The 453,759-nt window shown below is 62.4% G+C and carries 410 protein-coding genes and 3 riboswitches (2 of these 413 cut by a window edge); of the genes, 220 read left to right on the top strand and 190 right to left on the bottom strand.

All coding sequences use genetic code 11. From position 1 onward, the window contains the following. The 3 genes from AB8A50_RS13340 to hutX form a co-directional block, all read left to right on the top strand. Positions 1-1,819, top strand: the 3' portion of a protein-coding gene (locus AB8A50_RS13340; protein ID WP_439077943.1) for a TonB-dependent hemoglobin/transferrin/lactoferrin family receptor. 563 nt of this gene lie to the left of the window's left edge; only the last 1,819 of its 2,382 coding nucleotides appear in the window; the start codon falls outside the window, past its left edge; the stop codon is at positions 1,817-1,819. 98 nt (positions 1,820-1,917) lie between these two features. Then, positions 1,918-2,256 (top strand): antibiotic biosynthesis monooxygenase family protein, encoded by a 339-nt coding sequence (locus tag AB8A50_RS13335; RefSeq protein ID WP_068735293.1) that lies wholly within the window; start codon positions 1,918-1,920, stop codon positions 2,254-2,256. A 47-nt stretch (positions 2,257-2,303) separates the two neighbouring features. Continuing rightward, positions 2,304-2,810 carry a heme utilization cystosolic carrier protein HutX gene (gene hutX, locus AB8A50_RS13330; RefSeq protein WP_439077942.1) on the top strand — a complete coding sequence of 169 codons (507 nt, stop codon included), beginning with the start codon at positions 2,304-2,306 and terminating at the stop codon, positions 2,808-2,810. Between the two features lie 5 nt (positions 2,811-2,815). Here hutX and AB8A50_RS13325 read toward each other — a convergent pair whose 3' ends face one another. Continuing rightward, complete coding sequence (locus tag AB8A50_RS13325) at positions 2,816-3,721, bottom strand: LysR family transcriptional regulator (RefSeq protein ID WP_439077941.1); 906 nt, start codon at positions 3,719-3,721, stop codon at positions 2,816-2,818. 158 nt (positions 3,722-3,879) lie between these two features. On the opposite strand from AB8A50_RS13325, the gene AB8A50_RS13320 reads away from it, so the two are divergent. From AB8A50_RS13320 to cnbZ, 6 genes are read left to right on the top strand one after another with little or no spacing between them, the layout of a single operon-like run. After that, the gene (locus AB8A50_RS13320; protein ID WP_439077940.1) at positions 3,880-5,097 is read left to right on the top strand and encodes an amino acid ABC transporter substrate-binding protein; all 1,218 of its coding nucleotides are present in this window, start codon (positions 3,880-3,882) and stop codon (positions 5,095-5,097) included. Positions 5,098-5,125: 28 nt separating this feature from the next. Next, positions 5,126-5,992 (top strand): branched-chain amino acid ABC transporter permease, encoded by an 867-nt coding sequence (locus AB8A50_RS13315; RefSeq protein WP_439077939.1) that lies wholly within the window; start codon positions 5,126-5,128, stop codon positions 5,990-5,992. Beyond that, entirely contained in the window at positions 5,989-6,939 is a 951-nt protein-coding gene (locus AB8A50_RS13310) for a branched-chain amino acid ABC transporter permease (protein ID WP_439077938.1), read from the top strand. The genes AB8A50_RS13315 and AB8A50_RS13310 overlap by 4 nt, the downstream gene beginning before the upstream one ends. Then, positions 6,932-7,693 (top strand): ABC transporter ATP-binding protein, encoded by a 762-nt coding sequence (locus AB8A50_RS13305; RefSeq protein ID WP_175368381.1) that lies wholly within the window; start codon positions 6,932-6,934, stop codon positions 7,691-7,693. The genes AB8A50_RS13310 and AB8A50_RS13305 overlap by 8 nt, the downstream gene beginning before the upstream one ends. A 7-nt stretch (positions 7,694-7,700) precedes the next feature. Further along, positions 7,701-8,417, top strand: coding sequence for an ABC transporter ATP-binding protein (locus AB8A50_RS13300; protein ID WP_439079976.1), 717 nt, complete (start codon positions 7,701-7,703; stop codon positions 8,415-8,417). Between the two features lie 27 nt (positions 8,418-8,444). Beyond that, entirely contained in the window at positions 8,445-9,200 is a 756-nt protein-coding gene (gene cnbZ / locus AB8A50_RS13295) for a 2-amino-5-chloromuconate deaminase CnbZ (protein WP_439077937.1), read from the top strand. 5 nt (positions 9,201-9,205) lie between these two features. On the opposite strand, the gene AB8A50_RS13290 is transcribed toward cnbZ, so the two are convergent. The 6 genes from AB8A50_RS13290 to AB8A50_RS13265 all read right to left on the bottom strand — a co-directional run bounded on the left by AB8A50_RS13290 (position 9,206) and on the right by AB8A50_RS13265 (position 18,413). Beyond that, positions 9,206-11,419, bottom strand: a complete 2,214-nt coding sequence (locus tag AB8A50_RS13290; protein ID WP_439077936.1) for an SLC26A/SulP transporter family protein — start codon at positions 11,417-11,419, stop codon at positions 9,206-9,208. A gap of 130 nt (positions 11,420-11,549) precedes the next feature. Further along, positions 11,550-12,971 (bottom strand): glycogen synthase GlgA, encoded by a 1,422-nt coding sequence (gene glgA / locus AB8A50_RS13285; RefSeq protein WP_089265318.1) that lies wholly within the window; start codon positions 12,969-12,971, stop codon positions 11,550-11,552. Positions 12,972-13,169: 198 nt separating this feature from the next. Continuing rightward, complete coding sequence (locus tag AB8A50_RS13280; protein WP_439077935.1) at positions 13,170-14,561, bottom strand: MFS transporter; 1,392 nt, start codon at positions 14,559-14,561, stop codon at positions 13,170-13,172. A gap of 183 nt (positions 14,562-14,744) precedes the next feature. Beyond that, the gene (locus AB8A50_RS13275) at positions 14,745-16,151 is read right to left on the bottom strand and encodes an MATE family efflux transporter (protein WP_231079783.1); all 1,407 of its coding nucleotides are present in this window, start codon (positions 16,149-16,151) and stop codon (positions 14,745-14,747) included. After that, a complete protein-coding gene (locus tag AB8A50_RS13270) occupies positions 16,148-16,651 on the bottom strand; it encodes a helix-turn-helix transcriptional regulator (RefSeq protein WP_175368385.1) in 504 nt (167 codons plus the stop codon). Before AB8A50_RS13270 ends, AB8A50_RS13275 begins: the two co-directional genes overlap by 4 nt. Positions 16,652-16,850: 199 nt before the next feature. Continuing rightward, a complete protein-coding gene (locus AB8A50_RS13265; protein WP_439077934.1) occupies positions 16,851-18,413 on the bottom strand; it encodes an AMP-binding protein in 1,563 nt (520 codons plus the stop codon). 188 nt (positions 18,414-18,601) lie between these two features. Here AB8A50_RS13265 and AB8A50_RS13260 point away from each other — a divergent pair, with 188 nt between their 5' ends. From AB8A50_RS13260 to AB8A50_RS13250, 3 genes are read left to right on the top strand one after another with little or no spacing between them, the layout of a single operon-like run. After that, positions 18,602-19,210 (top strand): LemA family protein, encoded by a 609-nt coding sequence (locus tag AB8A50_RS13260; RefSeq protein WP_089265314.1) that lies wholly within the window; start codon positions 18,602-18,604, stop codon positions 19,208-19,210. Positions 19,211-19,234: 24 nt separating this feature from the next. After that, on the top strand, positions 19,235-20,116 hold the full coding sequence (locus AB8A50_RS13255) for a TPM domain-containing protein (RefSeq protein ID WP_184519029.1): 882 nt from the start codon (positions 19,235-19,237) through the stop codon (positions 20,114-20,116). Beyond that, a complete protein-coding gene (locus tag AB8A50_RS13250) occupies positions 20,116-20,613 on the top strand; it encodes a TPM domain-containing protein (RefSeq protein ID WP_439077933.1) in 498 nt (165 codons plus the stop codon). Before AB8A50_RS13255 ends, AB8A50_RS13250 begins: the two co-directional genes overlap by 1 nt. 3 nt (positions 20,614-20,616) lie before the next feature. Here the strand turns inward: AB8A50_RS13250 and AB8A50_RS13245 are convergent, their stop codons facing one another. After that, positions 20,617-21,228 (bottom strand): glutathione S-transferase family protein, encoded by a 612-nt coding sequence (locus AB8A50_RS13245; protein ID WP_439077932.1) that lies wholly within the window; start codon positions 21,226-21,228, stop codon positions 20,617-20,619. A 173-nt stretch (positions 21,229-21,401) separates the two neighbouring features. Here AB8A50_RS13245 and AB8A50_RS13240 point away from each other — a divergent pair, with 173 nt between their 5' ends. The 3 genes from AB8A50_RS13240 to AB8A50_RS13230 all read left to right on the top strand — a co-directional run bounded on the left by AB8A50_RS13240 (position 21,402) and on the right by AB8A50_RS13230 (position 24,138). After that, entirely contained in the window at positions 21,402-22,364 is a 963-nt protein-coding gene (locus AB8A50_RS13240; protein WP_439077931.1) for a hypothetical protein, read from the top strand. A gap of 94 nt (positions 22,365-22,458) precedes the next feature. Beyond that, complete coding sequence (locus AB8A50_RS13235) at positions 22,459-23,967, top strand: hypothetical protein (protein WP_439077930.1); 1,509 nt, start codon at positions 22,459-22,461, stop codon at positions 23,965-23,967. Between the two features lie 12 nt (positions 23,968-23,979). Then, positions 23,980-24,138, top strand: a complete 159-nt coding sequence (locus tag AB8A50_RS13230; protein WP_176454609.1) for a hypothetical protein — start codon at positions 23,980-23,982, stop codon at positions 24,136-24,138. Positions 24,139-24,323: 185 nt separating this feature from the next. Here the strand turns inward: AB8A50_RS13230 and AB8A50_RS13225 are convergent, their stop codons facing one another. The 3 genes from AB8A50_RS13225 to putA form a co-directional block, all read right to left on the bottom strand. Next, positions 24,324-24,890 carry a fasciclin domain-containing protein gene (locus AB8A50_RS13225; RefSeq protein WP_175368393.1) on the bottom strand — a complete coding sequence of 189 codons (567 nt, stop codon included), beginning with the start codon at positions 24,888-24,890 and terminating at the stop codon, positions 24,324-24,326. A gap of 218 nt (positions 24,891-25,108) precedes the next feature. Continuing rightward, entirely contained in the window at positions 25,109-26,314 is a 1,206-nt protein-coding gene (locus tag AB8A50_RS13220) for a CaiB/BaiF CoA transferase family protein (RefSeq protein ID WP_439077929.1), read from the bottom strand. Positions 26,315-26,592: 278 nt separating this feature from the next. After that, positions 26,593-29,595 carry a bifunctional proline dehydrogenase/L-glutamate gamma-semialdehyde dehydrogenase PutA gene (gene putA, locus AB8A50_RS13215; RefSeq protein WP_439077928.1) on the bottom strand — a complete coding sequence of 1,001 codons (3,003 nt, stop codon included), beginning with the start codon at positions 29,593-29,595 and terminating at the stop codon, positions 26,593-26,595. A gap of 112 nt (positions 29,596-29,707) precedes the next feature. Here putA and AB8A50_RS13210 point away from each other — a divergent pair, with 112 nt between their 5' ends. Both AB8A50_RS13210 and AB8A50_RS13205 read left to right on the top strand, forming a co-directional pair. Then, complete coding sequence (locus AB8A50_RS13210) at positions 29,708-30,172, top strand: Lrp/AsnC ligand binding domain-containing protein (protein WP_068734214.1); 465 nt, start codon at positions 29,708-29,710, stop codon at positions 30,170-30,172. A gap of 140 nt (positions 30,173-30,312) precedes the next feature. Then, on the top strand, positions 30,313-30,921 hold the full coding sequence (locus AB8A50_RS13205) for a hypothetical protein (protein WP_439064563.1): 609 nt from the start codon (positions 30,313-30,315) through the stop codon (positions 30,919-30,921). Between the two features lie 281 nt (positions 30,922-31,202). On the opposite strand, the gene AB8A50_RS13200 is transcribed toward AB8A50_RS13205, so the two are convergent. The 3 genes from AB8A50_RS13200 to AB8A50_RS13190 form a co-directional block, all read right to left on the bottom strand. Further along, complete coding sequence (locus tag AB8A50_RS13200; protein ID WP_068734210.1) at positions 31,203-31,403, bottom strand: cold-shock protein; 201 nt, start codon at positions 31,401-31,403, stop codon at positions 31,203-31,205. 322 nt (positions 31,404-31,725) lie between these two features. Beyond that, the gene (locus AB8A50_RS13195) at positions 31,726-31,971 is read right to left on the bottom strand and encodes a hypothetical protein (RefSeq protein ID WP_089265306.1); all 246 of its coding nucleotides are present in this window, start codon (positions 31,969-31,971) and stop codon (positions 31,726-31,728) included. Positions 31,972-32,137: 166 nt separating this feature from the next. Continuing rightward, positions 32,138-33,898, bottom strand: a complete 1,761-nt coding sequence (locus tag AB8A50_RS13190; RefSeq protein WP_439077927.1) for an adenylate/guanylate cyclase domain-containing protein — start codon at positions 33,896-33,898, stop codon at positions 32,138-32,140. A gap of 119 nt (positions 33,899-34,017) precedes the next feature. Between AB8A50_RS13190 and AB8A50_RS13185 the strand changes: the two genes are divergently transcribed. Continuing rightward, positions 34,018-35,616, top strand: a complete 1,599-nt coding sequence (locus AB8A50_RS13185) for a glycosyltransferase family 39 protein (RefSeq protein ID WP_439077926.1) — start codon at positions 34,018-34,020, stop codon at positions 35,614-35,616. Here the strand turns inward: AB8A50_RS13185 and AB8A50_RS13180 are convergent. After that, complete coding sequence (locus tag AB8A50_RS13180) at positions 35,598-36,341, bottom strand: ArsR/SmtB family transcription factor (protein ID WP_439077925.1); 744 nt, start codon at positions 36,339-36,341, stop codon at positions 35,598-35,600. The two genes, AB8A50_RS13185 and AB8A50_RS13180, sit on opposite strands and share 19 nt — an antisense overlap. Positions 36,342-36,488: 147 nt before the next feature. On the opposite strand from AB8A50_RS13180, the gene AB8A50_RS13175 reads away from it, so the two are divergent. Next, positions 36,489-36,881 carry a RidA family protein gene (locus tag AB8A50_RS13175; RefSeq protein ID WP_439077924.1) on the top strand — a complete coding sequence of 131 codons (393 nt, stop codon included), beginning with the start codon at positions 36,489-36,491 and terminating at the stop codon, positions 36,879-36,881. 12 nt (positions 36,882-36,893) lie between these two features. On the opposite strand, the gene AB8A50_RS13170 is transcribed toward AB8A50_RS13175, so the two are convergent. Together AB8A50_RS13170 and AB8A50_RS13165 are read right to left on the bottom strand one after the other, a co-directional pair. After that, on the bottom strand, positions 36,894-37,928 hold the full coding sequence (locus AB8A50_RS13170) for a YcjF family protein (RefSeq protein ID WP_093756717.1): 1,035 nt from the start codon (positions 37,926-37,928) through the stop codon (positions 36,894-36,896). Further along, positions 37,925-39,388 (bottom strand): YcjX family protein, encoded by a 1,464-nt coding sequence (locus AB8A50_RS13165; protein WP_439077923.1) that lies wholly within the window; start codon positions 39,386-39,388, stop codon positions 37,925-37,927. Before AB8A50_RS13165 ends, AB8A50_RS13170 begins: the two co-directional genes overlap by 4 nt. 224 nt (positions 39,389-39,612) lie before the next feature. On the opposite strand from AB8A50_RS13165, the gene trhA reads away from it, so the two are divergent. Together trhA and AB8A50_RS13155 are read left to right on the top strand one after the other, a co-directional pair. Then, positions 39,613-40,311 (top strand): PAQR family membrane homeostasis protein TrhA, encoded by a 699-nt coding sequence (trhA, locus tag AB8A50_RS13160; protein ID WP_089265299.1) that lies wholly within the window; start codon positions 39,613-39,615, stop codon positions 40,309-40,311. A 46-nt stretch (positions 40,312-40,357) separates the two neighbouring features. Further along, a complete protein-coding gene (locus tag AB8A50_RS13155) occupies positions 40,358-41,155 on the top strand; it encodes an SDR family oxidoreductase (RefSeq protein WP_439077922.1) in 798 nt (265 codons plus the stop codon). Positions 41,156-41,408: 253 nt separating this feature from the next. Here AB8A50_RS13155 and AB8A50_RS13150 read toward each other — a convergent pair whose 3' ends face one another. The 7 genes from AB8A50_RS13150 to AB8A50_RS13120 all read right to left on the bottom strand — a co-directional run bounded on the left by AB8A50_RS13150 (position 41,409) and on the right by AB8A50_RS13120 (position 51,491). After that, positions 41,409-43,751 (bottom strand): molybdopterin guanine dinucleotide-containing S/N-oxide reductase, encoded by a 2,343-nt coding sequence (locus AB8A50_RS13150; RefSeq protein WP_439077921.1) that lies wholly within the window; start codon positions 43,749-43,751, stop codon positions 41,409-41,411. Between the two features lie 29 nt (positions 43,752-43,780). After that, positions 43,781-45,409: a benzoylformate decarboxylase gene (gene mdlC, locus AB8A50_RS13145; RefSeq protein WP_439077920.1), complete on the bottom strand. Its 1,629-nt coding sequence runs from the start codon at positions 45,407-45,409 to the stop codon at positions 43,781-43,783. A gap of 341 nt (positions 45,410-45,750) precedes the next feature. Next, complete coding sequence (locus AB8A50_RS13140) at positions 45,751-46,602, bottom strand: FAS1-like dehydratase domain-containing protein (protein ID WP_439077919.1); 852 nt, start codon at positions 46,600-46,602, stop codon at positions 45,751-45,753. 25 nt (positions 46,603-46,627) lie between these two features. Continuing rightward, positions 46,628-47,722: a CaiB/BaiF CoA transferase family protein gene (locus tag AB8A50_RS13135; RefSeq protein WP_439077918.1), complete on the bottom strand. Its 1,095-nt coding sequence runs from the start codon at positions 47,720-47,722 to the stop codon at positions 46,628-46,630. Between the two features lie 9 nt (positions 47,723-47,731). Then, positions 47,732-48,907 carry an acyl-CoA dehydrogenase family protein gene (locus AB8A50_RS13130; protein ID WP_089265293.1) on the bottom strand — a complete coding sequence of 392 codons (1,176 nt, stop codon included), beginning with the start codon at positions 48,905-48,907 and terminating at the stop codon, positions 47,732-47,734. Positions 48,908-48,974: 67 nt separating this feature from the next. Further along, a complete protein-coding gene (locus AB8A50_RS13125) occupies positions 48,975-50,246 on the bottom strand; it encodes a cytochrome P450 (protein WP_439077917.1) in 1,272 nt (423 codons plus the stop codon). Between the two features lie 48 nt (positions 50,247-50,294). Next, entirely contained in the window at positions 50,295-51,491 is a 1,197-nt protein-coding gene (locus AB8A50_RS13120; protein ID WP_439079975.1) for a cytochrome P450, read from the bottom strand. A gap of 260 nt (positions 51,492-51,751) precedes the next feature. Between AB8A50_RS13120 and AB8A50_RS13115 the strand changes: the two genes are divergently transcribed. After that, positions 51,752-52,924 (top strand): isovaleryl-CoA dehydrogenase, encoded by a 1,173-nt coding sequence (locus AB8A50_RS13115; protein WP_089265707.1) that lies wholly within the window; start codon positions 51,752-51,754, stop codon positions 52,922-52,924. An 866-nt stretch (positions 52,925-53,790) separates the two neighbouring features. On the opposite strand, the gene AB8A50_RS13110 is transcribed toward AB8A50_RS13115, so the two are convergent. After that, complete coding sequence (locus AB8A50_RS13110; RefSeq protein WP_439077916.1) at positions 53,791-54,573, bottom strand: SDR family oxidoreductase; 783 nt, start codon at positions 54,571-54,573, stop codon at positions 53,791-53,793. Between the two features lie 64 nt (positions 54,574-54,637). On the opposite strand from AB8A50_RS13110, the gene AB8A50_RS13105 reads away from it, so the two are divergent. Beyond that, positions 54,638-55,918: a Zn-dependent hydrolase gene (locus tag AB8A50_RS13105; RefSeq protein WP_439077915.1), complete on the top strand. Its 1,281-nt coding sequence runs from the start codon at positions 54,638-54,640 to the stop codon at positions 55,916-55,918. Here AB8A50_RS13105 and AB8A50_RS13100 read toward each other — a convergent pair. Continuing rightward, positions 55,915-57,903 (bottom strand): putative bifunctional diguanylate cyclase/phosphodiesterase, encoded by a 1,989-nt coding sequence (locus tag AB8A50_RS13100; protein ID WP_439077914.1) that lies wholly within the window; start codon positions 57,901-57,903, stop codon positions 55,915-55,917. The two genes, AB8A50_RS13105 and AB8A50_RS13100, sit on opposite strands and share 4 nt — an antisense overlap. Positions 57,904-58,174: 271 nt before the next feature. On the opposite strand from AB8A50_RS13100, the gene AB8A50_RS13095 reads away from it, so the two are divergent. Then, positions 58,175-58,687 (top strand): tyrosine phosphatase family protein, encoded by a 513-nt coding sequence (locus AB8A50_RS13095; RefSeq protein ID WP_439077913.1) that lies wholly within the window; start codon positions 58,175-58,177, stop codon positions 58,685-58,687. Here AB8A50_RS13095 and cobS read toward each other — a convergent pair. Together cobS and cobT are read right to left on the bottom strand one after the other, a co-directional pair. Beyond that, entirely contained in the window at positions 58,680-59,444 is a 765-nt protein-coding gene (cobS, locus tag AB8A50_RS13090) for an adenosylcobinamide-GDP ribazoletransferase (RefSeq protein ID WP_439077912.1), read from the bottom strand. The genes AB8A50_RS13095 and cobS overlap by 8 nt on opposite strands. Next, positions 59,445-60,500 (bottom strand): nicotinate-nucleotide--dimethylbenzimidazole phosphoribosyltransferase, encoded by a 1,056-nt coding sequence (gene cobT, locus AB8A50_RS13085; protein ID WP_439077911.1) that lies wholly within the window; start codon positions 60,498-60,500, stop codon positions 59,445-59,447. Between the two features lie 99 nt (positions 60,501-60,599). After that, positions 60,600-60,790, top strand: a riboswitch (cobalamin riboswitch). 109 nt (positions 60,791-60,899) lie between these two features. Here cobT and AB8A50_RS13080 point away from each other — a divergent pair. The 6 genes from AB8A50_RS13080 to AB8A50_RS13055 are packed head-to-tail and all read left to right on the top strand — an operon-like array spanning position 60,900 to position 68,738. Further along, positions 60,900-61,349 carry a DUF1636 family protein gene (locus AB8A50_RS13080; RefSeq protein ID WP_089265284.1) on the top strand — a complete coding sequence of 150 codons (450 nt, stop codon included), beginning with the start codon at positions 60,900-60,902 and terminating at the stop codon, positions 61,347-61,349. Further along, positions 61,346-61,876, top strand: coding sequence for a bifunctional adenosylcobinamide kinase/adenosylcobinamide-phosphate guanylyltransferase (gene cobU, locus AB8A50_RS13075; protein ID WP_439077910.1), 531 nt, complete (start codon positions 61,346-61,348; stop codon positions 61,874-61,876). Before AB8A50_RS13080 ends, cobU begins: the two co-directional genes overlap by 4 nt. Continuing rightward, entirely contained in the window at positions 61,877-62,890 is a 1,014-nt protein-coding gene (gene cobW, locus AB8A50_RS13070; RefSeq protein WP_439077909.1) for a cobalamin biosynthesis protein CobW, read from the top strand. Between the two features lie 15 nt (positions 62,891-62,905). Then, positions 62,906-66,628, top strand: coding sequence for a cobaltochelatase subunit CobN (cobN, locus tag AB8A50_RS13065; protein WP_439077908.1), 3,723 nt, complete (start codon positions 62,906-62,908; stop codon positions 66,626-66,628). Continuing rightward, positions 66,625-67,251, top strand: coding sequence for a cob(I)yrinic acid a,c-diamide adenosyltransferase (cobO, locus tag AB8A50_RS13060; protein ID WP_068734347.1), 627 nt, complete (start codon positions 66,625-66,627; stop codon positions 67,249-67,251). Before cobN ends, cobO begins: the two co-directional genes overlap by 4 nt. Further along, positions 67,251-68,738 (top strand): cobyric acid synthase, encoded by a 1,488-nt coding sequence (locus AB8A50_RS13055; protein ID WP_439077907.1) that lies wholly within the window; start codon positions 67,251-67,253, stop codon positions 68,736-68,738. Before cobO ends, AB8A50_RS13055 begins: the two co-directional genes overlap by 1 nt. On the opposite strand, the gene cbiB is transcribed toward AB8A50_RS13055, so the two are convergent. Then, positions 68,711-69,679, bottom strand: a complete 969-nt coding sequence (cbiB, locus tag AB8A50_RS13050; protein WP_439077906.1) for an adenosylcobinamide-phosphate synthase CbiB — start codon at positions 69,677-69,679, stop codon at positions 68,711-68,713. The genes AB8A50_RS13055 and cbiB overlap by 28 nt on opposite strands. Then, positions 69,679-70,482 (bottom strand): ABC transporter substrate-binding protein, encoded by an 804-nt coding sequence (locus AB8A50_RS13045; protein ID WP_439077905.1) that lies wholly within the window; start codon positions 70,480-70,482, stop codon positions 69,679-69,681. Before AB8A50_RS13045 ends, cbiB begins: the two co-directional genes overlap by 1 nt. 69 nt (positions 70,483-70,551) lie before the next feature. Here AB8A50_RS13045 and cobD point away from each other — a divergent pair, with 69 nt between their 5' ends. Further along, complete coding sequence (gene cobD / locus AB8A50_RS13040; RefSeq protein ID WP_439077904.1) at positions 70,552-71,538, top strand: threonine-phosphate decarboxylase CobD; 987 nt, start codon at positions 70,552-70,554, stop codon at positions 71,536-71,538. Between the two features lie 12 nt (positions 71,539-71,550). Here cobD and AB8A50_RS13035 read toward each other — a convergent pair whose 3' ends face one another. The 5 genes from AB8A50_RS13035 to AB8A50_RS13015 form a co-directional block, all read right to left on the bottom strand. After that, a complete protein-coding gene (locus AB8A50_RS13035) occupies positions 71,551-72,333 on the bottom strand; it encodes an ABC transporter ATP-binding protein (protein WP_439077903.1) in 783 nt (260 codons plus the stop codon). Further along, positions 72,330-73,355: a FecCD family ABC transporter permease gene (locus tag AB8A50_RS13030; protein ID WP_439077902.1), complete on the bottom strand. Its 1,026-nt coding sequence runs from the start codon at positions 73,353-73,355 to the stop codon at positions 72,330-72,332. The genes AB8A50_RS13035 and AB8A50_RS13030 overlap by 4 nt, the downstream gene beginning before the upstream one ends. After that, on the bottom strand, positions 73,349-75,304 hold the full coding sequence (locus tag AB8A50_RS13025) for a TonB-dependent receptor plug domain-containing protein (RefSeq protein ID WP_439077901.1): 1,956 nt from the start codon (positions 75,302-75,304) through the stop codon (positions 73,349-73,351). The genes AB8A50_RS13030 and AB8A50_RS13025 overlap by 7 nt, the downstream gene beginning before the upstream one ends. Before the next feature lie 32 nt (positions 75,305-75,336). Continuing rightward, a riboswitch (cobalamin riboswitch) is annotated at positions 75,337-75,540 on the bottom strand. A gap of 48 nt (positions 75,541-75,588) precedes the next feature. Further along, entirely contained in the window at positions 75,589-76,377 is a 789-nt protein-coding gene (locus tag AB8A50_RS13020; RefSeq protein ID WP_439077900.1) for an alpha/beta fold hydrolase, read from the bottom strand. Positions 76,378-76,380: 3 nt separating this feature from the next. Beyond that, a complete protein-coding gene (locus tag AB8A50_RS13015; protein ID WP_439077899.1) occupies positions 76,381-77,676 on the bottom strand; it encodes an O-acetylhomoserine aminocarboxypropyltransferase in 1,296 nt (431 codons plus the stop codon). A gap of 137 nt (positions 77,677-77,813) precedes the next feature. Between AB8A50_RS13015 and AB8A50_RS13010 the strand changes: the two genes are divergently transcribed. The 6 genes from AB8A50_RS13010 to AB8A50_RS12985 all read left to right on the top strand — a co-directional run bounded on the left by AB8A50_RS13010 (position 77,814) and on the right by AB8A50_RS12985 (position 82,594). After that, positions 77,814-78,056: a hypothetical protein gene (locus tag AB8A50_RS13010; protein ID WP_068734329.1), complete on the top strand. Its 243-nt coding sequence runs from the start codon at positions 77,814-77,816 to the stop codon at positions 78,054-78,056. Positions 78,057-78,191: 135 nt separating this feature from the next. Next, a complete protein-coding gene (locus AB8A50_RS13005; protein WP_439077898.1) occupies positions 78,192-78,446 on the top strand; it encodes a hypothetical protein in 255 nt (84 codons plus the stop codon). Between the two features lie 928 nt (positions 78,447-79,374). Further along, positions 79,375-79,788 carry a DUF3830 family protein gene (locus AB8A50_RS13000; RefSeq protein ID WP_068735441.1) on the top strand — a complete coding sequence of 138 codons (414 nt, stop codon included), beginning with the start codon at positions 79,375-79,377 and terminating at the stop codon, positions 79,786-79,788. After that, positions 79,788-80,723, top strand: a complete 936-nt coding sequence (puuE, locus tag AB8A50_RS12995) for an allantoinase PuuE (RefSeq protein ID WP_439077897.1) — start codon at positions 79,788-79,790, stop codon at positions 80,721-80,723. The genes AB8A50_RS13000 and puuE overlap by 1 nt, the downstream gene beginning before the upstream one ends. Before the next feature lie 24 nt (positions 80,724-80,747). Beyond that, positions 80,748-81,635 carry a 2-oxo-4-hydroxy-4-carboxy-5-ureidoimidazoline decarboxylase gene (gene uraD, locus AB8A50_RS12990; protein WP_439077896.1) on the top strand — a complete coding sequence of 296 codons (888 nt, stop codon included), beginning with the start codon at positions 80,748-80,750 and terminating at the stop codon, positions 81,633-81,635. A gap of 185 nt (positions 81,636-81,820) precedes the next feature. Beyond that, a complete protein-coding gene (locus AB8A50_RS12985) occupies positions 81,821-82,594 on the top strand; it encodes a substrate-binding domain-containing protein (RefSeq protein WP_439077895.1) in 774 nt (257 codons plus the stop codon). Between the two features lie 179 nt (positions 82,595-82,773). On the opposite strand, the gene AB8A50_RS12980 is transcribed toward AB8A50_RS12985, so the two are convergent. Continuing rightward, complete coding sequence (locus tag AB8A50_RS12980; RefSeq protein ID WP_439077894.1) at positions 82,774-84,168, bottom strand: nucleobase:cation symporter-2 family protein; 1,395 nt, start codon at positions 84,166-84,168, stop codon at positions 82,774-82,776. A gap of 202 nt (positions 84,169-84,370) precedes the next feature. Between AB8A50_RS12980 and pucL the strand changes: the two genes are divergently transcribed. Further along, on the top strand, positions 84,371-85,210 hold the full coding sequence (pucL, locus tag AB8A50_RS12975) for a factor-independent urate hydroxylase (RefSeq protein WP_439077893.1): 840 nt from the start codon (positions 84,371-84,373) through the stop codon (positions 85,208-85,210). A 267-nt stretch (positions 85,211-85,477) separates the two neighbouring features. Here the strand turns inward: pucL and AB8A50_RS12970 are convergent, their stop codons facing one another. Both AB8A50_RS12970 and AB8A50_RS12965 read right to left on the bottom strand, forming a co-directional pair. Continuing rightward, complete coding sequence (locus tag AB8A50_RS12970) at positions 85,478-88,084, bottom strand: molybdopterin-dependent oxidoreductase (RefSeq protein ID WP_439077892.1); 2,607 nt, start codon at positions 88,082-88,084, stop codon at positions 85,478-85,480. Continuing rightward, entirely contained in the window at positions 88,081-88,902 is an 822-nt protein-coding gene (locus AB8A50_RS12965; RefSeq protein ID WP_439077891.1) for an FAD binding domain-containing protein, read from the bottom strand. The genes AB8A50_RS12970 and AB8A50_RS12965 overlap by 4 nt, the downstream gene beginning before the upstream one ends. A 157-nt stretch (positions 88,903-89,059) precedes the next feature. Between AB8A50_RS12965 and AB8A50_RS12960 the strand changes: the two genes are divergently transcribed. After that, positions 89,060-90,409: an 8-oxoguanine deaminase gene (locus AB8A50_RS12960; protein ID WP_439077890.1), complete on the top strand. Its 1,350-nt coding sequence runs from the start codon at positions 89,060-89,062 to the stop codon at positions 90,407-90,409. Positions 90,410-90,598: 189 nt separating this feature from the next. Here the strand turns inward: AB8A50_RS12960 and AB8A50_RS12955 are convergent, their stop codons facing one another. The 4 genes from AB8A50_RS12955 to AB8A50_RS12940 are packed head-to-tail and all read right to left on the bottom strand — an operon-like array spanning position 90,599 to position 95,266. Beyond that, positions 90,599-91,678: a BMP family ABC transporter substrate-binding protein gene (locus AB8A50_RS12955; protein ID WP_120291483.1), complete on the bottom strand. Its 1,080-nt coding sequence runs from the start codon at positions 91,676-91,678 to the stop codon at positions 90,599-90,601. Between the two features lie 40 nt (positions 91,679-91,718). Beyond that, on the bottom strand, positions 91,719-92,636 hold the full coding sequence (locus AB8A50_RS12950) for an ABC transporter permease (RefSeq protein WP_439077889.1): 918 nt from the start codon (positions 92,634-92,636) through the stop codon (positions 91,719-91,721). Then, positions 92,623-93,714 (bottom strand): ABC transporter permease, encoded by a 1,092-nt coding sequence (locus AB8A50_RS12945; RefSeq protein ID WP_439077888.1) that lies wholly within the window; start codon positions 93,712-93,714, stop codon positions 92,623-92,625. The genes AB8A50_RS12950 and AB8A50_RS12945 overlap by 14 nt, the downstream gene beginning before the upstream one ends. After that, positions 93,698-95,266: an ABC transporter ATP-binding protein gene (locus AB8A50_RS12940; RefSeq protein WP_231079830.1), complete on the bottom strand. Its 1,569-nt coding sequence runs from the start codon at positions 95,264-95,266 to the stop codon at positions 93,698-93,700. Before AB8A50_RS12940 ends, AB8A50_RS12945 begins: the two co-directional genes overlap by 17 nt. Before the next feature lie 593 nt (positions 95,267-95,859). On the opposite strand from AB8A50_RS12940, the gene AB8A50_RS12935 reads away from it, so the two are divergent. Beyond that, positions 95,860-96,906 (top strand): hypothetical protein, encoded by a 1,047-nt coding sequence (locus AB8A50_RS12935; RefSeq protein WP_439077887.1) that lies wholly within the window; start codon positions 95,860-95,862, stop codon positions 96,904-96,906. Positions 96,907-97,014: 108 nt separating this feature from the next. Here the strand turns inward: AB8A50_RS12935 and AB8A50_RS12930 are convergent, their stop codons facing one another. Then, entirely contained in the window at positions 97,015-97,512 is a 498-nt protein-coding gene (locus AB8A50_RS12930) for a nucleoside deaminase (protein ID WP_439077886.1), read from the bottom strand. 153 nt (positions 97,513-97,665) lie between these two features. On the opposite strand from AB8A50_RS12930, the gene AB8A50_RS12925 reads away from it, so the two are divergent. The 4 genes from AB8A50_RS12925 to AB8A50_RS12910 all read left to right on the top strand — a co-directional run bounded on the left by AB8A50_RS12925 (position 97,666) and on the right by AB8A50_RS12910 (position 103,478). Beyond that, positions 97,666-98,925, top strand: coding sequence for an allantoate amidohydrolase (locus AB8A50_RS12925; RefSeq protein WP_439077885.1), 1,260 nt, complete (start codon positions 97,666-97,668; stop codon positions 98,923-98,925). Between the two features lie 4 nt (positions 98,926-98,929). Further along, a complete protein-coding gene (locus tag AB8A50_RS12920) occupies positions 98,930-99,805 on the top strand; it encodes a dihydrodipicolinate synthase family protein (protein ID WP_439077884.1) in 876 nt (291 codons plus the stop codon). A 153-nt stretch (positions 99,806-99,958) separates the two neighbouring features. Beyond that, the gene (locus AB8A50_RS12915; RefSeq protein ID WP_439077883.1) at positions 99,959-102,286 is read left to right on the top strand and encodes a xanthine dehydrogenase family protein molybdopterin-binding subunit; all 2,328 of its coding nucleotides are present in this window, start codon (positions 99,959-99,961) and stop codon (positions 102,284-102,286) included. A 124-nt stretch (positions 102,287-102,410) separates the two neighbouring features. After that, entirely contained in the window at positions 102,411-103,478 is a 1,068-nt protein-coding gene (locus AB8A50_RS12910; RefSeq protein ID WP_093756673.1) for an alcohol dehydrogenase, read from the top strand. A gap of 67 nt (positions 103,479-103,545) precedes the next feature. Here AB8A50_RS12910 and AB8A50_RS12905 read toward each other — a convergent pair whose 3' ends face one another. The 3 genes from AB8A50_RS12905 to AB8A50_RS12895 all read right to left on the bottom strand — a co-directional run bounded on the left by AB8A50_RS12905 (position 103,546) and on the right by AB8A50_RS12895 (position 107,281). Next, a complete protein-coding gene (locus AB8A50_RS12905) occupies positions 103,546-104,868 on the bottom strand; it encodes a dicarboxylate/amino acid:cation symporter (RefSeq protein ID WP_439077882.1) in 1,323 nt (440 codons plus the stop codon). A gap of 164 nt (positions 104,869-105,032) precedes the next feature. After that, on the bottom strand, positions 105,033-105,404 hold the full coding sequence (locus AB8A50_RS12900) for a helix-turn-helix domain-containing protein (protein ID WP_089265251.1): 372 nt from the start codon (positions 105,402-105,404) through the stop codon (positions 105,033-105,035). Positions 105,405-106,024: 620 nt separating this feature from the next. Beyond that, complete coding sequence (locus tag AB8A50_RS12895; protein WP_439077881.1) at positions 106,025-107,281, bottom strand: serine hydrolase domain-containing protein; 1,257 nt, start codon at positions 107,279-107,281, stop codon at positions 106,025-106,027. 152 nt (positions 107,282-107,433) lie between these two features. Between AB8A50_RS12895 and AB8A50_RS12890 the strand changes: the two genes are divergently transcribed. Further along, a complete protein-coding gene (locus tag AB8A50_RS12890) occupies positions 107,434-108,345 on the top strand; it encodes an intradiol ring-cleavage dioxygenase (RefSeq protein WP_439077880.1) in 912 nt (303 codons plus the stop codon). A 28-nt stretch (positions 108,346-108,373) separates the two neighbouring features. Here AB8A50_RS12890 and AB8A50_RS12885 read toward each other — a convergent pair whose 3' ends face one another. Further along, on the bottom strand, positions 108,374-108,889 hold the full coding sequence (locus tag AB8A50_RS12885; RefSeq protein ID WP_439077879.1) for a hypothetical protein: 516 nt from the start codon (positions 108,887-108,889) through the stop codon (positions 108,374-108,376). A 417-nt stretch (positions 108,890-109,306) separates the two neighbouring features. Here AB8A50_RS12885 and AB8A50_RS12880 point away from each other — a divergent pair, with 417 nt between their 5' ends. The 7 genes from AB8A50_RS12880 (at position 109,307) to AB8A50_RS12850 (ending at position 117,336) form a co-directional block, all read left to right on the top strand. Continuing rightward, positions 109,307-110,623 carry a CmpA/NrtA family ABC transporter substrate-binding protein gene (locus AB8A50_RS12880; RefSeq protein WP_089265247.1) on the top strand — a complete coding sequence of 439 codons (1,317 nt, stop codon included), beginning with the start codon at positions 109,307-109,309 and terminating at the stop codon, positions 110,621-110,623. Between the two features lie 51 nt (positions 110,624-110,674). Then, a complete protein-coding gene (ntrB, locus tag AB8A50_RS12875; RefSeq protein ID WP_439077878.1) occupies positions 110,675-111,568 on the top strand; it encodes a nitrate ABC transporter permease in 894 nt (297 codons plus the stop codon). Positions 111,569-111,595: 27 nt separating this feature from the next. Further along, the gene (locus AB8A50_RS12870; protein ID WP_439077877.1) at positions 111,596-112,390 is read left to right on the top strand and encodes an ABC transporter ATP-binding protein; all 795 of its coding nucleotides are present in this window, start codon (positions 111,596-111,598) and stop codon (positions 112,388-112,390) included. 74 nt (positions 112,391-112,464) lie between these two features. Further along, positions 112,465-112,890, top strand: a complete 426-nt coding sequence (locus AB8A50_RS12865) for a globin family protein (RefSeq protein ID WP_093756667.1) — start codon at positions 112,465-112,467, stop codon at positions 112,888-112,890. An 85-nt stretch (positions 112,891-112,975) separates the two neighbouring features. Beyond that, positions 112,976-113,401 carry a globin family protein gene (locus AB8A50_RS12860; protein ID WP_170849549.1) on the top strand — a complete coding sequence of 142 codons (426 nt, stop codon included), beginning with the start codon at positions 112,976-112,978 and terminating at the stop codon, positions 113,399-113,401. A 9-nt stretch (positions 113,402-113,410) separates the two neighbouring features. Next, a complete protein-coding gene (locus AB8A50_RS12855; protein ID WP_092146294.1) occupies positions 113,411-114,628 on the top strand; it encodes an NAD(P)/FAD-dependent oxidoreductase in 1,218 nt (405 codons plus the stop codon). Then, positions 114,628-117,336 (top strand): molybdopterin-dependent oxidoreductase, encoded by a 2,709-nt coding sequence (locus tag AB8A50_RS12850; RefSeq protein WP_439077876.1) that lies wholly within the window; start codon positions 114,628-114,630, stop codon positions 117,334-117,336. Before AB8A50_RS12855 ends, AB8A50_RS12850 begins: the two co-directional genes overlap by 1 nt. Before the next feature lie 122 nt (positions 117,337-117,458). Here the strand turns inward: AB8A50_RS12850 and AB8A50_RS12845 are convergent, their stop codons facing one another. The 5 genes from AB8A50_RS12845 to AB8A50_RS12825 all read right to left on the bottom strand — a co-directional run bounded on the left by AB8A50_RS12845 (position 117,459) and on the right by AB8A50_RS12825 (position 121,365). Further along, positions 117,459-118,271: a carbohydrate ABC transporter permease gene (locus AB8A50_RS12845; protein WP_172980293.1), complete on the bottom strand. Its 813-nt coding sequence runs from the start codon at positions 118,269-118,271 to the stop codon at positions 117,459-117,461. Positions 118,272-118,273: 2 nt separating this feature from the next. After that, positions 118,274-119,233, bottom strand: coding sequence for a carbohydrate ABC transporter permease (locus tag AB8A50_RS12840; RefSeq protein ID WP_439077875.1), 960 nt, complete (start codon positions 119,231-119,233; stop codon positions 118,274-118,276). After that, a complete protein-coding gene (locus tag AB8A50_RS12835; RefSeq protein WP_093756665.1) occupies positions 119,230-120,552 on the bottom strand; it encodes an ABC transporter substrate-binding protein in 1,323 nt (440 codons plus the stop codon). The genes AB8A50_RS12840 and AB8A50_RS12835 overlap by 4 nt, the downstream gene beginning before the upstream one ends. A gap of 238 nt (positions 120,553-120,790) precedes the next feature. After that, on the bottom strand, positions 120,791-121,216 hold the full coding sequence (locus AB8A50_RS12830) for a helix-turn-helix domain-containing protein (RefSeq protein WP_439077874.1): 426 nt from the start codon (positions 121,214-121,216) through the stop codon (positions 120,791-120,793). Beyond that, the gene (locus tag AB8A50_RS12825) at positions 121,204-121,365 is read right to left on the bottom strand and encodes a type II toxin-antitoxin system HigB family toxin (protein WP_439079974.1); all 162 of its coding nucleotides are present in this window, start codon (positions 121,363-121,365) and stop codon (positions 121,204-121,206) included. Before AB8A50_RS12825 ends, AB8A50_RS12830 begins: the two co-directional genes overlap by 13 nt. Between AB8A50_RS12825 and AB8A50_RS12820 the strand changes: the two genes are divergently transcribed. Then, positions 121,343-121,510 (top strand): hypothetical protein, encoded by a 168-nt coding sequence (locus tag AB8A50_RS12820; RefSeq protein WP_439080063.1) that lies wholly within the window; start codon positions 121,343-121,345, stop codon positions 121,508-121,510. The genes AB8A50_RS12825 and AB8A50_RS12820 overlap by 23 nt on opposite strands. 30 nt (positions 121,511-121,540) lie before the next feature. On the opposite strand, the gene AB8A50_RS12815 is transcribed toward AB8A50_RS12820, so the two are convergent. The 4 genes from AB8A50_RS12815 to AB8A50_RS12800 are packed head-to-tail and all read right to left on the bottom strand — an operon-like array spanning position 121,541 to position 126,060. Beyond that, positions 121,541-122,326, bottom strand: coding sequence for an IclR family transcriptional regulator (locus tag AB8A50_RS12815; protein ID WP_439077873.1), 786 nt, complete (start codon positions 122,324-122,326; stop codon positions 121,541-121,543). A 27-nt stretch (positions 122,327-122,353) separates the two neighbouring features. Beyond that, the gene (locus AB8A50_RS12810; protein ID WP_439077872.1) at positions 122,354-123,121 is read right to left on the bottom strand and encodes an SDR family NAD(P)-dependent oxidoreductase; all 768 of its coding nucleotides are present in this window, start codon (positions 123,119-123,121) and stop codon (positions 122,354-122,356) included. Next, complete coding sequence (locus tag AB8A50_RS12805) at positions 123,121-124,848, bottom strand: FAD-dependent oxidoreductase (protein WP_439077871.1); 1,728 nt, start codon at positions 124,846-124,848, stop codon at positions 123,121-123,123. Before AB8A50_RS12805 ends, AB8A50_RS12810 begins: the two co-directional genes overlap by 1 nt. 6 nt (positions 124,849-124,854) lie before the next feature. Next, positions 124,855-126,060: an ABC transporter substrate-binding protein gene (locus tag AB8A50_RS12800; protein ID WP_439077870.1), complete on the bottom strand. Its 1,206-nt coding sequence runs from the start codon at positions 126,058-126,060 to the stop codon at positions 124,855-124,857. On the opposite strand from AB8A50_RS12800, the gene AB8A50_RS12795 reads away from it, so the two are divergent. After that, on the top strand, positions 126,054-126,221 hold the full coding sequence (locus AB8A50_RS12795) for a hypothetical protein (protein ID WP_439077869.1): 168 nt from the start codon (positions 126,054-126,056) through the stop codon (positions 126,219-126,221). The genes AB8A50_RS12800 and AB8A50_RS12795 overlap by 7 nt on opposite strands. A gap of 35 nt (positions 126,222-126,256) precedes the next feature. Here the strand turns inward: AB8A50_RS12795 and AB8A50_RS12790 are convergent, their stop codons facing one another. Further along, a complete protein-coding gene (locus tag AB8A50_RS12790) occupies positions 126,257-127,180 on the bottom strand; it encodes a response regulator (RefSeq protein ID WP_089265236.1) in 924 nt (307 codons plus the stop codon). Then, positions 127,170-130,544 carry a hybrid sensor histidine kinase/response regulator gene (locus AB8A50_RS12785; protein ID WP_439077868.1) on the bottom strand — a complete coding sequence of 1,125 codons (3,375 nt, stop codon included), beginning with the start codon at positions 130,542-130,544 and terminating at the stop codon, positions 127,170-127,172. The genes AB8A50_RS12790 and AB8A50_RS12785 overlap by 11 nt, the downstream gene beginning before the upstream one ends. A gap of 161 nt (positions 130,545-130,705) precedes the next feature. Here AB8A50_RS12785 and urtA point away from each other — a divergent pair, with 161 nt between their 5' ends. The 10 genes from urtA to AB8A50_RS12735 all read left to right on the top strand — a co-directional run bounded on the left by urtA (position 130,706) and on the right by AB8A50_RS12735 (position 142,183). After that, positions 130,706-131,965 (top strand): urea ABC transporter substrate-binding protein, encoded by a 1,260-nt coding sequence (gene urtA / locus AB8A50_RS12780; RefSeq protein WP_439077867.1) that lies wholly within the window; start codon positions 130,706-130,708, stop codon positions 131,963-131,965. Between the two features lie 133 nt (positions 131,966-132,098). Continuing rightward, complete coding sequence (urtB, locus tag AB8A50_RS12775; protein WP_089265233.1) at positions 132,099-133,025, top strand: urea ABC transporter permease subunit UrtB; 927 nt, start codon at positions 132,099-132,101, stop codon at positions 133,023-133,025. Between the two features lie 34 nt (positions 133,026-133,059). Further along, positions 133,060-134,205 (top strand): urea ABC transporter permease subunit UrtC, encoded by a 1,146-nt coding sequence (gene urtC, locus AB8A50_RS12770; protein ID WP_439077866.1) that lies wholly within the window; start codon positions 133,060-133,062, stop codon positions 134,203-134,205. A 9-nt stretch (positions 134,206-134,214) separates the two neighbouring features. Continuing rightward, complete coding sequence (gene urtD, locus AB8A50_RS12765) at positions 134,215-134,970, top strand: urea ABC transporter ATP-binding protein UrtD (RefSeq protein WP_068735525.1); 756 nt, start codon at positions 134,215-134,217, stop codon at positions 134,968-134,970. Between the two features lie 10 nt (positions 134,971-134,980). Continuing rightward, complete coding sequence (urtE, locus tag AB8A50_RS12760; RefSeq protein ID WP_068735526.1) at positions 134,981-135,670, top strand: urea ABC transporter ATP-binding subunit UrtE; 690 nt, start codon at positions 134,981-134,983, stop codon at positions 135,668-135,670. 49 nt (positions 135,671-135,719) lie between these two features. Next, the gene (gene fmdA / locus AB8A50_RS12755; protein ID WP_093756657.1) at positions 135,720-136,949 is read left to right on the top strand and encodes a formamidase; all 1,230 of its coding nucleotides are present in this window, start codon (positions 135,720-135,722) and stop codon (positions 136,947-136,949) included. 177 nt (positions 136,950-137,126) lie between these two features. After that, entirely contained in the window at positions 137,127-137,468 is a 342-nt protein-coding gene (locus tag AB8A50_RS12750) for an FmdB family zinc ribbon protein (protein WP_068735531.1), read from the top strand. A gap of 68 nt (positions 137,469-137,536) precedes the next feature. Beyond that, positions 137,537-138,376 (top strand): aldo/keto reductase, encoded by an 840-nt coding sequence (locus tag AB8A50_RS12745; protein WP_439077865.1) that lies wholly within the window; start codon positions 137,537-137,539, stop codon positions 138,374-138,376. 187 nt (positions 138,377-138,563) lie between these two features. Further along, the gene (locus AB8A50_RS12740; RefSeq protein ID WP_439077864.1) at positions 138,564-139,517 is read left to right on the top strand and encodes a DMT family transporter; all 954 of its coding nucleotides are present in this window, start codon (positions 138,564-138,566) and stop codon (positions 139,515-139,517) included. A 248-nt stretch (positions 139,518-139,765) separates the two neighbouring features. After that, positions 139,766-142,183 carry a bifunctional diguanylate cyclase/phosphodiesterase gene (locus tag AB8A50_RS12735; RefSeq protein ID WP_439077863.1) on the top strand — a complete coding sequence of 806 codons (2,418 nt, stop codon included), beginning with the start codon at positions 139,766-139,768 and terminating at the stop codon, positions 142,181-142,183. Between the two features lie 10 nt (positions 142,184-142,193). On the opposite strand, the gene AB8A50_RS12730 is transcribed toward AB8A50_RS12735, so the two are convergent. Next, positions 142,194-142,655, bottom strand: a complete 462-nt coding sequence (locus AB8A50_RS12730) for an Lrp/AsnC family transcriptional regulator (protein WP_439077862.1) — start codon at positions 142,653-142,655, stop codon at positions 142,194-142,196. A 151-nt stretch (positions 142,656-142,806) separates the two neighbouring features. Here AB8A50_RS12730 and AB8A50_RS12725 point away from each other — a divergent pair, with 151 nt between their 5' ends. Beyond that, complete coding sequence (locus tag AB8A50_RS12725; protein WP_439077861.1) at positions 142,807-145,191, top strand: transketolase; 2,385 nt, start codon at positions 142,807-142,809, stop codon at positions 145,189-145,191. Between the two features lie 238 nt (positions 145,192-145,429). Here AB8A50_RS12725 and AB8A50_RS12720 read toward each other — a convergent pair whose 3' ends face one another. Beyond that, positions 145,430-145,666: an Lrp/AsnC ligand binding domain-containing protein gene (locus tag AB8A50_RS12720; protein WP_068735543.1), complete on the bottom strand. Its 237-nt coding sequence runs from the start codon at positions 145,664-145,666 to the stop codon at positions 145,430-145,432. 153 nt (positions 145,667-145,819) lie between these two features. On the opposite strand from AB8A50_RS12720, the gene thiD reads away from it, so the two are divergent. Next, entirely contained in the window at positions 145,820-146,620 is an 801-nt protein-coding gene (gene thiD, locus AB8A50_RS12715) for a bifunctional hydroxymethylpyrimidine kinase/phosphomethylpyrimidine kinase (RefSeq protein WP_439077860.1), read from the top strand. Between the two features lie 113 nt (positions 146,621-146,733). Here thiD and AB8A50_RS12710 read toward each other — a convergent pair whose 3' ends face one another. The 4 genes from AB8A50_RS12710 to AB8A50_RS12695 form a co-directional block, all read right to left on the bottom strand. Further along, complete coding sequence (locus tag AB8A50_RS12710) at positions 146,734-147,153, bottom strand: DUF6647 family protein (RefSeq protein WP_439077859.1); 420 nt, start codon at positions 147,151-147,153, stop codon at positions 146,734-146,736. Between the two features lie 67 nt (positions 147,154-147,220). Next, a complete protein-coding gene (locus AB8A50_RS12705; RefSeq protein WP_170849546.1) occupies positions 147,221-147,373 on the bottom strand; it encodes a hypothetical protein in 153 nt (50 codons plus the stop codon). A 57-nt stretch (positions 147,374-147,430) separates the two neighbouring features. Further along, a complete protein-coding gene (locus AB8A50_RS12700; RefSeq protein WP_439077858.1) occupies positions 147,431-147,790 on the bottom strand; it encodes a hypothetical protein in 360 nt (119 codons plus the stop codon). Positions 147,791-148,198: 408 nt separating this feature from the next. Further along, positions 148,199-148,390, bottom strand: a complete 192-nt coding sequence (locus AB8A50_RS12695; protein WP_120291429.1) for a hypothetical protein — start codon at positions 148,388-148,390, stop codon at positions 148,199-148,201. A gap of 192 nt (positions 148,391-148,582) precedes the next feature. Between AB8A50_RS12695 and AB8A50_RS12690 the strand changes: the two genes are divergently transcribed. After that, the gene (locus AB8A50_RS12690) at positions 148,583-150,526 is read left to right on the top strand and encodes a BTAD domain-containing putative transcriptional regulator (protein WP_439077857.1); all 1,944 of its coding nucleotides are present in this window, start codon (positions 148,583-148,585) and stop codon (positions 150,524-150,526) included. 3 nt (positions 150,527-150,529) lie between these two features. Here AB8A50_RS12690 and AB8A50_RS12685 read toward each other — a convergent pair whose 3' ends face one another. After that, the gene (locus AB8A50_RS12685; RefSeq protein ID WP_439077856.1) at positions 150,530-150,997 is read right to left on the bottom strand and encodes an MAPEG family protein; all 468 of its coding nucleotides are present in this window, start codon (positions 150,995-150,997) and stop codon (positions 150,530-150,532) included. Positions 150,998-151,230: 233 nt separating this feature from the next. Beyond that, entirely contained in the window at positions 151,231-151,455 is a 225-nt protein-coding gene (locus tag AB8A50_RS12680; protein WP_141137110.1) for a DUF1127 domain-containing protein, read from the bottom strand. Positions 151,456-151,843: 388 nt separating this feature from the next. Here AB8A50_RS12680 and AB8A50_RS12675 point away from each other — a divergent pair, with 388 nt between their 5' ends. The 4 genes from AB8A50_RS12675 to AB8A50_RS12660 are packed head-to-tail and all read left to right on the top strand — an operon-like array spanning position 151,844 to position 155,461. Beyond that, positions 151,844-152,503, top strand: coding sequence for a class I SAM-dependent methyltransferase (locus AB8A50_RS12675; RefSeq protein ID WP_439077855.1), 660 nt, complete (start codon positions 151,844-151,846; stop codon positions 152,501-152,503). Positions 152,504-152,559: 56 nt separating this feature from the next. Beyond that, positions 152,560-153,357, top strand: a complete 798-nt coding sequence (locus tag AB8A50_RS12670; RefSeq protein WP_374725715.1) for a UDP-2,3-diacylglucosamine diphosphatase — start codon at positions 152,560-152,562, stop codon at positions 153,355-153,357. Positions 153,358-153,371: 14 nt separating this feature from the next. Then, the gene (locus tag AB8A50_RS12665) at positions 153,372-154,421 is read left to right on the top strand and encodes a glycosyltransferase family 4 protein (protein ID WP_439077854.1); all 1,050 of its coding nucleotides are present in this window, start codon (positions 153,372-153,374) and stop codon (positions 154,419-154,421) included. A gap of 53 nt (positions 154,422-154,474) precedes the next feature. Beyond that, on the top strand, positions 154,475-155,461 hold the full coding sequence (locus AB8A50_RS12660) for a threonine ammonia-lyase (protein WP_439077853.1): 987 nt from the start codon (positions 154,475-154,477) through the stop codon (positions 155,459-155,461). A gap of 10 nt (positions 155,462-155,471) precedes the next feature. Here AB8A50_RS12660 and AB8A50_RS12655 read toward each other — a convergent pair whose 3' ends face one another. After that, the gene (locus AB8A50_RS12655) at positions 155,472-156,650 is read right to left on the bottom strand and encodes a hypothetical protein (RefSeq protein WP_439077852.1); all 1,179 of its coding nucleotides are present in this window, start codon (positions 156,648-156,650) and stop codon (positions 155,472-155,474) included. A gap of 76 nt (positions 156,651-156,726) precedes the next feature. Here AB8A50_RS12655 and AB8A50_RS12650 point away from each other — a divergent pair, with 76 nt between their 5' ends. Next, on the top strand, positions 156,727-157,944 hold the full coding sequence (locus tag AB8A50_RS12650; RefSeq protein WP_439077851.1) for an MFS transporter: 1,218 nt from the start codon (positions 156,727-156,729) through the stop codon (positions 157,942-157,944). On the opposite strand, the gene dgcA is transcribed toward AB8A50_RS12650, so the two are convergent. After that, positions 157,914-158,885 (bottom strand): N-acetyl-D-Glu racemase DgcA, encoded by a 972-nt coding sequence (gene dgcA, locus AB8A50_RS12645; RefSeq protein ID WP_439079973.1) that lies wholly within the window; start codon positions 158,883-158,885, stop codon positions 157,914-157,916. The genes AB8A50_RS12650 and dgcA overlap by 31 nt on opposite strands. Positions 158,886-159,138: 253 nt before the next feature. Between dgcA and AB8A50_RS12640 the strand changes: the two genes are divergently transcribed. From AB8A50_RS12640 to AB8A50_RS12620, 5 genes are read left to right on the top strand one after another with little or no spacing between them, the layout of a single operon-like run. Then, complete coding sequence (locus tag AB8A50_RS12640) at positions 159,139-160,269, top strand: ABC transporter permease (protein ID WP_089265213.1); 1,131 nt, start codon at positions 159,139-159,141, stop codon at positions 160,267-160,269. Between the two features lie 5 nt (positions 160,270-160,274). Beyond that, the gene (locus AB8A50_RS12635; RefSeq protein ID WP_089265212.1) at positions 160,275-161,087 is read left to right on the top strand and encodes an ABC transporter ATP-binding protein; all 813 of its coding nucleotides are present in this window, start codon (positions 160,275-160,277) and stop codon (positions 161,085-161,087) included. Positions 161,088-161,106: 19 nt separating this feature from the next. Continuing rightward, positions 161,107-162,036: an MlaD family protein gene (locus AB8A50_RS12630; protein ID WP_120291412.1), complete on the top strand. Its 930-nt coding sequence runs from the start codon at positions 161,107-161,109 to the stop codon at positions 162,034-162,036. A 31-nt stretch (positions 162,037-162,067) separates the two neighbouring features. Next, positions 162,068-162,943, top strand: coding sequence for an aldose 1-epimerase family protein (locus AB8A50_RS12625; RefSeq protein ID WP_439077850.1), 876 nt, complete (start codon positions 162,068-162,070; stop codon positions 162,941-162,943). Between the two features lie 53 nt (positions 162,944-162,996). After that, a complete protein-coding gene (locus tag AB8A50_RS12620) occupies positions 162,997-163,401 on the top strand; it encodes a GFA family protein (RefSeq protein ID WP_439077849.1) in 405 nt (134 codons plus the stop codon). A 108-nt stretch (positions 163,402-163,509) separates the two neighbouring features. Here AB8A50_RS12620 and AB8A50_RS12615 read toward each other — a convergent pair whose 3' ends face one another. Next, positions 163,510-168,924 carry a hypothetical protein gene (locus tag AB8A50_RS12615; RefSeq protein ID WP_439077848.1) on the bottom strand — a complete coding sequence of 1,805 codons (5,415 nt, stop codon included), beginning with the start codon at positions 168,922-168,924 and terminating at the stop codon, positions 163,510-163,512. A gap of 424 nt (positions 168,925-169,348) precedes the next feature. Here AB8A50_RS12615 and AB8A50_RS12610 point away from each other — a divergent pair, with 424 nt between their 5' ends. Beyond that, positions 169,349-169,696 (top strand): Hpt domain-containing protein, encoded by a 348-nt coding sequence (locus AB8A50_RS12610; protein WP_439077847.1) that lies wholly within the window; start codon positions 169,349-169,351, stop codon positions 169,694-169,696. Between the two features lie 167 nt (positions 169,697-169,863). Beyond that, the gene (locus tag AB8A50_RS12605) at positions 169,864-170,184 is read left to right on the top strand and encodes a 2Fe-2S iron-sulfur cluster-binding protein (protein ID WP_089265206.1); all 321 of its coding nucleotides are present in this window, start codon (positions 169,864-169,866) and stop codon (positions 170,182-170,184) included. 40 nt (positions 170,185-170,224) lie between these two features. Here the strand turns inward: AB8A50_RS12605 and AB8A50_RS12600 are convergent, their stop codons facing one another. Further along, positions 170,225-170,677, bottom strand: coding sequence for an acyl-CoA thioesterase (locus AB8A50_RS12600; RefSeq protein ID WP_439077846.1), 453 nt, complete (start codon positions 170,675-170,677; stop codon positions 170,225-170,227). A gap of 200 nt (positions 170,678-170,877) precedes the next feature. Between AB8A50_RS12600 and AB8A50_RS12595 the strand changes: the two genes are divergently transcribed. The 3 genes from AB8A50_RS12595 (at position 170,878) to AB8A50_RS12585 (ending at position 173,637) form a co-directional block, all read left to right on the top strand. Next, complete coding sequence (locus AB8A50_RS12595) at positions 170,878-171,906, top strand: NAD(P)/FAD-dependent oxidoreductase (RefSeq protein ID WP_089265205.1); 1,029 nt, start codon at positions 170,878-170,880, stop codon at positions 171,904-171,906. 264 nt (positions 171,907-172,170) lie between these two features. Further along, positions 172,171-172,806 carry a DUF2147 domain-containing protein gene (locus tag AB8A50_RS12590; protein ID WP_439077845.1) on the top strand — a complete coding sequence of 212 codons (636 nt, stop codon included), beginning with the start codon at positions 172,171-172,173 and terminating at the stop codon, positions 172,804-172,806. A 261-nt stretch (positions 172,807-173,067) separates the two neighbouring features. After that, entirely contained in the window at positions 173,068-173,637 is a 570-nt protein-coding gene (locus tag AB8A50_RS12585; RefSeq protein ID WP_439077844.1) for a DUF4865 family protein, read from the top strand. On the opposite strand, the gene AB8A50_RS12580 is transcribed toward AB8A50_RS12585, so the two are convergent. Beyond that, positions 173,634-174,491 carry a LysR family transcriptional regulator gene (locus tag AB8A50_RS12580; protein WP_439077843.1) on the bottom strand — a complete coding sequence of 286 codons (858 nt, stop codon included), beginning with the start codon at positions 174,489-174,491 and terminating at the stop codon, positions 173,634-173,636. The two genes, AB8A50_RS12585 and AB8A50_RS12580, sit on opposite strands and share 4 nt — an antisense overlap. A gap of 158 nt (positions 174,492-174,649) precedes the next feature. On the opposite strand from AB8A50_RS12580, the gene AB8A50_RS12575 reads away from it, so the two are divergent. Further along, positions 174,650-176,194 carry an MFS transporter gene (locus AB8A50_RS12575; RefSeq protein ID WP_439079972.1) on the top strand — a complete coding sequence of 515 codons (1,545 nt, stop codon included), beginning with the start codon at positions 174,650-174,652 and terminating at the stop codon, positions 176,192-176,194. 53 nt (positions 176,195-176,247) lie between these two features. Here the strand turns inward: AB8A50_RS12575 and AB8A50_RS12570 are convergent, their stop codons facing one another. Continuing rightward, positions 176,248-178,206: a hypothetical protein gene (locus AB8A50_RS12570; RefSeq protein ID WP_439077842.1), complete on the bottom strand. Its 1,959-nt coding sequence runs from the start codon at positions 178,204-178,206 to the stop codon at positions 176,248-176,250. An 80-nt stretch (positions 178,207-178,286) separates the two neighbouring features. Then, positions 178,287-179,363, bottom strand: a complete 1,077-nt coding sequence (locus AB8A50_RS12565; protein ID WP_439077841.1) for a lysylphosphatidylglycerol synthase transmembrane domain-containing protein — start codon at positions 179,361-179,363, stop codon at positions 178,287-178,289. A gap of 402 nt (positions 179,364-179,765) precedes the next feature. Here AB8A50_RS12565 and AB8A50_RS12560 point away from each other — a divergent pair, with 402 nt between their 5' ends. Then, complete coding sequence (locus AB8A50_RS12560) at positions 179,766-180,272, top strand: YciE/YciF ferroxidase family protein (protein ID WP_068735594.1); 507 nt, start codon at positions 179,766-179,768, stop codon at positions 180,270-180,272. A 73-nt stretch (positions 180,273-180,345) separates the two neighbouring features. On the opposite strand, the gene AB8A50_RS12555 is transcribed toward AB8A50_RS12560, so the two are convergent. Then, positions 180,346-180,780, bottom strand: a complete 435-nt coding sequence (locus tag AB8A50_RS12555; protein WP_089265199.1) for a hypothetical protein — start codon at positions 180,778-180,780, stop codon at positions 180,346-180,348. Between the two features lie 70 nt (positions 180,781-180,850). Here AB8A50_RS12555 and AB8A50_RS12550 point away from each other — a divergent pair, with 70 nt between their 5' ends. Continuing rightward, complete coding sequence (locus AB8A50_RS12550) at positions 180,851-181,465, top strand: hypothetical protein (RefSeq protein ID WP_439077840.1); 615 nt, start codon at positions 180,851-180,853, stop codon at positions 181,463-181,465. Here AB8A50_RS12550 and AB8A50_RS12545 read toward each other — a convergent pair whose 3' ends face one another. Both AB8A50_RS12545 and AB8A50_RS12540 read right to left on the bottom strand, forming a co-directional pair. Then, positions 181,466-181,891: a universal stress protein gene (locus tag AB8A50_RS12545; RefSeq protein ID WP_093757305.1), complete on the bottom strand. Its 426-nt coding sequence runs from the start codon at positions 181,889-181,891 to the stop codon at positions 181,466-181,468. A gap of 58 nt (positions 181,892-181,949) precedes the next feature. After that, a complete protein-coding gene (locus tag AB8A50_RS12540) occupies positions 181,950-182,486 on the bottom strand; it encodes a SixA phosphatase family protein (protein WP_439077839.1) in 537 nt (178 codons plus the stop codon). Between the two features lie 135 nt (positions 182,487-182,621). Here AB8A50_RS12540 and AB8A50_RS12535 point away from each other — a divergent pair, with 135 nt between their 5' ends. From AB8A50_RS12535 to AB8A50_RS12490, 10 genes are all read left to right on the top strand, one after another. Further along, on the top strand, positions 182,622-183,995 hold the full coding sequence (locus AB8A50_RS12535; protein ID WP_439077838.1) for an NAD(P)/FAD-dependent oxidoreductase: 1,374 nt from the start codon (positions 182,622-182,624) through the stop codon (positions 183,993-183,995). A 129-nt stretch (positions 183,996-184,124) separates the two neighbouring features. Further along, positions 184,125-184,631, top strand: coding sequence for a peptide-methionine (R)-S-oxide reductase MsrB (gene msrB, locus AB8A50_RS12530; RefSeq protein WP_439077837.1), 507 nt, complete (start codon positions 184,125-184,127; stop codon positions 184,629-184,631). Positions 184,632-184,848: 217 nt separating this feature from the next. Further along, on the top strand, positions 184,849-186,705 hold the full coding sequence (locus AB8A50_RS12525) for a flagellar hook-basal body complex protein (protein ID WP_120291384.1): 1,857 nt from the start codon (positions 184,849-184,851) through the stop codon (positions 186,703-186,705). Positions 186,706-186,763: 58 nt separating this feature from the next. Then, positions 186,764-188,665 (top strand): flagellar hook-associated protein FlgK, encoded by a 1,902-nt coding sequence (flgK, locus tag AB8A50_RS12520; protein WP_439077836.1) that lies wholly within the window; start codon positions 186,764-186,766, stop codon positions 188,663-188,665. A gap of 7 nt (positions 188,666-188,672) precedes the next feature. Then, complete coding sequence (locus AB8A50_RS12515; protein ID WP_439077835.1) at positions 188,673-190,295, top strand: flagellar biosynthesis protein FlgL; 1,623 nt, start codon at positions 188,673-188,675, stop codon at positions 190,293-190,295. Positions 190,296-190,577: 282 nt separating this feature from the next. Further along, on the top strand, positions 190,578-192,815 hold the full coding sequence (locus AB8A50_RS12510) for a DUF1522 domain-containing protein (protein WP_439077834.1): 2,238 nt from the start codon (positions 190,578-190,580) through the stop codon (positions 192,813-192,815). Between the two features lie 382 nt (positions 192,816-193,197). Further along, positions 193,198-195,480: a DUF1522 domain-containing protein gene (locus AB8A50_RS12505; protein WP_231079898.1), complete on the top strand. Its 2,283-nt coding sequence runs from the start codon at positions 193,198-193,200 to the stop codon at positions 195,478-195,480. A 257-nt stretch (positions 195,481-195,737) separates the two neighbouring features. Then, the gene (flbT, locus tag AB8A50_RS12500; RefSeq protein WP_089265190.1) at positions 195,738-196,115 is read left to right on the top strand and encodes a flagellar biosynthesis repressor FlbT; all 378 of its coding nucleotides are present in this window, start codon (positions 195,738-195,740) and stop codon (positions 196,113-196,115) included. A gap of 3 nt (positions 196,116-196,118) precedes the next feature. Further along, complete coding sequence (gene flaF / locus AB8A50_RS12495; protein ID WP_439077833.1) at positions 196,119-196,484, top strand: flagellar biosynthesis regulator FlaF; 366 nt, start codon at positions 196,119-196,121, stop codon at positions 196,482-196,484. A 95-nt stretch (positions 196,485-196,579) separates the two neighbouring features. Beyond that, a complete protein-coding gene (locus tag AB8A50_RS12490; RefSeq protein WP_089265188.1) occupies positions 196,580-196,939 on the top strand; it encodes a hypothetical protein in 360 nt (119 codons plus the stop codon). A gap of 9 nt (positions 196,940-196,948) precedes the next feature. Here the strand turns inward: AB8A50_RS12490 and AB8A50_RS12485 are convergent, their stop codons facing one another. The 4 genes from AB8A50_RS12485 to AB8A50_RS12470 all read right to left on the bottom strand — a co-directional run bounded on the left by AB8A50_RS12485 (position 196,949) and on the right by AB8A50_RS12470 (position 199,483). Beyond that, a complete protein-coding gene (locus AB8A50_RS12485; RefSeq protein ID WP_439077832.1) occupies positions 196,949-197,335 on the bottom strand; it encodes a hypothetical protein in 387 nt (128 codons plus the stop codon). A gap of 164 nt (positions 197,336-197,499) precedes the next feature. Then, positions 197,500-197,994, bottom strand: coding sequence for a hypothetical protein (locus AB8A50_RS12480; RefSeq protein ID WP_439077831.1), 495 nt, complete (start codon positions 197,992-197,994; stop codon positions 197,500-197,502). A gap of 17 nt (positions 197,995-198,011) precedes the next feature. Beyond that, positions 198,012-198,359: a flagellar assembly peptidoglycan hydrolase FlgJ gene (gene flgJ / locus AB8A50_RS12475; RefSeq protein ID WP_089265185.1), complete on the bottom strand. Its 348-nt coding sequence runs from the start codon at positions 198,357-198,359 to the stop codon at positions 198,012-198,014. Continuing rightward, a complete protein-coding gene (locus AB8A50_RS12470; RefSeq protein WP_089265184.1) occupies positions 198,359-199,483 on the bottom strand; it encodes a flagellar basal body P-ring protein FlgI in 1,125 nt (374 codons plus the stop codon). Before AB8A50_RS12470 ends, flgJ begins: the two co-directional genes overlap by 1 nt. A 326-nt stretch (positions 199,484-199,809) precedes the next feature. Between AB8A50_RS12470 and AB8A50_RS12465 the strand changes: the two genes are divergently transcribed. From AB8A50_RS12465 to AB8A50_RS12450, 4 genes are all read left to right on the top strand, one after another. Then, positions 199,810-200,220, top strand: a complete 411-nt coding sequence (locus tag AB8A50_RS12465) for a flagellar assembly protein FliX (protein WP_089265694.1) — start codon at positions 199,810-199,812, stop codon at positions 200,218-200,220. A 248-nt stretch (positions 200,221-200,468) separates the two neighbouring features. Further along, positions 200,469-200,879 carry an RNA polymerase-binding protein DksA gene (gene dksA, locus AB8A50_RS12460; protein ID WP_068735634.1) on the top strand — a complete coding sequence of 137 codons (411 nt, stop codon included), beginning with the start codon at positions 200,469-200,471 and terminating at the stop codon, positions 200,877-200,879. Between the two features lie 202 nt (positions 200,880-201,081). Then, positions 201,082-201,345: a hypothetical protein gene (locus AB8A50_RS12455; RefSeq protein ID WP_120291376.1), complete on the top strand. Its 264-nt coding sequence runs from the start codon at positions 201,082-201,084 to the stop codon at positions 201,343-201,345. 139 nt (positions 201,346-201,484) lie between these two features. Next, positions 201,485-202,273: a 2-keto-4-pentenoate hydratase gene (locus AB8A50_RS12450; RefSeq protein ID WP_439077830.1), complete on the top strand. Its 789-nt coding sequence runs from the start codon at positions 201,485-201,487 to the stop codon at positions 202,271-202,273. Between the two features lie 127 nt (positions 202,274-202,400). Here the strand turns inward: AB8A50_RS12450 and flgH are convergent, their stop codons facing one another. Genes flgH through flgF form a run of 4 tightly spaced genes read right to left on the bottom strand, consistent with a single transcriptional unit; the run spans position 202,401 to position 205,884 of the window. Continuing rightward, the gene (gene flgH, locus AB8A50_RS12445; RefSeq protein ID WP_120291875.1) at positions 202,401-203,153 is read right to left on the bottom strand and encodes a flagellar basal body L-ring protein FlgH; all 753 of its coding nucleotides are present in this window, start codon (positions 203,151-203,153) and stop codon (positions 202,401-202,403) included. Positions 203,154-203,158: 5 nt separating this feature from the next. Next, a complete protein-coding gene (flgA, locus tag AB8A50_RS12440; protein ID WP_120291372.1) occupies positions 203,159-204,313 on the bottom strand; it encodes a flagellar basal body P-ring formation chaperone FlgA in 1,155 nt (384 codons plus the stop codon). Positions 204,314-204,318: 5 nt separating this feature from the next. After that, positions 204,319-205,107: a flagellar basal-body rod protein FlgG gene (gene flgG, locus AB8A50_RS12435; RefSeq protein ID WP_089265180.1), complete on the bottom strand. Its 789-nt coding sequence runs from the start codon at positions 205,105-205,107 to the stop codon at positions 204,319-204,321. Between the two features lie 12 nt (positions 205,108-205,119). Further along, a complete protein-coding gene (gene flgF, locus AB8A50_RS12430; RefSeq protein WP_089265179.1) occupies positions 205,120-205,884 on the bottom strand; it encodes a flagellar basal-body rod protein FlgF in 765 nt (254 codons plus the stop codon). Between the two features lie 363 nt (positions 205,885-206,247). Between flgF and fliL the strand changes: the two genes are divergently transcribed. The 5 genes from fliL to AB8A50_RS12405 all read left to right on the top strand — a co-directional run bounded on the left by fliL (position 206,248) and on the right by AB8A50_RS12405 (position 212,937). Further along, on the top strand, positions 206,248-206,739 hold the full coding sequence (gene fliL / locus AB8A50_RS12425) for a flagellar basal body-associated protein FliL (RefSeq protein ID WP_120291370.1): 492 nt from the start codon (positions 206,248-206,250) through the stop codon (positions 206,737-206,739). An 18-nt stretch (positions 206,740-206,757) separates the two neighbouring features. Then, the gene (gene fliM, locus AB8A50_RS12420; RefSeq protein WP_410001823.1) at positions 206,758-207,957 is read left to right on the top strand and encodes a flagellar motor switch protein FliM; all 1,200 of its coding nucleotides are present in this window, start codon (positions 206,758-206,760) and stop codon (positions 207,955-207,957) included. Then, complete coding sequence (locus AB8A50_RS12415; protein WP_089265176.1) at positions 207,954-208,391, top strand: DUF6468 domain-containing protein; 438 nt, start codon at positions 207,954-207,956, stop codon at positions 208,389-208,391. The genes fliM and AB8A50_RS12415 overlap by 4 nt, the downstream gene beginning before the upstream one ends. Continuing rightward, positions 208,388-209,158, top strand: coding sequence for a MotE family protein (locus AB8A50_RS12410; protein ID WP_089265175.1), 771 nt, complete (start codon positions 208,388-208,390; stop codon positions 209,156-209,158). Before AB8A50_RS12415 ends, AB8A50_RS12410 begins: the two co-directional genes overlap by 4 nt. Positions 209,159-209,256: 98 nt before the next feature. Next, the gene (locus AB8A50_RS12405; protein ID WP_439077829.1) at positions 209,257-212,937 is read left to right on the top strand and encodes a tetratricopeptide repeat protein; all 3,681 of its coding nucleotides are present in this window, start codon (positions 209,257-209,259) and stop codon (positions 212,935-212,937) included. 12 nt (positions 212,938-212,949) lie between these two features. On the opposite strand, the gene fliP is transcribed toward AB8A50_RS12405, so the two are convergent. Beyond that, a complete protein-coding gene (fliP, locus tag AB8A50_RS12400; RefSeq protein ID WP_092146430.1) occupies positions 212,950-213,702 on the bottom strand; it encodes a flagellar type III secretion system pore protein FliP in 753 nt (250 codons plus the stop codon). Continuing rightward, positions 213,699-214,775: a flagellar biosynthetic protein FliO gene (locus tag AB8A50_RS12395; protein ID WP_439077828.1), complete on the bottom strand. Its 1,077-nt coding sequence runs from the start codon at positions 214,773-214,775 to the stop codon at positions 213,699-213,701. Before AB8A50_RS12395 ends, fliP begins: the two co-directional genes overlap by 4 nt. A gap of 375 nt (positions 214,776-215,150) precedes the next feature. On the opposite strand from AB8A50_RS12395, the gene flgB reads away from it, so the two are divergent. The 10 genes from flgB to AB8A50_RS12345 all read left to right on the top strand — a co-directional run bounded on the left by flgB (position 215,151) and on the right by AB8A50_RS12345 (position 224,294). Next, entirely contained in the window at positions 215,151-215,564 is a 414-nt protein-coding gene (flgB, locus tag AB8A50_RS12390) for a flagellar basal body rod protein FlgB (RefSeq protein ID WP_093756616.1), read from the top strand. A 27-nt stretch (positions 215,565-215,591) separates the two neighbouring features. After that, the gene (gene flgC / locus AB8A50_RS12385) at positions 215,592-216,017 is read left to right on the top strand and encodes a flagellar basal body rod protein FlgC (protein WP_089265171.1); all 426 of its coding nucleotides are present in this window, start codon (positions 215,592-215,594) and stop codon (positions 216,015-216,017) included. A 16-nt stretch (positions 216,018-216,033) separates the two neighbouring features. Beyond that, a complete protein-coding gene (gene fliE, locus AB8A50_RS12380; protein WP_068735666.1) occupies positions 216,034-216,360 on the top strand; it encodes a flagellar hook-basal body complex protein FliE in 327 nt (108 codons plus the stop codon). Positions 216,361-216,402: 42 nt separating this feature from the next. Then, positions 216,403-216,666, top strand: coding sequence for a flagellar biosynthesis protein FliQ (gene fliQ, locus AB8A50_RS12375; protein ID WP_068735669.1), 264 nt, complete (start codon positions 216,403-216,405; stop codon positions 216,664-216,666). A gap of 13 nt (positions 216,667-216,679) precedes the next feature. Continuing rightward, complete coding sequence (gene fliR / locus AB8A50_RS12370; RefSeq protein WP_068735671.1) at positions 216,680-217,450, top strand: flagellar biosynthetic protein FliR; 771 nt, start codon at positions 216,680-216,682, stop codon at positions 217,448-217,450. A gap of 10 nt (positions 217,451-217,460) precedes the next feature. After that, complete coding sequence (gene flhB, locus AB8A50_RS12365) at positions 217,461-218,534, top strand: flagellar biosynthesis protein FlhB (protein ID WP_093756615.1); 1,074 nt, start codon at positions 217,461-217,463, stop codon at positions 218,532-218,534. A 160-nt stretch (positions 218,535-218,694) separates the two neighbouring features. After that, positions 218,695-221,268 carry a cell cycle histidine kinase CckA gene (gene cckA, locus AB8A50_RS12360; protein ID WP_093756614.1) on the top strand — a complete coding sequence of 858 codons (2,574 nt, stop codon included), beginning with the start codon at positions 218,695-218,697 and terminating at the stop codon, positions 221,266-221,268. A 215-nt stretch (positions 221,269-221,483) separates the two neighbouring features. Further along, positions 221,484-222,524, top strand: a complete 1,041-nt coding sequence (locus tag AB8A50_RS12355) for a Tim44 domain-containing protein (RefSeq protein WP_439079971.1) — start codon at positions 221,484-221,486, stop codon at positions 222,522-222,524. Positions 222,525-222,735: 211 nt separating this feature from the next. Then, positions 222,736-223,404, top strand: a complete 669-nt coding sequence (locus AB8A50_RS12350) for a lectin (RefSeq protein ID WP_439079970.1) — start codon at positions 222,736-222,738, stop codon at positions 223,402-223,404. 182 nt (positions 223,405-223,586) lie between these two features. Beyond that, positions 223,587-224,294 (top strand): glutathione S-transferase, encoded by a 708-nt coding sequence (locus tag AB8A50_RS12345; protein WP_439077827.1) that lies wholly within the window; start codon positions 223,587-223,589, stop codon positions 224,292-224,294. A 24-nt stretch (positions 224,295-224,318) separates the two neighbouring features. Here the strand turns inward: AB8A50_RS12345 and AB8A50_RS12340 are convergent, their stop codons facing one another. The 3 genes from AB8A50_RS12340 to AB8A50_RS12330 all read right to left on the bottom strand — a co-directional run bounded on the left by AB8A50_RS12340 (position 224,319) and on the right by AB8A50_RS12330 (position 225,898). After that, the gene (locus AB8A50_RS12340; protein WP_439077826.1) at positions 224,319-224,993 is read right to left on the bottom strand and encodes a methyltransferase family protein; all 675 of its coding nucleotides are present in this window, start codon (positions 224,991-224,993) and stop codon (positions 224,319-224,321) included. Positions 224,994-225,097: 104 nt separating this feature from the next. After that, positions 225,098-225,268, bottom strand: coding sequence for a hypothetical protein (locus AB8A50_RS12335; RefSeq protein WP_170849544.1), 171 nt, complete (start codon positions 225,266-225,268; stop codon positions 225,098-225,100). Positions 225,269-225,424: 156 nt separating this feature from the next. Further along, the gene (locus tag AB8A50_RS12330; RefSeq protein WP_092146449.1) at positions 225,425-225,898 is read right to left on the bottom strand and encodes a hypothetical protein; all 474 of its coding nucleotides are present in this window, start codon (positions 225,896-225,898) and stop codon (positions 225,425-225,427) included. A 200-nt stretch (positions 225,899-226,098) separates the two neighbouring features. Between AB8A50_RS12330 and AB8A50_RS12325 the strand changes: the two genes are divergently transcribed. Then, positions 226,099-227,751 (top strand): fumarate hydratase, encoded by a 1,653-nt coding sequence (locus AB8A50_RS12325; protein WP_439059325.1) that lies wholly within the window; start codon positions 226,099-226,101, stop codon positions 227,749-227,751. Positions 227,752-227,766: 15 nt separating this feature from the next. Next, positions 227,767-228,441, top strand: a complete 675-nt coding sequence (locus AB8A50_RS12320) for a DUF429 domain-containing protein (protein ID WP_439077825.1) — start codon at positions 227,767-227,769, stop codon at positions 228,439-228,441. A gap of 1 nt (position 228,442) precedes the next feature. Here the strand turns inward: AB8A50_RS12320 and AB8A50_RS12315 are convergent, their stop codons facing one another. Beyond that, positions 228,443-229,417, bottom strand: coding sequence for an SH3 domain-containing protein (locus AB8A50_RS12315; RefSeq protein WP_439077824.1), 975 nt, complete (start codon positions 229,415-229,417; stop codon positions 228,443-228,445). Positions 229,418-229,817: 400 nt separating this feature from the next. On the opposite strand from AB8A50_RS12315, the gene AB8A50_RS12310 reads away from it, so the two are divergent. Then, positions 229,818-230,519 carry an Ig-like domain-containing protein gene (locus tag AB8A50_RS12310; protein WP_439066814.1) on the top strand — a complete coding sequence of 234 codons (702 nt, stop codon included), beginning with the start codon at positions 229,818-229,820 and terminating at the stop codon, positions 230,517-230,519. On the opposite strand, the gene AB8A50_RS12305 is transcribed toward AB8A50_RS12310, so the two are convergent. The 4 genes from AB8A50_RS12305 to AB8A50_RS12290 form a co-directional block, all read right to left on the bottom strand. Next, positions 230,516-231,088, bottom strand: coding sequence for an inner membrane-spanning protein YciB (locus AB8A50_RS12305; RefSeq protein ID WP_439077823.1), 573 nt, complete (start codon positions 231,086-231,088; stop codon positions 230,516-230,518). The genes AB8A50_RS12310 and AB8A50_RS12305 overlap by 4 nt on opposite strands. A gap of 56 nt (positions 231,089-231,144) precedes the next feature. Next, complete coding sequence (locus AB8A50_RS12300) at positions 231,145-231,720, bottom strand: hypothetical protein (protein WP_320444994.1); 576 nt, start codon at positions 231,718-231,720, stop codon at positions 231,145-231,147. Positions 231,721-231,811: 91 nt separating this feature from the next. Continuing rightward, complete coding sequence (locus AB8A50_RS12295; RefSeq protein WP_439077822.1) at positions 231,812-232,135, bottom strand: hypothetical protein; 324 nt, start codon at positions 232,133-232,135, stop codon at positions 231,812-231,814. Positions 232,136-232,364: 229 nt separating this feature from the next. Further along, positions 232,365-233,768 (bottom strand): carotenoid oxygenase family protein, encoded by a 1,404-nt coding sequence (locus AB8A50_RS12290; RefSeq protein ID WP_439077821.1) that lies wholly within the window; start codon positions 233,766-233,768, stop codon positions 232,365-232,367. A gap of 103 nt (positions 233,769-233,871) precedes the next feature. Between AB8A50_RS12290 and AB8A50_RS12285 the strand changes: the two genes are divergently transcribed. Next, positions 233,872-234,612 carry a TetR/AcrR family transcriptional regulator gene (locus AB8A50_RS12285; protein WP_439077820.1) on the top strand — a complete coding sequence of 247 codons (741 nt, stop codon included), beginning with the start codon at positions 233,872-233,874 and terminating at the stop codon, positions 234,610-234,612. 51 nt (positions 234,613-234,663) lie between these two features. On the opposite strand, the gene AB8A50_RS12280 is transcribed toward AB8A50_RS12285, so the two are convergent. From AB8A50_RS12280 to AB8A50_RS12270, 3 genes are all read right to left on the bottom strand, one after another. Continuing rightward, positions 234,664-235,245: an amino acid synthesis family protein gene (locus AB8A50_RS12280; RefSeq protein ID WP_439077819.1), complete on the bottom strand. Its 582-nt coding sequence runs from the start codon at positions 235,243-235,245 to the stop codon at positions 234,664-234,666. 50 nt (positions 235,246-235,295) lie between these two features. Continuing rightward, positions 235,296-236,156, bottom strand: a complete 861-nt coding sequence (locus tag AB8A50_RS12275) for a fumarylacetoacetate hydrolase family protein (protein ID WP_439077818.1) — start codon at positions 236,154-236,156, stop codon at positions 235,296-235,298. A gap of 161 nt (positions 236,157-236,317) precedes the next feature. Further along, positions 236,318-237,166, bottom strand: a complete 849-nt coding sequence (locus AB8A50_RS12270) for a GntR family transcriptional regulator (protein WP_439077817.1) — start codon at positions 237,164-237,166, stop codon at positions 236,318-236,320. Between AB8A50_RS12270 and AB8A50_RS12265 the strand changes: the two genes are divergently transcribed. The 3 genes from AB8A50_RS12265 (at position 237,146) to AB8A50_RS12255 (ending at position 240,165) form a co-directional block, all read left to right on the top strand. Then, the gene (locus AB8A50_RS12265; RefSeq protein ID WP_439077816.1) at positions 237,146-238,138 is read left to right on the top strand and encodes a zinc-dependent alcohol dehydrogenase family protein; all 993 of its coding nucleotides are present in this window, start codon (positions 237,146-237,148) and stop codon (positions 238,136-238,138) included. The two genes, AB8A50_RS12270 and AB8A50_RS12265, sit on opposite strands and share 21 nt — an antisense overlap. Positions 238,139-238,178: 40 nt before the next feature. Beyond that, the gene (locus AB8A50_RS12260; protein WP_439077815.1) at positions 238,179-239,078 is read left to right on the top strand and encodes a VOC family protein; all 900 of its coding nucleotides are present in this window, start codon (positions 238,179-238,181) and stop codon (positions 239,076-239,078) included. A 136-nt stretch (positions 239,079-239,214) separates the two neighbouring features. Further along, positions 239,215-240,165, top strand: coding sequence for a tripartite tricarboxylate transporter substrate binding protein (locus AB8A50_RS12255; protein ID WP_439077814.1), 951 nt, complete (start codon positions 239,215-239,217; stop codon positions 240,163-240,165). Between the two features lie 19 nt (positions 240,166-240,184). On the opposite strand, the gene AB8A50_RS12250 is transcribed toward AB8A50_RS12255, so the two are convergent. Continuing rightward, positions 240,185-240,820, bottom strand: coding sequence for a hypothetical protein (locus tag AB8A50_RS12250; protein ID WP_439077813.1), 636 nt, complete (start codon positions 240,818-240,820; stop codon positions 240,185-240,187). Between the two features lie 148 nt (positions 240,821-240,968). Between AB8A50_RS12250 and AB8A50_RS12245 the strand changes: the two genes are divergently transcribed. After that, entirely contained in the window at positions 240,969-241,667 is a 699-nt protein-coding gene (locus AB8A50_RS12245; protein WP_439077812.1) for an SET domain-containing protein, read from the top strand. Here the strand turns inward: AB8A50_RS12245 and AB8A50_RS12240 are convergent. Then, the gene (locus AB8A50_RS12240; RefSeq protein ID WP_439064466.1) at positions 241,664-242,062 is read right to left on the bottom strand and encodes a hypothetical protein; all 399 of its coding nucleotides are present in this window, start codon (positions 242,060-242,062) and stop codon (positions 241,664-241,666) included. The genes AB8A50_RS12245 and AB8A50_RS12240 overlap by 4 nt on opposite strands. Before the next feature lie 116 nt (positions 242,063-242,178). Here AB8A50_RS12240 and AB8A50_RS12235 point away from each other — a divergent pair, with 116 nt between their 5' ends. Together AB8A50_RS12235 and AB8A50_RS12230 are read left to right on the top strand one after the other, a co-directional pair. Further along, positions 242,179-242,997, top strand: a complete 819-nt coding sequence (locus tag AB8A50_RS12235) for a helix-turn-helix domain-containing protein (protein WP_320444987.1) — start codon at positions 242,179-242,181, stop codon at positions 242,995-242,997. A 63-nt stretch (positions 242,998-243,060) separates the two neighbouring features. Further along, positions 243,061-243,726: a DsbA family oxidoreductase gene (locus AB8A50_RS12230; protein WP_093756596.1), complete on the top strand. Its 666-nt coding sequence runs from the start codon at positions 243,061-243,063 to the stop codon at positions 243,724-243,726. 10 nt (positions 243,727-243,736) lie between these two features. On the opposite strand, the gene AB8A50_RS12225 is transcribed toward AB8A50_RS12230, so the two are convergent. Further along, positions 243,737-244,681 (bottom strand): JmjC domain-containing protein, encoded by a 945-nt coding sequence (locus AB8A50_RS12225; RefSeq protein WP_439077811.1) that lies wholly within the window; start codon positions 244,679-244,681, stop codon positions 243,737-243,739. Between the two features lie 18 nt (positions 244,682-244,699). Beyond that, positions 244,700-245,911: a GNAT family N-acetyltransferase gene (locus AB8A50_RS12220; RefSeq protein WP_439079969.1), complete on the bottom strand. Its 1,212-nt coding sequence runs from the start codon at positions 245,909-245,911 to the stop codon at positions 244,700-244,702. Between the two features lie 314 nt (positions 245,912-246,225). Here AB8A50_RS12220 and AB8A50_RS12215 point away from each other — a divergent pair, with 314 nt between their 5' ends. Both AB8A50_RS12215 and AB8A50_RS12210 read left to right on the top strand, forming a co-directional pair. Then, a complete protein-coding gene (locus AB8A50_RS12215) occupies positions 246,226-246,462 on the top strand; it encodes a hypothetical protein (protein ID WP_320447847.1) in 237 nt (78 codons plus the stop codon). Between the two features lie 173 nt (positions 246,463-246,635). After that, positions 246,636-248,036, top strand: coding sequence for a caspase family protein (locus AB8A50_RS12210; protein WP_439077810.1), 1,401 nt, complete (start codon positions 246,636-246,638; stop codon positions 248,034-248,036). Positions 248,037-248,043: 7 nt separating this feature from the next. On the opposite strand, the gene AB8A50_RS12205 is transcribed toward AB8A50_RS12210, so the two are convergent. After that, complete coding sequence (locus AB8A50_RS12205) at positions 248,044-248,283, bottom strand: PilZ domain-containing protein (RefSeq protein WP_175366534.1); 240 nt, start codon at positions 248,281-248,283, stop codon at positions 248,044-248,046. 226 nt (positions 248,284-248,509) lie between these two features. On the opposite strand from AB8A50_RS12205, the gene AB8A50_RS12200 reads away from it, so the two are divergent. Beyond that, complete coding sequence (locus AB8A50_RS12200) at positions 248,510-248,803, top strand: HdeA/HdeB family chaperone (RefSeq protein WP_420878655.1); 294 nt, start codon at positions 248,510-248,512, stop codon at positions 248,801-248,803. 145 nt (positions 248,804-248,948) lie between these two features. Beyond that, on the top strand, positions 248,949-249,230 hold the full coding sequence (locus tag AB8A50_RS12195; RefSeq protein ID WP_120291323.1) for a hypothetical protein: 282 nt from the start codon (positions 248,949-248,951) through the stop codon (positions 249,228-249,230). An 89-nt stretch (positions 249,231-249,319) separates the two neighbouring features. On the opposite strand, the gene AB8A50_RS12190 is transcribed toward AB8A50_RS12195, so the two are convergent. Beyond that, positions 249,320-249,529, bottom strand: a complete 210-nt coding sequence (locus AB8A50_RS12190; RefSeq protein ID WP_089265143.1) for a DUF6894 family protein — start codon at positions 249,527-249,529, stop codon at positions 249,320-249,322. 326 nt (positions 249,530-249,855) lie between these two features. On the opposite strand from AB8A50_RS12190, the gene AB8A50_RS12185 reads away from it, so the two are divergent. Both AB8A50_RS12185 and AB8A50_RS12180 read left to right on the top strand, forming a co-directional pair. Further along, entirely contained in the window at positions 249,856-250,134 is a 279-nt protein-coding gene (locus tag AB8A50_RS12185) for a hypothetical protein (protein WP_439077809.1), read from the top strand. A gap of 103 nt (positions 250,135-250,237) precedes the next feature. Next, positions 250,238-250,675 (top strand): acyl-CoA thioesterase, encoded by a 438-nt coding sequence (locus tag AB8A50_RS12180; RefSeq protein WP_309948116.1) that lies wholly within the window; start codon positions 250,238-250,240, stop codon positions 250,673-250,675. Between the two features lie 40 nt (positions 250,676-250,715). Here AB8A50_RS12180 and AB8A50_RS12175 read toward each other — a convergent pair whose 3' ends face one another. The 3 genes from AB8A50_RS12175 to AB8A50_RS12165 form a co-directional block, all read right to left on the bottom strand. Next, positions 250,716-250,943: a hypothetical protein gene (locus AB8A50_RS12175; protein ID WP_068735728.1), complete on the bottom strand. Its 228-nt coding sequence runs from the start codon at positions 250,941-250,943 to the stop codon at positions 250,716-250,718. 163 nt (positions 250,944-251,106) lie between these two features. Beyond that, a complete protein-coding gene (locus AB8A50_RS12170) occupies positions 251,107-251,406 on the bottom strand; it encodes a hypothetical protein (RefSeq protein WP_439077808.1) in 300 nt (99 codons plus the stop codon). A gap of 74 nt (positions 251,407-251,480) precedes the next feature. Next, complete coding sequence (locus AB8A50_RS12165) at positions 251,481-251,894, bottom strand: hypothetical protein (RefSeq protein ID WP_439077807.1); 414 nt, start codon at positions 251,892-251,894, stop codon at positions 251,481-251,483. 506 nt (positions 251,895-252,400) lie between these two features. Between AB8A50_RS12165 and AB8A50_RS12160 the strand changes: the two genes are divergently transcribed. After that, positions 252,401-252,622, top strand: a complete 222-nt coding sequence (locus AB8A50_RS12160) for an Imm27 family immunity protein (protein ID WP_439077806.1) — start codon at positions 252,401-252,403, stop codon at positions 252,620-252,622. Positions 252,623-253,055: 433 nt separating this feature from the next. Beyond that, complete coding sequence (gene recA, locus AB8A50_RS12155) at positions 253,056-254,159, top strand: recombinase RecA (protein WP_089265133.1); 1,104 nt, start codon at positions 253,056-253,058, stop codon at positions 254,157-254,159. A 182-nt stretch (positions 254,160-254,341) separates the two neighbouring features. On the opposite strand, the gene AB8A50_RS12150 is transcribed toward recA, so the two are convergent. The 5 genes from AB8A50_RS12150 to AB8A50_RS12130 form a co-directional block, all read right to left on the bottom strand. After that, complete coding sequence (locus AB8A50_RS12150) at positions 254,342-255,355, bottom strand: ABC transporter ATP-binding protein (protein WP_439077805.1); 1,014 nt, start codon at positions 255,353-255,355, stop codon at positions 254,342-254,344. Continuing rightward, positions 255,352-256,341 (bottom strand): ABC transporter ATP-binding protein, encoded by a 990-nt coding sequence (locus tag AB8A50_RS12145; protein WP_439077804.1) that lies wholly within the window; start codon positions 256,339-256,341, stop codon positions 255,352-255,354. Before AB8A50_RS12145 ends, AB8A50_RS12150 begins: the two co-directional genes overlap by 4 nt. A gap of 25 nt (positions 256,342-256,366) precedes the next feature. Next, a complete protein-coding gene (locus AB8A50_RS12140; protein WP_439077803.1) occupies positions 256,367-257,305 on the bottom strand; it encodes an ABC transporter permease in 939 nt (312 codons plus the stop codon). A 237-nt stretch (positions 257,306-257,542) separates the two neighbouring features. Then, complete coding sequence (locus AB8A50_RS12135) at positions 257,543-258,523, bottom strand: ABC transporter permease (RefSeq protein WP_149531197.1); 981 nt, start codon at positions 258,521-258,523, stop codon at positions 257,543-257,545. A 181-nt stretch (positions 258,524-258,704) separates the two neighbouring features. Then, positions 258,705-260,312: an ABC transporter substrate-binding protein gene (locus AB8A50_RS12130; RefSeq protein WP_175366523.1), complete on the bottom strand. Its 1,608-nt coding sequence runs from the start codon at positions 260,310-260,312 to the stop codon at positions 258,705-258,707. A 253-nt stretch (positions 260,313-260,565) separates the two neighbouring features. Here AB8A50_RS12130 and AB8A50_RS12125 point away from each other — a divergent pair, with 253 nt between their 5' ends. Both AB8A50_RS12125 and AB8A50_RS12120 read left to right on the top strand, forming a co-directional pair. Beyond that, positions 260,566-261,819 (top strand): NAD(P)/FAD-dependent oxidoreductase, encoded by a 1,254-nt coding sequence (locus AB8A50_RS12125; protein ID WP_439077802.1) that lies wholly within the window; start codon positions 260,566-260,568, stop codon positions 261,817-261,819. Positions 261,820-261,935: 116 nt separating this feature from the next. Continuing rightward, positions 261,936-262,190 carry a DUF6489 family protein gene (locus AB8A50_RS12120; protein ID WP_089265127.1) on the top strand — a complete coding sequence of 85 codons (255 nt, stop codon included), beginning with the start codon at positions 261,936-261,938 and terminating at the stop codon, positions 262,188-262,190. A gap of 9 nt (positions 262,191-262,199) precedes the next feature. Here AB8A50_RS12120 and AB8A50_RS12115 read toward each other — a convergent pair whose 3' ends face one another. From AB8A50_RS12115 to AB8A50_RS12100, 4 genes are all read right to left on the bottom strand, one after another. Then, a complete protein-coding gene (locus AB8A50_RS12115) occupies positions 262,200-263,177 on the bottom strand; it encodes an alpha/beta hydrolase (RefSeq protein WP_439077801.1) in 978 nt (325 codons plus the stop codon). A gap of 166 nt (positions 263,178-263,343) precedes the next feature. Then, complete coding sequence (locus AB8A50_RS12110; protein ID WP_439077800.1) at positions 263,344-266,574, bottom strand: bifunctional cytochrome P450/NADPH--P450 reductase; 3,231 nt, start codon at positions 266,572-266,574, stop codon at positions 263,344-263,346. A gap of 109 nt (positions 266,575-266,683) precedes the next feature. Further along, the gene (locus tag AB8A50_RS12105; RefSeq protein WP_439077799.1) at positions 266,684-267,679 is read right to left on the bottom strand and encodes an alpha/beta fold hydrolase; all 996 of its coding nucleotides are present in this window, start codon (positions 267,677-267,679) and stop codon (positions 266,684-266,686) included. Positions 267,680-267,688: 9 nt separating this feature from the next. Next, positions 267,689-269,230 (bottom strand): WS/DGAT/MGAT family O-acyltransferase, encoded by a 1,542-nt coding sequence (locus AB8A50_RS12100; RefSeq protein ID WP_439077798.1) that lies wholly within the window; start codon positions 269,228-269,230, stop codon positions 267,689-267,691. Positions 269,231-269,721: 491 nt separating this feature from the next. Between AB8A50_RS12100 and AB8A50_RS12095 the strand changes: the two genes are divergently transcribed. After that, a complete protein-coding gene (locus AB8A50_RS12095) occupies positions 269,722-270,210 on the top strand; it encodes a phasin family protein (RefSeq protein WP_244527903.1) in 489 nt (162 codons plus the stop codon). Positions 270,211-270,314: 104 nt separating this feature from the next. Here AB8A50_RS12095 and AB8A50_RS12090 read toward each other — a convergent pair whose 3' ends face one another. The 4 genes from AB8A50_RS12090 to AB8A50_RS12075 all read right to left on the bottom strand — a co-directional run bounded on the left by AB8A50_RS12090 (position 270,315) and on the right by AB8A50_RS12075 (position 275,004). Next, positions 270,315-270,707, bottom strand: coding sequence for a DUF4399 domain-containing protein (locus tag AB8A50_RS12090; RefSeq protein ID WP_439079968.1), 393 nt, complete (start codon positions 270,705-270,707; stop codon positions 270,315-270,317). Between the two features lie 60 nt (positions 270,708-270,767). Next, the gene (locus AB8A50_RS12085) at positions 270,768-272,300 is read right to left on the bottom strand and encodes an SUMF1/EgtB/PvdO family nonheme iron enzyme (protein WP_439077797.1); all 1,533 of its coding nucleotides are present in this window, start codon (positions 272,298-272,300) and stop codon (positions 270,768-270,770) included. A 212-nt stretch (positions 272,301-272,512) separates the two neighbouring features. Then, positions 272,513-274,090: a fatty acid--CoA ligase gene (locus tag AB8A50_RS12080; protein ID WP_439077796.1), complete on the bottom strand. Its 1,578-nt coding sequence runs from the start codon at positions 274,088-274,090 to the stop codon at positions 272,513-272,515. Between the two features lie 110 nt (positions 274,091-274,200). Further along, positions 274,201-275,004: an AraC family transcriptional regulator gene (locus AB8A50_RS12075; protein ID WP_089265119.1), complete on the bottom strand. Its 804-nt coding sequence runs from the start codon at positions 275,002-275,004 to the stop codon at positions 274,201-274,203. Between the two features lie 129 nt (positions 275,005-275,133). On the opposite strand from AB8A50_RS12075, the gene AB8A50_RS12070 reads away from it, so the two are divergent. Then, complete coding sequence (locus tag AB8A50_RS12070) at positions 275,134-275,538, top strand: hypothetical protein (protein WP_089265118.1); 405 nt, start codon at positions 275,134-275,136, stop codon at positions 275,536-275,538. Positions 275,539-275,604: 66 nt separating this feature from the next. On the opposite strand, the gene AB8A50_RS12065 is transcribed toward AB8A50_RS12070, so the two are convergent. Next, on the bottom strand, positions 275,605-276,477 hold the full coding sequence (locus AB8A50_RS12065; protein ID WP_439077795.1) for an SDR family oxidoreductase: 873 nt from the start codon (positions 276,475-276,477) through the stop codon (positions 275,605-275,607). 112 nt (positions 276,478-276,589) lie between these two features. Between AB8A50_RS12065 and AB8A50_RS12060 the strand changes: the two genes are divergently transcribed. The 6 genes from AB8A50_RS12060 to ppc all read left to right on the top strand — a co-directional run bounded on the left by AB8A50_RS12060 (position 276,590) and on the right by ppc (position 284,823). After that, complete coding sequence (locus AB8A50_RS12060) at positions 276,590-277,399, top strand: crotonase/enoyl-CoA hydratase family protein (RefSeq protein ID WP_439077794.1); 810 nt, start codon at positions 276,590-276,592, stop codon at positions 277,397-277,399. 177 nt (positions 277,400-277,576) lie between these two features. Next, positions 277,577-279,121, top strand: a complete 1,545-nt coding sequence (locus tag AB8A50_RS12055) for an acyl-CoA synthetase (protein WP_439077793.1) — start codon at positions 277,577-277,579, stop codon at positions 279,119-279,121. A 10-nt stretch (positions 279,122-279,131) separates the two neighbouring features. Then, positions 279,132-279,938 (top strand): transporter substrate-binding domain-containing protein, encoded by an 807-nt coding sequence (locus AB8A50_RS12050; protein WP_439077792.1) that lies wholly within the window; start codon positions 279,132-279,134, stop codon positions 279,936-279,938. A gap of 60 nt (positions 279,939-279,998) precedes the next feature. Continuing rightward, positions 279,999-280,973 carry a tripartite tricarboxylate transporter substrate binding protein gene (locus AB8A50_RS12045; protein ID WP_439077791.1) on the top strand — a complete coding sequence of 325 codons (975 nt, stop codon included), beginning with the start codon at positions 279,999-280,001 and terminating at the stop codon, positions 280,971-280,973. Positions 280,974-280,978: 5 nt separating this feature from the next. Then, positions 280,979-281,902 carry a DUF1932 domain-containing protein gene (locus AB8A50_RS12040; RefSeq protein ID WP_439077790.1) on the top strand — a complete coding sequence of 308 codons (924 nt, stop codon included), beginning with the start codon at positions 280,979-280,981 and terminating at the stop codon, positions 281,900-281,902. Between the two features lie 143 nt (positions 281,903-282,045). Beyond that, on the top strand, positions 282,046-284,823 hold the full coding sequence (ppc, locus tag AB8A50_RS12035; protein WP_420882356.1) for a phosphoenolpyruvate carboxylase: 2,778 nt from the start codon (positions 282,046-282,048) through the stop codon (positions 284,821-284,823). A gap of 154 nt (positions 284,824-284,977) precedes the next feature. Here the strand turns inward: ppc and AB8A50_RS12030 are convergent, their stop codons facing one another. After that, positions 284,978-286,003, bottom strand: a complete 1,026-nt coding sequence (locus AB8A50_RS12030) for an SMP-30/gluconolactonase/LRE family protein (RefSeq protein ID WP_439077789.1) — start codon at positions 286,001-286,003, stop codon at positions 284,978-284,980. Positions 286,004-286,402: 399 nt separating this feature from the next. Here AB8A50_RS12030 and AB8A50_RS12025 point away from each other — a divergent pair, with 399 nt between their 5' ends. Then, positions 286,403-287,635 (top strand): tetratricopeptide repeat protein, encoded by a 1,233-nt coding sequence (locus AB8A50_RS12025; RefSeq protein WP_439077788.1) that lies wholly within the window; start codon positions 286,403-286,405, stop codon positions 287,633-287,635. A gap of 60 nt (positions 287,636-287,695) precedes the next feature. On the opposite strand, the gene AB8A50_RS12020 is transcribed toward AB8A50_RS12025, so the two are convergent. From AB8A50_RS12020 to AB8A50_RS12005, 4 genes are all read right to left on the bottom strand, one after another. Then, complete coding sequence (locus AB8A50_RS12020) at positions 287,696-288,997, bottom strand: MFS transporter (protein WP_439064440.1); 1,302 nt, start codon at positions 288,995-288,997, stop codon at positions 287,696-287,698. Positions 288,998-289,232: 235 nt separating this feature from the next. Next, a complete protein-coding gene (locus AB8A50_RS12015; protein ID WP_089265108.1) occupies positions 289,233-290,156 on the bottom strand; it encodes an SDR family NAD(P)-dependent oxidoreductase in 924 nt (307 codons plus the stop codon). Positions 290,157-290,377: 221 nt separating this feature from the next. After that, on the bottom strand, positions 290,378-291,517 hold the full coding sequence (locus AB8A50_RS12010) for a thiolase C-terminal domain-containing protein (protein WP_439077787.1): 1,140 nt from the start codon (positions 291,515-291,517) through the stop codon (positions 290,378-290,380). 4 nt (positions 291,518-291,521) lie between these two features. Continuing rightward, positions 291,522-291,935: a Zn-ribbon domain-containing OB-fold protein gene (locus tag AB8A50_RS12005; RefSeq protein WP_439077786.1), complete on the bottom strand. Its 414-nt coding sequence runs from the start codon at positions 291,933-291,935 to the stop codon at positions 291,522-291,524. 250 nt (positions 291,936-292,185) lie between these two features. On the opposite strand from AB8A50_RS12005, the gene AB8A50_RS12000 reads away from it, so the two are divergent. The 7 genes from AB8A50_RS12000 (at position 292,186) to AB8A50_RS11970 (ending at position 299,029) form a co-directional block, all read left to right on the top strand. Further along, on the top strand, positions 292,186-292,518 hold the full coding sequence (locus AB8A50_RS12000; protein ID WP_092146549.1) for an AtuA-related protein: 333 nt from the start codon (positions 292,186-292,188) through the stop codon (positions 292,516-292,518). Between the two features lie 40 nt (positions 292,519-292,558). Continuing rightward, on the top strand, positions 292,559-293,923 hold the full coding sequence (locus AB8A50_RS11995; RefSeq protein WP_439077785.1) for an amidase: 1,365 nt from the start codon (positions 292,559-292,561) through the stop codon (positions 293,921-293,923). A gap of 24 nt (positions 293,924-293,947) precedes the next feature. Then, positions 293,948-294,637 (top strand): DUF2848 domain-containing protein, encoded by a 690-nt coding sequence (locus AB8A50_RS11990; protein ID WP_115029810.1) that lies wholly within the window; start codon positions 293,948-293,950, stop codon positions 294,635-294,637. Positions 294,638-294,956: 319 nt separating this feature from the next. Continuing rightward, positions 294,957-295,703: a 2OG-Fe(II) oxygenase gene (locus AB8A50_RS11985; RefSeq protein WP_439077784.1), complete on the top strand. Its 747-nt coding sequence runs from the start codon at positions 294,957-294,959 to the stop codon at positions 295,701-295,703. A gap of 21 nt (positions 295,704-295,724) precedes the next feature. Next, positions 295,725-296,375 (top strand): DNA oxidative demethylase AlkB, encoded by a 651-nt coding sequence (gene alkB, locus AB8A50_RS11980; protein ID WP_439077783.1) that lies wholly within the window; start codon positions 295,725-295,727, stop codon positions 296,373-296,375. An 81-nt stretch (positions 296,376-296,456) separates the two neighbouring features. After that, a complete protein-coding gene (locus tag AB8A50_RS11975) occupies positions 296,457-297,701 on the top strand; it encodes an MFS transporter (RefSeq protein ID WP_439077782.1) in 1,245 nt (414 codons plus the stop codon). 110 nt (positions 297,702-297,811) lie between these two features. Then, on the top strand, positions 297,812-299,029 hold the full coding sequence (locus AB8A50_RS11970) for an ABC transporter substrate-binding protein (RefSeq protein WP_439077781.1): 1,218 nt from the start codon (positions 297,812-297,814) through the stop codon (positions 299,027-299,029). Positions 299,030-299,281: 252 nt separating this feature from the next. Here the strand turns inward: AB8A50_RS11970 and AB8A50_RS11965 are convergent, their stop codons facing one another. The 6 genes from AB8A50_RS11965 to hpaH all read right to left on the bottom strand — a co-directional run bounded on the left by AB8A50_RS11965 (position 299,282) and on the right by hpaH (position 305,736). Then, positions 299,282-300,910 (bottom strand): thiamine pyrophosphate-dependent enzyme, encoded by a 1,629-nt coding sequence (locus AB8A50_RS11965; protein WP_439077780.1) that lies wholly within the window; start codon positions 300,908-300,910, stop codon positions 299,282-299,284. A gap of 15 nt (positions 300,911-300,925) precedes the next feature. Beyond that, positions 300,926-301,795, bottom strand: coding sequence for a fumarylacetoacetate hydrolase family protein (locus AB8A50_RS11960; protein ID WP_439077779.1), 870 nt, complete (start codon positions 301,793-301,795; stop codon positions 300,926-300,928). A 28-nt stretch (positions 301,796-301,823) separates the two neighbouring features. Next, complete coding sequence (gene hpaD / locus AB8A50_RS11955; RefSeq protein WP_439077778.1) at positions 301,824-302,807, bottom strand: 3,4-dihydroxyphenylacetate 2,3-dioxygenase; 984 nt, start codon at positions 302,805-302,807, stop codon at positions 301,824-301,826. A gap of 173 nt (positions 302,808-302,980) precedes the next feature. After that, positions 302,981-304,522 carry a 5-carboxymethyl-2-hydroxymuconate semialdehyde dehydrogenase gene (gene hpaE, locus AB8A50_RS11950; RefSeq protein WP_439077777.1) on the bottom strand — a complete coding sequence of 514 codons (1,542 nt, stop codon included), beginning with the start codon at positions 304,520-304,522 and terminating at the stop codon, positions 302,981-302,983. Then, positions 304,515-304,913 (bottom strand): 5-carboxymethyl-2-hydroxymuconate Delta-isomerase, encoded by a 399-nt coding sequence (locus tag AB8A50_RS11945; protein ID WP_089265095.1) that lies wholly within the window; start codon positions 304,911-304,913, stop codon positions 304,515-304,517. The genes hpaE and AB8A50_RS11945 overlap by 8 nt, the downstream gene beginning before the upstream one ends. Positions 304,914-304,929: 16 nt before the next feature. Next, positions 304,930-305,736: a 2-oxo-hept-4-ene-1,7-dioate hydratase gene (hpaH, locus tag AB8A50_RS11940; protein ID WP_439077776.1), complete on the bottom strand. Its 807-nt coding sequence runs from the start codon at positions 305,734-305,736 to the stop codon at positions 304,930-304,932. A gap of 137 nt (positions 305,737-305,873) precedes the next feature. Between hpaH and hpaR the strand changes: the two genes are divergently transcribed. The 7 genes from hpaR to AB8A50_RS11905 all read left to right on the top strand — a co-directional run bounded on the left by hpaR (position 305,874) and on the right by AB8A50_RS11905 (position 313,320). Continuing rightward, entirely contained in the window at positions 305,874-306,395 is a 522-nt protein-coding gene (hpaR, locus tag AB8A50_RS11935) for a homoprotocatechuate degradation operon regulator HpaR (RefSeq protein ID WP_439077775.1), read from the top strand. Between the two features lie 159 nt (positions 306,396-306,554). Further along, positions 306,555-307,703, top strand: coding sequence for an ABC transporter substrate-binding protein (locus AB8A50_RS11930; RefSeq protein ID WP_089265093.1), 1,149 nt, complete (start codon positions 306,555-306,557; stop codon positions 307,701-307,703). Between the two features lie 245 nt (positions 307,704-307,948). Further along, the gene (locus tag AB8A50_RS11925; protein WP_439077774.1) at positions 307,949-308,824 is read left to right on the top strand and encodes a branched-chain amino acid ABC transporter permease; all 876 of its coding nucleotides are present in this window, start codon (positions 307,949-307,951) and stop codon (positions 308,822-308,824) included. Further along, a complete protein-coding gene (locus AB8A50_RS11920) occupies positions 308,821-310,599 on the top strand; it encodes a branched-chain amino acid ABC transporter ATP-binding protein/permease (RefSeq protein WP_439077773.1) in 1,779 nt (592 codons plus the stop codon). The genes AB8A50_RS11925 and AB8A50_RS11920 overlap by 4 nt, the downstream gene beginning before the upstream one ends. Beyond that, entirely contained in the window at positions 310,599-311,342 is a 744-nt protein-coding gene (locus tag AB8A50_RS11915; protein WP_068735820.1) for an ABC transporter ATP-binding protein, read from the top strand. Before AB8A50_RS11920 ends, AB8A50_RS11915 begins: the two co-directional genes overlap by 1 nt. 51 nt (positions 311,343-311,393) lie before the next feature. Next, complete coding sequence (locus AB8A50_RS11910) at positions 311,394-312,479, top strand: malate/lactate/ureidoglycolate dehydrogenase (protein WP_439077772.1); 1,086 nt, start codon at positions 311,394-311,396, stop codon at positions 312,477-312,479. A gap of 64 nt (positions 312,480-312,543) precedes the next feature. Further along, on the top strand, positions 312,544-313,320 hold the full coding sequence (locus tag AB8A50_RS11905; RefSeq protein WP_068735824.1) for an HpcH/HpaI aldolase family protein: 777 nt from the start codon (positions 312,544-312,546) through the stop codon (positions 313,318-313,320). Positions 313,321-313,479: 159 nt separating this feature from the next. Here the strand turns inward: AB8A50_RS11905 and AB8A50_RS11900 are convergent, their stop codons facing one another. The 4 genes from AB8A50_RS11900 to AB8A50_RS11885 are packed head-to-tail and all read right to left on the bottom strand — an operon-like array spanning position 313,480 to position 316,622. Next, positions 313,480-314,073 (bottom strand): MarR family winged helix-turn-helix transcriptional regulator, encoded by a 594-nt coding sequence (locus tag AB8A50_RS11900; RefSeq protein WP_439077771.1) that lies wholly within the window; start codon positions 314,071-314,073, stop codon positions 313,480-313,482. A gap of 4 nt (positions 314,074-314,077) precedes the next feature. Further along, positions 314,078-314,830 carry an ABC transporter permease gene (locus tag AB8A50_RS11895; RefSeq protein ID WP_439077770.1) on the bottom strand — a complete coding sequence of 251 codons (753 nt, stop codon included), beginning with the start codon at positions 314,828-314,830 and terminating at the stop codon, positions 314,078-314,080. 2 nt (positions 314,831-314,832) lie between these two features. Further along, positions 314,833-315,654, bottom strand: a complete 822-nt coding sequence (locus AB8A50_RS11890) for an ABC transporter ATP-binding protein (protein ID WP_439077769.1) — start codon at positions 315,652-315,654, stop codon at positions 314,833-314,835. After that, the gene (locus AB8A50_RS11885; RefSeq protein ID WP_439077768.1) at positions 315,654-316,622 is read right to left on the bottom strand and encodes an ABC transporter substrate-binding protein; all 969 of its coding nucleotides are present in this window, start codon (positions 316,620-316,622) and stop codon (positions 315,654-315,656) included. Before AB8A50_RS11885 ends, AB8A50_RS11890 begins: the two co-directional genes overlap by 1 nt. Before the next feature lie 101 nt (positions 316,623-316,723). Here AB8A50_RS11885 and AB8A50_RS11880 point away from each other — a divergent pair, with 101 nt between their 5' ends. From AB8A50_RS11880 to AB8A50_RS11820, 13 genes are all read left to right on the top strand, one after another. Then, positions 316,724-316,972 (top strand): hypothetical protein, encoded by a 249-nt coding sequence (locus AB8A50_RS11880; protein ID WP_439077767.1) that lies wholly within the window; start codon positions 316,724-316,726, stop codon positions 316,970-316,972. Beyond that, positions 316,921-318,081, top strand: coding sequence for an FAD-dependent oxidoreductase (locus AB8A50_RS11875; RefSeq protein ID WP_439077766.1), 1,161 nt, complete (start codon positions 316,921-316,923; stop codon positions 318,079-318,081). Before AB8A50_RS11880 ends, AB8A50_RS11875 begins: the two co-directional genes overlap by 52 nt. Further along, complete coding sequence (locus AB8A50_RS11870) at positions 318,060-319,010, top strand: polysaccharide deacetylase family protein (RefSeq protein WP_439077765.1); 951 nt, start codon at positions 318,060-318,062, stop codon at positions 319,008-319,010. Before AB8A50_RS11875 ends, AB8A50_RS11870 begins: the two co-directional genes overlap by 22 nt. 174 nt (positions 319,011-319,184) lie before the next feature. Next, positions 319,185-320,183, top strand: coding sequence for a Bug family tripartite tricarboxylate transporter substrate binding protein (locus AB8A50_RS11865; protein ID WP_439077764.1), 999 nt, complete (start codon positions 319,185-319,187; stop codon positions 320,181-320,183). A gap of 883 nt (positions 320,184-321,066) precedes the next feature. Further along, complete coding sequence (locus tag AB8A50_RS11860; RefSeq protein WP_439077763.1) at positions 321,067-322,590, top strand: UxaA family hydrolase; 1,524 nt, start codon at positions 321,067-321,069, stop codon at positions 322,588-322,590. A gap of 234 nt (positions 322,591-322,824) precedes the next feature. Next, positions 322,825-326,112 carry a DUF2126 domain-containing protein gene (locus tag AB8A50_RS11855; protein ID WP_439077762.1) on the top strand — a complete coding sequence of 1,096 codons (3,288 nt, stop codon included), beginning with the start codon at positions 322,825-322,827 and terminating at the stop codon, positions 326,110-326,112. A gap of 31 nt (positions 326,113-326,143) precedes the next feature. Next, the gene (locus AB8A50_RS11850; protein ID WP_120292877.1) at positions 326,144-328,651 is read left to right on the top strand and encodes a circularly permuted type 2 ATP-grasp protein; all 2,508 of its coding nucleotides are present in this window, start codon (positions 326,144-326,146) and stop codon (positions 328,649-328,651) included. After that, complete coding sequence (locus AB8A50_RS11845; protein ID WP_120292875.1) at positions 328,648-329,526, top strand: transglutaminase family protein; 879 nt, start codon at positions 328,648-328,650, stop codon at positions 329,524-329,526. The genes AB8A50_RS11850 and AB8A50_RS11845 overlap by 4 nt, the downstream gene beginning before the upstream one ends. Beyond that, positions 329,523-330,722 (top strand): NAD(P)/FAD-dependent oxidoreductase, encoded by a 1,200-nt coding sequence (locus tag AB8A50_RS11840; RefSeq protein WP_439077761.1) that lies wholly within the window; start codon positions 329,523-329,525, stop codon positions 330,720-330,722. The genes AB8A50_RS11845 and AB8A50_RS11840 overlap by 4 nt, the downstream gene beginning before the upstream one ends. 32 nt (positions 330,723-330,754) lie before the next feature. Next, positions 330,755-332,137 carry an ethanolamine ammonia-lyase subunit EutB gene (locus tag AB8A50_RS11835; RefSeq protein WP_439077760.1) on the top strand — a complete coding sequence of 461 codons (1,383 nt, stop codon included), beginning with the start codon at positions 330,755-330,757 and terminating at the stop codon, positions 332,135-332,137. 225 nt (positions 332,138-332,362) lie between these two features. Then, entirely contained in the window at positions 332,363-333,946 is a 1,584-nt protein-coding gene (locus AB8A50_RS11830) for a B12-binding domain-containing radical SAM protein (protein WP_089265078.1), read from the top strand. A gap of 16 nt (positions 333,947-333,962) precedes the next feature. After that, complete coding sequence (gene eutC, locus AB8A50_RS11825; RefSeq protein ID WP_439077759.1) at positions 333,963-334,748, top strand: ethanolamine ammonia-lyase subunit EutC; 786 nt, start codon at positions 333,963-333,965, stop codon at positions 334,746-334,748. Between the two features lie 247 nt (positions 334,749-334,995). Continuing rightward, entirely contained in the window at positions 334,996-337,335 is a 2,340-nt protein-coding gene (locus tag AB8A50_RS11820; RefSeq protein ID WP_244628587.1) for an efflux RND transporter permease subunit, read from the top strand. A gap of 23 nt (positions 337,336-337,358) precedes the next feature. Here AB8A50_RS11820 and AB8A50_RS11815 read toward each other — a convergent pair whose 3' ends face one another. Beyond that, positions 337,359-338,258, bottom strand: coding sequence for a LysR family transcriptional regulator (locus AB8A50_RS11815; protein WP_439077758.1), 900 nt, complete (start codon positions 338,256-338,258; stop codon positions 337,359-337,361). Between the two features lie 139 nt (positions 338,259-338,397). On the opposite strand from AB8A50_RS11815, the gene AB8A50_RS11810 reads away from it, so the two are divergent. From AB8A50_RS11810 to AB8A50_RS11795, 4 genes are read left to right on the top strand one after another with little or no spacing between them, the layout of a single operon-like run. Beyond that, on the top strand, positions 338,398-339,378 hold the full coding sequence (locus AB8A50_RS11810; RefSeq protein WP_439072398.1) for an ABC transporter substrate-binding protein: 981 nt from the start codon (positions 338,398-338,400) through the stop codon (positions 339,376-339,378). After that, a complete protein-coding gene (locus AB8A50_RS11805) occupies positions 339,375-340,142 on the top strand; it encodes an ABC transporter ATP-binding protein (protein ID WP_439077757.1) in 768 nt (255 codons plus the stop codon). Before AB8A50_RS11810 ends, AB8A50_RS11805 begins: the two co-directional genes overlap by 4 nt. Next, a complete protein-coding gene (locus AB8A50_RS11800; protein ID WP_093757285.1) occupies positions 340,132-340,923 on the top strand; it encodes an ABC transporter permease in 792 nt (263 codons plus the stop codon). Before AB8A50_RS11805 ends, AB8A50_RS11800 begins: the two co-directional genes overlap by 11 nt. A gap of 10 nt (positions 340,924-340,933) precedes the next feature. Beyond that, the gene (locus tag AB8A50_RS11795) at positions 340,934-342,442 is read left to right on the top strand and encodes an amidohydrolase family protein (protein WP_439077756.1); all 1,509 of its coding nucleotides are present in this window, start codon (positions 340,934-340,936) and stop codon (positions 342,440-342,442) included. A 51-nt stretch (positions 342,443-342,493) separates the two neighbouring features. Here the strand turns inward: AB8A50_RS11795 and AB8A50_RS11790 are convergent, their stop codons facing one another. Further along, positions 342,494-342,994: a hypothetical protein gene (locus AB8A50_RS11790; protein ID WP_068735853.1), complete on the bottom strand. Its 501-nt coding sequence runs from the start codon at positions 342,992-342,994 to the stop codon at positions 342,494-342,496. Between the two features lie 439 nt (positions 342,995-343,433). Here AB8A50_RS11790 and AB8A50_RS11785 point away from each other — a divergent pair, with 439 nt between their 5' ends. From AB8A50_RS11785 to AB8A50_RS11760, 6 genes are all read left to right on the top strand, one after another. Continuing rightward, a complete protein-coding gene (locus AB8A50_RS11785) occupies positions 343,434-343,676 on the top strand; it encodes a cysteine rich repeat-containing protein (RefSeq protein ID WP_068735855.1) in 243 nt (80 codons plus the stop codon). A 231-nt stretch (positions 343,677-343,907) separates the two neighbouring features. After that, positions 343,908-344,789: a squalene synthase HpnC gene (gene hpnC / locus AB8A50_RS11780; RefSeq protein ID WP_439077755.1), complete on the top strand. Its 882-nt coding sequence runs from the start codon at positions 343,908-343,910 to the stop codon at positions 344,787-344,789. Beyond that, entirely contained in the window at positions 344,786-345,640 is an 855-nt protein-coding gene (gene hpnD / locus AB8A50_RS11775) for a presqualene diphosphate synthase HpnD (protein ID WP_439066587.1), read from the top strand. The genes hpnC and hpnD overlap by 4 nt, the downstream gene beginning before the upstream one ends. After that, the gene (gene hpnE / locus AB8A50_RS11770; RefSeq protein ID WP_439077754.1) at positions 345,640-346,890 is read left to right on the top strand and encodes a hydroxysqualene dehydroxylase HpnE; all 1,251 of its coding nucleotides are present in this window, start codon (positions 345,640-345,642) and stop codon (positions 346,888-346,890) included. The genes hpnD and hpnE overlap by 1 nt, the downstream gene beginning before the upstream one ends. Positions 346,891-346,932: 42 nt before the next feature. After that, the gene (gene shc, locus AB8A50_RS11765; RefSeq protein WP_439077753.1) at positions 346,933-348,906 is read left to right on the top strand and encodes a squalene--hopene cyclase; all 1,974 of its coding nucleotides are present in this window, start codon (positions 346,933-346,935) and stop codon (positions 348,904-348,906) included. After that, entirely contained in the window at positions 348,903-349,637 is a 735-nt protein-coding gene (locus AB8A50_RS11760; RefSeq protein ID WP_120292863.1) for a phosphorylase, read from the top strand. The genes shc and AB8A50_RS11760 overlap by 4 nt, the downstream gene beginning before the upstream one ends. A 104-nt stretch (positions 349,638-349,741) precedes the next feature. On the opposite strand, the gene hpnH is transcribed toward AB8A50_RS11760, so the two are convergent. Further along, complete coding sequence (gene hpnH / locus AB8A50_RS11755; protein WP_439077752.1) at positions 349,742-350,911, bottom strand: adenosyl-hopene transferase HpnH; 1,170 nt, start codon at positions 350,909-350,911, stop codon at positions 349,742-349,744. A 42-nt stretch (positions 350,912-350,953) separates the two neighbouring features. After that, positions 350,954-351,907: a 4-hydroxy-3-methylbut-2-enyl diphosphate reductase gene (ispH, locus tag AB8A50_RS11750; protein ID WP_439077751.1), complete on the bottom strand. Its 954-nt coding sequence runs from the start codon at positions 351,905-351,907 to the stop codon at positions 350,954-350,956. 384 nt (positions 351,908-352,291) lie between these two features. Between ispH and AB8A50_RS11745 the strand changes: the two genes are divergently transcribed. Further along, positions 352,292-354,880, top strand: a complete 2,589-nt coding sequence (locus AB8A50_RS11745) for an MMPL family transporter (protein WP_439077750.1) — start codon at positions 352,292-352,294, stop codon at positions 354,878-354,880. Here the strand turns inward: AB8A50_RS11745 and AB8A50_RS11740 are convergent. Next, on the bottom strand, positions 354,870-355,577 hold the full coding sequence (locus AB8A50_RS11740; RefSeq protein ID WP_439077749.1) for a DUF2147 domain-containing protein: 708 nt from the start codon (positions 355,575-355,577) through the stop codon (positions 354,870-354,872). The genes AB8A50_RS11745 and AB8A50_RS11740 overlap by 11 nt on opposite strands. A 99-nt stretch (positions 355,578-355,676) precedes the next feature. Here AB8A50_RS11740 and hpnO point away from each other — a divergent pair, with 99 nt between their 5' ends. Beyond that, a complete protein-coding gene (gene hpnO, locus AB8A50_RS11735; protein WP_439064412.1) occupies positions 355,677-357,068 on the top strand; it encodes an aminobacteriohopanetriol synthase HpnO in 1,392 nt (463 codons plus the stop codon). 3 nt (positions 357,069-357,071) lie between these two features. Here the strand turns inward: hpnO and AB8A50_RS11730 are convergent, their stop codons facing one another. The 5 genes from AB8A50_RS11730 to AB8A50_RS11710 form a co-directional block, all read right to left on the bottom strand. Next, on the bottom strand, positions 357,072-357,824 hold the full coding sequence (locus AB8A50_RS11730) for an anti-sigma factor family protein (protein ID WP_439077748.1): 753 nt from the start codon (positions 357,822-357,824) through the stop codon (positions 357,072-357,074). Then, positions 357,821-358,384 (bottom strand): sigma-70 family RNA polymerase sigma factor, encoded by a 564-nt coding sequence (locus tag AB8A50_RS11725; protein ID WP_439077747.1) that lies wholly within the window; start codon positions 358,382-358,384, stop codon positions 357,821-357,823. The genes AB8A50_RS11730 and AB8A50_RS11725 overlap by 4 nt, the downstream gene beginning before the upstream one ends. Positions 358,385-358,463: 79 nt before the next feature. Then, positions 358,464-358,793 carry a cupredoxin domain-containing protein gene (locus tag AB8A50_RS11720; protein WP_089265065.1) on the bottom strand — a complete coding sequence of 110 codons (330 nt, stop codon included), beginning with the start codon at positions 358,791-358,793 and terminating at the stop codon, positions 358,464-358,466. Positions 358,794-358,805: 12 nt separating this feature from the next. Continuing rightward, on the bottom strand, positions 358,806-359,756 hold the full coding sequence (locus AB8A50_RS11715) for a metallophosphoesterase family protein (RefSeq protein ID WP_439077746.1): 951 nt from the start codon (positions 359,754-359,756) through the stop codon (positions 358,806-358,808). A gap of 76 nt (positions 359,757-359,832) precedes the next feature. Next, the gene (locus tag AB8A50_RS11710; RefSeq protein ID WP_439077745.1) at positions 359,833-361,452 is read right to left on the bottom strand and encodes a GMC family oxidoreductase; all 1,620 of its coding nucleotides are present in this window, start codon (positions 361,450-361,452) and stop codon (positions 359,833-359,835) included. Between the two features lie 165 nt (positions 361,453-361,617). Here AB8A50_RS11710 and AB8A50_RS11705 point away from each other — a divergent pair, with 165 nt between their 5' ends. Together AB8A50_RS11705 and AB8A50_RS11700 are read left to right on the top strand one after the other, a co-directional pair. Further along, positions 361,618-362,790 (top strand): M20 aminoacylase family protein, encoded by a 1,173-nt coding sequence (locus tag AB8A50_RS11705; RefSeq protein WP_093756520.1) that lies wholly within the window; start codon positions 361,618-361,620, stop codon positions 362,788-362,790. Positions 362,791-362,903: 113 nt separating this feature from the next. Continuing rightward, positions 362,904-363,401, top strand: coding sequence for a YciE/YciF ferroxidase family protein (locus AB8A50_RS11700; RefSeq protein WP_068735876.1), 498 nt, complete (start codon positions 362,904-362,906; stop codon positions 363,399-363,401). A gap of 200 nt (positions 363,402-363,601) precedes the next feature. Here the strand turns inward: AB8A50_RS11700 and gcvP are convergent, their stop codons facing one another. From gcvP to gcvT, 3 genes are all read right to left on the bottom strand, one after another. Next, complete coding sequence (gene gcvP, locus AB8A50_RS11695; RefSeq protein WP_439077744.1) at positions 363,602-366,466, bottom strand: aminomethyl-transferring glycine dehydrogenase; 2,865 nt, start codon at positions 366,464-366,466, stop codon at positions 363,602-363,604. Between the two features lie 61 nt (positions 366,467-366,527). After that, positions 366,528-366,893, bottom strand: a complete 366-nt coding sequence (gene gcvH, locus AB8A50_RS11690) for a glycine cleavage system protein GcvH (protein WP_089265060.1) — start codon at positions 366,891-366,893, stop codon at positions 366,528-366,530. Positions 366,894-366,904: 11 nt separating this feature from the next. After that, positions 366,905-368,068 carry a glycine cleavage system aminomethyltransferase GcvT gene (gene gcvT, locus AB8A50_RS11685; RefSeq protein WP_439077743.1) on the bottom strand — a complete coding sequence of 388 codons (1,164 nt, stop codon included), beginning with the start codon at positions 368,066-368,068 and terminating at the stop codon, positions 366,905-366,907. 140 nt (positions 368,069-368,208) lie between these two features. Then, a riboswitch (glycine riboswitch) is annotated at positions 368,209-368,303 on the bottom strand. 272 nt (positions 368,304-368,575) lie between these two features. Between gcvT and alaS the strand changes: the two genes are divergently transcribed. Together alaS and ybaL are read left to right on the top strand one after the other, a co-directional pair. Then, on the top strand, positions 368,576-371,257 hold the full coding sequence (alaS, locus tag AB8A50_RS11680) for an alanine--tRNA ligase (RefSeq protein ID WP_439077742.1): 2,682 nt from the start codon (positions 368,576-368,578) through the stop codon (positions 371,255-371,257). A gap of 258 nt (positions 371,258-371,515) precedes the next feature. Beyond that, positions 371,516-373,207 carry a YbaL family putative K(+) efflux transporter gene (ybaL, locus tag AB8A50_RS11675; RefSeq protein WP_439077741.1) on the top strand — a complete coding sequence of 564 codons (1,692 nt, stop codon included), beginning with the start codon at positions 371,516-371,518 and terminating at the stop codon, positions 373,205-373,207. 22 nt (positions 373,208-373,229) lie between these two features. Here ybaL and AB8A50_RS11670 read toward each other — a convergent pair whose 3' ends face one another. The 5 genes from AB8A50_RS11670 to AB8A50_RS11650 all read right to left on the bottom strand — a co-directional run bounded on the left by AB8A50_RS11670 (position 373,230) and on the right by AB8A50_RS11650 (position 379,961). After that, entirely contained in the window at positions 373,230-373,934 is a 705-nt protein-coding gene (locus AB8A50_RS11670) for an SDR family oxidoreductase (protein WP_439077740.1), read from the bottom strand. Between the two features lie 140 nt (positions 373,935-374,074). Continuing rightward, a complete protein-coding gene (locus AB8A50_RS11665; protein WP_439077739.1) occupies positions 374,075-374,602 on the bottom strand; it encodes a DUF3455 domain-containing protein in 528 nt (175 codons plus the stop codon). Between the two features lie 62 nt (positions 374,603-374,664). Beyond that, positions 374,665-376,731 carry a prolyl oligopeptidase family serine peptidase gene (locus tag AB8A50_RS11660; protein WP_439077738.1) on the bottom strand — a complete coding sequence of 689 codons (2,067 nt, stop codon included), beginning with the start codon at positions 376,729-376,731 and terminating at the stop codon, positions 374,665-374,667. Between the two features lie 94 nt (positions 376,732-376,825). Then, positions 376,826-378,040, bottom strand: a complete 1,215-nt coding sequence (locus tag AB8A50_RS11655; RefSeq protein WP_093756512.1) for an NADP-dependent isocitrate dehydrogenase — start codon at positions 378,038-378,040, stop codon at positions 376,826-376,828. A 196-nt stretch (positions 378,041-378,236) separates the two neighbouring features. Then, a complete protein-coding gene (locus AB8A50_RS11650) occupies positions 378,237-379,961 on the bottom strand; it encodes a carbamoyltransferase C-terminal domain-containing protein (RefSeq protein WP_439077737.1) in 1,725 nt (574 codons plus the stop codon). A 312-nt stretch (positions 379,962-380,273) separates the two neighbouring features. Here AB8A50_RS11650 and AB8A50_RS11645 point away from each other — a divergent pair, with 312 nt between their 5' ends. Continuing rightward, positions 380,274-381,494 carry a TrmJ/YjtD family RNA methyltransferase gene (locus AB8A50_RS11645; RefSeq protein WP_439079967.1) on the top strand — a complete coding sequence of 407 codons (1,221 nt, stop codon included), beginning with the start codon at positions 380,274-380,276 and terminating at the stop codon, positions 381,492-381,494. A gap of 202 nt (positions 381,495-381,696) precedes the next feature. Next, positions 381,697-382,515, top strand: a complete 819-nt coding sequence (locus AB8A50_RS11640; RefSeq protein ID WP_439077736.1) for an isocitrate lyase/PEP mutase family protein — start codon at positions 381,697-381,699, stop codon at positions 382,513-382,515. Positions 382,516-382,725: 210 nt separating this feature from the next. Here the strand turns inward: AB8A50_RS11640 and AB8A50_RS11635 are convergent, their stop codons facing one another. Then, complete coding sequence (locus AB8A50_RS11635; RefSeq protein WP_439077735.1) at positions 382,726-383,016, bottom strand: hypothetical protein; 291 nt, start codon at positions 383,014-383,016, stop codon at positions 382,726-382,728. Positions 383,017-383,453: 437 nt separating this feature from the next. Further along, positions 383,454-385,358: a sigma 54-interacting transcriptional regulator gene (locus AB8A50_RS11630; protein ID WP_439077734.1), complete on the bottom strand. Its 1,905-nt coding sequence runs from the start codon at positions 385,356-385,358 to the stop codon at positions 383,454-383,456. A 166-nt stretch (positions 385,359-385,524) separates the two neighbouring features. On the opposite strand from AB8A50_RS11630, the gene AB8A50_RS11625 reads away from it, so the two are divergent. The 6 genes from AB8A50_RS11625 (at position 385,525) to AB8A50_RS11600 (ending at position 391,110) form a co-directional block, all read left to right on the top strand. Beyond that, positions 385,525-386,910 carry a CmpA/NrtA family ABC transporter substrate-binding protein gene (locus tag AB8A50_RS11625; protein ID WP_093756501.1) on the top strand — a complete coding sequence of 462 codons (1,386 nt, stop codon included), beginning with the start codon at positions 385,525-385,527 and terminating at the stop codon, positions 386,908-386,910. 205 nt (positions 386,911-387,115) lie between these two features. After that, entirely contained in the window at positions 387,116-387,955 is an 840-nt protein-coding gene (gene ntrB / locus AB8A50_RS11620) for a nitrate ABC transporter permease (RefSeq protein ID WP_439077733.1), read from the top strand. 5 nt (positions 387,956-387,960) lie between these two features. Continuing rightward, positions 387,961-388,863 (top strand): ABC transporter ATP-binding protein, encoded by a 903-nt coding sequence (locus AB8A50_RS11615; RefSeq protein ID WP_439077732.1) that lies wholly within the window; start codon positions 387,961-387,963, stop codon positions 388,861-388,863. Positions 388,864-388,902: 39 nt separating this feature from the next. Then, the gene (gene cynS, locus AB8A50_RS11610) at positions 388,903-389,391 is read left to right on the top strand and encodes a cyanase (RefSeq protein ID WP_092146678.1); all 489 of its coding nucleotides are present in this window, start codon (positions 388,903-388,905) and stop codon (positions 389,389-389,391) included. A gap of 441 nt (positions 389,392-389,832) precedes the next feature. Further along, complete coding sequence (locus tag AB8A50_RS11605) at positions 389,833-390,126, top strand: hypothetical protein (protein ID WP_439077731.1); 294 nt, start codon at positions 389,833-389,835, stop codon at positions 390,124-390,126. Positions 390,127-390,231: 105 nt separating this feature from the next. Continuing rightward, the gene (locus AB8A50_RS11600) at positions 390,232-391,110 is read left to right on the top strand and encodes an effector binding domain-containing protein (RefSeq protein WP_439077730.1); all 879 of its coding nucleotides are present in this window, start codon (positions 390,232-390,234) and stop codon (positions 391,108-391,110) included. A gap of 171 nt (positions 391,111-391,281) precedes the next feature. Here the strand turns inward: AB8A50_RS11600 and AB8A50_RS11595 are convergent, their stop codons facing one another. Next, positions 391,282-392,046 carry a hypothetical protein gene (locus AB8A50_RS11595; protein ID WP_439077729.1) on the bottom strand — a complete coding sequence of 255 codons (765 nt, stop codon included), beginning with the start codon at positions 392,044-392,046 and terminating at the stop codon, positions 391,282-391,284. Between the two features lie 120 nt (positions 392,047-392,166). On the opposite strand from AB8A50_RS11595, the gene AB8A50_RS11590 reads away from it, so the two are divergent. Then, positions 392,167-393,231, top strand: coding sequence for an alpha/beta fold hydrolase (locus AB8A50_RS11590; RefSeq protein ID WP_439077728.1), 1,065 nt, complete (start codon positions 392,167-392,169; stop codon positions 393,229-393,231). A 33-nt stretch (positions 393,232-393,264) separates the two neighbouring features. On the opposite strand, the gene AB8A50_RS11585 is transcribed toward AB8A50_RS11590, so the two are convergent. Continuing rightward, positions 393,265-395,289 (bottom strand): phospholipase D-like domain-containing protein, encoded by a 2,025-nt coding sequence (locus AB8A50_RS11585; RefSeq protein WP_439077727.1) that lies wholly within the window; start codon positions 395,287-395,289, stop codon positions 393,265-393,267. A 273-nt stretch (positions 395,290-395,562) separates the two neighbouring features. On the opposite strand from AB8A50_RS11585, the gene AB8A50_RS11580 reads away from it, so the two are divergent. Next, positions 395,563-396,585: an LLM class flavin-dependent oxidoreductase gene (locus tag AB8A50_RS11580; RefSeq protein WP_439077726.1), complete on the top strand. Its 1,023-nt coding sequence runs from the start codon at positions 395,563-395,565 to the stop codon at positions 396,583-396,585. Positions 396,586-396,778: 193 nt separating this feature from the next. Here the strand turns inward: AB8A50_RS11580 and AB8A50_RS11575 are convergent, their stop codons facing one another. The 3 genes from AB8A50_RS11575 to AB8A50_RS11565 form a co-directional block, all read right to left on the bottom strand. Further along, a complete protein-coding gene (locus AB8A50_RS11575; RefSeq protein ID WP_439077725.1) occupies positions 396,779-397,804 on the bottom strand; it encodes an extracellular solute-binding protein in 1,026 nt (341 codons plus the stop codon). A gap of 2 nt (positions 397,805-397,806) precedes the next feature. Next, a complete protein-coding gene (locus AB8A50_RS11570) occupies positions 397,807-400,020 on the bottom strand; it encodes a TonB-dependent siderophore receptor (protein ID WP_439079966.1) in 2,214 nt (737 codons plus the stop codon). Positions 400,021-400,524: 504 nt separating this feature from the next. Next, a complete protein-coding gene (locus tag AB8A50_RS11565) occupies positions 400,525-400,848 on the bottom strand; it encodes a DUF1476 domain-containing protein (protein ID WP_439077724.1) in 324 nt (107 codons plus the stop codon). A gap of 347 nt (positions 400,849-401,195) precedes the next feature. On the opposite strand from AB8A50_RS11565, the gene purC reads away from it, so the two are divergent. The 8 genes from purC to AB8A50_RS11525 all read left to right on the top strand — a co-directional run bounded on the left by purC (position 401,196) and on the right by AB8A50_RS11525 (position 410,686). Next, positions 401,196-401,963, top strand: a complete 768-nt coding sequence (gene purC, locus AB8A50_RS11560; protein WP_170849540.1) for a phosphoribosylaminoimidazolesuccinocarboxamide synthase — start codon at positions 401,196-401,198, stop codon at positions 401,961-401,963. 9 nt (positions 401,964-401,972) lie between these two features. Then, positions 401,973-402,212: a phosphoribosylformylglycinamidine synthase subunit PurS gene (purS, locus tag AB8A50_RS11555; RefSeq protein WP_089265033.1), complete on the top strand. Its 240-nt coding sequence runs from the start codon at positions 401,973-401,975 to the stop codon at positions 402,210-402,212. 14 nt (positions 402,213-402,226) lie between these two features. Then, the gene (purQ, locus tag AB8A50_RS11550; RefSeq protein WP_439077723.1) at positions 402,227-402,928 is read left to right on the top strand and encodes a phosphoribosylformylglycinamidine synthase subunit PurQ; all 702 of its coding nucleotides are present in this window, start codon (positions 402,227-402,229) and stop codon (positions 402,926-402,928) included. Positions 402,929-402,936: 8 nt separating this feature from the next. Beyond that, complete coding sequence (locus tag AB8A50_RS11545; RefSeq protein WP_439079965.1) at positions 402,937-403,896, top strand: tripartite tricarboxylate transporter substrate-binding protein; 960 nt, start codon at positions 402,937-402,939, stop codon at positions 403,894-403,896. A gap of 347 nt (positions 403,897-404,243) precedes the next feature. Continuing rightward, a complete protein-coding gene (locus AB8A50_RS11540; protein ID WP_439079964.1) occupies positions 404,244-405,263 on the top strand; it encodes a patatin-like phospholipase family protein in 1,020 nt (339 codons plus the stop codon). Positions 405,264-405,267: 4 nt separating this feature from the next. Next, positions 405,268-406,722 carry a GntP family permease gene (locus tag AB8A50_RS11535; protein WP_439077722.1) on the top strand — a complete coding sequence of 485 codons (1,455 nt, stop codon included), beginning with the start codon at positions 405,268-405,270 and terminating at the stop codon, positions 406,720-406,722. Between the two features lie 224 nt (positions 406,723-406,946). Beyond that, positions 406,947-408,491, top strand: coding sequence for a L,D-transpeptidase (locus tag AB8A50_RS11530; protein WP_439077721.1), 1,545 nt, complete (start codon positions 406,947-406,949; stop codon positions 408,489-408,491). Between the two features lie 266 nt (positions 408,492-408,757). Continuing rightward, positions 408,758-410,686: a DUF1217 domain-containing protein gene (locus AB8A50_RS11525; RefSeq protein WP_439077720.1), complete on the top strand. Its 1,929-nt coding sequence runs from the start codon at positions 408,758-408,760 to the stop codon at positions 410,684-410,686. Positions 410,687-410,762: 76 nt separating this feature from the next. Here AB8A50_RS11525 and AB8A50_RS11520 read toward each other — a convergent pair whose 3' ends face one another. Then, positions 410,763-411,659 carry a LysR substrate-binding domain-containing protein gene (locus AB8A50_RS11520; RefSeq protein ID WP_439077719.1) on the bottom strand — a complete coding sequence of 299 codons (897 nt, stop codon included), beginning with the start codon at positions 411,657-411,659 and terminating at the stop codon, positions 410,763-410,765. A gap of 145 nt (positions 411,660-411,804) precedes the next feature. On the opposite strand from AB8A50_RS11520, the gene AB8A50_RS11515 reads away from it, so the two are divergent. From AB8A50_RS11515 to catC, 4 genes are all read left to right on the top strand, one after another. Continuing rightward, positions 411,805-412,803, top strand: a complete 999-nt coding sequence (locus AB8A50_RS11515; protein ID WP_439077718.1) for a Bug family tripartite tricarboxylate transporter substrate binding protein — start codon at positions 411,805-411,807, stop codon at positions 412,801-412,803. Positions 412,804-412,894: 91 nt separating this feature from the next. Next, the gene (locus AB8A50_RS11510; protein ID WP_439077717.1) at positions 412,895-414,100 is read left to right on the top strand and encodes an ABC transporter substrate-binding protein; all 1,206 of its coding nucleotides are present in this window, start codon (positions 412,895-412,897) and stop codon (positions 414,098-414,100) included. Between the two features lie 91 nt (positions 414,101-414,191). After that, on the top strand, positions 414,192-415,367 hold the full coding sequence (locus AB8A50_RS11505) for a muconate/chloromuconate family cycloisomerase (RefSeq protein ID WP_439077716.1): 1,176 nt from the start codon (positions 414,192-414,194) through the stop codon (positions 415,365-415,367). A gap of 3 nt (positions 415,368-415,370) precedes the next feature. Continuing rightward, positions 415,371-415,661, top strand: a complete 291-nt coding sequence (gene catC / locus AB8A50_RS11500; protein WP_439077715.1) for a muconolactone Delta-isomerase — start codon at positions 415,371-415,373, stop codon at positions 415,659-415,661. Positions 415,662-415,704: 43 nt separating this feature from the next. Here catC and AB8A50_RS11495 read toward each other — a convergent pair whose 3' ends face one another. From AB8A50_RS11495 to AB8A50_RS11480, 4 genes are all read right to left on the bottom strand, one after another. Next, positions 415,705-416,901 (bottom strand): serine hydrolase domain-containing protein, encoded by a 1,197-nt coding sequence (locus tag AB8A50_RS11495; RefSeq protein WP_439077714.1) that lies wholly within the window; start codon positions 416,899-416,901, stop codon positions 415,705-415,707. Then, on the bottom strand, positions 416,898-417,806 hold the full coding sequence (locus tag AB8A50_RS11490) for a PhzF family phenazine biosynthesis protein (RefSeq protein WP_439077713.1): 909 nt from the start codon (positions 417,804-417,806) through the stop codon (positions 416,898-416,900). The genes AB8A50_RS11495 and AB8A50_RS11490 overlap by 4 nt, the downstream gene beginning before the upstream one ends. Positions 417,807-417,920: 114 nt before the next feature. Next, positions 417,921-418,796: a helix-turn-helix domain-containing protein gene (locus AB8A50_RS11485; protein ID WP_439077712.1), complete on the bottom strand. Its 876-nt coding sequence runs from the start codon at positions 418,794-418,796 to the stop codon at positions 417,921-417,923. Positions 418,797-418,863: 67 nt separating this feature from the next. Next, positions 418,864-419,343: a PaaI family thioesterase gene (locus AB8A50_RS11480; RefSeq protein ID WP_371419948.1), complete on the bottom strand. Its 480-nt coding sequence runs from the start codon at positions 419,341-419,343 to the stop codon at positions 418,864-418,866. Between the two features lie 222 nt (positions 419,344-419,565). On the opposite strand from AB8A50_RS11480, the gene purL reads away from it, so the two are divergent. Then, positions 419,566-421,773 carry a phosphoribosylformylglycinamidine synthase subunit PurL gene (purL, locus tag AB8A50_RS11475; protein WP_309948790.1) on the top strand — a complete coding sequence of 736 codons (2,208 nt, stop codon included), beginning with the start codon at positions 419,566-419,568 and terminating at the stop codon, positions 421,771-421,773. 172 nt (positions 421,774-421,945) lie between these two features. Here the strand turns inward: purL and AB8A50_RS11470 are convergent, their stop codons facing one another. From AB8A50_RS11470 to AB8A50_RS11460, 3 genes are all read right to left on the bottom strand, one after another. Then, the gene (locus AB8A50_RS11470) at positions 421,946-422,905 is read right to left on the bottom strand and encodes a 2-hydroxyacid dehydrogenase (RefSeq protein ID WP_439077711.1); all 960 of its coding nucleotides are present in this window, start codon (positions 422,903-422,905) and stop codon (positions 421,946-421,948) included. Between the two features lie 58 nt (positions 422,906-422,963). Continuing rightward, positions 422,964-424,136 (bottom strand): acyltransferase family protein, encoded by a 1,173-nt coding sequence (locus AB8A50_RS11465; RefSeq protein ID WP_439077710.1) that lies wholly within the window; start codon positions 424,134-424,136, stop codon positions 422,964-422,966. A gap of 109 nt (positions 424,137-424,245) precedes the next feature. Continuing rightward, positions 424,246-424,608, bottom strand: a complete 363-nt coding sequence (locus tag AB8A50_RS11460; RefSeq protein WP_089265668.1) for a DUF427 domain-containing protein — start codon at positions 424,606-424,608, stop codon at positions 424,246-424,248. 181 nt (positions 424,609-424,789) lie between these two features. Here AB8A50_RS11460 and AB8A50_RS11455 point away from each other — a divergent pair, with 181 nt between their 5' ends. The 3 genes from AB8A50_RS11455 (at position 424,790) to AB8A50_RS11445 (ending at position 425,442) form a co-directional block, all read left to right on the top strand. Further along, positions 424,790-425,026, top strand: a complete 237-nt coding sequence (locus tag AB8A50_RS11455; protein ID WP_068735968.1) for a BolA family protein — start codon at positions 424,790-424,792, stop codon at positions 425,024-425,026. Positions 425,027-425,090: 64 nt separating this feature from the next. Continuing rightward, on the top strand, positions 425,091-425,306 hold the full coding sequence (locus AB8A50_RS11450; protein ID WP_439077709.1) for a DUF559 domain-containing protein: 216 nt from the start codon (positions 425,091-425,093) through the stop codon (positions 425,304-425,306). After that, positions 425,233-425,442, top strand: a complete 210-nt coding sequence (locus AB8A50_RS11445) for a DUF559 domain-containing protein (protein ID WP_439079963.1) — start codon at positions 425,233-425,235, stop codon at positions 425,440-425,442. The genes AB8A50_RS11450 and AB8A50_RS11445 overlap by 74 nt, the downstream gene beginning before the upstream one ends. A 113-nt stretch (positions 425,443-425,555) precedes the next feature. Here AB8A50_RS11445 and egtD read toward each other — a convergent pair whose 3' ends face one another. Next, positions 425,556-426,521: an L-histidine N(alpha)-methyltransferase gene (gene egtD, locus AB8A50_RS11440; protein ID WP_089265017.1), complete on the bottom strand. Its 966-nt coding sequence runs from the start codon at positions 426,519-426,521 to the stop codon at positions 425,556-425,558. Between the two features lie 43 nt (positions 426,522-426,564). Next, the gene (gene egtB, locus AB8A50_RS11435; protein ID WP_439077708.1) at positions 426,565-427,821 is read right to left on the bottom strand and encodes an ergothioneine biosynthesis protein EgtB; all 1,257 of its coding nucleotides are present in this window, start codon (positions 427,819-427,821) and stop codon (positions 426,565-426,567) included. A 326-nt stretch (positions 427,822-428,147) separates the two neighbouring features. Between egtB and grxD the strand changes: the two genes are divergently transcribed. Genes grxD through AB8A50_RS11415 form a run of 4 tightly spaced genes read left to right on the top strand, consistent with a single transcriptional unit; the run spans position 428,148 to position 431,631 of the window. Then, on the top strand, positions 428,148-428,483 hold the full coding sequence (gene grxD / locus AB8A50_RS11430) for a Grx4 family monothiol glutaredoxin (RefSeq protein ID WP_068736311.1): 336 nt from the start codon (positions 428,148-428,150) through the stop codon (positions 428,481-428,483). Further along, a complete protein-coding gene (locus AB8A50_RS11425) occupies positions 428,483-429,025 on the top strand; it encodes an O-acetyl-ADP-ribose deacetylase (protein WP_439079962.1) in 543 nt (180 codons plus the stop codon). Before grxD ends, AB8A50_RS11425 begins: the two co-directional genes overlap by 1 nt. 46 nt (positions 429,026-429,071) lie before the next feature. Further along, entirely contained in the window at positions 429,072-430,370 is a 1,299-nt protein-coding gene (locus tag AB8A50_RS11420; protein ID WP_439077707.1) for a serine hydrolase domain-containing protein, read from the top strand. Continuing rightward, positions 430,351-431,631, top strand: a complete 1,281-nt coding sequence (locus AB8A50_RS11415) for a serine hydrolase domain-containing protein (protein ID WP_439077706.1) — start codon at positions 430,351-430,353, stop codon at positions 431,629-431,631. Before AB8A50_RS11420 ends, AB8A50_RS11415 begins: the two co-directional genes overlap by 20 nt. Positions 431,632-431,788: 157 nt before the next feature. On the opposite strand, the gene AB8A50_RS11410 is transcribed toward AB8A50_RS11415, so the two are convergent. The 10 genes from AB8A50_RS11410 to rpe all read right to left on the bottom strand — a co-directional run bounded on the left by AB8A50_RS11410 (position 431,789) and on the right by rpe (position 441,225). After that, a complete protein-coding gene (locus tag AB8A50_RS11410; RefSeq protein ID WP_439077705.1) occupies positions 431,789-432,856 on the bottom strand; it encodes a threonine aldolase family protein in 1,068 nt (355 codons plus the stop codon). Positions 432,857-433,103: 247 nt separating this feature from the next. Further along, on the bottom strand, positions 433,104-433,721 hold the full coding sequence (rpsD, locus tag AB8A50_RS11405; protein WP_089265666.1) for a 30S ribosomal protein S4: 618 nt from the start codon (positions 433,719-433,721) through the stop codon (positions 433,104-433,106). Between the two features lie 284 nt (positions 433,722-434,005). After that, positions 434,006-434,776, bottom strand: a complete 771-nt coding sequence (locus AB8A50_RS11400) for an HpcH/HpaI aldolase family protein (RefSeq protein ID WP_439079961.1) — start codon at positions 434,774-434,776, stop codon at positions 434,006-434,008. A gap of 17 nt (positions 434,777-434,793) precedes the next feature. After that, positions 434,794-435,201, bottom strand: a complete 408-nt coding sequence (locus AB8A50_RS11395) for a cupin domain-containing protein (RefSeq protein ID WP_439077704.1) — start codon at positions 435,199-435,201, stop codon at positions 434,794-434,796. A gap of 82 nt (positions 435,202-435,283) precedes the next feature. Next, positions 435,284-436,075, bottom strand: a complete 792-nt coding sequence (gene murI, locus AB8A50_RS11390) for a glutamate racemase (RefSeq protein ID WP_439064367.1) — start codon at positions 436,073-436,075, stop codon at positions 435,284-435,286. Between the two features lie 309 nt (positions 436,076-436,384). Continuing rightward, complete coding sequence (locus AB8A50_RS11385) at positions 436,385-436,939, bottom strand: MOSC domain-containing protein (RefSeq protein ID WP_439077703.1); 555 nt, start codon at positions 436,937-436,939, stop codon at positions 436,385-436,387. A gap of 82 nt (positions 436,940-437,021) precedes the next feature. Next, on the bottom strand, positions 437,022-438,332 hold the full coding sequence (gene purB, locus AB8A50_RS11380; RefSeq protein ID WP_120292744.1) for an adenylosuccinate lyase: 1,311 nt from the start codon (positions 438,330-438,332) through the stop codon (positions 437,022-437,024). Between the two features lie 99 nt (positions 438,333-438,431). Further along, on the bottom strand, positions 438,432-439,091 hold the full coding sequence (locus AB8A50_RS11375) for a hypothetical protein (protein ID WP_439077702.1): 660 nt from the start codon (positions 439,089-439,091) through the stop codon (positions 438,432-438,434). 99 nt (positions 439,092-439,190) lie between these two features. After that, positions 439,191-439,982, bottom strand: a complete 792-nt coding sequence (locus AB8A50_RS11370) for a DUF2259 domain-containing protein (protein WP_439077701.1) — start codon at positions 439,980-439,982, stop codon at positions 439,191-439,193. 541 nt (positions 439,983-440,523) lie between these two features. After that, a complete protein-coding gene (gene rpe, locus AB8A50_RS11365) occupies positions 440,524-441,225 on the bottom strand; it encodes a ribulose-phosphate 3-epimerase (RefSeq protein WP_439077700.1) in 702 nt (233 codons plus the stop codon). A gap of 279 nt (positions 441,226-441,504) precedes the next feature. On the opposite strand from rpe, the gene AB8A50_RS11360 reads away from it, so the two are divergent. Then, on the top strand, positions 441,505-442,254 hold the full coding sequence (locus tag AB8A50_RS11360) for an EF-hand domain-containing protein (protein ID WP_439077699.1): 750 nt from the start codon (positions 441,505-441,507) through the stop codon (positions 442,252-442,254). Here AB8A50_RS11360 and AB8A50_RS11355 read toward each other — a convergent pair. Together AB8A50_RS11355 and AB8A50_RS11350 are read right to left on the bottom strand one after the other, a co-directional pair. Continuing rightward, positions 442,219-442,470: a KTSC domain-containing protein gene (locus tag AB8A50_RS11355; protein ID WP_231080059.1), complete on the bottom strand. Its 252-nt coding sequence runs from the start codon at positions 442,468-442,470 to the stop codon at positions 442,219-442,221. The genes AB8A50_RS11360 and AB8A50_RS11355 overlap by 36 nt on opposite strands. A 66-nt stretch (positions 442,471-442,536) precedes the next feature. Beyond that, positions 442,537-443,529, bottom strand: a complete 993-nt coding sequence (locus tag AB8A50_RS11350) for a P1 family peptidase (protein WP_439077698.1) — start codon at positions 443,527-443,529, stop codon at positions 442,537-442,539. A gap of 137 nt (positions 443,530-443,666) precedes the next feature. Here AB8A50_RS11350 and AB8A50_RS11345 point away from each other — a divergent pair, with 137 nt between their 5' ends. Together AB8A50_RS11345 and AB8A50_RS11340 are read left to right on the top strand one after the other, a co-directional pair. Continuing rightward, entirely contained in the window at positions 443,667-444,401 is a 735-nt protein-coding gene (locus AB8A50_RS11345; RefSeq protein ID WP_439077697.1) for a cytochrome c biogenesis CcdA family protein, read from the top strand. 395 nt (positions 444,402-444,796) lie between these two features. Beyond that, positions 444,797-445,462 (top strand): outer membrane protein, encoded by a 666-nt coding sequence (locus AB8A50_RS11340; RefSeq protein ID WP_439077696.1) that lies wholly within the window; start codon positions 444,797-444,799, stop codon positions 445,460-445,462. A gap of 204 nt (positions 445,463-445,666) precedes the next feature. Here the strand turns inward: AB8A50_RS11340 and AB8A50_RS11335 are convergent, their stop codons facing one another. Together AB8A50_RS11335 and AB8A50_RS11330 are read right to left on the bottom strand one after the other, a co-directional pair. Then, positions 445,667-446,329, bottom strand: coding sequence for a DUF3313 domain-containing protein (locus AB8A50_RS11335; protein WP_439077695.1), 663 nt, complete (start codon positions 446,327-446,329; stop codon positions 445,667-445,669). Between the two features lie 84 nt (positions 446,330-446,413). Further along, positions 446,414-446,992 carry a DUF2147 domain-containing protein gene (locus AB8A50_RS11330; RefSeq protein WP_439077694.1) on the bottom strand — a complete coding sequence of 193 codons (579 nt, stop codon included), beginning with the start codon at positions 446,990-446,992 and terminating at the stop codon, positions 446,414-446,416. 221 nt (positions 446,993-447,213) lie between these two features. Here AB8A50_RS11330 and AB8A50_RS11325 point away from each other — a divergent pair, with 221 nt between their 5' ends. Next, positions 447,214-447,888 (top strand): TetR/AcrR family transcriptional regulator, encoded by a 675-nt coding sequence (locus AB8A50_RS11325; RefSeq protein WP_439077693.1) that lies wholly within the window; start codon positions 447,214-447,216, stop codon positions 447,886-447,888. Positions 447,889-448,042: 154 nt separating this feature from the next. Here AB8A50_RS11325 and AB8A50_RS11320 read toward each other — a convergent pair whose 3' ends face one another. The 6 genes from AB8A50_RS11320 to AB8A50_RS11295 all read right to left on the bottom strand — a co-directional run. Beyond that, on the bottom strand, positions 448,043-449,158 hold the full coding sequence (locus AB8A50_RS11320; RefSeq protein WP_093756457.1) for a branched-chain amino acid ABC transporter substrate-binding protein: 1,116 nt from the start codon (positions 449,156-449,158) through the stop codon (positions 448,043-448,045). A gap of 211 nt (positions 449,159-449,369) precedes the next feature. Beyond that, a complete protein-coding gene (locus AB8A50_RS11315; RefSeq protein ID WP_439077692.1) occupies positions 449,370-450,479 on the bottom strand; it encodes a branched-chain amino acid ABC transporter substrate-binding protein in 1,110 nt (369 codons plus the stop codon). Positions 450,480-450,626: 147 nt separating this feature from the next. Further along, positions 450,627-451,349, bottom strand: a complete 723-nt coding sequence (locus tag AB8A50_RS11310) for an ABC transporter ATP-binding protein (RefSeq protein ID WP_439079960.1) — start codon at positions 451,347-451,349, stop codon at positions 450,627-450,629. 11 nt (positions 451,350-451,360) lie between these two features. After that, positions 451,361-452,191 carry an ABC transporter ATP-binding protein gene (locus AB8A50_RS11305; protein ID WP_439077691.1) on the bottom strand — a complete coding sequence of 277 codons (831 nt, stop codon included), beginning with the start codon at positions 452,189-452,191 and terminating at the stop codon, positions 451,361-451,363. After that, positions 452,188-453,510, bottom strand: coding sequence for a high-affinity branched-chain amino acid ABC transporter permease LivM (livM, locus tag AB8A50_RS11300; RefSeq protein ID WP_439072326.1), 1,323 nt, complete (start codon positions 453,508-453,510; stop codon positions 452,188-452,190). Before livM ends, AB8A50_RS11305 begins: the two co-directional genes overlap by 4 nt. Positions 453,511-453,520: 10 nt before the next feature. Further along, positions 453,521-453,759, bottom strand: the 3' end of a protein-coding gene (locus tag AB8A50_RS11295) for an ABC transporter permease subunit (protein WP_089264995.1). The gene runs 679 nt beyond the window's last position; only the last 239 of its 918 coding nucleotides appear in the window; the start codon falls outside the window, past its right edge — the gene reads right to left on this strand; the stop codon is at positions 453,521-453,523.

Below are 453,759 nucleotides of genomic sequence, written 5' to 3'. Positions count from 1 at the left end.
CAATATTTACGGCTCTGGTGCCATCGGCGGTGTCGCCTCGTTCCGTACCAAGGATATCAATGACGTCCTGCGACCCGGCGAGCGCTGGGGCGTGGATATGAGCGGCTCCTACGGCTCCAACAACAATCGCGGTCTCGGCTCCGTGTTCGGCGGCGTGCGTGTCGATCCGACGGTCGATGTATTCGGCGGTGCGGTCTATCGCACCCAGGGTAACTACAAGGATGGCGCCGGTACCGAGATCGGCAATACAGGCAACGACATCGCTGCGGGCCTGATGAAAGTTACGGTTCGCCCGGCCGACGGCCATGAGGTGAAGTTCGGCGGCCTGTTCCAGGACTACAGCTACACGATTGGTCAGTTGAATCGTGGTCCAACTACAACGCCGGCCTTGATCGCTCTGAATCAGGGCTCGTCCGTCTACGCCTCCAATGCAAAGAACTATACCGGTACGGTGACGTGGAAATACGCGCGTCCGGAGGACATGCTGTTCGATTTCAATGTCTCGCTTTACGGCAATCGCGTCGACAACGACCAGACCAAGACCTACCACTATTCGACGGCCGGCACCGCGCTCTGCGGTGCTGGTAGTGCCGGTAACAACATTTCTGGTTGCGTTGGCGATCAGCGCGGCTACTTGCTGGATACGTTCGGCGTCGACGTCAACAACACGTCTCGCTTCAATATCGGTGAGTGGCGCAATGCTGTGACCTATGGCTTCGACGTCTTCAACGACAAGGTGAAAACATTCGACTCGCGCGGAAACTCCAACATCACCACGCCGAGCGGCGAGCGCACAGTCTCCGGCGGCTTCGTCCAGCTAAAGACCAACTATTCGAGTTGGCTCGAAGTCATAGGCGCGCTGCGTTATGACCACTATGAGCTCAATTCAAGCGGGACAGCCGTGGGTGTTAACAATGTTTCATCCAGCGGTGACCGCCTGTCGCCCAAGATCACACTCGGCGTGACGCCGGTAGCGGGCTTTACGCCCTATGTGAGCTATGCGGAGGGTTATCGTGCACCATCCATTAGTGAAACGCTCATTGCAGGTGGCCACGCTTCCGGCGGCGGACCGACTTTCGTCACCTGTGCTGATGGTACCGCTGGCCTGTTCTGCTTCTTGCCGAACCCGAATCTCCGGGCAGAAGTCGGCAAGAACAAGGAAGTCGGCATCAATCTGAAATACAACGACGTCTTTACGTCTGGCGACAGCTTCCGCGCCAAGTTTAACTTCTTCCGCAACGACGTTGATGACTACATCGACCTCGTCGCCTCTACGCCAGTTCTCGTCAACTATGTATTCATGGGGCGTCCTGGCACCATCCTCAACAGCAACTTCTATCAGTACCAAAACATTGCCAATGCGAAGATCGAAGGCTTCGAGGCCGAGACGGCCTATGACGCGGGCCTTTGGTTCCTGGGCGTCGGCGCGACGGTTCAAAGCGGCAAGAACACCCAGACCAATGTTGGTCTGGCGACAATCCAGCCGCGCAAGGTCACGACCACCGGTGGCGTCCGCCTGCTCGATCGCAAGCTGACAATCTCGGCTCAGTGGGCTTCGGTCGCGGCCAATACCGACCTTCCGGCCGGATACGTGCCATCGACCTCCTACGATCTCGTCAATCTCTACGTCGCCTATCAACCGACGCAGGACATCACCTTGAATTTCGGGGTCGACAATATCCTGAACCAGTATTACCGCCCCTATGCTATTCCCGGGTCGACCAGCGATGGCACAACGCAGAACGACGCGTTGTGGACCGCCCCTGGTCCGGGCATCGTTTACAAGGGTGGCATCAAGGTGCATTTCGGCGGCGCATAATCGCCATCTGCATCCACCAGCCTCCAAGGAATCGCGCTCATGTCCGGGCGCGATTTCGGTTATGATAGGTTCTCGACGTCACGAAAGGAAAGACATCCATGTTCATCGCCATGAACCGCTTTCAGGTCAAAACCGGATCCGAAGCCGCTTTCGAAAACATCTGGGCGACCCGCGAATCCTATCTCTCGGAATTGCCGGGCTTCATCGAGTTCAGCCTGCTGAAGGGGCCGGTGGCCGAGGATCACACGCTGTATTCGTCGCATACGGTCTGGGCCAGCAAGGCGGACTTCGAGGGCTGGACCAAGTCCGAGCAGTTCCGCAAGGCGCATGCCCGCGCGGACAACAAGTCGGAAGGCGCCAGCCTCTATCTCGGTCACCCCAAGTTCGAGGGTTTCGAGGTGATCCAGTCCGAGCGCCGTAAGAGCGCTGCGGCCTGATCGCAGGCACTGCGTCTCACACCAATGATCGATCACGGAGCCATCTCATGCTGAACACGGATCTCGCCGCGCTGAAGACCTATATGGCGGAGAATCCCGGTGCCGTGATCGAGACCGTTGCGCGCGAGCGCAACATCACGCCGCGTGCGGTGCTTGAAGCGCTGCCTTCGGAAATGGTGACCATCGGCGGGGGCGCTGATGCGTTCGTCACCGCGATGACGGATATCGCCGAATGGGGCGAGGTGACGCTGATCGTGCATACCGAGGACGGCATCTTCGAAACGACCGCACCGCTGTCGCCGGGCGCCATCGGCCACGGCTACTACAATCTGACGCAGCCCAAGGGCCTGCATGGCCATCTGCGTCATGAGCGCTGCGGCGGCGTGGCTTTCGTCGAGCGGCCCTTCATGGGCAAGTCGTCGGCTTTCGTCGCATTCCTCAATGTCGATGGCGGCGTGATGTTCAAGGTCTTCGTGGGCCGCGACGAGACCCGAGCGCTGAAGCAGGATCAGCTTGAGCGTTTCCGCGCGCTGGCTGGAAAGCTCGCTGCTTAAAGCGTCTACCCTTCTTCACTGTCCTTCATCTGCGCCACCAGCATCTCGGCGACCAGTCGCGTTGATGGCGATGCCATGCGCGCGGCCGACTGCACCAGCGTCACCTGTGTTGACTCAAGCCTGCGGTCGCGCGGCGGGATCGCGACAAGTGTGCCGGCATTGATCGCCGCCGTCGCCGAGACCATCGGCAGGAACGTCGCAAGGTCGGTGCGGGCAGCCACGGTCTGGGTGAAGGCCAGCGAGTTGGTCTCGCTGCACATTTCCAGCCGCACATTGGCCTGTGCGCAGGACTTGTCGAGTTCCTGACGAATGCCGAACGATGGATCCGGAAGGATCACGCGCAACCCTGCGAGATCCTTCATCGCGTATGAGTTTTGGCCGGCGAGCGGATGCGTGGGCGCGACGATCAGGCAGACCGGTTGTCGCATGCGTCCGAGTTCGATCAGATCGCGGCGCGGCGCACGACCGAAGATCAGACCGAGATCGACCTCGTTCTGGCTGACCATCTCGACTACATCGCGAGCGCCCACGGCGGTGACAGATAGCGCGATCCCCGGATATTGCTGCGACAGGTCGACGAAGGAGTTGGGCAGGAAGCTCGACAGCATGCCTTCGACGGTGGCGATCTTCACCTGGCCGCGGCGCAGCGATGCGAATTCCTCGACCTGGCTGCGCAGTCCGTCGAGCTGGCTGCGGTTCTCGACTGCATAGCGATAGAGCACGTGGCCGGCATCGGTCAGGTTCATGCCGCGCGCGCCGCGCTCGAACAGTTTGACCGCAAGCTCCTCCTCCAGCCCCTGCACCTGCCGGCTGATGGCGGAGGGGGCGATGCGGAGCGCTGCGGCGGCCTGTTTGATCGATCCGGACTCGGTAACCACGCGAAAATAGCGAATGGCGGTGGATTCGATCATCGTCAGTCCCTCGCGGCTGGCTGCCCAGCGCGATGGCAGGACCTGACTAGCGTTCTGATTTTCAGACCTCTCACATCGAAATTCAATGCTTTTATTCGAAATCTAAATTTGACAGAGTTTTGATCAGGTCACGGTCCCGTCATCGATGGAGAATTTGGATGTTTCATCCCCGGCTTGCTGTCTCGGCTTTTTCCGCATCCCTCCTGCTGGCTGCGGCCGGTTTGGGAGCGACCTCCTCGGCGGCTTCGGCGCAGGATGTCATCCGCTTCGGCGCGCCGCTGCCGATCACCGGGCCGCTGGCGCCGGAAGCTGTGAAGCAACAGCAGGGCTACGACCTCTGGGCCGAGCAGGCCAACAAGGCCGGCGGCATCGACGTCGGCGGCAAGAAGTACAAGGTCGAGATCGTCTATTCGGACTATCAGTCGAACACGCCGCGCTCGGTGCAGACCACCGAACAGATGATCACCCAGGACAAGGTGAACTTCATGTTCGGCCCGTTTGGCTCGGGCGCCGCCAAGGCCGCCAGCACGATCGCCGAGAAATACAAGGTGCCGATGCTGGCCGCGACGGCGTCGTCATCCCAGGTCTATGACCAGAACTACAAGTATCTGTTCGGTACCTTTACGCCGAACGACACGCTGACCACGCCGCTGACGCAGCTCATCAAGGCCAAGGCTGCCGACGTCAAGAAGGTCGCCATTCTGGCGCGTAACGATCTGTTTCCGCTGGCCATCGCACAGGAAATGGAAAAGTCCGCCAAGGCCAACGGTCTCGAAGTCGTCTATTTCGAGAAATACGCCATCAACACGCTCGACCACTCGGCAACCCTGTCGCAGATCAAGTCGCTGAATCCGCAATGGGTGTTCGTCACCGGCTACACCAACGATCTGCTGCTGATCCGCAAGCAAATGGTCGATCAGCAGATGAAGGCCAATGTCGTGACCATGATCGCCGGTCCGGCCTATCAGGAATTCATCGAATCCGCCGGGGCGAGCGCCGAGAACATCTCCAGCGCCTCGTGGTGGCATCCGGCCGAACAGTACAACGGCAAGGACATTTTCGGCACCACGGCCAACTTCGTGAAGCTGTTCAAGGACAAGTACAAGCTTGAGCCCGACTACGCTCACGCGTCGGCTGCCGTCTGTGGCGCACTGTTCCAGATGGCCATCGAAAAGGCCGGTTCGCTCGATCGCGACAAGGTGCGTGACGAACTCGCCAAGATGGACGTCGTGACCTTCTGGGGGCCGGTGAAGTTCGGCGCCAACGGCCAGATCAACTCGCTCGAACCTCCGGTCTTCCAGATCCAGGCCGGCAAGCCGGTGGTGCTGTTCCCCGACGCCATCAAGCAGGGCGACTTCAAGCTCGGCGTGAACTGAGCACGGCTGGGATCGGCGGGGGATCGATATGCTGGCCATCCAGGTCCTGATCAATGCACTCGTGCTTGGGTGTCTCTATGCCTGTATCGCGATCGGTTTCTCGCTGGTCTGGGGCGTGCTCAACGTCATCAACCTGATCCACGGCTCGTTCATCGTGCTTGGCGCCTATCTGGCCTGGGGCGCGTATAATTCGCTCGGGCTGTCGCCGTGGTATGCGCTGCTGATCGCCGCGCCGGCCTTCTTCGTGTTCGGCTATCTGTTGCAACGGCTGCTGCTCAACCGCGTCATCACCGCGCCGGTGCTGGTGACGCTGACGCTGACCTTCGGGCTCGATCTGATCCTGAACAATGCGATGATCTATTACTTCAAGGCCGACTACCGGAAGCTGACCCTCAATCCGCCCACGGGATCGATCTCGATCTTCGACGTCGTCGTCCCTGTCGATCGCCTGATCGCGACCGGCTCGGCGCTGGCGCTGACCTTTCTGCTCTATCTGCTGCTGCGTCGCTCGAAAGTCGGCCGCGCCATTGTCGCCGTCCGGCTCGACCGCGATGCCGCCGTACTGATGGGCGTCGACGTCAAATCGATCTACGCCATCGCTTTCGGTCTCGGCGCTGCGCTCGCCGGATGCGCCGGCGTGCTGATGGCGCTGATCTTCCCGATCTCACCGCTGACCTCATCGGCCTATCTGGGCAAGGCCTTCGTGGTCTGCGTGCTCGGCGGACTCGGCAGCGTGTCCGGCGCATTGGCGGGCGGCATCTTGCTGGCTTTGGTCGAAGGCGTGGGCTCGGTCTATCTCGGCCCGGCCCATGCGGTGACGCTGTCCTTCGTCCTGCTCATCATCTTCCTTGTGGTCAGGCCGCAGGGCTTGCTCGGCCGAAAGGGTTTTGAATGACCCGGACCAATATCGCGCTTCTCGTCCTCATTGGCTGCGTGGCGGCACTGCCCCTGTTTGGCGATGCCTATGCGCTACGTCTCGGCACCATGGCCTGCATGTATGCGATCTTCGCGTTGTCATGGAACATCGTCGGCGGCTTCGCCGGTTACCCGTCTTTTGCGACGGCCGCCTTCTTCGGGCTCGGCGCCTACACGACCGGCATTCTCATGAATAAGGGCGTGCCGCTGCCCCTGTCGCTGCTGGGGTCGCTGGTATTGTGCCTGTTGCTTGCTGCGGCTCTCGGTGCGGTGCTGCTGCGCCTCCGCGGCCATTACTTCGCCATCGCCAGCCTGTCGCTGGTCGAAGTGTTCCGCGAACTCGTCAACAACGCCACCGACCTCACCGGCGGCGGCATGGGCCTGAACATTCCGCTGGTCTCCGGGTCGAGCGTGCTGTCCGACGCGACGTTCTTCTTTTACGCCATGTGGGGACTGCTGCTGATCACCGCGCTCGTCGTCATCGCAGTCTCGATGTCGAAGCTCGGCTTCGGTCTCAACTGCATCCGGCAGAACGAGACGGCCTCGAACATGGTCGGTCTCAATTCCACGCTCTACAAGGCCGTGGCTTTCGGCCTGTCCGCCTGTTTCGTCGGTGCCGCCGGCGGGCTCTATGCGGCCTGGGTGCATTACATCGATCCGTCCGACGTGTTCGACATCTTGTATTCGGTGAAGCCGATCGTGATGGCGCTGATGGGCGGGCTCGGCTCGCCGCTCGGCGTGGTCTGCGGCGCCTTCGTCTATCTCGGCCTCGAGGAAGTGGTCTGGCGCAATTACATCCAGATCCATTCGGGCGTGCTGGGCGTGCTCATCATCCTGCTGCTGCTGTTCCTGCCGCATGGGTTGGTCTCGCTGCATGCCGGCAAGATCTGGCGCGGGCTCAGCGGACGAAAGGCAAAGCATGTCTGAGATCCGTCAAGAAATCCTGCATCTCAGCAGCGTCTCGCGAAACTTCAGCGGGCTGAAGGCGCTGAGCGATGTCTCGCTGTCCGTTAACAAGGGCGAGGTGGTTGGCCTGATCGGCCCGAATGGCGCCGGCAAGACCACGCTGGTCAACACCATCTGCGGTGTCACGCCGGCGAGTTCCGGCGTGGTCACCTTCGATGGCCGTGACATCACGCGGATCAAGACCTATCAATCGGCGCGGCTCGGCCTGTCGCGCACCTTCCAGATCGTGCAGCCCTTTGCGGAATTTTCGGCGCTCGACAATGTCGCTGCGGCCGCGTTGTTCTCGCAACCGGGCGAGAGCCTGAAGTCGGCGCGCGAGGCCGCTCGCGCGCATCTCGCATTCGTTGGCCTCGACGCGCAGGCCGACCAGTCCGCAGCAACGTTGACACTGGCGATGCGCAAGCGGCTGGAGCTAGCCAAGGCGCTGGCGATGAAGCCGAAGCTGCTGTTCCTCGACGAGGTCAATGCCGGCCTCAACAGCGCCGAGGTCGAACGCGCCACCAAGCTGATCCATCAGCTCGCCGCCGACGGCATCACCATCGTGATGATCGAACATCTGATGAAGGTCGTGCTCAATGTCTGCACCCGCATCGCGGTGCTGCATAACGGACGGCTGATTGCCGACGGCGCGCCGCGCGACATCATCAAGGATCCCGCCGTCGTCGATGCCTATCTGGGCCAGCAATATGCACAACGGAACGCCGCCCGTGGCTGATCATTCGATGCTCGAACTCAATCAGGTCTGCGCCGGTTACGGTGAAATCCAGGTGCTGTGGGGCATCGACATGGTGGTGCGTTCCGGCGAGATCACTGCGCTGATCGGCTCCAACGGCGCCGGCAAGACCACGCTGATGCGTGCGCTGTCCGGGCTGATCCCGCTGACATCAGGCAAATATGTCTCCGAGGGCGTCGATCTGTCGAAGGCGACGGCGGCGCAGATGCTGGTCCATGGCATCGTCCATGTGCCCGAAGGCCGCCGTCTGTTCGGTGCCATGAGCATCGAGGACAATCTCCTGATGGGCGCCTATTCGCGCAGCGTTGGTCGTACCGAACTCAATCGCGATCTCGATCGCGTTTACACGACCTTCCCGAAACTGCGCGAGCGCCGCAACCAGGCCGCGGCGACATTGTCTGGCGGCGAGCAGCAGATGTGCGCCATCGGCCGCGGGCTGATGAGCGCGCCGCGTCTTCTGATGATCGACGAACTCTCGCTCGGCCTGTCGCCATTGCTGGTGGAGCAGCTGGTCGCGGCGCTCCGGCAGCTCAACAGCGAAGGCATGTCGATCCTGCTGGTCGAGCAGGACGTCACCACGGCGCTCGATCTCTGCCATCACGCCTACATCATGGATATGGGCCGCATCGTGCGCACCGGGCAGGGCGCCGAATTGCTGGCCGATCCCATCATCCGCGACGCCTATCTCGGCGTCCTCGAAGACTGACTTTGATTTCACCTGAAGAGGCCAACCATGATCGAGACCGTCGAAGCCCCCAATAGCGGCTACCGTTACATGCCGGGCGTGTTCCAGTACTCCTGCGGCGTCGGTGCGCTGCCCGGCTTCGCGCTGGAGCGCGTGCGTTTCTCCAAGGTCGTCCCGCTGAAGGAAGGCTTCGCCAGGGTTGCCGAGATCATCAAGGCAGCCGGCCGGCCGCTGACCGCCTTCGCAGCCTGCGAACTGCGCTCGCCGGCACCGTTCACGGAGCAGGGGTTCATCGACTTCAACGAGATCTACATCAAGACCCTCGAAGACTGGGGCATCATGAAGGATCGCGTGAATCCCATCGCGCGCAGCAATGTGTGTCCGAAGATCGATCCGCCGTCAGAGCCGGGCTTCCATGCCTTCTCTTTCACGACCGTCGCGCCGAATGCGCCGACCTCCTTCGTCATCGCCGGCAGCGGCGAAGCGGCTGAGGGCAAGGGCGACTATCGCGACAACACGGTGCGCCTTGGCGACATCAGCCCGTCGGGCATGCTGGAAAAAGCCAAGTTCGTGCTCGACGAGATGGAGCGCCGCATGAGCGCATTCTCCGGCACCTGGGATCAGACCACTGGCGCGCAGCTCTACACCGTGCGCGACGTCTATGCGCTCTTGGAAAGCGAGCTCGGTCGCCGCGGCGTGTTCCGCAACGGCCTGACCTGGCACTTCAACCGCCCGCCGGTCGTCGATCTCGAATATGAGATGGACTGCCGCCGCGTGCATGTGGAGCGCGTGGTGGAGGTTTAATCGCCTCAGTGATGACTGGCGCGCAGATCCTGCGAGGTCTGCCGCAGTCGCCGGGTGAGTTCGCGCGCCAGGTTGCCCAACAGCCTGGTGGCGAGCACCGGATTTTTCTTCAGGATCAGGTCGAAGCCGTCGCGCGGGAATTCGTAACAGACCACCTCGTCGTCGGCGACGATGGTCGCCGAGCGTGGCACCGATTCCACCAGCGCCATTTCTCCGACCGTCGTGCCGCGCCCAAGTCCGGCGATGCGGCGTCGCTCGTGATGTCCGTCGGTACGTAGCAGCACGCTGACGCTGCCTTTCAGGATCAGCCACATGCGGTCGCCGGCGCCACCCTCGCGGCAGATTGTATCGCCACACGCGAATTCCCGCCTGGTCATTACCGCGGTCAGTTCGGCCATCTCGTTCGCCGATACACCATCGAGAAAGTCGATCTGCTCGAGCGTGAGTTCATCCGCTTGCCCCTGCCTCGTAGCTGAGCGGTCGAGCATGGTCTGCTCCATCCACTCCAGTGCGGAATCGAGATCCTGCGTCATGGACGGCGATGCGGGATCGTGCCCGATCCCGTTGCCGATGATGGCGGCATGGACGGGCCGGACATTGCAGTAGATCAGTCGCCGTTTCTTTTCGGCCGCCTTCTGGCGGAGCGTCCGCAAAGCGTTGACGCCGGACACGTCGAGGTCGGAGATGGCGCCCATGTCGAGCAGGATCATGTCGGTGCTGTTGAACAGGTCCTTGACCCGCAGCGAGAGGTCGTCGGCATTGCCGAAGAACAGCGCGCCTTCGAGCTGCAGGATGGCGCGCTGCTGCCCGGTCTGCTGCAGGATCGCGAGATCGTCAGCCGAGCGGATGCGCTTGGAGAACAGTGTGTCGCCGTGATGGGCGCGGCGCACCAGCGGCCGGCTCATATTGATGACGAAGATGATGCAGGACAGGATGATCCCGACAATGACTCCGGAAACCACCGAGCTGAACACGGTCACGGCCATCACCGCGAGCACAACGATCAGGTTGTAGACCGCGTGCCGGCGAACCTGCGGCTCGATGCTGTATCGGATATCGGCCAGCAATTGCAGGTTCCAGCGATCGAACAGCACGATGCCGATCACCAGAAGCAGGCCGGCGAACACCGCGCGCGGCACCTGTGCGAGCACCGAGGACAGCGCGAATGTGATGGCCAACAGGCTGAGAGCCACGAAAATGCTGGTCCAGCGCGTGCGGCCGCCCATGCGATAGCCAAGCAGGATCACCGATGGAATCGCAGATCCACCAATGCCGCCGCCGAGTGCTGCTGCCGCATTGGCGATGCCTTGTGCGGCGAGGTCGCGCACCGGATGGATATGCGTGTCGTCGAGCTGCTGTGCCACGCGAAACGCCAGCATGGTCTCCACCGTGCCGATGATCGCCAGCACCAGCGATACCAGCACGACATGCGGAAGCACGGCGGTCAGTTCCGGCGTGATCGAGCCGTCGAACACTGCGCCGAGCGGCATGGCCGGCGGGAAGCTGACATGGATCTCACCGATGGTTGGCCCGAGATCGAGACCGGTCGGGACGCTGATCAGATAGTAGAGCGCGGTGCCGGCGACGAAGCCTGCAAGCGATCCCGGTATTTTCCGCAGCCAGTCCGGCAGCCGCAACCAGCCTGCTATGGCCGGATAGTTCAGAACAAAGAGCGCCAGGGCCACGACGTAAACCAGCATCGCGGGCTTGTTCGGCCACAGCGTCTGCGCGGCAAAGAACGGCTTGAACTGGGAAATCACGATCAGCATCCCGACGCCATTGAGTAGACCGGTGAGTACCGGGTGCGGCGCGAATTTGATGGCGCGCGTCAGGCCGAGCAGTCCGAACAGGACCTGCCACAGCCCGGCCAGAAACAAACACAGCATGATCGCGGTCACGATCATCGCGGGCTGGCTCGCAAGCGTGGCGTCATTGACCAGCGTCGTGGTCAGGCCGGCCTGCACCAGGGCCATGCTGACGCGGCTCGTCGTCACGATATAGGACGAGGTGGCGACCACGGCCGCGACCAGGCCGACGATGGCGCCGCCATACAGGCCGGCTGCAGCGCCCGTCGCGACATAGTCGGGGCCGAGCGGCGCAAACACCAGCAGTCCGCAAGCAAGGCAGAGCGGCAGACAGACGAGGCTGGAGATCAGACCGGCGCTGATTTCCGATCGCCAGTCGACGAGCGGCTCGGCGGGAGGCGAAGCTTTGAGCACGGGCTGGCCTTCATCACAGGGGGTACCGGCCACGTCTTCATGGATGATAGTTGTTGCCAGCTTTCGCCATTATTGTGAAACGGAACTGATCCGCAAGCCAAGATCGGGGTTCGCCTGCGGATTTCCCGCGCTACACGCCGGCGACAATCGTCTTGCGATACAGCGCGCTGTAGCTGGCGGCAGAAATATTCCAGCTGAACGATTTCGACATGGCGCTGCGGCGCATCGAGTTCAGGCGATCCTTCGAGCCATAGGTCGCAAAGGCCCGCAGGATGCCGCCCAGAAATGACTCGGTGGACGGCTGCGTGAACAGGAAGCCGGTCTCGCCATCGACGATGGTTTCGGCGAGGCCGCCGGTCTGGTGGCCGATCGGCAGCGAGCCGAAGCGCTGCGCATACATCTGGCTCAGGCCGCAGGGTTCGAAGCGCGACGGCATCAGCGTGAAGTCGCTGCCGGCGAAGATACGCCGTGCCTCGCGGTCGTTGAACCCGATGGCGACGCCGATCGCATCCGGACGGCGGCGATGCGCATCCATCAGCGCATTCTCCAGTTCGGTCTCGCCGCGGCCGGTCACGACGATCTGTCCGCCGGCGGACACGATGGCGTCAGCCGCCGACAATACGAGGTCGACGCCCTTCTGATGCACGAGGCGGGCGACCAAACCAAAAATGGGCCCGCGGGAGAGTGCGAGCCCAAATTGTTGGCGTACCCCATCGGCATTGGCGCGTTTGGCTTCCCAGTCGCCCGCGCCGAACGGTCTCATGAGCTCCGCGCAGACGCGCGGATCCCAGCTTTCGTCGATGCCGTTGAGAATACCGGTGAGCCGCGACTCGTTGGAGCGCTTGGTCAGCAGGCCTTCCAGCCCGCAGCCGAGTTCCGGCGTGGTGATTTCACGCGCATAGGTCTCGCTCACGGTCGTCAGATGCGACGAGTAGATCAGGCCCCCCTTGAGGAAGGAGAGCTTGTCGTAGAATTCCAGCCCGTCGATATGGAACGACTCCGCGGGCGCACCGATCCGGCGCAGCGAAGACTTCGGAAACAGGCCCTGATAAGCGAGATTGTGGATCGTCAGGATGGTCGGGATCTTCACGCCGCTCCAGGCGAGATAGGCCGGCACCAAGGCCGCCTGCCAGTCATTGGCGTGGACCAGATCGGCCGACCAGTTCTTGTCGAGCTTGCCGGAGGCGAGCAGTGCCGCTGCGGAGGCGAAGCGTGCGAAGCGGATGTCGTTGTCCGGCCAGTCGCGGCCGCAGGCATCGCCGTAAGGGTTGCCTGGACGATCGTAGAGCTGCGGGCAGAGCAGGATATAGATCGGCAGCCCGTCCTTGGTCGCGGCGAGGCCAACCGAGCAGGCGGGCATTTCCGCCAGTGCCGGGCATTCGCCGACGATCTCGATGTCAGGAAACTGTGTGACGACGTCGCGGTAGCCGGGAAGGATGATGCGAACGTCGGTCCAGATGCGCAAAGCTCGAGGGAGAGCGGCGGACACGGCTGCAAGGCCGCCCACCCGGATGAAGTCGTCAATCTCTGGAGTGACGAACAGTACCCTCAAGAAATGCCCTCGTGCCCGCCGCGACTACAAGGATACGAAACTGGTCCAGCGTCTTTGGGTACTTACGGAACCGAAGGGCAATGGAACTCAGTTTTGTTACTTGCGCTGCAAAATATCTGTCTCTGCACTGCAGTATATCACATCACTTAATACGGCATTGCAAAAGAGAAATGTGAGTTCGCTAAATTATCTCTGAAATCAGTGACTGGGTGACGACGGGACGATCAGCCGCAGGAAGCTCATGACGCAGCCGAGCGCGGCAAAACCGGCACCGAGCGCCAGCGCCCAGGTCGCGCCGCCATGGCCGAACAGGCCGAAGCAGAAGGCGGCGAGCGCCGCGCCCATGCTCTGGCCGGTCAGCCGGGCGGTGGCCACGATACCGCTGGCGCCGCCGCTACGGCCGGCCGGCGCGCTCGACATGATCGCCTTCATGTTCGGCGCCTGGAAGAAGCCGAAGCCGGCGCCGCAGATCACCATCCGCCAGACGATATTGGCGACGCTCGGGTCGGGCGGCAGGGTGGCCAGCAGCACCATGCCGATGCCGAGCAGGGCCATGCCGATACCGCCAAGAAGCCCGGCGGGATAGTGGTCCGACAACCGGCCGGCGATCGGCGCCATGATGCCGACGACCAGCGGCCAGGGCGTCAGGAAGAAGCCGGTCTCGACTGCCGAACGATGCAGAACTTCCTCGAAGTAGAACGGCAGCGACACAAAGGCGAGGCCCTGGACGGAGAAGGAGCAAACCGCCGTGGCCGCCGACAGCGCGAACAACGGGCGGCGAAACAGGTCGATCGGCAGCATGGGCGCAGGGTGATCGGCCTGCCGGCGGAGCAGCAGCCAGCCGAACAACAGGCCGGCAACCAGTTCGGCGACGACGATGGACGGCGCGGTGTGATGGGCGGCGCTGTCGATACCGAGGATCAGCAGGCCGAGGCAGAGCGAGGTCAGCAGGGCACCGAGAAAATCGAAACGATGGGTGGCGCGCGTGGTCTTTGGCAGTGTCTTGAGGCTGATGATAATGGCGGCGAGGCCGAAAGGCAGGTTGATCGCGAACAGCCAGGGCCAGGTTGCAACCGACAGGATGCCCGAGGCGATGGTAGGGCCGAGGGTGAAGGCCGTCGCGACGACGAGGGCATTATGACCGAGCCCGCGGCCAAAATGGCTTGGGGGATAAACCACACGGACCAGCGCGGCATTGACGCTCATGGCGCCGGCGGCGCCGAGGCCCTGCAGCACCCGCGCGAACAGCAAAGTGTCCAGCGACCACGCGAATGCGCAGGCGACCGACGCGATCGTGAACAGGATCAGCCCGCCGAGATAGATGCGCTGATGGCCGACAATCTCGCCCAGTGCGCCGAACGGCAGCAGCGTGGCGACCATGGCGATCTGGTAGACATTGACCACCCAGATCACATCCGCTGGCGTCGCATGCAGGTCGGCGGCGATGGAGGGCAACGCGATATTGGCAATGGCGGTATCGAGCGAGGCCATGGCAAGGGCGGTAAAGATGGCAAGCCGCGCCCAACGCTGCTGGCTCGGCGTCAGCCCTTCCGTCGGCTGGGGAGCCTGTGCCGCGATACCGTCTGCCATAGCTGGGGATTCCTGGGTGCGGCCGAACTGACCGCCGATCCGCGCTATCTAGGATAGTTCGCTTTGCCCCTACAGGCGTGCAACTGCATGAGGCATATGCACATCTTTACTCCCAGCGGAAAATCCGCTTACGGCTGATCACATCGCTGTCAGGCGATCGCATCGCTGGCGATCACATCGCCGTCAGACCGGCTTGGTCTTGAACCAGGTCCCGGACGCCACCGCCGTGACGATGATAGTGCCGTAGACGACCAGCGCGAAGGTCAGGCAGGCAAACAGCCAGGTCAGCGATCCCGTCAGCCGCAGCGCCAGCCAGCCGCCGCCGATCGAGATCAGGAGGCGCAGCACGCCGGCGAGCAGCGGATAGAGCATTTTGCCGGCGCCCTGGGAGGCAAAATAGAGCGACAGGCCCAGACCGAAGAAGCCATAGGCCGGGCCGACAATGCGCAGATAGGCGCTGCCGGTCTCGATCATCTGCGGATCCGAGCCGAACAGGCCGAGCCACGCGGCTGGCCAGATCGCGGCCGCCAGGCCGACGGTTTCGGTGATCACGAACACCATGCCGCCGCCGATCAGCGCCGCCCGCAGCGCACGCTGCTCCTGTCCGGCGCCGATATTGGTGCCGACCAGGGCGACCAGCGGTCCGCCAAACCCGAAGGCCAGCGGCACCATCAGATATTCCAGCCGGACGCCGGTGCCGAAGCCCGCCACGGCGTCGCCGCCAGCGAAGCCGCCGACCAGTGCGGTGGTCAGCAGCACCGTGAAACTCGTCTGCAGCGAAATCACCGCAGCGATGGCGCCGACACGCAAGATGTCGGCTGAGAGATCCCAGCGCAGCCGCGCCAGTTTGAAATGGACGATGCAGCGGCCGGAGAGAATGTAGCCGGCGAGTACCGCGCCGACGGTGAAGGTGGACAGCACCACAGCCCAGCCGCCGCCGGCAATGCCGAGCGCCGGAATCGGTCCCCAGCCGAAGATCAGCAGCGGCGACAGCGGGATCAGCAGCACCACGCCGATACAGATCGACAGCGACGGCACCAGCATGTTGCCGGTGCCGCGGATGATGCTGGCAAAGCCGTTCATCAGCCAAACTAAAACGCTGCCGCCGAACACCACGTTGGAATACTGCATGGCCGCGTCCAGCGCGCCGCCGCTGACACCCATCGCGGTGTAAATCGCACGGCCCCAGATCAGGAAGATCGCCGAGCCGATGAGGCCGAGCAGGATATTGATAAGGGTCGCGTGCATTACCAGCGCCTCGGCATCGTCGGTGCGCCTTGCGCCGAGCGCACGCGCAATCGCCGAGGAAATGCCGCCGCCCATGGCGCCAGCCGACAGCATCTGCATCATCATGAAGCCGGGAAACACCACCGCCATGCCGGTCAGCGCGTCGCTGCCGAGATGCGACACCCACCAGGTCTCGATCAGGCCGGTGGAGGCCTGCGCCAGCATCACCAGCAGATTGGGCCAGGCGAGCTTGACCAGCGTGGAGGCGATTGGCGCCTGCAGCAGCATCCGCGTCCGCGGGTTCATCTCGTGGACGGGCGCAGCCGTGGCGGCGACGATGGCCTGCGGCGTTTCCAGTTTCATGGTGATCCGTCCTTCTGCGGGCGCGGTTTGCTGAGCCGCCGTTGCACGCGTGCGCTGGCGGCAGGGCCGGGCGCATTGGCGTGGGTGGCTTCGGTGATTGGTTTGCCGGTACGGCGGTCGACCAGGATGGGATCGGCGGTCTCGCCGGTCTCCTTGTCGATCAGAACAACGCTTTCACCCTCAGGCGCGAAGTGCCGGTTGCCCCAGCTTTGCAGCGACCACAGCACGGAGCGGAAATCCCGGCCGCGCGGGGTCACGATATATTCGTAGCGCGGTGGCTTTTCGCAATATAGCCGCTTCTCCAGCAACCCGGCCTCGACCAGGACTGCCAGCCGACGGGTCAGCATGTTCGGCGCGATGTTGAGGTTCTTCTGGAACTGGTCGAACCGCGTCATGCCGTAAATGGCGTCGCGCATGATCAGAATGCTCCACCACTCGCCGACGCGCTCAAGGCTGCGGGCGACCGGGCATTCCAGTTTCTCGAAACTCTTGCGCTCCATGGGGGGAAGATAGGGGAGTAACTATCATCATGCAAGTCACTTGGTGGTGACCCTCCACTGTCATTCCGGGGCGCAGGTCAGCGGCGAAGCCGCTGGCAGGCGAACCCGGAATCCCGAAGTGTTCAGCCATGTCGAGATTCCGGGTTCGCGTGCGCAAGATGCACACGCGCCCCGGAATGACGGCGTTAGTGCTAAGTCCTTACCCCACCATCCGCTCGCGCCCGACCCAGAAGCTCGCGCGCAGCGCCTTCTTGTCTATCTTGCCGACGCCGGTCATCGGCAATTCGCTGACGAACTTGATGTGTTTCGGCGCATGGGCCGAACCCTTGCGGGTCTTCACCAGATTGATCAGCTCATCCGCATCCGGCTTCGCACCGCCACGCGCGACCACGATGGCGGTGACAGCCTCGCCCCATTTGTCGTCGGGCACGCCGACCACGGCGCACATGGCGACATCGGCATGGGTGGTGAGCACATCCTCGATCTCGCGCGGGAAGATGTTGAAGCCGCCGGAAACGATCATGTCCTTCTTGCGGTCGAGGATGAACATGTAGCCGCGCTCGTCGGCGCGGGCGATGTCGCCGGTGTGCAGCCAGCCGTTCTTCAGCGTTTCGGCCGTCTGCTCCGGCCGCTTCCAGTATTCCTTCATGACATGCGGCGCGCGCACGCAGATTTCGCCGGCCTCGCCGGGCGACACTTCCTGATCGTCATCGTCGAGAATGCGGACGTCGCAGACTGCGATGGGGAAGCCGCAAGACAGGAATAGTTCGGGCTTCTTCGGATCATGATCCGTCTTGCGCAGCACCGACACTGGATAGCATTCGGTCTGCCCGTAGAGCTGCGAGAACACCGGGCCGATACGTTCGATGCCTTCGACCAGCCGGCTCGGTGACATCGGCGATGCGCCGTAAAGTACCAGATCGAGCGACGATAGATCGGTTTTTGGCAGCACCGGACTGTCGAGCAGCACATAGATCATGGTCGGCACGAACAGCGTGAAGTTGATCCGTTCGCGTTCGATGGTGTTGAGCACCGCCTCGGGATCGAAGCCCTTCAGCATATGCACCGTGCCGCCGCGCATCAGCGTCGGCAGCACCTTGGTGCCGGCGACATGGCTGATCGGTGCAACCGTGAGATAGCTCGGCGTGTCCGGGATCTCGAAGTCGGACAGAATGGCGCTGGCAAAGCCCGACACTTCGCGATGCCGGCGCAGCGCGCCCTTGGATTTTCCGGTGGTGCCACCGGTGTAGTTCAGCACGGCGATGTCATCGACCTGTGCAAAGTCCCGCGCGGTGGCGCTGCCGCCTGAGCCGACGACTTTCAGCAGATCGATGCCGTAGTCTGCACGGCCCAGCGTGAATACGTGTTGTAGGCCCTGCGCGCGCGAGGCGAGCTCGCCGCCGCGCTGCAGGAAATTGTCGGCATCGATGATCAGGATCGCTGCTTCGGCATCCTCGATCTGGTCGATCTGATCCTGCATCGAGCCCAGCGGGTGCAGCCATGAGATTGCGAAACGCGACAGTTGCGCGGCGACGCCGGCGCACCAGGTGTCGGCGCGGTTCGCGGTCAGCAACGCCACTTTCGTGCCGGGCTGTGCGCCGAGGTTCATGAACACATTCTGCAGCCGCGCGATCAGGTCCGTGGTGCCGCGATAGGTGATGGTGCCGCCGGGCCAGCTGAAAGCGATGCGGTCCGGATAGCGCGCCAGGGCCCGCAGGGTCTGCGCGCCAACGGTCGGAAACGTGTTCAGCACGTCCGTCATGGAAACCTCCCCAAATGTCCTCGGCTTCTGTGGGCCGATGGTTGCGGCAAGGCTAACAACGAATGTCGTGCATGCAAACATAAACCCGTATGGGCATTGCAGCATTCGCGATGAACTTGTGGCGGCTTTCGTCGTTTGCCTGTGCTAGAAGCGGTCGAGCCATTTGAGCCGCGTCACAGGAGAATTTCATGCGCAAGTTTTTGACCGTGCTGGCAGCACTGGCGACTCTCAGCCTGACCAATTGCGGTTACAACGCGATCCAGACCAATGATGAGCAGGTCAAGTCGGCCTGGTCGGAGGTGGTCAACCAGTATCAGCGCCGCGCGGACCTCGTGCCGAATCTCGTGAATTCCGTGAAGGGCTTCGCGCAGCAGGAGAAGGACGTTCTTCTGGGCGTCACAAATGCACGCGCCAAGGTCGGCTCGGTGCAGGCGACGCCCGATGTGGTCAACGATCCCGCCGCGCTGCAGAAATTCCAGGCCGCGCAAGGCGAACTCTCCAGCGCGCTGTCGCGCTTGCTCGTGGTCACCGAGAACTATCCGCAGCTCAAGTCGGACGCGCTGTTCAAGGATCTGATGTCGCAGCTCGAAGGCACCGAGAACCGCATCACCGTGGCGCGCAACCGCTACATCAAGTCGGTGCAGGATTATAACGTGGGCGTGCGCACCTTCCCGAACAATCTCACCGCGATGATGTTCGGCTACAAGGAGAAGGCGAATTTCTCGGTCGCCAATGAGAGCGAAATCTCGACCGCGCCGAAGGTCGACTTCAACCCGACGCCGGCGCCAGCGAAATAGGCCGGTGCCGATCAGGCCGATCCGATGAAGGCGATCAAAGCCTGCCTGCTGGCATTGCTGCTGTGCTGGAGCGCCGTCGCTCTGGCCGATGTGGCCGTGCCGGCTTTGACGGGGCGCGTGGTCGACCAGACCGCGACGCTGAGCCAGGGCGAACAGGCATCGCTCGACAGCACGCTGCGTGATTTCGAGTCGCGCAAGGGCAGCCAGATCGTGGTGCTGATCGTGCCCACCACGGCGCCGGAAGCCATCGCGCAATACTCCATCCGCGTTGCCGAAGCCTGGAAGATTGGCCGCAAGAAAGTCGATGACGGCGCGATCCTGCTGGTCGCCAAGGACGATCGCAAGCTGCGCATCGAAGTCGGCTACGGCCTCGAAGGCGCGCTGACCGACGTGACCACGAAACGGATCATGGACGAGATCATCACGCCGCGCTTCAAGACCGGCGATTTCGCCGGTGGCATCACGGCCGGCGTCAACCAGATCATCAAGGTGATCGACGGCGAGCCGCTGCCGGCGCCGGATGAATGGAAGGGCAATTCGAATGCCCTCGATCAGATCATGGAATATGCGCCGTTCCTGCTGTTCGGCGTTCTGATCTTCGGCAGCATCCTGCGCAACATTTTCGGCCGGCTGTTCGGCTCGCTGGCGACCGGCGGGCTCGTCACCGCGGTGGTCTGGCTGGTCGCCGGCAGCCTGCTGTTCGGCGGTATTCTCGGCGCGGTCGCGTTTTTCTTTACGCTGATCAGCGAGGCCCTCATGTCGGGCGGCGGAGGCGGTGGACGTCGCGGCGGTGGCTATATCGGGGGCGGCGGCGGTTCCTGGTCATCAGGGAGTTCATCGAGCAGCGGCGGCTTCAGCGGAGGCGGCGGCAGTTTCGGTGGCGGCGGCGCTTCGGGGAGTTGGTGATGAGCCTGAAACGCATCGGCAACCATCTGCTCGGCAATCGCTCGCGGGTCCGCAAGGCGTTCCCGCCGCAATCGCTGGCGGCGATCGAACAGGCCATCAAGGCCTCCGAAGCCAGCCATGCCGGACAGATCCGCTTCGTGGTCGAGGGCGCGCTCGACGGCGCGCCGCTGTTCCGCAATCAATCCGCGCGCGAACGCGCCATTGATGTGTTCGCGCAACTGCGCGTCTGGGACACCGCGCATAACAACGGCGTGCTGATCTATCTGCTGCTCGCCGATCGCGATGTCGAGATCGTGGTCGACCGCGGCATCGATGCCCGCGTCGGTAAAGCCGGCTGGGAAGCGATCTGCCAGATGATGGAAGCCGAGTTTCGCGCCGGGCATTTCGAACGCGGCGTGATCAAGGGCATCGATGCGGTGACGCAGCATCTGGCGACGCATTTTCCGCGCGACGCCGCGTCGGTGAATGAACTACCGGATGCGCCGGTGGTGCTGTAGGCATTACGCCTTTGCCGACTCCCGCGCGCCCACCCGCTCGAACCACGCCGCGATCTTCGCATTTCCGCGATCCCACGGCTGCTTCACCTTGTCGGCGAAATCGAGCCAGCAGAACAACACGATGTCGGCCATCGTGAACCGCTCGCCGCAGATGAAGGTCTTGCCGCCCATCTGGCCGTCGAGCCAGCGCAGCCGGTCGATGGCGATTGTCTTCAGGCCCGGCGCGCCTTCGGGCACGCAGACGATGCGCGTCTCGAAGCGCTTCAACCCCTCCGAAAAGCGATAGCCATTGGCGATGTGCTGGCAGATATTGAGATCGACGCGCTGGCGCCACATCCGTGCCTCGGCGCGCTGCTCGGGCGTGGTGCCGATCAGCGCCGGCATCGGATGCGTCTCCTCGACATATTCGCAGATCGCCACCGTCTCCGACACATAGGCGCCATCGTCGAGTTCGAGCGTCGGCATCTGCCCATGCGGATTGCGCGCCAGATGCGCGGGTTCGCGGTTCTCGCCACCAGCAAGATCGACGGTCTGGACGGGGAGGCCGATGCCCTTCTCGGCCATGAACATGCGCACCACGCGCGGATTCGGTCCGATGGAATCGTAGAGCTTCATGGCATTTCCCCGATTGTCTGTTTGCAGGTGTTGTGTGGGCCGGGCGGGCGCGCGTCAAGCAACGGTTCCCACCGCCGGACGAGAGGTGAAATTTTCGTAAGCACGGCACCCGGTAAGGATTTGGCAAGCAATGAAAGTTACCAAAGTGTTCATCTATTCCGGAGAATTTGATCGTGAGCGAGCATAAGGCCGATTCCACCCCAGACGTCAGCGGCGATCACGTCGACACCGGCGCCGCGGCGGCAGCCGGTTCCCACGATGCTGACATTCACGTGGATTCGCCGAAGCTCGCACCGGAGCAGGGCGAGGAGCGCCCCGCCCAGATGCCAAAGAGGGAAGCGCCGAAGCTCGGAGCGCCAGGTCGGATCACCATCATGGCTCCCTCCCGCGACAGCGGCCCTCGTGACGGCGCATCCCGCGAGAGTGCATCGCGCGAGCACTCCTGGGAAGACCTCGTCAATTCCGAGCCGAAGATTGAGTCGGCAGAGAAGGCTGGCCGCAGCCGGATGATGGCGATTGCCGCGATGATCGCGCTGGGTATCACCGTCGGCGCAGTCGGCGGTTCGGTGGCCATGTCGGGCCTCGGCAAGCTGTTTGCCGCCGACGACACCAAGTCGACCAACCAGGCACTGGAAGAACACATTGCCCGTCTCGACGGCGAACTCTCGGCGCTCAAGGCCGAGGTCGACCGCAACGCCAAGCAGTCCATTGCGGCGCGCGCGAAGTCTGCCGAGCGTCTCGACAAGCTCGAGAAGGGCCAGGCCGAACCGGCCGCGAAACTCGCGAAGCTGAGCGAGACCGTCGAAAAGCTGCGCACCACGCCGCCGCCTGCTGCTGCTGCGCCCGCGCCGGCCCCTGCACCGGTTGCCTCGGCACCGGCCAAGGAAGTGACAGGTTCGATCAACGCCCCGGTGCCGACCCCGACACCGAAGCCCGAAGTTGCGCGCCTGCCCATGGTCGAAGGCTGGCGCATCATCGACATCGCCGGCGGCGGCGCCACTATCGAGGGCCGTGCCGGAATCTTCGAAGTCTATGCCGGTGATCCGGTTCCGGGTCTCGGCCGCGTCGATGCGATCCGCAAGCAGGATGGTCGCTGGACGGTGGTCACGAGCCGCGGCCTGATCGTCGCCCGCTGATCCGCTCTTCTAGCGACGAATGCGTTCAGGCCGCTGCTGGTGCAGCGGCCTTTGTTTTGGGCTAGCCTCCCGACGTTACGTTTGGGATTGTGCCGTGCGACTTCGCTTGAGCTTCATTGCCGTGCTGCTCGGCCTCGTGGCTCCTGTCGCGCGGGCGGATGAGGGCAATGGTCTCGCCGTCACCGATCCCGGTGTGTTGCGGGCACTGGAAACGCACAACACCCACGGTCTCAGCCTCGCGCAGCTGCTAGATCCCGCGCGGACAACGCCGATCCCCAACGACGCGCTGTTTGCTCTGCCTGCGATGACACAAATCCGCGCCGCGCTGGACGATGCCTTCGCACGCTATCTCGCCGATCATCAAAAGCATCAGCCGCGTGTGAGGATCGGAGTCGGCCCCGGCCACGATGTGCAACTGTTCGACCAGGCGACGCTGACATCGCCGGACGTGCGGTTCGTTCTCGCCGGGATCGTCAATCGCATGGACCGGGCCTATGTCGCGCCGGAGACCTGCGGCGAGATCAGGCTGATCTATCGCCTCACGCGCACGGCCGCTGGCATAACGCCGCCGCGCCTGCCGATGACGCTCAATCTTGTGCTTCATGCGAAGGACCCGAACGATGCGTCGGTGACATGCGCGGATCTCGCCGGGCGCTGGCTCGACGCCGCGTCGTTCAGCGAGACTGGTGCAGCACGCGCGGATCGCTTGCTGAAACCGGATGGCCCGCTTGCGACAATCACAGCCGCGCATATCGATCGCATCGAGACCAATCTGCAGATTGCGCATCGACCGAAGTCCGAGACGCAGGAATTCCGCACCGACTATTTGCAGAAGGTGTTTCGCTTCGATGCCACCGTGAAGCAGTTTCGCGAGGCACCCATGGAGAACCAGATCGACCGTGACCGGTTGCTGGCTGACGCGGCGCTCGGTCGCGCGTTTCGCGACTGGCTGCTTGAGCCCGCCAATCTCCTTGCTTTCGATCGCGGTACAGTTTTGATCCCCGAGAAATTCCTTGCGACCACGTCGCTGTCGTCGACACCAGCCGGCTTTGCACCGTCGGCGCTACAGCCGGAGTTCGGGCTGATAGACAGCAAGGGGAAGGGCGTGTTCAGCGAGCGCGACGTCGTGAACGCGCTGGAACGAGCCATATCGCAGGGCGGCGCGCTCGAGAACATCCGCTCACCGACCGGCTTTGCTCGCCGACTGAACGACATCACCTGCGGCGGCTGCCACCAGATTCGCGGCATCGGCGGCTTTCATTTTCCTGGTGCGAATACGCTGGCAGAGCAATCGCAGGGAACGGTTCCGGCATCGCCGCATTTCATCGGTGACCAGCCCCGCCGTCGCGATATCGTCATGGCGATACGCGATGGAAAGGCGCCGGATTTTTCGCGCGGCTTCTCCGATCGCCCGCAGATGCGTGGTAACAATGAACTCGCGGGATCGCCTCTCCTCGATGGCTGGGGTGCGACATGTTATCGACCGAAGCAGAAGGGCGTCGCGGACAAGAGCTTCGCGTCCTGGACTTGTGCCGAAGGTCTCGCCTGTCAGCAGGTTGGCGCGGATGCGTCGTCTGCAATCGGCATGTGTTTCGTGAAATGAAATGAGGACGCGATGAACGAGACCGACAAAGAGATCAAGGAACGCGACATCGCGATCGCCGAGAATGAAAGCAAGCAGCAGACGACAAGCAGCATCCGCGTCAGCGTCTGGGCGATCGGTGTGGCGGTTCTGCTCGGGCTCGGCTTCTTCGGATGGCTGCTGGCGCGGTAGCGTTTCCCTCGCCCCGCAGTGCGAAGCATAGCTTCGCTAGGCGGGGAGAGGGTGGATCGAACGCACGAAGGGCGTTCGAGACGGGTGGGGAGCCAGCGTGTGAAATATTGGCTCCCCCTCACCCGAATTGCTCCGCTCCGCTCGCAATTCGACCTCTCCCCGCAAGCGGGGAGAGGTAAGATCAATCAGCCCGGCATCAGCACAGTGTTGACGACGTGGATCACGCCGTTCGACTGGTTGACGTTCGGGATCGTCACCGTGGAGGCGCCACCCTTGGCATCGACGATCGTGACCTTGCCGCCCGAACGCTTGACGGTGAGCTGTTCGCCTTCGACGGTAGTCAGCTTCTTGCCATCGGTGAGGTCGGCCGCCGAGAGCCGTCCGGGCACCACATGATAGGTGAGGATCTTGGTGAGGGTCATCTTGTTCTCGGGCTGCACCAGCGTATTGACCGTGCCCTTCGGCAGTTTGCCGAATGCGGCATTGGTCGGCGCGAAGACGGTAAACGGGCCGGGGCTGGCCAGCGTATCGACGAGGCCGGCAGCCTTCACGGCGGCGACCAGCGTGGTGTGATCCTTCGAATTCACCGCGTTCTCGACGATGTTCTTCGACGGATACATCGCGGCGCCGCCTACCATGACGGTGTTCTCGCCCTTCATCATCTTGGCAGCAGCAGGCTCAAGGAAGCTCGCCGAAATCATCAGCGTGCTGAAGGCGGCAAATGACAGTAGTGCAATGCGCTTCTTGGACATGGTCGTCTCCCAGGTGATAGTGGCGTCGCCGGCGGGGAATCCGCAGACCTCGTGATCTCGTGGCCGCGCGACATGGCGAGTGCCTGTTGCGCTAACGAGATCAGCTACGCATCTTGGGAGAGGCGGTTTCAGGTCGGCCCGTGACCACTTCGTGATCACGGGCCGCATCGCAATTTGAAACTCTTTCGCGCGGGCTGCGTAACCCGCGGCTTGCGCGACTATGCTACCGTGCCGGAAGCGCGCAACCGCGCGATATCGGCATCATTGAAGCCCGCAGCGCGCAGGATCTCGTCGCTGTGCTGGCCGATGGACGGCGGCAGATGCGGCTTGCGCTTGGTCTCGCCGCCTATCCAGATCGGGCTGTTGATGGTGAGGATGTCGGTTCCCTCGAACGGGATCAGCACATCGTTGTCCTTCATCTGCTGATCATTGGGGATGTCGTCGAGGATGCCGACGAAGCCGAAGACAAGACCGTTACCGTCAAGCCGCTCGCGCCAGTCGGCGAGGTCGCGGGTCGCGAACACCTCGTCGAGGATCCTGATCAGCTCGACCGAGCGCGCATGGCGATCAGGTTTGGTTGCGAAGCGCGGATCGTCGCGCAGGTCCTCGCGGCCGAGGCATTTGGTGAAAGCCGGCCACTGCCGCTCCTCGGCGAGCAGCGACAGCATGATCCAGCGGCCGTCGCGGCACCTGTAGTGATTGGTGACGGCGTTGAGCGCTTCCTCGCGCGAGCGGCGTTTCTCGAACTTGGCGCCCACCAGCTTGGCCTGTGCCAGCACGCTCGACGACCACACACCATTGGCCATCAGGTTCGATTTCACCTGGCAGCCCTTGCCTGTCTTCTCGCGCTTGTAGAGCGCGGTGACGATGGCGCCATACAGCGCCATGGCGCAGGGGTGATCGCCCATGCCGGCAATCGAACGCGCGGGCGTGGTGTCCTCATCGGCGCGCACGAGATCCATCATGCCGGAGCGTGCCCACCAAGCGGTGGAGTCGAAGCCGGGCTTGTCGGCTTCCGCGCCCTTGTCGCCATAGCCGGTGAAGCAGGCATAAATCAGCCGCTCGTTCAGCGGCGCGATATCCTCATAGGCAATCTTCAGGCGCTTGCGCACTGGCGGGGGGAAATTGGTGATGAACACGTCGGCTTCGGCGATGAGCTTGTAGAGCACCGCCTGGCCTTCCGGCTTGGCCAGATCGAGCGCCAGGCTTTTCTTGTTCCGGCTCTCCATCATCCACGCATAGTTGTGTTCGCTCTTGGGATAACCGGGCAGGTTGGGCAGGTTGCGATAGGGATCGCCAGCACCGGGCGGTTCGATCTTGATGACGTCGGCGCCGAAGTCGGACAGCACTGTGGCTGCGGCGGGCGCGGCGATGAAACTCGCACAGTCAAGCACCTTCAGCCCCTTGAACAGACCGTCTTCCATACGTCACTCCCGTCGCTTTTGTTCTGCGTGTTGTTCTTGCCGTCTGCCGGAATTTAATTCCATCCGGAATCCGGTGGCGCATTTGACCCATCTTCGATGGGTGATGCAACGGGCTCAGCTAACCCTCCCCTGGAGGGGGAGGGTCGCTGCGTGCATAGCGCGCAGCGGGGTAGGGTGAAGCAGCAAGCTCCGTCGTTGTGGCTTCACCCCACCCCGTCTCGCAACACGCGTTGCGCGCTGCTCACCGACCCTCCCCCTCCAGGGGAGGGTAAGAAGGATCAGTTTTGATCTGTCATCAATGCTGCATTGCCACCCGCGGCGGCGGTGTTGATCGTCACCGTCTGCTCGGTGGCGAAGCGGGCGAGGTAATGCGGGCCGCCGGCTTTCGGCCCGGTGCCTGAGAGTCCGAAGCCGCCGAAGGGTTGCACGCCCACCACAGCGCCGATCATGTTGCGGTTCACATAGACATTGCCGACCGGCAGGCGCGCAATTACGCGCTCAACCATATCGTCGATCCGCGAATGCACGCCGAGCGTGAGCCCGTAGCCGGTGTCGGCAATGTCCTGCAACACCTGGTCGAAGTCGGCAGCGCGGTAGCGCACCACATGCAGGATCGGACCGAACACTTCCTCGGTGAGCCCACGTGCGTTCGCGAGTTCGAAGATATGCGGCGCGACGAAGTTGCCTGCACGTGCTGTGCCCGCGAGATGCACGCGTGCTTCGGTCGTCATGCGCGCAATATGCGCATCGAGCTTTTGCTTTGCCTCGGTGTCGATCACCGGGCCGATATGGGTGGCGGCATCACGGGGATCGCCCAGCTTGAGTTCCCGGGCTGCGCCCACGATCATCTCGATCATGCGGTCGGCGACATCGTCCTGCACCAATAGCAGCCGCAACGCGGAGCAACGCTGCCCGGCCGACCGGAACGCGGACATCACCACGTCGTCGGCGACCTGTTCGGGTAGGGCGGTGGCATCGACGATCATGGCGTTGATGCCGCCGGTCTCGGCGATCAGTGGCACGATCGGGCCATCCTTGGCGGCGAGGGTGCGGTTGATCGATCGCGCCACCTCTGTTGATCCCGTGAACACCACGCCGGCAATGGCGGGATGCGCGACGAGCGCCGCACCGGTGCGGCCGTCACCCTGGATCAGATGCAGTGCTGACGTGGGCACACCGGCTTCATGAAGCAGGCGCACGGCCCGCGCCGCGATGCGTGGCGTTTGCTCGGCCGGCTTGGCGACGACCGTATTGCCCGCCATCAGTGCGGCGCTGACCTGGCCGAGAAAGATCGCCAGCGGAAAATTCCACGGCGAGATGGCGACGAAGACGCCACGGCCGCGCAGGCTCAACACGTTGCTCTCGCCGGTGGGCCCGGGCATTGTCTGGCCAGTGCCGAATTGCTTGCGGCCCTGCGCGGCGTAGTAACGGCAGAAGTCGATGGCTTCGCGGACCTCCGACAGCGCATCGTCGAGCGTCTTGCCGCCTTCCTGTTGCAGCAATGCGATGAAGGACGCGCGGCGCTGTTCCAGACGATCGGCGGCGTTGTCGAGGATCGCCGCGCGTTCATGTGCTGGGGTGTGGCTCCATGACGCAAAGCCTGTGCGCGCTACCGTCACCGCAGCATCTGCCTGCTCGGCATTGGCATCGACCACCTTGTCCATGTCTGGCTTGCTGGCCGCAATCTCGGCTAGCAATTTCTCCAACGCAGCGCGTTCGCCGAATTCGATGCCGCGTGAATTGGTGCGCTCCGGTCGATAGAGATCGGCTGGCAGCGGAATCTTCGCGTGTCGCGCACGATCGGGAGCGCCGATGATCGCGGCCGGTCGCTGCAGCAAGCTTGCGATCGGCACGGCGTCATCCGCGGCGATCGCCACGAAAGATGAGTTCGCGCCATTCTCCAGCAGCCGTCGCACCAGATAGGCCAGCAGATCGCGATGGCTGCCGACCGGCGCATAGGTGCGCCAGCGGATCGCGGGATGATCCTTGTCGAGTTGCTCATAGAGCGCGTCGCCCATGCCGTGCAGGCGCTGGAATTCGTAGCCGCTGCTGGTGCCGGCCAGTTCCAGAATGGCCGCGACCGTCAGCGCGTTGTGCGTGGCGAACTGCGGAAAGATGCGCGGCCGCAAAGCCAGCAGCTTCTGTGCGCAGGAAATGTAGTTCAGGTCGGTCATCGCCTTGCGCGTGAACACCGGATAGCCAGCGAGGCCGCGTTCCTGCGCGCGCTTGATCTCGGTGTCCCAATAGGCGCCTTTCACGAGGCGCACCATCATCCTGCGATCGTGACGGCGCGCCAGCGCGTCGATGTGATCGATCACATCCGCGCAGCGCTTCTGATAGGCCTGGATTGCAAGCCCGAAGCCATCCCAACCTGTCAGCGAGGGATCGGCAAAGGCCGCATCGATCACATCGAGCGAGAGTTCGAGCCGGTCGGCTTCTTCGGCGTCGACGGTGAAATTGAGGTCATAACTCTTCGCTTGCTGCGCCAGCGCGATCAGGCGCGGCACCAGTTCACGCATCACGCGCTGATGGCTCACCGCCTCATAGCGCGGATGCAGCGCCGAGAGTTTGACCGAGATACCCGGCCGGTCAGGCAGCGGGTTGTTGCCCGCGGCGTGGCCGATGGCCGAGATGGCCGAGGCATAGGAGTCGAAATAGCGCTGCGCGTCGTCCCTGGTGCGGGCGCCTTCGCCAAGCATGTCGAAGGAGTAGCGCGCCGGGCGCTCGGACGGCGCGCGGGCGCGGGCCAGCGCCGCGTCGATGGTTTCGCCGAGCACGAAGTGGCTGCCCATCAGCCGCATTGCCTGCCGTGTCGCCGTGCGCACTGCGGGCACGCCGATCCGCTTCGCCAGCCGGCCGAGCGTTCCCGTCGGCGTCTCGCCGGGCTGGATCGCGCGCTGCGAGATGCCGAGCGCCCAGGCCGAGGCATTGACCAGGAAGGCGCTCGACCTGGTCTCGTGATGGATGAAATCGCCCTGACCGAGCTTGTCCTCGATGAAGGCGTCGGCGGTGCGTGCGTCCGGCACCCGCAGCAGCGCCTCCGCCAGCACCATCAGCGCAAGGCCCTCTTTGGTGGAGAGCGCATATTCCCGCAGCATGTCCTCGACGCCGCCGAAGCGGTCGTCCTTGGCGCGGATCGCGTCGATCAGGCGCGTGGCCGTTGCGTCGATCCGCGCGTCCTGGGCGGGCGTCATGGCTGCGTCGGCCAGAAGCCCGGCGGCGATGGCCCCATCATCCGGTGCATAGGGAGCGGTGAAGGGAGGCATGGAATCGGGTGGCATGGGCGTTTCCTCGGATATCCTTCAAGCCTAATCCCGGTCTGTCCGTAGTTCGATAGGAGATATCGGAATTTTACCTTAGATAATCCGGAAATGATCGTGCTATACACCCGATATGAGCGATATCGACAAGATTGACCGGAAAATCCTCGCCGTCCTGCAGGCTGACGGCCGAATCGCCAATGTCGAGCTGGCCGAGAAGGTCGGCCTGTCCCCAACCTCGATCGGCGAGCGGTTGAAGCGGCTGCAGCGCGACGGCTATATCGAAGGCTATGGCGCGCGGCTCAATCCGCAGATGCTCGGCCTTGGCCTGCTGGTGTTCGTCGAGGTGCTGCTCGACAAGACAACACCAGATGTGTTCGAGCGCTTCGCCCGCGCCGTGAGGCTCGCGCCGGAAGTGCTGGAGTGCCACATGGTGGCGGGTGGTTTCGATTATCTGGTGAAGGCGCGTGTCGCCGACATGAGCGCGTATCGTCGCTTTCTTGGCGAGAGCCTGCTGGCGCTGCCCGGCGTGCGCGAGAGCCGCACTTACGCGGTCATGGAAGAAGTGAAGCGCGACGCACCGCTGCCGGTTGGATAGCGAGCCGGGATAACGCCACCGTTGTCTTGCCGTTGCCTTGGCAGCCCGAAAGCGCTGCGTTAGGTTTCCGCGCGTTTCTCTCGGAGCAAATCATGCGGGCAGGCCAGTTCAATCTTCGTGTCGCCGATTTTCGTATTCTGATGGCGGCAGGTGTCATCGCAGTGACCGGCCTGTTCTCGATGTCGCATGCGCGCGCGATCGAAATGTCCCGCGAGGTCAGCGATCTCTACACGTCGGTGTCGATCTACCCGCCATCCGCCGGTTCCATGACCATCTGCTACGGCTTCGTCTGCCGGCGTCGCCACGCCTTCGATTTTACGCCTGCCGACAGGGCTGCGCTCACCAAGCTTCTCGCCGCGGGCAAGGGGTCGGCCGCGGCGGAACGCGCTGCCGTGCAGAAGGCGGTGGTGTGGTGGGACCGCCGCGTCGGCCCGGTGCTCGGCACCGACAAGCGGATCGCCAATGCGGATTTCCGTTATTTCGACGACAAGCATAATTTCGATTGCTGGGACACGACGCGCAATGTCACCAGCCTGCTGTTGATCATCCAGGACTGGGGTTTGCTCAAGCATCACACGGTGGGCAATCCGCGCTATCGCGGCAATGCGCTGGTGCTGCAGACGCCGCACAATACCGCCGTGCTGCTGGACCGCGCAACAGGCACCGAATGGGTGGTCGACATGTGGACGCGCGGCTATGCGCAGCTCCCGGACGTCAAGCCGGCCGATCAGTGGGTCAAGGAAAACTGAAGCAGGGAATGGAGCGCCGTCGCGTCGCTGGGGCGTGCGTCACGTCAACTGGCGGCTCTAAGGAGCGGACCTTACAAAGATCTCAGCTCGGACTTTTGGAGTTAGGCTAGAGCGCACACCGCGGATCGAATTAGCGCAATCCTGCGTGAAACTGATTGCGTTGCAGGAGAGGTGCCCCTTTGGAGGAAACCGCTCGTGCCGAATGCGCTCTACATTGTTGAGGCGTGATCTGGAAAACTTCGGGGAAGCAGCCGGATCACACTGGTATCAAACCAGATGTATCAGACCTTGAGGTTCTCAGCCGAGGTCTTGCCGCGGTTGGCAACTTCCTCGAATTCAACGGTCTGTCCTTCGTTCAGTGTCGAAAGGCCAGCCTTCTCAACTGCCGAAATATGAACGAACACGTCCTTGCCGCCATTCGCCGGCTGGATGAATCCATAACCCTTCGTCGGGTTGAACCACTTCACAGTGCCTTTAGTCATCACGTCGTCTCCGCGGGATCAAAATCGATAACGAACTGCCGGTCCCCGCAAACCGGCATATCCGACATGCGCACGTTACCCGCGGATTGCCAAGCTTGATAGCTCAAACGGCGTGCAGAAATCGTCCAAACCGACCGTTATCTGTCCAATTTGCCGGGATTCGTCGCTATTCAGGATGTTTCCGACGCGGCGGAAGGTCGCAAAAGTAGAGTGCCGGGTTCGGTCGCAATACGACCATGCGTTGTCGCCTGCACGCTGGTGATATCGCTGCAATGCAAAACCCCGGCCGAGGTGGCCGGGGTTCGCAGCCCTCATGCGAGGATTAGTAGCAGACGTTAACCGTGCGCCAGCGCAGGCCGTAGGGCGTCATCACGCGGCGGCTCACATAGCACCCACCGCCGCCACCGACATAGCCAATGCCGAAAGTGGGGCCGTAGAAGCCGCCGCCATGGAAGTGGTGGTGATGGCCATGCCAACCCCAGCCATGGGCCGATGCGGTGGATGGCGTCAGCGCCATCGCGCCGAGGGAAGCTGCAGCAACAAATGCGAGTGCGAGTTTGCGAAACATGGTCGTTCTCCTTCAGTGATGCGCGAAGCGCTGGTTGCGGGATCTGTCTGTTCGATCCATCGCAAATTCGTCGCATCGATTTCGGAGCGGGTTCGAAGAAATTCTGTAGGAATTTTCTGAATGCCTGTTCAGGCAGGCAAAGCGTGTGCGCCCTGCAGGAACAGCGTTAAAGCGCGGAAACCATGTCGCTGGTAACGAGAGACGAAAGCACCTTCGCATCTGTGATCGTGCGTACATTCATCGGCGCGGCACGGCCGCGGATCGCGACGTCCTGTTGTGGCAGCGCGTCACCCGCGAGGCCTGCAGTGGTGCTTACTTCTTCGGAGATGATGACTTCGCAAGCGAGGCTCTTGGTCATGTCCTGCAGGCGTGCAGCGACATTGACCGCATCGCCGAGTGCGGTGAACACCATGTGGTCGCGATAGCCGATATCGCCGACGATGACTTCGCCGCCGTGAATGCCGATGCCGAAACGCAGCGGCTGCGGCAGGTCATGGGCGAGGGCGCGATTGAGTTCCTCGATATTCTCGGCAATGAGCCGTGCAGCCTGCAGGGCCTGACGACACGCGGTCTGCGGATCGCAGGCGAGGCCGAACAGCGCCAGCTCGCCGTCGCCGATGAACTGGTTGGGCTTGCCGCCGCTTGCGATCACAGCTCGCGAGACGGCGTCGAGAAAGCGGTTGACGATGAACACCGTGTCGTAAGGCAGCCGCTTCTCGGCGAGCATGGTGGAGCCGCGCATGTCGACGAACATGCAGACGAGATAACGCTCCTGGCCGATCCGCGCCGGCTGCGATGCGTGCGCATTCGCGCTGGTCACTTGCGGGGCGAACAGTTGAACGAAGGCCACATCAGTTGTCGGCCGCAACTGGCAGGCCAGCCGGACCGCGGGATCTGCAGCGCCGCCGATCCTGCTCAGCACGAAGGCTTCGCGCGCGGAAGGTGCCGGCAATGTCTCGACACCGCTGGTGACGCGAATGCGGCACGTCGAACAGCGCGCGCGTCCGCCGCAGACGCTGGCATGCGGCACGCGATGACGCAGGCTCGCTTCCAGCACGCTGAGGCCGCGAGGGACGCGCAGCTTGCGACCGTCGCTATAGGACAGATTGATCATCCCGACGCGGCGCTCGACGACCACGCGGATGGCGCGGGCCGCGAGCACGATACCAAGCAGCGCGAGATAGCCGATCAGGAGATCGTCGGTGATGTCGCCCAGTGTCTGCTGCTGTGGAGCGGTGCCCATCCGGTCCGGGCCGAAATTCTCGGCCTGCCATTGCGGCGATGCCAGTTTGGCTTCGACCTCACGCTTGCCCTGGAAGATGCCAAGCAGCGCCAGTGTCGGGATCAGCACGGCAGCCGACAGAAGATAGGGCGCGAGGCTCTTGAAGCGTGCTTTCAGCCGCAGCCAGAAATACAATCCGATACACCCGTGTAGCCAGGAGACGACCACCACGAGATACATCGACCAGGTCTTCGCGGGCGAGGTGATCCAGCCATAGAACACCTGAGGGTAGCTGCGATTAATGTCGTACAGGTTTTCTCCCAGGCGGACGGCGACCACGTGGCCGACGATGAGTGCGGGAATGCTGAGCCCGAGGACCAGTTGCAGCGGCTCGACGGCTCGCCAGCGGAATTGCCGGCGTTCGAACAGCGCCCAGATGCCGAGCACGCCATGGATCGTCACCGCCGAATAGAAGGTCACGGCGACTGGAAAGAACTGCCAGAAGCCGGCATGGATGACGATGCCGGTCTGCAACGCGTCGAGCGAGATATTGCCAAGCGCGTGATTCAGAAAATGGCTGAGCAGATAGGTGAACAGCACCAGTCCGCAGACCAGCCTGACCTGGCGCAGCCCGATGCCGCGCCACCACGCAGTGGCGGGGGCCGTCCGGGGCAGGTTGCTGGCAGGATTGAGCGAGGCGTCCATGGCGAAACCCTACGGCGAGACGCGCTCCGATGCCATCCGGAGCGGCCTCCGGACAGACCTTATCCAGCAGTAAAGTCAACAAGTTGACAGCATGGCGAAGTCCGCCGAAAAGCTCGGCGATGACGTCTTTTCCCGACCCTTACCTCGATCGGAATGTGTCCCGCCGCGCCTTTTGGGTGATCGGCGCATTGCTTGTGGCGCTGACCGCGATGCGGCTGGTCTATGCCGGGCTGTTCGATCTGCGCACCGACGAGGCCTATTACTGGACCTGGTCGAAGGAGAGCGTGCTGTCATTCCTCGATCATCCGCCGATGATCTCATGGTTCATCCGTGCGGGCACGCTGATCTTCGGCGACACCAATTTCGGCGCGCGTTTCGCCGGTATCGTGGCGATGGCGGTGACGCAATTGCTGCTCGCCGACATCGTTCGCCGCGTCACGCAGGATCTGCGCGCGGTGCTGCTGGCGGTGCTGATGTCGGAAGCGGCGCTGTATTACGGATTGCTGATGGCCAAGGTCGCGCCGGACGTGGCGCTGATCCCGTTCGCCATGGCGATGCTGTGGTCGCTGCTGCGGCTGGCCGAAAGCCATGACGGACGCTGGTGGCTCGCGGCCGGTGTCTTCGGCGGTCTCGCGCTGCTGTCGAAACTCACGGTGGTGATGTTCGTGCCAGGCATTCTCGCTTTCATGCTGGTGCCGGAATGGCGCGGGCGCTGGCTGCGCAGCCCATATCCTTGGCTGGCCGTGCTGATCGCACTGGCGATCTCGTCGCCGGTCCTGATCTGGAATGCCGGTCATGACTGGGCATCGTTCAGGTTCCAGTTCATCCGAGCCACCACGAACAACGAGGTGTCGCTACGCACGCTCGGTGATTTTCTCGGTCTGCAGTTCGGTCAGGTCGGCTTCATCCTGATGCCGGTCATTCTCTCCGCGGTTGTCGTCACGGCATGGCGTGGCTATCGCCGCCGCGAACCGGTCGCGATCCTGCTCGCCACCTGTGTATTGGTGCCGTTCCTTTTCTTTGCATGGAAGTCGCTGACCCTGCGTGTCGGCGATACCTGGCCGATGTTCCTGTGGCCCGCCGGCATCGCTGCGGCGGCGATCAACCTGACGAAGCTCGCGGGCGACGGCTGGTCGCAGCGCATGGTGCGTGCCTCCTATGGCTGGAGCATCGCCGCCATCGCCACCGGCATTCCGCTGGTGGTGCTGGTCTTCCTCTATAGCGTGGCCGCGCCGTGGAACCTGATCGGCAAGAACGATCCGCTCGGCGGCGAGGGCGGCTATCAGGTGCTGGCCGACCGCGCACTGGCTGAGATGAAGACCACCGGCGCCACCTGGATCGCGACGACCGACTACCGCACCTATGCGATGCTGCGCTGGCATCTGAAAGACAAGGTGCCGGTGGTGCAGGTCAACGAGCGCGCCAGATTTATCGGTTTTCGCGATCCCGGCATGGACAGAATTAAGGGGCTCACTGGACTCTACATCGCGCAGACCGCGGACAACCAGCGCCCGCTGCTGGCGACGACGAGTGCAGTGCTCACGCCTGTTGCTGAAGTCGATACCATGTGGCGCGGCACGGCGATGAAGCACTATGCGATCGACAAGCTCACCGGCTGGACGCCTGACCTGACGCCGAAGCCTGATACGCCGTTCTATCGCTGGCCGGCGCTGGCGGGGATGTCTGTGCCGTCACACATTCAGCTTGCGGCGCGCTGAGGACTCTCTCCCGGCTGACGAGGCGAAAGCAGGTCGCGACTGGCGCCTGCGATGTCCAGATCGACACCAAATGTCTCTTTCAATTCAACCTTGCCGGCATCCGTTACTTTAAAGGCGCGGGTCGCGCCCGTTCGCGCAACCCATCCGAGTTCCAGAAACCGCCGTTGGAGCTCGGCGCCGACCAATCCACCCACATGATAGCGCCGCTCGCTCCAGTCCAGACAGGCCCGGCAGAAGATGCGCTTACTGCGACGGTCGGTTTCAAGCCTGGCTCCGAAGTCGCAGAGGAAGCGGTGGCCTGCGTCGGTAAGGACCCCGCCATCTGCGCTCAGATGCATGTAGTCTCGTGCGATCAACGCGTCAGCGACCGCAACGCCCAACCGTCCGGCCATGTGATCGTAGCAACTGCGTGCAAGGCACAACGCTTCATCGCGCGCAGAACGCGGTCGATGCCTCGGTGGCATTTCCAGGGCCGCGACGGCGATCATACTTTCCAGCATCTGGGCCACGAGCGATGATGTGATCCGATAGTAACGAAACCGTCCGCTCGGTGTCACCGATATCAATCGCGCGTTGAGCAGCTGAGCCAAATGTTCGCTCGCGGTGGGGCGGGATATCCGAGCCTGAAACGCCAGCTCGGTTGCCGTGAGCGCCTGACCTCCCATGAGTGCCGCAAGCATGGTCGCGCGCGCAGTGTCGCCAACCAGCGCTGCGACTTCGACCATGTTTGCGGAGGCGACCATATCCCAGCGTAGCGGCTCGCCGGATAATTCGCCACTCCCGTCGGTTCGGCCGGCGCCGAACCAATTGGCCCGGCACCGGCCGTCCCCCGTGCGATGATGCGATCAATAATGGCAGCCGGGAGCGGAAACATGCAGGCACAGTTCATTCGCGTCGAACCGTTCTCATCCTATTTCGAGGCACGAAAGGTTCCTGTCGCGCCGGCCGTGCGCTATGGCGATCTCGTCTATGTCTCGCAATTGCCGCCCTATGATCCCGAGAGCGGGGAGATCAGGCGCTTCCCGCTGGAGCGGCAGATCGAGATTGTCCTCGATCAGATGGCGCTGTGCCTTACGGCTGCGGGCTCATCGATCGACAGGGTGATCAAGTGCAACGTCTATTGCACGGGGGCCGATCAGTTCGAAACCATCAATCGGGTTTATGCGCGTTACTTCTCTGCGGATCCGCCGGCGCGCGGCTTTTTCATCGTTGCAGGGTGGCATGGCCCGTTCGACGTTGAGGTCGACTGCGTGGCAGCGGTCTAGAAGTCGTGCGGATTACGTATTCTCTTCTCCGTCGCGCTTGCGCAGCAGATCCTTCGCGAGATCGCCAAGCTGCGGGCGTGGCAGCGCCGTGAACGGCAATGGCCGCGTCACGTCGATGGCGGCGAGACCCAGGCGGGCAGTGAGCAGGCCATTGAGTACGCCTTCGCCGAGCCGCTGCGAGAGTTTCGCGGCGATGCCGTGGCCGAGCACCTGCTGGATCATGCTGTCGCTGGCGGCCATGCCGCCGGTGATGGCGAGATGGCTGATGGCATGACGCATCAGCGTGATCATGCCCAGCGTTCCCGGCCGGCCGCCATAGAGTTTTGCGAGTTGGCGCACCAGCCGGATCGCAGCCGCAGCGACGAACAGGACATCGACCACCGCGCGCGGGCTGACGGCGGTCACCACCGAGACGCGTTGCGCGGCGACCGAGACGAGGCGACGCGCTTCGATGTCGAGCGGGCTCATCAATTCACGTTCGGCCACGCGAATGAGATCGGCACCGTCGATGATATCATCGGCATGGCCCTGCAGGGCCGTGCGCGCGCGGGCGAGGCGCGGATTGGTGTGGGCGAGTTTCAGCAGATCGGCGAGCACAGCGCGGCTCTCGGCATGGTCGTCGCTGGCGATCACGGCCAGCGCGCGGGCATGCAGCTTCTCGATGGTGGCGAGCCGCATCAGGCTCAGCGCCTCGCGTGCGATGATGGCGATCAGCGCGATGCTGACCAGCGCGGCGAAGCCGAGGCCGAGAAAGCCGAGGCCGTCATTGATCGCGAACAGGTCGCGGACCAGCTGCGTGACGCCGAGACCCGTGCCGAGCAGCACGAGGCCGCCGAGTCCGGTCCAGAACAGGGTGCCCCAGCGGAAGCCTGATCGCACGGGTCGTAGCGGCTCGTCGATGACGACGGGCATCGCCATCGGATCGGCCTCGGGCGTGATGCGGATGGTGCCGCGGGCGAGGCGGCCGGCATCCTCGTCGGCGTCCATCACCGTGACATGGGGATCGTCGAGCCGGAACGTTGCCGGGCGGCGCGTACGGTCGGTCATTGCAGCCTGTCTCCGATCAGGAACTGGAGCGCGCGGTCGAGGCGGATGTGAGGCAGCGCCGGCTCCTCGCCGCCATCGCGCGTGAGGAGCGGCGGGCGGAAGCGCAGGAAGCGATAGTCGGCCTTGTCGGCGGCGTCTGTCGAGAGGCCCTTGAAAGAACCGCCGGCGAACAAGCCATCGAGATCGGTCGGCAGATCGCCAGGAAAGGTCGCGACTTCGGTCTCGCCGTCGAAGGTCTCGCCATTGGCGACCTCGCCGGCGGCCGGCGTGCCCAGGATCGACGGCAGCTTGTCGCGGCCGCGTTGCACCAGCGCTTCCTTGGTGGCGCGGACGGCGGCGATGGCGACCACATCCACGGATGCGCCGGCGAGTTCCGAGCGAGACACGGCCTTGGTCACGGTTCGCCGCAGCACGTCTTCCAGCCGATCGTGGCTGAGATGATGGAGATGATCGGCCTTGGTCGCCGCAAACAGGATGCGATCGACGCGCGGGCGGAATAGCGTGCTGAGGATCGTGCTGCGGCCGATGCGGAAACAATCGAGAATGCCGGCGAGGGCAGCTTCGAGATCGTGCAGCGCTTCGGGTCCCGCGTTGAAGGCGGAGAGCGCATCGACGAGTACGATTTGCCGATCCAGCCTGGAGAAGTGATCGCGAAAGAATGGGCGGACGACCACATCCTTATAGGCTTCATAGCGCCGCTTCATCATCGCCCACAGCGAACCATCCGTTGCGCTGCCATCGCTGGCGACGTCGAGTGGCGCAAAGGTGAGCGCCGGCGAGCCCGCGAGATTGCCCGGCATCAAAAACCGGCCCGGTGGCAGTAGGCTCATGGCGAAGCGTTCGTCGCGGCAGGCGCGCAGATAGTCGGTGAAGAGTTTTGCTGCGATCAGCGTCGCCTGCTCGTTCTCCGGTGCATTGGGATCGAGCGTGGCAAGATGCGCGTGAAACGCCGCAGCCAGCGCCGCGCGCGGTCCCTGCCGCGATAGCGCAAGGCTCTCCGCCGACCATTCCTCATAGCTCTTGCCCAGTAGCGGCAGATCCAGCAGCCATTCGCCGGGATAGTCGACGATGTCGAGGGTCAGCGTGCGGTCGGCGCCGCTCGTGCGCTGATAGTCGATGACCAGACGCAGCTCGCTGATATCGGTGGTGGAGTTCGGCCAGCGGCGGTCGTCGATCAGCGTGCGCAGATGCTCTTCATAGGCGAACCGGGGAACGGCATCGTCGGGCTGCGGCGCGAGACGCGCCTTGGCGATGCGTCCGGTGGCGAGCGACTCGAAGACGGGAAAGCGTCCGCCGCGCGTCAGGCCATGCACCAGCGCGGTAATGAAGACCGTCTTGCCGGCGCGCGACAGGCCTGTGACCCCAAGCCGCACCGTGGGATTGAACAGACCATCGCCATAATCGAGCAATGCGCGCGCGGACAGCCGTGCTTCTTCGACGAGTTCGGACAGGCTGGGCATCGTGCGGGAAAGCTCATCATGGTGAATGGTGCGCGGGTGTTGGTCTGCCTCTAAAAATGGCGATTGTCTGACTGAAATCAAGTTCGTCACGAAAGCGTCGTTACTTCGTCGTTTGGCTTTCGTTGACGATCTCCAGCCTATGATCTATCGCTGATTTCAGGGGAAGTCACAGGCGGGCTTACGGGGCAAGCTCACCGCATCGCACCGGCCGGGTTGACGCCACCATGACCGTTTTCCGATTCAAAGAACTGACCAGCAATTCCGCCCACATGGTGGCCGGCGCGATCCGCTGGAATTACGACCGTGCCGAACTGATCGCCGACGGCATCGTTCACGGTCTCGGCGTGTTCTCCGGCCTGATCGCCGCCACGGTTCTCATCGTGCTCGCCGCCGTGTTTGCGACGGCCTATGAGGTCGTGACCGTCTCGGTCTATTCCGTCGGCCTGCTGGCAATGTTGGTGCTGTCGGCCATCTATAATATGTGGCCGGTGTCGCCGCGAAAATGGTTCCTGCGCCGCTTCGATCACTCCGCGATCTATTTGCTGATCGCCGCGACCTACACGCCGTTCTTCGCGCAGATCGCCAATACGCGGCTCGCGATCTCGCTGCTGGCCGGCGTGTGGAGCGTCGCTATCACCGGCATCGTCATCAAGCTCGTTTATCCCGGCCGTTTCGATCGCCTTGCGGTCGTGCTCTATCTCGCCATGGGCTGGAGCGGATTGATGGCCTATGACGCCGTGTTCACGCCGCTGCCGCCGCTCACCATGTGGTTCGTCGCCGCCGGCGGCACGCTGTATACGCTGGGCGTCGTATTCCACGCCTGGCAGCGGCTGCGTTTCCAGAACGCCATCTGGCACGCATTTGTCCTGCTCGGCGCCGCATGCCACTATACGGCCGTGCTCGACATGGTGCTGAGCACCTAAAGAAGTGCCGAGCACTTCAAGAAAATAAACGACAGGGGAGTGCGGCATGCAGGTGACCGGCAAGGTCGTCGTCGTGACCGGTGGCGCCAATGGCATCGGCCAGGCGCTATGCGAGACATTTCATAAAGCGGGTGCTGCGAAAGTCGTCGTCGTCGATCTCGACGGTGAGCGCGCGACCGCCGTTGCAGAGTCCATCGGCGGCGCCGCATTCCGATGCGATGTCGGCAAGGAAAAAGATATCCAGCATGTGATCGAACTGACCGAACGGCATTACGGGCCGATCGCGCTGTTCTGCTCCAATGCCGGTATCGGCGGCGGCTTCGATCCCATGAGTCCGAATGCCGGTGGCACATCGGATGAACCATGGGCGCAGAGCTGGGCGATCCATGTGATGGCGCATGTCTATGCGGCGCGACATCTGATCCCGCTCTACAAGGCACGTGGCGGCGGCTACTTCCTCAACACGATCTCGGCCGCGGGGCTCCTCTCACAAGTCGGCAGCCCGGCCTATTCGACCACCAAACATGCCGCGGTTGGCTTCGCCGAAAATCTGGCGATTTCACACCGGGCCGATAACATCAAGGTCTCGATCCTGTGCCCGCAGGGTGTCGACACCAATATGCTGAAGAACATTCCGAAGGGCCCGCAATCCAATGACGGCAACCTGTCGCCGGAGCAGGTGGCGCAGGATGCGCTCGCGGGGATCGAGGCGGAGACGTTCCTGATCCTGCCGCACAAGCAGGTGATCGACTACATGCGCAAGAAGACCGAGAACTACGACCGCTGGATCGGCGGCATGGCCAAGATCCAGGCGAAGATGCGGGAGACGTTTGGGACGAAGTGAGGGGCGGAGGGACTTCCTGAACCTCGCCCCGCATTTGCGGGGAGAGGTCGGCGCGCAGCGCCGGGTGAGGGGCATGGCACGCGGCTAGCCATACAGAAGCCCTCTCGGATCTCTCTGAATGATGCCGTGTGGTTCAAGGAATTTCACGGCCCGAGAGACTGGCGCTCTGGCGAATGTCGCGCGCGGCCCCTCACCCGCCGCGAAGACGCGGCGACCTCTCCCCGTAAAGAACGGGGAGAGGTTAGAAAGAGGACTACTCCGCCGCTTCCAGCTTCGGCGGGCGCGGCCAGATCACCGGGACCGGCGGATCATAGGCCTGGATCGGCGGCAGGTTGCCGGTGAACTTCTCGACATTCACCACCGTGAGCTGGCCGGTGCAGCCCTGCGCCAGGCGCGAGGTGCCGGTGTCCCTTGTCAGCACATTCGGATTGCCGTGCACGCAGAGCGGCTTCTCCTCGTTCGGATCCTCGGGATCGTAATAGGCGCCGGTCGGCAGCTGCACCACGCCGGCCATCACGTCCTCGGTGACGACGACGGAGGCGAGGCACGAACCGCGTTGGTTGAACAGCTTGATGATGTCGCCGTCCTTGATGCCGCGCACATCCGCATCGACCGGATGCATGCGGGCCACTTCGCGGCCGCGGCGCTTTTCTGCCGAACTATGCCCGCCGAAATCGAGCTGGCTGTGCAGTCGTGACGCCGGTTGGTTGGCGACGAGCTGCAGCGGATTGGTCGCATCGACCACGTCCTCCGGCGTGAGCCAGACGGGATGGCCGGGGCAGTCGTCGTAACCGAAGCTGGCGATGGTGTCGGACGTGATCTCGATCTTGCCGCTGGTGGTCGGCAGTGGCGTGCCCTCAGGGTCTTCCCGGAAGGCGCGCAGCGTGCCGCCGTCCAGCGGCAGCTGCGGCAGCATCACTTCGCCGGCCGCCCAGAAGGCATCGAAATCGGGCGCGTCGAGACCCTTGGCGACCAGGCCGTCATAGGTCGGCTGATAGAGATGCTTCAGCCATTCACGCGGCGTGCGGCCTTCGGTGAAAGCATCGGCGGCGCCGAGGCGTTCGGACAGGCCGGTGAAGATCGCGTAGTCGTCGCGCGCGTCGCCGAACGGCTCAGCCATCTGATGCATCGCCACCATCATCGAATCGGTTTGCGACGAGCCGATGTCCTCGCGCTCCAGCGACATGGTGCAGGGAAGCACGAAGTCGGCATGGCGTGCCGATGCGGTCCAGGCGAGGTCATGCACCACCAGCGTATCGACCTGCGCGAAGGCCTTGCGCAGGCGGTTGAGGTCCTGATGGTGATGGAACGGATTGCCGCCGGCCCAATAGACCAGCTTGATATCCGGATAGGTCATATGCGCGCCGTTATATTCGAACGGTGCGCCGGGATTGAGCAGCATGTCGCTGACGCGTGCCACTGGAATGAATTCGCTGACGCCGTTCTTGCCCTGCGGCAGGCCGGCGATCGGCACGGCGTTCTGGCGGCGTCCGTAATTGGCGATGGCGCCGAGCGCATAGCCGAAGCCGCCGCCGGGCAGGCCCGATTGTCCGAACATCGCCGACAGCACCGAAGCCATCCAGACCGGCTGCTCGCCATGCTTCGCACGCTGCAGCGAATGCGCGACCACGAACAGCGCGCGCTTGCCGGGCAGGCGCCGCGCCAACTTGAGAATAGCGTCGGCGGTGAGACCAGTGATCGCAGCGGCCCAGGCGGCGTCCTTCGGCTGCCCGTCGCTGCGGCCCATCAGATAGTCTTCGAAAGTATCCCAGCCATGGGTGTGGCTGTCGAGGAAGGCGCGATCATGGGTGCCGTCCATGACCGCGGTATGCGCGATGCCGAGCATCAGTGCCACGTCGGTGCCGGGACGCGCGGCGACCCAGTCCTGGTTCACTTCATCCGGCAGATCGCTCTTCAGCGGCGAGATCAGCACGAGTTCGCCACCACGCTTGCTCAGTGCGATCATGTCGCGATGTTCGGTGTGCTTGCTGATGCCGCCGCCGGCGACGCGCGAGTTCTTGGTGTTCATGCCGCCGAAGGCGAGAATGATATCGGTGTGCTCGACGATCTCGTCCCAGCCGATATTGCGGCGGGTCATGTCTTCATAGTTGCCGAGGATGTGCGGAATGAGAACTGTCGATGCGCCGGCCGAGTAGCTGTTGACCGAACGCACATAGCCGCCAAGCGCGACATTCAGAAAACGATGGATCTGACTCTGCGCATGATGGAAACGCCCCGCGCTCGACCAGCCATACGAGCCGCCATAGATCGCCTTGGCGCTGTAAGTATCCTTGACGCGCTTCAGCTCGCCGGCGAGCAGGTCGAGCACCTCGTCCCATTCCATCTCGACGAAAGCGTCACGGCCGCGACGCTCGTCCGGGCCCGGCCCATTCTCGAGCCAGCCACGGCGCACCATCGGCTTGGCGATGCGCGCCTTGTGGCGGAGCGCCTCGGGGAAATTCTGGATGATCGGATTCGGATCGGGATCGATCGGATGCGGTGTGATGACCAGCTTGCCGTCGACCCATTGTCCGGAAAAGGCACCCCAGTGGGAGCTGTGCGATTTCTTGGCGTTGTCGTTCGGCTGCTTGGTCATGCCGGCCCTTCCGTTATGATCCTGTCATATCAATGCTTCTGTCCATAAAGCACGGGAACGGCCGAGTCGACGATGACTTCGACAAGGCTGACGCCCGGATGTTGCAGACTGGCCGCGAAAGCGCCCGCAAGTTCCGATGATTTGCTCACACGCACCGCATGCGCGCCCATGCCTTCCGCCAATTTGACGAAATCCAGACCGGGAAGATCCAGCCCGGGAACATTGCGCACCTGCATCACCTGGCTGAACGAGCGCATCGCGCCGTAACCGGAATTGTTGATAACCACTATGGTTAAAGGCAATTTGCGCTGCGCGGCGGTCCACAGTGCCTGGATCGAATACATCGCCGAGCCATCGCCGATCAGGCAGACGGTGCGCCGATCCGGATAGCCTAGTGCCATGCCGGCAGAGGCGGGGAGGGAGTGGCCGAGACCGCCTGAGGTCATGGTGTAGAAACTGTTGGCGCCGCGCATCGGAAGATACTTCTGCATCGCCGGGCGATGCGAGGGTGCCTCTTCCACCAGCATCGCATCTGCAGGCATGGCCCGCGACAGCGTGTGCAGCAGATAATCTATCGGGATCGGGTCAGCACCTGCGGGCGGCGGCGGCAGGATGCGGCCCTTGGCGACTGCCCGTTTGGTATCGGGCAGCAGCTCAAGTAGCAGCGTCAGCGCCGGCTTCATGGTCGCGATGATGCTGGTACCGATCGGTGCCACGGCGGCGGAGTCCGCATCATCGGTGATCTGGAAGATCGTGGTATCGCCGTCGAAGATCGCGGCATGACCTTCGACGTGGAAGGTGAATACCGGCGCGCCGATCACGACGACCAGATCGTGTTCGCGTAGCGCGTCGGAGAGTTGTGCCGGCGACGCATGCAGGAACCCCGCAAATTGCGGATGAAGTTCCGGGAAACTGCAACGCGCCGAGAACGGACTGACCCAGACGGCGGCCTTCGTTTTCTCAGCAACGCTGACCATGAGATCGACGGCGTTTGCGCGGTCGATGCCGGGGCCGACGATCAATGCAGGGTTCTTGCTTGTGTTGAGTGCGGCGACGAGTTCCTGCATCGCCTTGGGATCTGGCCCGAGCTCGCGGCTCACATAACGTGCTTCAAGAGGTTGGGCCTGATGCGTCCAGTCGTCGATCGGCACCGACACGAAAGTCGGTCCGCAAGGCGGCTGCATCGCGACATAATAGGCGCGGGCGATCGCGGCGGGCACATCCTCTGCACGCGCAGGCTCGACGCTGTATTTTACATAGGGCCGCGGAAATTCCGACGCGCGCTCGGCATAGAGAAACGCCTGCAGCGGCAGGATGCTGCGCGCCTGCTGGCCGGCGGTGATGACCATCGGCGTTTGGTTGCGATGCGCGGTGTAGATATTGCCCAGCGCATGGCCGACGCCGGCGGCCGAATGTAGGTTGACGAAAGCGGCATTGCGCGTCGCCTGCGCATAGCCATCGGCCATGCCGATCACGGAGGCTTCCTGCAGGCCGAGCACGTAATCGATATCGCCCGGCCAGTCGGACAGAAACGGCAGTTCCGTCGAGCCGGGATTGCCAAAGACTTTGGTGATGCCGAAGCCGCGCAGAAGGTTCAGCGTGGCGTCTTTGACACTGACGGGAGTACGGGCGGCGGTTGTCTTGCTGTCGCGGGCCAAGGTCGTTTCCTCACGGGATCGGGCAGTGGTCTGCCGTGTGTTGTTGACTCATCAACAGCAGGAGGGGGCCGGGAGTCAATCCGGGAGGAGGGGGCAAAACCGCGCCGACCAGGCGGAGGCGCGCCGTCGCTCCCTCTCCCCGCATCTTGCGCGGGGAGAGGGGTGGGGTGAGGGGCGGGGCACATAGCCCGCGAAAGGCTGGGGAGATTGCGGATCGAAAAGTCGAGATCCGATAGGTGAGGCCACTGGGTCTCTATAGCGTGCGGCCCCTCACCCGCCGCGAAGTCGCGGCGACCTCTCCCCGCATTGCGGGGAGAGGTTAGGTCAGAGCGTCGCTGCGATTACCAGCTCGCGGTCGCCTTCATGGTCGGCGCGCCCTGATGGTTCGCCGTCCAGACGTCGAGCCCGTCCGCTGTCTCGTTCGCATTCACCGAAAAATCCGCGCCGTCGAACAGTGGTGACACGCCGCGATAGCTGAATTTCGCCGGCGCCTTGCCGCCCTTCAGCTTGGCGGCGAACTCCACCAGCAGGGCCGCTTGCAGCGGCCCATGAAACACGAGGCCCGGATAGAATTCGACCTTGGTGACATAGTCGCGGTCGTAATGGATGCGGTGACCGTTGAAGGTCAGCGCCGAATAGCGAAACAGCAGCACGGGATCGGCGTAATGCGTCTCCTGATGCTTGGCCGCAGGGACCTCCTTCGGCGCGGGGGCCGGGGGCGCCATGCTGGTCGGCATGGCGCGATAGACGATGTCCTGACGCTCGCGGATGGCGAGGCCGCGCTTGGTGGTGATCAGGTGCTCGACATTGACGAAGCACAGCGCGCCGGTCGAGCCGGTCTTGAGGTTGACGTCGAGGATCTTCGAGGAGCGCGTGACCTCGTCGCCGACAAGCAACGGTTCGATGAACTGCACTTCACCGCCCGCCCACATGCGACGCGGCAGCGGCACAGGCGGGAGAAACCCGCCGCGCGCCGGGTGACCGTCGGGGCCGAGCTTGTCCATCGCGGCGACGGGCTGCGCCAGGCACCACTGCGTCGTGAACGGCGCGGCATCGCCCGGCTTCGGCGTGCCGATGTCGAGGAACAACGTGGCGCGCAGGCCCTTTACGAGCTGCGCAGTCACGACGTCGGAGGCCTCGTCGGTGCGACCGATCCACTGCTTGAGATGATCGATGTCGAGCTTGTCGGTCATGACGACCTCCATCTGATCTTGAAGATTATTTCTGCACTTCGCCGATGCCGGGCACGGCGCCATAGCTGCGCGGTGCATCGACCCAGATCGCGGCCGGCGCCGGATAGGACACTTCGCCATTCGGTGTGTTCACCGTGATGCGGCGCAGATGCGGATGGGTGGTGAGATCCGCCATGGTGTTCACTTCCGCAAACGCGATGTCGGCATCCGTTAGCCGCTTCAGCAGTTCGTCGCGGCTGAGCGATCCAAAGATGTCGGAGACTGTCTGGTCGGTGAAGGCGCGGTTGCGCACGCGCTCGACGCCGTTGACCAGGCGTGGGTCGCTGGCCAGCGCGGGATCGCCGAGCACCTTGGCGCAGAGGATCTTCCATTCGCGCTCGCTCTGGATCGAGATCAGGATGTCCTTGCCGTCCCTGGAGCGAAACACGCCATAGGGCGCGATGGAGGGATGCGCGAGGCCCATGCGCTTCGGCTCGTTGCCGGCTTCGGCATTGAGCAGCGGCACGGTGAGCCAGTCGGCCATCACATCGAACATCGAGATGCGGATATCGGCGCCTTCGCCAGTCACCGAACGGCCGATCAGCGCTTCCAGGATCGCCGCATGCGCGGCGGCGCCGGTGGCGACATCGACGATGGAGACGCCGACGCGCGACGGGCCTTCGGGGCCGCCGGTGATGGAGGCGAGTCCGCTCTCTGCCTGGATCAGCAGGTCATAGGCCTTGCGATGGGCATAGGGGCCGGTGTCGCCATAGCCGGTGATGGTGGCGCAGATCAGCCGCGGATAATCCTTGCGCAGCCGCTCGCGGGTGAAACCGAGCTTGTCCATCGAGCCGGGCTTGAGGTTCTGGATCAGCACGTCGGCGGTGGCGATCAGCTCTTCCATGGCCTTGCGGCCGTCCGGCGTGGCGAGATCAACGACGACGGAATCCTTGCCGCGGTTGAGCCAGACGAAGTAGCTGCTCTGGCCCTTCGCCGCGGCGTCATAGCCACGGGCAAAGTCGCCTTCGGGGCGCTCGATCTTGATGACATGCGCGCCGGCATCCGCGAGCCGCGAACTGCAGAATGGTGCGGCCACCGCCTGTTCAACGGCGATGACGGTCAGTCCCTTGAGCGGCAGCATGTGTCTATCTCAATACGAGCGCGGCATGCCGAGCACATGCTCGGCCACGAAGGACAGGATCAGGTTGGTCGAGATCGGCGCCACCTGATACAGACGGGTCTCGCGGAATTTGCGCTCGACGTCGTATTCCTCGGCAAATCCAAAACCGCCATGAGTCTGGATACAGGCATTGGCCGCTTCGAAGGACGCATCGGCGGCGAGCATCTTGGCCATGTTGGCCTCGGCGCCGCATTCCATGCCGGCTTCGTATTTGCGCAGCGCTTCCTTCACCATCAGCTCGGCCGCGCGCATATTCGCATAGGCCTTGGCGATGGGAAACTGGATGCCCTGATTCTGGCCGATCGGGCGGCCGAACACCTGACGCTCCTTGGCATAGGCCGACGCCTTGGCGATGAACCACTTGGCATCGCCGACGCATTCGCTGGCGATCAGGATGCGTTCGGCATTCATGCCGGAGAGGATGTAGCGGAAGCCCTTGCCCTCTTCGCCGATCAGGTTTTCCGCCGGCACCTTCATGTCGGTGAAGAACACTTCGGTGGTGGCGTGGTTCATCATGGTGCGGATCGGGCGGATCTCGAGGCCGTTCTTTTTGGCCTCTTTCATGTCCACCAGAAACACCGACAGGCCGTCGGTGCGCTTCGCCGCCTGTTCCTTCGGCGTGGTGCGCGCGAGCAGCACCATCAGGTCGGAATATTCGGCGCGGCTGGTCCAGATCTTCTGGCCGTTGACGATGTAGTCGCCGTTGTCGTCCTTCTTCGCCACCGTCTTCAGCGAGGATGTGTCCGTGCCCGAGGTCGGCTCGGTGACGCCGAAGGCCTGCAGGCGAACTTCGCCACTGGCGATCTTCGGCAGCCACTTGGCCTTCTGCTCGTCATTGCCATGACGCAGCACCGTGCCCATCGTATACATCTGCGCGTGGCAGCCGCCGCCATTGCAACCGGCGCGCTGGATCTCTTCCAGGATCGCCGCTGCTGCGGAGAGCTTGAGGCCGGAGCCGCCATATTCCTCGGGGATCAGAACCGACAGGTAGCCGGCTTCCGTCAGTGCATCGACGAAAGCCTTCGGATAGGCCATTTCGCGGTCGAGCTTGCGCCAGTATTCACCGGGGAACTGTGCACACAATTTGGCAACGGCATCGCGGATATCGTGGAATTCGTCCTGTTCCGCGGGATGGTGTTTCGTCAAGGAATTGAGCTTCTCTTCTTGAGGGGAAAATTATGAATCCTGACCGGCATTACGAAATCCTCCGGTCTTACGTAATTTTAACCGGGAGGGTCTCGTAGCCTTTAACGAAGCTCGAATACACGCGCTTGGGTTCCCCCACAACTTCGATGTTCTCGAACCGTTTCAGTATCTCCTCCCAAACGATCCTCAATTGCAACTCCGCCAGGCGCATGCCCACGCAGCGGTGTATGCCAAAACCGAATGACAGGTGAATCTTGGGCCGCGCGCGGTCGATGATAAATTCGTTCGGGCGCTCGATCACCTCCTCGTCGCGGTTGCCCGAGACGTACCACATCACCACCCGGTCGCCCTTTTTGATAGTCTTGCCGCCGAGTTCAGTATCTTGCATGGCGGTACGGCGCATATGCGCCAGCGGCGTCTGCCAGCGGATCACTTCGGGGACCATGGTCTCGATGAGCGACGGATTGTCGCGCAACTTCTGATACTGGTCGGGGTTCTCGTTCAGCGCCAGCACCGAACCGGTCATGGTGTTGCGGGTGGTATCGTTGCCGCCAACGATCAGCAGGATGATATTGCCCATCAGCGTGTCGGGATCCATGAAGCGTGTGGCGTCGCTATGCGCCATCATGGAAATCAGGTCATTCCGTGGGTCGGAATTCACGCGCTCATTCCAGAGTTTCTGGAAATAGGCGGCGCATTCGTCCATCTCGCGGCGGCGCTCTTCCTCCGACGACACGATGCCACTTTTTGGCAGCGCTGTGGACACGTCCGACCAGCGCGTCAGCTTGCGGCGCTCCTCCCACGGGAAGTCGAACAGGGTCGCAAGCATCTGCGTGGTGAGTTCGACAGAGACGCGTTCGACCCAGTCGAAGGTCTCGCCGCGCGGCAATCCGTCGAGCACCTTGCACACGCGCCCACGGATCAGCACTGCCATCTCGTCGAGATGATCAGGCGTGAACATCGGCGTCACGGTCTTGCGCTGTGCGCTGTGCTTCGGCTCATCCATGGCGATGAAGCTCGGCCAGTCATAACCTTCCGGCACATCGCGGATCGCGATGCCGCCATGCTTCACGTCGGACGAGAAGATGCCGTGATTGGTGTCGACATGCATGATGTCGTGATACTTGGTCACCGACCAGTAGGGCTCGATCGGTGCATTGGTGCAGTAATGCACCGGCTCTTCCTTGCGCAACCGTTCGAAGAACGGCCACAGCGTATCGGTCGCGAACAATTTCGGCGCGCCGGGATGGAAATCCTTCAGCAGCGTCGAATGGGCGATCTCGCGCGCGACGCGCTGGATCTCGGCTTTGTCAGGATTGATCCTGGCTTGGATATTCATGGCGTCTGCTCTCCAAAAAATCGATCCTGAGCCGTCGCGGTCGCTGGTTCAGCCAGCGATCCGCACGGGCAGTGTTTCATAACCCTTCACGAAGCTCGAAAAGACGCGGCGCGGCTCGCCGACGACTTCGATCCTGTCGAAGCGCTTCACGATCTCTTCCCACACAATCTTCAATTGAAGTTCGGCAAGTCTGAGGCCGACGCAGCGGTGAATGCCGAAGCCGAATGACAGATGGCGGTTCGGCCTGATGCGGTCGATGATGAATTCGTTGGGGTTTTCGATGACCTCGTCATCGCGATTGCCCGAGACGTACCACATTACGACCTTGTCACCCTTCCTGATCTGCTTGCCGCCGAGCTCGGTGTCCTGCACCGCCGTGCGCCGCATATGTGCCAGCGGCGTCTGCCAGCGGATGATCTCCGGCACCATGCTCTCGATCAGCGCCGGGTTGGCGCGCAGCTTGTCATATTCACCGGGGAATTGATTGAGTGCGTAGACGCCGCCAGACATCGAGTTGCGCGTGGTGTCGTTGCCGCCCACGATCAGCAGAATGATGTTGCCGAGAAAGCTCTCGGGGTCGAGATGCCGCGTGGCCTCGCTATGCGCCATCATCGATATCAGGTCGCTCTTTGGCGGCGCATTGAGGCGCTCCTGAAACAACCGGCCGAAATACTCACCGCATTCGCGCAGTTCTCTCTGCCGCTCCAGCTCGGCCTCCGGCGTGGGTGGCAACATGGTGGCGACATCCGACCAGTGGGTGAGCTTGCGGCGCTCCTCCCAGGGAAAGTCGAACAGGGTCGCCAGCATCTGTGTGGTCAATTCGATCGACACGCGATCGACCCAGTCGAAGGTCTCGTTGCGGGGCAGGGAGTCCAGCACCTCGGCAGTGCGACTGCGGATCAGGCTCGAAAGCTCGTCCATGTGGTGAGGTGCAAACATCGGCGCCACCGTCTTGCGCTGGGCGCTGTGATGCGGCGGATCGGTGGCAATGAACATCGGCCGGCGAAACTGCACACCGGCGTCGCGAATGGTGATGCCGCCGAAAGCCGCGGCGGAAGAGTAGGTGGCGTGATTGGTCTCGACCTGCATGATGTCGTTGTACTTGGTCACCGACCAATACGGTCCGAACATGCTGTCCTTGCAGTAGTGGACGGGATCCTCGCGGCGCAGCCGTTCGAAATAGGGCCAGAATGTATCGGTGCGGAACAGTTCGGGGTTGCCGGGATCGAACTCATCGAGCGGCATCCCGTAAGCTTGGGCGTGAGCGGCGGCTTGGGCGGATTCGTTGCTGTCGGAATCCTGGACGCGATCGAGCATCGGTTCTCTCCCCTGGCATGCCTTCCGTGGTTGGTCCCGGAGGGCTTATTTGGATGAATTACAACCCGTTGCGGGGCCAAGAGCAAGGACCACTTTATGCCTCTTCTCAGCCCGTTCGGCCCGTGACATGGTGATTTCAATCAACAAAATCGGTGCGCTTGCGCGCCGTTCTGACCGGAGGCGACCCTGTGATTGCGAACGCTCAACGGATGTTCAATTTCGATCTCGGCGAGACTGCGGACGCGATTCGCGAGACCGTGCGTGACTTCTCCCAGAACGAGATCGCGCCGCGCGCCGAAGCCATCGACAAGACCAACCAGTTTCCGCTCGATCTCTGGCCCAAGATTGGCGCGCTCGGCCTGCACGGTATCACGGTGGAGGAAGAGTTCGGCGGCGCCGGGCTCGGCTATCTCGAACACGTTATCGCGGTAGAAGAGATTTCGCGCGCCTCGGCGTCGGTGGGACTGTCCTATGGCGCGCATTCCAACCTCTGCGTCAATCAACTCCGCCGCAACGGTAATGAAGCACAGAAGCGCAAATATCTGCCGAAGCTGATCTCGGGCGAACATGTGGGATCCCTCGCGATGTCCGAGCCGGGCTCGGGCTCGGACGTGGTGTCGATGAAGACCCGCGCCGACAAGAAGGGTGACCGCTACGTTCTCAACGGCAACAAGATGTGGATCACCAATGGCCCGGTGGCGCAGACGCTGGTGGTCTATGCCAAGACCGATCCGGCTGCCGGCCCGCGCGGTATCACCGCCTTCATCATCGAAAAGGGCATGAAGGGTTTTTCGACGGCGCAGAAACTCGACAAGCTGGGCATGCGCGGCTCGGATACTTGCGAACTCGTCTTCGAGGATTGCGAGGTGCCCGAGGAGAACGTGCTCGCCGAGGTCGGTCGCGGCGTCAATGTCCTGATGTCCGGCCTCGATTATGAGCGCGCGGTGCTCGCGGCAGGCCCGCTGGGGATCATGCAAGCCTGTCTCGACGTCGCGCAGCCTTATGTGCACGAGCGCAAACAGTTCGGCGAGCCGATCGGCAACTTCCAGCTGGTGCAGGGCAAGATCGCAGATATGTATGTCGCGCTGAGTTCGGCGCGCGCTTACGTCTATGCGGTGGCGAAAGCCTGTGATCGCGGCGAGACCACCCGCGAGGATGCCGCCGGCGCCATCCTCTATGCGTCGGAACGCGCCACGCAATGCGCGCTCGATGCGATCCAGCTGCTCGGCGGCAATGGCTATATCAACGACTATCCCACCGGCCGCCTGCTGCGCGACGCCAAACTCTACGAGATCGGCGCCGGCACCAGCGAGATCAGGCGGATGCTGATCGGGCGGGAGTTGTTCGCGAAGAACGGGTGAGGTTTTCACGCCGTCATTTCGGGACGTGCGCCTTGGCTCGTCATTCCGGGGCAGGACGGACCGCGGAGCGGGCCGGACTGAGCCGAGTTTCCACTGTCATTCCGGGGCGCGCGTCGCCGGCGAAGCCGGCAGAGCGCGAACCCGGAATTCCGACGTGTTTTGCGCTGAACATGTCGAGATTCCGGGTTCACGTGCGCGAAGACGCGCCCGCGCCCCGGAATGACAGGGTGGGGCGGGAAGACAGCGCCCAAACATTTTTTCCTATTTCCCGTTGACAACATCCCCGTCAGGTTTATATTCCCCTTCGTCCTGCCCCACCGAGAGGGGCGATCGCGATCGTCACGTTCGCGGGGTGGGATGCGGTGGACGCCGGAGATGCGGCGTCACGCGGTTCATGGGGTAACGTCTGTCTTCGGGCAGGACGGATTTGCGCCAGCACTGCCACTGGCAAGGAGACGGCCGACCTTGAGATGGAAAGATCCCTGGACAGTGTGACGGACGACCAAATCGAAACGCGTTCGGCCAAGTGCTTTGCGGCTACCCTGTCCCTCCGCCCTGGGACATTAATTTTGGTGATGGGACCGTTCGCCATGGCAGATGTGCAGGCAACCGAAAAAACACCGCAGGCGGAACGTCGGGCACTTGCTCGGCGCCTCCGAAAGTCCTGATGCACTCACAATTGCGGAAGACCGCATCGCATCAGGCCCAAGGGTGCAACGGGCACCCGGCGTTCCGCACGCCCTCTCACAAGGGGGCGGGAATGCAAAACACGACGGCGCCCCCCGCGCCGCAAACAATGGGGGCGATGACGCATGTCTGCAAAGCAGTGGCTGTTTGACAATCAAATCAGACCACTGTCACGACGCTCACATGGCCAGGAACGAGCGATTCCAGGTCGGGCTGATCAGCACCTCATTTATACAGACATGCGGCGGCATGCTGGCGATGAAGGCGATGGTCTTGCCGAGATCGTCCGGCTGCAGCATCCGCGCCATCACCTCGTCACTCGGCGGCACCGGACGGTTCTTCATGATGTCAGTGGCGACTTCGCCGGGCGAGAGACAGCAGGCGCGCAAGCCGTTGACGCATTCGTCCATGTTGAAGGAATGGGTCAGCGCCAGCACCGCATGTTTGGTGGCGGTGTAGGCTGGTCCCGTCATCTTGGAGACAATGCGCCCCGCCCATGAGGCGACATTGATGATGCAGCCGTCCTTCTGCGCGCGCATCGCCGGCAGCACCGCGCGCATGCAATACATCACGCCATTGAGATTGATGTCGACGATCTGCTCCCAGCCGTCCTGGGTGACGTCTTCCCAGCTCCGCTTCGGCAGGTTGACGCCGGCGCTGTTCACCAGGAGGTCGATACGGCCATGTTTGGCGAGGATCGCCTGCGCCACCTTGTTGACATCGTCGGCATTGCTGACATCCAGCGCCATTGCTTCAACCGGCTTGCCGCCGGCGCCGAGTTCATCGGCGACGCCCTTCAGCACATCGGCCCGGCGGCCGGAAATGACCACCGTCCAGCCATCCGCCAGCAGCGCCGCTGCGCTCGCCTTGCCGATTCCGGTGCCGCCGCCGGTCACCCATGCGATCCTGGTCTTGCTGCTCACGATTTTCTCCCTGATCGTTTCTTGCTTCTCGATGTCCATCGTCTTGCTTCACGATGGCCAAAGTGTTCAACAATAATCGCGCCGGCGCCAGTGCCGCCAACTCATGAGCCTCATGCCGATCATGCCGACCGACACCAAACCGCCCATCGATCAGAACCGCCTCTGGGACGACCATATGGCGCTGGCCGCCATCACCGATCCCGACAAGCCATGGACGCGGCGATCGTTCTCGCAGCGTTTTCTCGATGGGCGCGCCTGGCTGCGCGAGCAATTCATTGCTGCTGGCATGACTGTGCGCATGGATGCCGGCGCCAACATGATCGCCCGGCTGGAAGGCAGCGTTCCGGGCCTGCCGCCGATCATGCTCGGCTCGCATTCCGACACGGTGCCATCCGGCGGCCGCTTCGACGGCATTTCCGGCATCCTGACGGCGCTGGAAGCCGTGCGTGCGCTGCAGGCGTCCGGCTACAAGCCCCGGCATCCGATCGAGATCGTCGATTTCCTCGCCGAGGAGCCCAGCGAATACGGTATGTCCTGCGTCGGCAGCCGCGCCATGGTCGGCGAGCTCGATGCCAGGATGCTGACTTACACCAACGCAGCAGGCGAAACTTTGGCCGATGCCATCAAGCGCGTCGGCGGTGATCCTGCCGCCATCGCCGCGATGCAGAAGCCGGAATTCGTTGGCTATCTCGAATTGCACATCGAGCAGGGCGTGGTGCTGGAAAGCAAGAAGCTCGATCTCGGTCTCGTCACGGGGATCGCCGGCATCACCCGCGTCGAGATCGTGCTGAAGGGCGCCGCCGATCATGCCGGCTCGACGCTGATGGAATATCGCAGGGATGCGAGTCTTCCCGCCGCCGAACTCGTGCTGCTGGTCGCGCAGCAGGCCAATGCCTTTGCCGCGCGCAAACAAGGCCACTTCGTCGCCACCACAGGGATCCTTGAGATCAGTCCGAATGCCGCGAATGTCGTGCCCGGCGGTGCGCGCATGATCCTCGATATTCGCGCAGAGAAGGCCGCGCTGGTCGATGAATTCGTGGCACTGCTCGACCGCGAGAGCCTCGCCATCGCAGGGCGAGCCAAGGTCGAACGCGAACGTTTCGCGTTGATTTCGCAAAATCCTCCCGCGCCTTGCGACGATCACCTGCTCGATGTTCTCGGGCGTAGCGCTGCCAAGCTCGGCTATTCCACGACGCGGCTGGCGTCGGGCGCCGGTCACGACGCGGCTTTCATGTCGCATATCGGCCGCAGCGCGATGCTGTTCATTCCGTCAAAGGACGGCAAGAGCCATTGCCCGGAGGAATGGTCGGAGCCCGAGCAACTGGCCGTCGGCGCGGCGACGCTGTTCGAGGCGGTGCGGCTGCTCGACGGACAGAACGACTAGCTGGCGGTGCGTTCGGCCAGCACGCCGTGTTGAACGGAGGCCAGATAATCGCCGACCTGCTCGATGCCCATGGGCTTGGCGAAGAAGTAGCCCTGCATGAAACGGCAGTTCTCCTTGCGCAGGAAGTCGACCTGTTCGTCGCTCTCGACGCCTTCGACGATGCAGTCGTGACCGAGGCCGTTGCACAGTCCGAGCATGGTGCGCAGGATCAGGCGCGCAGCAGAATCCGTCTCGATCTTGCTGATGAAGCTGCGATCGATCTTGACCTTGTCCAGCGGCAATTCGCGGATGCAGCTTAGGCTCGAATAGCCGGTGCCGAAATCGTCCAGCGAGATGCGGGCGCCCAGGGCCTTCAGGGCATTCAGCGCTTCGGTCGCCTGTGCGAGATTCCCCATCACGGCCGTCTCGGTAATCTCGAAGTCGATACGGCTGGCCTTCACTTTGCTTTGCTGGACAACAGCAATGATCTTGAGGATCGACAGGGGAGAGGCGACGTCGACCGCAGAGAGGTTGAACGAAATCCGGACATGCTCCGGCCATGTCGCTGCACCTTCAAGGGCCTTGCGCAGCAGCAACGGGGTCAACTGGCCGATCATGCCTGAGCGCTCGGCGGCGACAATGAAGCTCATCGGTGGAACATTGCCGAGCTCCGGGCTCTTCCAGCGTGCCAGGGCTTCGAAGCTCGCGGGCTGTTGTGTTTCTGCGTCGATGATCGGCTGGTAGGCGATCCACAATTCCCGTTCGAGGTCGGCACTGGCCAGGGCCCGACTCACAGAGGAGGCCTCGCGGATATCGGCTTCGTGTTCTGCAGAAAACCGAACGGCCTTGCCACGCTTGTGCTGCTTGGCAAAGAACAGCGCGTAATCGGCGCGCTCGAACAAATCCTGCGCGGTCCTGGCTGTGTCCGGAAATTCCGCATATCCGATCGAGCAGCTGATGCTAACTGTAATGTTATCAATCTCGAACGGGATGTCGAACAGGTTCTCGATGCTCTCTTCCGCCTCAACAATCGCGTCCGGGTCGAGCAATTGGTCGCTGAACATGACGAATTCGTCGCCGCCCAGTCTGCCCAGAAACACGTGAGGGGCGAGATGTGCACGCAGTCTGTCTGCGACTTCGACCAGCAAGCGATCACCCGTGTGGTGCCCATGGATGTCGTTGATCGGCTTGAAGCCGTCAAGATCCAGGATACCGAGCAGCAGGCCGCCGCTACTGTGCTCAGTGTTGACAATGCCGCGCTCGAGCTCGGCAAAGAAGTTCCGGCGATTGGGGAGACCGGTGAGGCTGTCGATATTCGAATTCCGGAAATTCTTGTCGCTCAGCACCTGCAGTTCAGCCTGCTTGATACGCAGCGCCTTCTCCGAATTCACCCGCTTCTCGAAGTCGGAGTAATTGCCGAGCAGCATGAAGAGAACGGCCCCGATAACCACGACGAAGTTGAAGGCGATGGAGACGAAGACGACATTGTCGCTGGAGCCGAAAAAGAACGCGAAAGGCACGACAACCAGCGCCATTACGATCAGCGCTGCCGCGCGCAGATGCATGAGGCAGAAACCGCAGCCGATCGATGTGACGGCCATAAAGAACGCAACGTGGCTTTTGCTATAGGCGTCGCCATAGGGAAACAGGCTGAGGCTCCAGGCAGTGAACGCGACGCCGAGAATGCCTGCAAAGATGATCGAGCCGGTGAGCTTCTCGACGGCCTGATTGAGTGACAGCGTGGTGTTCCGCGCTCTCAGCCAGCTCAGTATCCGGATCACACAGATTGCATCGAATGCAGCAGGGAGATAGACGGTAAGCAGATGTGGCGCAGTACCATAAAAGGTGATCGCAAGTGCCGTCGTGTTGACGACCACCAGCGCATACATCATCGGCACCTGACGGGTGAAGGCAGCGAGTTTCGCTTCCACCAGTTCGGGGTTTTCGCGCGGCACGCGGAAGATCGTTCCGATTTGTGATGCCGCCATTTCGAAGTAGTTCAGCATCGTACCGTCCTGGACTCTGCACTGGTAAGTTAGATACCTATCGCAACTTCTTTAAGATTGGCCTGCCTCGGTTGTCTAAAGTTCGAGCGAGTAACCAATTGTTCTGATTGGTGTATTTTCTTCTGTTTGCGATGGTGCAGGTGCGAAAAGGTCGGGGGTGGTATTAAGAAACCGACCTTGCGTCAGCGACATCGCAGCGGCATGAGGTTGAAGAAGGTCCATTCGCCGTGGGTGAGAGGAAGAACATGACAACAGCGAGCAGGGTGTTCGAATGATCTATGTGAGCTCGCTCGGAGGCCTTGCTGCTGTGGCAAACTCACTGCCGTCCTTCGATCTGCTGACCCTTCTGTCGCCCGCCGCGAGCGAGCGCGACTGGAGCGGGTTGGCGCGTGAGCGGCATGTGGAGCTGACCTTTCACGATATCGTCGAAGCAACGCCGGACCTGATCGCGCCCGATGCCGACGTCGTGGATGCCATTCTTCAATTCGGCCGCGGCAGCATCGCTGACCGCCCGATGCTCATTCACTGCTGGGCCGGTATCAGCCGTTCCAGCGCCGCCGCTTACGCCATCGCCTGCGATCGCAATCCTGGCTATGAGACGGCGATTGCAGATGAACTACGCAAACGTTCGCCTTATGTGACGCCGAACAAATTGATGGTGCAATTGGCCGACGAACAGCTTGGTCGCGACGGCCGCATGGTCGAAGCCATCGCACGCATCGGCCGCGGTGCGGACGCTTTTGAAGGTGAGCCTTATCGATTGCCGTTGAACTGGCCTATCTGATCAGGACCGCAACGCCGAGAAGAAATCCGATCTCGAAGAGTTGCTCGACGGCACCGAGCACGTCGCCGGTGTAACCACCGATCAGGCGACGCGACCAGAGTGCGAGCAGTGCGGCGAGCGCTGCGCCGAGCAGAAGACCCGCAAAAAGCGATGCGACCGAGACGAGCGCAAGCGGGATTGCTGCAAGCACAACCACACCAAGTGCAAACAACGATTCCTTAAATCGCACGGGCGCCTCGGCGTAAGTGACCTTCATCGCACTGGTATCGCCGCTATAGGGCAGGCGGTTCATCACGAAGGCCGGCATGGCGCGCGCTGCGGCGTGGACGGCGATCAGCGCTGCCGCACCTGCCCACAGCGGCAATATGGCGAGCGCCGCGATGCGCAGCGCCACGCCGAGGCCGAGTGCCAGCGCCCCGTAAGTGCCGATGCGGCTGTCCTTCATGATCGCGAGGCGCTTCTCGACGGTCCAGCCTCCGCCGAAACTGTCGGCCGTATCGGCAAGGCCGTCTTCATGCAGCGCGCTGGTCAGAGCGATGCTTGCCGTGATTGCCAGCAGGGCGGAAATCAGCGGTGACCAGAATTCGCCGGCAACGAGAAACACGATTGCGGATGCAGCACCGATGCCGGCGCCGACCATCGGAAAATACTTCATTGCACGCGCAAGCCAGTCAGCATCCTGCGCGTCGCCAGTTGCCGGTACCGGCAGCACCGTCAGGAAACGGATCGCATTCAAAAGATGCGGATCCAGCCTCATCTAGATCTTTCCGGCCAGCACGTCGTCGAGGCTCGCAACGTCGGTCAGCATGCGCGCGGCAGCACGGACCAGCGGCACCGCAAGCAGCGCGCCGGTGCCTTCACCGAGCCGCAAGCCGAGATCGAGTAGCGGCTGGGCATCGAGCGCATTGAGCACCATGTCGTGGCCGCGTTCAGCCGAACGATGTGCGAAGACGCAGTAGCCGCGTGCAGCCGGGCACAGACGAACGGCGAGCAGTGCCGCGGCGCTGGAGATGAAGCCGTCGATGATCACCGGCCGCCGTTGCGAAGCTGCGCCGAGGATCGCTCCGGCCATGCCTGCGATTTCCAATCCGCCGAATTGGGCCAGCACATCCAGTGGCGCAGTTGCGTCGCTGCGCGCTGCCGCCTTCGTGATCGCCGCGCGCTTGCGCGCCATGCCGGCATCATCCTGCCCGGCGCCAACGCCGATACAATCATCCAGGGGTGCCGGTGCGAGTCGATGAACCACCAGTGCCGAGGAGGCCGTGTTGCCAATTCCCATCTCGCCGAGCGCGATGATGTCTGCGCCGGCCTTGATCTCACCGACGGCGATTCTGAAGCCGCGCGTCAGCGCATCCGCCGCTTGCTCTGCCGTCATCGCGGGTTCGCGCGCAGCGTTGGCTGTGCCCATGCGAACCTTGGCGTCGATCAGCTTCGGATGGACGGGCAGTTCCGCAGCGACGCCGATGTCGATCACGCGCACACCGATGTCATTGGCCGCGGCGAAAGCATTGGCCGTGGCGCGGCCGGCCAGATAGGTCATCACCATCGCGACCGTGACCGCCGACGGATATTGCGACACGCCTTCGGCTACGAGTCCGTGATCTCCGGCGAAGACCAGCAGCACGGCATTGTCACCGCGCGGTTCGCCTGGATGCCGGATCATGCCGAGTTGCAATGCCAGCTCCTCGATTCGTCCGAGCGATCCCAGCGGCTTGGCCTTGCCGTCGATGGCGGCGCGGATTCCTGCCGCGATCTGCGGGTCAACAGGCGCAATGGCGGGCGGCTGCCACAAGGGCTGGGAATAGGCGGACATAGGGTTCCTTTTCGCGGCCTAACTGACGCAAGACGACCTGCAAGGTCAACAGGTCCGGGCGACAGTCCGTCGGCGCGGTTGACCCCGGCGCACCTGGCAGATAGCGTCTTTTACGATGGTCCTTCCGCGTGGAAGGTGAATAGGGAAGCCGGTTTGAGGCCGGCGCTGCCCCCGCAACTGTAAGCGACGAGCCCGCGCCGGTGCCACTGGGAATTCTTCAGAATTCTTGGGAAGGCGGCAACAGGCTGTGACTCGCAAGCCAGGAGACCTGCCATCACGAACTGTGCTTTGGAGGCGTCGTCGGGGCGGGGTGCACCGGACGGGAGCGAACCGACGGCCATGCTGTCGGCGCGATCCAACAAAGCTCGTAGGCCCGCGAGGGCATGAACTGAGCATGTGATGGATCACGACAGCGCCGATATCTCTGGCGAACAAATTTCGGTCGAACCGCCGCGCCCCGTGCCGGCTGGTCCCGTTGTCGTGAGCGTGTGCATCAGCTGCAAGGCCGCCGAAACTGGCACGATCGTCGGGCCGGACATGTTCGATGCGGTGAAGGCCGCGCTCGGCGATGGCGATGCCGCCGTGATGGTGCGTCCGGTGCAGTGTCTCAGCGTCTGCAAGCGGCCAGCAACCGTCGCGGTGACGAGCCCTGATGGCTACACGTTCCTGTTCGGCGATCTGCAGACCGATAGCGGCAGCGCGGCGCTGGTGTCTTTCGTGGAGTCCTATCAGAAGGCCGACTACGGCCTGGTGCCATGGCGCGAGCGCGCCGAGGTGCTGCGCAAGGGCATGGTCGCGCGTGTGCCGCCGATGCGTTGGTCGCCTGAAGATGGGCGTGCGCCGAAATGACCGCGACCTCTACCACGTTGGTGCTGGGTGGTGCGCGCTCGGGCAAGTCGTCCTTCGCCGAAAAGCTGGTCGATGGCATCGGCCTGACCAAAGTCTATCTTGCGACTGCAACGGCCGGTGACGACGAGATGCATGCCCGCATCGCGCAGCATCGCAAGCAGCGCGGCGAAGGCTGGATCACCGTGGAAGAGCCGCTGGCGCTGGTCGATGCGCTGACGCGCGAGGCGACGGTCGGGCGCGTCGTGCTGGTGGATTGCCTGACACTGTGGCTGTCGAACCTGATGTTGGCCGAGCGCGATCCAGAGATTGAAGCGAAGCGCCTCGTGCGCTTCCTCGATGTCTCGCGCTATCCGATCGTGTTCGTGTCCAACGAAGTTGGCCTCGGCCTCGTGCCGGAGACACCGCTCGGCCGCGCGTTTCGCGATGCGCAGGGCCGCCTCAACCAGATCATCGCGGCCGCCGTGCCGAATGTTGCTTTCGTTGCCGCCGGGCTTCCGCTCTGGCTCAAGCGTTCCCAGGAGAATTGAATGTCCCGCGTTCCCGTCACCGTCCTCACCGGATTTCTCGGCGCCGGCAAGACCACGCTGCTGCGCTCGCTGCTGACCCAGGCCGATGGCCGCCGCATCGCCGTGATCGTCAATGAGTTCGGCGATGCCGGTTTCGATGGCGGTCTGGTCGAGGAATGCGCGGCAAAGGCCTGTGCGCCCGGCGATATCGTAGAACTCACCAATGGCTGCATCTGCTGCACGGTCGCTGACGATTTCGTGCCGACCATGGATAAGCTGCTGTCCCGTGAACGCCCGCTCGACGCCATCGTCATCGAGACCTCCGGCCTCGCGCTGCCGCAGCCGCTGTTGAAGGCCTTTGCCTGGCCGGCGGTGAAGACCCGCGCCACCGTCGATGGCGTCGTCACCATTGTCGATGCGCTGGCGCTGTCCGAGGGCCGCGTCACACTCGATGAGGATGCCGTTGCCGAGCAACGCGCCAGGGACGAGGGTATCGGGCACGACGATCCGATCGAGGAAGTGTTCGAGGACCAGCTCGCTTGCGCCGACCTTGTGGTTCTCTCGAAGAGCGATCTCGTCACCCCGGAAAAGCTCGCCGAGATCGAAGCCAAGCTCAAGGCCGTGCTGCGTCCGGGTGTGAGCATCGTGCGCTCCAAGGGCGATCTCGCGCCGTCGGTGCTGATCGGCCTTAACGCCGCGGCCGAGGATGACATGGCTGCCCGCGTCGGTCATCACGGCGAGGAAGAAGAACACGACCATGACGATTTCGACAGCATCGTCGTCAAACCCGCCGCTGCGGCCAGCATCGACGCGATGCGTGCGCGCATCAGCGACGCGCTTGGCCTCGACGGCGTGCTGCGCGTGAAAGGCCATGCCCGCATCGCCGATAAATCCGCTCCGATCGTCGTGCAGGCCGTCGGCGCCCGCGTCGATCTCGCCTTCGCCCGGCCGGATGTGGCGCAGGCCGAGCACCTCGTAGTCATCGGCCTCAAGGGATTCGACGGCGACGCCGTGCGAAAGGCACTCGCCGGGTAACGCAGGTTCACCCGCATGCATCTGAAGCTCGACACCTCCGGCAGTATTGATGACGGCGACGTCGCCCGCGATCTCGGGCAGGACACCGCCGATATCGTCGTGCTGTCAGCGGCGGATAGCGATCTGGCGGCGTTCAATGCGGCGCATGCGACACTGCCGGGCGATTTCCCCAGCGTGCGGTTTACCAACATGCTGGCGCTCGGTCATCCCGCGTCGGTCGATCTCTATGTCGAGCGTACGCTGGCCAGGGCGAAGATCGTGGTGCTGCGCATGCTCGGGGGTATCAGCTATTGGCCGCATGGCGTCGAGAGCCTGCGCAGCGATGCGCTAAGCCGCGGTAGCAAGTTCGCCTGCCTGCCCGGCGAGATGGACTGGAATGCCGAGCTGGCCGCGCGCGGCACGGTCAGCAGCGACGACACCCATGCGTTGTGGCGCTATTGCAGCGAGGGCGGCGTCGACAACGCGCAGCTGGCACTGCGCTATGCCGCACATCTGATCGGCCATGGTGAGGAGCCGCCTGTTGCGCGGCCGATGCCTTCGGCCGGCTTTTGGCCGGGTGAACCCGCGGGGGATAACCGGCCGAATGCGATCGTGATCTTCTACCGCGCGCTGGTGGCCGGCGGCGATACTGCGGCAATCGATGCATTGCGTCGGTCGCTCGACGCGCGCGGCCTCAATGCGGCCTGTCTCTACGTCACGAGCCTGAAGGATGAGCGCTCCGCGGCTTTCCTGCGCGCCGCGCTTGCGGCCTATCCGCCCGATATCATCATTAACGCGACGGCCTTCGCCACTGCGACCGCGCATGACGATGCCGGCGTGTTGTCGGCGTCAGGCTGTCCGATTCTGCAGGTCGCGCAGGCCGGCATTTCACGCGCCAGCTGGGAAGCCTCTACTCGCGGCCTGACGCCGCGCGATCTGGCGATGCATGTGGTGTTGCCGGAAGTCGATGGGCGCATCTTCGCCAATGCCATCGCTTTCAAGGAACGCGGCACCAGTGACGGCGGCTTCGCGCCGACGACACTGCAGCCGGTGCAGGATCGGATTGATGCGACCGCTGATCTGGCGCGCGCCTGGGTGCGCTTGCGCCGCGCTGCGGCGTGCGAACGTCGCGTCGCGCTGATCCTTGCGAACTATCCAAATCGCGATGGTCGTCTCGCCAATGGCGTCGGCCTCGATACGCCGCAGAGCCTGATCGATGTGATCGCCGCGATGTGCGAAGCCGGCTACGGCACTGGTGACGCACCTGACACGACGACCGCCATGATGCAGCTGTTGCAACAAGGTCCAACGAATGCGCTTGCCGGTCGCGCCGAGCGAAGCGGTGGCGTGACGTGGCCGCTGGCTGACTATCACGCGGCCTTTGCGACGCTGCCGACCAATGTGCGGCTGGCTATTGAGTCACGCTGGGGCAAAGCTGAGAACGATCCGCATGTCGTCGATGGCGCCTTCCGCCTCGGCCTGCATCGCTTCGGCAACATCACCGTCGGCGTGCAGCCAGCGCGCGGCTACAATATCGATCCCAAGAGCACCTATCACGATCCCGATCTGGTGCCGCCGCATCACTATCTCGCCTTTTATCTCTGGCTGCGCCGCGACTTCGATAGCCATGCAGTGGTGCATCTCGGCAAGCACGGCAATCTCGAATGGCTGCCGGGGAAAAGCGCCGGTCTGTCAGCCGATTGTCTGCCCGATGCCGTACTCGGTCCGCTGCCGCATCTTTATCCGTTCATCGTCAATGATCCCGGCGAGGGTATTCAGGCCAAGCGCCGCACCTCCGCCGTGATCATCGATCACCTGACACCACCGATGACGCGGGCCGAATTGCACGACGATCTGGCGCGGCTGGAGAATCTGGTCGACGAATATGCCATGGCGACCGATCTCGATCCCAAGCGCGCTGCCGTGATCGCCGAAGACATCCTGTCGCTCGCCCGCGCGCAGCAGATTGATGCCGACGTCAATGTCACCCGCGACACGCCGACGGGCGAGGCGCTGCGCGCGCTCGATGCGCATCTCTGCGATCTCAAGGAAATGCAGATCCGCGACGGACTGCACATCTTTGGCCGCGTACCCGAGGACGCCCAGCGCAATGATCTCCTGGTGTCCATCGCGCGCCTGCCACGCTCCGATATCAAGCCGCAGGATGCGTCACTGCATCGCGCATTGGCTGCCGATCTCGGGCTTGGTGCGTTCGATCCGCTCACCCGTGATATGGCCGATGACTATCTCGGCCCGCGCCCCGGCGTTCTTGCCGATGTCAGCGATGCAGTGTGGCGCACCACAGGTGACACCGTCGAACGAATCGAAGGGCTGGCGCTGCAACTTGTCTCCGGCGATCTGCCTTGCGATCCCACCTGGACGCGCGCCACCGATGTACTTCACTGGATCAATGCGAAACTGCGACCCGCCATCGATGCTTGCGGTGGCGCGGAGACGGCCGCATTCCTCGGAGGACTCGACGGTCAGTTCGTGCGGCCCGGTCCATCTGGCGCGCCGACGCGTGGACGCCCCGATGTGCTGCCGACCGGGCGCAATTTTTTCGCCGTCGACGTTCGCGCCGTGCCAACGCCATCCGCCTGGCGCATCGGGCAACTGGCGGCCGAACGGCTGGTCGAGAGCTATTGGCAGGAGGCCGGCGAATGGCCGCGCGCGATCGCGCTGTCGGCCTGGGGCACCGCCAATATGCGCACCGGCGGTGACGATGTCGCGCAGGCATTGGCGCTGATTGGCGCGCGCCCGCTGTGGGAGGAAACCTCCGGCCGTGTCACCGGCTTTGCCATTACGCCGCTGTCTGAGTTGAAGCGCCCACGCGTGGATGTGACCTTCCGTGTCTCCGGCCTGTTCCGCGATGCGTTCCCGACCCAGATGGACATCATCGGCTCCGCCGTGAGTGCCGTGGCCGAACTCGACGAACCCGACGACGCCAATCCTATTGCCGCCAATGTCCGCGCGCGTGCCCGCACGCTCGAAGCCGGTGGCATGACCTGCGAGATCGCACGGCGACAGGCGACGCGCCGTGTGTTCGGCTCCAAGCCTGGAGCTTATGGTGCGGGCCTGCAGGCGCTGATGGATGAGGGCGGCTGGAGTAATCGTGCCGACATTTCCGAGGTCTATCTCGATTGGGGCGGCTATGCCTATGGCGGTGGAACCGATGGCGAGAACGCGCGAGGCGAATTCGCCGAACGGCTGAGGGGCGTCGATCTCGTCGCGCAGGCGCAGGACAATCGCGAGCACGACATTCTGGATTCCGACGACTATTACCAGTTCATCGGCGGCCTCGCGGCGACGGTGCAGACGCTGCGTGGCTCGGCGCCGCGCATCGCCCATATCGATACGTCGCGCCCCGAAGCGCCGATTGCCCGGCCGCTGGCGCATGAGATCTCGCGCGTGGTGCGCGGCCGCGGCGCCAATCCGAAATGGATCGCCGGCGTGATGCGTCATGGCTACAAAGGCGCATTCGAGATCGCGGCCACGGTTGATTATCTGTTCGGTTTCGCGGCCTCCACCAATGCGGTCGCCAATCACCATTTCGATCAGCTGTTCGTCTCCTATTTGGAAAATGACGAAGTTCGCTGCTTCATGGCATCTGCCAATCCCGCGGCGCTGCGCGAGACGGCTGCGCGCTTTGCGGAAGCGATGCGCAGGGGCCTGTGGACGCCACGTTCCAATCGCGCTGCCGATCTGATCGCCGAACTTCTGCCGCAGGCACACAAAGAGATCGCAAAGGAAATCGCATGACCGAACTCGCCCACGACGATGAAGAAAATGCCCGCCACAAGATCAAGGCGGCCAAGCACAAGGCCGCCAAGGACAAAATCATGGCGACCAAGGTCGGCGAGAAGGGCCTCTTGATCGTTCACACCGGTACCGGCAAGGGCAAGACTTCTGCAGCGCTCGGCATGGTGTTCCGCCATATCGGTCACGGCTATCCGGTCGGTATCGTCCAATTTACCAAGTCGCCGGAATGGGACACGGGCGAAGCCCGTCTGCTGAAGACCTTTCCCGATCTGGTGACGCTGCACATCATGGGCGAAGGCTTCACCTGGATCACCCAGGACCGCGAGCGCGACATTGCTGCAGCGACCGCCGGCTGGGAACGCGCCAAGGAAATGATCCGCGATGACCGTCATCGCCTGGTGCTGCTCGACGAACTCAATATCGTGCTGCGCTACGACTATCTCGATCTCAACGAGGTGCTGACCTTCCTGCGCGACGAGAAACCGGCCGACAAGCACGTGGTGATCACTGGCCGGAACGCCAAGCCCGAGCTGATCGAGATGGCCGATCTGGTCACCGAGATGACGCTGATCAAGCATCCGTTCCGCGCTGGCATCAAGGGCCAGAAGGGCATCGAGTTCTGATGAACCTGAATACGCCCGCGCTGATGATCCAGGCGACCGGCTCCAATGCCGGGAAGTCGACGATCGTCGCTGGGCTGGCGCGGGCATTGGTACGGCGTGGGTTGAAGGTGGCGCCGTTCAAGCCGCAGAACATGTCGAACAATGCCGCTGTCGCGGTCGAGGGCGGCGAGATTGGTCGTGCGCAGGCGGTGCAGGCGCGGGCTGCGAAACTTTCTCCGTCCGTACATATGAATCCGGTACTGCTGAAGCCTGAGACGGATACCGGCGCGCAGGTGATCGTGCAAGGCAACCGCTGGGGCACGCTGCGGGCGAAGAACTATCTGGAGAAGAAGGCCGCATTGCTGCCCGCGGTGCTCGAAAGTTTTTCGCTGCTCGCCGATCAGGCGGACATCGTTCTCATCGAGGGCGCCGGCAGCCCGGCCGAGATCAATCTGCGCGCCGGCGACATCGCCAATATGGGCTTTGCTGCTGCAGCCAATATTCCCGTCGTGCTCGCTGGCGATATCGATCGCGGCGGCGTCATTGCGAGCCTCGCCGGCACGCATCTGGTGCTGGAGCCGGAAGAACGCGCGCGCATCCACGGCTTCATCGTCAACAAGTTTCGCGGCGATCCCGGCCTGTTCGACAACGGCCTCACGGCGATCACGCGGCTGACGGGCTGGCCATCCATCGGCGTGTTGCCATGGCTGCCGCAGGCTGCGTTCCTGCCGGCCGAAGACGCCGTCGATCTCGACCGCACTCACGCCTCGTCATCGACGCGTATCATCGCGGTGCCGGTGCTGGCGCGGATCGCCAATTTCGACGATCTCGATCCGCTGGGCATGGAGCCCGGCGCGAAGCTTGTCTTCATCAGGCCGGGCGAAGCCATTCCGGGCAATGCCGACGTGATCATCATTCCCGGCAGTAAATCTACCATCGGCGATCTCGCCTTCCTGCGTGCGCAGGGCTGGGACATCGACATCAAGGCGCATGTGCGCCGCGGTGGTCATGTGCTCGGCCTGTGCGGAGGCTACCAGATGCTCGGCCGTACGATCGCCGATCCCGATGGCGTCGATGGTTCAGCGGGCACCGTCGATGGCCTCGGCCTGCTCGATATCGCGACGCTGATGAGCGCCGACAAGTCCACCACGCTGGTGGCAGGAACGCATTGTGCGACTGGCGCCGCAATCGAAGGCTACGAAATTCATCTCGGTCGCAGCGAGGGTGACGACTGCGCGCGGCCGCTGCTGATGATCGATGGACGACCTGATGGTGCTGCGTCAGTCGATGGACGGGTGCAGGGCACTTATGTCCATGGCTTGTTCACCGGCGATGCGTTCCGCAAGGCATGGCTGGCCAATCTCGGCATTGCCTCGTCTCTGGCCTATGATGCGCAGATTGAAGCCGCGCTCGATGCGCTCGCTGACCATTGCGAAAAGCATCTCGATATCGATCGGCTGATCGAGATTGCCCGCAGCCGTCACAGCAGCAGCGCCAACGCAGCATAGATCGCCGCCTGCAAGACGCAGGCTGCGACGAACACGCGAAGTGCCCGGCCGATGTCGTCAGGCGCTGCGGTTCGGCCTTCGGCATTGAGATAGGGATCGTTGACAGCGCCCTCGGCATAGACGCGGGGTCCAGCTATTGCGATCCCGAGCGCGCCAGCCATGGCACTTTCCGGCCAGCCGGCATTGGGCGAACGATGCTTGGAAGCGTCGCGCAACATGATCTTCAATGACGAGATGATTGATCCGCGTGCGACCGGCGCAGCGAGCGCGACCAATACTCCCGACAAGCGCGCCGGGATCAGATTGACGAGATCGTCGAGTCGGGCGGCCGCCCAGCCGAAATCCTGATACCGCACGCTGCGATGACCGATCATGGAGTCGGCCGTGTTGATGGCCTTGTAGGCGATCAGGCCGGGCAATCCGAGCAATGCCAGCCAGAACACCGGCGCGACAATGCCGTCGGAGAAATTTTCGGCGGTGGATTCGATCGCCGCGCGCGATACGCCGGCTTCGTCGAGTTGTTCAGGATCGCGCCCGACGATCATCGCGACGGCCTGGCGTGCTGCGGGCAATCCGCCCTCGGTGAAAGCGCGGTGCACGCGGGCCACATGCTGATACAGGCTGCGTTGGGCGATCAGCGTCGAGGCAATCAGGGCTTCGATTGCAAAGCCGATCCAGTTGTCGTTGAGGAGATCGGCAAGCAGTCCGCCGACAAGCATTGCGACACTGACCAGCGCGATGACGGTGACGACACCGGCCAGCTTGCGCTGCCGGCGCGACCAGCTCTCAGGGTTGAGCCGGCGTTCCAGCCAGCCGATGCCGTTGCCGATCCAGACCACGGGATGCGGTGCGCGTCGCCACAGCCAGTCGGGATCGCCGATCACGGCATCGAGCAGCAGCGCCGCGACCACCAGCAGGAGCGCGTCGCCATGCACCAGCATCAGGGCGCCAGGCGACTGATTTCGGTAGTCAGTCGATCAAGCGCCTCGACCATGGTCGGACCGCCGCAGGCGGTGAGGCGCTCGGGCAGCACCAGTCGCTTCGATGCCGGATAGAATTTCTCCAGTGCGGGATGCAGCAGGAAGGCGCGGCCTTCGTCTTCGGCGAAATCGGTATTGTCGGTGACCAGCAGCAGATCGGGCCTCAGTGTGACGATCGCCTCCAAGGAGGCGAAGCCGCCAGCCTTGAGGCCGAGCTCGCCGCCGGCATTGCGCAGCCCGACCGCTGATAGCAACGACGTGGTCAGATTTTCGCCGCCGGACACCCAGCCGCGCCGCGACACCGCCAGCACGCGCAACGGCTTGCGCTGTACGGCGGCATGGGCCTGCGCGATTGCAGTATCCAGTTTCGCTATTTCGGCTTCAGCACGCTCCGGATGCTTGACCAGCGCGCCCATCTGGCGGAGCTGTTTCTTGACATCGTCGAGCGAGCGGGCGGGATCGAATTCGGTGACCTTCAGTCCCTTGTCCTTCAGGAGTTCACGGGTCGCGCGCTTGGTGAAGCGGCCTGCGACGACGACATCCGGCTTCAGCGCCAGCACGTCCTCGGCCTCGCCGGACAGCAGGCGGAACGCCTTAGCCTTGTCCTTATCCCATGAGCGGAACGGATCGCGCGCATAGGGGCTGAGGCCCAAAATCTGCTCGGGATCGGCGAGGGTGACGAGCAGTTGATCGGTGCAGAGATTGATCGAAGCGATACGCGGCAGATCCGCTGCACTGGCCTGCAGCGGCGCGTATGCGAGCAACGCGAGTGCCGTAGCCGCGAGCGGCCAAAGCCTCTCGCGCTTTGCCCGATATGATGGCATGACACAGGCATGAAACATGGTGGCGATCTCACGCAGGCGATGGCCGAATTCGGCGGCGCGCCCGATCAATGGCTCGATCTCTCGACCGGGATCAATCCATGGTCGTGGCCGCTTCCTGTCAACCTGCCGAGCCATCTTTGGGAGCGCCTGCCAACCCGCGCCAACGAAAAGTCGCTGCTGTCCGCTGCGCGCAGCGCTTACCACGTGCCCGATAACGTCGATGTCGTTGCCGCTGCCGGTACGCAAGCTCTGATCCAGTGGCTGCCGCATCTCGCCGCGCCCGGAGCCGTTGCCGTCGTTGGGCCGACCTATAACGAGCATGTCGCGGCTTGGCGTGCCGGCGGACATGAGGTTGGCGTGATCGGCAGCCTCAGCGCATTGCCTGATCATGCCAAGCATGTGGTGATCGTCAATCCCAACAATCCCGATGGGCGGATCGCCAAGCGCGATGAACTCGCCGATGTTGCGGCGATCCTGCAACGGCGCGGAGGCTGGCTGGTGATCGATGAGGCCTTCGCCGATGTCGATCCCGCGATCGGCGCTGTCGGCCTGTGCGCGACACTGCCAGTGGTGATCCTGCGCTCCTTCGGAAAATTCTACGGTCTTGCGGGTCTGCGTCTCGGCTTTGCGCTCGCTGCTCCACTGATCGCGCAGCGTATCGCGACGGCTGTCGGTCCATGGGCCTGTTCCGGTCCGGCGCAGGTCATCGGCGCGGCCGCCTTGCGTGACGAGCGCTGGGCCACACAGACCCGCGTCGCGCTGGTCGCTCAGGCTATCAAGCTCGACAAGGTTTTGTCCAACGCCGGTTTCGAGATTGTCGGTGGCACGCCGCTGTACAGGTTGGCGCGACATGCCGACGCCTTGAAATGGCATGCCGCATTGGCCCGGCAGCAGATCTGGTGTCGCCACTTCGACTGGAGCCATGAGCTGCTGCGCTTCGGCTTGCCGCCCGATGCGGCTGCGCTGAGCCGGCTTGCTGCTGCGCTGGCGAAATAGCCGCCACATCGTTCAGACTCCCGCCCAAGGCAGGATAATCGTTTCGTTTCGGTGTTCGGCGCGATAGGCGCTGATGCGGAACACATTGGCGACGATGTCATCGGACAGCGCCTGTTGCGGCGCGCCTTGGGCCGCGAGGCGTCCGTCGGACATCACCAGCACCGTATCGGCAAAGCGTGCTGCGAGGCCGAGATCGTGCGTCACCACGATCACCAGCACGCCGCTGTTCGCGACATCGCGCAGATTTGTCATGACGTCGATCTGGTAGCGCGGATCGAGCGATGCGGTCGGTTCATCCGCCAGCACGATGGGTGCCTCGACGGCGAGAACGCGGGCCAATGCGACGCGGCTGCGCTCGCCACCCGAAAGCTCAGTCACGCGGCGATCGGCAAAGGCGACGATGTCGGTGGCCCGCATCGCGCGTTCGACCGCAGCCTTGTCCGACGATGTCAGCCGCGCCGGATCGGTCGCGCCATGCGGATAGCGGCCGAGGGCGACGACGTCCTTCACGTCGAGCGGCCAATGCACGACATGGCCTTGCGGCAGATAACCGAAGCGCTTAGCGCGCTCGCGGAGCGATAAGGACGCCAGTGTATCGCCGGCGACATGGATCGCGCCGGTGGACGACTGCAATCCTGCGAGCGCGCGCAGCAGCGTCGTCTTTCCGGCGCCGTTCGGCCCGACCAGAGCGACGAGATGCCTGGCGTGCAGCGAGAGCGAGACGTCGTGCAGCACCTGGCGGCCGGATAGGGCGACGCTCAGATTGCCTGCGGTGAGCAGCGCCTGATCGCTCATGCGACGCCTCCGCCCAGCGCGCGGCGCTCGCGCATGATGAGATAGAGGAAGAACGGCACGCCGATGATCGACGTCAGGACGCCGACCTTGATATCGGTCGTCGATGGTATGAGGCGCACGGCGATATCGGCCGCGAGCAGCAGGGCCGAGCCGGTCAGCGCGCTCGGGATCAGCAAGCGTGCGGGATCGTGGCCGATGATCGGGCGCATCAGATGCGGCGCAATGAGGCCGATGAAGCCTATGGTGCCGGTGACGGCGACCGCGCCGCCGACGCCGAGCGCGACGCCGAGGATCACCAGCAGCCGTAGCCGGCTCACATTGACGCCAAGGCTTTGGGCGGCTTCTTCGCCGAGGCTGAGCGCACGGAAAGCCGAGCGCTGGCTCATCAAGATGATGGCGCCGGCGATAATAAACGGCAGCGCCAGCGTGACATGGCGGAAGCTGCGGTCTTCCAGCGAGCCGAGCAGCCAGAACGCGATTTCGAGTGCGGCGAAGGGATTGGGCGACAGGTTCATCACCAACGCCGTTGCTGCGCCAGCAAGGCTGGAGATCGCGAGACCTGCAAGGATCAGCAGCAGCAGGCCGGCATTGCGGCCGGCGATGCCAAGCAGCACGAAGACCGATAGGAACGCCATGGTGATGCCGGCCACCGGCAGCGCCCATGAGCGGACGTCGGCAAGACCCAGCGAGATCATCAACACGGCGCCGAAGGCGGCGGACTGCGGCGCGCCGAACAGCGACGGCGAGGCGAGGGGATTGCGCAGCAAGCCCTGCAGTGCTGCGCCGGACAGGCCGAGGATCGCGCCGATCGCCAGCGCCAGGATCGCGCGTGGCAGGCGGATTTCACGCACGATGATCTGATGCACGTCGCTGCCGCCGCCGAACAGTGCATCGAGCACCGTCAGCGGCGAGAGTTTGACAGGTCCGGTGCCGAGCGAGCCGAGTGCCAGCAGCGTGGCGAGACCGACGAGCGCGATGGTCGCGATCGTTCGGCGTTGTGCTGCTGGCGCTGCGGTTACCATGTGGCGTTGAAGCCTGCGTAAGCCGCAGGCCCCGTGGTGCCGAAGTTCAGCACTTCCTGATAATGCTCATTCAGGATGTTCTCGCCGCGGGCGAAGACCTTCCAGTTCGCATCGATCTTGTACTCGGTATAGAGATCGACGCGGGTATAGGCATCGACCTGACCGACCTGATTGGCACTGCTGAAGCGCTTCGACACCGTGGTTACGCGTGGCTCGATCATCCACTTGTCGGTGGGCGTGATGGTGAGTGCGAAGCGGGCGAAGTTCTTGGGACGACGTGCCAGCACGGTGTCGGTGCCGAGATCCTGTGCGTGAAGGTAAGTGTAGGCTACGTTGAATTTCACCCAGCCCGGAATGACATCGACATTGCCGCCGACTTCGAGACCGCTGGTCTCGGCGCGGGCGACGTTGACGTAATAGCCGAGCGGGCGGGACGCATCGGAGACAAAGTTGATCAGATTGCTGTAATCGGTGGAAAAGCCTGTGACCGACAGCACGACGCGGCCGTTGAAGAGGCTCTGGTCGATACCCGCGTCATAGCCGAAATTGGTTTCCGGCGTCAGGTTTCTGCTGCCGTAGGTCGTGTCGTAAAGCTGAAACAGCGTCGGCGCTTTTGCGCCGGTGCCAGCGCTGGCGCGGAATTTGGTGCCGGTTTCTGTAATGTTGTAGGCAGCCGTAGCGCGCCAGGTCTCGAAGCGGGCAACGTCGACGACGTCATCGACCCGGCCGCCGAGCGTGACGTTGAGCCGTTCACCGATCGGCACAGACCACAAAGCGAAGATCGAGTTGGTGTCCTGCTGTTTGGCTAGCAGCGGCGTCAATGGGCCGGCAACAGGCGAGATATTCGTGCTGTAGGTCTGCGCGGTCTCGGTCTGTGTCTTGGCACCATAGACGAGGGAGCCGAATGCGCCGAGCTTCAGGGTCGCCTGATATTCGGCGCCGAGACTGTTGCCGACATAATCGGAGATTTTCTCGGTGGTGTTTGCCGGCAACCTGTTGGTGCGATAGCTGACGTCGTCAAACATCCGCTCGGTGTGCGTATTCGACACGGTGACATTGTGAGTCAGAATGCCACCGAATGAATCGATGCCGACGCGTCCATAGACGGTTTGCAGCAGACGCGTCGCCGCTGACGGCGTATCCGGAAGCGTTCCCGTTGCTGCATCATAGGCCGAGCGCGTGAACGAATGGACGATGCCTGACTCAAGCCGGATGCCTTCGCCTGCATCGTAGCCGATGCGCGCCGAGCCGCCGACGCGATCGAAGCTGTCGTTTTCGAGATTCGGAAAACGTGCTTCGAGGGCAGGGATACGATAACCGTAACGCGAGAAACCGTTGCTGTGCTGACCGCCGCCGGTGAAGGCATAGGACCACGGACCGTTGGAGCCGGTCAGCGATCCCTGCGTCATGACAGTGCCATAGCTGCCGGCTTCGGTGCGCACGTTGACTTGCGCAGGGCCCGAGCCCTTCTTGGTAATGATATTGATCACGCCGCCCATGGCGTCTGATCCATAGAGTGCGCTCTGCGGGCCCTTTAGGACTTCGATGCGCTCCATCGCCGAAGGCGTGAACATGGCGAATTCGAAATCGCCGGACGCCGCCGTGGGATCGTTGACGCGGATGCCGTCGATCATCACCAGCGTCTGGCCGGTATTGCCGCCGCGCAGGCGCACATTCGCTGTGCCGCCGGGGCCGCCGTTTTCGGTGATGTCGAGACCGGGCACGGTACGCAGCGCATCGACCAGCGAGCCGGGATTGCTGGTCGCAATGGTCTCGCCGGACACGACGCTGATCGAACTGCCGGTGCGATTGAGTTGTTCGGGTGTTCTGTCCGCCGTCACTACGATTTCAGAGAGCTGCTCGGCGCTGGACTGCGCATGCGCAGCACTGTGAGAGCAGGACAGAACAACAACGGCCGCAGTGCCTGCGGCCAAATTCCGGATAGTCATTTAACCCCTTCCGTCGACCCACCGTCGAACGAGTGTGAAACTCGTTACCGGCCGGTCTCCTGGCTCGCGGTGGTCTCCCGGTCCGCCTTCCCGAATCTGCGATGCAAATTCAGTGGCTTTGTGGACCCGGAATGGCCGCTTACAGTTGCGGGGGCAGCCGCGGCATAGGGGATATCTCCCCGCACCGCATTCCCGTTTCACCTCCTCGCGGAGGCACCGATAACTGAGAGGACAGGAAGCACAGCGCGCCGCGCGGTGCAACAGTCATCGAAGACTTCTAGACTCTATTGCTCGTGCTGTAGCGCGGCGAGCACGTCGTCGGGACGTTCGACCATCATCATGTGGCCCGTACCCGGCAGAATCACCGTGCGGGCGTTTTTCAATGCAGCGGCCAGGGTCTTGCCGGCCTTGGCGGGAGTCATCATGTCCCGCTCGCCAAGGATGAGCGTGACAGGGATATCAAGCTGGCCCGCAGCAGTCAGCGCATTCTGGTATGTATTGCAGGCATTGAGATCGGCGAACAGCACGCCTGGCTTCGTGGCTTCCAGCACGCGCTGCGCGCCGCTATGCATCCACAACCCCGGCGCGAGACTGCCGCCGAGTTCGGCGCGAAAGCCGAGCCCCCAGATTGACACCATGTCGATGGCGGAGTGCTGATTGGCTTCGGCATCCTTCAACAGATCCGGGCCGACGGTCATCGTCCCTGCCGTGCCCATCAGGTCGAGGCGCGTGACTTTACGGGGATGCCGCGCTGCGGTCTCCAGCGCAATCAGCGAGCCCATGGAATGGCCGATCAGCCGCGCAGTCTTTGTGCCCGCTGCCTCGATCAATGCTGCGGTCCAGTCTGCGAGATCGGCGATGGTCGTGAGCGCTTCACCTTGTGAGCGACCATGGCCGGGCAGATCCGGCGCCAGCACGGCGAAGCCATGATGCGCAAACCAGCGCGTATGCAGCGCCCAGGTCGAGTGATCGAAGCCGGCGCCGTGGATCATCACGACCACTGGCAGGGAAGGATCGAATGCGCGGCCACCATTCGCGATATAGGTCTCGTGACCGTTGACGGTGAGTTGCATCGCTCAGCCCTTCTGCGAGATGCGCAGCGCCTGCGCGAGGTCATCGATGATATCATCGGCGGCTTCGATGCCGATGGAGAGGCGGATCAGCTCCTCGCCGATGCCGGCGGCCTTGAGCTGCTCGGCGTCCATCTGCTGATGCGTGGTACTGCCGGGATGAATGACCAGTGTCTTGGCGTCGCCGACATTGGCGAGATGGCTGGTGAGTTTCAGCGCTTCGATGAACTTGCGGCCGGCATTGCGGCCGCCCTTGATACCAAACGAGACGATGGAGCCGGCGCCGCGCGGCAGCAGGCGTTTCGCGAGTTCGTAATCCGGATGGTTCTCCAGCGACGGATGCAGCACCCAGTCGACCGCCTTGTTGGCCGTGAGCGCCGCCAGCACCGCATGGGTATTGGCCATATGGCGCTCCATGCGAATGCCCAGCGTCTCGACGCCTTGCAGCAGCTGGAACGCATTGGTCGGCGAGAGACACGCGCCGAAATCGCGCAATCCTTCCGTACGGGCGCGCATGATGAAGGCGGCAGTGCCGAACTGCTCGTCGAAGACGATGCCGTGATAACCGGCATAGGGTTCGGTCAGTTGCGGGAACTTGCCAGAGGCGTGCCAGTCGAAACGGCCGCCGTCGACGATGACGCCGCCGATGGCGATGCCGTGGCCGCCGATCCATTTGGTGGCCGAGTTCATCACGATGTCCGCGCCGAGCTCGATCGGCCGCGACAGGAACGGCGTCGCGAAGGTGTTGTCGATCAGCAGCGGAATCTTTGCGGCGTGGGCGATGTCGGCGACGGCGGGTATGTCGAGCACTTCGAGGCCGGGATTGCCGATGGTTTCGCCGATCACCAGTTTGGTGTTCGGCTTGATCGCCGCCTTGAAGGCGTCGAGATCGCGCGGCTTGACGAAACTCGTGGTGATGCCGAAGCGCGGCAGCGTGTGGGCCAGCAAGTTGATGGTCCCGCCATAGAGCGAGGACGACGCCACGATGTGATCGCCGGCATTGAGCAATGTGGCGATGGCGAGATGCAGCGCCGCCATGCCCGATGCGGTGCACACCGCGCCGACGCCGTTCTCAAGTGCGGCGAGTCGCTCTTCCAGCACCGCCGTCGTCGGATTTGAAATGCGCGTATAGATGTGGCCGGCGCGTTCGAGATTGAACAGCGCAGCAGCGTGATCCGAGTCCTGGAACACATAGGACGTGGTTTGATAGATCGGCACGGCCCGCGCGCCGGTGATGGCGTCCGGATGCTGGCCGGCATGCAGACTCAGCGTTTCGAAAGCAGGCGGTTTGGGTGCTGGCATGGTGATTTCATCCCTGGACGCAATTTGCGACATCTATGGCACGAATCGGATGCGAGTGTGAGTCGGCGATATTTCAACTGATGGAACGAAACGCGGGGTGGCGACTTGTACGAGGTCGATCACGCGGGAGAGTTATCATGAAGAAATTGCTGCTTTGCACTGCGGTTGCGGGTCTCGCGTTTTCATCGGTTGCGGCCGAGGCGAAAGGCTGTATCAAAGGCGCGATCATTGGCGGAATCGCCGGCCACTATGCAGGACATGGCAAGGTTGGCGTCGTTGCGGGGTGCGTGATCGGACGCCACGAGGCCAACAAGGCCGATGCGGAACGGGCGCAGAAGGCGCAGCATCCACAGCCGCCGAACGAGAATGGTCGCATCTAGATCGGCGTTGTTCTCAACGCTGGACGATGTTGCTAAAATTTGATGGACTAGACCGGTTCAGTAGAGCCTCACCCTCATCAGGTTGGGGTTCTTTTCGTCTCTGTACGATACCGGACGAGATTGGGCGTAGACGTGGTGCTGCATCGGGATGTGTTTTGGCTCGGCAAGCAATGGGCCGTTACCGGCTATGGAATTCAGGCTGTCAGCCAGAAGCACAATATGAAGTTCGATATCGAGGTGTCGCAGATCTGGAACGAGGATCTGGATGCGTTGATGCGCGATCAGCCGTGGTTCGATGCGCAGGATTTTGCACAGGCCGTCGATCGCGCGAGGCAGCGTGCGATGGAATCACCGCTGACGTTCAAGCCACCGCTGAGTGATGAACGATAGCGGCAGCGCATCATTGCAGGATTCAAATTTCAAACAGCCACTGTCCTGAAAACATGCGTTCGCATTCTCGCGGCGCTTGCGCGTCCGAGCTATGAGCATTCCCACCTCGCCCCCCTTGTGAGAGGGCGTGCGGAACGCCGGGTGCCCGATGCACCCTTGGGCCTGATGCGAATGCGGTCTTCCGCATGGGGTAATGCATCAGGACTTTCGGAAGCACGAGCGATTGCCCGACGTTCCGCCTGCGGTGTTTTTTCGGTTGCTTGCACTTTGCCTCGACGAACGCTCCGATCGCGAATTAAAGTCCCAAGGCGATGGGAAGGGAGCCTCAAGCGAATAGGCCGAACGCGTTTTGACTTGGTCGTCCGTCACACTGTTCAGAGGGTCTTTCCATCCGAAGGCCGGCCGTCTCCTTGCCAGTGGCAGTGCTGGCGCAGATCCGTCCTGCCCGAAGACAGACGTTCCCCATGAACCGCGTGACGCCGCATCTCCGGCGTCCACCGCATCCCACCCCGCGAACGTGACGATCGCGATCGCCCCTCTCGGTGGGGCAGGACGTGAGAGATAATAATCCTCATAGGTATGTTGTCAAGGAGGGGTAGGAAAAAATGTTTGACGTCTTCCTGCCCCACACCCGTCATTCCCAGGCAAACCAATTGGTTTGCCTGGGGGCGTGGCCGGCGTAAGCCGGACGCGACCCCGGAATCCCAGCATGTTCAGCAAAACACCTCAAGATTCCGGGTTCGCACTACGCGGCTGCGCCGCTTCGTGCGCCCCGGAATGACGAGCAAGGAGGCCCCGGAATGACAGTGTTGGAGAGGGAACGCAGTCTACAGGCAACGCCGCCGAAAACTGCGGCTTGCTTCTTTCGCCCCCTGCTGCAATCTGGATGGATCGTTTTTTCAGTCACCCCAATTATGAGATCCCACGGATGAGCCAGCTCAAAGTCCATGTCGGCGACTTCACCTTCGATGCGAAATTCGAGGAGAAGGACGCCCCCAAGACCGTCGCCGCCTTCAAGAAGGCGATGCCGTTTGTCAGCCAGGCGATCCATGTGCGCTGGAGCGGCGAGGGCGTCTGGATGCCGCTTGGCGATCTCGATTTCGGCGTGCCCTATGAGAACCACACCAGCTTTCCGGCGCCGGGCCACATCATCCTGTATCCGGGCGGCATCAGCGAGACCGAGATCCTGCTGGCCTATAGCGGCGTGCATTTCGCCAGCAAGATGGGCCAGCTCGCCGGCAACCATTTCATTACGCTGACCTCGAACCTCGAAAATCTGAAAGAGATGGGCAAGACCGTGCTCTGGAAGGGTGCGCAACCCGTCCGTTTCGAGATGGTCTGATGGCCGGGAGCGACTATCCCCGCGATCTGCGCGGCTACGGCCGCAATCCGCCCGATCCGAAATGGCCGGATGGCGCGCGCGTGGCGGTACAGTTCGTCGTCAATTTCGAAGAAGGCGGCGAGAACAATATCCTGCATGGCGATCGGGCCTCGGAGGCGTTTCTGTCGGATGTGCTGGGCGCGCAGCCGTGGCCGGGCCAGCGCCATGCCAATATCGAATCCATGTTCGAATATGGCGCGCGCGCCGGCTTCTGGCGGCTGTGGCGGATGTTCACCGAACGTAACATGCCGACCACAGTTTTCGGCGTGGCTACGGCGCTACAGCGCAATCCTGAAATCGTCGCGGCGATGCAGGAAGCCAAATGGGATATTGCCAGCCACAGTCTGAAGTGGATCGAACACAAGGACATGTCGGAGCCCGAGGAGCGCTTCGAGATCGCCGAGGCGATCCGCGTGCATACCGAGGCGACCGGCGCACGCCCGACCGGCTGGTACACCGGCCGCAGTTCCATCAACACCATTCGGCTGCTGATGGAAGCCGGCGGCTTCAAGTATCTGTGCGATTCCTATGCCGACGATCTGCCATACTGGATCAAGGGGCCCAGCGAACCGCAGCTCATCATTCCCTATACGCTCGATGCCAATGACATGCGTTTCGTCAATCCGCAGGGGTTTGGTGGCGGTGACGAGTTCTTCACTTACCTGAAGGATTCGTTCGATGTGCTGTATGCCGAAGGCGTGACGTCGCCGAAGATGATGACCGTGGGCCTGCATTGCCGCGTCGTCGGGCGGCCCGGACGTGCGGCCTCGCTGATGCGATTCCTTGACTATATCGGCAGCGTCGAGCGCGTCTGGGTGCCGACGCGCCTTGATATCGCCGAGCACTGGCACGCCAATCTGAAACATCTCGCCGCCGACGCCCGTGCCATCGGATAGACCAGGATTGGGATAAGCCCTGTCATGACAGAGAAGACGCTCGACGAACTCAACGCCTGCAGCAAAGCGGATTTCGTCGCGGCGCTGGCGAATATCTTCGAATATTCGCCGTGGATCGCGGAGAAGGCCGCGGACAGCCGGCCCTTCGCGGGCGTCAAGCAGTTGTTCGCCGCGATGCGCAAGGTGGTGGAAGATGCAGCGTCAGGCCAGCGGCTGGCGCTGATCAAGGCGCATCCGGACCTTGCCGATAAAACGCAGCGCGGCGATCTCCTGACGGCAGAATCCAATGCCGAGCAGAACAGCGCCGGACTCGACCGGCTCTCTGAAGCCGAATATGCCGCCTTCGATCGCGTCAACAATGCCTATCGTGCCAAGTTCGGCTTCCCCTACATCGTCTGCGTCCGCCGCCACACCAAGGATTCGATCCTGGCGGATTTCGAGAAACGGTTGCCGAACGACCCAGCCGCCGAGGTCACCGCATCGGTCGCCGAAATCTGCAAGATCGCGGCGCTGCGTACCGATCTTTTGATCGACGGGCCGGATCGCCTGCAGGTGCATGGCCGGCTCTCGACCCATGTGCTGGATACCCATAGCGGCCGGCCCGCAGCCGGGATTTCGGTCGAGCTTGTCGAATTGTCGAAGCTCGGCGTCAGCCGCGTGATTGCGCGCACGCTGACCAATCACGACGGCCGCACCGATGTGCCGCTGATCGGCGGCCGCCCGGTGCCGATCGGGCGTTATGAACTGACCTTCAAGGTCGGCAGCTATTTTGCGGAGCGGGGCGTGCCGATGTCCGATCCGCCGTTCCTCGACGAGATCCCGCTGCGCTTTTCGGTCTATGAACCCGAAGGCCATCTCCACGTGCCGCTGCTGGTGACGCCGTGGAGCTATGGGACCTATCGGGGAAGCTGAGATTTCCTTCTCCCCGCTTGCGGGTAGAAGGTGGCGTCGCGAAGCGACGACGGATGAGGGGGAGCCAGCGAGTAAAACACTGGCTCCCCCTCACCCGACTTCCACGCGCTTCGCGCGTTCCAGTCGACCTCTCCCCGCAAGCGGGGAGAGGATAAGAAAAAAAGACGTCAAGCGGGAGAGACACCATGCGCCACATCATTCGTTCGCTGCTCGTGCTCGGCTGCGCCGTCGCCTCGACGCCCAGCGCCTTCGCCTCCGAAGTCCATGTGATGATCTCCGGCGGCTTCACGGCAGCCTACAAGGAACTGGTGCCGCAATTCGAGAAGGCGACGGGCAATACGGTTGTCACGGCCTATGGGCCGTCGATGGGCGAGACGCCGCAGGCGATCCCGATGCGGCTGGCGCGGGGCGAGCCGGCCGATGTGCTGATCATGGTGGGCTATGCGTTGGGTGATCTCGTCAGCAAGGGCAAGGTGATCGCCGACAGCCGCGTCGATCTCGCGGATTCGCCGATCGGAGTGGCGGTGAAGGAGGGCGCGCCGAAGCCGGACCTGTCCTCGGCGGATACGCTGAAGGTGGCGCTGCTGAAGACCAGGACCGTGGCCTATTCGGACAGCGCCAGCGGCGTCTATGTCAGCAAGGAGATGTTCGAGAAGCTCGGCATTGCCGACGCCATGAAAGACAAGGCGCGCAAGATCCCGGCGACGCCGGTCGGCGAGATCGTTGCGAGGGGCGAGGCCGAGATCGGCTTTCAGCAGATCAGCGAATTGAAGCCGGTCAGGGGCATCGAGATCGTCGGCCCGCTGCCGGCGGAGCTGCAGAAGATCACCGTGTTCTCGGCGGGGCTTGCGAGCAATGCGCCGCAGCCTGATGCGGGCAAGGCGCTGATCGCGTTTCTGTCCTCGCAGCAGGCCGCGCCGGTGATCGTGGCCAGCGGGCTTGAGCCGAAGGTGAAGTGAGGCGGCTGTTTGCCTTCTCCCCGCTTGCGGGGAGAAGGTGGCGTCGCGAAGCGACGACGGATGAGGGGGACTCTCCACGAGCCGTGGCGTTCGCGGAGAGTCCCCCTCACCCGACGCCCACATGCTTCGCATGCGGACGTCGACCTCTCCCCGCAAGCGGGGAGAGGTTAAGAGGCAAACTAATGCGTCGCCGCCGCGGCAACACCAGCCGCTTCCGCCTTTGCGGTCTCGGCACTGCTCACGCCATTGAAGAACGCGTTGAGGATCACGGCCACCAGCGCGCAAAGCAGGATGCCCGACTCCAGCAGCGGATGCAGGTCGTGCGGCAGCGCCTTGAAGAAATTCGGCGACACCAGCGGGATCATGCCGAAGCCGACGGAGATGGCGACCACGAACAGGTTGCGCTGGTTGGTCTTGAAGTCCACCGCGGTGAGGATGCGCGCGCCGGTCGCGGCGACCATGCCGAACATCACGAGGCCGGCGCCGCCAAGCACCACCTGCGGCACCGACTCCACCAAGGCTGCCATCTTCGGCAGCAGGCCGAGCACCAGCATGATGCCGCCGCCGGCGATGGTGACCCAGCGTGAGCGCACGCCGGTGACGCCGACAAGGCCGACATTCTGCGAGAACGAGGTGTAGGGGAAGGTGTTGAAGATGCCGCCAAGGAAGGTGCCGACGCCATCGGCGCGCAGGCCCTTGGTGAGCGCATCGCGGTCGACCTTGCTGTCGGTCATTTCACCGAGCGCCAGAAACATGCCGAGGGACTCGATCATCACCACGATCATCACGATGCACATGGTGACGATGGGCACGAGATGGAATTGCGGCATGCCGAAATGGAACGGCAGCACGATGTCGACCCAGCCGGCAGTGCCGACCTTGTCGAAATGCATCACGCCGAGCACGCTGGCAAGGATCGCGCCCGCGATGATGCCGAGCAGCACCGAGACGTTGGACAGAAAGCCGGTGCCCCATTTGATCAAAGCAAGGATCACGACCAGCACGAACAACGCGATGCCGAGCCCCTGCAACTGGCCGTAAGCCGGATTGGGGAACGTGTGCGGAACGCCATCGATCATCTTTGTGAACATGGGTAGTCCGCCACCAGCCCAGTTGATACCAACGCGCATCAGGGAGATGCCGATCACCATGATGATGGTGCCGGTGACCACCGGTGGAAACAGCGGCAGCAGCCGGCTGATGAAAGGCGCGACAATGATGCCGAAGATTCCGGCAGCGATGACCGAGCCATAGATGCCGAGCAGGCCGATCTCCGGGGCGGTGGCCATCGACAGCATCGGGCCGACCGAGGCGAAAGTGACGCCCATCATGACAGGCAGGCGGATGCCGACGCCGGGAAAGCCGATACACTGGACCAGCGTGGCCAGGCCGCAGGCGAACAGGTCGGCGGAGATCAGGAAGGCGACGTCCTGCGGCGGCAGCTTCAGGGCACGGCCGATAATGAGCGGCACCGCGACCGCGCCGGCATACATCACCAGCACATGCTGCAGGCCCAGCGCGAGCAGGCGCGGGGTCGGGAGGACCTCGTCGACGGGATGGACGCTCTCTGTCATTGATCTAGCCCCTTGCTTAGGTGATGAAATATCGTGGCATTATGATCGTCAGATACAAGCCTCGTGCCAGACGCCGCTGAAAGCCATTTCGAGGTTGATGAGTGGCCGGTGGCACGAAGGTTGCTCGAAAGTGAGCATTGCTGAATATATATTGCCCGGCGACCGAGGTTCTCTGGTCGCCAACACAGACCGGAGGTCGCGCGTGTCGCTCATCAAGAACAGATATGGAAAAGGCCGTGTCCGCATCATGCGGATCCATCGCGACGGCGACAAGCAGGATGTCAGCCAGCTCAGCATCAAGGCGATGCTGGAAGGCGATTTCGGCCGGGCCTATACCGACGCCGACAACTCCACTTCAACGTCCACGGACACCATCAAGAACATCGTCAATGTGGTGGCGCGGGAGAATACCGCGCTGTCGACCGAAGAGTTCTGCCAGGTGCTGGCGAAGCGCTATCTCGACCTGTATCCGCAGGCGAGTTCCGTCAGCATCACTGCGCATGAGACCAAGTGGGCCCGGCTGGCTGTCGACGGCGAACTACACCCGCACGCATTCCTGCTCGATAGCAACGGCAAGCCGACCGTCGAGATCCATGCCACGCGCGATGGTATAGCCATGAGTTCGGGCCTCGACGGTTTTACCTTCATGAAGTCGACCCAGTCGGGTTGGGAGAATTACTATACCGACAAGTATTCGACGATCCAGCCGACCAATGATCGCATCTGCGCGACATCGATGGTGGCGTCGTGGACATGGTCTGGCAAGCCTGCCAGCTATCCCGCGACCAACAAGACAATTCTGGATACGCTGCTGAAGGAATTCGCGACGACCTATAGTCCGAGTGTGCAGAACAGCCTGTATCGTATGGGCGAGAAGGTGCTGGCCGCGGTGCCGGAGATTTCCGAGATCAGCATGGCCTGTCCCAACATCCACTACATCCTGATGAATCTCTCGACGTTCGGTCTCGACAACAACAACGACGTGTTCCTGCCGACGGACGAACCGCATGGGCAAATCGAATGCACGGTGGGGCGAGGGTAGTTTTGCTTAACCTCTCCCCGCTCCCACGCGAAGCGAAGCTTCGCTAGGCGGGGAGAGGTCGCCGCGCCTTCGCGGCGGGTGAGGGGCGGGGCATTGCCGTCTCAGGTGTCATCCCCGCCTAGCACGCCGAAGGCGTGCGCGGGGCGGGGATCCATAAACACCAGGGATCTGTTTAAAGCGATGTGGTCGTGGCTCTGCCGCTCTTACCTTGATGATCGTGGCTATGGGTCCCCGCCTTCGCGGGGACGACACCTCTACTGACGTCGACTACTTCCCAAACTTCTTCTGCAACTCCGGAAAAATCCGGTCCGGCTTGAACGGCACCTGTGTAAACCGGATGCCCGTTGCATCAAACAGTGCGTTGCCCATCGCCGCGGCGACGGGATTGTAGGGGCTTTCGCTCATCGATTTCGCACCCAATGGCCCGATCGCATCATAGGTGTCGGCGAAATACACGTCGGTGCGCGGCACATCCGCGAATGACGGCAGATGATAGTCGCGGAATTTCGGATTGACGACGCGGCCGCGGTCGTCGATCACCATCTCCTCATAGAGCGTCGCCCCCAGCGATTGCGCGACGCCGCCTTCGATCTGGCCGCGCAGCTGCATCGGATTGGCGACAGCGCCAGCGTCCGCGGCCTGCACGCTCTTGAGAACCTTGATCGCGCCGGTCCCCTTGTTCACGGCCACGCGAAATCCCTGGACGTTGAAGGCGACCGAACGCGGGGTGCCGCCTGAAGTTCCAGTAGCGCTGCGTGCGTTGCTGTCCGCCTTCATCGCCGCTACCAGCTTTTGCGCCGCGTCATGGGTGGCTTTGCCAGCGACGAATGTGCCGGCGCTGCCATAGGCGCCGGTGTCGTGACCGCCGTTCCTCGTATCGGACTGGCGCAGATGAATCTGCTCGACGCTGCAGCCAAGTGTCGTGGCCGCGATCTGCCGATGCACCGTCGCGGTGCCATTGCCGAATTCGGCGGTGCCGACCGTGAGATCGTAATCGCCGTCGTCACGTTTGGCGATGACGACTTCGGCGATGTGGCCCTGCGGCGGCACGGTGTCGATCATGGTGAGCGCGATGCCGTCGCCGATCAGCCAGTCGTCATCGAGATCGTGTTTGGTCTCTATCTCCATCGCGCGCTCGACGAGGTCGAGGCACTGGTCGAGGCCGTAACTTCCGATCAGCACATCGTCGTAGTGCGTGCCGGCGGGTGACAGCATGGCATCGCTGGGCTTGATGACGTTGTGCCGGCGGAAATCATACGGGCTGATGCCGAGCTGCTTCGCGAGATCGTCGATGGCGGCTTCCACCGCGAACAGCGTTTGCGGCAGGCCGTAGCCGCGAAACGCGCCTGCCGGCACCGTGTTGGTATAGGCGACCACGGCATCGACCTTCTTGTTGGCGCAGTTATAGACGCCGAGTGATTCACCGCAGGCGTGAAACAGCACCGGGCCCGCATGATTGCCATAGGCGCCGGTGTTGGAGAGCACGTCGAGCTGCAGCGCGGTGAACTTGCCGTGCTTGTCGGCGCCGGCCTTGACGGTGACGCGCATCGGATGCCGTGTCGATGTGGCGATGAATTGCTCCTCCCGGGTCAGTTCCCATTTCACCGGGCGGCCGGTCTTGAGCGCGGCCAGCGCCAGAATATCCTCGACGAACATTTCCTGCTTGCCGCCGAACCCGCCGCCGACGCGTTCGCAGAACACGCGGACCTTGTCGGAGGGAAGGTCATACAATTGAGCCAGTGCACGGCGGGTCAGAAATGGCGTCTGCGTGCTCGAGCGAATATTGAGGATGCCGTCGGCATCGAGCCAGGCCATGCCGCCATGGGTCTCGAGATGGCCGTGCTGCACGCGTTGCGTGGTGAAGGTGCCCTCATAGGTGACGGCCGACGACGCCAGCGCTGCCGCGACATCGCCGAATTCGCCGTGTGTTTCGGCGATGACGTTTCTGATAGCATTGCTGACGCGATGCACCGGCGTCTTGTCGGGGTGAATGACCGGCGCACCGGGCGCAATGGCGGCTGCGGGATCGAATACTGCGGGCAGGATTTCGTAGACGACGTCGATGCGGCGGCAGGCTTCCTCCGCGATCGCCTCGCTCTCCGCGACCACCGCGGCGACTTTCTGGCCGATGAAGCGCACGACATCGTCGAGCACCCGCGTGTCCTCGGGATCCATTGCATCGATCTCGTGGCGCGCCGTCGAGAACAGCGTGGCCGGCGCATCCGCATGAGTCAGCACCGCATGCACACCCGGCATCGCCTGCGCGGCTGACGTATCGATCGACACGATGCGGGCATGCGGATGCGGCGAGCGCAGCATCTTGATATGCAGCAGGCCGTCCATGGCGACGTCAAATGTGTAGCGCGCCTTGCCCGTCACCACCTGGGGACCAGCGGGCGCGGGCAGGCTGCGGCCGAAGGCGGTGCCGGGCTCGGCGTCTTGCACATTGGACTTGCCGTCGAGTGCGTCCTCTATCGTGCGATAGCCTGTGCAGCGACACAGATTTCCCTTCAACGACGCTCCAAGATCGGCGCGCTGTGCCTGATTGAGCGACGCGCAGGTCACGATCATGCCGGATGTGCAGAAGCCGCACTGGAATCCCTGTGCGTCCAGGAACGCCTGCTGCATCGGATGGATGCCGCCTTCGGACGCGAGACCTTCGATGGTGGTGACGGCATGACCTGCGGCGCGAAATGCCGGGATGATACAGCTATGTACAGGCTCGCCATCGAGCAACACGGTGCAGGCACCGCAGTCGCCGGCATCGCAGCCCTTTTTGACGCCGAAATGGCCGAGCTGACGCAGGAAGGTACGCAGGCATTGGCCGGCTTGCGGCTGCTCCGAAAAGCTGTGGCCGTTGATCTCGAAGCTCATGGCCTGAAGCCCCGCAGCTCGGCGCGGATTTCTTCCGCGAGCCGCAGCGTCATCTGCTTGCGCCAGGCCGGCTTGCCGTGAACATCGTCGTGATAGAGGTTGTCCGGAATCCGGTCGAGGATCGCTTCCTCAAGCGTATCGGCATCGGGAAGTGCCGGAAGCACAATGCGGACAGGACGCTTCGTCGATGCCGTGATCGTCAGCCGCCAGCCATCCTCGTCAAGGCTTCCTATCAACAGCGCAGCAGATCGCCCGACCGGCGTCAGCGAGATCTGCCTGAATGCAGAGCGTCGTTTGAAGGCTGCAAGCGGAATGGCAATGCTGCGCAGGAGATCACCCGGCATCAGCACATTGCTTTGATCGCCGGTGACGAAGTCCACCACGTCGATCGTGTCTACGCTGCCATCCGCCTTCCAGATCGTGCAGCGGCCATTGAGCGCTGCGGTGAGGGCGATCATCGGGCCGGCGGGCAGCGACATGCAGAGATTGCCGCCGACCGTTGCGGTCTTCCAGATCTTGAAAGAAGCGAGGAAGGCGCGGCAACATTGATTGATAAGCGGCGATGCGATCCAGTCGGGCGGGCAGGGCAGCGCGTCGAGCTGTGCCACTGTGCAGGTCGCAGCGATCTGCAATTCGCTGTCGGTGACGGTGAGGGCCGGCCATTTGAGATCGGTGAGGTCGATCAGCCGCGTCAGGTGGGTCTGTGGTTCGGAGAAAAGCCAAGTGCCCCCGGCGAGCCATGCATCCCCGGCACTCCATGTCGGCAGCTGTTCCCGCGTCGTAGGGCGGGCAACGGACGTGACCGTATTCAAATCCATAGGGCGGTTATGCTTTCACTCGGCAATGACCCCTTGAAGTATCATTGTGAACCTTGCAAGACCGACGCCAAGTCGCCGACAATTGCAGAACAAATTGAAGTATTCGTGGCTGGTCCCTGAATTGCAAGGTCGAGTCCATGACCGAAGGAGATGAGCCATGACAGAAACGCAGGCCACGTGGATCAAGGATCCCCTCGGCATTTTCGCCGAGGGTGCCGAGCGCGGCATTGTCGTCAGGAATGGCCGGATTGTCGAATTGGTGCCGGCCGGCGTCCAGCCAGCAACAGCGGATGTGGCGGTCTATGATGCCAGCGCCCATGTGGTGCTGCCGGGGCTGATCAATACGCATCACCATTTCTATCAGACGCTGACGCGCGCCTTGCCGGCCGCGCTGGATCGCGAGCTGTTTCCCTGGCTGCAGGCGCTCTATCCGGTCTGGGCGCGGCTGACGCCCGAGAATCTCCATCTCGGCGTCAGCGTAGCGATGGCGGAATTGCTGCTGTCGGGCTGCACGACGACCACCGATCACCACTATGTGTTTCCGGCCGGCCTCGAAGCGTCCGTCGATATCGAAGTGGCGGTGGCACAGCGGCTCGGCATGCGCGTGCTGCTGACGCGGGGATCGATGAACCGCTCGGTGAAAGACGGCGGTTTACCCCCGGACAGTGTAGTGCAGGACGAGGACACGATCCTGGCCGACAGCGAACGGGTGGTGGCGACATTCCACCAGCGCGGCGAAGACGCCATGGTGCAGATCGCGCTGGCGCCGTGTTCGCCGTTCTCGGTGACGACGTCATTGATGGCGAGCACCGCGGCGCTGGCGGACAAGCTCGACGTCCGCCTGCATACGCATCTCGGCGAGACCGAGGACGAGAACCGCTATTGCGAGGAGATCTATGGCTGCCGTCCGCTGGATTATCTGGAGCAGACCGGCTGGCTGAACAAACGCACATGGCTGGCGCATGGCATCCACTTCAACGCGGGCGAAATGCTGCGGCTCGGCAAGGCCGGGACCACCATCAGTCATTGCTCTTGCAGCAATCAGCTATTGGCCTCTGGCTGCTGTCCGGTCTGCGAAATGGAAGACGCGGGCGTCGGTATCGGCCTCGGTGTCGATGGTTCAGCATCGAATGATGGATCGAATTTGATACAGGAAGTGCGCGCGGCATTTCTGTTGCAGCGGGCGCGTTACGGCGTCGGACGCGTCAGCCACAAGGATGCACTGCGCTGGGCGACCAAGGGCTCGGCGGCGTGCGTGGGGCGGCCGGAGCTTGGCGAGATCGCTGTGGGGAAGATGGCGGATCTGGCGCTGTTCAAGCTCGACGAGCTGCGCTTCTCCGGCCATGGCGATCCCCTGGCGGCGCTGGTGCTGTGCGGTGCGCATCGTGCGGACCGCGTGATGGTGGGCGGCGCATGGCGCGTGATCGACGGCGCCATTCCGGGGCTGGATGTCGGCGATCTGATACGCCGACACAGCGCGGCGGCGAAGGCGATGCAGGCGGGGTAGTGCTTACTTTCTTCCCCTCTCCTCCAGCGAAGCGAAGCTTCGCGCAGTGGGAGAGGGTGCCTGAGCGAAGCGAAGGCGGGAGAGGGGAAGCGACGGAGCTCTGACGCTACCCCTCTCCCGTCTCGAACGCACTTCGTGCGTTCGATCCACCCTCCCCCACAAGGGGGGAGGGGAAAGAACAGTAGCGCCTCACTTCCCCGGAATCTTGTCGTCGATGCCCTTCACATAGAAGTTCATGCCGAGCACCTGGCCGGGATCGAGCGCGTCGCCGCCCTTGCATTCCACTTCCTTGCCGTCTTGTCCCATGATCGGGCATTTGAACGGCTTAAGCGTGCCGGCGATGATGGCGGCTTCGGTGTCCATCGCCATCTTCTTCACGTCATCCGGCATGTTGGTGTAGGGCGCCATCACGACCATCTTCTCTTTCAGGCCGGCCCAGGTGTCTTCCGACTTCCAGGTGCCATCGAGGGCCGCCTTGACACGTTCGACGTAATACGGACCCCAGTTGTTGGTGACGGCCGTAAGCTGCGTCTTCGGGCCGAACTTGATCATGTCGGAGTCCTGGCCGAAGGCGAGGGCGCCGCGCTCAGAAGCGACCTGCATCGCAGCCGGGCTGTCGGTATGCTGCATGATCACGTCGGCGCCCTGATCGAGCAGCGCCTTGGCGGCATCGGCTTCCTTGCCGGGATCGAACCAGGTGTTGACCCAGATGATCTTGATCTTGATGTCCGGATTGATCTTCTGCGCGGCGAGCATGGTCGCATTGATGCCGGAGATCACTTCCGGAATCGGGAACGAGCCGATGTAACCCAGCACGCCCTTCTTCGACATCTTGGCGGCGATCAGGCCCTGGATGTAGCGGCCTTCGAAGAAGCGGCCGGAATAGCTCGACATGTTCTTATCGCGCTTGAAGCCGGTGGCGTGTTCGAACATCACCTTGGGATTGCGCTTAGCGACTTTCAGCGTTGGATCCATATAGCCGAACGACGTGGTGAAGATCAGCTGATTGCCGGCACGCGCGAGCTGTTCGATGGAGCGCTCGGAGTCCGGGCCTTCGCTGACGTTTTCGAGATAGGTGGTCTCGATCTTGTCGCCAAATTCCTTGACGATCATCTGGCGGCCGACTTCGTGCTGATAGGTCCAGCCGAAGTCGCCGACCGGGCCGATATAGACGAAGCCGACTTTCAGCTTGTCGGCGGCGACGGCTGCACCCAATCCGAGGCCGGTGGCCAGCAGTAGGGCGGCGGCTGCAAGTGCTTTCCTGTTCATACGCGTCTCCTGTTTGCGAGATAGTCTTGCGAGAATGTCTTTAGCGGTCGGGCACGAATACGGTGCCCAATGCGGCCGGTGCCGTGGAGCCGCCGCTGCGGGTGCGCGAGATCAGCACCAGCACGACGACGGTTGCGAGATAGGGCAGTGCGGACATCAGTTGCGAGGGCACGCCGACGCCCCAGCCCTGCGCATGCAGTTGCAAGATCGAGACCGCGCCGAACAGATAAGCGCCGATCACGAGGCGCCCCGGCAGCCATGAGGCGAACACCACCAGCGCCAGCGCGATCCAGCCGCGGCCGGCGGTCATGCCGGGGACGAAGAAGGGTGTGTAGGCCAGCGGCAGATAGGCGCCAGCCAAACCCGCGCAGCCGCCGCCGAACATCACGGCGAACATGCGGATCTTCAACACGGGATAACCGAGCGCATGGGCGGAGACGTGATTGTCGCCGATGGCGCGGAGGACCAGCCCCGCCCGGGTGCGATAGAGGAACCAGGACATTCCGACGATCAGCGCGATCGAGACATAGACGAAGGCGTCTTCGCCGAACAGGATCTTGCCGACGAAGGGGAGCGTGGTCAGGCCGGGAATGTACAGCCGCGGCGCGGTGGCGATACGCTCGCCGACGAAGCCGGCGCCGATCAGGCCGGAGACGCCGATGCCCAGGATTGTGAGCGCGAGACCCGTGGCGACCTGGTTGACAGCAAGACCGAGCGTCATCAGCGCGAACACCAGCGACAGCGCGACACCTGCAAAGATCCCGCATAGCGCCCCGATGAAGGTCGAGCCGGTGGCCCAGGCGCCGGCAAAGCCGCAGGCGGCACCGACGATCATCATGCCTTCGACGCCGAGATTGAGCACGCCGGCGCGCTCCACCAGTAGCTCGCCGGAGGCGGCGAGCAGCAGCGGTGTCGACGCCGCGAGTACGGCAAGGATGATGGCCTCAAGCAGCTCCATCGGCGACCTTTCGCTGCGGCATGATGAGCTTGATCCGGTACAGGATCAGGCTGTCGCAGGCGAGCACATAGAACAGCAGGATGCCCTGAAACACCTTGGTGATATCGAGTGGGATCTTCATGGCGATCTGCGCTTGCTCCCCGCCGATAAATGTCAGCGCCAGGAAAAGCCCTGCAATTAGTATTCCAACTGGGTTGAGCCGTCCGAGAAATGCAACGATGATCGCGGTGAAGCCATAGCCGGGTGAGATGCCGGGCTGCAGATGGCCGACGGGGCCGGCGACTTCGATGATGCCCGCGAGGCCGGCCAGCGCGCCGGAGATCGCGAAGGTCAGCAGCACGAGCTGGTTGGAGGAGAAGCCGCCGAAGCGCGCCGCCCGCGGTGCCGCGCCAACCACGCGAATTTCAAAGCCCTTAATGGTGCGGCCGAGCAGGACAGCAGCGGCAACAACGATTACCAGCGCGATGACCGCGCCGAGATGCAGCCGTCCACCCTCGAACAGCAAAGGCACGGTGGCGACCGGATCGAATTCGGCTGTCGTCGGGAAGTTGAAGCCGGCGGGATCGCGCCATGGGCCGCGGACGAGATAATCCAGCAGCAGGTCGGCCACATAGACCAGCATCAGGCTGACCAGAATTTCACTGGCGCCGAAGCGCACCTTGCAGAAGGCCGGGATCAATGCGTAGAGCGCGCCCGCGATGGCGCCGAGCAGCATCATCGCCGGCAAGACCCAGACGCCGGCATCGGTGCCGTTGGTCTTCACCGCAAGCCAACTGCCCGCCACGGCACCGACGAGGAACTGTCCCTCCGCGCCGATATTCCAGACATTGGCGAGGTAACAAAGCGACAGGCCAATGGCGATCATCACCAGCGGCGCCGCCTTCACCGCCAGCTCCTGCAGCGAATAGGCGTCGGTGAGCGGCGTGATGAAATAGACGTTGAGCGCCGCGATCGGATTCTTGCCGATGATCACGAATAGGATGCTCATGGTCACGATGGTCAGCCCGATGGCGATAACAGGCGATACCAGCGCGATGATGGTCGATCGCTCCGCGCGCTTCTCAAGCACCAACTGCATCGGGCACGTCCTTTGGCGTGAGTGCACTGCCGCCCATCAGCAAGCCCAGCGTTTCCCTGTCCGCATCGGCCGTCATCAATGGCTCGGAGAGACGGCCGTGGAACATCACAGCGATGCGGTCGGCGATATCAGCGAGTTCGTCAAGGTCCTGGCTGGTAACGAGGATGGCCGCACCTGCCGCGGCAAGATCGAGCAGCGCCTGACGGATGACGGCGGCTGCACCCGCATCGACGCCCCATGTCGGCTGGCTGACCACGAGCACGATGGGATTACGCAGAATCTCGCGGCCGACGATGAATTTCTGCAGGTTGCCGCCGGAAAGGCTGGCGGCTTCCGGATCGCGCTTGGCCTTGCGCACATCAAAACTCGCGGTGGCGCGGTCGACGGTCGCGAGCGTTGCCGCCGTATTGATGAAACCGTTGTGCACCATGCCGGATGCGGCGTGGCCGGTGAGCAGCGCGTTCTCCGACAGGCGCATGCGCGGCGCGGTGCCGTGGCCGAGCCGTTCTTCGGGCACGAAGGCGGCGCCGAGCTTGCGGCGCGCGGTGATCGACAGATGTCCGGCTGCGTGACCGTCGATGACAATGGTGCCGGGATCTTTGGCGAGACGCTCGCCGGAGAGCGCCGCGAAGAACTCGTCCTGCCCATTGCCGGCGACGCCAGCGATCCCCAGGATCTCGCCGCCCTTCAGCTCCAGCGAGATGTTTTTCAGATGCACGCCATGTGGTTCGTCGGGCGCGAGGCTGAGATCATTGACCACGAGCCGTGGCACCGTCGTCTGCCGGTTGGCGGCGGCTTTCACCTGCTTGATCTCGGTGCCGACCATCATGCGCGCCAGTGATGCGGCAGTTTCTTCGCGCGGCAGACAGGTCGAGATCTTCTTGCCGCCGCGCAGGATGGTGGCGGTGTCGCAGAGCCGCTTCACCTCGTCGAGCTTGTGGCTGATGTAAAGGATCGCGCGGCCTTCCGACTTCAGGCGCTCCAGCACGACGAAGAGCTGATCGGCCTCCTGCGGCGTCAGCACGGCGGTGGGCTCGTCGAGGATCAGGAATTTCGGATTCTGCATCAGCACGCGCACGATCTCGATGCGCTGACGTTCGCCGACCGAGAGTTGCCAGACCTCGCGCTTCGGATCGAGCGGCAGGCCATATTGCTGCGACACCTGTTCGAGCCGCGCCGACATCGCTTTGAAGGATTCCTTGCCGTCGAGGCCAAGGGCAACGTTCTCGGCGACAGTGAGATTGTCGAACAGCGAGAAATGCTGGAACACCATGCCGATGCCGCGCGCGCGCGCATCATGCGGGCCGGCGAGGACCATCTTCTCGCCCTGCCAGAGCATCTCGCCTTCGCTCGGCTGGATCAGGCCGTAGATGGTTTTGACGAGCGTGGATTTGCCGGCACCATTCTCGCCGAGCAGCGCGTGGATTTCCTGCGGACGGATCGCGATGTCGATGGCGTCATTGGCGAGGAAACTGCCATAGCGCTTGGTCAGACCGATGGTCTGCAGAAGCACCGTCCCCGAACGCGCGTGTCCCGATCCCGAATCCAACATTCGCTACTCACGCGTGAAAAGGAGGTTTGCGGCAAGTGTGTGCCGGATTGGAATGCAGCGTAAATCTCGAATAAGCGCCAGCGTCTGCCTTATTTTTGGACTGGATCGCTTTCTTGGGCGATTCCTGTCTACGCAATCGTGTAAGGCTCGGGCTTTTCATTGATTGAATGACGTTTATTCGACTTTCGCATTGTATACTTGGCCTGAAGTGTTGCAGTTCTGGTACATGTGCAACGAATTCGAGATCCGGATTTTCTCGTGTGTTGAGAAGTTGGGCAGTGATTTTCTTGCGGTGCAAACACGGAATCACAGTGTGAATTCACCATCGGAGCTTCGTTCGGAAACCTGCGACAGAACGTCGCAAAATACCAATCTTTACAATCTCTAAGCGCGTGTCTTGTACGCGCTCGCATGGTGTCATTTCACCATCCCGAAAACACGATGCTTCAAGCATAAAATACTGATTTCACTGGGCATCCCTGATGAAATCCGTGGCAACTATTGGAAAAAGTTGAGGCTTCTCACCCGGACTGATTGCAACAACTCTCTCGCGAGAGGCACGCAATCATTGTCAACAGGTGGGGGTAATTCCAATGGCCAATCGTTTCCGCGCAATCGCAGCCGCGACGTTGCTGTCGCTAACAGCCATGGTGCCGACAGGCTCGGCAGGCGCCGCCGACATGGCGGCCATGCCGGTCAAGGCAAAGCCGATCCAGGATCTGCCGTTCTTCCTGCTGATCGATAACCGCTTCACCTATGCCTATCAGTGGGGGGCGGTCGATCCCGGCGTCACCGCCAAGACCACCAAGCAGGTCTTCGCCTTCACCCACTTCGACGTGTGGACCTACGGCACCAACTTCTTCAACATCGGTCTTGAAAAGGCGGGCAAGGACAGCCCGGCTAATCCGTGCGCCGATCCGCTGCGTCCGATCACGGGCTGCGAAGGCGCAACAGAAATCTACGGCCTGATCCGCAGCACGATCGGCTTCAACGAGGTCTTCAACACCAAGGCCTTCTCGATGGGCCCGCTGCGCAACGTGTCGTTCGTCATCGGTGCGGATGGCAGCACTGAAAACCGGTTCTTCTCCGCATCCAAGCGCGACGTCGTGACCGGTCTGCAATTCGCTTTCGACCTGCCTTACAAGGGCTTCTTCAACGTCAATCCGTTGTTCTATTACGAATTCGCCAACCGCAGCACCTTTACGCAGTGCGGTTACGCCGGCGCTCCCGGTCAAATCCCGGGCGTCTCGTGCAACATCGATGGCAACCGCCAGTTCAACCCGACCTGGGCCGTTGAGCTCAATTACTACATGGATCTCGGCTTCCTGCCCCCGAGCATGGACTATTTCGCGATCAGCGGCCGGGCCGGCTTCTACGGGCCGAAAGGTTCGGAGAACGGCCAGATCATCGGCACGGCAACCAAGATGGAGATCAACGCCGAACCGATCCGTCTGACCTTCGACGCCAGCAAGGCGATCTGGGGACCGAAATACACTCACAATGTCGACGTGTGGGTGGCCTATCGGCTCTGGCGGAACAAGTTCGGCTTGGATGAGAATGCCAGCCTGCCGTGCACCACGTTTGCGCCCGGATCGTGCCGCGAGGACTCGCTCTATTCCGGCGTCACCGTCAAGTTCTGATCTGAGCTGACTTCCGGGGCTAATTCTCCAAGGCCAATCTCCAGGCCGATGGCGTCGCGATGTCCTCGCGGCGCCTTCAGTTTTTTGCAGGCTCCTGCGCGCGTGCCGCTAGCGCAGCTGCGCCCAGAAATTCTCGTGCTGCGCGGCTGCCTCGTCTTCGAGCAGCGGTCCGACGACCTCGATGCTCTTCTGCCCGGCAGCAAAGACATTGCGGCAAGGCAGATCCAGCGTAGGATTTTCCGGATGGTCGCCGGTGATCGCCTTGAGCCTCGCTTCGCCGAGCCCATAAACCAGCCGGCCAATGCCGACCCAATAGATCGCGCCGGCGCACATGGCGCAGGGTTCTGCCGACGAATACAGCGTGAAAGTCTTTAGTTCGCTCTCGTCATAGGCAATCGAGGCTTCGCTGCAGAGCAGCCGTTCGGCATGGGCGGTGCCGTCATGGGACGGCATGAAGGCGTTACCGGCTTCCATCAGGACCTCGCCGTGTGCATCGACCAGGATCGCGCCGAACGGATGGTTGCCGCGCTCCATGGCTTTGCGTGCGGCGTCGAAAGAAAGTCTGAGAAGGGCCTCATCTCTACTCGACGAGTCTTGCTTGGCCATCGGGGGCTCCTGTCGTCCGGGTGTCGAAATCTGCTAGCTTCCCGCGAGGCCAGGCGCGGATTCGCTTTGGCCCGCTGGCCGCACTAGTATTTACGAGCTGGATCATTCAAGTCCCAGCCGGGCCAGTGGTCTGAACAAAGAAGCATGATTGCAATGGAAGAGAAAGTCGTCGGAGCTTCCGGCCAATCGCTCGGCGGCGAGATCGTCGAACGCATCAACGCGCTGGCTGCTATTTCGGAAGCGCCGGACAACATCACACGGATATTCCTTACACCGGAACATCGTGCTGCCGCCGAACTGATCATCGGCTGGATGCAGGCAGCCGGCATGCGGGCGCGTATCGATGCGATCGGCAATGTCTGCGGACGTTATGAAGGCGACCGGCCCGGTCTGCCGTGCCTGATGCTCGGCTCCCATTACGACACCGTGCGCGATGCCGGCCGCTGGGACGGGCCGCTCGGGGTCATCACCGCGATTTCCTGCATCGGCGATCTCAACCGTCGCGGCCTTCGTTTGCCCTTCGCCATCGAGATCGCTGCTTTCGCCGACGAGGAGGGCGTACGCTTCGCCTCGACGCTGCTCGGCAGCCGCGCGGTGGCCGGGACTTTTGTCGAGAGCGTGCTCGGCGGCCGCGACAAAGCGGGCATCTCGATGCGCGAGGCGATGATCACCTTCGGCCTCGATCCCGATCACGTCGGCGCCGCAGCGCGCGCGCCTGGCGAATTGTTGGCCTATCTCGAATTGCATATCGAGCAGGGGCCCGTGCTTGAAGCGCAGAAGCTGCCGGTAGGTGTCGTGACTGCTATTTCGGGTGCAACGCGGCTTGCCGTCGAATTGCACGGCATGGCCGGTCATGCTGGCACGGTGCCCATGGCGATGCGGCGCGATGCACTGGTGGGCGCCGCCGAATGTATCGTTGCGATCGAGGAGTTCTGCCAGTCGGACCGCGGCGGTCTTGTCGGCACCGTCGGTTATATCAATGCGATGCCGGGTGCGACCAATGTCATTCCCGGGCTGGTATCGTTCACCATGGATATCCGGTCGCCAAAGGATTCCTATCGCAAGCTCGCAATCACCGACATGGTGCGTGAGATCGAGTCGATCGCCAAAGCGCGCAAGCTCGATCTGCAGATCAACATCACCCATGAGAATCGCACGGTGCCGTGCGCGCCCTGGCTGCAGAAGCAGATCGCCGATGCAATTACTGCCGAGGGTTATCGCGCGTTCGAGCTGCCGAGTGGTGCCGGCCATGACGGCATGGCGATGACCGATATTGCCGATGTGGCGATGCTGTTCGTGCGCTGTCGCGGCGGCATCAGCCACAATCCTGCCGAGCATGTGGACGATGCGGATGTCGAGGTCGGCGCGCGCGTGTTGTTGCGCGTGATCGAGAATTTTAAGCCGAAGGCCTGATGCGATGGCAGATTTCCACGGCGTGTTTCCCTATCTCGTCTCGCCTGCTGACGACGAGGGGCGTATCCGCACCGATGTGCTGGGCCGCCTGTGCGGCGATCTCATCGGCGCGGGCGTGCATGGCCTGACGCCGCTCGGCTCGACTGGCGAATTCGCCTATCTCAATCGTGAGCAGCGCAGGACGGTGGTGCAGGCCACGATCGATGCGGCAGGCGGGCGCGTGCCGGTGGTGGCGGGCGTGGCCTCGACCTCGACGGTGGATGCGGTGGCGCAGGCTAAGTCGTATCAGAAGCTCGGTGCTAACGGCATCCTGGCCATTCTCGAAGCGTATTTCCCGCTCAAGGATGCGCAGATCGAATCCTATTTCCGCGCCATCGCCGATGCCGTCGATATTCCCGTGGTGATCTATACCAATCCGCAATTCCAGCGTTCGGATCTGACGCTCGACGTTGTGGCGCGGCTCGCCGAACATCCGCGCATTCAGTATATCAAGGATGCCTCCACCAATACCGGCCGGCTGTTGTCGATCATCAACCGCTGCGGCGACAAACTGAAAGTGTTTGCCGCCTCGGCGCATATTCCGTCAGCCGTCATGCTGATCGGCGGCGTCGGCTGGATGGCGGGCCCGGCTTGCGTCGTGCCGAAGCAGAGCGTCGAACTCTACAATCTCTGCAAGGCGCATCGCTGGGACGAGGCCATGGTCTTGCAGCGGCGGATGTGGCGGCTCAACGAGGCCTTCGCACGCTATAATCTGGCGGCCTGCATCAAGACGGGCCTCGCGATCCAGGGCTACGAGGTCGGCGACCCCGTGGCGCCGCAGCCGGCTTTGACCGCGGACGAGCGCAAGGTGATCGAGGCCGTTTTGCGGGATGTCGGCTGATAGATTTGTCGGCAACAGGATGTGCAAAAAAGGCAATCCCGGCATGCGCATTCCGTCGCTCGACCTTGTGCGGCTGGCCTGTTGGCTCACGCGGTATTTCTGGGCTAGAAACCATACAGCCCGCCCGTAAGGCTCGCCATTGAAGGACGTCTGATGAACATTCTGCCCGGCAATCTGCGCTTCGGCGCCGGTCTTTCTCCCAAGCGCCTTGAAGATCAAAGACTTCTCACCGGGCAGGGCAAATTCATCGACGACAAGCCGGAAGACGGCGCGCTGTGGCTGCATCTGCTGCGCTCGCCGCATGCCCATGCGAAGATCACCGCGATTGACGTGGCCGCCGCCAAGGCGATGCCCGGTATCGAGGCGATCTATACCGGCGCGGATCTCGTGGCCGACGATGTCGGCACGCTGCCGACGCTGCCGATCTTCAAGCGTCCCGACGGCTCGGCGGCGACCTTTCCGCCGCGCCGGCTGCTCGCGCACGAGGTCGTGCGGTTCGCCGGCGAAGCAGTGGCGGCGATCGTCGCCACGTCGCGCGCCGCTGCCCAGCTCGCGGCCGAGGCGATCGACATCAGCTATGACGTCCTGCCCGCGGTGGTCGATCCCGTCGAGGCGATGAAGCCCGGTGCGGCCGTGGTCTGGCCGGATGCACCGGACAATATTGTCGCGGCCACCAGCTATGGCGATCCTGCCAAGGTGGAGGCTGCTTTTGCCGCTGCCAAGCATACGGTGTCGCTGGACATCGTGAGTCAGCGTCTCGTGCCATCGGCCATGGAGCCGCGCTCGACCATCGCTGAAGTCGACAAGAAGTCCGGCAAGCTGACCCTGTACGTGCAGTCGCAGACCCCGGCATCGACCCGCGATATCCTTGCCGACGCGGTGCTCAAGCGTCCGAAGGAATCGATCCGCGTGGTGGTGGGTGATATCGGCGGCGGTTTCGGCCAGAAGACGAGCCTGTATCCGGAAGACGGCGTCGTCGCCTATGTAGCCGTGAAGCTGAACAAGACGATCCGCTGGCGCGGCGATCGCACCGATGAATTCGTCGGCGGGACGCATGGTCGCGATCTGACGTCGACGGCAGAACTCGCGCTCGATGCCAAGGGTCGGATCTTGGCCTATCGCGTGCGTTCGATCGGCGGCACCGGTGCCTATATGTCGGCGACCGCGGTCATCATTCCGTTGGTGTTGGGACCGTTCGTGCAGACCGGCGTCTACGACCTGCAGAACGTGCATTACGATATCAAGGCGGTCATCACGAACACCGCGCCGGTGGGCGCCTATCGCGGTGCCGGGCGTCCGGAAGCCGTTTTCATCATCGAGCGCTTGATGGATGCCGCCGCGCGGCAGATGGGCATGGATCCGCGGGCGATCCGCAAGGTGAATTACATCAAGCCGACGCAGTTTCCCTACAAGAATGCCGTCGGCCAGACCTATGACAGCGGCGCCTTTGCGCACATGCTCGACCGCGCCACCGAATTGTCGGATTGGGACGGCTTCGCCGCGCGCAAGAAAGCGGCGAAGAAGAAAGGTCTTCTCTATGGCCGCGGGCTGACCAGCTACATCGAATGGACCGGCGGCCCGGGCACCACCGAGAAGGTCAGTCTGCGCGCGACGGCCAATGGCCGCGTCATCCTGCATTCCGGCACCATGGCGATGGGGCAGGGCCTGCAGACCGCCTATTCGCAGCTTGTCTCTGAAGCGCTTGGCATTGGCATCGACAAGATCGATGTGATCCAGGGCGATACCGATGTGATCGTCGGCATGGGCAGCGTCGGTTCGCGTTCGTTGTTCGTCGGCGGCACTGCCGCCGTGGTGTCGGCAGCCGACATGATCGCCAAGGCGCGTGAGAAGGCGGCCAACATGCTCGAAGCCTCGGTGGAGGACATCGAGTATTCCGCAGGCTTCCTCACCGTCGTCGGCACCGACAAGCGCGTCGGCCTGTTCGAGATCGCGAAGGCCGAAGACGGCGAACAGCTCAGCGTCGAGTCGACCGGCGTGGCGGACGGCCCGACCTGGCCGAACGGAACGCATATCTGCGAGGTCGAGATCGATCCGGAGACCGGCATCACCAATGTCGTTCGTTACACCACGGTCGACGATGTCGGCGTGGCGGTGAATCCGATGCTGGTGACCGGCCAGATCCACGGCGGCGTGGCGCAAGGCATCGGCCAGGCGCTGTTCGAGAACGTTCATTACGACGAGGATGGCCAGCTCATCACCGCGAGCTATCAGGACTATTGCATTCCGCGCGCCGGTGACCTGCCACCCCTGTCAGTGACATTGGATGGTTCGGCACCCTGCGTCACCAACCCGATCGGCTCGAAGGGCTGCGGCGAATCCGGCGCGATCGGTGGTCCGCCCTGCATCGTCAATGGCGTGCTGGATGCGCTGCAACCACTGGGCATCACGCAGCTCAATACGCCGCTGTCGCCCATCAAGGTATGGGAAGCGATCAGGAGCGCAAGCGCAGCGCATGGCTGAGACCCTGCAGGATGAGTAGAGCGTCGTCGCGAAACCCATCATGATCGGGTTCTATGCGATGGGTTTCGCTTCGCTCTACCCATCTTGCGGATAACAAGAAACTTCAACCGGGAGAGAAAACATAATGAAGAGCTTCAAGGTTCTCGAATTCAACGAACCGCTCGGCGAGGTCGACGAGCAGACCCCGCAGCCGACCGGCACGCAGGTGCTGATCCGCGTGAAGGCTGCCGGCGTCTGCCACAGCGACCTGCACATCTGGGAAGGTGGCTATGAACTCGGCCACGGCCGCAAGAAGCTGTCGCTGAAGGACCGCGGCATCACGCTGCCGCGCACCATGGGTCACGAGACCGTCGGCGAAGTCATTGCCTTTGGTCCGGATGCGCAGCAGGAAGCCGGCGGCGTCAAGATTGGCGATATCGCGCTGGCCTATCCGTGGATCGGCTGCGGCAAATGCGCGGTCTGTCTCGCCGGCGACGAGAATCTCTGCCTCGCGCCGCGCTGCCTCGGCGTACATTGCGACGGTGGTTACTCCGATCACCTTTTGGTGCCGCATCCGCGCTACCTGATCGACCTCAAGGGCATGGATCCGGTCATCGCCGCGCCTTACGCCTGCTCGGGCGTCACCACCTATAGCGCGCTGAAGAAGATCGAGAGCGATCTCGGCAATCCGATCGTGATCTTCGGCGCTGGTGGCCTCGGCCTGATGGCGCTTGAACTGTTGAAGGCGATGGGCGGCAAGGGCGCCATCGTTGTCGATATCGATGCGCGAAAGCGCGAAGCGGCGATCAAGGCCGGCGCTCTGGCGGCCGTGGACGGCAATGCGCCCGACGCGCTTGAGCAGCTTGCCAAGGCCGCCGGTCAGCCGATCCTGTCGGTGATCGACCTGGTCGGCACTCCGTCAACGACGCAGCTCGGTTTCGACGTGCTCTCCAAGGGCGGCAAGCTGATCATGGTCGGCCTGTTCGGTGGCGGCGCCACCTGGGCGCTGCCGCTGATCGCCATGAAGGCGTTGACCATCCAGGGCAGCTATGTCGGCAATCTCCGCGAGACCAAGGAGCTGCTGGAGCTGGTGCGCACCAAGAAGGTGCAGCCGATCCCGACGAGCCCGATGCCGCTCGCAAAAGCCAATGCTGCTCTGAACGACCTGAAAGACGGCAAGCTGGTCGGCCGCGCTATCCTCACGCCGGCGTAAGCTTGAAGCATTCGTTCTGATATCGAGAAGCGGCCTTCGGGCCGCTTCTTTTTTGCCTCGAAGGCAATTAGCCGGCCGTTACATCCACGAGCTCTTCACCATCCAACACACGCTTCGCCTTGGCATGGTCGAGATCGCCTTCCCATGCGCCGACCACGACGGTGGCAACGCAGTTGCCGATCAGGTTTCCGAGCGCGCGGGCCATGCCGATGAACCAGTCTACCGACAGCACCAGCACGAGACCGATGGCGGGAATGCTCGGCACGGCATTCAGCGTCGCGGCAAGGATCACGATTGCTGAGCCCGGTACGCCGTGGGCACCCTTCGACGTCACCAGCGAGACGCCCAGCACCAGCATGAGGTCGCCGAAGGACAGCGGTGTATTCGTGGCCTGCGCGATGAACACGACGGCCAGCGTCAGATAGATCGAGAATGCATCGAGGTTGAACGAGTATCCGGTCGGGATCACGAGGCCGACCACGTTGTCCTTGACGCCGAGCCGTTCGAGTTTGTGCATGACCTGGGGCAGCACTGCATCCGATGACGCGGTGGCGAGCACGATGGTGAGTTCTTCGCGCAGATAGTTCAGGAATTTGATGATGTTCAGCCCGGCCAGCGCCATCACGGCACCGAGCACACCGAACACGAAGATCGCCACCGAGACATAAAACAGCACCACCAGCGAGACGAGTTGCTTCAGCGATCCGACACCGTAGCGTCCGACCGTATAGGCGACAGCGCCGAGCACGCCGATCGGGGCGAGGCGAACGATCAGTCCCATGGCGCGGAACAGAACGGTCGATACGGCTTCGATGAAGCTCGAAATCCGCTCGCCTTTCTCGCCACCGACCAGCGCCAGGCTGGTGCCGAACAGGATGGCGAAGAACAGCACCTGCAGGACGTCGTTGCGCGCCAGAGCGTCGAACGAGGTGGTCGGAATGATGTTGAGCAGGAAACTACCGATGCCGCCGCCCTGCAGCTTGTGGGCGTTGTCTGCGACCGTCGTGAGTGCCTTGCCGTCGAGCGAGGCCGGATTGATGTTCATGCCGTGGCCCGGGCCGAATAGATAGGCCAGCACCAGGCCGACAACGAGCGCCAGCGTGGTCATGGCCTCGAAATAGATCAGCGCCTTGACGCCAACCCTGCCGACCTTCTTGAGGTCGCCGGCACCCGCAATGCCATGCACCACCACACAGAACACGATGGGGGCCACAATCATGGAGATGAGTTTGAGGAAGGCGTCGCTGAAGACCTTCAGGCCGACCGCGAAGTCCGGCACGGCGATGCCAAGGACGATGCCGAGCAGCAGGGCGACAAGCACCTGCACGAAGAGCGACTGATAGAGAGGCTTGCGGATTGGTTCGACGGCGGTAATCGTAGCTGTAGACATGGTTCGCTCCCCCTGAGGTTCACGAATATTCCAGCAACAACTGTGCCACCGCTAGGTGCAGATGCGTAAAATCTCGCCGCGGTTACGGCGAGTTCTTTTCGTGTCGAGGGGGGATTGAAATCGAGCCGATCAGCGGCCGGGTCGCTCCGGCGGCCATGCGACGATTACTTCTCTTCGTCGGCAATCGCTTCCATCAGGACGACCATCTGGCGCTGGACCGTCTGGCTCTTGATGCGGCTGTAGGCACGAAGCAAGCGGAGGCTGAAAGCGCTATCGAGGAACAGCAAGCTTTCCACTTCGCGGCTCTTGCCATCGCCATCGTAGAAGAAGGTGACCGGCACATCGAGCGCCGTCGCAATCTGCTGAAGACGCGCAGCGCCAACGCGATTGACACCCTTCTCGTACTTCTGAACCTGCTGGAAGCTGACGCCCAGCTTTTCGCCTAAATCCGCCTGCGAAATTTTCTGCTCAACACGACGCAGACGGATCCTCTTGCCCATCTCAATGTCGGGTTTGCCGGCGCTACGTTGCTTCATTCGTCACCATTCAGTTTGTTTGAATAAGGGAGTTTGGTTTTATTTTCTTGTTAGAGCTTCTTAGCCCGAGAGCCCTTAAAGCTAACTTTCAAAGGCATCTCTGTTATACACATCGTCATAACGATTGGGATGGCTGAAATCGTCGCGATACTCGAATTGATCGACACGTAATCGCGAGGGTCATCCAATCGTACAAAAAACCTTGCGGTATTCCGTTGCTACTTCGCAATGCTTGCAAAACTTCCAACGAACACCGGAACTCAATTTCTATCGATACGGGCCTTGCAGCGGAAGCGAAAGTACAAGTTGGTCATCATGCTATACACATGTGACTTGCCTGACGCACGCAGGATAACTGAGAGTCGTTCGCATTCGTAAGCTGCAAATCTCTGGCATGCAGCATTCCATGCGATTTCCAGCTGCAATTTCGCACTTTACGATCTCCTGTGTAGCACCGACGTAATATCACAATTCCGTGGGTGGTTGTTGCTACGTCCCATGCGCACCGGAAGTTTCATTCTAAATTCTCACTGAGAGAGAATTTCATTTGATTCGTGCTGAGCGCGACCGGTGCCTGGTGGTGCGCACCGACTGAGCAATATTGATCATACCGTTCGTTACTAAACATTGCTGTCGGTAATCGCGGAGTAGATCATGGTACGCAGCTCGCGCCGGATCGGATAGGCGCTCGATGGCAACAGCTGCGTCATAAAGATTGCGATCAGCTGTTCGGCCGGATCTATCCAGAACACCGTGCTCGCCGCGCCACCCCATCCATACTCACCGGCGCTGCCGGGGATCATGGTCTTGACCGGATTCATCATCACCGAAAATCCAAGTCCGAAGCCGACGCCGGCATAGCTCGTTTCGCTGAACATCGACGTCGACATGTCGGCGACGTAGGCCCCGCCGGGCAGATGATTGTTGGTCATCAGCGCGATCGTCTTCGGAGCGAGCAGGCGCACGTCGCCGAGCGCACCGCCATTGAGCAGGGCGCGACAGAAGGTGAGATAGTCCGCGGCGGTGGAGCATAGGCCGCCGCCGCCGGAAATCATCTTAGGAGGCGACAGGAATGAACTCGTCGCGGGATCGTCCTGAAGAACAAAGCCGCCCTTGCCGTCGGCGGCGTAGCAGGCCGCGAGACGATGCGCCTTGTCGGGCGGCACAAAGAAGCCGGTATCCGTCATGCCGAGCGGATCGAAGATACGTTCCTGCAGGAATTGTTCGAATGGCTGTCCACTGATCTTCTCGACGAGATAGCCGATCACGTCGGTCGAGACCGAATAATTCCATGCATCCCCCGGGGAGAATTCCAGGGGGACCTTCGCGAGATCCGAAATCATCGATGTCATCGTGCCGGATTTTTCGATCTCGCCGATCTTGAGTGCACGATAGGCGGCGTCGACATTGGTGCGCTGCTGGAAGCCGTAAGTGAGTCCCGACGTGTGACGCAGCAGGTCGATGATCTGCATGGGACGGGCCGGTCGCTTCGTCACGAACGGCGCCGTTACGCCGGCCTGAAACACGCCGATATTTTCCCATTCCGGAATATATTTGTGCACGAGTTCATCGAGCGTGACGCGCCCTTCCTCCACCAGCATCATGAAGGCGACCGACGTGATCGGCTTGGTCATCGAATAGATGCGGAAAATCGTATCGTCCTTGACGGCGATCTTTCGCTCGAGATCGGCAAAGCCCTGCGTCGCGCTGTGCACGATCTCGCCGCGGCGATAGACGAGCAGCCGTGTGCCGGGAAAGCGGCCCGCATCGATATAGCGCTGTTTGAGATGCGCTTCGACGCGGGCCAGTGCCATGGTCGACATGCCGACCTGTTCGGGTGACGCAGACGAAGGGCTCAGGCTTTGGGACGACGGCATTGCAACATCACTCCGATGTGTGGACGCGGCTCGTTTCTATGGATGAAAATCAGCGGTTGTCCATATGGGTTTGTAGCGCGGCGAGCTTACGTGAAGCTCTGTTTGGTGTATCGTTAAAGATGCAATCGCGTCGTGTTGCTCAGGATGGAATTATGACCCAATTCAATGACACTGAACTCACTGCGGCCGTCATCCAGAGTTTCGACAAGACGTCCGATCCGCGCACGAAATTCCTGCTGCAAGAACTCGTGACGTCATTGCACGACTATGTCCGCAAGACCGATCTCACCTTCGGTGAATGGGAAGTGGCGATCGACTTCCTGACCCGCACGGGCCAGAAATGCACGCCGATCCGGCAGGAGTTCATCTTGCTCTCTGACGTGCTGGGCGTCTCGATGCTGGTCGATGCCGTCAACCACAGGGAGCGTGAGGGGGCCACACAGACGACGGTGCTCGGACCGTTCTATGTCGGCGAGCATCCCGTCATGGCGCATGGCGCTGATATCTCTCCGGGCCTCACGGGTGAGCGCATGTTCGTGCAGAGCCGCGTCACCGATCTCGATGGCAAGCCGCTGGCCGGCGTGCCGGTCGATATCTGGCATGCCGATGATGACGGTTTCTACGACTCGCAGAAGGCCAGCTATGCCACGCAGGGCCCGTCGTCGCGCGCGCGCTTCATCACCGACAGCGATGGCCGGCTGTTTTTCCGAACCATTCTGCCCTGCAGCTATCCGATCCCGACCGACGGTCCGGCCGGAGATCTTGTGCTAAAAACTGGACGCCATCCGATGCGTCCGGCGCATGTGCATTTCCTGGTCGCCGCGCCCGGTTATGAACCGCTGATTACCCACGTCTTCATCGAGGGTGACGAATATCTCGACTCCGATGTCGTGTTCGGCGTGAAGGACGATCTGATCGCCACCGTCGAGAACCGTAGCGATGCCTTTATGCCTGATGGTCAGCCTGCCACGGGGCCGTGGCATCTGATGACCTATAATTTCCGGATGAAGCCGGGCGAGGGCACGGTGCCGCAGCCGATGATGCCGGAAAAGGCCGAGGCGTAAGCGATCCCAGCAGTCTTGCGATCTGCGGTCAGGTCGCGCTCCAGTCGCGTTGCGAGAGTTCCTGCAGCGACTCAAGGAAGAACTGATCGAACAGAAACGGTGCGTCGCCGTGTGCGGCCGATGGCGCGATGAGGGTGACCATGCCTAACAGCGCGCGGCCGAGTTCGCCGATGCGCTCGGCAAAGGCCTCGAGCCCGCTGCGATCAGAACTCTCGACGACTGCGTGGAGTGCGCCTTTGGTTTGTGCGATCTGTAGATCGACATCGTCGACGGCGCGATCGAGAGCATCGATATCGACATCCACCGTGACAGCGTTGTCTTTGGCGGGAATCAGCGCGTCTTCAAGGACGCTCTTTCGGAACATATGAAGTTGCCGCGAGACATCCTCGAAATGACCGAACGCTGCCGCTGCATTCGCTTCGAGATCGCTTTTGCCCTGAGACAGGATCGCCGCCGCGGAGACCACGGTCGCCGCCTTCAGGGTGCTGATTACCTTCCGCAGCGACAAGAGGGCAGGTTCGGTGATCACCGGAATGGTCGGCATGAAGCGGTCCGTTCGCTAGAAATTGGACCCGGTTGATAGCACCGATCCGCGGACCGGCACGCCGACGAAGTCGGCAAAATAGCACCTCACAATTCATTGCCTATTCCGCGTGCGTCGCACAATAAATGAGCGTCCCGCAAATTTTCGATGCGCGTGGTTCTCTGCGCTGGTCTTGTTGCCTTTAGGTAAGTGACTGCAATTTATCGAAATTTCCATCAGGCAGCGGTTGGCACGAACTTTGAATAGTTCTTAGCGACGCCATTGTAGCCGTCACAATCAATCACCAGCCAGCATTGCCATCATGGGGCTTCCCCCAGACGCGCCGCTATGTCCGTACGCCTTCGACCCAAGGTGCGCTGTGACGAGGGGCCAATGACGGTGCAGGCGATCCGAGGCGCGAAAGGACGACAGCAGCACATGACGAAGTCAGAGACCAACAAGCCGGGCCGCAAGATCAGCCGCCGTCAGCTTCTGAAAGCCGGCGCGGGAACCGCTGCCTTGCTCGCGGCCGCCCGACTGAACTTCCCCGGCGGCGCTTTCGCGCAGGATGCCGGGCCCGAAGTGAAAGGCGCCAAGCTCGGCTTCATCGCACTAAGCGATGCCGGTCCGCTGTTCGTTGCCAAGGACAAGGGTCTGTTCGCCAAATACGGCATGCCCGATGTGGAAGTGTCGAAGCAGGCCTCCTGGGGCACGCTGCGCGACAACATGGTGCTCGGCTCCGAAGGCAACGGCATCGATGGCGCGCATATCCTGACGCCGATGCCGTATCTGATCTCGTCGGGCAAGGTCACCCAGAACAATCAGCCGACGCCGATGTACATCCTTGCGCGTCTCAATCTCGATGCGCAGTGCATTTCGGTCGGCAATGAATATGCCGATCTGAAGGTCGGCCTCGATGTCGCGCCGCTGAAGGCCGCGTTCGAGAAGAAGAAGGCTGCGGGCAAGTCGGTGAAGGTGGCCATGACCTTCCCGGGCGGTACCCATGACCTGTGGATCCGCTACTGGCTCGCCGCCGGTGGCATCGATCCCGACAAGGATGTCGAGACCATTACCGTGCCGCCGCCGCAGATGGTGGCGAATATGAAGGTCGGTACCATGGACGCGTTCTGCGTCGGTGAGCCGTGGCCCGGCCAGCTGGTGCACCAGAAGATCGGCTACACCGCGGTGAACACCGGCGAGATCTGGAACAAGCATCCGGAGAAGTCGCTCGGCATGCGCGCGGCCTGGGTCGACAAGAACCCGAAGGCGGCGAAGGCCATCACCATGGCCATCATGGAAGCCCAGCAGTGGGCCGACAAGATGGAGAACAAGGAAGAGCTCGCCACCATCATGGGCAAGCGGCAGTGGATCAACTGCCCGGTCGAGGACATCCTCGATCGCGCCCGCGGCAAGTTCGACTACGGCACCGGCAAGGTGGTCGAAAACTCGCCGCACATCATGAAGTACTGGAAGGACTTCGCGTCCTATCCGTTCCAGAGCCACGATCTCTGGTTCATGACCGAAGACATCCGCTGGGGCAAATACGAGCCCGGCTTCGACTCGAAGGCGCTGATCGCCAAGGTCAACCGCGAGGATATCTGGCGTGACGCGGCGAAGACCATGGGCGTCGCTGCCGCCGAAATCCCGACTTCGACCTCGCGCGGCAAGGAGACCTTCTTCGACGGCAAGGTCTTCGATCCCGAAAATCCGGCAGCCTACCTCAAGTCGCTCGCCATCAAGCGCGTCGAAGCCTGAGACACACGTTTGGGACCGATGCGGACTAGCTGAAATGACGGAGACAGTGCGATGAACATGCAAGCTATCAAGACGGAGCCGGCAACGGCACTGGCGAAGCCGCCGGTGGCGAGCGTCGCACTGTCTCCCAAGCAGCCGGTAAGTTTTGACAGATACGCCAAGATGGCGAAAGAGACAGCGGCGCGGGTGATCCCGCCGCTGATCGTCGTTCTCCTGCTCGGCGTGATGTGGGAGCTCTTGTGCCGGCGCGCTGGCTCAACGCTCCCGCCGCCCTCTAAGGTCTACAAGGACACCAAGGAACTGATCTTCGATCCGTTCTTCGACAATGGCGGTTTGGACAAGGGGCTGTTCTGGCATATCTCGGCGAGTCTCCTGCGCGTGGCTTACGGCTACTCGCTCGCTGCCGTGGTCGGCATCGGCCTCGGCACACTGGTTGGCCAGTCGGTCTGGGCGATGCGTGGCCTCGATCCGATCTTCCAGGTATTGCGTACCATTCCGCCGCTGGCCTGGCTGCCGCTGGCGCTCGCGGCCTTCCGGGACGGTCAGCCGTCGGCGATCTTCGTGATCTTCATCACCTCGATCTGGCCGATCATTATCAATACGGCTGTCGGTATCCGGAATATTCCGCAGGACTATCGCAACGTCGCCGCCGTGGTGCAGCTCAATCCGGTGGAATTTTTCTGGAAGGTCATGCTGCCGGCGGCTGCGCCCTATATTTTCACCGGTCTGCGCATTGGTATCGGCCTGTCATGGCTCGCCATCATCGCGGCTGAAATGCTGATCGGTGGCGTCGGCATCGGGTTCTTCATCTGGGACGCCTGGAATTCCTCGCATATGAGCGAGATCATCCTGGCACTGTTCTATGTCGGCATCGTCGGCTTCGTCCTCGACCGCCTGATCGCCGCCCTCGGCAAGCTCGTCACCCACGGCACTTCAGTCAGCTAACATTTGGGTCAGCTAAGGAGAGATATCATGAAGGCATATCTGAAGCTCGACCACGTCGACAAGGTGTTCACCCGGGGCAAGGTCTCGTCCGAAGTATTGAAGGACATCAACCTCAGCCTCGGCAAGGGTGAGTATATCTCGATCATCGGCCATTCCGGTTGCGGCAAGTCGACGATGCTCAACATCATCGCCGGCCTGACGCGTGCAACGATGGGCGGCGTGATCCTTGAGGATCGCGAAGTCAATTCGCCCGGCCCCGATCGCGCCGTCGTGTTCCAGAACCACAGCCTGCTGCCGTGGCTGACGGTTTATCAGAACGTCCGTCTTGGCGTGGACAAGGTGTTTGCCAAGACAAAGTCCCGCGCCGAGCGCGACGAATGGACGATGCACAATCTCAATCTCGTGCAGATGACGCATGCCAAGGACAAGCGCCCCTCGGAAATCTCCGGCGGCATGAAGCAGCGCGTTGGTATCGCCCGCGCGCTGGCGATGGAGCCGAAGGTGCTGCTGCTTGACGAGCCGTTCGGCGCATTGGACGCGCTGACCCGCGCGCACCTGCAGGACTCGGTGATGGCGCTGCATCAGAAACTCGGCAACACCATCGTCATGATCACCCATGACGTGGACGAGGCCGTGCTGCTGTCGGACCGCATCGTGATGATGACCAACGGACCATCGGCAACCATCGGCGAAGTCCTCGATGTGCCGCTGGAGCGTCCGCGCAAGCGCCTCGAGCTGGCGAGTAACCCGGTCTATCTCGACTGCCGCAAGCGCGTGCTCGAATTCCTGTATGAGCGCCACAAGTTCGTCGAAGCCGCGTAAGCATCTTGTTACCTCTTGACTTCCGAGGATAAACCGAATGAATGCGGCTCAGACTTTCCGGATAGCTGCAAATCATGAGTCGTTCGATAGGCCTGACGCGCGAAGAAATCATGCGCGTGCAATCGTCATTCGATCAGATGTGGCCGAACTCCTCGGTCATGGTGGATCTGTTTTATGCGCGGCTGTTCGAGACATTGCCGGAAACGCGCCCGCTGTTTCGCGGCGACATGGCGCAGCTCAAGCACAAGTTCATCGCAACGCTTGCGGTGATCGTCGGCAGTCTCGACAATATCACCGGCCTGCTGTCAGTGATCGGCAAGCTCGCGAAAGACCATGTGCATTATGGCGTGGAGGCCGGGCACTACGAGCCCGTCGGCGAGGCACTGTTCTGGAGTCTGGAGCAGGGGCTTGGCGAGCGCTGGACGCCCGAGGTCGAAGCCTCGTGGCACAAGGTCTACAATTTCCTGGCGGCGCGCATGATTTCTGCGGCCTATCACTAGAACCACATCGCATTTTATCGCGCGCTGAACATTTGCTCACGCGGCGCGACACACAAGCTCACCTTCCACTGCAAGGAGAGTTAGCATGAATGCGTCCGACGTCGCTCTGGTTCAGGAGAGTTTCAAGAAAGTCGCGCCGATTTCCGATGTGGCTGCGGAATTGTTCTACGGCCGTCTCTTCGAGGTTGCCCCGCAAGTGAAGCCGATGTTTCGCGGCGACATGAAGGAGCAGGGTCGCAAATTGATGGCAACGCTTGGTGTCGTCGTCACCGGCCTGACGCGACTCGAAACCGTGCTGCCTGCAGCGAGCGCGCTCGCCAAGCAGCACGTGGCCTATGGCGTGAAGGCCGAACACTATCCGATCGTCGGCGGTGCGCTGCTGTGGACCCTGGAGAAGGGCCTCGGCGACGCCTGGACGCCCGAACTCGCCGCAGCCTGGACCGCAGCCTATGGCACGCTGTCCGGCTACATGATTTCTGAAGCCTACGGCACAGCGCAGGCGGCCGAGTAAGGATATGACGTGAGCGAGCCGCTGGTCATCATTGGTAACGGAATGGCAGCGGCTCGGCTCGTGGACGAGCTGGCGAAATGCGCGCTCGGTCGATACGCCATCGCCGTCATCGGAGACGAACCGCGGCTCGCCTACAATCGCGTATTGCTGTCGTCGGTATTGGCGGGTGAGGCGACATCCCAGGAGATCGAGCTGAAGCCTGCTGCCTGGTGGCGCGACCGCGGCGTCACGCTGAAATACGGCGCAACGGCGACGGCCATCGATATGGCCGCGCGCGAGGTCACGACATCGACCGGCAAGCGTGTGCCGTTCTCAAAGCTGGTCATCGCCACCGGTTCATCCGCACTGCGGCTGCCGGTGCCCGGTGGTGATCTCAAGGGCGTGCATGTGTTCCGCGACAGCCGCGATGTGGACCTGCTGCTCGCACTTGCCGCGCAGAAGAAGCGTGTCGTCGTGGTCGGTGGCGGCCTGCTGGGTCTCGAAGCTGCCTATGGTCTCGCCAAGGCGGGCGCTGACGTCACACTGATCCATCTGATGGACCGGCTGATGGAACGCCAGCTCGATGCACCTGCAGCGAACCTCCTGAAAACGCTGGTCGAGCGCAAGGGCGTCAGGATTTTGCTCAATGCCAATACGGCGCGTATTCATGGCAGCGATTGTGTCGAGAGCGTCGAACTCGCCGATGGCCGCGCGCTTGATGCCGATGCGGTGATCTTTGCGGCCGGTATCCGGCCCAACACATCGCTTGCCAGGGATGCGGAAATCCCGATCAATCGCGGCATTGTCGTCAACGACCAGATGGCAACCGGCACCGACGACGTCTTCGCACTCGGCGAATGCGCAGAGCATCGCGGCACCTGCTATGGCCTCGTCGAGCCTGCCTACGAACAGGCCAGGGTGTTGGCGCGCCATCTCGCGGGCAAGGATGCTGCCTATACGGGCAGCGTGCTCTCTACCAATCTCAAGGTCTCCGGCGTCAGCGTTTTCTCCGCTGGAGATTTCATGGCGGGCGAAGGCAGCGAGACGCTGCTGCTCAATGATGTCCGCCGCGGCACCTACAAGAAGCTGGTGATTTCTGACGGTGCGCTCACTGGCGCCGTGCTGGTCGGCGATACGCAGGATGCGCTGTGGTATCTTGAGCTGATCCGCAGCGGCGCTGATATTTCCGATATCCGCGCCGAGATGATGTTCGGCCGCGCACTCGCTGTTCGCGCGGAGGCGGCGTGATGAACGCGGTTGATCCGCATTTGCACGCCACGCGCACCACATGCCCTTACTGCGGTGTCGGTTGCGGCGTGCTGGCGACGCCGGACGGCAACGGCGGCGCAGCGATTGCGGGCGATCCCGCGCATCCCGCCAATCTCGGCCGACTCTGCTCGAAGGGATCGGCACTCGGCGAAACGCTGAGCCTCGACGAGCGTCTGCTGCATCCGATGATGCGGGGCGACGACGGCGAGATGGTGCAGGTCGCCTGGAGCGATGCGCTGGATCATGTCGCCGAGGGATTTCAGAAGGTCGTCGCCGAACATGGCCCGAGTGCCGTGGCATTTTATCTCTCCGGCCAATTGCTGACCGAGGATTACTACGTCGCCAACAAGCTGATGAAGGGCTTTCTCGGCAGCGCCAATGTCGATACCAATTCGCGGCTCTGCATGGCGTCATCAGTCGCTGGCCACAAGCGTGCGTTTGGCGCCGATACGGTGCCGGGGTGCTACGAGGATCTCGACCAGGCAGATCTGCTGGTGCTGGTCGGCTCCAATGCCGCGTGGTGCCATCCGGTGCTGTATCAGCGCATGCTGGCCAACAAGCAGACGCGGGGCGCACGGATCGTCGTGATCGATCCACGCCGCACCGACACGGTCGGCGATGACGATCTGTTTCTCGGCCTGAAGCCCGGCACTGATACTGCGTTGTTCAGCGGGCTGTTCGCCTATCTCGCCGATAATGGGGCGCTCGATCGCAGCTATATCGATGAGCATACGTCAGGCTTTGACGACGCGCTGGCGCGGGCTAGAACCATCGCCGGCAGCGTGGCGGCGACAGCAAAGGCGACCGGACTCGACGAGATCGATGTCGCGACCTTCTTCCAGATGTTCAAGGCGACGCCGCGTGTGGTCACGCTGTATTCGCAGGGCGTGAATCAGTCGGCGCAGGGCACCGACAAGGTCAATGCGATCCTCAACTGCCATCTGGCCACCGGCCGCATCGGTAAGACCGGCGCGTCGCCGTTCTCGCTGACCGGCCAGCCGAATGCCATGGGCGGCCGCGAGGTCGGCGGCCTCGCCAACCAGCTCGCAGCCCATATGGGCTTCACGCCTGTCGATATCGACCGTGTGCGCCGGTTCTGGAAGGCACCGCATATCGCCACCCATGAAGGCCTCAAGGCTGTGCAGATGTTCGAAGCCATCGGCCGTGGCGAGATCAAGGCGTTGTGGGTGATGGGCACCAATCCCGCGGTGTCGCTCCCGGACGCCGATGCCGTGCGCGCGGCGCTGAGCAAGCTCGATCTGTTCGTGGTGTCGGAGAATGTGCGATCCAACGATACCGTCAACGCGGGAGCCCATGTGTTGCTGCCCGCGCTGGCTTGGGGCGAGAAGTCCGGCACGGTGACGAATTCCGAACGCCGCGTGTCGCGGCAGCGCTCGTTCCTGCGCGCCCCTGGCGAGGCGCGACCGGACTGGTGGGCGCTGAGTGAAGTCGCCAAGCGCCTGGGTTATGGCGCGTCATTTGCCTACACATCGGCCGCCGAGATTTTTCGCGAGCACGCGGCGCTTTCGGCCTTCGAGAACAATGGCAACCGCGATTTCGATATCGGCGGATTGATGAAGGTCTCGGATGAGGCCTTCGACACCATGGCCCCGGTGCAATGGCCGGTGCGTCAGGGGACCACGAAGCCGCAGGCGCGTTTCTTTGCCGATGGCCAATTCTACGCCAATGACCGGCGTGCGCGTTTCATCGCGCCGGAGGCGCCGGAGCTGCGCACGCAGGTGTCGATCGAGCGCCCGCTACGTTTGAACACTGGCCGCGTTCGCGATCAGTGGCACACGATGACGCGCACGGGCCTCAGCCCGCGGCTCGGCCAGCATATTCCGGAGCCCTTCGTCGAGATCCATCCCGACGATGCTGCGCAGTTCGCCGTTGTCGATGGCGGCCATGCGCGGCTGACCACCGATTATGGCGAATGCGTGCTGAAAGTCCTTGTCAGCGAACGCCAGCAGCGCGGCATGCTGTTCGCGCCAATCCACTGGAACGACGAGACCGCGGGTTTCGCGCGTGTCGGCGGACTTGTGGCGCCGATCACCGACCCATTCTCCGGTCAGCCCGAGAACAAGGCGACGCCGGTGGCGATCGCACCTGCGGTGTTTGCGCAGCGTGGCTTCGTGCTGTCGCGTAGTCCGCTGGAGATGCCGTTCGGCGTGCAATGGGCGCGCGTCGCGGTCACGGGCGGCGTCGGTTATCTGCTCTCGGACAATACCGATGTCGAGACCTGGCAGAACTGGCTGAAGCCGTTGCTGGTCGATGATGTCGCTGAATACGAAGACGCGGGCCAAGGTGTGTATCGTGCGGTGTCGTTCAAGGATGACGGGATCGAGACCTGTCTGTTCATCGGCCCGACGGAGGGGGCGCTCTCCTGGGATGCCGTGAAGGAATTGTTCGCCGCCGAGACCGTCAGCGACGACCAGCGCCGTACGCTGCTCTCTGGAAAGTCCGCAGATGGTGCTGCGAGTGCAGGGCCCATCGTCTGCGCCTGCTTCGGCGTCGGCCGCAACACCATTTGCGACGCAATTGCAGCAGGGGCTGGAACCGCGGCGGAAATCGGCACTAGGCTCAAGGCCGGCACCAATTGCGGCTCGTGCATTCCGGAGCTCAAGCGCCTGATTGCCGCTAGGGAAACGGCGCCGGATGAGCAGAGGAAGGTTGCGGCTGCGAATTGAGCGTGGGCCTTTCAGCCGTCATTGTGAGGAGCGAAGCGACGCGGCAATCCAGAGGGCCGCAAGCGAAGACTGGATTGCTTCGTCGCAAGGGCTCCTCGCAATGACGTGGAGGGGCCCTTGCGTCACTTCACCGCGCCCGCGGTCAGTCCGGCAACAATCTGCCTTTGTGCAAACATCGTCAGCAGCAGCACCGGCAGCGTCACGATCAGGGCGGCAGCCGCCAGCGGCCCCCAGCTCAACTGATCGAATGAGATCATGTTGTAGACCGCGACCGGCAGTGTCCGCGTTTCCCGTCCCGCCAGCACGATGCCGAACACGAAATTGTTCCAGGAGAAGATCACCGAGAGGATGAAGGCAACGGCGATGCCTGAGCGTGCGATCGGCAGCGCGACGTGGCGGAACACCTGCCAGCGGGTGGCGCCGTCGATGATGGCGGATTCCTCGAGCTCCATCGGTGTCGTCTCGAAATAGCCGATCATGATCCAGATCACGATCGGTACCGTCACCACGAGATGGATGATGATCTGCGGCCACAGCGTGCCGAGCAGTCCAAGCCACTGGAACAGCAGGAATAGCGGGATCAGATAGGACAGGCCGGGCGTGATGCGCGCGATCAGGATCACGATGGCGGATTTGCGCGCGCGCATGCGCGCGATGCCGTAACCGGCAGGCACGCCGATGATGAGAGCAAACAAGGTCGCCGAGCCGGTGACGATCAGCGTGTTGAAGAAATAGGTCATGAATCGCTTGGATTCGATGACGGCAGCGTAATTGCCCCAATTGATGCGGTCGGGGATGAAGACCGGCGGATAGGAGGCGTTGTCGATCTCGAATTTCAGCGATAGCGACAGCATCCAGAGGAAGAACAGCACCGCCGGTGAAACGATGACGATGAAGGCGAAAGTCAGGCCGAGTTTGTTGAGAAAGTCCCGCATGATCAGGCGCTGCCTCCGGCTTCGTTCCAGTGGGTGCGCTGACGCAGATGCAAGAGCGCGCCGGCGAGCGCGACGATGAGCGCGAAGAACACCACCACGATCGCGGAGGCGTAGCCGACGTCGTAATAGACGAAGGCGACGCTGTAGAGATACAGGTTGATGGTTTCCGAGGCGCTGCCGGGGCCGCCTTGCGTAATGGCGAAGATGATGTCGAAGCTCTTCACGGCGTCGATCATGCGGATCATCGCCGCAATGAACAGGAACGGCATGATCATCGGCAGCGAGATGTAGCGGAAGGTCTGCCACGGGGTCGCGCCGTCGATCTGCGCGCTTTCATAGGGCTCGGTCGGAATAGCGCTGAGGCCGCCGAGCACGATCAGCATGACCAGCGGCGTCCATTGCCACGTCTCCACCAGCACCAGCGACGGGATCGCGGTGGCGGGATGGAACACCCAGAGCGATGGCGGCAGGCCGAACAGCGACAGCAGATAGTTCAGCACGCCGAGCTGCGGGTGGAACATCATCGTCCACACCAGGGCGATGGCGACCGGTGTCGCCATCATCGGGAGGATGAAGAGCCCGCGGAAGAAGCCGCGCAGCGGAAACTTGTTGTTGAAGATCACTGCCGCCAATGTGCCGAGGATCAGCGGCAGCGCGACTGACAGCGCCGTGTAGACCAGGGTATGCCCCACGGATTCCACAAAACGCGCATCGCTTGGCAGCCTGAGATAATTGGCGAAGCCGACGAAGGTCGGCGCTTGGCCGACCTTCCATTCGTGCAGGCTCATCCAGATCGTATAGACCCACGGGAAGATGATGACCGCCATGACGACGATCATCGCTGGAATCACGAACGGCCAATAGGAAATTGGCCGCCACTCGTTCTTTTTCGCAGTCGCCGTTTCGGCCGCGACCGCTGCGGTCGTTTTGGCGACTGCCTTTCCCGCTGTCAGTTCGCTCACGATTTTTCGCTGCGCTCCAGGATCGGCCGGAACTGTTCGTGGGCCTTCTTCAGCTCGGTAGCCGGATCGGCTCCTGCCAGCGTGGCGGTGACGGCGGCGCCGACCAGGTCGCGGAATTCGGCGACAGGCACGATGACCGGGAGGCCGAGCTTGCTGATCTTGGCCGAGGCGATCACCGAATCCAGCCATTCCTGATTCTTCACGCCCTTGCGCACCGTCTCGTCATTGAGGATCGAGTTGCGGAACGGCACGCCGCCGCCGCTCTGCAACAGCCGGGCGCCCATGGTCTTCGACACCGCCCATTGGCAATAGAGATAGGCGGCTTCCTTCTTGGTGCTGGTCTTGGCGATGCCGATGCCGTCGCCATAGGCGGCGGAGAATTGCCCCTTCGGTCCGGCGGGCACGACGGTGTAGCCAATCTTGCCGACCACGCGCGACGCATTGGGATCCTCGATGGGCGGCGCCCAGCCGACACCGTCGATCCACATGGCCGCGCGGCCTTGCGTCAGCGAGGCCATCGACTCCATCCAGTTGAAGCCGGCGACGCCGGGAGGCGCCGTCTTGGTGAGGAGGCGCTGATACATCTTGGTCGCTTCGATCGCCTCGGGCCCATCGGTCAGGATATTGCCCTTGGCGTCAAGGAATTCGCCGCCATAGTTGAGGAAGAAATTGGTCCACAGCGTCATGTTGGCGTTGCGGAGGCCACGCCCGGTGAAGCCGTAGATGCCGTTGGCGGGATCGTTGAGTTTCTCGGCGGCGGCTGCCATCTCATCCATGGTCTTCGGAACCGCGACGCCCTTCTTCGCGAACATTTCCTTGTTGTAGTACAGGATGAAATAGTCGACCGACCACGGCAGCGAGTGCATCTCGCCCTTGTCGTTCTGGGCGAATTGCAGGCCGCCGGCGGAGAAGTCATCGACGCGCAAATCCGGCGCGGTCAGGTTCGGATCCTTCATGAATCCGGTGAGATCGGCGAGCCAGCCGGCCTTTTCGAACTGGCGTTTCTGGACGTGGTAGCTGACATGCACGACGTCGAAGCTAGGCTTGCCGGAGGTGAGCTCGATCACGGCCTTCTGGCGCTGCTGCTGCTCCGGGATCACCTCGGATTCGACCTTGATGCCGGTCAGTTCCGTGAATTCGGAGGCGTATTTCTGCAGCAGTTCGCCGCGCGGACCCTTGATCAGATTGGCTTCAATCGTGGTGCCTGCGTACTTCTTCCAGGCGGGATCGGCGAAAGCTGGAATGCCGGTGAGGCCAAGCGCGCTGGTGGCGAGCGCCCCCTGCACAAAGGCACGACGTGTCGGGCCGTAAAGAGCCATGTGTCATCCTCCCTCGATCCGCCTTGACCGGCGGTGATTTTATGGTCGCTCCCCGTGGACCGGAGATGCGCCTAAGGGATCGTAACACGATGGACTGGGGCGACAAGGCCACGCGCCGGGTTGTCAGACAACTTTGCACCCGTTGTCCTCGCCGGCTTGACCTGCGTTCCCGGTCGGCACCGACGCGCTTGCTCAAGGCAGGGTGGTGACGGCGAGGCCGGACGTGATACCTCAGTCGTTAGACGAATGCCTGCGGTCCAACGCCAAAACGCTCGGATAGGAGCCTGATCTGACGCACATTCAGGTCACGTTTTCCATTGAGGACTTCTGACACAACGCCTTGGCTTCCAACCTCGGGCAAGTCGCCCTGGCTGAGGCCGTGCTGATCCATCAGAAAACGCAACATGTCGGCTGGCGATATTGTTTTGGGCGAAGAATGCGCGTCTTCATAATCGGTAATCAGTTCGCCGAGGAGGCTAACGAGTGCCGACAGCGGATTGCCCTCATCGGCGCCGCCTGCATCGAGGAGTGCATTCATCGCAGCCGTCGCTGTCTTGTAGGCACGCTTTGATCTGATCGTTTGAAGCGGAATGCGCGCTGAAATGGCGCTCAGATGCTCGGCGAGATCATCGACGTCTGCACGGGTCAGCGTCATGGTTTCCATGCGTCGTACTCCTTGTGTGTGAACACGTGCCTGACATACAGGCGTTGTTTATCGAAATGGATGGCGGCAACGATCCGGAATTTATTGCCCCCGATATCGAAAACGTAATACGGGCCGACACGATCGATGGCGTTGAAAGTCGCCTTCATCTCAGCGAAATTCTTGAATAAGCGCGATTCCACGATCTTGCGCCACGCCTGCAGCGGTATCGATGCCGCGGAATGCGTGGCGGAAAAGCTCACCAATGCGCTGTTTGAGATAACCCGCATGCATTTCTTCAATATCTCAAATTGAGATATTCTGCAAGACCGTCTGCTGCGCTGCTCAGTCCTTGACGTCGCGGCCCAGCCGACGCGAGATCGCATTGGTGCAATCGAGCAGGGCGCTGGCGATTGGGCTGTTCCAGTTGACGTCGAATGTACCCACCGCGCCCATGGCGGTCACGGCGAGAACCACCGCGCCGCTGTGGTCGAACACCGGCGCGGAGAATGCATTGACGCCGCGCAAGGGTTCGCCGACGGCGCGGGCCAGCCCGCGCGTGCGGATGTCGGCGAGGATCTTGTCGATGGCCGGGCCTTTTATCGTGCGATTCGGATCGTAGCCGATCGAGAGCCGATCGAGATTCTCGGTGAGCGCGGCATTGATGGTTGCAGGTGGCATGAATGCAGCGAATATCCGCCCTGTCGCAGTTTCGAGCAATGATACCGTGGAGCCCACGCGCATGGCGATGTGCACGGGATGGCTCGGTTCTTCCAGCCGTACCACCGTCGGTCCGTGGGTACCCCAGATCGCCAGCGAGACGGCATGGTCGATGGTGCTGGCAAGCGCGGTGATTGCCGGCGTTGCGACGCGAACTGCCGACAGCCGCCGCAGCGTCACGATGCCGAGTTCGAGGGCGAGTGCACCGAATTCATAACGGCCGGTGGACGGGTCCTGTTCGATCAGGCCGATGCGGGAGAAACTGGCGAGATAGGGATGCGCCTTGGCCGGCGACATTCCGGCCTCGCGGGCCAGATCCCGCAGCATCATCGGTTCCCCATTGCGCACCAGCGCTTGCAGCAATTCACCCCCGACCTCGATCGACTGAATACCGCGACTCTCTTTAGCCATGCTTGCCCCAAACCAGTGCCGCAGACACTACACGGCCAGGAAGCCTCCATCCACTGGCAAGGTTGTGCCGGTGACATAGGACGCCATGGGAGAAGCGAGGAAGACCACGGGGCCAATCAGCTCATCGGGTTGGCCGACGCGGCCTAGCGGCGTGCGGCCGAGGAAGCCCGCCAATCGTGCGGGATCGTTGCGTGTCGCTTCGGTCATGGCCGTCTCGATCACGCCGGGCGCAATGGCGTTGACGCGCACGCCGTCTTTGGCTACTTCGCGCGCCAGCGCCTGCGTAAGAAGCTTCACGCCGCCCTTGGACGGCGAATAGCCGAGCGTATCGGCGACCCCGACGAAAGAGGCGATGGAGCCAAGATTGATCACGCTGCCGCGTCGCGCGCGCAATGCCGGTAGAAACGTGTGGGTGACATTGAATACGCCATTGAGATTGACGTCGAGCACGCGCCGCCAGTTCTCCACCGCGCGTTCGGAATCGATACCTTCGCGAATGATGATGCCGGCATTGTTGACGAGGATCGAGATGTTGCCCGCACTCGCTTTGAGAGTCTGTGCGAGCTGTCGGCAGGCATCGACATCCGTGACATCGAGATGATGATGCCACGATCGCCGCCCTGTGGCCGCAATATCGTTCGCGGTGCGCGCAACACCGTCGCGGTCGATGTCGGTGACAACGACATCGGCGCCATGTGCAGCCAGACCCAGCGCAATCGCACGACCGTTGCCAGCGGCAGCGCCGGTGACAAGCGCCAATTGATCCTTCAGCAGATCGGGTGCGAAGCTAGCCATCATGCCGCCTTTACCGGTGTGCCGGCGAGGTGGCGGCCAGCGATATAGCCGAAGGTGAGCGCGGGGCCGAGGGTGATACCCGCGCCGGGATAATTGCCGCCCATGATGCTCGCCATGTCGTTGCCGGCCGCATAGAGGCCGTTGATGACCTGACCGCCGGCATCGAGTGCGCGTGCCTGCGCATCGGTTCTGATGCCGGCATAAGTGCCGAGATCGCCGATCACCATCTTGATGGCATAGAACGGCCCCTGCTCGATTGGCGCGACGCAGGGGTTCGGCCCATGATTGGCGTCGCCCTGATAGCGATTATAGGCGCGTGAGCCCTTGCCATAAGTGGGATCGCGGCCTTCGGCGGCGGCGGTGTTGAATTGCGCGACAGTGGTGACAAAGCCGCTGGCGTCGATGCCGGCCTTGCTGGCAAGCTCTTCGAGCGTGTTACCCTTGATGAGATAGCCCGAATTCAGATACTGGCCGATCGGCATCGGGAAGGGCGGTACGGCGCCGAGCCCGTATTGGCGCAAGGCGCGGTGATCGCAAACGAGCCAGGCCGCGATTTCCTCGCCGGGCTTCGCTGCCTTCATCATCTGCTGGACGAAGGCGTGATAGGAGTTGCCTTCATTGGCGAAGCGGGCGCCGTCGCGCATCACGGCGATCACGCCTGGTTTGGCGCGGTCGATGAAGTGCGGCATCACACCCTTGCTGCCGTCCTTGCGATGGGTGACCGAGACCGGCACCCAGGCAGCGGCATTCGGCAATGAATCCTCGACACGGCCGCCCACGGACTCGGCAAGACGAAGACCGTCGCCGGTATTGCCGGTCGGGCCGGGCGAGTAGTGCTCTCGGCCGGTCGGCGCATGCGGAAACATCGCCTTGCGCCTTTCGATGTCGTGCGGGAAGCCGCCGCATGCGAGCACCACGCCGCGGCGTGCGAAGATGCGGATGCGCTTGCCGTTGCGCTCGATGATCGCGCCGCGGACCGCGCCGTTCTCGATGATCAGTTCACGCACCGGGGACGATAGCCAGAGCGGGATCTTGAGGTCGAAGGCGGATTTGGCGAGCCGGCCGGCGAGTGCGTTGCCGTTGGTCAGTGTCATGCCGCGGCCATAGCGCAGCACGTTCATGAAGTGCTTCGACAGCCGCTTGGCCACATAGACCGCCGAGGTCAGCGACTTGGTCGCGCGCATGAAATGGATGATGTCCTTGCCGGAGCCAAGCATGATGCCAAACACCGTCAGTTCGGGCAGGGGTGCGCCGATATCTTTGATATGTTCGCCGAGCTCACGGCCGTCGAACGGCCGCGCTACCATGGAACGGCCGCCCTGCTTGCCGCCGGGCGCCTCCGCATCGTAGTCGGGAAAAGTCAGCGGCATATCGAAGCGCACCGCCGTCTTGCTTGTGAAGAAATCAATCGCTTCGGGCCCTGCGGCGAGAAACGCATCGACGCGTGCGGCGTCGTAACTGTTGCCGGCCTCGTGGCGCAGATAGGTGCGCGCCTCGCCAGGGCCTTCATTGATGCCCCAGGCGCGCGCCAGCGATGTGCCGGGAATCCAGAGCCAGCCTCCGGAGCGCGCGGTCGTGCCACCGAACCGCGGCTCCTTTTCGACGATCAGTACATCGAGCCCGCTATGTTTGGCGGTAATCGCCGCCGACATGCCGGAGCAGCCGGAGCCGGCGACGAGTACGTCGCATTCATAGAGCTCAATATTCGCTTTGGGATCAGCAGCCATGAGACCTTACTTCTTCAGTAATGGGCATTTCGATTCAGAGATGGGCCGGAACGCGTCATCGCCCTTCACGGTCTTGACGATGTCGAGATAGTCCCAAGGTTCTTTGGATTCCGATGGCTTCTTGACGCGGGCCAGATACATGTCGCGGATGACGCGGCCGTCCTCGCGCAGCTTGCCGCCATGCACGAAGGTGTCCTCGATGGGCAGTTCGCGCATCTTGGCCATCACCTTGGCCGGATCGTCGGTGCCGACAGCCTTGATGGCCTGGAGATAGTGCAGCACCGAGCCATAAACTCCGGTCTGGATCATGGTCGGCATCACCTTGGTACGTGCGAAGAACTTCTTCGACCAGGCGCGCGTCTTGTCGTCCATGTTCCAGTACGATGCTGTCGTGAGATAGGTGCCTTGGGCAGCCTCGAGTCCGATTGCGTGAACGTCGGTGTCGAACATCAGCAGGCCGACCAGTTTCTGGCCGCCCTTCACGAGGCCGAATTCACCGGATTGCTTGATCGAATTGTCAGTGTCCTGGCCGGCATTGGCGAAGGCTACCACTTCGGCCTTCGAGTTCTGCGCCTGCAGCGCAAAGGATGAGAAGTCGGCGGTGTTGGTCGGATGACGAACGCCGCCCAGCACGGTGCCGCCGCTCGCCTTGATGAAGCGCGTCGCGTCCTGTTCAAGCTGATTGCCGAAGGCGTAGTCGGCCGTGATGAAGAACCATGACTTTCCACCGCCGGCGACCACAGCAGAGGCCGTCACCTTCGCAAGCGCGTAGGTGTCGTAGGTGAAGTGGACCGTGTTGGGGCTGCACAGTTCATCCGTGAGCGTGCTTGCGCCGGGGCCGGACAGCAGTGCGATCTTGTTGCGGTCCTTCGCCAGATTATGAACCGCGATGGCGATAGCGGAGTTCGGGATATCGACAACGGCATCGACCTTGCCGGCGTCGAACCAGTTGCGCGCGATCTGGATGCCGACGTCAGACTTCATCTGATGATCGGCGCTGATGATCTCGATCGGTTTGCCGAGCACTGTCGGGCCGAATTCCTCGAGCGCCATCTTCGCGGCTTCAACCGATCCAGGGCCGCTGTTGTCGCGCCCCCAGCTTGATAGATCGGTGAGAACACCGATGCGAACGACGTCGTCGGAGACCTGAGCGGAGGCGGTGGATGTCCAAAGCGTGAGCGCGGCTGCGCGCACCAGGAACTGGCGTGTCATCTGTTTCTCTCCCCAATGCGGCCTCGTGTCGGGCCAGTCATTCTCTGTTTTTCAACAAATTAGATATTGGCGAAAAGGTTTGTCAATGGCGAATATGTGAATACGCCCGCATCGGCATGCGCGGCGATGCCGCTCGTGCAGCGCAGCATGAAATCAATTGAAGAGGGAGCCGAACTATCCGAATGACGGGTTGAAGCTATTGCCGTCTGTGGCTCGCATTCACCGCAATTGCCGCAGCCGCGGTACGGTTCTCGACGCCAAGTTTAGCGTAGATCTGCTCGAGATGCTTGTCGACGGTGCGCGGTGAGAGGCCGAGTATCTGCGCGATATCGCGGTTGCTCTTGCCCTTGCTGAGCCAGGACAGCACCTCGCCCTCGCGGCCGGTGAGGCCAAGCTCCTTGCTGAATTCGGCGGGAGCAGTCGGCGCGTTTTCCTTGGCCAACCGCAGCAGGAATTCGTCGGAGCCGACTTTCCCCATATATTGCAGACGCAGCAGCTCGTTGCTCGGAAAGCCCGATGACGGTGCCGGTTTGGCGCCCGGCCGCTGCATCTGCTCAAGCCACTGCATCATGACCGGTGGCAGCAGCAATTCATCATTGGGGGCGGCGATCAGGTGATCGCTGAGCAATTTCTGCGCCTGCGGTGTGGCCCAGAGGATATTGCCCTTGTTGCTCACGGCAAGGAGGAAGCGTCCGGAGACATCGAGCGCGGTGCGCGCACTCTGCGTCAGCCGCGCATTGGCGAGATGCACGCGGATCCGCGCCAGCATTTCCTCGATGATGATCGGCTTGGTGACGTAATCGACGCCGCCGGCCTCGAGTCCGCGCACGATGTGTTCGGTCTCGGACAGCCCGGTCATGAAAATCACGGGCACGTCGCCGAGGCCCGCGTCGCGCTTCAGCCGGCGACAGGTTTCGAAGCCGTCGATTCCCGGCATGACGGCATCCAGCAGGATGATGTCCGGCGTGATCTGCTCGACAATGCGCATGGCGGCGGCGCCATCCATGGCCACCATCACGGTCATGCCGGCGCCATCGAGCGCGTCGGTCAGTAGCCGCAATGTTTCCGGCGAGTCATCGACCACCAGTGCGACGTCGCGCTTTTTGGATTCAGTGGTCATAGGTGTACAGCGTCTTCAAGGTGGCCATGTATTGATCGAGGTCGAAGCGGTCGATCAGCGAACGCATTTGGGCGACGAAGTCGGCATGTTCGGGGTGTTCATTGCCGATCTCGTCGAGCTTCAACTGGATGGCGCGAATGTGCCCCATCTGCCCGAGGCTAATGAGTTCCTCTACATGATGCACGGGTGGCCGTGTGCCGCTATTCGGCGTCCATTGCGGCAGCGGTGCCACTTCGTCGCGTTCGTATTGCCATTCGATCTTCAGGAGTTGTCCGATCTGTTCGAGCAGGCGCGGCAGTTCGATCGGCTTCATCAGGTAGCCGTCATGGAATGGCTGGGCGAGCGGCGTGCCATGGGCTTCCAGCGCACTGGCCGAGACCATCAGGATACGCGCTTGATGGTGGCCCGACGACCGTAGCTTCTCCGCGACGGTCCAGCCGTCCATACCGGCCATGGAAATATCCAGCAGGAACAGGTCCGGGCGGCAATGCTGGGCGAGGCTGAGGCAGGCCTGGCCATCGGGCGCGCTCAGAAGAATGAAGCCCAGCGGCGTCAGCACCTGACGCAAGAGGTCGCGCTGCGTCGGATCGTCGTCGGTGACCAGAATGGTCTTGCGCGCGCCGTGATAGCCGTAGATCGGCGCGTCCACCGGCGCGATGCGCGTGGGGTTCGTTACTTCGGAGAGCAGCATCTTGACGCGGAAGGTGCTGCCGGTGCCAACCTCGCTGCTAACGCGGATGTCGCCGCCCATCACGCCGGCGAGCAGTTTGGAAATCGTGAGACCCAAACCTGTGCCCGTATGGGGCTGCGCAGCGCCAAGCGCGCCGCGTTCGAAGGGCGCGAAGATGCGTTCGAGATCGTCGGGACGAATGCCGGGTCCGGTATCGATGATCTCGAATTCGGCGACCGGGCTGCGATAATGGATCACGAACTGGACACTGCCGGCCTGCGTGAACTTGATGGCGTTGGAGAGCAGGTTGATCAGGATCTGCCGCAACCGCTTCTCATCGGCATAAACCACGGTCGGCAGGATGTTCGGCCGCCGGAACACGAAGTCGATGCCCTTGGCTGCGGCCTGCAGGCGGAACATGCCGACGAGCTGATCGAGGAAGTCGGTGAGGCGCACTTCGTCGCGCGACAGATACAGGCGCCCGGCCTCGATCTTGGAAATATCGAGAATGCCGTCGATCAGGCCGGAGAGATGATCGGCGCTGCGTTTCACCACGCGGACCTGATCGCGCGGGCGGGTCTGCAGGCTCTCATCCTGCTCCAGCAATTGTGCGTAGCCGCTGATCGCATTGAGCGGCGATCGCAGCTCGTGGCTGAGGCCGACCACATAGCGGCTCTTGGCGAGATTGGCGGATTCGGCGACTTCCTTGGCGCGCTGCAATTCGGCGTCGGTGCGCTTGTGCGCGTCGATTTCCTGCATCAGCAGGGTGGTCTGCCGCTTGGTCTCGGCTTCAGCCGCGCGGCGGCTTTGCTTGGCCAGCACGAATAGCCATGCCACCACGCCGATGATGATCGCCAGCGCGAAGAACACTTTCCACAGCACTTCCGAGACCTGCGCACTGTCTCCCGGCGATGCGGCGGAGGTCTGCAGATAGATCAGTCCCAGCGTCAGGCCGACAAGGCCGGCAGCGATCATGAACACGCCAAGATAATGGCCGAGCTGCGAATTGAGCCGGGCCAGGATCGGCTCGGGCAGCAATTTGCCGAACGTCGCCGACATCTGTGCGTCGATCCGCGCATGAGGCTTGCAGAGATCGTGGCAACGCGCATCGAGCGAGCAGCACAGTGAGCAGATCGGGCCGGCATAGGCCGGGCAATGCGCCATGTCCTCGGGCTCGAACGAATGTTCGCAGATACAGCACTGGATCGCTGCCATGTTCTGCCAGGCGCGCTTCGGCTTGCGGGCGATGTAATATTTTCCGCCAGTCGCGAAGGCGATGATGGGGGCGGTCACAAGCGCGGTAAGCAAGGCTACGAACGGCGACAGTGCCTTGGCTGTGGGGCCGAACAGGCCGTAGAAGGCGCTGACCGACATCACGGTGGCGGCCAGCATGGCGCCGACGCCGACCGGGTTGATGTCGTAGAGATGTGCGCGCTTGAACTCCATCTGCTGCGGACGCAGCCCGAGCGGCTTGTTGATGACCAGATCGGCGACCAGCGCGCCGACCCATGCAATCGCCACGTTCGAGTACAGCGCCAGCGTCTGCTCCAGCGCCTTGTAGACGCCGATTTCCATCAGCAGCAGCGCGACCAGCACATTGAACACCAGCCAGACGACGCGGCCGGGATGGCTATGGGTGAGGCGAGAGAAGAAGTTCGACCAGGCGATGGAGCCCGCATAGGCGTTGGTGACGTTGATCTTGAGCTGCGACAGGATCACGAAGGTTCCTGTCAAAGCCAGCGCCAGATCAGGCTGCGACAGCACATAGCGAAACGCTTCGAGATACATATGCGCGGGCTCGGCGGCGTGCTCGGCCGAAACGCCATGGGTCAGTGCGAAATAGGCGAGGAACGAACCGGCCAGCAGCTTGATCGCACCGACAATGATCCAGCCCGGGCCCGCGCACAGCAGCGCCACCCACCAGCTCGCACGCGAGCTGCGGCGGTCGCGCGGCAGGAAGCGCAGGAAGTCGACCTGTTCGCCGATCTGCGCGACCAGCGAAAATACGACCGAAGCGGCCGTGCCAAACAGCAGGAGATCGAGATGACCGGCGGCGCTGCCGTGGTCGCCCGGAAATTTGGTCCAGGCCACGAAGGAATCGCGGCTGGCATAGGCGATGGCTGCGAAAGGCAACAGGTTGAGCACCAGCCAGATTGGCTGGGTCCAGAGCTGAAAACGGCTGATTAGCGTGATGCCATGGGTCACCAGCGGGATGATGACCACGGCCGATATCAGGTAGCCGATGGGGCGCGGAATATCGAAACACATCTCCAGCGCCGAGGCGAGAATGACCGCCTCGATGGCGAAGAAGATGAAGGTGAAAGACGCATAAATTAGCGAGGTGACAGTCGAGCCGATATAGCCGAAACCGGCACCGCGGGTGAGGAGATCGATATCAATGCCGCATTTTGCGGCATAATACGCGATCGGCAATCCGCAGCAGAAGATGATGACGCTGACCACCAGGATCGCTGCCGTGGCGTTGGTCATGCCGTAATTGATGGTGATGGTGCCGCCGATGGCCTCGAGGGCGAGAAACGAAATGGCGCCTAATGCCGTGTTGGCGACCCGCGCGGCGGACCAGCGCCTGGCGCTCTTCGCCGTAAAGCGGAGTGCGTAATCCTCCAGGGTCTGGTTGGCGACCCATTGATTGTACTGGCGTCTCACGCGGTCGATACGCTGCCGCCCTGCCACTACTCCGCTCCTGACCCTGTCAAACTACGCATGTTTGCGTGATGCAAAAACCTACGTCGGCATTTTGCGGTGCAGTATACGCGATCTCGCGTATCCGTGCACCGCACAAGTTCAGCAATGCTTGCCTCACCAATAGGCGTACTCGAACCAGTGGGGTTGAAATGTCAGACGAGAAGAAACCGGGCTTGCACTCGCCATTGCGGCGTAAACTGCTGATGGGCATGGCGGCTTTGCCGGCAATGTCGCTGCTTCCGCGCACATCTTTTGCGCAGGCGCCGGCCACCTCGGCCATCAATACCACCGGGCTTGCGGTTACCGATACGGAAGTCACCGTCGGCATTCTGCATTCCGTCACCGGTACGATGGCGATCTCGGAAACCGGCTCGGTTCAGGCTGAAAAGCTCGCCATCGACCAGATCAACGCCATGGGCGGCGTGCTCGGCCGCAAGATCAAGTTCATCCAGGAAGACGGTGCCTCGGACTGGCCGACCTTCGCTGAAAAGGCCAAGAAGCTGCTGGTCAACGACAAGGTCGCTGCCATCATGGGCTGCTGGACCTCGGCCTCCCGCAAGGCGGTGCTGCCGGTCATGGAGCAGTACAATGGCATGCTCTACTACCCGACCTTCTATGAAGGCCTCGAGCAGTCCAAGAATGTCATCTACACCGGTCAGGAAGCCACCCAGCAGATCCTCGCCGGCCTCGACTGGGTCTCCAAGACCAAGAACGGCAAGAGCTTCTATCTGATCGGCTCGGACTATATCTGGCCGCGCACATCGATGAAGATCGCCCGCAAGCACATCGAGGGCAAGCTCGGCGGCAAGGTGTCGGGCGAAGAATACTTCCCGCTCGGCCACACCCAGTTCAACTCGGTGATCAACAAGATCAAGCTGACCAAGCCGGACGTGATCTATGCGGCAGTGGTCGGCGGCTCTAACGTCGCCTTCTACAAGCAGCTCAAGGCGGCCGGTATCGACCTGTCGAAGCAGACCATGCTGACCATCTCGGTCACCGAGGACGAGATCGACGGTATCGGCGGCGAGAACATCGCGGGCGCCTATGCCTGTATGAAGTACTTCCAGTCGCTGGATAATCCGAACAACAAGGAATTCGTCGCCGCCTTCAAGAAGATGTGGGGTGAGAAGACCGTGATCGGCGACGTGACGCAGGCCGCCTATCTCGGCCCGTGGCTCTGGAAAATGACGGTCGAAAAGGCCGGCTCCTTCGATATCGACAGGATCGCACCTGCGTCTGCCGGTATCGAATTCACCAAGGCGCCGGAAGGCTACGTCAAGATCCATCCGAACCACCATCTGTGGTCCAAGGCCCGCGTCGGCCAGGCCCAGCTCGATGGCCAGTTCAAGGTCGTCTACGAGACGCCCGAACTGATCGAGCCGGATCCGTTCCCCAAGGGCTACCAGTAAGCCTTCCTCCTCAAGCGCGGAGCGTGCCTCCGCGCAGCTTCTCCCTGGCGCGGACGACCTATCCGCGCACGACAACCCCGCGTCGCGTCTCATCGCGCGGCGCGGGACCCTTTCCCTGACGGAGGACGGATCGATGTTCGGCGACTATTCGATTGGCGACCTTGGCGCCATCTTTGCAATGCAGGGCTTTGCCGGCCTGATCCTGTTCTCGGTCTATGTGCTGATGGCACTCGGCCTCGCAATCATCTTCGGGCAGATGGGCGTCATCAACATGGCGCATGGCGAATTCATGATCCTCGGCGCCTACGTTACCTGGCTGACGTCGAGCTTCTTCCAGTCGCACCTGCCGTCACTGTTCTCCGGCTACTTCTTCGTCGCCATGATCCTCGCCTTCATCGCCTCCGGTGCGCTGGGCATGCTGGTCGAATGGGGGCTGATACGGCATCTCTACAAGCGCCCGCTCGACACGCTGCTGGCGACCTGGGGCCTCAGCCTGATCTTGCAGCAGGCCTATCGCTCGGTGTTCGGGGCGCGCGAAGTCGGTGTCGAACTGCCGCAATGGATGATGGGCTCCAAGCAGGTCACCGATACGATCGAAGTGCCGATCAACGGCATCTTCGTGATGGTGCTGACGCTGGGGATCACCATGGTGGTCGCCTACATCATGTACAAGTCGCGTTGGGGCCGTCAGGTTCGCGCCGTGGTGCAGAACCGTGTGATGGCTGGCGCCGTCGGCATCAATACCGAGAAGGTCGACCGCTACACCTTCGGCCTCGGCTGCGGGATCGCGGGGATCGCGGGCTCCGCCTTCACCATGATCGGTTCGACCGGCCCGACCTCCGGCCAGCTCTACATCGTCGACACGTTCCTCGTCGTGGTGTTCGGCGGTGCGGCCAGTCTGTTCGGCACCATCGCCTCGGCCTTCACCATCTCTCAGGCGCAGTCGACCATGGAGTTCTTCATGTCCGGTTCTATGGCCAAGGTGCTGACGCTGCTCACCATCGTCGCGATCCTCATGATCCGGCCGCAGGGCCTGTTCGCCCTCAAGGTCCGCAAGTAAGCGCGCAGTACAGACAGAGCAGGGCATCATCACCATGATCAATTCACGCTTCTTCAACCGCTCGGAGCTTCTCGGTTTCCTGTCGCTGCTGCTGCTGCTCGCAGTCATTCTGCCGCTGTTTCTCGATGTGTTTCGTCTCAACCTCGTCGCCAAATATCTGACCTATGCCTTCGTCGCCTTGGGCCTCGTGATGTGCTGGGGTTACGGCGGCATTCTGAGCCTCGGGCAGGGCGTATTCTTCGGCCTCGGCGGCTACTGCATGGCGATGTTCCTGAAGCTGGAAGCCTCCAGCGTCGCCAACACCAAGATCCAGTCGACCCCCGGCATTCCGGATTTCATGGACTGGAACCAGATCACGGCGCTGCCAATGTTCTGGAAGCCGTTTCACTCGCTGACGCTGACCATCATCGCCATTCTCGTGGTGCCCACGCTGCTGGCCTTCATCATTGGCGCGGCGATGTTCAAGCGGCGTGTCGGCGGCGTCTATTTCGCCATTATCACCCAGGCCATCGCGGCGATCGCAACCATTCTGATCATCGGCCAGCAGGGCTATACCGGCGGCATCAACGGCATGACCGACCTGCGCACGCTGAACGGATGGGATATCCGTACCGATCACGCCAAGGTCATCCTCTACTTCTTCGAAGTCTTCGTGCTGTTCGCCTGTATCGTCACCGCGCAGTTCATCCGGCTGACCAAGCTCGGCCGCATTCTGGTGGCGATGCGCGAACAGGAAGACCGGGTCCGCTTCTCCGGCTACAGCGTGGCCAATTTCAAGATCTTTGCCTTCTGTGCCGCGGCGATGTTCGCGGCGATCGGCGGCGCCATGTTCACGCTGCAGATCGGCTTCATGTCGCCGTCCTTCGTCGGCATCGTGCCGTCCATCGAAATGGTGATCTACACGGCGGTTGGCGGCCGCATGTCCATCTTCGGCGCGGTCTACGGCACGCTGCTGGTAAACTACGCCAAGACGATGCTGTCGGAATCCTTCCCCGAGCTCTGGCTGTTCGGCCTCGGCGGGTTGTTCATCGCCGTGGTGCTGTTCTTCCCCAATGGCCTGTCCGGCATCTGGCGCGACCACGTGCAGCGTCACGTCGATCGGCTGATCGCACTACGCACGTCGAAGACGCGAAAAGCCTGGGCCATCAAATCCGCCGCTGACGGCGCACCGGCCGAGTAAGGGGACATCATGCTCATCGGACATCAGCCCAAAGAGTTTTTGCTCGCGGTCGAAGGGCTCACCGTTTCCTTCGACGGCTTCAAGGCGGTCAATGATCTCTCCTTCTATGTGGAGGAGAACGAGATCCGCGTCATTATTGGCCCCAACGGCGCCGGCAAGACCACGGTGCTCGATCTGATCTGCGGCAAGACCAAAGCCACCTCGGGGTCGGTGCAGTTTCGCGGAACGGAGCTGACCAAGCTGAAGGAAAACCAGATCGTGCAGGCCGGCGTCGGCCGCAAATTCCAGACGCCGTCGGTTTACGACGATTTGACGGTCTTCGAGAACCTGGAGATTTCCTATCCGCGCGGGCGCTCGGTGTTCGGCTCGCTGATGTTCAAGCGCGATGCCGCGGTGCGCGAGCGCGTCGAAGAGGTCGCCGAGATGATCTTCCTGAAGGATCGTCTCAACATGTATGCCGATGTGCTCTCGCACGGCCAGAAGCAGTGGCTCGAGATCGGCATGCTGCTGATCCAGGATCCAGACCTGCTGATGCTCGACGAGCCCGTCGCCGGCATGAGCGTCAGCGAGCGCGTCAAGACGGCGGAGCTGCTCAATACGATCATCAAGAACCGCTCGGTGCTGGTGATCGAGCACGACATGAAATTCGTCGAGGACATCGCCCACAAGGTGACCGTGCTGCATCAGGGACAGATCCTGTCCGAAGGCACCATGGAGAAGGTCCAGAACGATCCCAAGGTCATCGAAGTCTATCTGGGTCATTGAGGAGATCATCATGCTCGCGATCAACGATCTCCACGTCGCTTACGGCCAGAGCGAAGTCCTGCATGGCCTGAATGTCTCGGTGCAGCCCAACGAAATCGTGGCCATCATGGGCCGCAACGGCATGGGCAAGACCACGCTAATGAAATCCCTCATGGGAATCGTGCCGACCAAGTCGGGCTCGGTGACCATGGAAGGCAAGGAGCTCGGTGCGCTGAAGAGCTATGAGCGCGTCGCGCGCGGTCTCGCTTACGTGCCGCAGGGCCGCATGATCTTCTCCCACATGACGGTGAAGGAGAATATCGAGACCGGCCTTGTCGCCTCCGGCGAGAAGGAAGTGCCCGGCGATCTCTATGAGCTGTTCCCGGTGCTGCTGGAAATGAAGGGGCGCCGCGGCGGCAACCTCTCCGGCGGCCAACAGCAGCAGCTTGCCATTGCGCGGGCGCTCGCCACCAAGCCGAAGGTGCTGCTGCTGGATGAACCCACCGAAGGCATCCAGCCGTCGATCATCAAGGACATGGCCCGCACGCTGAAACATATCCGCGACACCAAGGGTCTGTCGATCATCGTCTCCGAACAGGTGCTGAGTTTCGCGCTCGACGTCGCCGACCGCGTGCTGGTGATCGAGAACGGTGAGATCGTTCGCGACGAAGCCCGCGAGGGCATCGATGCCGCGCAGATCGCCAAGTACCTGTCCGTCTAATTCACCACGCGTCCAACCACCAAGACCAGTAACCGAAGGGGAGCATTGAATGCCAGATACACTGATCAAGGTCGACCTTACGCAATCGGCCTACGACAACGACATGATTCACAACCGCTGGCATTCGGACATTCCCATGGTCGCATGGGTCAATCCCGGCGATGATTTCATCGTCGAGACCTATGACTGGACCGGCGGCTTCATCAAGAACAACGACAGCGCCGACGACGTGCGCGATATCGATTTGTCGATTGTGCACTTCCTGTCCGGCCCGATCGGCGTCAAGGGTGCGGAGCCCGGCGACCTGCTCGTGGTCGACCTGCTCGATGTCGGCCCGATGAAGGATAGTCTCTGGGGCTTCAACGGCTTCTTCTCCAAGCAGAATGGCGGCGGTTTCCTGACGGATCATTTCCCGGAAGCGCAGAAGTCGATCTGGGACTTCAAGGGCATGTACACCTCGTCGCGCCATATCCCGGGCGTGAATTTCGCCGGCCTCATCCATCCCGGTCTGATCGGCTGTCTGCCAGATCCGAAACTGCTCGCCACCTGGAACGAGCGCGAGACCGCGCTGATCGCGACGAACCCGACCCGCGTGCCCGGCCTTGCCAATCCGCCGTTCGGCCCGACTGCCCATATGGGCCGGCTGAAGGGCGAGGCGAAGGAGAAGGCTGCGGCCGAAGGCGCGCGCACCGTGCCGCCGCGCGAGCATGGCGGCAATTGCGACATCAAGGATCTGTCGCGCGGCTCGAAGGTCTATTTCCCGGTCTACGTCCCTGGCGGCGGTCTCTCCATGGGCGACCTGCACTTCTCGCAGGGCGACGGCGAAATCACCTTCTGCGGCGCCATCGAGATGGCCGGCTGGCTCCACATCAAGGTCGATGTCATCAAGGACGGCGTGTCGAAATACGGCATCAAGAACCCCGTGTTCAAGCCGTCACCGATGACGCCGAACTACAACGACTTCCTGATCTTCGAAGGCATCTCTGTCGACGAGCAGGGCAAGCAGCATTATCTCGACGTGCATATCGCCTATCGTCAGGCCTGTCTGAATGCCATCGAATATCTGAAGAAGTTCGGCTATTCCGGCGCGCAGGCCTATTCGATCCTCGGCACCGCGCCGGTGCAGGGCCACATCTCCGGCGTCGTCGACGTGCCCAATGCCTGCGCCACACTGTGGCTGCCGACGCAGATCTTCGACTTCGACATCAATCCGTCGTCGGCGGGCCCGATCAAGCACATCAAGGGCGACATCCAGATGCCGCTCTCGCCGGACAAGTAGCGCGGTCAACTCGGCTGCGGGGCTCTAGTCACGGCCCCGCGGCCCTTTTTCTTTCGTCATTGCGAGCGGAGCGAAGCAATCCAGTTCTTCCTTCGTTTGTGGTTTTCTGGATTGCCGCGTCGCTTCGCTCCTCGCAATGACGTGGAGAGGCCAGCGGTTCAACGACGGATATCCGCCATGCCGGTCTATGAATATCTCTGCGACGATTGCGGCCCGTTCACCGACATGCGGCCGATGGCTGAATGCGATGACCCGCAGGACTGCCCGCATTGCGCGACACAGGCACCGCGTGTGATCCTGACCGCGCCGGCATTCTTCTGCATGCCCTCCGACAAGCGCAAGGCCCACGCCACCAACGAGCGCAGCCGCAATGCGCCGAAGACATCGGCGGAGTACAAGGCGTCGCACGGGGCCGGTTGCGGCTGCTGTTCCGGCAAGAAGCCGTCGCGACTGGTGAAGCAGACCCGCTCGGGCGCCAAGAGCTTCCCGACAGCGCGGCCGTGGATGATCAGCCACTGACTCCTCTGAATTGATGCGCTAAAGTCCACTCCCGTGTGCCTCATTGCCGCGGGAGGCGGAGGCGCACCATGCGACACAATCCATTCGGCCAAACCAAGCGCGACGTCTCAGTCATCGGGCAGGGCACCTGGTATATCGACCACAGTGACCGCGCTGCGGCGGTCAGGGCGCTGCAGGCCGGCCTCGATGCCGGCATGAGCCATATCGACACGGCCGAAATGTATGGTGACGCGGAACTCGTGATTGCAGAGGCCATCGCCCGCCGTCGCGACGAGGTGTTCCTGGTCTCCAAGGTGCTGCCGAGCAACGCATCGCGGAAGGGCACCATCGCCGCCTGCGAGCGCTCGCTGAAGCGGCTGGGGACTGATCGGCTCGATTGCTACCTGCTGCACTGGCGCGGTCAGGTTCCGCTCGCCGAGACTGTCGCCGCCTTCGGAGAGTTGAAGGCGGCCGGCAAGATTGCCTCCTGGGGCGTCAGCAATTTCGATGTCGACGATCTCAACGAGCTGTCGAAACTCGCAGGCAAGGGCGCCATCGCCTGCAATCAGGTGCTCTATCATTTGCAGGAGCGCGCCATCGAACACCGCGTGATCCCGTGGTGCGAGAGCCATGGCGTCGCCGTCGTGGCCTATTCGCCGTTCGGTCATAATGATTTCCCGTCGATGCGCTCGCCGGGCGGCAAAATCCTGCAGCAGATCGCCGATGCCCATCTGGCCACGCCGCGGCAGGTGGCGCTGGCTTTCCTGATCCGTCAGCCAACGGTCTTCGCAATTCCGAAGGCGTCTTCGGCCGCCCATGCGGCGGACAACGCGGCGGCGAGTGCATTGACGCTCAGCGCGGCCGAACTGGCTGATATTGGAAAGGTATTCCCGCTCGGCCGGGAGCCTTCCAGTCTACCGATGCTGTAGGGATGCGGTAAAATCGATGCTGCGCTGCACGCTGGCCGCTGATGCATCGGCCGGCATAGGCTTTTTTGCCTGCCTGCATATCCGTGTCCTGATATCGGCAGTTGTCCCGGCCTCGTGATCGTCGTTTTGTGAGCCATATTCGATTCGGCTCGCATGCACCGACGAGCCCGCATATTGGTCCCCGCTCGTGACAAGCCATGTTCCGCCGCCGAAGACTGCTGCCCGTGTATCGGCTCATCGCCATACCGACCGGCCGTTGCACGGCATTCTGATGATCATTTGCTCAACGGCGTTTCTGGCGTCCTCGGACGCGATGGCGAAATATCTGTCGCGCACGGGCATGCCATCGGTGGAGATCGCCTGGATCCGCTTTCTGGTGTTCGTCGTGATCCTGCTGCCGATCGTGTTGGCGCCGGCCTCGGGCAATCCGATGCGCTCGACGCGGCCGCTGCTGCAGGTATTTCGCGGGCTGGGCCTGTTGTGTTCGTCGATCTTCTTCATCATGGCGCTCGGTTATCTGCCGATCGCGGAAGCGACTGCGACTGGCTTCATCTCGCCGCTATTCGTCACCGGGCTATCGGTTCTCTTCCTCGGCGAAAAGGTCGGTCTGCGCCGCTGGACTGCCACCATCGCAGGGCTTCTGGGCGTATTGATCATCGTGCGGCCGGGTACCGCGGCGTTTCAGCCCGGTACGATCTTTCCAATTATTTCGGCGCTGGGCTGGGCGACCGCATTGGTGCTGACGCGCAAAATCAGCGGGGCCGACCGCGCCATCACCACGATGGCGTTCTCGGCGATCACCGGCTTTCTCGTGCTCAGTGTCATCGTGCCGTTCTACTGGATCGTGCCGAGCTGGACGCAGATCGCGCTCGGCGTTGGTATTGGCGTCGCCGCTACTGTCGGCCACTGGATTGTCGTATTGGCCTTCCGCTATGCGGATGCATCGGTGCTGGCGCCGTTCTCCTATGTGCAGCTGGTGTGGGTGACGCTGATCGGCTTCTTCCTTTTTGGTGAAGTGCCCGATGCTGTCACTTTCGCCGGTGCTGCAATCATCATCGCCAGCGGTGTCTACACCGCACATCGCGAACGCGTGCGCCGCGCGCAGGTCACCGCACCGGCGGAACCTTATCCGAGCGCCTAACGATGAGCTGTTGATCGAGACAGGTCGTCCCCCTTGCTCGATTTTCCCCTGAGCCATGGCGCTTGCGGTGGGTACATCCGAATGTGTTGCATATCTTTCTGCAAACATGGACGATGATACCCGGCATATTTCGGGCTTTATCGCGGCTTAAGAATAACTGCTCTTCTGTGCAATTTTTCCGTGAGTTTTAAACATTCCGAACGTTGCACGCGCTATGCTTCGATATCTCGTCATATGTTGGTATCTTTATGCTACGAGTCTGGAATTGCATCGAGTTGCAGCATGACTGGCGGCAGATCCTGCTGGCGGCGGCGGTGTGTTTTCTCTCCAGCCTTGCTGCCGTCAACCTGTTCACGCGTGCGCGCACCGCATTGCCCGACACGCGCCTTGCGTGGTTGATTACCGCAGGCGCGGTCACCGGATTCGGCACATGGGCGACGCATTTCATCGCGATGCTCGCATACACGCCTGGTTTCGAACTCCATTACGACCTCATCATCACCGCCTGTTCGCTCGTCGCCTCTGCAGTGATGACCACGGCCGGATTCGCCATCGCGCTGTTCAATCGTACCAAACGGAACGCGCTGGCCGGCGGCGGGGTGATCGGCCTCGGCATCGCATGCATGCACTATATGGGCATGGCGTCGCTGCGCATCCCCGCCATCATCCAGTGGATGCCGGACCTCGTGACGGCGTCGGTCGTTGGCGGCATGATGATTGCCGCGTTGGCGATCCTCGTCGCCCAGACCGCCGACCGGCCCGGCAAGCTGCTCGTTGCCGCACTGCTTCTGACGCTCGCGATCTGCGTACATCACTTCGTTGCCATGGGCGCGATCGATCTGACCTACAATGCCGCAGCCGCTGAGAACCAAAGTCTGCTGTCGCCGATCGAACTGTCGCTGGCCATTGCGGCCTTCACCGCCGCCGTGGTGATCGCGGGCCTCGTCGTTGCCATAACAGATCAGCGCACCCGCCGCAGCATGAGCAAGCGCAATCTGCAGCTCGATGCGGCGCTCAACAATATGGAGCAGGGCCTATGCATGTATAGCGCCGATGGCCTGCTCGAATTGTGGAACGAAAGCTACATGCGCATGTACAATATCGCGCCGGCGAAAATGTTCGCCGGCGCGACTGAGGATCAGGTGCTGGCAATTCGCGCGGCAGCTGGCACGCTGTTCGTCGATATGGATAGTTATGAGATGAAGATGCGGACGGCGCTCGCGGATCGCGTGCCGAGCAGCCAGACCGCCGAGCTGCCGGATGGACGCGCCATCAATGTGCGCTACCGGCCGATGAAGAATGGCGGCTGGGTCGCGACCCACGCCGACATCACCGACCGCAAACTCAGCGAAGCGCGGATCGTGCATCTCGCGCGGCACGATCCGATCACCGATCTGCCCAATCGTGTTGCCTTCAACGAACATCTGGCCCGCGTCTTCAAGGAGGCCTCGGCGGGACACGGCTCGTTTGCGATCGCGCGGATCGATATCGACCGCTTCAGAGAGACAAATGATGTATACGGCCAGGCCACTGGAGACGCCGTACTGGCCGAGCTGGCGAAGCGGCTGGCGCAAGCCTGCAACGGTGCATTTCTGGCACGACCGAGTGGCGATATCTTCTCGATCGTGTCTCATCTCGGCGCGGAGCCGCAAACAGCGGAAGATCTCTGTGCGCGGTTGTCGGGCATTCTCGATAATACGTTTCAGATCGACGGCCAGCACGTCAATGTTCGCTGTAGTATCGGCATCTCGGTCTATCCGCAGGACGGCCAGGATATCGAAGCTCTCATTGCGCATGCAGATCTGGCGCTTGATCGCGCCAAGGCCGAGGAACGCGGTACCATCCGCTTCTTCGAGGCTGCGATGGATCAGCACATCCGCGAGAAGCGACTGCTGCAACGTGATCTCGTGGTGGCGGTCGAGAACAAGCAATTCCAGCTCTATTTTCAGCCGCAGGCGACCACCGAGGGCGCTGTGGTCGCCTTCGAGGTTCTGCTGCGCTGGCGGCATCCCGAGCGCGGCATCATCTCGCCGACGGTGTTCATTCCGCTGGCGGAGGAGAGCGGTCTGATAGGCGCCATCGACGAGTGGGTGGTGCGCGAGGCCTGTCGCGAGGCGGCGACCTGGGTCAATCCGCTGTCGATCGCCATCAACCTGTCGCCAGTCAACTTTCAGCGCGGCGATGTGCCCGGGATGCTCGCCGCCGTTCTGGCGGAAACCGGTCTCTGCCCAAAGCGTGTCGAGATCGAGATCACCGAAGGCGTGCTGATTGACGATTTTGCTGGTGCCATCGCGATCCTGCACGCCGTCAAGGAACTGGGCGTTCGCGTCGCCATGGACGATTTCGGCACGGGTTATTCGAGCCTGAGTTATCTGCAGGCTTTCCCCTTCGACAAGATCAAGATCGACCAGACCTTCGTGGCCAATCTCGAGGACAATCCGCAGTCCGCGGCTATTGTTCACGCCATCATCGGGCTCGGCCGCTCGTTGAAGCTCCCGGTGATCGCCGAGGGCGTCGAGACCGTCGCCCAAATGTCGTTTCTTGCCGCCGAGGGCTGTGCGGAGATCCAAGGCTTCCTGATCGGCCGCCCGCAGCCGATTGCGCATTATCAAAGCGTCGTCAGTGCCCCGGGTGGTACCGCCGCCGCGGTGAAGCGAGCCAGCTAGCTCTGTGCCCTTACACCGGCAGTGCGATCGAATACTTCACCTGGCTGAGGGCGAAGCTGGATTCGATCGAGGCGATGCCGTCGAGCCGGGTCAGCTTGTTCTTCAGGAATGCCTCATAGGACGACAGATCCGCCGCGACGACGCGTAAGAGATAGTCGCGGTTGCCGGTCATCAGATAGCATTCCAGCACTTCCTCCCATTTCGAGATCGCTTTCGCGAAACGGTTGAGGTCTTCCTCCTTCTGCCGGACAAGTTTGATGGAAATGAAGACGCTGACCGGAAGCCCGATTGCCTTCTGGTCGACCAGCGCCATGTAGCGGGTGATAACGCCGCGCTCTTCCAGCAATTTCACCCTGCGATGGCACGGCGAGATCGAGAGCCCGACCTTCTCGGCGAGCTCCTGCATGGTGATGCGGCTGTCGATCTGCAGCGCGGCGAGAATCTTGCGGTCGATTGCGTCGAGGGATGACATTGGGAAAATTCCATGAAATTTGAGCTGGAACCATTCATTTATACCAATATGACCGTGGTTGTCGCGATGAATTGAGAAAATCACTTTCGAGCGCCTGCTAGAATGGCGACCTCATCACGAACCAGCGCAGCTGGCCGACGCGGGAGCCACCATGCCGATCGATCATCATCGCCTGCAGACCCTGACCGCCTTGGCGCGCAAGGTGCTCTGGCTCTCGTCATGGACGATCCACAACGCCAATCACATCCGCCCCAATACCGACGGCCTCAAGGTCGGCGGCCATCAAGCCTCGTCGGCGTCGCTGGCGACGATCATGTCGGCGTTGTATTTCGCCGTGCTGAAGCCGGAAGACCGCGTTGCGGTGAAGCCGCATGCGAGTCCGGTGTTCCACGCCATTCAGTATCTGTTCGGCAACCAGACGCGCGAGAAGCTCGAGAACTTTCGCGGCTTCAAGGGCGCGCAGAGTTATCCGTCGCGCACCAAGGACATCGACGATGTCGATTTCTCTACTGGCTCGGTTGGCCTCGGCGTCGCGCAGACATTGTTCTCGTCACTGGTGCAGGACTACGTCTCGGCTCATGGCTGGATGAAGGACCGCCGCGAAGGCCGCATGATCGCGCTGGTTGGCGATGCCGAGATGGACGAGGGCAATATCTTCGAAGCTTTGCTTGAAGGCTGGAAGCACGGGCTGCGCAACACCTGGTGGATCGTCGACTACAACCGCCAGAGCCTCGACGCCGTGGTGCGCGAGGGGCTGTGGGAGAAGTTCGAATCCATGTTCCGCAACTTCGGCTGGGATGTGGTGATCGTGAAGTATGGCCGGCTGATGCAGACGGCTTTCGCCGAGCCCGGCGGCGCGGCACTCAAGACCTGGATCGACAACTGTCCGAACCAGATCTATTCGGCATTGTGTTTCCAGGGCGGCGCAGCGTTCCGCAAGCGGCTCAACGACGAGATCGGCGATCAGGGTCCGGTGTCGCGCCTGATCGAGGCGCGCAGCGACGAGGAACTGCTGGCGCTGATGTCCAATCTCGGCGGCCACGACATGGCCAGCATGGTCGAGGCTTTCGAAGCCATCGATCACGATCGTCCGGTCTGCTTCATCGCCTACACCATCAAGGGCGTCGGCCTCCCGTTCCAGGGTCACAAGGACAATCACGCCGGCTTAATGACGCCGACGCAGATGGAGACCTGGCGCGCGGCGCAGAACATCCGGCCCGGCCATGAATGGGACAGATATGAGGGCCTGACGCAGGACGCTTTGATGCTCGATGCGTTCCTCACGGACGTGCCCTTCGTGCAGCAGGGCACGCGGCGCCTCAGCGCCGACGTGATCGACGTTCCCGCGCATCTGTCGTTCAAGCCGTCGCCGGAAATGTCGACGCAGCAGGGTTTCGGCCTCGTCCTGCATGAGCTGGCACGCGGCGATACCGAACTGGCGTCGCGTATCGTCACCGCATCGCCGGATGTCACCGTGTCGACGAACCTCGGAGCATGGGTCAATCGGCGTGGGCTGTTCGCACGCGCCGAGAAGGCCGATCACTTCCGCAGCGAGAAGATTCCGTCCACCTTCAACTGGGACTTTTCGCCGAAGGGCCAGCATCTCGAACTCGGCATCGCCGAGGCGAACCTGTTCATCCTGATGTCGGCCTTGGGCCTGTCGAGCAGCATCAACGGCGTCCGCCTGCTGCCGGTCGCGACGCTGTACGATCCCTTCATCGAGCGTGGTCTCGATCAGCTCAACTATGCATGTTATCAGGATGCCCGTTTCATGGTGGCGGCGACGCCGTCGGGCATCACGCTGGCGCCGGAAGGCGGTGCTCATCAGTCGATCGCGACGCCGCTAATTGGCATGGCGCAGGACGGTCTTGCATCGTTCGAGCCGGCTTTCGTCGATGAGCTCGCCGTCATCATGGGTTGGGGCTTCCAGCACATGCAGCGCGACGCGGGCACTGATGACAGCGGCCAGCGTGCCGGCGGCTCGGTCTATCTGCGGCTCTCCACGCGCGCCATCGAGCAGCCGCAGCGCATGATGACGCCGGAGCTGCAGCAGGGCATCACCGATGGCGCCTACTGGCTGCGCAAGCCTGGCGCCAATTGCGATCTGGTAATCGCCTATACCGGCACGCTGGCGCCGGAGGCGATCGAGGCAACGGGATTGCTCGGCGACAGCCATCGCGACATCGGCCTGCTGGCGATCACGTCAGCCGATCGTCTCCATGCCGGCTGGACATCGGCGCGAAAGATCCGCCGGGACAGGCGCAACCCGCAGCATCTGAGCCACATCGAGAAGCTCCTGCAGCCGCTGCCGCGCGACTGCGGCATCGTCACCGTGCTCGACGGCCATCCGGCGACTTTGGGCTGGGTCGGCAGTGTGTGCGGTCATCGTATGGAAGCGCTGGGTGTCGAGCAATTCGGCCAGACCGGCACCATCGGCGATCTCTATCGCCATCACGGCATCGACGCGAATGCGATCGTCGATGCGGCGGAGGAGCTGAGCGGGGTGCCCGTGCTGCATCGGAAGATGGCGGTGTAGGTCTCTTAACCTCTCCCCGCTTGCGGGGAGAGGTCGCCGCGTCTTCGCGGCGGGTGAGGGGCATGGCACGGCCTCACCACATATTTCGAGTTCACGGATCGGAATTCGTGTGATCCGAGAATGCTTCATCTTGGCGAGCCGACTGCCTCGCCCCTCACCCCAACCCTCTCCCCGCGCAGAGCGGGGAGAGGGAGCACACTGCCGGTGCGAAACTCTCGAGGCGCTATGCGTCGCTGCCTCAAAACGCCTTGAACGTAATGATCGTGTGGGTGTCCTGGATGCCCGGGATGGTCTGCACCTTCTCGTTCACGAAATGGCCGATGTCGGTGGCGTTATCGACATAGAACTTCACCAGCAGGTCGTAATGCCCAGCGGTGGAATAGATCTCCGAGGCGATTTCGGCTTCGGCCAGCGCGTTGGCGACGGCGTAGGACTGGCCAAGCTTGCACTTGAACTGGACAAAGAAGGGGACCATCGGGATTCTCCGGAAACGGGCGATTTTAGAGATCATCAAGCCCAAAACAGGGTGCGGCGCAAGCCGCCAGCATGTCGCCACCTTGTCGGTCCGGCAATAGAGGGCTAGGACTGAGGTGCCCGCTTATCCCTTGATCTCGTGCGAGTTTTTCCGATGCCCACACCCATTGCCCTGACCATTGCCGGGTCGGATTCCTCAGGCGGCGCCGGCATCCAGGCCGACCTCAAGACCTTCGCGGCGCTCGGCGTCTACGGCGCCTCGGTGATCGCCGCGCTGACCGCGCAGAACACCAAGGGCGTCACCGGCATCCATCAGGTACCTGCAGAGTTCGTGAGCGAGCAGATCAATGCCGTGTTCGTCGATCTCGCGGTCGGCGCAGTGAAGATCGGCATGGTCGCGCAGCGTGATGTGATCGAGGCCATCGCTGCGGGCCTCGCGACATGGCAGCCGAAACATGTGGTGCTCGATCCCGTGATGGTGGCCACGTCAGGCGATCGCCTGCTGGCGCCGGAGGCCATCGCCGCGCTGCGCAGCACGTTGATCCCGCTTGCCGATATCATCACGCCAAACCTGCCAGAGGCGGCCGCGTTGCTGGATGAGCCAATGGCGGAGGGCGATGCGGCCATCGAGGCGCAGGGCAAGCGTCTGCTCGCGCTCGGCTGCAAGGCTGTGCTGATCAAGGGCGGCCACGGGACCGGCCCGGAGAGCACTGACTATTTTATCACCGCAGACCGCGCCATTGCATTGCCGGCAGAGCGCGTGTCCACGAAGAATACGCACGGTACCGGCTGCACGCTGTCATCAGCGATCGCGGCAGGCCTTGCCAAGGGGCAGGACATGGAAGCCGCCGTGCGTGCGGCGAAAGCCTATGTCACGGCTGCGATCGCTGCGGCGGATCGTTTTACGGTCGGTCACGGCCACGGCCCGGTGCACCACTTCCACGCGTTCTATTAGGCGTATCAAGATCGGCTCAAACCAACCTCGCCGCATTCCAATCGCCTGAGCGTCGGTCCGCGCACGAGCCTGTCGCATCTTATGGCATATGACGAAGGAACGTCGCGTGCCGCTTACGAACCGTCGCGGCAGACGCTCACCATGTAGATTGTGAGTTCATTCGTGCCGACGAGGCCGTAGGGATCCTCGACCCCCTGTTCGCGGAGCCATGTCATCTGAAGGTCATAGGCCTGGCGTTCGTGGGCTGCCGCACACGGAGCTTCGACGTTGTTGGCCCGTTGCACGTGATGCACGAGTTCGTGCAGCAGCGCGCTCTTCTGCCGCAAATTGACCGGTTGCCATTCGTGGGGAAGGTAGATCGCGCCTTGTTCGCGGCTGTAGAGGGCTTGAAATTCGAGCCCGCTATTTTCCGGCACACCACTTAGCGCAGCCATTTCTGCTGACGTCGCGAAATGGATTGGCGGGTGAGCCGGAGGGGCGAAGCCGGTTTGGGCAATGATCCATGCGATATAGGCGGCGATCAGGGCGTTCACGTAGTAACCTCATGCGGATATGGCCTGCGGAGAATTGGACGCTTCAGTTGCGTAATCGTGGCGAGGATCAGAAAAGGCCCGAGCTCAAATCCAGGCCGTAAGTGAGCGAGAGTACGAACACCAGAATTCCGGCTCCGCAGAAAAACAGAAAATGCTTGAGCACATCGGCTCCGGTGATCGAACGAAGAGCGCGGGACATCGCGCTCGCGATTGCAGCCATGTCAGCCTCACGATTGTTGCCGTCCATTGATGATTGATGCCTCTTCGCCAGCCGCAGTCAGTCGCCCCAGGCCGCTATATTCACAGTGCGACTGTGCTCGGGCGCCGCCCGTGCCAGGAGGACGCCGCCAATCACGTGCACAACGCCGAAGCCGATAAGGATCAGGATGATCAGGTGTGTCTCGCTCAGTCGTCTCACGTTTCCTTTCCTTTCACTGTTCCGTATCTGACGAACGCGCATTTTCGCGTCTGGCGCTGGAATGGGCTTGCCAAGATTGGCTTCGACGCTGTCGGAGATGAGATGCTGGTAGCGATGAATGACGTTGATTGCCTGTCCGCGACGTGATTCATGAAGTGCGCTGACGATCATCGAAGCCCTCACAGGTGCTAGAGACGGCGCCGGAAAGTCGGTCTTCATCGCTCTTTTCCTGATACTTCACGGGATGATGCAGGTGAGCTTGCTGACCGCTCGGCCCGCCTGACACCCTTGAAATTTGCATTGAAACTTCGCTGTGCTTGCTGGCATTGGCAGCGATGCTACCGCGGCGTTGGCTTTGTTCGCCTACGGTAGCGGCGGGCTCGACATGTCGTATGTGACGAAATCATTGGAAGCGAGGTCAAGCTGATCGGCTTGGGGCCTTTGGCTCGTTGCAGCCAATGCAATCAACAAAATCGAGCCATAGAACGCGACCACTCCAATTCTCCATCTCGCGACGACTCGTCGTTCGTCTTCAGTTGAGAGAAAGGCATACGATCGCGCTCGTAGTTGCGCGGTATTGGTCAATGCGACCTCCTGCTTGATGGCTACTTCGAAATCGCACTGAGATCAGTCGCCTCCGAAAAGGAGGGGTGAGACGGGAGGCGTGGCGTGCGAAGCCGCCCTGGCTTTCGGAGCAGCCAGGGAAGTCAGCGCCACATCAACTCCGGCGAGGATCACGGTCAGGGTAGCGACGACTGCAATGATGTGACGCGTGCGCATGACGGCTTCCGGGTGAAGTTGCTCTGCGCCGAATGCCATTCGCATCTCGTCGCATTTTGACTTGAACCCGCCGCCGTCTCACCGGCGTTAGTCAGCCGTCATCGCTGCGTTAATACTGCTCGCAAAGTTGCCAATCTGAGTTAAATGTATATTCAGGGGACGCATTTGTTCAAAACTTGGAAGTAGCCGACAGTGTGCCCAAAATTTAATCTTTCGCTTTTGGGACGCGTCGTGCTCACCGGGCCGAACGGCGTGGTTGGCTTGCCAAACAAGAAGCTCTCGGGATTGCTTGCTTATCTGGCTTGCACGGCACCGGAGCCTCAGCCGCGCGAAAAACTGTCGACCCTGTTCTGGGGGTCTTATTTCGACGCGCAAGCAAGGCAGAACCTCCGTCAGTCACTGTTCAAGCTACGTCAAATTCTGGGTCGGGATGCTCTCAAGAGCGATGGCGAGTTCGTATCGCTGAATACGACGGTGATCCTGTGCGATATCAGCCGGTTCGAGGCCCTGGTGCGGGAGGGCGGCCGTGATGCGCTGGGTGAGGCAGCGGATCTCTATCGAGGGCGCTTCGTCGATGACATCGGTGTTACCGAAGAAGGCTGGAGCGATTGGCTGGCTGGCGAACGCCAGCGATTTCAGGAGCTGGCTCTGACTGCGATGGTCGGGCTCGGCGAAAAAGAACTGGTCGCCGGTCGCGCCGATCACGCATTGAAGGCCGGGCACCGTGCCAGCGCACTGAACAACATGCGTGAGGATGCGCACCGGCTGATCATGCAAGCTCTGTCTGCAACTGGGCGTAAAGCTGAAGCGCTCAAATACTATCAAGAGGTCGTTGGGCTTCTGAAGCGAGAGCTCAATACAGAGCCGGACGAGGCAACCAGAGCGCTCGTTGCTGAACTGCGCAGAGCCCAGATACGGATCGAATCGGCGGCTGTCAGCGAGATCGAGGTATCGACTCCACTTACGCCTGCTCTGATGATGTTCGCGGATCAACCATCCATCGTAGTTCTGCCGTTTCGGAACATGAGCGACGACCTGGAGCAGGAATACTTCGCTGACGGTGTCACCGAGGACATCATCACCGCTTTGTCGCGCTTTCGCGAATTCGTGGTCATCGCACGCGGATCGAGCTTCGCCTTCAAGGATAGAAGGCTGACCAGCCGGCAAATCGCGCAACAACTCGGTGTTCAATACGTCCTGAGCGGCAATATCCGCAAAGCGGGCAACCGCATTCGTGTATCGGCCGAACTGACCCATGCCCGCGATGAGGTTCAGGTCTGGTCTGATCGCTACGATCGCGCCATCGTCGATGTTTTCGATCTGCAGGATGACATCAGCGCGAGCGTCGCTGCAGTGATTGATCCGGCCGTGCGGAGCGCCGAGGTCGAGCGCGCAAGGCGCAAGCCGCTCTCTGATCTTTCGGCTTACGACATCTACCTGCGAGCGCTTCCCCATCTATGGAACGGAACCCGTGACGGGATCACGAGGGCGATCGTATTGTTGCGACAGTCTCTCAACCGCGATCAGCTGCGCCCAGCCACGCTGGCGTCCCTTGCCTGGGCGCTTGTCATGGCGTCGCCTCTAGGGGCGGCAGCTTTGCCGGAAACGTTGGTCGAGGCCCTCGCCTTGGCGCGCCGCGCCGTCGAGGAAGATGGCACAGATGCTTTTTCCCATGCGGTTTATGGCTTCACATTGTTCGGTCCGGTCGGCAACAACGATCAGGGGCGCATCCACTGCAAGGAAGCTGTGCGCCTCAATCCAAGCTCCGCCTTCGCCTGGGGCATTCTTGGAATGATCGACAGCATGGGTGGTGACTATGAGCATGCTGTCACATGTCTTCACCGGTCGATCGCCCTCAGTCCCTACGACAATATGCTCCATTTTTGGATGACGGGCCTGGCTGCATCATGCTTTGCGCTCGAGCGCCCTGAGGATGGTATCTTGTGGGCCCGCAACTCGATCCAGCAGAATCCGGCCAACGGTACGGGCCATCGTATGCTGGTGGCCAATCTTGTAACCGCCAGGCGATTGGAAGAGGCACGTGACGTGACGCGCCAGCGCGATGCCGTGCAAAAGACAACTATCGCGGAGCTTCGTGCCATGCGCTATTTCAAGCAGGACGATGCTCTTGAACGTTACCTGTCGGCTCAGCACGAGGCCGGCGTTGCGGACTGAGCTTCACGCGCCGACTGCAGATATCAACGTACGGATGGTCATGAAAATCAGGATGAGCGAGCCCACAGTCCAAAAGGTCGCGCGTATCTCATGAATCTGTCCGGTGAGATAGGCGATGAAGTGAAGCAGACGTGAGGCGACGTAGCCATATAGCAGCCATTGGGCGAGCAGCAGGGATGGTTGCGTGAGAATGTAGAGCAAACCCGCAACCAGGAAGTAGGGCAGGCTCTCGAGATCGTTCAGTTGGATTCGGCGAATCCGCTCGACGCGCTCGTTGGGCAAGAGTTGCGCCGGGTCGGGCGCGGGGTTCATCGGCGTCTTCTTGATATCCTCAGGCGAACGGTAGCCGCCTTTGACGTCGACCATACGGACGACGGTCAGCCACGACATCGCCACAGCCTTGAGGATCGTCAGGCTCGCAGCAATGACGTAGGTAGCGAATAGCGGATCGTTCAGTGTGAGTTTGTCCAATGTGCCGTCCCCCACAGGTCATAGATCGCATCCATGATCCAGCGCGTTTCCGAGTGAAATGCAATGTCTGTTTGTGCGATCGTCCGATCAGCCGCCGTCGAAAGGGACAAATGCGTGTCATGGAAATGCTCCACCCGAAGATTCTTGATCTTCTGGTCGATCTCGGAGACATCGATACTTGCGCTCTCGGTCGAGTCCGCTGTCTACCGCAGCAATCGGATTGCGATCTTGGGCTAGCGACGCTTCAATAGCCAGGGTTCCCAGAAAAACCGTGACGCTTCGGCGTGCGCTTCGTACAGGCCGATGCCGATATCGTGGAGAAAATCGGGCCTGTCTCTGATATCCGCGCGCAACTCTGCCCTGAAACGGGCTCGCTGCCGCCACGTGGCAGGCAGGCTGAAGATCGCACCGAGACGCAGATGATCGTCGCCTGATACAAACTGTGCGTAGGCGCGCATGGTGGTGCTCCGGTTTTTGCGACCGGGATATCCCGGCATATCGCTGCGTGACAGCCATTGAAGCCTGTCGACGTAGTCGCCGACGTCAGTCAGGCGTCAGAGCAGCGTTATTTTCGCTTAAGGCGCCGCGAAGAGGCGGCCAAGCGTGTCGAACGCGTTCAGGAAGGGCTTCGTCTTGCAAATTCCGCGCGTCAGCACCGGATTCGCGATCCACGTGCGGCAGCCGCTCTGTGGGTACATATCAATTACGGTAGTCCCCGGGGCTCTTGGCGTATCCAGCGGTACTTCTCATGCGACACTCTGTCGTCGATCTGTCATCCCGGCTTGATATCAGCCGAACAGCAAATGGGTTGTCCGATTCTTTCGGACACGCTGGGCGGAACCTTCGATGACGACGCTGGATCTCGAAAAGTCCATTGTTGAAACGGCCTATGCGCGGTGGGCTCCGATCTATGATGCGGTGTGCGGTCCGGTGATGCTGAAGGGGCGCCGTGCGGCTGCGGAAGCGGCGCGCGCTGTTGGCGGCAAGGTGCTTGAAGTTGGTGTCGGCACCGGCCTGTCATTCGATGACTACGATACGAGCACCGAGATCACCGGTATCGATTTAAGCGGGCCCATGCTTGCCAAGGCGCGCGCCAAGATGGCAACCGGCCGCTATCCATGGGTCAAGGACATCAGGGAGATGGACGCCCATGCCATGACATTTTCTGACGCGACCTTCGACTGCGTCGTAGCCCAGTTCGTGATCACCCTCGTCGAGAATCCCGAGCAGGTGCTGTCGGAATGCCACCGCGTGGTGAAGCCGGGCGGCCGCATCATTCTCGTCAATCATCTGTATTCGGAGACTGGTCTGGCAGCCGCCGTCGAGCGCTGGGCCGCGGTGAAGACCCGTTCCCTCGGTTTGCGCCCGGAATTCCCGTTCGCGCGGCTGCAGGCGTGGTCGCAAGCGAATGCTGAATCGATCCTCATCGAACGCCGCAAGGTGGCGCCGTTCGGCATCTACACATTGGTTACTTTTGAGCGAACCGCGGCGGCGCTGGCGGCGTAAATCGTCATCGCCGTGTCATGCAAATCAGTTAGCTGCTCGACATGGAAAGAGACGTGATGAGTGAAGGCAACGAAAAGCGCTTTCGCACCTTGTTTATCTCCGACGTCCACCTTGGCGCCCGCGGATCGCAGGCTGACCGGTTGCTGGACTTCCTCCGCACCCATGATGCCGATACCATCTATCTCGTCGGCGACATCGTCGATGGTTGGGCGCTGAAATCCGGCTGGCACTGGCCGCAGTCCCATAACGACTTCGTCCAGAAGATGCTGCGCAAGGTGCGCAAGGGCGCCAAGGTCGTTTACATTCCTGGCAATCACGACGAGTTCCTGCGCAGCTATTACGGCACGCATTTCGGCGGTATCGAGGTCGTCGAGACCGCGACGCATGAAGGCGCGGACGGCAAGAAGTATCTTGTCATCCATGGCGACATTTTCGACCTTGTGGTGCAGAACGCGCGCTGGCTCGCCCATCTCGGCGACAAGGCCTATGACTTCGCGATCCAGATGAATCGTCTGGTCAATGCGCTGCGTAAATTGTTCGGCTTCCCCTACTGGTCGCTGTCGAAATGGGCCAAGATGAAGGTGAAGAACGCCGTCAACTATATCGGCGCATTCGAAGAGACGCTGGCCGGCGAGGCACGGCGTCACGGCGCTGATGGCGTGATCTGCGGCCATATCCACTACGCGACGATCCGCGACGAGCACGGCATCCGCTACATGAATTGCGGCGACTGGGTCGAAAGCTGTACGGCGCTGGTCGAACACGAGGATGGCCGCTTCGAGATCATTACCTGGACCGATCCGGTCCGCCGCGGCATGCCGGTGCAGGCGCTCGCACCGGCCAAGGCGGCGTGAAGGATGGCGGCCTGATGCGCATTCTCGTCGCTACCGACGCCTGGCATCCCCAAGTCAACGGTGTCGTACGCACGCTGACCATGATGGCGGAGGCGGCCAAGGGCTTTGGTGTCGATGTGAGTTTTCTCACGCCGGAATCGTTTCGTACGGTCGGGCTGCCGAGCTACGCTGATTTGCGCGTTGCGATCCCGAGCCGCCGCAAGATTGCACAACTGATCGACGAGGCGAAGCCCGACAATATCCATATCGCCACCGAAGGCCCGATCGGATTTTCTGCGCGTGCTTATTGCCGCCGTCGCAACATTCCCTTCACCACCAGTTTCCACACGCGCTTTCCCGAATATATCTCGGCGCGTTTTCCGATTCCGGAATCCTGGGTCTGGGCCGGCCTGCGTCGTTTCCATGGCGCCAGCTCCGCCGTGATGGCGGCTACGCCAGCGCTCGCGACCGAGCTACGTGACCGCGGCTTCCGCAATGTCGTGCTGTGGCCGCGCGGTGTCGACGCCAATCTGTTTCATCCGCGTCAGGTCGATCTCGGCAAGCCGAAGCCGATTTTCCTCTCGGTCGGCCGCGTCGCCGTCGAGAAGAACCTCGAAGCCTTCCTCGATCTCGATCTGCCGGGCACCAAGGTCGTGGTCGGCGATGGCCCGGCGCGTGCCGCGCTCGAAGCGAAATATCCCGAGGCGTTGTTCACGGGCGCGTTGCAGGGCGAGGCTCTGGCCGTTGCCTATGCCTCAGCCGATGTCTTCGTGTTTCCAAGCAAGACCGACACCTATGGTCTCGTCCTGCTCGAGGCGCTGGCGAGCGGCGTGCCGGTGGCAGCGTTCCCGGTAACGGGTCCGAAAGATGTGATCGGCGCGTCGCCGGTCGGTGCGTTGTCGGATGACTTGCGGCAGGCCTGTCTCAAGGCGCTCGAAATCTCGCCGCAAGATTGTCTCAAGTTTGCTGCCGGTCACACCTGGGAAGCGTCGGCACGCGCTTTCGTCAACAATATCAGCCATGTGCGGGCCGAAATCGCTGCTCGTGCACCGTCCGCAGCGAAGCATCCGCGTTTCGCTGCCTGACATGCTCTTTGTATAGCTTGCTCGCCGGTTGTGCCGCGCGATAAAATGCGCCCATGACAAACACTCCATTGCCGATCACATCCGCCGATATCGATGCCGCCGCGCGCGTCATCGCCCCTTATGCGGCGCGTACGCCGTTGCTCCGGTCGCCTGCGCTCGATGCGCTGACCGGCGCGAAAGTGTTCCTGAAGCCGGAAGTGCTGCAGCGGACCGGCTCGTTCAAGTTTCGCGGCGCCTTCAACAAGATTTCCTCGATCCCCGAGGGTGAGCGCGGCAGGGGCGTCGTCGCATTCTCCTCCGGCAATCATGCGCAGGGCGTTGCTGCCGCGGCGCAGATTCTCGGTATGAAGGCGACTATCGTGATGCCGTCGGATGCGCCGGTGTCGAAGGTCGAGCGCACCAGAGGCTATGGCGCCGAAGTCGTGCTCTATGATCGCGACAAGGAAGATCGCGAAGCCATCGCCCGCGACATCGCCGGCAAGAGCGGCGCCACGGTCGTGCCGCCCTATGACGATCCGTTCGTGATGGCCGGGCAGGGCACTGTCGGCCGCGAGATCGCCGAAGACATGGCCGCCTTGGGCATCGTGCCGGACATCGTGTCTGCGCAGGCGTCCGGTGGCGGCCTGATCGGCGGCATTGCCACAGCCGTGAAGGCGCGATTCCCCGAGACCTCGATCATCGTCGCAGAGCCCGCGGGCTTTGACGATCACGGCCTCTCATTGCGCGCCGGCAAGCGCGTCGCCCACAGCAATGCGGGCCGCACGATCTGCGATGCGCTGATGGCCCTGACGCCCGGCGAAATCACCTTCGCCGTCAATCAGCACCTGCTGTCGGGTGCCGTCACCGCCACCGACGAGGAAGTTGGCAAGGCAATGGCCTTTGCGTTTCGCGATTTGAAGCTGGTGGTCGAGCCCGGCGGTGCCGTGGCGCTGGCCGCCCTGATGCAGGGGCGCTTCGATGCGCGCGGCAAGACGGTGGTGATCGTTTTGTCCGGCGGCAATGTCGATGCGGATCTCTACGCCAGGATCATCAACGCCTGAGCTGAAGCGCTTACGAGAAGAACGCGATCTTCTCGGCCTGCGTCATCTTGCGGATCGGCGCCAGCGGGTCCGATGCCGGCGCGTTCGGATCCGCGATCACGCCGCCAGCAATCAGCGCTGCGCCGAGTGATGGCGCAGCCGCTTCCACCTGAGGCACCAGGTCCGGCTGCGGCGGCTCGGGTGCCAGTGCAACCTCGGCGATCTGCGCCAGCGTCATCAGATCGGGATTGAGGGCTTCGGGTTCGGCTGGCTGAACAGCGACAGCTTCAACCTGCATCACCTCAGGCTCAACGTATTGAGGCTCGGCAAGCTGAGGCTCAATAACGTCCGGCTCGCTCAGATCGAGCGCGCCCATCTCTGCGGCGACCATATCGAGCACGGCGAGGTCATGTTCGTCCTCAGCAATCCCCACGCTAGCTTCTGCGATGGGCGCGGCCGTTTCAGCGACGGTCTCTGCGGCGACCGTCTCTGCGGGGGCCGGCTGTACAGCGGCGCGCGGCGGTTCGACGCTTGAGATCGTGACCGTTTCAGCGAGTACTTCGCTCGCCTGCGACTTGAACAACGGCGTCACGGATGCTTCGCGTGCTTCGGCGACAACGGGCTCGACCTTTTCGGCAGCCGGAGTCGGTTCGGCCTGCGCAGTCGTCGCCGCGCTGCCATCGACCATCTGCTCGACCCGCTGCATCAGCAAGTCGTAGCTCGCCAGCACATCCTCACGGCCATTGCCATTGAGAGCCTGCTGGCCGGCCTCGATAGCCTTGACCTGCGTGTCGAGCAGATCGCAGATCCGCGTGTCGGCGCCGCATTCACGCAGCGTCCAGGCGATCTCGCGGATGATGCGGGTGCCGTTACGGGCGCCGGTCAAAACCTCGTCGGCGTCGACGCGCGGCATCGCCTCTATGGCGCTGGCCTTGGCCTGACGGACGGCAGAACGGATCGCGCCGAGCGCGGCGATCAGGCTGAGCGCCGGCGCCTGCTTCTGGGCGGCGAGATTGGCTTCCAGCCGCGTGACGGCTTCGAGAACCAGGCTGGTATCGGCGGTGCGGTTGCGCTTGGCATATTCGGCAAGAAACCAGCGGCCGCGCGCGGTCTCCATGAAGGCTTCGCGGATCGCGTCATAGTCTGCCTCGCCCGGCAGGGTGGGCCGGGCGGAGATCGGCGACAGGGCAAATGCTTCTTCGGCCATCATGATAACTCGTGGCGCGCACAGGGATGCGCGGTATGTAACCATCTCCACGATCCCGTGGCGAATCGCAGTTCACCTCATGATAGCCGAATCTGCCACCCATAGCGCCCCGCAAATCCGCCGCAAATTCGCGCAGCGGCTGGCGATGTTCTACGGCACGGTGTTCGGCTCCAGCGGCTTCTATCTGCCGTTCTTCCCGGTCTGGCTGAAGGCGATCGGTATCGATCCGACCTGGATCGGCGCCATCCTTGCTGTGCCGTCGATGACGCGCTTCACCACGCTGCCCTTCATCACCGCTTTCGCAGAGCGCCGTCATGCCCTGCGCCAGACGATGATTGTCTGTGCCTTCCTCACCATGATCGGCTTTGCGACAGTAGGCACGCTACGCGAACCGCTCGCCGTGCTCCTGGTGTTCGCGCTGACGGCGGTGGTCTGGACGCCGCTCACGGCGTTGACCGATGGCTATGCGCTGAAAGGCGTGGTGCGCTTCGGCTTCAGTTACGGTCCGCTACGGCTGTGGGGCTCGGCGGCTTTCGTGGTTGGTGCGCTTGTCTGCGGTCTGGTGGTCAACTGGCTCGACGGTGAGCATCTGATCTGGGTGATTGTTGCAGCGATGGTGCTGTCGGCTGTCGTCAGCCTTGGTCTGCAGCCATTGGGCGCGCCGACAGGCGACGGCACGGTGCTCTCGAAGGCAAGCGCGTTGCTACGCGATCCCGGCTTCCTCGCCATCGCGATCTCCGCCGCACTGATCCAGGGCAGCCATGCCGGTTACTACACCTTCGCGTCGATCACTTGGCAGGCGGCTGGACTCGACGGCCTCACCATCGCGGGTCTATGGACGCTCGGCGTGCTCGCCGAAATCATCCTGTTCGCAGTGTCGCCGCGCCTGACTTTGTCACCTGCAACCATGGTCATCCTTGGTGGCCTTGGCGCATTGCTGCGCTGGACGCTGACCGCGCAAACGCTTCCGCTCCCGATTCTCGTGGTTGTGCAATTGCTGCACGGCGCGACCTACGGTCTGACGCAACTCGGCACCATGGGCCTATTGCTGCATCACGTGCCGCCGCACGTCATGGCGCGGGCGCAGGGCTATGTCACCGCCTGCACCGGCCTGGTGATGAGCAGCATGGCGGTTCTGTCAGGCGCGATCTATGCGCGTTACGGCGAGGGCGTTTATTACGTGATGGCCGTGCTTGGCCTCGCCGGCGCGACCGTCATATGGTTCGGCCGGCATCGCGCCGGGCAGCCGCCGGGCGTTGCGGGCGATCAGCCCCAGAGCGCCGCGTCGGGCGGATAGACCGTGCTTTCGTCATAGCGCAAACCGCCGTCGCGATCTCCGGCGAGCAATAGCGGACCATCAAGATCGACGAAGCGTGCATATTGCGCAATCAGCATCGCGGGCGCCATCGCCAGCGACGTCGCCACCATGCAACCCACCATGATGTCGAGATTCATGGCACGCGCGGCATCGGCCATCGCCAGCGCTTCGGTCAGGCCGCCGGCTTTGTCGAGCTTGATGTTGATCGCATCGTAACGCCCGCGTAACGCCTCAAGCGAAGCGAGGCCATGCAGGCTCTCGTCGGCGCAAACCATGATCGGCCGATGCACATGCATCAGCGCATCATCCTTGCCTGCCGGCAGCGGCTGCTCAATCAGCGTGACGCCGGCGTTATGGCAGGCATCGAGATTGGCTTTCAGGTTGTCCGGCGTCCACGCCTCATTGGCATCGACGATCAATTCGGATTCCGGCGCGGCCTGGCGCACGGCCGTGATGCGGCTGATGTCGTCGTCACTGCCGAGCTTGATCTTCAGCAGCGGCCGGTAGGCGGCCTTTGCGGTGGCGGAGGCCATCGCCTCGGGCGTACCAAGCGAGATCGTATAGGCGGTGGTGCAAGCGCGCGGTGCCGGCCGCTGCAGCATGTCCCAGACGCGCTGGCCCCGGCTCTTGGCTTCGAGGTCGAGCAGGGCGCAATCCACGGCGTTACGGGCCGCGCCGGCAGGCATAGCCGATTGCAGGGCGTTTCGGTCGAGGCCCGCGGCAAATCGGTCCTGCATCGCCAGGATGGCCGCCAGCGTGGCCTCCGGGGTCTCGCCATAGCGCGCATAGGGGACGCATTCGCCACGGCCGGTCAAACCGCCGCGGTGGATCTCGGCGACCACGACGACGGCCTCTGTTTTGGCGCCGCGGCTGATGGTGAAGGCGCCAGCGATCGGCCATTGCTCGATCCGGGCGGTCATTAGGGCGGGGGCAGCGTCGGATGCGGACAATGCGGCGTCTTTCGGGCTGTGCCGGCAACGGCGGGTAATGACGTGTCTATAAGTTTACGTGATCGCCGTGAACTTGTTTGCGACGCAATGCCGGTGTCTGACAGGGCGGATTAAGGCTATATTAACCATAGCAACGTGTTGGCTTCACTTGGCTTCTCAGAAACGTATTTGGGCGTGTTAATACTTTGTTCATGCACAGACTGAACGCCCGCGGGAGCCTGTTTTGAGCGGCCCGACCTTGGAACAGATCGCGAAAGGCGACGGCTTGGCGCTGTGCGCGGCTGGGTCGTGGACGGCGCGTTTTGCCCCCGCGCTCGAAAAACTCGTCGGCGAGGCCGAGAAGCTGACCGGTAGCCGCCCCAACATCTTCATCGACGTGTCGCAGGTCTCCAAGCTGGATACATTCGGCGCGTGGCTGATCGAGAGGTTGCGTCGGGCGCTGACCAATGGCGGCCACGAGGCGCAGATCGCGGGCCTTTCGGCGAATTACGCGACCTTGGTCGACGAGGTCCGCCGCGTGAAGCCTGCGGTCCCGTTACCGGCAAGCGGTAGCGCCCTGACTGCCGTGCTCGATGGCATCGGCCGCAATATCTATGGCATCGGGGAAACCCTCGTCGCGCTGGTCGATATGATTGGTGCCGTGATCGCGGCCTGGTTTCGCGTCTGGCGGCATCCGTCGAAGTTCCGGCTCACCTCGGTGGTGCATCACCTCGAGCAGGTGTGCTGGAACGCAGTACCGATCGTGGTCCTGATTACGTTCCTGATCGGCTGTATCGTTGCCCAGCAGGGCCTGTTCCATTTCCGCCGCTTTGGCGCCGACGTCTTCGTGGTCGACATGCTCGGCGTGCTGGTGCTGCGTGAGCTCGGCGTGCTCTTGGTGGCGATCATGGTCGCCGGGCGCTCCGGCAGCGCCTATACCGCCGAGCTTGGTTCCATGAAGATGCGCGAGGAGATCGATGCGCTTCGCACGATGGGTTTCGATGCCATCGAAGTTCTGATCTTGCCGCGGATGGTGGCGCTGGTACTGGCGCTGCCTATTCTCGCATTTCTCGGCGCGATGGCTGCGCTCTATGGCGGTGGTCTGGTCGCCTGGCTCTATGGCGGCGTCGATCCGTCGTCGTTCCTCTCGCGGCTGCGCGAGGCGATTTCGATCAACCACTTCATCGTCGGCATGGTGAAAGCGCCTGTGATGGCCATGGTGATCGGCATCGTGGCCTGTGTCGAAGGCCTGGCCGTGCAGGGCAGCGCGGAGTCGCTGGGGCAGCACACCACCTCGTCAGTGGTGAAGGGGATCTTCTTCGTGATCGTGATGGATGGCGTATTCGCGATCTTCTTCGCAACGATCGGGATCTGACGGCCATGACCTCGACGACTGCGACGCCCATTACTGAGACGCCGACGGCTGCCGCCTCCACCTCTGCCGATGCGATCATCAGCGTGCGCGATCTTACCGTGGCATTCGGCAGCCGCCGTGTGCTCGACGGCCTCAACCTGAACGTGGCGCGCGGCGAAATCCTCGGTTTCGTCGGCGCGTCCGGCGCCGGCAAGTCCGTGCTGATGCGCACGATCATTGGCCTCGTGCCAAAGGTCTCCGGCACGATCGAAGTGTTCGGCACCGATCTCGACAGCGGCGACAAGGAACGCCGCGAAGTCGAGCGGCGTTGGGGTATCCTGTTTCAACACGGGGCGCTGTTCTCGTCGCTCAACGTGCGACAGAACATCCAGTTTCCGGTGCGCGAATATCTCAAGGTCTCGGAACGTCTGCTCGACGAGATCACCATGGCCAAGCTTACCATGGTCGGTCTCAAGCCGGAGGTCGCCGATCGCTATCCGTCGGAACTGTCGGGCGGCATGATCAAGCGCGTAGCGCTGGCGCGGGCGCTCGCGCTCGATCCGGAGATCGTGTTCCTGGACGAGCCAACATCGGGTCTCGATCCGATCGGCGCTGGCGATTTCGACGAATTGGTGCGCACGCTGCAGCGAACTTTGGGGCTGACCGTTTTCATGGTAACTCATGATCTCGACAGCCTGCATACAGCCTGCGACCGGATCGCCGTTCTCGGTAATGGCAAGATCATCGCGCAGGGAACGATGGCCGACATGCTGGCCTCGCAGCATCCCTGGCTTCGGGAATATTTCCACGGCAAGCGCGCACGCGCTGTTATCGGCTAGTTGTACTGGAGTTGGTTTGATGGAAACGCGGGCGAACTTCGTCCTGATCGGAATTTTCACGCTGGCGGTGATCGCCGCAGCGTTCGGCTTCGTGTTGTGGTTCCAGAATCTGCATTCGACCACGCAGCGCACGCCGCTGCGCATCATTTTCGAAGGCGCGGCGTCGGGCCTGCGCAACGGCGGCAATGTCAACTTCAATGGTATCCGGGTCGGTGAAGTCGTCTCGGTGAAGCTCGACAATCCCAAGCGCGTCGTTGCGCTGGCGATGGTCGAGAATATCGCGCCCATTCGCAAGGACACGCAGGTCGGCCTGGAATTCCAGGGTCTCACCGGTGTAGCTGCGATCGCGCTGAAGGGCGGCGATGAAGCTGCGCCCGCGGTGCCGCTGGACACCGACGGTGTGCCGGTGCTGACGGCCGATCCGGAGCTGCTGCGGGATATCTCTGAATCGATCCGGGCAACGCTGAACAACGTCAATCGTCTGGTCGCCGACAATCAGGATACTCTCAAGGGTGCCATGAAGAATGTCGAAACCTTCACGGCGACGCTGGCGAAAAATTCCGAAGTGATCGACGGCATCATGCTGAAGATCGACAGCGTGATGGGCAAAGCCGATGGTGTCATGGGCAAGGCAGATAGCGTGGTGGCGCGGACCGACAATATCCTGCTCGGCCTTGATGCGCTCGCGGGCGGCAAAGACGGCGGCGAACTCACGGCGGCCGTGAAGTCATTTCATGAGCTGACCGAGAACCTCGACAAGCGTTCCGGTGCATTGATGCTCGATGGTCGCCGCACGCTCGCCGATATCAGCCGTGCGGTGAACAATCTTGACCGCAACCCGACGCGCCTGTTGTTTGGCGCCAGCAGCGGCACACCCGCGGCTGCGCCTGCACCGGCGGCGCCTCCGGCATCTGTCGCTCCGCCGCGTCGTCGCCAGCAGGCTCAATAGACACCAGTCTGAATATACAGGGAGAGCGCTGATGGAGACCCAAGATAGCTTCACCATCAGCAATGGCCGCGTCACGGCGACGATCAAGGCCGCTGGCGCCGAACTCTGCTCATTGAAGGATGCGCATGGGCATGAGGTGCTCTGGCAGGCCGGTGAGGAATGGCCTCGCCACGCGCCGCTGCTGTTTCCGATTGTCGGCAAGCTAAAGGACGATGTACTGCGCCATCGCGGCCAGGTCTATGCGATGACCCAACACGGCTTTGCGCGCGACCAGCGCTTCAGCTGGAGCGGGCAGGGACCTGCATCCTGCGCGCTGTCGCTGGCGGACAATGACGCCAGCCGGGCGAAATATCCGTTCTCGTTTCGGCTTGACGTCACCTATGTGATCGAGGGCGATGAACTGGTGATCGGTTATGCCGTGACCAACACTGGCGAAGAGATGCTGCCGGCCTCGATCGGCGCGCATCCCGCGTTTCACTGGCCTCTGACGGATGGCGCCGACAAGCGCGCGCATACGATCATCTTCTCCGATGCTGAGCCGGCGCCGATCAGACGGCTCGAGGGTGGACTGTTGCTGAGGGAGCCTGAACCATCGTCGGTACAGGGCGGCGCACTGGCGCTGTCGGAATCGCTGTTCGTCAAGGATGCGATGATCTTCGATCATCTCGCCAGCAGGTCGCTGAGTTATAGCGCGCCTGGCGGACCGACGATCACCTTCGCCTGGGAAGGCTTTCGCGAACTTGGCATCTGGTCGAAACCATCCGGGGCTGCATTCCTCTGCATCGAGCCGTGGTACGGCTATGCCAGCCCGGTGGATTTTGACGGCGAGTTCGCCGACAAGCCGGGCGTAATGCATATCGCGGTGGGCGAGACGCGCAGCTTCACCCAACGCATCGGGTTCGCATGAGGTAACTGTCGCGGCCCGTGATCCAGCAGACCGCTGCATCGAGGAGGTCCGTCATGTCGAGAACTGCGTCCTGTTCGTGCGGTCAGCTGTCCATCGTGCTTGAAGGCGAGCCGAGGGGCGTCGGTATATGCCACTGTTTCGCCTGCCAGCGCCGGACCGGCAGCGTCTTCGCGGTGCTCGCGGGTTTCGGGCCAAGTTACAATGTGACCGGCATCGCGACCGAGTATGTCCGCACAGGAGATCAGGGAGCGCGCTTCCGATTCCGGTTCTGCCCGGTCTGCGGCACCAATCTCTTCCACACCGAAGAAGGATATGAAGCGCGTTCCGTAGCTGTGGCGGTCGGCTGCTTTGCTGATCCGGATTTTCCGCCTCCGGAGATCTCCGTCTATCATTGCCGGCGGCATGCCTGGGTGTCCTTGCCGTTCGGCGTCAACATTCACGACAAGGATCCCGCGTGATGACGGCACCGGCCTGGCCCCGCGTATAGCGCTCCGGCACAACAGCAGGCTCAACAAAAAAGCGGAGGCATCGCTGCCTCCGCTTTTCGCATTCGTATTTAATCTTGCTTAGCCCAGCCGACCCGCTGCATGCGCGAGCAGGGTGTAGACCAGACCCGTTTCCGAGGTCAGATGGCTGCGCAGCGCTGCCGGACCGCGTTCATCGCGGGCGACTTCGTCAAGCAGGCGTTCGAACTCGGTGATGTAGCGATCCACCGTACCCTTGAAGTTGCGGTCCGACCGATACTTGCGGGCGACTTCATCGAAAGCCTTCTGGCCGGCGGGCGTATAGAGCCGCTTGCTGAAGGCCTTGCTCTCGCCGCGCTGATAGCGATCCCACATTTCGGCAGCCAGTGTCCGATCCATCAGGCGGCCGATATCGAGCGACAGCGACTCCAGCGGATTGGCCGAGGCTGCAGGCTGCTGCGGAGCCGGTGCGCGGCGCGGCGGCGTGCGATCTTCTTCGACGTGATCGGCGCGGCCGAGCAGATCCGACAACCAGCCGTCACGGCCCTGGTCGGAGTTGGCCGGAGCGACCGACGGCGCTTCGGTGCGACGCGGCGCTGGGCCACCGATATCGGGCATCGGCAAGTTCGTTGCGCTACGGGCCGGCGGCTCCTCGCGGCGCGGGGCCGGACGCGGAGCCTCGTGGCGCGCTTCACTACGGCTGCTGGCGATCGCCATCGCCGGCTCCTCGTCACGCTGCACGCTGGTGGTGCGGCTGGTCGAGACCACGTCGAGGCCGCGGCCGTGGCGGGCAACGATGCGGTTCAGCTCGGCGAGCGCCTCGATCTGGTCGACGATCACCTTGCGCATCTGCGCAGTGCTCTCGGCGGCTTCCTGCGGCATGTCGAGAACGCCACGGCGCAGTTCGGTGCGGGTGCTCTCGAGCTCGTTGTGCATTTCGGCAGCCATCTGCTTCATGCTGGCGACCATCGACGAGAACTTGTCGGCCGACTGCTTGAACATGGCATCGGCTTCCTGCGTGCCCTGCTGGTAGATTTCGCTCATGGCTTGCGTTGTCGCGCGGCGTTCTTCTTCCGCGGCGGTGCGGACGGCTTCGAACTGCCGGCTGATCGCTGCCGAGCCCTGACCGGCGGTCTCTGCGACGACGCGGGCGATGTCGCGGGCACGTTCTTCAGCGGCTGCCAGCGATTCATCAAGAAGGCCGGTGAAGCGGGTGAGGCGCTGATCGAGATCGGTGGTGCGCAGATCGATGGTGGTGACCAGCGATTCCAGCGCCGCCTTGCGTTCGCCGACCGACGACATCGTGGTGCGGTTGCTCTGTTCGACCAGAGCCGCGGCATCCACGAGGGCATGGCCATGGGTTTCGAACTGGCCCGAGAGTGAGCCGAGATCTTCCAGGGCTTTCGAGGTCTTGGAGGTGAACACGGTGAGCTGTTCTTCCAACGTCTGGGTAGCCAAGCCGTTGCGCGACGTCACATCGTTCATGGTGGACACGAAGTCCGCCACGCGGGTGACCAGAGCGCGCTCCAGCGAGTTGAGATTGTCGTGGGCGCCGGTGAGGACTTCCTGCAGCAGGATGTTGCCTTCGCGCAGGCGTTCGAACAGCGCCACGGTATCGGTGCGCAGGATCTTGCTGGTTTCCTGCATCTCCGTGACCGCAGTGATCGAGACCTGACGCGACTGCTCGATGGCGGTGCGCGAGCTCTGCTCGAGATCCTTCAGCGACTTGTTGACCGCACCGGTGGCGAGTTCGCCAGCCGTGGTGATGGCGCGAGCCACGTCTGTGCTGTTGGTGACCATGGTCTGCGAGAAGGTCTGGCCGCGGCTCTCGATCGCCTTGAGCGCGTCGGCGGTGACGCGATCGATATCGACCGTGAGCTGATTGGCCTTGGCGCCCAGCGCATCGACCAGCGAACCGCGCTTGGCGTCGACCATCTGCGACAGACGGTCGGTCTGCTGCTGCACATAGGTGACGATTTCGTCGGTCTTGCCTGTCATCGTGGTGCCGAAGCTGCCCGAAGCGGCGAACACCGACCGCTCGATCTCCGACGAGGTGGTCTTGATCTTGGTGGTGATCTCGTTCGAGGCGGCGACCAACGAGTTGTGCGCATTCTGCGCACTGGTCTGGATGTTGTCGGTCGTGTTGGCGGTGACGTTCGAGAGCGAACGCTCGATGTCGGCGGAAATCACCTTGATCTGGTTCGCGGCATCCGCCGAGGAGGTTGCCAGCGAGGTCTGCACTTCGCGAGCGCTCGAGAGAATCGCAGCCGCCGTGTCGGCGCCGACCGCGGTGAGTGTGCGCTGCACGTCGATCGAGAGCGACTTCACGTGGCTTGATGCCTCGGAAGACGCGGTGACCAGCGTGCTCTGGGCTTCGCGGGCGCCGGCGACGATCGACTCAGCAGTTGCGGTGCCGGCTGTCGTGAGGCTCCGCTCCATATCGGCCGCGAGGTTGCGGACATGGTTCGACGCTTCGGTCGAGGCGTCGATCAGCGAGGACTGGACGTTGCGCGTGCTGGCCAGGATCGAATCCGCGCTGGCGGTGCCGGCGGCGATCAGTGTGCGCTCCACGTCGGCCGCAAGGGTGCGGACCTGCTGCGAGGCGTCTGTCGATGCGGCGACCAGTGTGCTCTGCGCGGCGCGGGCGCCGGACAGGACCGAGTCGGCCGTCGCCGTGCCTGCGGCAGTGAGTGTGCGTTCGATATCGGCCGAGAGCGACTGGATCTGGCTGGCAACTTCCGAAGAGGTGGCGACCAGGGTCGACTGGGCGTCGCGGGCACCCGACAGCATCGAGGCGGCCGTGGCGGAGCCGGCCGCGGTGAGGGTGCGTTCGACATCGGCCGACAGTGACTTCACCTGCAGCGAGGCTTCCGAAGACGCATTGACCAGCGTGGCCTGCGCATCGCGGGCGCTGTTGACGATGGCCGTGGCGGCAGTGGTGCCGACGGCGGTCAGCGAGCTCTCGATATCGGACGCCGTCAGCTTCAGCTGCGCGCCGACATCGGTCGAGACCGACACGAGGGATTCCTGCGCGGCGCGGGCGCCAGCCTGAATGGTCTCGCTGGTATTGACCATGAGATGCGTGAGCGAACGTTCGGCGTCCTCGACATTGGTCTTGATGCCGATCGAGAGTTCTTCGGCGCGGGCCATGAGCGAGTCGCTGGCCGTGCGGCCGGAGGTTTCGATACGACCGGCAACGGCTTCGATGCGCGAGCCGAGCAGTTCCTCGAACTGTTCGACGCGGGTTTCGATCCCGCCGGCGACGATGCCGATACGACCTTCCATGCCTTCGTGGATCGTCTGGAAGCGTGCAGTGATGGTATCCGCGAACTGCGTGCTGCGGCTGTCGATGGCATCGGTAACGTTGTTGATGCGGCTGTCGATGGCCGTGATCGCCTGCGTCGTGCCTTCGGTGAGCGAGCTCGTGAAGTAGGAAAGGCGGTCGTCGATCGAGTGGATCGCCTGCACGGCGCCTTCCGTGAGCGCGGTGGTCAGGTGGGTCAGGCGGTCGTCGACCGAGCTGACTGCGAGGTTCGCGCCTTCGGTCAGGGCGGTGGTCAGATGCGTCAGGCGCGAATCGACCGACTGGACGGCCTGGTTGGCACCTTCCGAGAGCGTCGATGCGAGGTTTTCAAGGCGCGTATCGATGGTCGCGGTGACGGACTGCGCGCGCGCGTCAAACGTTTCTTCAAGGCTCTTGAGACGTCCATCGACGGTCTCGTCGAACGACTTGATCCTGGTGTCGAGCGACGCATCGAGATTGACGACGCGGCCTTCGAATTTGGTCTCGAATTCTGCGAGGCGGGTGTCGAGCGACGACGTGATGCCGCCGACATTGGACGCGACGCGGGTGTCGAAATTATCGACATAGGTCTTCAGCGTTTCCGAGATGTCCTGCGTACGCTGACCCAGGCGATCGACGACTTCGCCGCCGAAGGTCTTCACGGTGCGGTCGAATTCCGAGATGTGCTTGGTGATCAGTGCGCCCAGCGTACCGCTGTCGCGCGAGAAGCGCTCGGCCAGCTCGCTGCCCTGTTCCTTCACCAGTTCGTCGAAGGCGTTCATCTGCAGGCTGAGGGTGTCGTGCGCGGTTTCGGTCTGGCTCGCGACCTTGGCGACAAGTGCGTTGACGGTGGCGTCGAGGGACTCGCCCGCCTTGTCACCTGACGTGAGGATCTGGTTGGCTAGGCGGTTGCCGGCATCGTCGATCTTGCTGACGAGGTCGCCACTGCGCAGCTCGAGTTCGAGCAGCAAGCTATCGCTGGAATTCTTCAGCGAGTCGTGGACCTGCTCGGTGCGATCCGACACGCGATCGACGATTGTCGAGGAGCGCTGTTCGAATTCGCTGGTGATGCGGTCGATACGCTCGTTGAGCATTTCGTGGACGCGATCTGCCAGATCGACAAACTCGTCGTGTACGTGGCCGGTCTTGAAGTTGAGGCTGGTGGTCAGACGCTCGCTGGCGTCGAGCACCGCGCGGGTCGTCTCGGCGCTGGCCTCTTCGAGGCGGTCGAGCAGGTCGCCGCCGCGCTCGCCGAGTGCGAGGATCATGTTGTCGCCGGCATTGCCGAGGGCGCGGGTGATGTGTTCGCCGCGCTCTTCGAGGGCGCCGGTGATGCTCTTGGCGACTTCGTCGACGCGTGATGCGATGGCGTCTGAAATCAGCGCGATGTCGTGGCGAAGATCGATCTGCACGCCCGAAATGGCGGAGCGAACCTGTTCGGCCTGACCGACCAGGTTGTCGCGCTGATGCGCGATGTCCTGCAGCAGTGCGCGGATACGAACTTCGTTGTCAGAGTAAGCGCGCTCGAGCGCGGAAACTTCGTTGGCGACGAGGGTTTCGAGTTCGCCGGCACGCGCAATCGCGCGCTCGACGCCGTCGCCCATCGCAGCGACTTCGCGGCGGATCGCCTGGCCGACCGTGACCATCGAGTCGCTGGCGGTGCTTTCGGGCTCGGAGAAGCGGATCGCAACCTGTGCCATCGACTGGGCGATCAGGCGCATTTCCTGGCCGCGCCAGGCGAGGCTGGCGAGGAAGTAAAACAGCAGGATCGGGGCGAACAGCAGTGCGGCGAGACCGGCCAGCGCCAGCGTGCCGCCGGAGCCCTGACCGATCAGGGCCTGCAGCGACGGCAGGAACGCAACGGTCAACAGGCCTGCGCCGACGATCCACAAGCCGGCGAACAGGGTGGCGAGCGTATAGACGTTGCGGGCGGGGCGGTTCTTCTGCAGCGCCTGCAGGATCTGGCCGATGGTTTCGCGGTCATCGTTCGCGGGACGGCGCGCAAAGCGCTGATCGTCCTGCGGCTCGAAGCTCGGGCGATCATTGGCAATGCGTGCGTCGAAGGCGTTGTCGTCGAGGTCGACGGGGGAAGATGGATTGGTGGGAGCGTTGTCGGCACGGATCGCGGGTTGATCGCGATCGACATGCGCGGGGTCACTGATGTTGAGAGCTTCCTGGATGGCAGAGAGCGCGACTTCGGTCGGATCCTTGGCCTTTTTGGTGTTGTTTGCCATGCTCGTTCCACGCCCCCTGATTACGCAACTGACAGAAGTCCCCACGATTCGTTCCCGCCTGCAGCATGGCGACTGGCCATGTGCACCCCGCGGGACGAATTTCGGACTGCCGGTCGCTCGGCTTGTCCGCTACTTCCGCAAACATCCTATTGGCTTGGTCGCGCGAATGAAATGGTTCTGGTTAAGACATTCTTAATGATAGTTAACGGCTTCCCCCGGTAACTTCTTGTGGCGCCTCAAATAAACGGAATGGCCCCTCAATCGTGGCGAGTTTGCGTCAAAACTGCGTCAACCCGGCGGATTGTACCTAGAACGTTCCGTTAACCAATTCCGTGTTTGGCTGCAAAAAATCGCAGCCGGATCGTTCGGTTGGCGGGAGTTTGGGCCATCATCAATGCCGCTTCACCTCGAACGAGTTCAATGGATGCCGTCACCGCCGCTGGTTCCCGATGACGGGCCGATCGATTTCTCCCACCTTCAACGTATGACTATGGGCGATAGCAGCCTGGAACGTGAAGTTCTGGCGATGTTCGCGGCCCAGTCGAGCGAGTTGATCGAGAAGATCGTCAAAATGCCGGCGGATGCGGCTGAACTCACGCACAAGCTGAAGGGCTCCGCGCAGGCGGTCGGCGCGTTCCGCATCACGGAAGCCGCCGAATGGCTGGAAACTACGCTGCGCGACAGCAGCGATACCGCTGAGGCCCTGATGACGCTCACCGACGCCGTTCTCGAGGCGCGGGCGGAGATCGACGTCCTTCTGAAACGGTCCTGATCCCCAAGGGATCAGCTTTGATCCCAAAAGGGATCGTTTTTGATCCCCCAAAGGGGGCATGCTTGGCCCTGCTTTTCTAGATGACGGTTTTGCTGCGGAGCGCTGGCGCGATCCGGATCGACCCGTTATAGGACAGCCGGTATCTTCCTTTCGGCAGCGCGAGCATCATGGCCAAGATAAACTTTGTCGATCACTCCGGTGAGACCCGCAGCATTGACGCCGAGATCGGCTCCACGGTGATGGAGGCGGCCATTCGCAATGCCATCCCGGGTATCGAAGCCGAGTGTGGCGGCGCCTGCGCCTGTGCCACCTGCCACGTCTATGTCGACGAAGCCTGGCAGGAGCGCGTCGGTGCGCCGACGCCGATGGAAGAGGACATGCTGGACTTCGGTTACGACATCAAGCCGAACTCCCGGCTGTCGTGCCAGATCAAGATCACCGATGCGCTCGACGGCCTTGTCGTGATCACGCCGGAACGCCAGGCCTGAGCTTCCCAAGACTTGTTCTGAGCTTTCCAAGCCCTGTTATTTACTGCGCGTTCAAGCCGCGCAGCATCCATGGCTGAAACCGTTCGATGACCTCGGGCGGGATCGGCGTCGGCTGGCGGCTGGTGAGGCCGACCATCACGGTCGTTGCAATCGCCGAGGCCATGCACTTGCCTTCCGAAAACACCACCTGCGAATAGGTCACCGAGGTCCGGCCGATTTTGGTAACGCCGAGCCCGAGTTCGATCTTGCCGGGCCAGTGCAATTCGGCGCGAAAGTGAATATCGAGCCGCGCCAGCACCCAGCTTTGCCCCGGCGCGATCAGCCCGCATGCCGGGTCCCGCATCAGCAACACGCGGCTGGTTTCGAAATAGCTCGAATACACCGCGTTGTTGACGTGGTTATTCGGATCGAGATCCGCAAAGCGCACATTGTCCGACAGGCGATAGGGATAGTCGTCGAGGACGGGCGCCGGGGCGCGGGCAGGGGCGTTCACGAAATTGATCTCCAGCAATGCTTGGCAGGTTTGCGCCTGTTACAGCGCAGTTGCACAGCCCAGGCAAGGGCGGGGCACATGCTGATTTCAGGCCGAGCCGCTGTGGCTTTCCCCGTGTGGCGCCGCTAGGCTGGACGCAATTGCCGGATGGCGCCGGGCTCTGCGATCTCGCAGGGCTGGTTCAACCGAGAAAAAACACTATGGGCGAAACGATCAAGACGGACGTGCTGATCATCGGCGCCGGCCCCTGCGGACTGTTCGCCGTTTTTGAACTGGGTCTGCTCGATATGAAGGTCCATCTCGTCGATATCTTGGACAAGATCGGTGGCCAATGCGCCGAGCTCTATCCTGAAAAACCGATCTACGACATTCCTGCGATTCCGCTGGTCACCGGTCAGGGGCTGACCGAAGCACTGCTGGAGCAGATCAAGCCGTTCCATCCGACCTTTCATCTGAATGAAATGATCGAGACCATCGAGAAGATCGGCGACCCCTTGTTTCGTGTCACGACGGATGCCGGCCAGGTGTTCGAAACCAAGGTGGTGGTGATCTCCGCCGGCGGCGGCTCGTTCCAGCCGAAGCGTCCACCGGTGCCGGGCATCGAAGCCTATGAAGGCACGTCGGTGTTCTACGCGGTGCGCAAGATGGAGCAATTCCGCGACAAGGATCTGCTGATCGTCGGGGGCGGCGATAGTGCACTGGACTGGACGCTCAACCTGCATCCGGTCGCGCGGCGCGTCACGCTCTTGCATCGGCGCGATGATTTTCGTGCTGCGCCTCACAGTGTCGAGCAGATGCGCAAGCTCGTGGCAGCCGGTCAGATGGACCTGCAGATCGGTCAGGTCACCGCGCTCGAAGGCGAGGGAGGCCATCTCACTGGGGCTGTCATCAAGGGCAATGACAACGAAAGTGTCCGGATCGACTGCAATACGATCCTGCCGTTCTTCGGCCTGACCATGAAGCTCGGTCCGGTCGCCAACTGGGGCGTCACGCTGGAGAACAACCTGATCCCGGTGGAGACGGCGTCGTTCGAAACCAATGTCCCCGGCATCTTCGCCATCGGCGATATCAATACATATCCCGGCAAGCTCAAACTCATCCTGTCCGGCTTCCACGAGGGCGCGCTGATGGCACAGAAGGCATATCACTACGTCTATCCGGACAAGCGGCTGGTGTTTCAATACACGACGTCCTCCTCCAGCCTGCAGAAGAAGCTCGGCGTTAACTAACTTCGGCTAGTTGTTGGAAACATCTTGTATGACGGAGATGCAAAGGCGGTTCGGATCGCCGGTAACCGCGTCGGGTTCGGTGGGGCAGCTTGTGGCAAAGCTGTGGCCGCTGACACAATCGGACATCCGGCGCGCGATCGGCAATCTTGCAAAAGCCATCAACCGCAGTCACTCTCTCGTCGCGGAAGATTGATAGTCTATGCAATCGGATCGAGTGCGGATACTCGGCGGATGCCTGGACGACGAATTGCACTGGGGAAGGCGATGGCACAACTTCGATCCCGACGTCTGGCGCTCACAGTCGCTTCAGGTCTGGCCGCATGCGCGATGTTTGCCGGCCCTCTCCACGCCGCTGAGCCGACTGCTGCCGGGCTTTGGCAGAAGGTTGAGAATAACAAGCCTGTCGTCTGGGTTCTGGTGGTTGACCATGGCGGCGGCGTATTCGAAGGCGCGATCGCCAAGACGTTTCCGAGCCCCGATGACAAGCCGGGCGACGACTTCTGCGGCAAGTGCGTCGATGACCGGAAGGGCCAGCCAGTGCTGGGCATCTCCTTCATCCGCAACATGCAGCAGCAGGGACTGAAATACGAGAACGGCAACATTCTCGATCCGCGCGACGGCAAGGTCTACAAGGCCAAGATGAGCGTCAGCGCCGATGGTCGGGCGCTCACCGTGCGTGGCTATTGGGGCATTGCGCTGCTCGGCAAGGACGAGACCTGGTACCGTCTGCCCGACACCGAAATGGCCTCGCTCGATCCAACCGTGATCGCGAAATATGTGCCGACCCTCGCGGCAGCAGCCGTGAAGCCGCCAACCGTCGGTAATGCCGCCGCGAAGGCCCCCGTCCCGCCGATGAAGAAGGCCAGCAACGTGACCCCGGGTAGCAACGTCGCGCGCTGATCGCCGCCAACTTGCTTGTGGCTCCCCCACAGGCGAAGACTGTCCAACACCCCACATTCTGGAAGCCGACGCCATGGCGCGTCGGCCATTTCGTTGCCAATTCAACCGTGCGCGCCAGCTTCCAACGTTGCTTGTCGGCTCTCTCCGGATTCATTTGAATACCGGATCATAGAAATATGATTCCACGTCTGTTCTTCGCGGCCCGTCGATCGATATCGTGCATCGATTCAATGACAATGGCTGCTGAAGGAGCCCATCACGATGATCGTTGCGCATTACGAGCATCGCTTGCCCGCCGACTATGATCTCGGCTTGATCCGCTCACGCGCGCAGGAGCGTGGGCCGCTCTGGGATGCAAAGCCGGAGCTCTATTTCAAGGGATTTCTCTTGCGAGAGAGCGGGCGCTTCGGTGCAATGACGTCTAGCTATTCCTCGCTTTATCTGTGGCGGCACGACGAGGCGTTTCGCGATTTTCTCGTGAACGGCGGATACAAGATCGTCGTCGATATGTTCGGTCGGGCGCGGATCGAAACACGCGTTGCCCTCGATGCCCGGAAGGGGGCTGGACGGGAGGCGCGCTTTGCTTATCGGCAGGACGTTGCCATTCCGCCCGATGCCAATCTCGCAGCGGCAATGACAGGCGAGATCGAGCGCAACGCGGATCTCTCGGCGCGCGCCGGAATTGTTGCAGCAATCGTCGGATTGGATGCCGAGAAGTGGGTCTTCACCCGCGTCCTGCTCTCGGAGAATGAATGCACCGATGCTGGCGCTTGCTACCAGATCCTGCATCTGGCGCAGCCGCTGCTGGATCGCCTTCCATACGCTACCTAGCTCGTATGCGCGCGGTGTTCGCGGAACGCAGCCGCGAGGGTTCGCAGCGCTTGGCGAGACTGCATATCCGACAGTGTCGAGAGAAGTACGATTTCCGATGACGCCAGCGGCGGCAAGCCAAATTTCTGGCTGACTTCGACGGTGCCGGCCGGTGCAAGCCGGCAGGAGAAGACCGCGGTGGCAAGGCCTGCGGAGACTGCGTCCGACACGACTGAAGAGCCGCCACCGAGAAACACCTCCGTCCATGCGATGCCGGCCGCGTCCAGCGCATGAATGGCAACGTCGTGCACGCCACATACTGGCGTTAGCGCCGCCAGTCGCAATGCCTCGCCCGGCCGGTGCACGAAACCCGGTGCTGCGAACCAGCCGAAATGCTCGGGCGCAAGCACTTCGCCATCGCGGCGATCATCCTCACGCCGGACGATGGCCGCATCGATTTCGCCGCGGTCGAATGCGTCCAGCAAATTGCGTGAATTATCGAGGCGAACCTCGATCGTGAGCGTGGGGTCATGGGCATTCAGGCGAGCCAGCAGCGTCGGAACCTCCGGCCCGGCCACATGGGCCGCAATGCCGAGTGCGAAACGGCGACGGGTCGCAGACAAAGCTGCGACAGCGCGATCATGCGCGGCCAGGAAGTCGCGGGCTGAATCGACGAATAGCGCGCCTTGCGCCGAGAGGCGCACCATTCGCGGGGTTCGTTCGATCAATTTATGGCCGAGGCGGTCTTCCAGCCGCTTCAGCTTCACGCTGATCGCGCCCTGGGTCGTGCCGAGCGCTTCCGCCGCGCGGGTGAAGCTCTGAAGATTGGCGATGGTCACGAATGCCTGCACGGCATCCACGTCCAGGGCACTCATTTGAATTATCCAGATTTGTTGTCTCTGAAATATTTAATCATCCAATTCTGAAATGGTCAACCTCTGCCTATGTTGCGTTCATCACAACGCAGACCGGGTGGACCTCGTCCTCTGTCGTCGGGCTTCACTGTGGCGCGTTATTATCCCGAAAGGCTCCCATGCTCTCCGAATCGACACGACAAAGCACATTGGCTTTGGCGGCTGCCTGTCTCACCTCCCTGATGTTCGGTCTGGAGATTTCCAGCATTCCCGCGGTCCTGCCGACACTGGAGCGGGTGCTTCATGCCGATTTCAAACAGCTTCAATGGGTCATGAATGCGTATACGATCGCGGTGACGACGGTGCTGATGGCAACCGGCACGCTCGCGGATCGCTATGGGCGCAAGTGCGTCTATCTGATTGCGATCGTCGCGTTTGCCGCTGCATCGCTGCTTTGCGGCCTGACCGAAAATATATTGGTGCTGATCGTTGCCAGATTTCTCCAGGGCATGAGCGGCGGGGCGATGCTGATCTGCCAGGTCGCGGTGCTATCCCATCAATTTCCGGAAGGGCGGCAACGCGCCGTTGCATTCGGCTGGTGGGGGATCATCTTTGGCATCGGTCTGGGCTTCGGCCCGATCATCGGTGGTGCGATCGTGGCTTTGTCTAGCTGGGAATGGGCCTTCCTCATCCATGTCCCGCTTGCCGTGATCGCCCTGATCCTTGCCGGGAGCGGAGTTCGCGAGTCGCGCGATCCGGAGGCCAGCAGCCTTGATCTTGCAGGGATCATCACGCTCTCGCTTGCAGTCTTCTGCCTCGCATTCTTCATTACGCAAGGCCCGGATATCGGCTTCGACAGCTGGACGGCGTTTGCGGTCGTCGGCGTGTTCGCTGCAAGCCTGATCGGCTTTGTCTTCGCCGAGCGTCTCAGCCCGAGGCCGATGTTCGACTTCACCGTCTTTCGGATCCGTAATTTTTCCGGCGCGCTGGTCGGCTCGATGGCCATGAACTTCAGCTTCTGGCCGTTCATGATCTATCTGCCGATCTATTTCCAGGCAGGGTTAGGTTATAGCAGCGTCGGCGCCGGACTGTCGCTTCTGGCCTATACGTTGCCGACGCTGGTCGTGCCGCCGGTGGCCGAACGACTCGTGCTACGTTTCCATCCGGGTCTGGTCATCCCGCTCGGCCTGTTCACGATCGGAGCGGGGTTCTTCGCCATGAAGATCGGCAGCTCGGTCGCGCATGCGAGCTGGCTGACGATGCTGCCGGGATGCGTCCTTGCCGGCATCGGATTGGGGCTGACCAATACGCCCGTGACCAACACGACGACCGGATCAGTGCCGCAGGAACGCGCGGGCATGGCGTCAGGCATCGATATGAGCGCCCGCATGATTGCGCTTGCCATTAATATCGCGCTCATGGGCCTCATTCTCGTCGAGGGAGTTCGTGCGTCTTTGAAGGCCGCGCTACCAAGCGGTACCAGTGTCGAGCTCTTACGCTCGCTGGCAGAAAGCGTCGCCGCCGGCACGGCGCTTGCGTCCGAATACAATCCCGGCGGAGCCGTCATTCAAGACGCCCTGACCCAAGGGTTCGGCTGGGTCATGCTCTATGGCGGAATGAGCGTGTGGATTCTCGCGGGCATCAGCTTTGTTGTCTTCGGCCATGGACTGCCGAGACGCGCGCCACATGGTCAAAGCTGTGTCGAAGGCGACGGTCGGGCGTAGTCCGGACCGCTTCGCTTCTGCCGGGACCGCGATGGATAGCTGAGCTGATCGTCCTATCGCGCGGCCGGCTGCAGCACCATCGGTGCCAGCGGCTCCTGCGTGACATCAGCTTCCGCGCCCAGCCGCAATACGCTCGCCGCTGCCGGCACGACGGCATCGGCCATTGCTGCATGACCTTCGCCGGTGGGATGGATCGCGCCGCCATAAACGGCCGAGAGAATGCCCCAGGTCGCATCGTGGATATCGGCCGGCTGGATCGCCGCCGAATAGCCCTGCGGATAGGTCATCGCCGCGAAGTAGCTGTCATTGGCGTCGCGGATCCAGCGGCCACGCGGCAAATAGGGGCGGAATTCGCTGGCGCCGCGACCGCACACCATCGGCTGCGCCGCCGCTTCGACGAGACTGGTCTCGAAGCTTTCGCCCTTGGGCGAGAAGCAGGCGCGATCGAATTCGGGATCGGATGAGGAGCGTGCGCAGAAGCCGTGATTGGCGAAGGTCGCCTGATGCTGATCGACGAAGGTCATGCGGTCGGCTTCGGGATTGCGGCACAGTACGCCGCCCTGGCACAGTGCGATGGACTTCAGTTGCGGCAGGAATTCGGACTCGACGAAATTCGCGACATTGGCCAGCCGCTGCGGATCGGCGCTGAAGGATGGATGCACGTCGAAGCCGGCCGGACCGCCGGGGCAGGGCGCGCCATTGGCGAAAGTCGGGTTGGCGTAAGCGGCAAACACCACGCGCGACATGTCTCCGCCGAGCAGCGGTTTCAGGGCTTCCCGTACCTTGCCGAAGCTGGAGGGCAGTTCGCGTACCAGCGCGCTGCGGGAGTCCTCGACCGAGCCGAGAATGCCGCCGCGCTTGAACAGCGCACGTTCGGTGGCGTTCTCGACGATGACGTCGGCAACGAGCCCGGAGAAGTTGATGTCGTTGGCGCCGATCGACAGCAGCACGAGATCGAGCCGGCGTGCCGGCTGACGGCGCTTGGCGGCAGTGATGGCTTCGCGCAGTTCGGCGATCTGCGCGTTGACGCTGCCCGCACAGGTGCTCGCATTCTTCGTGGTGAGGCACTCACGCGCGCGCTGTCCACCCAGCAATCCGTCGGCGATGGTCGCGCCCGAACAGGCCAGCGGCAGATAGGTGACGGCGATGTGCGGATACTGCACGGCGAGCGCCAGCGCGGCGCGTGTCTGGTAGCTATAAAGCGAGCGGTGGCACGCGGCATTGAACCACTGCGCGCCCGCGCGCTGCCAGGCCTGCAGCGATTCATAGGAGTCGCAGGAGCGGCCGCCTTTGAAGCCGGCGCGGCTCGGCCGATAGAACTGCCCGCTGGGGCCGCCGAGATAAGAGCGGAAGCAGAAGCCGTCATCGGACAGCGCGACCGGACGATCCGGATTGCCTTCGCCCGACGCAATGGAATCGCCGAGGCCCGCAATCAGGATGTCGCGCACGGCGATGTCGGCGCTGACCCGCACAGGAGCCTCGGCGCCGCTGGTGACCTCCACAGTCGCGACCGTGCGGCGACCATAGATGGCGCGGAAATTGATCGGCTCGGCGCAATCGAGCGTAGATTGGCGCGGGCCTTCGCCGTCCTCGAAGGTCCAGGCGCAGATCGCACCGACCGGCACTTCGCCGGTAAGGCGGACGGTGATCGGGTGCTCGGTCGGCGTCAGGTAGCTTTCCTTGACGGTGTCGCGGGTGCAGGGCTCGCTGACCTTTCCCGCCAGATCGATGCATAGCCGGTTGACGGTGTTGCGCGCCCAGCCGCGGCCGTCGCTCTGCACGCCCAAAGCCTGTTCGGCACCCAGCACGCTGCGGTTGCGCATGGCGTCGACATGGAGCTGGAAGTCACGTTCTTCGCGGAATAGCCGGAAGCGGTTGCGCACTTCCCAGGAAATCTGGATCGAACTGTTGGCGACGCCCTGCGCGGCGGCCGATCCAACCGGCAGCGCGCCCAGCATGCCGAGCAGCAAGGCGAGGTTGATCAATGAACGTCTGAAATAGATGGGGGCCATGGCGGTGTTGAACGTCACGTATGGGGCGGAAGTAAGAAATCGATTGGCCGGACGCGTGATGTGGCACGCCCGGGACTGATTCAACCCTGTGACTGACGCTTCAATGGCTGCTCATGCACCACGACCGGGGCGGGCTCGGTCTCGCGACGTTCATTGCGGTCATCCAGGCGGCGCCTGTGCCATGGCTGGATGACACTGAGCCAGATTTCGCGGGTGCCCATGATGCAGATCGAGATGGCGAACGGGATCATGAAATACAGGATCCGGAACATGACCACGGTGGCGACCAGCTCCTCCTGGCGGAACTGCGGCAGCGCCACCAGCAAAGCGGCGTCGAATACGCCAAGGCTGCCCGGGGCATGGCTGGCGAAGCCCAGCAGGGTGGCGAGGATGAACACCACAGCCAGCGAGACGAAATCGATAGTGGGCTGATCTGGCATCAGCAGATACATAGCCAGCGCGCAGAAGCCGAGATCGACAACGCCGATGGCGATCTGCAGCAGCGTCAACTGGGCGGAGGGCAGGACGACCTTCCAGCCGTTCTGACCGAGCTCGCGGCGTTGCTTGCCGATCGACAGCCAGACCAGATAGCCGATGATGCCGGCCAGACAGCCGAACCCGATCAGCCGATTGATGGCATTGGGCAGGAGATCGATGGCCGAGGCGGCCTGCGGATGCCAGACCATGCCGATGCCCAGCACGAACAGATTGCCGAGCCAGAAGGTCAGTCCGGAGATGAAGCAGATCTTGGCGACGTCAATGGCATTCAATCCGTAGTCCGAATAGATGCGGAAGCGGATGGCGCCGCCAGTGAACACGGTGGCCCCGATATTGTGGCCGATGGTGTAGCTGGTGAAGCCCGAGAGTGCCGCGATCCGATACGGCACATGCTTCTTGCCGATCGTTCTGAGCGCGAAGTAATCGTAGAAGGTGAGAGTGCAGAAGGCGCCGATCACGCACAGCGTCGCCATGGCGATTTGCATCGTCGATTTTGCGGCCATCGCCGCCAGGATCTTGGCGGTATCGAGGCCCTTCAGGGTATGCACCAGATGGGAGATGGCGAGGGCGATGACGATCAGGCTTGCGACAACACCCAGCCGTTTCCAGCCGACGTGTTGCTTGAAGCCGCGCCCGAGCGCGGTCAGCAATCGTTGCATTCGTCCTCCCGGCGGAGCGCGAACAGGTGGAAAGCCGATCGGGGTAACAGGCGGCAAGCGGCGACCAATTCACTCATACGCGAAGTTCACTCATCAAGCCCAAACCCTTACGGCAAAAACGTTTCGTTGTGCAGTCCTTGACAGCGCCAGCGTTAATACCGCGCCGCAAGGTCGCCACATACCCGCGCCGGCTGCAAAGCCCTGACCCTGCACGACAATCGCACACACAATTCCGAGCCATTCGTCCCGCATTTCATATAGGCGGGCAAGTCGAATGTTCCATGCGGCAAATCAAGACGGTCCCGGAACACGTCCCAATATCGATGGTTACCGGCCTATCGCAACCGAGCGGGACAATGCGCCGCAGCGGCCACCCCGTTCCAGAACATCGGGATTGAAACGATGGGACTGTTCACCAAGGACATCAAGACGATGGATGACCTGTTTGTGCACCAGCTGCAGGACATTTATTACGCGGAGAAGCAGCTTCTGAAGGCGCTGCCGAAAATGGCTGACAAGGCTGCAGAACCACTGTTGAAGCAGGCTTTCAAGACGCATTTGCAAGAAACCGAAGTGCATGTGCAGCGGCTTGAGCAGGTCTTCGCCATGCACGGCGCCGAGGTGAAGGCGGTTACCTGCCCGGCAATCGACGGTATCATCAAGGAAGCCGACGAGACCGCCGGGGAAGTCGAGGACAAGAAGGTACTCGACGCCGCGCTGATCAATGCGGCTCAGGCCGCCGAGCACTACGAGATCGCGCGTTACGGCAGCCTGATCGCGTGGGCGCGCCAGCTTGGCCGCAACGATTGCGCGGCCGTGCTGCAGAAGACGCTCGATGAGGAAAAGACCACCGACAAGAAGCTGACGTCATTGGCCGAAGGCAAGGTCAATATGCGCGCCGCAAGCTGATCGCGGTACCAGCGATCACACGGCACAGAACAATCGCGCGGGCGAAAGCCTGCGCGATTTTTTTGGGCTTCGCCTATGCCTTTCGCAGCGCAAAATGGGCGCCGCAGAACGCCATGACGCCGCCGAGGCCGAGGGCGGCAAGACTGGCCAGAACACCCGATGCCGTCGGTATAGCGTTGGGCGCCGAGGCCGCCTGACCGGCGCCGGCCAGAAACAGCACGCCAATGGTGATCAGAAACTGCCGCATGCGCTGCGGGATGCGACCGGATGCTGCGCTGTGCAGCAGGTTAGCGGTCACATAGCCGCCGACAAAGGCCATCGCCGCGATCAGCCACCAGGCGAAGGCGGATCCGATCGGCATGAAATTGTCGGGATCGTTGCGCCAGAGGCCACCGAGGTCGAGGCCGAATCGCTGGCCGAGCATGTGTACGGCCAGCGCCAGCAGCAATCCTGAAATCATCGCGCCGGCCAGAATCAGGCGGCGCGGAAAAGTGGTCGTCTCGGCCATGGCAAGCTTGTAAGGGACATGCAGGCGATCGCGCAAGCAAGCGAGGTCGAACAGTGCAGGGGACTTCTGTTTGCTCAAGACCCTCTTCAGGCGCAGGGACGCATCGTCTGCCGCAGAAGCGGCAGGGCCGGGGCACACCTATGCCTACAAGGCCTCCCTGATTGGCGCCGCGCATCGTTATGAATTGACCGATGAAGGTTTGTTATGGCGCACAGGTCGTCGCTCTGGTGTCTGGGCCTATGCGGATATCGCGGCGATCCGGTTGTCCTATCGGCCGATGGGTATGCAGCACCGCCGCTTTCGCGCCGATATCGATCATGCCGACGATCGTCACATCACGATCTTCTCGACGTCGAAACAGACCGTCGCGCTGATGGAGCCGCAGTCGGGCTACAGCGCGTTTATCCTGGAGCTACATCGACGCCTCGCTGCGGCAGGTAGTCTAGCCAGGCTAAGCTCCGGCCTGCGACCAGGCATCTACACAATGATTGTCGTGGCACTGGCTTTTGTCGGTCTCGCAATGACAGCGCTGCTCCTGCGTGCGCTGCTCACCGGCGAGTTTGCCGGCGTGGTCTTCATCGTTGGCTTCTCAGTATTCTCCGGCTGGCAGATCAGCGGTTTCATCCGCCGCAACAAACCGCGCAACTACACATTCAGCAGCGTGCCGCAGGAGCTGTTGCCGTAGTCACGGCCGCACGACGAGTACCGAACATTTCGCATAGCGCACCACATGGCCGGCATTGGAGCCGAGAAAGTAAGTGCGCATCGCCGGGCGGTGCGAGGTCATCACAATGAGATCGGCCTTGATCGCCGAGGCTTCTTCGAGAATCTCGTGATAGATGCCGCCCTGTCGCACCACGCTGGAGACGCGGCTACTGTCGATGCCGCAATCGCGTGCCACCGCCGCAAGAGCGGCCTGCGACGATTCCAGTTGCTGAGTATCGAAATCCGCCGGGACATATTCGGCCAGCATCACCGGCGTCATCGGCATTATGTTGAGCAGCCGGACGGTGGCACCGAAGGTTTGCGACAGCGTCGCGGCCTGGGCAATCGCGGGTTTGGCCACATCGGTTTCGGCCAGATCGATCGGGACCAGAATGGATTTGTACATGCGCACCTCCATCGTCGTCCGGAGAAGGATAGCACAAACCGGTTCCGATGGGCGCGGCTTATTCGCCCGCGGCGCCCTTCAGCAGTTTCGGACTGACGAATTGCACGAGTTTTCCACCGCGGAAGGCAACGTCGTTCCAGTCCTCGATGGGAAAGTCGATCACCACGATGCTGCCGGTTGGCAGATTGTCGGCGACGGCTTTCCTGCCTGCGGCATCGCCGCCGCCAATCAGGCTGAGCGCCATTTCATGCAGGCCGGGATTGTGGCCGACCAGCATCAGCTGCTCTGGATCTTCCACGGCTGCGCCGCGGATCACCGCCAGCAATTCGGAGAGGCCGGCGCCATAGAGTTCATCCAGGCTGGCGACTGTTGGTTTCGCCGCTGGCATTGCCGCGGCCACGAGGCTCCAGGTCTGCTGCGCGCGTACCGCCGTGGAGACGCAGACCAGGTCGGGCAGGGGCGGATTTCTGCTGAGCCAGGCGCCCATGAGAGCCGCATCCAGCCGGCCGCGGTCATCCAGCCTGCGATCGAAATCCTTGCCGCTCGGCGCGTCCGTTTCAGTCTTGGCGTGACGCAGCAGCAGTAAACGGCGCATGGCGCGATCTCGATTCGGCAAGAGGTAGTAGCGAGGCGGGCGGCGCGGTCGCGCCAGACCTCAGGTCTGCGGATTAATGGACATGAACCGTGAGGACAAGGTGACAAGCGCCCCACCTGTCCGTAAGAAAACGTTATGACCGCCCCTTCCGCAAGCGTGACATTTGGACCTGAGGTCGCCGACGCCGACCGCGCGCGGCTGACCTTCAGCCTCGATGTCGATGTCTGCGTGGTCGGGGCCGGGCTCGCCGGGCTCAGCATTGCGCTGGAAGCGGCGCGTCTGGGTGCGAGCGTCGCGGTGCTCGAAGGGCGCTATGTCGGCTGGAACGCGTCCGGCAACCAGCTGGGAACCGTGATGCCGGGCTTTGGCCTGCCGCTCGCCGATCTGATTGCGCGTGTTGGCCTGGAGGACGCTCGTGAGTTGTGGTCGCTGTCGAAGCAGGGCGCAGAGTATGTCCGGACCCAGGCATCAGACGACCTGATCCCCGGTCTCGGCCTGTCCGAGGGCGCGCTGGAAGTCTCCAATGTTGATGTCGGCGATCGCCTGATCTCACGCCTGCAGATGCTCGGCGAAGATTTCGATACTGAAGTGGACGGCTGGCAGATCGACCGTGTCCGCGACGTGCTGAAAACCAAACGCTACTTTCACGGCGTGCATTATCCGAAGGCGTTCCAGATCGACGGCCGCAAATATCTGCTGGGCCTCGCAGCGCTGGCGAAACAGGCTGGTGTGCGTATCTTCGAGGACACGCCGGTAGTCAGCATCGATGCCGGCGGCATCCGCAAACGCATCGTGACTCCGTCGGCGCGGATGCGTGCCACACAAATCGTGCTGGCCGGCAATATCCATCTCGGTGCGCCTGCGCAAAAGCTGTCGGACACGCTGTTGCCGGTGTGGCGCTATGCCGGCATCACCGAACCGCTTGGTGAGCGTCTCGCCGAGGCGGTGACGTTTCAGGGCTCGGTGAGCGATAGCGACGGCGTCGACCATTTCCGTATTGTCGATGGTGATCGGCTGATGTGGTCGAGCCCGGAAACAACCTGGGCCGGGCAGCCGGAGCGCTATGCCGGCGCCATCGCGCGCCGCATCCGCACCGTGTTTCCGGCGCTGGGCAAGGTTGCCATCGCCGAGACCTTCGGCGGTGCGCTCGGCCAGACCGTCCACGGCATGCCGCAGATCGGGCAACTCCGTCAGGGATTGTGGGTCGCCAGCGGCTTCAGCCATCGGGGCCTCAACACAACGGCCATGGCCGGGCAACTGATCGCCCGTGGCATGTATGCCTATGACGATCGCTTCAAGCTGTTCGCGCCGTTCGAACTGGTCTGGGCTGGTGGCACGACCGGGCGGGCCGTCGGCTACGCGGTCGGGCTATGGGAGCGGCAGGGTTCGGCGCTGGCCGGCACGCTGGCGCGGTACCGCGAACGGGCCGGGGCACGGGAGCGGATCCGTGAGGCCCGGCTGGCCGAGGCCAATCTGCGCGCGGGAACGCGGGGCCCGCGGCCGGGCTAGGCCGATCCACCCGGTTGGGGCGCGCAACAAAACGTGAGTAATATTTCGGAACCGGCGTGTAACTTCCGGCTCGTCCGCCCGTATTTCAAGCGAACGAGATGATTGTCTCGATTGTCAGGGAGACCAACCATGATCGACCGCCGCTTTCTTTTGACGACCGCTGCTGGCCTGGGAGGATTGCTGTCGCTGAAATGGCTGACGGCTTCGCCGGCGCGGGCTGCCTCGGACGAGAAGTTCGAAGTCGTGAAGACCGACGAGGAATGGCGCAAACAGCTCACGCCGCAGCAATACGAGATCCTGCGCAAGGAAGGCACCGAGCGGCCGTATTCGAGCCCGCTGAACAAGGAAAAGCGCAAGGGCACCTTCGCCTGCGCCGGCTGCGACAATCCGCTGTTCTCGTCGGACACCAAGTTCGAGAGCGGCACCGGCTGGCCGAGCTTCTGGCAGCCGCTGCAGAATGCTGTGGGCGAGCGCAAGGATTCGACGCTCGGCATGGTCCGCACCGAGATCCACTGCCGTCGCTGCGGCGGCCATCTTGGTCACGTTTTCGATGACGGCCCGAAGCCGACCGGCCTGCGCTACTGCATGGACGGCTTCGCGATGATCTTCAAACCGGCCGCGCCGTCGGCGACCTGAGCAACTACGCAGAACCCGGCGAAATCAGGCGCCGATCCGGCAATTATTTCCCTGCTAGGCAATTGTGCCCCGGTCCATGGACCGGGGTTCTTTGTTTAGTGCGTTGAATTCGTTGAATTTATCCCCTTGGCACGGGGCTTGCGACATCTCCTCCGACAGCGGCTGTGAATTTGGCACCATCCGGCGGGCCGCCCGGATCGAAGTTGGAGACGATGTAATGGGTATCTTCGGCGCTCTCACCACGTCCGTTGCGGGCCTGCGGGCGAACTCCTATGCGCTGGAAAATATTTCCGGCAACATCGCCAACTCGCAGACCACCGCCTTCAAGCGGATCGATACCAGCTTCCTCGACCTCATTCCCGATGCCGGCACATCCGCACAGGTGGCCGGCAGCGTGACGGCGCAATCGCGCAGCACCAACACCATCGCGGGATCGGTGCAGTCGTCTTCGGTTGCGACTTACATGGCCATTAACGGCGACGGCTTCTTTGCGGTGCAGAAGCCAGGCAACGTCTCCGACTCCACGCCGATCTTTGACGGCGTCAACAAATACACCCGGCGCGGCGACTTCTCGCTCGACAAGAACGGCTATCTCGTCAACGGCGCCGGCTACTATCTGCAGGGCGTCAAGATCGATCCCTCGACCGGCAACCCGGCCGGCAGCACGCCGGAAGTGCTGCGCTTCCAGAATGACTTCCTGCCGTCGCAGGCCACCACCAAGATCGATTACCGCGCCAACCTCGCCAGCTATCCGCTGACCACCAAGCATCAGACGTCGGTGCCTGGTTCCGAATTGCTGCGATCGGCCGACTTCGTGTCGAACCCGCGTGTGCTGGGCACTGCGGCAACGCCCTTCGGCAATACTGCTGTTCCCGGAAACGCGCGCAACAATTTCGCGACGACGCCGGCGCCGATCTCGGCGAATACCAAACTCGCGCCCGTATCCGGCAGCGATACGCTGCCGGTCGGCTTTGCCAACGGCGATACGCTCGTGCTGAAGACCACCAGTGCCGGTGTCACCACGACCAAGACGCTTTCGTTCTACACGGGCGCCGTTGCTCCTGCAGCCGTGCCAGGCACGACCTTTATCCCTATCGACACGGCCGATGTCGGCGACGTGCTCACCGCCATCGACACCGCGACCGGCAATGCGTCGCCGCTATCGAGCGTGTCCGCCACCGGCGTGATCACGTTGAACTCCGGTACGGCGAACGACTTTACGCTGGCGGCAGGTTCGACGACCACGGCGGTCGCCGCATTCCAGGCCCTGGGTTTCACCGGCACCGTTACCGGCCTTCGTTCGGGCGGCGGCACGGCGGGCACCGGCGTCGTGATCGGCAGTGACTCCCAGACCTTCCTCGATGAATCGATCAGCGGTGGCGCCAAGACGGTCTATGATGGCAACGGTGCACCGGTCAGCCTGCAATTCAGATGGGCGAAGGTCGAGTCCGCCACGCAGGGCGGAACGGATACCTGGAACCTGTTCTACCAGACCGATCCAGCGGCCACGGGTGCAAGCCCTGCCTGGCAGAATGTCGGCACCGACTTCAAGTTCGGCCCGAACGGCCAGATGCAGCCCGTTGTCGGCCAGATCACGCTGACCGGCCTGACCGTCAGCGGCAAGAGCCTTGGCAATGTCACGATGGCGTTCGGCACGGGCGGTCTCACGCAATTCGCCGACACCAACGGCAACGTCCAGGTCAATCAGCTCGAGCAGGACGGCTATGCTGCGGGTCAGCTGCAGAGCGTATCGGTCAGCAATGAAGGACGTGTGGTCGGCAGCTACTCCAACGGCCGCAACATCGATCTTGCCGAAGTCAGCATTGCCACCTTCAACGGCGCCAACTTCCTCAAGCGCATCGACGGCGGTGCGTTCGAGACCACCAACGAATCCGGCGAAGCGCTGTACGGCAAGGGTGGCAGTATTTCCGGCTCGTCGCTGGAGTCGTCGAACACCGACATCGCCGATGAATTCACCAAGCTCATCGTCACCCAGCAGGCCTATTCGGCCAATACCAAGGTGATCACGACCACCAACACCATGGTTCAGGATCTGCTGAACGTGATGCGTTAATCGGAGGGCCGCATCTGCGGCCTTCTTCCCGCGTCAACCTTGAGAGCGACAGTTAGTTATGAGTCTGAACGACGCACTCTCCATCGCCATGTCCGGCCTGCGCGCCAATCAGGCCGCGATGTCGCTGGTCTCCTCGAATGTGGCCAATGCGGAAACGCCTGGCTACATTCGCAAGTCGACGGATCAGGTCGCAGTCAATTCCGGCAACGGCAGCAGCGTCCGCACCGTCGGCGTCAATCGCGAACTCGATCAGTATATCCAGGCGCAGCTCCGTACCGAAACGTCGGGCGCGGGCTATGCCTCGCTCCGGTCGAGCTTCCTGCAGCAGATGCAGAGCCTCTACGGCGATCCTGGTTCAGTCGGCTCGCTCGAATATTCCTTCAATGCCCTGACGACAGCAGTGCAGGCGCTGTCAACGAGCGCGGACAGTCAGTCGGCGCGGATCGGCGTGCTCAACGCCGCGCAAACACTCGCGCAACAATTGAATTCGATGACGCAGGGTATTCAGAACCTGCGCAGCTCGGCGGAAAGCGGCATCAAGGATTCGGTGACGACCGCCAACACTCTGATGAAGCAGATTGCCAAGATCAACAATCAGTTGACGGCCAATCCGCAAGGCGGAACATCGACGGATTCCAACACCGCCGCGCTGCTCGATCAGCGCGATCAATATGTCACGCAGCTGTCGCAGCTGATGGATATCCGCGTCACCACCAATGGCGCCAATCAGGTCACCATCTTCACCGGTTCCGGTGTGCAGCTGGTGGGCAACGAAGCGGCGACACTGGCGTTTAATGCCCAAGGCACAGTATCGGCCGGCACGACGTGGAGCGCGGATCCCAGCAAGAGCAATCTCGGCTCGGTGGTGATCGAATTTCCGAACGGCGGATCGATCGACCTGACTGCTGCCGGCGCTATCAAGTCGGGCACGATCGCCGCATATACTGAACTTCGCGACAAGACGCTTGTCGAGGCGCAGAATCAGCTCGATCAGTTCGCAGCATCGATCTCGAGTGCGCTCTCGGACAAGACGACGGCCGGAAGCGTCTTTCCCGTGCCGACGGTGCCGCCGACGACGCTGCCGCCGGGAACGCCGACCGGCTTCACGCTCGACGTATCGCAAATGAAGCCGGGCAATGTCATTCACTTCACGTATACGGATACGGCGACCAACACGCAGCGCGAAATTTCGTTCATGCGGGTCGATGATCCCAGCGTGCTGCCGCTGCAGAACACGGCAACAAGCAATCCGAATGATACCGTCATCGGCCTCGATTTTTCTTCGGGCTTCGGCTCGGTTCTGAATCAGTTGAACGCGGCGCTTGGCGGCCAGGCTACGTTCTCCGGCACGGCCGGCGCGCTCACCGTTGTCAACAATCCCGCATTCGCCAACGTCAATGCGGCGTCGGTGACGGTCACGCAAGGTCCCACCGATCTAAGCAATGGCAGCCCGGAGCTGGCGCTGTTCACCGACAACGGCGCTGCCTATAGCGGTGGCATCAGCAAGAACGGTTCGCAGATGGCCGGTCTCGCCGGCCGGCTGACGATCAACAATGCGATCGTCGCCGACCCCTCCAAGCTGGTGGTTTATAGCGGGTCGACGGCAGCAGGCGACACGACGCGGTCGGCCCTCCTGCTCAACCAGTTGAACAATGCCAGTTTCACTTATTCGCCGGCGACGGGAACGGGCAGTGATACGGCGCCGTTCAAGGGGACGCTGCTGAGCTATATGCGCCAGTTCGTCGGGCAACAGGGCGCCGCGGCGGATTCCGCCAAGCAACTTGCGGATGGCCAGAACGTCGTTCTCAACACACTCGACAAGAAGATGGCAGACGCGTCCGGCGTGAATATGGATGACGAGATGGCGCATCTGCTGTCTCTGCAGAACGCCTATTCGGCCAATGCGCGCGTGATGTCGACGGTCAACGAACTATACAAAACCCTGATGCAGGCATTCTGAGGCAATCATGACAATCAGCGGTGTCGGCTCACGCACATCCTATATCGGATCCGGAATTACCAATCTGCGCGATCAGCTCGACACGCTGACGCAGCAGCTGTCGAGCGGCAAGATCTCCAACACCTATGCAGGGCAGGGCAGCGGTCGCAGTCTCGCGATCGCGCTCCGCGCGCAGATCAGTGGCGTTGCGGCCTATGCCGATACTGCCGTCAATCTGAACACGCGCATCGGCGTGGCAAATCTGTCGCTGCAGCGGCTGGTGGCGATCGGATCGGATGTCAAAGGCGCCGCCGTCAGCGCCGGCAGCAATTTCGACAATACCGGTCAGACGCCGGGGCAGAAGACGGCTTCGCTCGGCTTCTTCGATTCCGTCGATATGCTGAATGCGCGGTCGGGTGACCGCTACCTGTTTTCCGGCCGCGCCACCGATACGGCGCCGGTCGCGCCCGCCGACCAGATCATGAACGGCAATGGTGCGCTCGTCGCCGGCCTCAAGCAGGTGATCGCCGAGCGCAAGACGGCCGATCTCGGTGTCAACGCAAACGGGCGCGTTGGCAGCGCAGTCGGAACCCCGGTGACCTCGGTGGTGATCTCGGAAGAGGACGCGACACCGGCACCGCCGGCTGTGGCGCAGCCGTTCGGCATGAAGGTCACAGGTGTGTCCACCACGATTGCCGGTGCGACGGTCACCCAGCCGGTCGACCTGCCCGCAACCGTTCCGCCGACGCCGCCGGCAACGCCCGTGCAGAAATCGATGTCGATCGATCTTGGGGCGACCAACCCGAATGTCGGCGATCAGGTCAAGTTCACCTTCACGATGCCGGATGGCACGAAGGAAGACATCGTCCTGACCGCATCGGATAAGACACCCCTGCCAGCCAATTCGTTCTTGATCGATCCCGGTCAGCCGAACGCCGTTCCGCCGGTGGCGCCGTCATCGACGGCAACCGCAGCGAACCTCAATACCGCGCTCGGCACAGCCATGAAGGATCTCGCCAACGGGCCGATGGTGGCGGCCTCTGCGATCGAGGCTGGCGACAATTTCTTCGACCAGCCGCCGCTGCGCGTCGGGTCGACGCCGCTCGGCTCTGCAACCACGCTCGTTGCCGGCACGGCCGACAATACCGTGATCTGGTATCAGGGCGAGCAGGACACGGCCGCCAACGGCTCGGCCCGCGGATCGGCAGTCTCCCAGGTCGATACATCGATCACGGTGCAATATGGCGCACGCGCCGATGAGCAGGCCCTGCGCGCGCAATTGCAGACAGTCGCCGTGTTCGCGGCCGTGGCCGTCGATCCGGCACAACTCGGCAATGCGACCTATGCCAAGAACGCCAGTGCGCAGATCGCGGCGCTGAACCAGCGCGTGGCGCAGAACCTGGCGGATATCCCCGGCCAGCAGACGATTCAGGACATCCAGGCCGACTTCGCCGGCGCGCAGGCATCGATCAAATCGACTACGGATCGGCAGGTGCAGACCAAGGCCATGGCCCAGACGATGCTCGACTCCATCGAGGGCATCAATGATGACGAGGTCGCAACCAAAATTCTGGCGCTGCAGACCGCTTTGCAGGCTTCGTATCAGACAACGTCAAATCTTTATCAGATGAGCTTGGTTAAGTTTCTTTAACGGGTTGCTTCGTGTTTACAACTTCGCCGGGTTTTGGTCGCCTCGTCAAAATCCGGGAAGCCAACCTCCCAACGATACAAAAGCACTGATAACAAACGACAAAGCCCGACTTTTACGAGTCGGGCTTTGTCGTTTTGGGGGACGGGTGCAGGTAGTCAAACACACGCACAGGGAGCGCTAAATCCGCACAATTCCCTTTACGCAATTTTAGAACCTCAGCGTCATCTTCCCTTCGTCGACCAAGAAGGTCGCTCGTTGTGTCTACCAGGAAGGTAACCAAACATGTCCGGCATTACACTCTCGTCCTCCGTCCGTCAGAACCTGCTCTCACTGCAGTCGACCGCGGACCTTCTCTCCACCACTCAGAACCGCCTCTCGACCGGTAACAAGGTCAACTCGGCGCTCGACAATCCCACCAACTTCTTCACGGCCCAGGGCCTGAACAACCGCGCCGGCGACATCAACAACCTGCTTGATGGCATCGGCAACGGCGTTCAGATCATTCAGGCTGCCAACACCGGCATCACCTCGCTGCAGAAGCTCGTCGACTCCGCGAAGTCGATCGCCAACCAGGCGCTGCAGACCACGGGTGGCTACTCCACCAAGTCGAACGTCTCCACCACGATCACCGGCGCGACTGCTTCCGACCTCCGTGGGACGGCTTCGTTCAGCAACGCTGTCGCTTCCAGCAACGTGCTCACCGACGGTACGGCTGGTGGCGTGACCGTTGCGGCTCTCGCTGATACGCTCGGCGGCATCGCAGGCACGTTCAACGGCTCGGTCGTTCAGGATAACGCCGGTACTCCGGCGAACATCACCGGTGCTACACTGCTCTACGGTGCGACCGGTGCTCTCGCGGCTGACGCAACCGCTTCCACGTTCAAGGATGGTGACGTTCTGACGGTGAATGGCAAGACCATCACCTTTAAGACCGGTGCCGCTCCAACCGCCGGCACGATCCCAACTGGCTCGAGCTATAGCGGCAACACGGTAACCGATGGTTCGGGCAACCAGACCGTCCTTCTGAATGCCGCGACGAATGTGGCCGACGTAACCAACGCTATCGACCTTGCGAGCGGTGTTCGTACCGTGACCTCGGTTGCAAACGGTGTTGCGACTTTGAGTGGCGCGGCTGCAACCATCACTGGTGGTTCGATCGCCCTCAAGACGACGACGGGTGCCAATCTGCAGATCGATGGCAAGGCTGACAGCCTGAAGGCTCTCGGTCTGACGTCTTCGAGCGGTTCGGGCAATGCGTCGGTGACTGCCTATCGTTCGACTTCCTCCGCCACGCTCGGCACGCTGATCGAAGCGGGTTCGACCCTGAACGTGAATGGCAAGACCATCACTTTCGCGTCGGGCAATGCTCCGTCGGCTTCGGCCACCCACACCGGTGTGTCCGGCAAGCTGGAAACCGACGGCAAAGGTAACTCGACCGTTTATTTGGGTGACGCGACTGTCGCGGACATCTTGAAGGCAGTCGACCTCGCCACCGGCACTCAGACTGCAACGCTTGCTGCGGGCGGTGCTACCCTCGCGACAACGGCCGGCACGACGAACTCGTCCATCGGCGCTGATGGTACCTTGAAGTTGAGCACGGGCATCACGTCCGACCTCAGCATCTCCGGCACCGGCAACGCTCTTAAGGCGCTCGGTCTTGGTGGCAACACCGGCAATGCCCTGAGCTTCACTGCTAACCGTGGTTCGACCCCGGGCAGCGTGGACGGCAAGACGCTGAGCTTCACCTCGTTCAATGGCGGTACCGCAGTTGACGTCACCTTTGGCGACGGCACCAACGGCACCGTCAAGACGCTCGACCAGTTGAACTCCAAGCTGCAGGCCAACAACCAGACGGCAACGCTCGACGCTTCGGGCAAGCTGACCATCTCGACGAGCAATGACTACGCTTCGTCGACGCTGGGCGGCACCGCTGGCGGCGTGATCGGCGGCACGGCAACCAGCCTGCTCTCGTTCTCGACTGCAGCAGCACCGGTGGCTGATGCGACTGCTCAGGCAACTCGCGCCAACTTCGTCAACCAGTTCAACGGCATCCTCGAGCAGATCAAGACCACGGCACAGGACTCGTCGTTCAACGGCGTCAACCTGCTCGGTGGCGACACGCTCAAGCTGACGTTCAACGAAACCGGCAAGTCCACGCTGAACCTCACCGGCGTCGATTTCGGACCGGCCGGCCTCGGCCTGTCCAGCCTGACTTCGGGCACGGACTTCCTGGACAACGCTGCGACCAACAAGGTGCTCACCACGCTGAACACCGCGTCGAGCACGCTGCGTGCCCAGGCTTCGGCCTTCGGTTCGAACCTCTCGATCGTGCAGACCCGTCAGGACTTCTCGAAGAACCTGATCAACGTTCTGCAGACCGGTGCGTCGAACCTGACGCTCGCCGACACGAACGAGGAAGCGGCCAACAGCCAGGCGCTGTCGACCCGCCAGTCAATCGCCGTCTCCGCGCTGTCGCTGGCCAACCAGTCGCAGCAGGGCGTTCTCCAGCTGCTCCGTTAATCGCGGCGCACTGACAAGACGAAAACCAGGCGGCGGGGCAGAAAGCCCCGCCGTTTTTCGCTGTCACAATCGCAACTCAAAGGCCCGAAAAGCTTATGCTTTTCGGGCCTTTGCCATTTTGGGACAGTTTTATGAAAGCCTTAATCCGCTGTTAACCATATCTTAAATGGTCGTCGGTCATATTCGGCCCGTGTAGGAAGCAGGTAGGTCGAGAATCGACCGCGTTTAATCCGGGATCGCCGTCAGGCGGGCCGAGATTCCTCTTCCAGAAGGGCGTCAAACTTCACCGGCAGCGTCGCGGCGAGACCGAGTCTCGTCCCAGACGTACCATGCGTAATGCGACCCGAAGGTCGGCATGCGCGGGGAACAGGAAGGTTACAACATGTCAGTCGTTCTCTCGGCGTCAGTTCGTCAGAATCTGCTTTCGCTGCAATCCACTGCTGATCTGTTGTCGACCACCCAGAACCGGTTGGCGAGCGGCAAGAAGGTCAACACGGCCCTCGACAACCCGACCAATTTCTTCACGGCAGCAGGCCTCGACAGCCGCGCCAGTGACATCAACAATCTGCTCGATGGTATCGGTAACGGTGTGCAGATCCTGCAGGCGGCCAATACCGGCATCACCTCGCTGCAAAAGCTCGTGGATACCGCTAAGTCGCTCGCGAATCAGGCGCTGCAGACCCCCGTGGGCTATTCGACCAAGTCGAACGTCTCCACCACCATCGCGGGCGCAACACCGGACGATCTGCGCGGCACCCAGACTTTCGCCAGCGCGACGGCTACCAGCAACGCGGTGTATAACGGCACGGCCGGCGGTACGACGCCGGTCACTGGAGGCACCACGCTGGGCGGCGTGGCGGCATCGCTGATCGGTACGGCCGCGCCTGACGGCGCCGGTACTGCGGCGTCGCTGTCCGGCACGTTGAAACTGATCGGTACGCCTGCCGGCGCGGCGACCATCGGCGCCACGGCACAGCCGAACGACGGCGACACCATGATGGTGAACGGCAAGACGATCACCTTCCGAACCGGGCCGGCACCCACCGCGGCCACCGCTCCCGTGGGGCTTGGCGTCGATAGCGTCAATACCAACGTGGTTACCGATGGCAACGGCAACTCTACGGTCTATCTTGGTACGGCGGGCGCCCCGACCGGTAGCGTGGCCGACCTGACCAAGGCCATTGATCTCGCTAGCGGTGTTCAGAAAGCCGTCATTTCCAACGGCGTCGCGACGGCTTCAGCGTCGTCCGGCACCGTCGCGTCGATTGCCGCCGGCGTCCTCACGCTGTCGACGTCCACGGGGTCGGATCTCAACATCAGTGGAAAGGCGGATTTGCTGAAGCAGCTCGGCCTGACGACATCGGTCGGCGCCGGAACGGTTTCCGTCTCGCAATCGCGCACGACGGCTCCGGGCACCATCGGAAATCTGATCCAGAGCGGCTCGACACTTTACGTCAATGGCAAGACCATCACGTTCAAGGATGCGTCCGTTCCGGCAGCGGCCAACATCCCGGCCGGCTCCGGCTCGCCGGTCGGCTCCAACCTCGTCACGGACGGTAGTGGCAACACGACGGTCTATCTCCAAGGCGGCAAGATCTCCGACGTTCTCACGGCCATCGATCTCGCCACTGGCGTGCAGACTGCGGTCAATAACGCCGCGACTGGCGTGGCCGCTCTAACCACCACGCAGGGTTCTACCGCATCGACCGTTGCCGCCAACGGTACGTTCAAGATCAGCACCGGCACGATCCAGGATCTGTCGATCAGCGGCAGCGGCAATGCTCTCTCGGCACTCGGCCTCGCCGGCAACACCGGCACGTCGACCGTGTTTACTGCGGCACGCGCCGCGGGTCCGGGTGGCATCAGCGGCACGACGCTGACCTTCACGTCGTTCAAGGGCGGCACACCGGTCAATATTACATTCGGCGACGGCTCCAACGGCACCGTCAAGACGCTCGCGCAGCTGAACGTTGCACTGGCCGCCAACAATCTGGCAGCCACGGTCGATGCGACCGGCAAGCTGGTGATCGCGGCGGGCAACGACTACGCGTCGTCGACCATGGGCTCGGTGCTCGATGGCGGTACCATGGGCGGCACCGTGACGTCGGCGCTGAGCTTCACCAGCGCTGCGCCGCCGCTTGTCGATCTGCCGTCACAGTCGACCCGCGCCAACTTGGTTGCGCAGTACAATAACCTCATCACCCAGATCACCACGACGTCGCAGGATGCATCCTTCAACGGCGTCAACCTGCTGGCCGGTGATACGCTCAAGCTGGTGTTCAACGAAACCGGCAAGTCGACGCTGAACATCACCGGCTCGGAATTGACGCCCGCCGGTCTGGGCCTGCCGACGCTCATTTCAGGCAGCGACTTCATCGACAACGCGTCGACGAACCAGACACTGAGCCAGCTCAATATGGCCAGCACGCAGCTGCGCTCGCTGGCTTCGGCGCTCGGCTCGAATCTCTCGATCGTGCAGATCCGTCAGGACTTCGCGAAGAACCTGATCAACGTGCTGCAGACCGGTTCGTCCAACCTGACGCTGGCCGACACCAACGAGGAAGCCGCGAACAGCCAAGCGCTGTCGACCCGGCAGTCGATCGCCGTCTCGGCGCTGGCGCTGGCCAACCAGTCGCAGCAGAGCGTGCTCAAGCTGCTCCAGTAAGTCTGGCGGCCGCACCGAGATCACCGAACGGCGGGGGAAACTCCGCCGTTTTTCGTTGGTCGCGGGGTGGTCAGAGGCGCGTCGCCGGGTATCCTGGCTTTCCCCAGACTGAAGATGCGGCGGCTGAACGCTGGTATTATTCGAATCGCAGGCGTATTTTCGGGGTTTCTGGATACTGCATGCCCGCCCGAAACGTGGCACCAGATACCATTGGCTTTGCATGTGGCCTCACGGCCGCTGCGGGGAAGGAGAGCTGAATGCCTTTGCGAGTCGAACTGAAGCCGGGTGAGCGAATCATCATCGGTCAGAGCGTGATCACCAATTCCGATACGCGCACGGCGTTCCTGATTGATGGCGATGCACCGATCATGCGTGAGAAGGACATTCTCACGGCGGAGACTGCTACGACGCCGGTCAAACGAGTCTATCTCTGCGTGCAGATGATGTATCTGGAGAACGATATCCCGGCGTATCAGGAGCTATATCTCGGCTTCATCAAGGAATTGATCGAAGCGGTTCCAAGTTTTCGCGAGACGATTGAGGACGTCAGTAAGCTTATTTTAAGCGGCGCGCTTTACAAAGCACTCAAGGAATTACGTCCGCTAATCAAGCGGGAAGAAGAGTTTTTGAGGTAGCGAATGTCGATCGGTGCTCAAGCCTACGCGCGTACTGCCCAGACCACGGCGACACCGAGAGACATCGAAGCGCAAGCCCTTCTGAAAGCAGCGCGCAAGCTGCAGGACGTCGTGGCAAACTGGGACCATACCGATGCTGGTCTCGACGAAGCTCTTCTGTTCAATCGCAAGCTCTGGTCGATCTTCGTTGGCGATGCCATCAATGACCAGAATCCGGAATCGACCGAGATCCGCCAGAATATCGCCAATATCGGCATCTTCGTGCTGACGCAGTGCACCGCCTTGCAGCATGTTCGCCAGGTCGAACATCTGCAGTCGCTGATCGATATCAATCGCAATATCGCCGCAGGTCTGTCCGGGCGTCCGTGAGCCTCCCTGAAATCCGTAACGATAGCTTAGTGATCGGCGATGCCTAATAGCGCCGGATCAGCGGGCGATTCGAAACCGCGCCCGACGGGGCTGAGATGGCAGACGTTCTGAGCATTCTTTCGACGGCTTACAAGACCACCGTGCCGATCACGGCAGGTAAGTATGTGGCGGTGGATCCCGAAACCTATAAGGGTAGCTGGGAAGGCAAGTACGCCAACGGCAAGAAGTTCGAAATAGCCATCTCGCAGGTCGACGGCTTTCGTGCTCAGGTGAAGTACAAGAGCGAAGGAACCGTCAAGTATCAGCAGGTGCTGATCAAGGATAATTCGTTCCGGGTGGGCGATACGAAGTTCCAGCTCAACGGCGACAACAAGGCGATCATCAAGACCGTCGTGACCGATGCCGCGACGGGCAGCACCTATCTTGATACGGCCTACGCCACGCGCGATACGTGATCGGCGCAGTTAGACGCTGCGATCCGTTTCCATACGTCGATCAAGCAACTTTGCGTCCTGCTTCAGCGTATCCATGGCGCGCAGATAGGCGCGGGAACGCAGTCGCGATTCCTCGGGATACTGATCGATCACCTGGTTGGACTTCTTGTCCACAGATACGAAGACGATCTCGCCTGCGCCCTTGTCGATGATGACTTCCTTGGAGATGCGTTCGCTGTCAATCTGCTGGTAGTTCGCCGCAGAAATGTTCGGCTGCAGTACACGGGGCGCTGCCGACACGGTCTTGTCCGGGGGGAGTTGCGTAGGCACAGCTTCGCGCACCGCTTCTGGTGCGGGTCGTATCACCGGCGTGGCAACCGGTGCCCCCACCGGTTTGATATTGAAGTCGGCACCCATGGCAGCCCTCCTGGCTCCATTCGATAAATCCCGACCCGTTCCCAAACGACATTATGCACCGAACGGCTGAATCCGGTGCTTACTTGCGCGCTGCAATTTAAGTCAAAAGATAGCAATGCTGCGGCGCATCACTCGCGCCCGCGGCCGTATGATCGGTTATACGATCAAAGTGACCGACTGACGACAATGGGCGTCATGTTGACCCGGCCCGGCTGAGCCTGCCGACCGGCCGCCGTATAGGTCTGCGGGATATTACGCTTCTGAACCTCGGCATTGACGCCGCGGACAATGCCTTCCGACACCGCATGCGCGGTGGCGAGCACGGTCAGATTGACCTGCAGCATCGCACGGAACACGTCATGGTGCTTGCGCAAGGCCGAGAGCAGGTCGGGCGTCGTCTGCGCGAGATATGTCTGGCTGATTTTGAGCAGCGAGATCATCGCAATGTAGCGACGCGAAATGTCCGCTTTCGGAGCTTCGAGCTTGATGGCCTCGCGGATATGGCCGTTGCGGACCAGCGTCGTCTCCTGTTCGATGACGGCGAGCAGCTCGTTCATCACCTTCATGAGTTCGTCGGCGAGCTGACGGGCTTCCATCAGCGTTGCGACCGAACGCGGTGCGGCGGTCGGGGCGGCTTGCTGGCGTTGCGCATTGTTCATGGCGGTGTCCTCTGCGATCAGCTGGCGCGATTGGCTTGCTGGATGATGAGTGAACGAAAGACTTCGTTGGAGATGCCGACGCCGCCGGCCTTGGCGAAGGACTTCGAATATTCGTCTGTCAGCATCGAGCGCCAGGCACCGGTGCCGGTGGTGTCGCCGAACGGGCCTTCGCCCTTGATGCCTGATGTCATCTGCGAGAACATCGTGTTGATGAACATCGCCTCGAAATCTTCGGACTGCTTGCGCGTCTTGGCCTGAGCTTGCGGCGATACTTTCTGCAGCGCATCGATCAGGTTCTGATCGGGGCGGCCGTTGATGGTCGGGTGCTTGGCCTGATAGGCGGCGACTGCGGTGTTGACGTTCATCACATCACCTCGATGTCGGCCTGGATGGCGCCCGCGGCCTTGATGGCCTGCAGGATGCCGATCAGGTCGCGCGGGCCGATGCCGAGGCCATTGAGACCGTCGACGAGCTGCTGCAGCGACACACCGTCCTTCACCAGAGCGAATTTCTTGCCGTCCTCGGTCACGCCGACACGCGTACTTGGCGTGACGACAGTGCGGCCGTTGGAGAATGCATTGGGCTGGCTGACATTGGCGCTCTCCGAAATCGTCACGGTGAGATTGCCTTGCGCCACGGCGACAGTGGCGACGCGCACGTCGCGGCCCATCACGATGATGCCGGAGCGTTCGTCGATGATGATCTTGGCGGCCAGATCCGGTTCGACCTGCAGCTGCTCGATCTCCGTGAGCAGGGCAACAACGTTGCCCTTGAACTCCGGCGGGATCGACAGTTGCACGGTGGAGGGATCGATCGGCTCGGCGGTCTTGGATCCCAGGAAGTCGTTGACGGCGGCGGCAATGCGCTTGGCTGTGGTGAAGTCGGGGTTGCGCAAAGCGAGGCGTACATTGGGCAGGCGGTTCAGCGCGAATTCGATCTCGCGCTCGATGATGGCGCCATTGGCGATGCGGCCAACGGTCGGCACGCCGCGGGTGATGCTGGCAGCAGCGCCTTCGGCGGCAAAGCCATTGATGGCGAGGGAGCCCTGGGCGACGGCGTAGACATTGCCGTCAGCGCCGAGCAGGGGGGTGACCAGCAGGGTACCGCCGGTCAGGTTCTTGGCATCGCCGAGCGCCGAGACGGTGACGTCCATGCGGGTGCCCTGGGTGCCGAAGGCGGGCAGGTTGCCGGTGACCATGACGGCGGCCACGTTGCCGGTGCGCAGCGTCTGGCCACGAATGTTGACGCCCATGCGTTCCAGCATCGCCTGCAGCGACTGGCGGGTGAACGGGATGTTGTTGAGGGTGTCGCCGGTGCCGTTGAGGCCGACCACGAGACCGTAGCCGATCAGCTGGTTCTGCCGGACGCCTTCGATATTGGCGAGATCCTTGATCCGCGACGTCGCATGTGCCGACACCGCCTGCACGAGCAGCACAAGCAGCACCGCACAGGCCGTCTGACAGAATCGGATCGAAGGTAGGCTCGGCATCCTCTGCTCCCCGCTGAGGTCTTCACTGGGCCGCTCGCCACTCCCATGACGACGATCCAGCCTTCACTATGCGAGCGCTGTGCCAGTGGCTTTTCGTGGATTAAGATGCTGATTTATAATAGGAATAATAAAAGCGCGCGGGCTGCATGGTGGTCTGCGCCCCGGCGAATGTGCCGCCTGCGGCAGATTTTGCCGGGCTGTTTACGATTGATTAACCATAAAAGACGACCTTTCCGGATGGAGGTCCGTTTACGCTCGCGATGGTACTGAGCGAACGGCAAGCCGCCGTGGGCCGGGATTGGCCATCACCCTCGCTGGACACGCCGATGCGCATTTACGGACCGAACGGCACTACATTCGGAGCCCCGTCGTCAGGAGCGAAGAAAACCAGTTCGACCGGGTTTTCGTTGCCTGATGCGACACCGACCTCCGAGACCAAACCGACCGTAGCGCCTCGGGCGGCCAACAGCATCGATGCGCTTCTGGCCATGCAGAGCGTCGAAGATCCCATGGAGCGTCGCAAGCGCTCGGTGAAGCGCGGCCGCGGTGCGCTCGATGTCCTCGACGAACTCAAGATCGGCCTGCTCACGGGCTCGATCAATCCGGCCATGGTGGCGCGGTTGCGCAGTGCGGCAGCCAACCTCAAGGAATCATCCGGCGAACCCGGTCTGGACGCCGTGCTCTCCGAGATCGAGCTCCGGGTCGAAGTTGAGCTGGCCAAGGCCGGCCAGGTCTAAGTCGGCGAGGCCGGCCCCAAGCGCGGCTGAAACCCGCATAAGCCGTATGGCTGCTCGGATGTCTCTTGGACCAATGGACCGCGCCGGGGTTGTGGTGCGCTGCAGCAGCACGGTTCCGACCATGAAACCGGGCGGTGGACGGCGGTTCTGGAGGTATCCTGACGTTATTGTCTGTCACATGACGTCGCTATATAAGCTGCGGCGCGGCCGGTCATTTCCGGCGCCTTGCACGCATAGATGGATTGGCCTTGGACAAGTTGAAAAGCTATCGCCCCTCCGAAAAAGAGCCTTTCATGAACGACCGGCAGCGCGACTATTTCCGCGCGAAATTGCTGGCCTGGAAGGAAGAAATCCTCCGTGAATCGAAACTCACCCTGCAGGCTTTGCAGGAGGAGAACGTCAATCACCCCGACCTCGCCGACCGTGCATCGTCGGAAACCGACCGCGCCATCGAACTGCGGGCGCGCGACCGGCAGCGCAAGCTGATCTCCAAGATCGACGCCGCGCTGCTGCGCATCGAGGATAATACCTACGGCTATTGCGAGGAGACCGGCGAGCCGATCTCGCTCAAGCGGCTAGAAGCCCGCCCGATCGCAACACTCTCCGTGGAAGCTCAGGAGCGCCACGAGAAGCGCGAAAAGGTCTATCGCGACGAATAGTCTTTCAGATGCCAAACGGCCGCCCCATCGGGCGGCCGTTTTTCATTTCGGAGTTCCGGAAGGCAATCACGCATGCTGTGCGATGCAGTGATCTGCGATGACTGCACTGCAGCACGGCGACATTCTTAAACACGGGAATATGAACGTCATCATTCGCCGATAGGACGTAGGCTTGCTCCAGAAAAAAACGGGAGGATGAACAATGGCTGCGCCTGCCTCTTATGATCCCGATACGATCGCGCTGATGCGGAATGTTCTTCAAAAGGTCGTCGCAAGGGTGCCGGAGCAGCACCGCACCTCCTGCAATCAGGCCGCGATCGCCTCGCGCATCCTTGCGACTGCTGCGCAGGGCCGGCGTTCTGAAGACGTCCTGACCACAGAGGCTCTTGCCGAGGTGAAGGAGATATTCACCGGACCCGCCGGGATGAGGCGACTTCATGAAGACCTGACCAGGGTCTTCGGCTGAACTCCAGAATCGAGGAGTTGCAGTGGCGCGAGCGTCGGTTCGCGCTAGCAACGCTGCGCACCGTTGCCAAGCAGGATGGTGGTCGCTACCCGTTAGTCATATGTCGGCATGAGCCGTGTGACGAGCGAAGGGACCGCCGATGGAAAAGTATCTCGCGATCGCCGAAATCCTGGCTTACGTCCGCCATAACCGCACGCCGCTCGCCGTATTGCCGCCAGACGCGGTCCCGCATGACGAGGCCGATGGCTATCGCGTACAGGACGCGCTTCACAATTTGCTGTCGCCCGATTTCGGCTTGCAGGTCGGTTACAAGATCGGCTGCACAAGCGCGGTGATGCAGCAATATCTCGGTATTTCGCATCCTTGCGCCGGCGGACTCTATATGAGCGGTGTTCATGCCGCCGGAACGTCGCTGCGCTACAACGATTATGTACATGTCGGCGTGGAGTGTGAAATTGCGGTCCAGCTCGCGAGCGATCTGATGCCGTCGGGCGAGCCGTTCACAGCTGATGACGTCGCAACAGCGATCGATGCCTACCATCCGGCTATCGAGATCGTCGATGATCGTTATGCGGACTGGCGCAGTATGGATGCGCCGACACTGATCGCAGATGATTTCTTTGCGGCAGGATGTGTTCTGGGTGCGCCTGTTACTCGTGGCAAGGCGCCTGATCTTCTGTCGGTGATTGGACGTGCCGTCGTTAACGGCACGGAAGTGGGGCGCGGCAATGGCGCCGATGTTCTTGGTCATCCACATCATGCACTGGCTTGGCTTGCCAACCATCTCGCGGCCCGAGACAAGATATTGTGCGCCGGAGACTTCGTACTGACGGGCAGCCTGGTGCAGACGGCGTGGCTCAATGCCGGAGATCACGTCCGAATGGAATTGCTCGGCCTTGGCAGCGTCGAGGTGGATTTCAAGAGCTGACGAATGATTGCGCCGCGTTTCGAGTCCGTCCAGAACGACGACGGCCTTCCGCCAGGGGAGCTGACGGAAGGCCGCGCGTGAACACCTCATCGCGTGGGAGCACGATGAGATGTGGGAGCTCGTAACGTTAGAAGGGCAGCAGCACGTCCATCACTTGCTGGCCGTAGCGCGGCTGCTGGACATCCGAAATCTGACCGCGGCCGCCATAGGCGATGCGGGCTTGGGCGATCTTGGCGCTGTCGATGGTGTTGTCGCTCTGAATGTCTTCCGGGCGCACGATGCCGGCTACGATCAGTTCGCGGATTTCGTAGTTGACGCGGATTTCCTGCTTGCCCTCAACCACGAGGTTGCCGTTCGGCAGCAATTGCGTGACCACTGCGGCAACGCTGGTCTGCAACGCTTCCTGCCGTGCGACCGATCCCTTGCCGTCGCTCGACGACGATCCGTCAGCCGTCAGCAGACGGCCGGGCAGGACCGAGGCGGCCGAACCTGTCAGCAGCTTGCTGCCCGCAAAGTCGGTGATCCCCGAGTTTTCCGTATTGGTGCGGCTGCGCTGGGTCTCGTTGGCGATATTGGCCTTGTCGGTGAAGTTCACGGTGACCGTGAGAATGTCGCCGATCTGGCGTGCGCGCTGATCCTTGAAGAAGGCGCGCGATCCGCTGCGCCATAGCGAGTTGGCGTTGTAGGACGCGACCTCCGGCTTCGGCATCGGCATCTGCACCGGCTTGTAGCCAGGCTGTGTCGTTGGGTTTTCTATCGCCGTGAGCGCCGGTTTCTCGCCGATGGACGCGAGGCGGTCGATCGATGAACAGCCGCTGGCAGCAAGGCCGACCGTCAGAAGCGTAGCGCCGGTGGCGAAGGGACGATGGAACTGGAACATCAACTTTACTCAGCTTTTCGAGAAACAGGCACGTGGTCGTTGGCAGCAAGCGCGACGGGAGAGGTGGCAGCGGGAGAGTCGGTCAGGGGAGGTCTGGCCTGGGAGATTTTTTCGGACGGGAGAGACTCGCGGGTTGGAGCAAGAGTTGGCGCGGGAGTTTCGACTTGCGCGGGGAGACGCGGCGATGGAGCGGAGACGGCGACCTGGCCGCGACCGACCACGACGCCGGAGACGGTGCGCTTGGACTGCAGGTTGATCACATTGACCACGTCGCCTTCGGTGCCGCCTTCGATGGCCTTGCCGCGCAGCGTGAGATAGAGGCCGGCAGTTTCGTAGATCAGCGTTACTGCCTGATCGCGGGTGACCAAGTCTGGCTTGGCGAGGTCGGCATTGCGGATTGCCTGACCGGCGCGCAGTTGGCGGCGGCTCTGCATGCCCACGGCGCGGTCGCGCGTTACGCCATCGTTACCGACTTCGGCTTTCGGGCGACGCTCGACAACAACATCGGAAGATTTCAGCACTTCATTGCGTTCGACGCCGCGGACCAGCACCGCCGCTTCCACGGTCTCAACGGCAATGCCGGTGAAACGCAGCTTGGTGGCAGACACGTTGGCGTCGTTGCCGATCGCAAAGGTGACGTCGAAACGGCCGCTGCGCGCGTCGAACCGGGCCGCGACGGGCTGCAACGCGCCGGTATTGCTGGCGTCGAGCTGCAGGCCCTGGACTTCGCGGTCGAAAGTGAGGCTGAGATTGGCGGCGGCACCAAGGCCGTGGCGGTTCTCCAGCGCTTGCGCGACCTGGTTCTCTATATCCTTGCTCTCGATGCTGCGCGACAGCCGTGTCACGGTAATGGACTTGAGCTCGCGTGTATCGACGCCGATCACCTGATGCTGCCGCAACGCCGCGATGACCTGCGCGGTCGATAGCGTGCCGACGGTGCCGAGATCGGGCGCCCGATAGATTGCGATCTGCGCGGTGGGGCCGGCATTGTCGATGACATCGCCAATCCGCACCACGTCGCTGGAGACCGTGACGTTGGCGCGCAGCGTTGGCGATGCGATGACCTCGTCGCGCTGCGCTTGGCCGAGCGCAGCAGTGGCCGCTGCAGCGAGCAGGGCGGTGGCGAGGAGAAGCGAACGCATGGCTGATGTCATGATCATTCTCCTCAGCGGAACATGCCGGCGGTGGATTGCAGCATCTGGTCGGCAGCGCTGATGACCTTGGCGTTCATCTCATAGGCGCGCTGCGCGGCGATCAGGTCCGAGATTTCGGTGACCACTTCGACGTTGGCCATTTCGAGGTTGCGCTGCTGCATGTCGCCGAAGCCGTCGGCATTGGCGACGCCGTCCTGCGGTGGGCCGGAGGCAGGTGTTTCGGTGAACAGGTTGTCACCGATCGAATTGAGACCGGCCTTGTTGATGAAGCGGGTGAGGCTGATCTGGCCGAGAACGGTCGGGGTCGTCGAGCCCGGCACGATGACCGAGACCTGGCCCTGCGCATTGATCGAGAGTTGCGACGACGCCTGGGGAATCGAGATCGTTGGCTGCAGAAGGTTGCCCTGCGGGTTGACGATGCGGCCCTGCTGGTCAGTGGAAAACGTACCATCGCGGGTATAGGCGAAGGTGCCATCGGTGAGCTGGATCTTGAAGAAGCCTTCGCCGCGGACCGCGATATCGAGATCGCCGCCGGTTGCCGACAGCGTGCCCTGGGTCATCATGCGCGGAGTGCCGACGGTCTTCACGCCGCCGCCGATATCGACGCCGACCGGAATGACTGTGCCCTGATCCGATGCTTGCGCACCGACGCGGCGAACGTGATCGTAGATGAGGTCCTGGAATGCGGCGCGCTGCTTCTTGAAGCCGGTCGTGCGCATGTTGGCGATATTGTTCGAGATGACCTGGACGTTGAGTTCCTGGGCCGCCATCCCGGTCGCTGCAGTGTAAAGAGCGCGCATGGGTCAGATTCCTTAAGCCGGAACGTCGGCAAGTTTTTCGATGGCGGAGCGCCGCGCGTCGCCTTGCGACTGCAGCATGTTGGACAGCTCGGTGTAGGCGCGGGTGACGTCGATCATCCGGGTCATTTCGACGACCGAGCTGACGTTCGACTTCTCGATGAAGCCCTGATTGAGCTTCGACGTGGTGGAAGGCTGCGGATTGGCGCCGGGACCGGCCGAGAACAGGTTGGAGCCTTCCTTCACCAGCCGCTGGGGCTGCGCGAAATTGACCATGCGGATCTTGCCGCGCACGGAGTCGATGCGGTTGATGCCTTCGAGCACCGTGACCGTGCCGTCTTGCGAGATGTTGATGTCGTGGTCGGTCTGCTGGAACACGATCGGGCCATTGGCGCCGAGCACCGGTGCGCCCGACGCTGTCACGAGCTGGCCCTGCGAATTGATCTGCATGCCGCCGTCGCGGGTGTAGCGCTCGCCGTTCGGGGTCTGCACCGCGAGGAAGGCGTTGCCGTCGATGGCGACATCCAGCGGATTCTTGGTCTGCTCGGTCGCGCCGCCGGTGAAATCATGCATCGTGGCGCGGTCCTGCACGAAGGACACGCGGCGGTCGCGGCCGACGAAGTTGTCTTCGCGGGCGGCCGGGCTCAGATATTCCTCGAAAATCGTCCGCTCGGCCTTGAAGCCGCTCGTGTTGATGTTCGCAATGTTGTTCGCCACGACGTCCATCTGACGCCGAAGCGTCATCTGCCGCGACAGTCCGACGAGAAGCATATTCTCCATCGGTGGTTCTCCCCTAAGTTCGCGCGGATCGCTCTCCCAAGCTCGCCGCGGATCCCGTAAACCGCACAGCTCTCCCAAGCCGCGGTTCGCTAAGGTGAGTAGCGAAAGCCGTGCCAAGTCAAAAAGCTGATATTTTTCAACTTGTTGGTAGTTTTCGAGGCGCGAAAACGGGCGGCAGAAAGGTCTTGTTGACCATATTTGCCGGCAGAATTTTCCTAGTTGAGCGTCAAAAGAAAGATTCCGTTAACCATTGCGACCTAGCGTCACGATCACACAGGGCCTTGGGCGCTGGCAGCATTTGTATCGCGTCTTTAAAGCCTGCTTTGCAGCATCGAGCTCATCCCAACCCCGGACGGGCAGGCGATGGCGGATACGGAAACTTCAGAAAGCACCCCGACCGGGGACGAGGCGACAGCTCCCAAGAGTAAATTCAAGCTGATCGCAATCGTCGTGGGCGTGCTGGTTCTTGCAGCGGGCGGCGGCGGCTGGTTCTTCCTGAAGGGGCACCCCAAGGAGGAGAAGAAAGAGGCGGCGCCGGCTGCGAAGCCGCTCGCCTTCATCGATGTGCCGGAGATTTTGGTGAACCTTGCCGGTCAGCCCGGCGAGCGCGTGCAATATCTCAAGGCCAAGATCGTGCTCGAGGTGAAGGAAGCGCCGCTCGTGGCGCAGATCACGCCGTCGATGCCGCGTATCACCGACATGTTCCAGGTTTACCTGCGCGAACTGCGCACCACCGATCTGAACGGCTCCGTTGGCATGTTCCGGCTGAAGGAAGAGCTGACGCGGCGCGTCAATGCCGCGATCTCTCCTCATCACGTGAACGCTGTACTGTTCAAGGAAATCCTCATTCAGTGAGGAATTGGATTTAGGCTGATGTCTACCGAACAGGTCGATCAGGACGCAATTGCCGCCGAATGGGAAGCTTCTCTGGATTCAGAGGATCCCGTTGAGGCGGCGAAAGCGGCTGCCGAAAACGAACTCACCGGCACTATGGCGGAGCAATGGGCCGCCATGGTCGAGGACGGCGGTCGCGATATCGGCGGCGGCAAGAACGGCGGCGAGCGCGTTCTCTCGCAGGAAGAAATCGACAACCTCCTCGGCTTCAGCGTCAACGAGGTTCATCTCGACGAGAATTCCGGCATTCGCGCCATCATCGATTCCTCGATGGTGTCGTATGAGCGTCTGCCGATGCTCGAAATCGTGTTCGACCGTCTGGTGCGGTTGATGACCACGAGCCTGCGCAATTTCACCTCCGACAACGTCGAAGTCTCGCTCGATCGCATCACTTCGGTGCGTTTCGGCGACTATATGAATTCGATTCCGCTGCCAGCCGTGCTGTGCGTGTTCAAGGCAGAGGAGTGGGAGAATTTTGGCCTCGCTACCGTCGATTCCAGCCTGATCTATTCGATGATCGACGTGTTGCTCGGCGGTCGCCGCGGCCAGGCTTCGTTGCGCATCGAGGGCCGTCCCTATACCACCATCGAAACCAATCTGGTGAAGCGCCTGATCGAAGTCGTGTTGGCCGATGCCGAGCAGGCGTTCCGGCCACTGTCGCCCGTGGCCTTCACCATCGACCGGCTTGAAACCAATCCGCGCTTCGCCGCCATCAGCCGTCCAGCCAATGCCGCCATCCTGGTGCGCCTGCACATCGACATGGAAGACCGCGGCGGCAATATCGAATTGCTGCTGCCCTATGCGACGATCGAGCCGATCCGCGCCGTGCTCATGCAGATGTTCATGGGCGAAAAATTCGGCCGTGATCCGATCTGGGAAAGCCATCTCGCCACTGAAATTGCTCAGGCCGAGATCGCCGTCGACGCCGTGCTGTATGAGGCGGAGATCCCGTTGAAGCAGCTGATGCTTCTCAAAGTGGGCGATACGCTGCCGCTGGAAATGCGTGCGGATGCCCTTGTTGCCGTGCGTTGCGGAGCCGTGACCTTGACTGAAGGTCGCATGGGCCGTGTCGGCGACCGCGTTGCCATTAGAGTCACGAAACAATTACGCAAGCCTAACACAACCTTCGCCATGTTTGAGAAGGCTGATGAGCAAACTAAATTGATGGAGGCACAATGAGTCATTCATTAGGAATTGTGATCGAGAGCCTGGTTGCGGTGCTTCTGATCCTGACCATCGCCTATTGCATGTTGCTCAATAAGCGCCTGAAGCGCCTCAAGGCGGACGAGCAATCGTTGAAGGCCACGATCGGCGAGCTCATCACCGTGACCGAGATCGCCGAGCGTGCGATCGGCGGACTCAAGCTTACCGTGCGCGACGTCAACGAGAATCTCGGCAGCCAGATTTCGGCGGCAACGGCGCTGGCCGATCAACTGAAAGCGCAGCTCGCCGAGAGCGATGCCGTCGTGCGCCGGCTGTCGAAGATCGCGGTGGCGGCACGGCCGCTCACCGAAACCGACCCTGATGCGCCGCGGGTATCCGCAGCGCGGGCTAATGCCGCGGCAGCGCAGGCGTTTGCCGAACGGAGGAGGCCTGACGGCATCGCTGCATGAAAGCTTTTCGGGACGTTCGTATTCTTCCTGTCGTCTTGGTGGCGGTTTTCGGGCTGGCGATTCTCAAGATCGCCGGCCTGGTGATCGATGGCGGCTACGTGTTCAATTATGATCCGCAGCCTCAGCCTACGAAAGGATCGTGGGCGCAGGAGATGTTCAACTTCCCGGGCGGCAAGCCAGTGGACGGCGACATTACCGGCTCGGTGTCAGCCAAGAAGGAAGAGCCGAAGCCCGCGGTAGCGGCGCCTGCAGCGATCGAACCGACCAGCAACCCGCCTGTCGAACTGTCTCCTCAAATCTCGCCTGCTGAACGCGCGATCCTCGAACGGCTGCAAGCGCGCCGTCAGGAACTGGAAGCGCGGGCACGCGAGATCGACATTCGCGAGAGCCTGCTGAAGGCCGCCGAAAAGCGCATCGAAACCCGCGTCGATGAATTGAAGGGCGTCGAAGCCGGTATCAAGACGGCGAACGACCAGAAGAGCGAAGTCGATGCTGCCCGCTTCAAGGGTATCGTCACCATGTATGAAAGCATGAAGCCGAAGGACGCCGCGAAGATCTTCGACCGGCTGGAAATGCCGGTGCTGTTCGAGATCGCCTCGCAGATTGCGCCTCGGAAGATGTCCGACATTCTCGGTCTGATGCAGCCGGAGGCCGCCGAACGCCTCACCGTTGAACTGGCGCGCCGCGCCTCGGGCGGCGAACGATCTGCCGCGGCGGTCGAACTGCCCAAGATCGAAGGCAGGCCGATCCAGCAGGGCCGGAATTAAAGAAATTAATTAACAAATCCTTAGAGCGCGGAATCTAGATTCGACACAGGGCGAACGATCGGTCGTCCTTCGAGCATCGGGCTGAGAGACACTTCTGAATGGCACGGACGGCTGCCGTTGCATGTTGGACGCAAGCTCGCGCATGGACGCGGGCCGTTCGACGTTGTGCCGTCGTCGCGGGCATTGTCTGTCTTGCGCTGTCGTCCCCGGATGCCGCATCTGCGCAAGCGGTGAGGGGCACCGCGAGCATGGGCACGTCGGGCGGCTATGGCCGCATCGTGCTGAAGCTTGCCGAGGACGTGGAGTCCGAGGTGACGCAAGCCGGCACCATTCTCGTCATTCGCTTCAAGCGGCCTGTCGATATTCCTGTCGAGATTCTCGGCGACGCCGCCCCCGACTATATCGGCTCCGCACGCCGCGATCCCGATGGCACGGCGATCCGTCTCGCTTTGTCACGCAGGGTGACCGTCAATTCGATGACGGCGGGTGAGCGCATCTTCATCGATCTGTTGCCCGACAGCTGGAAGGGCATGCCGCCCGGTTTGCCGCAGGATGTGGTCAAGGAATTGTCGGAGCGTGCGCGCGCGGCAGAGCGCGCCTTGCGCCAGCAACGCGCTGCCGCGGAAAGCCAGAAGAAGCCGCCGATCCGCGTGCGCGCATCCGTGCAGCCGACCTTCGTGCGCTTCGTGTTCGAGACCGGCGGCGTCGGTGTGTCGTCGGTGCTGAACGAGAAGACGCTGACGCTGACCTTCAACGCCGGTCTGGTGTTCGATCTCGCCGATGCCAAACTGTCTGCACCCGCCAATGTCGCATCGATCGGTCAGGCGATGGACGGCAACCGGACCGCCGTCGAGATCGGCTTGATCGGCGACGTCGATGTGAAGTCGTTCCGCGAGGACAAGAGCTACGTCGTCGACATCGGCTTCCAGCAGAATGAAAAGCCGTCGCCGCTGGCCAAGCTGCCGGTGGCCGCTCCTGCGGACGACAAACCGCCGGTTGCGGCGAAGCCTCCAGAGGTCGAAAAGCCCGCCAGCGTTCCGGCACAGCGCTCCGGCGAGATCGTGCCGCCGACCTCCGAGACGATCGCAAAAGAGATCGTTCCGGAGAAGAAGGTCGAGGTTGCGACGGCTGCACCGGCAGCGCCCGTCGCGGCAGCGAAGCCGGAAGAGCCAAAGCCCGAGGCGGCCAAGGTCGCTGAATCACCCAAGCCTGCGCCGGCAGCCGAGCCTGTTGTCGTAGCTCCTGCGAAAGAAACACCGCCGCCTGCGCCTGTCGTTGCGGCGGCCCCTGTTGCTGCACCTGTTGCTGCTGCGCCGACCGAACCGGCGGGCATGCCGGTTGAGGTCAAGCGCAGCAGCGACGGCGTGCGCATAGCCTTTGCCTTTCCATCGCAAACGCCGGTCGCTTTGTTTCGTCGCGGCGATATCCTGTGGCTGGTGGCAGATTCGACGCGGCCCATCGACACCGCGCCGATCCGCCGTGATAGCGGATCGATCATTGCCGATGTGAGCACGATCCCGCTGGAGAAGGGGCAGGCGATCCGCATCCGCCTTAACCGCCCGCAATTGGCCTCTCTCACGACCGACGATCCCGCCGGCGCAGGACAGGCCTGGTCGCTGATGCTCGCCGACACCCGGCAGACACCGTCGCAGCCGCTGTCGGCCGTGCGCAATATTGCCGATCCCTCGCGCGCCAGCGTGCAGGTGCCATTGGCCAAGCCCGGTCTCAAGCATCGCCTGGTCGATCCGGATGCCGGCGATACGCTCAATATCATCACCGCGCTGCCACCATCGCGCGGCTTCATCCGTCGCCAGGACTTCGTTGAATTCTCGTTGCTGGAATCGATTCACGGCGTGGTGGTTCAGGTGAACTCCGACGACGTGTCCGTTGAAGCCAGTATCGACAAGGTGATGCTCACCAAGCCCGGCGGCCTGACGCTGTCTGCCGCCGATGCGGCGCCGCAGCGCGCCTCGACGGTCGCCCGGCCGATCTTCGATGTCGGCCAGTGGCGCAAGGATCAGGAAGGCCCGTTCAACGCGCGCTTCGACGAGTTGATCGACGCGATGTCATCGGCCGAAGCTAGTTCGCTGCCGCAGGCGCGGATGGATCTGGCCAAATTCTATATGGCGCGCGGCATGTACCACGAGGCCAAGGGCGTCGCCGATCTCGCGATCGCGGACACCAAGGTCGGCGAGGAAAGCCCTGTCGCGCTGATCGTTCATGCGGTGGCCAGCGCAATGATGGGGCGTCCCGAACAGACCCTGAAGGATATCGCCAATCCGGTGCTCGGGCCGGGTTACGATGGTGAATTGTGGAAGGCGCTCGCCTACGCCAAACAGGAAAAATGGGTCGAGGCGCGCGAGCGTTTCAAGAATGCCGAGTTCACGCTCGCCGCGCTGCCGGCCGATCTGCAGCGTGCGGCCCTGATGCTCGCGCTGCGGGCCTCGCTCGAGGTCAAGGACTATGCCGGCGCGTCGTCGCGCGGCAGTGAGCTCGAAACGGTCGGCATCTCGCCGGAGATCAAGCCCGCGGCCATGCTGCTCAGCGGCTGGCTCGATGAGGCGCTCGGCCGCGAGAAGGATGCGCTGTCGAAGTATCAGGACGTCACCGGGTCGGTGGATCGTCAATCCGCAGCGGAAGCCAAGCTGCGCGAAATCAATTTGCGCCAGAAGCGCAACGAGATCAGCAGCGAGGACGCGCTGCATGATCTCGAAGTGCTGGCAGTGACCTGGCGCGGCGACGGCACGGAAGTGCAGGTGCTGCAGATCCTGTCGCGCATGTATGCCGAACTCGGCCGCTACAATGACTCGCTGCTGGCCGCCCGTACAGCCACCGAGCGCCAGGCCAACAGCGAAGCCGCGCGCCAGGTGCAGGACGAGGCGCAAGCGCTGTTCTCGCAAATTTATCTGTCGCCAAAGGGCGACAGCCTGCCGCCGGTCGATGCGCTGGCGATGTTCTACGAGTTTCGCGAGCTGACCCCGATCGGCCGCCGCGGCGACGAAATGATCCGCCGTCTTGCAGATCGTCTCGTGGCCGTCGATCTGCTCGATCAGGCCGCCGAGCTTCTGCAGTATCAGGTCGATCACCGTCTCGAGGGCGCTGCACGCTCGCAGGTCGCTGCGCGTCTAGCGATGGTCTATCTGATGAGCCGCAAGCCCGACCGCGCCATCGCCGCGCTGCGTACCACGCGGATCGCCGATCTCAATGGCGAGCTGCGTCAACAGCGGCTGCTGCTCGAGGCGCGGGCGCAAAGTGACATCGGCCGCCGTGAGCTAGCGCTCGACATCATCTCTCATGTCAGCGGACGCGAAGCGATCCGGCTCCGCTCGGATATCTACTGGTCGTCGCGGCGCTGGCGCGAGGCCTCCGAGCAGATCGAACTCTATTATGGCGACCGCTGGCGGGATTTCTCGCCGCTGACGCCAAGCGAAAAGAGCGACATCATCCGTGCTGTCGTGGGTTATGCGCTGGCGGAAGACGCCCTCGGTCTCGCGCGTTTCCGCGAAAAGTATGCGCCGCTGATGAATGTCGGTGCCGACAAGATCGCCTTCGACACCGCGAGCAAGCCGACCTCGACCAACTCTTCGGAATTTGCCGCCATTGCCAAGATGGCCGCGTCCGTCGATACGCTCGACGGCTTCCTGCGCGAGATGAAGACGCGCTTCCCCGAAAGCAGCGCCAAGGCGATCCTGCCAGGTGCCAGTGCCGATCCGATGCCGACCGGCTCGGTGCCGCCGCGACCGGTGGTCAATGTCCGCAAGATCGAGATGACGCGGTAGGGGCGAGCTTCGCTACTGCCCGTAACTCTGTACCAGGCTGCCGGCCACCAGCGACCAGCCATCCACCAGCACGAAGAAGATCAGCTTGAACGGCAGTGACACCACCGCCGGTGGCAGCATCATCATGCCCATCGCCATCAGCACCGAGGCGACCACGAGATCGATGATCAGGAATGGCAGGAACAGCAGGAAACCGATCTCGAAAGCGCGCTTCAGCTCGGAGATCATGAAGGCCGGCACAAGGATGCGGAGCGACAGGTCGTCAGGCGTCGCTGGAATTGGCTCGCCCGACAGATCCATGAACAGCTTGAGATCCTTCTCGCGCACGTTCTTCTGCATGAAGCCGCGCAGCGGAATGGATGCACGCACCAAAGCTTGTTCGACGGTGATGTCGTTGGAGATCAGCGGCTTGATACCGTCGTCATAGGAACGTTGTAGCACCGGTCCCATCACGAAAGCCGTAAGGAACATCGCCAGCGCGATGATCACCGAGTTCGGCGGAGCCGTCGCTGTACCCAATGCGGTGCGCAGCAGCGACAGCACGACCACGATGCGTGTGAATGACGTCATCATGATCAGGATCGACGGTGCGATCGACAGCACCGTCAACAACGCAATCATCTGCACCGCACGTTCGGTGACGCCGCCGCCACCGCCGCCGAGATTGATGCTGATGTCCTGCGCCATCGCGGGACCTGCGAAGGTCCCGGCGGCGATTAGAACAGAAAGGAAAAATACTCTACGCGGGAGGTTCGCCGAACTCACGAACTGGACTTTGGCCGTCCCAGCAGGGAGGCCATCTCGTCTTCGAGATTTTCAAAACCCGATTTGACCGGCGGGACGACGGGCGGCGCCTCCGCACGGGCAGGGCTGGCGATCGAGACTTCCGGCGACCGCGAAGCCGGACGGATCGATGGTGCCTCAGGCGCCACCGACGGAGCGCCGACCCGGGGCTCAGGCGCATCCTGACGGGTTTCGCCGGCAGGACGGCGCAAGGCTGCTTCGAGGCGCTGCGCCATATCGGCGAGGTTCTGATCAGCAGACGACACGGCGGCTGCCGGAGCGGGTGCAGGGACCGGTGCGGGTGGCACGACGACCGGGGCGGGCGCTGGGGCAGCAACAACCGGAGCGGGCGGTGTCGGTGCTGCTGCGACGGGACGGTCCGGCGTGCGGGGCTGCGGCGTGGTGCGGATCGGCGGATCGGCACGCATCGGGCGCGGCATCATCGGCTCGCTACGTGGCATCTCGGCACGTGGCATTTCACTTCGCGGAATCGGCCGCTGCGGAAAAAGGTCATTGCGTGGCGCCGGTTCGGGGCGCGGCGCAGGTTCCGGCGCGAGGCTGGCGACCGGATCGGGCCGACGCTCCGGCAAAGGCGCGGCCGGGCGGCGTGGCTCTTCGATAAAGGAGGGGCGCGCGGGACGCGGCGCTGGCTCCGGCACATGCGGTTCGGAATCGAAGCCGGAGTCATTGCTCTCTGCCCAGCTCGGAGCTTCAGGCAGCGACGGGCCGCGGCTTGCCACATCGGCGGCGAGGCCGCCGCGCTGGGGGGGCTGCTCACGGCCGGGTATGGCGCGGACGATATTGGGCTCGACGACGATGTCCGACGGGCCGCCGATCATCAGCAAATGTTCGACATTGTCGCGGCGGACCAGCACCAGGCGGCGGCGGCCGTCCACGGCGGCGGCGTCGATCACCGCGAGCCGCGGCAAGCGCCCGCGGCTGGTGTTGTTGCCCAGCCGGTTGCCAGCGAATCGGCGCACCAGCCAGGCGGTAAGCCCGATCAGCGCCAGCACGACAACGAAGGCCAAGATAAATTGCACCGATGATTGCATCATAAAGTCCCCAGCCAGACAGGGTGGCTGCAACGTCCACGTCCAGAGCCAGAGGTGTCATACCCCCGCACGCCCCGCACGCAGCGTGAATCACGCCCCATCTGTTAACGCCCCACGGCAGAACCTGCCGTTGGTTAATAATAAACTATGAATCGCTGCAGCCAAAACGACTTCTGCCGCCCCGTCGTATGGCCGATGGGGATGGTTAATCGGCCAATTCAGGCGAAAAAGCGTTGGCAGTTGCGAAAAACGTCAATTTTGCAGCATTCATTTACGGTTCGGTAACAAGTACCGCCGGAAATTAACTTCGTATTAACCATGCAGGCGGCAAATTCTGCCTAGCTCAGGACACTCCGTCCGGGCGGGCGGAGAAGGCCGATGGCGATCAGCGACATGCCGATGTTGTCGGCGCTGCGCACCAAGATGCAGTGGCATCAGGAGCGCCAGCGTGTGCTGGCCGAAAATATCTCCAATTCGGACACTCCGAACTTCCGCCCCCGCGATCTCGTGGAGCCGAAATTCGACAAGGCCGGGAACACGTCCGTCACCGCCGGCGGCATGGGCTCGCTGCCGATGATGCGCGCCGCCGGCACCAACATCCTGCCGACCGGAGGCTCGGCCTCTTTCAACCAGAACAGCCGGGTCGGCTACGAGACCCGCCCCGCCGGCAATGCCGTCAATCTGGAAGACGAGATGCTCAAGGTCTCGGCCAACCAGATGGACTATGCCGCCGCAACCTCGCTCTACACCCGCAGCCTCGGTCTGTTGAAGACCGCTATCGGCAAGCGCTGACGCCGCCGCGCATAAAGGGAGCTCATCATGGCAGACGATATCAGCGACTTTTCGCGTTCCATGGGCATCGCGACCTCCGGTCTGCGCGCCCAAGCGGGCCGCATGCGGGTGATTTCGGAAAACATCGCGAATGCGCAGTCCACAGCGCAGACTTCGGGCGGTGACCCCTATCGCCGCAAGGTGCCGACCTTCAAATCGGAGCTGGACCGCTCGCTGGATGCCCGCATCGTCGGCCTCGGCCGCATCAGGCCCGACCAGTCTGCGTTTCCCACGCGCTACGAGCCCGGCAATCCCGCGGCGGATGCCGCCGGCAACGTCAAATACCCCAACGTGAATTCGCTGGTGGAAATGACGGACATGAAGGAAGCGCAGCGCTCCTACGAAGCCAATCTCAACATCATCAGCGCCACGCGCCGGATGATCCAACGCACGCTCGACATCCTCAAGGCCTGAACAGGACAGCTGAACCATGGCAACTCCCTCTGTCGCCGCCAATGCTTACTCGGCTCTCTCGCGCATCATGGACGCCGGCGGCGGCGTCGGTGGCGGTCTCAACAAGGCGGCAGACGCCGGTGGCGGTCAGTCGTTCGGCGCGGTCCTCAAGGACGCGCTTGGCAGCGTGCTCGATTCCGGCCGCAAGTCGGATGCGCAGACCATCGCAATGGCCAACGGCAAGGCCAATGTGATGGACGTGGTCACGGCAGTTGCGGAAACCGACGTCGCCGTTTCGACGCTGGTCTCGGTGCGCGATCGCGTCATCCAGTCCTACGAAGACATCATGAAGATGCCGATCTGATCTTCCTCATCACGAACACCGCGTAACACAAGGATTACTGCAATGACCGGCCCCGAAACTCTCGACGTTGCCCGCGATGCGATCTGGACGATTGTGATCGTGTCCGGTCCGCTGATGGTCGTGGGCCTCCTGGTCGGCGTCGTCGTGTCGCTGGTGCAGGCGCTGACCCAGATCCAGGAACAGTCGCTGGTCTTCGTGCCGAAGATTCTCGCGGTCTTTGCCACCATGATGCTGACGCTCCCGTTCATGGGGGACGCATTGTCGAGCTACATGTTGCGGATATCGTCGCGAATCATCGGGGGGTGATGCACAATCCCGTATGCGCATCGATGTCTCGCTTCTGCCCGCTCTCGCCGCTGCCTTCATGCTGGCCTTCGCCCGCATCGGTACGATGGTGATGTTGATGCCGGGCTTTGGCGAAACCAACATTCCCGCACGGGCCAAGCTGTCGATCGCATTGGGACTGACCCTTCTCATGCTGCCGGCGCATCGCGGCGCTTATAACGTCGATATGGGATCGATCGTGCCGATGCTGGTTCTGCTGGTGCATGAGATCATCATCGGCGTCGTGCTCGGCGCCACCGCGCGCGTCACGCTGTCGGCGCTGCAGGTCGCCGGATCAATCATCGCGCAGCAACTCGGTCTCGGCTTCGTCACCTCGGTGGATCCGACGCAGGGTCAGCAGGGCGTGCTGATCGGCAATTTTCTCACGATGCTCGGCATCACGATGCTGTTCGCCACCGATACGCATCACCTCGTGATCGCCGCCATCAATGACAGCTACAAGATTTTCGCGCCCGGCGAGATCATGTCGACGGGCGATGTGGCGAAGCTCGCGACCAATGCCTTCGCGGCGGCCTTCAAGATCGGCACGCAGCTTGCTGCGCCTTTCCTGGTGTTCGGCCTCGTCTTCAACATGGGGCTTGGCGTGCTGGCACGGCTGATGCCGCAGATGCAGGTCTATTTCGTCGGTGTACCGCTTTCGATCATGATCGGATTCCTGATCTTCGCCGTTGTGCTCGCGACCATGATGGGGACCTACCTCGAATACGTCACCGGCGTCATGCAACAAATGATGCCGCGGATATAGGGGCGCGCGGATGGCCGACGACGATTCCGAGAAGACACATGACCCCACGCAAAAAAAGCTCGACGATGCTCACGAACGCGGTGACGTAGCCAAAAGCCAGGAGGTCAATACCTGGTTCCTGCTGGCGGGCGCGACGCTGGTCTTGTCGACCTTCAACGGCTCGGTCGGCGGCGGGCTGCAGACGCCGCTCAAAAACCTTCTGCAAAATTCCTGGATGATACGGACTGACGGGCCCGGACTTTTGATGCTGGCCAAGAGCCTCTGCATGTCCATCTTGTCCACCATGGGCATGCCGATCCTGTTTCTCGTGATCGCCGCGCTTGCGGGCAATCTGATCCAGCACCGGCTCGTGTTCTCCACCGAAGGTCTGGTGCCCAAGTTCAGCAAGCTGTCGCCGATGGAAGGCGCCAAGCGCGTCTTCGGCAAGCAGGCGCTGGCCAATTTCCTGAAGGGGCTGTTCAAGCTCGTCCTGCTCGGCGCCGTGATGTGCGCGGTGCTGTGGCCCGAGCGGTTTCGTCTGGATGCGCTGATCCATATCGATCCGTCGGCGATCCTCGGCATCACCACATCGCTGACACTGCAGCTGATGGGTTCGGTGGTGGCGATGCTCGCCTTCGTCGCCATTGCCGACTTCTTCTTCCAGTACCGCACCTGGTACGAGAAGCTGAAGATGTCGCTGCAGGAAGTGAAGGAAGAATACAAGCAGTCCGAGGGCGACCCCCACATCAAGGGCAAGATCAAGCAGCTGCGTCAGCAGAACATGAAGAAGCGCATGATGGCAGCGGTGCCGAAAGCGTCGGTGATCATCACCAACCCGACGCACTACGCCGTAGCGCTGTCTTATGAGCGCGGCATGACCGCGCCGATCTGCGTCGCCAAAGGCGTCGACAACATCGCGCTGAAGATCAGGGAGGTTGCCGGCAAGCACGATATTCCGATCGTCGAGAACGTGCCGCTGGCGCGCGCGCTTTACGCCACCGTCGAGATCGACGAGGAAATTCCGGGCGAACACTACCATGCGGTGGCCGAAGTCATTGGCTACGTCATGGGCCTGAAGCGCGGCCTGTCCGGGCGCCCGTCATGATTCGGGGAAGGGCCGGGCAAGGGGCCGGGAACGTGTTGCGAATCGGCGGATTGGAAGCGAATAGGCCGACGCGGCGCTTGCGTAAGGCCAGCCGATTGATGCACTCAGGAGGCGCGCAAACCCGCGCTGCCGCAACTGCCAACAGGCGACGAACCGTCCGATGACTGCCGAGACCGACCACGATCGCCAATCGATGACGGCGCAGAATCCGGTTCTGCACGAGCCGGCCCGGCGCAGCGGCAGCATCGTGCTGGTGCTGCTGATTGCCGCCGCGATCATCGCCTGCGCCGTGGCATTCATGACGCTCGGCCGCGCCCAGGCGCAGCCTTATATTTTGGGCCTGCTGGCGCTGCTGGCGATGGTCGGCCTGTTCGTTTTGTTCGCCTTTGCCGCCGGTATTGTCCGCTTTGCCGATCGCACCTCCGACGATCCGATCATGCGCACCGTGGCCGATCACGCCTTTGACGGTATCGCGGTCACCGATGCGCGGGGCCATGTGGTCTATGCCAATGCTGCCTATCTCACATTGACCGGCGCGGCCTCCGCACAGGATGCGCGACCGGTCGAGCGCGTCTTCATCGGTAATCCGGATGTCTCCGAAGCCGTCTTCCGCCTGCTGAAGGCTGCCCGCGAGGGCAAGCGCCAGCAGGAGGAAGTCCGTGTCGCAGCGCCCGACGGCAGCCACGGCCGCTGGCTGCGCATGCGCGTGCGTCCACTGGGTGAAGGCAAGCGCGAAGCCAAATCCACGGTGTGGTCGGTGGCCGATATCTCCCGCGATCGCCAGCGTCAGGAAGACGTGTTCCAGGAATTGCAGCACGCCATCGAATATCTCGATCACGCGCCGTGCGGCTTCTTCTCGGTCAATCCAAAGGGCGAGCTGGTCTATGTCAACGCCACACTGGCAAACTGGCTCGATCACGATCTTGCCGAGATCGGCTCCGGCGGTCTGAAGCTCACGGACATCGTCTCTGGCGACGGCGCCTCGTTGCTGACGTCGATCGTGCCGATGCCCGGCGAGGTCAAAACCGAAGTCTTCGACATCGACCTGCGCATGCGCAACGGCAAGACCATGCCGGTGCGGCTCTATCACAAGCTCGCTTTCGGCGCCGACGGCGTGCCGGGTGCGTCGCGCACCCTTGTCATCAGCCGCGCCCGCGACGAGCGCTCGGATCCGCAACGCGCCGCCGAAGTGCGCTTTATGCGCTTCTTCGACCATACGCCGATGGCCATTGCGACGGTGGATCGCGACGGCACCGTGGTGCGCGGCAATGCCCGCTTCGCCAAGTTGGCACAGAGCCTCAACACATCGGGCGCCGTCAACAAGTCGATCCTGGCCGCCGTCAGCGACCGCGACCGCAACCAGCTCGTCGCGGCCATCGGCCACGCCGCTCAGGGGCAGGGCGATATCCCGCCGGTGGAAGCGCTGCTGGAAGGCGCGAAGGAACGCTGGGGCCAGTTCTTCGTCACCGCCGTCGAAGAGAACGAACGCGAGACCGAAGCCGCCATCGTCTACATGCTGGAGACCACCGAGCGCCGCACGCTCGAGAACCAGGTCAACCAGGCGCAGAAGATGGACACCATCGGCCAATTGGCCGGCGGCATCGCGCACGATTTCAACAACGTGCTCTCCGCCATCATGATGGCCAACGACTTCCTGCTGAACGCGCACAAGCCGACCGATCCGTCGTTCCAGGACATCATGCAGATCAAGCAGAACGCGACGCGCGCGGCGACACTCGTGCGCCAGTTGCTCGCATTCTCGCGCCGCCAGACGCTGCGCCCGACGGTTCTCAATCTCGGTGACGCGCTGTCCGATATCGATCTGCTGCTGAAGCGCCTGATCGGCGAGAAGGTCAAACTCGAAGTCGTGCACGGCCGCGATCTGTGGCCGGTGAAGGTCGACATCTCGCAATTCGAGCAAGTGATCGTGAATCTCGCGGTCAATGCGCGGGACGCGATGCCGGACGGCGGCGCGTTGACTGTGCGGACCGTCAATGTCTCAGCCGAGGAAGCCGGGCGGCTGTCCTATAAGGGCATGCCGCCATCGGACTATGTGCGTATCGATGTCAGCGATACCGGCACTGGCATTCCCGCCGATATCGTCGAGAAGATCTTCGAGCCGTTCTTCTCCACCAAGGATGTCGGCAAGGGCACCGGCCTCGGCCTCTCCACGGTCTACGGCATCGTCAAGCAGACCGGCGGTTTCGTTTATGTCGATTCCGAGCCCGGCAAAGGCACCACGTTCCGCATCTTCCTGCCGCGCCATCATCAGGAAAAGGAAGTTGCTCCCGATCCCGCGATCGCAGCCGCCGTCGCCGCCAAGGAAGCCGCTGCCGACGCCAAGCCGCGCGCGGACCTGACCGGGCAGGGCACCATCCTGCTGGTCGAGGACGAAGAAGGCCTGCGCGCGCTGAATGCCCGCGGTCTGCGCTCGCGCGGCTATACGGTGGTCGAAGCCGGCAACGGCGTCGAGGCGATGGAGCTATTCGACGAACAGAACGGTGCCATCGATCTTGTGGTGTCCGACGTGGTGATGCCGGAGATGGACGGACCGACGCTGCTGAAGGAGATGCGCGCCCGCAATGCGGATATTCGCATCATCTTCGTGTCAGGTTACGCCGAGGAAGCCTTCGAAAAGAGCCTGCCGGAAAACCAGCAATTCGCCTTCCTGGCCAAGCCGTTCGCCCTGAGCGCGCTGATCGCCAAGGTCAAGGAAACCATGGCGCCGAATTAACGGAGCGCCGGTGGCAATACCATCCTGGCTTCTAATGCGCATTCACCCCGCAATGCAGCATAAGTGTTTGAAAGCAAGATGACTCTTGCGCCAAAGGTTCAATGACGAGCCGCGACCGAGGGCCGCAGCGTTTACCCTCGAACGGTGCTTCCCTTTTAGGCTGGGGTAGCCATGTTAGGGGTGTTTTCCCCCTGCCGGGGATTGAGGGAATGACCATGACTTTCACGTTCAGCATGCGCGGCGTCGTCAAGACGATGGCCGTCGTCCTTTCGCTGGCGATGCCGCTCACAATTGCAATCTCCTCTGCCGACGCCCGCGTTGGCGGTGGCAGCAGCTCGGGCTCGCGCGGCAACCGCACGTTCTCGGCCCCGCCGAGCACGTCGACGGCGCCTAACGCGGCTCAGCCGTTCAACCGCACCATGCAGCAGCCGGGTTCGCCCGGCATGAACAGCGCGACCACGGGCGCAGCCAGCAAGGGCGGTTTCTTCAACCGTCCGGGCATGGGCATGCTCGGCGGCCTTGCTGCCGGCTTCCTCGGCGCAGGCCTGCTCGGCATGCTGTTCGGCGGCGGTCTGTTCAGCGGCCTCGGCGGTATCTCGTCGATCATCGGCCTGCTGCTGCAGGTCGGCCTGATCATCATCGTCGTCCGCCTCGCAATGTCCTGGTGGCAGCGTCGCAACCAGACGGCGTCGGCCTATGCCGGTCCGGCCAACTCGGCCTATACCGGCCCGGCCAATGGTCCCGACCAGAACCAGGCGCACATGAACCAGGCGCAGCGGGGTTATGGCGCGCAGCCGACCCAGCGCAGTGGTCTCGGTGGCTTCGGTTTCGGCGGCGGTTCGAACAATGACAAGCCGATCGAGATCGCGCCTCAGGATTACGAAGCTTTCGAGAAGCTGCTCAGCGATGTGCAGGCTGCCTGGTCGAACGAAGATGTGGAGAAGCTCGGCAAGCTGTCGACGCCGGAAATGGTGTCGTACTTCGCCAAGGATCTCGCCGAGAACAAGGCGCGCAACGACATCAACAAGGTGTCGGATGTGAAGTTGCTGCAGGGCGACCTGGCGGAAGCCTGGCGCGAAGGCGACACCGACTATGCGAGCGTCGCGATGCGCTTCTCGCTGGTCGACAAGACGCTGGAGCGTGGCACCAATCGCTTGGTGGCTGGCAGCGAAACGCCGATCGAAGCGACCGAGATCTGGACCTTCGTGCGCCCGCGCGGCGCCGATTGGGAACTGTCGGCGATCCAGCAGGCGTAAGCCTTGCGCCATCGAAATCGGACAAGCGCCGCGGATCATTCCGCGGCGCTTTTTGTTGGCCTCATGCGTGTGCATTGCCAAGCGATGATCTCAATAAGAGAGCGGGAATAATCCGCCGGATGACGTGTTGGTCAGTTGCGTCCCATCGCGACTGGCGTTGCGTGGCTACAAAAACAAATTGGAGGAATCGATGCCCACTCTTCTCTCGACCATGACCCGTCTCGGCCTATGCGCCGGTGCTGTCGCCGTCTCGCTTGCAGCAACGTCGCCATCGTTCGCGCAGGGCGCGGACACCAGCTTCTTCGTCACCAGCAATGGCATCGGCAATGGCGGCAATCTCGGTGGTCTCGCCGGTGCTGACAATCATTGCCAGACGCTGGCGCAGGCTGCAGGCGCGGGCGCCAAGACCTGGCGCGCTTATCTCTCGACGCAGGCCGCCGACGGCAAGCCCGCGATCAATGCGAAAGATCGCATCGGCAACGGCCCATGGAAGAATGCCAAGGGCGTCGTCGTCGCCAAGGATGTCGCTGACCTGCACGGCGCCAGCAACAACCTCTCCAAGCAGACCTCGCTCAGCGAGAAGGGCGAGGTCATCAATGGCCGCGGCGATACGCCGAATCGCCATGACGTGCTGACCGGCTCGCAGGCCGACGGCACAGCCTTTGCCGCTGGTGAAGATCGCACCTGCAAGAACTGGACAAGCAGCACGCAGGGCGCCGCCATGGTCGGCCATATCGATCGTACGGGGGTGAACGAAGAGCCGCCGGCGAAGTCATGGAACACGTCGCATCCATCGCGCGGCCCCGATGGCGGCTGCTCGCAGAACGACCTGAAGAGCACCGGCGGTGACGGGCTGTTGTACTGCTTCGCGTCGAATTGAGTTCTATTGCGATAGACGAGCAGCAACACACTCCGCCATGGCCGGGCCTGTCCCGGCCGTGGCGCGTTTTGCGGCGGTAGCTGGACGACGGTGCGGAGTTCTCGCCGGACCAGCGCGGCGAACGAATTCCGCGGTGAGCAGTTACCCTGGCACCCCTGACGCGACATTTGGCGAGGTTCCGCATGCGATATGAGCTGTATTACTGGCCGACGATCCAGGGCCGCGGCGAATTCGTGCGCCTGGCGCTCGAAGATGCCGGCGCGGACTACCGCGATATGGCGCGTGGCAAGGGCGGCATGGCCGCAATGACGAGGATGCTCGACGGCAAGAAAGGCATTCCGCCATTTGCACCGCCATTCCTCAAGGCGGGCAATATGGTGATCGGCCAGACTGCCAACATCTTGTTCTATCTCGGCCCACGTCACGGTCTGGCGCCGAAGTCGGAAGCGGCGCGCCTGCAACTGCATGAGCTGCAACTGACCATCACCGATTTCGTCGCCGAGGTGCATGACACCCATCACCCGATCGGCGTATCGCTTTATTACGAGGATCAGAAAGGCCCCGCCAAAAAGCGCAGCGCCGAATTCCTGAAAGAGCGCGTGCCGAAATATCTCGGCTATTTCGAGCGGATATTAAAAGCCAGCGATGGCGCCTATGTCACCGGCCGCAAGGCGACCTATGTCGATCTGTCACTGTTCCAGATCGTTGAAGGACTGCGCTACGCATTTCCGAAACGCATGAAAAAATTCGAGCGGGAGATTCCGGGCCTGATCGATTTGCATAACCGCGTGGCGGTTCGCCCGAACATCAAGGCCTATCTCGACAGCGACCGCCGCATTGCCTTCAACAAGGACGGCATCTTCCGGCACTACAAGGCACTGGATAAATAGCGCCGCGCAGCTCGCGTGGCGGGATTACCAGAGCCCCGGACACAGACGATAGCGGACGCGCGTCGTGTAGTCGGTATAGCCGGGGAGACCGTCCCGCAAAGTGCGCTCTTCGGCCGTCGTACGCCATGCGAGCAGCACGGCCAGGATCAGCGTCAGCGCGGCACTCCACCACGAGCCAAGCCAGAGGGATGTGCCGAGAAAAAACAGGATGGCGCCGCTATACATGGGATGGCGCACGAGATGATACGGACCGGTATCGATGACGTGCTGGCCGCGGTCGCGTTGAAGCTTGATGACCGGTGCGGCGAAACTGTTTTCGCGCAGGACCCAGAATGAGATTACCATTCCCGTGAGTGCGAGGGCGGCGCCTGCGACCTGGACGCCAGCCGTCATTTGCGAAAGACCGAAGCGCTGATCCAGCCCCGCAACGATCAGCCAGACCAGTGCCACAGTAAAGAACGCCGCCATGAAGACGCGGTCCGCTGTGGGCTGCCCCTGCTGTACGACGGGGCGCATGCGTTCTTCAAACAGCGCGGGATCGATCTGGATCAGCCACAGGCCGCCGCCAAGGCCGAGCAGGATCATGAAGAGCAGAAATGACCACGCCGCCGGCCATTGCCAGGTCCCGGCGGCGGTGAACAAAACGGCGCCGATCACGCCGAACCAGACCAGCGTACGTATCACGAGGCGAGCGATCATGTCGGGCCTCCTTCGGCCCGCATCCGATACCAGATTCGCGGCAGTGATGGGGCAGGCCTCGCGTCAACGCGACCGGCGGTTGGTCTCTGTCCGACGGTGCCGAGTTAAGCGAGCTGATCGATCCGGGTGCCCTGGCCGGGCGGCAGTGCTGCACGCGGTGGGGGCGGCGCGGTGCGGCTGTCGTTGTCGTCGTTCTTCTTCGGCTCCGGCGGCTTTGCCTCGATCGGCTTTACCTCAGCGACCGGTGGTGCGCTGCTGACGCTTGAAACGCTCATTTCAAATTCCCTGTTTCCAACACTTGCAGTCGAACCATGGCGCATGCGCCAACAAGGACTTGGTAAATCAGGCGCTGCAATTTGCGGCAATCGGGGTGGATTGGAAACGGTGGTAAACGCGCCGTCCAGGACTTCACTACAATTGAAACGAATTCCTCATTCGTCCTTGCCGCGGGAGATCGTGATGTTCGCCGATGTTTTGTTGCGGGTGCAGCGCAAGTCGAGCCGGCGATAGCGCAGCTTGACGTCATCGCCGCGGAAAATCCCCATGCGGCCGAGACATCGCGTGGTGCCCTTCACCGTATCCGGTTTGGGGATCGTGAAGATGACGGCTGCCGCACTGGCGACGAGGTCCGTGAACGCCGGCGCCGGCTTGCGGGTCGCGGAGGCCGCATAGAGCTCGTTGCTGAAATTGCGACTGGCGCAGCCAAGCCGCAATTGCTTTGCCGCCGGATGCGACAGGTAGATCACATTGGCTGCGGTGCGCCCGACGCTGAGCCCGTCGATCTGGCTCTTGAGCTGCCGCGCGAGATCATCGCAACGATCGGCGCGGGCAGGCGAAACGGCAAGGGTTACGGTGGCGAGCAGCGCCACAGCCGAAAAAATGCCGCGCAGGCGGTCGATGGACATTCCAGATTCTCCTCAATCCCCGGCCGCACTGAAACGCGGGACGCCACTTTATGCAAGGCGCGGCGGGCGCAGCCGGTTACTGCTGGAACGGGGGATTATCCCCGCGATTGCGGGCCTGTCCCCCTGTTTTGAACCCTTCAAAACTGTCCGGAAACCGCCTACAAGAGCTTCAAATCCCCTCCCTTTTTGAGGCCCCATCCATGAACGCTCCCACCGCTTTCCCCGACCAGAAGCCCGTCCCGCCCTACAAGCACACTCCGCTGTTTCCGCTGGGCGCAGACACCACCCCCTACAAGAAGGTCACCACCGAGGGCGTGCGGGTCGAGAAAGTGCTGGGTAGGGACATGCTGGTGGTCTCCCGCGACGCGCTGAAGGCGCTCTCGGAGGCCGCGTTCGGCGACATCAACCACTATCTGCGCCCCGGCCATCTGCAGCAGCTTCGCAACATCCTGGACGACAGCGAAGCCAGCCCGAATGACAAGTTCGTGGCTTTCGACTTCCTCAAGAATGCGAACATCGCCGCCGGCGGCGTGCTGCCGATGTGCCAGGACACCGGCACCGCGATCATCATGGGCAAGAAGGGCTGCAACGTCATCACCGATGGCGACGATGAGGCGGCACTCTCGGAAGGCGCCCGCGACGCCTATCTGCGGCGCAACCTGCGCTACTCGCAGGTCGCGCCGCTGACCATGTATGAAGAGAAGAACACGGCTAACAACATGCCGGCGCAGTGCGAGATCTATGCCGAGGGCGACGACGCCTACAAGTTCATGTTCATGGCCAAGGGCGGCGGCTCCGCCAACAAGAGTTTTCTGTTCCAGGCCACACCGTCGGTGCTGACCAAGGATCGTCTGCTCGCGTTCCTGAAGGAAAAAATCATGACGCTGGGCACCGCCGCGTGCCCGCCCTACCACCTCGCCATCGTCATCGGCGGCACCTCGGCCGAGCTCTGCATGAAGACGGTGAAGCTCGCGTCCGCGCGTTATCTCGACGCGCTGCCGACCCAGGGCTCGCCGGACGGCAATGCCTTCCGCGATCTCGAGATGGAGCAGGAAATCCTCAAGATGACGCAGTCGTCCGGCGTCGGCGCGCAATTCGGTGGCAAGTATTTCTGCCACGATGTCCGCGTCATCCGCCTGCCGCGCCACGGCGCGTCGCTGCCCATCGGGCTCGGCGTGTCGTGCTCGGCGGATCGTCAGGTGCTCGGCAAGATCACCAAGGACGGCGTCTATCTCGAAGAGCTCGAGCATAACCCCGCGCAGTATCTGCCGCAGGTCGAGCAGGCACTCGGCGGCGAAGTCGTGAAGATCGATCTCAACCAGCCGATGAAGGACATTCTGGCGACGCTGTCGAACTACCCAACCAAGACGCGCCTGTCGCTGACCGGCACCATGATCGTCGCGCGCGACTCGGCGCATGCCAAGCTGCGCGACCGCCTGGAGAAGGGCGAGCCGCTGCCGGATTACTTCAAGAACCACCCGGTCTATTACGCCGGTCCCGCCAAGACGCCGGAAGGCTATGCCTCCGGCGCCTTCGGCCCGACCACGGCCGGCCGCATGGATAGCTTCGTCGACCAGTTCCAGGCGGCGGGCGGTTCGATGGTGATGGTTGCCAAGGGCAATCGCGCCGTTGCGGTGCGCGAGGCCTGCAAGAAGCATGGCGGCTTCTATCTCGGCTCGATCGGCGGCTCGGCGGCAAACCTCGCCGAACACTGCATCAAGAAAGTCGAGGTGGTCGAGTATCCCGAACTCGGCATGGAAGCGATCTGGCGCATCGACGTCGTGGATTTCCCGGCCTTCATCATTATCGATGACAAGGGCAACGACTTCTTCAAGGAATTGAACCTCGGCTAAGACCGAGCGCGCCCGATGATCGCTATCGGGCTCGATGGCTTCAGCAAAGGCTGGGTCGCCGTCACACTCGACGGCGACCACCGCTCCATCGATTTTATCAGCGACATCTCCTGGCTTGCGACTCAGCGCTTTGCCCGTGCGGCCATCGATATTCCCATCGGTCTCGGCGACGATGGCGTGCGTGCCTGCGATCAGCTCGCCCGCAAGAAGCTCAGCCCCCACGGTTCGCGCGTATTCTCCGGCGGACGTCGCTGGCTGTGGCAGGACTTCACCGATCCCGACCTCGCCAACGCGGAGGCCGAGAGGCGCGGGCAGAAGAAAGTCTCGCGCCAGCTCTGGCATCTCGGACCGAAGGTCATGGAGGTCGACGGCTTCGTGCGGGAACAGCGCGATCTCGATATCCGCGAAGCCCATCCCGAACTTGTCTTTCTCCGCCTGAACGACAATCAACCGCTGCCGTCCAAACACACTGAGGAGGGGCTGGCGCTCCGCCGTCATCTGTTGCTGGCGAATGGCTTCAGCGACCTTGACGACTGGCTCACTGCCAGGCGTACGCGCACCGGCGCACAGCGGGACGACGTGCTCGATGCGTGCGCGGTGGCGCTGGCGGCGCGCGATTGCGTGGGCTGTTTTCCGGAAGGCAATGCACCGCGCGATGCGCTGGGCATGCCACAGCAAATCTGGTTCTAGCTCAACTGCAATTCGTCACCTGGCTCGAACACAGCCTGCGCCACCAGCCGCGGACGCCGTCGTGGCTTTCCACCAGCGCCCAGAAGCCGCTGCAGGCAAGAACGCGCTTAGGGCCACCGTCGGCGCTGATCTCGCTGCCACGTTCGCCTTTGGCCGGTGTCCATTGCGCGTCCACATGCGGCGCCTGAAACAGCCCGCCCATCCGTGTGTCGCCATTGGCATATTGTGCGCCGACCTTGCTGGCCGCGACCCAGCCGCGGCCGCCATAGGGCTTTGGATGATTGCGCGGATAGCTGCTCTCGTCCTCATATTCCTTGCCGGGCGGCGCTGCGCCTTCGATCAGGAACCAGCCATCCTTGAAGCCGATGATGGAAAATTCCGTCAGCCAGCCTCCGTCAGGCACGTTCTCACCTTTGCTCTTGAATTTGTAGGGCGGCGGCAGCGTGCCAAGCACCTTGGCCTTCGTCGATGGCCCGGCGCGCACGTTCAATCCGTTGGGATCGCGCTCGGTCGACCAGCCATGGATATCGCAGGGAACGGCGCCATCCGGCAGCGCGCCGCGCGTCTTCAGCAATTCGGCGTGGAGTTGGCGATATTCCGCATCGTCATGCGCGGCGCTCAGTACACGCGGGATGTTGCTGTTCAGCGTGACGTCACGCGGGCGCAGCTCGGCTGACAGGGTGGTCAGTCTGCCGTCGCTGCGCACGAGTTTTGCGACCAGCATCTCACCGGCATCGAATGCGCTTGCCGCTGTCTTGGGATCGTTAGCACCGGCTGGATAGGTCGCGACATATCCGACCGGCGCCTGCGGATCGGACATGTCGACATGAAACGCCTGACCGGCCACGCGGTCCGGCGGCACGAAGGCACGGGCGCTTGTAAACCATGCCGGTGTCTCCGGCGGCGGCGTCACGGGTTGCGCAAAGGCGGTGCCGGCGGTGATGAGGCCGGCGATCAGGATGGCGATTCGGGTCATGGTTTTGTGTCGCGGCACCGGCGATTTGGTTCGACAAAACGCGACTCAGGCTTGCAGCAGATCAGCCGAATTCCAATCTTTGCGCCGGACTCGATTCTCCGGTGACTCGCAAGGATGCGGAGGAAAAAGAAAAGCGGTGACGACTCAGGCGGCGCTGTTCCAATAGCGATCAGACTGCAGACGAATTCGAGGCCGCGCCATGTTGGATGCTCTGAAGCTGAATGTGACGGTGGTGACGTTGCTGGCCGCGGCCAGCGCGGTCAACGGGATCATGTTTTATCAGTATCTGTGACGAATTGTTCACATCGGCATGCGGCCTCTCCGCATCCGGTTTTTTGTGTTTGAACCTTTTCGCCGGCCACGCGCCTCATCCCAGGGGTGGCAAACCGGAGTGTAACAGGTGAACAATTTTCATCTGGTCGTCGTCACTGCAGTTATGCTCGCAAGTCCGGCCGCGGCCCGCGCCCAATCCATCATTCACTCCGAACTGACCCGGACCACTTTGGTGGCATCCATCGATGTGGCCGGTCGCACGACACTGACGGCGTCCGTGACCAGTGAACGCGGTGGGGGCGTCCCGGGCGGCATCGTCCGCTTTGTCGATGAGACGACGCTCATGGTGCTTGGCTGGGTCGATGTGGCCCATCCGTCGCTGGTGGTCCAGCGACTGCCGCCGGGTCCGCATCGCTTCCGTGCGGATTATATGGGGACGTCCAACTATCTGCCTGTCGTGGTGCAGCCGAGCCAATCCGCGGTGGTGGAGGAAACCATACGCGTCATGCCGGCGGTGGCGCTGTCGTCGTCCGAGAATCCTTGTCCGTCTGGAGCGGTGGTCACGTTGACGGCCGCGATTGCCGGCGGTGTTGGCATTCCGAAAGGTGCCGTCACCTTTCGCGATGGCGAGCAGGTTCTTGCGACCCATGTCGGCCTCGATCGCGCCGGTACGGCGTCATTCACCACCTCGGCGCTGGCGGATGGCACGCGCTGGATCACGGCTGAATATGAGGGCGACACGGTTCATGCGCCCGCGGCATCGCCGCCGCTGACGGTGGATGTCGGAGTAGCCCGTTTGCGAAGCTCGCTGTTGCGTACGAGCGACTAGGCGCCCATCTGCGGCGCCGTCGCTGCAGCTGCGCGAAGCTTGCGGCTGATGATCACCCGAAACACGACATACTGGATCGCGAAGGCCAGCACCTTGGCGCCAATGGCCACGACCGACACATAGAACGCCCACAGCTTCATATCGCCGGTCATGGCCACAGCGATGACACCGGCGCCAAGCGCGAACATCAGCGCGGCCCAGGCATAGCCCGCAGCGGTCACATATTCAGGGATAGTCTCGCTGACGATGGGTGGCAGGTAGCGCAGCATCCAGCCCTTGCGCAGCATGATCGCGCCGATGGCGAAATGTCCGATGCTGGGCTTGGCCAGCACGAAGCGTGGATCCTTGGTCAGCAATGTCGCGCCGCCGAGGACAACCACGAGCGCTAGACTGGCATAGGTCATTACGTCGAGCCTCGAGCCCTTGACGCGGGCATAGACGAACTGTGCGACGGCACCCGCAATCGCCACGCAGGTTGCCAGCAGGACGTCACCGGTGACGAGGTAGAGCACCAGGAAGACGATGGTGGAGAAGAAATCCTGGCCAAGTTTGGCGAATACGTCCTTCATCGCAGTGCTCCCAATGCAGTCGAGATGGTCAAGCGTCGATTTGCAGGCGAAGTGGATCAGGGCTTCAGCGGTTCTGCCGGCTTCGCAGCGCCGTATTTTGCGCGGCGATATTGCGGATACCATTTGGTGAAGGCAACGGCAGAGTTGCGCGCGGCAAAGGCCACCGCAAAGCCGATCCACAGTGGCAGCGAGGGCATGTAGATGATCAGCATGTCCGCCACCAGCATCAGCACAAATGCGCCGGCCCAGGCCCAGGTGAGGATGTAGTTCGCCTTCATGAAGCCGGGCAGCTTCGAGGTTTCGGCGTCGACCATCTCGCGGGCATATTGCAGCGTGAAGGGCAGGCGGATCGCCAGCGACAGCAGCACGATTGAGAGCAGGCCGACATCGACGGCGAGGCGGACGGCCACCGCGCTCCAGTTGCCGTCGACCAGCGTGATGTAGCAGCCGAGCGCGCTGAAGATCAGCACCGAGCCTGCTGCAAGCATCTTCAGCGAGCCGCCGCGGATCACGTCCCAGACCACGATGCCGAGCGACAGCGCGGCTGCGGCGAAGAGGCTGATCGCGACCGATGACACCATCATCAGGATGGCGAAAGCACCGAACGGGGCGATGATGAGAAAGGAAGCCATGGCGTTTCCAGTTCGGGCTATTTTGACGTTTGTGAAGGTGCGTTGCGGGCTCGCTTATGAAGTCGTTGCGTCGCTGTGCAGCAGCCTGCGATCATATGTCTTGTTGTGAGAGCGGGCAGACATTGCCGACCGGCGTGAAAACGTCATGAGAAGCCGAGGCGGTCGCGCCTGATGGTTCGATACCGACGAGCGTGGTCCCGGTCACAACCAGCACGAGGGCCAGGCTGCCCCAGCTTGCCGTCCGGGTCATCATGTCCGGCCTGCGATATGCGGTTCGTGCGAGAACGAACTGCGTAGCAGCGCTTGCGATGGCGACGGCAGTCGCGATCAGCACGTCTCCTGCGACCGCAAAGGTCGTGAAGAAGGCGATGGTGGAAAGGAAGCCGATGGCCAGCTTGGCGAGGACGTTGATCATGGCGTGGTTCCGCGCGCTTGTTGTCGAATGAGTACTTTTTGTCGTTGTGCTTCAGGAAGCGGTGGCAGCCGCGCCGATCATGAGAAAGGACGTCACGCTGTTTTCCCGTCGCTCCATCTTTACGTTGTCAAGATTTCTTCTAGGCCTTGCCCGCGGGCTCGTCAACAAAAATCTTTACACTGTCAAAATTATGTGAGGCGAGATCTTTAACTGTCATTAGATCAATGGTTTATAAAGAATCAACCCAGTTGCCGTGAAAGCCCGCCGGTACCCGGTGACCGAGCTGGACAAGAGCGATCGGCCCCGCGGCGACATCGGTGGCGTTGAACACTGCCAGATCGCTGCGGTTCTGCCGGGCGCGCCACACCACCGCGAGCAGCCAGCCGTCGCCTTCGGCTGCATCCTTGCCGCGCGCGACGAAGACCGGCTCGGAGATGCTGTCGCCGAGCGGCAGCATATATTGGCCGAGCCTGACGCCGTCGCGCCAGACATGTGTGATCCCGGAAAAGGCCTTGCTGGCACCCGGTGCCGGGTTATCGCAGGCGTACCAGCCTTGCGTGCTGACGAGGCCGGAGCGGCGCTCGTCGATGCGCGGGAATTCGCCGGTAACGTCGTCGAGATAGGTGCGGGTGAAACGATCGGTATTGGCGGCCAGATCGAAGGTCCAGCGACATAGTCGCGCGTTGGATTTCGCAGGATCTGTCGGCGAGCCGTCGGGATGCGTGAACAGCGGCGCTTCCTCGGACTGCATGACGTCGGCGATGATGCGGTCGCCTTCCTCCCACGCATTCATCACATGGAAGACGTAGCAGGCCTCGGCGCGAAACCACTTGATATCATCGGCACTGCCGCCGCGCTTCATCACGCCGACGTAAGAACCCTTGTCCGGCTCCCAGGCATAGGGCGGGCGGCCTGATCGCGCCCGGTCCATGCTGCCGGTGATCGGCAGGATCGGAAACAGCAGGTAGTTCTCCGTGACGATGAAGTCGTGCACCATGCTGGCATAAGGTGCGTCGAAACGTTCGAAGCGCGTCACGATGCCCGATGAATCGATTGCGCCGAACGAGATCGTCGGACTGAAGATTCCCCGGGCATTATAGCCGAAGAAATTCATCTCTCCGGTAACGGGATCGATCTTCGGATGCGCGGTGAACGGCCCGCCAATGCGCCCGCTATAGTTCTGATAGCCGAGCGTCTTCAGCGTGCCCGGTTCGATCTCGGTTGGCGCATGGCCTTCCTCCAGCGCGAGCAGGCGGCCGGCATGAAAGACGATGTTGGTATTGGCCGCGCCTGAGTCATTCCCAAGCGAAGCGGGGGCATCCGGCATTTTCTGGCCGAAGCCGCGATAGAGCGCGCGGCCGGCATCGTGCTCGGCGAGAAATTTCGGCGTGTGGATCCAGCGATTGCGATAGCTCGCGCGGCCGTCCTCGATGTGAAAGGCATGCAGCATGCCGTCGCCGACAAACCAGTGCGAGCCTTTGGTTTCGAATTGAGGATTGGGGCCGTTGCGGTAGAGCGTGCCGTTGAGCTCACGTGGCAGTTCACCGACGACTGTCAGGAACGGCGCGTCGCACTCCATCGGGATCGGCGCAAGATTGTCATGAGCAGCCTCGATCGGGTCCAGCAGCGCCATCGTCGTCTCCCATGCCGTTATCTTTACGTTGTCTAGATTGCTAGATGTGAGCGGTCGGCCCGTCAAGCAAAATCTTTACAGTGTAAAAATGACGACCTATAACATGACCATGACGAAGCAGACCAAGACCGCGAAACCGCGCGCCGTTCCGCAAGACCGCCGCAAGAAGGTCGCAGGAATTTCGCAAGCCAAGCGCGCGGCCAAAAAAAACGCCGGCGCCGAATCTCCCTATCATCACGGGGACTTGCACGGCGCGCTGCTGAAAGCCGCGGAAATCGTGCTGGAGCGCGATGGACTATCTGGCCTGACGCTGCGCGCCGTCGCCCGCGAAGCCGGGGTCTCGCACGCCGCACCGACTCATCACTTCGGCGACCTCACCGGCCTCGTCAGCGAACTGGCCGCCATCGGCTTCCGCAACTTCAACGCCACAATGACTGCGGCTGGTGCGAGCGGCACGACGCCGCTCGAAAGCGCGCTCGCCCGCGCCAAGGCCTATCTCGCTTATGCGCGCGCGCAGCCCGGCATGTATCAGCTGATGTTTCGTACCGAACGGCTCGACATGACGCGGCCGAATCTGCGCGAGGCAGCCAATGCATCCTTCGCCGGTCTTGCGAGCGTGGTCGGCGCACATCATCCGGGCAATGTCGCCACCGATGCGCTGACCATCGAGCAGGCTGCGCAGATCGCGCGGACGTGGTCGCTGGTGCATGGTTTCACCATGCTGACCCTCGATGGCCGGCTCACTGATATCCTGCGCCGCTTGCCTGATGGCACCGACGCAGAGAAGCTGTTCGTCGAGATGTTGAAGATCACCGTCGCCAGGGCGATGGAGACGCCGAAGTAGCGAAACTCTTTGCGAAGCGCCTGCGTCGTGTGCAGGCGCTGTTTGCGGTAGCTATCGCTGTCCGTCATGCACCGAGATATCGGACGCGGCCAGCCCGCCAATACGTGCATGCGGTCTTCCGCCGGTGGCCATCACCAGGCCGAAGGCGATCTCATCGCGGCGCGGGCCATCCCAGATGGTCATTTCAGCAGTGCTGAAATGACTGCGGACATAGGCCGCTTCGATATGGCCGAGCGGGACCATCAACCGTGTGCCGATCCCGCCGACGGTCTTCGCGGCCGGCACGATGGCTTTGGGCTGGCCGAGAATCTCGCGCATCGCCCAGCCGCCGGCCTCATGCCACACCGCTGCATGTTCGAGCTCGCCATCTTCACCGACGATCATGCCCTTGCCGTAGGCTTCGATCTTGTCCTTGCCGCCGAGCGCCTGAACGAGTTCGGCCGCAAGTGTGCGTCCAAGTTCGCGTAGTTCGGCCTGGAAGGCCATCAGGTCGGGCTCGTAGCGACCAGCAAAAGGATTGCGGATGATCGCAAGCGCCGTGCCGACATGGAGCGGCTGCGAGAGACGCGGCCCACGTTCGTGCCAGACCGTCTCGACGGAAATCTGGGTCTTGCGAATGTCATAGGATGTCATGGCTGACCCAGTCCGTGTTTTGCGAGCGTTGTGAGGAAGCCGTCCACTGACTACTCGTCGATGACGGGATTGCTGAGGATGCCGAGTTTCTCGATCTCGACTTCGACGACGTCGCCGGCCTTCAGGAAGATTGGAGGCTTGCGCGTAAAGCCGACGCCGGCAGGCGTTCCCGTTGCAATGACGTCACCCGGGACGAGGTCGAAGATTTCCGACGCGTAGTTGATCAGCCGGGGAATCGAGAAGATCAAAAAGGATGTGTCCGAGGATTGGACGATGTCACCATTCACGCGGGTTTCGAGCTTGAGCTTGGTGGGATCCGGCACTTCATCGGTGGTCACCAGCCACGGGCCGAACGGTCCGGTGCCGACGAAATTCTTGCCGGCCGCGATCTGCTGCGCGTGTCGCTGATAATCGCGGACGCTGACGTCGTTGTAGATCGAATAGCCCGCGATGTGGTTCATTGCCTCGCTTTCGGGAATGTGTCGGCCGCCTTTGCCGATCACGACAGCGAGTTCACCTTCCCAGTCCAGATGTGTGGAGACTTTCGGCCGGATCACCGGCTGGTTGTGGCCAACCTGTGAGCGCCAGACCCGCAGAAAGATCGGCGGGAATTCGGTGATCTGGCGGTCCATGCCATGAGCCACCGCTTCCTTGTGGTGGTCGAGATAGTTGCGCACCGCGCAGACGATCTTTTCGGGGCGGGGGATCACCGGCAGGTAGCTGATGTCCGAGAGCTTCAGGTCCGGCTTGTGTCCGTCAACGATCTGGTCGCGCTTGGCGAAGTCGGGGCTGGCGATGAAATCGGCGAGCGTCGGATAGTGCGGGAGCGCCTTGCCGAGATCGACGATCGCGTCGTTGACGACGGCTCCCCAGCTCTCGCGCTGCTGATGGCTGAAAGACAAGAGCTTCATGATGAGGCCTTCCAATGTAATCCCTGATGTCGAAATTTCGTAAGTTTATTATATTTTCGAAAATGATGCCTGACAAGAGGGCTGCGGCACCTGCGGCGACTTTCAACGTGGGATGTTGGGCCTGCCGTCTGTTTCTTCGCCGACTAGCCGGCGATGCCGTCTCAGGATTCAGTCAGCAGATGAGACGCGTATTTCACGACATTGTCGGAGGTGCTGCGGATGTGCCGGTCGATCAGGGATGTGGCCAGTGCCGTGTCGCGGGCGATCGCGGCCTGCATAATGGCGCGATGCTCACCGACCTTGTCGCGTGGTTGGGGGCGAAACATAGCGGACAGGTTTCGATAGCGTTCGGCGCGCTCGAACAGCGAAGCCCGAATGCCGAACAACGTCGGGGAGCGCCCGCACGACACCAGCGCCTCGTGAAACTGGCGATGGGCGATCTGCCATTCCGGATTCTCGACGTGATTACCGGGAAGCCTTTCCTCAATGCGCCCCAGCCTGTGCAGGGTCGACATAACCGCTATTTCCCAGTCATCTCCGCCATTTGCGATGGAGCGGCTGAGCAGTTCGATCTCGATCAGGATCCGGGTCTGGGTGATGTCGATCAGGTCGTCGCTCGTAACGGGCGCCACGCGAAAGCCGCGCTGCTCCTCGGCAACGACCAAGCCGTCCGCCGTCAGCGACGTCAGCGCCTCGCGCAGGGTCGTGAAGCTTGCGCCGAAAGCGAGCTTCAAGGCATCGAATTTTAGCGGTTCGCCAGGCTTGAGCCGGCAAGCGACGATATCCTGACGCAGTCGGTGCGTGATATCGACTGCGAGTGTTTTGCCGAATTCTTTGCGCGATTTGACGGCCGAAGCAGTCATGGAATGGACCTCAGATTCCGCCGGCTGATGGCGCCGGCTGGTTGCAGAATGCCGGCGCATGACCGCTATTGCAATAATTTTCGTAATAAGACATATTTTCGAAAATAAGTTCTGCAGGGTGGATTCATGAAGGCTGTGCTGGTTCATCGTCCCGGTGGTCCCGACGCGCTCGATTATGTCGATGTCGCCATTCCGGCTCCGGGCCCGAAAGAGGTGCAGATCAAGGCTGAGGCTTTTGGCGTCGGCCAGCCGGACGCCCTGATCCGGCGCGGCGTCTACAAATGGATGCCGCTACTGCCGGCCAATCCGGGGAATGATGTCGCCGGGCGCATCTCCGCGGTCGGTCACGGTGTTGTCGGCATCTCGGTCGGGCAGAAGGTTTTGCTGAGCGCCCGCGATCTGTCACAGCGCGGCGGCTGTTACGCCGAATATGTGGTGGCGCCGGCCGATGCCATTCATCTGTTGCCTGATGCCGTCGATCTTCAGGACGCCGTCTGTCTTGCCAACTATCAAGTGGCCTGGGCGCTGCTGCATGAATGCGGTGGGCGTAATCCCGCAGGCAGTGTGCTTGTGATTGGTGCTGCTGGCGGTGTCGGCACGTCGATCGTGCAATTGGCGAAGCTGGCAGGCATGACGGTGATCGGTACGGTCAGCACGACGGAAAAAGCCCAATTCGCGAAATCCAACGGTGCGGATCACGTGATCTTCTATCGTGACGAGGACGTCGTCGCGCGGACGCGCGAATTGACCGAGGGGAGCGGTGTCGGCCTCGTGCTCGACCATGTTTGCGGTCCCGAATTCGTCTCCTATCTCGGCGTGCTCGGCAAATGGGGAACGCTGGTTTCCTACAACGCCTTCGCCGGCCTTCCCGAAGAAAACCTGATGGGAGAGATGCGGAAGTATCTCGACGTCTGTCCGGCTGTCCGCTGTTTCTCCTTTCACATCTACGACCATGACCGCGATGCGCGCCGCGCCATCATGGGGAAGTTGATCTCGCTGCTTGGGCGCGGGGAGATCAAGCCCGCAATCTCCGCGCGGCTGAAATTATCCGAGGTCCGGCAGGCGCACACGCTGCTGGAGTCCGGAGGCGCACTCGGCAAGATCATCATGACCCCGTAGGCGAACGGCTATTGGTCTAGAACGAGATACGGAGGACCACATGATCAAGGTAAAACGCATCAGGCATGTGACGTTCGTTACGCCTGATATCGACAGGCAGATCGACTACTATCAAACGGTGGTCGGACTCGGTGTGGTGACGCGTGACGCCAGTCGCGCATCGCTAGCTTCCGACTCGGACGAGCTCGCCGTCGTCCTGCATCGTGGCGATCAGGCGGCCTGTCGGCGATTGACCTTCGAGGTGGCGCCTGATCTGGATTTCGCCGACCTCGTGGCAACACTGTCGCGTGCTGGAATTGCAGCCGAGATCCAGTCCGATCCGCTCCCTGGTGTGTCCCGTTCGGTGCTGTTCCGCGACTTTGAGGAAATGGAGATCGAACTGGTTGCGGGGCCGACATTCGCTGTCGCGGAGCAGCCTGTCGGCGGCATTGCAGCCGACCGCCTCGGCCATATCGCGCTCTACACGCAAGACCCGCTGAAGGCGTCGAAATTTTATGGTGACGTGCTGAATTTCCGGGTGTCGGACTGGATCGACGACGCCTTCGTCTTCATGCGGTGTGGTTTTGATCATCACTCCGTCAATTTCGCGCGCGGCCCAGGTCGGCGATTGCATCACGCGGCGTTCGAGCTCCGTGATGCCTCGCACATGCATCGCGCCTGCGACCTGCTCGGGCGCAAGAAGATGCAGATCCTGTGGGGGCCGGTGCGTCATGGCCCGGGCCACAATGTTGCGATCTATCACCGCGACCCCGATGGCCATCTCATCGAATTGTTCTTCGATCTCGATCAGATGATCGACGAAGAGCTTGGCTATTTCGAGCCACGCCCATGGCACCGGGATCGTCCGCAGCGCCCCAAGGTCTGGGTAGGTCTCCCCCGAGATATCTGGGGGCCGGCTCCATCGCCGGAGCTCGCGGAGTTCAAACGCAAGGCGACATGACATCGCTGCCGACAAAGTCGCCGCCATGAAGCGACAGATCGGCACCTCGGCGATCAGTGCTGAAGAGATAAAAGGGGAGGAAATAATGAGCCAGCTGTCGAAATCTATTCGGGGCAGAGTTCTCGCATGCCTCGCGGTGTCTGTATTTATAGTCTCGTCGATCGACGTGCCTGGCGCCTCAGCGCAAGCCTACCCAAATCGTGTCATTCGTATCGTTCACGGTTTCGCATCGGGTGGGGCGGCGGACACGCTCTCTCGCGTCGTTGCCGACGGGCTGGCGAAACAGCTTAATGAGACCGTCATCGTCGAAGCGAAGCCTGGTGCAGGTGGCAATCTCGCATCGGACGCGGTCGCTAAGGCCGCGCCTGACGGATACACGCTCGGCCTTGTGACCGGGGGCCATGCGATTTCTGCAGGGCTTTACAAGTCGCTGTCCTATCAACCCGTCGATAGTTTCGAGATGATCTCCACGATCGTCTATTACGCGCTCGTCGTCGCGACCCGCAGCGACTATGAAGCAAAGACGCTGGGAGAGCTCATCGCGCTCGCAAAGGCCAAGCCGGGATCGTTGAGCTTCGGATCGGTCGGCTTCGGCAGCACGCATCACCTTGCTGGCGAATTGTTGAAAGCAGCAGCCGGCATCGACGTGTTGCACGTGCCCTACCGCGGCGACTCTCAGGCGATTACCGCGTTGCTCGCGGGCGATGTGCCCGTGATCGTTGGCACCAGCGTGCTTGTTGCGCCACAGATCGAGAGTGGTGCGGTGCGCGGCCTCGCCGTCACATCATCGACCCGGAGTGCTTTGCTGCCGAATGTTCCATCGGCCGGCGAGGCAGGTCTGAAGGGGTTCGATGTCAGGACGTGGGCCGGGCTGCTGGCGCCGAAGGGCACTCCGCCGGCGATCATCGCCCAACTCAACGCGGCCGTTCTGAAGTCTCTGGCCGACCCGGGGATCAGGGCGCGGCTGGAAGCGGCGATCGGTGGCGAGGTGCGGGGAAGCACGCCGCCGGAAATGCGTGAATTGGTCACGTCGGAAATCGCGCGATGGACGGCGGTGATCGACGCCGCGAAAATACCGAAACTTTGACCGCACGATCGATCTGAACCTACTTGGCCGGGCCCGGGATATTGCGCGATGCCATCGCCAGTGCCGTAGCCCGGCCGCCGATGCCGATCACGCTGACCTTGTCCGTCTTGCAATCGAAGCCGCGGGCGAGTTCGTCAGCGGCTTTGCGGGCCAGCTCGTTGGCCTCCGGATTGGCCGTCACGTCGATATAGGCGACATGGCACACGGCGCCCGGCGGCAACCGCGTGACCACCAGCATCTGTTTGGATTTTGGCCGGCCATTTTTCTCGGGATCATCGTTATCGGCGATGTGCCAGCGCTGGATCATGGCGAATGGTTTGCCGGCGATGGTGCGCCATTCGATGGTATTGGTCGTCGAATTGAACGGGCTGAAGCCCTGCGACGCTGCGGGCTCGCTGTTGGCGGCCGCAGCCGTGGTGCCGGCCGAAATGGTTTCGCGGAGGTCATCTTCGTTCTTGAACACGACGAGGCCTGCGGGGCCCTTGCAGACCTGTTCTCGCGCATAGTCGTCGCCATCGATCTTGAAGTTGGAGACGCCGCGGCAATCCCTGTCGGCCACGGAGCTGTAGAGGCTGCCGATATTGTCGGCTGCGGCGAGCGACGTGGCGCCAAGCAGGATCGTTAGGGCGGCGGCGAGGGCGGGCAGGCGGGGCATTCAAGGGCATCCAGCACGGGAAAGGTGCTGCTTTGACGCTCACAAGCTGGGGAAGGTTCAACGGAAGCGGCTGACAGGGCTGGTTGAATCGCGCTAGACAGCTTGGTCAGCCTTCATTTTGTCTCCAGCAGCGTCAGTTCCTCATCCCATGCCCGCCTCGACTTCCGCTAAGCCATATCGCATCGGCCGTTCCAAAACAGGTCTCGGTCTTTTCGCCACCCAGCCGATCAAGAAGGGCGTCAAGATCGTCCAATACTTCGGGCCCCTGCTGGATTCGAAGAACGAGAAGCACGACGCGATCGAGAACAAGTATCTGTTCCAGATCAGCAAGCGCTGGACCGTCGATGGTTCGATCCGCAAGAACATTGCGCGCTATATCAACCACGCCTGCAAGCCGAACGCCGAGTCCGACGTCAATGCGGCGAAGAAGAAGATCATCATCCGCTCGATCAAGAAGATCGAGCCGGGCGAAGAGATCAACTACGATTACGGCACGGAGTATTTCAAGGAATACCTGAAGCCGATCGGCTGCAAATGCGATTCCTGCGAGAAGAAGCGGAAGAAGAAGCGCGCCGAGGCACGTGCCGAGAAGCTCAAGGCCAAGGAGAAGGCCGAGCGTAAGGCGCTGAAGAAGGAAGAAAAGGCGAAGGCCAAGAGGGCTAAAGATAAGGCCAAGAAGGCCAAGTCTTCGGGCAAAGCGGCTTCGGGCAAAGCCAAAACGACCAAGGCCGCCGCGAAGAAGACCTCCGCAGCGACCAAGGCCAAGTCTGTTAAGGCCAAGTCAACTAACAGGTCGGCCAAGGCCAGCAAGGCAAAGGCCGGCAACGCCAGGAGCAAGGCGGCTTAAGCCGCCTGTGCCGCTGCGCTCCGGCGCAGCCCGATATATTGCAGCTCCGCAAACACACCGACTGCGATCGCCTGCGCGGCCACGAAAATCTGGCCGAGCAGGTTCGGCGTCACCGCGCCCGAGAACAGCAGGCCGATGCTGCCCAGAGTCCACAGGGCATTGCCGACGATGATCACCAGCACCAGCAGCTTCGGCATGGTCGCGCGGGTGCCGAGCCAGCCGACCAGCGCCGCATAGGCGATCAGAAACAGACCGGATTCCAGCAGCAGTGCTTCAGGCAGATGCAGCAGCGGCGCCAGCATGGCCGCGGCAAAGGTCAGCAGCAGCGCCATGGCGCCGCTGACGACAGCGTCGATCTGGATGGCGCGGCGGAGCAGGAGAGAGGGATTGATCATGGTCGTTGTCCTTCGGTTGGTCGTTGTGGATGTCCCGACCATGACGGCGCCGCGGAGCCAAATCGATTACCTGTGAGGTCATGGAAGCTGCGAAATTCGCGTGTTAGCTTTTTGCCATGAACACACAGCTTGCAGCGTCCTCCGCAACATCCCGGCCCGCTGGGATCGGCCATCATTTGCGCGAATGGCGGCAGCGCCGCCGCCTGAGCCAGCTGGATCTGGCCGGCGATGCCGAGATTTCCACGCGTCATCTGAGTTTCCTGGAGACCGGCCGCGCCTCGCCGTCGCGCGAGATGGTGTTGCGGCTGGCCGAGCGGCTCGACGTGCCGCTGCGAGAGCGCAATGTCTTGCTGGTGGCTGCTGGCTTCGCACCGGCCTTTCCGCAGCGTGCGCTGGACGATCCCGCGCTGAATTCAGCGCGACAGGCCATTGACCTCGTGCTGAAGGCCCATGAGCCCAATCCGGCGCTGGCGGTCGATCGGCACTGGAATCTCGTGTCCGCCAACCGAATGGTGATGCCGCTGCTGGAAGGCATCGCGCCGCGCTTGCTCGGGCAGCCCTTCAATGTGCTGCGGCTGAGCTTTCATCCGGAGGCGTTGGCCCCGCGCACCGTCAATCTTGGTGAATGGTGCGCGCATCTGCTGGAGCGCCTGCACCGGCAATGCGAGGCAACCGCCGATCCTGACTTGCTCAAACTGTATCAGGAATTGAAGACCTATCCGGTACCGGCGCGGTCGGCGCCGATCGCGGCTGACAGCGTTGTGGTGCCGTTCCGGATGAGGCTGGGCGACGATGTGCTGAGCTTCATGTCGACGACCATGACCTTCGGTACGCCGCTGGATATCACCCTGTCGGAAATCGCCATCGAGACGTTCTTTCCGGCGGATGACGTCACGGCGAACAGGCTCCGGGAGATCGCTTCAAACGGGACCTAACGGCCTTGTCCGCGATGTCCACGACGCCTATTTGTGGGCGGAACAAATACAGGGAGCCCGCCCATGAGCACCATCAAGCCGCTTCAGATCGATATCGTCTCCGACGTCGTGTGCCCGTGGTGCTATATCGGCAAGCGCCGGATCGAGAATGCGCTGGCGCTGGTCCCCGACGTGCCGGTGCATGTCAATTGGCGGCCGTTCTTCCTCAATCCGTGGATCCCGCGCGAGGGCATTGATCGCTCGACCTATCTGGAGACCAAATTCGGTTCTGTCGAAGCCTACAAAGGCATCGCCGGCCGTGTCGTCGATGCGGCCGAGCAGGAGGGCCTGACCTACCGGCCGGACAGCGTAAAGCGCCAGCCGAACACCATCGATTGCCACCGGCTGATCCATTGGGCCGAAGCCTCCGGCAAGTCGGCCGAGGTCAAACAGCGCCTGATGGAATTGTATTTCCGCGATGGCGGAGATCTCACGCAGAGTGAGACGCTGGTGCAGGCTGCGGCCGATGTCGGGCTCGATGCGGACGATATCCGCAAGCGCCTCGCCACTGATGAGGACGTCGCGCTGATCTCAGGCAACGCCAAGGAAGCCGCCGACAAGGGCATTTCCGGCGTGCCGACTTTCGTATTCGCCGGCAAATATGCGGTGTCCGGTGCGCAGGATGCGGAGAAGCTCGCGCGCGCGATCCGTCAGGTCTCGGCGGAAGTGAACGCGGAGGCGGCCGAGTAAGGGCGCGCGCTTACGCGCCCTTCAGATAGTAATTCGCCTTCTTGCCGAGCGCGATGCGGCGCAGCAGTTTACGCATGGCCAGTGAGCTGCGCAGCGGTTTGATCACCGTGGTGACGGTCCGGTAGAAGGCCAGCTTCAGCGTATCCAGTATCGGCTGCTGGCCGGGCGGCTTCTGCGGCAAGCCGATGCCGCGCAGCATCGAGTTGAAGAAGTGCAGGTCGTTGATGCGGCGCACTTCCTTGGTCTTCCAGGTGATTGCCATCGAGATCGAGAACGATCCGGCCGTGCGCACCCAGTGCGGCCACTGATAGGGCACGTAGCAGCCATCGCCATCGAACATGTGAAACTCGACGGCGCGCGGTGCGAAACTGTCGTCGAATTTGAGATTGCGGTGCTTGGTCATCGAGCGCTCGATCTCGTCGTCGGAGACGATAGCACGGTCCTTGTTGTCATAGATCGTGAAGAACTTCTCGCCGTGGATCTGGACGAAGAAGTTATCCTCGCTGTCGAGATGGAACGGTGTGGTCGAATTCGGCGACGACACGAACAGGAAGCCTTCGAGCTGTTCGAAGCCGGCATCGAGCAGGCTGTTGAAGCCGCGGGCGCGCGCCACCGACAGCAACGTGTCTTCGAGCAGTTGGCGATACTCCGGCGAGTTCTCGATCCGCTTCAGCACCATCCACGCACCAGCGGTCTCGATGCGCTTGACCACTTCGACCGGGTCGAGATCCACCGACGGGATCGCGTCGGGGTCCTGGCTGATCGCGACCTTTCCCGAATTGTATTCGATGAGATCGCGCGGCAGTTCGGATGCGAGCTGCGCGATACGCTGCAGCGTCAGCAGCGGATGTCCGGCAAGCTTGTGCTTGATGGCGAACGGCTTCAGCGGAAAATCGTTCTTGAGCGATTGATTGGCGGCCGAGATCACCGGCGCGACGTCAGTTGCAGCGTTCATGGTTGAACCCCTGGATATCTATCGGAGGCGGTTGCGGATGGAGCGGGCGACGTGCCGCAGCGGCTCGCGGATCGAGCGACGCAAGGTGAGTGCGCCGTGGATCAGCGATACCAGCGGATCGTGCTTGCGCAGCGGAATCAGCACGTCGCCGATGGCAAGGCGGCCGCGCCAGATCGGGTCGATCATCGGGTGGCCGGCATTGGCCGTGGAGTCGGCGCTTGCAATCACGGGATCGGCGCAGAGATGCCGCGTCACGTCGAGCGTGAGTTGCACGCCGGGGGACAGTTTGGCGAAGCGCTCGTCGACGCCAAGCTTGAAGTAGAAGGCACGATCGAGATGTCTGAGCAGCACACCGGAGGCGACCGCCGTGTCGCCGGCGCGCAGCGTGACGATCTCGCATTGGCCCTGTTCGGCGAGCGCCTTGGTGGCGCTGCGGATGAAGGCATTGTCGCCGGCATCCTGCATCAGGGCGGTGCCGCGTTTGCCCTTCCATCCACTCGCTTCCAGCGTCAGGAACGTGTCGATGGTCGCAGCGATTTCCGCCGGCGTGCGCGCGATCTCGAATGTCACATCGCCATGTTCGACGAGACGATTGCGCTGGCGGCGCAGTTCTTTCAGCTTCTTCGCGCCGAGCGCATCGCGCAGCAGATCCTCGGCATCGCGCGTGGCATCGAGGCAGGCGCGGGCGTGCGATTGCAGGATGCGCGGCGCAAGATCCTGCATGGCGAGCGACTTGCGGATCGCCTGCATTGCGGCGCCGTCGAGCGAGACGTTCTCGAGGATCAGCGCATGCGCGCCGGCCTTGCGGGCCTGCTCCAGCAGGCGCGTCACGGCGTCCGATGCCATGTCGCGATCGAGCAGCGGCGTCGAGAGCGTGCCATAGGGATCGGCGCTGACCAGTGCCGGGAGCGGAATGCGATAAGCGCGCCGCGCCGTGATCACCGGCAGCAGCCCGATCAAGCGGGGCATTCCGGTGTCGCTCATCCAGGCGCTGAGCGCGGCGACATCGGTGCGGCCGCGCGCGGATGCATTGACGGCCAGTTCCCAGTCGGCGAGGTAATAGCCGTTCGGCTCGATGGCCTGCTGCGCGAGCGCGCGCCATGGCTCGGGCGCGATTGCTGCGAGCGGCGCAAGCGCATCGGGCGCAGACGCTGGGCGGTTCGTCGCGGTCATCCCGGCGCCCGTTGCTCTGCTGCCATGCATGCCGGCTGGGTTTGCAATGTCGACCACGTCCCCGATCCCCGTCGCAAGGAAGGCGGCGCAGGCCGCTTCTCCATTGCTGTCTGCGGAGACTAGGCGAAACATTCCAAGATCCGGTTTTTCCGGACACGAAATTTGACGGGAATGTGCAACCGATCGTTCACCAAACGGTCGCTGAAAAGCCTGTGTTTTCAGCGGATATGGGTCGGCCGGGGTGGCGAGTGCCGGAGTATTCGCTCGTTTCCCAGGACGGGCGGACCTGCGGTCGATGGTCGCGGCCTCGCCATGTTGGGGCTGGAAAATGGCCTGCACGTCAGGCTATCAAGGCGCCGGAGGGACGCATGATGAGAGCATTGGTATTGGCGATCGCGGCAGTGGCGCTTCTGGCTGCGCCGGCGACAGCGCAGATGGGCGGCAAGCGCGGCGGCGCCGATCATGCGCCTGGGCCCGAAAAGCCGAAGATCGACGAGAAGGCGTACAAGGCCGCCTTGGAGCGCGTTCCGACTCCCAAGGAAAAATACGATCCATGGGGCGGCGTCGCTCCTGCTCCCGCGCCTACAACGGCAGCGAAGAAAAAGTAATCTTCGACTGCATATGTCGCACGCGGTTCCCGTGAACCGTGCTTGCGTTGACAGCGACCAAATTGGGCAGCGGCAGGCCGTCGCATTGTTGGCGTGCGGCCATCCTGATTTCAGTTGAATCAGGCGGGGAATTATCCGTCGCGCGAGCTGGCCCAGGCCGGGGAGACTGTTCGATGGTTCGTCCTGTCATTCGCAGCGCGATCGTTGCAGCGACGGTAATGCTCGGCTCGCAAGCCGCATGGGCGGAGAGTCGTCTGGCGCTGGTGATCGGGCAGTCCTCCTATCGGTCCATCGCGCCGCTCCCCAATCCGGTCAATGACGCCAAGGCCATGGCGCAGATGCTCGGCGATGCCGGCTTCGAGGTGCAGTCGGCCACGGACCTGTCGCAGACCGATCTGCGCGCCAGGATCGCCGGCTTCGCCGCCAATGTGTCCGCCAAGGGGCCCGACACGGTGGCGCTGGTGTTCTATGCCGGCCACGGTTTGCAGATCGACGGCGAGAACTATCTGGTGCCGGTCGATATCGATCCGAAGCGCGAAGCCGATATTCCGCTGCAGGCGGTGCGCCTCAACGACATCCTGAACACGCTGACATCCGTGCCGAGCAAGAGCCGCATCATCCTGCTCGATGCCTGCCGCAACAATCCGTTTCCGGCCATCAGCAAGACCACCGGCCGCGGGCTTGCCCAGGTCGACGTGAAATTCGGCACGCCCGGCACACTGCTGTCATTTTCAACATCGCCTGGCGCCGAAGCCGAAGACGGCAAGGACGGCAACAGCCCCTATACGACGGCGCTGCTGAAGGCCGGCCGCGAGCCGGGCCTGCCGATCGAGGATGCGTTCAAGCGCGTGCGGCTGTCGGTCAATCAGGCCACCGAAGGGCGGCAAACGCCGTGGGAGAGCTCGTCGCTGGTCAATGATTTTCGCTTCTTTGGCACTGATGCCGGCGCCAAGCCCGCCGTGACCAAGAAGACCGTCGATCAATGGCGCAAGGAGCTGCAGGGCAAGCCGGTGCAGGACGCCAACAATCTGATCGTGTCGGACGGTTCGGTGGAAGCCTATGAGGCCTTTGTCGGCCTCTATGCCGAGCCGCCGCTCGGCCCGCAGGCGAAAGAATGGCTCGACCGTCACTACAAGATGGTGGCGTGGAATAACGCCGTCATCACCAACACCGCGCCGTCCTATCGCGACTTCCTGGCGAAATATCCCGACAGCGATCTGACATCGACCGCGCAGAAGCTCGAGGAGCGCACGCGCAACAAGCCGGTGCCGGATGCGGTAGCGAACGCGCCGACCAATGTCGCATTGGCCGGACCGGGCCCGACATGCCCGTGCGGCACGCCGCCCGCAGCAGCGCCTGCATCGAAGAAAGCGGAGAAAACCACCGAGCCCACGAAGAAGCGCGCCGACAAGCCATCGCCACCACCGCGGCGCGGCCGCGAGATCGTGGAGGAAGAGGTCATCATCCGCCGTGCGCCGCCGGTCTATTATGAGCCGGTACCGCGCGTCTATTACGGCGGTGGAGGCTATGGCGGTTACGGCGGCGGCAACTATGGCGGCCGCGGGCGCTACTGACGGGCGCCTACTCGAACGCCACGCCAAGCTGGCGGTCGTTATTCCAGACCGGCCGGCAGCGGCGGATGAAGTGATCCGCCTCGATCACCAGCATGAAATTTTGCGGCAGGCCGAGCGGGCTTGCGATATCGACCCGCGCGCCGGAGGCCGAGAGGTTGCGGACGGTGCAATCGATACCGCCGCCGCCAAAGGCCAGCGTGCCGCGCTTCAGAACCCGGTGTCGTGGAGCCGTTCGTTTCTCGATCATGATTGTCGTCCGCATCGTCTGCATGCGCCACGTCTAGCACCGCGATCTTGCCGGCCGATAAAGCCGATCCTGGAAATCCGGACCCGCCTGTTCATCCTTCGTGAAGTTCTGGAGGATCAGAAGATTTCATAAAAATATCAAATCAAGGAAATGAACTCCATGATACCGTCGGGCCGTTGGACGCTCAGCCAACCATCGGCCGGCGTCATTTTCGGGGAAGGGGACCATGATGAAATTCGCCTGCGCGTTTCTGACTGTCGCTGCCATGTTCTCTGCCGCGCCGGCCCAGGCTGTCGTGCTCGATCTGTCCACCATGTCCTGCAAGCAATTCGTCGAATCCGGTCCCGACGAGATCAAGATGGTGCTGACCTGGATGGACGGCTGGTACAAGGGCGACTCGGACGATGCGATCATCGACACCGAGGTGTTCGTGGAGAACGCCAAGAAGTTCGGCACCTATTGCGCGGCGCACCCGACCATCAGCATCGTGACGGCCGCGGAGAAAGTGCTGGGCGACTAGGCTCCAGTCCAGGCAGCGCCCGGGTTTCCCGGTTTCCGAAGGTTTCAACCTGCGTGAGGCACGACGGGGTGCCTTGCGTCAGGCGCTTGGCGTGCCCGAATGGCCAGTGGTATAACGCCTCCGAAATTCACGGAGCTTTGGTGCCATGAAACGATCCAGCAAACTATTCAGCGTCGTCGCAGTGCTCGCGCTTTTGACCGGCCCGGCCGCCGCGCAGATGATGAACCTGATGCCGGAGGTGAAGTCCAAGTCGGCGGAGGAGAAGGAGCAGGACGCGATCACCGAGAAGGCGTATCGCGAGTCGCTGCGCAAGATTCCCGACACCAAAGCCGCGGCCGATCCATGGGGCAATGTGCGCAGCGATGCGCCGAAGGCGGCTGCACCCGCTAAACAGCCACGCACCAAGACCGGCAGCGCTGCGAATTGATCAGGCCATGACGTGGCATCGGCGGCTCGTGCCGCCGGGCGCGCAAATGGACTGAAGCCTGCGCGCGGCCACTGACATATGCGCCTGTGTCAGTTGCTCCAGGACAGCGGCACTTCGAACAATCCGCCGCTGTCTTCATTCTCGACGACGATCGCGCCCCTCACGACGCCTAGGCTGCGCACCATCTCCGATGCGAGCTGACGTGCGTGCAGCATCGCTTCCTGATCGTCCTTGAAGCTCGTCCCTTCTTCGTCGAGGAACGTGTTTTCGGCGATAATATGAAAGAAATATCGAGGCACGGGAAACGACCACAGCTGGCGCGCGTGTAAATGGCTTGCAGCACCTGAGGTTGCTGTAAGACAATGATACCGCTAAACTAACTTGTTCCGTGCGTCGATAGAAATGTGCAAAATTTGCGGCAAATAAACGGTTTTTTTGCGCGGCCAGTCGCGCGTGCAGGGATCCGCTTTCGGAACCGTGATGCATCTCTGGGTTGTCATCGAAGGCGGCCATTGTATCGGGCGCCATGATCGTTGCGGTATGATGGGATGAGATACGGGCGTCATCCGGCCGCGGTTTCACATAGGGGCCATCATGTTGTCGGGTATTTGCATGTGCTCTGGCCGTGATGATCGGGTGCAACCTCTATGGCGAGCCGCGGATCGCAGGTGAGCACATCGCGATGCAGTGGGGCTTCGACGGCAAGCCGACATGGGATGCGCCGAAGCGGATTGCACTGTGGGGCATGGTCGTCTTCATGCTGACGGTGCGCCTGATCATCTGGACGGCGACGACCTTCGCACCGGAGAAGGTTCACGGCGCCAATCTCGGACTCATGTTGGCGTCGGTGATCATCGCAGCGTCGCACATTTTCATTGTGCTGAAGGCCATCAAGCAGACCTGAGTTGCGGCATGACGTCCTTCTGCGGCGGCTGGCTTCGCCGCGCGAGAGAGGCTAGGGGAGCATCAGGGCGGAGAACGAAGCCGCCGTCATAGGCGAGGGACACATGTCACGCGACCGGTTCTGGTTCTTCCACCCGTTTCGGGTGCGCTATTCCGAGATCGACGGCCAGGGCGTCGTGTTCAACGCGCACTATCTCACTTACTTCGACACGACCATCACCGAATATTTTCGTGCGCTCGGCTATGACCAGTTTGCCGATGCCAAGGCGAGCGGCGTCGACTTTCACGTCGTCAAATCGGTGATCGAATACAAGGCGCCGATCCTGTTCGATCAGGAGCTGGACGTCGCCGCGCGCGTGGCGCGAATCGGCAATTCCAGTCTGGTGTTCGAACTCGGCATCTTCGCGCGCGCAGCCGACGATCTGTTTGCCACCGGCGAGATCGTCTGGGTCAATACCGATCAGAAGACCCATCGCCCGGTGCCAATCGCGCAACCGATTCGCGATCTGATCGCCACGCGCGAAACGCATCTCGCGGGATAAGGCACAGGTGACATGGGCCGGTGCGCGGCGCCGGGCGACTCTAGGCTGGCTCGTCCAGATCGTAGAAATGGGCGAGGCCCCGGCAGATCTCCATCAACCGGTCGCGAAAGGGGGTCTGTGCCGGATCCGAGTAGCTGACGATGACGCGCCAGCTGTCATCCAGCGAATAGATGATCACGCTCATGTTCTTGGGCCATGGCCCGGCGATTGCGGCGGCTTCTCGAATGATCTTCTGAAGTTCGGCGGCGGTTTTCTTTGGCTTGGGCATCCACGCTCCCTGGCTAGAAGCGTTCTAAAGTGGTGGCAGGGAACTGTCCAGAGTGTGCCGGCTCGCAGTTTGTGCGACCCGACTTGCCTGTCTTGGGGTGACCCGGGCGTCCGGCCGGTTCAACCGCTGCACTGACCAAAAGAGGCCGCGCCCCGAGGCGGCCTTACCTTGGCAACGTTCCCAGATCGCCCGATGAAGGCCTGCCCAGGGCAACGAATGCTGCGACCGCCAGAAGGCAGATAGGCGCAATCAGACCGAGCAGGTATCCGGCAAGACCGTGTCGAATGTAGATGCCCCAATAGTTGACGAGGCCGGGGTAACGGGAATCGGTGTTCGTATAGAAGACGACAAATTTTGCGGCGTTGGATATGTGCCCGTGTGACCACACGAGAAATGTAAATGCCAGCACGGTTGCGATCACGCAGAGTGCTGTTGCCACGACCATGCGCTGATTTCTGTTCATCGGATTTTACTCGCTGGCTTCACCCCCTGTTGTGCAGGAAAGCTGCACGAAGGTTCAAAGAAGGGAGCCTCGCCTCATGCACCGCTACGGGGTGCTTCGCTGCGCTTCACGAGCCAGCCTGGGATCTGCAGCGTGATCCATGATCCGAGCACCGTGAGGATCGCCATGCCCGCGAGCGAGATATAGAGCAGAGGATGTTGTGAGGATACGAGCGACCCGTTCAGGTGCAGGTGCGGGCGGATCATGTCCATGATCATGCCGACCAGGCTCGCCGCCACGAAGCCGCCGATGACCGACGCGACAATGCTCGCGATCCATCCGAGCGGGCCGCGCTTCTTTGTCCAGGCGTCGTGAATTCCCACCGCCAGCATGGCGATAACCATGATCAGCATGATGGTCATCGGGCCACCCACGCTCGACCTGGGCATCGCGCCACTGAGTTCGACGAGCAACAGGGCAGCGACGGAGAGCAGTGCGATCGTCTTCACGGCGTGTGACCTTCCCATGTCGGATTGAACGCATGAGCGATGCGGACATCCTGTTGTGCGGGAAACGCGCAGGAAGGTTCAAAAGTGGCTCGGTCAATCCCAGTCAGGCCACGGCCGTTTTCGAACCAGGCCAGTGCAGCGTGAACTGGCCAGTACCGCGTTTCCCGACAACCTGTCGGCGGCCATCTTCGATGATTTGGAAGCCTGCTTGCAGCTATCTTTGAAGAAGGCAAAGCGTCGAGCAGGGTGAAAGAAGCCGCCTCAGTGGGTGGCCTTACTTTAGGAAAACGAGGGTTGCGACTATCGCGACGGGATTAGCTCCGCCACGATGATGAAGGCGCTATAAAGGTGTTCTTTTGACACGTGGTTTCCCTCATCTGAGGGAACGATTTATATGCCTGCCTCAGGGAAAGTCCTGTGCACTTTGTGCCAAAAACCAAATCAGGCCACTGCCGTCTTCAAACTAGGCCACTAGGGTCGGAAACAGGCCAGTACCTGGAGCTACTATGACCGAAGCAGAGATATCGGCAGCCCTCGCAGCGCTAGAAAAGATCGGACACGATGCGAGCGGGTGGGAAACGCTTTTTCGCGACCCAGTCTCCGGAGCTTTATGGGAGATCACTTACCCACATAGTGAGATGCACAGCGGCGGTCCACGCCAGTTGGGTGAAATCGCGCCTTCCGATGCGGAAACCAAATATCCCGGACTTTTCAAATTAGGCCACTGAAAGATAAAACATGCCAGTACCCAGGGTACTGGCATGTTTCGACCCCTAGTGGCCTAGTTTGAAAATTGCAGTGGCTTGATTTGTCAGCCTCCACCTTTCGACTAAAGTTATTTTAGCTTGGAGAGCGCTGCTATGAGCGAAGAAGACAAATATGACAGATATGGCGTTCTGGTAGATCCCGCTGAACGGTACCAAGATTTTATGCTCCAGATTTACGACCTTTGGAGTTTGGCCAACGAGTTTGATTAACCATGCTGCGCCAGCCTCTAAGCAAAAAGTTCAGTATTCAAACTGAGACACTACCCCAAATTCTCAAAAGAACATATTGCGAACATAGAACAGATAGGGTACATTATTTTCAACCCGAACAGCGCCGCCATCCTGGGGCTTGCCGTTTGTCCTGTCGCGAATCCCTTCATAAGGAGCTAGATCAATGGCTACCACTCCGACTGCCCTGCGTATCGTTGAAGGATCCTCCATGGATAAGACCAAGGCCCTGTCGGCCGCGCTCTCCCAGATCGAGCGCCAGTTCGGCAAGGGCTCGGTGATGAAGCTCGGCAAGAACGACCGGTCGATGGACATCGAGGTGATTTCGTCGGGCTCGCTCGGCCTCGATATCGCGCTCGGCGTCGGCGGTCTGCCGAAAGGCCGCGTGATCGAGATTTACGGACCGGAATCCTCGGGCAAGACGACTTTGGCGCTGCATTGCGCCGCGGAAGCCCAGAAGAAGGGCGGCATCTGCGCCTTCATCGACGCCGAACACGCGCTCGACCCGGTCTATGCCCGCAAGCTGGGCGTCAATGTCGATGAACTCCTGATCTCGCAGCCGGATCACGGCGAACAGGCGCTGGAAATCGCCGACACGCTGGTGCGCTCCGGCGCGGTGGACGTGCTGATCATCGACTCCGTGGCAGCGCTGGTGCCGCGCGCCGAACTCGAAGGCGAAATGGGCGACGCGCTGCCCGGCCTGCAGGCTCGTCTGATGAGCCAGGCGCTGCGCAAGCTGACTGCCTCGATCAACAAATCCAATACGATGGTGATCTTCATCAACCAGATCCGCATGAAGATCGGTGTGATGTATGGCTCGCCGGAAACCACCACCGGCGGCAATGCGCTGAAATTCTATGCTTCGGTGCGTCTCGACATCCGCCGCATCGGCGCGATCAAGGAGCGCGACGAAGTGGTCGGCAATTCGACCCGCGTCAAGGTGGTGAAGAACAAGCTGGCGCCGCCGTTCAAGCAGGTCGAATTCGACATCATGTATGGCGAAGGCGTGTCCAAGATGGGCGAAATCCTCGATCTCGGTGTCAAGGCCGGCATCGTCGAGAAGTCCGGCGCCTGGTTCTCCTATGACAGCCAGCGCCTCGGCCAGGGCCGCGAGAATTCCAAGGCCTTCCTGAAAGCCAATCCGGACATGACCGCCAAGATCGAAGCCTCGATCCGGCAGAATTCCGGCCTGATCGCCGAGCAGATTCTCGCCGGTCCCATCGAGCGCGACGAAGACGGCGGTGACGGCGAGGAGCCGGCAGAAGATTGATCGGATCGGGTCCGAAGACGCACTGACGTTCATGCGCAGTGATCTTGCCGGACCGATCTTGCAGCCGACATTTCGGCTGAATGATTTCGCGGTGGGTGCTGTGGGGGTCTGTTGCCGATTCCCTGCGGTGCCTGCCGCGTTGTCGTTTCAGGCGTCCTGATCTGGGTGCGCGCTGATCGCAATTATCGCCGCGCGGCGGGGACAGCTTCGCTTGGCGGCGCGATCAGTTTGTTGACCGCATGACAGGCGACGCCGTCGACCAGATCCGGCACGACTTTGCGACAGAGATCGAACACTTCCGGGCAGCGCGGATGAAACGTGCAGCCCGATGGCGGGTCGATCGGATTCGGAATCTCGCCGGAGACCGCGATGCGTGCGCGGCCTGACATGGCCAGATCCGGCACAGCGCCCAGCAGCATGCGCGTATAGGGCATGCGCGGCGCGCGGAAGAGTTCGCGCCCTTCCGCAATCTCCACGATTCGCCCGAGATACATCACGCCGATCCGGTCAGCCATGTGCCGGACCACGGCAAGGTTATGGCTGATGAACAGATAGGTCAGGCCGAATTTGTCCTGCAGTTCGCGCATCAGGTTGAGAATCTGCGCCTGCACCGAGACATCCAGCGCGGAGGTCGGCTCGTCGCAGACGATGAACTCGGCCTCCGATGCGAGTGCGCGGGCAATCGCGATACGCTGGCGCTGGCCGCCGGAGAACTGATGCGGATATTTCTGCCCGTCGTCGGGATGCAGGCCCACCAGCGTCAGCAATTCGCCAATGCGGGCGCGAATGTCGCGCTCGCCCTGAATGAGATCGAAGGCGCGGATCGGTTCAGCGATGATCGCATCAACGCGCAGCCGCGGATTGAGGCTCGCATAGGGATCCTGAAAGATCATCTGGATGCGCTTGCGCAGCAGTCTTCGCGCGCCCGCCTGGCCGGGATCGCTCATCGAGACGCCGTCGATGATGACGTCGCCGGATGTCGGCGGCAGCAGCCCGACCACCATCCGCGCCACCGTGCTCTTGCCCGAGCCGGATTCGCCGACCAACGCAAAGGTCTCGCCGCGTTTGATCTCGAAGGAGACGCCGTCGACCGCTTTTAGAAACTCCATCGGGCTGCGCTCGATGACGCGGTTCAGCCAGGGCTTCGAGACATCGAAGGCGCGTTTGAGATTGCGGGCCTGCACCAGCGCCGTCATGCCGCGCTCTCCGCATGGGCATGATCATAGAGATGACAGGCGACCTGCTGGGCGCCGACAGCGATCGGCTCCGGCCGCTCGATACGACAGCGGTCGAACGCAAAACTGCAGCGCGGATTAAACGCACAGCCCTGCGGAATGGCCGACAGCCGCGGCATCGAGCCTGGAATCTGCACCAGCCGCTGCGAGGCATCGCCGGTCAGTGTCGGGATCGCGCCCATCAATCCCTTGGCATAGGGATGCAGCGGGTTTTGCACCACGTCGCGCACCGGTCCGATCTCGGCGATGCGCCCGGAATACATCACGGCGACGCGGTCAGATGTCTCGGCGATCACGCCCATGTCGTGGGTGACCAGCATCACCGCGGTGCCGTGGTCGCGGCCGAGCCGTTTGATCAGCGCAATGATCTGCGCCTGCACGGAGACATCGAGCGCGGTGGTCGGTTCGTCCGCGATGATCAGTTCGGGCTCGGCCGCGATCGCCAGCGCGATCACCACGCGCTGCCGCATACCGCCGGAGAATTCATGCGGATAGGCATCGACGCGCTTGTCAGGGGCGGGAATGCCGACCTCGGCGAGCAGATCCACAGCGCGCTTGCGTGCCTGCGTCTCGTTCATGTTGAGATGGGTGCGGATCGTCTCCACCAGCTGGTCGCCAATCCGATACAGCGGATTGAGGCTGGTCAGCGGATCCTGAAAGATCATGGCGATGCGCTTGCCGCGAATCCGGCGCATCGCCTCCGCCGGCAGATTGTCGATGCGCAATCCGGACAGCAGGATCTCGCCGCCGGCGATGCGCCCGGGCGGATCGATCAGGCCGATGGCTGCGAGCCCCGTCACCGACTTGCCGGCGCCGGATTCGCCGACCACGCCCAGCACTTCACCCTTGGCGATGTCGAAGGACGCGCCGTCGATGGCACGCAGCGCGCCGCGCCGGCTGGCGAATTCGACGCGCAGGTTGCGCACGGAGAGAACGGGAACGCTCATATCGGGTACTGCTTGAGGTGAGGCGTCATTGCAGCTTCGGGTTCAGCGCATCGCGCAGCCAGTCGCCGAGCAGGTTGATCGACAGGATCAGCGAGGCGAGCGCGAGTCCGGGGAAGGCGATCACCCACCATTCGCCCGAGAACAGATAGTTGTTGCCGATGCGGATCAGCGTGCCCAGCGAGGGCATCGTGTCCGGCATGCCGGAGCCGAGAAACGACAGCGTCGCTTCGGTGATGATGGCGAGCGCCAGATTGATGGTGGCGATCACCAGGATCGGCCCCATGGTGTTGGGCAGCACATGGCGGACCATGATCACCCGCGCGGGCAGGCCGATCAGCTGTGCCGCGGCGACATAGTCCTTGTTCTTCTCCACCATCACCGAGCCGCGCACGGTGCGGGCATATTGCACCCAGAAGCTCAGCCCGATGGCCACCACCAGCACGATCAGCGTGGTCGAGGCATCCAGATGATTGCCGAGCGCCGACTTCACCACGCCGTCGATCAAGAGCGCGATCAGGATCGCCGGAAAAGTGAGCTGCACATCGGCGATGCGCATGATCAGGCTGTCCACGGCGCCGCCGACATAGCCGGCGATCAGGCCGAGCCCGATGCCGAGCACCGCGGCGAAACTGACGCCGAGCACGCCAACCACCAGCGAGATCCGCATGCCGTAAAGAATCGCCGAATAGATGTCGCGGCCCTGTTCGTCAGTGCCGAGCAGGAACGGCCTCTGGCCTTCCGCCGTCCAGAGCGGCGCGATGCGCGAGTTGATCAGTTCGAGCTGCGCCGGATCGAACGGATTCTGCACCACCAGCACAGGCGCAAACAGCGCCATCATCAGCAGCACGCACACGATCGCAGCCGCCACCATTGTGAGCTTCGAGCGGCGGAACGAATAGAAGATGTCGCTGTCGATGGCGCGAGCGAGGAGGGACGGTGTGCGGGGGATGGGGGTGTCGGTCATCGGGTACTCCGCGAAATCGTAGCTTGCGGATTAGCGCCCAACCTCTCCACGTCATCCCCGCGAAGGCGGGGATCCATACACACTGAATTCGCGGTGATGCGCTGTGGCCGCCGCAGCATTTCAATCACGTTTATCGTGGTTATGGGTCCCCGCCTTCGCGGGGACGACAGACTGAGAGAACTTGCGCGAACGCGAGGGATGAGGTTGCAACGTGCTTGAGTCATGCGTTCCCCCCCCTCATGCCGGCCGGTTGATCGTCGCGCGCAGGCGCGGATCGACGATGGTGTAGAGGATGTCCACGATCAGGTTGATGGTGACGAAGATCAGCGACACCACCAGGAGATAGGCCGCCATGATCGGGATATCGACATTCTGCACGGCCTGCACGAATAGCAGCCCCATACCCGGCCACTGGAACACGGTCTCGGTAATGATGGCGAAGGCGATGACCGAGCCGAATTGCAACCCGGCGACGGTGATGACCGGCACCAGCGTGTTCTTCAGCGCATGGCCGAAATGGATCGCCCGCGTGGTCAGGCCGCGGGCGCGGGCGAAGCGGATATAGTCGGTGCGCAGCACTTCCAGCATCTCGGCGCGGACGAGACGCATGATCAGCGTCATCTGGAACAGGCCGAGCGTGACCGATGGCATGATGAGCGCCTTCAGGCCGGAGATCGTCAGCAGGCCGGTGGTCCACCAGCCGAATTTCACGACGTCGCCGCGCCCGAAGGACGGCAGCCAGCCGAGGGTCACCGCGAACAGATAGATCAGCAGAATGCCGATCAGGAAGGTCGGCAGCGAGATGCCGATCAGCGACACCGCCTGCAGCACCTTGGCGAAGAACGAATCCTTCCGCAGCGCCGAATAGATCCCCATCAGGATGCCGAACACCATGGCGATCACCGTCGCGCAGGTGGCGAGCTCCAGCGTCGCCGGCATGCGCTCCTTCAGCAGCGCCGAGACCGGCTGACGAAACTGGTAGGAGACGCCGAACTTGAACTGCACGGCATTGATGAAGTAGCGCGCGAATTGCACCGGGACGGGGTCGTCGAGACCAAGCGACGCGCGCACCTCGGCGCGCTGCGCCGGCGTGGTGTCGATGGCCACCATCTGGTTCACCGGATCGCCGGCAAAGCGGAACATGGTGAAGGCGATGATGCCGACGGCGATCATCACACCAATGGACTGCAATGCGCGGCGCAGGATGAAAGCGAGCATGGGCTATTTCGCTTTCTGTTATTGAAACATCTGGGACCTCATGGTGAGGAGGCGCTTCTTCAGCGCCGTCTCGAACCATGAGATAATGCAGGCCACCATCCTTCGAGACGCGGCGAAGGCGCCGCTCCTCAGGATGAGGACTGAGATCGGGGCGACCTGGCCTTCCACGCGGATGCCAAACCTATTCCGACTTCACCGCCCAGTATGGCAGCACCTGGTTGTCGGGGCGCTGCACGATCTTCACCTTCTTGGAGACGCCCCAGGCCAGCGCCTGCTGATGCAGCGGGATATAGGCCCAGTCCTTGGCGGCAATCTCATAGGCCTGTTTGATGAGCTGGTCGCGCTTCGCAGTGTCGGTCTCCTGCAGCACCTGATCGGTGAGGGCGTCGAACTGCTTGTTGCAATAGCCGCCGAGATTGGTGGCGCCGCGCGGGCTCGCGGGATCGTCGCGGCAGCCCATGATGTCATGCATCACATTGTGCGAATCCTGCGTGCCCGGTGTCCAGCCGAGCAGATAGAATGAGGTATTGAAGCCGCCGGTCTTGAACACCTTGGCAAAATACAGCGCCTTCGGCTGCGCGTTCAGGATCACCTTCACCCCGATGCGCGCGAGCATGCCGACCACCGCCTGGCAGATCGCGGCGTCGTTGACATAGCGATCGTTCGGGCAATCCATGCCGACTTCGAAGCCGTCGGGATAGCCGGCATCGGCCAGCAGTTTCTTGGCGCCGTCGGCGTCGTATTTCGGCCGCGTGAAGTCGCCGGAGAGCTTGAACAGCGGCGGCGCGATCATCAAAGCGGACGGTGTCGACAGGCCGCGCATGACGCGGCTCTTGATCAGTTCGATGTCGATGGCCTTGTAGAAGGCCTCGCGGACGCGAATGTCCTTGAACGGGTTCTTGCCCTTGATATTCGAGAAAAGAAGCTCGTCGCGAATCTGGTCCATGCCGAGGAAGATGGTGCGCAGCTCCGGCCCGGCCATCACGGCGGCATTGGCTGATCCATTGACGCGCGCGATGTCCTGCACCGGTACCGGCTCGATGATGTCGACTTCGCCGGACAGCAGCGCCGCGACGCGGGTGGCATCGGAGGCGATCGGCGTGAAGATGATCTCCTTGAGATTATGCTCGGGCTTGCCCCACCAGTTCGGATTGACCTTGAAGACGGTCTTCACGCCCGGCTGATGGCTTTCGATGGTGAAGGGGCCCGTGCCATTCGCATTCAACGACGCGAAGCTTGGCGAGGTCGCCGCGGCAGGCGTCGGCGCGTTGGCATTGTTCGCCTCCGCCCATTTCTTGTCCATGATGTACCAGACGTCCCATTGCGACGTCAGGATGGGATTGGGCTTGGTCAGCACGAAATCGACGGTGTAGTCGTCGATCTTGAGCACCTTGGCATCGGCCGGAATGACCGTCGTGAAGTCGGAGCCCTTGGCGCGGACGCGGTCGGCGGAGAACACGACATCATCTGCGGTGAAGGGGTCGCCATTGTGGAATTTGACACCCTTGCGCAGATGGAAGCGCCAGCGCGTCGGCTCCGGTGTTTCCCAGCTCTCGGCAAGCGCCGGGATGATCTGCAGATCCTTGCCGCGTCCGACGAGGCCTTCATAGACCTGGCCGTGATGGGCGATCGTCGTGGTCTCGCGCAGCGTATAGGGATCGAGCGATTTCAGGTCGCCCTGATTGGCATAGCGCAGCGTTTGTGCGGAGGCGGGCAGTACGGAGGCAGAAACTGTGGCAAAGGCGATCAGCGATGCAGCGGCGGCAATGAACGTCTGACGGATCGACATACTGAGCTTCTCCATTGCATTGCCGCAATTGCATCACCACGCGGCCGCCCGACAGTTGAGCGAGTGTCACATTGTTGGCGGAGATTGCACGCTGCGCAAGCAGCATTTGTCAGCTATGCGCTGCACAATGAAGTGGCTGGCGCAATCCTTGCTAGGGTCGGGTATAAGCAATTCCACGCATTGCGTGCGTGCATCATTCGGTCACGACACTGCGCTAACAGGACCGCCAGAACGGCAAGATTTCGGAGCAGGAATGGCGGAACTCAAGGCTGATGTGCTTGTGCTCGGCGCAGGTATGGTCGGTGTGTCGGCGGCGCTGCATCTGCAGGCGCGCGGCCGCAACGTGGTGCTGGTCGACCGGCATGAGAAGGCCGGCGAGGAAACCAGCTATGGCAATGCCGGGCTGATCCAGTGCTGTTCGATTTTTCCCTATATGCTGCCGCGCGACCTCACCAAGCTGTTTAAATATGCGCTGAACCGCGCGCCGGAGGTGCACTATCATCTCAACGCGCTGCCCGGCATGCTGCCATGGATCGTCAGATATTTCCTGAACTCGTCGCCTGAGGGCGCACTCCGCAGTGCGATGGCGGCGCTGCCGCTGATCCAGCGCAGCCTGATCGAGCACGAGGCCCTGATCGCGGAGGCCGGCGTGCCGGAGTTGCTGCGCCGGATGGGTTGGATCAACGCGTTTCGCTCCGAGGCTACGCTGGCGAAAGGCATCGCGGATCTCGAACGCCATCGCGCTTATGGCGTGCCGGGCGACGTTCTGGACGCCGCCGCCATTGCGGAGCAGGAGCCGAACCTGTCCACCGATTTTGCCGGTGCCATTCACTGGACGTCGCCGGGGTTCGTGCCAGATCCTGGCGGCCTCGCAAAAGCCTATGCCGCGCTGTTCATCCGCAAGGGCGGCCGTTTCATCGCTGCCGATGCGCGTACGCTGGAGCAAAGCGACGGCAAATGGCGCGTGGCCGGGCCGAACGGGGCGCTGGTCGCGCGCGATGTCGTGGTCGCGCTCGGGCCATGGTCGGATCAGGTGTTTCGGCCGCTCGGCTACAACATCCCGCTCAAGAGCAAGCGCGGTTATCACATCCATCTGGCGCCATCCGGCAATGCGGTGCTGCGCCATCCGGTTCTCGATGCCGATCGCGGCTATCTGCTGGCGCCGATGAATCGCGGCATCCGGCTGACCACCGGCGCCGAATTCGCGCTCCGCGATGCGCCGCCGACGCCGGCGCAGATCGAGCGGGCGCTGCCGATCGCACGGCAGACCTTCCCGCTCGGCAATCCCGTCGAGGCGAAGCCTTGGATGGGCGCGCGGCCCTGCCTGCCGGACATGCTGCCGGTGATCGGCAAGGCGCCGCGCCACAAGGGCCTGTGGTTCGATTTCGGCCACCAGCATCATGGCTTCACGCTGGGGCCGGTGACCGGCCGTCTGATTGCGGACATGGTGACGGGCGTCACGCCGTTCACCGATCCCAAGGCCTTCGCGGCTGAGCGTTTCGGCTGACATCTCGCAACTGCAATGTAGATGTCACATCGCTTGCATCGGGCAGGCGTCAGCGGCGATACTGCCGCTGCGTCGCCATGTTCGCGTGAGCGGCCGGTTTGCCTCAGGAGCTGATAATGAAAGTGATCGTCACCGTGGACTGCACGCCGCTCGAGGCGCGCGAATTCCTGGGGCTGCCTGATGTGCAGCCGATGCAGTCGGCGATGATGGATCAGATGCAGAAAAAGATGATGGACAACATCGACAAGTTCTCGCCGGAGTCGATCATGCAGAGCTGGTTCTCGTTCGATCCGAAGATGGGCGAGCGCTTCCAGGAGATGTTCGCCAATATGGCCGGCCTCGGCGCTGCACGGCCGAAGGACAAGAAGTAGGCGCGGCGCTTAGCCCGCGCGGCGTGCGTTGGCCTGCAGCGGCTGCTGCAGTTTCGCCCCATGCGCATGCCGCGAGATGGCGTCGATCACCAGGGACCACATCGAGATCGGCAGAGCGTGGCCCATCCGGTCGACCATCATCAGCTTGGCGCCGGGAATCGACGCCGCCGTGTCGCGGCCGGCGGCCGGATGCACCAGAGGATCGATCTTGCCGTGGATCACCAGCGTCGGCGCGGTGACCGTGGCGAGACGCTCTTTACGGCTGCCCGAAGCGAGGATGGCGCGGAGTTGCCGGCCGACGCCGGCCGGGCTCAGGCCGCGCGCATAGGTCCGCTCGGCGCGGTCGAGATCCCTGGCTTCGTCGTCGGGGAAACTGCCGACGCGCAGGAACAGCCAGGTCTGCTTGAAGCGTTCGAGGAACGCCTCATAGCCGGTCGGCTGCGGCTTCAGCAGCAACAGTGACACCGCGCGGCTCGGCTGCGGCAGGCGCGGATTGCCCGTGGTCGACATGATCGAGGTCAGCGAGCGCAGGCGCTCCGGATAGGTGATCGCCATTTCCTGCGCGATCATGCCGCCCATGGAGGCGCCAACCACATGCGCGGAGCGAATGCGCAGCACGTCGAGCAGGGCCACCACATCGGTCGCCATGTCGCTCAGCTTGTAGGGGGCGGAGACGGGCGTACCGAGAAAACGCAGCTTGGCCAGTTCGTACAGAGTGAACGGCTTGCCGCCGGCCATCTTGGAGGACAGGCCGATGTCGCGGTTGTCGAAGCGGATCACGCGAAAGCCATTGCTGGCCAATTCGCGGCAGAAGTCATCGTCCCAGTGAATCATCTGGGCGCCGAGGCCCATGATCATCACCATCGGTTCCGCATCCGAGTATCCGAAGATGTCGTAACAGATATCGATCCCGTTCGCGCGCGCCAGCTGTGGCGGCTCGTACGGGACATCAATCGGTTCGGGGGATCGGGCGGAACGTGGGCTCATGTCAAACATATGACACGGAAAGTCCCTGCGAAAAAGTGACAACCGCGTCATGCGCCAAACAAATCGTCGCAGCGATTAATGAGAGATTGCGCATATGGCAATTGTGACAGTGCGCGCGGGCTTTTGTGACAGCGATTGTGACAATGGAACTGGTATCAGCCTCTCGCTAGCTCCCGGCCCAGACGTCGAGCACGTAGCGATTACGTGTGCCGAGGTCGTCGATCCAGGTCAGCGCTGCAGCGTCATCGCCGCCGCTGCGCTCGCGCTGGATCGCCATCAGCGCTGCTTTCACATCCGGCTCCATCTTGCCGCCGTCGCCGCAGACATAAGTAATGGCGCCCTGCTCAATCAGATCCCAGACGCGGTCCTTCTGCTGGGTGATGAGGTGTTGCACGTAGGTTTTCGGTGCATCGCCGCGCGAGAAGGCGGTGTGTAGTTCACAGATACCATCGGCGGCGAAGCCCTTCAGCTCCTCGGCATAGAGAAAGTCTTGATCGGGATGGCGGCAGCCGAAGAACAGCAGCGCGGGACCGAGCACGGCGCCTTGCGCCTTGCGTGCGGCGCGTTCCTGCAGGAAGCCGCGGAACGGCGCGAGACCCGTGCCCGGTCCGATCATGAGGAGCGGCACGAGGGGATCGTCGGGCAGGCGGAAGCCGGCCTTGGTCTCGCGTACGATCGCATGCACGGTATCGCCGGCGCGGCGGCCGCTGAGATAGTTAGAGCAGACGCCCTTATAGATGCCGCGGCCGGAATGCGCGGGGCCCTGAACGACGGCTGTGGTGACGCTGCAGCGTGACGTCTCGCCTTGCGGCGACGACGAGATCGAATAATAGCGCGGCGCCAGCAGCGACAGCATTTCCAGATAGGTGTGGAACGGCAATTCGCAGGCCGGATGTTCTTCGAGGAGATCGAACACCGATTTGCGTTTGGCAAGGATGTCACTGCGATAGCGCTCGCTTGCGGCGGGATCGTCGCCGACATAACCGAGCAGTTTCGGCTTGGTCATCGGGCAGCGGGTGTTCTCCGCCATGATCTGGATCTGCTTGCGGGTGGCGACCTGTTGCAGCTCGACGAACTCAGTCAGCAATCGGCCGACAGAGACCACGTCGCCGACCGGCAGTTGCGCGCGACGGCCCGTCGCGACCTGCAGCCGGATCTGGTCGTCCGGCAGGAAGCCGAAACGGCGCGCGACGGCGTCGACCAAAGCGGGATCGTTGCGGGGCACCACGCTGAGGTGGTCGCCGACCCGGTAGCTCGTTCCCGCGGGCAATTCGATCTCGATATGACGTGTCGAGCGATCCGACGCGCCGTTCTGTAATTCCCTGTTGCCCAGCACCTTCATCGGGACCACGCCGCCGAGGGCGACGACGGTGTTCACCGCGCTCGGCGCGACAGGTTCGATCTGATAGAGCGGTGCATCGTCGGCGCTGCGCTCGAACCCGGTGTCGAGGCCGAATTCCTTCACCGCGAGCGGACGCAGTTTCGCAAACCAGTTCTCGAACTGGCCGTCGAGATCGTCGCGCGCATCGCCTTCACCGCGCACATAGGCGTTGGTCGCACCATGTTCGCGCAGCTTGTCGTCGATGTAACGCGGGATCGACTGATAGGTGGCGAGCCAGTCGCTGTTGCCGCAGCCGAACACGGCGTAGCGCACCTTGGCAAAGGCGTCCTTCGGCAGGTCAGTACCGAGCCAGTTGACGAATTGCGTCGCATTGTCCGGCGCCGCGCCGTTGTAGGACGCGCAGAAGATCAGCACGCCGCCCTCGGTCGGCAGCTTGCCGACAAAGTCATCCAGCGGCGCGAGTTTGGTGGCGAAGCCATTGACTTCGGCGAGATCGGCGACGCGCGTCGCCAGTTCCTCGGCGGTGCCGAGATTGGAGCCATAGAGCACCAGCAGCGGCGTGTTGTGGCTGGGCCGCGCGCGACCGGTGGCGACAGGCGCGAGCGGCGCGGCCGCAGCGGCTGCGCTCGTGCGTCCGGCATAGGCGCCGCGCTCATGATCGTGGCGCGGGCGCACCTTGATCTTGAAACCGTCGGGTTTGATGGTCAGCGTTTCCTTCAGCACCATCTGGTAGCGTTTGTGGTCGGTAATCTTGAAGCGCTGCAGGATCATGCCGAGCGCCAGCGCGGCTTCGTGCATGGCGAAGCCGCGGCCGATACAGGCGCGCTGGCCATTGCCGAACGGTTTCCAGGCGTTGATCGGCCGTGCGGCTTCGGCTTCCTTCGAAAAATTCTCGGGATCGAAGGCATCCGGATTCGGTCCCCACACCGAGGGATCGCGATGCAGCGCCAGCACCAGGATGGTGACGAAGGTGCCCTTGCGGAGCTTGTATTTGCCGCCGCCGATGGTCTCGTCCTGCACCGGCGCGATGCCATAGGCCGGTGCCGGCGGCCACAGCCGCAGCGACTCCTTGAGGATCTGCGTGATGTAATGCAGCTGCGTGACCTGCTGATAGGTCGGCTTGGCGTTCACATCGGGGCCGAACACGCGGTCGACTTCCTCATAGGCCTTCTTCAGCACCTCCGGATGTTTCAGCATCGCGTAGATCGCGCATGACAGCAGACCCGATGTGGTCTCGTGGCCGGCGATCAGGAAGGTGTTGATCTGGTAGCGGATATTGACGTCGTCGAGTTGTTCTCCGGTGGCGCGGTCGACGCCCGTCATCATCGCCGCCAGCATGTCCTTCTTGCCGTCCGCCGCCTCGGCGGCCTTGCGGCGCTCGGCGATGATCTCGTCGACCATGGAATTCATGAAGGCGACGTCGCCGGCGAGATCGCGGCGGCGCTTCTGCATCCACAGACTTTCCAGCGGCAGGCCGCGGGTCATCATGATGGTCTCGAGCGAGCGCACCAGCGATTCCACGAACGGGTGATAGTCGCTTCGGTAGAACGAGTTGAAGCGATAGTCGAAACCGCACAGGCCGATGGTGTCCAGCGTCAGCGCCGTCATGTCATGGACGACGTCGATTTCCTCGTCGGTGTTGAGGCGTTCCCACTTCTTCACCAGTTGCTCGGCGATATCCACCATGCTCGGGTGATAGGATTGCATCGCGCGGTTGCCGAAGGGCTGCAGCAGGATGTTGTGGGCCTTGGTCCAGTTCGGCTCCTTGGTATCCGCCGTGAACAGTCCGTCGCCGCCGACGGCACGCACTCGGCGCAGCGCGCCGCGCACAGCCTTGTCGAAGCGCTTCTCGTCGCTGAGCTCGTCCACGAGATCGTGGCCGCCGACGATCACGATGGGCGATCCCATCATGTCCAGCCAGAAGATCGGCCCGAGCTCCTTGGCCAGCCGCGCCAGATCCTGCACCGGCGCATTGGCGTCCAGCGACAGCATATTGCCCACCACCGGCTTCTTGGGCGGATGCGGGATCGGGGCGAGTTTGTTGGTGGAGGACATTCTCAAGCGTTTCCTGTTGCGTAGGATGGGTAGAGCGTCTTCGCGAAACCCATCAAAATCCTGCACCCGGCCGTGATGGGTTTCGCAAGAGCTCTACCCATCCTACGGATCATCCAAACCGTCTTCGCCGCCAGTCGATCAACACCTGGCTGACTTCGTCGGGCTTTTCCTGCTGGGTCCAGTGGCCGCTGTCCTTCACCAGATATTTCTCCAGGTCGGGAATGATGTTTTCCATGCCATCCGCGGATGAGGGCGGCAGCACCGCGTCGTTCTCCGCCATGATCATCAGCGACGGCACGCGCACGGTGTGATCGAGCCCTTCGGCGCGGGCCCAGTTGGCGCTCATGTTGCGATACCAGTTGATGCCGCCGGTAAAGCCGGATTCCTTGAAGGCGTCGACGAAGATTTTCTTTTCCTCGTCGGAGAGAATCTTCTGACGCGGGTCCTTCGCGGGATCGTAAGCAGCGACCATCTGCGGAAATGCCAGATTGGTCTTCGACGACGCGCCGATGCCGCCGACCGGCGCTTCGCCAACGTTGGCGTGCTTGCGTGGCATCGGCTTGCGCATGAAGAAGTCGAACGCCTTGTCGACATTCTCGCCGAAGATGCGATCCGGCTCGCGCGCGGGATCCTGGAACTGGACGATATACATCGTCTCGCCGAAGCGCTTCTTGTAGATCTGCAACGGATCGACCGGCGCGCGGTCGGTATGCGGCGTATTCACGCCGACCACACCGGCGACACGGTCGCGATGCCGCAGCGGCATCTGCCAGACGATGAAGCCGCCCCAGTCGTGGCCGACGAAGATCGCCTTGTCGATCTTGAGATGATCGAGCAATGCGACGAGATCGCCGGTGAGATGTTCGATGCTGTAGTCCTCGACCGCGTTGGGCCGCGACGTCGCGCCATAACCGCGCTGGTCGGGCGCGATGACGCGGATGCCGGCGGCAGCCAGTGCCTTGATCTGATGCCGCCAGGAGAACGCCATCTCCGGCCAGCCATGGCACAGCACCACAGGCGGCGTGTCGCTCATGGGGCCGGCGTCGTAATATCCCATGCGAATGCCATTCAGCTTGGCGAACTGCAACGGGGGCATTTCAATCATGGTTATTCCCTAGCTGGCAGTCTTGAGAACGTCAGGCGGCGCAAACGCCGCCTGCAGCAGCGCGAATTCGTCCGGCATCATGTCGGCGAGCACCTGCACATGCGGGATGATGTTGGCGCCGGCAATGAAGCCGAAATCGAGCTGGTCGCGATAACTCTGCACGGTGATGTTCAGCGCCAGCCCATGGGTGGCGATGGAGACCGGGAAGATGTGTAAGAGCTCGGCGCCGGCCGCATAGAGTGTCTGCCGCGGCCCGGGCACGTTGGACACTGTGATGTTCGCCGCCGGCGGCAACACGTCGGAGAGGTTGGTGCGGCTGTAAAGCAGCGCCAGGATCTGCACCATGATCGGTGCGCCCAGCATGGAGATGTTGGAGACCTGCGGCATCAATGCGCGTAGCGGATGCGACATCTCCTTGGACTTGGTCGATTGCGCGATGATCGCTTCCAGCCGCTCCTTAGGGTCCTCGATATTGCTGGCGATCGAGCAGATCATGCCGAACACCTGATTGTTGGAATCGGTGTTGCCTTCCTCGCGCAGCGAGATCGGCACTGCGGCAGTCAGGGACTTGGCGGGCAGGGCGCCTTTTTCCTTGAGGTAGCGCCGGACAACGCCTGATGAGAGCGCCAGCACCACGTCATTGAGTTTGCCGCCCGCCTGCTTGGCTACGGCCTTGGCCGCCGACAGCGGCACCGACACGCCGGCAAAGCTGCGCTCCGAGGAGATGGTTTTGTTGAGCAGCGTCGGCGGCGACAGCATACTGTTGAGACTGTCGCGCGATTTCGGATCGGCAATCTTCGCCATCACGTCGGACGCGCTCTTCACCATAGTCGGGATCGAGCCGGCGAATTTCACCGCACTCTCGATCTGGAACATGGCGTTGTCGAATAGGATCGAGCCGATATCGCTCTTTCCGGAGCGCGGTAGTTCGATGCCTTTTCCGGAATTCTCCAGCGGCTGACGCCAGAGCTGCTGGTAGGAGTCGATGAAGCTCGCTGCGATATCGCGCGGCTCCTGACGCTGCTTCGCGCGCACTTCCGGCTTTTCGATCTCGCGCGGGACCGGCGTCACGTCATAGATCATGCTGGTGAGGGCCGCGCCGGCGCCGCCATCGATGCAGGCATGGTGCATCTTCGAATACAGGCCGATCTCGTTGTCCTTCATGCCCTCGAAAACATAGAACTCCCACAACGGCCGGGCGCGGTTCAGCAGCTTGGCATGCATCCAGCCGACGATGCGCTCCAGCGTGGGACGGTCATGGGGCGCGGGCAGGCTGCCGCGGAAGATGTGACGATCGATGTCGAACTGGTCGTCCTCGACCCAGGAGGGATGGTCGATATCCAGCGGGGCCTTTTCCAGCCGGGCCTTGAGGATCGGCGCCACATGGAGGCGCGAGGCGATCATCGCCTTGAAGTCCTCGAAGAAGTCGCCCTTGTAATCCTCGGGCAGGCGAAAGATCGCCATGCTGCCGACATGCATCGGCATCTCCGGCGTTTCCAGATACAGAAACGACGCGTCCATTGAGGACAGCTTCCTGCTGGCTTCCGCCATGATACGTCCCTCCCTCGCATGGTCACCGACGCCTTTGCGGCGCTCTATCGATGAGTGTGCCTGTGCGCGGGGCGAATATGCAATGGCAAAGGCGAGGCGGGAGACCGGCCAGGCCCACGACTTAAGGCTGGGGTCGTCGAGGCGTTGGGAGGTCGGTTTGCCGACTTAAAGGGCAGGTGCCATTTGCCTTGCCCAGTTGGATATCCGAAGAATCCGCGGCTCGAAATGCTAAATTATAAAGCTAAATCAACACGTCGGTTACTCTCCTGTTTCAGATCTCTGGCGGTAGCCCGTTAATGCATCAGGCGCCGCCTGATTACCGGGCATATCACGGGTTTGTGATGTTGCGATGCACCATCGATGTTGCAGTGCATTATTTACTATGTCATAGAAGTTGCACCCCGGGCCCACAACGGCGGGACGGGGTGAGCCGAGCCTGAGTGCAAGCATGAGCTTTGCAGAGGCGGCCCAACCCGAGGATGGAGACGAACATGACGATCGAAACCGAAACCAATTCCGTGCTGAACAACGTCAAGCAGGCTTTCGCGCCCGTCACCGAGGCGTTCACCAAGCTGCAGAACATGGAAGTGCCCGAAGCGACCCGTGACTTCGTCAAGCGCGCTGCCGGCACTGCCAAGGACAAGGCCGCCGACTTCCAGGCCAATTCCGAGAAGGTGACCTCCGCCATCGAAACCGCTGTGTCGAACTCGGTCTCTGAGGCGACCAAGATCAGCCGCAACGTTCAGGACGCGTTCTATGCCGACGTCCAGTCGTTCTTCGCTGGCATCGACAAGCTCGCTTCGGCGAAATCGCTGACCGAAGCCTTCCAGGTGCAGACCGATCTCGTGCGTGCCCATGGCGAAGTTTTGAGCTCGCGCGCCAAGGCGTCGACCGAATATCTCGGCAAGCTCGTGTCGGAAGGCGCCAAGAGCGCGCAGGACAACTTCTCGAAGGCGACGTCGTTCGCCAAGACCGCCTGATCCACACGCGATCAAGCGACATGAATTCGAAAGGCCCGCGCAAGCGGGCCTTTTTTTCGTCGTTCCGCCAGAGCAGGCCGTGCGTCCCGGCATCGGAAGCACGCTCACTTGATTGTCACGGTGATCTTGTTCGAGACGATGGGCGGGTTGAAGGGATAATGAGCGCCGTCTCCCAGCACGAGCTGGAGCGTATGTTTGCCGGGGGGCAATTCTATGCGTGCTTCGGTCTGGCCGGCTCCGAAATGGAGATGCGACTTGTCCTGCGGGATCGGCTCCTTGGGATCGAGCGGGTCATTCACATCGATCAGCAAATGATGATGGCCGCTGTTCTGGAAATTATCGCCTGCATGAGTGACGCCCATGTTGCGTAAACCGAAACGACACCAGAACCCGCCCTTGATCACCGCTTTGTCCTGCGGCCACACGAAATAGAGGACCGCATCCTTCGGTGCGGACTTTCCTTGCGCATGGACTGCAAGGGGCGCCGTTGACAGCATGGCGGACAACACGATGAGCTCGGTGATCCTCATGACGCAGCCTTTCCTTCGGGGGCGGTCTCAGGACGAAATGGCAATCCGGAAGCCGTGGGTCGGATATCGCACATTGGTGTCGTAGCCATCGCGGCTTGCGGGTCGGACGTAACGCGCATCGTTTTTCCAGGAGCCCGATCGAATGACGTGCGAGACGCAGTCGTTCTCGACCCATGGCGCGCCGTTCTGCGGGGCACCCTGATAGTTCTTGTGCCAGCAATCCTCTGTCCATTGATTGACGCCGCCACCCATATCGTAGAGCCCGAACGGATTTGGCTTCAGACTGCCGAGCTTGAGCGGCTGTTCGGCGGCGGCGTCCGTGCAGTTCTTGCAATTGGCCATGCCGGGCTGGAGCTGATCGCCCCACCAGTATTTCGTTTGCGTGCCGCCACGCGCGGCATACTCCCATTCAGCTTCGCTCGGGAGCCGGAAGGCTTTTTGCGTTTCCTTCGCGAGCCATGCGACAAACTGCTTGGCATCGGTCCAGCTCACATCCGTGACCGGAATGTCGTCCCGCCCTGTCACCAGAAACGCGCATGCATTCGCAGCAGCGCACGCGTTCCATTCCCGAACCGAGACCGGATACTTGCTGATCGCGAAAGGCTTGATCGTGACCTGGTGTATCGGCTTTTCCGATATGTCGTCATTGCCGCCCATGGCGAAGGTCCCGCCAGGGAGCGGGACCATGACGGGCTCTATGACCGGCTTTGGTGGTGCTGGCGGCGGGGGCGGGGCAGGCGTTACCACCGGAGCAGGTTCAGGCCGGGCTTGCTTGGCGACGGGCGCGGGCGCTGATCGGGTGCCTGCATTTCCTGTCTCTTGCGGAGGCGCCGCGGGAGCTGACGCCTGATTGCCGATTTCACCGCGCGGGTAAGCCCTCATGTACCAGACGCCGGCGCCTGCGAGAGCCAGCAGGATGGCGCAAAACGAAACGATCAGAACATGTTCACGCCGTTTCCGCGCCTTGTTGAATGCCGCGGGATCAGGAAGCACCCGGTAAACGCGCACCGGATCGGTAATGTTCTTGATCTTGCGGTCTCCAAGCGACTCGTAGCCGCAGACGAGCTTGTGCTTGATCTGCTCGTAGATGCCACCCGAGATGTACACTTGGCCGGGGTCGGCGATCCCCTCGAGGCGCGCAGCGATATTGACGCCATCGCCGAAGACATCATTGGGCTCGATGATCACGTCTCCCAGATTGACGCCAATGCGATATTCGATCCAGGAGCTCTTTGGCAGCGCGGCGTTGCGTCCGATCATGCTTTGCTGGATGACGATGCCGCATCGAACGGCTTCGACTGGACTGTCGAATATCGCAATGAACCCATCGCCAGTCCTTTTGACGAGTTTGCCGTCGTGCTCGGTAATGCTCGGCTCGATGAGGTCACGCTCGATGCGCTTGACGCGCGCATGCGTTTCTTCCTCGTCGAGTTCCATGAGGCGGCTATAACCGCAGATGTCCCCCACAACGATCGCCGCAAGGCGACGCGGCGATCCAGCGCGCGGGGTGGCGGGGTCCTTGCCCCTGCCTGAACTGATGTCACGAATCTCGCCGCGCATGACCTTGCGCCTCTACAACTGACACACGAGGTTCATTAGCCGTTCGGCCGACCGTCATGACGCTACGCTCAACGTCCCTGTCAGACAATTAGCTGAAAACGCAAATTGGCTGATCCCGGAGGAGCCGCGCGGTAGCGAGATGACGAAGTTCCTCGCATTCGCTGTATCGATATACCCGGCGCCGACAGATAAGGCGGTAGCTACACAGGTTCTCAGTTCACCTGCCGCTCTTTCCCCACCCAATAGGGATCGCGCAACTGCCGTCGCAGGATCTTGCCCGATGCATTGCGTGGTAATGCTGCGATGAAGTCGATGGTCTTCGGCGCCTTGAATCCCGCGATGCGCTCGCGCGTGAACTTCATCAGGTCGGTTGCGCCGAGCTCCTTGCCGGGCTTCAGCACCACCACGGCCTTCACCGCTTCGCCCCATGTATCGTCGGGAATACCGATGACGGCGACTTCGGCGACATCCGGATGATCGCAGATCGCGCTCTCCACTTCGGCGGGATAGATGTTCTCGCCGCCGGAGATGATCATGTCCTTGATACGGTCGTGGATGTAGAGGAAGCCGTCTTTGTCGAGATAACCGGCGTCGCCGGTGCGCAGCCAGTTGTCGCGGCCGAGCGTGCGCGCGGTGGCGTCCGGCAGATTCCAGTAGCCGACCATGTTGGACGCCGAGCGCGTCGCGATCTCGCCGACCTCGCCCACATCAAGCGGCTTGCCGTCGACATCGAGAATGGCGATCTCGATCCCCGGCAGCGCTTTGCCGGCGGAGCGCATGCAGTCGCGGCCCTCGACGTGATCTTCCGGGGCGAGCACCACGATGGTACCGGTGGTCTCGGTCATCCCGTACATCTGCACGAAGCCGCAGCCGAATACGCTGATGCATTCCTTGAGCAGGGCGGCAGGGATCGGCGATGCGCCATACATGATGTAGCGCAACTTGCTGAAATCCATCTCCCGCGCACGCGGCTGCCGCACGATGAACTGCATCGCCGCCGGTACCAGGAACAGTTTGCTGATGCCGTAATCCCGGAAGAAATCGAGCACCTTGTTCGGGTCGAACTCCCGCGCGACCACGCTCTTGGCGCCGTGATAGAGGCCGAACACCGCCCAGCCGACGCCGCCGATATGAAATACCGGCATCGCCACCAGCGAGACGTCGTCGGCGGTCCAGACGTTCCAGTCGGGGTTCTCGTCGGTGCCGCCGATGCGCAGCAGTGAGAGGAAATTCTGATGCGACAGCATGGCGCCTTTTGGTTTTCCTGTGGTGCCCGACGTGTAGAGCTGGATCGCGACATCGTCCTTGGTCATTGTGAGGTTAGGATCGCGCTCGCTCTGCGCGTCACGCCAGGCCGTAAAGTCTTGCCACTCGGTTGCGCCGCCTTCCATGGTCATGACGATGCGCACGCCCGGCATTTGTGGCCTGAGGCTGCGTACGAGATCGACGAATTCCGGTCCGACGAACAGCACCTGTGCCTTCGCGTCATCAACGATGAAGGCGATCTCCGGTCCGGCGAGCCGCCAGTTCACCGGCGCCGTCACCACCTTGGCCTTCACGGCGCCGATCAGCAGTTCGATGAAGAGGTCGCTGTTCTTGCCGAGATAGGCGATGCGCTCATTGGGCTTGACGCCGAGCGCGATCAGCCCGTTGGCGACGCGGTTGGCATTGCGATCGAGTGATCTGTAGCTGGTCTCGCGGCCCTCGAACACCAGCGCAATTGAATCGCCGCGCGTTTGTGCTTGCACGCGAATGACATCGGCCAGCGTGGCCGCTTCCGCAACGGACATGTGTCTCCCTCCCTCCGATTATTTTTAGTTGCGGCGAGTGTGAGGGTGTCCGGGAGGGCTGACAAGATGGGAAAGGTGCTGCGGTGCGGTGAGACATGCGCGGACTTCACTCACCCGACGTTGCGCGTCCTACGCTGTTTTGCAAAATAGCGCGCGGGCGGCTCGCCAAACGCCCGTCGAAACATCGCGATGAAGTTGCTGGACGTGGCATAGCCGAGCGCTTCGGCGACATCCGCGACGGGTTCATTGGCGGCCAGCCGTTCCAACGCCAGCGTGAGACGCGCCTGCTGCCGCCACTGCGTGAAGCCCATGCCGGTCTCCGTCATGAAGATGCGACGTGCCGTTCGTTCCGACAGGCCAGCCCATTCGCCAAGCTCATGCAGCGTGCGCGCGTCATGCGGCCGCCGGATCAGCGCATTGGCGATACGCAAGGCGCGGATATCCGTCGGCATCGGCAGATGCAGCGGCTCCTGCGGCGCACCGCGGATTTCGTCGAGCAGCACGGCCACGACGCGCGTCTGCGCCGGCGTGAGCCGATCCGCATTCGTCCAACCCGCAGCGCGCCTGACGAGCGCGCGCAGCAGATCGCTGACACCCATGACGCAGGGCTGCGACGGCAATGTCCGGCTCGCGGCCGGCGTCAGGAGCACGCCCCATCCGCTCAGTACACCGCTCAGGGTCACCTTGTGATGGAGCCCGGGCGGCAGCCAGCCGATGCGCTGCGGCGGCAGTAGCCACGAGCCCTGTTTCGTGTGCAGGCGGATCAATCCGCTTTCGATACAGAACAACTGGCCGCGGCGGTGATGATGCCAGTCGAGTTCGCGGGTGCCGAGCCGAAATGCATCACCGGGCTCATCGCTGCCCCAGATAGCGATTGCGGATGGTCCGTCGAGGCGCTCGGTGAGCGAGGTCATGACACCATGCCTTTTCAGAACCGCTCCAGCCTGGCCGGTTCTCATTATTTTGCGTCCGAATGTCGTTAACGGGTTTGAGCGACCGGGTCTATCTCCGCATGCAGATCAACGAACAGTCAGGAGACGACGATGAGCCTCGATAGCGGTGCCTTTCTCATTCACGATGTTGCGGCCTTCCCGATCGTGTGGGTCCGGCATGATGAGCTTCAGCCAGGAAGTGCGGCGCAGTGGGAGGTCGAGATGGACGATCTCATCGGCCGCAAGCAGCCTTTCGTCATGATCATGGCCAGTCATCATCATGATGAGGCGCATGAAGATCGCAAAGCGAGGGGGCTTTGGCTCAAGCGCAACAAAGCGACGCTCGCGCTGCTTTGCCGTGCCATCATTGCCGTCGAGCCGAATGCCGTCACACGCGTTCTCGTGGAGGCCCAGTCGGCACTTGCGACGAAGGCGTTCGGCATCAGTTCCGCGGTGGTCGCATCCGAAGACGAGGCCATGAGGGTTGCGCGCGAGCGGTTGCAGGTTGCGCGTTGATCAAAAAACAAAGCGAGGCCTCCCGCATGGGAGAGCCTCGCTGCCGGTCGAATTATTTTGCGGCCCTTACCCCCGCTGCGCCTTGTCCTTTTCGTTCTGCGCTTTGATGCTGTCGCGTGCCTGGATCCATTCGGCATCGGACCAGTCGCGCAGCTGATAGAAGTTGCCACCCATGGCGAGCGCTTGTGCGCCGTCCATGGCGATGGTCTCGCCACTGATCCAGTCGCAGCCGCCGGAGATCAGAAACACCGCAAGGTTCTGCAGTTCTTCCATCTTGCCGACGCGGCCCATCGGGTTCTGCGCGCGGGTGCGTGCACCGGCCACGTCGCCGGGCTTGATGCGCTTGCTCATGCCTTCAGTGGGGATTTCGCCGGGCGCGATGGTGTTGAGGCGGATGCCGTAGCGGCCCCATTCGGTCGCCAGCGACATGGTCATGGCATGGATCGCCGATTTGCTCATGGCGGAGGGCACCACATAGGGGCTGCCATTGCGTACCCAGGTCACGGTGATCGAGACCACGTTGCCCGGCACCTTGTCGGCGATCCAGCGCCGGCCGACTGCATGGGTCATGTAGAATGTGCCGTGCATCACCGTGTTGGCGACCGCGTCGAAGCCGCGCGCCGACAGGTCCTGCGTCCGCGAGATGAAATTTCCGGCGGCGTTGTTGATCAGGTCGGTGAGGGGGCCATCGGCCCAGATGCCTTCGATCATCGCATCGACCGCCGCGGCGTCGCGGATGTCGACGCCGTGGCTGGAGACCTTGCCGCCAAATTCCGCCATCAGCTCGGTTGCGGTCTCGTCGCATACAGCCTTGCGGCGACCGCAGATATGCACTTCGGCGCCGAGTTCGAGGAATTTCGCCGCCATCGATTTGCCGAGACCGGTGCCACCGCCGGTGACGAGGATTTTTCGGCCTGCGAGGAGCTGCTGATTGAACATGGGAGGGTCCTGCTTTAAGAGGATGCGGACGGGTTAATTAGTTGATTGACTAAACCCGATACCGCTTGCGTGTAAAGCGGGAAGAAAAACAAGTCTAGGAAGGAAACCACCCATGGAAGACCGCATCTCTGTGTCCATGACGGATGGCGTTGCCGATGTTCGGCTGGTCCGCGCGGACAAGATGAATGCGCTGGATGCGGCGATGTTTGCGGCATTGGTCGATACCGCCGAGCGCCTGAGCCGGGAGAAGGGGCTGCGCGCGGTCGTGCTGTCCGGCGAGGGCCGGGCGTTCTGCGCCGGCCTCGACATGGGACGATTCGCCGCGATGAACGACAATGGCGGCGACGGTATCGGCGGCGCGCAGAAGCGCGACCTCGCGCTGCGCACCCACGGTCTTTGCAATCATTCCCAGCAGGCGGTGTGGGGCTGGCGCCAATTGCCGGTGCCGGTGATTGCCGCTGTGCATGGCGTCGCCTTTGGCGGCGGCTTCCAAGTCGCGCTCGGCGCCGACATGCGCTTTCTCGCGCCGGACACGCGCATGTCGGTGATGGAAATCAAATGGGGCCTGGTGCCTGACATGGCCGGCACGCCGATCCTCGCCAGCCTCGTGCGCGACGATATCCTGCGCGACCTCACTTACACCGGCCGCATCTTCTCGGCACAGGAAGCGCTGAGCTACGGCCTCGCCACGCGCATCTGCGACGATCCGCGCGCCGCAGCGCTCGAGACGGCGCGCGAGATCGCCGGCAAGAGCCCGGATGCGATCCGCGCCGCCAAGCGCATGCTCAACAATCTGACGGTCGATCCCGGCCCGGCGCTGCTCGCCGAATCCGTCGAGCAGATGAAGCTGATGGGTGGACCGAACCAGACCGAAGCCGTGCGCGCGAATATCGAGAAGCGTGCGCCGAAATTTGTGGATTAGCCCGCGACGTTCTCAGCCGTCATTGCGAGCCCTGAGAAAGTTGGACTTCCAACTTTCTTTGGGCGAAGCAATCCAAAAAGTCACAAACGAAGACTGGATTGCTTCGTCGCAAGGGCTCCTCGCAATGACGGCGAAGAGTTCATCAAAAATCAAAAACAAAAATCCGGAAACGTATCCATGTCGACAAATTCCCTGTTTCAAGGCGTCATCTCAGGTGATCGCCGCCGCGGCTTTGCCGAACTGACCGAACGTGCGAGCCGCATTGCCGGCGGGTTGTCGCGGCTCGGCGTCAAGCAGGGCGACAGCGTCAGCATCCTGATGCGCAACGACATCGCGTTTCTTGAAGCGGCCTATGCGGTGGCGCAGCTCGGCGCGTACGGCGTACCGGTGAACTGGCACTTCAAGCCGGAAGAGATCACTTATGTGATCAAGGACTCCGGCAGCAATATCCTGATCGCCCATGCCGACATGTTGCATCAGCTGCGCGAGGCGATCCCGCAGGGCATCGTATCGCTGAGCGTGCCGACGCCACCGGAGATCATTGCCAATTACAAGGTCGATCCGGCACGGCTCGGCACCCCGGATGGCGCCATCGATCTGGAGAGCTGGCTGACCGAACAGGCGCCATATGACGGCCCCGCGCTGCCGCAACCGCACAACATGATCTACACATCGGGCACCACGGGTCATCCCAAGGGTGTGCGCCGTTTTGCGCCGACGCCGGAGCAGGCGGCGTCCGCCGACCAGATGCGTGCACGTGTCTATGGCCTCAAGCCCGGTGCACGCGCTTTGCTGCCCGGACCGCTCTATCACTCGGCCCCCAATGCCTTCGCGCTGCGCGCTGGGCGCCTCGGTGGCGCGCTGGTGATGATGCCGCGCTTCGATCCCGAAGAATTCCTGCGCGTGGTGCAGGACGAGAAGATCGACACCATCTTCATGGTACCGACCATGTTCATCCGCCTGATGAAACTGCCTGAGGATATCAGGAAGAAATACGACATGTCGTCGCTGCGCCACATCATCCATGCCGCCGCGCCGTGCCCGGCCGACGTCAAGACCGCGATGATCGACTGGTGGGGCCCGGTGATCTACGAATTCTACGGTTCGACCGAATCGGGCGCGGTGACCTTCGCCAATTCCGAGGACGCGCTGAAGAAGCCCGGCACCGTCGGCAAGATCGCGCCCGGCGCCGAACTGCGTTTTCTCGGCGATGACGGCCAGATACTGCCACAGGGCGAGATCGGCGAGATCTATTCGCGCATATCAGGCAATCCGGATTTCACCTATCACAACAAACCCGAAAAGCGCGCCGAGATCGACCGCGACGGCTTCATCACCTCCGGCGACGTCGGCTATCTCGATGCCGACGGCTATGTCTTCATCTGCGACCGCAAGCGCGACATGGTGATCTCCGGCGGCGTCAACATTTATCCCGCCGAAATCGAAGCCGCGCTGCATGCCGTGCCCGGTGTGCATGACTGTGCCGTGTTCGGTATTCCCGACGAGGAGTTCGGCGAGTCCCTGATGGCGGTGATCGAGCCGCAGCCGGGTGTGGTGCTCGACCTTGCGACTGTGCGCGCGGACCTCAAGAAGGCGCTGGCCGACTATAAAGTGCCGAAGCAGATGGAGATCCAGAGCAATCTGCCGCGCGAAGACTCCGGCAAGATCTTCAAGCGCCGGCTGCGCGATCCTTATTGGGCCAAGGCTGGGCGGACGATCTAGGAGGGTGATGATGCGCGTGGCAATGATTGGAAACAAACTTGCCGCGCAGATCGCGGCGATCGCTCTCCTGGTGGCAGCGTTTGTCGGTCCTGCAGTCGACGTCGATCTCGAACCGAAGCAGATCCTCGCTCCAAGCGGGAAGCTGCGTGTCGGGCTCTATCCGGGAACACCGACGTCTATTCTCGTATCGCAAACCGAAGGCCCGCGTGGTGTCGGTTACGATCTCGGCAAGGAGCTCGCGCGGCAATTGGGCGTGCCCTATGAGCCGGTGGTGTTCTCCAGGAATGCCGAGGTTCTCGAAGCGGTGAAGACAGGCGCCGTCGATGCCGCCTTCACCAATGCGTCGGCCGCGCGTGCGAAGGACATGGATTTCGGCCCGTCTTATCTGGAAAGCGATCTTGGCTATCTCGTCGCGCAAGAGTCCAGGGTTGCGGGGCCCGATGATGTCGATGTCAAAGGCGTCCATGTCGGCGTCACCGCCGGAAGTTCATCCGATGCGGTTCTGTCACGCGATTTGAAGAATGCCGAGGTCGTTCGCGTGCCGGCCATCAGGCTTGCGCCCGGCCTGCTGATGGCCGGCAGCATCGATGTGTTTGCCACCAACAAGGCGACGCTGTTCGAACTCGCAGAGCAAGCGCCGGGGGCGAAGGTGCTGGAGGGACGCTGGGGCGTCGAGCGGCATGCCATCGCGATCCCCAAGGGGCGCGACGAGGGGATGGCATTTATCCGCAAATTCACCGAGGATGTGAAGGCGCGGGGACTGGTCGATGCGGCCATCGCACGATCCGGACTGCGCGCTGCGACCACAGCCAAGTAGCTATATCAATTAGCAACGACACGAGATTGTTGCGCGATATTACAAGAGGGACGACGATCCATGCCTGCGCCTATGAAATTGGCCATCGCCACGGCGGCTGCATTGCTGTCTTTCACCAGCCCGTCGCTCCACGCCCAGACGTTCCCCAGCAAGCAGGTGACGATCCTGGTGCCCTATGCAGCAGGCGGTGCGGTTGACGTGCTGGCGCGGACCTTCGCCCAATCGCTGTCGAAGACCTGGGGGCAGCAGCCGGTGGTGGACAACCGTCCGGGCGCCGGTGGCATCATCGCCTCGCAGGCCCTCGCGAAGTCACCGCCCGATGGCTACACGCTGATCCTTGTCGCGTCGGGCCATCCGCTCAATCAGTTCTTCTATCCGAAGCTGCCCTACGACACGTTCAAGGATTTCACCGCGATCAGCGAAGTCGCCTATTCGCCGCTGGCCATCGTGGTGTCGAAGGACAATCCGGCGAAGAATCTGCAGGAGCTGCTGGCGCAGGCGAAAGCCAAGCCGGACTCTTTGTCCTACGGCATGTCGGGCAATGGCACCTCGGCGCATCTCGCCGGCGAATTGCTGAACCATATGGCCGGCACCAAGATCGTCTCGATCCCGTACAAGGGCGGCGCACCGGCGCTCACCGCGGTGATTGCCGGCGATATTCCCATGAGCATCAATCCGCTGCCCGAGATCGTTGGCCAACTCGAAGGCGGCGCGGTGCGTGCCGTGGCGGTGACGACGGCGACGCGCTCGGCGGCGCTGCCCAATGTGCCGACGGTCGCCGAATCCGGTGTCGCCGGTTATGATACGGCGGTGTGGTGGGGATTCCTCGGACCTGCCGGCATGCCGGCCGATGTCGTGGCGAAGATCCATGCAGATCTGGTGACGGCGCTGAAGGATCCGGTGGTGCTGGCGGCGCTGAAGAAGATCGATGCCACGCCGGTCGGTTCCTCGCCGGCCGAGTTCGACAAGTTCATGCATGCCGAAGCGGACAAATGGGGGCCGGTGCTGAAGGCGGCAAACATCAAGGTCCAGTAAGCAATATGACTGAACGTTCGAACCAGTGGCACGTCGGCCTGATCGGCTATGGCGAAGTGGGGCGCATTCTCGCCGAAGACCTGCGCAAGCAGGATATGTCAGTCAGCGCCTATGATCTCAAGCTCGATGGCGCAGATGCCGGGGCGCTCCGCGACCATGCCGAGACCCATGGTGTCACGCTCGCATCTTCGCATGCCGATCTCGCGTCACGCGCCGACTTCATCGTCTGCGCGGTGACTGCGAGCCAGACCGTGCCGGCGGCGCAGGCCTGCGTGCGCGGTCTGAAGCCGCAGGCGTGGTTTCTCGATTTCAACTCGGCATCTCCCGGCGCGAAGCAACGTGCGGCCGCGCTGATCGACGGCGCCGGCGGGCGCTATGTCGAGGGCGCGGTCATGACCTCCATCCCGCCCTATCGCATCAAGGTGCCGCTGCTGCTCGGCGGATCAGGCGCGCGCGATCTCGCGCCGTTGCTCAACGCCATCGGCTTCGATGCGCAAGTCGCCAGTGACAGGCTTGGCGTCGCCTCGGCCACCAAAATGTGCCGCAGCATCATGATCAAGGGCCTCGAGGCCATGGTGATCGAGAGCTTTACGACCGCGCGCGCCTATGGCGTCGAGGACGCGGTGATCGCCTCGCTGGTCGAGACGTTTCCGAGCATCGACTGGGAGAAGCAGGGCGCCTATTTCTTCCAACGTGTCATCGAACACGGCCGCCGCCGCAGCGAGGAAGTCCGCGAGGTCGCCGAGACCGTGCGCGAGATCGGGCTCGCGCCATGGTCGGCCGAAGGCACGGCCGAGCGTCAGGGCTGGGTCGCGGATCTCGCCGACGACGGCCTGTTCGGCACCAAGGGCGAGGCGGGTTTCGCGCGCAGCGCCGACTGGCGGACAGAGGCGGATCGGATTCTGGCGAAGGTGAAGCCGAAGGGCTGAGTTCCGTAAACGCGGTTGTCGTCCCCGCCTTCGCGGGGACGACACCTGAGGAGGCGTCATCCGTCACACAACTTCGTCTTGCGTCGCAGCATGACTTGCGACCAAATGGGGCGCCGGCAACTTCCTGGAGCGTCCTTGTGTCCCTGACCCTGTCCACCGAAGAACCCGCATCCCAGCGCGGTGACGATCCTGCTCACCAGGAGGCCGATGCCCGGTTGCGCGAGGATATCCGGCTGCTGGGCCGCATCCTTGGCGACACCGTGCGGGATCAGGAAGGCGAGGCGGTATTCGCCCTGGTCGAGAATATCCGGCAGACTTCGGTCCGCTTCCACCGCGACGAGGACAAGCTGGCGCGGCGTGAACTCGAAGCCATTCTCGACGGCATGTCGATCGCCGAGACCGTGCGCATCGTTCGCGCCTACAGCTATTTCTCCCATCTCGCCAATATCGCCGAGGACCAGAACAACATCCGCCGGATGCGGGCGCAGCGCGCGAATGCGGCTAACGCATCGGGCACGCTGGCTCATGCGGTGAAGCGCGCGCGCGAGGCCGGCATCGATGCGGCGCTGCTCAGCAAGTTCTTCGGCCAGGCGCTGATCAGTCCGGTGCTGACCGCGCATCCCACGGAAGTGCGCCGCAAGAGCACCATCGACCGCGAAATGGAAATCGCGGCATTGCTGGACCGGCGCGAGCGCATGCAGCTCACCGCCGAGGAGATCGAGGCGTCCGAGGAACAGCTCCGTCGCGCCGTCGTGACGCTGTGGCAGACCAATCTGCTGCGCCGGAGCAAGCTGACGGTGCTCGACGAGGTCGCCAACGGATTGTCGTTCTACGATTATACGTTCTTGCGCGAGGTGCCGCGGCTGCATTGTGTGCTGGAAGACAGTCTGCGCGCGCAGGGCGGCGCGGCCGAACTCGGCTCGTTCCTGCGCATGGGCAGCTGGATCGGCGGCGACCGCGACGGCAATCCGTTCGTCACGGCAGATGTGATGCGCGGCACCATGATGCTGCAGAGCAGGCGCGCCTTCAGCTTCTATCTCGACGAACTTCACGCGCTGGGCGCGGAACTGTCCATGGCGGCGCATCTCGCCGATGTCTCCGATGAGCTGCGCGCATTGGCCGAACGCTCCCCTGATCCATCGCCGCACCGCGCCGGGGAGCCCTATCGTCTGGCGATCTCCGGCGTCTATGCCCGCATGGCGGCAACGGCCCATGCGCTCGAATTGCCGAACCGCCGCGCGGCCGTGGGCGATGCCCCGGCCTATGCATCGGCGCAGGAGTTCAAGGCCGATCTCGACGTGCTCGATCGCTCGCTGATCGCTGATAATTCCGCTGTCATCGCCCGCGGCCGGCTGCGGCAATTGCGCCGCGCGGTGGATTGTTTCGGCTTCTATCTCGCCAGTCTCGACATCCGGCAGAACTCGGCCGTGCATGAGCGCACCGTCGCCGAACTGATCGACGCCGCGATGCCCGGCACGTCCTATCTCGCGCTCGGCGAGGAAGCGCGCATCGCGCTGCTGACGAATGAATTGAAGAACGCGCGGCCGCTCGGCTCGCTGTTCGTCAAATACAGCGACGAGACGCTGGGCGAACTGGCGCTGTTTCGCATGGCGGCGCAGGTTCATGCGAAATTCGGCGCGGCGGCAATCCCCCAATGCATCATCTCCATGTGCAAGGGCGTCTCCGACATGCTCGAAGTCGCGGTGCTGCTGAAGGAAGTCGGGCTGGTGGATTGCTCCGGCCGCAGCGGCATCAATATCGTGCCGTTGTTCGAAACCATCGAGGATCTGCAGGCCTCTGCAGCCATCATGGACCGCATGTTCTCGCTGCACGACTATCGCAAGCTGGTTGACAGCCGCGGCGCGGTGCAGGAAGTCATGCTCGGCTATTCCGACAGCAACAAGGATGGCGGCTTCGTCACATCCGGCTGGGAACTGTACAAGGCCGAGATCGAGCTCATCGAAGTGTTCGAGCGGCATCACATCCGGCTGCGGCTGTTCCATGGCCGCGGCGGCTCTGTGGGCCGCGGCGGCGGGCCGAGCCACGATGCGATCCTGGCGCAGCCCGGCGGCGCGGTGGACGGCCAGATCCGCATCACCGAACAGGGCGAGATCATCTCCAGCAAATATTCCAACGCCGAGGTCGGCCGCAACAATCTGGAGATCCTCGCCGCTGCAACGCTGGAAGCAAGCCTACTGGCGCCGAAGCACAGCGCGCCGCGCCGCGAATATCTCGAAGCCATGGAGGAGATTTCCGAACTCGCTTTCAAAGCTTATCGCGGCCTCGTCTACGAGACCGAGGGCTTTGTCGATTACTTCTGGGAATCCACCGTTATCAACGAGATCTCGACGCTGAACATCGGCAGCCGTCCGGCCTCGCGCAAGAAGACCCGCGCCATCGAGGACCTGCGCGCCATTCCCTGGGTGTTCTCATGGGCGCAGTGCCGGTTGATGCTGCCCGGCTGGTATGGCTTCGGCAGTGCCATCGAGGCGTGGCTCGCCAATCATCCCGACAAGGGCATGGCTTTCCTGCAGGAGATGCACCGCGAATGGCCGTTCTTCCGCACGCTGCTGTCCAACATGGACATGGTGTTGGCCAAGAGCTCCATCGCCATCGCCTCGCGCTATGCTGAGCTTGTCGCCGACCAGAAGCTGCGCGAGACCATCTTCGGCCGCATCCGCGGCGAATGGCATCTGTGCATCGAGACGCTGCTGGATATCATGGAGCAGGAGCGCCTGCTGCAAAACAACCCGCTGCTCGACCGCTCGATCCGCAACCGGTTTCCGTATCTCGATCCGCTCAACCATGTGCAGGTCGAGTTGCTCAAAGAGCATCGCGCGAACAATCCGGACGAGCAGGTGCTGCGCGGGATTCAGCTGACGATCAACGGGATCTCCGCAGGGCTCAGGAATAGCGGGTAGTCGTCGAGACGCTACGTCCTATCCCTATGTCATGGCCGGGCTTGACCCGGCCATCCATCTTCTCCGTTGCTTGCCGCAAAGCTGGATGCCCGGGTCAAGCCCGGGCATGACGTGGAGAGAGTTGCGCGAAGCCGCTGGCTGCGACGTGGGCCCCTCAACAGAAATGCGCGCCCTGCGTCTCCACATAGACCGCATAGAGTGACTGGCTCGCCGTCATGAACAGCCGGTTGCGCTTCTTGCCGCCGAAACACACGTTCGCGCAGGTCTCCGGAAGCTTGATCTGGCCGATGCGCTGGCCGTCCGGCGCGAAGATCTGCACGCCGTCATAGCCTTCACCGACCCAGCCGGCGCCGACCCAGATATTGCCCTCGGTATCGACGCGCAGTCCGTCGGGGAAGCCGGACTTGCCGTCCAGCGTCATGTCGATCAGCGGCTTCGCATTGGAGAGCTTGCCGCCGTCGACGTCGTACTGCCAGACGACATTCTTGGCATTGGGATAATGCGTGATGCCGGTGTCGCAGACATAGAGCTTCTTGTAGTCCGGGCTGAAGGCCAGACCATTCGGCTTGAACGGATCGTCTGCGACCTTGCTGATCTGGCCGTTCGTTGGATCGATGCGATATACCGCTTCCTTCTGGTGCGGCTGCGTGACGCCCGGCGCCGCGCGTTGTCCTTCATAGAGATTGATGGCGCCGTAGCCGGGATCGGTGAACCAGATCGCCTTGTCGATCGGATTGACCACCATATCGTTCGGCCCGTTCAGCGGCTTGCCGTTTGCCTGTTCAGCCAGCGTCGTGACGCTGCCATTGTGCTCGAAGCGGACAAGGCGCGTGCGCTGCGCGGAAAGCTGGCGGCCCTCTGTGTCGAACGAATTCCCGTTGCTCTCCTCGGATGGATAGCGGAAGCGCTCGGAGATGTGGCCGTCATCGTCGAGATAACGCAACTGGCGATTGGCAGGGATATCGCTCCAGATCAGATACTGACCCTGTGCATTCCACGCCGGTCCCTCCGCCCACAGGCAGCCCGTATAGAGCCGCTTGATGACGGTGTTGCCGACTCTCGCCTTGAAGCGATTGGCGTCGATGACGACGATATCGGGATCGGGATAGCGCTGCGGTTCCGCGCCGCGGTTGAAATTTCGCGCCAGCGCATCGGGCGCGATCAGCGATGTCGCGGCCATTGCCGCGGCGCCGCTCAGGATTTTTCTGCGACTGAGTGAGTTGGATATTGCGGCGGGTTGAACTGCGTCGTTCGCGTCGAGCTGAGTTGGCATCGTCGTCCTCCCGGCTTTTCTGGTTTGCTCCAGTTATTGCCAGCAGTCTAAATACCGTTGCGACGGCGATGCTACACAATTCGATGCTGCCGCGCGGTCATGGCGGTGCACAAGCGCGCATCGCAGCGCAGTGAACGTTTTGATAGTTCCATGCGACCAACACCAAAGCTCTCATTTGATGCGCGGTTCCCCATGTCGTTGTTTCGCTGTCACATATGTGTTGCAGTCGCTTCTGCAGCATTGCTGTTCGCCACATCATTGTCAGCACACGCGGATAATGGATGTCGCCCGCCGATGGATCAGCGGATGATCGCAGGCTGTAGCGATATCATCGATCGTCCCGGCGCAACGGATGCCGAGCGCTCCGAAGCGCTTCGCCTTCGCGCCATCGGGAACTTCGAACTCGGCCATATGGAGGCGGCGCGCGCGGATTTTACTGCGTTCATCGCACTCAATCCTGATTTTGCGAAAGGCTATGGCGCGCGCGCCATGGTCCACAACCGCCTCGACGAATTCGATCTGGCTATCGCGGATGCTAACAAGGCGATCGCCCTCGATCCCACTTACTCCTCGGGCTTCGGCTCGCGGGCGAGCGCCTATGAATCCAAGGGCGATTTCGCGCGGGCGCGCGCCGACTATGACAAGGCGATTCGCCTGCAGCCGGGCAATTCGTCCTACCACCGCGGACGCGGAATGTTGCGGAAGAGATTGGCCGACATCGATGGCGCGATCGCGGATTTCTCGGAAGCCATCCGCCTCGATCCGAAAGACTATGCGGCGTTTGCATTGCGCGGCAACAGCCGTGCCGCCAAGAAAGACTACGAGAGGGCGTTGGCCGACTATGACGCTGCGCTACAGATCGAGCCCGGCGACAGCTATGCCCACCGTGGTCGCGCCGACATCAGGATTCGACGCGGCGACAATGACGGCGCGATCGCGGATTTCGATGTCGTTCTGGCCGGCAATCCGAACGACGTCGGCGCCCATGTTGACCGCGGCATCGCCTTCGCGCGCAAGGGCGATTTCGCCGGCGCGATCCCGGACCTGGATGCGGCGCTGAAGCTGAGGCCGGATGATCCCGACACCCGCAACCGGCGGTCGCATATGAACTTCATCGAGGGACATTTCGCCGAGGCTGCCGCCGATTTCGGCGACGTGGTCGAGAAGACGCCGGAATACGAGCTGGGCAAGCTGCTACGCTACATCGCGCGGGCGCGCAGCGGCGACAACGACATCGGCGAGCTGAAACGCAATACCGACAAGCTCGATCGCAAGGGCTGGCCATGGCCGATGGTCGCGGTCTATCTCGGCCAGATGAGTCGGGAGGAGATGCTCGCCAAAATGAAGAACATGCGGCTGGAGGACGACTTCGGCGATTGCGGCGTGTCGTTCTATCTCGGCCAGTATCTGATGGTGAAGCACAAGCCGCAGGAGGCGCTGCCCTATCTGAAACAGGCAGCTGAAGTGTGCCGGGGCGATGGCGAATTCGAGCGTGACGCGGCTCGCGCCGAGCTCAGGCGGCAGCAGGCGGCGCGCTGATCAATAAAAAAGGGGCAGCGTTGGCACTGCCCCTTTTTTGACGTTTGCCGGCAAGCGCGCTCAGACCTCGTGCTTGTCCGAAGCGAAGATCGCGATGAGCGTGATCGTCGCGGCGGCGAGCACGTAATAGCCGATGTAAGCGAGACCGTAATTTGCCTGCAGCCAGGTGGCGATATAGGGCGCCAGTGAGGCGCCGAAGATGCTCGCCAGATTGAACGTCATCGACGAGCCGGTATAGCGTACGGCGGTCGGGAACGGTGCCGCCAGCGCGGCGCCGATCAGGCCATAATTGACGCCGAAGATCGCCAGACCGATCAGCGCGAAGGCATAGATGCCCGCCACGCCACCTGACAGCAGCGGTGCCAGGAAAAACGAGAACACGATCACCATCAGGCAATTGGTGATCAGGAGCGTGCGGCGACCGATCTTGTCCGCGAGCAGGCCGGCCAGGATGTTGGTGGTGCCGAAAGCGACGGCGCCGGCAATCTGCACCTTGAGCGCATCGAGCAACGTCATCTTCACGACGCCGACATTGTAGGACAACAGATAGGCCGTGCAGACATAGAAGAACACGAAGGTCATCAGGCCGACCAGCGTGCCGAGCACGAGGCTGCGCTTGTGCTTGCGCAGCAGCTCCATGCTGGGGACGGCAACGCGCTCAGCCTTCTCGATGGCCTTCTGGAATTCCGGCGTCTCGGTGATCGACAGGCGCACCCACAGGCCGATGGCGATCAGCACGATGGAGGCGAGGAACGGCACGCGCCACGCCCAGCTCAGGAACGTTTCCGGCGAGACGAAGTGCAGCAGAATGAAGAACGTGCCGGACGACAGGAACAGGCCGAGCGGCGCACCGAGCTGCGGGAACATGGCGTACCAGTTGCGCTTGCCTTCCGGTGCATTCTCGGTGGCGAGCAGCACTGCGCCGCCCCATTCGCCGCCGAGTCCAAAGCCCTGACCGAAACGGCACAGCACCAGCAGCAGCGGCGCAGCGAGGCCGATCTGCGCGTGAGTCGGCAGCAGGCCGATCAGCACGGTCGAAATGCCCATGGTCAGCAAGGCTGCGACCAGCGTGGTCTTGCGGCCGACGCGATCGCCGAAATGGCCGAACACGACAGCGCCGAACGGACGCGCAAAGAACGCGATCGAGAACACCGCGAAGGACGCGAGCAGCGCGGCGGTGTCGTTGCCAGCCGGGAAGAACAGTTTTGGAAACACCAGCACCGCGGCGGTGGCATAGACGTAGAAGTCGAAGAATTCGATCGTGGTGCCGATCAGGCTCGCCAGCAGAACGCGGGCGGGGGAATTCAGCGGCTTGGAATGCGGCATGGCCGCGGAGGGCATCGCGCCCGCGTGATCTGTCATGATGTTCGTCCAGCAAATGCGGTTTCGTCCGCACATGCGTGACGTCAAACCCGTTGATTGCTGGTGACATAGCCGGTCTTGGCCGGCGTTTGAATTCTTTATGACGAAATTAGCGCGATCTCGGGTCAGATAAGACCGCTATGCATAGCTATTCGAGTAATATTGTTTCGTTTTAAATTCTGGGTTGTAGAAATCGGCTCACGGGAGTGATGCTCCCGCGAGCCGACTTAAACGCTTAGACTGGATCCCAGCTGAAAATGTCAGCCGAGCGGTCGAGCTTGTAGAAGGACGACTTCAGCGCCGGCATGCCGTGTTCGGCGAGGCTCTGCGGGGTCCAGCCTTCGGCGCGGTGGATGGAGCGCAGCGGGCGCGACTGGCCCATCAGGAAGATCTCGTTCATGCGCGCGGCAAAGATCTGTCCGGAGATTTCCTTGGCGTCGTCGGAGAGCAGATGCGCCACCAGCGGCGCGATCTTTTCCGGACCCATGCGCTGCATGCGCTCGACGCGGGCCTTCTCGGCTTCGGTCTCAGTCGGGATGCTGCCGATCATGCGGCTCCAGGCGAAGGGCGAGACGCAGTTCGAATTGACGCCGAAGCGGCCCATGTCGAGCGCGATCGACTTCGACAGGCCGACGATGCCGAGCTTGGCGGCCGAGTAATTGGCCTGGCCGAAATTGCCGATCAGGCCCGAGGTCGAGGTGAAGTGGACGAAGGAGCCCGAATTCTGCTCGCGGAAATAACGCGCGGCAGCGTGCGAGGTGTAGAACGAGCCCATCAGATGGACCTTGATCACCATCTCGAAAGCGTCGATGGACATCTTGTGGAAGATCGCGTCGCGCAGGATGCCGGCATTGTTCACCACGCCGTCGATCTTGCCGTAGGTGTCCACGGCCTGCTTGATGATCTTGCTGGCCGGGATCGCCTCGGCGACCGACTCGAAATTGGCAACGGCGGTGCCGCCGGCCTTGGTGATTTCCTCGACGACCTGTTCGGCCGGTGCCGCGCCGTCGCCGCCCGAACCGTCGGTGCCGACGCCGGGATCGTTGACGACGACCTTGGCGCCTTCAGCGGCGCAGAGCAGCGCAATGCCACGGCCAATGCCGCGGCCCGCGCCGGTGACGACAATGACCTTGCCGTCGAGTGATTTGGTAGATGCCATGTGGTTTTCCTTTTGGTGGTGTGATTGATGTTTTCTAACCTCTCCCCGCCCGGCGAAGCGAAGCTTCGCTAGGCGGGGAGAGGTCGACCCGGCGAAGCCGGGGCGGGTGAGGGGGACTATCCGCTTGCTCCGTGCTTGCGGATAGTCCCCCTCATCCGTCTCGAACGCGCTTCGCGCATTCGAGCCACCTTCTCCCCGCAAGCGGGGAGAAGGCACCGCGTTTACTTCTCGTTCGTAAAAATCACCGTGCCCGACGCGGCGAACATGCCGCCGACGCCGTGACAGACGGAAATCTTCGCGCCCGGCACCTGCGCCGGTGCGATGCCGCGCATTTGTCGCACGCTCTCCTGCAGCGCATACATGCCGTACATGCCGGAATGCATATAGCTGAGGCCGCCGCCATTGGTGTTCATCGGCAGCTTGCCGCCGGGGCGGGTGTTGCCGTCGGCAATGAACTTGCCGGTCTCCTCATGCGGCATGAAGCCGAGATCGCCGAGGCCGTAGAGTGGCAGATGCGCAAAGGCATCGTAGATCATCAGGTGATCGACGTCCTTGTGGGTGATGCCGGCTTCCTTGAACGCGGTCGGTCCGGCCACGGTGAAGGCGCGCGATGAATCGAACGTCTTCATCTGGCTGACCATCGGCGTTTCCACGCTTTCGCCGGTGCCGAGAATATAGACCGGCTTGTTCGGGAAATCCTTGGCGCGATCGGCCGAGGTCAGGATCAGCGCACCGCCGCCGTCGGTGACGAGGCAGCATTGCAGGATGCGGAACGGATAGGCGATCATCTTCGAGTTCAGCACGTCCTCGACGGTGATCGGCGCCTTCATCATCGCGCGCGGATTCTTCGCCGCCCATTCGCGCTGGAACACCGCCACCGACGCGATCTGCTCATGGGTGATGCCATGGGTCTTCATGTAGCGCAGCACCGGGATCGGGAACATGCTCGGCGGACCGTAGACGCCGTAAGGTGCCTCGAACTGGCCCTGCAGACTGTCTGCCGGTATCGAGCGCGGCAATTTGCCGATCATCGACTTGCCAGACTCCGCATGGGTGATCAGCACGGTCTTGCAGAGACCGGCCTCGATCGCCGCGGCCGCGTGGCGAACATGCAGCATGAACGAACAACCGCCCACCGATGTGCCGTCGACCCAGGTCGGGGTGATGCCGAGATAATGCGCGATCTGCTGCGGTGTTTCGACGGCCGTGGCGATGCCGTCGATATCAGACAGCTTCAGCCCGGCATCCTTGATGGCGTTGAGCGCCGCATCCGCGTGAAGCTGGATCTGCGACATGTTCGGGATGACGCCGAGCTCGGTGGTCTCGGCTGCGCCGACGACGGCGACTGCGTTTCTGCGCATGGTCTCAGCCCTTCGCCGGACGGAATACGGGGAGGGTGATGGCATCGTCGAGCTTCTCGAAGGCGACTTCGAGTTTCATGTCGAGCACGAGCGCCTCGGGCGTCTGCGGACAATCGATGATGTTGCTCATCAGCCGCGGGCCTTCGTCGAGCTCGACCACGGCGATGGCATAAGGCGGCGTGAAACCGGGCGCTGCTGGCCGATGATTGATGACGTAGCTGTAGAGGAACCCCTTGCCGGAGGCCTTGAGCACCGACACGTTCCGCGAGGCGCATTTCGAGCAGAACGGACGCGGCGGAAAATACACATTGCTGCAATCGTCGCAGCGCTGCAGGCGCAATTCGCCGGCCTTGGCGCCATCCCAATAATGCTGGGTTTCCGGTGTCGGTTTCGGCCGCGCGCGCGCTGGTTCAGCCATGTCTCGTTTTCTCTCCCTTTGTCGATGCCTTGATCTATGTCTTGGACGGGGACCTGGCCCCGTTCGTTGTCTTCGCGATGGACATTCCACATTCCACCGGCATCGGTCCAGCGCGCGGGCTGCATGGCCGTATCTGCCCATTGCGGGGCGCCGTGGAATTCAAATTGGAATTCGGGGTGGAAAACGTGCGAGGCTTGTCCCGCTGCAACCAGGCAGGGTAGGTTGGTATGGACGGTTCAGGGAGCATGACGTGAAGCTGCGCGAGATCGCCCATTCCCGCACAGGTGACAAAGGCAACATTTCCAACATCTCGGTAATTGCCTTTGACGCAAAGCTATATCCGTTGATAGTATCGCAGGTGACCGCCGCGCGCGTGAAGGCCCTGTTTGCGGGCATCGTCGCGGGCGAGGTGGTCCGCTATGAACTGCCCAATCTGGCGGCCTTGAATTTCGTCATGGATCAGGCGCTTGGCGGCGGGGTGACGCGATCGCTGGCGCTCGATGCGCATGGCAAATCGCTCAGCTCCGCGCTGCTCGATCTGGAAATAGAGGACAGTTTCGGCGATACCGACCGGGCGCCGTGACCACTTGCGGGTCCGGCAAGACACACAGGATGCCGCGACCATGAGCAACGACTTCCACCAGACCGCACCGACCCTCGCCAGCCTGGCCGCCGATCTCGCTGCCGGCCGCACCACCTCCCGCAAACTGGTCGAAGCCTGTCTCGCCAAAATCGCCGACCCGAAGGGTGAGGGCGCGCGGACCTTCATTCATGTCGACAAGGACGCGGCGCTTGCCGCCGCCGATGCGATGGACGCGCTGCGCAAGGTCAATGCCGCGCCGTCGCGCTTTGCCGGCATTCCAATCTCGATCAAGGACCTGTTCGACATCAAGGGACAGGTGACCCGAGCCGGTTCGCGCGCGCTGGAAGATTCCGCGCCGGCCGATGCCGATGCGCCCACCGTCGCGCGCCTGCGCCGCGCCGGCTTCGTAGTGATCGGCCGCACCAACATGGTCGAATTCGCCTATTCCGGCATCGGCACCAATCCGCATTACGGCACACCCAAGGGCGCGTGGAAGCGCGAGCTCGGTCATGTTCCTGGCGGATCGTCGTCGGGCGCCGGCGTCTCCGTCCTCGACGGTATGGCGCATGCGGCGCTGGGCACCGACACCGGCGGGTCCTGCCGCATTCCCGCGGCCTTCAATGGCATCGTCGGCTACAAGCCGACGCAGCGCCGCGTGCCGCTCGATGGCGCCGTGCCGCTGTCTTTCACCCTCGACAGCATCGGTCCTCTCGCGCGTTCGGTCGCCTGCTGTGCGGCGATGGATGCGGTGCTCGCCGGCGAGCCCGAGTTTGAACTCACCCCGCGCCCCATCAAGGGCATGCGTCTCGCGGTGCCGACCACGCTGGCGATGGACGATCTCGACCCCGTCGTCGCAACCGCCTTCGAACGCGCGCTGAAGAAGCTCGCCGACAAGGGCGCGATCATCGAGCGCATCGAGGTGCCTGAATTCAATGATATCGCACCGATGAGCACCAAGGGTGGCTTCACCGCTGCGGAATCCTATGCCTGGCATCGCTATCTGCTCGCCAGCAAGGGCGACGTCTATGATCCCCGCGTTGCGCTGCGCATCCAGCGCGGCGAGACCCAGAATGCCGCCGACTATCTCGATCTGCTGCCGATGCGCCGCTCGCTGATCGCACGCACTGAAAAGCGCATCGCGCCTTACGATGCGCTGGTGCTGCCGACCTGCGCGATCACGCCGCCGTCGATTGCCGACATGGAAGACGACAAGGTGTTCTCCAGGCAGAACCTGATGGCGCTGCGCAACTGCACGCTGATCAACATGATCGACGGCTGCGCCATTTCGTTGCCGATCCACGCAAAGGATGAAGCGCCTGTCGGCCTGATGCTGGCTGCCGCCGGTGGCTCCGACCGTCGCATCTTCGAACTCGCCGCGGGCATCGAAACCACCGTTCGCGGTTAATCTCTAAAACCTGAGGATACACGCATGACCACCGAGATCGCGTTCACGCTGGACGCAAAAGGCACCAAGACGCCGCTGACGCTCAAGATCACCCAGGGCGTCATCGCCGGCTGGACCGGCCGCGATCCCGTCGCGCGCGATCATCACATCAAGGAACTCGAAGCGCTCGGCATCGCGCCGCCGGCCTCGACGCCGATCTACTACCGCTGCTCGGCGCGCCGCTTCACCACCGATGGCATGATCGAATGCACCGACGAGAATTCCTCGGGCGAAGTCGAATTCTGCCTGATCGCGTCGGGCGGCAAGACCTATGTCGGCGTCGGCTCCGACCATACCGACCGCAAGGTCGAGACCTACAACATCACCGTGTCGAAGCAGATGTGCGACAAGCCGATCGCACCTGTGGTGTGGGAGCTCTCGGAGCTGCTTCCGCATTGGGACCAGATCATCCTGCGCTCCTGGGCCACCATCAAGGGCGAGAAGGTGCTGTATCAGGAAGGCCTGCTGAGCGGCATGTTGCCGGTGGCCGAACTGATCAAGAAGGGCTTTGATAGCGACAAGCTGCCCGACGGCACCGCCATGTTCGGCGGTACCTTCGCCGCCAAGGGCGGCATCCGCCCCGCCGATCGTTTCGACTACGAGATCGAAGACCCCGTGCTGAAGCGCAAAATCGGCCATGGCTATGATGTGAAGACATTGCCGGTGGTGGGCTGAGGTTCTTAACCTCTCCCCGCATTGCGGGGAGAGGTCGATCCGGCGAAGCGCAGCGCAGCCGGAGCGGGTGAGGGGCGGTCACCGTCGTCACCACGCGCGCGCGCTCTCGGGTCTCCCGTCCTTCGATCCGATGGTTCTGCGCCTGTCTTTTCTCTCCTGCCTCGCCCCTCACCCGGCCGGCTTCGCCGTCCGACCTCTCCCCGCAAAAGGCGGGGAGAGGTTAGTTGCCCGGAAATCGGGTGGCTTCACCCGCCCATCTCCCCAAAATGGCCAACAGGCCATGACACCCTGATCGCGGCCGGATGACGGAGGCGATGACATGGTTTCACTCGCGAAGAAGCGCCCAGAAAACAGTGACGCCGCGCCGCAGGCGCGCATCGTCGCCATCGACTGGCAGCGCATCGGCGCCGAACTTGACGCGCAGGGCTGTGCGGTGTTCGAGAAACTGCTCACGCCCGATGAGTGCCGTCACCTGGCATCGCTCTATCCCGACGATTCCCGTTTCCGCAGCCGCATCGTCATGGGCCGTCACGGCTTCGGCCGCGGCGAATACAAATATTTCAATTATCCGCTGCCCGATACGATCGCCGGCCTGCGTCCGGCGCTCTACGGACCATTGAGCGCGATCGCCAATCGCTGGAACGAGGCGATGGGGATCGACGTGCGCTTTCCCGCCGATCACGCCGCGTTCCTCAAGCGCTGCCACGAGGCGGGCCAGACACGGCCGACGCCACTTCTGCTGCAATATGAAGCCGGTGACTACAATTGCCTGCATCAGGATCTCTATGGCGAACACGTGTTTCCGCTACAGATCGCGATCCTGCTGTCGGAGCCGTCGGAGGATTTCACCGGCGGAGAATTCGTGTTGACGGAGCAGCGGCCGCGCATGCAGTCGCGCGCCGAAGTGGTAGACTTGCGGCAGGGCGATGCCGTGGTGTTCGCCGTGCATCATCGCCCGGTTGCCGGTACGCGCGGCAGCTATCGCGTCAATCTGCGCCACGGCGTCAGCCGGGTGAAGTCGGGCCGGCGCCATACGCTCGGGGTGATCTTTCACGATGCGAAGTGATGGGACGACTGAACAACCGCGATGACCGACCTGTTCGCAGATACCAGGGACGACCAGCCTGCGTGTGAAGAGCTCGCCGAGGGGGCGGTGCTGCTGCGCAACTTCTTTGCCGCCGAACAGCCGGATGTAATCGCCGCGCTGCGTATGATCGTGAAGGCGGCGCCGTTCCGCCATCTGGTCACGCCGGGCGGTCACACCATGTCGGTCGCGATGACCAATTGCGGCCGTGTCGGATGGGTGTCTGACGCACGCGGTTATCGCTACGACCCCGTCGATCCCGACAGCGGCAAGCCGTGGCCCGCGATGCCGGCACCGTTTCGCGATCTCGCCGCACGCGCCGCGGTCTGTGCCGGCTTCGAGGCCTTCGTGCCGGATGCCTGCCTGATCAACCGTTACAAGCCCGGCGCGAAACTCACGCTGCATCAGGACAAGGACGAGCTGGATCTGCGCGCGCCCATCGTCTCGGTCTCGCTCGGACTGCCGGCGACGTTCCTGTTCGGCGGTCTCACCCGCAGCGCGCCCACGAAGCGCTATCGTCTGATCCATGGCGATGTCGTGGTCTGGGGCGGCCCGTCGCGGCTGGTCTATCATGGCGTTGCGCCGCTGCCGGATGGCGAGCATCCGGTCATGGGCGGCCAGCGCATCAATCTGACCTTCCGCAAGACCTGTTGAACGGGACCTGTTGAGCGCTGCGCGTTGAACGCTTTCCTTGGCTGCCGCGACCATTCTATGGTCGGGCGGCGCGAGGGGACCATGAGCGAGCAGGGACGAACCGGCACACAGGCCGCCACCAGCAATGCTGCGGGCGTCTATCTCGCCGTGCTGCAACTGGTCTTTACGCTCGGCTGGGTCACCTATGTGATCTATCTGCCGAAGCTTGCCGCCGATGTCGGCATTGCGCCGACTGTCGTCATCTTCATCCTGATGCTCGATCAGGCGATCTTCACCGTCACCGATACGGCGATGGGCCTGGTCGCCGACAGGATCGCGCGCGTGGTCGGGCGGCTCGGTCTCATTGTCGGCATCCTGACCGCGGTGTCCTGCGCAGCTTTCGTCGCGCTGCCTTTCGTCGCCGGGCAGGGACCGAAGGCGCAAGTCGCGCTGATCGCATTGATCGTGATCTGGTCGGCGACATCCTCCGCCTTGCGCGCGCCGCCGCTGACATTGCTCGGCAAATATGCCGCGCGCCCATCGCGGCCGTTTCTCGCGGCATTGGCCATGCTCGGCTATGGCGTTGCCGGCGCGCTCGCGCCCTATCTCGGCACGACATTGCGCGGCGTCGATGCGCGGCTGCCTTTCGTACTTGCCGGCGTGGTTTTGCTGATCGTGACGCTGGCGCTGTCGCGCGTCGAGCGTGGCCTCGTGCAGGTCAGCGCCCGTGAGGCAAAGGCTTCGCCGGCGCAAGGCAAGGCGCTCGGCCGCATGCCCATGCTGTTCATCGCTGCCATGGTCATTCTCGCGCTTGGCTTCCAATTGCATTTCAGCATCAACAGCGCGCTGATGTTCCTGCGCTTCGCCAAGCCGGCCGATCTGGAATGGCTGATGCCGATATTCTGGATCGGCTTCAACATCGCGATGTTTCCGGCCAGCGCGGTGGTGAAGCGTCAGGGCGGCATCATCGTCATTGGCGCCGCCGGATTGCTCGGCGCGCTTGCGGTGATCGGCGCGGAGTTCGCTGTGAATCTCAACATGCTGATCGCGGCGCAGTTCATCGCCGGCGCGGCATGGGGCTGCATGATGATGAGCGCGGTGTCGGCGGCGATGGCGATCGGCGAGACCGGCGCGGAGGGCAAGGTCATCGGTCTCGTCTTCTCGGCGCTCGCGCTCGCAACCTTCGCACGCATGGCTGCGGTCGCCGGCGGATTGCAGAAGCTGCCGGACTATGCGCCGCTGCTGCACTGGGCGCCTGTCGGATGCTGGGCTGTGGCCGGTGCTGGACTACTGGCGCTTGCTGCGGTTCGGTGGCAGCGGCGGAGCGCATCGATACCAGTCGTCTGATGCTTTCCGCGCGTCGGAATTCGATTTAATCGATCGATTAAATTTCGCTGGCCAAGGCATTCGGCCGCCATTACGCTTTCCTCAATAAAAACCAGAACGAGGAAACGACAATGACCCGAATGGGCATATTGGCTGCCATCGCTGTTGCTTGCCTGAACGGTTCGGCGCTTGCCGAACCCATCACCAAGCCTCTCACCATCGCTGTGCTGAACGACAAGAGTTCGGTGTTCTCCGATGCCGGCGGCACCGGCAGCGTGGTCGCGGCGCAGCTTGCGATCGACGATGTCGGCGGCAAGGTGCGCGGCCAGCCGGTGAAACTGCTCGGCCCGGATCATCAGAACAAGACCGATATCGGCGTGTCGCTGGCGCGCGATCTCTACGATCAGCAGGGCGTCGATGCGATCTTCGACATCGGCAATTCGGCGATCTCGCTGGCAGTGCAGAACATGGCGCGCGAGCGCGGCAAGGTGCTGGTGCATGTCGGCTCGGCCACCGCCGACGTGTTCGGCAAGCAATGCGCGCCGACCGCCGCGATGTGGCTGTACGACACCTATTCGCTGGCGCAGGGCATCGCCAAGGCGGTGGTCAAGCAGGGCGGCGATACCTGGTATTTCATCACGGCGGATTACGCGTTCGGCATCGCCATGCAGGCGGAAGTCTCGAAAGTGGTGGAAGCTGCCGGTGGCAAGGTCCTCGGCGCGGTGAAGCACCCGGTCGGCACGATGGATTTCTCGTCCTTCCTGCTGCAGGCGCAATCCTCCGGCGCCAAGGTGATCGCGCTCGCCAATGCGTCCGGCGACACCGTCACCAATATCAAGCAGGCGCGCGAATTCCAGATCGGCGAGGGCAAGCAGAAGCTCGCCGTGCTGATCTTCTATCTCACCTCGGTGAAGGCGCTCGGCTCGGAAGCCACGCAGGGCGTGCAGTATCTCGAGGGCTATTACTGGGACAATGACGACAAGAGCCGCGAATTCGGCAAACGCTTCATGGCCAGGCACGGCAAGATGCCGACCCATGCGCAGGCTGGCGTCTATAGCGCCGTGAAGCATTATCTGCGCGCCGCCGAAGCCGCCAACGAGAATGACGGGCTCAAGGTGATGCGTCAGATGAAGGCGATGCCGGTGGATGATTTCTTCGCGCCGGGTGCCCGCGTGCGCGAGGACGGCCGGCTGATGAACGACATGCTGCTCGCGGAAGTGAAGAAGCCGTCGGAAGTGAAAGGCGAGTGGGACCTGCTCACCATCAAGGGCAAGGTGAAGGCCGAAGACATCATGCGGCCGATCGCGGATGGCGGCTGCACGCTGCTGGATCCGCCGGTCAAACAATAAACTCGTCGTTCCGGGGCGTACTAACCTCTCCCCGCATTTGCGGGGAGAGGTCGACGCGCCTTTCGATGCGCAGCATCGAGTGGCGCGGCGGGTGAGGGGCATCCACTGCAGTTGCTGCGAACTATTCCTATCGGATCGCACATCTTCGACCCGACAGGTTGAACACGTGTCGTCTTTCTTGCCTCGCCCCTCACCCGACCGGCTTCGCTGCGCTACGCCGGTCGACCTCTCCCCGCGCAAAGCGGGGAGAGGTTAAGCTGGCTTTTTCGGATGAATGAACGCCCACGGACTCACTTCCGAGTCCCTGACCACGTCGATCGCGATCAGATACGGCCCGCTATCCGCCAGTGCCTTTTCAAGCGCCGGCTTGAACTCCGCCGGTGACGTCACCCTGATAGCACCGACGCCGAAGGATTCCGCGAGCTTGACGAAATCCGGATTGACCAGATCGGCGGCCACTACGCGGCCGTCGAACACCTGCAACTGGTCGCGCCGCACATTGCCATAGGCATTGTTGTTGAACACCAGCGTCACCACGCCGATCTTGAACTGCACGGCCGTCGCCAGTTCCTGCACTGCGAACATGAAGCCGCCATCGCCGGTGATCGCAACGACAGGCCGGTCCGGCTGCGCGACCTTGGCGCCGAGCGCGGTGGGAAAGCCGGAGCCGAGCGTGCCCTGATAGCCTGAGGTGATGAAGGTGCGCGGCTGATAGACGGGAAAGCCGAACCATGAGGTGAAGCCGACCTGCGACAGTTCGTCGGTGACGATGGCGTTGTCCGGCAGCACATCGCGCAGGATGTCGAGATAGGCCATCTGCGGCTGGATCGCCTGGATGTCCTTCTGCGCTTTCGCCGAGGCGGCGCGGATCGTCTCGCGGCGGCCTGATGTCTTCGTGTAGCCGGCCTTGCTTACCGCGGCGACCAGCGCGCGCGTTCCTTCTGTCGCATCCGCAACGATCGGCGCATCGACCGTGAGCCGTCGGAATTCGACGGGATCGATATCGATACGAACAGACTTCAACCCCTCTGGCCGGAACGGCCAGCGGAACGTGGTCGGCAATTCCATCCGCGAGCCGATGCCGATCATGAGATCGGTCTGCGGCCACAGATTATAGGCGGCGGCCATGGTGAGGCCGAGCTCATGGGCATTGCTGACAATGCCGCGGCCGGAGCGGAACGCGACCACCGGGGCGTCGATCATCTCGGCGAGTGCGAGAATCGCATCGCCCGCATCCATCGCGCCCGCGCCGACGAAGATCATCGGCGCCTTGGCAGCCTTGATCAGCACGGCTGCGGCCTTGATGCGATCAGGATCGGGCGAGGGCGCTACAAACGGCTCAAGCGTCCTCGCATCCGATGTCTCCGCGCGCTGCGTGAACACATCCCATGGCATTTCCAGCGCGACGGGTCCGCGGCGGCCGGACATCATCTCCTGAAATCCGCGCGACACTTTTGTCGGTGCGTCCGCGGGATAGTCGATGCGCTCGGCCCATTTCACGAAACTGCGGAGCGTCGCGAGCTGGTCGGGCATCTCATGCAAATGACCGCGGCCCTTGCCGAGATAGTCCGATGGCACCTGACCGGTGAGGCACATCACCGGCTCGTTGCAGCCGAAGGCGGTGAGCATCGCCGCGCTGGCATTGAGAATGCCGGGGCCGGGCACCACGCTGAACACGCCGGGCTTGCCGGAGGCGCGGGCATAGCCGAACGCCATATAGCCGCAGGCCTGTTCGTGGCGCGCGCCGATGACGTTCAGCTTCGCCTGATGAAAGGCGTCGAACAGACCATAGACCTGCGCGCCCGGCAGGCCGAACACCGTGTCGACGCCGTGCGCCTTGAGCCCGCTGACGATGGCTTCGCCACCGGTGAGAACAGTCATGCGTATTCCAATCCGTTAGTGTTCGTCGACGACGCCATTGCGCAGTGTGCCGATGCCGTCCGCCTTGATCTCGATTACATCGCCGGGGACAAGATAGCGTGGCGGATCGAAGCGCGCACCGGCGCCGGTCGGCGTGCCGGTCACGATCACGTCGCCGGGCACGAGGGTCGTGAAGGTCGAGATATAGCTCAGGAGATAGCGGAAGCCGAACATCAGCCGCGAGGTGCGATCGTCCTGCCGCAGCTCGCCATTCACATGCGTGGTGAGGCGGATATCGGCGATCTGGCTTTCGTCGGTATAGGGCACGATCCACGGCCCGAGGCTGCCGGTGGAGTCGAAATTCTTGCCTTGCGTGACGTTGAACTTGGCGTGCCGCACCCAGTCGCGGATGGTGCCTTCGTTGCAGAGCGTGATTGCGGCGATGTGATCCAGCGCATCGCCCTCGGCGATGTGTCGCCCAGCCTTGCCGATCACCAGCACGACTTCGCCTTCATAGTCGAGCTGCCTGGACACGCGCGGCCGCATCAGCGGCGTGTCATGTCCGACGAAGGAGCGCGGTGTGCGCATAAACATCGAGGGATATTTCGGCGCGTCCTGGCCGTCCTTGTATTCGGCGTTGCGGTCGGGATAGTTGACGCCGATGCAGATGATCTTTTCCGGGGCGGGGATCGGCGGCTGCCAGGTGATGCTCTCCAGTGCAAAATCCGCAGGCTGGTTGGCCGCGGCATCGGCGAGGCGATGCAAGGCCCCATGGGCGATGGCCTCGCGCAGCGTCGGATAATCCCCGCCGTAGCGCGCGGACAGATCGACGAGACCATCGTCGGTGACGGCGCCGTATTTCAGGGCTCCGTTGACGGTGAAGGTAGCGAGGCGGGGATGGGTCATCGCGCGTGTTCCTCACACTCTATTGTCATCAATCCGCAATCGTCACATCAGCCACAAACGCCGGCTCGCGCACGGCCTGCCCATTGAACGGCGAACCCTGTTCGAACCACGAGCGCGGGGCAGGCGCGCCCCACAGGGTCTGGCGGCGCGGGTCCTTCAGCGACCAGCGCAGGGGCTCGTGGTCGGTGTCCATGGTCTGGTAGTCTGACGTGTAGAGTTCGAGGCGATGGCCGTCGGGGTCACGTACATAGAGGAAGAACGCATTGGAGATGCCGTGGCGGCCGGGGCCACGTTCGAGGTTCTTCAGATAGCCCGATGACGCCATCACGTCGCAGAGATGCAGGATGTTCATCGCGCTCGGCACCCAATAGGCGAAATGATGCAGCCGCGGCCCCTTGCCATTGGTGATGGCGAAGTCGTGGACATTGCCCTTGCGGTGCATCCAGGCGGCGGCGATGCGGCCGTTGTCGCCGTCCTCTTCGCCGTACTCGGTCAGCCGGAAGCCGAGCCGCGCATAGAAGTCGACGGTGTCCTGCACCTCGGCGGCGAAGACGTTGAAATGATCGAGCCGCTGCGGATGGCAACCCTTGTAGAGATCGAAGCGGCGCAGCAGATGCGGCCGCTTGTCCATCGTCGCATAAAGTTCGATCTGGAAGCCGAACGGATCGGTGACATGCATCGTGCGGCCCTGGAACGGCCGTTCGACGAAGGAATAGGTGATACCGTTGGCGGCGAACCAGGCGGCGGCCTTGTCGAGATCGTTCTCGCTGGCGACGCGGAAGCCCAGCCGATGGCACGCCGATGTTGCCGCCTTGCGCAGCACTAGCGAGTGATGCTGGTGCTCTTCCACGGCACGCAGATAGACGGTCTCGCTGTCGGTATCCTCGACATGCAGGCCGACGGCATTCGCATAGAAGTCGCGGCTGGCCTTGAGATCGACGACATCCAGCACGACGTGGCTGGAGCGCAGGATATTGAAGGGCGGATCGAACACGTGGGTCGGCACGGGCATGGGACTGGTCCTGGGCGTTTCCTGTTGTCTTTTATCTCGGCGGCCAAGCCACCGTTGTTTCTGCCGTCATTGCGAGGAGCCCTTGCGACGAAGCAATCCAGTCTTTCTTGGTCTGTGGCTCTGGATTGCCACGTCGCTTCGCTCCTCGCAATGACGGCTGATGGTCGGGTGCGCTAAACTCCCAATCTCTGTATCTTATGCGTCCCGCGCGCCAGCGAGACGTGTTTGGTTTCCATGTAGAACTCGAACGAATAATCCCCGCCATCCCTTCCAATGCCGGAGGCTTTCATGCCGCCGAAGGGCGTCGGTAGGTGGCGGACATTTTCCGAATTGAGCCAGATCATGCCGGCCTCCAGCGCGTCGGCCACGCGCAGCGCGCGGCCCACATCATTGGTCCAGACATAGCCGGTGAGGCCGTATTGCACGGCGTTGGCGATCTCAATGGCTTCAGCTTCGTTGCTGAACGGGATCACCGTGAGGAACGGGCCGAACACTTCCTCTTGTGCCACGCGCATGTCCTTGTGTGCGCCAGTCACCAGCGTCGGCTGCACGTAATGTCCGCCGCCGGGGCCGTCATAAGGCTTGCCTCCGACTGCGATGGTCGCGCCATCCTGCCGGGCGATGTCGAAATAGCTGCAGACTTTTGCGTGATGCCGCTCGTGGATCAGCGGACCGACTTCGGTCCGAGGGTCGAGCGGATGCCCGACCTTCAGCGCACGCACGCGGTCTGCGAGTTTCTCGATGAACGTGTCGGCAATCGTGCTCTGCACCAGCAACCGGCTGGACGAGGTACAGCGCTCGCCATTCAGCGAGTAGATCATGAACACCACGGCATCGAGCGCGCGGTCGAGGTCCGCATCATCGAATACGATCACCGGATTCTTGCCGCCGAGTTCGAAATGCACGCGCTTCAGCGTCGGCGCGCCCTGCGCCATGATCGCGGAGCCGGTGGCGCTCTCGCCGACGAATGCGATGGCCTTGATGGCCGGGTGTTCGGTCAGCGCCTTGCCGGACTCTTCGCCGAAGCCATGCACGGTGTTCAGCACACCGTCGGGCAGGCCGGCCTGCTTGGCGAGCTTCGCCAGCAGATCCGCGGTGACCGGCGACCATTCGGCCGGCTTGTGCACCACCGTGCAGCCGGCAGCGAGCGCCGGCGCGATCTTCCAGGTGGACAGCATGAACGGCGTGTTCCACGGCGTGATGACGCCGACCGGGCCGATCGGCACGCGAGTCGAGACATTCCAGTGCTCATCCGCCGGCATGTTCTGGCCATCGCGCGCCTCTAGGCATTTGTCGGCATAGAAGCGGAAATTCTCGGCGCCGCGGATCGCGGCCTTGGCCATGAAGCGATGCGCCTGGCCGGTGTCGATACATTCCAGCACGGCGATGTCGTCGGCATTGTCCTCGATGGCATCGGCGACGCGATGCAGCAGCTTCTTGCGCGCGGTCGGCGCCATGTCGCGCCATTCTCTGAAGGCGCGATGGGCGGCCTTGGCGGCACTGTCGATATCCGCTGCCGTGCCGCGCGCGACCTGTGCCAGCACGGTGCCATCGATGGGCGACGTCGTTTCGAACACCTCACCCGACGATGACGGCACGATCCGGCCATCGATAATATTGCCGATACCGTCGACCGAGAGCTTCTTCAGCAGCGGCGCGGCGCGCTCGGTGTTGGCCTGAAGGACGGCGGCGGGATCGGCAGGGGTCTTAGCCATTGTTGGCCTCGGCTTTCAGCAGGTCGTGAATGGGATTGCGCTTCCAACTGGTCGCGCTGTCATTGATCTGCATGTCGAAGGACAATGCGAATCTGCCGGACGCAAAGACGTTGTCGAGATGGGTCGAGACCACATCGAAGATATGCGCACCGGCCGTCTGGCGAGCCTCGAGCGACCGGCCTTCGCCGATCCGCAGCAGAATATCGAGAAAGCTGAGGCCGGCGCGGCCGTCGGCGATGGCATAATGCTCGCAGCGGATCGCGCGGACGCGGATGCCGCCGAGCGGAAAGATGCCGGTCTGCACCGCAGCATTGCGGATGACCTCGCAGAGCGCGCTGATATCGATCGCGCCGTCGAGATTGGCCGAATATTCGATGGTGAAATGCGGCATTGTGCGTGATCCCTATTCAGCCGAAGTAGCAGCTCACGGTGCCCCATGGGCCATAGTCCGCCTGGATCGTGTCGCCTTTGCGGGTCTCGATAGGGCGAATGAACGAGCCGGCGAGAACGACCTGACCGGGTTCCAGCGCTAGCCCATGCGGCGCGATCTTGTTGGCCAGCCAGGCGACGCTGGTGGCGGGATGATTCAGCACACCAGCGGCCAGGCCGGTTTCTTCGAGCTGGCCGTTGCGATGGCACATGGCGCCGACCCAGCGCAGATCGGTCTCCAGTGGCCGCATCGGCCGGCCGCCGAGCACGATGCCGGCATTCGCCGCGTTATCGGCGATGGTGTCGAAGATCTTTCGCGTGGCTTTGGTTGCGGCATCGACGCGCTCGACGCGGGTGTCGAGGATCTCCAGCGCCGGGACCACGAAGTCGGAGGCATTGAGCACATCGAACATCGTGCAGTCCGGGCCTTCGAGCCGCGTCTTCATCACGAAAGCGAGTTCGGCCTCCACGCGGGTGGCGATGAAACGGTCAGTGGGAACGATGCCGCCATCGGCGAAGAACATGTCGTCGAGCAGCACGCCGGAATCCGGCTCGTCGATATTCAGCGCGCTCTGCATCGCCTTGGAGGTGAGGCCGATCTTGTGGCCACGCACGATGCGACCCTCTGCGACCTTGATCTCGATCCAGGCTTTCTGAATCGCGTAGGAATCGTCGATGGTAATGCCGGGATGATCCAGCGACAGTTGCCGGATCTGCGTCCGCGTCTTCTCGGCGTGATGCAGGCGCTCTGCCGCGCTTGATATGTCTGAAGAGGTGAGTGCCATCGGGTCGTCATCCCGCGCAGAAAAGCCGCGTGACAAAGTGATTAACATGTTAAGTTGTTGCGATCAAACCCCGGCCGTGACAATTCGATTGTGCGTTGCACACTGGGATGCGCCAGAATCATCCTATAGAGGCGATCATGACGACAGCATCAAAGCCACGGACCGCCGCCAAGGTCGCTGCGAAAATCCCCATGCGCGACTTCTCGCAGTCGCTGCCGATGTCGCTGCTGCGAACGCGGGAATCGGTGATGCGACATTTTCGCCCGTCGCTGCGGGCGCATGATCTCACCGAACAGCAATGGCGCATCCTGCGCGCCCTCGCGGCATCGGGCGAGATCGAGGTGACGGAACTCGCGCGTGTCGCCTTCCTGCTGGGGCCGAGCCTGTCGCGCATTCTGCGCGATCTCGAAGGGCGCAAGCTGATCGAGCGGCGCTTGCTGAAGGCCGATTTGCGCCGCAGCATTGTCTCGATCACGTCAAAGGGATTGAAATTGATCGAGGCCGTCGCGCCCACATCGGAGGCAATCTATGCCGAGATGACGAAGCGCTTCGGCGCGCGCAAATTGTCGGACCTGCAGGCTATGTTGCATGAGCTGGAAGCCGCGCTGCTGGCCATGCCTGCTGCCGATGGCGCGGAAGACGATGATGCTGGTGAATAACTGATCTGCATATTTTTGCGGCAAGGCCGTCGCACGTCACGCGAGCGTTAATTCGTCGTACGAATTTCGCTGGGCTGTAGACAGGAGAAGAATTTTTCGCTCAACTCCCGCCATCAAAAGAAGGCTGGCGCTCAAGTCCGGCCTCTTAGGGAGAGAACGATGACGCTCACGAGACGTGGATTCACGGCAGGGTTGGCCGCTGGTCTGACCGCCCCCTACATCATTGGCAGCGCGCGCGCCCAGGGCGGCGGAACGATCAAGATCGGCATGTGCGCGCCGATCACGGGACCGGCCGCCGAAGCGGGCAAATATGCCACCGGCGGCGCCAAGCTCGCAGTCGAGGCCATCAACAAGGCGGGCGGCATCCTCGGCAAGCAGATCGAACTGATCATCGAGGACGACCAGACCACCAATCCCGGCATCGTGCTGGCCTTCTCCAAGCTTGCTGCCAATCCCGACATCGTCGGTTTCCTCGGCTCGATCCGTTCGACTCAGGTGCATGCGATGGCGCCTGACGTGCTCAAACTCGGCAAGCCGGTGATGTTCGGCGGCACCGATCCGAACCTCACCAAGCTCGGCAATCCCTGGCTGTTCCGTTTCCGTCCGAATGACAGCTATTCCGGCCGCGTCATCGCTGAGTATGGCGTCAAGAATCTCGACAAGAAGAAGTGGGCCGTGCTGCATTCGACCGATGCCTTCGGCACCGCGGGCGGCAAGGCACTGACCGAAGCGCTCGGGCCGCTGGGTGCAACCGTCGCGCTCGATCAGGGCTATGCCAATCAGAGCCAGGATTTCACGCCGGTCGTGCTCGCGATCAAACAGTCCGGCGCCGACATTCTCGGCTCGTATTTCACCTTCGAGAACGATCTCGGCATTTTTGCACGCCAGCTGCGCCAGCTTGGCGTCAACATTCCGTGGGTCGGTTCGCCCTCGATCGTCAACGTCACCGCATTGAAGCTCGCCGGTCCCGCGCTCTACGGCACCTATGGCGTCGCCGATTACGCGGAAGATTCCTCCGAGGCGTCGAAGGCCTTCGGCAAGGCCTATCGCGATGCCTACAAAGTCGCACCCGATAACCAGAGCTCCTGGCCATATGATGCGATCAACGTGCTGGCAACGGCGATCAAGAATGCCGGCTCGACCGATCCGCAGAAGATCCGCGAGGCGATCCTCACGGTCAAGAAATATCCTGGAGCCGAAGGCGAATACAACTTCGACAAGAACGGCGACGGTCTGCACGGCTACAACATCGTGAAGAACGAGAAGGGCAACATCGTCTTCGACAAACACATCGAATTCGATAACTGACGGTGAGGGCCGTCGACCGACGGCCTTCACCGTCATCCCGGGGCACGCGCATCTTCGCGCGTGAACCCGCCACACAATTGTCATTCCGGGGCGCGAGCGCCGTCAGGCGATCGCGAACCCGGAATCCCGAAATGTTCAGCGCCTGTTGCCGCGCTCACCATGTCGAGATTCCGGGTCTGCGCCCAAGCGGGCGCATCCCGGAATGACGAGTTCTTGGCAAAATCACCTCCCACCGAGCACGCCTGATGGATCTGGTACTGCAATTACTATTTACGGGAGTCGGCATCGGAGCCGTCTATGCGCTGGTGGCGCTGGGCTTCGTGCTGATCTTCCGCGCCACCAATGTCGTCAATTTTGCGCAAGGCGAGTTCTCGATGGTCGCCGCCTATCTCATGGTGGTCTGCGCCGTCGATCTGGAACTGCCTTACTGGCTGTCCTTCATCATTGCGCTCGCCGGCATGGCGATCATCGGCGTCATCTTCAATCTCGGCGTCTATTATCCGCTGCGCCACCGCACCTATCTGCCTGTGATCATCGCCACCATCGGCGCCTCAATCCTGATGGCCAACGGCGTGCTGGCGCTGTACGGCCCGCAGCCGCAGGTGCTGCCGGGCTGGTTCGATACGCCCGGCATCCAGCTCGGTCCGGTCTATCTCGATAGCCAGTATCTCCTGATCATTGTGGTCACCATCGCGCTGGTGATCTTCAACTACTGGTTCTTCGAACACACCATGATCGGCAAGAAGCTGCAGGCCACGTCGCAGGACAAGGAGATGGCGTCGCTGCTCGGTATTTCCGTCTCGACCATGATCATGGTCACCTTCATCTATTCGGCCGTGCTCGGCGGTCTCGCCGGGCTTCTGGTTGCGCCGATCCTGTTCGTGTCGATCCAGATGGGCTCGACCATCGCGCTGAAGGCGTTTGCGGCCACCATTATCGGTGGCTTCGGCGATGTCACCGGCGCCATCATCGGCGGTCTCGCGCTCGGGATCATCGAGACGTTCGGCGCCGCCTATATCTCCGTACCCTACAAGGATGGCTTCGCCTTCCTCGTGCTGGTGCTGTTCCTGGTGTTCCGTCCGCAGGGCATCTTCGGCGAACGTGTCGCGGAGAAAGCATGAGCACCTCCAGCGACAACATCCCGGCAGTGGTCATCACGCGTCCGAAACCGCTGCTGCTGCGTCACGCGCCGTATTTCATCGGCGCCGCCATCGTGGTCTTCCTCGCCGCGTCGATGCAGTTCGACGGCTACATCCTCAACATCCTGATGCAGGCCACCACTTTCGCCATCGCCGTGTTCGGCCTGTCGGTGGTGCTCGGCCTGTGCGGCCAGATCAATCTGGCGCAGGCGGCGTTCTTCGGCTTCGGCGCCTATGCGGTCGGCATCGGCACCACGGACTATCAGCTCAGCTATTGGCTGTGTCTGGCGGCGGGCTGCGTGATGGCGCTGGTCGCCGGCGCGGTGCTCGGCCTGTCGACGCTGCGGCTCGGCGGCCATTACCTCGCGATGGTGACGATCTCGTTCCAGCAGATCGTCACTTTGGTGATGATCAATGCGATCTGGCTCACCAAGGGCCCGGACGGCGTGTCGAAGATCGGGCGCCCGTCGCTGTTCCTCTCGTCGCAGTCCTATCTCGCTTTCTGCGTCGCGATGCTCGCTTTGGTCGGTTATGTCGTCTGGCATCTGCCGGAGACGCGGCTCGGCCGCGCCATGCGGGCGGTGCGCGACAACGAACTCGCAGCCGGCGTCAACGGCATCGATGTGTTCCGCACCAAGGTCTATGCCTTCGCCATATCGGCCGTGCTTGGCGGCCTCGGCGGCGGTCTCTTTGCGGGCGGCTTCGCTTATATCAGCCCGGACCAGTTCTCCTTCGCCGAATCCATCGTGTTTCTCACGATGTCGCTGCTCGGCGGCGTGGCGTCGCCGATCGGTTCGGCCATCGGCACGGGCTTGCTGATCCTGATTCCGGAATGGCTGCGTTTCCTCAAGAGCGTGCCGGGCCTTTATCTCGCCATCTACGGCCTGTCGGTGATCCTGATCATCCGCTTCATGCCGGATGGCATCTGGGGCTTCGTCACTGCGGCCTATGATCGCATGCGAAGCAGCAAGAAGGTGGCCGTGACAAGCGCGCCGCTACAGCTCAAGCCGGCGGCGACCGGCGGCGAGATGGTGCTCGAAGTCACCGGCCTGTCGAAACATTTCGGCGGGTTGAAAGCCGTCGATCAGGTCGACATATCCGTGCGCCGCGGCGGCGTGCATGCGCTGATCGGCCCCAACGGCTCCGGCAAGACCACGACGCTCAACGTGCTGTCGGGTCTCTACAACGCGACCTCAGGCAAGGTGGTGCTGGACGGCACTGACGTTACCACGATGCCTCCGCATCTGCGCGCAGCTGCGGGACTCGGCCGCACCTTCCAGAACATCCGCCTGTTCCGCTCGATGACCGCGCTGGAAAACGTCATCATCGGCGCCGAGCGGCCGGGCAATACGCTGACGGGCAAGGGCGATGAAGCCGCGCTGACTGAGCGGGCGCTGGCGGCGCTCACTTTCGTCGGTCTCGGTCCGCGCGCCATGGAGCTGATCTCCAGCTTCTCCTACGGCCATCAACGCCTGATCGAGATCGCGCGCGCATTGGCGGCGAATCCGACGCTGCTATTGCTGGACGAACCCGCTGCCGGTTTGAACTCGACCGAGAAGCTCGAACTGCATGAGCTGCTCAAGCGCATCGCGGCGCAGGGTCTGACCATCCTGATCATCGATCACGACATGACGCTGGTGTCGGAAGCGGCGCAGCACATCACCGTGCTGAATTTCGGACGGCGTATTGCCGATGGCGAGTCGATGGCGGTGCTCCGCCATCCCGACGTCGTCTCGGCCTATCTCGGAACAGACTGATGCCGCTGCTTGAAATCAACGATCTCAATGTCCGTTACGGCGAAATCGTCGCGCTCCGCGGTGTGTCGTTCAATGTCGAGGAAGGGCAGGTAGTGACGCTGCTTGGCGCTAACGGCGCCGGCAAGTCGACCACGCTGCGCGCGATCTCCGGTCTCGCCAAGCCGGCCTCGGGCGACATCCTGTTCGACGGCAAGTCGATCGCAGGTTTGGGCCCGGAAGCCATCGTGCGGATGGGCATCTCCCATGTGCCGGAGGGCAGGCGGGTGTTTCCCGGCCTGACGGTGAAAGAGAACATCATGCTCGGCGGCTCCAATCGCAAAGCGAGCAAGGCCGAATTGTCTGGTGAAGCCGATGCGATGTTCGACCTGTTTCCCGACATACGGAAATTCTCTGGTGCGCTCGGCTGGACGCTGTCCGGTGGTCAGTTGCAGATGGTCGCGGTCGCGCGCGGCCTGATGGCCAAGCCGCGGTTGCTGCTCCTGGACGAGCCGTCGCTCGGCCTCGCGCCGGTCATCGTGCAGGCGGTGTTCCGCATCATCACGGAAATCCGCCTCTCCACCACGGTCTTGCTTGTGGAGCAAAATGCGCGCATGGGACTATCCGTCGCCGATCAGGGCTACGTGCTGGAAACCGGCCGTATCGTGCTTGGCGGCAAGCCGGAGGATCTCTGGGCCAACGAGGCCATCGCGGCCGCCTATCTCGGCGGTCATGGCAAACCTGCAGCGGGTCTTGCGGCCCATTGAGGGCTTGCACCGACGGCCTCGCTGCCCATCAACAAGGACGAATGTCCCGCCATGGTTACAGTTCAAGTCAACAAGCTCATCGATTTCGTTGCCGACGTGTTCGCCCATGCCGACTCTTCTCCGGAAGAAGCCCGGCGCATCGCCACCTATCTCACGACAGCGAACCTCACCGGCCATGACAGTCACGGCGTCATCCGCGTGCCGGTCTATATTCGCTGGCGCAATAACGGGATGATCACCCCGAACCAGACCATCGAGATCCCCGTCGATACGCCGTCGCTCGCCGTCGTCGATGGCCGCTTCGGCTATGGCCAGACGGTCGGCCCGCAGGCGGTCAAGCTCGGCATCGAGAAGTGCAAGGCGGCCGGTCTCTCCGCCATCGCCACCAAGAATTCCGGTCACATCGGCCGCATCGGCGACTGGGCGGAAATGGCCGCGGCCGAAGGCCTGGTCTCGATCCATTTTGTCACGGCCGCTGGCTCCGTGCTGGTGGCACCTTACGGCGGCGTCGAGCGCCGGCTTTCCACCGCGCCCTATTGCGTTGGCATTCCGCGTCCCGGACAGATGCCGGTGGTGCTCGATTTCGCGACCTCGGTGGTCGCCGAAGGCAAGGTGCTGGTGGCCTCGCGCGGTGGCAAGAAATTGCCGAAGGGCGCGCTGATTGCTCCCGATGGCACGCTGAGCGAAGACCCGGCGCTGCTCTACGGCCCGCATGAGATGCAAGGTCCGCGCGATCATTCCAAGGGCACCGGCGCCATCCGCGCCTTCGGCGATCACAAGGGCTCGGGCCTCGCATTGATCTGCGAATTGCTCGGCGGCGCGCTCACCGGAAACGGTGCCACCAAGTATGATCGGCCATTCGCCAATGGCATGTTCTCGATCTATATCGATCCGAAAGTGATCGACCCCGCGAACTTCTTCGACGGCGAAGTCGCGCGCTATGTCGACTTCTTCAAGAGCGCCAAGCCGGCCGCCGGCGTCGATGCGGTTCTGATCCCCGGCGACAACGAGGCGAAGACTCGTGCCGACCGCACCGCCAATGGCGTGCCATTGCCGGATGAGACCTGGGCTGCCATCGTGCAGACCGCACGCGACGTCGGCGTCAGCGAAGACGCCGTGAAGAAGGCGACGTCGTAATTTCTCGAGCTCAACTCTGCTGCACTCAAGTCATCACTACCAACCAAAAGAAGGACCATCGACGATGGCAAACAAAGTCAAGGAAATCTGGAAGGCGGGCAAGGTTGCCGTCAACGGCTGGCTCGCGATTCCGTCGGGCTTCTCTGCCGAAGTGATGGCGCAATGCGGTTTCGACAGCGTCACCGTGGACATCCAGCACGGCGTGCAGGACTACATGTCGATGGTGGAGTGCTTCCAGGCAATGGGTGCGCATCCGGTGACGCCGATGGTGCGCGTGCCATGGAACGAGCCCGGCATCATCGGCAAGGTGCTGGACGGCGGCGCCTATGGCGTGATCTGTCCGATGGTCAACACCAAGGAAGAAGCCGAGAACTTCGTCCAGTATTGCAAGTATCCGCCGCGCGGCACCCGCAGCAACGGCCCGATCCGCTCGGGCATGTATGGCGGCGCCGGCGACTATCAGAAGACGGCGAACGCCGACATCATCTGCCTGCCGATGCTGGAAACCAAGACCGCGGTCGACAACATGGAAGCGATCCTCGATGTCGAAGGCATCGACGGCGTCTATGTCGGCCCAAGCGATCTCGGCTTCTCCTATGGCCTCGTGCCGAAGCTCGACCGCGAGGAGCCGGAGATCCTCAAGATCTACGACAAGCTGATCAAGGAATGCGACAAGCGCGGCCTCAACCCGGGCATCCACTGCTCGGGCCCCGTGGGTGCTGCGAAAAACATCGGCATGGGCTTCAAGCTGGTGACACTGCTCAACGACAGCGGCATTCTCGCCACCGGCGCGAAGAGCTGGGTCAATGACACCCGCAAGGGCTCGGGCGGCAAGGCGTAAGCCACAGGCTCTCTTCCCTCTCCCCTTGTGGGAGAGGGTGGATCGCCGCGAAGCGGCGAGACGGGTGAGGGGTAGCCACAAGCTCCGAGCCCGGCCGGACCCCTCATCCGTCACGGCCTTCGGCCGTGCCACCTTCTCCCACAAGGGGAGAAGGAAGGATCACTCCACCACCGGCGCCGTGTCTATCTTGATCTCGCTCTGTCGGCCGTCGATCACGTCGGCGAAGCGCGTGAGTTCGTGCATCAGCAACTGCTGCCCTTCGAGTCCGAGCGGTGCCAGCAACTCCCGCTGCACATCGAACACCCGCGGGATTGCTTCGTTGATGACGGTCTCGCCCGCCGAGGTGAGCTGGACACGCAGCGTGCGGCGATCGTTCGGCTCCGGCAGCCGTGCCAGATAATTCTGCGCCTCCAGCTTGTTGAGCCGGCTGGTCAGTCCGGCGCCTGACAGCAGCAGCGATTGGGCGATCTGCTTCGGCGACAGGCTGTAGGGCGCGCCCGCGCGGCGCAGCGCCGTCAGCACGTCATAGGTGCCGCGCGTCAGTTCGAAGGGCGCGAGCGCTTCGTCGATGAGGGCTGTGCATTGCATCTGAATCCGGCCGATCAGACCGTAGATGTGCACCGGGCTGGGGTCGATATCCGGCCGCTCCGTCTGCCACTGCGCAAAAATGGCATCGACCTGTTCGCGCATTGCCGCGCGCGCGCGCGTCGGGCGACGCGAGGGTGGTTTCGATCCAGATGTCTCGTCAGTCATGGCGTCACGGCGTCCAGTCGATCACACGTCGTTCGATAAACTCGATGCCGTGAAACAGCGCAATACTTAGCACGGTGAGCAGCGCGATGGCGGCGAAAGCGAGCGGCGTCTGCGACTGCGCGGTGGAGGTCAGGATCAAATAGCCGAGCCCGTCCTGCGCGGCGACGAATTCGCTGATCACAGCGCCGATCACGGCGAAGGTCACCGCCACCTTGCAGCCGGTGAAGAAGTGCGGCAGCGCCACGGGAACGCGCAGCCGGCGGAACACCATATGCGGCGAGGCGCCGAGCGAGCGCATCAGGTCGAGCATGGTCTTTGGCGCAGCCTCGAAGCCGGCGACCATGTTGACGAGGATCGGGAAGAAGCAGACCAGCACCACGACCAGGATCTTCGGCCATTCCGAGAGGCCGAACCACAGGATGATCAGCGGCGCCACGGCGACCTTCGGCACTGACTGCAGGCCGAGCAGGATCGGATAGATGATCCGGCGCGCCAGTGGATTGAGGCTGATCAGGATCGCCAGCGGCAGCGACAGCGCGATCGCTAGCACGAAGCCGAGCACGGTCTCGCGCAATGTCACGATGGTGTTCGAGGCCAGCTCCGGCGCCCACTTTACGGCGGATGTGTAGATCTCGGATGGTGCCGGCAGGATCCATGTCGGAAGTTTCAGGGCGTCGCAGATGAGTTCCCAGCCGATCAATAGCGCCAGATAGATCAGTGGCGTGGCGGCGCGGTCGATGAAGTGCGAGAAGGACATGATCAGCCACCCGTCCGGTTGAAGATGATGTCGCGGATCTGGTTCTTGATCTCCTGGAAGCGCGGCAGCTTCACGGTGTCGGCATCGCGCGGACGCGGCAGATCGATGGTGATGTCGGCACGGATGGTGCCGGGGCGTTCCGACATGATCAGCACGCGGTCACCGAGCAGGATCGCCTCTTCGATGTCATGGGTGATGAGCAGCGCGGCGCGGCCCAGTTCCTGCCACAGGCGCGAGAGCTCGAGCGACAATTCCTCGCGGGTGAGCGCGTCGAGCGCGCCAAAGGGTTCGTCGAGAAGTAGCAGGCGCGGATCAGAGATCATGGCGCGGCAGAAGGCGGCGCGCTGCTTCATGCCGCCGGACAGTGCCTGCGGGCGCTGATGGGCGAAATCCTTCAGGCCGGTGAGTTCGAGCAGTTTCAGCGCGCGCTCGCGCGCGGCGGCTTTCGGCAGTGCCAGCACGTCGGCGGGAAGCAAGACGTTGTCGAGCACGCTGGTCCATGGAAACAGCACGTGCTCCTGAAACACGATGCCGACTTCATGCGATGGGCCGTCGAGCGGCGTGCCATAGCGCTGCATGGTGCCGGTGTCGGGCATTTCCAGCCCGGCAACGAGGCGCAGCAGCGTGGACTTGCCGCAGCCTGATGGGCCGACCACCGAGACGAAACTGCCGGGATCGATGCGCAGATCGACCGGGCCGAGTGCATGCGTGGCTTTGCCGTCGCGCCCGGGATAGGTCTTGGTGACGCCCTTGAGATCGATTGCAGGAACCACCGCCGCGGCAGTCCGCGACGGCGCATCATTATGTGCGGGAATCGCCGTCATCAGTCGATGAAGCCCGGCGCGAACAGGTCTTCCGGCTTCACGGGATTCTTCAGCGTGAAGTTGGCGGACATCACATCGACGGTGCTGGCGATGCTCTTCGGGTCGATATGGCCGAGCGATCCCTTCACCTCTGCGAGTTCCTTCACCAGCCTGGTCTCGCCTTCGATCACCGCCGGCTGCAATTCCTTCTGATACTTCGCCATGATGGTGGCGGCTTCCGCCGGATTGGCGAAGGCGTCCTTCATGCCCTTGATGGTGGCGCGGACGAAGGCCTTCACCTGATCCGAGCTCTTCGCGATCATCTCCTCGGAGGCGATCAGGCCGTTGCCGTAATAATCGAGATTGGAGTCGGCGTAATTGATGCGGGTGACTTCCTTCGGCGCCACGGCTGCTGCAATCAGCGGCTCGCCGACCGAGAACTGGCAGATCGCATCCGCGCGGCCATTGGCGAGCAGCGACGGCAGCGCCGAGCCTTCGGCGACCACCCACTTCACCTTGCTGGCGTCGATGCCGGCGGCCTTGGCGAAAGCCGGGAACAGCAGGCGCACCGAGCTTGATGCGGTGTCGGCGACGGTCTTGCCTTCGAGATCCTTCGGCGAATTGATGCCGCTGCCCTTGATGGCGAAGATCGCCTGCGGCGGCTTCGCATAGACCACGGAGACCAGCTTCACCGGCACGCCGTCATTGCCTCGCGCCAGCACCAGCGAACCGGCATCGGCGAAGCCGAAGGTGGCGACGCCGGCAGCAACCTTCTTGATGGCGTCGGCCGAGCCCTGGCCGCGCACGAAGGTCACGTCGAAGCCCTCGGCCTTGTAGTAGCCCTTCTCGCGGGCGACGTAGAAATAAGCGTGGCGGCCGTTGAAGCCGAAATCGGTGATGAAATTGATCTCGGCAGCCTGCGCGCTGGAGACGCCGGCCGTAGCCAGGGTCGCGAGCAGGACGGCGGTGAGGCGAGCGCGGAATTTCATGGTCTGACCTTCAGTGACAGGTGAGGAGGAGGCCGGCTTTCGGTGCGCAAGCGGCGCAGCCAAATTCGTTCGCAATCGAATAAATGCTAAGGGCGGCGTTGATGAAGATCAACGGCGGCGCTGCCCAAAAACTCACCGTGAATAACGAAAAATCGCGCAAAATCCGCGCATATCGCTCGTTTCTGAGGCGACTCGTGCCGTTGCTTGACAGCCGTGATCGGCCCGTTCTAAGCGAAATCATTCGCTATCGAATGATGTGCTGCTTGGACGCTGTGGCGCCGCTGGAACGAGGTGAGAGATGGATCGCGGAACACGGATCGCCGTTCTCGGCGCGGGTCTCGCCGGATTGACGGTGGCAGGGCTGCTGCAGCGCGCCGGCTTTCCGGTCGCGGTCTATGAGCAGTCGCCGCGTTTTTCGCGCATCGGCGCCGGCATCATTCTCGGCGCCAACGTTTCCAAGGTGCTGCGCCGGCTTGACCTCGAAGACGCCTTCGCCGCCACCGGCATTCGCCCCGATGCGTTTCTCAGCCGTGCATGGGATACGGGCGAACAGCTTTACAGGCTCGATTTCGACGCGGAATGCGAAGCGCGTTTCGGCGGCCCCTTTGTCAATATCCACCGCGCCGATCTGCATCAGTTGCTGCAGCGACCGCTCGCGCCCGGCACCATCCGTTTCGGCCACAAGCTCACCGGCATCGCGGAGCGCGGCGACGCGCTCACCTTGCGCTTCGAGAACGGCACAAGCGCGGAAGCCGATATCGCCATCGGCGCTGACGGCATTCGCTCCGTCACCCGCGAACTCATCCTTGGCCCGGAAGAGCCTCGCTTCATCGGGCGTTCTGCACCGCGCGCGGTGTTTCCCGCCAGCCGCATCAAGGGTGATCCTATCGACGACTGTACCAAGTGGTGGGCGCCCGACCGGCATACGCTGGCTTACTATATGACGCCCGACCGCAACGAGGTCTATGTCATGGCGGCGCTGCCGATGGCGCGCTGGGACGGCGACGGTTCACCGGTGAAGGGCGACCGCGACGAATTCATTGCCGCCTTCGACAGCGCGCATCCCGATCTCAGGCGCGCGGCGGAAGCGGCGGAAGATGTCACCGTGTGGCCGATCTTCGACCGACCGCGCAACGACACCTGGCACAAGGGCCGCGTGGTGCTGATGGGCGATGCCTGCCATGCGGTGCGTCCATTCATGGCGGCCGGCGGCTCGGCGGCCATCGAGGACGCCGCGATCCTCAGCCGCTGCATCGCCGAGTTCGGCGATCCCGCTACGGCCTTCGCGCATTACACGATGATCCGCATCCCGCGCGTCGCCGACATCCAGCAGATTTCCATCGCCAATTCATGGATGCATGGCCCGACCGAGACCGACTGGTTCTTCGGCTATGATGCCTGCACCGTGCCGCTCGACCGAGCCATTCCGGAGGCCCTATGTCCGAATTTGCAGCGATGAAGCCCGGCGACATCCGTCCTGAACCGATGCAGGCGCGCGATCTCGTCGGTTACGGCGCCACGTCACCCGATCCGCGCTGGCCGAACGGCGCGAAGATTGCGGTCAGCATCAGCCTGAATATCGAAGGTGGCGGCGAGTCCACGCTGGTGAATGGCGATGCAGTCTCCGAAGGCATGCTGAATGACATCGGCGTGCCGACGAAAGAGGGCGTTCGCGTTCCGCTGGTGGAGTCCGTGTTCGAATATGGCAGCCGTCGCGGCGCCTGGCGCGTGCTCGATGTGCTCGATCGCTTCAAGGTGCCTGTCAGTATTCTCGGCGTCGCGCGGGCGATGGAGCAGAATCCGGAGCTGGCGAAAGCCTGCGTTGCGCGCGGCCACGAGATGGTCAGCCACGGTTATCGCTGGATCGACTATTGCCATGTGGATGAAGCGACCGAGCGTGCGCACATCCGCAAGGCGATCGAGATACTCACCGAGCTGACCGGCAGCCGCCCGCTCGGCTGGATGACCGGACGTCCCGGTCCCAACACGCGGCGGCTGCTCGCGGAAGAGGGCGGCTTTCTCTACGACCGCGACTCGCTCGCGGATGAGTTGCCCTATTGGGTGAAGACCGAGCATGGCCCGTTTCTTGTCGTGCCTTACTCCTATGAATCCAACGACAATCGCTTCAACGAGAATTCCGGCTTTTCGACCGGCGAGCAGTTCTTCACTTACATGCGCGATGCGTTCGACGTGCTCTACGCGGAAGGCGTCGCCGGCGCGCCGAAACTGCTGTCCATCGGTCTGCATGACCGTTTGATCGGCCGTCCTGGCCGTGTTGGCGGGCTCATCAAGATGCTCGAACATATGAGCGCGCATGATGGCGTATGGTTCTGCCGCGGCATCGATGTCGCACAGCATTGGCGAACGCATTTTCCGCCGAAGCCATGACGCGCCGCTGACTGCCGGGCAATATTCCGGCTGATGGCATGCACGCCGGAGGCGGCGTTGCCGCATGTGTTCTCCGAACGCCTGTGCGTGTCACTCTGCTTTGCCTTCGCAGGCGAAGCCGGTCATACTCGATGCACTTATCCGCAGAGATAAGATCAAATCGGGAGAATGATCGTGCGAAACAACTTGCGTCTGCTCAACCGACGCCAATTCGTCACCGCGGGCGCAGGCGCTGCTGCATTGTTGAGTGCGCCGTCACTCGTCCGCGCCAATAGCTGGCCAACCAAGCCGATCAAGATTCTCGCGGGCTCCGCGGCCGGCGGCCAGACCGATCAATTCTCGCGCGTCTATGGCGAGTACCTGTCGCGGGAGCTCGGGCAGACCGTGGTGGTCGAGAACAAGGCCGGTGCCGGCGGCGCTGTCGCAGCGATGGAGCTGAAACGCTCCGATCCCGACGGCCACACGCTGATGATCTGCAACACCACCGCCTACATGCTCAATCCCGTCCTCATCAAGGACATCAAGTACAGTGTCCCGCAGGACTTCGCCTGGGTTGCGGTGATGCCGGGCGGAAGCCTGCCGCTGATGGTGAGCGAGAAGGTCGGCGCGAAGACGCTGAAGGACTTCATCGACTATGCGCGCAAGACCGAGAAGGTAAATGTCGGCACATATGCGTCCGGCTCCTTCGCGCACATGGTCATTGTCGAGCTCAACAAGCAGTACGGGCTGAAGATGGAGGCTGTGCATTATCGCGGCGAGGCGCCGATGTGGCAGGATCTCGCCGGTGGGTCCATCGATGCCGGCATCGGCAGCTACGCCGCGGCACTGCCGGTGCTGCAAACCGGGAAAGCGCGCGCCGTCGCGGTGTCGCGCCGCCGCATCAAGGATCTTCCCGACGTCGGCACATTCCTCGAACAGGGCGCAACCTCACGCGCGCACAGCCTTTTGACCTTTCAGGGATGTGTAGCTCCGGCGAAGACCCCGCCGGAGGTGATTGCAAAACTGTCGGCGCTGTTCGTTGGCGCCGGCAAGAGCGATCGCGTGCGTGAACTCCTCAAGAGCCAGGGTATCGACGAGGGCCCGATGACGCTGGAAGCGAGCCAGGCGCTCTACAAGGAAGAGGCGCCGGTCTGGGCTGAGCTTGCGGCGAGTCTGGGACCGCAGCCGCAGTAGTTGGGTCTGGAGGCACTCTGGCAGTCCGGCCCGCCACACACTCGTCATTCCGGGGCAGGACGGACCGCAAAGCGAGCCGGACTGAGCCCGGAATCTCGAAGTGTTTTGCGCTGTCGGAGACTCTCATGCTGGGATTCCGGGTTCGCGTCCGGCAAGGGCCGGCCACGCCCCGGAATGACAGTGTGGGGCGGCAAGACAGCACCCAAACATTTTTTCCTATCCTCCGTTGACACTATCCCCATCAGGTTTATATTCCCCAACGTCCTGCCCCACCGAGAGGGGCGATCGCGATCGTCACGTTCGCGGGGTGGGATGCGGTGGACGCCGGAGATGCGGCGTCACGCGGTTCATGGGTGACGTCTGTCTTCGGGCAGGACGGATCTGCGCCAGCACTGCCACTGGCAAGGAGACGGCCGACCTTCGGATGGAAAGAGCCCTGGACAGCGTGACGGACGACCAAATCGAAACGCGTCCGGCTTAAGTGCTTGAGGCTACCCTGTCCCTCCGCCCTGGGACATTAATTTTGGTGATGGGACCGTTCGCCATGGCAGATGTGCAAGCAACCGAAAAAACACCGCATGCGGAACGTCGGGCACTTGCTCGGCGCCTCCGAAAGTCCTGATGCACACTAACCTGCGGAAGACCGCATTCGCATCAGGCCCAAGGGTGCAACGGGCACCCGGCGTTCCGCACGCCCTCTCGCAAGAGGGTGGGAATGCAAAGGACGACGGCGCCCCCGCGCCGCAAACAATGGGGGTGATGACGCATGTCTGATGGGCGTCATCATGGGCCAAAGCAGGGCTGACGCCGCCTGCTTCTTTCAGCTAGAGTCATTCCAAACAAGAGGTCTGCCAGACCACAAAACGCGCGCGAGGAAATCCCGATGGCTCCATCTCCCGTCATTCGTCTGCATGACAACGACGCCGTATTGATCGCGCGCACCACGCTGCTGCCCGGTATCGAGGTGATGACAGGCGTCGTGACGTCGGAGCGCATCCCCGCGGGCCATAAGGTCGCGATCCGGCCCATCGCCACCGGCGAGGAAATCCGCCGCTACGGGCAGATCATCGGCTTTGCCACGCAGCCGATCGCGCCGGGCCAGCATGTCCATACGCAGAATATGGGCATGGGCGATTTCGATCGCGACTACGCCTATGGCGTGGACGTCAAGCCGACGCCGAATTTCGATCTGCCCGCCACCTTCATGGGTCTCAAGCGCAGCGATGGCCGCGTCGCCACGCGCAACTATATCGGCATCCTCACTTCGGTGAATTGCAGCGCGCATGTCGCCAGCATGGTCGCCGATGTGTTCAAGAAGAATCCCTTCACCGGCCACAACCCGCTCGCCGACTATCCCAATGTCGATGGCGTCGTCGCACTCACGCACAAGACGGGCTGCGGCATGACGCAGGACGAGCCGCTGACGCTGCTGCGCCGAACTCTCGGCGGCTACGCGCGGCACGTGAACTTCTCCCACGTGGTCGTGCTCGGCCTCGGCTGCGAGATCAACCAGATCGGTGGCTTGATGCAGGAGCAGAAGCTCGCAGGACGTCTGCGCGAGATGCAGATCCAGGAGATCGGCGGCACCCGCAAGACCACCGAGGCCGGCGTCGCCTTCGTCAATGAAGTGCTGGCCGATGCCAACAACGTCACGCGCGAGGAAGTCTCTGCCAGCGAACTCACGGTAGCCCTGCAATGCGGCGGCTCCGATGGCTATTCCGGAATATCAGCCAATCCGGCGCTCGGCGCGGCGAGCGATCTCTTGGTGCGCCATGGCGGCACCGTGGTGCTGTCGGAAACGCCGGAGACCTATGGCGCCGAACATCTGCTGACGCGCCGCGCGGTGTCGCGCGAGGTCGGCGAGAAACTGGTCGGGCTGATGCGCTGGTGGGATGCCTATTGCGAACGCGAGGGCGCCGAGATGAATGCCAATCCGAGCCCCGGCAACAAGGCCGGCGGCCTCACCACCATTCTCGAAAAATCTTTGGGCGCTATGGCCAAGGCCGGCTCGACCAATCTCGTCGATGTGCTGAACTATGCCGAGACGATCACCAAGAAGGGTTTTGTGTTCATGGACACGCCCGGTTACGACCCCGTTGCTGCGACAGGGCAGGTCGCCGGCGGCGCCAATCTCGTCTGCTTCACCACCGGCCGCGGCAGCGTGTTCGGCTGCAAGCCGGCGCCGTCCATCAAGCTCGCCACCAACACGCCGATGTTCAAGCGCATGGAAGAGGACATGGACATCAATTGCGGAACCATCCTCGATGGCGACGAGACGGTGCAGGAATGCGGCCAGCGCATTTTCGAGCTGATGCTCAAGACCGCGTCCGGCGCGCCGACCAAGAGCGAAAGCTTCGATTTCGGCGGCGCGGAATTCGCGCCCTGGGTGCTCGGCGCGACGATGTGAGGGTGACCGCTGCTCCGTCCTTATCCTGAGGAGCGGCGCACTTGCGCCGCGTCTCGAAGGATGGCCCAGCACTCCGATTCATGGTTCGAGACGCGCGCCAAGCGGCGCGCTCCTCGCCATGAGGGCTGAGTTAGGTGAAGCGCCCCCAATCGAGGCACATCGTGCCCGTTGTTAGAGCTTGATCCCTGGCACCTCCGGTGTTCTGCTTAAAAAAGCTGCTGGAGTTGCGCCACTGTGTCGATCTTCGTCGCACTGAACCACGTCACCCATTACAAATATGATCGGCCGATCACGCTGGGGCCGCAGACCATCCGGCTGCGACCCGCGCCGCATGCGCGCACGCCGATCCTGAGCTATTCGCTGAAGGTCACGCCGACCAACCACTTCGTGAACTGGCAGCAGGATCCGCAAGGCAACTGGCTGGCGCGCTTCGTCTTCCCGGAACCGGCGAATGAGCTGAAGATCGAGGTCGACTTCACCGCCGAAATGACCGTGATCAATCCGTTCGACTTCTTCGTCGAGCCCTATGCCGAGACGTTTCCGTTTGCTTATACCGATGACCTGAAGAGCGAACTCGCGCCCTATATGGCGACGACCGAACCAGGTCCGCGCTTCACCGCCTATATGGCAGAGATCGCGAAGGAAGCGCCGAACACGGTGAACTTCCTCGTCGATCTCAATGCGCGCCTGCGCGAGAAGGTCAACTACATCATCCGCATGGAGCCCGGCGTGCAGTCTCCGGAAGAGACGCTGCTGTCCGGGGCGGGCTCATGCCGCGACTCTGCGTGGCTCCTGATCGAGACGCTGCGCCATCTCGGTCTCGCTGCACGTTTTGTCTCCGGCTATCTCATCCAGTTGCGCCCGGACATCGATCCGATCGAAGGGCCACCCGAGGTCGAAGCCGACTTCACCGACCTGCACGCCTGGGCCGAAGTCTATATCCCCGGCGCCGGCTGGGTCGGCTTCGATGCGACCTCGGGCATGCTGACAGGTGAGGGGCACGTCCCCGTGGCAGCGACGCCGCATTTCCGGTCGGCGGCGCCGATCTCCGGCATGGCCGGCTTTGCCGAAGTCGAGTTCGCGTTCGCGATGGGCGTCAAACGCATTCGCGAGGCGCCGCGGATCACCAAACCGTTCTCGGATGAATCCTGGGCCAGGCTCGATGCACTCGGCGAGAAGGTCGATGCCGATCTCAAAGCCCATGACGTGCGTCTCACCATGGGCGGCGAGCCGACATTCGTGTCCGTCGACGATATGGAATCGCCGGAGTGGAATACGGCCGCCGTCGGCCCGACCAAACGCGGCCTCGGCGACGATCTGATCCGCCGGTTGCGGACGCGTTTCGCGCCTGGGGGCCTGATGCATTACGGGCAGGGCAAATGGTATCCGGGCGAAAGTCTGCCGCGCTGGGCGTTCGGTTTGTATTGGCGCAAGGACGGCGTGCCGATCTGGAAGAACGATGCGCTGATCTCCAGGATCGAAGGCCCGCGCAGCGCCGATCTCGGTGGTGCCGAGCGCTTCGCCGAAGGCACCGCGCGGCGGCTTGGCCTGCCGAAGGACTATGTCATCCCGGCCTTCGAGGATCCCGTCTATTGGGAGCAGAAGGAATCGAACCTGCCGAACAATGTCGTGCCCGGCGACTCCAAATTGCCCGATCCGGAGGAACGCGCACGTATGGCGCGGGTCTTCGAACATGGACTCGACAGGCCGAAGGGGTTCGTGCTGCCGATCCAGCGCTGGAATGCGGAGACGGCAGCCGACAGACGCTGGCGGTCCGAGCGGTGGAAGCTGCGCCGTGGCAATCTGTTCCTGACACCCGGCGATTCACCGATGGGCCTGCGCCTGCCGTTGTCGTCGCTGCCGCACCTCACCGAAGAGGAATATCCGTTCATCGTCGAGCAGGATCCGCTGGAGCCGCGTGGCGACATGCCGGTGTTCGACGAAATCGCATCTGCGGAAAACCAGCCTGCCGCGCAATACGTCCAGGAGCAACAGATTCGTTCCGGCGGTGTACGCACGGCGATGTCGATTGAAATTCGCGATGGCATTCTCTGTGCCTTCATGCCGCCGGTCGAGAAGTTTGAGGATTATCTCGAACTGGTGACGGCGCTGGAGGCGACGGCCGAAGAATTGCAGATGCAGGTGCATGTCGAAGGCTATCCGCCGCCATTCGATCCGCGCGTCGAGGTCATCAAGGTGACGCCCGATCCCGGCGTGCTGGAGATCAACATTCATCCCGCCTCGAGCTGGCGCGAGGCCGTTGACACCACGACATTTCTCTATGAAGAGGCCGCGAAGACGCGGCTCGGTGCCAACAAGTTTCTGCTCGATGGTCGTCACACCGGCACCGGTGGTGGCAATCACGTGGTGGTCGGCGGCAGCTCGCCGGCGGACTCGCCGTTCCTGCGTCGGCCGGATCTTCTGAAGAGTCTCGTGCTGTACTGGCAGCGCCACCCGTCGCTGTCCTATCTGTTCTCCGGCATGTTCATCGGTCCGACCAGTCAGGCACCGCGCATCGACGAAGCGCGGCATGATGGTCTCTATGAATTGGAGATCGCGCTGGCGCAGGTGCCGCCGCCCGGCGAGAAGGCGCCGCTGTGGCTGGTGGATCGGCTATTCCGGCACATCCTCGTCGATATCACCGGCAATACCCACCGCGCCGAAATCTGCATCGACAAGCTCTATTCGCCCGATGGCACGACAGGGCGTCTCGGCCTCGTCGAATTCCGTGCGCTCGAAATGCCGCCCGATCCGCGCATGTCGCTGGCGCAGCAGTTGTTGATCCGCGCGCTGATCGCCCGGATGTGGCGCGAGCCGCAGGACGGCAAATTCGTCCGCTGGGGCACGGCGCTGCATGATCGCTTCATGCTGCCGCATTTCCTGTGGGAGGATTTCCAGGACGTGCTGAGTGAACTCGGCCGGTCCGGCTACGAATTCTCGAAAGAGTGGTTCGAAGCCCAGCTCGAATTCCGCTTCCCCGTCTTCGGCCATGTCACCTATGGCGGCGTGACGCTGGAAGTCCGGCAGGCGCTGGAGCCGTGGCACGTGCTGGGCGAGGAGGGGTCTGCCGGTGGCACCGTGCGCTATGTGGATTCTTCGGTGGAGCGGTTGCAATTGAAGGCCAACGGTTTCACGCAGGGGCGGCACATCATTACCTGCAACGGCCGGGCGCTGCCGATGACCGATACCGGCCGGGCCGGCGAGGTGGTCGCCGGCGTCCGCTTCAAGGCCTGGCAGCCGGCGTCCGGCCTGCACCCGACGATTCCGGTCCATGCGCCGCTGGTGTTCGATATTTATGACAGCTGGAATCGGCGGTCGCTTGGCGGTTGCGTCTATCATGTGGCGCATCCCGGCGGCCGCAATTACGAGACAAAACCGGTCAATGCCTATGAGGCGGAGGCCCGGCGGCTGGCCCGTTTCGAGGAGATCGGCCACACGCCCGGCGAAATCGCCCCGCCAAGGGCAGAACGCACACTTGAATTCCCATTGACCCTCGACTTGCGAACGCCTCTCCTGCATTGAGAATGCAGGCAGTTTGGGCTGGAGAGTCGGAATGACGGGACAGGCCGGTCAGGGGAAAAAGCCCCGTCCGGGACATCGTAAAGTCGCGCAATGGACCCGCGACTACGAGCGGCTGCCCGGGATTCCCGACGAATTCATCGCCCAGGACGGCACGCCCCGCGAGGTCTGGACGCGTTTCTTCGAGGCCTTCGGCGCCATGGCGCCCGCCGAGATCGAACGCCGCTTCGGCTCTGCCGACCGTCATCTCCGGGAAGCCGGCGTCACCTACCGCGCGCCCGGCGAAATCGCCGACCGGATCTGGCCACTCAGCCATGTGCCGCTCCTGATCGACGAATCCGAATGGCTGCAGATTTCAGCGGCAATGACGCAGCGTGCGGAGTTGCTGGAGAAGATTCTCGGCGATCTCTATGGCGATGCCAGCCTCGTCGCGTCCGGCGCGATCCCGGCGGCGGCGATTGCCGGCAGTTCGGAATATCTGCGTGCGATGCGCGGCGTGAAACCGCCGGGTGGGCGCTATCTCAACGTCTATGCGGCCGATCTCGGTCGCGGTCCCGATGGCCGCTGGTGGGTGCTCGGCGATCGCACACAAGCGCCGTCCGGCATGGGCTATGCGCTGGAAAACCGATTGGTGCTGTCGCGCGCCTTCACCGACCTCTACAAGTCGATGAATGTCGAACGCGTCGCGCCGTTCTTCGAAGCCTTCCGCGACAGTCTGCGTGCCTCGGCCGATCGCGACGAGCCGCGCGTCGGCCTGTTGTCGCCGGGGCCGTTCAGCGAAACCTATTTCGAACACGCGACGCTGGCGCGCTATCTCGGTTTCCTGCTGGTGGAAGGCGACGACCTCGCAGTGTCCGGCGACCGCGTGCACATCCGCACTGTGGCCGGCTTGAAGCGCCTTGATGTGCTGCTGCGCCGCGTGGATGCCAATTCGCTCGACCCGCTGGAGCTCGATGCCTCGTCGCAGCTCGGTGTGCCCGGGCTGATCGACGTTGTCAGAAAGAATGGCGTCGTCGTCGCCAACATGCCTGGCTCCGGCGTGATGGAAGCGCGCGCGCTGCTGGGCTTCCTGCCAAGCTTGAGCCGGAAGCTGCTCGGCGAACCACTCAAGATGCCGCATATCGCGACCTGGTGGTGCGGCCAGAAATCGGCGCGCGAGGAAGTGCTGGCGCGGCTCGACGACTTTGCCATCGAAGGCGCCTATGGCGGAGCGGTGCCCGGTTTCCCTGGCTACTCGCCGGTGCTGCCGTCGCAGCTCTCGCCAAGCGAGCGCGAGCGTCTGAAGGCAGCGATCTCCAATCGCGGCGTCGATTATGTCGGGCAGGAGCTGGTGCAGCTGTCGACCACGCCGGTCTGGGACAATGGCCGGCTCGCGCCACGTCCGTTCGTGCTGCGCGTCTTCGCGGCGGCGACGCCTGAGGGCTGGACCGTCATGCCCGGCGGCTTCTGCCGTATTGCGGATCAACCGGATGCCCGCGCAGTCTCCATGGGCGCGGGCGCACGCGCCGCCGACGTCTGGGTCGTGGCCGACAAGGCCGTCCCTGCCTCGACGCTGCTGCCGGCCGTCGACAATGTTCGTATCCGCCGCATCGCCGGCTGGGTGCCGAGCCGGGCCGCCGACAATCTGTTCTGGCTCGGGCGCTATCTCGAGCGCGCGGAGTCCACGCTGCGTCTGATTCGTGCACTCAGCGTGCCGCAGCGCGATCCCGGCAAGGGCGGCGCCACCGGGCAGCAATCGATCGAGCGCATCCAGCGCATGCTGATGACCTGGGGCGCGACATCGCTCACCTCGCGCTCCCAGCCGGCCAAGATCGCGGCTCAGGCATTGCAGGGCGAAGAGCAGTTTGGCTCAGCGCTATCGCTGGTGCGCTCTGCATTGCGGACCGCCACCTCGCTGCGCGAACGGCTGTCCCCCGACGCCTGGCAGGTCATCACCGAAATGGCCGAGCGGCTTGCGCATGAAGTCGAAGATGACGATGACGTCGTCAGTGCGGCCGAACTCACGCTGCAGGAACTGGCGAGCTTCGCCGGTCTCGCGCAGGAAAACATGAACCGAGCCGCGGGCTGGCGTTTCCTCGAAATGGGGCGCCGTGCCGAACGCGCCATCAACACCACGCGCTTTGCGCGGCAATTCGCGTCCGACGAGGCGACGAGCGACGATCTCGATATCCTGCTGACGCTGGTCGATTGCCAGATCACCTATCGCTCGCGTTATCTCGTTGGTCCGCTATTGGCACCGGTCCGCGATCTCGTGGTGCTCGATCCCTATAACCCGCGCTCGGTGGCATTCCAGGTCTCGGCACTAAATGATCACATCGCCAGCCTGCCGACGCTGAAGGAGAACGGCCTGATGGAACGGCCGCAGCGGCTGGCGGTGGCGCTGCGTTCGTCGCTGGTCACCGGCGAGGCATCCGAAATCCACACCAAGTCACTGTTTGCGCTGGAGCAGGATCTGCTGACGCTCGCGGATTCCATCGGCCTGCATTACTTCCCGCACGGTGCTAGCGCGTCGCGCCCGGAAAAGCTGACGGGGCTGGCGTGATCTACGAAATCCGCCATGTCACGACCTATAGCTATGAAAGCCCGGTGAGCTATGCGCGCTGCTCGCTGCGGCTGCAGCCCAATAGCAGCGCCGGGCAGCAACTGGTCTCGCACAGCGTCGATATCAAGCCGCTGCCGGCGGCCCGCGCCATGCGGACGGATTTCTTCGGCACGCCGACGGAAAGCGTGTTGATCGAAACCCCGCATCGGGTGCTGCGGATAGACAGCCGGTCGCGCGTCTATGTCGAACGTTTTGCGCCGGGGCGCGGCGACGATAGCCCTTCCTGGGAGAGCGTCCGCGAGGCGGCGTTCGATTCCAGCGACCTCAGCGGTGCCTCGCCGATCGGCTATGTCTTCGCCAGTCCGCTGGTGCCGATCATCGATGCCGTCACGGACTATGCGGCGGTGAGCTTTACTGAAGGCCGCGGGATTCTCGCCGGCGCCGTCGACCTGATGCACCGCATCCGCACCGAGTTCAAATACGATCCGAAGGCCACCGTGATTTCGACGCCGTTGCAGGAGGTGCTGGATAAGCGCCACGGTGTCTGTCAGGATTTTGCGCATATCATGATTGCGGGCATGCGCGGCCTCGGCCTGCCTGCTGCCTATGTCAGCGGCTATCTGCGTACCATTCCCCCGCCGGGCAAGGAACGCCTGCAGGGCGCCGACGCGACCCATGCCTGGGTGTCGGTCTGGTGCGGCGAGGAACTCGGCTGGATAGGCTTCGATCCGACCAACGACATTTTGGTCGAGAACGATCACATCGTGCTAGCGATCGGCCGCGACTTCTCCGACGTGTCGCCGGTCGATGGTGTGATCGTTGGGGCCCGCAAGCAGAAGCTCGCCGTTGCCGTCGATGTGCTGCTGCTGGAATGACCATCGTCCGTCGCGCGCATAACACGGCCGACATCGTCATTCTCGGTGCCGGTGCGGCCGGCCTGATGTGCGCCGGCATTGCGGGGCAACGCGGTCGCTCGGTGATGCTGCTGGAGCAGGCGAGGGCGCCGGGCGAGAAGATCCGCATCTCCGGCGGCGGGCGCTGTAATTTCACCAACCTGCATACGACGCCGGCGAATTTCCTGTCGCAGAATCCGCAATTCTGCAAATCCGCACTGAAGGGCTTCACCCAGCAGGACTTCATCGCGCTGGTCGAAAAATATCGCATCGTCTATCACGAGAAGACGCGCGGGCAATTGTTCTGCGATGGCTCGTCCCAGCAGATCATCGACATGCTGCTGGACGAAAACCGACGCAGCGACGTGCAGATGCGGCTCGGCGTCGGCATTCTCGGCGTGACGAAGAACGAGAGCGGCTTTGTGGTCGCCACCGATCAGGGCGAGTATCGCAGCCAGTCGCTGGTCGTCGCCACCGGCGGGCCGTCGATCCCGAAAATGGGTGCAAGTGCCTTCGGCTACAAGCTGGCGCAGCAGTTCGGGCTGAAGATGATCGCGCCGCGGGCAGCGCTGGTGCCGCTGACCTTCGACGTTGCGGCGCTTGCACAATTCAAGGACCTCGCTGGCGTTGCCGTCGATGCCGTGGTCAGTGTCGGAAAGACCAAATTCGACGAGGCGCTACTGTTTACCCATCGCGGTCTCAGCGGTCCGGCGGTCCTGCAGATCTCGTCCTATTGGCGCGACGGGCTCGATGTCGTCATCGACATGGCGCCGACGCGCGATATGCTCGCCGCCTTGAAGGAGGCACGCCGCGAACGTCCGCGGCAGGAACTGGCGACCGTGCTTGGCGACCTCCTGCCCAAGCGACTGGCCCAGATGATCGCCGACAAGATCACCGGCCCACCGCGGCTGGCGGATTTTTCGGACAAGCTGCTGGCCTCCGTGGCCGCGGCAGTGAAGGAATGGCGCGTGCGTCCGAACGGTACCGAGGGCTATCGCACGGCCGAGGTGACGCTTGGCGGTGTGGACACCACAGAACTGTCATCAAAAACGTTCGAAGCGACATCAGTGCCGGGGCTATATTTCATCGGCGAAGTCATCGATGTCACCGGCCATCTCGGCGGCTTCAACTTCCAGTGGGCGTGGTCGTCGGGCGTTGCCGCGGGGCGGCACGTCTAGACAGCCTCCGGCGAATATCCAACAATCCGGCCATGATCTATCGCCACGCCATCGGTGACCATACGCATGTCTTCGCGGATCTGCGCGACCTCATGGCCAAGGCAACGCCGCCGCGCTCCGGCGACAGGTTGGCCGGGATTGCAGCCGAGACCGCCGAGCAGATGATCGCGGCGCGGATGGCGCTCGCCGACGTACCGCTCAGGCAATTCCTGCAGGAAATGGTGGTGCCCTACGAGGACGACGAGGTCACGCGTCTTATCGTCGATACGCATGATGCCGCCGCATTCTCCACGATCTCGTCGCTGACCGTCGGCGGCTTTCGTGACTGGCTGCTGTCAGACGCGGCCACGCCGCAAGTCCTTCAGACCGTTGCCCGCGGCATCACGCCGGAGATGGCCGCCGCGGTCTCGAAGCTGATGCGCAATCAGGACCTGATCCTGGTGGCCAGGAAGTGCGAGGTGATCACGCGCTTTCGCAATACGATCGGGTTGCGCGGGCGCATGAGCGTGCGGTTGCAGCCGAACCACCCGTTCGACGATATCAGGGGCATCACGGCATCCATTCTCGACGGGCTGATGCTGGGCTCCGGCGATGCCTGTATCGGCATCAATCCGGCGAGCGACGATCCGGCGGTGCTGGGCGGGCTGGTGCGGCTGCTCGACGATGTCGTCACCAAGCTAGATATTCCGACCCAGAGTTGCGTGCTCACCCATGTCACGACCAGTCTTGATCTCATCAATCAGGGTGCCCCGGTCGATTTGGTGTTTCAGTCGATCGCCGGGACCGAGGCCGCCAACAAGAGCTTTGGCATCGATCTGGCGATCCTGAAGGAAGCTCATGCCGCCGGGCTTTCGCTGAAACGTGGCACGCTTGGCCAGAACGTCATGTATTTCGAGACCGGGCAGGGCTCGGCTCTGTCGGCCAACGCCCATCACGGCGTCGATCAGCAGACTTTGGAAGCGCGGGCCTATGCCGTGGCCCGGGCGTTCGACCCATTGCTGGTGAACAGCGTCGTCGGCTTCATCGGCCCCGAATATCTCTATGACGGCAAGGAGATCATCCGTGCCGGGCTGGAGGATCATTTCTGCGGCAAGCTGCTTGGCCTGCCGCTGGGCGTCGACGTCTGTTACACCAACCATGCCGAAGCCGATCAGGACGACATGGACAATCTGCTGACGCTGCTGGCCGCGGCCGGTGTGACTTTCGTGATGGGCGTCCCCGGCGCCGACGATGTGATGCTGAACTACCAGTCGACGTCATTTCACGATGCGCTCTATATCCGCGACCTGTTTGGGCTCAAACGCGCACCGGAGTTCGACGACTGGCTGCAACGGGTCGGGCTCGCCGGAGCGGACCTTCGCATCCGCGATCAGGAAGGCCTGCTGCCCGATCTGGCCGCGCGTCTGATCGCCTGACGTCAATAAACCGTCATAAGGCTTGGCGCTTTGTGCGCACTTGTGCGGAGCTGGTCACGACCTTGTCACCGCCCGCCACAATCTTGAAGAAATTCTGGCCCAGATTCGGACGCCGTGATTAGATCGCTCAAAGTATTCGGCAGGAGTGGAACGGTTTTATCTCGGCGACGTTATTGAAGGTTCAGCGCTTATGGGGACCGCTGATGCATTCACAGAGGAATTTTGATGAGAGCTGAGGGCAGGCAGACGGTCCGGCGCATCCTGTGCGTCTTTCCGCGATACACGTCTTCATTTGGTACGTTTGAATATTCATATCCTCTGACCGACGGCGTTCAGGCCTTCATGCCTCCCCAGGGCTTGCTGCTGATTGCCGCCTATATGCCCGAGAACTGGGAAGTCCGTTTCATCGACGAGAACATCCGCGCCGCCACGCCCAATGATTTCCTGTGGGCCGAAGTTGTGCTGGTGTCAGGCATGCACATCCAGCGTACGCAGATGAACGACATCTGCTACCGCGCGCATTCCTACGATCTTCCGGTGGCGATCGGAGGGCCGTCGGTCTCGTCATGCCCCGATTACTACCCGGCTTTCGACTATCTCCATATTGGCGAACTCGGTGATGCCACCGATCAACTGATCGATATCCTGGAAAAGGATACGTCGCGCCCGGACCAGCAGGTCGTGCTGAAGACCACCGACCGTCTGGACATGACCAGGTTTCCGATTCCGGCCTATGAACTGGCCGATATTCCGCGCTACTTCCTCGGCAGCATCCAGTATTCCTCGGGCTGTCCGTATCAGTGCGAGTTCTGCGATATTCCCGGCCTCTACGGGCGCAATCCGCGCCTGAAATCGCCGGAGCAGATCACCGCCGAACTCGACAAGCTGCTCGAATGCGGCATCATGGGCTCGGTCTATTTCGTCGATGACAACTTCATCGGCAACCGCAAGGCCGCACTCGATCTGCTGCCGCATCTCGTCGAGTGGCAGAAGAGGACCGGTTTTGTCTTGCGCCTGTCCTGCGAGGCGACGCTGAACATCGCCAAGCGGCCGGAAATCCTTTCGCTGATGCGCGAAGCCTGGTTCGGCACGATCTTCTGCGGCATCGAGACGCCCGATCCCGTCGCCCTCAAGGCGATGAAGAAGGATCACAACATGATGGTCCCCATCATGGAGGCGATCGAGACGCTGAACAGCTTTGGCATGGAAGTCGTGTCCGGCATCATCCTCGGCCTCGATACCGACAAGCCCGAGACCGGCCAGCATTTGCTCGAGTTCGTGGAAACGTCACAGATTCCGCTTCTGACCATCAACCTGCTGCAGGCGCTGCCGCAGACGCCGCTGTGGGACAGGTTGAAGAAGGAAGGCCGCCTGAACGAGGACGAGGGCCGCGATTCCAACGTCGACTTCCTGTTGCCGTATGAGGACGTGGTGAAAAGCTGGCGGCGCGCCATGGGCAGTGCCTATGTGCCAGAAAAACTGCTCGAGCGTTTCGAATACCAGATCCGCCACACCTATCCCAACCGGATCAAGCCGCCGATCGGCGCCATGCTGACCTGGAAGAGCATTCGTCTCGGTTTGGTCATGCTGCGCAACATCTTCTGGAAGGTCGGTGTGCTCGGCGATTACAAGCGGGCGTTCTGGAAATTTGCGCTCCGTCGGCTGGCGCGCGGCGAGATCGAGTATCTCATCAGCGGGATCATGGTGGCGCACCACCTGATCAACTTTGCCCGCGATGCGTCCGGTGGTCAGACCAACGCGTCCTATTATTCGCTGAAACTGCAGGACGCTGCCGTTCCGGCCGAATGAGCGATAGGCTGGCGTCATGACAGATCGGAATGATGTGACGCCGCCGGTGCCGCAGCGCTCCCTCGCGGAGCTGCGGGCGTTGACGCCGGCGCGTGTCGGGCTCGGCCGGGCCGGCGCTAGCCTGACCACGCGGGCCCTGCTTGATTTCACGCTCGACCATGCCCGCGCACGTGACGCGGTCCATGCGCCCTTCGAGGCTGAAGCCATTGCGGCTGCGCTGGCCGGGCTGGGGACGAGCGCGCTGGTGGTGACGAGCCAGGTCGCGGATCGGGCCGACTATCTCAAGCGTCCTGATCTCGGCCGCCGACTGTCTCGCGAGTCACGGGAGTTGCTTGAAGGGCGCGACAGCGCCGCGTGCGATCTGGTGATCGTGATTGCGGACGGCCTGTCTCCGGCTGCGGTCAATGCGCACGCGCTTGGCCTGCTGGGTGCCTTAATGCCCAAATTGGCGGGGGGCGGGATCGGCGCTGTCGTGGTTGCCGGCGGCGCCAGGGTCGCGCTCGGCGACGAGATCGGTGCATTATTGAGAGCCCGGATGACGATCATGCTGATCGGCGAACGTCCGGGTCTCTCGGCGCCGCAGAGTCTCGGTGCCTACCTGACCTTCGCACCACAGCCGGGTCTGACGGACGCTGCGCGTAACTGCGTGTCGAACATCCAGGCGGCGGGTTTGTCCTTCGAGGAGGCAGCGAGCAAGATTGCCTGGCTGGCACACGAAGGGCTGAATCGCGGTATGACCGGTGTGGCTCTGAAAGACGAAAGCGGTCTGCAACTGGTAGCACCGCTCGTTGCACCAGCATGAAACAACAGCCTCTGCGCTCCATTTTGTGACCTGAAACGCAACCTCGGCGCGCTCGCCGCCTTGCGATGTGTCATACAGACCTGCTACATCTGCCCGCGGCAAATTTACCGCATGTTTTCAAGGGCTAGCGCTGTTCGGTCTCGCCGATTCCAGCCTTACTACTGCCCGCGACGCTTGCTAGGCAGACGCCGCTGACGACAGGACTGGACAGGGTATGCACGATACGGTTCCCCCCCACGACGCGGATATGAATAAATTGCGCAAGGGGCCGATCAGCATCGCCTTCGGGCTCGAGCGCATCGGTCTGATCGCGGTGAAGGCGCCGATCCTGTCCTGCGTGATCCTGCTCGCGCTGGTGATCGGTGCGATCTTTGGCATCCAGCGCATCAAGATCGACGATTCGCTAAGCCAGCTATTTCGTTCTGACAGCAAGGAATACAAGCAATACGAGGAAGTGACGAAGCGCTTCCCGTCCACCGAATTCGACGTGCTCGTGGTGCTCGAAGGCAAGACGCTGCTTGCGCGCGACAATCTTGGAAAGATGCGCGACCTCGTCACCGACCTGCAATTGGTCGATGGCGTGCGCGGGCTGATCTCGATCTTCTCGGCGCGCCAGACGCCGGCCCCCGGCAAGTTGCCGGCAGCGCTGTTTCCCAACGATCTTCCTGAAGGCGCCGACTACGACAAGTTCATCGAGACGGTGAAGCAGAACGAGCTGATCCGCGGCAAGCTTTTGTCCGACGATGGAACTCTGGCGCTGGTGGTGCTGTCGCTCGACCCGGCCGTGGTCAGCAACAGCAAGCTCAGCACCGTGGTTGCCGATATCCGCAAGACCATGAATGAGGACCTGGCCAATAGCGGTCTGACCAAGGAATTGTCGGGCGTGCCGGTGATGCAGCTCGAAATCCGCAATGCGGTCGAGCGCGACGGCCTGATCTATAACATCGCCGGTATTCTCGCCGGCTGCGTCATTGCGATCATCTTCTTCCGCAAGATCTCGTTCATGATCATCGCGGCGTTTCCGCCGCTGCTGGCGATCCTGTTGTCGCTCGGCGCGCTCGGCTGGGCCGGCTTCAGCCTTAACATGTTCCTCAATGTGATGACGCCGCTGATCATGGTGATCAGTTTTGCGGACTCGATGCAGCTCACTTTCGCGGCGCGTGACCGGTTGATCGCAGGCGAGGACAAGTATTCGGCATTTACGAATGCCGTTCGTGTCGTGGGTCCGGCCTGCGTCCTCACCCATGGCACCGCCGGCATTTCGTTCCTGGCGTTGCAGTTCTCCGACTCGGACCTGATCCGCGCCTTCGGCGAGGCCGGTCTCACGGCGACCATCATCGCGCTGGTTGCGGTGCTGTCGCTGGTGCCGGTGTTCGGCGTGCTGCTGGTGCGCAACGAGAAGATCTTCGCCGCCAAGTTTCAGACCGCCGATGCCGGCGTGCAGGCGCTGCGCGCCTTCTGCTACTGGATTGCGGTGCGCATGGTCGGCCGTCCTGGCCTGTTCAGCCTGATCTCGCTCGTCGTCGTCGTTGGTCTCGGGATCGTTTACGCCAATCTCGAGCCGCGCTATCGGCTGGCCGATCAGGTGCCGGACAAGGAGCAGGCGGTCGCCGCCAGCGGACGGCTCGACGCCAAGCTCACCGGCGCCAATCCGATCGACGTGCTGATCGAGTTTCCGAAGGGCGCGGATCTCTATTCGCCGGACACGTTGGCAACCATCGCCGAAGTCCACGCTATGGTCGAGAAGCAGGCCGGCGTGGGTAACGTCTGGTCGCTGGAGACGTTGCGGCGCTGGCTGGCGGAGAAGGCCGGTTCGTCGGATGTCGCGACGCTGAAGGAATATGTCAGCGTCATCCCTGAGCATCTGGTGCGCCGCTTCATCTCGGCGGATCAGACGGCGGTGGTGGTGTCTGGCCGTGTGCCCGACAGCGATTCGAGCAAGATCCTGCCGGTGGTCGACAAGCTCGACAATGCGCTGAATGCCGTTCGCACCAAGCACCCGGGCTATGAGATCGCGGTGACCGGCCTGTCGGCGATCGCGGCGCGTAACAGCGCCGGGATGATCGAGAAGCTCAATCACGGCCTGACCATCGAATTCGGATTGGTCGCCGTCTTCATCGGCCTCGCGTTCCGCTCGTGGGTGGTGATGCTGGCCTGTATCCTGCCGGGCATCTTCCCTGTGGTGCTGGCCGGTTTTGTGTTGTGGCTGCTCGGGGAGGGGCTGCAATTCGCCAGTGTGGTGGCACTCACGGTGTCCTTCGGTCTCGGCCTCAGCGCCACGATCCACTTCCTCAACCGCTTGCGTCTGGAAGACACACCGGGCACCGATCCCGCGATCGCCGTCGAGCGTGCGACTGTGCTCGTTGGTCCCGCGCTGATCCTGACGACGGTGGTGCTGGCCTGCGGACTCGTGGTGACGGTATTCTCGGATCTGCCGTCGCTGCGGCTGTTCGGCTGGCTCAGCGCCTTCTCGATGGTCGCGGCACTGGTCGCCGATCTGTTCATCCTGCGCCCGACCGCGATGTGGCTGATCAATCTGCAGCAGCGTCTCACCGGCAGCTCGGTTCTGGCGAAGCAAGAGAAGTAGTCAGCCGGCGCTGCATCCGCCGCTCAGCTACGTCTGACGCCGGAAAACATGTCGCGATTGCGCGCTATGAACTTGACCAGGAAGTCGGCAACCGCACGCGACCTGGCCAGCTTGCTCTGGGTCGGATGGGTGATCAGGTAGATGCCCTCGCGGGGCGCCGCAGGACCCATCTCGATACGCGTGACGCCAGGCAGGGCATCGCCCACGTAGCAGGGAAGCACTCCGACGCCCAGGCCAGAGGCCACCGCCGCGCGCAGCGAAACGGTCGAGCTCGCTTCCACCGCCGGCGCGCGCCCCTTGGCGAGACTGACCATCCACTTCCGCTCCGGCATCTCGCGGCTTGCGTCGGAGAGAAGGATAAAAGGCATCTCCGCCAACGTGGCACCCTCACGCAGGCGGAGTGCCAGATCATCACGGGCGTAAAGGGCAAAGCGGTAGTCGCAGAGCCGGCGGATTCCGAGTTCGTTGGGAACCGCAAGACTGATCCGCAGTGCGACGTCGGCGTGGCCGCGCCGGAATTCGTCGAACTGCATGTCGGCGCATAGTGCGATCCGGATCGAAGGGTGCGTGTTGCGGAAATCGGCGAAGGCATCGGTCAGCGCGTGACAGATCAATGCGTGGGGCGCGGCAACGCGAACGATCCCTTCCAGCTCTGAATGAGGGCCATCGATCAGTTGCGGAAGCGCGTCGAGGGCTTCCGCAATTGATCGTGCCTTCGCGATCAGCGCGGCCGCGGGCGGGCTCACAATCAGGCGGCCCTCACTGCGCCGGAACAGTTTGGTGTCCAGCGCGAGCTCGAGCGTTGCCAGCCGGCGCAGGACCGTGCTGTGGCTGACATCCAGCTGCTTGGCAGCGCCAAGCGCCGTGCCGCTGGACTCAATGGCCAGCACCACGCGCAGGTCGTCCCATGTAAACGCGGCCATCTTTGCTGCCCCGCCACTGTCTATAATTGAAAATCATACTTTCATTTTTGGACAATGCCAGCCGGTATCTCGGCATCAGTGTTGCTTGGGAATGGAGGAGAACGGCGGCAGCCGGACTGCAACATTCACGAGGTTGTTCATGAGCATGAAGCGTTTACTGCTGGCGGTTGTATTGGCCGCAGGCCTGTCGCAAGGCGCATACGCCGAGGACAAGGCCATATTGCAGCTCGACTGGATCCCGACAGGGGAGCACGCGGCGTATTTTGCGGGCCAGCAGCGCGGATTTTTCAAGGACGCTGGTATCGATCTCACCATCGTCAGGGGTTATGGATCGGGCGACACGGTGAACAAGGTGGCGGCAGGCGCGGCCAAATTCGGCGTTGCCGACGTCGGCGCGGTGCTCGCGGGACGCGCGCAACAGTCAGTACCGGTCAAATCGATTGTGGCGGTCTATACCTATTCGCCGCACTCGCTGTTCATTCTGAAATCGTCAGCAATCAAGGGCTTCAAGGATCTTGCCGGCAAGAAAATCGCCGTGAGCCCGGGCAACAGTCACCGGATCTATTTTCCGGAAGTCGCACGCCGGGTCGGAATCGACCCGGAGAGCGTAACCTGGGTCACGACGGACGCATCGGCAATGGCGGCGATGTTGATTGCCAAGCGCGTCGATGCGGCGCCATTCTACTCCATCCATCAATACTATCAGAACAAGGCAGCCACGCAGGCCGGCGAGGAAATCGTCGCGCTGCCCTTCGTCTCGGCGGGCTTTGCGATCTATGCGTCATCGTTGATCGCCACCGATGAGACGATCAAGACCAATCCGGATCTCGTGAGGCGTTTCGTCGGTGCCGCTGTGAAGAGTTACGCGTGGGCGCGCGACAATCCGGTCGAGACCTGCAAGCTCCATGTGCAGAAAAATCCGGAAGTCCTGCAGGACGAATGCGAAGCGTCGCAGAAGGCCACCATGGGCTTCATCTTCAACGATCACCAGCGTGCAACAGGGCAGGGGCACTTCGCAAAAGATCGCCTGGCAGATACGTGGAAGGCCGTGGCCGAGAGCCTCAAACTCGATGCGTCGTGGAATCCGGCCCAGGCCATCGACGACAGTTTCGTCCCGTGATCTCGCTTGCCCGGGTCGGCAAGACCTTCAAGACCCGCCGCGGCGGCCATGTGCAGGCGCTGGACGACGTCACGATCTCCATAGGGCCGGGGGAGTTCGTTGCCATCGTCGGTGCCTCCGGCTGCGGCAAGTCGACGTTGCTGCGCATGGTGGCCGGATTGGTGCTGCCCGATATCGGGCATCTCACGCTCGACGGCAAACTGGTGACAGGGGCGACGAAAGGCACGGCGATGGTGTTCCAATCGCCGACCCTGCTGCCGTGGATGAATGTGGAGCGCAACGTTGCATTTCCATTGAGCCTGTCTGGCGGTGATGGGCCCGAAGCGCGCGAGCGCGCTCGCGCACTGCTGCATTCGGCGGGTCTCGCGGGCTTCGAGCATCGGATGCCGCGTGAACTCTCTGGTGGCATGCAGCAACGCGTCGCGATCTGCCGCGGCCTTGTGCAACAGCCGCGCATCCTGCTCATGGATGAACCATTCGGCGCACTCGATGCTCTGACGCGCGAGGAGATGAGTCTGTCCCTGCTCGCGTTGTGGCAGGCAAATCCGATGGCGGTGCTGTTCGTGACTCATTCGATTTCCGAAGCCGTGCTGCTTGCGGATCGGGTCGTGGTGATGTCGCCGCGGCCGGGCCGTGTCGCGGAGATCGTGGAGGTCAATCTGCCTCGCCCGCGATCGTTCGACCAGGAAGCCAGCGCGGAATTCCACCGCTGCTCGAAACTGATCCGCGACCGGATCTATGGCGGAGCGGCCCATGCTCACTAATGCTGCAGACTGGGGCCGCCGCAACCTGCCGGTCATCGTGTCGACCCTGACATTCCTGCTCGGCTGGGAACTGCTCTGCCGAGGGTTTGGCATCAGGCCGTTCCTGTTGCCGTCGCCGAGCGCGATCTGGACAGCGGTAGTACCGGTCTGGCCCAACATCGCCATGCATACGGTGACTACGCTGCGGACCGTTCTGCTCGGGCTCGCGGCTTCCATTGCGATCAGCCTGCCGCTTGCCATGCTGATTGCAAGCTCGCGCACGATGTCGGCGGCAATCTATCCACTGCTGGTGCTCACCCAGTCGGTGCCCAAGGTGGCACTGGCGCCGATTCTTCTGGTGGCACTCGGGGCCAACGAGTTTTCAAGGGTGATCATTACCTTCCTCGTCGCGTTCTTCCCGCTCGTGGTGAGTTCTGTCGCGGGACTCTTGGCCGCGCCGCCCGAACTGATCGAACTCGGACGTTCGTGCCGCGCGACCCGTGTCCAGGAATTGCTGCGCATCCGTCTGCCATACGCTTTGCCTTTCGTGTTCGGCGGATTGCGCGTCGCGGCTGCCCTTTGCGTAGTGGGTGCCGTGGTGGCCGAATTCGTCGGCGCGGATTCCGGCCTCGGCTATCTGATCCAGACCTCGATGGCGTTCTTCCGCACACCGGTCGCGTTCGGCGCGGTGGTGATTCTCGCCATCATGGGCATCGCGCTGTTCCAACTGGTCGAGGTCATCGAGCGCCTGCTCGTGCCGTGGTCGAGCAATCTGGACAGCAACTCCAACGACAACAACTAGGTCAGGTGCAATGGCAAAGAACTATCCGGGATATGTACTGATCCGTGACGCTTTGATCTCCGACGCGGGGTCCCGCCGCGGCGTGAAGGGCGATATTCTGATCAAAGACGGGATCATTGCGGAAATGGGGCTTGATCTTGCCGCGCCAGACGGCGCGAACATCGTCGATGCCTCCGGCATGCTGGTTCATGCCGGCCTCGTCAACGCCCATACCCATGGCCATGGTGGCCTCGGCCGCGGACAGGGCGATCGCTGGACGCTGGAGGTGCTGCTGGCTGCCGCCCCGTGGATCAGCGGTAGCCGCTCGCTGCAGGACAAGAAGCTCACGACCCAGATCTGCGCTGCCGAAATGGTGCTGAAAGGCTGCACCGCGGCCTATGATCTGTACTACGAATATCCGGCACCGAGCATCGACGGCATGGATGCCGTCGCTGAGACCTATGCGGAAGTCGGCATGCGTGCCGTCATCGCGCCGATGGTCGCGGATCACAGTTTCTACGAAGCCATTCCCGGACTGCGCGATGCGCTTCCGGAAGATCTTCAGCACCAGGTCGATCGGCTACGGCTGGGGCCGGGCGATCGGACTATTTCGGCCATCGGATCGATTCTCGAACGCTGGAAATGGTCTTCACATGACATCCGACCTGCGGTGGCGCCGACCATTCCGATCCATTGCAGCGACAGTTTCATGTGCGGCTGCGCCAAGCTGGCACGCGACCATGGCATTCCCCTGCAGAGCCATGTCGGCGAGAGCAAGGTGCAGGCGGTGGTCGGCAAGGAACGTTACGGTAAGACGCTGATTGCGCATCTCGACGAACTAGGCCTGATCAACGAACAATTCTCCGCGGCTCATGCGGTCTGGCTCGATGATGATGATTTTCGGCTGATGGCCGACCGTGGCGCCTCGCTGGCGCATAACGCTGGCAGCAACATGCGGCTGGGCAACGGCCTGTTCAGGATGCGCCGTGCGCTTGACCTCGGCGTCAATGTCGGCATCGGGACAGACGGTGCGAACTGCTCCGACAATCAAAACATGTACGAGGCGATGCGCTACGCATCGATGGCCTCCAAGGTACAAGGGCCCGACCCACGCAAATGGGCTGCGGTCGAGGAGATTTATTATGCTGCCACGGCCGGCTCGGCGCGGGCGCTCGGGCTGTCGCATACCGGCGTATTGGCGCCGGGCTACAAGGCCGACATCGTGTTCCTGGATCTCGGGGCGATCAACTGGATCCCGCACAACTGGAGCGTCAACCAACTGGTTCATACCGAAGATGCGACCTCGGTGCGCCACGTGATGATCGGCGGCAGCTTTGTGGTTCGCGACGGCCGCTTGCTGACGCTGGACATGGCCAGACTGGCACGGGAAGCGGAGGCCGCGCGAGGTCGGCTCGAGATACTCAATGCGGAATGGCGTGGTCTGTTCGAGCGCCTGGAGCCTGTGGTGGCATCGTTCTGTCCGGGACTGGCAGCGCGTCCCTACCAGATCAATCGCTATCTATGCGACGAGGTCGAATGAATTTCTGCGGTGCGAAGCCTGTGACTTCGCACCTGATGCACGGGTCACGTCTCAGCTCTTGACCATATTGATCGAGACGCCGCGAATTTCGCCCTTGGAGCTGATCGATACCGACTGCTTGTTGCCGCGGGTCGTCAGCGTGATGTTGGCCGCAAAGCCCGCGGCCTCGACGAAGACGTCGATCTGGCCGCCACCCGCCTTGCCGACCAGATTGCCGTAGACGTTGCGGCTGGCTTCGCTCCAGCTGCCGGACACGTTGTTGCCCTGGCTGGTGACATTGCTGGAGAGGTCGAACTTGTAGCTGTCGCTGGCGCAGCGCAGCGTCTGCGCCAGGGCGCTGCCGCCGCCATCCACCTTGTAGGTCGCCCGGCAGCGAATCCGCTCCGAGGAGCCGTCCGACATGGAGACCGTTCCGGTACCGCTCCAGGCCCCGTCGAAGCCGGCGAACGGTCCGGACTGGGCATGGCCTGCGGACACCGACAGCAGCAGGATCGCGCCAGCGCCAGCGGCCTTGAGGGCGTGCCCGAACCGCTTTGCAGAATGGAATGTCATGTAAGTTTTCCCAAAATAGCGCTGTGTAACCGAGTTATGCCGCGCCTCATCGAAGCTTAAGTGTCGCTGCACATCTTTAGGTTCAATAGAGCGATCATAATTGGACGATTGTAAAAGTAACATGTCACCGCCCACAAGCGCGAAGGTTCCCGGAGCGGAACGGGTGGAGGTCATGCGCGTCTGAACAATTGTCCTAAAACCTTATCTTGTCCTGCGGGGGTGGCATCGGCCGGCCCTGCAGCTGGTGCGGCCATGTGCGCAAGTTTTCGCCGCATTTATTCGTGTCTGTGGCGGCGGGAATGTTCTGTGTCCTGATTGCATCCATCGCCGCGAATTCGCCGATGTGCCTGAAGATAAAGCCTTCCCGGCGATGCGAATGTTTCAGTTTATGCTATGCACCACACGGGCTGTGATCTCGTCACCATACTGAAGGAAGACAATGCGTAAATTTCTCCTGGTACTGTCCGTGCTTTCCGCATCTGCCTCGACCGGCGCATTGGCCCAGCAAAACCAGCCCCGCAGCGGCACCGACGCGGAGCAGAAGGCCTGCACCCGCGATGTGCAGAAGCTCTGCCGCGCCGTCATGGATCAGGGCGACCTCGTTGTTCTGTCCTGCCTGAAGGAAAACCGCCCCAAGATCAGCAAGGCCTGCAACGACGTGCTGGTCAGCCACGGCCAATAACCTCGCCCTAATGCGAGATTCCGGGCTCGTGGCGCCGTTTTGGTCTCGCCGCGAGCCCGCCAAGACGTGATCCGGCCCGGCACTGGCTGCGGCCGAAAGTGGCATATTGGCATTGGTCTCACGGGCCAATTTGCCCTATATGGGGGCTCGCGGCCGACCCCGCCTGCCGGTATTACCGGACCTTGGCGGCCCCCGAGCCACCCTGTTCAAATCCAACGTAGCCAGTTCTGGATGACCCCTGCGAGCGAACTGCGATCCGGCAAGACCGATCGTGACGAGAATTTTCCTGTCGCGTCGTGGATTATCCATCCGCGCCACCGGGCGCTGATTCTTGCCTTCTATAATTTCGTCCGGACCGCAGACGACATTGCCGATCACGCGCTGCTCGATGCGCCTGCAAAACTGGCCCTGCTCGACGAGCTGGAGGCCGACCTGCTCGGTCAGGGTGACGGCCAGGCCGAAGCGGTGATCCTGCGCGAGGCGCTCCAGATGCGCGAGATGCCCCCGCGTCATGCGCTCGACGTCCTGATAGCCTTCCGGATGGACGTGACCAAGCTGCGCTACGCCGACTGGGATGAGCTCATTCATTATTGCTCGTTCTCGGCGATGCCGGTCGGACGTTTCATGCTCGACGTGCACGGCGAAAGCAAAGCCACCTGGCCGGCGTCGGATGCGCTCTGCGCGGCGTTGCAGATCAACAATCACCTGCAGGATTGCGGCAACGACTATCGCGATCTCGATCGGGTCTACATTCCGCAGGACACGCTGGACCGGCACGGCGCCTCGGTGGACGATCTCAAGCAGGCAAAGGCGTCGCCGGCGCTGCTGGCCTGTATTCGCGAATTGGTCGCCAGGACCGAAACCTTGATGCATGAGAGCGAGACGCTGACGGTTCATATCGCGGACGTCCGGCTTGGCTGCGATGTCGCCGTCATCGAGACTTTTGCCTGGCAGATCCTGAAGATGCTGAAGGTGCGCGATCCGCTCAGCGAGAAGGTTCACCTCTCTAAGGCCAGCATGGCTGGCTACGCGCTGACCGGCATTGCCGGCGGGCTGTGGCGCCGCGCGACCACCAGCGCGCCAATGCCTCGTTCGACGACGCCGGGCGCATGAACCAGATGACGAGCCAGGTGAATAATAGCGAATCTCAGAGCGAGGTTCAGGGCGTTGCTGCCGGCAGTTCGTTCTATGCCGCGATGCGCATTCTGCCGCGTGCCCAGCGCGATGCGATGTTCCAGATCTACAGCTTCTGCCGTCAGGTCGACGATATCGCGGATTCCGATGGTCCGCGCGACGTCAGGCTCGCTGACATGCAGCAGTGGCGCGCAGATATCGATGCGCTCTATGCAGGTAATCCGCCGGCGCGTGTGCGCGACTATGTCGGGCCGATCAAGCAGTTCGGGATGCGCAAGGAAGATTTCATCGCCGTTATCGACGGCATGGAGATGGATATCCCCGCGGATATCCGTGCACCCGATGACGCAACGCTCGATCTGTATTGCGATCGTGTTGCCAGTGCCGTCGGCCGCCTGTCGGTGAAGGTGTTCGGCATGCCGGACGAAGATGGCATTCTGCTTGCGCATCATCTCGGCCGTGCGCTGCAGATCACCAATATCCTGCGCGATATCGACGAAGACGCCGGTATCGGTCGTCTCTATCTGCCGCGTGAGCTGCTCTATCACGCCGGCATCACGTCGAGCGATCCCGACGTGGTGCGCGCCAGCCCGGCATTGCCGAAGGTCTGTGTGCCGCTGGTGAAGCGGGCGCAGGCGCATTTCGAAAAATCCGACGAGATCATGGCGCGTAACAAGCGCCGCGTGGTGCGCGCGCCGCGGATCATGTCGAAATATTATCACGCCATCCTGGAATTGCTGGTGGCGCGCGGCTTTGCTTTGCCGCGCGACCCCGTTCGTCTCGGCAAGGCCTCCAAGATAGCGATCCTGCTGCGATACGCGATTATCTGATGCAAAAGACTGCTCATATCATAGGTGCCGGCGTTTCCGGCCTGTCGGCCGCCGTGCGTCTCGTCAATGCCGGCTTCAAGGTCCACGTCCATGAGGCGACGCAGCAGGCCGGTGGCCGCTGCCGGTCGTATTTCGACGCGCAGACACAGCTCCAGATCGATAACGGCAACCATCTGGTTCTGTCGGGCAACAGCCATGTCGTCGCTTATGCAAAGTCGATCGGCACTGAAGCTGGGCTGGTTGGTCCGCAGCGGGCGCAATTTGCATTTGCCGATGCCAAGACTGGCAAGCGCTGGCAGCTCGATCTCGGCGACGGCAAGATCCCGACTTGGCTGTTCGACAAGACGCGCCGCGTCCCGGACACATCAGTCGCCGATTATCTCGCGCTGTCGCCGCTGATCTGGTCATCGAATAGTCGCCTGGTCGGCGATGCCATTCGCTGTGAAGGCGTCCTCTACGATCGTCTGGTACAGCCACTGTTGCTGGCCGCGCTCAATGTCGATCCGCCGGAAGGTTCGGCTGGTCTGGCCGGCGCCATCGTGCGCGAAACGCTGCTGGCAGGCGGGCAGGCGTGCCGCCCGCTGATCGCGCGCGCTGGTCTTAGCGATGTTCTGGTCGAGCCTGCGATCGAATTGCTGCGCGCCAAGGGCGCCGGCGTTCATTTTGGCCATGAGCTGCGCGGTTACACCATGAGTGGTGATCGCGTCACCGAGCTGAAGTTTGGCGCTGAAGACGTCATCACGCTTAGCGCGGACGATGTCGTCGTGATGGCGGTTCCGCCATGGGCCGCGAAGTCGCTATTGCCTGGTGTGAAGACGCCGACCGAATTCCGCGCGATCGTGAATGCGCATTTCAATTATGTTCCGCCAGCAGGCCACGCGCCGCTGATTGGCGTTGTCGGCGGTGTGGTGGAATGGCTGTTTGCTTTCCACAATCGCCTGTCGATCACGATCAGCAATGGCGACCGTTTCGTGAACACACCGCGCGAACAGTTTGCGCAACAGATCTGGGACGAGATCTGCAAGATTTCGAATATCCAGGCGCCGCTGCCGGCGTGGCAGATCGTGCGCGAGCGCCGTGCTACTTTTGCGGCTACGCCTGCCCAAGATGCCCTGCGTCCGGGCACGCGCACCGATTTCAAGAATCTTTTTCTCGCGGGCGATTGGACCGATACCGGTCTGCCGGCGACTATTGAGGGATCGGTGCGGTCGGGTGACCGCGCGGCCGATCTCGTTCTGGCGATGCGCTGACTGTTGCGCAGCCAGACGATCATTCACGACGAGTACGGAGATATGGCGAGCGAGATGCATTCGGTCAGTCCAGAGATCACAATTCAGAACGCGGCGCTCGAGACGAGCATCGCTTCGGCGAAGCAGGGCCTGCTGAAGTTCCGGCAGCCTGACGGCCATTGGGTATTTGAGCTCGAAGCCGACGGCACGATCCCGTCAGAATACGTGTTGTTGCGGCACTACCTCGGCGAGCCCGTCGATGCCGAGCTTGAAGGCAAGATCGCCAACTATCTTCGCCGCACCCAGGGCAAGCATGGCGGCTGGGCGCTGGTGCAGGACGGCGACTTCGATATGAGCGCCAGCGTGAAAGTGTATTTTGCGCTGAAGATGATCGGCGATTCGACCGACGCGCCGCATATGGTCCGCGCCCGCGAAGCGATCCGCTCGCGCGGCGGCGCGGCCAATGTGAACGTCTTCACGCGCTTCCTGCTGGCGATGTTCGGCATTCTCTCCTGGCGCGCCACTCCGGTGCTGCCTGTCGAGATCATGTTGCTGCCGATGTGGTTTCCGTTCCACCTCAACAAGATGTCCTATTGGGCGCGCACCACGATCGTGCCGCTCATGGTGCTCGCAGCGCTGAAGCCGCGCGCGCAGAACAAGAAGGGCGTCGGCATCGACGAGCTGTTCCTGGAAGATCCGTCCAAGGTCGGAGGCATTAAACGCGCGCCGCATCAGAGTCGCGCGATGTTCGCCTTCTTCACCGGCATCGACATTCTGCTCCGCGCCGCCGAACCGTATTTCCCAAAGAAACTCCGCGCCCATTCGATCGCGAAAGCCGTCGAGTTTTGCGAGGAGCGCCTGAACGGCGAAGACGGTCTCGGCGCGATCTATCCGCCGATGGCCAATATGGTCATGATGTATGAAGTGCTCGGCTTCCCCGCCGACTATCCGCCCCGCGCCATCCAGCGGCGCGGTATCGACAAGCTTCTGATTGTCGGTGAGGTCGAAGCTTATTGCCAGCCTTGCGTATCGCCAGTGTGGGACACCGCGCTGACAGCGCATGCGATGCTGGAGACCGGCGGCGATGAAGCGTTCGGTCCGGCGAAAGAAGGTCTCGACTGGCTGGCGACGAAGCAGGTGCTCGACGTGAAGGGCGACTGGGCGGTGAAGCGGCCGGATCTGCGTCCGGGCGGCTGGGCGTTCCAGTACAACAACGCGTATTACCCGGATCTCGACGACACGGCCGTGGTGATGATGGCGATGGACCGCGCGCGCCGTCAGACCGGCGGCAAGGAATACGACGTTGCGCTCGATCGCGGCCGGGAGTGGATCCTGGGCATGCAGAGCAGCGATGGCGGCTTCGCGGCGTTCGAGGTCGATAACCTCGAATATTACCTCAACAACATCCCGTTCTCGGACCATGGCGCACTGCTCGATCCGCCGACAGAGGACGTCACCGCGCGCTGCGTCTCGATGCTGGCGCAGCTTGGCGACACCGTCGAGACCTCGAAGCCGCTGGCAGACGGTGTGGAATATCTGCGCCGTACCCAGCTCGCGGAGGGCTCCTGGTATGGCCGCTGGGGCCTGAACTACATCTACGGCACCTGGTCGGTGCTGTGTGCGCTGAATGCTGTTGGCATCGATCACCAGGATCCAGCGTTCCGCAAGGCGGTGGCCTGGCTGCTGTCGATCCAGAACGAGGACGGCGGCTGGGGCGAAGATGCGGTCAGCTACCGACTCGATTACAAGGGATTCGAGGCGGCCCCGAGCACGTCGTCGCAAACGGCATGGGCCTTGCTTGCCCTAATGGCGGCAGGCGAGGTCGATAATCCGGCTGTCGCCCGTGGAACGCGGTACCTGATGGACACACAGACGGAAAAAGGACTCTGGGACGAGGCCCGTTACACGGCTACCGGCTTCCCCCGCGTGTTTTATCTGCGTTATCATGGCTACTCGAAATTCTTCCCGCTCTGGGCGTTGGCGCGGTTCCGGAATTTGAAGAGCACCAACAGCAAGACGGTAGGGGTTGGGATGTGATTTTGGGCGATGGGGGCATTTCGACCGCGGGCGATACAACCGACCCGCGGCCGGTATTGATCGTCACGGGGCTGGTCCAGGAAGCGAAGATCGCTGCCGGGCCGGGAATGACCGTGATTTGCAGTTCAAGTGACCCTGTCCAGCTCCGCAGCCTGCTGGCTGACTTCGACCCCGCCACCATCCGCGGCGTCATCAGCTTTGGCGTCGCCGGCGGCCTCGATCCCGATCTCAAATCAGGCGCTGTCGTTGTGGCCACGGAAGTGGTTGCCGGCAACAGCCGTTGGTCAGCGTCCGAGGTCCTTAGCGACGAACTGATCGCCGGTGCCGGCGTCGGGCGCCAGAAAGTGTTTCGCGGTGGTCTGGTTGGTGTCGAGAAGGTCGTGACGGGGCAGGCCGGCAAGGCGGCGCTGCGCTCAGAATTCGGCGCCGCTGCCGTCGATATGGAAAGCCACATCGCCGCGGAATTTGCCGCCATGGCCGGACTGCCGTTCGCCGCACTGCGCGTCGTCAGCGATCCCGCCCATCGCGCCCTGCCGGAAATCGCCACCACTGCGATCAAACCCAATGGTGATGTCGATCTGCGCAAGGTGCTGCGCGGCATCGCCCGCAATCCGCTGGTGATTCGGGCGCTGGTTTCGACCGGGCGCGACTTCAATCGCGCGCTACGCAGCCTGCGCGACTGCCGCAGCTATCTGCTGGGTCACACCAACCTCGTTTCCGCGGACGTCTGAGCGCTGCTCTGGCGGTGTTTGCCGGGCGTCTCGCGAATTCAATCTTTCAAAGAAAAAGGGCGCGATTTGCATCGCGCCCTTTTTTATATTCAGCTCGAAATCGCTCAGGCGGCGGTCGAAGCCTTCTGGGCCTTTTCCTCGGCCTTTGCGGCAGCGGCGACAGCTTCTTCCTTGCGGATGTCCGACAGGCGCTTCTGCACTTCCGACGAGAACACGTACTGTGCCGGACGCTGCTTGGTAAGGTCGATTTCCGGCGCCATCGGGCCCGACGTTTTCACGCCGCGCATCGTCACCCACATGGCCTTGAACGGGTTGCTGATGGCTTCGTCCGCGGCGGTCGGCTCGTAGCCGCAATGGGCCATACAGTCGGCGCACTTCTCGTACTTGCCGGTGCCGTAGGTGTCCCAATCGGTGGTGTCCATCAATTCCTTGAAGGTCTTGGTGTAGCCTTCACCGAGCAGGTAGCAGGGCTTCTGCCAGCCGAAGATGTTGCGTGCGGGCATGCCCCACGGCTTGCACTCGTATTCCTGGTTGCCGGCGAGGAAGTCCAGGAATAGGCCGGAATGCATGATGTTCCACTTCTTGCCCTTGCCGAGTGCAAAGACGTCGCGGAACAGCTTTTTGGTCTTGGTGCGGTTCAGGAAGTGCTCCTGATCCGGTGCGCGCTCATAGGCATAACCGGGCGACATCGAGACGCCGACGCCGAGCTCCACGGTGAAGTCGAGGAACTTGGCAATGTCCTCGGCCGCGTGGCCGTCAAAGATGGTCGCGTTGACGTTGACGGCGAAGCCCTTGGCCTTGGCGGCCTTGATCGCGGAGACGGCGCGGTCGAACACGCCTTCCTGCGACACGGCCTTGTCGTGATGATCCTTGAGACCGTCGAGATGCACCGAGAAGAACAGGTAGGGCGACGGCGTGAACAGGTCTAGCTTCTTCTCCAGCAGCAGCGCGTTGGTGCAGAGCGAGACGAACTTCTTGCGCTCGACCAGGCCGCGCACGATCTCGCCGATTTCCTTGTGGATCAGCGGCTCGCCGCCCGGGATCGCAACCATCGGCGCGCCGCACTCATCGGCGGCATCCCAGCATTCCTGCGCCGACATGCGGCGGTTGAGGATAGCGTTCGGATAGTCGATCTTGCCACAGCCGACACAGGCCAGGTTGCAGCGGAAAAGTGGCTCCAGCATCAGCACCAGCGGATAGCGCTTCTGGCCAGTCAGCTTCTTCTTCAACAGATAGGAGCCGATCTTCATTTCTTTAAAAAACGGAATGGCCATTTCGAATTTTCTCTCTGCGCATCACATCGTGACGAAGGTGGATCAAACCGCGGTCAGTTCGGCGGGTAGCTTGAATTCGATATTCTCTTCACGTCCGGGCAACACCGACACCGCAACCGGTCCGATCCGCCGTAAGGTCTCGATCACGTCATCTACAAGCACTTCTGGCGCGGATGCGCCAGCCGTGATGCCTACGGCACGCGCATCCTTCAACCAAGCGGGGTTGAGTTCGCTGCCATCGGCAATGAGGTAACTTGCGACACCGACTTCGGTGCCGATTTCGCGCAACCGGTTCGAGTTGGAACTGTTGGTCGCCCCGACGACCAGGATGACGTCCACAAGTTTGCTGAGGTCTCTTACCGCAGATTGGCGGTTTTGTGTTGCATAGCAGATATCGCGGGTATCGGGGCCCTCAATGTCACTGAAACGCTGTTCCAGGGCCAAAATGATGTCCTTGGTGTCATCCACGCTAAGGGTCGTCTGGGTGATATAGGCGACCGGTTCCTGCGGTGGCAGCGTCAGTGCCTTGACGTCCTCAACGCTCTGAACAAGGTAAATCGGGCCGGGCACCTGTCCCATGGTACCGTCGACCTCCGGATGGCCAGCGTGGCCGATCAGGATGACCTTACGGCCCTTGGACATGTACCGCTTGCCCTGGTTGTGGACCTTGGTGACAAGCGGACAAGTTGCATCCAGAACAGGCAGGCCACGGGTTGCCGCTTCTTCCTCGACGCTTCTGGCGACACCATGGGCGCTGAAGACGGTCATGGCATTCGGAGGTACTTCGGAGAGTTCCTCGACGAAAATGGCGCCCTTGGCCTTCAGGCTTTCGACCACGTATTTGTTATGGACGATCTCATGGCGGACATAGACCGGCGCGCCGTAGCGCTCGAGAGCACGCTCGACGATCTCGATGGCACGCACGACGCCCGCGCAGAAGCCGCGCGGCTGAGCCAGAAAGATTTCAAGGGGACGACGATCAAGCACGTGGTACATAGTCCATAATCGATTCCGGTATAATCCTTAATTCTGTACCACAATCAGGCACATATCCAGCCCAGCTGGATATGTGAGCCGTTCTGTGTGACAAAAATCACTCAGTATGCAATCACGAACCGAAAACGTGGTTTGCGACAACTGGCCGGGTTGCGGTAATATCTTGCGGTTGCGCCCAAGAACCTGAAAACTCTCACTTGTTCGTCACTTTACGGCGCGACGAGGCGTCGCTAACACGGCCGTTGCTACGGTGATCAGCACGTTTTATGCCATCCCATCACATTGCTGAAAGCAAAGCGCATCCAATGCGAAAGTAATGGTTTGCGGAACCCTCCCTCGTGAACCGCATTCTTTGCGTGCCTCGCCCAAATAGAAAGAAAAAGCGTGCTGACAAGAGTTGTCGTCTCGGTCGTGAACTTCTGCACCCGGTTTGCCCTGCCGGTGGTGCTCGTTTGTGTGCTTCTTTCGATTGGCGCGAGCTATTACACGGCGAAGAACTTCTCGATCAATACAGACATCAACAAGCTGATCTCGCCCAATCTCGATTGGCGTCAGCGCGACATTGCCTTCGACAAGGCCTTCGACCAGGAGCGCCTGATTATCGCGGTGGTTGAGGCGCCCACGCCTGAATTCGCCAATGCCGCAGCCAATGCGATGGAGGCGAAGCTGGTCACCAACAAGACGGATTTCGACTCGGTTCGCCGATTGGATGGCGGAGCGTTCTTCGAGAAAAACGGCTTGCTGTTCCTGCCGACCAAGGAAGTTGCGCAACTGACGGGCCAGTTCCAGCAAGCTGCTCCCCTGATTGAAATCATGGCCGGCGATCCCAGTCTGCGCGGTCTCACCGGCGCGCTGGAGACCGGCCTTACCGGCATTCGCCGTGGGCAGCTTCAGCTTGACGCTGCAGCGCCGACCTTCAACGCCGTTTCGCAAACCATCGAGGACGTGCTGAAAACCGGCAAGGGCACCTTCTCATGGCGCGGGCTGGTCAGCGACAAGCCTCTGACGGATGGCGACAAGCGTGGCTTCATCGAAATCAAGCCTATCCTCGACTTCAACGCGCTTGAGCCCGGCAAGACCGCGACAGATGCGATCCGGCAGGCTGCGATCGACCTGAACATCGCTGGCGAATACGGCGCACGCGTGCGGTTGACCGGCCCGGTCCCCATCGCAAACGAGGAATTCTCCACCGTGCAGGATGGAGCCATCGTCAACGGGATCGGTACGGTTTTGATCGTGCTGGTCATCCTCTGGATGGCGCTGCACTCGGCCAAGATCATCGGTGCCGTGTTCGCAACGCTATTCGTGGGCCTCGCCACAACGACCGCCGTCGGTCTCATGATGGTGGGTTCGCTGAACCTGCTGTCGATTGCATTTGCCGTGTTGTTCGTCGGCTTGGGTGTCGATTTCGGCATCCAGTTCAGCGTGCGTTACCGCTCCGAGCGTTACAAGAACGACAACCTGCCGCTCGCTTTGACGAAGGCGGCCGAATATTGCGCCGTGCCGCTGTCGCTCGCCGCTTTCGCAACGGCTGCCGGCTTTCTGTCGTTCCTGCCGACCGATTACAAAGGCGTGTCCGAACTCGGCAAGATCGCCGGCGCCGGCATGATGATCGCGTTCCTGACCAGCATCACCGTTCTGCCGGCATTGCTCGACCTCTTGAATCCCGCGGGCGAAAAGGAGCCCGTCGGTTATGCGTTCCTGGCACCTGTCGACCGTTTCCTGGAAGAGAAGCGCTTCTGGATTATCGGCATCACACTGGCGCTCACGATCGCCGGTCTGCCGTTGCTCTACTTCCTGAAGTTCGACTTCAATCCGATCAACCTGCGCAATCCGAATGTCGAGTCGATCGCGACCTTCCTCGATCTGCGCAAGGATCCGAACACCGGCGCCAATGCCGTCAACATCATGGCGCCGAACGAGGCCGCTGCGAAACAGGTCGAAGAACGTCTCTCGAAGGTCCCGGAAGTTGCTCGTACGATTTCGCTCGGCAGCTTCGTGCCTGAGGATCAGCCCGCCAAGCTGAAGGCGATCCAGGAGGGTGCGAAGATTCTCGAGCCGGCTTTGAACCCTGAGTCGATCGACAAGGCGCCAACCGATGCGGAAAATGTCACCTCTCTGAAGGACTCGGCGGCGAGCCTGCGCAAACTTGCGGGAACGCAGACCAGCCCTGGCGCTGTCGCCGCGAAGCGTCTGGCGGATGCATTGGCCAAGACCGCTGATGCCAGCCAGCCTGTGCGCGATCAGGTGCAGGCGACCTTTGTGGTGCCGCTCAAGCTCGCTTTGGGGCAGTTGCGTAATCTGATGCAGGCGAGCCCGATCAGTTTGCAGACCTTGCCAGCCGAATTGGTGAATTCGTGGAAGACCAAGGATGGCCAGATCCGCGTCGAGGCGCAGCCCAACGGCGATCCGAACGATAACGACACGTTGCGCAAGTTCGCCGATGCCGTGCTGAAGTCCGAGCCGCTCGCCGTCGGTGGTCCGATCTCGATCCTGAAGTCGGGCGACACCATTGTCACCGCCTTCATTCATGCGGGCATCTGGGCGCTGCTTTCGATCTCGTTGTTGCTGTGGCTGGCTTTGCGGCGCATCAGCGACGTGCTGCTGACGATCGTTCCCTTGCTAGTGGCGGGAACGGTTACGCTGGAGATCTGTGTGTTGATCGGCTTGCCGCTGAACTTCGCCAACATCATCGCGCTGCCGCTACTGCTCGGAGTCGGCGTGGCGTTCAAGATCTACTATGTGACGGCCTGGCGGGCAGGCTACAAGAACTTGCTGCAGTCATCGCTGACACGCGCGATTTTCTTCAGCGCGCTGACGACTGCCACGGCGTTCGGCAGCCTGTGGCTGTCGAACCATCCGGGCACCGCGAGCATGGGTAAACTGCTCGCGATGTCCTTTGTCGTGACGCTGGCGGCCGTGCTGCTATTCCAGCCGGCTCTTATGGGTAAGCCGCGCGAGACTAGTGAGTGACCTTGTTGATTTCGGGCAGCAGGCAGATATCGCCGATATCGGCCGGCTGTCCCGGCACCGGCGCTGCAGCGGTTTTCTGACCGGCAGGAGCGGCGGCCTTGGGGGCGCCGGCAGCGGGAGCCGGTGCAGCCTTGGGTGCAGTAGCAACTGTCGGAGTAGCCGCTGGGGCCATCTTGCCGCCGGTGGCGGCGCCTGCCTTGGGCAGGGCGCCCTTGGCGGTGAGGTTCGAGGGGCTCGATGGAATCGACGGGCCTACGCGCGTCCAGGTTTGACCGCCGCACAGGAAACCAAGGACGCATCCTTCGATTTCAAGTTCGTCAGCAGTATCACCGAGCTTGATCGTCGATTTATAGAATTTTCCGTCCTTGGCATTGTAGACCTGACCCGCCCATTTGTCGTTTGCGGCATTCTTTTTCATGTCCAGCAATGTCGCGATGCCCAGAGTGGGGCGCGCCTTCTTGGTGGCATCGGGATTGTTCTTGTCGATCCCGCCGGGGGTCTTTTCCCAGGCTACGGCCCCCCACATGCTGCCACCGCATTCAGCAACACGAATATGCGCGACGCCGTCCTCGACCTTCCAATCGCCGGTCGGATCAGCTGCAAATGCGGGAGCCAGCCCTGCCGAAAACAAGCCTGCCGAAAAAAGGATTCCGCAATATGTAAGAGTACGCGTAGTAATGCGTGGGCGCTGCAACATGTTTAGACCTATGCTTAAGTAGCGGTTCTCGGCGAAGTCAAATCGCCGCATTTACGGTTTTCAGTTGACGAAGCGACCATCAACCGACGTATGTAACTCATGGTATATCCGAATCTAGACGTTTCCGAGATGTTTGTTGAACGGGAGGCGCAGCGTAGCTCGATGCATACGCGCCATCTTAATGAACAGCTCGTTCGAGTCCTCAAGACCATCGGATATGACGTTGGCTTTCAGCGAGGCACCGGCCAGTATTTGTTCGACCGGGACGGCGCCCGTTATCTCGATCTACTGAGCGGATTTGGCGTTTTTGCGATTGGCCGGAACCATCCGGTGATGCGGAATGCGCTCAAAAGCGTGCTCGACGCCGACATGCCCAATTTGGTGCAAATGGATGTTTCCACACTCGCAGGTATTCTCTCAGAGAAGCTGCTGGAAAACGTCCCCTATATGGACAAGGTGTTTTTCGCGAACTCGGGCGCGGAAACCGTCGAGGCGGCTATCAAATTTGCTCGCAATGCGACCGGCCGCGACGGGATCGTATATTGCGATCACGCCTATCACGGACTGACCTATGGCGCGCTGTCGCTGACCGACGACACCAATTTCCGCACCGGCTTCGGCCCGCTGCTCTCGGGCTGCACCACGGTGCCATTCAACGACCTCGAAGCGCTGGAGAAGGCGCTGTCGTCCAAGCAGGTTGCCGGCTTCATCGTCGAACCGATCCAGGGCAAAGGCGTCAACCTGCCCACCGACGAATTCCTGTCGGGCGCCGCTGCGCTGTGCCGCAAATACGGCACGCTGTTCATCGCCGATGAAATCCAGACCGGCCTCGGACGCACCGGAAAATTTCTGGCGATCGAGCACTGGAATGTCGAGCCCGACATGATCCTTCTCGCAAAAGCCTTGTCGGGAGGCCATGTTCCTGTTGGCGCACTGCTGACGCGAAAAAGCATCTTCGACAAGATCTTCAACCGGATGGATCGCTCGCTGGTCCATGGTTCGACCTTCGGCAAGAACGATCTGGCGATGGCCGCCGGTATCGCCACGCTGGAAATCATGAAGCATGAGAAGCTGGTCGAGAACGCGGCTAAGCGCGGTGCCGAATTGCGGCTCGCTCTGCAGAACATGATTCCCGAATTCGAGCTTCTGAAGGAAGTGCGCGGCAAAGGTCTCATGATCGGTGTCGAATTCGGCCCGCCGAAGTCGCTGCGCCTCAAGGCATCATGGAACATCCTGGAGTCGGCCAGCAAAGGCCTGTTCTGCCAGTTGATCACCGTGCCGCTGTTCAAGGAGCAGAAGATTCTGACTCAGGTCTCCGGCCACGGCAGTCACACCATCAAGCTGCTGCCGCCGCTGGTGGTCACCGAGGACGACGGAAAGTGGATCGAGAACTCGTTCCGTACCGTGATCGCCGATAGCCATAAGGTTCCTGGTGCGATCTGGTCGCTCGGCAAGACACTGGTCGACAACGCCGTGCGGAAGTCAGCCTAGGTTTCAGCTCGCTCCTGTTGCAAGTTCGACCTTGCTGCCGAAATCAGCAAGTTCATCGGCGTTCAAATCGCTGACTGCCCAGTAGGTCAGGCCGCGCTCGCTCCAGTGGCGAATGTTGAAGCCCTGAACGGTCTCGATCCTGGCCACGCGTGATTCTGCATTTGTCGTCTGTGCAACGAACAGATTGATCACATGGGTGCGCCGCCGGTAGACGATGGCACCGATCGTTCGTCCATTGACATAATCAAGCCGCCCGCCGATGAGCGTGAAACCTTGCGCGGTGAGATCGACAACCGGCGGCGCCACGTCAAGCCGACCGTTGAACCAGGGCTTCACCGTGTGCTGATCGGTGGAGAGCACGTCGGTGAGGTGTCCGGCCTGCAGCGCGCGCAGATGTGCCGACACCACCTCCGAAAGAATGCGCTGCTCGTCTTCATGGCGAAGCACGACCACGACGAGGCCGGTCGCAGCCACGGCGGACAACACCGATCCCATCGCGAAGCCTTTCAGCACGGCGCGACGATTTGGCGTGTGAGCCTTGGGGAGCGCCGCCTCGATGCGCTGGCGTAGCTGTGGAGGCGCCGTAAAATGCAGATCGCTGGCGGCCATTGCGGATCGCATGTCGCGATAGGCGTTCAGTTGAGCAGCGCAGCGCTGGCAAGTGGCAATGTGCGCCTCGACCTCACGGACATGCCCGGCGTCGAGCTCGTCATCGAGCAATGCGTGAAGAAGAATCTCGGCCTCGTCGCAGGTCATTTGTACGGCTCCTCTTCAGCCATCCACGCGATCCGGAGCATCGCGCGTGCGCGGGCGAGGCGTGACATCACGGTGCCGATGGGTGCGCCGACGATGTCGGAAATCTCGCGGTAAGACAGGTTTTGCATTTCTCGCAGCACGAGGATTTCCCTGAATGGTTCGGCAAGCGCGCTTACGAGACGCTGGATCGTCGTGGCATCGCGGCGTCGGAGCAATTCCGCCTCCGGTGAAGCTTGTGCCTCATGCCAGAGCGGCGCGGCTTCCTGCGACTCTGCCTCGGCGATTTCGGCGATCGCGGTTGGTGAGTTCATGCGACGGGCGAACTCCGCATGGCAGATATTGCGCAGGATGGCGAACAGCCATGGTTTGATTGCAGGGCCACGATAGCTGTCGAAATGTTTCAGCGCGCGCAGATAGCATTCCTGGACGGCGTCTTCGGCGGCGTCGGCATCGCGTAGCAGATAGCGGGCCAGCGTATAGACGTCGTCGAGGCATGGCAGCGCGACCTCGCGAAAACGGCGCGTCCTTTCGCCATCGTCGTCAGCTCTGTGCGCTGGCATCGACTTGTCCTTGCCGGCCGACGCCCGGCCGCCGGGTTTCAGGAGGCCGGGCATCGTTGTGATGCCTTGGTTTTGGCTACTACTCAACCTTGATCATCCCCGTCATATGCGGATGCAGCGAGCAAAAATACGCGTAGTCACCTGGTGACGTGAACGTGAAGGAATAGCTGTCGTCAGTGTCGAGTGTTTTCGACCTGAATTTTCCGGCTGAGACCACGGCGTGCGGGATGTCGTCTCGGTTCTTCCAGGTGACGGTCGTGCCGACCTTGATGGTGAGCTGCGCCGGCTCGAAGGTGAAGTTGTCGATCATCACCGCGAGGTCTTCGCAGCGCGCCGCTGTCATGCAGGCGGTCATGACGGCAAGAACGGCGACACGGATGCAGATGTTGCGTAAGGCGACGGATGTCATGTTGCGATGCCCTCAGCCTTGCAACGGGGTATCGATGATGGCGAGGCGTTCATCGCCGGGTTTGAAGATGATGCTGGCGATGCCCAGCAGGCCGCGTAATTTGTCGTCGGCCACCTTCATGGGGCCGGGTGAGGGCGCTGTCCCCGGTGCCGGTTGTGGAAACGCAGTAGAGCGTGCGGTGTGGAACGTGACGTTGCCTTCCACTTTCTGCATCACCTGATGGATATGGCCGTTCAGCACCGTGACCGAGCCGAAGCCCTTGAGGTAGTCCAGCGCGCGCGCACCGTCTTCGGTGCCCCACCCCCAGGTCGGATAGACCGTCCAGAGCGGAATGTGCGCAAACACCACGATAGGTGTCGATTTAGATCGGCCGCGAAGATCGTCTTCCAGCCACGCGAGTTGTTCGGCGCCGAGGTTTCCAAGTCCGCCGGCTTTGAGATCGACGACGTTCACAAGCCCGATGAAGTGTACGCCGCTTGCGTCGAAGGAATACCAGCCGGAGCCCTTGGTCCCGCGTCCGTAGCGCTCGCGGTAGAGCTTGACCTCTTCGTCGATGAAATCATGCTCGCCGGGGACGTAATGCACATCGAGCCGCGCCTGCGAGATGATGCGGTCGGCATCGTCGAATTCGGAGGCCTTGGAGAGGTGGCTGATATCGCCGGTATGGATCATGAACGACGGCTTGACCGGCATGGCTTTGATCCGGCCGATGGCTTCCTCGAGCGTGCCGATGGCATTGGGATTGGCGGGCTTGTCGAAGCCAATATGGCTGTCGCTAATCTGCAGGAACGTCAGGCCGGTGGGCTCTGCCGCTTGTGCCGAATCAATCAGCCCAAGCGCGTGCGGAACGCCGCCGGCGATGCTCCAGAGCACACCGGTGCCAGCCCACGTCATGCATTCCAATACCTTTCGACGGCTAAGTCTCGGGTCGTCCTGGGAATGATTGTGATCGAATGCACTCATCGCCAATCTCCATCGCCCTGGATTGGGCTATGGGGACTGGATCGGAGATGGCGGATGTTTATTCCGCGAAATGAGGTTATCGCGAATCCGTGATGATCATCGACGCGCCTTTTTCCGCGATCATTGCGGTTGGCGTGTTGGTATTGCCCGATGTAATCGTCGGCATCACCGAGGCGTCCACGACGCGCAATCCGGAGATCCCGTAAAAGCGCAGCCGCTCGTCCACCACGGCCATCGGGTCCGAGGCTGTGCCCATCTTCGCGGTCCCGACAGGATGGAAGATGGTGGTGCCGATATCGCCGGCGGCCTTGGCCAGCGACGCTGCATCGTCGCCAACCGATGGCCCCGGCAGATATTCTTCGGGATGATAGGCGGCGAGCGCCTTTTGCTTCATCAGCCTGCGCGTGACACGGATCGCATCGGCAGCAACCTGACGGTCGTTGTCTGTCGAGAGGTAGTGGGGAGCAATTGCCGGTGCGTCATCGGGCTTCGCCGAGCGCAGTTTGATCTCGCCGCGCGATGTCGGCTGCAGATTGCAGGCAGCAATGGTGATCGCCGGAAAGCGATGCAGCGGATCGCCGAATTTGTCGAGCGAGAGCGGCTGCACATGAAACTGGATGTTGGCGCGTTCGCGATGGGCATCGGAGCGCGTGAAGATGCCAAGCTGCGATGGTGCCATGGTCAACGGTCCGCGGCGGCGAAGCGCGTAATCGACGCCCATCCAGCCACGGCGGAACAGATTGTAGTAGGTCTCATTCAGCGTGCGCACGCCGGAGACCTTGTAAATCGCGCGCTGCTGCAGGTGGTCCTGCAGGTTACGACCGACGCCCTGACGATCGAGTGTGATGTCGACACCAGCGACGGACAGCCACTCCGCGGGCCCGATGCCGGAGCGCTGCAACAGATGCGGTGAGCCAACCGCGCCAGCACACAGGACGACTTCACCCCTGGCGCGTGCCTCGATCTCTTGGCCGTTCTGGGTGAAGCGTACGCCGACGGCGCGGCCGTTTTCGACGATCAGGCGATCGACCATCACCTTGGTTTCGAGCCGCAGGTTCGGGCGGTGCAGTGCGGGCTTGAGAAAGCCGCGGGCCGACGACCAGCGCCGACCGCGCTTCTGGTTGACGTGAAAATAGCCGATGCCTTCATTGTCGCCGGTGTTGAAATCGGCGGTCTTGCGAATGCCCATTTCAGCCGCAGCATTGCCGACGGCGTCGAGTACCTTCCACGACAGCCGTGGTTCTTCGATGCGCCAACCGCCGCCTGCGCCATGGTGTTCGCTGGCGCCAAGGAAATGATCTTCCAATGTCTTGAACGCCGGTAGCACATCGTCATAGCCCCAGCCATTGAGGCCGAGCTGGCGCCAGTGATCGTAGTCGGCCGCCTGGCCGCGCATCGAGATCATGGCATTGATCGCGGAGGAGCCACCGATCACCTTGCCGCGCGGATAGGCCAGCGCGCGGCCATTGAGGCCGGGCTCCGGCTCGGTGCGAAACATCCAGTCGGAGCGGGGATTGCCGATGGCAAAGAGGTAGCCCACCGGAATGTGAAACCAGATCCAGTTGTCGTTGCCGCCGGCCTCCAGGATGAGGACGCGCTTGCCGGGATCTGCCGAAAGGCGATTGGCGACGATGCAACCGGCGGTACCCGCACCAACCACGATATAATCGAAATCACCCTCGAACCGTGTCGTCATCGTTTCCCTGCCGCATCCGTTTCACGGTCTCACCTGCCGTGCCGAAAGGGATTAACGAGGCGGCGGGCGTCTGTACAGCGTGTGATGGGGCCGGTGGGGTGGGCCGTTGGCACGCGACATGCTAGACAAGGATATCGCCGTTCCACCGCATCGAGACCTTGACCCATGCCCATCATCAATCGTGTCGCCGATCTGCAACCGGAAATCATGGCCTGGCGCCGTGACCTGCATGCCCATCCCGAGCTGATGTATGACGTGCACCGGACCGCGGGCTTCGTGGCGGAACGACTGAAGGAGTTCGGTTGCGACGAAGTTGTGACGGGCCTGGGACGAACGGGTGTCGTGGGCGTCATCAGGGGCCGCAAGCCGGCCTCGGGCGAGCACAAGGTGATCGGGCTGCGCGCCGACATGGACGCGCTGCCCATCGAGGAAGAGACCAATCTGCCTTACGCCTCGAAGACCCCCGGCAAGATGCATGCCTGCGGTCACGATGGCCACACGTCCATGCTCCTGGGAGCGGCGCAATATCTCGCCGAAACACGCAATTTCGCGGGCGATGCCGTCGTCATCTTCCAGCCGGCCGAAGAGGGCGGTGCGGGCGCGGCGGCGATGATCAAGGACGGCCTGATGGACCGTTTCAAGATCGATCAGGTCTATGGCATGCACAACAATCCCGGCATGCCGGTCGGCTCCTTCGCGCTGCGTCCGGGTCCGATCATGGCGGCGATGGACCGCATCTCGATCCAGATCGAGGGCAAGGGTGGCCATGCCGCCTATCCGCACAAGACCATCGATTCCGTGCTGGTCGGCTCGCAGCTCGTGATGGCGCTGCAGACGATCGTTTCCCGTACCGTCAATCCCCTGGAATCCGCGGTGCTGTCGATCTGTGAATTCCATGCCGGCCATGCCAGCAACGTCATCCCGGCGACCGCTGAACTGCGCGGCACCGTGCGAACGTTGAACGCCGAAGTGCGCGATCTCATGGAGAAGCGCATGAATGAGGTGGTCAACGGCGTCGCGCTGCAGACCGGCGCGAAGATCGTGCTCGACTATGACCGCGGCTATCCCGTGGTGGTCAACCACCGCGCCGAGACCGACATGGCGGTGCGGGTCGCCAGCGAAATCTCCGGGGCTGAGAAGGTCAATATCGACATGCCGCCGGTGATGGGCGCCGAAGACTTTGCCTATATGCTGGAAGCGCGCCCGGGCGCCTTCATCTTCTGCGGAAACGGCGACAGCGCCGGGCTGCACCACCCCGCCTATAATTTCAACGACGACGCCATCGTCTACGGCACGTCCTATTGGGTGAAGCTGGTGGAGACCACGCTGGCGGCCTGACAGCGGGCGTCCACGCAATGATTTTTAATAGTTGCGTCACAACCTCAGGAACAAGACACAACAGGTGACGTTGAGCCGCGGGAAACAACCCCTGGCTTAACGGAGTGCGCGTCATGGCGACCAAAGACAAAGACCTCAACGATCTCTTTCTCGATACGCTCAAGGATATCTACTTCGCCGAGAAGCAGATCCTGAAAGCCCTGCCGAAGATGGCCAAGGCCGCAACCTCGGACAAACTGCGCGCCGCTTTCGAAAAGCACCACGACGAAACCGAAGGTCAGGTCGAGCGGCTGGAACAGATCTTCGAACTGCTCGACAAGCCCGCCCGCGGCAAGACCTGCGATGCCATCATGGGTATCCTCGACGAAGGCAAGGAGATCATGGACGAGTACAAGGGCACGAGTTCGCTCGATGCTGGCCTGCTTGCTGCGGCACAGGCTGTCGAACACTATGAGATCTCGCGCTATGGCACCTTGAAGGCCTGGGCCACGGAACTCGGCATGAAGGACGCGGTGCGGCTGCTCGACGAGACGCTCAATCAGGAAAAGAAGACCGATGAATCACTGTCGGTGCTGGCGAAATCAGCGGTCAATCTGGCTGCAGCGGCGTAGACTAATTTGCATCGGTGGCGCTTGCTTAACCTCTCTCCGCTCTGCGCGGGGAGAGGTCGCCGCGTCTTCGCGGCGGGTGAGGGGCATGCAAGGTGCTCACCTCGACTACACAATTTGCGGATCGCAAGAGCCCCTCACCCCAGCCCTCTCCCCGCAAGAGCGGGGCGAGGGTGCTCGAGGCCGTCGCGTGGCGTTGAACTTTACTCTGCGGCCTGTGCGTAGTCTTCCGTCGGCGGACACGAACAGACGAGGTTGCGGTCGCCATAGACGTTGTCGACGCGGCCGACCGGGCACCAGTATTTATCGGTGCGCGAGGTCCCCGCCGGAAAACAGCCTTCAGCGCGGGTGTAAGCGCGCTTCCAGTCGTCATCCGCGATATCGTGCACCGTATGCGGTGCGTGGCGCAGCGGCGACGCTTCGACGGTCCAGCGGCCGCTCTCGATATCCGTGATCTCCTTGCGGATCGCGATCATCGCCTCACAGAACCGATCGAGTTCGAGTTTCGATTCTGATTCCGTCGGCTCGATCATCAGCGTCCCCACGACGGGAAAGCTCATGGTCGGTGCGTGGAAACCGTAGTCGATCAGGCGTTTGGCGATGTCGTCGACGGTGACACCGGCGGACGTCTTGAATGTGCGTGGATCGATGATGCATTCATGCGCCACGCGTCCCTTTTCGTTGCGATACAGCACCGGGAAGTGCGGATGCAGCCGGGTGGCAATGTAGTTCGCATTGAGGATCGCAAGCTCGGTGGCCGAGGTGAGACCCGCGCCGCCCATCATCAGGATGTAGATATAGGAGATCGTCAGGATCGACGCCGAGCCATAGGGCGCGGCCGACACCGGACCCACCGGCACATCGCCGTTGGCCGAGGGATGACCCGGCAAATAGGGCGCCAGGTGCGCCTTGACGCCGATCGGGCCCATGCCAGGCCCGCCGCCGCCATGCGGGATGCAGAAGGTCTTGTGCAGGTTGAGATGGCTGACATCAGCGCCGTAATCGCCGGGCCGCGACAGGCCGACCTGCGCATTCAGGTTGGCGCCGTCGAGATAGACCTGACCGCCATTGGCGTGGACGATCTCGCAGATCTCGCGGATATGCTCCTCGAACACGCCGTGGGTCGACGGATAGGTGATCATGATTGCTGCGAGATTGGCAGCATGTTTCTCGGCCTTGATGCGCAGGTCGTTGACGTCCACGTCACCGCGCTTGTCGCAGGCGACGACAACCACATCCATATTGACCATGCTGGCCGAGGCAGGATTGGTGCCGTGTGCCGATGACGGGATCAGGCAGATATTGCGATGGCTGTCGCCGCGCGCCGCGTGATAGGCGCGGATCGCGAGCAGGCCGGCATATTCGCCCTGCGCGCCGGAATTGGGCTGCAGCGATACAGCGTCGTAACCGGTGATGTCGCACAGCCACTTTTCCAGTGTCGCGAAAAGCTGGTGATAGCCGGCGGCCTGTTCGCGGGGCACGAATGGATGCAGCGAGCCCCAGGCGGGCCAGGTCAACGGCATCATCTCGGTGGTCGCGTTCAGCTTCATGGTGCAGGAGCCGAGCGGGATCATCGCGCGATCGAGCGCCAGATCGCGATCCGAGAGCTTACGCATGTAACGGAGGAGTTCGGTCTCGGAGCGATGGCTGTGGAAGACGGGATGGGTGAGGAAGGCCGAGCTCCGCTTCAGCGAGGCGGGCAGGGCGTCGCTGACGCCATGCTCGACGTCTGAATAGCCAAGCTTGCCGCCGAAGGCGCGCCAGATGGCTTCGACGGTTTCCGGCGTCGTGGTTTCATCGAGCGCGATGCCGATGGTGCCGTCACCGATGCGCAGGTTGATCTTCTCGGCCTGGGCTGCGGCAATGATGCCGTCGCGCTTGTCGTCGACGGTCACGGTCAGCGTATCGAAGAACGCTTCGCTCTCCGGCGCGAAGCCGAGCTTCTTCAGGCCGGCGGCCAGCACCAGTGTGCGGCGATGGACCGTACGGGCGATATGCTTGAGGCCTTCAGGGCCGTGATAGACCGCATACATCGAGGCGATGACGGCGAGTAGCACCTGCGCGGTGCAGATATTCGACGTCGCCTTTTCGCGGCGGATATGTTGTTCGCGGGTCTGCAGCGCCAGACGATAAGCGGGCTCGCCGCGGGAATCGATGGAGAGGCCGACGAGGCGGCCCGGGATCGAGCGCTTGATCGCGTCGCGCACCGACATGTAGCCGGCATGTGGACCGCCGTATCCCATCGGCACGCCGAAGCGCTGCGCCGAGCCGATCGCGATGTCTGCGCCGAGTTCGCCCGGCGAGGCCAAAAGCGTCAGCGCCAGCAGGTCGGCGGCGAAGACGGCGAGCGCGCCCTTCGCTTTAAGCGCCGCGATGGCCGGCTTGAAATCGCGCACGATGCCCGTCGTACCGGGATATTGCAGGATCGCGCCGAACACATCGGCTTTGTCGAGGTCAGTGAGCGGATCGCCGATCTGAAGCTTCCAACCGAGCGGCTCGGCGCGGGTACGCAGCACCGCGAGGGTCTGCGGATGAATTTCATGATCGACGAAGAAGGTTTTGGTCTGAACGTTTGAGGCACGCTCGGCCAGTGCCATGGCTTCCGCAGCGGCGGTCGCTTCATCGAGCAGCGACGCATTGGCGACGTCGAGGCCGGTGAGATCGCAGATCATGGTCTGGAAATTGAACAGCGCCTCGAGTCGGCCCTGACTGATCTCCGGCTGATACGGCGTATAGGCCGTGTACCAGGCCGGGTTCTCCAGGATGTTGCGCTGGATCACCGTCGGGAGAACAGTGCCGGAATAGCCCTGGCCGATCAGTGACGTGAACACCGCGTTCTTGGCCGCCATCTCGGTCATATGCGCCAGCGCCTCGGTTTCGCTGAGCGCGCGGCCGAGATCGAGCGGCGTCTTCTGGCGAATTGATGCAGGGAGCGTCTCGCCCATCAGTGCGGACAGGCTTTTCGCGCCGACCGTTTCAAGCATCACACGAATATCGGCTTGCGAAGGGCCGATATGGCGGCGGACGAAATCGGTGGCGACGTCGCCGGAAGATTTGTTCAGGGTCATCTGTTGTTCCTCGAACGAATTTCAGAAGCTCGTCGTGCCCGGCATTCGCCGGGCATGACGACTAGGCGGTGTGGGCTTTGTAGGCGTCGGCATCCATCAGGCCTTCGAGCTCGCTCTTGTCGGAGAGTTTGAGCTTGAAGAACCACGCCTTGCCGTCGGCATCGGAATTCACCAGCGCAGGCTCGGCGGCGAGCGCGTCGTTGATCTCGACGACCTCGCCGGTGATCGGCGCATAGACGTCGGAGGCGGCCTTGACCGATTCCACCACGGCGGCGGCTTCGGCCTTCTTCAGTGCGCGGCCGACTTTGGGCAGTTCGACGAACACGACGTCGCCGAGCTGCGACTGTGCGTAATCGGTGATGCCGACGGTGACGACGTCGCCGTCAATCAGGAGCCATTCGTGGTCTTCGGTGTACAGGGTGGTCATGGATCAGTTCCTCAACGCTTGTAGCTGTGGGGGACGAAGGGCATGGGTGACACTTTCATCGGCATGCGCTGGCCGCGCAGCTCGGCATAGACGGTGGTGCGGTCGGCTGCCTGCGCGCTGGGCAGATAGCCCATTGCAATTGGCGCGCCGAGACTGGGGCCGAAACCGCCCGAGGTGACGCTGCCGATCGATTCGGTGGAGGTCGCATCCGCAAACAGCAACACACCTTCGCGCACTGGCGCGCGGCCTTCCGGCAGCAGGCCGATGCGCTTGCGCGGCGCGCCGCCATCGAGCTGCGCCAGGATCTTGTCGCTGCCGAGAAAACCGCCGGCGCGGGCGCCGCCGGTCCGGCGGCTCTTCTGGATCGACCAGTTCAACCCGCCTTCGACGGGCGTGGTCGTCGTGTCGATGTCATGGCCGTAGAGGCACAGCCCGGCTTCGAGACGCAGGCTGTCGCGGGCGCCGAGGCCAATCGGCAGCACGTCGGGATGGTCGAGTAGGGCAGCGGTCAGCGCTTCGGCCTGATCGTTCGGGATCGAGATCTCGTAGCCGTCTTCACCCGTATAGCCGGAGCGTGAGACGAAGCAGGCAATGCCGTTCACCTGATGCGGGCCGGCATCCATAAACTTCATCGCCGGTGCCTCAGGGCAGAACTTTGCCAGCACGTCCGCGGCCTTTGGCCCTTGCAGGGCGATCAGTGCACGGTCGGGCAGGGTCTCGATAATGCATGTGTCGGTGAGATGCGCGCGCAGATGCGCCTCGTCCTCGTCCTTGCAGGCGGCGTTGACCACCAGAAACAAATGATCGCCGAAATTCGCCACCATCAGGTCGTCGAGAATGCCGCCGGCCTCATTGGTGAACTGGGCATAACGCTGACGCCCCGGTGCCAGCGCCAGAATGTCCATCGGCACCAGCTTCTCGAGCGCCAAGGCCGCATCTTCGAGTTTGCCGGACTTCGCCCGCAAGGTGAGCTGGCCCATATGGGAAACATCGAACAGTCCCGCCGCCGCGCGGGTGTGGAGATGCTCCCTCAGCACGCCGGTGGCGTATTGCACTGGCATGTCATAGCCGGCGAAGGGCACCATCTTGCCGCCACGGGCGACGTGGAGGGCGTGCAGCGGCGTTTGTTTTAAAGTTGAGGGTTTAGCGGTCGCTAGCATATCGACAGCAGACATGTGACGGGTCCTCGCGGTTCCCCGGGACCATTCCCGGAGTGCCTGTACGAGCCCCATCTGTCGCTGTGCCTGAGAGTATTATCCCGTCGGCGGACGCCATCGGCCCGTTCGGGCTCAAAGGCATCTCTTTCCAGATGCTAACCTGTCACGCGGTCCTTTTGCCTGAGAGTTTCCGGGGCGGTTGCTCCTTCGGCGCCGGCCCAAACGGGGGCCAGTCTCTCCCGACGTGACGTCTTTCAACGCCGGCACAAGAGCATGCGTTCCCTGAATCTGTCAACGCGGTTCCGGCACCTATCAACGGCCCTGTGCTGCTGCGGCAAGCCCCTGATCCGCTTGAATGATCCCTTGTCATCCCCTTGCACAGTTTCTGGACAGCCCTAGTCCCGCCGGTCTAAAAGCAACCGGTTGTGGCATTGGCCGGCGGCAAATCTTCAAACAATTTGGCCGTGGGCGATTTTTAGGCGCCAAGTCTTGAACGTAACAAGTTTTGGGCGCAATGGGACTGATATGAGCGGCGTTAACGAGATCAGGTCGGCATTTCTGAATTACTTCGCGGCGAATGGTCACGACATCGTGTCGTCGTCGCCGCTGGTGCCGCGCAACGACCCCACGCTGATGTTCACCAATGCCGGCATGGTGCAGTTCAAGAACGTTTTTACCGGCGTCGAGAAGCGGCCTTATCAGCGCGCGACGACGTCGCAGAAATGCGTCCGTGCCGGCGGCAAGCATAACGACCTCGACAATGTCGGCTATACCGCGCGCCATCACACGTTCTTCGAGATGCTCGGCAACTTCTCGTTTGGCGATTATTTCAAGGAACGCGCGATCGAGCTCGCCTGGAACCTGATCACCAAGGAGTACGGTCTCGCCAAGGACCGCCTGCTGGTCACTGTCTATTCCGAGGATGATGAAGCTTTTGCACTGTGGAAGAAGATCGGCCTGCCGGATTCCAAGATCATCCGCATCCCGACTTCGGACAATTTCTGGCAGATGGGCGACACCGGCCCGTGCGGTCCGTGTTCGGAAATCTTCTTCGACCATGGCGACAAGATTCCAGGTGGCCCTCCCGGTTCGCCCGATGAAGACGGCGACCGTTTCATCGAGATCTGGAATCTCGTTTTCATGCAGTTCGACCAGCTGGCGCCGGGCAACCGCATCTCGCTGCCGAAGCCGTCCATCGACACCGGCATGGGCCTCGAGCGCATCGCTGCGGTGCTGCAGGGCAAGCACGACAATTACGACATCGACCTGTTCGTCGCACTGATCCGCGCCATCGCCGATCTCACCGGCGCCGATCCGCAGGGCCCGATGAAGGCCTCGCTCCGCGTTATCGCCGACCATCTGCGCGCATCCTCGTTCCTGATCGCCGACGGCGTGCTGCCGTCGAATGAAGGCCGCGGCTATGTGCTGCGCCGGATCATGCGCCGCGCCATGCGTCACGGCCAGTTGCTCGGCGCCAAGGAGCCGCTGATGTGGCGCCTGGTGTGGGCGTTGGTGCGCGAGATGGGCCAGGCCTATCCTGAGCTGGTGCGCGCCGAGAGCCTGATCGAAGAAACGCTGCGCCTCGAAGAGACGCGCTTCCGCAGGACGTTGGACCGCGGCCTCGGCATTCTCGACGACAAGAGCGCGTCGCTGAAGAAGGGCGACATGTTCGACGGCGAGACCGCGTTCACGCTGTACGACACCTACGGCTTTCCGCTCGACCTCACACAGGACGCACTGCGCAACCGCGGCATCTCCGTTGATATCGCGTCCTTCACCGATGCGATGGAGAAGCAGAAACAGAAGGCCCGCGCGTCGCGCTTTTCCTCCGGCGAGACCGCGACCGAAGCGATCTGGTTCGAGTTGCGTGAAAAACTCGGTGCGACGGAATTTCTCGGCTACGAGACCGAGTCTGCGGAAGGTGCGGTTACGGCACTGGTGAAGGACGGCAAGGAAGTCGATAGCCTCAAGACCGGCGATACCGGTGCGATCGTTCTCAACCAGACGCCGTTCTATGCGGAGTCCGGCGGTCAGGTCGGTGATCTCGGCATCATGACAGGCGAGGGCGTAACCTTCCGCGTCACCGAAACCCAGAAGCGTGCCGGCGATCTGTTCGTGCATATCGGTACGGTCGAGCAGGGCACGCTGAAAATTGGCGCAGCGCTCGCGCTGGAAGTCGATCACGCCCGTCGCTCATCGATCCGCGCCAATCACTCGGCGACGCATCTGCTGCATGAAGCGCTGCGTCAGGTGCTCGGCGATCACATCGCCCAGCGCGGTTCGCTGGTGGCGCCGGACCGGCTGCGTTTCGATTTCGTGCATCAGAAGCCGATCACGGCCGACGAGCTCCGCCGCGTCGAGGATATCGCCAACAATGTCGTGCTGGAAAACGACGCCGTCACCACGCGCCTGATGGCGGTGGACGATGCGCGCGAGGCTGGCGCCCGCGCGCTGTTCGGCGAGAAATACGGCGATGAAGTTCGCGTCGTCTCGATGGGCAAGACGCCGCGCGAGAGCGGCAGCAATGCGCTCGGCTGGTCGGTCGAACTCTGCGGCGGCACCCATGTGAAACGCACCGGCGATATCGGTATGATCTCGGTCACGGCCGAAAGCGCCGTGTCATCCGGCGTGCGCCGTATCGAGGCGCTGACCGGTAATCATGCACGTCATCACGCCAACGAGACGATGCAGCTCGCCAAGACCGCTGCGAACGAGCTCCGCACGACGCTCGACGACATGCCGGCCCGCATCGCTGCGCTGATGGACGAGCGCAAGAAGCTGGAGCGTGAGCTCTCCGAAGCGAAGAAGACCATCGCCATGGGCGGCGGTGCTGCGGCTGGCGCATCGACCGCTGGTGGCGCATCCGCAGACGTCAAGACTGTCGGCGACATCAAGCTGATGGCCAAGAGTGTGTCGGGCATCGAGATGAAGGATCTCAAGAGCCTCGCCGATGCCGGCAAGAAGCAGCTTGGTTCGGGTGTTGTCGCGATCATCAATGTCGGTGAAGATGGCAAGGCCGGCGTCGTGGTCGGCGTGACCGAGGATCTGACCAAGCGCTTCAGCGCTGTCGATCTGGTGAAGCTCGCCTCTGAAGCCTTGGGCGGCAAAGGCGGCGGTGGGCGGGCGGACATGGCGCAGGCCGGCGGTCCGGACGGCGCCAAGGCTGATGCGGCGCTGGCGGCGATCGAAGCGGCGATCGGCAACTAATCTCGTCATTCCGGTGTCGTGAACGCCGCCAGGCGGGCGCGAACCCGGAATCCCGTAGTGTTTTACTATGTCGAGATTCCCCGCCATTCCAACTGGAATGGCTGAGGTTCACGCTCTCAGCTTCGCTGAGATCGCACCCCGGAATGGCAGTGTGGGTCACACAACCCCATCTCGCGATGACGTGACCGCTCGCGCCTGCGACCATGAGTAGCCCTCGTTAAGGGTGGCATCCCACGCGCCCATGCGGCAAAAAGCGGCATGGAGCATAACACCCCGCTGATTTCCACCGTCGTCGTCGGCCTCGTACTGGCATTCATCCTCGGCCTGATCGCACAGCGCATTCGCGTGTCGCCGTTGGTCGGCTATCTGCTCGCCGGCGTCTTCATGGGTCCATTTACGCCCGGCTATGTGGCGGACCAGAATATCGCCAATGAACTCGCGGAGATCGGCATTATCTTGCTGATGTTTGGCGTCGGCCTGCATTTCTCGCTGAAGGATCTGCTCTCGGTCAAGAATATCGCGATCCCCGGCGCCATCGTGCAAATCGCCGTGGCGACGCTGCTCGGCATCGGCCTTGGCGAGGCACTCGGCTGGTCGTTCGGTGGTGGCCTTGTGTTTGGCCTCGCGCTCTCCGTCGCATCGACGGTCGTGCTGCTCCGCGCGTTGCAGGAACGACGGCTGGTGGACAGCGAGCGCGGCCGCATCGCCATCGGCTGGCTGATCGTCGAGGACCTCGCGATGGTGCTGACGCTGGTGCTGCTTCCGGCGATCGCAGGGCTTCTCAAAGGCGAGGGCAACGGTGCCAGCATGTCAGCGTTGGCGATGCCGGTGCTGATCACGCTCGGCAAGGTCGCGGGCTTCGTGATCTTCATGCTGGTGGTCGGCCGCCGCGTCATCCCGATGCTGCTGCACTATGTGGCGCATACCGGGTCGCGCGAGTTGTTTCGTCTTGCGGTGTTCGCCATCTCGCTCGGGGTCGCCTTCGGCGCAGCCCTCGTATTCGACGTGTCGTTCGCACTCGGTGCGTTCTTTGCGGGCATGATCCTCAGCGAATCCGAACTCAGCCAGCGCGCTGCCAACGAGACGCTGCCGCTGCGCGACGCGTTTGCGGTGCTGTTCTTCGTCTCGGTCGGCATGCTGGTCGATCCGGCGATCATCCTGCGCGAGCCGCTGCCGCTGCTCGCCACCGTGTTCATCATCCTGTTCGGCAAGTCCGCGGCTGCCTTCGGCATCGTCCGGCTGTTCGGCTATCCGACCTCGACGGCGCTGACGATCTCCGCCTCGCTGGCGCAGATCGGCGAGTTCTCCTTCATTCTCGTCAGCCTCGGTGTGGGCCTCGGTCTGCTGCCCGATCGCGGTCGCGATCTTGTGCTCGCCGGCGCGATTATCTCGATCATGCTCAACCCGCTGTTCTTCGCATTGCTCGATCGCTTACTGGCCGATAAGGACGCGAAAGCGGTGGCAGCGAGTGAAGCCGCTGCTGCGGACAGCAAGGAGAAAGCGGTCACGCGCGTCCCGTTGCCGGAGACGCAGCTCAAGGATCACGTCGTGCTGGTCGGACACGGCCGCGTTGGCAGCGTGGTGAGCAGGGCGCTACGCCTGAACAACACGCCGCTGCTGGTGATCGAGGACACGCCAGGTGTCGTCGAGCGCCTGCAGAGCCTCGGTGTCGAAGTGATCACCGGCAATGCCGCGGCGCCCGATATGCTGCAGGCTGCGAATGTGATGGGCGCCAGGGGATTGCTGGTGGCGATTCCGGATGCGTTCGAGGGCGGTCAGATCGTCGCCAAGGCCCGTGCGCTCAACCCTACGCTTCCAATCATCGCCCGCGCCCATTCCGAAGAAGAGATCGCGCATCTCAAGCATCACGGCGCCAATGTCGTGATCATGGGCGAGCAGGAAATCGCCAAGGCGATGCTGCTGCAGATCGGCGCGACGGGCGTGGTTTAGTAGCGCCGTTGCGATCAGGTCATCACACCGACCGCGTCATGCCGCCATCGACGCGAATGTTCTGGCCGGTGATATAGCCAGCGCCATCCGATGCGAGGAATGCGACCGTGGCTGCGATCTCCTCGCTTTTGCCATAGCGTTGCATCGGGACGCTCTGGCGCCGCTCTTCGGTGGCGGGCAGGCTGTCGATCCAGCCGGGCAGCACATTGTTCATCCGTACATTGTCGGCGGCAAAACTATCCGCGAACAATTTTGTGTAAGAGGCGAGACCGGCGCGGAACACGGCGGAAGTCGGAAACATCGCTGAGGGCTCGAATGCCCATGCGGTGGAGATATTGATGATCGCACCGGATTTTTGCTTCTGCATGATCGGCGTCACCAGTCGCGTTGGCCGGATCACGTTCATCAGATAGACATCCATGCCGGTGTGCCACTGCTCGTCGGTGATATCGAGCAGCGGCGCACGCGGGCCGTGACCGGCGCTGTTTACCAGCGTGTCGATCCGGCCCCATTTCTCCAGCGTGCCATCCACCAGCCGCTTCAAATCGTCGCTCGACTGGTTGGAGCCGGTGACGCCGAGGCCACCAAGTTCTTGCGCAAGCGCTTCTCCCTTGCCGGACGACGACAGGATCGCGACCTTGAAGCCGTCGGCTGCAAGGCGACGCGCAGATGCTGCGCCCATGCCGCTTCCACCGGCCGTGATGATGGCGACTTTGCTAGATGACATGAGGCGGTCTCCCTGACTGTTTTTCTGGTCTTCTCTGCTCTAGCGGCAAATCGTTCGGCGTAGAAACGCAAACCTCGCGCCTAGCTCTGTGCCTGCTCGGTATTCTCCACCGCGCCGGAGTGCCCGCCGGCGAAATGTCCTTAGCCCTTGCGCAGGAACACGTAGTCGGCCGAATAGGGCTCGCTCTGTAAAGTGCCGGCGCCGCTGCAGGTGCCGGCCAGCGTGCCGCCAACGGTGTTGATCCGCTGTACCGTGGTCACGCCGCTCAACATGCCGCTGCCGCGATGCGAGGCGGCTTCGAGGCGAAGCCACGGAATGTCCTTGGCAGTGGTGCCTGGTGCGTTGCCGGTCACCTTACCGACCACCGCGCTGCCATCGCTGTATTCCCAGTTCGGTCCGACATAGTGCCGCCCCACGGTCTTGCCATCGGCCATCAGCGTGGCGATCGGCTCGCGGAACGTCCATGTCAGCTTTCCTGAAGCGTCGGCCTTGCACTCATAGACCTGCGCGCCTTCAGCATGCAGCTTGGCGATCTGCGTCTCGCCGGGGGCTGCAATCGCATCCGGCACCTGCGCCAAAGCAGAGAACGCGCCCGCGACACTGAGCGAGAGCGCGACAATCGTGGTCAGGATCGGGCGTTTGAAAACATGTGGCGTATTGCAGGTCATGTGAACCCTCTCTTGCTCTAGTTGGTAGTTTGCTCTAGTTGGTAGTTGCTCTGTCGTTCGTTTTACGCAGCTCCAATCGTCCGCCGTAGAAACGCGAATCCCAGAGCCTGGCTCTGTGCCTGCTTGGTATTGTCGACGGCGCCGGAGTGTCCGCCCGCCACCGTCTCGTTGAACCAGACGGGATAGCCGAGCTCTTCGAGTTTCGCTGCCATCTTGCGGGCATGGCCGGGATGGACGCGGTCGTCGGTGCGGTTGGTGGTGATGAAGATCGGCGGATAGGTCTTACCGGGCGCGATCAGGTGATAGGGCGAGTATTTCTGCAGATAGGCCCACTCGTCGGGAATTTCTGGATCGCCATATTCGGCGATCCAGCTCGCGCCGGCGAGCAGCTTGGTATAGCGCGCCATGTCGAGTAGCGGCACGCTGCACCAGACCGCGCCGAACAGTTCCGGATAGCGCGTCAGCATGTTGCCGACCAGCAGGCCACCATTGCTGCCGCCGTGGCAGGCGAGTTTCTGCGGCGTCGTTATACCTGATGCAGCGAGATCTCGCGCTACAGTCGCGAAGTCGTCATGGGCCACATGCTTGGTGATCTTGCGCGAAGCCAAATGCCACGCGGGGCCGAACTCACCACCACCGCGGATATTGGCGATGGCGTAGAGATGACCTTGTTCGAGCCATAGCTTGCCGGCGATGCCCATATAGGCAGGTGTCAGCGATATCTCGAAGCCGCCATAGCCATAGAGAATCGTCGGCCGGGGCGGGGCGCCGGCCGAGAGATTCTTGCCGATCAGGAAGTAGGGGATCCTGGTGCCGTCCGCAGCTACCGCATGGCGCTGCTGCACCTCGATGCCCTCGGGATTGAAATTGGGCGGCGAGCTCTTCAGCGGCTCGGGTGCGCCGTGGCCGGTCCACAGTGCCGTCGTTGTCGGCCGGTCGAAGCCCGTGACGGTGAAGAGCATGTCGGTGCCGAGATCGGGATCGTCCTCGCCGCCGAAATTCTGCGCCGAGATCGTGGCGTTATCGGGCAATCCCGGAAGTGCCGTCTCGCGCCACCCGGCCTCGCTTCGCTGCAGCAATGCGAGACGGCCGCGGACATTGTCGAGGATTTCCAGCACGATGCCGTGCCGGGTCTCCGACCATGACTGCAATGCGCGGGTCGGCGATGGCGTGAACACGATCTCGAAATCGCGTGCGCCAGACAGGAAGCGATCGAGGTCGATGACGGCGAGTGCGCCGGTCGGGATCGTCTGGTCGCCGACGGTCCAGTCCTGCTTCGGGCTGATCAGAAGATCATTGGCTTCGGCCGAGACCGAGATCTCCTCCGGCAGTTCGAGGCGCAGGCGCTTCCCGGCATGCGGGCCATGCTTGCGCTCGACTGATATATGCGAGCGCGTGAAATCCAGCGCACGCCAGTACATCACGCCTTCGTGGCTTGGCCGGCGATTGACGCCGAACCAGGCGGCGACGTCCTGCTTTTCGACCTCGAAGACGGTTTCAGCGGCAGCTAACGGCGTGCCGCGCATCCACCTGCGTACGGTGCGGGTATAGCCGGCCTCGGTGCTATCCTCGGGCGTCTGCGCGCTGCCGAGCAGCAGCGTGTCTTGATCGACCCAGCTCACCTGCGTCTTGGCTTTCGGGATGATGAAGCCGTGGGCAACGAAGCTCTTGCTGGGAATATCGAACTCACGCACTTCGATGGCGTCAGTGCCGTTGAACGACAGGCTGATCAACGCGCGGGTCTTGTCCGGGGAACGCGCAGCACCTGCGAAGGCCCAGGAGATGCTTTCCGCTTGGTTCAGTGCATCGATGTCGAGCAGCACGTCCCATTCAGGCGTATCGGTCTTGTAGCTCTCCAGCATCGTGCGGCGCCAAAGCCCGCGCGGATGAGCGGCGTCTTTCCAGAAATTATAGAGATAGTCGCCAGACTTTCCGACGAAGGGAATGCGATCGTCGGCGTCGAGGATTTTCATGACTGCGTCGAAGTCGCGCTTGTAGCTATCGTCGCAGAGGAAGCCGTCGGTCCGCGCATTCTGTGCCTCGACCCATGCCACGGCTTTCTCACCCTCGATTTCTTCGAGCCAGAGCAGGGGGTCGTTATGGCCGTCGGCGGGATTTGGCGCAGTCATGGGTCACCTCGGAAACGTGTCGTCTCAAAAAGAAAGTCCGGGGTGCCTGAGGCAACCCGGACTTTCGGATGGTGCAGTCAGGAGAGGGCGGAAATCAGGCCGCCAGTTCCTTGGTCAGGTTTTCCGCGACCTTGTCGAGGAAGCCCGTGGTCGAGAGCCAGCGCTGATCGGCGCCGACCAGCAGCGCCAGATCCTTGGTCATGTAGCCGGCTTCGACGGTGTCGACGCAGACCTTTTCGAGGGTCTTGGCGAACTTCGCCAGCTCGGCATTGTTGTCGAGCTTGGCGCGGTGGGCGAGGCCCTGGGTCCAGGCGAAGATCGACGCGATCGAGTTGGTCGAGGTTTCCTTGCCCTTCTGGTGCTCGCGGTAGTGACGGGTCACGGTGCCGTGGGCAGCTTCGGCTTCCACAACCGAACCGTCCGGCGTCAGCAGCACCGAGGTCATCAGGCCGAGCGAGCCGTAGCCCTGGGCCACGGTGTCGGACTGCACGTCGCCGTCGTAGTTCTTACAGGCCCAGACGTAACCACCCGACCACTTCATGGCAGCAGCCACCATGTCGTCGATCAGGCGATGCTCGTAGGTGATCTTCGCGGCTTCGAACTTGGTCTTGAATTCGGCGTCGAAGATTTCCTGGAAGATGTCCTTGAAGCGACCGTCATAGACCTTGAGGATGGTGTTCTTGGTCGACAGATAGACCGGAACGCCGCGCGACAGGCCGTAGTTCAGCGATGCGCGTGCGAAGTCGCGGATCGAGTCGTCGAGGTTGTACATGCTCATGGCGACGCCGGCGCCCGGAGCCTGGAACACTTCGCGCTCGATCACGGTGCCGTCTTCACCGACGAACTTCATCGTCAGCGTGCCCTTGCCCGGGAACTTGATGTCGGTGGCGCGATACTGGTCGCCGAAGGCGTGGCGGCCGATGATGATCGGCTTGGTCCAGCCAGGAACGAGACGCGGCACGTTGTTGCAGATGATCGGTTCGCGGAAGATCACGCCGCCGAGGATGTTGCGGATGGTGCCGTTCGGCGACTTCCACATCTGCTTGAGGCCGAATTCCTTCACGCGCGCTTCATCAGGGGTGATGGTGGCGCATTTCACGCCGACGCCGTATTTCTTGATCGCGTGGGCGGCGTCGATGGTGACCTGATCGTCGGTCTTGTCGCGGTATTCCATCCCGAGGTCGAAATACATCAGGTTGACGTCAAGGAAGGGGTTGATCAGCTTGTCCTTGATGTACTGCCAGATGATCCGGGTCATCTCGTCGCCGTCGAGTTCGACGACGGGGTTGGCTACCTTGATTTTTGCCATGGTGGTTCGGGCCTTTAGCGCGTTGCGGGAGGGATGATTTGTAGGGGGGCTATAGCACCGCGCAGGACCCGGCGAAAGCCGGGGCGTCATGCAGTTTCGGCGCAATTTTCAGCCCAAAACGCAGGCTGTTTTTGCTCAAAATGCAGCCTGCGCCGCGGTGCCCGCCACCACGTACCAGCTCGCCGGCGGGCTGCCGTTACGCCGCGTCGCGCCGGTACAGGCCGCCTGTGGTCACCAGGAAATCGATCCGCCCGTCGAGCAGCGCCCGCAGCGCTTCGTCCGGGCTGTTGACGATGGGCTCCTCGTGCACGTTGAAGCTGGTGTTGACCAGCACCGGCAATCCGCTGGCCCGGGCAAACCCCTCGACAATGTCATAATAGAGCGGATTGTCCGGACGCGCGATCACCTGCGGCCGCGCCGATCCATCGACATGGACCACGGCGGGGATGCGGTCCCGCCACTCCGGCCTCACGTCGCAGGCGATGGTCATGTAGCGGCAGGCGCGCGCATTGACGGGATTGACGTCGAACACCTCCGCGGCACGCTCAGTGGTGATGACGGGGGCGAACGGCATGAATTCGGAACGGCTCAGCCGTTCGTTCAAGAGGTCGTGGGTGCCGCGCCGCGCCGGATTGGCGAGGATGGTCCGGGCGCCCAATGCGCGCGGGCCGTATTCCATCCGGCCATTGAAGATCGCCCCGATCTCGCCCGCCACCAGTCGCGTCACCGCGCCATCGACCGGCGCCTCGTCGACACGGTGGATCCCCGGGGTGGCTGCGATGCCGGCGTCGAGCCCGGCCTGAAAATCGCGGCCGAGATAGACAGTCCCGAGATCGCGGCGGCGGCCCAGCCAGGGCACGAGGCCGTCGCGCTGCATCAGGTAGGACAGCGCCCCGCCGATCGGCAGGCCGTCGTCGCCCATCGCCGGGAAAATGAACAGTTCATCGATCGGCAATTGCTCCGCGAGCAGGCGGTTGAGCTTGACGTTGGCGAACACGCCGCCGGACAGGCCGAGATGTCGCGCCGGATGCCGCTGCAACAGGCGCTGCAGCGACAGCAGCATGGTGTCTTCCAGCACCTTCTGGATCGACGCCGCAAAATCCGCACGACCGGCCTGTTTGGCGAGCCGGCGCATCAAGGCGTTCATCTGGTGATAGCTGCGAAAGCTGGACTGGATACGTCCGTCCGGGGTCACCGAAAAATACCCGGCGATCGTCTCGGCCGCTGTCGGTTTCCCCATGGCCGCGAGCCCGGTCAGCTTGCCCTCGTGCCGGTTGGGGCGAAATCCGAGCGACTTGGTCGCAGCGCTATAGGCGCGGCCCAGGCTGTCGACGGGATTTGGCAGGAACAGACAGGCGTCGTCGCCGTAGAGCGTCGTCAGGCGGCGGTCGGCAAAGTGCCGGTAGCTGTAATTGACATTGTCGCCGCCGCCATCGGCCGTCACCAGCAGGGCGTCCGGCCACGGGCTGTAGAACAAGGTGGGCAGCGCATGCGCTTCATGGTGGTTGTAGAAATGGATCGCGGCATCGTCGCGGAAACCGCCGTCGCGCCGCCACGCCGCGGCATCGAAGACGTCCTCTGCCCGCGGCGCGCGGTAGCGATGCTGCTCGGCGCCGAGCAGCAGGCGGTCCTTGCCGACCCGGCTGCGATACTGCTCGCGCAGCCAGCGGAGGCCGCCGAGGCGGGGGAAGTAGGCCTTGGGAAACATCGCCCGGCTGGTGGCGACGACGTCGACATCGCGCCGGGTGGCGCCGGCGATCGACAGCACCTCGTCGATGGCCGCATCGGGGTGTACGCTGCCATCGCTCTTGTGCCGGGTCAGTCGCTCCAGCGCGATGGCGGCCTTCAGATCGTAATCTTCGAAAATGGCGACGGCGGCGTCATGGACGCCGGAGTGAACGCTGAGGATAAGCTGAGGCATGAAGGCTGCAAGGTCGTTCCCGGGAGCGGCACATTACCTACCCCCTGTTACGACCCGCAATTCACGAACGCTTGGCCGGGAACCCGCCTTCATCCGGATTGTCAGGCCACGTCTGGCATCCGCCGGCAATTCGTCGTAGGGCTGCATCGCAGATAGCCCCGGAGAGCGGGTTATTCGCATCCAGATGCCCGGCTAAGTCCCTTGTATCGCTCAACAATGTAGCGATCGCCGAGGGGCCCGGATGAGGTGTTGAATCAAAACCTTCACGGGTTGATTCAAGATCTTCAGAGATTGAATCAGAAAGTGAAGTGCATGTCCGGTTCAGGCACCGACTCTACCAAGGCGCATACCGACCTGGTCGGCCCCGTTGTCATCCTCGTCGAACCGCAGCTCGGCGAGAACATCGGCATGTGCGCGCGGGCCATGGGCAATTTCGGCCTGACCCGGCTGCGCATCGTCAATCCGCGCGATGGCTGGCCGAACGTCCATGCCCGCCGTGCGGCCTCCGGCGCTGATCACATCCTCGACAAGGTCGAGCTGTTCGACACCGTCGAGCAGGCGGTCGCCGATTGCACATTGCTGTTCGCCACCACCGCCCGCGCCCATGACCAGGCCAAGCCGGTGGTCGCCCCCGAGGCCGCGGCCGCCGAGACCATCGCCCATGTCGCCACCGGCGCGACCGCCGGCATCCTGTTCGGTAGGGAGCGCTACGGGCTCCAGAACGAGGAGGTTGCGCTCGCCAACCGGATCATCACCTTCCCGGTCAACCCAGCCTTCGCCTCGCTCAACCTCGCCCAGGCGGTTCTTCTTTGCGGCTATGAATGGTTCAAGCAGGCGACCTCCAACGCGCTGCCCTATGCGATGCCGGAGCGCTCCGAGCCGGCGTCCCAGCACCAGATGAGTGCGTTCTTCGACAACCTCGTCGGCGAGCTCGACAAGGTCGAGTTCCTGCGCCCGCCCGAAAAGCGCGACACCATGCTGGTCAACCTGCGCAACATCTTCACCCGGATGGAGCCGACCAAGCAGGACATGCACACGCTGCACGGGGTGGTCATGGCTATCGCCGAGGGCCGCAAGGGCCCGGCCAAGGGCGGCGTCCTCGACGGCGAACAGGCCACCCGTTTGCGCGCGCTTCTGGCCGAACACGGGCAGGGTGCCCAGGCGCATGAGAGCGGCACGGTCCGCGGCCTGGCGCGTATGCTCCGCCGCAACCCGACCGATGCCGAGCGGCTGCTGTGGGACCAGCTGCGCGCCGACCGCCGCTTCGCCGGCCAGTTCAAGCGCCAGACCCCGGTCGGCCGCCACATCCCGGATTTCGTCTCGTTCCCCGAGCGGATCGCCATCGAGCTGGTCAATGCCGGCGAGACCGAAGTGATTGTCAGCGACCGCGCCGCCCGGCAGACCTGGCTGCAGGAGCGCGGCTATCGCGTGATCGCGATGCGGGCGGACGATGTTATCAGCGACATCGCGGCGGAGCTCGATCGGCTGGAGGCGTTGCTGGCCAGCGGAATGCCGGGGCAGGGCAATAATTAGAACTGTCATTCCGGGGCGCTCGCCACTTGGCGAGCGAACCCGGAATCTCTGAGTGGCTTGGCTCACCGGTGACTCCCATGCCGGGATTCCGGGTTCGCGCCAAGAGGCGCGCCCCGGAATGACGGCGTGATCAATGGCGCATCCCGGGCTACGATGGCGGTGACCAGCCGCGATCAACGCGGCACTAAGACCGGGAGGCCCCATGACCATCTCCACCGCCGAGAAGCGCGCCAACTTCCGCAAGCTCCACGAGTCCGGCTGCTTCGTGCTGCCCAATCCCTGGGATGTCGGCAGCGCCCGCTATCTCGCGCATCTCGGCTTCAAGGCGTTGGCCTCGACGTCAGCCGGCTATGCCTGGTCCACCGGCCGCCCCGACAACAAGGTCACCGCGGATGACGTCATCGAGCACCTCGCGCTGCTCTCGGCCGCCACCGATCTCCCCGTGAATGCCGATTTCGAGGCCGGCTTTGCCGATGACCCCGCCGGCGTCGCCGCCAATGTCGCCCGCGCGGTGAAGAGCGGCATCAGTGGCCTCTCCATCGAGAACTCCACCGGCAAGGCCGACAAGCCGCTCTATGACGACGCGCTTGCCGTGGAGCGCATCAAGGCCGCCCGCGCCGCCATCGACAGCGTCGATCCCGCGGTGATGCTGGTCGCGCGCTGCGAAGGTTTTCTGCATGGCGAGCGCGACCTCAAGAAGACCACGGCGCGGCTCATCGCCTTTGCGGAGGCCGGCGCCGATTGCCTCTACGCGCCGGGCATAGCCACAGACGAGGAGATCACCACGCTGGTGAGGGCGATCGGCGGCAAGCCGCTCAATGTGCTCACCGTGCAGCCGACCATGACCGTGCAGCATCTCGCCAGCCTCGGCGTCCGCCGCATCAGCGTCGGCGGCGCGCTCGCGCGCGTGGCCTGGGCGGGGTTCATGGCGGCGGCGCAGGAGATCGCCGGGCAGGGGACGTTCACGGCTTTTGCGCAGGGCGCGAAGGGCGGGGAGTTGAACAAGCTGTTTGGTAGTTGATCGAAGGCCGTAAGGATCGTGGCGCGGAGATCACGATGAGCGGGAAAGTTTCCACCAGACAAATTTGGCATGCAACATGCGCAAGAATTTGAGTTGGAAAAGAAAAAAGCCTAGTTTTTCGAGTTAGTGTATCTCACCATATACCAGAGCGCGGAAATCCTAGCGAAGTAGCGCAGCCAATTTGTTCGCGTCTATTTCGCTAGGCGTTCGCTAGATATCTCTCGTGATGCCGGGCGCCTTATAGGTGATCATCATAATTTCGTGCTGTCGAGCCTCGATCTCTTTCTGCGCTGCAGGATCACGTGCTATATTTGGATCTTCTTTCTTAACTTGAAGAGCGCGTCCTTCCAACTGTAAGTCAAAGAAATCTTTTCTTTCGATTCTGGAAAGCAATCCGAGCGCTTCCGTCCAAGCGCGCTGATTAATGGCCCATCGAGCCTGAAGCTGCCACGCATCGTAGTGTCGTCCTGCGGACAGCGCTAGTTCGACCGTTTCAGGCAAGAGTTCCGGGTTGCCGTTTTCGATAGCTATTGCGCATTCCAGCAGAGCAATACTTAGGCGGCTTGCTGCACTGAACGCTCATAACCTTCGCCATACATATGGTCGGTGATCGTTCTAACGAACTCTCTTTCTCTTTCCGCTGCAGTGCTGGCATTCGAAGTTGGCTCGAACGGCGCTGCGGAGGCCATGCCGTGGCAGGCTGAGAGAACAAGCGCCGGCTGCGGATCGGCGGCTTGGGCGAGATGTGCCGCTCCGCCTGCGACTATGAGCTGCGTGGACAGGATCCATGCCAGTGACGTTCGCCAGATCCGCGGTTGCATTGGACAAAGACCTGACCTGTTGTGGCGCGGATCACTACGCTGCATAGTTTTCACGGGCCCTTGCCGAAATGAAAGGAGTATGTACCGATTTCGAGGCGACGCTCAACTGACGCTGCGCTAGGCGCCGGTCCTTGTCCGCATTCCTTCGATCCCCAGCACCTTCATCCGCGAGGCCAGCGTGGTCGGCTTGATGTCCAGCAGCTCCGCCGCGCCGCCGGGACCGAACACCTTGCCGGATGTCGCGGCAAGCGCTGCGAGGATGTTGCTGCGTTCGTGATCGCGCAGTTCGGCTGAGGTCATCACCGCCGGCCGGGCGTCGGACTTCACGCGATGTGAACCCGCGGCGTGATGCGGGCCGGGCGCATCGGGCAGGTCGATCCGCAGCCGGCCGTTCTGCGCCAGGATCACCGCGCGCTCGATGACGTTCTGCAATTCGCGGACATTGCCCGGCCAGTCGTAGCGCGACAGCCGCCGTGCATCGCCCTCCGACAGGCGCAGATCGGATTTCAGCTTCTCGCTGAGCAGGAAGTGCTGCGCCAGCAGGGGAATGTCCTCGCGGCGGTCGCGCAGCGGCACCGACTCCACGGGAAACACATTCAGCCGGAAATACAGATCCTCGCGAAATCGCCCGCGCGCCACTTCCTGTTTCAGATTGCGGTTGGTGGCGGCGATGACGCGGACATCGACGGAGCGGGTGCGCTCCTCGCCGACGCGTTCGAAATTGCCTTCCTGCAGCACGCGCAGCAGCTTGCCCTGCAGCTCCAGCGGGATCTCGCCGACCTCGTCGAGAAACAGCGTGCCGCCATCGGCCAGCTCAAAACGTCCGATGCGGTCGCGCACCGCGCCGGTGAAGGCGCCGCGCACATGGCCGAAGAATTCGCTCTCGAACAATTCGCGCGGGATCGCCGCGCAATTGACGCGGATCAGCGGCCGGTCGCGGCGGCCCGAGGCTTCGTGGATCGCGCGGGCGATCAATTCCTTGCCGGTGCCGGACTCGCCGGTGATCATCACCGCCGCCGTGGTCGGCGCCACCAGCTTCACCTGCCGCAGCGTTTTCTGGATCGCCTCGCTCTGGCCGATGATGCCGCGCGGATTGGTCTCGATGCGGATTTCCTCTTGCAGATAGGCATTTTCGAGTTCGAGACGCTCGCGCAGCCGATCGACTTCGGCCAGCGCGGCATGCAATTTTTCATCGGCCTCGCGGCGCTGGCTGACATCGCGAAATACGATGACCGCGCCGACCACCATGTGGCGGTCGCGGATCGGCGTCGACGTGTATTCGACCCAGACCGGCGAGCCGTCCTTGCGCCAGAACACCTCGTTGTCGACATTGTGCACGGCGCCGTCGCGAAACGCCGCATAGATCGGACAGTCGTGATCCGGATAGTGGCTGCCGTCGTGATGGCTGTGATGCACGATGGGGTGGATTTCCTTGCCGACCAGTTCATCGGCGGTCCAGCCCAGCATGCGCTCGGCCGCGGGATTGACGAAGGTGGTCTTGCCGTCGGCATTGACGCCGTAAATGCCTTCGCCCGCCGCGCGCAGGATCAACTGGTTCTCGCGCTCGATGTCCTGAAACACGCGCTCGACGCGCTGCCACGCGGCAATGCCGCCGCGCATGTGATCCTCGGCCGCGGCATCGACATGACGGCGGCGGCGCTGTTCGAGATCGCTCATGGTGAGGAGCAGCAGCGCGCGCTCGCCTTGCGGCACCAGCGATCCCGCATATTCGAGCTGCAACGCTTCGCCGGTGGCGTGGCGCGGCGTCAGCGTGTTGGTCCAGTAGGAGCCCTTGGCCAGCACCGCCTGGGTGAACACGATCAGCGCCGGCAACTGGCCCGCATGCAGCGCGCTGATCTTGATCTGGCGCAGTAGCGCGCGGTCATAGCCGAGCAGGGTGCAGGCGGCCGGATTGGCGTCGATGATCTGGTCGGCATGGGGATCGAGCAGCAGCGTCGGCTCGACCGAATAATCGAAGGCGATGGTGCGCAAATCATGCGGCTGGGCCGTTGCCAAATCCATCGGCAAAACTCCGAAAAATCGTAATCAGGCTACGAATTTTCGTGTAGCACGAATTCTCGTAATCGCCAACCACGGCCCGAAATGCCTGCGGCGATTGGACATTCCGGCGCGCGCCGGGCTGGCACACTCCTTGCGTAATTGACCGGAGCGTCACCGAGGAGGTCACATGTCCACATTCGACAATCCGTTCGATCCCGCCCGCCGTTTGCGCGCCGGCGCCTGCAGCTGCGGCCAGCACGCCAGCCAGTCCGAGCATGAGGCCACGCTGCAGCTTCGCTGCGACATTCCCGAGACCGAGGACAAACGCTATGAGGGCGTCGTCGCCTCGGCGGTGATGCGTGCCGTGTTCCCCAAAGAGGTCGCGCGCCGCGCCTTTCTGAAGTCGGTCGGTGCGTCCAGCGCTCTGGCGGCGCTGTCGCAGTTCTTCCCGATCAAGACGGCGACCGAGGTGTTTGCGCAGGGCGCGGGCAAGCTGGAAAAGACCGATCTCAAGGTCGGCTTCATTCCGATCACTTGCGCGACGCCGATCATCATGGCCGATCCGCTCGGCTTCTATAAGAAGCAGGGGCTCAATGTCGAAGTGGTGAAGACCGCCGGCTGGGCCGTCATCCGCGACAAGACCATCAACAAGGAATATGACGCCGCGCATATGCTGGCGCCGATGCCGATTGCGATCTCGCTGGGCCTCGGCTCGCAGCCGATCCCCTATACCGTGCCGGCGATCGAGAACATCAACGGCCAGGGCATCACGCTGGCCATGAAGCACAAGGACAAGCGCGACCCGAAGGACTGGAAAGGCTTCAAGCTCGCCATCCCGTTCGACTATTCGATGCACAATTATCTGTTGCGCTACTATCTCGCCGAGCACGGCATCGATCCCGACACCGACGTGCAGCTGCGCTCGGTGCCGCCGCCGGAAATGGTCGCGAACCTGCGCGCCGACAATATCGACGGCTTCCTGGCGCCGGACAATATCTGCCAGCGCGCGATCTATGACGGCGTCGGCTTCATGCATATCCTGTCCAAGGAAATCTGGGACGGGCATCCGTGCTGTTCGTTCGCGGCGTCCAAGGAGTTCATCACGACGTCGCCGAATTCCTTTGCCGCACTGACCCGCGCCATCGTCGATGCCACCGCCTATGCGTCCAAGGCGGAGAACCGCAAGTCGATTGCGGAGGCCATCGCGCCGGCCGCCTATCTCAATGCGCCGCCGGTGGTGCTGGAGCAGGTGCTGACCGGCACCTATGCGGACGGGCTCGGCGGCATCAAGACCGACGCCAAGCGCGTCGATTTCGATCCGTTCCCGTGGCAGTCCTTTGCGGTGTGGATGATGACCCAGATGCAGCGCTGGGGTCAGATCAAGGGCGACGTCGACTACAAGGGCGTCGCCGAACAGATCTATCTCGCCACCGACACCGCCAAGGTGATGAAGGAGATGGGCCTGACGCCACCGACGACGAGCTACAAGTCGTTCGCTGTGATGGGCAAGACCTTCGATCCGGAAAAGCCGAAGGAGTATCTGGCGAGCTTCAAGATCAGGAAGGCGACGTGAGAATGGTTGTCGCGAGCGCTTCTTCCTTGCCTCTCCCCGCCTGCGGGGAGAGGTCGACTGTAACGCGCGGAGCGCGTGGAAGTCGGGTGAGGGGGACTCTCCACACGCTCCGCAGTTTGCGGAGAGTCCCCCTCATCCGTCGCGAACTTGCTTCGCAAGCTCGCGCCACCTTCTCCCCGCAAGCGGGGAGAAGGAAAGGACCACAATGATCCAATCCCTCCGCTTCCGCGCCGCCGTCGTGTCCATCGCGATCTTCCTCGCCTTCATCGGCGTGTGGCACCTCGCCACGCGGCAGACCGCCAGCGTCGGCACCATGTCGCCGGAATACGCAAAACTGATGGGGCTCACGGCGACGTCGGGCAAATCGGCGATGCCCGGGCCGCTCGATGTCGGCGCGAAACTGTGGGAGCACCTGAAGCGGCCATTCTATGACAACGGGCCGAACGACAAGGGGCTCGGCATTCAGCTCGCCTATTCGATCGGCCGCGTCGGGCTCGGCTATCTCATCGCCGTCATCGTCGCGATCCCGCTCGGCTTCCTGATCGGCATGTCGCCGCTGATGAACAAGGCGCTCGATCCCTTCATCCAGGTGCTGAAGCCGATCTCGCCGCTCGCCTGGATGCCGCTCGCGCTCTACACGATCAAGGACTCCAGCCTGTCGGCGATCTTCGTGATCTTCATCTGCTCGGTCTGGCCGATGCTGCTCAACACCGCCTTCGGCGTCGCCGCCGTGCGCAAGGAGTGGATCAATGTCGCGCGCACGCTGGAAGTCGGCACCTTCCGCCGTGCCTTCACCGTCATTCTTCCTGCGGCCGCGCCAACCATCCTCACCGGCATGCGCATTTCCATCGGCATCGCGTGGCTGGTGATCGTCGCGGCTGAAATGTTGGTCGGCGGGACGGGGATCGGTTACTTCGTCTGGAACGAATGGAATAATTTATCGATCACAAATGTGATTATTGCGATCCTGCTGATCGGGGTCGTCGGCATGTTGCTGGATCAGATATTGGCACGCTTCACCCGCATGGTCACGTTTCCGGAGTGAATGCGATGACCACCAAATTCATTTCCATCGAAGGCATCGGCAAGCGCTATCCGGCGGCAAACGGCGGCGCGACCACGATCTTCGAGGATCTCTGGCTGTCGATGCCATCAGGCGAATTCGGCTGCATCATCGGCCATTCCGGCTGCGGCAAGACCACGGTGCTGAACATCCTTGCCGGGCTCGACGAGCCCTCCGAGGGCACCGTCATCGTCGATGGCCAGGCGATATCAGGCACCAGCCTCGACCGCGCGGTGATCTTCCAGAGCCACGCGCTGCTGCCGTGGCTGACGGTCATGGGCAACATCGCCTATGCCGTGTCGTCGAAATGGCGCAAGTGGGACAAGGCGAAAGTCCGCGCCCATGCGCAGACCTATATCGACAAGGTCGGCCTCACGGGTTCGGAGCACAAGCGGCCGTCGGAACTGTCCGGCGGCATGAAGCAGCGCGTCGGCATTGCGCGCGCGCTGTCGATCACGCCGAAGATCATGCTGATGGACGAGCCGTTTTCGGCGCTCGACGCGCTGACGCGGGGGACGCTGCAGGACGAGGTGCGGCGCGTCACGCTGGAGACCGGCCAGACCACCTTCATGATCACCCATGACGTCGACGAGGCGATGTATCTCGCCGACAAGATCTTCCTGATGACCAACGGCCCCGGCGCCGTGCTGGCGGAGATCGTCGAGAACCCGCTGCCGCGGGATCGCTCGCGCATCGATCTGCACAAGCACCCGCATTATTACGCGCTGCGCAACCACATCATCGATTTCCTGGTGACGCGCAGCAAGACGTTCACCGCCACCACGCCGCACCACGATCCGCGCCATGTGCCGGTGGTCCGGCCCGCATTCCCCGAGGCGCCACTCACTGAAACATCGGTGATGCCGTCTCTTCACAGCGCGACGCGCTAGCCGCGTCAACCGAAGCCTCACGACCGAAGGAGAACCATCATGCTGCGATCCGACCTCACCGAAAAGCTGCTCGACATCAAGCGCGAGAAGGAATGGACCTGGAAATATATCTGCGAGCAGATCGGCGGCTATTCCGAAGTGCTGATCGTCGGCGCCATTCTCGGCAACATGAAGCTGACCAAGCCGCAGGCGGCCAATGCCGGCGAGCTGTTCGGCCTCTCGAAGAGCGAGACTGCGATGCTCAACGAGATCCCGATGCGCGCCGAAAACGTGCAGATGCCGCCGCAGGATCCGCTGATCTATCGCTTCTACGAGATGGTGATGGTGAACGGCCCGGCCTGGAAGGCGCTGATCGAGGAGGAATTCGGCGACGGCATCATGTCGGCGATCGATTTCGACATGGTGATGCAGCGCATCGCCAATCCCAAGGGCGACCGCGTGCAGATCACGATGTCCGGCAAGTTCCTGCCGTACAAGTATTACGGCGCGACGGGCAATGTGCCGGAATATGGGTTTAAGGAGGGGTAGGGTGCGGTCATAGATGAGTATTGTGGCCGGCTTGTCCCAGCCATAATACTCATTTGCTGCGTCGCAACGGGCGGCAGCTAGATTGTTGTAAGTCATCAATTAGCTTAACAACAGCTAACGTGAAACGGGCACCTACAGATTAAGATTGCGCGATACACAGACTTCGTCTCAAAGTGTGTCTGGGCCTTTAGGTCGGGCAGCATTTAAAAGATTCGATGGTCAACGCTCCAACAGGACAAGCTTGGTACGTTCTGCGTGGCTAGCCGAATTAGAGCTGGCTGTGTGATAGCTTGGGGCGATGCTAGTGTCATAGCTGACGTGCTCGATGCTGCGGAAGGCGGAGTCGTCTTGGGCGTGCCATCGACTGCAGTTGCGTTGGCAGCGTTCCTAGCGGATATAACTGATCTAAGTGGAAATCCAAGAAGGCGCTTTGAGCGGGACTTGTTGCTAGTCTCCCACGCGGCACTTAGTCTCTGCCGCCGCGTTATCGAACCGGTCGTCGTTCCGATCGTTGCCGAAGGGTGGTCAGCCGTTCTAGAAAAAGAAGGCTTTGCGCTCCGCTCGCCAATGCAACATCGCCCTGCTATGGAAGCGGCAATCAATGAAATTCCGAAGGTGGGCTTGAGAGCTGCTGCTGACCTTCTTTTGGCCACTGCTCCTGCTGTTGGAGTTCCGTTGTCGCAAAGCTGGGAGCAGTTGCTTCGCCAGATTAGCGGTAGCCAACCGAATGATTGAACCGCTTGTAGTCAGGAGCGCAATTGCGAGCTCTGCTGGGTGGAGTGCTAGCATCACAGCAAGACCGATCAAGACAGCACCCGTCTGAACTGCCATATCGGTCCCATGAACCAGTCTGGCCCAACCCGCACGCCCGATCTCGTCGCCGTCCTCGCCTGGATCGAACAGCATCTCGACAATCCCCTGAGCGTCGATGTGATCGCCGCCTGCGCCAGTCTCTCGCCCTATCATTTCTCGCGGCTGTTCTCGGCCGCGATGGGGCGGGGCGTGATGGCGCATGTGCGCGGGCGCAGGCTGGTCCGCGCGGCGCAGCGGCTCGTTGCCGATCCCGATCTGCGCCTTGTCGATCTCGCATTCGAGTGCGGCTTCGACTCGCAGGAGGCGTTCACCCGCGCGTTCTCCCGCATGTTCGGTGTCGCGCCCGGGCGGTTTCGGCGCGGCTTCAGTGTCACTCCCATCGAAGGACAATATCCGATGACCATGCCCGATGACGTCGCCGTCGCTGTCACCCGCTTGCCGGACCCGGTGGTGCTGGACGCCTTCACCGTCGCAGGTCCTTCGGCGCGGTTCGATGAGGCGAACAAGGCCGAGATCCCGCAACTGTGGTCGAAGCTGATGGGCGCATTGCCGTTCAAAGGGCAGGCGCCGAGCTGGACCACCTATGGCGTGGTCTGGAATGTCGACCGCGCCGAAGGCAGTTTCGATTACATGGCCGGCGTCGGCGTGGACGGGGGCGCGGTGCTGCCTGCGGGCTTTGCGGCGAAGCGCATCGAAGCGTCGACCTATGCGGTGTTTCGCATCACACTGAATGGCGGGGCGGTGCATCCGCAGCTCAAGCGTGCGATGGCCATGATCTGGGGCGAACTGGTGCCGGCCTCCGGGCTCACAGTCGCCGACCGGCCGGACTTCGAGCGCTATGACAGCGAGTTCGCGCCGACCAAGAAGGGCGCGGTGATCGATTTCTATTTGCCGGTGGAGGTGTGAGGTGGCGAGGTTTTCTCGGTCGTCATGGCCGGGCGGCGCGAAGCGAGCTTCGCTAGATGACCCGGCCATCCACGTTGCTTTCTGCGCTCGGCGCAAAGATGGATCCCCGGGTCAAGCCCGGGGATGACGTGGGGTGTGGAGGCATGACGGCGTCATACGGATGGCGGCGCGCTAATATCGCCGGCTGCCTCTTGCCCGCAGCGCCGGGTGATCCCGTTCCGGCGGCGTATGCGCGGCTTCCAGCAGCGCCATCGCGTCGTCCGGAATCTGTGTCACATCGACGCCGCCGCGGCGCATCTCCTTCAGCGCGGTGCGGATCGCAGCGTCGCGCTCCATCATCTCGCGGCCGGTGCGCGCGGGCATGTCGATGTGGCGACGCGGGCGCCGGCGGCCCATCGCTTCCAGCCGCGCCATCTTCAGCAGCTGCAGCGCCTGCATCAGACGGTCGATGTCGACATCGGGCTGCGCTTCCAGCTCGCGTACGGCGCGCTCGGCCAGCGCGTGAAGCCGCTCGGCGAGTTTTCGCAATTTGAGTTTCTGCGAAGCGCGGGCGGAGGGCACGGTGTCGGTGGCGCGCGGCGCGAACAGCGGGCGCTGCCAGCCGCCGTCGCGGGTCCAGCGGCAGATCGAGGCGCGGCCGACGCCGGTTTGCTTCGCGATCTCGCCATAGGTCAGCACCGTCGTCTCGATCAGGCGGCGCACCTGCGCGCATTTGGCATCCCCATGCGGCCGCTTTGAGCCGCGCACGCGCGGGCCGCCCACAAAGGCGTCCGGCGCCTCGGGCTCATCGGGCGTGACGCGCAGGCGGATGATGGGGCCGAAGAAAGGATGTGTCATGTCGAAGAATATATACCTATATGTGGGATTGCGCAAGCCGGGTGTGCGGTGTCCGATGCATCGCCGTCCGTCGTCCCCGATATCGTGGGAGGCGCGCATCCGGTCACTTGGCTGTACCTGTGATTGCGCGATAGGCTGGCACACGTCGATCGTGCCTGGCCCACAAAGAGGGGGCGGCGCGATGCGGAGGAAACCCGGCGGGAACGGCAGGGGGATTTCATGGCAGGTGTCGATTATCTGATCACCGCGCGCGGCATCTCGGGCGCGGCCTTCAATGAGAATGTCGGCACCATCCGCTATCTGCGGGTGCCGTCCAATGTGGCGATCCCGACGCCGGCGATGGCGACATCGAGCAAGACCGATCTCGCCAAATGGGTGAAGGAGGTGCGCGACATTGCGGATGGCGATCCCAACCAGAATTCGATCAGCGTGGCCGGCGACATCCTCGTCTTCATCCACGGCTACAACAACGATCTCGACATCATCATGAAGCGCCAGCGGCAGCTGGCGAAGGATCTCAAGGCCGACGGCTGGAAGGGCCTCGTCATCGGCTTCGACTGGCCGAGCGACAACGAGACGCTGGCCTATTGGCAGGATCGCTCCAAGGGCGCCGAAGTGGCGGTGAAACTGGTGAGCGATTGCATCACCGTGCTGGCGCAGGGGCAGGAGAAGGACTGCGTCACCAATGTGCATCTGCTCGGCCATTCCACCGGCGCCTATGTGGCCATGGAAGCCTTCGTGCAGGCGGAGAAGGACGGCGCGCTGTTCAAGAGCAACTGGCGCGTCAGCCAGGTCGCCTTCATCGCCGGCGACGTGGCGTCGTCGAGCCTGTCGGTGAACGATTCCTGGTCGGGGCCGATGTTCAAGCGCATCCTGCGCCTGACCAACTATTCAAACCCCTATGACAGCGTGCTGGCGGCCTCCAATGCCAAGCGGCTCGGCGTGGCGCCGCGCGCGGGCCGCGTCGGCCTGCCGGCGGATGCGCATGCCAAGGCGACCAATGTCAATTGCGGGGACTATTTCGCCACGCTCGATCCGAAGAAGAGCACGTTCTTTGGCGACTTCACCCATTCCTGGCACATCGGCAACCGCGTCTTCGCGCGCGACCTCGCCATGACCCTCGAAGGCGCCATCGACCGCGACGCAATCCCGACGCGCGCGCTGATCGGCGGCGCGCTCATGCTGCAAGACAGACCGCGGCCGAAATTCATGGCCGACTGGGGCATCAAGGCCGCCGCCACCCGCGGCGGCGCACCCCGCGACGGCACGGGCGTGCTGAGCTAGCGCCGGGCGCGGGGCCCCGGCGTGGTGCCCCGCTCAACGTTTCGACTTGGCTTTTGATTTCTTGGTCTTTGACTTCTTGGTCTTGGCTTTCTTCGCCTTGGTCGTCTTGGTCTTTGCTTTTTTGACCTTCGCCTTCGCGACCTTCTTGATTTTGGTTGTCTTGGCTTTTGCTTTTTTGGCTGACGCAGCCTTTGCCGTCTTCTTCGTTGTTTTCTTCTTGGCTGTCTTCGTCTTCGCCTTCTTCGCTACAGCCTTGGCTGCCTTCTTCTTTTTCGGCGGACGCACCGGTTCGTCATCGCTATGGGTTGCGGCATTGACGGTCCAGTTGGACGCCGGGATCGAGAAGAACATCTCGCGCCGCCGCGACTTGAATCCGCCGGGCTTGAAATAGCTCTCCATCCATCGATCGTCCGGATCGAGGAACACCTTTTCCGGCTTCTCGCCTTTCTTGCGCTTGCTGGCCACGTCATTGGCGACATCGCGGAAATAGAAATGGCGGAACAGCCGGTCGAACTCGGTCATGTAGATGTCGGCCACGCGGGTCGAACCGCGGATCAGGATCATGTTTTCGTCGTTGGTGGTCAGCGACCCTTCCGAGAAATTCGCCGAGCCGGTGCAGATCAGGGGATCGTCGCTCAGGGGATCGATCAGCAGATATTTCGTGTGGATGAAGAAGATATTGCCTTCGTCGCGGGTGAGCTCTTCCTTGAGAAACCAGCGGTCGAGCGGAAACTCCTTCACCTTGCGCTTGGCGACCAGCTTGCCGTCGACCACCTTGAACTCGGCGCCCAGCACGGCGCCGAACGAAATCTGCAGGTCGCGGTCGCCCTTGAGCGCCTTGCGCTCGTCGGCGGTGGGCGGCTTCTCCTTGAGCACGAAGCGCAGGAAGTCGCGGTCGCGCGCCAGCGGCTCGATGAAATCGGCGGCGACGTTGAACGCGGCCGTGAACATGATCGACGACGTGGCGTCGCTCATCCGGTCGGCATACCAATTCAGCATCGACGCCGTCTGGCGCGGCGAGAAGATGCAGGTCTGCGATCCCGGCTTCACGAGGGCGGGCGGGTAGGGCGAGATCTCCGCGACGCCTTCCTTCGCGGGCTTGCCGGTCGGGTTGTCGCTCAGGATCGTCCAGTATTTCAGGTATTGCTCGGCGACGTCGCTGTCATGAACGAGGTGGCCGACATTCGACTGGCCGAGGAAGCCGGACGGCGTGATGTTGGTCGAGCCGGTCCACACCTCCTGCGGCGCGTCGCCGTCGAGCTTGATGATGAACTTGTTGTGCGGGATCGGCGGCCGCGTGCGCCAGATCACCACCGGCTCGCCATTGTGCTCTGCCTTGACGTCGAGGCCGGCGGCCTTCATCGCCTTGCGGTTCTTGCCCTTCTTGTCGTCATGCACGATAAGCCGGACGTCGAAGCCGTCATCGATCTTCGCCTTGAACGCCTCGATGATGGGCGCGTAAGTGAATTCGTAGATGCAGGCGCGCAGCGCCTCGCTCTTCTTCGTCGTGTCGATATAATCCAGGCAGGCCTCCAGCAGGCCGCGCGAGAGCCAGACCGTGTGCTCGTCCTTCGGATTGTCCATCTCCGCTTCGGTCGGCTTGTGGTTCTTGAACTTGCGCGCATAGGCCTGGCTGGCGATGGCGCCGCGGTTGAACCAGATGCCGTGTTGACCGTCGTCCTCCTTCTCCGTCGTGACGGTGAAGGCGAGCTTCTCGGCGTCGCGCAGTTCAGGCGCGGTCGGGTCGCCAAATACGGGGATGACCTCGAAGTGATAGGTCGTGCCGGGTTCCGCGGTGTAGTCGCTCCAGAGGAAACTCTGGATCGGAAATTTGTCGGTGAAATACTCGCCGTGCTCGGTATCGGGGTTCGGCTCGACCGCTTCGAACACTTTCAGCGATCGCAGGAATTCCGGTCTGCCGGCGCCCCTGGCGCGCTGGAACGCAAATCCCAGCAGCCCCTTGCACGCTGCCTCATCGCAATTGAGGGCGATCATGATGGCGCGCGTGCCCGCGATCGCGCTCGCTTCGAAAGCTCCGGCAGACGTCGTGACGCGCATGGCCCTGTCCCCCCGTTTTTCGATGTTGCGCTGATGCTCGCCCAACGCCGTATTTTGGTCAACCTATAGAAGATTTGTGACAGGATGCACGCTTAAGGGGTGCGGGCGAGGGGCTATGTGACGTCGTGCCAGGGTGCGCGAAAGTGGACACGGATCTGCAGTCCACGAACATGATCGCCTCATCGGAAACGATGCGTTTCCATCGTTTCCCTTTTCTTGCTGCCATTCACGCCTAAATAGGTGGTCAGCAAACCCACCCTGAGTATCCGTCCCATGAAGAACATCGGCTTTCTCTCCTTCGGCCACTGGACCCCGTCGGCCTCGTCGCAGACGCGCTCGGCGGGCGACGCGCTGCTGCAATCCATCGATCTCGCGGTCGCCGCCGAGGAGTTAGGGGCCGACGGCGCCTATTTCCGGGTGCATCATTTCGCGCGCCAGCTCGCCGCACCGTTTCCGCTGCTCGCCGCTGTCGGCGCGCGCACCAAGAAGATCGAGATCGGCACCGCCGTGATCGACATGCGCTACGAGAACCCGCTCTATATGGCGGAGGACGCCGGGAGCGCCGATCTCATCGCGGGCGGGCGGCTGCAGCTCGGCATCTCCAGAGGTTCGCCGGAGCAGGTGATCGACGGCTATCGCTATTTCGGCTACGCGCCCCCTGAGGGCCAGACCGACGCCGACATGGCGCGGCGGCATACCGAGGTGTTTCTCGACGTGTTGCAAGGCAAGGGCTTTGCGCAGCCGAATCCCAACCCGATGTTTCCGAACCCGCCGGGCCTGCTGCGGCTCGAGCCGCATAGCGAAGGCCTGCGCGAGCGCATCTGGTGGGGCGCCTCCACCAATGCGACGGCGGAATGGGCGGCCAAGCAGGGCATGAACCTGCAGTCATCGACGCTGAAGATCGACGAAAGCGGCAAGCCGTTTCATGTGCAGCAGGCCGAACAGATCCGGCTCTATCGTGATGCCTGGAAGGCGGCAGGGCACGCGCGCGACCCGCGCGTGTCAGTGAGCCGCAGCATCTTCGCGCTGGTGGACGACCGCGACCGCGCTTATTTCGGCCGGGGCAACGAGGGCGAGGACAAGGTCGGCTACCTCCACGGTACTGAGCGCGCCATCTTCGGCCGCAGCTTTGCAGCGGAGCCGGATGCACTGATCAAGCAGCTGAAGGGCGACGAGGCGATCGCCGAGGCCGATACGCTGTTGCTGACGGTGCCGAACCAGTTGGGCGTCGATTACAACGCGCATGTGATCGAGGCGATCTTGACACACGTCGCGCCCGGCATGGGCTGGCGGTGATCTTTCTTACCCTCCCCCCGCGCGAAGCGAAGCTTCGCTAGGCGGGGAGGGTCGGCGAACGAAGTGAGCCGGGGTGGGGGTGCCCACACTAGGGCGGAGTTTGTGGCACCCCCACCCGACCGGCCCAATAAGAAAGAATTGGGCCGGCCACCCTCCCCGCAAGGGGGAGGGTAAAAGAGCGCGCCTGGCACGCCTATTTCTCAAACCCGACCTTCTTGATCAGCGCGATCGCCGCCTTCTGACTTGCAGCGATCGCATCGATATCAAGTGTATCGCTCGGAAACGCTCCCATCGCCGCCACCAGCGGCGCGCTCTCGGCATCTGATGTGACCGGATATTCCAGTTCGGCAGTGGCATAGAGTTTCTGCGCGGCCGGTGTCACCAGGAATTCCAGAAACTTCAGCGCAGCCGCCTTATGCGGCGCGTGTTTCGCCAGCGCCGCGCCGGTAAGATTTACATGCGTGCCGCCGCCCGCGAATGTCGTCGGCACCGTCTTCACTTTATTCGCCCAGGCGGTCCAGTCCGCGCCCTCGCGACCGTCGCGCAATTGCGCCAGCGCCACGGTGTTGGCGATGCCGATGCTGCAGCGGCCTTCCGCGAGCTGACGGATGACGTCGTTGTCCTTGCCTTCAGGCGCATGCGCCAGATTGGCCTTGATGCCGCGCAGCCAGGCCTCGGTGGCGTCCGCGCCGTGATGCACGAGATAGGCCGATATCAGTGCGACATTGTTCTGATGCAATGGCGAGCGGATGCAGAGCTGGCCGCGAAAGCGGGGATCGGCGAGATCCTCATAACGGATCGCGCCTTGTGGTGAGTCATTGCGCACCACCACCACGCGCGGGCGCACCGACAGGCTGATCCACTCCTTGCCGCGCAGTTGCGGCGGGATTGCCTTGTCGAGCAGGGGAGACGTGGTCGGTTGCGACAGATCATTCGCGGCGAATTGCGAGGTCTTGTCGAGACCGATGGTCATCAGCACGTCGGCGGGGGAGGCGTTGCCCTCGGCCTTCATGCGCGTGACGAGATTGTCCTCGATATAAGTGAGCTTGACCGTGATCCCGGTCGCCGCCGTGAAGGATGCGATGACCGGTTCGACGAGCTGCGGTTCGCGCGTCGAATAGAGATTGATCTCTTCGGCGCGGCTTGTGGTTAAGCCGAAGGAGAGCCACGTCGCTGCGAGCGCAATCAGTCCTGCGGTGGCGCGACGTGGTTTGGTCATCCTCAGAACTTCACCGTCGCTGCCAACGAGAATCGGCGTGCATCGCCAAGGGCAACGTTGGGAAGGCTCACTGCCGACGGATAGTAGACCTTGTCGAAGATGTTCTTGATGTTGAATTGATAGATCACAGGCAGAGTCTGGTATTTCGTTTCGTAGGTCGCAAAGGCGTCGGCCACCGTGTAGGACGGCAGCACGAAGCTGTTTGCAGCATCGCCGGGACGATCGCCGACATAATGTGCACCGGCGCCGACGCGCAGACGACCCGGCAGCATCGTGCCGAAATCATAGACGAGATACAGCGACCCGGTGTTCAGGGCGACATTCTGCAGGTGGCTTCCGGTGTATTGCGAGTCCTGCGTCAAGATCGCATCGGTATAGGCATAGCTAGCGATCATGCTCCAGCTGTCAGTCAGCTTGCCGGTAACGTCGACTTCGACACCGCGTGAGCGCGCTGCAGCCGCGGTGCGTGCCTCGTTGGTCGTGGTGACCGTATTGTATTGCGACAGCATCACGTTCTTTTTGTCGATGTCGTAGAGCGCGACCGTGCCTGACAGGCGCTTGTTGATATCGAACTTGATGCCGGTCTCCCACGACACGCCTTCCTCGGGCTTCGTCTGCGAGTCGAATACCGCGCCGTTGGGAGCGATGGTCGAATTCGGCTTCAGCGATTCCGTGTAGCTGGCATAGAGCGAGACTTCGTCGGTGACCTTCAGGATCACGCCGCCGAGCGGCAGTGCCTTGTTGCCGGACAGATCCGTATTCGCGATGAACGGATTGCGCCCGCGCCCCGCCAGCTGGTCGAACGTCATGTAACGCACGCCGCCGACCACGGCGACCCGATTGGTCAGATGCAGCGTGTCCTGGAAGAACAAGGACTGCGTGCTGAGCTTGTCGGTCTGGTCGCTGTCGGTAGCGACAACGGTGGTGCCCGGCAACTGCCGATCATAAACCGGATTGAAGATGTTGAAATTCGCAGCCCCCTGCCGGACCAGATCCTTGCGGTAGATCACGCGATACTGGGCATCGCCGCCGAACAGCACTTCGTTGCGCATGCCGCCGATCCAGAAGCCGCCCTGTATATAAGCGGTGCCGAAGCTGGAGGACGTCAGTGCGCCGTAGGTGCCGTCATTGCTGCGTGTCGCGATGCCGGTGGTCGGATTGACAACGGTATTGCGTAGCTGGGCCGCGTTATAGGTTTCGACGTTGTAGCTGTAGCCGGCATAGACCTTCCAATCCTCATTGATCTTTTGATCCACCGAGGCCTGGATGAGATCCGACGTGCCCCACATGCTGTTATAGGGTTCGTCGATGCGGCGTGTCGCCGGAATGGCGAACGGGGCCTTGGTCACGCTGTTGAAGGCCGTGCCGCGATCGAACGGCGAATAAAAGTCGCGATGTTCGTAGTTGATCTGAACCGTGGTCGTGTCGCCATACCAGGCCAGCGACGGCGCGTAGAGCGTCTCCTTGCGGGTGCCGAAGTTCCGCCAGTAATCCTCGTTGATGCCATAGCCGACGAAACGATAGGCGAGGCCATCCTTGCCGAGCGGTCCGGTGATATCGACGGTCGCATTGGCTCCGCTGCGCGAACCATAGGTCGCGCCTTCCAGCGTCACCTCGCCGTGCTGGTACAGCTCCGGCCGCTTGCTGATGGTGTTGACGATGCCGCCGGGATCCATGATGCCGTAGAGCAGTGATGCCGGTCCTTTCAGGACTTCGATGCTTTCGACCGCAGCATTCAGGGAGCGGCCCTGTACGATGGGCATGCCGTTGCGCATGATCGAGCCGTCACGGTTGTCGCCGAAACCGCGACGGATCACGGCGTCCTGGGTGCCGGCCAGCGTGTTGGTCTGGGTGATGCCGCTGATGTTGACCAGCGCGTCATCGAGATTGCGCGGACGCTGATCGCTGATCACCTGCTGCGGCACGACGTTGACGACCTGCGACGTGTTGAGCGGCGACGTCGCGCCGCGCAGGGTTGTCGCATCGGGCATCGCACGATAGCCGAGGATCTGTTCATATTTGGCGGCAGCAGCGGCGATCGCGCGCTCGGTCGGTGTCGGCGGGGCGGGGGGCGGCGTGGCATTGCGGCGGGCGGCGACAGCTCGCGCCCGGCTCGGCGTGGCGCTCGCAGCACGTGCGGGCCGGCGCGCCTGTGTCGGCGATTCGACGGTGACCGGCGGCAGTGCTGTGCTCGATTGTGCGTTGGCGACCGACATATCGGTGGAGAGATCACCCAACAGGAACGTCGCGCCGATCAACCAATACGCGCGGCGCACCCTGAAGATGCTGCGTGCGTTGCCGTCGAGATTGCAATGGTTGTCCGTCGTCACTTTGTGTCGCCTTCGCGTTTGAGAAACATGCGCAGGCGATCTAGCAGTAGCTTTGAATGAAAACTTCGAATGGGAGGTTGAATCGCTCTAAAGCGACGAGATTGGCGAGCCTGTGTGTCTTCGGTGATGCAGTCGCAAGGTGAGCCGCGACACGATTGAACAATCAACGTGCATTTTGAGCAATTTGTAGCACACGCATGCGAGCCGTCATCGGCACGCTGTGCGACTCTGTTTCAGAATTTGCACATCGCAATTCGGAATCGTGAGTCAGGCTCTGCGAGTCTGGAACGTTTCAAAAGACAAGAGCCGCGCCATCATACGATGCGCGGCTCTCTATGAAACGTCGTGAGTTGCAGCGAGATGTCTCGCTGCAACTCGAAGCTGTTGACCTCAGATACCCGCCTTCACCTGCGCGACGGCCTCAGCGGTCAGCTGATCCATCTTCACGCGTAGCTGCGGCTCGGTGATCGAGATGCCCTTGGCGGTGAGATCGGCGAGCACCTTGCGCACCACGTCGCCGTCGCCGGCTTCCTCGAAATCGGCTGCGACGACTTCCTTGGCATAGGCGGCGGCCTCGTCGCCGGACTTGCCGAGTTGCTCGGCGACCCACAGGCCCAAGAGCTTGTTGCGGCGGGCCTCGGCCTTGAACTTCTGGCTTTCGTCGAGCGCATACTTGTTCTCGAAGGCTTCGCCGCGCTTGTCGAATGATGACATGGTTAAAGTTCCCGTCGGGGTTGTTGGGCGGTCAGGACGACGTTGTAAACGCCGGTTCGGAGCTTAAATAAGGTCGAGATACCGTTGGAACAATCGGCCGCAAGGTCGCAGGCAAGACGGTATCGGGCGAGGCTTATCGGACCAGGCTTGCGCGAGGTTGGGGTAAACCCCCGCTGGGCGGGCCGGGTCGATTGTACTGGCAGGGCCGATCGGGTAGGTTGCCTGCAGGCCCGGTTCTCGTTCTGTTTCTTCCCGTTCCTGGCCTTCACGGCAGCTCCGTCGTGGGTCGATCCCGTTATTCGGAGCACACCACATCCATGGATTTCAACAACACCCGGTACATCCCCATGAGCCGTCGACGTCGCATTTATGAAGGCAAGGGCAAGGTCCTGTATGAAGGCCCGGAGCCCGGTACCCTGATTCAGCACTTCAAGGACGACGCGACCGCGTTCAATGCCAAGAAACACCAGGTGATCGAGGGCAAAGGCGTCCTCAATAACCGGATTTCGGAATACCTTTTCCAGCATCTGAACGACATCGGCGTGCCGACCCATTTCATCCGCCGACTCAACATGCGCGAGCAGCTGATTCGCGAAGTCGAGATCGTGCCGCTGGAAGTGGTGGTCCGTAACGTGGCGGCGGGTTCGCTGTCGCAGCGCCTCGGCATCGAGGAGGGCACCCAGCTGCCCCGCTCGATCATCGAGTTTTATTACAAGAACGACCAGCTCAACGACCCGATGGTGTCGGAAGAGCACATCACGGCGTTCGGCTGGGCCACTCCGCAGGAAATCGATGACATCATGGCGCTCGCCATCCGCGTCAACGACTTCCTCACCGGTCTCTTCCTGGGCATCGGCATCCGCCTCGTCGATTTCAAGATGGAATGCGGCCGCCTGTTCGAAAACGACATGATGCGCATCATCGTCGCCGACGAGATCTCGCCCGACTCATGCCGGCTGTGGGATATCAAGTCGAACGAGAAGCTGGACAAGGATCGTTTCCGCCGCGATTTGGGCGGCGTGCTGGAGGCCTATACCGAGGTCGCCAAGCGTCTCGGCATTCTCTCCGAAAACGAACGCCCGATGGGCACCGGCCCGGTACTGGTCAAGAGCTGAGGATATCACGTGAAAGCCCGCGTAACTGTTACCCTGAAGAACGGCATCCTTGACCCGCAGGGCAAGGCCATCGAAGGCGCGCTGAAATCGCTCGGCGTCGATGGCATTGCCTCTGTGCGGCAGGGCAAAGTGTTCGACATCGAACTGAACGGCGCCGACAAGGCGAAAGCCGAAGAGGCGCTGAAAGCCGCGGCCGACAAGCTGCTGGCGAATACGGTGATCGAAAACTATCGCGTCGAAGTGCTCTGAGCCAGGTTATCGCTATGAAATCCGCCGTTCTCGTCTTCCCCGGAATCAACCGCGAACGCGACATGGCGCGGGCGCTCAAGCTGGCATCGGGGCAGGAGTCCACGATGGTCTGGCACGCCGAGACCACGCTGCCCAAGGGCACCGATCTCGTCGTCGTCCCAGGCGGCTTCTCGTACGGTGACTATCTGCGCTGCGGCGCCATCGCGGCACGCTCGCCGGTGATGGACGCCGTCCGGAAGTTTGCGGCCGATGGCGGCCTGGTGATGGGCGTCTGCAACGGCTTCCAGATACTGTGCGAGTCGGGCCTCTTGCCGGGCATCCTGATGCGCAATGCCAAGCTGAAATTCCTCTGCCACGACGTGCATCTGCGCGTCGAACGGTCCGACACCCCGTTCACCCGCGGTTACAATGCCGGTCAGGTGATCCGCGTGCCGATCGCCCACGGCGAGGGTAACTACACCGCCGATGCCGAAACGCTGAAGCGCCTCGAAGGCGATGGCCGCGTGCTCTATCGTTATTGTTCGCCGACAGGTGAAGTTGGCGATCTGCACAACATCAACGGCGCTGCTGCGTCGATTGCCGGCATCGTCAGCGAGAAGGGCAACGTGCTCGGCATGATGCCGCATCCGGAAAATCACGTCGAAGACATCATGGGCTGCACCGACGGCCGCGGCCTGTTTGCTGGTCTTGTCGAGCATCTGGAGCGCGCTGCGTGATCGCCGCTGTGGCGCGGCTGTCGAAGCTCGCCGCAACGCTTGCGCTCGTGCTGGCTACGAGCGTGTCGGCATCCGCCGATGATTATCCCAAACGCCCCATCACCATGATCGTGCCTTTCGCGGCCGGCGGTACGTCGGACGTCATCGCGCGTGCGGTGGCCGAGCAGATGGCGGCGACGCTGGGCCAGACCATCATCATCGAGAACGTCGTCGGCGCCGGCGGCTCCACGGCGCTGGCCCGTGCCGCGCGGTCTGCGCCCGATGGCTACACCATCGCCATCGGCAATGCCGGCACCAGTGCGGCGACCTACACGATCTATCCGAAACTGTCCTTCACGCCGGACTCCTTTGCCTCTATCGGCATGGTGGCCAAGACCTTCGGCGTCGTGGCGCTGCGCAAGGATTTCCCGGCGAGTGATCTCAAGGGCTTCATCGCCTATGCCAAAGCCAATCCGGGCAAGGTCAATCTCGGCCATGCCGGGATCGGTTCCTCGAATTACCTGATCTGCAAGAGCTTCGTGCAGGCCGCCGGCATCGACGTCACGCTGGTCGGCTATCGCGGCGCGGCGCCCGCGCTCACCGATGCCATCGGCGGGCAGATCGACGGCATTTGCGATTCCGCAGCCTCTGTCTCGCAGGCCATCGACGACAAGCTCGTGAAGGGCATCGTGGTCGGCTCGACCGTGCGGCTGGCGACGCTGCCCGAGCTGCCGACCTCGGCAGAAGCAGGGCTGCCCGACTTCGAGGCGCAGGGCTGGAATGGCCTGTTCGCGCCGAAGGGGACACCGCCAGAGATCATCGCCAAGCTGAACGCTGCTGCTCGCTCGTCGGTTGAAAGCGACCTGGTGAAAAAGCGTTTCCAGGATCTGTCGACCGTGGCGCCCGACGCCAATGAGCATGCACCGGAGGTGCTGCAGCAGCTGGTGACGCGCGATGTGGCGAAGTACAACAAGCTCCTGACGCCGTAATCATCCTTTGCTCGAAGCTGTGCCATCTCGGTACGGCTCAAATTTTCAGCGCCGCCCATTGCCTCATTCACGGAGCGTCGGCCTGGTATTTGCCTCTGCCGAGGTCCTTCTGCAGGTCGCCGCGTGCGATTGTCGGGTCCAGCACGATGTTTCTGGCCAGGCCCCCGCAGGTTGCTTTTGGCGCGAGGTGGGCATCAAATAGCACGCAGAGGTCGCAGGGCTCGGTCGAAAGCGACCTGAAGCGGACTTTCCAAGTCTATGATGGCCACGCCTATTCGGCGCGTGGTTTCTGAAGTGCTCGACGGTTGGCTACCAGCGTGTCTCTCGGCAGTTGGAGAAGCTGCATGATGAACCGAAGGCAGGTACTCGTGGATTTGGCGCTCCAGGGCGGAGGCTCGCATGGCGCATTCACGTGGGGGGTCCTCGATCGGCTGGTTGAGGAGCCGTGGCTACAAATTGCCGGCATATCCGGAACATCGGCAGGAGCGATGAACGCTGCCGTTCTGGCGGACGGTTGGACTGCCGGCGGTGTCGACGGAGCACGCGAGGCTCTGGACAAATATTGGCGGCGCGTCTCGCGTGCCGCGGCCTTCAGTCCGTTTCAACGCTCCCCCCTCGACCGCCTCATGGGACGCTGGTCGCTCGACACTTCTCCGGCCTATCTCTTCACCGATCTGATGTCGCGAGTCCTGTCGCCTTATGATCTCAATCCGCTCGGTTACAATCCGTTGCGCGAAATACTGGCCGAGAGCATCGATTTCGAGCGTCTCGCCGGTGCACCGATCAAACTCTTCGTAACGGCCACGCGGGTACGGACAGGTCGCGGGCGAATTTTCCGTAACGCCGAGATCACCGCGGATGTGTTGCTTGCGTCGGCATGCCTGCCAACGATGTTCCGCGCGATCGAGATTGAAGGCGAAGCCTATTGGGATGGGGGCTATGCAGGCAACCCCACGATCACGCCGCTTGTTCGGGAGACAGACGCGCAGGACACCATCGTCGTGCAGATCAATCCGACCGAGCGACTGGAGGAGCCGCGCACGGCTGCGGACATTCTCAATCGTCTCAATGAAATTTCATTCAACTCGCCGCTGGCAAAGGAGCTGCGGATGATTGCGCTGCTTCGTCAGGTGGCGGATCCCGGCACCGGGGAGGGCGCCCGCTGGGCTCAAATGAAGACGCACCGGATCAAGAGCGATCTGCTCGCGACTTTCGCTGCGTCATCCAAGCTCAACGCCGAATGGGCCTTCCTATCCAAGCTGCGCGACGAGGGGCGGCAAGCGGCCGGTGACTTTCTCGACGCGCATGGCGCCGATCTTGGCGAGCGTTCGACGGCCGATCTCGACATCCTGTTGGCGGAGTGCTGACGTCATGGGGCTTCTCGGCATTCTCGTCGGGCTTGGTCTTCTCATCTGGCTGGCTTTCCGGGGGTGGAGTGTTCTGCTGCTTGCTCCGCTCTCCGCACTGGTTGCGTCGGCTTTTGGCAGAGAGCCATTGCTTGCCAATTGGACGCAGATCTTCATGGGCAGCGCAGCCCAGTTTCTCGCTCAGTTCTTTCCCATCTTTCTGCTCGGCGCCGTATTCGGGAAACTGATGGACGACAGCGGCGCGGTCACTGCGGTCGCGAACTTCATCACCCGCCGCCTTGGCGAGCGCCGGGTCATCCTCGCCGTTGTGCTCTCGGGGGCACTGGTCACCTATGGCGGCGTCAGCCTTTTCGTCGCATTTTTTGTGATCGTTCCGATGGCCCAGTCGCTGTTTCGCGCGGCGGGGATTCCGCGCCGCCTCGTGCCAGCGACGGTCATTCTCGGAACATCGACGTTCACCATGTCGGCCTTGCCGGGCACACCATCGATTCAGAATGCGATACCCATGCCGTTCTTTGGCACCACGCCCTTCGCGGCGCCGGGCCTCGGCATGATCGCGTCATTGATCATGCTGGGTATTGGACTGTGGTGGTTGCTTCGCGCCGAGAAGGCGGCACGACAAGCGAATGAAGGTTATGGCGAAGAATTGTCGATCGCGACCAACGCCGCTGCCGATGACGAGCGCTTGCGCGGGCGTGCTACGACGGCGCGCGAATTCGATCCGGCCGAAATATCCCACGGGCATCGCAGCGAAGCGGAAGTGCCTGTCGTCAATGCCGTTCTTCCCCTGGTTGTCGTTGTCGTCGTCAATCTCGCGATGTCGCTCGTTGTTCTGCCCCGGCTTGATGTCTCCTTCCTGGCCGAGCAGCGCTGGGGCAGCACGTCTCTACCTGCCGTTGCCGGCGTGTGGTCCGTTGTCGTCGCGCTCGCAGGCGCGACCGCGACAGTCGTCATCTGCAACTGGAGGCGACTGCCTGCACTGCGACAGACGATGGATGCCGGGGCCAACGCGTCCGTACTGCCAGCGCTGACTGTCGCGAGCCTCGTGGGCTTTGGCGCTGTCATCGCAGCGCTGCCTGCATTTGACATGGTGCGGGACTGGGCGCTGGGCATTAAGGGTGGGCCGCTGGTGTCGTTGGCCGTTTCCACGAACCTGCTCGCCGCGTTGACAGGTTCGGCATCCGGCGGACTGACGATCGCGCTTGATGCACTTGGTCAGACCTATATGGACGTTGCCACGCGGGAAGGGATCGATCCCGGGTTGCTGCACCGCGTAGCTGTGATCGGCTCCGGCACCCTGGATATTCTCCCTCACAATGGTGCGGTCGTCAGCCTGCTCGCGATCTGCGGCCTGACGCATCGCCAAAGTTATTTCGACATTGTGATGGTCGGCATCGTGAGCTCGGTTGTCGCTCTTGCCGCCGTGATTGCCATGGGCTCCGCACTGGGCTCATTTTGAACTCCGGCCCCAACCGCCGTTTTGTCCAGATTTCGTAGTCGACCACGTGCCGGGTGTGGCAGTGAGCCACCTTTGTCCGGCGCCGTTTCTCGGCTACGAATGAACTTTCGCCGCGCTCGCCGCGTCAACGAGACATCGGGCAAGCGAAGCGGCGGCGAATTGATACAATCGCAATCAAACGCCTGTACGATTCGCGATCGGAAGGCATTTGACCGGGGCACTGAATGGCAAATCGATTGGCGACGGCGCAACCCAACGTCGGGATGCGGCACTGGATATCTCCCGTCGTGGTGTTGGCAGCAATGGTTGCGGTGGTCGCTCCGGCGGCCGGAGCCGCCGCAAAGCAGGCGCGTCCCGCCCGCGTCGTCGAGGCGACCGCCCCGCGCGAAGCAGGCGAGCCGATGATGGCGATCGTGTCGATCAAGAGCCAGCAGGTCACATTCTACGACGCCGATGGATGGATCACGCGCGCACCGGTCTCGACCGGGGTGTCCGGCCGCGAGACGCCGGCAGGCGTCTTTGCCGTTCTCGAGAAGAACAAGGACCATCGCTCCAACATGTATGACGATGCTGCCATGCCGAACATGCAGCGGATCACATGGAACGGCGTCGCACTGCATGGCGGGCCGCTGCCCGGCTATGCCGCGTCGCATGGCTGCGTGCGGATGCCCTACGGCTTCGCGGACAGGTTGTTCGACAAGACGCGGATCGGGATGCGGGTGATCATCTCGCCGAATGACGCGGCGCCCGTCGAGTTCTCCCATCCGGCGCTTCTGATGCCGAAAGCGGAAGCCATCGCCGCTGCTCCGGGCCGTGTCGAGGTGCTCGCCCGCGAGGCTGCGGAGGCCGCTGCTGCCGCGGACGCGACGAAGAAACTCGCAGCGACCTCGGCGCGCGAGACGAAGCCGCTGCCGGCAGCCCTGCGCAAGCTGCAATCGCTGAAGGCGCGCGCGGATGTCGAGCTCGTATCCGCCGACAAGGCCGTCGTTGCGGCAAAGACCGATGAGGCCAAGGCGCGGGCTGAGGACGCGAAGCAGAAGGCTGCTGCCAGAGCCGCGGAACTCGGCGCGCAATTCGAAACCGCAAAGGCCGATACGGCGTCGAAGCTCGATGCCGCGGCCGCCGCGAAGGACGCCGCCAAGGCGGCCGAGACCAAAAAGGTCGCCACCGCCAAGGCAGCGAGCGATGCGAAACTCGCGCTCGAGCCGGTCTCGATCTATATCAGCCGCGAGACGCAGATGCTTTACGTCCGGCGCAACACGCACAAGCCGGCGCCGGACGGCGGCGGCGAAGTATTCGATTCAAGCATCGAAGTTCCCATCACCATCCGCGACCCCGGCAGGCCGATCGGCACGCATGTGTTTACGGCAATGGCCCGGAACGACGCAGGCCTGCGCTGGAGCGCCGTCACGATCGACGAAGGCGATAGCGCGAAGGCCGCCCTCGACCGCATCACCATTCCGCAGGAAGTGCTCGACCGGATCGGAGCGACCGCATTGCCACGCTCGTCGATCGTGATTTCCGACGAGCCGCTCAGCACCGAGACCAACTATCGCACCGAATTCGTCGCAGTGCTGAGTAATCAGCCCCAGGGTGGTTTCATTACGCGCAAGCCGACGCCACCTGCCGATCTCATGGCGAGCAGCGACGATGCGGATGGCGATGGCTTTGGCTCGTTCTTCCAGCGCTGGAATGCGGACCCCGCGCCCGTGCAGGCTCGCCGCAGGGTCGCGCCGTATCAGCGCCAGCCGCAAACCGGCTGGTGGTAGCTCGCGCCAGGGCGCGGACCTCCTTGCGCTGACAGTCAGTCCGCGAGCGTTTGCGTCCGGTCCGGCTACGAACGAGGGCGAAGCCGGCCAGCTTCAGACAACCCAGGGGCGGTATCGTGGTGTAAACCAGCGATAGGTGTTTCCATGGTGTCGACATATCTCGGCTACACGTCCGTCCAGCGCAATGTCAGGCAGTCCCTGACCATGATCTCCCAGCAGGCGGGCGTGAGCGCGAAGCCGCTTATTACCGGGATAATATCGGCAAGGTGAAGACCGTCGACGATCTGATGAAAGACTATCGTCTCTATCAGTATGCGACGAAGGCCTATGGGCTGGAAGATATGGCCTATGCCAAGGCCTTCATGCGCAAGGTGCTCGAGAGCAATCTGTCCGATGCCAACAGCTTCGCCAACCGGCTGAACGACAAGCGCTACCGCGAATTTGCCGCGGCGTTTTCCTTCAATGGCGCCGGGACCTATGTTGCACAATCGGCCAGTCAGACCGACGAGATGGTCGGCCTGTATTCGGCCGCGGTGAAAAAACAGGTCGACGCGATCGACGACCAGACCGGCTATTACAACAGCAAGATCGGCAGCATTCGCAGCGCCGACGAATTGCTGAATGACGACCGCCTGCGCACTTATGTGTTTTCGGCCTTCGGGATCAGTGACTCGCAATGGTCACGTGACACGATCCGGCAAGTCCTGAGCAGCGACGTGGCGGACCCAAACAGCTATGTGAACACTGTCTGGGTGCCGCAGGTCACTGTCCTCAATGACAAGGTCACCAAGGCCAATACCGAGATCGCCGACGCCAATCTGAAGATAGCGGACTACATGACGCAACTGGCGCAGCCCGGCGCCAATCTCAACGATCTCAGGTCAAAGATCGTGATGGAGCAGCGTCGGGTTCTGAAAAACAGCGGCGATATCATCAGCGCCAATGATGGACTCACCATGATCGGGCGTTATCTCGATATCGCCCGAGCCTTCGAGTTCTCGCCTGACGGGACGCTGCCGGCCGGTGTCGACGCGCAGACCCCGGCCGATCGTGACAGTACGAATGCGTTTTTCGTCAACAGTCAGGGCGCGGCCTATCTTGCGGCAGATGATGAGAATTCGGCTCTGATGGCCAGGCTGTTCCGCGCGAATGTTGCGAATGTGCGGTCGGTCGACGTGTTCGTGAAAACGCCGAACTTGTATAACTATGCACTGAAGGCAGTCGGGCTCGACCCCGACAAAGTCTCGCAAGCCACCATCAAGGCGGTTCTCAAGAGCGATCCGACCGATCCCAAGAGTTACGCCAATATGACCAAGGACGATCGCTATATCGCGCTCGCGCGCGCGTTCAATTTCGACAGCAAGGGCAATCTGACGACGTCGCTGGTGGCCCAGGACACCACCAATGTGAGGCAGATCGCGAAGGACTACATCATCGCGCAAACGCGATTTGCTGGTGAGACCGAGCTGGCCGGACTCCGCGCCAAGGCCGAGAAGGATGCGGTCTATTACCAGAACACGATCCCGGACATCGAGAGCGTGTCCGATCTGCTCGCCAATCGGAAGATGATCGATATCGTCCTGACCTCAAAAGGCCTGCAACCCGAGAAGGTCAGCACCGATTTTCTCAAGCAGATCTTCAATTCCGACCTGTCGAATCCACGCAGTTTCGCCAGCAAGCAAAGCGATCCCCGCTTTGCGGAAATCGCGGCGTCGTTCAATTTCGACAAGAACGGCAACATCGCACGCCTGGCTCCGGTCGGCCCGCAGACACGCGATCAGCTCCTGAAGACGCAAAACAATTATCTGCAGCAGAACCTGGAAACCCAACAAGGCGAGGTCAATCCGGGTGTGCGTCTGGCGCTCTATTTCCAGCGCAAGGCGCCGAGCATCACGTCAGTCTACGACCTCCTGGCCGACAAGGCGCTGGGTGAAGTGTTCCGGACCACGTTCAACCTGCCGGACTCGGTGGGCGCCATGGATGTCGACCAGCAGGCCAAGGTGGTGGAGAAGTATCTCAAACTGAGCGATCTCAAGGATCCGGCCAAGCTGACAAAGCTGCTCGGCCGCTTCTCTGCGATGTATGACCTGAAGAACGGCACCACGGAGACGTCACCAGCGCTTTCTCTCCTGCAGGGCTCCGGTGCTGAGATCGGTGAATCCACGTTCCAGGCCATTACGCGCTCGGGACGCTGAGCAGCCTGATCGCATCGACGCGCGCGGTGCCATCAGCCAGCGCTCCTCTGGTAATGCCGATGTCCACGATTGTTCGCTATGACGCGCGAATGGTCTGTGCGCTTTTGGTCGTCTTGCGGGCGATCGCCATGAAAGCGCGCGCGGCCGCTGTCTGGTAGCGGTGGGCATCCCACAGCAAGGCGCCGGAACGACGTATCCATGGAGGCCCGATCGGGATGATCGCAAGGTCTTTTCGGGCGTTCAGGCTTCGGTCGGCGAGTACAGTTGGCAGCCCTCCCGATTTGGCGAGTTCGATCAGGGCCTCGACCGAGTTCATCTCGACGCGCACATCGAGCTGTATATCGGGCGGCAGTGACTGGTCGAGAATGCGGCGGGTCGCAAAGGCGGTGGTCAGGAGCGCCAACGGGCGGCGGGCGAGTTCAGGCAGCGTGATCGACTGTTGCCGTGACTGATTTTGCGACTTCGCAAGCACCAGGACGAGCCGCTCCTCGAACAACAGGTCGACGCCCAATTCTGCGTGCTGGGGCGGTGCAAAAGCAATCGCGAGATCGAGATCCCCGGACAGGATGCGTTGTTCGACGCCGTTTGCTGAGCCGACCTCCACGCTGAGCCGAACGTCAGGATATTTCTCGCCGAAGCTGCCGATGATCTTCGGCAGGAATGTCGTGCTGTAGGTGTAGATGACGCCGACACGCAGCGTGCCGGCCATGCCGCCCTCCAGCTCGGCTATCGCCGTGCGCGCCGCTTCGGTCTGAACCATCAGACGTTGTGCATGCTCGCGCAGTGCATGCCCTGTCTCGGTCAGTTGCATGCCCTGGGGCGTCCGGTTGAACAGGACGGTGCCGAGGTCCTGCTCGAGGGCGCGTATCTGCTGCGACAGCGTTGGCTGGGCGACGCCGAGGGCTTCCGCAGCCTTCGCCATGCGCTTGTGGGTCGCGATTGCCAGAAAATAGCCGAGACGTCTGGGATCCATAGCCGATTACAATCTTCTATCGCATCTATAGTTTTGACTGTGTTGGCCTATCACGCGTCCCGTGCCAGTGTTTGTCAATATCGGACCTGGCCGACACGCTTTTGTGCGGCCGTCGAAACATAAGAACCGACTGGGAGGCTCTTTCATGCTGTCACGACGCACCTTATTTGCCCGGGCGAGCCACGCCGCGGTGGCGGCTTGCTGTATCGCCATGGGCGCAAACCGTGCGACGGCGCAGGAATATCCGACCAAGCCGGTCCAGTTGATCGTTCCCTTCGCCGCCGGCGGTGCCGCCGACATCATCGGCCGCACGATCGCGGAAAAACTGAGCCAGACCTGGGGCCAGCAGGTCGTCGTCGAGAACAGGGGCGGGGCGGGATCGAATATCGGCATCAACGCGGCCGCCAAGAGTGCCCCCGATGGCTATACGCTGGTGCTCGCGTCGATCGCCGTGGCCGTCAATCCGTGGCTTTTCAAGTCGATCCCCTACGATCCCGTGAAGGATCTGACGCCGCTGACGCTGGCGCTCGAGACGCCGAACGTGGTGCTTGTGCCGCCCTCGTCGCCGATCAAGAACATCAAGGATCTGATCGCCTTTGCGAAAGAAAAGGCGGCATCGGGCGGCGCCACCTACGGCTCTGCCGGCGTCGGTTCCTCTCTGCATCTGGCGGCGGAAGTGTTCCGGCAAAAGGCCAATGTCGAGATGACCCACGTTCCCTATCGTGGCTCGTCGCCGGCCCTGACGGATCTGATGGCCGGCCGGATCGACTTGATGTTCGACAACGCCTCGACGGCGCTTCCGCAGGTCCAGGGCGGCAGCCTCCGCGCCATTGCCGTCACCACCAAGGAGCGCATCGCCGCATTGCCTGACGTGCCGACGATCAGCGAATCCGGGCTGCCGGGCTTCGAACTCGCCAACTGGTGGGCCATTTTTGGTCCGGGCCAGATGCCGCCGGCGCTGGCGGAGCGCATCAGCGGCGATATCCGCAAGGTTCTGGCGGATCCGGATGTGCAGAAGCGTTTCGCCGATGTCAGCGGGCGCGTCATCGCGTCGTCGCCCCAGGAACTGGCCGCGCACTTGGCGCAGGAAAGCGCCAAATGGAAGCAGATTGTCGAAACCGCAGGCATTCGCGGCAGCCAGTGACGACAGACGCCTGACACATACGGCGATCAATCACTAACGAATATCAAGCGATAGACGAGCGCTCATGCTGAGGGCGCTCATGGAGAATGATGTGAAGAAGCTACTTTCAGGTCTGATGGCATCGGTCATGGTCGTCACCACTTCGGCTGCCATGGCACAGAGCACCGCGCCGCTGAAGCTGGGCGCCGTCCTCGATATGTCCGGCCTCTTTGCTGACATTACGGGGCCGGGCAGCGAGACCGCAGCCAAGATGGCCGTTGAGGATTTCGGCGGCGAGGTTCTCGGGCGCAAGGTCCAGATCGTGGTCGCAGACCATCTCAACAAGTCCGATCTGGCTGCGAATTTCACCCGTGAAATGTTCGACAACCAGAATGTTGAGGCGATCGTCGATGTGGCTGGCTCTGCCACGGCGCTGGCTGCGGCGGAGATGGCTAGGACGCGCGGCAAGATCATCATGTTCAATGGTCCCGGCGCGGTCAGGCTGACCAATGAGGCGTGCGGTCCCTACATCGTCCACTACACCTATGACACCTACGCGCTGGCCAGCGTCACCGGCCTCGCCACGGTGAAGCGCGGCCTCAATAGCTGGTTCTTCCTCACGGCCGACTACGCGTTCGGCCAGGAACTGGAGCGCGACACCTCGAACGTCGTCACCAAGGCAGGCGGCAAGGTTGTCGGCAATGTGAAGCACCCGATCAACACCTCGGATTTTTCGTCGTTCTTGCTCCAGGCGCAGAGCACCAAGGCCAGCGTGATCGGTCTCGCCAATGCGGGCGGCGATACCATCAATGCGATCAAACAGGCCGCCGAGTTCGGCCTGACCCAGTCCGGACAGAAGCTGTCGCCCTTGCTGGCCTTCATTTCCGACATCGACAGCGTCGGGCTTGAGACCGCGCAGGGCCTGTTGCTGGCCGAGGCGTTCTATTGGGATCTCAACGACGAAACGCGCGCCTTCGCGAAGCGCTTCATGGAACGGACCAAGCGCGCGCCGACGTCGGCGCAGGCGGGCGTCTATTCGTCGGTCACGACCTACCTGAACGCGGTGAAGAAGGCAGGTACCACCGATTCAGCGGCCGTGATGAAGGTCATGAAGGACACGCCGATCAACGACATGTTCGCGAAGAACGGCCGGATCCGCGAGGACGGCCGCATGGTGCACGACATGTACCTGTTCGAAGTGAAGAAGCCGTCGGAATCGAAGGCGCGCTGGGACGACTACAAGCTGCTCGCGACCGTCTCCGGCGACGACGCGTTCCAGCCGCTATCGGCGTCACGCTGCCCGCTCATCAAGAAGTAGCGCAGCGGCAGATGGCAAAGCGACGGGTCGCCGGGAAGGTAGCGGCGATCCGTTCAAGGCCCCATCCATGGACAACAGGAAGATGCCCCTCATGAGCACCAGCGTGGCAGTCCGCGTCGACCAGGTCGAGACCATCCTGGTCGATGTGCCGACGATCCGCGCCCATCGCTTGTCGATGCATACGATGAACAGCCAGACCCTGGTCCTGGTCATCATCCGCTGCTCCGACGGAACGGTCGGAATCGGCGAGGGCACGACCATCGGCGGCCTCAGCTACGGCGAGGAGAGCCCCGAGGGCATCAAGCTGACCGTCGACACCTACATCGCTCCGGCCATCATCGGCATGGATGCCTCACGCGTCGCCGCGCTCATGGCCGACGTGAAGCGACGGGTGAAGGGCAACCGCTTCGCCAAATGTGCGGTGGAGACGGCGCTGCTGGACGCGCTTGGCAAGCGCCTGGGCCTGCCGGTGTCGGAACTGCTCGGCGGGCGCCAGCACGATACCTTGCCGGTCGCCTGGACATTGGCCAGCGGCGACACCACGCGCGATATCGAAGAAGCCGAGCGGATGCTCGATGCGCGCCGGCATAATATCTTCAAGCTGAAGATCGGCCTGCGGTCCGTGGACGATGACGTGGCGCATGTGGCGGCCATCAAGCGTGCCCTCGGAGATCGCGCTAGCGTGCGGGTCGACGTCAACCAGGCCTGGAGCGAGCCCGACGCACGCCGCGGCATTCCCGCCTTGGAGGCGGCCGGCGTGGACCTCATCGAGCAGCCTTTGTCGCGTGACAATCGCGGGGCACAGGCCCGGCTCAGCGGTCGCTATGCCGTCCCCATCATGGCGGATGAGGCACTGCATGGCACGACCGATGCTTTCGATGTTGCTTCGCGGGGCGCTGCTGACGTGTTTGCTCTGAAGATCAACCAGGCAGGTGGTCTGTACGATGCCGTGAAGATGGCTGCGATCGGCGACGCTGCAGGCATCGGCCTGTATGGCGGCACCATGCTGGAAGGCGGTGTCGGCACCGCGGCGTCGGCTCAGGTTTTCTCCGTGCTGCCGAAGCTCGCATGGGGCACCGAATTGTTCGGCCCGCTGCTTCTGACCGAGGAAATCCTAGCGACGCCGCTCCGCTATGGCGACTTCGTGTTGCAGGTGCCGACGGTGCCCGGCATTGGTGTCGAACTGGACATGGACCGCGTCGCATTCTTCCGTCGCGATGGTTACGCGCCGCGCATTCAACCGGCTGGCACAACCACAGGAGTTTGATCGATGCTTTTTCAGGTGGAAATGGACGTGCAGATCCCGCCCGGGATCGCTCCCGATGTGGTCGAGCAACTGAAAAAGACCGAGCGTGAACGCGCGCAGGAACTGCAGAAGACAGGCGAGTGGCGCCATCTCTGGCGGGTCGCCGGACGTTACGCCAATGTCAGTATTTTCGATGTGGCGAGCAATGAGGCGCTGCACGACATTCTGTCGACATTGCCGCTCTTCCCCTTCATGCGCGTCAGCGTGACGCCGTTGTGCCGGCATCCATCGTCGGTTCGCTCGGACGATCGCTAGGCGCGGGGCAGTCCTCTGTCTGCCGCAATCGGCAGCGGCTTCATCAGCAGAATCTCGCAAGCGCATCGAACAGCGCGAGGTTGAGGCGCTTTAGATCGTTGTTCACCGGCTGCGGCTGTGACGAGAATTTTGCGACGACCAGTTCGGCGCGCGGATTCACGTAGAGATATTGTCCGTGAATGCCGAGGGCGAAGAACGCGCCGCTTGCGTTGCCGGTCTGGTACCATTTGTTGCGATAGCGGCCTTCGGGAAGCCAGTCGACAAACATGCCCACGCGCCAGGCCTCGGTAGAGCCGTTCGTGATGGTATCCGACACCCAGTCCTGTGCAACGATCCGGCAGCCGTTTGCCATGCCGCCCAGTCGCATCATCTCGCCGATGCGGGCGAGGTCGCGCGGGGTCATACAGAAGCCGCCGCCGGTCCGGGCGCTGCCGATCGCATCGACGGTGATATAGGCATCCTGCCGCGCGCCGAGCGGCTGCCACAAACGCGCGGCAGCAAAATCGGCGAAACGCTGGCCCGAGGCGCGTTCGATCACCAGACCCAGCACGTCCGAATTCGGCGAGCAGTAGTGGAAGGGACCCCCGTGATCGCCGGCGCCCTTTTGCAGCGTAGCGAGGAAGGCCAGCAGGGAGTCCGGAGTATCTCCCGGCACCGACGGCTCGAGCAGGCCGGCGCGGCGGTACCGCGCGAAATCGCCGCGGGGATCCTGATAGGTCTCTTCGAAATCGAGGCTGACCCGCATGTCGAGGACATCGCGTATCCGCGCATCTGCAAAAGCGGAGGATTTGAGTTCGGGAACGTAGTGCGCGACGGTCTCGTCGAAATCGATCAGGCCGTCGCTGTATAAAATTCCCGCGACGATCGATGTCACCGACTTGCTCGCGGAGAACAGAATGTGCCGCGATTGCGCAGTAAAATTCGGCGCATGGTAATCTGCAACGACACGGCCGGATTTCATCACGACGAGGGCGTCGGTCGAAGTCCTGCGCAGCACATCCACGACACCAGCTGTTTCTCCACCGACAGCGAATGTCTGCCTGAGCAAGTCTCCGGGATCGACAGGTGGATCCTCGATCAGTCCCGGCGTCGCTGCGATGCGCGCCGTCGGAATGAGTTCGGACACGTGACGGAATGCCCAGACATTCCAGGGGGGCTGACGCCAGTTATCGAGACGAACGTCGCTTCGCGCGAAGCCGTAGTCGGCTTCGAAAGCGGAGGAGTGTGCGCGGCTGCTCATGAACTGATCTTCTCGCAGTCGGTCGGCTGAACGGCGCCGCCGAGCCAGCAGCCGTTGACAGCGTTGTCGTCGAAGCTGAAGCGCACCTTGATCGCGGACGGGCGATTCATCACGCGTCCCTGGCGAATGGTGATCTGGCGCTCCGACGCATCCACCATCCGGTTCGCGAGGAGACCGAATGACAAGGCGGAGGCTGCAATGCCTGTTGCCGCATCTTCCGGGTAGCCTGATGAACTCGGAAACTGCCGCGCATCGATGACCTGCGCCTGCTGGTCGGAAACCGCGTAGGGATAGAGACCGGTGGAGTTGATGCTGTTGCACAGCCGCTCCATCCTCGAGAAGTCAGGCTTCAGACCATCAAGGATGGACACGCTCTTCAACGGAATGAGGGTCTTGACCCGGCTTGTGCGGGCATTCTGGATCGGGAAGGGCGCGAGGCAGTCGGCACCGATACCGAGGACGTCGAGAATGTCATCGACGCTTTGGGGCGTATCGGGAAGGGGCTCGATGACACCCGCAGGCTGCGAGACCTCGACGGAGATTTCCTCTCCGACCGACTGGCTGATCCGCGCATGGACGCGGCCACTCTTCGTCAGGATCGTGATCCGATCGCGCTGCAGCCGGCCGAGCCGCTGAAGCAGCCATGTCGCGCCGACCGTTGCGTGTCCGCACATGGACATCTCATGATTGGGCACCCAGAAGCGAAACTCGAAATCGCAGTCCGAGTCTGGCGGAGGCGGCAACACAAACCCGCTCTCGTGCCCGTAGTCGCACGCGACCTGCTGCATCTCTGCATCACTCATGCCGGCAGCGTCGATCACGATCGGGGCGGGATTGCCGCCCTGCGGGCCTGCCGCAAAGACACTGACAAATCGAACCTGGGGTTCGGCAGACGTCGTCATCATGTTTGCACCCTCTAGCAGCCTCGCGCGTTCGCAAGACGCGTCAGCCAACGCTGCGCGGAATTCACCGGTGCGAAGCTACGGGGGGTGTTGCTGCGACGCGCGTTCCAGCGGGCCCTAGATTTTGATCGGCCGGGCCATGCGCTTGCGAACTTCGCTTGGCGATTGGCCCTCTGCCCGGCGCATCGCATGGGCCAGCGCCGCACCGCTGTCGAAGCCGACGCGGAGCGCGATCTCGCCGATCGGGAGATCGGTTGCCTTCAACAGCTCGCTTGCATTGTCGAGGCGGACACGTTGCTGGAATTCGCCAATCGACGCGCCGGTCCCCGCGCGAAACAGTCGGGTGATGTGACGCCGCGAAACGCCGAACCGTTCTTCCAGGGCGTCGAGCGGAACATCCCGGTCGGCATGAAGGGTGAGATAGTCCCTCAACTCCGTGACCAATGTCATGCCGTGTTCGCGATGCGAGGCACTGGATACGGCATCGCCGGTCAGAGCCTCGGCGATGCACTGAACGAGCAGGGCAGAGGACAGTCCGTGCCGGACATGGGCATTGCCGTAGGCATGCCTGCCATCCCCGACCAGCAGCGCCTGCAGGGCGCGCAGTCTGTCTGACCGGCGAAACAGCCGGGTCGTTGATGTCCTGCGGCGGAATTCGCTCAGCGAGCCGTTCTCTCTTTCGAGGCGCTTCAGGACCGAGCCAGTTGCGTAGATAGCGACATGGCTATGTGCACCGATACCCGCGCGCGTCTCATGCGCCTGGTTCGGCGGAACGATCGCGAACCGGTCCTGCGACAGCCAGCTGCCTTCGCGTGCGGCTTCGTGCTTCAGCTCGATCGTCCCGCGGCTCGGCAGGATGAACATCAGGCAGTCATGCCAGTGCCACGGCATGGCGTAATCGCCGCGACCGGCGACAGCCGCGTGCTCGTCGTCCGCCGCGATCAGGAGATCTGCGTTTGCCGGATGACGTAGCCGTTCGAATGAACTCAGCATGTTCGAGCCCACATGTGTTGTCGACGAACCTAGCAGGGTGCGCCAATGCCCGCCAATCGACGCCCGGTTACTCCGCCGCGATGGCCGCCGGCTTCGGGCGCTTCTTCACGCGCTTGATGGTGCCCGAAAAGGTCAGCAGCGAACGCTCACCGGCTTTCAGGATTCCGCGCAGGAAGATCAATGAGCCGCCGATCCGGGTCATTTCGCCGTGGCATTCGACCAGCTCGCCTTCGCGGGCCGCATCGAGGAATTCGCAGCCGAACGAGACGGTGATGCCGGGGCCCTGCAGCTCGCGGGAGGCCAGCGCAAACAGGCAATAATCGGCGAAGGTCATGAAGCAGCCGCCATGGACGTTTTTCATGCCGTTGAGGTGCTTTTTCTCGACCCGGAAGGCGCAGCGGACGGAGCCGTCGGCCTCGACCTTGTGCCAGAACGGGCCGGAGACCGATTCGAAGGAATCCCGCTTCCAGGTGGTCCAGCCCGCAAATTCCCCCTCCGTCGCGGTATAGGCGTCGGCGTGGAACGGGATGGTGGCATCGGCGGGCACATTCACGGTCTGAACTCCTTGGATTGGCTGCGAAAAGTGTTAAATCCGATCCATCCGGCGGGCGCAATCCGGCGCCGGCGCAGGGCCTTATGCAGGCTGTTTTTCGAGCAGCACGGGCATTGCCCGGGCAAAGCTTGGGACATGCGGGGAACGGGCCGGAATAGGCCTTTTCCGCATGCTCCGATCTCCCTATGAAGAAGCCTTACAGAGCCAAGAGACCCCATGACCGAGCCAAAGATCACTCCCGAACTCGTCGCTTCCCACGGCCTCAAGCCCGACGAGTATGAGCGCATTCTCAAGCTGATCGGGCGGGAGCCGACTTTCACCGAGCTCGGCATCTTTTCGGCCATGTGGAACGAGCATTGCTCGTACAAATCCTCGCGCATCCATCTGAAGGGGCTGCCGACCAAGGCGCCGTGGGTGCTGCAGGGGCCGGGCGAGAATGCCGGCGTCATCGATATCGGCGACAATCAGGCCATCGTGTTCAAGATGGAGAGCCACAACCACCCGAGCTATATCGAGCCCTATCAGGGTGCGACCACCGGTGTCGGCGGCATCCTGCGCGACGTCTTCACCATGGGCGCGCGTCCGATCGCCTGTTTGAACGCGCTGTCGTTCGGCGCGCCGGAGCATCCGAAGACCCGCCACCTCGTATCGGGCGTTGTCGCCGGCGTCGGTGGCTATGGCAATTCCTTCGGTGTGCCCACCGTGGGCGGCCAGACGCGTTTCCACACCCGCTATGACGGCAACAACCTCGTCAACGCGATGGCTGTCGGTCTTGCCGATGCCGACAAGATCTTCCTTGCTGCGGCGTCGGGCGTGAACATGCCGATCGTCTACTTAGGGTCCAAAACGGGCCGCGACGGCATCCACGGCGCGTCGATGGCCTCGGCCGAGTTCGACGAGGATTCCGAGGAGAAGCGTCCCACCGTGCAGGTCGGCGATCCCTTCGCCGAAAAACTGCTGCTGGAAGCCTGTCTCGAAATCATGGCCGCCGATTGCGTCATCGCGATCCAGGACATGGGCGCTGCAGGTTTGACATGTTCGGCCGTCGAGATGGGCGCCAAGGGCGACCTCGGCGTCGAGCTCAATCTCGACGCCGTGCCGACGCGCGAAGAAGGCATGACCGCCTATGAGATGATGCTCTCGGAAAGCCAGGAGCGCATGCTCATGGTGCTGAAGCCCGAGAAGGAAAAGCAGGCCGAGGATATTTTCCGGAAGTGGGGACTCGACTTCGCGATTGTCGGCTACACCACACCGACGCTGCGCTTCGTCGTGAAGCATGGCGGCAAGGTGATGGCCGATCTGCCGATCAAGGAACTCGGCGACGAAGCGCCACTCTACGATCGTCCGCATGTGCCGTCGCCGGTGCTGCCCGTCGTGCATGCGCGTGATATCGCCGCGCCGTCGTCGATCCCGGATGCACTGGAGAAGCTGATCGGCACACCCGAACTGTGCTCGAAGCGCTGGGTGTGGGAGCAGTACGACCACGTCATTCTCGGCAACACCGTGCAGCGCCCCGGTGGCGACGCCGCGGTGGTGCGCATCGAGGACGGCCCCAAGGGTCTTGCGATGTCGGTCGATGTCACGCCGCGCTATTGCGAGGCCGATCCGGTCGAGGGCGGCAAGCAGGCGGTCGCCGAAGCCTGGCGCAACATCACCGCGGTCGGCGGCAGGCCGCTGGCGGTCACCGACAATCTCAACTTCGGCAATCCGGAGCGGCCCGAGATCATGGGCCAGCTCGTCGGCTGCCTGAAGGGCATCGCCGAAGCCTGCATCACGCTGGATTTCCCGATCGTGTCCGGCAATGTCTCGCTCTACAACGAGACCAACGGCCGCGGCATCCTGCCGACCCCGTCGATCGGCGGCGTCGGCGTGCTCGACGATTTCACCAAGTCCGCAACGCTGGCCTTCAAGGCGCCGGGCGAAGCGATCCTGCTGATAGGCGAAACCAAGGGCTGGCTCGGTCAATCGGTCTATCTGCGCGACATCTGCGGCAAGGAAGAGGGCGCGCCGCCGCCGGTCGACCTGGCCACCGAGAAGCGCAATGGCGACGTGGTCCGCGGCATGATCCATGCCGGCACCGCGACCGCCGTGCATGACATCGCCGATGGCGGCTTGCTGGTGGCACTCGCCGAAATGGCGATGGCCTCCGGCATCGGCGCCAAGCTCGATGCCGCGCCATCATCGACGGTGCCGCATGCCTGGTGGTTCGGTGAAGACCAGGCGCGCTACATCGTGACTGTCGCGGAAGATCAGCTGCTGACCGTGCTGTCGAAGCTGAAGAATGTTGGCGTGCCCTGCGTGCAGATCGGCAAGACCGGCGGACACGCGGTGGCGATTGCCGGCGAGCGTGCGGTGGATATCAAGGCGCTCGTGCATGCGCATGAAAGCTGGCTGCCGAACTATATGAGCGGCAAGGCATCGTAAGGCGCTGATCTTTTCCCTCCCCCTTGCGGGGAGGGTAGCCGGCCGAAGGCCGGACGGGTGGGGGTGCCACAAGCGACGGCGTTTGCGGAGACACCCCACCCCGGCCTATCGGCCGACCCTCCCCACTGCGCTTCGCTTGGGGGAGGGAGGCCATGAGCGTTCGTCAACCGTCTCAGTAGCTCAGCGTCCGGTCGACCAAATTCATCAGCGGCGTGCCGCATTCCGCGCGTGCGATATTGTCGGCGATGTTTTCGGCGGCCGATGCAGCACGCGTTGCTGCTGCGATGTGGGGCGAGATCGTGACACCCGGATGCGACCAGAACGGATGGTCTGATGGTACGGGCTCGGTGCGGAAGACATCGAGCGTCGCCTGCGCCACGCGTCCGCTGTCGAGTGCCGCGATCAGCGCATCGTCGTCGATCAGCGTGCCGCGTCCGGCATTCAGGATGAAACTTCCCTTGGGCAGAAGCGCCAGCCGTTCGGCATTCAGGAGATCGATGGTCTCCGGCGTCTGGGGCAGCAGCCCCACGAGGATGTCCGCCGAGGCCAGCGCCTCCGGCAGATTCTCCATCCCTGCGAGGCAGCGGACACCCGGCACCTCGCGCAGGCTTCGACTCCAGCCGGTGACGCGAAAGCCGAGTTGCACAAGTGCGCTCGCCGCAGCCGATCCCAATTCGCCGAGACCCAGCACCGTCACCGATCGGTCCGTGGCGAGTGGCGGCACATGTTGCGTCCATGTCAGCGGTTTCTGACAGACATAGCGGTCCATGCCGAGATGCGCGCGCAGGGCGTGACCCACGACCCATTCGACCATGCCCTGCCGGAGGCCGTCATCGACCATGCGGCACAGCGGCTGCGTCAGCGTCGCGTTGCCGACGATCTTCTCGACACCGGCCCAAAGGCTCAATACGGCGCGCGCATTGCTGAAAGGGGCGAAATCGGTGATGGGACCACCGGTCGCGTGGATGATGTAGTCCACGTCCTGATGCGCAATGTCACCCAGGAGACTGGCTCGCGCGTCGATGCTCCGGCGCCGGAGGGCATCCAGAATGGGTTCGCAATAGTCCTCGAACAGCGCCGGCGTGACGTTGAACAGAAGATTGATCGCCTTGTCGCCGTTGCGCGCGCGCATGCTGGTCTCCTGCAGATCGTCGTTCATGTTGGAAGGCGGAAAGGACGGTGTGACGAAGCTACAGCACCCGCTTCACGCCTGGGATCGCCCGCAGCGCCCTTGTCGCTGCCCAGCTCGCCGCCAGCGTGCCTGCGAAGGCTATCAGTGCTTTCGATCCGGCGCCGAGCGGCGCGTTCAGCAGCGCATATTGCAGCCACAGCATCGGGATGTAGTGCAGCACGAAGATGCCATAGGCATCGCCGCGCAGCGGATCGAAGATGCTCTTCTCGCGTTGGCCGAAGCGCAGGAACAGCGCCAGCACCGCGAGGCAGATCAGCGTACAGGCGACCGCATAGATCACGCCATAGCTCGACTGCCACCAGAACGGCGGCGCGCCGGTGAGATTGGCGAGCTTCATGCGGCGGAAATTGACGAGAAAGGCGAGCGAGCCAAAGGAGGCGGCGGCGGCGATGGTCCACCACAGCCATTGCCGTGCCAGCGCGCCGGTGCGGGCCAGCAGGCCCTGGTCGATATTGGCGGCGCCAATGCCCATGCCGGCGAAGAAGAACACGCCATAGATCGCCATGCGGCTGAACTGCACCTGCAGCGGGCCCCAGCTGAACCAGCGGACAGCACCGACCGTAAACAGGAACGGCACATAGGAGATCACGGCGATGACGGCGAGCACAGCGGCGAACAACCACGGTCGTTCGAAGGCACGGATCGACAGCCGGTTGATGCCGTCGACCAGTCGCGGTGCGAACAGGAAGACCGGGATCGCGACGAGATCGAGAAACAGCAGATACCAGATGAACCAGCCGGGGCCGGCGAACCATTGGCCCTGTTTGAAATTGTTGACGTAGAATTCGACAAAGCCGGTCTTGTGCGTCGACAGGCTGAACGACGCGTAATAGGCGATCGGCATCAGCACGAAGATCATCGCCAGGAAGGGCAGGCCGAGGCGCAGCGCGCGGTCGCGCAGGAAGTCGCCGATGCCCTTGCGCTTCAGGCTCGGCCACACGAACAGGCCCGACAGCATAAACATCAGACACATGAAGAAGGTGTCGTTGAACAGCGTCAGGATGTTGAAGCCGATCCAGCGTTGGCTGTCGACGATCGGCGCGGTCGACCACAGATAGTGGTTCGGGTAATAGCGCCCGAAGGCGGTGTAAGCGACCGCCGCGTGGTTCGCCAGCACGAGCAGCGTGACAAAGGTGCGGGCGCGATCGAGCGCAGCGTTACGGTCCGACATGTGAACGGCGAGCCCCCTCGCTTCCGCGCGCAACAGGCGTCGCCGGGCGCATCAGTGATGCGCGCCGTCATGATAAATGTCGAAAGCCGCTTCGGCAATCAGCCGAGGATCACGCAGGTACTTCCTCGATTTTCACCTTGTCTGGATAAAATGCGAGATAATCCTTGATCTCGGCCATCGCCGGAAACGGCGTCTCATAGGTCCAGATCGCGTTGTCGAGAACCTTCTCGCCGGTCTTGATGCTGTAATAATTCGCGTCGCCCTTGTACGGGCAATGCGTCACACGGTCGGTGCGCGCTACCGCGTCCATATTGGCGTCCGCGCGGGGGATATACAGTACTGCGGGGTAGCTGGCCTCCTTGAGGCTCAGGGCATTGGTCGTGTCGGCGATCACGACGTCCCCGGCAGAAACACGGATGTGTTTGCCGGCGGGCGCAATGGTGATCGGGTGGTCCGGGCCGGGAAGCTTCATGGTTAAACCCTTGTGATGGTCATATTTCACTTCTTCAGATGTGCGATCCCTCCGGCCTTTAAAAGGGGCATGCGAGGGATTATCGTTAGAAAGCCGTGACGTCATGCGGCAGCCGCGATAGGCTCGCAATCCGAGGCGGCACCGACTGGCCGCGATTCGAACCTTTCTGGAGACCCGATTAATGCCGATGGACGCCCGCGATATCGAGACCATGATCAAGGCCGCGATTCCCGACGCGCAGGTGACGATCCGTGATCTGGCCGGTGACGGCGACCATTACGCGGCAACCGTGATCTCGGAATCCTTCCGCGGCAAATCCCGCGTCGCCCAGCATCAGATCGTCTATCAGTCGCTGAAAGGCCAGATGGGCGGCGTCCTGCACGCGCTGGCGCTGCAGACGGGTGTGCCAGAGGCGTAGTTTTCCCTCGCCCCGCTCTTGCGGGGAGAGGGTGGCTTCGCGCAGCGAAGACGGGTGAGGGGCGATGCGAGGTCGTGTTCGTAGCACTCAGATCTCGCGAAAACTTCGCGCTAACCAGACCGATGCCGAGACCAAGCTCTGGCATCGCATACGCAACCGGCAAGTCGGCGGTTTTAAATTTGCCCGGCAGGAAGCGATAGGCCCCTATATCTGCGACTTCGTTTGTCGGGAACAGCGCCTCGGTCGACGGCGGCCAACACCTAGAATCCAAACGAGATGAAATTCGCGACACGTATCTGCGGGCGGAAGGCTATGGCGTGGTGCGTTTCTGGAATAACGACGTCTTGTCCAATATCGACGGCGTGCTGATGCTGCTCGACCAGGCGTTACGTGCAGATGGCCAAACAGCGGTTTAGAGCCGCCCCGACCCGAGAACATGCCTTCGTTGGAATTGTGTGCCCGGCCCCTCACCCGGATCGCAAGGGCGATCCGACCTCTCCCCGTAAAGGACGGGGGGAGGTTAAGAAGGCTACTCCACCGCCATCAGCGCATGCACCGAGAAATGCTTGTCCGCGTCGGTCCATGACGCCTTCGGCTCCCAGCCCGAACCGCGGGCCAGCGTCGCAAAACGCTCGATGCTGTATTTGTAGCTGCTCTCGGTGTGAATGCTTTCGCCGGCACGGAACGCGAAGCTGCGACCGAGCACATGCACGGTCTGCGGCTTCCTGGCGATCAGGTGCATCTCGATGCGGTGGCGTTCCTTGTTGTAGATCGCGCGGTGCGTGAAGGCCGAGAGATCGAAATCGCCGCCGAGTTCGCGGTTGATGCGCACCAGCACATTCATGTTGAACTTGCCGGTGACCCCTGCCGCGTCGTTATAGGCCGCGTGCAGCAGCTTCTCGTCTTTCTCCAGATCGATGCCGATCAGCATCAGGGCGTCCTTGCCGAGAATGGCGCGGGCCGAGCGCAGAAAGGCGCAGGCCTCGTGCGGCTCGAAATTACCGAGCGTCGAGCCCGGGAAGAAGCCGACCTTCGGCATCATCCGGATATCTGCGGGAAGGTCGAACGGTGCGGTGAAATCGGCATTCACCGGCAGCACCTTCAGGCCCGGGAAATCCTTGCGCAGCTCGGCTGCCTGCGCCTGCAGGAAGTCGCCTGAGATATCGACCGGCGCATAGGCGCCGACGTCGCATTCATCCAGCAGCAGCCGCACCTTGGTGGTGGCGCCGGCGCCGAATTCGATCAAGGCGGCATTCTTCGGAATGATCGCGTTGATGTCCTTGCCACGCGAGCGGAGGATGCCGAGCTCGGTGCGGGTCGGGTAATATTCCGGCAATTTGGTGATCTGTTCGAACAGCTCCGAGCCGGCTTCGTCATAGAAGTATTTCGGCGACAGCTTTTTCGGGTGCTGCGACAGGGCTTCGGCGACATCCGCGGCAAATGCGGAGGCCGAGGCATTCAGCAGCGACAGTGCCAACGGGGCATGAACGTTCATGTCAGTCTCCTCAACGCTTTCGAAGCGCCGTGATGTCAGGAAGTCAGTTGCCGTAATCGGCCAGCCGCAGGCCCGTGAATTGCCAGCGATGGTGGGGATAGAAGAAATTGCGGTAGGTGACGCGGCTGTGATCGTCCGGGGTCGCCAGCGATGAGCCCCGCAGCACCAGCTGATTGATCATGAACTTGCCGTTGTATTCGCCGAGTGCGCCTTCGATGGCGCGGTAGCCCGGATAGGCCGCGTAGGAAGACCGCGTCCATTGCCAGACGATGCCGAAGGCGTCGTTGAGCTGGCCGGCACGCGCCGCCACTTCCCATTCCATTTCGGTAGGCAGATGCTTGCCGCTCCAGCGCGCAAAGGCGTCGCATTCGTAATAGCTGACGTGGCACACCGGCGCGTCGGGATCGATCGGCTTCAATCCGCCGAGGGTCATGATCTGCCACGCGCCATCGACCTTGCGCCAGTGGCCGGGCGCCTGCCATTCCTCGCGGGCCACAGTGGCAAAGCCATCCATCAGCCACAGCGTCGCTTCCTCGTAACCGCCGGCCGCCATGAAGGCGAGCCATTCGCGGTTGGTGACGAGATTCCTTGCGAGCTTGACGGGACCGACAAGGGCGCGATGTGCGGGCTTCTCATTGTCGAAATGGAAGCTCTCGCTCTGATGGCCGATGGTGTGGATGCCTTCGGTGAGCGTGGTCCATGCTTCGCCCGATGTGGTTGAGGTCGGGAAGCGCCAGTCGGCGTCATAGGCCGGCGGGATCGGGTTCTGCGCGAAGGCATGCAGGATGTCGGTGAGCATCAGCTCCTGATGCTGCTGCTCGTGATTGAAGCCGACTTCGAGGAGGGGGATCAGCGAGGTCAGCTTGTCGTCCGACGTCTCGTTGAAGAATTTGATGACGGCCGCATCGACATGCTTGCGATAGGCGGTGACTTCGTCGGCGCCGGGCCGGGTGAGATGGCCGCGCTGGGCGCGGGCGTGGCGGGGACCAGCGGAGACGTAATAGGAATTGAACAGATAGGCGTAGTCGGGGTGGTAGACCTTGTAGCCGGGGGCGTGATCGCCGAGCAGGAATTGCTCCCAGAACCAGGTCACATGGGCGCGGTGCCACTTCGCCGGGCTAGTGTCGGGCATCGACTGCACCAACTGGTCTTCCGGGGAGAGCGGGGCGGCGCGGCGTTCGGTTTCGTTGCGGACCGTCAGGAAGGCGTCGCCCAGTCTTTGGGCCAGTGCGCCTGCGGGGGCGGATTCGGAGGCGGGGGACGCGGTGCCTGAACTCTTGGCGAAAGCTGGATTCGTCACGAAAGTCTCCGATTTTGGAGAGAACGTTGCTCTTGGTGATGGGTTCCCGAGCAGCCTGTCCTAAATAGGTCATCCGATTGGTTATAAAAGGCCTGTCGTCATATGATCTTTGGCCGGACCGGACTTGGCAAAAACTGCGGAAAAACGACCGCGAAGACCGGCAATGGGGCCTCAAGGCCTGTGATTTCAGACGCTTGATCACGTCCATAAGACTTGGGGTGCGGAACGGATTCGGCTACATATATGACAAGTCTGACCGGGCGAGCGCCCGATGGCTGGGCCGCCAACTCCAGACCTTGAATCTGGACCTTGAACAGGGACGTGACATGAGCATTGAGCAATTCATCGAGAACGAAGTGAAGACCAACGACGTGGTGCTGTTCATGAAGGGCACGCCGCAATTTCCGCAGTGCGGTTTCTCGGGCCAGGTGGTCCAGATCCTCGATCACGTGGGTGTCGGCTACAAGGGCCTCAACGTTCTCGAATCCGCCGATCTGCGCGACGGCATCAAGACCTATTCGAACTGGCCGACCATTCCGCAGCTCTATGTGAAGGGCGAATTCGTCGGCGGCTGCGACATCATCCGTGAGATGTTCCAGGCTGGCGAGTTGCAGAGCCTGCTGGCCGAGAAGGGCGTGATCGCCGCCCCGGCCTCGGCCTGATTTCAAGTCGACAAATAGGCGCGGCGACGCTCGATGTCGTCGTGGCCGACATCACGACTCTCCGCGTTGACGCCATCGTCAACGCGGCCAATGCGTCGCTTCTCGGAGGCGGCGGTGTGGACGGCGCCATCCATCGGGCTGCCGGCCCCGACTTGCTCGCTGAATGCCGCACCCTCAGGGGTTGCGAGACCGGCGACGCCAAAATCACCAAAGGTTATAAATTACCGGCCACGCGTGTGATCCACGCGGTGGGTCCTGTTTGGCATGGTGGCGAGGCCGGCGAGGATGAGGCGCTGGCGTCCTGCTACCGGCGGGCGCTGATGTTGTGTCAGGCACATGGCCTGGCCTCCGTTGCGTTTCCGGCCATCTCCACCGGTGTCTATGGCTTTCCGGCCGCGCGTGCGGCTCCCATCGCCGTGGGCTCGGTCATCCAGATGCTGAAAGACGCACCGGTGGTCACGGCCGTCACCTTCTGCTGCTTTTCGGAGCCATCTGCGGACCTGCATCGCCTCGCGCTCGCACGCGCACTTCCCCTTGTCTGAGAACGCCCCGCCGTTACACTCCTTTGATCAGGCAAAAGGAGCGGCGATGAATTTGCGGCACAGACTACGCGCGCTGCTCTGCGGAGCGCTGCTGCTCGCCGGATCGCCCGTCTTCGCCCAGGATCGCTTCGCCGCCGAAGGCACCTTCGACATTCCCGCCGGCGCCAAATTCTCGCAGGAGAAGCTGGCCAAGATCGGCGAATTCTTCCGCAAGCAGATCGCCGACGGCAAGATCCCCGGCGCCATTGTCCTGATCCAGCAGCACGGCAAACCAGTCTACAAGGAATTCTTCGGCGTCCGCGATCCTGACACGAAGCAGCCGATGACGGATGATACGATCTTCCGGCTGCATTCCATGTCGAAGCCGATCACGTCCTTCGCAGCGATGATGCTGATCGATCAGGGCAAGCTCAAGCTCGACGATCCCGTCTCGCAATACATTCCGTCTTTCGCCAAGGCCAAGGTCGGCGTCGAGAAGAAGCTGGAGAATGGCGAGAAGGCGCTGGACATCGTCGCGCCCAACCGCCCGGTGACGATCCGCGACCTGCTGCTGCACACGTCCGGCATCACTTACGGCTTCTATGGCGAGAGCCTGGTCCGCCGCGCCTATGGCAATGCCGATATCTATAGCGGCGATTTCGACAACAAGGAATTCGCCGACCGCATCGCGCAACTGCCGCTCGAACACCAGCCCGGCACCATGTGGGACTACGGCCACTCCACCGATATTCTCGGCCGTGTGATCGAAGTCGTCACCGGCAAGTCGCTGCTCGGTTACGAGGAGCAGGCGTTTCTCGGACCGCTCGGCATGAAGGACACCGGCTTCTTCGTGAAGGAGAAGTCGAAGGAAGTGATGCTCGCCAAGCCGATGGCCTGGGATCGCGATTTCCGCACCGGACGGCAGGGTCGCCCCGACACCTACCAGAAATGGGAGTCCGGCAGCGGCGGCATGGTCTCGACACTGGCGGACTACACGAAATTTGCGCAGATGCTGCTGAACGGCGGCGAATATGACGGCAAGCGCTTGATGAGTGCGGCGACGTTCAAGGATATGACCACCGATCACATCGGCAAGGATTCCGGCGTCGGTCGTGACTATCTGTATTTCCCCGGGGACGGTTTCGGTTTCGGTTACGGCTTTGCCGTGCGCACCGATGCCGGCAATGCCAAGCCGCCGCCGCCTGGATCGCTCGGCGAATTGAAATGGGACGGCGCCAGCGGTTGCTATTTCATCATCGATCCCAAACAGGATTTCTTCTTCATCCTGCTCGAGCAGACGCCGTCGGAGCGACAGCGCATTCAAAGGTCTTTGAAGCTGTTGGTCTATGAAGCGCTGGAGAAATAGGCGCGCCGTACTCCTGCTGCTGACGCTCTGCTGCGTCGGCACCGTTATCGTGCCTTCGCCGCCGGCCCGGGCCGAAAAACCGCAATCCATCGCGCGCGAATTCTCTGCCGAAAAACTGCTGGCGCTCGATCGCTACTTTCTCGGCATGGTCGCGGAGCGGAAGATTCCCGGCGCGGTGGTGTTGGTGCAACAGCACGGTAAGCCTGTCTATTTCGATACGTTCGGCAATCTCGACAGCGGGCACCCGATGACGCGGGATGCGATCTTCCGGCTGTATTCGATGTCGAAGCCGATCACCTCGGTAGCCGCGATGATGCTGGTCGAGGATGGCAAGCTGCGCCTCGACGATCCCGTTGCGAAATATATCCCGGCTTTCGCGAAGACGAAGGTGGGCGTTGACGTTAAAGGCGGCGACGAACACGCCACATTCGGCTTCGTGCCGTTGCAGCGGCCGATCACCATCGCCGATTTGCTCAAGCACACATCGGGCATCACTTACGGTTTCTATGGCGACGATCCCGCGCGGAAACGTTATGCGCAGCTCGATATCTTCGGTCGCGACTGGGACAACGCGTCCTGGGCCGACCGCATCGCGCAGCTTCCGCTCGCCGAGCAGCCCGGCACGCTGTGGGACTACGGCCATTCCACCGACATTCTCGGCCGCGTCATCGAAGTGGTGTCCGGCCAGTCGCTCTATCATTTCCTGGAGGAACGGCTTTTCGGTCCATTGGGGATGCGGGACACCTCGTTCTACATCACCGATGGCGAACGGCGCTCGCGTGTGGCGGAGCCGTTCCCGGGAGATCGCATGGTCGGGCCGGTGATCGGCATGCACGATCCCGCGGAGGTCATGCAATGGGAGGCGGGGGGCTCCGGTCTGGTCGGTACGGCGGCGGATTACGCGCGCTTCCTGCAGATGCTGCTCAATGGCGGCACGCTTGACGGCAAGCGCTATCTCAAACCGGAAACAGTGGCAGAGATGACGCGCGATCACGTCGGTCCGCAGAGCGGCGTGAAGCGCGATTATTATTATTTCCCGGGCGCTGGCAGCGGCTTTGGGTTGGGCTTTGCGGTGCGGACGAAAGAGCTCGCGAGCGAGCCCGGCCCGATCGGCGAATATCGCTGGGACGGCGTCGGCGGCACGTTCTTCTGGGTCGATCCAAAGAACGACATGTTCGTGCTGGTGATGACGCAGGCACCGTCGCAGCGGGTGCGGATGGAGATCGACGTGCGGAAGATCATCGCCGAGGCGTTGAAGTAAGAACACTGTAGCTCCCTCGCCCCGCTTGCGGGGAGAGGGTGGCGCGGACGTAGTCCGCGACGGGTGAGGGGGAGCCAGTGTTTTACTCGCTGGCTCCCCCTCACCCGGATTGCTCGCTTCGCTCGCAACCCGACCTCTCCCCGCGAGCGGGGAGAGGTTAAATCCCGCGCACCACGTCCCTGGTCAACCCCAGCGTTTCCCCGATCATGTCCGCACTGACATCCAGATGCGTGCAGGCGCGGATGCGGCCGTCCATGGTGGCGAGCGATACGCCTTTCGTGCGCAGCGCTTTCACCATATCCGCGCCGCTGATGCCTGCGCCCGCGGGATCGAAGAAGACGAGATTGGTCTCCGGCTGCTGAACTGCGATCCCGTCGATCTGGGCCAGTCCGCGCGCCAGCGCGTGCGCATTGGCGTGATCGTCGGCGAGGCGCTCGACGTGATGGTCCAGCGCGTGGATGCAGGCGGCGGCAACGATGCCGGCCTGGCGCATCGAGCCGCCCAATCCCTGCTTCCAGCGCCACACTGCATCAATGTAGTCGCGCGTGCCGGCGAGCACGGCTCCGATCGGCGCGCCGAGCCCCTTACTGAAATCGATCCACACCGAGTCCCAGCCGTCGGACATCCTGCTCGCACCGATACCGGTGGCGACGCAGGCATTCATCAGTCGCGCGCCATCCATATGCGTGGCAAGGCCGCGGTCACGCGCGATGGTGACGATCGCTTCGAGGTCGGATTTCGACCAGATGGTGCCGCCGCCGATATTGGCAGTCTGTTCGACGCTGACCACGGTCTGCGCTGCCTCGTAGCGCGTGCGCGGATGCAATGCGGCGCGCAGTTCGTCGGGTGTGAATTTGCCGTCGGCGCCGTCGAGCCCGGTAATCTGGAAGCCGCCAAGCGCGGCATGGGTGCCGCCCTCGCGCGAGAGGATATGCGCGGTGCGATGCGCGAGGATCTCGTCGCCGGGCCGGCAATGCGCCAGCAGGCCGGCGACATTGCACATGGTACCCGATGGCATGAACACTGCGGCTTCCTTGCCGAGCAGTTCGGCGACGCGGTCGCAGAGCGCGTTGACGGTGGGATCGTCGCCGACCTGCTCATCGCCGACATCTGCCGCAGCCATCGCCGCGCGCATCGCGGGCGTGGGCTTCGTCTGTGTGTCCGACAGCAGATTGATGCGGACCGGCGGCTGTGATGGGTCGGGGCGAGCAGGAGTGAAGGGCATTGGGAATTCCACGTTGTTACACACCACAAGCTACCCCGTCATTGCGAGCCCGCAAAATCGTCTTGCGATTTTGCTGAGCGAAGCAATCCAGAGTGAACGAGCGAAGGCTGGATTGCTTCGTCGCTACGCTAAGGGGAAAGTTGCATGCAACTTTCCTTGACCTCGCAATGACGGCTGATGGGACAGAGGCCAAACAAAAAAGGCCCCGGAAAATCCGGGGCCTTGATCTCGTCTGCGCTGTTAGAAATTAGCGCGAATAGAATTCGACGATCAGATGCGGTTCCATCTGCACGGCGAAAGGAACGTCCGACAGCTGCGGAATGCGGATGAACTTGGCGGTCATCTTGCTGTGGTCGGTTTCGACGTAATCCGGGGTGTCGCGTTCGCCGAGCTGGCTGGCTTCGAGTACGAAAGCGAGCTGCTTGGAGGATTCCTTGATCTCGATGACGTCGCCGACCTTCACGAGATAGCTCGCGATGTTGACGCGCTTGCCGTTCACCTTGATGTGGCCGTGGTTGATGAACTGACGGGCCGCAAACATGGTGGCGACGAACTTGGCGCGATACACGACGGTGTCGAGGCGGCGCTCGAGCAGGCCGATCAGGTTTTCACCGGTGTCGCCCTTGAGGCGGCCGGCTTCCACATAGATGGAGTGGAACTGGCGCTCGGAGATGTTGGCGTAATAGCCCTTCAGCTTCTGCTTGGCGCGCAGCTGCGTGCCGAAGTCGGAGAGCTTGCCCTTGCGGCGCTGGCCGTGCTGGCCGGGGCCGTATTCACGCTTGTTGACCGGAGACTTGGGACGACCCCAAATGTTCTGGCCCATACGGCGATCGATTTTATATTTAGCTTCACTACGCTTTGTCATCGCGTCCTCGATGTTCAATGGTCAATGTGAGGAGACGCGCCCTCCTGTGTACCGTGATCAGTCCAGAGTCTGGAAAATCTCGGCACCGACAGGTTCATTCCCAAAGCTGGGTGGAGAACCACGGGTGCGAAACGCTTCGCGGGCCGAAAACGGCCCGCGAGCAAGGCGGTTTCTAGGGTGAAGGCCCGGTTATGTCAATTGAAAGACAGGCGTTTTGCCGTTTGGCGGGCTTATAGCGCCAATCCGGCCATTTTTGGCGCAAAATCGGTCTCGAAAGGGCAGTTTTACCGCCTGATGCCCTCGAAACCAGCGGCGATTCCGCGCTGGAACAGTGACCAGTCGAATCCCAGCGCCAGGGCCACATAGCCCCGCTCGACCATGGCGTTGCCCATCTCGGCGTTCAGCGCCGCGCCGCCCAGCGGTACGCCTGACTTGAGGATTCCCGCTTCGGCCTTTGCCACCAGCGCCTGCACCTCGGGATCGCCGGGCTGGCCGCGTTTGCCGATGGATGTGGCGAGGTCGCCGACGCCGATCACGGCGATGTCGATGCCCGGTGTGGCCATGATCTCGCCGATCCGGTTCACCGCATCGATATGCTCGATGGTGATCATGCAGATCATGCTGTCGTCGGCGCGCGCCATGTAGTCGGGCATGCCCACGTTCCAGCGGAACGGCGCGTGGAACGGTCCCCATAGCCGCTCGCCCTGGGTCGGATAGCGCAGGCTGCGCGCCGCCTTATAGGCATCGTCGGCGCTGTTGATCATCGGGAAGTTGATGCCCATCGCGCCGAAATCCATCGGCGCTTTCGCCAGCCATGGCTCGTTGGCGGCGATCCGCACCAGCGGCGTGCAGGGCGTGCCCGCGGTGGCCATGATCATGCCATGCGCCGTGTTGAGATCGATCGGGCCGTGTTCGAGGTCGACGATGATCCAGTCGAGCGACTGCGCCATGACGCGCACGGTCTGGATCGACGGGATGGTCGCGATGGCTCCGAAAGTGGGGCGGCCCTCGCGCCATTTCTGCTTGAGATCGTGAAATGGCGCGGGGGTCGTCATCGTCACATGGGATCCTGTTATTTCGGCGCGGGCGTCGCCACCGGCTTGCCGTCTTCCACGACATAGACTGCCATGATCTTCAGGCCCTTGTCGCCGGTCTTCACGTCATGCGGAATCCCGGCCGGGACGGCATAGGAATCGCCGGCCTTCAGCAGTTTGTCGGGCTGGCCCTCGACGATCAGCGTCGCGTCGCCATCGAGGACGTAACCGGTATCGACACCCGGATGGGTATGGCGGCCGGCGAGCTGGTTCGGGCCGAGCTCAGCCACGACCGTCACGATGCGATGGCCGGCAGGATATTTGACGTCCTGCAGCGGCGTGCGCTTGATGCCTTGTGCACTGGCAGCGCCGGCGCAGGCCGTGATCGCCGCGCCAACAAGCAGTGTCTTGAGAAGGCCATTCTTCAGAAAATTCGTATCGAGCATGCTGGTCTCCCTTTGCCGTTCTCTTTTCGGAACGGCGCGCCGCAAGGCTAGCAGCGCGCAAGGGAAAGTCGAGATGTCGTCGCTAGGCCGCGACCTGTCCGCCGAAGAACGGCGCCAGTGCTTCCGGCCAGGCGTGGCGCTTGCCGGAGGTGTAGAGCAGCACGGCATCGCCGGGCGGCACGCCGGGCTGATGATCGCCGATCAGGCCGACCACGCGCCGTGCGATTGCCGGGGCCGGATCGATCCATGCCACCGGCCACGGCGCGATGCGATTGAGGTGGTCGAGCAACAGCGGGTAATGCGTACAGGCGAGCACGATCGTGTCGGTGCGGGCACCGGCGGCGTCCTGCACGAAGCAGGGCGCGATCTCGCGAAACAGATCGGCGTCGTCGATGCCCTGGCCGCCGAGTGCGCCTTCCGCCAGTGCGGCGAGTTCGGCGGAGCCGACCAGCGTGACGATGCAGCCGCCGCCGAATTCGCGGATCAGCGTCTGGGTATATTCGCGCTTCACGGTACCTGACGTGCCGAGCACGGAGACGCGCTTGCTGACCGAGCGCGCGCAGGCCGGCTTGATCGCCGGCACGGTGCCGACAAAGGGCACGGCATAGGCGGCGCGCAGATGGCTGAGCACCAGCGTCGAGGCCGTGTTGCAGGCGATGACCACGAGATCCGGCCGGTGCGCGTCGATCAGCTCGCCCATCAGGGGCACGACGCGGCCGATCAGCGCGTCTTCGGTGTGCTGGCCGTAGGGAAAGAACGCGTCATCGGCCACATAGACATAGCGGGCATCCGGACGCGCCTTGGCGATCTCGCGCTGGACGGTGAGGCCGCCGAGACCGGAGTCGAACACAAGGATGGTGGGACGCGTCGGCATCATGAGAGCCTAGGGGAGGATGGTTACTGCGGAGTTGCTGCGGGTCTGGCAATCAAGACAGGGGCATTCGGGCTTTTTCGGGAAGGGCGGCGCGTTCTTAACCTCTCCCCGCTCTGCGCGGGGAGAGGTCGCCGCGACTTCGCGGCGGGTGAGGGGCATGGCACGCGGCCAGCCCCATATCGTTCTCTTTCGAAGCGCAATCTTCGACCCGCGAGCGAACCGCGTGGGAGAGGCCATTGCCTCGCCCCTCATCCCAACCTTCTCCCCGTGCAGAACGGGGAGAAGGAGCACACGGGCCCTCGCGGTTGGCTACACCGGCTCCAACGGCCGTCGCTGACCTTCCGGTAGCTCAACGTCTATCGCGTCGCCCGCCGCCACTTCGCCGTCGGCAACGACCACCGCCATCACTCCGGCCTTGCAGATGACATTGCCTTCTGCATCGCGGCCCTCCGTCGCTGCCTTCAATCCCTTCTGAAAGCGGTCCATCAGCACACAGGGTTCGCGCAGGCCGGTGAGTTCGATCACCGCATGTGTGCCCAGATGCAGCCGCGTGCCGGTCGGCAGTGCTGCGAGGTCGGTCCCCGATGTGGTGACATTCTCGCCGAGATCGCCGGGCTGGATCGTGAAACCCTTGGCGCGCAATTCGTCGAACAGCTCGCACGGGATCAGATGCACCTGGCGCAGGTTCGGCCTGGCGGGATCGCGGCGGCGGTCGTAGCGATGCTGCACCAATGCGCCCATATGCCCGTCGCCTTCGACGCCGAGACCCGCGAGCAGGCGAATGCTCAGGCTTGGCGTCTTGCTGAAGTGATGACCGCGCCGCAGACATACGGCGACGATGTAGCCAGTGGACTCCGTCCTCATGGTGAGGAGGCGCCGCTTCGGCGCCGTCTCGAACCATGGCGTGTGGCGCTCATCCTTCGAGACGCGACGAAGACGTCGCTCCTCAGGATGAGGTACCGAACACGCGTGTGAAGATCGTGTCCACATGCTTGAGATGATAGCCGAGGTCGAACTTCTCGGAGATCTCGTCGTCGGTGAGATATTTCTTCACCTCGGGGTCGTTCTTCAGCAGTGTCTGGAAGTCGCCTTCGCCGCGCCACACCGGCATGGCGTTGCGCTGCACGAGCTTGTAGCTGTCCTCGCGCGACGCGCCCTTCTGCGTCAGCGCGATCAGCACGCGCTGCGAATGCACGAGGCCGCCGAGGCGGTCGAGATTCTTCTGCATGTTGGCGGGATAGACCAAGAGCTTCTCGATCACGCCGGCCATGCGGTTGAGCGCGAAGTCGAGCGTCACCGTGGCGTCGGGGCCGAACATGCGCTCGGCGGAGGAGTGCGAGATATCGCGCTCGTGCCACAGCACCACGTTTTCCAGCGCCGGCGTCACATAGGCGCGCACCATACGGGCGAGACCGGTGATGTTCTCGGTCAGCACCGGGTTGCGCTTGTGCGGCATGGCCGACGAGCCCTTCTGGCCCTCTGAGAAGAACTCCTCGGCTTCCAGCACCTCGGTGCGCTGCATGTGGCGGATTTCTACAGCCAAGCGCTCCATCGACGAGGCGATGACGCCGAGCGTCGCGAAGAACATCGCGTGGCGGTCGCGCGGGATCACCTGGGTCGAGATCGGCTCGGGCACGAGGCCCATTGCTTTCGCGACATGTTCTTCGACGCGCGGATCGATCTGCGCGAAGGTGCCGACGGCGCCGGAGATCGCGCAGGTCGCGACTTCCTTGCGCGCGGCGACGAGGCGCTCGCGGTTGCGGGTGAATTCGGCATAGGCATAAGCGAGCTTGAGACCGAAGGTGACCGGCTCGGCATGGATGCCATGGGAGCGGCCGATGGTCGGCGTCATCTTGTGCTCGAAGGCGCGGGTCTTCAGCGCCGCCAGCAGGCGGTCGATATCGGCGATCAGGATATCGGCGCAGCGCGTCAGCTGCACGTTGAGGCAGGTGTCGAGGACATCCGATGACGTCATGCCCTGATGCACGAAGCGCGCCTCGGGGCCGACGATTTCGGCCAGATGGGTCAGGAAGGCGATGACGTCATGCTTGGTCTCGCGCTCGATCTCGTCGATGCGCTCCACATTGAAGGTGGCGTCCTTGGCCTTGGCCCAGATCGTCTTCGCCGCATCCTTCGGAATGGTGCCCAGTTCCGCCAGCGCATCGGCGGCGTGTGCCTCGATCTCGAACCAGATCTTGAAGCGGGTCTGCGGCTCCCAAATGGAGGCCATTTCCGGACGGGTATAGCGAGGGATCATTGCGCACTCTGACGTTTGGGGGATTACGCCGCGCTTTAGCAGATCGGGGCGGGGGAGGCCAGAACGGATGGCGCGATGGATCGATTTTTCGGACGCCTATTACTCGCTTTCTGCTTCCAGTTGACGAAGTGCAACAAGCGCTCGTTCGACATTCTTTCGTTGCGCTGCTGCAGTGGCATCCAATTTACCGGCAATCGCAGAAATCTTTAATAGCGCTTCTTTGACCTGTCCGTCAGCAGCAGCAATTTTGGTGGCGTCTTGGATGGCAAACCAGTTATTGCGAAGAATGATAATCTGAAGATTTAGGTCGAAGCTGATGAGGTTGCTTCCGCTTGGTGGCGTGGAGTTCACATCCAAGACGCCAGTTGGCTGCAGCGCGCGAAGGCGATCAACGTATGGATACTGCTGACTATTGTCGACCGCTGACGCTATTTTTTGAACTCGATCAGTAATGTCTTTAATGAATGCAATGCCGGATATCACAGTTTCGCCGGTGTCGAGGCGCTGCTGCCAATATGTTAGCTCCGAGACGTGAACTCCTCGCCACTGAGCTCGCAACTGCAGTTGTACAGAAGTGAAAGCTAATCCGGCCGCTATTACGGTGATAAGCGCGCCCAAAATGGGACCGCCGATTTCTTTGTGCTTAACCAGCAAAGCAGAGAACTGAGATTCTGGTTTTTGATCGAGTAGATAAAAAAGGGCACCCACAAGTGCCGTCATAACAATAACAAAAATCACAAATCCAAAGAAATACCGCATGAAAGCGCCCCTCTAATATCAGTAATGTCTAACTGATTTTGGGCAACTTACGATAGATGGCTTTGCCGTGCGCTATCGTTTGTCGTACCTAGGGTGCATCTAGTGCAATTTCGCCAGCCTCGTCGTCACCGCCATGAACCTTCTGTTCGGCCCGGCGTGGAATTCATGGGCGTCCACGGTCTCCACCAGCACGGCCAGCGTCTGCGTGCCGTCTTTGGCGTGGTGATGATAGACATCGGCGATCCCGTAGGCGGTCACGCAGCGGCGTCGCTTCGGCAATTGCTTGTCCTGCTGCAGGGTGACGGGCGCGGCGCCATCGATGCTCATCTGTAGCGTCATGCCGGTGATGATGACGCTGCCAAAGGTGCCGCGGCCGCCGGCGCCATAACATGATGCCTTGCCGAGCGCTTGATCGGAGATCGTCAGCGCCAGCTTGCGGCCGTCCGGCAAAGTGATGGTCTGCGTGGCGGCGAGCGGCTTCGGGTCCATCTGGTAGATGCCGATCTCGTCGAGATCCATCGACGGTTTGCCGGCGAAGCGCGTGCCGGGCTCGGTGATACCAAGCTTGCCCAGCAGCGGCTTGGCCTTGGCCATCAGCTCGGCGCGCAGGGCATCCACTTCGCGCTCGTCATCGTCTTTGGTGCGAAGGGAGAAGGGCGTACCCTTCGCAAAGTCGTCGGTGCGGGTGTCGATCACCTGGATCTCGGCGACGATCTCGGTCGCATCATAGAGCTGCGTATAGTGCTCGAAGGCGAAATGCGCGCCGTCCGGCGAGAAGCCGATCACTTTGCGCGCGGCGGCATCCCCGGCCTGCGCCGTGCCGAGCAAGGCGAACGAGAGCAGGGGAGCGAGCAGGAAGCGGCGAAAGCCGGCGATTGAATGCTGTGTCATCCCGGTTGGTCGCGCGACGTGCCGCGAAGTTCATGGCTATATGGGTCTTCGCGGGTATTGACAATATTCCTTCAAGGACTATTATCCGAATTGTCCGGTTCGCGAGGGGCGCTTCATGAGGCGTCTTGAGGTGGAACAGGGATGCGGCGCCTGCGGGCATGAGGGAGACGTTCCCTCGCGCACTCGGGAGGCCTTGGGTCACCGTCCGGCCCCACTACGGGGGTCTGCCACTCATGCTGGCTGGACGTGGCATTGGTGAACGGCGGGAAACCGTCGGGATCAGCGGAGTGCGGAGCTCTGCGCCTTTGCCCGGAAGAACGGTCCCGCGGACAGAAATCGCCGCGGTGGCGCGCCGTGAGGCGTTGCGCGGTTGCAGCTTGCCGGCGTTCCGGCGGAGCGGATCGCGACAGAAACCACCCCTTGCGCCTCACGGCGCGCTGCCACCCCTCATCGTTTGAGGGGGACTGCTCACACCTCGGACGCGCAAGCGCCGCGAGACTGCGAGAGCGTGGCTGTTTGATATTTGAATCGGGAGAAGCGACTACACCATCTCGCCGCGCGCATTCGCTGCCGCCGCGCGGATGCCGTCGATATTGGCCTTGTAGCTCTCCACCGTGCCGCCCTTGAATACGGCCGAGCCGGCGACGAAGGCATTGGCACCTGCTGCGGCGAGTTGCCCGGCGACTGCAGCCGACACGCCGCCGTCAACTTCGATGTCGATCGGACGGCCCGCGGTCATCGCGCGCAGGTCGGAGATCTTGCCGAGCGCGGACGGAATGAAGGCCTGGCCGCCGAAGCCGGGATTGACCGACATCACCAGCACGAGATCGACGAGATCGATCACATATTCGATGGCCGAGAGCGGCGTGCCGGGATTGAGCGAGACGCCGGCCTTCTTGCCGAGATTGCGGATCGCCTGCAGCGAGCGATGCAGATGCGGGCCCGCCTCGGCGTGGACGGTGATGTGATCGCAGCCGGCCTTGGCGAAGGCTTCGAGATAGGGATCGCATGGTGCGATCATCAGATGCGCGTCGAAGATCTTTGTCGTGTGCGGGCGCATCGCCTTGATGACGTCGGGGCCGTAGGAAATGTTCGGCACGAAATGGCCGTCCATGACGTCGAGATGTATCCAGTCGGCGCCGGCGGTATCCACGGCGCGGACCTCTTCGCCAAGCCTCGCGAAATCAGCCGCCAGAATGGACGGGGCGATTACCAGCGGGCGGGGCGTGAAGCTCTGGGACATCGGGGTTTCCTGAACGTTTTTGGGCGGCGGCGAATGGACCGCCTCGCGTAACATGGGGCCGGGGGACGGGCAACGCGCCAGCCACGGCCGCGCCATCGACGCGCTGCAGCAGGATAGTCCCGGCACATTCTGCCGCAAGGGCACGATTTGCCGGGAAACGCGCGCGGCCCGTGCGACCAAGGCCGTTGTTTTATCGAACTTTTTTCGCTGGCATGGAGCTTGCTCCGTATTCCCCAGGGAATTCACGCCGCACGCTGCGGCATGATCAGGAATTTGACGATGCTGCCAGCCCTTGCTGCTGCCACCACCGCGATCGATGCGCTGCAGGCACTCACCAAGTCGAAGTCGAAGGCCGCGACCACCACGACCGGTGTCACCCAGAAGACCGCCAGCCCGTTCGATGTCGCCAGCACGTCGACGGCGGCGAGCGCCACGTCATCGACGGCAACCTCCGCCACCAGCAGCACGAACAGCTCCTACAAGCTGGCCCCGGGCACCATGAGCACGCTGCTCGATGCCCAGAGCCAGCCCGCAACGGCAGCCTCTTCGGCGAAACGAGCCGACTCGCTGAAAAGACTGATGGGGATGCTCGACAGCGACGGCAGCGGCGGCATCAGCAAGGCGGAGTTCGAGAAGAAGCTCGGCGCCGGCGGCACCAACACTGCCAATGCCGACAAGGTATTCGCCGAACTCGACAAGAACGGTGACGGCTCGGTCAATATCGATGAACTGAGCCCGGCGCTGAATGGCGGCAAGGCACATCACGCCGGCGGCGGCGGTATGGGCGGTGGATCTGGTGGTGGCTCTGACACTGCTGGTTCGACCACAACGACCACGGTAAATGCTGATGGCAGCACCACGACGTCTATCGCATATGCGGACGGATCGACGGTGAGTTCGACCACGGCCGTCCCCACGTCGTCCACGTCATCAACCGCAAGCTCGTCCTATAACGCGATCGAAAAGATGATCGCGCGTCAGGCGCAGCAGATCTCAAACGCGAAGTCGACGCTGGCGATCAGCGCCTGATCTGCGTTCCGATCCCGAACGCGCCAGTTCGCGATAGGCGAAGCGATCACGAATACGATGATTGAAGAACGCGCCGCGTGACGCGGCGCTGCTGAAGGCCGCGTGAACTTCCGGCGGCACCTGCGCATAAGCATACCGGCGACCGCTGGTGAAGGTGATGCGTAGTTCGCGGCTCACCGGATCATAAGTGACATGTCGAATCGCAGTCGACGGCATCGCAATTCTCCGAAATGTCTCCCGGATAGAAACGATTACCGATGCGATTGGTTGCGGAGCGATGACCTAGTTCCGGTCGCGAAACGCTGGAAGCGCGCCCGGAAACGGCAGTGCCGTCGCTTCATACACGCCGCGCGCGATCGCGCGGGCGATCACATTACCCGCGATCATGCCGAGCTCCGTCAAACCCACCAGCGGATCGATCGGCTTCTCGCCCGTCGCGGCCGCAAACACGATGTCGCCATCGAGCGGCGCATGCACCGGATAGATCGCGCGCGCAAATCCGGTCTGTGCCATCATGGCGAGACGCCGTGCCTGCGCCTTGGTCAGGATCGCATCGGTAACAACGACGGCGAGTGTCGTGTTCTCGATCGACGTTGCGGCTGGCCCGCCCTTGATTCGCATCGCCAGCACCTCGGGCTTCAACTTGTTCGGCATGCCGTGTCCGCCGAACTCGTTGCCGACTTCGAACGGCGCCGCCCAGAAGTGCGGGCCATCGCCGACCGTGACACTGCCGACCGCATTGACTGCCGCGAGTGCGGCGACGCGCACGCCCGATGGCGTGACGGCGGAGGCCGAGCCGATGCCGCCTTTGTAGTTGACTGTCGTGGCGCCGAGCCCTGCGCCGACGCTGCCGAGCTTGAAGTCATCGCTGGCGGCTGCCGCGGCGGCATAGCCGAGATCGCGATAGGGCGGAAAGCGGCCCCAGGCCTTGTCGCCGCCATTGAGCAGGTCGAACAGGATCGCGCCTGGCACGATGGGGATAACGGCATTGCCGATCTGGTAGCCGCGGCCCTGTTCGGCGAGCCAGGCCTGTACGCCGCCGCCGGCTTCGAGGCCGAAGGCCGAGCCGCCGGCCAGCGCGAGGCCGTGGATGGCATCCACAGTGTTCACAGGATCGAGCAGGGCGCTTTCGCGCGTGCCCGGTCCGCCGCCGCGGATGTCGACGGAGGCCACGGCTGGCTTGTCGAACAGGATGGCGGTGACGCCGGAGGCCAGTTGGGCGTCGTCCGCGTGGCCGACGCGAACGCCGGGGATATCGGTGAGCAGGTTCTTCATGGCGGTTCCCTCTTGGCCCGACCAGACCGCAGCAAGGCTGCCCGGTCAACGATCACGCGTGATCACAACAGCCGGAAGTGGCGGGCATTTGATCCATCCCGCTTGCATCCCGTCATGTCAGCGGTGCATCTAGCCGCATGATCTCCGATGTCACGATCCCCGCCGCATTGATTGCCGGCATTGTCTCATTCCTATCGCCCTGCGTGCTGCCGCTGGTGCCGCCCTATCTCATCTACCTCACGGGCGCGACTATCGAGCACGTTGCTAATGACGAGCAGGAAGCGGCCTCCAGGCGTGCGGTGATGATCTCGGCAGCCGTGTTCGTGCTGGGCTTCTCCACGGTGTTCGTGGCGCTCGGCGCCAGCGCCAGCCTGGTCGGCAGCGTGGTCCGCTCCTATGCGGCGGAGCTGTCAATCGTTGCCGGCATCCTGATCATCCTGATGGGCCTGCATTTTCTCGGGCTCACGCGCATCGGGCTGCTGATGCGCGAGGGACGTCTGAGCATGCCCAGGCCGGTCGGCCTGTGGGGCGCCTATGTGATGGGTCTGGCTTTCGCGTTTGGCTGGACGCCGTGCATCGGACCTATCCTTGCGGCGATCCTGTCGGTGGCGGCGGCAGAAGCAACGGTGACCAAGGGCGCTGGCCTGCTCGCGGTCTATTCCCTCGGCCTCGGCATTCCGTTCCTGCTGGCGGCCTTCATGGTTGAGCAATTCTCCAGCGTGTTCGCGCGCATGAAGAAGCATCTCGTCTACGTCGAGCGCGCGATGGGCGTGTTGATGGTGATCACCGGCATCGCGTTTCTCACCGGCGCCGTGTCGAATGCCAGCATCTGGCTGCTTGAGACGTTTCCCGCGCTGCAGAATTTCGGCTAGCGCGTCGTTCGCCGAACCTGTCATCGGTCCCTCGCCATCACGGCGTCCTGCGCACCGTTTCAGACCAGATCCCCGATATCGAATGCCGACAGCGTGCCGAGCTTCGGCGTGGCCGTGCCGTCGGCGTCAGCCTTCCGTCGCGCGTGGGTGCGCGGTGATCGGGAAGCGATGTCTCGTCCGCTGCGGAATGTAATCCATCGTGATGCATCGGACGGCTTCGGCGCCCGGCAGGGCTGACGACGCGACCTCTGACCGAATTGCGCTTCGATCATCCGATGCCTTGCATTTCGGCTTGCAGTCTCAGATGGCTGAGATTAATAGTACGATATAGTTTGATTAATGACCGGCGGTCATTTTCGGGCTTGGGTGATCAGCAATGTGGGGAGACCGGGTCCATGACCCTCGAAAATTCGATAAACAACTGGAAGACGACTTCTGCTTTGGTCCTGGCGGTCGCCCTTGCCGCGGGCGCCGCGCATGCGGCGGATCTGCCGTATCGCAAGGCCGATCCGGTTTATGCGCCGGCGCTGCCACCAGCCTTTTCGTGGACCGGCTTCTACGCCGGCGCCAGTGTGGGGGGCGGTTTCAGCGGTACTGACGCTTTCAACAGCTATCTGGGAACGAACGGCAGCAAGGCCGATGGCGTCGTTGGCGGCCTTCAGGTCGGCTACAATTATCAGGTCTCGTCGCGGTTCGTGGTCGGCATCGAAAACGACTTCATGGCTTCGGGTCTCAAGACGAGCCGCAATGGCATCAACGAAGTGAGTTTGCCATTCTACGGGACGGGCCGCGGTCGTGCGGGCGTCACGTTCATGGATTCACATCTGCTCGTCTACGGCACCGGCGGCATGGCTTTCGGAGAGGTGAAGGACTCCGGGATCGACAAGATGCGCATTGGCTGGACCGCGGGCGGCGGCGTTGAATGGGCTTTTCGGCAGAACTGGTCGGCCAAGGTCGAATATCTTTACACCGATCTCTACAGGGATCTCAAAAAGGATAACTTGCCGGATCGCACCCAGAAATTCCAAACGATCACCGTCGGCGTGAACTATCATTTCTGATCTGTTCAAGCTGATCCATGGCTGATTACTGTCAATCTGCATCGAGCCGTGATCTGACCAAGAGCCTGGCTGCGAGGCTGGCTCTTGGTCATCGGCATGTCGTCGTTATCGAGACCCGACGATTTGTTGGTAGCGGATGAAATCGTGCTCCCGTGCAGCGCTGTTCTGATCACGCGACAGGGCCGAAGCCGATACGACGTGGCATCATCTCATTTGTGCGATCAGCGCATCTGCGCCCTGGTCGATCCCGGTTTCTGCCGCAGTCAGTGGTCCGACGGTTGCCTTGATGTTGGTCGGCTTCGGATATTGCTTGGTGACGAATGCGCTGAGCAGGCGGGAGGTCGAGGCATCGAAGATCTCGACGGCATAGATGACCGAGCCCGTCATCGATCCCTCGCCGTCGCGGGCCGCCTGCACGCCGTTGTAGATGAGGCCTCCGACGTCGATCCGCGACAGGGTGCCGAGCACCGGCGTGGTCTTGACTGCGCCGGTCAGGGTCAGCCTCACGCGCAGTGTGTTCGGCGCTCGCTGATTGGCGAGCGCGAAGCGGCTGCCCAGCTTCTCCGCGAACCGCGCCCGCATGGTGCGCGCAAGCGATGCCTTGTCCTCTTCGGTCATGTCGCCGAATTGCTGGTCCGGACCCCGGTAGATCACGATCGGTTCGATGATGACCTTGTTGTAGGAGCGCCAGTCCACGGTGGTGGAGTAACGATACGGAATACGGCCGGACGTATCGGACGGATTCGGTGCCAGTTGGGATGACGAAGCGACATCCGAATAGGGCACCGGCGCTATGCTCGCGCACCCCGCCAAGGCAGCGCAGAACGCGAGGACCGCCAGACGGTCCACCCGCGAGAATGTGTACATCTCAAGCTCCAGTTTAGATATTTTGGGTCAATGTGATGAAGGCGGCCGCACCGATACGACGTGGTATCGGAAGCTCCGCAGCCGCTATTTGCTGGCGCGTGTCGCTGTCGCCGGTTTTGCTTGGGTCGTCTGCATCCACTCTTTATCGGCCTTGGGGCCGTTCGGATCGCCTGTCATGCCCACCAACTGTCCGGGCACGGCATTCGTGGTTTGAATCCAGGTCTGCGTGGCGCAGAAAATCGACATCATGCAGCCCTTGACCTTCAGGTCGATCGCCTCACGCCACAGCGAGATCTCGTAGGATTTGCCGTTCTCTGCATTGTAGATCTGGCCTTCAAAGCGCCCCGCCGGGTTGAGCTTCAGGCCCATGATCAATTGGTGACCGAGAATGGGTCGGGATTGCTTCGTCTTGTCCGGATTGTTCAGGTCTTTGAGTGGTTGCCCATTCGCGTCGTTGGGCTCTGTGGCCCAGACGATATAGCCGCAAATCTGCTCCAGCTTCGATCCGCAGCGTTCAATGCGTATGCGCGCGCGGCCATCTTCTGTGAGCCATGTGCCGCTCGGATCGGCTGGTGCTGCCGCGACGGGGCCGACGAGAGCCATCTGGCTCACGGCGATAACGGCACGCACAACTATTCGGGAAACCAATGTCATCTGTCTCATATCTGGTCCTCGGATCACGAAAAGCGCTGGAGCCCGTATTCCCGCGAGGGCTGCCGCTCTTTCGTTACCTCTACAAGATTAATCAAACGATACCGTACTATTTATACTCTACCGTGCGCCGTCGCAAGCCTATATGCGGTGAAATCGAATGATCGATTGCGCGGGCCGGGTGGTAAAAGCAGTCGGGAAGCGTGCAGAGAATGCCCGGAGAGAAAGCCAAGATGACTGTTGCCAAGGCCAAGCCGAGCAAAGCCGCGCCGCGAAGCAGCGGGCGGCCGACGAAGGAACAGGCTGGGCGCATTACCGACCACATCGTTGAGGTGGCGAGAGGGCTCTTCCTGGAGTCGAGTTTCGAGGCGATCAGCGTCGATCTGATCGCGGCGACAGCGCGGATCTCGAAGCAGACCTTCTATGCCCGCTTTGCCTCCAAGGAAGCGCTGTATGCGGCGGTGATCCGGAAGGGGACGAATGATCTTCTCAAGCCGGCCGTCACCGACTCCAATCGCGACGGTCCGATCGAAGCGACCTTGGTCAAACTCGGACTGGAGCTTTCAAAACGCGCGCTCGCGCCGGCGGCCATCGCGCTTGAAAGGCTGGTGATGGCCGAAGCACATCAATTCCCGGAGCTGGCGTCTGCCTATCACGGGACTGGCGTTCACGTGCGAGAGCAGATCGCCGGCATTTTCACCAACGCCATGCGCGACGGACAGATACGATCAGGGGATGCCAGCTTCATCGCCGAGCAGTTCGTCTACGCGGTGGCCGATGGCCCTGTGCGAGCCATGGTCCTCAGCGGCAAGATCGTCAAATCGGAGAAGGAGCTGCGCGAGCGTGTCACCGCCGCCGTCAGGCTGTTTCTGGATGGATGTCGCGATCGTCCTGCGCGGCACAGCTAGATCAGTCCGGACTCCGGACAGCATGGTGTCCAATGCCGGCATCTGGCTGCTGGAGACATTTCCAGTGTTGCAGAATTTTGGGTGAGGCTTTCTTTACCTCGCCCCGCCTGGCAAGCTTCACTTCGCCGGGGCGGGGAGAGGTTAGAAAAGCGCCTCAGGTTCCCTTCGCGTCGATCTGGGTGTAGTTGCCCTTGGCGTCCCACTTATAGACGACGTAGTCGATCGCCTTGATGTCGCCCTTGGCGTCGAACGCCATCTTGCCGAGTACGGTGTCCCATTCGCCGGCCTTGATCACATCCATCACCTTCTTGGTGTCGGTGGAGCCGGCCTTGGCAACGGCCTGCGACCAGACCTGGAACGCCGCATAGGTGTAGAGCGTGTAGCCTTCCGGATCGATGTTCTTGGCCTTGAACTTCTCGACGATCGCCTTCGCGGTCGGCTTGTTGCGCGGGTCGGGGCCGAAGGTGAACAGCGTGCCTTCTGCCGCGGGGCCGGTGATGGAGGCGAATTCCTTGTCGTTCATGGCGTCGCCGGCCATCAATATGGTCTTGAGGCCCTGGTCGCGCATCTGGCGCAGGATGAGGCCAGCCTCCTGATGATAGCCGCCCACATAAACCAGGTCGATATTGTCGCGCTTCAGGCGCGAGACGATCGAGTTGAAGTCCTTGTCGCCCTTGTTGTAGCTCTCGAACATCTTTTCGGTGAAGCCGGCCTTGTTGAGCGCTTTCTTGGTCTCGTCGGCGAGACCCTTGCCGTAAGTGGTCTTGTCGTTGAGGATCGCGACGTTCTTGCCCTTGAAGTTCTTGGCAATGTAGTCGGCGGCAACGAGGCCCTGCTGGTCGTCACGGCCGCAGACGCGCAGCACATTGGCGAGCTTGCGTTCGGTGAACAGTGGGTTGGTCGAAGCCGGCGTGATCTGCAGCACGTTGCCGTCGGCATAGGCTTCGGACGCCGGGATCGACGACGACGAGCAGAAATGGCCGGCGACGAACGGCACCTTGGAGCTTGCGAACTTCTCGGCGATCGAGCGGGCCTGTTTGGGATCGCAGGAATCGTCACCGACCTGCAGCGCCAGCTTCTTGCCGAGCACGCCGCCAGCGGCATTGAGGTCGGCCACAGCCTGGTCGGCGCCGTTCTTCATCTGGCGGCCGAAGGCCGATTCGCCGCCCGTCATCGGGCCGGCGACCGCGACGTTGATGTCCTGCGCAAAAGCTGCGGTTGAGAGCAGCGACGCGGCAAAGGCTAGGCCGATTACATTCAATGGTTTCATGGGGATGATCCTCGCAAAGAGTTTTCGGCCACAAACGCAATCGGCCGCCCGAACGATAGGATCATTCTCAACTTATTTTGATGCCGAGTCATCGGCAATTTTCGGCCGCAGACAGCCTGCCTGTGACTCCGACTGCGGCAGGTCGTCGCAAGCGCTTTCGCGAGCCGAGCCGCACCTCTCCTACGCGCGGAGAAGTGCGGCTCTACAAGGGTTACTGCTTCAGTTCGGCGTAGTCGCCCTTGGCATCCCACTTGTAGACGACGTAGTCGATGGCCTTGATGTCGCCCTTGGCGTCGAAGGCCAGCTTGCCGAGCACGGTGTCCCATTCGCCGGCCTTGATCGTGTCGATCACCTTCTTGGTGTCAGTGGTGCCGGCCTTGGCGACGGCCTGCGACCAGACCTGGAATGCCGCATAGGTGTAGAGCGTGTAGCCCTCGGGATCGATGTTCTTGGCCTTGAAGCGGTCGACGATCGCCTTGGCGGTCGGCTTGTTGCGCGGGTCGGGGCCGAAGGTGAACAGCGTGCCTTCCGCAGCCGGGCCGGTGATCGAGGCGAACTCCTTGTCGTTGATGGCGTCGCCCGCCATCAGCACCGTCTTGAGGCCCTGGTCGCGCATCTGGCGCACGATGAGGCCGGCTTCCTGGTGATAGCCGCCCACGTAAACCAGATCGATATTGTCGCGCTTCAGGCGCGAGACGATCGCATTAAAATCCTTGTCGCCCTTGTTGTAGCTCTCGAACATCTTCTCGGTAACGCCGGCCTTGTTGAGCGCCTTCCTGGTCTCGTCGGCGAGGCCTTTTCCATAGGTCGTCTTGTCGTTCAGGATCGCGATATTCTTACCCTTGTAGTTCTTGGCAATGTACTCGCCGGCGACAAAACCCTGCTGATCGTCGCGGCCGCAGACGCGCAGCACATTGGCGAGCTTGCGTTCGGTGAACAGCGGATTGGTCGAGCCCGGCGAGATCTGCAGCACATTGCCGTCGGCATAGGCTTCCGACGCCGGGATCGACGACGACGAACAATAGTGACCGGCGACGAACGGAATGCGCGCGCTGGCGAATTTCTCCGCGATCGAGCGCGCCTGCTTGGGATCGCAGGCGTCATCGCCGACCTGCAGCGCCAGCTTCTTGTTCAGCAGGCCGCCGGCGGCGTTGATATCGGCGACGGCGAGTTCGGCGCCATTCTTGAACTGCCGGCCGAACGCTGATTCGCTGCCGGTCATCGATGATGCGACGGCGACAGGAATATCCTGTGCCAGTGCAACGGACGCCAGCGCAATCGAAGCACCCGCCGTCAGGCCGATGAGTTTGATGAATTTCATAGGAAGTCCCCGTGTTCCGTTCGAATGCAGACAAACGCGACGCCGTGACAGTATCGCGATTGGCGCATCATTCTACCTTCAGAATAGTGTCGATTGTTTGCATCGCTCTACGTGTTCGATCGTCATGCGATGAAGCATATCGATCCGTCAGCCGTGCCGGCCGCCTTCGAGATAGGCGGAGCGGATTTCCGGGGCCTTCAGCAATTCGGCGCCGGTGCCTGACAGGGTGATCAACCCGTTGACCATGACGTAGCCGCGATGGGCCAGACGCAGCGCGTGATTGGCGTTCTGTTCGACGATCAGCACGGTCAGGCCGTCCTGCTTGTTGAGCACGCGGATCGCGTCGAAAATCTGCTTGGCGATCAGCGGTGCCAGACCCAGCGAGGGTTCATCGAGCAGCAGAAGGCGTGGGCGGCTCATCAGCGCACGGCCGATGGCCAGCATCTGCTGCTCGCCGCCGGACAGCGTGCCGCCACGCTGGGTCATGCGCTCCTTGAGGCGCGGAAACAGCGTCAACACCTTGTCGAGGCTGACGGCGCGCTCGGCAGGATTGCTCTCATTGACGTCGGCGCCCATCTGCAGATTTTCCGCCACGCTCATACGCGGGAAAATCCGGCGGCCTTCGGGTGATTGCGCGATGCGCATGCGCGCGATCTCGTGGGTCGGTAGATCGGTGATATCAATGCCGTCATAGATGATTGCGCCAGCGCGCGCCCGCGGCTTGCCGAAGATCGTCATCATCAGTGTCGACTTGCCGGCGCCATTGGCACCGATCAGTGCGACGATCTCGCCACGCTTGATGTCGAGATCGACGCCTTTCAGCGCTTCGATCTTGCCATAGGATGCGTGCAGGCCAGTGACGGCGAGCATGGGGGCGGCGCTCACGTCTCGCCCTCCATCACTGCGATAGCTTCTTCCTCGTCGGCACCGAGATAGGCGGCGATGACTTTGGGATTGTCGCGGATCTGCTGCGGCGTGCCGTCGGCGATCTTCACGCCATAGTCGAGCACGTTGATGTGGTCGGAGATCTCCATCACCACCGACATGTCGTGCTCAATGAGCAGGATCGAGGTGCCGTGCTCGGCGCGGATCTTCAGCAGCAATTCATTGAGCGCGGCGCTTTCGCGTGCATTGAGGCCGGCAGCCGGCTCGTCGAGGCACAGCAATGCCGGTTCGGTACACATCGCGCGCGCGATCTCTAAGCGGCGCTGGTCGCCGTAGGGCAGGTTGCCGGCGGCATCGTCGGCGCGCTCCAATAGGCCGATCTGATCGAGCCAGTAGCGCGCGAGATCGATCGCGGCTCTCTCTGCGGCGCGATAGCTGGGCACGCCAAACAGGCCGAGAAACGTGAAGCCCGAGGCGCGCATCAGCGTGTTGTGCTGCGCCACCATCAGGTTTTCCAGTGCGGTCATCCCGGGAAACAACCGGATATTCTGGAAGGTGCGCGCAACCTTCGCGATCTTGGAGATGCGAAAATCGTTCAGTCGCTCCAGCCGCCATTCACCGTCGCTGTGGCGCAGCTTGATGGTGCCGGATGTCGGCTTGTAGAAGCCGGTGATGCAATTGAAGACGGTGGTCTTGCCGGCACCGTTGGGGCCGATCAGCGCAGTGATCTTGCCGCGCTCGGCGGTGAAGGAGAGATCGTTGACGGCCACGATGCCGCCGAAGCGCATCGTCAGATTTTCAACGCTGAGGATGTCGTTGATGTTCATCCGTGTCCCTCTTTGACGAGGTCGGACGAGATTGCCGTATTGCGTTCGAGAAAGACGGTGGGAGCGCGGTGGCCGATCAGGCCGCGCGGGCGCCAGATCATCAGCAGCACCATGGCGCCGCCGAATACCAACATGCGGAATTGCTCGAGCCCGCGGAACAGTTCGAAACCGCCGATCATCGCCAGCGCTGCGAGCGCTACGCCGAGCTGTGAGCCCATGCCGCCGAGCACGACGATGGCCAGCACCAGCGCCGACTCATGGAAGGTGAAGGATTCCGGGCTGATGAAGCCCTGACGGGTCGCGAAGAACGCGCCGGCGAAGCCGCCGAACATGGCGCCGGTGGCAAAGGCGGTGAGCTTCGTCGTCGTTGTGTTGATACCGAGCGCGCGGCAGGCAACTTCGTCTTCGCGCAGCGCTTCCCAGGCGCGGCCGATCGGTAGGCGGCGCAGGCGGATGGTGACCCAGTTGGTGAGCAGTGCGAGGGCGAGGATCAGATAGAACAGGAAGACGATACGGTGGGTCGGCGAGAACTCGATGCGAAGGAGGACAGCGAGGCCGTCATCGCCGGGCGTCAGCGGAATGCCGAACATGGTTGGGCGCGGAATGCCGGAGATGCCGTTGGGACCGCCGGTCAGCGTCTGCCAGTTGATGATGACGAGGCGGATGATCTCGCCAAAGGCCAGGGTAACGATCGCGAGGTAGTCGCCGCGCAGCCGCAGGACTGGAAAGCCGAGCAGCACGCCGAAGAACGCGGCGAGGATTCCGGCGAGCGGCAGGCAGATCCAGAACGACAGGCCGAAATTGGTGGCCAGCAGCGCGTAGGAATAGGCGCCGACGGCATAGAAGGCGACATAGCCGAGATCGAGCAGGCCGGCGAGGCCGACAACCACATTGAGGCCCCAGCCGAGCATCACGTAGGTCAGCACGAGAATGCCGAGATCGAGGATGTAGCGCTCGTCGTAAAAGATCACGGGGACGAGGAAGGTGAAGATCAACAGCGCCGGCACCAGCGCACGGCCGGCGAAGGAGAATGCCTTGGTCGCCGAAGGCGGCATCACGCGCGCAGTACCCACCGGCCCCCACCAGCGGCGCAGCAGCTCCATGACGATACTGCCGCCGAACACCACGGCGACCATCGCGGCGAGATCGCCGAAGCGGGTCCACCAGGTCAGCTGTCCGTCGGAGCCGGCTTCGGTTCGGATGCCGATCATCAGCGAGAACAGCACCAGCGCCACCAGCGCGGAGATCACAGCCTTCTTGAGGATGAATGCGGCGTCCGGGCCGCGGGCAGTCTTTGCTTGTGATGCGGTTGCTGCCACTTGGATCCCGTCAGACTTTTTCGACTTCGGGGCGGCCGAGCAGGCCGGTCGGCAGGAAGATCAGCACCACGATCAGAATCGAAAAGGCGGCGACATCTTTGTATTCGGTGGAGAAGTAGGCGGCCCACAATGTCTCGATCAGGCCGATCAGCAAGCCGCCGAGCATCGCGCCAGGTAGCGAGCCGATGCCGCCGAGCACGGCGGCCGTGAAGGCCTTGATGCCGGCGACGAAGCCCATGAAGAAATCCA

This window comes from Tardiphaga sp. 841_E9_N1_2 (assembly GCF_051811065.1).
GTDB lineage: Bacteria > Pseudomonadota > Alphaproteobacteria > Rhizobiales > Xanthobacteraceae > Tardiphaga > Tardiphaga robiniae.
The sequence above is the reverse complement of the archived record's forward strand: the minus strand, read 5'-3'. Positions and strand labels throughout refer to the sequence as shown.

Excerpts from the sequence above, each read along its gene's own strand:
- AB8A50_RS12120 (WP_089265127.1), top strand. The coding sequence starts at position 261,936 with ATGAAAGTGATCGTCACCGTGGACTGCACGCCGCTCGAGGCGCGCGAA.
- AB8A50_RS13030 (WP_439077902.1), bottom strand. The coding sequence starts at position 73,355 with ATGGTAACCGCAGCGCCAGCAGCACAACGCCGAACGATCGCGACCATC.
- AB8A50_RS11995 (WP_439077785.1), top strand. The coding sequence starts at position 292,559 with ATGAGCAACGACTTCCACCAGACCGCACCGACCCTCGCCAGCCTGGCC.
- AB8A50_RS13100 (WP_439077914.1), bottom strand. The coding sequence starts at position 57,903 with ATGCTGAACTACTTCGAAATGGCGGCATCACAAATCGGAACGATCTTC.
- AB8A50_RS11740 (WP_439077749.1), bottom strand. The coding sequence starts at position 355,577 with ATGTTGCAGCGCCCACGCATTACTACGCGTACTCTTACATATTGCGGA.
- flgA (WP_120291372.1), bottom strand. The coding sequence starts at position 204,313 with ATGATCATGACATCAGCCATGCGTTCGCTTCTCCTCGCCACCGCCCTG.
- AB8A50_RS11505 (WP_439077716.1), top strand. The coding sequence starts at position 414,192 with ATGAGCACCAGCGTGGCAGTCCGCGTCGACCAGGTCGAGACCATCCTG.
- AB8A50_RS11930 (WP_089265093.1), top strand. The coding sequence starts at position 306,555 with ATGACGCTCACGAGACGTGGATTCACGGCAGGGTTGGCCGCTGGTCTG.
- AB8A50_RS12590 (WP_439077845.1), top strand. The coding sequence starts at position 172,171 with ATGGCACAACTTCGATCCCGACGTCTGGCGCTCACAGTCGCTTCAGGT.
- AB8A50_RS12170 (WP_439077808.1), bottom strand. The coding sequence starts at position 251,406 with ATGAACAGAAATCAGCGCATGGTCGTGGCAACAGCACTCTGCGTGATC.
- AB8A50_RS12615 (WP_439077848.1), bottom strand. The coding sequence starts at position 168,924 with ATGGCAAACAACACCAAAAAGGCCAAGGATCCGACCGAAGTCGCGCTC.
- AB8A50_RS12295 (WP_439077822.1), bottom strand. The coding sequence starts at position 232,135 with ATGATCAACGTCCTCGCCAAGCTGGCCATCGGCTTCCTTTCCACCATC.
- cobS (WP_439077912.1), bottom strand. The coding sequence starts at position 59,444 with ATGAGGCTGGATCCGCATCTTTTGAATGCGATCCGTTTCCTGACGGTG.
- AB8A50_RS12665 (WP_439077854.1), top strand. The coding sequence starts at position 153,372 with ATGCGCATTCTCGTCGCTACCGACGCCTGGCATCCCCAAGTCAACGGT.
- AB8A50_RS11790 (WP_068735853.1), bottom strand. The coding sequence starts at position 342,994 with ATGACATTCCATTCTGCAAAGCGGTTCGGGCACGCCCTCAAGGCCGCT.
- AB8A50_RS12730 (WP_439077862.1), bottom strand. The coding sequence starts at position 142,655 with ATGTCATCCCTCGACGCAATCGACCGCAAGATTCTCGCCGCGCTGCAG.
- AB8A50_RS12300 (WP_320444994.1), bottom strand. The coding sequence starts at position 231,720 with ATGGCTTCCTTTCTCATCATCGCCCCGTTCGGTGCTTTCGCCATCCTG.
- AB8A50_RS11885 (WP_439077768.1), bottom strand. The coding sequence starts at position 316,622 with ATGAAATTCCGCGCTCGCCTCACCGCCGTCCTGCTCGCGACCCTGGCT.
- cynS (WP_092146678.1), top strand. The coding sequence starts at position 388,903 with ATGCTGCGATCCGACCTCACCGAAAAGCTGCTCGACATCAAGCGCGAG.
- AB8A50_RS11665 (WP_439077739.1), bottom strand. The coding sequence starts at position 374,602 with ATGACCTGCAATACGCCACATGTTTTCAAACGCCCGATCCTGACCACG.
- AB8A50_RS11645 (WP_439079967.1), top strand. The coding sequence starts at position 380,274 with ATGTCCGGTTCAGGCACCGACTCTACCAAGGCGCATACCGACCTGGTC.
- AB8A50_RS11305 (WP_439077691.1), bottom strand. The coding sequence starts at position 452,191 with ATGAACATCAACGACATCCTCAGCGTTGAAAATCTGACGATGCGCTTC.
- AB8A50_RS12195 (WP_120291323.1), top strand. The coding sequence starts at position 248,949 with ATGAAACGATCCAGCAAACTATTCAGCGTCGTCGCAGTGCTCGCGCTT.
- putA (WP_439077928.1), bottom strand. The coding sequence starts at position 29,595 with ATGCCACCCGATTCCATGCCTCCCTTCACCGCTCCCTATGCACCGGAT.
- alkB (WP_439077783.1), top strand. The coding sequence starts at position 295,725 with ATGACCGACCTGTTCGCAGATACCAGGGACGACCAGCCTGCGTGTGAA.
- AB8A50_RS11725 (WP_439077747.1), bottom strand. The coding sequence starts at position 358,384 with ATGCCAGCGCACAGAGCTGACGACGATGGCGAAAGGACGCGCCGTTTT.
- AB8A50_RS11580 (WP_439077726.1), top strand. The coding sequence starts at position 395,563 with ATGAAGAACATCGGCTTTCTCTCCTTCGGCCACTGGACCCCGTCGGCC.
- cbiB (WP_439077906.1), bottom strand. The coding sequence starts at position 69,679 with ATGCTGGTGCATGGCGACGCGCTCCTGCTGGTGGTCGCGGCGCTGCTG.
- AB8A50_RS12825 (WP_439079974.1), bottom strand. The coding sequence starts at position 121,365 with ATGAAGGCGACTTTCAACGCCATCGATCGTGTCGGCCCGTATTACGTT.
- AB8A50_RS12970 (WP_439077892.1), bottom strand. The coding sequence starts at position 88,084 with ATGAGCTTCGAGATCAACGGCCACAGCTTTTCGGAGCAGCCGCAAGCC.
- shc (WP_439077753.1), top strand. The coding sequence starts at position 346,933 with ATGGCGAGCGAGATGCATTCGGTCAGTCCAGAGATCACAATTCAGAAC.
- AB8A50_RS11360 (WP_439077699.1), top strand. The coding sequence starts at position 441,505 with ATGCTGCCAGCCCTTGCTGCTGCCACCACCGCGATCGATGCGCTGCAG.
- AB8A50_RS11660 (WP_439077738.1), bottom strand. The coding sequence starts at position 376,731 with ATGACTGCGCCAAATCCCGCCGACGGCCATAACGACCCCCTGCTCTGG.
- AB8A50_RS12820 (WP_439080063.1), top strand. The coding sequence starts at position 121,343 with ATGGCGTTGAAAGTCGCCTTCATCTCAGCGAAATTCTTGAATAAGCGC.
- AB8A50_RS11455 (WP_068735968.1), top strand. The coding sequence starts at position 424,790 with ATGCCGATGGACGCCCGCGATATCGAGACCATGATCAAGGCCGCGATT.
- AB8A50_RS12935 (WP_439077887.1), top strand. The coding sequence starts at position 95,860 with ATGGCCAATCGTTTCCGCGCAATCGCAGCCGCGACGTTGCTGTCGCTA.
- puuE (WP_439077897.1), top strand. The coding sequence starts at position 79,788 with ATGGCCGGGAGCGACTATCCCCGCGATCTGCGCGGCTACGGCCGCAAT.
- AB8A50_RS11625 (WP_093756501.1), top strand. The coding sequence starts at position 385,525 with ATGTCCACATTCGACAATCCGTTCGATCCCGCCCGCCGTTTGCGCGCC.
- AB8A50_RS11400 (WP_439079961.1), bottom strand. The coding sequence starts at position 434,776 with ATGACGACCCCCGCGCCATTTCACGATCTCAAGCAGAAATGGCGCGAG.
- AB8A50_RS11355 (WP_231080059.1), bottom strand. The coding sequence starts at position 442,470 with ATGCCGTCGACTGCGATTCGACATGTCACTTATGATCCGGTGAGCCGC.
- AB8A50_RS11905 (WP_068735824.1), top strand. The coding sequence starts at position 312,544 with ATGGCAAACAAAGTCAAGGAAATCTGGAAGGCGGGCAAGGTTGCCGTC.
- fliE (WP_068735666.1), top strand. The coding sequence starts at position 216,034 with ATGGCAACTCCCTCTGTCGCCGCCAATGCTTACTCGGCTCTCTCGCGC.
- AB8A50_RS12340 (WP_439077826.1), bottom strand. The coding sequence starts at position 224,993 with ATGATCGCTCGCCTCGTGATACGTACGCTGGTCTGGTTCGGCGTGATC.
- AB8A50_RS13175 (WP_439077924.1), top strand. The coding sequence starts at position 36,489 with ATGCAGGCACAGTTCATTCGCGTCGAACCGTTCTCATCCTATTTCGAG.
- AB8A50_RS11810 (WP_439072398.1), top strand. The coding sequence starts at position 338,398 with ATGAGCATGAAGCGTTTACTGCTGGCGGTTGTATTGGCCGCAGGCCTG.
- AB8A50_RS11815 (WP_439077758.1), bottom strand. The coding sequence starts at position 338,258 with ATGGCCGCGTTTACATGGGACGACCTGCGCGTGGTGCTGGCCATTGAG.
- AB8A50_RS11945 (WP_089265095.1), bottom strand. The coding sequence starts at position 304,913 with ATGCCGCATTTCACCATCGAATATTCGGCCAATCTCGACGGCGCGATC.
- AB8A50_RS11415 (WP_439077706.1), top strand. The coding sequence starts at position 430,351 with ATGAAGCGCTGGAGAAATAGGCGCGCCGTACTCCTGCTGCTGACGCTC.
- AB8A50_RS12455 (WP_120291376.1), top strand. The coding sequence starts at position 201,082 with ATGGCTGCGCCTGCCTCTTATGATCCCGATACGATCGCGCTGATGCGG.
- AB8A50_RS12395 (WP_439077828.1), bottom strand. The coding sequence starts at position 214,775 with ATGATGCAATCATCGGTGCAATTTATCTTGGCCTTCGTTGTCGTGCTG.
- flgB (WP_093756616.1), top strand. The coding sequence starts at position 215,151 with ATGGCGATCAGCGACATGCCGATGTTGTCGGCGCTGCGCACCAAGATG.
- gcvT (WP_439077743.1), bottom strand. The coding sequence starts at position 368,068 with ATGTCTGCTGTCGATATGCTAGCGACCGCTAAACCCTCAACTTTAAAA.
- AB8A50_RS12215 (WP_320447847.1), top strand. The coding sequence starts at position 246,226 with ATGAGAGCATTGGTATTGGCGATCGCGGCAGTGGCGCTTCTGGCTGCG.
- AB8A50_RS13250 (WP_439077933.1), top strand. The coding sequence starts at position 20,116 with ATGAGCCTGAAACGCATCGGCAACCATCTGCTCGGCAATCGCTCGCGG.
- urtA (WP_439077867.1), top strand. The coding sequence starts at position 130,706 with ATGTCAGACGAGAAGAAACCGGGCTTGCACTCGCCATTGCGGCGTAAA.
- AB8A50_RS11650 (WP_439077737.1), bottom strand. The coding sequence starts at position 379,961 with ATGCCTCAGCTTATCCTCAGCGTTCACTCCGGCGTCCATGACGCCGCC.
- flgF (WP_089265179.1), bottom strand. The coding sequence starts at position 205,884 with ATGGAGAATATGCTTCTCGTCGGACTGTCGCGGCAGATGACGCTTCGG.
- AB8A50_RS11465 (WP_439077710.1), bottom strand. The coding sequence starts at position 424,136 with ATGTCGGACCGTAACGCTGCGCTCGATCGCGCCCGCACCTTTGTCACG.
- AB8A50_RS12620 (WP_439077849.1), top strand. The coding sequence starts at position 162,997 with ATGTCGAGAACTGCGTCCTGTTCGTGCGGTCAGCTGTCCATCGTGCTT.
- AB8A50_RS11720 (WP_089265065.1), bottom strand. The coding sequence starts at position 358,793 with ATGACATCCGTCGCCTTACGCAACATCTGCATCCGTGTCGCCGTTCTT.
- AB8A50_RS12010 (WP_439077787.1), bottom strand. The coding sequence starts at position 291,517 with ATGCGCAGAAACGCAGTCGCCGTCGTCGGCGCAGCCGAGACCACCGAG.
- ybaL (WP_439077741.1), top strand. The coding sequence starts at position 371,516 with ATGGAGCATAACACCCCGCTGATTTCCACCGTCGTCGTCGGCCTCGTA.
- cobD (WP_439077904.1), top strand. The coding sequence starts at position 70,552 with ATGAAACATGGTGGCGATCTCACGCAGGCGATGGCCGAATTCGGCGGC.
- AB8A50_RS12565 (WP_439077841.1), bottom strand. The coding sequence starts at position 179,363 with ATGCAACGATTGCTGACCGCGCTCGGGCGCGGCTTCAAGCAACACGTC.
- AB8A50_RS12670 (WP_374725715.1), top strand. The coding sequence starts at position 152,560 with ATGAGTGAAGGCAACGAAAAGCGCTTTCGCACCTTGTTTATCTCCGAC.
- AB8A50_RS12865 (WP_093756667.1), top strand. The coding sequence starts at position 112,465 with ATGAGTCGTTCGATAGGCCTGACGCGCGAAGAAATCATGCGCGTGCAA.
- AB8A50_RS11370 (WP_439077701.1), bottom strand. The coding sequence starts at position 439,982 with ATGACACAGCATTCAATCGCCGGCTTTCGCCGCTTCCTGCTCGCTCCC.
- AB8A50_RS11965 (WP_439077780.1), bottom strand. The coding sequence starts at position 300,910 with ATGACTGTTCTCACCGGTGGCGAAGCCATCGTCAGCGGGCTCAAGGCG.
- AB8A50_RS12330 (WP_092146449.1), bottom strand. The coding sequence starts at position 225,898 with ATGTCCATCGACCGCCTGCGCGGCATTTTTTCGGCTGTGGCGCTGCTC.
- AB8A50_RS12270 (WP_439077817.1), bottom strand. The coding sequence starts at position 237,166 with ATGAACCAGCACAGCCTTCATGAATCCACCCTGCAGAACTTATTTTCG.
- AB8A50_RS12045 (WP_439077791.1), top strand. The coding sequence starts at position 279,999 with ATGCCTGCGCCTATGAAATTGGCCATCGCCACGGCGGCTGCATTGCTG.
- AB8A50_RS11715 (WP_439077746.1), bottom strand. The coding sequence starts at position 359,756 with ATGAGTGCATTCGATCACAATCATTCCCAGGACGACCCGAGACTTAGC.
- AB8A50_RS11700 (WP_068735876.1), top strand. The coding sequence starts at position 362,904 with ATGGCGACCAAAGACAAAGACCTCAACGATCTCTTTCTCGATACGCTC.
- AB8A50_RS11860 (WP_439077763.1), top strand. The coding sequence starts at position 321,067 with ATGGCTCCATCTCCCGTCATTCGTCTGCATGACAACGACGCCGTATTG.
- AB8A50_RS12240 (WP_439064466.1), bottom strand. The coding sequence starts at position 242,062 with ATGATCAATCCCTCTCTCCTGCTCCGCCGCGCCATCCAGATCGACGCT.
- AB8A50_RS12090 (WP_439079968.1), bottom strand. The coding sequence starts at position 270,707 with ATGCTGTCAACGGCGCCCCTTGCAGTCCATGCGCAAGGAAAGTCCGCA.
- AB8A50_RS12405 (WP_439077829.1), top strand. The coding sequence starts at position 209,257 with ATGGCACGGACGGCTGCCGTTGCATGTTGGACGCAAGCTCGCGCATGG.
- AB8A50_RS12955 (WP_120291483.1), bottom strand. The coding sequence starts at position 91,678 with ATGAACAGGAAAGCACTTGCAGCCGCCGCCCTACTGCTGGCCACCGGC.
- AB8A50_RS12515 (WP_439077835.1), top strand. The coding sequence starts at position 188,673 with ATGACAATCAGCGGTGTCGGCTCACGCACATCCTATATCGGATCCGGA.
- AB8A50_RS12950 (WP_439077889.1), bottom strand. The coding sequence starts at position 92,636 with ATGGAGCTGCTTGAGGCCATCATCCTTGCCGTACTCGCGGCGTCGACA.
- AB8A50_RS12125 (WP_439077802.1), top strand. The coding sequence starts at position 260,566 with ATGGCGGAACTCAAGGCTGATGTGCTTGTGCTCGGCGCAGGTATGGTC.
- AB8A50_RS12860 (WP_170849549.1), top strand. The coding sequence starts at position 112,976 with ATGAATGCGTCCGACGTCGCTCTGGTTCAGGAGAGTTTCAAGAAAGTC.
- AB8A50_RS12745 (WP_439077865.1), top strand. The coding sequence starts at position 137,537 with ATGCGACACAATCCATTCGGCCAAACCAAGCGCGACGTCTCAGTCATC.
- cckA (WP_093756614.1), top strand. The coding sequence starts at position 218,695 with ATGACTGCCGAGACCGACCACGATCGCCAATCGATGACGGCGCAGAAT.
- AB8A50_RS11925 (WP_439077774.1), top strand. The coding sequence starts at position 307,949 with ATGGATCTGGTACTGCAATTACTATTTACGGGAGTCGGCATCGGAGCC.
- flgC (WP_089265171.1), top strand. The coding sequence starts at position 215,592 with ATGGCAGACGATATCAGCGACTTTTCGCGTTCCATGGGCATCGCGACC.
- eutC (WP_439077759.1), top strand. The coding sequence starts at position 333,963 with ATGACAGATCGGAATGATGTGACGCCGCCGGTGCCGCAGCGCTCCCTC.
- AB8A50_RS12205 (WP_175366534.1), bottom strand. The coding sequence starts at position 248,283 with ATGATCGAGAAACGAACGGCTCCACGACACCGGGTTCTGAAGCGCGGC.
- AB8A50_RS12005 (WP_439077786.1), bottom strand. The coding sequence starts at position 291,935 with ATGGCTGAACCAGCGCGCGCGCGGCCGAAACCGACACCGGAAACCCAG.
- AB8A50_RS13315 (WP_439077939.1), top strand. The coding sequence starts at position 5,126 with ATGCTGGCCATCCAGGTCCTGATCAATGCACTCGTGCTTGGGTGTCTC.
- flgH (WP_120291875.1), bottom strand. The coding sequence starts at position 203,153 with ATGTTCCAGTTCCATCGTCCCTTCGCCACCGGCGCTACGCTTCTGACG.
- AB8A50_RS12410 (WP_089265175.1), top strand. The coding sequence starts at position 208,388 with ATGAAAGCTTTTCGGGACGTTCGTATTCTTCCTGTCGTCTTGGTGGCG.
- AB8A50_RS13325 (WP_439077941.1), bottom strand. The coding sequence starts at position 3,721 with ATGATCGAATCCACCGCCATTCGCTATTTTCGCGTGGTTACCGAGTCC.
- AB8A50_RS12870 (WP_439077877.1), top strand. The coding sequence starts at position 111,596 with ATGAAGGCATATCTGAAGCTCGACCACGTCGACAAGGTGTTCACCCGG.
- AB8A50_RS11595 (WP_439077729.1), bottom strand. The coding sequence starts at position 392,046 with ATGCGCGCCTCCCACGATATCGGGGACGACGGACGGCGATGCATCGGA.
- AB8A50_RS12200 (WP_420878655.1), top strand. The coding sequence starts at position 248,510 with ATGATGAAATTCGCCTGCGCGTTTCTGACTGTCGCTGCCATGTTCTCT.
- AB8A50_RS11655 (WP_093756512.1), bottom strand. The coding sequence starts at position 378,040 with ATGGCAAAAATCAAGGTAGCCAACCCCGTCGTCGAACTCGACGGCGAC.
- AB8A50_RS12020 (WP_439064440.1), bottom strand. The coding sequence starts at position 288,997 with ATGACAGATCACGCGGGCGCGATGCCCTCCGCGGCCATGCCGCATTCC.
- flbT (WP_089265190.1), top strand. The coding sequence starts at position 195,738 with ATGCCTTTGCGAGTCGAACTGAAGCCGGGTGAGCGAATCATCATCGGT.
- msrB (WP_439077837.1), top strand. The coding sequence starts at position 184,125 with ATGATCGACCGCCGCTTTCTTTTGACGACCGCTGCTGGCCTGGGAGGA.
- AB8A50_RS11670 (WP_439077740.1), bottom strand. The coding sequence starts at position 373,934 with ATGTCATCTAGCAAAGTCGCCATCATCACGGCCGGTGGAAGCGGCATG.
- AB8A50_RS12060 (WP_439077794.1), top strand. The coding sequence starts at position 276,590 with ATGGAAGACCGCATCTCTGTGTCCATGACGGATGGCGTTGCCGATGTT.
- AB8A50_RS13155 (WP_439077922.1), top strand. The coding sequence starts at position 40,358 with ATGCAGGTGACCGGCAAGGTCGTCGTCGTGACCGGTGGCGCCAATGGC.
- AB8A50_RS11340 (WP_439077696.1), top strand. The coding sequence starts at position 444,797 with ATGACCCTCGAAAATTCGATAAACAACTGGAAGACGACTTCTGCTTTG.
- AB8A50_RS13020 (WP_439077900.1), bottom strand. The coding sequence starts at position 76,377 with ATGCAACTCACCGTCAACGGTCACGAGACCTATATCGCGAATGGTGGC.
- AB8A50_RS12510 (WP_439077834.1), top strand. The coding sequence starts at position 190,578 with ATGTCCGGCATTACACTCTCGTCCTCCGTCCGTCAGAACCTGCTCTCA.
- AB8A50_RS11590 (WP_439077728.1), top strand. The coding sequence starts at position 392,167 with ATGGCAGGTGTCGATTATCTGATCACCGCGCGCGGCATCTCGGGCGCG.
- AB8A50_RS13245 (WP_439077932.1), bottom strand. The coding sequence starts at position 21,228 with ATGAAGCTCTACGATTCCATCGGACCGAATCCGCGCGTGGTGCGCATG.
- AB8A50_RS13260 (WP_089265314.1), top strand. The coding sequence starts at position 18,602 with ATGCGCAAGTTTTTGACCGTGCTGGCAGCACTGGCGACTCTCAGCCTG.
- AB8A50_RS13335 (WP_068735293.1), top strand. The coding sequence starts at position 1,918 with ATGTTCATCGCCATGAACCGCTTTCAGGTCAAAACCGGATCCGAAGCC.
- AB8A50_RS12085 (WP_439077797.1), bottom strand. The coding sequence starts at position 272,300 with ATGCGCGGCGAGATTCGTGACATCAGTTCAGGCAGGGGCAAGGACCCC.
- AB8A50_RS13200 (WP_068734210.1), bottom strand. The coding sequence starts at position 31,403 with ATGACTAAAGGCACTGTGAAGTGGTTCAACCCGACGAAGGGTTATGGA.
- AB8A50_RS12075 (WP_089265119.1), bottom strand. The coding sequence starts at position 275,004 with ATGACCTCGCTCACCGAGCGCCTCGACGGACCATCCGCAATCGCTATC.
- AB8A50_RS12245 (WP_439077812.1), top strand. The coding sequence starts at position 240,969 with ATGCCCGCCTCGACTTCCGCTAAGCCATATCGCATCGGCCGTTCCAAA.
- AB8A50_RS13170 (WP_093756717.1), bottom strand. The coding sequence starts at position 37,928 with ATGACCGACCGTACGCGCCGCCCGGCAACGTTCCGGCTCGACGATCCC.
- AB8A50_RS12895 (WP_439077881.1), bottom strand. The coding sequence starts at position 107,281 with ATGCCGTCGTCCCAAAGCCTGAGCCCTTCGTCTGCGTCACCCGAACAG.
- hpaH (WP_439077776.1), bottom strand. The coding sequence starts at position 305,736 with ATGGCACTCACCTCTTCAGACATATCAAGCGCGGCAGAGCGCCTGCAT.
- hpaR (WP_439077775.1), top strand. The coding sequence starts at position 305,874 with ATGACGACAGCATCAAAGCCACGGACCGCCGCCAAGGTCGCTGCGAAA.
- AB8A50_RS12555 (WP_089265199.1), bottom strand. The coding sequence starts at position 180,780 with ATGGCCGAGACGACCACTTTTCCGCGCCGCCTGATTCTGGCCGGCGCG.
- AB8A50_RS13025 (WP_439077901.1), bottom strand. The coding sequence starts at position 75,304 with ATGACTATCCGGAATTTGGCCGCAGGCACTGCGGCCGTTGTTGTTCTG.
- AB8A50_RS11570 (WP_439079966.1), bottom strand. The coding sequence starts at position 400,020 with ATGTCGGTCGCCAACGCACAATCGAGCACAGCACTGCCGCCGGTCACC.
- AB8A50_RS11900 (WP_439077771.1), bottom strand. The coding sequence starts at position 314,073 with ATGACTGACGAGACATCTGGATCGAAACCACCCTCGCGTCGCCCGACG.
- AB8A50_RS12470 (WP_089265184.1), bottom strand. The coding sequence starts at position 199,483 with ATGCCGAGCCTACCTTCGATCCGATTCTGTCAGACGGCCTGTGCGGTG.
- fliQ (WP_068735669.1), top strand. The coding sequence starts at position 216,403 with ATGACCGGCCCCGAAACTCTCGACGTTGCCCGCGATGCGATCTGGACG.
- catC (WP_439077715.1), top strand. The coding sequence starts at position 415,371 with ATGCTTTTTCAGGTGGAAATGGACGTGCAGATCCCGCCCGGGATCGCT.
- AB8A50_RS11730 (WP_439077748.1), bottom strand. The coding sequence starts at position 357,824 with ATGACCTGCGACGAGGCCGAGATTCTTCTTCACGCATTGCTCGATGAC.
- AB8A50_RS11460 (WP_089265668.1), bottom strand. The coding sequence starts at position 424,608 with ATGAAGCTTCCCGGCCCGGACCACCCGATCACCATTGCGCCCGCCGGC.
- AB8A50_RS11975 (WP_439077782.1), top strand. The coding sequence starts at position 296,457 with ATGAGCGAGCAGGGACGAACCGGCACACAGGCCGCCACCAGCAATGCT.
- AB8A50_RS11470 (WP_439077711.1), bottom strand. The coding sequence starts at position 422,905 with ATGCGCGCGCGCAACGGCGACAAGGCGATCAATCTTCTGTTCAACGTC.
- AB8A50_RS11880 (WP_439077767.1), top strand. The coding sequence starts at position 316,724 with ATGAAGATCAACGGCGGCGCTGCCCAAAAACTCACCGTGAATAACGAA.
- AB8A50_RS12910 (WP_093756673.1), top strand. The coding sequence starts at position 102,411 with ATGAAGAGCTTCAAGGTTCTCGAATTCAACGAACCGCTCGGCGAGGTC.
- AB8A50_RS13105 (WP_439077915.1), top strand. The coding sequence starts at position 54,638 with ATGAGCCTCATGCCGATCATGCCGACCGACACCAAACCGCCCATCGAT.
- AB8A50_RS12905 (WP_439077882.1), bottom strand. The coding sequence starts at position 104,868 with ATGTCTACAGCTACGATTACCGCCGTCGAACCAATCCGCAAGCCTCTC.
- fliL (WP_120291370.1), top strand. The coding sequence starts at position 206,248 with ATGGCGGATACGGAAACTTCAGAAAGCACCCCGACCGGGGACGAGGCG.
- AB8A50_RS12700 (WP_439077858.1), bottom strand. The coding sequence starts at position 147,790 with ATGAAGACCGACTTTCCGGCGCCGTCTCTAGCACCTGTGAGGGCTTCG.
- AB8A50_RS13280 (WP_439077935.1), bottom strand. The coding sequence starts at position 14,561 with ATGGCAGACGGTATCGCGGCACAGGCTCCCCAGCCGACGGAAGGGCTG.
- AB8A50_RS11410 (WP_439077705.1), bottom strand. The coding sequence starts at position 432,856 with ATGCCCTTCACTCCTGCTCGCCCCGACCCATCACAGCCGCCGGTCCGC.
- hpnC (WP_439077755.1), top strand. The coding sequence starts at position 343,908 with ATGACCCCTGCGAGCGAACTGCGATCCGGCAAGACCGATCGTGACGAG.
- gcvH (WP_089265060.1), bottom strand. The coding sequence starts at position 366,893 with ATGACCACCCTGTACACCGAAGACCACGAATGGCTCCTGATTGACGGC.
- urtC (WP_439077866.1), top strand. The coding sequence starts at position 133,060 with ATGATCAATTCACGCTTCTTCAACCGCTCGGAGCTTCTCGGTTTCCTG.
- AB8A50_RS12150 (WP_439077805.1), bottom strand. The coding sequence starts at position 255,355 with ATGACGGCGCTGGTGCAGGCCCGCAATCTCAAACGCGCCTTCGATGTC.
- ntrB (WP_439077878.1), top strand. The coding sequence starts at position 110,675 with ATGAACATGCAAGCTATCAAGACGGAGCCGGCAACGGCACTGGCGAAG.
- AB8A50_RS11395 (WP_439077704.1), bottom strand. The coding sequence starts at position 435,201 with ATGCTCGATACGAATTTTCTGAAGAATGGCCTTCTCAAGACACTGCTT.
- AB8A50_RS13305 (WP_175368381.1), top strand. The coding sequence starts at position 6,932 with ATGTCTGAGATCCGTCAAGAAATCCTGCATCTCAGCAGCGTCTCGCGA.
- AB8A50_RS12680 (WP_141137110.1), bottom strand. The coding sequence starts at position 151,455 with ATGCGCGCCTACGCACAGTTTGTATCAGGCGACGATCATCTGCGTCTC.
- AB8A50_RS11350 (WP_439077698.1), bottom strand. The coding sequence starts at position 443,529 with ATGAAGAACCTGCTCACCGATATCCCCGGCGTTCGCGTCGGCCACGCG.
- urtE (WP_068735526.1), top strand. The coding sequence starts at position 134,981 with ATGCTCGCGATCAACGATCTCCACGTCGCTTACGGCCAGAGCGAAGTC.
- flgJ (WP_089265185.1), bottom strand. The coding sequence starts at position 198,359 with ATGAACGTCAACACCGCAGTCGCCGCCTATCAGGCCAAGCACCCGACC.
- AB8A50_RS11330 (WP_439077694.1), bottom strand. The coding sequence starts at position 446,992 with ATGAGACAGATGACATTGGTTTCCCGAATAGTTGTGCGTGCCGTTATC.
- AB8A50_RS11830 (WP_089265078.1), top strand. The coding sequence starts at position 332,363 with ATGAGAGCTGAGGGCAGGCAGACGGTCCGGCGCATCCTGTGCGTCTTT.
- AB8A50_RS13275 (WP_231079783.1), bottom strand. The coding sequence starts at position 16,151 with ATGAAACTGGAAACGCCGCAGGCCATCGTCGCCGCCACGGCTGCGCCC.
- AB8A50_RS12610 (WP_439077847.1), top strand. The coding sequence starts at position 169,349 with ATGCCGTCACCGCCGCTGGTTCCCGATGACGGGCCGATCGATTTCTCC.
- AB8A50_RS12210 (WP_439077810.1), top strand. The coding sequence starts at position 246,636 with ATGGTTCGTCCTGTCATTCGCAGCGCGATCGTTGCAGCGACGGTAATG.
- AB8A50_RS12660 (WP_439077853.1), top strand. The coding sequence starts at position 154,475 with ATGACAAACACTCCATTGCCGATCACATCCGCCGATATCGATGCCGCC.
- AB8A50_RS12560 (WP_068735594.1), top strand. The coding sequence starts at position 179,766 with ATGGGACTGTTCACCAAGGACATCAAGACGATGGATGACCTGTTTGTG.
- AB8A50_RS11640 (WP_439077736.1), top strand. The coding sequence starts at position 381,697 with ATGACCATCTCCACCGCCGAGAAGCGCGCCAACTTCCGCAAGCTCCAC.
- AB8A50_RS13320 (WP_439077940.1), top strand. The coding sequence starts at position 3,880 with ATGTTTCATCCCCGGCTTGCTGTCTCGGCTTTTTCCGCATCCCTCCTG.
- AB8A50_RS13190 (WP_439077927.1), bottom strand. The coding sequence starts at position 33,898 with ATGGACGCCTCGCTCAATCCTGCCAGCAACCTGCCCCGGACGGCCCCC.
- AB8A50_RS12850 (WP_439077876.1), top strand. The coding sequence starts at position 114,628 with ATGAACGCGGTTGATCCGCATTTGCACGCCACGCGCACCACATGCCCT.
- AB8A50_RS12750 (WP_068735531.1), top strand. The coding sequence starts at position 137,127 with ATGCCGGTCTATGAATATCTCTGCGACGATTGCGGCCCGTTCACCGAC.
- hpnH (WP_439077752.1), bottom strand. The coding sequence starts at position 350,911 with ATGGCCATTCCGTTTTTTAAAGAAATGAAGATCGGCTCCTATCTGTTG.
- AB8A50_RS12735 (WP_439077863.1), top strand. The coding sequence starts at position 139,766 with ATGCTACGAGTCTGGAATTGCATCGAGTTGCAGCATGACTGGCGGCAG.
- AB8A50_RS13195 (WP_089265306.1), bottom strand. The coding sequence starts at position 31,971 with ATGTTTCGCAAACTCGCACTCGCATTTGTTGCTGCAGCTTCCCTCGGC.
- AB8A50_RS12830 (WP_439077874.1), bottom strand. The coding sequence starts at position 121,216 with ATGGAAACCATGACGCTGACCCGTGCAGACGTCGATGATCTCGCCGAG.
- AB8A50_RS11490 (WP_439077713.1), bottom strand. The coding sequence starts at position 417,806 with ATGATGACGACGTCTGCCGAACCCCAGGTTCGATTTGTCAGTGTCTTT.
- AB8A50_RS11870 (WP_439077765.1), top strand. The coding sequence starts at position 318,060 with ATGTCCGAATTTGCAGCGATGAAGCCCGGCGACATCCGTCCTGAACCG.
- AB8A50_RS13135 (WP_439077918.1), bottom strand. The coding sequence starts at position 47,722 with ATGCTGCCGCTCAAGGGACTGACCGTCATCGCCGTTGAACAGGCGGTG.
- cobN (WP_439077908.1), top strand. The coding sequence starts at position 62,906 with ATGCATCTGAAGCTCGACACCTCCGGCAGTATTGATGACGGCGACGTC.
- AB8A50_RS12280 (WP_439077819.1), bottom strand. The coding sequence starts at position 235,245 with ATGACATCCTATGACATTCGCAAGACCCAGATTTCCGTCGAGACGGTC.
- AB8A50_RS13120 (WP_439079975.1), bottom strand. The coding sequence starts at position 51,491 with ATGCCGCTCGATGAGTTCGATCCCGGCAACCCCGAACTGTTCCGCACC.
- AB8A50_RS12265 (WP_439077816.1), top strand. The coding sequence starts at position 237,146 with ATGAAGGCTGTGCTGGTTCATCGTCCCGGTGGTCCCGACGCGCTCGAT.
- AB8A50_RS12810 (WP_439077872.1), bottom strand. The coding sequence starts at position 123,121 with ATGGCTAGCTTCGCACCCGATCTGCTGAAGGATCAATTGGCGCTTGTC.
- hutX (WP_439077942.1), top strand. The coding sequence starts at position 2,304 with ATGCTGAACACGGATCTCGCCGCGCTGAAGACCTATATGGCGGAGAAT.
- AB8A50_RS12345 (WP_439077827.1), top strand. The coding sequence starts at position 223,587 with ATGCGATATGAGCTGTATTACTGGCCGACGATCCAGGGCCGCGGCGAA.
- AB8A50_RS12595 (WP_089265205.1), top strand. The coding sequence starts at position 170,878 with ATGGGCGAAACGATCAAGACGGACGTGCTGATCATCGGCGCCGGCCCC.
- AB8A50_RS13255 (WP_184519029.1), top strand. The coding sequence starts at position 19,235 with ATGAAGGCGATCAAAGCCTGCCTGCTGGCATTGCTGCTGTGCTGGAGC.
- flgG (WP_089265180.1), bottom strand. The coding sequence starts at position 205,107 with ATGCGCGCTCTTTACACTGCAGCGACCGGGATGGCGGCCCAGGAACTC.
- AB8A50_RS13230 (WP_176454609.1), top strand. The coding sequence starts at position 23,980 with ATGAACGAGACCGACAAAGAGATCAAGGAACGCGACATCGCGATCGCC.
- AB8A50_RS12130 (WP_175366523.1), bottom strand. The coding sequence starts at position 260,312 with ATGTCGATCCGTCAGACGTTCATTGCCGCCGCTGCATCGCTGATCGCC.
- AB8A50_RS12095 (WP_244527903.1), top strand. The coding sequence starts at position 269,722 with ATGACGATCGAAACCGAAACCAATTCCGTGCTGAACAACGTCAAGCAG.
- cnbZ (WP_439077937.1), top strand. The coding sequence starts at position 8,445 with ATGATCGAGACCGTCGAAGCCCCCAATAGCGGCTACCGTTACATGCCG.
- AB8A50_RS13185 (WP_439077926.1), top strand. The coding sequence starts at position 34,018 with ATGACGTCTTTTCCCGACCCTTACCTCGATCGGAATGTGTCCCGCCGC.
- purC (WP_170849540.1), top strand. The coding sequence starts at position 401,196 with ATGAGCCGTCGACGTCGCATTTATGAAGGCAAGGGCAAGGTCCTGTAT.
- rpsD (WP_089265666.1), bottom strand. The coding sequence starts at position 433,721 with ATGACAAAGCGTAGTGAAGCTAAATATAAAATCGATCGCCGTATGGGC.
- AB8A50_RS11385 (WP_439077703.1), bottom strand. The coding sequence starts at position 436,939 with ATGAGGACGGAGTCCACTGGCTACATCGTCGCCGTATGTCTGCGGCGC.
- AB8A50_RS12605 (WP_089265206.1), top strand. The coding sequence starts at position 169,864 with ATGGCCAAGATAAACTTTGTCGATCACTCCGGTGAGACCCGCAGCATT.
- AB8A50_RS12915 (WP_439077883.1), top strand. The coding sequence starts at position 99,959 with ATGAACATTCTGCCCGGCAATCTGCGCTTCGGCGCCGGTCTTTCTCCC.
- AB8A50_RS12175 (WP_068735728.1), bottom strand. The coding sequence starts at position 250,943 with ATGCCCAAGCCAAAGAAAACCGCCGCCGAACTTCAGAAGATCATTCGA.
- AB8A50_RS13300 (WP_439079976.1), top strand. The coding sequence starts at position 7,701 with ATGCTCGAACTCAATCAGGTCTGCGCCGGTTACGGTGAAATCCAGGTG.
- AB8A50_RS12110 (WP_439077800.1), bottom strand. The coding sequence starts at position 266,574 with ATGTCCTCCACCAACAAACTCGCCCCGATCCCGCATCCGCCCAAGAAG.
- AB8A50_RS11960 (WP_439077779.1), bottom strand. The coding sequence starts at position 301,795 with ATGACCCATCCCCGCCTCGCTACCTTCACCGTCAACGGAGCCCTGAAA.
- AB8A50_RS12705 (WP_170849546.1), bottom strand. The coding sequence starts at position 147,373 with ATGGCTGCAATCGCGAGCGCGATGTCCCGCGCTCTTCGTTCGATCACC.
- AB8A50_RS13265 (WP_439077934.1), bottom strand. The coding sequence starts at position 18,413 with ATGACGGACGTGCTGAACACGTTTCCGACCGTTGGCGCGCAGACCCTG.
- AB8A50_RS12135 (WP_149531197.1), bottom strand. The coding sequence starts at position 258,523 with ATGCTCGCTTTCATCCTGCGCCGCGCATTGCAGTCCATTGGTGTGATG.
- AB8A50_RS12290 (WP_439077821.1), bottom strand. The coding sequence starts at position 233,768 with ATGGCGCTGCTGGACCCGATCGAGGCTGCTCATGACAATCTTGCGCCG.
- AB8A50_RS11535 (WP_439077722.1), top strand. The coding sequence starts at position 405,268 with ATGGGGCTTCTCGGCATTCTCGTCGGGCTTGGTCTTCTCATCTGGCTG.
- AB8A50_RS11875 (WP_439077766.1), top strand. The coding sequence starts at position 316,921 with ATGGATCGCGGAACACGGATCGCCGTTCTCGGCGCGGGTCTCGCCGGA.
- AB8A50_RS12145 (WP_439077804.1), bottom strand. The coding sequence starts at position 256,341 with ATGAGCGTTCCCGTTCTCTCCGTGCGCAACCTGCGCGTCGAATTCGCC.
- AB8A50_RS11600 (WP_439077730.1), top strand. The coding sequence starts at position 390,232 with ATGAACCAGTCTGGCCCAACCCGCACGCCCGATCTCGTCGCCGTCCTC.
- AB8A50_RS11575 (WP_439077725.1), bottom strand. The coding sequence starts at position 397,804 with ATGACCAAACCACGTCGCGCCACCGCAGGACTGATTGCGCTCGCAGCG.
- AB8A50_RS12720 (WP_068735543.1), bottom strand. The coding sequence starts at position 145,666 with ATGGTCCCCTTCTTTGTCCAGTTCAAGTGCAAGCTTGGCCAGTCCTAC.
- AB8A50_RS13000 (WP_068735441.1), top strand. The coding sequence starts at position 79,375 with ATGAGCCAGCTCAAAGTCCATGTCGGCGACTTCACCTTCGATGCGAAA.
- flgK (WP_439077836.1), top strand. The coding sequence starts at position 186,764 with ATGAGTCTGAACGACGCACTCTCCATCGCCATGTCCGGCCTGCGCGCC.
- AB8A50_RS12450 (WP_439077830.1), top strand. The coding sequence starts at position 201,485 with ATGGAAAAGTATCTCGCGATCGCCGAAATCCTGGCTTACGTCCGCCAT.
- AB8A50_RS12835 (WP_093756665.1), bottom strand. The coding sequence starts at position 120,552 with ATGGCTCTTTACGGCCCGACACGTCGTGCCTTTGTGCAGGGGGCGCTC.
- AB8A50_RS12890 (WP_439077880.1), top strand. The coding sequence starts at position 107,434 with ATGACCCAATTCAATGACACTGAACTCACTGCGGCCGTCATCCAGAGT.
- AB8A50_RS13150 (WP_439077921.1), bottom strand. The coding sequence starts at position 43,751 with ATGACCAAGCAGCCGAACGACAACGCCAAGAAATCGCACAGCTCCCAC.
- AB8A50_RS13180 (WP_439077925.1), bottom strand. The coding sequence starts at position 36,341 with ATGGTCGAAGTCGCAGCGCTGGTTGGCGACACTGCGCGCGCGACCATG.
- AB8A50_RS12930 (WP_439077886.1), bottom strand. The coding sequence starts at position 97,512 with ATGGCCAAGCAAGACTCGTCGAGTAGAGATGAGGCCCTTCTCAGACTT.
- AB8A50_RS13010 (WP_068734329.1), top strand. The coding sequence starts at position 77,814 with ATGAAGAAATTGCTGCTTTGCACTGCGGTTGCGGGTCTCGCGTTTTCA.
- AB8A50_RS12630 (WP_120291412.1), top strand. The coding sequence starts at position 161,107 with ATGGAAACGCGGGCGAACTTCGTCCTGATCGGAATTTTCACGCTGGCG.
- AB8A50_RS11920 (WP_439077773.1), top strand. The coding sequence starts at position 308,821 with ATGAGCACCTCCAGCGACAACATCCCGGCAGTGGTCATCACGCGTCCG.
- AB8A50_RS12965 (WP_439077891.1), bottom strand. The coding sequence starts at position 88,902 with ATGGATTTGAATACGGTCACGTCCGTTGCCCGCCCTACGACGCGGGAA.
- AB8A50_RS12485 (WP_439077832.1), bottom strand. The coding sequence starts at position 197,335 with ATGGGTGCCGACTTCAATATCAAACCGGTGGGGGCACCGGTTGCCACG.
- AB8A50_RS11335 (WP_439077695.1), bottom strand. The coding sequence starts at position 446,329 with ATGTACACATTCTCGCGGGTGGACCGTCTGGCGGTCCTCGCGTTCTGC.
- AB8A50_RS12880 (WP_089265247.1), top strand. The coding sequence starts at position 109,307 with ATGACGAAGTCAGAGACCAACAAGCCGGGCCGCAAGATCAGCCGCCGT.
- AB8A50_RS12695 (WP_120291429.1), bottom strand. The coding sequence starts at position 148,390 with ATGGCATTCGGCGCAGAGCAACTTCACCCGGAAGCCGTCATGCGCACG.
- AB8A50_RS11785 (WP_068735855.1), top strand. The coding sequence starts at position 343,434 with ATGCGTAAATTTCTCCTGGTACTGTCCGTGCTTTCCGCATCTGCCTCG.
- AB8A50_RS11710 (WP_439077745.1), bottom strand. The coding sequence starts at position 361,452 with ATGACGACACGGTTCGAGGGTGATTTCGATTATATCGTGGTTGGTGCG.
- fmdA (WP_093756657.1), top strand. The coding sequence starts at position 135,720 with ATGCCAGATACACTGATCAAGGTCGACCTTACGCAATCGGCCTACGAC.
- AB8A50_RS11540 (WP_439079964.1), top strand. The coding sequence starts at position 404,244 with ATGAACCGAAGGCAGGTACTCGTGGATTTGGCGCTCCAGGGCGGAGGC.
- AB8A50_RS11970 (WP_439077781.1), top strand. The coding sequence starts at position 297,812 with ATGACCCGAATGGGCATATTGGCTGCCATCGCTGTTGCTTGCCTGAAC.
- AB8A50_RS12585 (WP_439077844.1), top strand. The coding sequence starts at position 173,068 with ATGATCGTTGCGCATTACGAGCATCGCTTGCCCGCCGACTATGATCTC.
- AB8A50_RS12925 (WP_439077885.1), top strand. The coding sequence starts at position 97,666 with ATGGAAGAGAAAGTCGTCGGAGCTTCCGGCCAATCGCTCGGCGGCGAG.
- AB8A50_RS13080 (WP_089265284.1), top strand. The coding sequence starts at position 60,900 with ATGGATCACGACAGCGCCGATATCTCTGGCGAACAAATTTCGGTCGAA.
- AB8A50_RS12480 (WP_439077831.1), bottom strand. The coding sequence starts at position 197,994 with ATGAACAATGCGCAACGCCAGCAAGCCGCCCCGACCGCCGCACCGCGT.
- AB8A50_RS13220 (WP_439077929.1), bottom strand. The coding sequence starts at position 26,314 with ATGGAAGACGGTCTGTTCAAGGGGCTGAAGGTGCTTGACTGTGCGAGT.
- AB8A50_RS11315 (WP_439077692.1), bottom strand. The coding sequence starts at position 450,479 with ATGAAATTCATCAAACTCATCGGCCTGACGGCGGGTGCTTCGATTGCG.
- AB8A50_RS11615 (WP_439077732.1), top strand. The coding sequence starts at position 387,961 with ATGACCACCAAATTCATTTCCATCGAAGGCATCGGCAAGCGCTATCCG.
- alaS (WP_439077742.1), top strand. The coding sequence starts at position 368,576 with ATGAGCGGCGTTAACGAGATCAGGTCGGCATTTCTGAATTACTTCGCG.
- cobO (WP_068734347.1), top strand. The coding sequence starts at position 66,625 with ATGACCGAACTCGCCCACGACGATGAAGAAAATGCCCGCCACAAGATC.
- purL (WP_309948790.1), top strand. The coding sequence starts at position 419,566 with ATGACCGAGCCAAAGATCACTCCCGAACTCGTCGCTTCCCACGGCCTC.
- AB8A50_RS11850 (WP_120292877.1), top strand. The coding sequence starts at position 326,144 with ATGACGGGACAGGCCGGTCAGGGGAAAAAGCCCCGTCCGGGACATCGT.
- AB8A50_RS13210 (WP_068734214.1), top strand. The coding sequence starts at position 29,708 with ATGAGCGATATCGACAAGATTGACCGGAAAATCCTCGCCGTCCTGCAG.
- AB8A50_RS12065 (WP_439077795.1), bottom strand. The coding sequence starts at position 276,477 with ATGTTCAATCAGCAGCTCCTCGCAGGCCGAAAAATCCTCGTCACCGGC.
- AB8A50_RS12945 (WP_439077888.1), bottom strand. The coding sequence starts at position 93,714 with ATGCAGTTGGTGCTTGAGAAGCGCGCGGAGCGATCGACCATCATCGCG.
- AB8A50_RS12625 (WP_439077850.1), top strand. The coding sequence starts at position 162,068 with ATGGAGACCCAAGATAGCTTCACCATCAGCAATGGCCGCGTCACGGCG.
- AB8A50_RS12570 (WP_439077842.1), bottom strand. The coding sequence starts at position 178,206 with ATGGCCCCCATCTATTTCAGACGTTCATTGATCAACCTCGCCTTGCTG.
- AB8A50_RS13310 (WP_439077938.1), top strand. The coding sequence starts at position 5,989 with ATGACCCGGACCAATATCGCGCTTCTCGTCCTCATTGGCTGCGTGGCG.
- rpe (WP_439077700.1), bottom strand. The coding sequence starts at position 441,225 with ATGTCCCAGAGCTTCACGCCCCGCCCGCTGGTAATCGCCCCGTCCATT.
- AB8A50_RS12250 (WP_439077813.1), bottom strand. The coding sequence starts at position 240,820 with ATGCCCCGCCTGCCCGCCCTCGCCGCCGCCCTAACGATCCTGCTTGGC.
- AB8A50_RS11800 (WP_093757285.1), top strand. The coding sequence starts at position 340,132 with ATGCTCACTAATGCTGCAGACTGGGGCCGCCGCAACCTGCCGGTCATC.
- AB8A50_RS12225 (WP_439077811.1), bottom strand. The coding sequence starts at position 244,681 with ATGAACGCTGCAACTGACGTCGCGCCGGTGATCTCGGCCGCCAATCAA.
- AB8A50_RS12115 (WP_439077801.1), bottom strand. The coding sequence starts at position 263,177 with ATGAGCCCACGTTCCGCCCGATCCCCCGAACCGATTGATGTCCCGTAC.
- AB8A50_RS12725 (WP_439077861.1), top strand. The coding sequence starts at position 142,807 with ATGCCGATCGATCATCATCGCCTGCAGACCCTGACCGCCTTGGCGCGC.
- fliM (WP_410001823.1), top strand. The coding sequence starts at position 206,758 with ATGTCTACCGAACAGGTCGATCAGGACGCAATTGCCGCCGAATGGGAA.
- AB8A50_RS11840 (WP_439077761.1), top strand. The coding sequence starts at position 329,523 with ATGACCATCGTCCGTCGCGCGCATAACACGGCCGACATCGTCATTCTC.
- AB8A50_RS12180 (WP_309948116.1), top strand. The coding sequence starts at position 250,238 with ATGTCACGCGACCGGTTCTGGTTCTTCCACCCGTTTCGGGTGCGCTAT.
- AB8A50_RS12885 (WP_439077879.1), bottom strand. The coding sequence starts at position 108,889 with ATGCCGACCATTCCGGTGATCACCGAACCTGCCCTCTTGTCGCTGCGG.
- AB8A50_RS11375 (WP_439077702.1), bottom strand. The coding sequence starts at position 439,091 with ATGCGGTATTTCTTTGGATTTGTGATTTTTGTTATTGTTATGACGGCA.
- AB8A50_RS12140 (WP_439077803.1), bottom strand. The coding sequence starts at position 257,305 with ATGACCGACACCCCCATCCCCCGCACACCGTCCCTCCTCGCTCGCGCC.
- AB8A50_RS13095 (WP_439077913.1), top strand. The coding sequence starts at position 58,175 with ATGATCTATGTGAGCTCGCTCGGAGGCCTTGCTGCTGTGGCAAACTCA.
- AB8A50_RS12050 (WP_439077792.1), top strand. The coding sequence starts at position 279,132 with ATGCGCGTGGCAATGATTGGAAACAAACTTGCCGCGCAGATCGCGGCG.
- AB8A50_RS12920 (WP_439077884.1), top strand. The coding sequence starts at position 98,930 with ATGGCAGATTTCCACGGCGTGTTTCCCTATCTCGTCTCGCCTGCTGAC.
- urtD (WP_068735525.1), top strand. The coding sequence starts at position 134,215 with ATGCTCATCGGACATCAGCCCAAAGAGTTTTTGCTCGCGGTCGAAGGG.
- AB8A50_RS13110 (WP_439077916.1), bottom strand. The coding sequence starts at position 54,573 with ATGGACATCGAGAAGCAAGAAACGATCAGGGAGAAAATCGTGAGCAGC.
- AB8A50_RS12800 (WP_439077870.1), bottom strand. The coding sequence starts at position 126,060 with ATGACACGCCAGTTCCTGGTGCGCGCAGCCGCGCTCACGCTTTGGACA.
- AB8A50_RS12960 (WP_439077890.1), top strand. The coding sequence starts at position 89,060 with ATGACAGAAACGCAGGCCACGTGGATCAAGGATCCCCTCGGCATTTTC.
- AB8A50_RS13270 (WP_175368385.1), bottom strand. The coding sequence starts at position 16,651 with ATGGAGCGCAAGAGTTTCGAGAAACTGGAATGCCCGGTCGCCCGCAGC.
- ispH (WP_439077751.1), bottom strand. The coding sequence starts at position 351,907 with ATGTACCACGTGCTTGATCGTCGTCCCCTTGAAATCTTTCTGGCTCAG.
- AB8A50_RS12285 (WP_439077820.1), top strand. The coding sequence starts at position 233,872 with ATGACCATGACGAAGCAGACCAAGACCGCGAAACCGCGCGCCGTTCCG.
- AB8A50_RS12545 (WP_093757305.1), bottom strand. The coding sequence starts at position 181,891 with ATGTACAAATCCATTCTGGTCCCGATCGATCTGGCCGAAACCGATGTG.
- AB8A50_RS12235 (WP_320444987.1), top strand. The coding sequence starts at position 242,179 with ATGAACACACAGCTTGCAGCGTCCTCCGCAACATCCCGGCCCGCTGGG.
- AB8A50_RS11310 (WP_439079960.1), bottom strand. The coding sequence starts at position 451,349 with ATGCTCGCCGTCACTGGCCTGCACGCATCCTATGGCAAGATCGAAGCG.
- ntrB (WP_439077733.1), top strand. The coding sequence starts at position 387,116 with ATGATCCAATCCCTCCGCTTCCGCGCCGCCGTCGTGTCCATCGCGATC.
- AB8A50_RS12350 (WP_439079970.1), top strand. The coding sequence starts at position 222,736 with ATGACCCGTCTCGGCCTATGCGCCGGTGCTGTCGCCGTCTCGCTTGCA.
- AB8A50_RS12055 (WP_439077793.1), top strand. The coding sequence starts at position 277,577 with ATGTCGACAAATTCCCTGTTTCAAGGCGTCATCTCAGGTGATCGCCGC.
- murI (WP_439064367.1), bottom strand. The coding sequence starts at position 436,075 with ATGCCGACGCGTCCCACCATCCTTGTGTTCGACTCCGGTCTCGGCGGC.
- AB8A50_RS13125 (WP_439077917.1), bottom strand. The coding sequence starts at position 50,246 with ATGAATATCCAAGCCAGGATCAATCCTGACAAAGCCGAGATCCAGCGC.
- AB8A50_RS12980 (WP_439077894.1), bottom strand. The coding sequence starts at position 84,168 with ATGACAGAGAGCGTCCATCCCGTCGACGAGGTCCTCCCGACCCCGCGC.
- AB8A50_RS12160 (WP_439077806.1), top strand. The coding sequence starts at position 252,401 with ATGACCGAAGCAGAGATATCGGCAGCCCTCGCAGCGCTAGAAAAGATC.
- AB8A50_RS12275 (WP_439077818.1), bottom strand. The coding sequence starts at position 236,156 with ATGAAGCTCTTGTCTTTCAGCCATCAGCAGCGCGAGAGCTGGGGAGCC.
- AB8A50_RS12540 (WP_439077839.1), bottom strand. The coding sequence starts at position 182,486 with ATGCGCCGTTTACTGCTGCTGCGTCACGCCAAGACTGAAACGGACGCG.
- AB8A50_RS11520 (WP_439077719.1), bottom strand. The coding sequence starts at position 411,659 with ATGGATCCCAGACGTCTCGGCTATTTTCTGGCAATCGCGACCCACAAG.
- AB8A50_RS11345 (WP_439077697.1), top strand. The coding sequence starts at position 443,667 with ATGATCTCCGATGTCACGATCCCCGCCGCATTGATTGCCGGCATTGTC.
- AB8A50_RS12105 (WP_439077799.1), bottom strand. The coding sequence starts at position 267,679 with ATGATTGAAATGCCCCCGTTGCAGTTCGCCAAGCTGAATGGCATTCGC.
- AB8A50_RS12525 (WP_120291384.1), top strand. The coding sequence starts at position 184,849 with ATGGGTATCTTCGGCGCTCTCACCACGTCCGTTGCGGGCCTGCGGGCG.
- AB8A50_RS12940 (WP_231079830.1), bottom strand. The coding sequence starts at position 95,266 with ATGTTGGATTCGGGATCGGGACACGCGCGTTCGGGGACGGTGCTTCTG.
- AB8A50_RS12335 (WP_170849544.1), bottom strand. The coding sequence starts at position 225,268 with ATGAGCGTTTCAAGCGTCAGCAGCGCACCACCGGTCGCTGAGGTAAAG.
- AB8A50_RS12025 (WP_439077788.1), top strand. The coding sequence starts at position 286,403 with ATGATCGCAGGCTGTAGCGATATCATCGATCGTCCCGGCGCAACGGAT.
- AB8A50_RS12305 (WP_439077823.1), bottom strand. The coding sequence starts at position 231,088 with ATGAAGGACGTATTCGCCAAACTTGGCCAGGATTTCTTCTCCACCATC.
- AB8A50_RS11820 (WP_244628587.1), top strand. The coding sequence starts at position 334,996 with ATGAATAAATTGCGCAAGGGGCCGATCAGCATCGCCTTCGGGCTCGAG.
- AB8A50_RS12315 (WP_439077824.1), bottom strand. The coding sequence starts at position 229,417 with ATGACCCGAATCGCCATCCTGATCGCCGGCCTCATCACCGCCGGCACC.
- dgcA (WP_439079973.1), bottom strand. The coding sequence starts at position 158,885 with ATGACCGCCCGGATCGAGCAATGGCCGATCGCTGGCGCCTTCACCATC.
- AB8A50_RS12650 (WP_439077851.1), top strand. The coding sequence starts at position 156,727 with ATGATAGCCGAATCTGCCACCCATAGCGCCCCGCAAATCCGCCGCAAA.
- AB8A50_RS12655 (WP_439077852.1), bottom strand. The coding sequence starts at position 156,650 with ATGATGGCCGAAGAAGCATTTGCCCTGTCGCCGATCTCCGCCCGGCCC.
- urtB (WP_089265233.1), top strand. The coding sequence starts at position 132,099 with ATGTTCGGCGACTATTCGATTGGCGACCTTGGCGCCATCTTTGCAATG.
- AB8A50_RS13140 (WP_439077919.1), bottom strand. The coding sequence starts at position 46,602 with ATGACCGACAAGCTCGACATCGATCATCTCAAGCAGTGGATCGGTCGC.
- AB8A50_RS12355 (WP_439079971.1), top strand. The coding sequence starts at position 221,484 with ATGACTTTCACGTTCAGCATGCGCGGCGTCGTCAAGACGATGGCCGTC.
- AB8A50_RS12320 (WP_439077825.1), top strand. The coding sequence starts at position 227,767 with ATGATCGCTATCGGGCTCGATGGCTTCAGCAAAGGCTGGGTCGCCGTC.
- AB8A50_RS12415 (WP_089265176.1), top strand. The coding sequence starts at position 207,954 with ATGAGTCATTCATTAGGAATTGTGATCGAGAGCCTGGTTGCGGTGCTT.
- egtD (WP_089265017.1), bottom strand. The coding sequence starts at position 426,521 with ATGAACGTTCATGCCCCGTTGGCACTGTCGCTGCTGAATGCCTCGGCC.
- AB8A50_RS12805 (WP_439077871.1), bottom strand. The coding sequence starts at position 124,848 with ATGGCTGCTGATCCCAAAGCGAATATTGAGCTCTATGAATGCGACGTA.
- AB8A50_RS12260 (WP_439077815.1), top strand. The coding sequence starts at position 238,179 with ATGATCAAGGTAAAACGCATCAGGCATGTGACGTTCGTTACGCCTGAT.
- AB8A50_RS12030 (WP_439077789.1), bottom strand. The coding sequence starts at position 286,003 with ATGGCCGCGACATCGCTGATCGCGCCCGATGCGCTGGCGCGAAATTTC.
- hpaE (WP_439077777.1), bottom strand. The coding sequence starts at position 304,522 with ATGGCTAAGACCCCTGCCGATCCCGCCGCCGTCCTTCAGGCCAACACC.
- flhB (WP_093756615.1), top strand. The coding sequence starts at position 217,461 with ATGGCCGACGACGATTCCGAGAAGACACATGACCCCACGCAAAAAAAG.
- AB8A50_RS11420 (WP_439077707.1), top strand. The coding sequence starts at position 429,072 with ATGAATTTGCGGCACAGACTACGCGCGCTGCTCTGCGGAGCGCTGCTG.
- hpnO (WP_439064412.1), top strand. The coding sequence starts at position 355,677 with ATGGTATATCCGAATCTAGACGTTTCCGAGATGTTTGTTGAACGGGAG.
- AB8A50_RS11910 (WP_439077772.1), top strand. The coding sequence starts at position 311,394 with ATGGTTACAGTTCAAGTCAACAAGCTCATCGATTTCGTTGCCGACGTG.
- AB8A50_RS11630 (WP_439077734.1), bottom strand. The coding sequence starts at position 385,358 with ATGGATTTGGCAACGGCCCAGCCGCATGATTTGCGCACCATCGCCTTC.
- purQ (WP_439077723.1), top strand. The coding sequence starts at position 402,227 with ATGAAATCCGCCGTTCTCGTCTTCCCCGGAATCAACCGCGAACGCGAC.
- AB8A50_RS13055 (WP_439077907.1), top strand. The coding sequence starts at position 67,251 with ATGAACCTGAATACGCCCGCGCTGATGATCCAGGCGACCGGCTCCAAT.
- AB8A50_RS12505 (WP_231079898.1), top strand. The coding sequence starts at position 193,198 with ATGTCAGTCGTTCTCTCGGCGTCAGTTCGTCAGAATCTGCTTTCGCTG.
- AB8A50_RS12490 (WP_089265188.1), top strand. The coding sequence starts at position 196,580 with ATGGCAGACGTTCTGAGCATTCTTTCGACGGCTTACAAGACCACCGTG.
- grxD (WP_068736311.1), top strand. The coding sequence starts at position 428,148 with ATGAGCATTGAGCAATTCATCGAGAACGAAGTGAAGACCAACGACGTG.
- recA (WP_089265133.1), top strand. The coding sequence starts at position 253,056 with ATGGCTACCACTCCGACTGCCCTGCGTATCGTTGAAGGATCCTCCATG.
- AB8A50_RS11320 (WP_093756457.1), bottom strand. The coding sequence starts at position 449,158 with ATGAAACCATTGAATGTAATCGGCCTAGCCTTTGCCGCGTCGCTGCTC.
- AB8A50_RS12675 (WP_439077855.1), top strand. The coding sequence starts at position 151,844 with ATGACGACGCTGGATCTCGAAAAGTCCATTGTTGAAACGGCCTATGCG.
- fliR (WP_068735671.1), top strand. The coding sequence starts at position 216,680 with ATGCGCATCGATGTCTCGCTTCTGCCCGCTCTCGCCGCTGCCTTCATG.
- AB8A50_RS12635 (WP_089265212.1), top strand. The coding sequence starts at position 160,275 with ATGACCTCGACGACTGCGACGCCCATTACTGAGACGCCGACGGCTGCC.
- uraD (WP_439077896.1), top strand. The coding sequence starts at position 80,748 with ATGACAGAGAAGACGCTCGACGAACTCAACGCCTGCAGCAAAGCGGAT.
- cobU (WP_439077910.1), top strand. The coding sequence starts at position 61,346 with ATGACCGCGACCTCTACCACGTTGGTGCTGGGTGGTGCGCGCTCGGGC.
- AB8A50_RS11515 (WP_439077718.1), top strand. The coding sequence starts at position 411,805 with ATGCTGTCACGACGCACCTTATTTGCCCGGGCGAGCCACGCCGCGGTG.
- gcvP (WP_439077744.1), bottom strand. The coding sequence starts at position 366,466 with ATGACCCTGAACAAATCTTCCGGCGACGTCGCCACCGATTTCGTCCGC.
- AB8A50_RS12040 (WP_439077790.1), top strand. The coding sequence starts at position 280,979 with ATGACTGAACGTTCGAACCAGTGGCACGTCGGCCTGATCGGCTATGGC.
- cobT (WP_439077911.1), bottom strand. The coding sequence starts at position 60,500 with ATGTCCGCCTATTCCCAGCCCTTGTGGCAGCCGCCCGCCATTGCGCCT.
- AB8A50_RS12790 (WP_089265236.1), bottom strand. The coding sequence starts at position 127,180 with ATGACCACTGAATCCAAAAAGCGCGACGTCGCACTGGTGGTCGATGAC.
- AB8A50_RS13225 (WP_175368393.1), bottom strand. The coding sequence starts at position 24,890 with ATGTCCAAGAAGCGCATTGCACTACTGTCATTTGCCGCCTTCAGCACG.
- AB8A50_RS11795 (WP_439077756.1), top strand. The coding sequence starts at position 340,934 with ATGGCAAAGAACTATCCGGGATATGTACTGATCCGTGACGCTTTGATC.
- AB8A50_RS13015 (WP_439077899.1), bottom strand. The coding sequence starts at position 77,676 with ATGCCAGCACCCAAACCGCCTGCTTTCGAAACGCTGAGTCTGCATGCC.
- hpaD (WP_439077778.1), bottom strand. The coding sequence starts at position 302,807 with ATGCCCGTGCCGACCCACGTGTTCGATCCGCCCTTCAATATCCTGCGC.
- AB8A50_RS11890 (WP_439077769.1), bottom strand. The coding sequence starts at position 315,654 with ATGACGGCGATTCCCGCACATAATGATGCGCCGTCGCGGACTGCCGCG.
- flaF (WP_439077833.1), top strand. The coding sequence starts at position 196,119 with ATGTCGATCGGTGCTCAAGCCTACGCGCGTACTGCCCAGACCACGGCG.
- AB8A50_RS11915 (WP_068735820.1), top strand. The coding sequence starts at position 310,599 with ATGCCGCTGCTTGAAATCAACGATCTCAATGTCCGTTACGGCGAAATC.
- AB8A50_RS12230 (WP_093756596.1), top strand. The coding sequence starts at position 243,061 with ATGAGCACCATCAAGCCGCTTCAGATCGATATCGTCTCCGACGTCGTG.
- AB8A50_RS11985 (WP_439077784.1), top strand. The coding sequence starts at position 294,957 with ATGGTTTCACTCGCGAAGAAGCGCCCAGAAAACAGTGACGCCGCGCCG.
- AB8A50_RS11450 (WP_439077709.1), top strand. The coding sequence starts at position 425,091 with ATGCGAGGTCGTGTTCGTAGCACTCAGATCTCGCGAAAACTTCGCGCT.
- AB8A50_RS12845 (WP_172980293.1), bottom strand. The coding sequence starts at position 118,271 with ATGCGGGACTTTCTCAACAAACTCGGCCTGACTTTCGCCTTCATCGTC.
- AB8A50_RS11705 (WP_093756520.1), top strand. The coding sequence starts at position 361,618 with ATGCCCATCATCAATCGTGTCGCCGATCTGCAACCGGAAATCATGGCC.
- trhA (WP_089265299.1), top strand. The coding sequence starts at position 39,613 with ATGACCGTTTTCCGATTCAAAGAACTGACCAGCAATTCCGCCCACATG.
- AB8A50_RS12100 (WP_439077798.1), bottom strand. The coding sequence starts at position 269,230 with ATGGCGGAAGCCAGCAGGAAGCTGTCCTCAATGGACGCGTCGTTTCTG.
- AB8A50_RS13035 (WP_439077903.1), bottom strand. The coding sequence starts at position 72,333 with ATGAGCGATCAGGCGCTGCTCACCGCAGGCAATCTGAGCGTCGCCCTA.
- AB8A50_RS12015 (WP_089265108.1), bottom strand. The coding sequence starts at position 290,156 with ATGGCATCTACCAAATCACTCGACGGCAAGGTCATTGTCGTCACCGGC.
- AB8A50_RS12985 (WP_439077895.1), top strand. The coding sequence starts at position 81,821 with ATGCGCCACATCATTCGTTCGCTGCTCGTGCTCGGCTGCGCCGTCGCC.
- AB8A50_RS11485 (WP_439077712.1), bottom strand. The coding sequence starts at position 418,796 with ATGCTGAGTTCATTCGAACGGCTACGTCATCCGGCAAACGCAGATCTC.
- AB8A50_RS11895 (WP_439077770.1), bottom strand. The coding sequence starts at position 314,830 with ATGTCCTTCTCGCACTTCATCGACCGCGCCGCCACGCCACTGATCTAT.
- thiD (WP_439077860.1), top strand. The coding sequence starts at position 145,820 with ATGCCCACACCCATTGCCCTGACCATTGCCGGGTCGGATTCCTCAGGC.
- AB8A50_RS11565 (WP_439077724.1), bottom strand. The coding sequence starts at position 400,848 with ATGTCATCATTCGACAAGCGCGGCGAAGCCTTCGAGAACAAGTATGCG.
- purB (WP_120292744.1), bottom strand. The coding sequence starts at position 438,332 with ATGATCCCTCGCTATACCCGTCCGGAAATGGCCTCCATTTGGGAGCCG.
- AB8A50_RS12070 (WP_089265118.1), top strand. The coding sequence starts at position 275,134 with ATGAGCCTCGATAGCGGTGCCTTTCTCATTCACGATGTTGCGGCCTTC.
- AB8A50_RS11530 (WP_439077721.1), top strand. The coding sequence starts at position 406,947 with ATGGCAAATCGATTGGCGACGGCGCAACCCAACGTCGGGATGCGGCAC.
- AB8A50_RS11990 (WP_115029810.1), top strand. The coding sequence starts at position 293,948 with ATGACCACCGAGATCGCGTTCACGCTGGACGCAAAAGGCACCAAGACG.
- AB8A50_RS11835 (WP_439077760.1), top strand. The coding sequence starts at position 330,755 with ATGATCTATCGCCACGCCATCGGTGACCATACGCATGTCTTCGCGGAT.
- AB8A50_RS12575 (WP_439079972.1), top strand. The coding sequence starts at position 174,650 with ATGCTCTCCGAATCGACACGACAAAGCACATTGGCTTTGGCGGCTGCC.
- AB8A50_RS13165 (WP_439077923.1), bottom strand. The coding sequence starts at position 39,388 with ATGCCCAGCCTGTCCGAACTCGTCGAAGAAGCACGGCTGTCCGCGCGC.
- cobW (WP_439077909.1), top strand. The coding sequence starts at position 61,877 with ATGTCCCGCGTTCCCGTCACCGTCCTCACCGGATTTCTCGGCGCCGGC.
- AB8A50_RS12535 (WP_439077838.1), top strand. The coding sequence starts at position 182,622 with ATGACCGCCCCTTCCGCAAGCGTGACATTTGGACCTGAGGTCGCCGAC.
- AB8A50_RS11585 (WP_439077727.1), bottom strand. The coding sequence starts at position 395,289 with ATGCGCGTCACGACGTCTGCCGGAGCTTTCGAAGCGAGCGCGATCGCG.
- hpnD (WP_439066587.1), top strand. The coding sequence starts at position 344,786 with ATGAACCAGATGACGAGCCAGGTGAATAATAGCGAATCTCAGAGCGAG.
- AB8A50_RS11325 (WP_439077693.1), top strand. The coding sequence starts at position 447,214 with ATGACTGTTGCCAAGGCCAAGCCGAGCAAAGCCGCGCCGCGAAGCAGC.
- AB8A50_RS12900 (WP_089265251.1), bottom strand. The coding sequence starts at position 105,404 with ATGAAGCAACGTAGCGCCGGCAAACCCGACATTGAGATGGGCAAGAGG.
- AB8A50_RS12080 (WP_439077796.1), bottom strand. The coding sequence starts at position 274,090 with ATGTCCGTTGCGGAAGCGGCCACGCTGGCCGATGTCATTCGCGTGCAA.
- AB8A50_RS13205 (WP_439064563.1), top strand. The coding sequence starts at position 30,313 with ATGGCGGCAGGTGTCATCGCAGTGACCGGCCTGTTCTCGATGTCGCAT.
- AB8A50_RS12815 (WP_439077873.1), bottom strand. The coding sequence starts at position 122,326 with ATGGCTAAAGAGAGTCGCGGTATTCAGTCGATCGAGGTCGGGGGTGAA.
- AB8A50_RS11495 (WP_439077714.1), bottom strand. The coding sequence starts at position 416,901 with ATGAGCAGCCGCGCACACTCCTCCGCTTTCGAAGCCGACTACGGCTTC.
- hpnE (WP_439077754.1), top strand. The coding sequence starts at position 345,640 with ATGCAAAAGACTGCTCATATCATAGGTGCCGGCGTTTCCGGCCTGTCG.
- AB8A50_RS12325 (WP_439059325.1), top strand. The coding sequence starts at position 226,099 with ATGAACGCTCCCACCGCTTTCCCCGACCAGAAGCCCGTCCCGCCCTAC.
- AB8A50_RS12465 (WP_089265694.1), top strand. The coding sequence starts at position 199,810 with ATGCGCATTTACGGACCGAACGGCACTACATTCGGAGCCCCGTCGTCA.
- AB8A50_RS12580 (WP_439077843.1), bottom strand. The coding sequence starts at position 174,491 with ATGAGTGCCCTGGACGTGGATGCCGTGCAGGCATTCGTGACCATCGCC.